Source organism: Roseibium sp. LAB1, from assembly GCF_054658235.1.
Window position 1 is genome coordinate 1 of the sequence record NZ_BAAGIB010000003.1, and the last position, 450,373, is coordinate 450,373.

At 60.3% G+C, this 450,373-nt stretch carries 442 protein-coding genes, 2 tRNA genes, 2 pseudogenes, 1 riboswitch and 1 other annotated feature (1 of these 448 cut by a window edge); of the genes and pseudogenes, 212 read left to right on the forward strand and 234 right to left on the reverse strand.

Annotated features, from left to right (window positions below; genetic code table 11):
* Nucleotides 1–337: 337 nt before the first annotated feature.
* The 6 genes from ACYQ54_RS17890 to ACYQ54_RS17915 form a co-directional block, all read right to left on the reverse strand.
* Entirely contained in the window at nt 338–1,537 is a 1,200-nt protein-coding gene (locus ACYQ54_RS17890; protein WP_460084895.1) for a thiolase family protein, read from the reverse strand.
* Nucleotides 1,534–2,976 (reverse strand): AMP-binding protein, encoded by a 1,443-nt coding sequence (locus ACYQ54_RS17895; RefSeq protein WP_460084898.1) that lies wholly within the window; start codon nt 2,974–2,976, stop codon nt 1,534–1,536. The genes ACYQ54_RS17890 and ACYQ54_RS17895 overlap by 4 nt, the downstream gene beginning before the upstream one ends.
* Before the next feature lie 26 nt (nt 2,977–3,002).
* Nucleotides 3,003–3,557: a biotin transporter BioY gene (locus ACYQ54_RS17900; RefSeq protein WP_460084900.1), complete on the reverse strand. Its 555-nt coding sequence runs from the start codon at nt 3,555–3,557 to the stop codon at nt 3,003–3,005.
* Between the two features lie 144 nt (nt 3,558–3,701).
* Nucleotides 3,702–4,307, reverse strand: a complete 606-nt coding sequence (locus tag ACYQ54_RS17905) for an energy-coupling factor transporter transmembrane component T family protein (RefSeq protein ID WP_460084903.1) — start codon at nt 4,305–4,307, stop codon at nt 3,702–3,704.
* The gene (locus tag ACYQ54_RS17910; protein ID WP_460084906.1) at nt 4,307–5,086 is read right to left on the reverse strand and encodes an energy-coupling factor ABC transporter ATP-binding protein; all 780 of its coding nucleotides are present in this window, start codon (nt 5,084–5,086) and stop codon (nt 4,307–4,309) included. The genes ACYQ54_RS17905 and ACYQ54_RS17910 overlap by 1 nt, the downstream gene beginning before the upstream one ends.
* 127 nt (nt 5,087–5,213) lie before the next feature.
* Nucleotides 5,214–6,623 carry an aminotransferase-like domain-containing protein gene (locus ACYQ54_RS17915; RefSeq protein WP_460084908.1) on the reverse strand — a complete coding sequence of 470 codons (1,410 nt, stop codon included), beginning with the start codon at nt 6,621–6,623 and terminating at the stop codon, nt 5,214–5,216.
* Between the two features lie 106 nt (nt 6,624–6,729).
* On the opposite strand from ACYQ54_RS17915, the gene ACYQ54_RS17920 reads away from it, so the two are divergent.
* Nucleotides 6,730–7,326, forward strand: coding sequence for a LysE family translocator (locus ACYQ54_RS17920; RefSeq protein WP_460084911.1), 597 nt, complete (start codon nt 6,730–6,732; stop codon nt 7,324–7,326).
* 31 nt (nt 7,327–7,357) lie between these two features.
* Here the strand turns inward: ACYQ54_RS17920 and ACYQ54_RS17925 are convergent, their stop codons facing one another.
* Nucleotides 7,358–8,071, reverse strand: a complete 714-nt coding sequence (locus ACYQ54_RS17925) for a methyltransferase family protein (RefSeq protein ID WP_460084913.1) — start codon at nt 8,069–8,071, stop codon at nt 7,358–7,360.
* Between the two features lie 112 nt (nt 8,072–8,183).
* Here ACYQ54_RS17925 and ACYQ54_RS17930 point away from each other — a divergent pair, with 112 nt between their 5' ends.
* Nucleotides 8,184–8,753 (forward strand): TetR/AcrR family transcriptional regulator, encoded by a 570-nt coding sequence (locus ACYQ54_RS17930; RefSeq protein WP_460084916.1) that lies wholly within the window; start codon nt 8,184–8,186, stop codon nt 8,751–8,753.
* 444 nt (nt 8,754–9,197) lie between these two features.
* Nucleotides 9,198–10,124, forward strand: a complete 927-nt coding sequence (locus ACYQ54_RS17935) for a LysR family transcriptional regulator (RefSeq protein WP_460084919.1) — start codon at nt 9,198–9,200, stop codon at nt 10,122–10,124.
* Nucleotides 10,125–10,223: 99 nt separating this feature from the next.
* Here the strand turns inward: ACYQ54_RS17935 and purU are convergent, their stop codons facing one another.
* From purU to ACYQ54_RS17950, 3 genes are all read right to left on the reverse strand, one after another.
* Nucleotides 10,224–11,081, reverse strand: coding sequence for a formyltetrahydrofolate deformylase (purU, locus tag ACYQ54_RS17940; RefSeq protein ID WP_460084921.1), 858 nt, complete (start codon nt 11,079–11,081; stop codon nt 10,224–10,226).
* 71 nt (nt 11,082–11,152) lie between these two features.
* Nucleotides 11,153–11,962, reverse strand: a complete 810-nt coding sequence (locus ACYQ54_RS17945; protein WP_460084924.1) for a beta-keto acid cleavage family enzyme — start codon at nt 11,960–11,962, stop codon at nt 11,153–11,155.
* Between the two features lie 2 nt (nt 11,963–11,964).
* On the reverse strand, nt 11,965–13,281 hold the full coding sequence (locus ACYQ54_RS17950) for an aspartate aminotransferase family protein (protein WP_460084927.1): 1,317 nt from the start codon (nt 13,279–13,281) through the stop codon (nt 11,965–11,967).
* A gap of 187 nt (nt 13,282–13,468) precedes the next feature.
* Between ACYQ54_RS17950 and ACYQ54_RS17955 the strand changes: the two genes are divergently transcribed.
* Nucleotides 13,469–13,885, forward strand: coding sequence for a YcbK family protein (locus ACYQ54_RS17955; RefSeq protein ID WP_460084930.1), 417 nt, complete (start codon nt 13,469–13,471; stop codon nt 13,883–13,885).
* A 33-nt stretch (nt 13,886–13,918) separates the two neighbouring features.
* Here ACYQ54_RS17955 and ACYQ54_RS17960 read toward each other — a convergent pair whose 3' ends face one another.
* Entirely contained in the window at nt 13,919–14,278 is a 360-nt protein-coding gene (locus tag ACYQ54_RS17960; protein ID WP_460084932.1) for an ArsC family reductase, read from the reverse strand.
* Nucleotides 14,279–14,551: 273 nt separating this feature from the next.
* Between ACYQ54_RS17960 and ACYQ54_RS17965 the strand changes: the two genes are divergently transcribed.
* The 11 genes from ACYQ54_RS17965 to ACYQ54_RS18015 all read left to right on the forward strand — a co-directional run bounded on the left by ACYQ54_RS17965 (nt 14,552) and on the right by ACYQ54_RS18015 (nt 30,452).
* Nucleotides 14,552–16,330 carry an adenylate/guanylate cyclase domain-containing protein gene (locus tag ACYQ54_RS17965; RefSeq protein WP_460084935.1) on the forward strand — a complete coding sequence of 593 codons (1,779 nt, stop codon included), beginning with the start codon at nt 14,552–14,554 and terminating at the stop codon, nt 16,328–16,330.
* A 36-nt stretch (nt 16,331–16,366) separates the two neighbouring features.
* Nucleotides 16,367–17,536, forward strand: coding sequence for an acetylornithine deacetylase (argE, locus tag ACYQ54_RS17970; RefSeq protein ID WP_460084938.1), 1,170 nt, complete (start codon nt 16,367–16,369; stop codon nt 17,534–17,536).
* A gap of 118 nt (nt 17,537–17,654) precedes the next feature.
* Complete coding sequence (locus ACYQ54_RS17975) at nt 17,655–19,238, forward strand: ABC transporter substrate-binding protein (protein WP_460084939.1); 1,584 nt, start codon at nt 17,655–17,657, stop codon at nt 19,236–19,238.
* A 79-nt stretch (nt 19,239–19,317) separates the two neighbouring features.
* Nucleotides 19,318–20,292: an ABC transporter permease gene (locus ACYQ54_RS17980; protein WP_460084942.1), complete on the forward strand. Its 975-nt coding sequence runs from the start codon at nt 19,318–19,320 to the stop codon at nt 20,290–20,292.
* Between the two features lie 14 nt (nt 20,293–20,306).
* Entirely contained in the window at nt 20,307–21,281 is a 975-nt protein-coding gene (locus ACYQ54_RS17985) for an ABC transporter permease (protein WP_460084945.1), read from the forward strand.
* 7 nt (nt 21,282–21,288) lie between these two features.
* A complete protein-coding gene (locus tag ACYQ54_RS17990) occupies nt 21,289–23,010 on the forward strand; it encodes an ABC transporter ATP-binding protein (RefSeq protein WP_460084948.1) in 1,722 nt (573 codons plus the stop codon).
* 775 nt (nt 23,011–23,785) lie between these two features.
* Complete coding sequence (locus ACYQ54_RS17995) at nt 23,786–25,189, forward strand: HAD family hydrolase (protein ID WP_460084950.1); 1,404 nt, start codon at nt 23,786–23,788, stop codon at nt 25,187–25,189.
* Nucleotides 25,190–25,302: 113 nt separating this feature from the next.
* Nucleotides 25,303–27,102: an IlvD/Edd family dehydratase gene (locus ACYQ54_RS18000; RefSeq protein WP_460084953.1), complete on the forward strand. Its 1,800-nt coding sequence runs from the start codon at nt 25,303–25,305 to the stop codon at nt 27,100–27,102.
* A 41-nt stretch (nt 27,103–27,143) separates the two neighbouring features.
* Nucleotides 27,144–27,359, forward strand: a complete 216-nt coding sequence (locus ACYQ54_RS18005; RefSeq protein WP_460084956.1) for a hypothetical protein — start codon at nt 27,144–27,146, stop codon at nt 27,357–27,359.
* Nucleotides 27,360–27,400: 41 nt separating this feature from the next.
* Nucleotides 27,401–27,682, forward strand: coding sequence for an SCP2 sterol-binding domain-containing protein (locus ACYQ54_RS18010; RefSeq protein ID WP_460084958.1), 282 nt, complete (start codon nt 27,401–27,403; stop codon nt 27,680–27,682).
* 217 nt (nt 27,683–27,899) lie between these two features.
* On the forward strand, nt 27,900–30,452 hold the full coding sequence (locus ACYQ54_RS18015) for a sensor domain-containing protein (protein WP_460084961.1): 2,553 nt from the start codon (nt 27,900–27,902) through the stop codon (nt 30,450–30,452).
* 159 nt (nt 30,453–30,611) lie between these two features.
* Here ACYQ54_RS18015 and ACYQ54_RS18020 read toward each other — a convergent pair whose 3' ends face one another.
* The 9 genes from ACYQ54_RS18020 to modB form a co-directional block, all read right to left on the reverse strand.
* The gene (locus ACYQ54_RS18020; RefSeq protein ID WP_460084964.1) at nt 30,612–32,216 is read right to left on the reverse strand and encodes a TRAP transporter large permease; all 1,605 of its coding nucleotides are present in this window, start codon (nt 32,214–32,216) and stop codon (nt 30,612–30,614) included.
* Between the two features lie 10 nt (nt 32,217–32,226).
* A complete protein-coding gene (locus ACYQ54_RS18025; RefSeq protein WP_460084966.1) occupies nt 32,227–32,847 on the reverse strand; it encodes a TRAP transporter small permease in 621 nt (206 codons plus the stop codon).
* Between the two features lie 125 nt (nt 32,848–32,972).
* Nucleotides 32,973–33,980, reverse strand: coding sequence for a DctP family TRAP transporter solute-binding subunit (locus ACYQ54_RS18030; RefSeq protein ID WP_460084969.1), 1,008 nt, complete (start codon nt 33,978–33,980; stop codon nt 32,973–32,975).
* Between the two features lie 271 nt (nt 33,981–34,251).
* On the reverse strand, nt 34,252–35,166 hold the full coding sequence (gene sigJ / locus ACYQ54_RS18035; RefSeq protein WP_460084971.1) for an RNA polymerase sigma factor SigJ: 915 nt from the start codon (nt 35,164–35,166) through the stop codon (nt 34,252–34,254).
* Between the two features lies 1 nt (nt 35,167).
* Nucleotides 35,168–35,599 carry a carboxymuconolactone decarboxylase family protein gene (locus ACYQ54_RS18040; RefSeq protein WP_460084973.1) on the reverse strand — a complete coding sequence of 144 codons (432 nt, stop codon included), beginning with the start codon at nt 35,597–35,599 and terminating at the stop codon, nt 35,168–35,170.
* 144 nt (nt 35,600–35,743) lie between these two features.
* On the reverse strand, nt 35,744–37,078 hold the full coding sequence (locus tag ACYQ54_RS18045) for a sigma-54-dependent transcriptional regulator (RefSeq protein WP_460084976.1): 1,335 nt from the start codon (nt 37,076–37,078) through the stop codon (nt 35,744–35,746).
* 16 nt (nt 37,079–37,094) lie between these two features.
* Nucleotides 37,095–38,891 (reverse strand): sensor histidine kinase, encoded by a 1,797-nt coding sequence (locus ACYQ54_RS18050; protein ID WP_460084979.1) that lies wholly within the window; start codon nt 38,889–38,891, stop codon nt 37,095–37,097.
* A 43-nt stretch (nt 38,892–38,934) separates the two neighbouring features.
* A complete protein-coding gene (gene modC / locus ACYQ54_RS18055) occupies nt 38,935–40,062 on the reverse strand; it encodes a molybdenum ABC transporter ATP-binding protein (protein WP_460084982.1) in 1,128 nt (375 codons plus the stop codon).
* A complete protein-coding gene (modB, locus tag ACYQ54_RS18060; RefSeq protein WP_460084985.1) occupies nt 40,049–40,756 on the reverse strand; it encodes a molybdate ABC transporter permease subunit in 708 nt (235 codons plus the stop codon). Before modB ends, modC begins: the two co-directional genes overlap by 14 nt.
* Before the next feature lie 381 nt (nt 40,757–41,137).
* Here modB and ACYQ54_RS18065 point away from each other — a divergent pair, with 381 nt between their 5' ends.
* Nucleotides 41,138–41,560 (forward strand): GNAT family N-acetyltransferase, encoded by a 423-nt coding sequence (locus ACYQ54_RS18065; RefSeq protein WP_460084987.1) that lies wholly within the window; start codon nt 41,138–41,140, stop codon nt 41,558–41,560.
* Nucleotides 41,561–41,660: 100 nt separating this feature from the next.
* Complete coding sequence (locus ACYQ54_RS18070; protein ID WP_460084990.1) at nt 41,661–42,128, forward strand: DUF1203 domain-containing protein; 468 nt, start codon at nt 41,661–41,663, stop codon at nt 42,126–42,128.
* Here the strand turns inward: ACYQ54_RS18070 and ACYQ54_RS18075 are convergent, their stop codons facing one another.
* Nucleotides 42,129–42,776: an MSMEG_1061 family FMN-dependent PPOX-type flavoprotein gene (locus tag ACYQ54_RS18075; protein ID WP_460084992.1), complete on the reverse strand. Its 648-nt coding sequence runs from the start codon at nt 42,774–42,776 to the stop codon at nt 42,129–42,131. It lies immediately after the preceding gene.
* 227 nt (nt 42,777–43,003) lie between these two features.
* On the opposite strand from ACYQ54_RS18075, the gene ACYQ54_RS18080 reads away from it, so the two are divergent.
* Nucleotides 43,004–43,849, forward strand: coding sequence for an isocitrate lyase/PEP mutase family protein (locus ACYQ54_RS18080; protein WP_460084995.1), 846 nt, complete (start codon nt 43,004–43,006; stop codon nt 43,847–43,849).
* A 6-nt stretch (nt 43,850–43,855) separates the two neighbouring features.
* Complete coding sequence (locus ACYQ54_RS18085; RefSeq protein ID WP_460084997.1) at nt 43,856–44,320, forward strand: GNAT family N-acetyltransferase; 465 nt, start codon at nt 43,856–43,858, stop codon at nt 44,318–44,320.
* Nucleotides 44,321–44,423: 103 nt separating this feature from the next.
* Here the strand turns inward: ACYQ54_RS18085 and rsgA are convergent, their stop codons facing one another.
* On the reverse strand, nt 44,424–45,518 hold the full coding sequence (gene rsgA / locus ACYQ54_RS18090; RefSeq protein WP_460084999.1) for a ribosome small subunit-dependent GTPase A: 1,095 nt from the start codon (nt 45,516–45,518) through the stop codon (nt 44,424–44,426).
* A 221-nt stretch (nt 45,519–45,739) separates the two neighbouring features.
* A complete protein-coding gene (locus ACYQ54_RS18095) occupies nt 45,740–46,909 on the reverse strand; it encodes a citrate synthase (protein WP_460085002.1) in 1,170 nt (389 codons plus the stop codon).
* A gap of 75 nt (nt 46,910–46,984) precedes the next feature.
* Between ACYQ54_RS18095 and ACYQ54_RS18100 the strand changes: the two genes are divergently transcribed.
* Nucleotides 46,985–48,088 (forward strand): citrate synthase/methylcitrate synthase, encoded by a 1,104-nt coding sequence (locus ACYQ54_RS18100; RefSeq protein WP_460085004.1) that lies wholly within the window; start codon nt 46,985–46,987, stop codon nt 48,086–48,088.
* 21 nt (nt 48,089–48,109) lie between these two features.
* Here ACYQ54_RS18100 and ACYQ54_RS18105 read toward each other — a convergent pair whose 3' ends face one another.
* A complete protein-coding gene (locus ACYQ54_RS18105; protein WP_460085007.1) occupies nt 48,110–49,048 on the reverse strand; it encodes a LysR family transcriptional regulator in 939 nt (312 codons plus the stop codon).
* A gap of 148 nt (nt 49,049–49,196) precedes the next feature.
* Here ACYQ54_RS18105 and ACYQ54_RS18110 point away from each other — a divergent pair, with 148 nt between their 5' ends.
* From ACYQ54_RS18110 to ACYQ54_RS18120, 3 genes are read left to right on the forward strand one after another with little or no spacing between them, the layout of a single operon-like run.
* Nucleotides 49,197–50,372 carry a cytochrome P450 gene (locus ACYQ54_RS18110; protein WP_460085010.1) on the forward strand — a complete coding sequence of 392 codons (1,176 nt, stop codon included), beginning with the start codon at nt 49,197–49,199 and terminating at the stop codon, nt 50,370–50,372.
* A 51-nt stretch (nt 50,373–50,423) separates the two neighbouring features.
* Entirely contained in the window at nt 50,424–50,747 is a 324-nt protein-coding gene (locus tag ACYQ54_RS18115) for a 2Fe-2S iron-sulfur cluster-binding protein (protein ID WP_460085013.1), read from the forward strand.
* A 29-nt stretch (nt 50,748–50,776) separates the two neighbouring features.
* On the forward strand, nt 50,777–51,844 hold the full coding sequence (locus ACYQ54_RS18120) for a TRAP transporter substrate-binding protein (protein ID WP_460085016.1): 1,068 nt from the start codon (nt 50,777–50,779) through the stop codon (nt 51,842–51,844).
* 161 nt (nt 51,845–52,005) lie between these two features.
* Here the strand turns inward: ACYQ54_RS18120 and ACYQ54_RS18125 are convergent, their stop codons facing one another.
* Nucleotides 52,006–52,749 (reverse strand): tellurite resistance TerB family protein, encoded by a 744-nt coding sequence (locus ACYQ54_RS18125; protein WP_460085018.1) that lies wholly within the window; start codon nt 52,747–52,749, stop codon nt 52,006–52,008.
* A 151-nt stretch (nt 52,750–52,900) separates the two neighbouring features.
* On the opposite strand from ACYQ54_RS18125, the gene ACYQ54_RS18130 reads away from it, so the two are divergent.
* On the forward strand, nt 52,901–53,440 hold the full coding sequence (locus tag ACYQ54_RS18130) for a hypothetical protein (protein ID WP_460085021.1): 540 nt from the start codon (nt 52,901–52,903) through the stop codon (nt 53,438–53,440).
* Nucleotides 53,441–53,444: 4 nt separating this feature from the next.
* On the opposite strand, the gene ACYQ54_RS18135 is transcribed toward ACYQ54_RS18130, so the two are convergent.
* Nucleotides 53,445–53,912, reverse strand: coding sequence for an Lrp/AsnC family transcriptional regulator (locus ACYQ54_RS18135; RefSeq protein ID WP_460085023.1), 468 nt, complete (start codon nt 53,910–53,912; stop codon nt 53,445–53,447).
* A gap of 127 nt (nt 53,913–54,039) precedes the next feature.
* Here ACYQ54_RS18135 and hppD point away from each other — a divergent pair, with 127 nt between their 5' ends.
* Nucleotides 54,040–55,152 (forward strand): 4-hydroxyphenylpyruvate dioxygenase, encoded by a 1,113-nt coding sequence (gene hppD / locus ACYQ54_RS18140; RefSeq protein ID WP_460085026.1) that lies wholly within the window; start codon nt 54,040–54,042, stop codon nt 55,150–55,152.
* 468 nt (nt 55,153–55,620) lie between these two features.
* Here the strand turns inward: hppD and ACYQ54_RS18145 are convergent, their stop codons facing one another.
* From ACYQ54_RS18145 to rsmI, 4 genes are all read right to left on the reverse strand, one after another.
* The gene (locus ACYQ54_RS18145; RefSeq protein WP_460085027.1) at nt 55,621–55,950 is read right to left on the reverse strand and encodes an antibiotic biosynthesis monooxygenase; all 330 of its coding nucleotides are present in this window, start codon (nt 55,948–55,950) and stop codon (nt 55,621–55,623) included.
* A gap of 98 nt (nt 55,951–56,048) precedes the next feature.
* The gene (gene gshB, locus ACYQ54_RS18150) at nt 56,049–56,993 is read right to left on the reverse strand and encodes a glutathione synthase (RefSeq protein ID WP_460085030.1); all 945 of its coding nucleotides are present in this window, start codon (nt 56,991–56,993) and stop codon (nt 56,049–56,051) included.
* Between the two features lie 401 nt (nt 56,994–57,394).
* Nucleotides 57,395–57,799 carry a YraN family protein gene (locus ACYQ54_RS18155; RefSeq protein ID WP_460085033.1) on the reverse strand — a complete coding sequence of 135 codons (405 nt, stop codon included), beginning with the start codon at nt 57,797–57,799 and terminating at the stop codon, nt 57,395–57,397.
* The gene (rsmI, locus tag ACYQ54_RS18160; RefSeq protein ID WP_460085035.1) at nt 57,799–58,713 is read right to left on the reverse strand and encodes a 16S rRNA (cytidine(1402)-2'-O)-methyltransferase; all 915 of its coding nucleotides are present in this window, start codon (nt 58,711–58,713) and stop codon (nt 57,799–57,801) included. Before rsmI ends, ACYQ54_RS18155 begins: the two co-directional genes overlap by 1 nt.
* A 189-nt stretch (nt 58,714–58,902) precedes the next feature.
* Here rsmI and ACYQ54_RS18165 point away from each other — a divergent pair, with 189 nt between their 5' ends.
* The gene (locus tag ACYQ54_RS18165; RefSeq protein ID WP_460085037.1) at nt 58,903–60,126 is read left to right on the forward strand and encodes a penicillin-binding protein activator; all 1,224 of its coding nucleotides are present in this window, start codon (nt 58,903–58,905) and stop codon (nt 60,124–60,126) included.
* A 308-nt stretch (nt 60,127–60,434) separates the two neighbouring features.
* Entirely contained in the window at nt 60,435–61,661 is a 1,227-nt protein-coding gene (gene coaBC / locus ACYQ54_RS18170; protein WP_460085040.1) for a bifunctional phosphopantothenoylcysteine decarboxylase/phosphopantothenate--cysteine ligase CoaBC, read from the forward strand.
* 62 nt (nt 61,662–61,723) lie between these two features.
* Here the strand turns inward: coaBC and ACYQ54_RS18175 are convergent, their stop codons facing one another.
* The 3 genes from ACYQ54_RS18175 to ACYQ54_RS18185 form a co-directional block, all read right to left on the reverse strand.
* Nucleotides 61,724–62,512 (reverse strand): DODA-type extradiol aromatic ring-opening family dioxygenase, encoded by a 789-nt coding sequence (locus ACYQ54_RS18175; RefSeq protein WP_460085042.1) that lies wholly within the window; start codon nt 62,510–62,512, stop codon nt 61,724–61,726.
* 202 nt (nt 62,513–62,714) lie between these two features.
* Entirely contained in the window at nt 62,715–63,296 is a 582-nt protein-coding gene (locus tag ACYQ54_RS18180) for an OmpA family protein (RefSeq protein ID WP_460085044.1), read from the reverse strand.
* Nucleotides 63,297–63,318: 22 nt separating this feature from the next.
* On the reverse strand, nt 63,319–63,738 hold the full coding sequence (locus ACYQ54_RS18185; RefSeq protein ID WP_460085046.1) for a hypothetical protein: 420 nt from the start codon (nt 63,736–63,738) through the stop codon (nt 63,319–63,321).
* A 175-nt stretch (nt 63,739–63,913) separates the two neighbouring features.
* On the opposite strand from ACYQ54_RS18185, the gene dut reads away from it, so the two are divergent.
* The 5 genes from dut (at nt 63,914) to ACYQ54_RS18210 (ending at nt 67,934) form a co-directional block, all read left to right on the forward strand.
* Nucleotides 63,914–64,363: a dUTP diphosphatase gene (dut, locus tag ACYQ54_RS18190; RefSeq protein WP_460085049.1), complete on the forward strand. Its 450-nt coding sequence runs from the start codon at nt 63,914–63,916 to the stop codon at nt 64,361–64,363.
* Nucleotides 64,363–65,019 carry an HAD family hydrolase gene (locus tag ACYQ54_RS18195; RefSeq protein ID WP_460085052.1) on the forward strand — a complete coding sequence of 219 codons (657 nt, stop codon included), beginning with the start codon at nt 64,363–64,365 and terminating at the stop codon, nt 65,017–65,019. The genes dut and ACYQ54_RS18195 overlap by 1 nt, the downstream gene beginning before the upstream one ends.
* 144 nt (nt 65,020–65,163) lie before the next feature.
* On the forward strand, nt 65,164–66,123 hold the full coding sequence (gene cysK / locus ACYQ54_RS18200) for a cysteine synthase A (protein ID WP_460085054.1): 960 nt from the start codon (nt 65,164–65,166) through the stop codon (nt 66,121–66,123).
* A 225-nt stretch (nt 66,124–66,348) separates the two neighbouring features.
* Nucleotides 66,349–66,627: a hypothetical protein gene (locus ACYQ54_RS18205; RefSeq protein WP_460085056.1), complete on the forward strand. Its 279-nt coding sequence runs from the start codon at nt 66,349–66,351 to the stop codon at nt 66,625–66,627.
* Nucleotides 66,627–67,934, forward strand: a complete 1,308-nt coding sequence (locus ACYQ54_RS18210) for a hypothetical protein (protein ID WP_460085059.1) — start codon at nt 66,627–66,629, stop codon at nt 67,932–67,934. Before ACYQ54_RS18205 ends, ACYQ54_RS18210 begins: the two co-directional genes overlap by 1 nt.
* A gap of 6 nt (nt 67,935–67,940) precedes the next feature.
* Here the strand turns inward: ACYQ54_RS18210 and speB are convergent, their stop codons facing one another.
* From speB to hisC (ACYQ54_RS18230), 4 genes are all read right to left on the reverse strand, one after another.
* Nucleotides 67,941–68,930, reverse strand: coding sequence for an agmatinase (speB, locus tag ACYQ54_RS18215; protein WP_460085062.1), 990 nt, complete (start codon nt 68,928–68,930; stop codon nt 67,941–67,943).
* Between the two features lie 196 nt (nt 68,931–69,126).
* The gene (locus ACYQ54_RS18220) at nt 69,127–69,717 is read right to left on the reverse strand and encodes a GNAT family N-acetyltransferase (RefSeq protein WP_460085065.1); all 591 of its coding nucleotides are present in this window, start codon (nt 69,715–69,717) and stop codon (nt 69,127–69,129) included.
* Between the two features lie 7 nt (nt 69,718–69,724).
* The gene (locus ACYQ54_RS18225; protein ID WP_460085068.1) at nt 69,725–70,042 is read right to left on the reverse strand and encodes a heavy metal-binding domain-containing protein; all 318 of its coding nucleotides are present in this window, start codon (nt 70,040–70,042) and stop codon (nt 69,725–69,727) included.
* 95 nt (nt 70,043–70,137) lie between these two features.
* Complete coding sequence (hisC, locus tag ACYQ54_RS18230; RefSeq protein WP_460085070.1) at nt 70,138–71,199, reverse strand: histidinol-phosphate transaminase; 1,062 nt, start codon at nt 71,197–71,199, stop codon at nt 70,138–70,140.
* 164 nt (nt 71,200–71,363) lie between these two features.
* Here hisC (ACYQ54_RS18230) and ACYQ54_RS18235 point away from each other — a divergent pair, with 164 nt between their 5' ends.
* A complete protein-coding gene (locus ACYQ54_RS18235; protein ID WP_460085073.1) occupies nt 71,364–72,404 on the forward strand; it encodes a zinc-dependent alcohol dehydrogenase family protein in 1,041 nt (346 codons plus the stop codon).
* A 183-nt stretch (nt 72,405–72,587) separates the two neighbouring features.
* On the opposite strand, the gene ACYQ54_RS18240 is transcribed toward ACYQ54_RS18235, so the two are convergent.
* The 10 genes from ACYQ54_RS18240 to ACYQ54_RS18285 form a co-directional block, all read right to left on the reverse strand.
* Nucleotides 72,588–74,387 carry an NAD(P)/FAD-dependent oxidoreductase gene (locus ACYQ54_RS18240; protein ID WP_460085075.1) on the reverse strand — a complete coding sequence of 600 codons (1,800 nt, stop codon included), beginning with the start codon at nt 74,385–74,387 and terminating at the stop codon, nt 72,588–72,590.
* Nucleotides 74,388–74,523: 136 nt separating this feature from the next.
* Nucleotides 74,524–76,278: a sigma-54-dependent Fis family transcriptional regulator gene (locus ACYQ54_RS18245; protein ID WP_460085078.1), complete on the reverse strand. Its 1,755-nt coding sequence runs from the start codon at nt 76,276–76,278 to the stop codon at nt 74,524–74,526.
* A gap of 114 nt (nt 76,279–76,392) precedes the next feature.
* Entirely contained in the window at nt 76,393–78,477 is a 2,085-nt protein-coding gene (locus ACYQ54_RS18250; RefSeq protein ID WP_460085081.1) for a peroxidase family protein, read from the reverse strand.
* On the reverse strand, nt 78,474–80,933 hold the full coding sequence (locus ACYQ54_RS18255) for a c-type cytochrome (RefSeq protein WP_460085084.1): 2,460 nt from the start codon (nt 80,931–80,933) through the stop codon (nt 78,474–78,476). The genes ACYQ54_RS18250 and ACYQ54_RS18255 overlap by 4 nt, the downstream gene beginning before the upstream one ends.
* Before the next feature lie 288 nt (nt 80,934–81,221).
* The gene (locus ACYQ54_RS18260; RefSeq protein WP_460085087.1) at nt 81,222–82,133 is read right to left on the reverse strand and encodes an ABC transporter substrate-binding protein; all 912 of its coding nucleotides are present in this window, start codon (nt 82,131–82,133) and stop codon (nt 81,222–81,224) included.
* A 98-nt stretch (nt 82,134–82,231) separates the two neighbouring features.
* On the reverse strand, nt 82,232–83,356 hold the full coding sequence (locus tag ACYQ54_RS18265; protein ID WP_460085090.1) for an NAD(P)/FAD-dependent oxidoreductase: 1,125 nt from the start codon (nt 83,354–83,356) through the stop codon (nt 82,232–82,234).
* A gap of 39 nt (nt 83,357–83,395) precedes the next feature.
* Nucleotides 83,396–84,922 carry a YifB family Mg chelatase-like AAA ATPase gene (locus ACYQ54_RS18270; protein ID WP_460085091.1) on the reverse strand — a complete coding sequence of 509 codons (1,527 nt, stop codon included), beginning with the start codon at nt 84,920–84,922 and terminating at the stop codon, nt 83,396–83,398.
* A gap of 88 nt (nt 84,923–85,010) precedes the next feature.
* Nucleotides 85,011–85,241: a hypothetical protein gene (locus tag ACYQ54_RS18275; protein WP_460085093.1), complete on the reverse strand. Its 231-nt coding sequence runs from the start codon at nt 85,239–85,241 to the stop codon at nt 85,011–85,013.
* 111 nt (nt 85,242–85,352) lie between these two features.
* A complete protein-coding gene (locus tag ACYQ54_RS18280) occupies nt 85,353–86,501 on the reverse strand; it encodes an MFS transporter (RefSeq protein WP_460085096.1) in 1,149 nt (382 codons plus the stop codon).
* A gap of 7 nt (nt 86,502–86,508) precedes the next feature.
* Nucleotides 86,509–87,549 (reverse strand): hypothetical protein, encoded by a 1,041-nt coding sequence (locus ACYQ54_RS18285; RefSeq protein ID WP_460085099.1) that lies wholly within the window; start codon nt 87,547–87,549, stop codon nt 86,509–86,511.
* Between the two features lie 163 nt (nt 87,550–87,712).
* Between ACYQ54_RS18285 and ACYQ54_RS18290 the strand changes: the two genes are divergently transcribed.
* Nucleotides 87,713–88,621, forward strand: coding sequence for a LysR family transcriptional regulator (locus ACYQ54_RS18290; RefSeq protein WP_460085100.1), 909 nt, complete (start codon nt 87,713–87,715; stop codon nt 88,619–88,621).
* Between the two features lie 50 nt (nt 88,622–88,671).
* On the opposite strand, the gene ACYQ54_RS18295 is transcribed toward ACYQ54_RS18290, so the two are convergent.
* The gene (locus ACYQ54_RS18295) at nt 88,672–89,547 is read right to left on the reverse strand and encodes a LysR family transcriptional regulator (protein ID WP_460085103.1); all 876 of its coding nucleotides are present in this window, start codon (nt 89,545–89,547) and stop codon (nt 88,672–88,674) included.
* 39 nt (nt 89,548–89,586) lie between these two features.
* Between ACYQ54_RS18295 and ACYQ54_RS18300 the strand changes: the two genes are divergently transcribed.
* The gene (locus ACYQ54_RS18300; protein ID WP_460085105.1) at nt 89,587–90,558 is read left to right on the forward strand and encodes an NAD(P)H-dependent flavin oxidoreductase; all 972 of its coding nucleotides are present in this window, start codon (nt 89,587–89,589) and stop codon (nt 90,556–90,558) included.
* Between the two features lie 339 nt (nt 90,559–90,897).
* A complete protein-coding gene (locus ACYQ54_RS18305; RefSeq protein ID WP_460085108.1) occupies nt 90,898–92,037 on the forward strand; it encodes a PepSY-associated TM helix domain-containing protein in 1,140 nt (379 codons plus the stop codon).
* Between the two features lie 144 nt (nt 92,038–92,181).
* Here the strand turns inward: ACYQ54_RS18305 and polA are convergent, their stop codons facing one another.
* The 3 genes from polA to ACYQ54_RS18320 form a co-directional block, all read right to left on the reverse strand.
* Nucleotides 92,182–95,172 carry a DNA polymerase I gene (polA, locus tag ACYQ54_RS18310; protein ID WP_460085110.1) on the reverse strand — a complete coding sequence of 997 codons (2,991 nt, stop codon included), beginning with the start codon at nt 95,170–95,172 and terminating at the stop codon, nt 92,182–92,184.
* A gap of 55 nt (nt 95,173–95,227) precedes the next feature.
* The gene (locus tag ACYQ54_RS18315) at nt 95,228–96,259 is read right to left on the reverse strand and encodes an acyltransferase family protein (RefSeq protein WP_460085113.1); all 1,032 of its coding nucleotides are present in this window, start codon (nt 96,257–96,259) and stop codon (nt 95,228–95,230) included.
* Between the two features lie 120 nt (nt 96,260–96,379).
* The gene (locus tag ACYQ54_RS18320) at nt 96,380–96,892 is read right to left on the reverse strand and encodes an FxsA family protein (protein ID WP_460085114.1); all 513 of its coding nucleotides are present in this window, start codon (nt 96,890–96,892) and stop codon (nt 96,380–96,382) included.
* Between the two features lie 238 nt (nt 96,893–97,130).
* On the opposite strand from ACYQ54_RS18320, the gene ACYQ54_RS18325 reads away from it, so the two are divergent.
* From ACYQ54_RS18325 to trpS, 7 genes are all read left to right on the forward strand, one after another.
* Entirely contained in the window at nt 97,131–97,859 is a 729-nt protein-coding gene (locus ACYQ54_RS18325; RefSeq protein WP_460085117.1) for a Tim44/TimA family putative adaptor protein, read from the forward strand.
* A 2-nt stretch (nt 97,860–97,861) separates the two neighbouring features.
* A complete protein-coding gene (mltA, locus tag ACYQ54_RS18330) occupies nt 97,862–99,091 on the forward strand; it encodes a murein transglycosylase A (RefSeq protein WP_460085119.1) in 1,230 nt (409 codons plus the stop codon).
* A 3-nt stretch (nt 99,092–99,094) separates the two neighbouring features.
* The gene (locus tag ACYQ54_RS18335; protein WP_460085122.1) at nt 99,095–99,664 is read left to right on the forward strand and encodes a Smr/MutS family protein; all 570 of its coding nucleotides are present in this window, start codon (nt 99,095–99,097) and stop codon (nt 99,662–99,664) included.
* 4 nt (nt 99,665–99,668) lie between these two features.
* Nucleotides 99,669–100,040, forward strand: a complete 372-nt coding sequence (locus ACYQ54_RS18340; RefSeq protein WP_460085125.1) for a helix-turn-helix domain-containing protein — start codon at nt 99,669–99,671, stop codon at nt 100,038–100,040.
* Nucleotides 100,041–100,212: 172 nt separating this feature from the next.
* Nucleotides 100,213–103,047: a [protein-PII] uridylyltransferase gene (locus ACYQ54_RS18345; RefSeq protein ID WP_460085127.1), complete on the forward strand. Its 2,835-nt coding sequence runs from the start codon at nt 100,213–100,215 to the stop codon at nt 103,045–103,047.
* Nucleotides 103,048–103,079: 32 nt separating this feature from the next.
* Nucleotides 103,080–104,642: a murein biosynthesis integral membrane protein MurJ gene (gene murJ, locus ACYQ54_RS18350; RefSeq protein ID WP_460085129.1), complete on the forward strand. Its 1,563-nt coding sequence runs from the start codon at nt 103,080–103,082 to the stop codon at nt 104,640–104,642.
* A gap of 120 nt (nt 104,643–104,762) precedes the next feature.
* Nucleotides 104,763–105,842, forward strand: a complete 1,080-nt coding sequence (trpS, locus tag ACYQ54_RS18355) for a tryptophan--tRNA ligase (protein WP_460085132.1) — start codon at nt 104,763–104,765, stop codon at nt 105,840–105,842.
* Nucleotides 105,843–106,219: 377 nt separating this feature from the next.
* On the opposite strand, the gene ACYQ54_RS18360 is transcribed toward trpS, so the two are convergent.
* Complete coding sequence (locus ACYQ54_RS18360) at nt 106,220–106,477, reverse strand: cupin domain-containing protein (RefSeq protein ID WP_460085135.1); 258 nt, start codon at nt 106,475–106,477, stop codon at nt 106,220–106,222.
* A gap of 129 nt (nt 106,478–106,606) precedes the next feature.
* Here ACYQ54_RS18360 and ACYQ54_RS18365 point away from each other — a divergent pair, with 129 nt between their 5' ends.
* The 4 genes from ACYQ54_RS18365 (at nt 106,607) to ACYQ54_RS18380 (ending at nt 113,297) form a co-directional block, all read left to right on the forward strand.
* Nucleotides 106,607–107,023, forward strand: coding sequence for an Lrp/AsnC family transcriptional regulator (locus ACYQ54_RS18365; protein WP_460085138.1), 417 nt, complete (start codon nt 106,607–106,609; stop codon nt 107,021–107,023).
* Between the two features lie 107 nt (nt 107,024–107,130).
* The gene (locus ACYQ54_RS18370; RefSeq protein ID WP_460085141.1) at nt 107,131–109,557 is read left to right on the forward strand and encodes an ATP-binding protein; all 2,427 of its coding nucleotides are present in this window, start codon (nt 107,131–107,133) and stop codon (nt 109,555–109,557) included.
* Between the two features lie 290 nt (nt 109,558–109,847).
* Nucleotides 109,848–110,789: a l-ornithine N(alpha)-acyltransferase gene (olsB, locus tag ACYQ54_RS18375; protein WP_460086097.1), complete on the forward strand. Its 942-nt coding sequence runs from the start codon at nt 109,848–109,850 to the stop codon at nt 110,787–110,789.
* Between the two features lie 267 nt (nt 110,790–111,056).
* Nucleotides 111,057–113,297, forward strand: a complete 2,241-nt coding sequence (locus ACYQ54_RS18380; protein ID WP_460085144.1) for a transglycosylase domain-containing protein — start codon at nt 111,057–111,059, stop codon at nt 113,295–113,297.
* A 260-nt stretch (nt 113,298–113,557) separates the two neighbouring features.
* On the opposite strand, the gene ACYQ54_RS18385 is transcribed toward ACYQ54_RS18380, so the two are convergent.
* Nucleotides 113,558–113,995 carry a hypothetical protein gene (locus tag ACYQ54_RS18385; protein ID WP_460085147.1) on the reverse strand — a complete coding sequence of 146 codons (438 nt, stop codon included), beginning with the start codon at nt 113,993–113,995 and terminating at the stop codon, nt 113,558–113,560.
* Nucleotides 113,996–114,072: 77 nt separating this feature from the next.
* The gene (locus tag ACYQ54_RS18390) at nt 114,073–114,906 is read right to left on the reverse strand and encodes a LysR family transcriptional regulator (RefSeq protein WP_460085149.1); all 834 of its coding nucleotides are present in this window, start codon (nt 114,904–114,906) and stop codon (nt 114,073–114,075) included.
* A gap of 87 nt (nt 114,907–114,993) precedes the next feature.
* On the opposite strand from ACYQ54_RS18390, the gene ACYQ54_RS18395 reads away from it, so the two are divergent.
* Both ACYQ54_RS18395 and ACYQ54_RS18400 read left to right on the forward strand, forming a co-directional pair.
* A complete protein-coding gene (locus tag ACYQ54_RS18395; protein ID WP_460085152.1) occupies nt 114,994–115,287 on the forward strand; it encodes a hypothetical protein in 294 nt (97 codons plus the stop codon).
* Nucleotides 115,284–116,180, forward strand: coding sequence for an EamA family transporter (locus tag ACYQ54_RS18400; RefSeq protein WP_460085154.1), 897 nt, complete (start codon nt 115,284–115,286; stop codon nt 116,178–116,180). The genes ACYQ54_RS18395 and ACYQ54_RS18400 overlap by 4 nt, the downstream gene beginning before the upstream one ends.
* Before the next feature lie 12 nt (nt 116,181–116,192).
* Here ACYQ54_RS18400 and ACYQ54_RS18405 read toward each other — a convergent pair whose 3' ends face one another.
* The 10 genes and pseudogenes from ACYQ54_RS18405 to rph form a co-directional block, all read right to left on the reverse strand.
* Nucleotides 116,193–116,930 (reverse strand): M48 family metallopeptidase, encoded by a 738-nt coding sequence (locus ACYQ54_RS18405; RefSeq protein ID WP_460086099.1) that lies wholly within the window; start codon nt 116,928–116,930, stop codon nt 116,193–116,195.
* A gap of 209 nt (nt 116,931–117,139) precedes the next feature.
* The gene (locus tag ACYQ54_RS18410) at nt 117,140–117,562 is read right to left on the reverse strand and encodes a DUF2852 domain-containing protein (protein ID WP_460085157.1); all 423 of its coding nucleotides are present in this window, start codon (nt 117,560–117,562) and stop codon (nt 117,140–117,142) included.
* 164 nt (nt 117,563–117,726) lie between these two features.
* Entirely contained in the window at nt 117,727–118,419 is a 693-nt protein-coding gene (locus ACYQ54_RS18415) for a glycosyltransferase (protein ID WP_460085159.1), read from the reverse strand.
* 148 nt (nt 118,420–118,567) lie between these two features.
* Nucleotides 118,568–120,226: a polyhydroxyalkanoate depolymerase gene (gene phaZ, locus ACYQ54_RS18420; protein WP_460085162.1), complete on the reverse strand. Its 1,659-nt coding sequence runs from the start codon at nt 120,224–120,226 to the stop codon at nt 118,568–118,570.
* A gap of 281 nt (nt 120,227–120,507) precedes the next feature.
* Nucleotides 120,508–121,671, reverse strand: coding sequence for a radical SAM family heme chaperone HemW (gene hemW / locus ACYQ54_RS18425; RefSeq protein WP_460085165.1), 1,164 nt, complete (start codon nt 121,669–121,671; stop codon nt 120,508–120,510).
* A gap of 3 nt (nt 121,672–121,674) precedes the next feature.
* A complete protein-coding gene (locus ACYQ54_RS18430) occupies nt 121,675–122,190 on the reverse strand; it encodes a non-canonical purine NTP pyrophosphatase (RefSeq protein ID WP_460085167.1) in 516 nt (171 codons plus the stop codon).
* Nucleotides 122,174–122,545 (reverse strand): annotated as a pseudogene (locus ACYQ54_RS18435) (polyhydroxyalkanoate depolymerase); the annotation flags it as partial. The gene ACYQ54_RS18430 and the pseudogene ACYQ54_RS18435, both read right to left, overlap by 17 nt.
* A gap of 320 nt (nt 122,546–122,865) precedes the next feature.
* Nucleotides 122,866–124,029, reverse strand: a complete 1,164-nt coding sequence (gene hemW / locus ACYQ54_RS18440; protein WP_460085165.1) for a radical SAM family heme chaperone HemW — start codon at nt 124,027–124,029, stop codon at nt 122,866–122,868.
* 3 nt (nt 124,030–124,032) lie between these two features.
* Nucleotides 124,033–124,671, reverse strand: coding sequence for an RdgB/HAM1 family non-canonical purine NTP pyrophosphatase (gene rdgB, locus ACYQ54_RS18445; protein ID WP_460085170.1), 639 nt, complete (start codon nt 124,669–124,671; stop codon nt 124,033–124,035).
* A 12-nt stretch (nt 124,672–124,683) separates the two neighbouring features.
* On the reverse strand, nt 124,684–125,397 hold the full coding sequence (gene rph / locus ACYQ54_RS18450) for a ribonuclease PH (RefSeq protein ID WP_460085173.1): 714 nt from the start codon (nt 125,395–125,397) through the stop codon (nt 124,684–124,686).
* Between the two features lie 193 nt (nt 125,398–125,590).
* Here rph and hrcA point away from each other — a divergent pair, with 193 nt between their 5' ends.
* Nucleotides 125,591–126,640 (forward strand): heat-inducible transcriptional repressor HrcA, encoded by a 1,050-nt coding sequence (hrcA, locus tag ACYQ54_RS18455; RefSeq protein WP_460085176.1) that lies wholly within the window; start codon nt 125,591–125,593, stop codon nt 126,638–126,640.
* 96 nt (nt 126,641–126,736) lie between these two features.
* On the forward strand, nt 126,737–127,540 hold the full coding sequence (locus tag ACYQ54_RS18460) for a HesA/MoeB/ThiF family protein (protein ID WP_460085179.1): 804 nt from the start codon (nt 126,737–126,739) through the stop codon (nt 127,538–127,540).
* Between the two features lie 232 nt (nt 127,541–127,772).
* On the opposite strand, the gene secB is transcribed toward ACYQ54_RS18460, so the two are convergent.
* Nucleotides 127,773–128,273, reverse strand: coding sequence for a protein-export chaperone SecB (secB, locus tag ACYQ54_RS18465; protein WP_460085181.1), 501 nt, complete (start codon nt 128,271–128,273; stop codon nt 127,773–127,775).
* A gap of 198 nt (nt 128,274–128,471) precedes the next feature.
* Between secB and ACYQ54_RS18470 the strand changes: the two genes are divergently transcribed.
* The 4 genes from ACYQ54_RS18470 (at nt 128,472) to ACYQ54_RS18485 (ending at nt 134,275) form a co-directional block, all read left to right on the forward strand.
* On the forward strand, nt 128,472–129,878 hold the full coding sequence (locus tag ACYQ54_RS18470) for an ActS/PrrB/RegB family redox-sensitive histidine kinase (RefSeq protein ID WP_460085184.1): 1,407 nt from the start codon (nt 128,472–128,474) through the stop codon (nt 129,876–129,878).
* 15 nt (nt 129,879–129,893) lie between these two features.
* On the forward strand, nt 129,894–130,451 hold the full coding sequence (locus tag ACYQ54_RS18475; protein WP_460085187.1) for an ActR/PrrA/RegA family redox response regulator transcription factor: 558 nt from the start codon (nt 129,894–129,896) through the stop codon (nt 130,449–130,451).
* Between the two features lie 100 nt (nt 130,452–130,551).
* A complete protein-coding gene (locus ACYQ54_RS18480; RefSeq protein WP_460085190.1) occupies nt 130,552–132,411 on the forward strand; it encodes a VHL beta domain-containing protein in 1,860 nt (619 codons plus the stop codon).
* Nucleotides 132,412–132,586: 175 nt separating this feature from the next.
* The gene (locus ACYQ54_RS18485; protein WP_460085192.1) at nt 132,587–134,275 is read left to right on the forward strand and encodes a methyl-accepting chemotaxis protein; all 1,689 of its coding nucleotides are present in this window, start codon (nt 132,587–132,589) and stop codon (nt 134,273–134,275) included.
* A gap of 79 nt (nt 134,276–134,354) precedes the next feature.
* Here ACYQ54_RS18485 and ACYQ54_RS18490 read toward each other — a convergent pair whose 3' ends face one another.
* Nucleotides 134,355–134,933: a TetR/AcrR family transcriptional regulator gene (locus ACYQ54_RS18490; protein WP_460085195.1), complete on the reverse strand. Its 579-nt coding sequence runs from the start codon at nt 134,931–134,933 to the stop codon at nt 134,355–134,357.
* A gap of 168 nt (nt 134,934–135,101) precedes the next feature.
* On the opposite strand from ACYQ54_RS18490, the gene ACYQ54_RS18495 reads away from it, so the two are divergent.
* Both ACYQ54_RS18495 and ACYQ54_RS18500 read left to right on the forward strand, forming a co-directional pair.
* Nucleotides 135,102–135,500, forward strand: a complete 399-nt coding sequence (locus tag ACYQ54_RS18495) for a RidA family protein (RefSeq protein ID WP_460085198.1) — start codon at nt 135,102–135,104, stop codon at nt 135,498–135,500.
* A 179-nt stretch (nt 135,501–135,679) separates the two neighbouring features.
* Nucleotides 135,680–136,504: an alpha/beta fold hydrolase gene (locus ACYQ54_RS18500; protein WP_460085201.1), complete on the forward strand. Its 825-nt coding sequence runs from the start codon at nt 135,680–135,682 to the stop codon at nt 136,502–136,504.
* Nucleotides 136,505–136,525: 21 nt separating this feature from the next.
* Here ACYQ54_RS18500 and coaA read toward each other — a convergent pair whose 3' ends face one another.
* The 8 genes from coaA to hisB all read right to left on the reverse strand — a co-directional run bounded on the left by coaA (nt 136,526) and on the right by hisB (nt 141,500).
* Entirely contained in the window at nt 136,526–137,491 is a 966-nt protein-coding gene (coaA, locus tag ACYQ54_RS18505) for a type I pantothenate kinase (RefSeq protein WP_460085204.1), read from the reverse strand.
* A 63-nt stretch (nt 137,492–137,554) separates the two neighbouring features.
* A complete protein-coding gene (locus ACYQ54_RS18510) occupies nt 137,555–137,878 on the reverse strand; it encodes a phosphoribosyl-ATP diphosphatase (protein WP_460085207.1) in 324 nt (107 codons plus the stop codon).
* Nucleotides 137,879–137,902: 24 nt separating this feature from the next.
* The gene (hisF, locus tag ACYQ54_RS18515) at nt 137,903–138,682 is read right to left on the reverse strand and encodes an imidazole glycerol phosphate synthase subunit HisF (protein WP_152505045.1); all 780 of its coding nucleotides are present in this window, start codon (nt 138,680–138,682) and stop codon (nt 137,903–137,905) included.
* Nucleotides 138,679–139,422 (reverse strand): 1-(5-phosphoribosyl)-5-[(5-phosphoribosylamino)methylideneamino]imidazole-4-carboxamide isomerase, encoded by a 744-nt coding sequence (gene hisA / locus ACYQ54_RS18520; protein ID WP_460085209.1) that lies wholly within the window; start codon nt 139,420–139,422, stop codon nt 138,679–138,681. The genes hisF and hisA overlap by 4 nt, the downstream gene beginning before the upstream one ends.
* A 6-nt stretch (nt 139,423–139,428) precedes the next feature.
* The gene (locus tag ACYQ54_RS18525; protein WP_023002421.1) at nt 139,429–139,716 is read right to left on the reverse strand and encodes a DUF1330 domain-containing protein; all 288 of its coding nucleotides are present in this window, start codon (nt 139,714–139,716) and stop codon (nt 139,429–139,431) included.
* A gap of 24 nt (nt 139,717–139,740) precedes the next feature.
* Nucleotides 139,741–140,394, reverse strand: coding sequence for an imidazole glycerol phosphate synthase subunit HisH (gene hisH / locus ACYQ54_RS18530; RefSeq protein ID WP_460085212.1), 654 nt, complete (start codon nt 140,392–140,394; stop codon nt 139,741–139,743).
* Nucleotides 140,391–140,891: a DUF2628 domain-containing protein gene (locus ACYQ54_RS18535; protein WP_460085215.1), complete on the reverse strand. Its 501-nt coding sequence runs from the start codon at nt 140,889–140,891 to the stop codon at nt 140,391–140,393. The genes hisH and ACYQ54_RS18535 overlap by 4 nt, the downstream gene beginning before the upstream one ends.
* Before the next feature lie 15 nt (nt 140,892–140,906).
* On the reverse strand, nt 140,907–141,500 hold the full coding sequence (gene hisB / locus ACYQ54_RS18540) for an imidazoleglycerol-phosphate dehydratase HisB (protein WP_460085217.1): 594 nt from the start codon (nt 141,498–141,500) through the stop codon (nt 140,907–140,909).
* Between the two features lie 179 nt (nt 141,501–141,679).
* Here hisB and ACYQ54_RS18545 point away from each other — a divergent pair, with 179 nt between their 5' ends.
* Both ACYQ54_RS18545 and pyrF read left to right on the forward strand, forming a co-directional pair.
* Nucleotides 141,680–142,528 carry an SDR family NAD(P)-dependent oxidoreductase gene (locus ACYQ54_RS18545; RefSeq protein ID WP_460085219.1) on the forward strand — a complete coding sequence of 283 codons (849 nt, stop codon included), beginning with the start codon at nt 141,680–141,682 and terminating at the stop codon, nt 142,526–142,528.
* Between the two features lie 64 nt (nt 142,529–142,592).
* A complete protein-coding gene (gene pyrF / locus ACYQ54_RS18550) occupies nt 142,593–143,384 on the forward strand; it encodes an orotidine-5'-phosphate decarboxylase (RefSeq protein WP_460085221.1) in 792 nt (263 codons plus the stop codon).
* On the opposite strand, the gene ACYQ54_RS18555 is transcribed toward pyrF, so the two are convergent.
* From ACYQ54_RS18555 to rocF, 3 genes are all read right to left on the reverse strand, one after another.
* Nucleotides 143,328–143,879, reverse strand: coding sequence for a hypothetical protein (locus tag ACYQ54_RS18555; RefSeq protein ID WP_460085224.1), 552 nt, complete (start codon nt 143,877–143,879; stop codon nt 143,328–143,330). The genes pyrF and ACYQ54_RS18555 overlap by 57 nt on opposite strands.
* Before the next feature lie 279 nt (nt 143,880–144,158).
* Nucleotides 144,159–145,244 (reverse strand): ornithine cyclodeaminase, encoded by a 1,086-nt coding sequence (locus ACYQ54_RS18560; protein WP_460085226.1) that lies wholly within the window; start codon nt 145,242–145,244, stop codon nt 144,159–144,161.
* Nucleotides 145,245–145,255: 11 nt separating this feature from the next.
* Entirely contained in the window at nt 145,256–146,197 is a 942-nt protein-coding gene (gene rocF / locus ACYQ54_RS18565) for an arginase (RefSeq protein WP_460085229.1), read from the reverse strand.
* A 130-nt stretch (nt 146,198–146,327) separates the two neighbouring features.
* On the opposite strand from rocF, the gene ACYQ54_RS18570 reads away from it, so the two are divergent.
* Both ACYQ54_RS18570 and ACYQ54_RS18575 read left to right on the forward strand, forming a co-directional pair.
* Nucleotides 146,328–146,789 carry an Lrp/AsnC family transcriptional regulator gene (locus ACYQ54_RS18570; protein WP_023002430.1) on the forward strand — a complete coding sequence of 154 codons (462 nt, stop codon included), beginning with the start codon at nt 146,328–146,330 and terminating at the stop codon, nt 146,787–146,789.
* Nucleotides 146,790–146,901: 112 nt separating this feature from the next.
* The gene (locus ACYQ54_RS18575) at nt 146,902–147,819 is read left to right on the forward strand and encodes a methylated-DNA--[protein]-cysteine S-methyltransferase (RefSeq protein ID WP_460085232.1); all 918 of its coding nucleotides are present in this window, start codon (nt 146,902–146,904) and stop codon (nt 147,817–147,819) included.
* 256 nt (nt 147,820–148,075) lie between these two features.
* On the opposite strand, the gene ACYQ54_RS18580 is transcribed toward ACYQ54_RS18575, so the two are convergent.
* The 6 genes from ACYQ54_RS18580 to ACYQ54_RS18605 form a co-directional block, all read right to left on the reverse strand.
* On the reverse strand, nt 148,076–148,438 hold the full coding sequence (locus ACYQ54_RS18580) for an endonuclease domain-containing protein (RefSeq protein WP_460085234.1): 363 nt from the start codon (nt 148,436–148,438) through the stop codon (nt 148,076–148,078).
* 12 nt (nt 148,439–148,450) lie between these two features.
* The gene (locus ACYQ54_RS18585) at nt 148,451–149,713 is read right to left on the reverse strand and encodes a hypothetical protein (protein WP_460085236.1); all 1,263 of its coding nucleotides are present in this window, start codon (nt 149,711–149,713) and stop codon (nt 148,451–148,453) included.
* Nucleotides 149,714–149,746: 33 nt separating this feature from the next.
* Entirely contained in the window at nt 149,747–151,063 is a 1,317-nt protein-coding gene (locus tag ACYQ54_RS18590) for a bifunctional folylpolyglutamate synthase/dihydrofolate synthase (protein WP_460085239.1), read from the reverse strand.
* 137 nt (nt 151,064–151,200) lie between these two features.
* Complete coding sequence (accD, locus tag ACYQ54_RS18595) at nt 151,201–152,157, reverse strand: acetyl-CoA carboxylase, carboxyltransferase subunit beta (protein WP_460085242.1); 957 nt, start codon at nt 152,155–152,157, stop codon at nt 151,201–151,203.
* A 93-nt stretch (nt 152,158–152,250) separates the two neighbouring features.
* The gene (gene trpA / locus ACYQ54_RS18600) at nt 152,251–153,084 is read right to left on the reverse strand and encodes a tryptophan synthase subunit alpha (protein ID WP_460085245.1); all 834 of its coding nucleotides are present in this window, start codon (nt 153,082–153,084) and stop codon (nt 152,251–152,253) included.
* 136 nt (nt 153,085–153,220) lie between these two features.
* On the reverse strand, nt 153,221–153,403 hold the full coding sequence (locus tag ACYQ54_RS18605) for a hypothetical protein (RefSeq protein WP_460085247.1): 183 nt from the start codon (nt 153,401–153,403) through the stop codon (nt 153,221–153,223).
* 218 nt (nt 153,404–153,621) lie between these two features.
* Here ACYQ54_RS18605 and ACYQ54_RS18610 point away from each other — a divergent pair, with 218 nt between their 5' ends.
* On the forward strand, nt 153,622–153,873 hold the full coding sequence (locus tag ACYQ54_RS18610; RefSeq protein WP_460085248.1) for a hypothetical protein: 252 nt from the start codon (nt 153,622–153,624) through the stop codon (nt 153,871–153,873).
* Between the two features lie 12 nt (nt 153,874–153,885).
* Here ACYQ54_RS18610 and ACYQ54_RS18615 read toward each other — a convergent pair whose 3' ends face one another.
* From ACYQ54_RS18615 to ACYQ54_RS18635, 5 genes are all read right to left on the reverse strand, one after another.
* Complete coding sequence (locus ACYQ54_RS18615; protein ID WP_460085251.1) at nt 153,886–154,056, reverse strand: hypothetical protein; 171 nt, start codon at nt 154,054–154,056, stop codon at nt 153,886–153,888.
* Nucleotides 154,057–154,430: 374 nt separating this feature from the next.
* Nucleotides 154,431–155,645, reverse strand: coding sequence for a tryptophan synthase subunit beta (gene trpB, locus ACYQ54_RS18620; protein ID WP_460085253.1), 1,215 nt, complete (start codon nt 155,643–155,645; stop codon nt 154,431–154,433).
* Between the two features lie 23 nt (nt 155,646–155,668).
* Nucleotides 155,669–156,325: a phosphoribosylanthranilate isomerase gene (locus ACYQ54_RS18625; RefSeq protein ID WP_460085254.1), complete on the reverse strand. Its 657-nt coding sequence runs from the start codon at nt 156,323–156,325 to the stop codon at nt 155,669–155,671.
* A gap of 226 nt (nt 156,326–156,551) precedes the next feature.
* On the reverse strand, nt 156,552–156,839 hold the full coding sequence (locus ACYQ54_RS18630; RefSeq protein WP_460085256.1) for a GIY-YIG nuclease family protein: 288 nt from the start codon (nt 156,837–156,839) through the stop codon (nt 156,552–156,554).
* A 176-nt stretch (nt 156,840–157,015) separates the two neighbouring features.
* Nucleotides 157,016–159,298, reverse strand: a complete 2,283-nt coding sequence (locus ACYQ54_RS18635) for an NADP-dependent malic enzyme (RefSeq protein WP_460085259.1) — start codon at nt 159,296–159,298, stop codon at nt 157,016–157,018.
* Nucleotides 159,299–159,432: 134 nt separating this feature from the next.
* Between ACYQ54_RS18635 and mutS the strand changes: the two genes are divergently transcribed.
* A complete protein-coding gene (gene mutS / locus ACYQ54_RS18640; protein WP_460085262.1) occupies nt 159,433–162,159 on the forward strand; it encodes a DNA mismatch repair protein MutS in 2,727 nt (908 codons plus the stop codon).
* A 231-nt stretch (nt 162,160–162,390) separates the two neighbouring features.
* On the forward strand, nt 162,391–163,578 hold the full coding sequence (locus tag ACYQ54_RS18645; RefSeq protein WP_460085264.1) for an MFS transporter: 1,188 nt from the start codon (nt 162,391–162,393) through the stop codon (nt 163,576–163,578).
* Here ACYQ54_RS18645 and ACYQ54_RS18650 read toward each other — a convergent pair.
* Nucleotides 163,575–164,096, reverse strand: coding sequence for a DUF2244 domain-containing protein (locus ACYQ54_RS18650; RefSeq protein ID WP_460085267.1), 522 nt, complete (start codon nt 164,094–164,096; stop codon nt 163,575–163,577). The genes ACYQ54_RS18645 and ACYQ54_RS18650 overlap by 4 nt on opposite strands.
* A gap of 22 nt (nt 164,097–164,118) precedes the next feature.
* Here ACYQ54_RS18650 and nth point away from each other — a divergent pair, with 22 nt between their 5' ends.
* Both nth and ACYQ54_RS18660 read left to right on the forward strand, forming a co-directional pair.
* Nucleotides 164,119–164,934, forward strand: a complete 816-nt coding sequence (nth, locus tag ACYQ54_RS18655; RefSeq protein ID WP_460085270.1) for an endonuclease III — start codon at nt 164,119–164,121, stop codon at nt 164,932–164,934.
* Nucleotides 164,931–165,479: a GNAT family N-acetyltransferase gene (locus ACYQ54_RS18660; protein WP_460085273.1), complete on the forward strand. Its 549-nt coding sequence runs from the start codon at nt 164,931–164,933 to the stop codon at nt 165,477–165,479. The genes nth and ACYQ54_RS18660 overlap by 4 nt, the downstream gene beginning before the upstream one ends.
* 22 nt (nt 165,480–165,501) lie before the next feature.
* Here ACYQ54_RS18660 and irrA read toward each other — a convergent pair whose 3' ends face one another.
* Nucleotides 165,502–165,936: an iron response transcriptional regulator IrrA gene (gene irrA / locus ACYQ54_RS18665; RefSeq protein WP_023002449.1), complete on the reverse strand. Its 435-nt coding sequence runs from the start codon at nt 165,934–165,936 to the stop codon at nt 165,502–165,504.
* 443 nt (nt 165,937–166,379) lie between these two features.
* On the opposite strand from irrA, the gene fabA reads away from it, so the two are divergent.
* The 3 genes from fabA (at nt 166,380) to fabI (ending at nt 169,071) form a co-directional block, all read left to right on the forward strand.
* Nucleotides 166,380–166,886, forward strand: coding sequence for a 3-hydroxyacyl-[acyl-carrier-protein] dehydratase FabA (gene fabA / locus ACYQ54_RS18670; protein ID WP_006940144.1), 507 nt, complete (start codon nt 166,380–166,382; stop codon nt 166,884–166,886).
* A 138-nt stretch (nt 166,887–167,024) separates the two neighbouring features.
* Entirely contained in the window at nt 167,025–168,248 is a 1,224-nt protein-coding gene (gene fabB / locus ACYQ54_RS18675) for a beta-ketoacyl-ACP synthase I (protein ID WP_460085276.1), read from the forward strand.
* Nucleotides 168,249–168,258: 10 nt separating this feature from the next.
* Complete coding sequence (fabI, locus tag ACYQ54_RS18680) at nt 168,259–169,071, forward strand: enoyl-ACP reductase FabI (RefSeq protein WP_460085279.1); 813 nt, start codon at nt 168,259–168,261, stop codon at nt 169,069–169,071.
* Between the two features lie 124 nt (nt 169,072–169,195).
* Here fabI and ACYQ54_RS18685 read toward each other — a convergent pair whose 3' ends face one another.
* Nucleotides 169,196–169,693, reverse strand: a complete 498-nt coding sequence (locus ACYQ54_RS18685; protein ID WP_460086100.1) for an SH3 domain-containing protein — start codon at nt 169,691–169,693, stop codon at nt 169,196–169,198.
* Nucleotides 169,694–169,981: 288 nt separating this feature from the next.
* Between ACYQ54_RS18685 and ACYQ54_RS18690 the strand changes: the two genes are divergently transcribed.
* Nucleotides 169,982–170,968 carry a 2-hydroxyacid dehydrogenase gene (locus ACYQ54_RS18690; protein WP_460085282.1) on the forward strand — a complete coding sequence of 329 codons (987 nt, stop codon included), beginning with the start codon at nt 169,982–169,984 and terminating at the stop codon, nt 170,966–170,968.
* Nucleotides 170,969–170,989: 21 nt separating this feature from the next.
* Nucleotides 170,990–171,871 carry an aminoglycoside phosphotransferase family protein gene (locus ACYQ54_RS18695; RefSeq protein WP_460085283.1) on the forward strand — a complete coding sequence of 294 codons (882 nt, stop codon included), beginning with the start codon at nt 170,990–170,992 and terminating at the stop codon, nt 171,869–171,871.
* Nucleotides 171,872–171,927: 56 nt separating this feature from the next.
* Here ACYQ54_RS18695 and dnaQ read toward each other — a convergent pair whose 3' ends face one another.
* The 5 genes from dnaQ to ACYQ54_RS18720 form a co-directional block, all read right to left on the reverse strand.
* A complete protein-coding gene (dnaQ, locus tag ACYQ54_RS18700) occupies nt 171,928–172,641 on the reverse strand; it encodes a DNA polymerase III subunit epsilon (RefSeq protein ID WP_460085286.1) in 714 nt (237 codons plus the stop codon).
* Nucleotides 172,642–172,932: 291 nt separating this feature from the next.
* Entirely contained in the window at nt 172,933–173,520 is a 588-nt protein-coding gene (coaE, locus tag ACYQ54_RS18705; protein ID WP_460085288.1) for a dephospho-CoA kinase, read from the reverse strand.
* Entirely contained in the window at nt 173,517–174,365 is an 849-nt protein-coding gene (locus ACYQ54_RS18710; RefSeq protein WP_460085290.1) for a shikimate dehydrogenase, read from the reverse strand. The genes coaE and ACYQ54_RS18710 overlap by 4 nt, the downstream gene beginning before the upstream one ends.
* Nucleotides 174,362–174,961: a Maf-like protein gene (locus tag ACYQ54_RS18715; RefSeq protein ID WP_460085292.1), complete on the reverse strand. Its 600-nt coding sequence runs from the start codon at nt 174,959–174,961 to the stop codon at nt 174,362–174,364. Before ACYQ54_RS18715 ends, ACYQ54_RS18710 begins: the two co-directional genes overlap by 4 nt.
* Before the next feature lie 9 nt (nt 174,962–174,970).
* Entirely contained in the window at nt 174,971–175,831 is an 861-nt protein-coding gene (locus ACYQ54_RS18720) for a pyruvate, water dikinase regulatory protein (RefSeq protein ID WP_460085295.1), read from the reverse strand.
* 424 nt (nt 175,832–176,255) lie between these two features.
* Between ACYQ54_RS18720 and hemE the strand changes: the two genes are divergently transcribed.
* The 10 genes from hemE (at nt 176,256) to ACYQ54_RS18770 (ending at nt 187,431) form a co-directional block, all read left to right on the forward strand.
* A complete protein-coding gene (gene hemE, locus ACYQ54_RS18725; RefSeq protein ID WP_460085296.1) occupies nt 176,256–177,284 on the forward strand; it encodes a uroporphyrinogen decarboxylase in 1,029 nt (342 codons plus the stop codon).
* A 4-nt stretch (nt 177,285–177,288) separates the two neighbouring features.
* Nucleotides 177,289–177,717 carry a protoporphyrinogen oxidase HemJ gene (gene hemJ, locus ACYQ54_RS18730; RefSeq protein ID WP_460085299.1) on the forward strand — a complete coding sequence of 143 codons (429 nt, stop codon included), beginning with the start codon at nt 177,289–177,291 and terminating at the stop codon, nt 177,715–177,717.
* Nucleotides 177,718–178,015: 298 nt separating this feature from the next.
* Nucleotides 178,016–179,281, forward strand: coding sequence for a transcription termination factor Rho (rho, locus tag ACYQ54_RS18735; protein WP_460085302.1), 1,266 nt, complete (start codon nt 178,016–178,018; stop codon nt 179,279–179,281).
* A gap of 132 nt (nt 179,282–179,413) precedes the next feature.
* A complete protein-coding gene (locus tag ACYQ54_RS18740; RefSeq protein WP_460085304.1) occupies nt 179,414–179,989 on the forward strand; it encodes a GNAT family N-acetyltransferase in 576 nt (191 codons plus the stop codon).
* 69 nt (nt 179,990–180,058) lie between these two features.
* A complete protein-coding gene (locus ACYQ54_RS18745) occupies nt 180,059–180,628 on the forward strand; it encodes a GNAT family N-acetyltransferase (RefSeq protein WP_460085306.1) in 570 nt (189 codons plus the stop codon).
* A gap of 755 nt (nt 180,629–181,383) precedes the next feature.
* Nucleotides 181,384–182,733: a tRNA uridine-5-carboxymethylaminomethyl(34) synthesis GTPase MnmE gene (mnmE, locus tag ACYQ54_RS18750; RefSeq protein WP_460085308.1), complete on the forward strand. Its 1,350-nt coding sequence runs from the start codon at nt 181,384–181,386 to the stop codon at nt 182,731–182,733.
* 298 nt (nt 182,734–183,031) lie between these two features.
* Nucleotides 183,032–184,918 (forward strand): tRNA uridine-5-carboxymethylaminomethyl(34) synthesis enzyme MnmG, encoded by a 1,887-nt coding sequence (gene mnmG, locus ACYQ54_RS18755; RefSeq protein ID WP_460085311.1) that lies wholly within the window; start codon nt 183,032–183,034, stop codon nt 184,916–184,918.
* A 14-nt stretch (nt 184,919–184,932) separates the two neighbouring features.
* The gene (gene rsmG, locus ACYQ54_RS18760) at nt 184,933–185,574 is read left to right on the forward strand and encodes a 16S rRNA (guanine(527)-N(7))-methyltransferase RsmG (RefSeq protein WP_460086102.1); all 642 of its coding nucleotides are present in this window, start codon (nt 184,933–184,935) and stop codon (nt 185,572–185,574) included.
* A gap of 19 nt (nt 185,575–185,593) precedes the next feature.
* Nucleotides 185,594–186,418, forward strand: a complete 825-nt coding sequence (locus ACYQ54_RS18765) for a ParA family protein (protein WP_023002468.1) — start codon at nt 185,594–185,596, stop codon at nt 186,416–186,418.
* Between the two features lie 107 nt (nt 186,419–186,525).
* Nucleotides 186,526–187,431: a ParB/RepB/Spo0J family partition protein gene (locus ACYQ54_RS18770; RefSeq protein WP_460085313.1), complete on the forward strand. Its 906-nt coding sequence runs from the start codon at nt 186,526–186,528 to the stop codon at nt 187,429–187,431.
* Between the two features lie 249 nt (nt 187,432–187,680).
* On the opposite strand, the gene holA is transcribed toward ACYQ54_RS18770, so the two are convergent.
* From holA to ACYQ54_RS18790, 4 genes are all read right to left on the reverse strand, one after another.
* Nucleotides 187,681–188,721 carry a DNA polymerase III subunit delta gene (gene holA, locus ACYQ54_RS18775; protein ID WP_460085315.1) on the reverse strand — a complete coding sequence of 347 codons (1,041 nt, stop codon included), beginning with the start codon at nt 188,719–188,721 and terminating at the stop codon, nt 187,681–187,683.
* Nucleotides 188,722–188,746: 25 nt separating this feature from the next.
* Complete coding sequence (locus tag ACYQ54_RS18780) at nt 188,747–189,322, reverse strand: LPS assembly lipoprotein LptE (protein ID WP_460085318.1); 576 nt, start codon at nt 189,320–189,322, stop codon at nt 188,747–188,749.
* A complete protein-coding gene (gene leuS, locus ACYQ54_RS18785; RefSeq protein WP_460085320.1) occupies nt 189,309–191,930 on the reverse strand; it encodes a leucine--tRNA ligase in 2,622 nt (873 codons plus the stop codon). The genes ACYQ54_RS18780 and leuS overlap by 14 nt, the downstream gene beginning before the upstream one ends.
* Nucleotides 191,931–192,082: 152 nt before the next feature.
* Complete coding sequence (locus ACYQ54_RS18790; RefSeq protein WP_460085322.1) at nt 192,083–192,823, reverse strand: substrate-binding periplasmic protein; 741 nt, start codon at nt 192,821–192,823, stop codon at nt 192,083–192,085.
* Nucleotides 192,824–193,045: 222 nt separating this feature from the next.
* Here ACYQ54_RS18790 and ACYQ54_RS18795 point away from each other — a divergent pair, with 222 nt between their 5' ends.
* Together ACYQ54_RS18795 and ACYQ54_RS18800 are read left to right on the forward strand one after the other, a co-directional pair.
* Nucleotides 193,046–193,717 (forward strand): YggS family pyridoxal phosphate-dependent enzyme, encoded by a 672-nt coding sequence (locus ACYQ54_RS18795; RefSeq protein ID WP_460085325.1) that lies wholly within the window; start codon nt 193,046–193,048, stop codon nt 193,715–193,717.
* Nucleotides 193,718–194,132: 415 nt separating this feature from the next.
* Entirely contained in the window at nt 194,133–194,363 is a 231-nt protein-coding gene (locus tag ACYQ54_RS18800; protein ID WP_460085328.1) for an EF-hand domain-containing protein, read from the forward strand.
* 113 nt (nt 194,364–194,476) lie between these two features.
* Here the strand turns inward: ACYQ54_RS18800 and ACYQ54_RS18805 are convergent, their stop codons facing one another.
* A complete protein-coding gene (locus ACYQ54_RS18805; RefSeq protein WP_460085330.1) occupies nt 194,477–195,916 on the reverse strand; it encodes a TrkH family potassium uptake protein in 1,440 nt (479 codons plus the stop codon).
* Nucleotides 195,917–196,169: 253 nt separating this feature from the next.
* Here ACYQ54_RS18805 and ACYQ54_RS18810 point away from each other — a divergent pair, with 253 nt between their 5' ends.
* From ACYQ54_RS18810 to rimM, 9 genes are all read left to right on the forward strand, one after another.
* The gene (locus ACYQ54_RS18810) at nt 196,170–197,162 is read left to right on the forward strand and encodes a TRAP transporter substrate-binding protein (protein ID WP_460085333.1); all 993 of its coding nucleotides are present in this window, start codon (nt 196,170–196,172) and stop codon (nt 197,160–197,162) included.
* Between the two features lie 164 nt (nt 197,163–197,326).
* The gene (locus ACYQ54_RS18815; protein WP_460085336.1) at nt 197,327–197,821 is read left to right on the forward strand and encodes a TRAP transporter small permease; all 495 of its coding nucleotides are present in this window, start codon (nt 197,327–197,329) and stop codon (nt 197,819–197,821) included.
* Complete coding sequence (locus ACYQ54_RS18820; RefSeq protein WP_460085339.1) at nt 197,818–199,092, forward strand: TRAP transporter large permease; 1,275 nt, start codon at nt 197,818–197,820, stop codon at nt 199,090–199,092. Before ACYQ54_RS18815 ends, ACYQ54_RS18820 begins: the two co-directional genes overlap by 4 nt.
* Nucleotides 199,093–199,101: 9 nt before the next feature.
* Complete coding sequence (locus tag ACYQ54_RS18825) at nt 199,102–199,974, forward strand: isocitrate lyase/PEP mutase family protein (protein WP_460085342.1); 873 nt, start codon at nt 199,102–199,104, stop codon at nt 199,972–199,974.
* Between the two features lie 134 nt (nt 199,975–200,108).
* Entirely contained in the window at nt 200,109–200,723 is a 615-nt protein-coding gene (locus tag ACYQ54_RS18830; RefSeq protein ID WP_460085344.1) for an exopolysaccharide biosynthesis protein, read from the forward strand.
* A gap of 463 nt (nt 200,724–201,186) precedes the next feature.
* Nucleotides 201,187–202,728 carry a signal recognition particle protein gene (gene ffh, locus ACYQ54_RS18835; protein WP_460085347.1) on the forward strand — a complete coding sequence of 514 codons (1,542 nt, stop codon included), beginning with the start codon at nt 201,187–201,189 and terminating at the stop codon, nt 202,726–202,728.
* A complete protein-coding gene (locus ACYQ54_RS18840; RefSeq protein ID WP_460085350.1) occupies nt 202,725–203,048 on the forward strand; it encodes a chorismate mutase in 324 nt (107 codons plus the stop codon). Before ffh ends, ACYQ54_RS18840 begins: the two co-directional genes overlap by 4 nt.
* A 19-nt stretch (nt 203,049–203,067) precedes the next feature.
* Nucleotides 203,068–203,466 carry a 30S ribosomal protein S16 gene (rpsP, locus tag ACYQ54_RS18845; protein ID WP_460085352.1) on the forward strand — a complete coding sequence of 133 codons (399 nt, stop codon included), beginning with the start codon at nt 203,068–203,070 and terminating at the stop codon, nt 203,464–203,466.
* Nucleotides 203,467–203,516: 50 nt separating this feature from the next.
* Nucleotides 203,517–204,071, forward strand: coding sequence for a ribosome maturation factor RimM (rimM, locus tag ACYQ54_RS18850; RefSeq protein WP_460085354.1), 555 nt, complete (start codon nt 203,517–203,519; stop codon nt 204,069–204,071).
* Here the strand turns inward: rimM and ACYQ54_RS18855 are convergent.
* The gene (locus ACYQ54_RS18855; protein WP_460085357.1) at nt 204,020–204,553 is read right to left on the reverse strand and encodes a VanZ family protein; all 534 of its coding nucleotides are present in this window, start codon (nt 204,551–204,553) and stop codon (nt 204,020–204,022) included. The two genes, rimM and ACYQ54_RS18855, sit on opposite strands and share 52 nt — an antisense overlap.
* A 181-nt stretch (nt 204,554–204,734) precedes the next feature.
* Here ACYQ54_RS18855 and trmD point away from each other — a divergent pair, with 181 nt between their 5' ends.
* From trmD to ACYQ54_RS18880, 5 genes are all read left to right on the forward strand, one after another.
* A complete protein-coding gene (gene trmD, locus ACYQ54_RS18860) occupies nt 204,735–205,445 on the forward strand; it encodes a tRNA (guanosine(37)-N1)-methyltransferase TrmD (protein WP_460085360.1) in 711 nt (236 codons plus the stop codon).
* 222 nt (nt 205,446–205,667) lie between these two features.
* Nucleotides 205,668–206,147, forward strand: coding sequence for a 50S ribosomal protein L19 (rplS, locus tag ACYQ54_RS18865; protein ID WP_460085362.1), 480 nt, complete (start codon nt 205,668–205,670; stop codon nt 206,145–206,147).
* Nucleotides 206,148–206,523: 376 nt separating this feature from the next.
* The gene (gene leuC / locus ACYQ54_RS18870; protein WP_460085365.1) at nt 206,524–207,936 is read left to right on the forward strand and encodes a 3-isopropylmalate dehydratase large subunit; all 1,413 of its coding nucleotides are present in this window, start codon (nt 206,524–206,526) and stop codon (nt 207,934–207,936) included.
* A 384-nt stretch (nt 207,937–208,320) separates the two neighbouring features.
* The gene (locus ACYQ54_RS18875; RefSeq protein ID WP_460085368.1) at nt 208,321–208,878 is read left to right on the forward strand and encodes an HNH endonuclease; all 558 of its coding nucleotides are present in this window, start codon (nt 208,321–208,323) and stop codon (nt 208,876–208,878) included.
* 635 nt (nt 208,879–209,513) lie between these two features.
* Entirely contained in the window at nt 209,514–210,938 is a 1,425-nt protein-coding gene (locus ACYQ54_RS18880; RefSeq protein WP_460085370.1) for a pilus assembly protein TadG-related protein, read from the forward strand.
* A gap of 94 nt (nt 210,939–211,032) precedes the next feature.
* On the opposite strand, the gene acs is transcribed toward ACYQ54_RS18880, so the two are convergent.
* Together acs and ACYQ54_RS18890 are read right to left on the reverse strand one after the other, a co-directional pair.
* The gene (gene acs / locus ACYQ54_RS18885; RefSeq protein WP_460085373.1) at nt 211,033–212,970 is read right to left on the reverse strand and encodes an acetate--CoA ligase; all 1,938 of its coding nucleotides are present in this window, start codon (nt 212,968–212,970) and stop codon (nt 211,033–211,035) included.
* 204 nt (nt 212,971–213,174) lie between these two features.
* Nucleotides 213,175–213,573 carry a DUF1761 domain-containing protein gene (locus ACYQ54_RS18890; protein ID WP_460085376.1) on the reverse strand — a complete coding sequence of 133 codons (399 nt, stop codon included), beginning with the start codon at nt 213,571–213,573 and terminating at the stop codon, nt 213,175–213,177.
* Between the two features lie 227 nt (nt 213,574–213,800).
* On the opposite strand from ACYQ54_RS18890, the gene ACYQ54_RS18895 reads away from it, so the two are divergent.
* Nucleotides 213,801–215,735 carry a VWA domain-containing protein gene (locus ACYQ54_RS18895; protein WP_460085378.1) on the forward strand — a complete coding sequence of 645 codons (1,935 nt, stop codon included), beginning with the start codon at nt 213,801–213,803 and terminating at the stop codon, nt 215,733–215,735.
* Between the two features lie 67 nt (nt 215,736–215,802).
* On the opposite strand, the gene ACYQ54_RS18900 is transcribed toward ACYQ54_RS18895, so the two are convergent.
* The 11 genes from ACYQ54_RS18900 to ACYQ54_RS18950 are packed head-to-tail and all read right to left on the reverse strand — an operon-like array spanning nt 215,803 to nt 223,121.
* Nucleotides 215,803–216,507 carry a hypothetical protein gene (locus tag ACYQ54_RS18900; protein WP_460085381.1) on the reverse strand — a complete coding sequence of 235 codons (705 nt, stop codon included), beginning with the start codon at nt 216,505–216,507 and terminating at the stop codon, nt 215,803–215,805.
* A gap of 21 nt (nt 216,508–216,528) precedes the next feature.
* Nucleotides 216,529–217,146 carry an urease accessory protein UreG gene (ureG, locus tag ACYQ54_RS18905; protein ID WP_460085383.1) on the reverse strand — a complete coding sequence of 206 codons (618 nt, stop codon included), beginning with the start codon at nt 217,144–217,146 and terminating at the stop codon, nt 216,529–216,531.
* Nucleotides 217,143–217,865: an urease accessory protein UreF gene (locus tag ACYQ54_RS18910; RefSeq protein WP_460085386.1), complete on the reverse strand. Its 723-nt coding sequence runs from the start codon at nt 217,863–217,865 to the stop codon at nt 217,143–217,145. The genes ureG and ACYQ54_RS18910 overlap by 4 nt, the downstream gene beginning before the upstream one ends.
* Entirely contained in the window at nt 217,858–218,382 is a 525-nt protein-coding gene (locus ACYQ54_RS18915; RefSeq protein ID WP_460085388.1) for an urease accessory protein UreE, read from the reverse strand. The genes ACYQ54_RS18910 and ACYQ54_RS18915 overlap by 8 nt, the downstream gene beginning before the upstream one ends.
* Nucleotides 218,379–218,984 carry a glutathione S-transferase family protein gene (locus tag ACYQ54_RS18920; RefSeq protein ID WP_460085391.1) on the reverse strand — a complete coding sequence of 202 codons (606 nt, stop codon included), beginning with the start codon at nt 218,982–218,984 and terminating at the stop codon, nt 218,379–218,381. Before ACYQ54_RS18920 ends, ACYQ54_RS18915 begins: the two co-directional genes overlap by 4 nt.
* Nucleotides 218,985–219,017: 33 nt before the next feature.
* On the reverse strand, nt 219,018–220,730 hold the full coding sequence (gene ureC, locus ACYQ54_RS18925; protein WP_460085393.1) for an urease subunit alpha: 1,713 nt from the start codon (nt 220,728–220,730) through the stop codon (nt 219,018–219,020).
* A gap of 36 nt (nt 220,731–220,766) precedes the next feature.
* Nucleotides 220,767–221,198, reverse strand: a complete 432-nt coding sequence (locus ACYQ54_RS18930) for a lysozyme inhibitor LprI family protein (RefSeq protein WP_460085396.1) — start codon at nt 221,196–221,198, stop codon at nt 220,767–220,769.
* Nucleotides 221,198–221,620: a lysozyme inhibitor LprI family protein gene (locus ACYQ54_RS18935; protein ID WP_460085399.1), complete on the reverse strand. Its 423-nt coding sequence runs from the start codon at nt 221,618–221,620 to the stop codon at nt 221,198–221,200. The genes ACYQ54_RS18930 and ACYQ54_RS18935 overlap by 1 nt, the downstream gene beginning before the upstream one ends.
* Nucleotides 221,617–221,922 (reverse strand): urease subunit beta, encoded by a 306-nt coding sequence (locus tag ACYQ54_RS18940; RefSeq protein ID WP_460085401.1) that lies wholly within the window; start codon nt 221,920–221,922, stop codon nt 221,617–221,619. Before ACYQ54_RS18940 ends, ACYQ54_RS18935 begins: the two co-directional genes overlap by 4 nt.
* A gap of 23 nt (nt 221,923–221,945) precedes the next feature.
* Nucleotides 221,946–222,248 carry an urease subunit gamma gene (locus tag ACYQ54_RS18945; protein ID WP_006936842.1) on the reverse strand — a complete coding sequence of 101 codons (303 nt, stop codon included), beginning with the start codon at nt 222,246–222,248 and terminating at the stop codon, nt 221,946–221,948.
* Nucleotides 222,249–222,266: 18 nt separating this feature from the next.
* The gene (locus ACYQ54_RS18950) at nt 222,267–223,121 is read right to left on the reverse strand and encodes an urease accessory protein UreD (protein ID WP_460085404.1); all 855 of its coding nucleotides are present in this window, start codon (nt 223,119–223,121) and stop codon (nt 222,267–222,269) included.
* Nucleotides 223,122–223,568: 447 nt separating this feature from the next.
* On the opposite strand from ACYQ54_RS18950, the gene ACYQ54_RS18955 reads away from it, so the two are divergent.
* The 3 genes from ACYQ54_RS18955 (at nt 223,569) to ACYQ54_RS18965 (ending at nt 226,836) form a co-directional block, all read left to right on the forward strand.
* On the forward strand, nt 223,569–224,930 hold the full coding sequence (locus tag ACYQ54_RS18955) for a D-alanyl-D-alanine carboxypeptidase family protein (RefSeq protein WP_460085407.1): 1,362 nt from the start codon (nt 223,569–223,571) through the stop codon (nt 224,928–224,930).
* Nucleotides 224,931–225,115: 185 nt separating this feature from the next.
* The gene (locus ACYQ54_RS18960; protein ID WP_460085410.1) at nt 225,116–225,475 is read left to right on the forward strand and encodes a hypothetical protein; all 360 of its coding nucleotides are present in this window, start codon (nt 225,116–225,118) and stop codon (nt 225,473–225,475) included.
* A 143-nt stretch (nt 225,476–225,618) separates the two neighbouring features.
* Nucleotides 225,619–226,836, forward strand: a complete 1,218-nt coding sequence (locus ACYQ54_RS18965; RefSeq protein ID WP_460085412.1) for a CobW family GTP-binding protein — start codon at nt 225,619–225,621, stop codon at nt 226,834–226,836.
* Nucleotides 226,837–227,023: 187 nt separating this feature from the next.
* Here the strand turns inward: ACYQ54_RS18965 and tesB are convergent, their stop codons facing one another.
* Entirely contained in the window at nt 227,024–227,890 is an 867-nt protein-coding gene (gene tesB / locus ACYQ54_RS18970) for an acyl-CoA thioesterase II (protein WP_460085415.1), read from the reverse strand.
* A 134-nt stretch (nt 227,891–228,024) separates the two neighbouring features.
* On the opposite strand from tesB, the gene ACYQ54_RS18975 reads away from it, so the two are divergent.
* Genes ACYQ54_RS18975 through ACYQ54_RS18995 form a run of 5 tightly spaced genes read left to right on the forward strand, consistent with a single transcriptional unit; the run spans nt 228,025 to nt 231,772 of the window.
* A complete protein-coding gene (locus ACYQ54_RS18975; protein ID WP_460085417.1) occupies nt 228,025–229,263 on the forward strand; it encodes a ubiquinone biosynthesis hydroxylase in 1,239 nt (412 codons plus the stop codon).
* 46 nt (nt 229,264–229,309) lie between these two features.
* Nucleotides 229,310–230,182: an SDR family oxidoreductase gene (locus ACYQ54_RS18980; RefSeq protein ID WP_460085420.1), complete on the forward strand. Its 873-nt coding sequence runs from the start codon at nt 229,310–229,312 to the stop codon at nt 230,180–230,182.
* Between the two features lie 52 nt (nt 230,183–230,234).
* A complete protein-coding gene (locus ACYQ54_RS18985) occupies nt 230,235–230,432 on the forward strand; it encodes a twin transmembrane helix small protein (RefSeq protein WP_460085423.1) in 198 nt (65 codons plus the stop codon).
* A gap of 39 nt (nt 230,433–230,471) precedes the next feature.
* On the forward strand, nt 230,472–231,047 hold the full coding sequence (locus ACYQ54_RS18990) for a cob(I)yrinic acid a,c-diamide adenosyltransferase (RefSeq protein WP_460085426.1): 576 nt from the start codon (nt 230,472–230,474) through the stop codon (nt 231,045–231,047).
* 32 nt (nt 231,048–231,079) lie between these two features.
* Nucleotides 231,080–231,772 carry a rhomboid family intramembrane serine protease gene (locus ACYQ54_RS18995; RefSeq protein WP_460085429.1) on the forward strand — a complete coding sequence of 231 codons (693 nt, stop codon included), beginning with the start codon at nt 231,080–231,082 and terminating at the stop codon, nt 231,770–231,772.
* Nucleotides 231,773–231,786: 14 nt separating this feature from the next.
* Here the strand turns inward: ACYQ54_RS18995 and ACYQ54_RS19000 are convergent, their stop codons facing one another.
* Nucleotides 231,787–232,359, reverse strand: a complete 573-nt coding sequence (locus ACYQ54_RS19000; protein WP_460085431.1) for a TetR/AcrR family transcriptional regulator — start codon at nt 232,357–232,359, stop codon at nt 231,787–231,789.
* 307 nt (nt 232,360–232,666) lie between these two features.
* Between ACYQ54_RS19000 and ACYQ54_RS19005 the strand changes: the two genes are divergently transcribed.
* Both ACYQ54_RS19005 and ACYQ54_RS19010 read left to right on the forward strand, forming a co-directional pair.
* Nucleotides 232,667–233,245 (forward strand): carboxymuconolactone decarboxylase family protein, encoded by a 579-nt coding sequence (locus tag ACYQ54_RS19005; RefSeq protein WP_460085434.1) that lies wholly within the window; start codon nt 232,667–232,669, stop codon nt 233,243–233,245.
* Nucleotides 233,246–233,319: 74 nt separating this feature from the next.
* On the forward strand, nt 233,320–234,150 hold the full coding sequence (locus ACYQ54_RS19010; RefSeq protein WP_460085436.1) for an SDR family NAD(P)-dependent oxidoreductase: 831 nt from the start codon (nt 233,320–233,322) through the stop codon (nt 234,148–234,150).
* A 22-nt stretch (nt 234,151–234,172) separates the two neighbouring features.
* Here the strand turns inward: ACYQ54_RS19010 and ACYQ54_RS19015 are convergent, their stop codons facing one another.
* Nucleotides 234,173–234,499: an RT0821/Lpp0805 family surface protein gene (locus ACYQ54_RS19015; protein WP_460085439.1), complete on the reverse strand. Its 327-nt coding sequence runs from the start codon at nt 234,497–234,499 to the stop codon at nt 234,173–234,175.
* Between the two features lie 102 nt (nt 234,500–234,601).
* The gene (locus ACYQ54_RS19020) at nt 234,602–235,246 is read right to left on the reverse strand and encodes a hypothetical protein (RefSeq protein WP_460085441.1); all 645 of its coding nucleotides are present in this window, start codon (nt 235,244–235,246) and stop codon (nt 234,602–234,604) included.
* A 206-nt stretch (nt 235,247–235,452) separates the two neighbouring features.
* Between ACYQ54_RS19020 and ACYQ54_RS19025 the strand changes: the two genes are divergently transcribed.
* From ACYQ54_RS19025 to ACYQ54_RS19065, 9 genes are all read left to right on the forward strand, one after another.
* Nucleotides 235,453–235,965 (forward strand): RNA polymerase sigma factor, encoded by a 513-nt coding sequence (locus ACYQ54_RS19025; protein ID WP_460085444.1) that lies wholly within the window; start codon nt 235,453–235,455, stop codon nt 235,963–235,965.
* Nucleotides 235,965–236,663, forward strand: a complete 699-nt coding sequence (locus ACYQ54_RS19030; protein ID WP_460085447.1) for a hypothetical protein — start codon at nt 235,965–235,967, stop codon at nt 236,661–236,663. The genes ACYQ54_RS19025 and ACYQ54_RS19030 overlap by 1 nt, the downstream gene beginning before the upstream one ends.
* 324 nt (nt 236,664–236,987) lie before the next feature.
* Complete coding sequence (locus ACYQ54_RS19035; protein WP_460085450.1) at nt 236,988–237,737, forward strand: electron transfer flavoprotein subunit beta/FixA family protein; 750 nt, start codon at nt 236,988–236,990, stop codon at nt 237,735–237,737.
* 23 nt (nt 237,738–237,760) lie between these two features.
* On the forward strand, nt 237,761–238,693 hold the full coding sequence (locus ACYQ54_RS19040) for an electron transfer flavoprotein subunit alpha/FixB family protein (protein ID WP_460085453.1): 933 nt from the start codon (nt 237,761–237,763) through the stop codon (nt 238,691–238,693).
* A gap of 138 nt (nt 238,694–238,831) precedes the next feature.
* A complete protein-coding gene (locus ACYQ54_RS19045; protein ID WP_023002521.1) occupies nt 238,832–239,713 on the forward strand; it encodes a 3-hydroxybutyryl-CoA dehydrogenase in 882 nt (293 codons plus the stop codon).
* Nucleotides 239,714–239,740: 27 nt separating this feature from the next.
* Nucleotides 239,741–241,231 carry a class I adenylate-forming enzyme family protein gene (locus ACYQ54_RS19050; protein ID WP_460085456.1) on the forward strand — a complete coding sequence of 497 codons (1,491 nt, stop codon included), beginning with the start codon at nt 239,741–239,743 and terminating at the stop codon, nt 241,229–241,231.
* 62 nt (nt 241,232–241,293) lie between these two features.
* On the forward strand, nt 241,294–241,497 hold the full coding sequence (locus tag ACYQ54_RS19055) for a hypothetical protein (protein ID WP_031270014.1): 204 nt from the start codon (nt 241,294–241,296) through the stop codon (nt 241,495–241,497).
* Between the two features lie 301 nt (nt 241,498–241,798).
* A complete protein-coding gene (locus ACYQ54_RS19060) occupies nt 241,799–242,059 on the forward strand; it encodes a hypothetical protein (RefSeq protein WP_023002524.1) in 261 nt (86 codons plus the stop codon).
* Nucleotides 242,060–242,195: 136 nt separating this feature from the next.
* On the forward strand, nt 242,196–242,408 hold the full coding sequence (locus ACYQ54_RS19065) for a hypothetical protein (RefSeq protein ID WP_460085459.1): 213 nt from the start codon (nt 242,196–242,198) through the stop codon (nt 242,406–242,408).
* A gap of 73 nt (nt 242,409–242,481) precedes the next feature.
* Here the strand turns inward: ACYQ54_RS19065 and tlpA are convergent, their stop codons facing one another.
* Complete coding sequence (gene tlpA / locus ACYQ54_RS19070) at nt 242,482–243,144, reverse strand: thiol:disulfide interchange protein TlpA (protein ID WP_460085462.1); 663 nt, start codon at nt 243,142–243,144, stop codon at nt 242,482–242,484.
* Nucleotides 243,145–243,186: 42 nt separating this feature from the next.
* Here tlpA and argH point away from each other — a divergent pair, with 42 nt between their 5' ends.
* From argH to ACYQ54_RS19090, 4 genes are all read left to right on the forward strand, one after another.
* Nucleotides 243,187–244,572, forward strand: coding sequence for an argininosuccinate lyase (gene argH, locus ACYQ54_RS19075; RefSeq protein WP_460085465.1), 1,386 nt, complete (start codon nt 243,187–243,189; stop codon nt 244,570–244,572).
* A gap of 163 nt (nt 244,573–244,735) precedes the next feature.
* Complete coding sequence (locus tag ACYQ54_RS19080) at nt 244,736–244,936, forward strand: lipoprotein (RefSeq protein ID WP_460085468.1); 201 nt, start codon at nt 244,736–244,738, stop codon at nt 244,934–244,936.
* Nucleotides 244,937–245,092: 156 nt separating this feature from the next.
* Entirely contained in the window at nt 245,093–246,367 is a 1,275-nt protein-coding gene (gene lysA, locus ACYQ54_RS19085; RefSeq protein WP_460086103.1) for a diaminopimelate decarboxylase, read from the forward strand.
* Nucleotides 246,368–246,499: 132 nt separating this feature from the next.
* On the forward strand, nt 246,500–249,091 hold the full coding sequence (locus ACYQ54_RS19090; protein ID WP_460085471.1) for a TIGR02302 family protein: 2,592 nt from the start codon (nt 246,500–246,502) through the stop codon (nt 249,089–249,091).
* 359 nt (nt 249,092–249,450) lie between these two features.
* Here ACYQ54_RS19090 and ACYQ54_RS19095 read toward each other — a convergent pair whose 3' ends face one another.
* Genes ACYQ54_RS19095 through ACYQ54_RS19105 form a run of 3 tightly spaced genes read right to left on the reverse strand, consistent with a single transcriptional unit; the run spans nt 249,451 to nt 251,362 of the window.
* Nucleotides 249,451–249,846, reverse strand: a complete 396-nt coding sequence (locus ACYQ54_RS19095; protein ID WP_460085473.1) for a response regulator — start codon at nt 249,844–249,846, stop codon at nt 249,451–249,453.
* A gap of 2 nt (nt 249,847–249,848) precedes the next feature.
* On the reverse strand, nt 249,849–250,412 hold the full coding sequence (gene hpt / locus ACYQ54_RS19100) for a hypoxanthine phosphoribosyltransferase (protein ID WP_460085475.1): 564 nt from the start codon (nt 250,410–250,412) through the stop codon (nt 249,849–249,851).
* A 2-nt stretch (nt 250,413–250,414) separates the two neighbouring features.
* On the reverse strand, nt 250,415–251,362 hold the full coding sequence (locus ACYQ54_RS19105; RefSeq protein ID WP_460085477.1) for a zinc-ribbon domain-containing protein: 948 nt from the start codon (nt 251,360–251,362) through the stop codon (nt 250,415–250,417).
* A 194-nt stretch (nt 251,363–251,556) separates the two neighbouring features.
* Between ACYQ54_RS19105 and ftsE the strand changes: the two genes are divergently transcribed.
* Genes ftsE through ACYQ54_RS19125 form a run of 4 tightly spaced genes read left to right on the forward strand, consistent with a single transcriptional unit; the run spans nt 251,557 to nt 254,888 of the window.
* Nucleotides 251,557–252,216, forward strand: coding sequence for a cell division ATP-binding protein FtsE (gene ftsE, locus ACYQ54_RS19110; protein WP_330561210.1), 660 nt, complete (start codon nt 251,557–251,559; stop codon nt 252,214–252,216).
* An 8-nt stretch (nt 252,217–252,224) separates the two neighbouring features.
* Nucleotides 252,225–253,277, forward strand: a complete 1,053-nt coding sequence (locus tag ACYQ54_RS19115; protein WP_460085479.1) for a cell division protein FtsX — start codon at nt 252,225–252,227, stop codon at nt 253,275–253,277.
* 52 nt (nt 253,278–253,329) lie between these two features.
* Entirely contained in the window at nt 253,330–254,055 is a 726-nt protein-coding gene (locus ACYQ54_RS19120) for a YdcF family protein (RefSeq protein ID WP_460085481.1), read from the forward strand.
* A 56-nt stretch (nt 254,056–254,111) separates the two neighbouring features.
* On the forward strand, nt 254,112–254,888 hold the full coding sequence (locus ACYQ54_RS19125; protein WP_460085483.1) for a lysophospholipid acyltransferase family protein: 777 nt from the start codon (nt 254,112–254,114) through the stop codon (nt 254,886–254,888).
* A gap of 79 nt (nt 254,889–254,967) precedes the next feature.
* On the opposite strand, the gene ACYQ54_RS19130 is transcribed toward ACYQ54_RS19125, so the two are convergent.
* Nucleotides 254,968–256,425, reverse strand: a complete 1,458-nt coding sequence (locus ACYQ54_RS19130; protein ID WP_460085484.1) for an NCS1 family nucleobase:cation symporter-1 — start codon at nt 256,423–256,425, stop codon at nt 254,968–254,970.
* Nucleotides 256,426–256,626: 201 nt separating this feature from the next.
* Between ACYQ54_RS19130 and ACYQ54_RS19135 the strand changes: the two genes are divergently transcribed.
* A complete protein-coding gene (locus ACYQ54_RS19135) occupies nt 256,627–257,334 on the forward strand; it encodes a GntR family transcriptional regulator (protein ID WP_460085486.1) in 708 nt (235 codons plus the stop codon).
* Between the two features lie 45 nt (nt 257,335–257,379).
* Here the strand turns inward: ACYQ54_RS19135 and ACYQ54_RS19140 are convergent, their stop codons facing one another.
* Complete coding sequence (locus ACYQ54_RS19140) at nt 257,380–257,898, reverse strand: gamma-glutamylcyclotransferase (protein WP_460085488.1); 519 nt, start codon at nt 257,896–257,898, stop codon at nt 257,380–257,382.
* A gap of 151 nt (nt 257,899–258,049) precedes the next feature.
* Between ACYQ54_RS19140 and ACYQ54_RS19145 the strand changes: the two genes are divergently transcribed.
* A complete protein-coding gene (locus ACYQ54_RS19145) occupies nt 258,050–259,099 on the forward strand; it encodes a DUF2125 domain-containing protein (RefSeq protein ID WP_460085490.1) in 1,050 nt (349 codons plus the stop codon).
* A 72-nt stretch (nt 259,100–259,171) separates the two neighbouring features.
* Here ACYQ54_RS19145 and ACYQ54_RS19150 read toward each other — a convergent pair whose 3' ends face one another.
* A complete protein-coding gene (locus ACYQ54_RS19150; RefSeq protein ID WP_460085492.1) occupies nt 259,172–259,633 on the reverse strand; it encodes an N-acetyltransferase family protein in 462 nt (153 codons plus the stop codon).
* 204 nt (nt 259,634–259,837) lie between these two features.
* Between ACYQ54_RS19150 and yddG the strand changes: the two genes are divergently transcribed.
* The 3 genes from yddG (at nt 259,838) to ACYQ54_RS19165 (ending at nt 261,997) form a co-directional block, all read left to right on the forward strand.
* Nucleotides 259,838–260,755, forward strand: coding sequence for an aromatic amino acid exporter YddG (gene yddG / locus ACYQ54_RS19155; RefSeq protein ID WP_460085493.1), 918 nt, complete (start codon nt 259,838–259,840; stop codon nt 260,753–260,755).
* Nucleotides 260,756–260,888: 133 nt separating this feature from the next.
* A complete protein-coding gene (locus ACYQ54_RS19160) occupies nt 260,889–261,773 on the forward strand; it encodes an HpcH/HpaI aldolase/citrate lyase family protein (RefSeq protein ID WP_460085495.1) in 885 nt (294 codons plus the stop codon).
* A gap of 17 nt (nt 261,774–261,790) precedes the next feature.
* Nucleotides 261,791–261,997, forward strand: a complete 207-nt coding sequence (locus ACYQ54_RS19165; protein ID WP_460085496.1) for a DUF1737 domain-containing protein — start codon at nt 261,791–261,793, stop codon at nt 261,995–261,997.
* Nucleotides 261,998–262,049: 52 nt separating this feature from the next.
* Here the strand turns inward: ACYQ54_RS19165 and ACYQ54_RS19170 are convergent, their stop codons facing one another.
* From ACYQ54_RS19170 to ACYQ54_RS19180, 3 genes are read right to left on the reverse strand one after another with little or no spacing between them, the layout of a single operon-like run.
* Entirely contained in the window at nt 262,050–262,583 is a 534-nt protein-coding gene (locus ACYQ54_RS19170) for a helix-turn-helix transcriptional regulator (RefSeq protein WP_460085498.1), read from the reverse strand.
* A complete protein-coding gene (locus ACYQ54_RS19175) occupies nt 262,580–263,230 on the reverse strand; it encodes a cytochrome b/b6 domain-containing protein (RefSeq protein ID WP_460085499.1) in 651 nt (216 codons plus the stop codon). The genes ACYQ54_RS19170 and ACYQ54_RS19175 overlap by 4 nt, the downstream gene beginning before the upstream one ends.
* 2 nt (nt 263,231–263,232) lie before the next feature.
* The gene (locus ACYQ54_RS19180) at nt 263,233–263,493 is read right to left on the reverse strand and encodes a PepSY domain-containing protein (protein ID WP_460085501.1); all 261 of its coding nucleotides are present in this window, start codon (nt 263,491–263,493) and stop codon (nt 263,233–263,235) included.
* Nucleotides 263,494–263,774: 281 nt separating this feature from the next.
* Here ACYQ54_RS19180 and ACYQ54_RS19185 point away from each other — a divergent pair, with 281 nt between their 5' ends.
* Nucleotides 263,775–264,386: an NAD(P)H-dependent oxidoreductase gene (locus ACYQ54_RS19185; protein ID WP_460085502.1), complete on the forward strand. Its 612-nt coding sequence runs from the start codon at nt 263,775–263,777 to the stop codon at nt 264,384–264,386.
* Here ACYQ54_RS19185 and ACYQ54_RS19190 read toward each other — a convergent pair whose 3' ends face one another.
* From ACYQ54_RS19190 to ACYQ54_RS19235, 10 genes are all read right to left on the reverse strand, one after another.
* Nucleotides 264,387–265,382 carry an LLM class flavin-dependent oxidoreductase gene (locus ACYQ54_RS19190; protein ID WP_460085503.1) on the reverse strand — a complete coding sequence of 332 codons (996 nt, stop codon included), beginning with the start codon at nt 265,380–265,382 and terminating at the stop codon, nt 264,387–264,389. It abuts the gene before it with no gap.
* Nucleotides 265,383–265,542: 160 nt separating this feature from the next.
* Nucleotides 265,543–265,995, reverse strand: a complete 453-nt coding sequence (locus ACYQ54_RS19195; RefSeq protein WP_460085505.1) for a DoxX family protein — start codon at nt 265,993–265,995, stop codon at nt 265,543–265,545.
* A 216-nt stretch (nt 265,996–266,211) separates the two neighbouring features.
* A complete protein-coding gene (locus ACYQ54_RS19200; protein ID WP_460085506.1) occupies nt 266,212–266,979 on the reverse strand; it encodes a (2Fe-2S) ferredoxin domain-containing protein in 768 nt (255 codons plus the stop codon).
* Nucleotides 266,979–267,749: an ABC transporter ATP-binding protein gene (locus ACYQ54_RS19205; protein ID WP_460085508.1), complete on the reverse strand. Its 771-nt coding sequence runs from the start codon at nt 267,747–267,749 to the stop codon at nt 266,979–266,981. The genes ACYQ54_RS19200 and ACYQ54_RS19205 overlap by 1 nt, the downstream gene beginning before the upstream one ends.
* Nucleotides 267,746–268,858, reverse strand: a complete 1,113-nt coding sequence (locus ACYQ54_RS19210; protein ID WP_460085509.1) for a FecCD family ABC transporter permease — start codon at nt 268,856–268,858, stop codon at nt 267,746–267,748. Before ACYQ54_RS19210 ends, ACYQ54_RS19205 begins: the two co-directional genes overlap by 4 nt.
* Nucleotides 268,858–269,973: an ABC transporter substrate-binding protein gene (locus tag ACYQ54_RS19215; protein ID WP_460085510.1), complete on the reverse strand. Its 1,116-nt coding sequence runs from the start codon at nt 269,971–269,973 to the stop codon at nt 268,858–268,860. Before ACYQ54_RS19215 ends, ACYQ54_RS19210 begins: the two co-directional genes overlap by 1 nt.
* A 128-nt stretch (nt 269,974–270,101) precedes the next feature.
* A riboswitch (cobalamin riboswitch) is annotated at nt 270,102–270,310 on the reverse strand.
* A 98-nt stretch (nt 270,311–270,408) separates the two neighbouring features.
* Nucleotides 270,409–271,377: an ATP-dependent carboxylate-amine ligase gene (locus ACYQ54_RS19220; RefSeq protein ID WP_460085512.1), complete on the reverse strand. Its 969-nt coding sequence runs from the start codon at nt 271,375–271,377 to the stop codon at nt 270,409–270,411.
* A gap of 19 nt (nt 271,378–271,396) precedes the next feature.
* Nucleotides 271,397–272,044 carry an outer membrane lipoprotein carrier protein LolA gene (locus ACYQ54_RS19225; RefSeq protein ID WP_460085513.1) on the reverse strand — a complete coding sequence of 216 codons (648 nt, stop codon included), beginning with the start codon at nt 272,042–272,044 and terminating at the stop codon, nt 271,397–271,399.
* An 84-nt stretch (nt 272,045–272,128) separates the two neighbouring features.
* The gene (locus ACYQ54_RS19230; protein ID WP_460085515.1) at nt 272,129–274,873 is read right to left on the reverse strand and encodes a DNA translocase FtsK; all 2,745 of its coding nucleotides are present in this window, start codon (nt 274,871–274,873) and stop codon (nt 272,129–272,131) included.
* Nucleotides 274,870–276,105 carry an aminotransferase class I/II-fold pyridoxal phosphate-dependent enzyme gene (locus tag ACYQ54_RS19235; protein ID WP_460085516.1) on the reverse strand — a complete coding sequence of 412 codons (1,236 nt, stop codon included), beginning with the start codon at nt 276,103–276,105 and terminating at the stop codon, nt 274,870–274,872. The genes ACYQ54_RS19230 and ACYQ54_RS19235 overlap by 4 nt, the downstream gene beginning before the upstream one ends.
* Before the next feature lie 366 nt (nt 276,106–276,471).
* On the opposite strand from ACYQ54_RS19235, the gene ACYQ54_RS19240 reads away from it, so the two are divergent.
* Complete coding sequence (locus tag ACYQ54_RS19240; protein WP_460085517.1) at nt 276,472–277,128, forward strand: SGNH/GDSL hydrolase family protein; 657 nt, start codon at nt 276,472–276,474, stop codon at nt 277,126–277,128.
* 149 nt (nt 277,129–277,277) lie between these two features.
* Here the strand turns inward: ACYQ54_RS19240 and ACYQ54_RS19245 are convergent, their stop codons facing one another.
* Nucleotides 277,278–277,541: a DUF1674 domain-containing protein gene (locus ACYQ54_RS19245; RefSeq protein ID WP_460085519.1), complete on the reverse strand. Its 264-nt coding sequence runs from the start codon at nt 277,539–277,541 to the stop codon at nt 277,278–277,280.
* Nucleotides 277,542–277,697: 156 nt separating this feature from the next.
* Here ACYQ54_RS19245 and htpX point away from each other — a divergent pair, with 156 nt between their 5' ends.
* The 5 genes from htpX to ACYQ54_RS19270 all read left to right on the forward strand — a co-directional run bounded on the left by htpX (nt 277,698) and on the right by ACYQ54_RS19270 (nt 286,134).
* Nucleotides 277,698–278,675, forward strand: coding sequence for a zinc metalloprotease HtpX (htpX, locus tag ACYQ54_RS19250; RefSeq protein ID WP_460085520.1), 978 nt, complete (start codon nt 277,698–277,700; stop codon nt 278,673–278,675).
* Nucleotides 278,676–278,838: 163 nt separating this feature from the next.
* The gene (gene rsmB / locus ACYQ54_RS19255; protein ID WP_460085522.1) at nt 278,839–280,215 is read left to right on the forward strand and encodes a 16S rRNA (cytosine(967)-C(5))-methyltransferase RsmB; all 1,377 of its coding nucleotides are present in this window, start codon (nt 278,839–278,841) and stop codon (nt 280,213–280,215) included.
* 209 nt (nt 280,216–280,424) lie between these two features.
* Nucleotides 280,425–282,101 (forward strand): heparinase II/III family protein, encoded by a 1,677-nt coding sequence (locus ACYQ54_RS19260; protein WP_460086105.1) that lies wholly within the window; start codon nt 280,425–280,427, stop codon nt 282,099–282,101.
* Between the two features lie 75 nt (nt 282,102–282,176).
* On the forward strand, nt 282,177–283,793 hold the full coding sequence (purH, locus tag ACYQ54_RS19265; protein ID WP_460085523.1) for a bifunctional phosphoribosylaminoimidazolecarboxamide formyltransferase/IMP cyclohydrolase: 1,617 nt from the start codon (nt 282,177–282,179) through the stop codon (nt 283,791–283,793).
* Between the two features lie 229 nt (nt 283,794–284,022).
* Nucleotides 284,023–286,134, forward strand: a complete 2,112-nt coding sequence (locus ACYQ54_RS19270) for a methyl-accepting chemotaxis protein (protein ID WP_460085524.1) — start codon at nt 284,023–284,025, stop codon at nt 286,132–286,134.
* A gap of 115 nt (nt 286,135–286,249) precedes the next feature.
* Here ACYQ54_RS19270 and ACYQ54_RS19275 read toward each other — a convergent pair whose 3' ends face one another.
* Entirely contained in the window at nt 286,250–287,620 is a 1,371-nt protein-coding gene (locus ACYQ54_RS19275; protein ID WP_460085525.1) for an MFS transporter, read from the reverse strand.
* 351 nt (nt 287,621–287,971) lie between these two features.
* On the reverse strand, nt 287,972–292,783 hold the full coding sequence (locus ACYQ54_RS19280; protein ID WP_460085527.1) for an NAD-glutamate dehydrogenase: 4,812 nt from the start codon (nt 292,781–292,783) through the stop codon (nt 287,972–287,974).
* 107 nt (nt 292,784–292,890) lie between these two features.
* Between ACYQ54_RS19280 and ACYQ54_RS19285 the strand changes: the two genes are divergently transcribed.
* The 3 genes from ACYQ54_RS19285 to leuD all read left to right on the forward strand — a co-directional run bounded on the left by ACYQ54_RS19285 (nt 292,891) and on the right by leuD (nt 295,192).
* Nucleotides 292,891–293,457, forward strand: a complete 567-nt coding sequence (locus ACYQ54_RS19285) for a peroxidase-related enzyme (protein ID WP_460085528.1) — start codon at nt 292,891–292,893, stop codon at nt 293,455–293,457.
* A 139-nt stretch (nt 293,458–293,596) separates the two neighbouring features.
* On the forward strand, nt 293,597–294,547 hold the full coding sequence (gene argC, locus ACYQ54_RS19290; protein WP_460085529.1) for an N-acetyl-gamma-glutamyl-phosphate reductase: 951 nt from the start codon (nt 293,597–293,599) through the stop codon (nt 294,545–294,547).
* 39 nt (nt 294,548–294,586) lie between these two features.
* The gene (gene leuD, locus ACYQ54_RS19295; protein ID WP_460085531.1) at nt 294,587–295,192 is read left to right on the forward strand and encodes a 3-isopropylmalate dehydratase small subunit; all 606 of its coding nucleotides are present in this window, start codon (nt 294,587–294,589) and stop codon (nt 295,190–295,192) included.
* A 175-nt stretch (nt 295,193–295,367) separates the two neighbouring features.
* On the opposite strand, the gene ACYQ54_RS19300 is transcribed toward leuD, so the two are convergent.
* Complete coding sequence (locus ACYQ54_RS19300; protein WP_460085532.1) at nt 295,368–295,580, reverse strand: hypothetical protein; 213 nt, start codon at nt 295,578–295,580, stop codon at nt 295,368–295,370.
* On the opposite strand from ACYQ54_RS19300, the gene ACYQ54_RS19305 reads away from it, so the two are divergent.
* Nucleotides 295,579–296,445: a protein-methionine-sulfoxide reductase heme-binding subunit MsrQ gene (locus tag ACYQ54_RS19305; RefSeq protein WP_460085534.1), complete on the forward strand. Its 867-nt coding sequence runs from the start codon at nt 295,579–295,581 to the stop codon at nt 296,443–296,445. The genes ACYQ54_RS19300 and ACYQ54_RS19305 overlap by 2 nt on opposite strands.
* A gap of 265 nt (nt 296,446–296,710) precedes the next feature.
* Here the strand turns inward: ACYQ54_RS19305 and ACYQ54_RS19310 are convergent, their stop codons facing one another.
* Both ACYQ54_RS19310 and ACYQ54_RS19315 read right to left on the reverse strand, forming a co-directional pair.
* Entirely contained in the window at nt 296,711–297,217 is a 507-nt protein-coding gene (locus tag ACYQ54_RS19310) for a Crp/Fnr family transcriptional regulator (protein ID WP_460085535.1), read from the reverse strand.
* A 25-nt stretch (nt 297,218–297,242) separates the two neighbouring features.
* On the reverse strand, nt 297,243–297,926 hold the full coding sequence (locus ACYQ54_RS19315) for a response regulator transcription factor (RefSeq protein WP_460085537.1): 684 nt from the start codon (nt 297,924–297,926) through the stop codon (nt 297,243–297,245).
* 193 nt (nt 297,927–298,119) lie between these two features.
* On the opposite strand from ACYQ54_RS19315, the gene ACYQ54_RS19320 reads away from it, so the two are divergent.
* Nucleotides 298,120–298,659: a L,D-transpeptidase family protein gene (locus ACYQ54_RS19320; protein ID WP_460085538.1), complete on the forward strand. Its 540-nt coding sequence runs from the start codon at nt 298,120–298,122 to the stop codon at nt 298,657–298,659.
* A 19-nt stretch (nt 298,660–298,678) separates the two neighbouring features.
* Here the strand turns inward: ACYQ54_RS19320 and ACYQ54_RS19325 are convergent, their stop codons facing one another.
* Entirely contained in the window at nt 298,679–299,164 is a 486-nt protein-coding gene (locus ACYQ54_RS19325) for a hypothetical protein (protein WP_460085539.1), read from the reverse strand.
* A gap of 220 nt (nt 299,165–299,384) precedes the next feature.
* On the opposite strand from ACYQ54_RS19325, the gene ypfJ reads away from it, so the two are divergent.
* From ypfJ to ACYQ54_RS19350, 5 genes are all read left to right on the forward strand, one after another.
* Nucleotides 299,385–300,278 (forward strand): KPN_02809 family neutral zinc metallopeptidase, encoded by an 894-nt coding sequence (gene ypfJ / locus ACYQ54_RS19330; RefSeq protein WP_460085540.1) that lies wholly within the window; start codon nt 299,385–299,387, stop codon nt 300,276–300,278.
* Between the two features lie 228 nt (nt 300,279–300,506).
* A complete protein-coding gene (gene dapF, locus ACYQ54_RS19335; protein WP_460085541.1) occupies nt 300,507–301,418 on the forward strand; it encodes a diaminopimelate epimerase in 912 nt (303 codons plus the stop codon).
* Nucleotides 301,415–302,683: a tRNA (N(6)-L-threonylcarbamoyladenosine(37)-C(2))-methylthiotransferase MtaB gene (gene mtaB / locus ACYQ54_RS19340; RefSeq protein ID WP_460085542.1), complete on the forward strand. Its 1,269-nt coding sequence runs from the start codon at nt 301,415–301,417 to the stop codon at nt 302,681–302,683. Before dapF ends, mtaB begins: the two co-directional genes overlap by 4 nt.
* Nucleotides 302,684–302,814: 131 nt before the next feature.
* On the forward strand, nt 302,815–304,194 hold the full coding sequence (gene ftsY / locus ACYQ54_RS19345; protein ID WP_460085543.1) for a signal recognition particle-docking protein FtsY: 1,380 nt from the start codon (nt 302,815–302,817) through the stop codon (nt 304,192–304,194).
* 164 nt (nt 304,195–304,358) lie between these two features.
* Nucleotides 304,359–305,753 carry a mechanosensitive ion channel domain-containing protein gene (locus tag ACYQ54_RS19350; RefSeq protein ID WP_460085545.1) on the forward strand — a complete coding sequence of 465 codons (1,395 nt, stop codon included), beginning with the start codon at nt 304,359–304,361 and terminating at the stop codon, nt 305,751–305,753.
* A 31-nt stretch (nt 305,754–305,784) separates the two neighbouring features.
* On the opposite strand, the gene ACYQ54_RS19355 is transcribed toward ACYQ54_RS19350, so the two are convergent.
* The 5 genes from ACYQ54_RS19355 to gloB form a co-directional block, all read right to left on the reverse strand.
* Complete coding sequence (locus ACYQ54_RS19355) at nt 305,785–306,573, reverse strand: DUF1206 domain-containing protein (RefSeq protein WP_460085546.1); 789 nt, start codon at nt 306,571–306,573, stop codon at nt 305,785–305,787.
* A 170-nt stretch (nt 306,574–306,743) separates the two neighbouring features.
* Nucleotides 306,744–306,896: a hypothetical protein gene (locus tag ACYQ54_RS19360; protein WP_460085548.1), complete on the reverse strand. Its 153-nt coding sequence runs from the start codon at nt 306,894–306,896 to the stop codon at nt 306,744–306,746.
* Between the two features lie 211 nt (nt 306,897–307,107).
* Nucleotides 307,108–307,551 carry a cupin domain-containing protein gene (locus ACYQ54_RS19365; RefSeq protein ID WP_460085549.1) on the reverse strand — a complete coding sequence of 148 codons (444 nt, stop codon included), beginning with the start codon at nt 307,549–307,551 and terminating at the stop codon, nt 307,108–307,110.
* Nucleotides 307,552–307,596: 45 nt separating this feature from the next.
* Nucleotides 307,597–307,812, reverse strand: coding sequence for a hypothetical protein (locus ACYQ54_RS19370; protein WP_023002583.1), 216 nt, complete (start codon nt 307,810–307,812; stop codon nt 307,597–307,599).
* Nucleotides 307,813–307,937: 125 nt separating this feature from the next.
* On the reverse strand, nt 307,938–308,720 hold the full coding sequence (gene gloB, locus ACYQ54_RS19375; protein WP_460085551.1) for a hydroxyacylglutathione hydrolase: 783 nt from the start codon (nt 308,718–308,720) through the stop codon (nt 307,938–307,940).
* 138 nt (nt 308,721–308,858) lie between these two features.
* Here gloB and ACYQ54_RS19380 point away from each other — a divergent pair, with 138 nt between their 5' ends.
* Nucleotides 308,859–309,635: a class I SAM-dependent methyltransferase gene (locus ACYQ54_RS19380; protein ID WP_460085552.1), complete on the forward strand. Its 777-nt coding sequence runs from the start codon at nt 308,859–308,861 to the stop codon at nt 309,633–309,635.
* A 262-nt stretch (nt 309,636–309,897) separates the two neighbouring features.
* Here ACYQ54_RS19380 and ACYQ54_RS19385 read toward each other — a convergent pair whose 3' ends face one another.
* The 3 genes from ACYQ54_RS19385 to metX form a co-directional block, all read right to left on the reverse strand.
* Nucleotides 309,898–310,677, reverse strand: coding sequence for a DUF3800 domain-containing protein (locus ACYQ54_RS19385; protein WP_460085553.1), 780 nt, complete (start codon nt 310,675–310,677; stop codon nt 309,898–309,900).
* Between the two features lie 1,087 nt (nt 310,678–311,764).
* Nucleotides 311,765–312,397, reverse strand: coding sequence for a methionine biosynthesis protein MetW (metW, locus tag ACYQ54_RS19390; RefSeq protein ID WP_460085554.1), 633 nt, complete (start codon nt 312,395–312,397; stop codon nt 311,765–311,767).
* 4 nt (nt 312,398–312,401) lie between these two features.
* Entirely contained in the window at nt 312,402–313,604 is a 1,203-nt protein-coding gene (metX, locus tag ACYQ54_RS19395; RefSeq protein WP_460085556.1) for a homoserine O-acetyltransferase MetX, read from the reverse strand.
* Nucleotides 313,605–313,821: 217 nt separating this feature from the next.
* Here metX and ACYQ54_RS19400 point away from each other — a divergent pair, with 217 nt between their 5' ends.
* The 3 genes from ACYQ54_RS19400 to ACYQ54_RS19410 are packed head-to-tail and all read left to right on the forward strand — an operon-like array spanning nt 313,822 to nt 316,778.
* Nucleotides 313,822–314,694 (forward strand): chorismate mutase, encoded by an 873-nt coding sequence (locus ACYQ54_RS19400; protein ID WP_460085557.1) that lies wholly within the window; start codon nt 313,822–313,824, stop codon nt 314,692–314,694.
* Nucleotides 314,691–315,827: a histidinol-phosphate transaminase gene (gene hisC / locus ACYQ54_RS19405; protein WP_460085558.1), complete on the forward strand. Its 1,137-nt coding sequence runs from the start codon at nt 314,691–314,693 to the stop codon at nt 315,825–315,827. The genes ACYQ54_RS19400 and hisC (ACYQ54_RS19405) overlap by 4 nt, the downstream gene beginning before the upstream one ends.
* A 6-nt stretch (nt 315,828–315,833) precedes the next feature.
* Complete coding sequence (locus tag ACYQ54_RS19410) at nt 315,834–316,778, forward strand: prephenate/arogenate dehydrogenase family protein (protein ID WP_460085560.1); 945 nt, start codon at nt 315,834–315,836, stop codon at nt 316,776–316,778.
* A gap of 108 nt (nt 316,779–316,886) precedes the next feature.
* Here the strand turns inward: ACYQ54_RS19410 and ACYQ54_RS19415 are convergent, their stop codons facing one another.
* A complete protein-coding gene (locus tag ACYQ54_RS19415) occupies nt 316,887–317,792 on the reverse strand; it encodes a polyprenyl synthetase family protein (protein WP_460085561.1) in 906 nt (301 codons plus the stop codon).
* A 144-nt stretch (nt 317,793–317,936) separates the two neighbouring features.
* Here ACYQ54_RS19415 and ACYQ54_RS19420 point away from each other — a divergent pair, with 144 nt between their 5' ends.
* From ACYQ54_RS19420 to ACYQ54_RS19435, 4 genes are all read left to right on the forward strand, one after another.
* Nucleotides 317,937–319,157, forward strand: coding sequence for a class I SAM-dependent methyltransferase (locus tag ACYQ54_RS19420; RefSeq protein WP_460085563.1), 1,221 nt, complete (start codon nt 317,937–317,939; stop codon nt 319,155–319,157).
* A gap of 55 nt (nt 319,158–319,212) precedes the next feature.
* A complete protein-coding gene (gene mtgA / locus ACYQ54_RS19425; RefSeq protein ID WP_460085564.1) occupies nt 319,213–319,887 on the forward strand; it encodes a monofunctional biosynthetic peptidoglycan transglycosylase in 675 nt (224 codons plus the stop codon).
* A gap of 181 nt (nt 319,888–320,068) precedes the next feature.
* The gene (gene rpmF, locus ACYQ54_RS19430) at nt 320,069–320,254 is read left to right on the forward strand and encodes a 50S ribosomal protein L32 (protein ID WP_006936667.1); all 186 of its coding nucleotides are present in this window, start codon (nt 320,069–320,071) and stop codon (nt 320,252–320,254) included.
* Between the two features lie 188 nt (nt 320,255–320,442).
* Nucleotides 320,443–320,865: a hypothetical protein gene (locus ACYQ54_RS19435; protein WP_460085566.1), complete on the forward strand. Its 423-nt coding sequence runs from the start codon at nt 320,443–320,445 to the stop codon at nt 320,863–320,865.
* Between the two features lie 68 nt (nt 320,866–320,933).
* Here ACYQ54_RS19435 and ACYQ54_RS19440 read toward each other — a convergent pair whose 3' ends face one another.
* The gene (locus ACYQ54_RS19440; protein ID WP_460085567.1) at nt 320,934–321,575 is read right to left on the reverse strand and encodes a septation protein A; all 642 of its coding nucleotides are present in this window, start codon (nt 321,573–321,575) and stop codon (nt 320,934–320,936) included.
* Between the two features lie 139 nt (nt 321,576–321,714).
* Between ACYQ54_RS19440 and ACYQ54_RS19445 the strand changes: the two genes are divergently transcribed.
* Nucleotides 321,715–322,458, forward strand: a complete 744-nt coding sequence (locus ACYQ54_RS19445) for a DUF3299 domain-containing protein (protein ID WP_460085568.1) — start codon at nt 321,715–321,717, stop codon at nt 322,456–322,458.
* 48 nt (nt 322,459–322,506) lie between these two features.
* Here ACYQ54_RS19445 and phbB read toward each other — a convergent pair whose 3' ends face one another.
* Together phbB and ACYQ54_RS19455 are read right to left on the reverse strand one after the other, a co-directional pair.
* Nucleotides 322,507–323,235 carry an acetoacetyl-CoA reductase gene (gene phbB, locus ACYQ54_RS19450; protein WP_460085569.1) on the reverse strand — a complete coding sequence of 243 codons (729 nt, stop codon included), beginning with the start codon at nt 323,233–323,235 and terminating at the stop codon, nt 322,507–322,509.
* Nucleotides 323,236–323,355: 120 nt separating this feature from the next.
* Nucleotides 323,356–324,537, reverse strand: a complete 1,182-nt coding sequence (locus tag ACYQ54_RS19455; RefSeq protein WP_040440547.1) for an acetyl-CoA C-acetyltransferase — start codon at nt 324,535–324,537, stop codon at nt 323,356–323,358.
* A 295-nt stretch (nt 324,538–324,832) separates the two neighbouring features.
* Between ACYQ54_RS19455 and phaR the strand changes: the two genes are divergently transcribed.
* The gene (gene phaR, locus ACYQ54_RS19460; protein WP_460085571.1) at nt 324,833–325,423 is read left to right on the forward strand and encodes a polyhydroxyalkanoate synthesis repressor PhaR; all 591 of its coding nucleotides are present in this window, start codon (nt 324,833–324,835) and stop codon (nt 325,421–325,423) included.
* A 19-nt stretch (nt 325,424–325,442) separates the two neighbouring features.
* Nucleotides 325,443–325,943 (forward strand): GNAT family N-acetyltransferase, encoded by a 501-nt coding sequence (locus tag ACYQ54_RS19465; protein WP_460085572.1) that lies wholly within the window; start codon nt 325,443–325,445, stop codon nt 325,941–325,943.
* A gap of 193 nt (nt 325,944–326,136) precedes the next feature.
* Here the strand turns inward: ACYQ54_RS19465 and ACYQ54_RS19470 are convergent, their stop codons facing one another.
* Complete coding sequence (locus ACYQ54_RS19470) at nt 326,137–326,568, reverse strand: GlcG/HbpS family heme-binding protein (RefSeq protein WP_460085574.1); 432 nt, start codon at nt 326,566–326,568, stop codon at nt 326,137–326,139.
* A 134-nt stretch (nt 326,569–326,702) separates the two neighbouring features.
* Between ACYQ54_RS19470 and ggt the strand changes: the two genes are divergently transcribed.
* On the forward strand, nt 326,703–328,298 hold the full coding sequence (ggt, locus tag ACYQ54_RS19475; RefSeq protein WP_460085575.1) for a gamma-glutamyltransferase: 1,596 nt from the start codon (nt 326,703–326,705) through the stop codon (nt 328,296–328,298).
* 106 nt (nt 328,299–328,404) lie between these two features.
* Entirely contained in the window at nt 328,405–329,790 is a 1,386-nt protein-coding gene (locus tag ACYQ54_RS19480) for a multicopper oxidase family protein (RefSeq protein WP_460085577.1), read from the forward strand.
* Between the two features lie 15 nt (nt 329,791–329,805).
* On the opposite strand, the gene ACYQ54_RS19485 is transcribed toward ACYQ54_RS19480, so the two are convergent.
* The 8 genes from ACYQ54_RS19485 to ACYQ54_RS19520 all read right to left on the reverse strand — a co-directional run bounded on the left by ACYQ54_RS19485 (nt 329,806) and on the right by ACYQ54_RS19520 (nt 335,704).
* Nucleotides 329,806–330,126, reverse strand: coding sequence for a hypothetical protein (locus tag ACYQ54_RS19485; protein WP_460085578.1), 321 nt, complete (start codon nt 330,124–330,126; stop codon nt 329,806–329,808).
* A gap of 510 nt (nt 330,127–330,636) precedes the next feature.
* Nucleotides 330,637–330,909, reverse strand: a complete 273-nt coding sequence (locus ACYQ54_RS19490; RefSeq protein ID WP_460085580.1) for a hypothetical protein — start codon at nt 330,907–330,909, stop codon at nt 330,637–330,639.
* A 324-nt stretch (nt 330,910–331,233) separates the two neighbouring features.
* The gene (locus ACYQ54_RS19495; RefSeq protein WP_460085581.1) at nt 331,234–331,890 is read right to left on the reverse strand and encodes a 3'-5' exonuclease; all 657 of its coding nucleotides are present in this window, start codon (nt 331,888–331,890) and stop codon (nt 331,234–331,236) included.
* A 19-nt stretch (nt 331,891–331,909) separates the two neighbouring features.
* A complete protein-coding gene (locus ACYQ54_RS19500; RefSeq protein WP_460085582.1) occupies nt 331,910–332,437 on the reverse strand; it encodes an MAPEG family protein in 528 nt (175 codons plus the stop codon).
* A gap of 143 nt (nt 332,438–332,580) precedes the next feature.
* Nucleotides 332,581–334,011 (reverse strand): alanine/glycine:cation symporter family protein, encoded by a 1,431-nt coding sequence (locus ACYQ54_RS19505; RefSeq protein WP_460085583.1) that lies wholly within the window; start codon nt 334,009–334,011, stop codon nt 332,581–332,583.
* Nucleotides 334,012–334,222: 211 nt separating this feature from the next.
* On the reverse strand, nt 334,223–334,582 hold the full coding sequence (gene rplT / locus ACYQ54_RS19510; protein WP_023002609.1) for a 50S ribosomal protein L20: 360 nt from the start codon (nt 334,580–334,582) through the stop codon (nt 334,223–334,225).
* Between the two features lie 26 nt (nt 334,583–334,608).
* The gene (gene rpmI, locus ACYQ54_RS19515) at nt 334,609–334,806 is read right to left on the reverse strand and encodes a 50S ribosomal protein L35 (protein WP_023002610.1); all 198 of its coding nucleotides are present in this window, start codon (nt 334,804–334,806) and stop codon (nt 334,609–334,611) included.
* A gap of 283 nt (nt 334,807–335,089) precedes the next feature.
* A complete protein-coding gene (locus ACYQ54_RS19520) occupies nt 335,090–335,704 on the reverse strand; it encodes an FMN-dependent NADH-azoreductase (protein WP_460085584.1) in 615 nt (204 codons plus the stop codon).
* A 99-nt stretch (nt 335,705–335,803) separates the two neighbouring features.
* Here ACYQ54_RS19520 and ACYQ54_RS19525 point away from each other — a divergent pair, with 99 nt between their 5' ends.
* A complete protein-coding gene (locus ACYQ54_RS19525) occupies nt 335,804–336,709 on the forward strand; it encodes a LysR family transcriptional regulator (RefSeq protein ID WP_460085586.1) in 906 nt (301 codons plus the stop codon).
* A 145-nt stretch (nt 336,710–336,854) separates the two neighbouring features.
* On the opposite strand, the gene acuI is transcribed toward ACYQ54_RS19525, so the two are convergent.
* The 3 genes from acuI to ACYQ54_RS19540 are packed head-to-tail and all read right to left on the reverse strand — an operon-like array spanning nt 336,855 to nt 339,325.
* A complete protein-coding gene (gene acuI, locus ACYQ54_RS19530; protein WP_460085587.1) occupies nt 336,855–337,847 on the reverse strand; it encodes an acryloyl-CoA reductase in 993 nt (330 codons plus the stop codon).
* A gap of 25 nt (nt 337,848–337,872) precedes the next feature.
* Complete coding sequence (locus tag ACYQ54_RS19535) at nt 337,873–338,499, reverse strand: DUF1326 domain-containing protein (RefSeq protein WP_460085588.1); 627 nt, start codon at nt 338,497–338,499, stop codon at nt 337,873–337,875.
* A 10-nt stretch (nt 338,500–338,509) separates the two neighbouring features.
* Nucleotides 338,510–339,325: a DUF2182 domain-containing protein gene (locus ACYQ54_RS19540; protein WP_460085590.1), complete on the reverse strand. Its 816-nt coding sequence runs from the start codon at nt 339,323–339,325 to the stop codon at nt 338,510–338,512.
* 152 nt (nt 339,326–339,477) lie between these two features.
* Between ACYQ54_RS19540 and ACYQ54_RS19545 the strand changes: the two genes are divergently transcribed.
* Together ACYQ54_RS19545 and ACYQ54_RS19550 are read left to right on the forward strand one after the other, a co-directional pair.
* On the forward strand, nt 339,478–340,209 hold the full coding sequence (locus ACYQ54_RS19545; protein WP_460085591.1) for a FadR/GntR family transcriptional regulator: 732 nt from the start codon (nt 339,478–339,480) through the stop codon (nt 340,207–340,209).
* Nucleotides 340,210–340,541: 332 nt separating this feature from the next.
* A complete protein-coding gene (locus tag ACYQ54_RS19550; RefSeq protein ID WP_460085592.1) occupies nt 340,542–340,688 on the forward strand; it encodes a hypothetical protein in 147 nt (48 codons plus the stop codon).
* A gap of 228 nt (nt 340,689–340,916) precedes the next feature.
* Here ACYQ54_RS19550 and ACYQ54_RS19555 read toward each other — a convergent pair.
* Nucleotides 340,917–340,993: transfer RNA gene (locus ACYQ54_RS19555), tRNA-Arg, on the reverse strand.
* 315 nt (nt 340,994–341,308) lie between these two features.
* On the opposite strand from ACYQ54_RS19555, the gene ACYQ54_RS19560 reads away from it, so the two are divergent.
* The gene (locus tag ACYQ54_RS19560) at nt 341,309–342,253 is read left to right on the forward strand and encodes a hypothetical protein (protein ID WP_460085593.1); all 945 of its coding nucleotides are present in this window, start codon (nt 341,309–341,311) and stop codon (nt 342,251–342,253) included.
* On the forward strand, nt 342,213–343,739 hold the full coding sequence (locus ACYQ54_RS19565; protein WP_460085594.1) for a M48 family metalloprotease: 1,527 nt from the start codon (nt 342,213–342,215) through the stop codon (nt 343,737–343,739). Before ACYQ54_RS19560 ends, ACYQ54_RS19565 begins: the two co-directional genes overlap by 41 nt.
* Nucleotides 343,740–343,852: 113 nt before the next feature.
* On the opposite strand, the gene ACYQ54_RS19570 is transcribed toward ACYQ54_RS19565, so the two are convergent.
* From ACYQ54_RS19570 to ACYQ54_RS19590, 5 genes are all read right to left on the reverse strand, one after another.
* Nucleotides 343,853–344,716, reverse strand: coding sequence for an RNA polymerase factor sigma-32 (locus ACYQ54_RS19570; RefSeq protein WP_460085596.1), 864 nt, complete (start codon nt 344,714–344,716; stop codon nt 343,853–343,855).
* 191 nt (nt 344,717–344,907) lie between these two features.
* Nucleotides 344,908–345,492, reverse strand: a complete 585-nt coding sequence (locus tag ACYQ54_RS19575; RefSeq protein ID WP_460085597.1) for a CarD family transcriptional regulator — start codon at nt 345,490–345,492, stop codon at nt 344,908–344,910.
* Between the two features lie 456 nt (nt 345,493–345,948).
* On the reverse strand, nt 345,949–346,281 hold the full coding sequence (fdxA, locus tag ACYQ54_RS19580; protein ID WP_031270075.1) for a ferredoxin FdxA: 333 nt from the start codon (nt 346,279–346,281) through the stop codon (nt 345,949–345,951).
* Nucleotides 346,282–346,496: 215 nt separating this feature from the next.
* Nucleotides 346,497–346,862, reverse strand: coding sequence for an RNA-binding S4 domain-containing protein (locus ACYQ54_RS19585; protein ID WP_460086106.1), 366 nt, complete (start codon nt 346,860–346,862; stop codon nt 346,497–346,499).
* A gap of 35 nt (nt 346,863–346,897) precedes the next feature.
* The gene (locus ACYQ54_RS19590; protein WP_460085599.1) at nt 346,898–350,077 is read right to left on the reverse strand and encodes a helicase-related protein; all 3,180 of its coding nucleotides are present in this window, start codon (nt 350,075–350,077) and stop codon (nt 346,898–346,900) included.
* A gap of 799 nt (nt 350,078–350,876) precedes the next feature.
* Here ACYQ54_RS19590 and pyc point away from each other — a divergent pair.
* On the forward strand, nt 350,877–354,317 hold the full coding sequence (gene pyc, locus ACYQ54_RS19595) for a pyruvate carboxylase (protein WP_460085600.1): 3,441 nt from the start codon (nt 350,877–350,879) through the stop codon (nt 354,315–354,317).
* 160 nt (nt 354,318–354,477) lie between these two features.
* Here pyc and ACYQ54_RS19600 read toward each other — a convergent pair whose 3' ends face one another.
* The 4 genes from ACYQ54_RS19600 to ACYQ54_RS19615 all read right to left on the reverse strand — a co-directional run bounded on the left by ACYQ54_RS19600 (nt 354,478) and on the right by ACYQ54_RS19615 (nt 356,918).
* A complete protein-coding gene (locus tag ACYQ54_RS19600; protein WP_460085601.1) occupies nt 354,478–354,972 on the reverse strand; it encodes a GNAT family N-acetyltransferase in 495 nt (164 codons plus the stop codon).
* 8 nt (nt 354,973–354,980) lie between these two features.
* Complete coding sequence (locus tag ACYQ54_RS19605; RefSeq protein ID WP_460085603.1) at nt 354,981–355,496, reverse strand: DUF1697 domain-containing protein; 516 nt, start codon at nt 355,494–355,496, stop codon at nt 354,981–354,983.
* A 95-nt stretch (nt 355,497–355,591) separates the two neighbouring features.
* A complete protein-coding gene (locus tag ACYQ54_RS19610) occupies nt 355,592–356,347 on the reverse strand; it encodes a glutamine amidotransferase (RefSeq protein ID WP_460086108.1) in 756 nt (251 codons plus the stop codon).
* 94 nt (nt 356,348–356,441) lie between these two features.
* The gene (locus ACYQ54_RS19615; RefSeq protein WP_460085604.1) at nt 356,442–356,918 is read right to left on the reverse strand and encodes a tellurite resistance TerB family protein; all 477 of its coding nucleotides are present in this window, start codon (nt 356,916–356,918) and stop codon (nt 356,442–356,444) included.
* A 308-nt stretch (nt 356,919–357,226) separates the two neighbouring features.
* Between ACYQ54_RS19615 and ACYQ54_RS19620 the strand changes: the two genes are divergently transcribed.
* The 5 genes from ACYQ54_RS19620 (at nt 357,227) to ACYQ54_RS19640 (ending at nt 365,493) form a co-directional block, all read left to right on the forward strand.
* Nucleotides 357,227–358,489 (forward strand): imelysin family protein, encoded by a 1,263-nt coding sequence (locus tag ACYQ54_RS19620; RefSeq protein ID WP_460085606.1) that lies wholly within the window; start codon nt 357,227–357,229, stop codon nt 358,487–358,489.
* Between the two features lie 82 nt (nt 358,490–358,571).
* Nucleotides 358,572–360,101: a di-heme oxidoreductase family protein gene (locus ACYQ54_RS19625; protein WP_460085607.1), complete on the forward strand. Its 1,530-nt coding sequence runs from the start codon at nt 358,572–358,574 to the stop codon at nt 360,099–360,101.
* On the forward strand, nt 360,101–361,174 hold the full coding sequence (locus ACYQ54_RS19630; protein WP_460085608.1) for an imelysin family protein: 1,074 nt from the start codon (nt 360,101–360,103) through the stop codon (nt 361,172–361,174). Before ACYQ54_RS19625 ends, ACYQ54_RS19630 begins: the two co-directional genes overlap by 1 nt.
* Entirely contained in the window at nt 361,164–362,306 is a 1,143-nt protein-coding gene (locus ACYQ54_RS19635) for a DUF1513 domain-containing protein (protein ID WP_460085609.1), read from the forward strand. The genes ACYQ54_RS19630 and ACYQ54_RS19635 overlap by 11 nt, the downstream gene beginning before the upstream one ends.
* Nucleotides 362,307–362,589: 283 nt before the next feature.
* On the forward strand, nt 362,590–365,493 hold the full coding sequence (locus tag ACYQ54_RS19640; RefSeq protein WP_460085611.1) for an AsmA family protein: 2,904 nt from the start codon (nt 362,590–362,592) through the stop codon (nt 365,491–365,493).
* Nucleotides 365,494–365,604: 111 nt separating this feature from the next.
* Here ACYQ54_RS19640 and ACYQ54_RS19645 read toward each other — a convergent pair whose 3' ends face one another.
* The 3 genes from ACYQ54_RS19645 to ACYQ54_RS19655 all read right to left on the reverse strand — a co-directional run bounded on the left by ACYQ54_RS19645 (nt 365,605) and on the right by ACYQ54_RS19655 (nt 367,700).
* Nucleotides 365,605–366,657 carry an adenylate/guanylate cyclase domain-containing protein gene (locus tag ACYQ54_RS19645; protein WP_460085612.1) on the reverse strand — a complete coding sequence of 351 codons (1,053 nt, stop codon included), beginning with the start codon at nt 366,655–366,657 and terminating at the stop codon, nt 365,605–365,607.
* Nucleotides 366,654–367,022, reverse strand: coding sequence for a group I truncated hemoglobin (locus ACYQ54_RS19650; protein ID WP_460085613.1), 369 nt, complete (start codon nt 367,020–367,022; stop codon nt 366,654–366,656). The genes ACYQ54_RS19645 and ACYQ54_RS19650 overlap by 4 nt, the downstream gene beginning before the upstream one ends.
* A 306-nt stretch (nt 367,023–367,328) precedes the next feature.
* The gene (locus tag ACYQ54_RS19655) at nt 367,329–367,700 is read right to left on the reverse strand and encodes a VOC family protein (RefSeq protein ID WP_460085615.1); all 372 of its coding nucleotides are present in this window, start codon (nt 367,698–367,700) and stop codon (nt 367,329–367,331) included.
* Nucleotides 367,701–367,746: 46 nt separating this feature from the next.
* On the opposite strand from ACYQ54_RS19655, the gene ACYQ54_RS19660 reads away from it, so the two are divergent.
* Nucleotides 367,747–368,280 (forward strand): winged helix-turn-helix transcriptional regulator, encoded by a 534-nt coding sequence (locus tag ACYQ54_RS19660; protein WP_460085616.1) that lies wholly within the window; start codon nt 367,747–367,749, stop codon nt 368,278–368,280.
* Between the two features lie 221 nt (nt 368,281–368,501).
* Nucleotides 368,502–368,852, forward strand: coding sequence for a hypothetical protein (locus tag ACYQ54_RS19665; protein ID WP_460085618.1), 351 nt, complete (start codon nt 368,502–368,504; stop codon nt 368,850–368,852).
* Between the two features lie 12 nt (nt 368,853–368,864).
* On the opposite strand, the gene phnN is transcribed toward ACYQ54_RS19665, so the two are convergent.
* The 9 genes from phnN to phnG all read right to left on the reverse strand — a co-directional run bounded on the left by phnN (nt 368,865) and on the right by phnG (nt 376,140).
* Nucleotides 368,865–369,422, reverse strand: a complete 558-nt coding sequence (phnN, locus tag ACYQ54_RS19670) for a phosphonate metabolism protein/1,5-bisphosphokinase (PRPP-forming) PhnN (RefSeq protein WP_460085619.1) — start codon at nt 369,420–369,422, stop codon at nt 368,865–368,867.
* A 13-nt stretch (nt 369,423–369,435) separates the two neighbouring features.
* Nucleotides 369,436–370,581 carry an alpha-D-ribose 1-methylphosphonate 5-triphosphate diphosphatase gene (locus tag ACYQ54_RS19675; RefSeq protein ID WP_460085621.1) on the reverse strand — a complete coding sequence of 382 codons (1,146 nt, stop codon included), beginning with the start codon at nt 370,579–370,581 and terminating at the stop codon, nt 369,436–369,438.
* Nucleotides 370,578–371,327 carry a DUF1045 domain-containing protein gene (locus tag ACYQ54_RS19680; protein ID WP_460085622.1) on the reverse strand — a complete coding sequence of 250 codons (750 nt, stop codon included), beginning with the start codon at nt 371,325–371,327 and terminating at the stop codon, nt 370,578–370,580. The genes ACYQ54_RS19675 and ACYQ54_RS19680 overlap by 4 nt, the downstream gene beginning before the upstream one ends.
* 146 nt (nt 371,328–371,473) lie before the next feature.
* The gene (gene phnL / locus ACYQ54_RS19685) at nt 371,474–372,178 is read right to left on the reverse strand and encodes a phosphonate C-P lyase system protein PhnL (RefSeq protein ID WP_460085623.1); all 705 of its coding nucleotides are present in this window, start codon (nt 372,176–372,178) and stop codon (nt 371,474–371,476) included.
* Between the two features lie 8 nt (nt 372,179–372,186).
* Nucleotides 372,187–372,975, reverse strand: a complete 789-nt coding sequence (gene phnK / locus ACYQ54_RS19690) for a phosphonate C-P lyase system protein PhnK (RefSeq protein WP_229005202.1) — start codon at nt 372,973–372,975, stop codon at nt 372,187–372,189.
* The gene (locus tag ACYQ54_RS19695; protein WP_460085624.1) at nt 372,972–373,901 is read right to left on the reverse strand and encodes an alpha-D-ribose 1-methylphosphonate 5-phosphate C-P-lyase PhnJ; all 930 of its coding nucleotides are present in this window, start codon (nt 373,899–373,901) and stop codon (nt 372,972–372,974) included. The genes phnK and ACYQ54_RS19695 overlap by 4 nt, the downstream gene beginning before the upstream one ends.
* On the reverse strand, nt 373,898–375,022 hold the full coding sequence (locus ACYQ54_RS19700) for a carbon-phosphorus lyase complex subunit (RefSeq protein ID WP_460085625.1): 1,125 nt from the start codon (nt 375,020–375,022) through the stop codon (nt 373,898–373,900). Before ACYQ54_RS19700 ends, ACYQ54_RS19695 begins: the two co-directional genes overlap by 4 nt.
* A gap of 3 nt (nt 375,023–375,025) precedes the next feature.
* Entirely contained in the window at nt 375,026–375,652 is a 627-nt protein-coding gene (phnH, locus tag ACYQ54_RS19705) for a phosphonate C-P lyase system protein PhnH (RefSeq protein WP_460085627.1), read from the reverse strand.
* A complete protein-coding gene (gene phnG, locus ACYQ54_RS19710) occupies nt 375,652–376,140 on the reverse strand; it encodes a phosphonate C-P lyase system protein PhnG (RefSeq protein ID WP_460085628.1) in 489 nt (162 codons plus the stop codon). The genes phnH and phnG overlap by 1 nt, the downstream gene beginning before the upstream one ends.
* Nucleotides 376,141–376,272: 132 nt before the next feature.
* Here phnG and phnF point away from each other — a divergent pair, with 132 nt between their 5' ends.
* Entirely contained in the window at nt 376,273–377,013 is a 741-nt protein-coding gene (gene phnF, locus ACYQ54_RS19715) for a phosphonate metabolism transcriptional regulator PhnF (RefSeq protein WP_460085630.1), read from the forward strand.
* A gap of 107 nt (nt 377,014–377,120) precedes the next feature.
* Here the strand turns inward: phnF and ACYQ54_RS19720 are convergent, their stop codons facing one another.
* Entirely contained in the window at nt 377,121–378,176 is a 1,056-nt protein-coding gene (locus ACYQ54_RS19720) for an AraC family transcriptional regulator (protein ID WP_460085631.1), read from the reverse strand.
* 56 nt (nt 378,177–378,232) lie between these two features.
* On the opposite strand from ACYQ54_RS19720, the gene ACYQ54_RS19725 reads away from it, so the two are divergent.
* The gene (locus ACYQ54_RS19725) at nt 378,233–378,541 is read left to right on the forward strand and encodes a DUF1330 domain-containing protein (RefSeq protein ID WP_460085633.1); all 309 of its coding nucleotides are present in this window, start codon (nt 378,233–378,235) and stop codon (nt 378,539–378,541) included.
* Between the two features lie 168 nt (nt 378,542–378,709).
* Here ACYQ54_RS19725 and ACYQ54_RS19730 read toward each other — a convergent pair whose 3' ends face one another.
* Together ACYQ54_RS19730 and ACYQ54_RS19735 are read right to left on the reverse strand one after the other, a co-directional pair.
* Nucleotides 378,710–379,243: a hypothetical protein gene (locus ACYQ54_RS19730; protein WP_460085634.1), complete on the reverse strand. Its 534-nt coding sequence runs from the start codon at nt 379,241–379,243 to the stop codon at nt 378,710–378,712.
* Between the two features lie 352 nt (nt 379,244–379,595).
* Nucleotides 379,596–380,489, reverse strand: coding sequence for a LysR family transcriptional regulator (locus ACYQ54_RS19735; RefSeq protein WP_460085636.1), 894 nt, complete (start codon nt 380,487–380,489; stop codon nt 379,596–379,598).
* A 107-nt stretch (nt 380,490–380,596) separates the two neighbouring features.
* Between ACYQ54_RS19735 and ACYQ54_RS19740 the strand changes: the two genes are divergently transcribed.
* Both ACYQ54_RS19740 and ACYQ54_RS19745 read left to right on the forward strand, forming a co-directional pair.
* On the forward strand, nt 380,597–381,460 hold the full coding sequence (locus tag ACYQ54_RS19740; RefSeq protein WP_460085637.1) for an SDR family oxidoreductase: 864 nt from the start codon (nt 380,597–380,599) through the stop codon (nt 381,458–381,460).
* Nucleotides 381,461–381,493: 33 nt separating this feature from the next.
* Nucleotides 381,494–381,967 carry an AtaL-like protein gene (locus tag ACYQ54_RS19745; RefSeq protein WP_460085639.1) on the forward strand — a complete coding sequence of 158 codons (474 nt, stop codon included), beginning with the start codon at nt 381,494–381,496 and terminating at the stop codon, nt 381,965–381,967.
* A 122-nt stretch (nt 381,968–382,089) separates the two neighbouring features.
* Here ACYQ54_RS19745 and hisN read toward each other — a convergent pair whose 3' ends face one another.
* Complete coding sequence (gene hisN / locus ACYQ54_RS19750; RefSeq protein WP_460085640.1) at nt 382,090–382,878, reverse strand: histidinol-phosphatase; 789 nt, start codon at nt 382,876–382,878, stop codon at nt 382,090–382,092.
* A 200-nt stretch (nt 382,879–383,078) separates the two neighbouring features.
* Here hisN and ACYQ54_RS19755 point away from each other — a divergent pair, with 200 nt between their 5' ends.
* The 4 genes from ACYQ54_RS19755 (at nt 383,079) to ACYQ54_RS19770 (ending at nt 387,648) form a co-directional block, all read left to right on the forward strand.
* Nucleotides 383,079–384,086, forward strand: coding sequence for an ABC transporter substrate-binding protein (locus tag ACYQ54_RS19755; RefSeq protein WP_460085642.1), 1,008 nt, complete (start codon nt 383,079–383,081; stop codon nt 384,084–384,086).
* Between the two features lie 90 nt (nt 384,087–384,176).
* Complete coding sequence (locus ACYQ54_RS19760; protein WP_460085643.1) at nt 384,177–385,217, forward strand: ABC transporter ATP-binding protein; 1,041 nt, start codon at nt 384,177–384,179, stop codon at nt 385,215–385,217.
* The gene (locus ACYQ54_RS19765; protein WP_460085644.1) at nt 385,214–386,896 is read left to right on the forward strand and encodes an ABC transporter permease subunit; all 1,683 of its coding nucleotides are present in this window, start codon (nt 385,214–385,216) and stop codon (nt 386,894–386,896) included. The genes ACYQ54_RS19760 and ACYQ54_RS19765 overlap by 4 nt, the downstream gene beginning before the upstream one ends.
* Nucleotides 386,896–387,648, forward strand: a complete 753-nt coding sequence (locus ACYQ54_RS19770) for a DeoR/GlpR family DNA-binding transcription regulator (RefSeq protein ID WP_460085645.1) — start codon at nt 386,896–386,898, stop codon at nt 387,646–387,648. Before ACYQ54_RS19765 ends, ACYQ54_RS19770 begins: the two co-directional genes overlap by 1 nt.
* 95 nt (nt 387,649–387,743) lie before the next feature.
* On the opposite strand, the pseudogene ACYQ54_RS19775 reads toward ACYQ54_RS19770, so the two are convergent.
* From ACYQ54_RS19775 to ACYQ54_RS19785, 3 genes and pseudogenes are all read right to left on the reverse strand, one after another.
* Nucleotides 387,744–388,067, reverse strand: a pseudogene (locus ACYQ54_RS19775) (linear amide C-N hydrolase); the annotation flags it as partial.
* Between the two features lie 210 nt (nt 388,068–388,277).
* Nucleotides 388,278–388,658: a hypothetical protein gene (locus tag ACYQ54_RS19780; protein ID WP_460085646.1), complete on the reverse strand. Its 381-nt coding sequence runs from the start codon at nt 388,656–388,658 to the stop codon at nt 388,278–388,280.
* A gap of 142 nt (nt 388,659–388,800) precedes the next feature.
* A complete protein-coding gene (locus ACYQ54_RS19785; RefSeq protein WP_460085647.1) occupies nt 388,801–389,964 on the reverse strand; it encodes a pyridoxal phosphate-dependent aminotransferase in 1,164 nt (387 codons plus the stop codon).
* A gap of 87 nt (nt 389,965–390,051) precedes the next feature.
* Between ACYQ54_RS19785 and ACYQ54_RS19790 the strand changes: the two genes are divergently transcribed.
* The 4 genes from ACYQ54_RS19790 to ACYQ54_RS19805 all read left to right on the forward strand — a co-directional run bounded on the left by ACYQ54_RS19790 (nt 390,052) and on the right by ACYQ54_RS19805 (nt 393,785).
* Nucleotides 390,052–390,738: a GntR family transcriptional regulator gene (locus ACYQ54_RS19790; RefSeq protein WP_460085649.1), complete on the forward strand. Its 687-nt coding sequence runs from the start codon at nt 390,052–390,054 to the stop codon at nt 390,736–390,738.
* Between the two features lie 55 nt (nt 390,739–390,793).
* Complete coding sequence (locus tag ACYQ54_RS19795; RefSeq protein ID WP_460085650.1) at nt 390,794–391,237, forward strand: GNAT family N-acetyltransferase; 444 nt, start codon at nt 390,794–390,796, stop codon at nt 391,235–391,237.
* A gap of 68 nt (nt 391,238–391,305) precedes the next feature.
* Nucleotides 391,306–391,363 (forward strand) — a sequence feature (sul1 is cis-regulatory element that is thought to sense ions involved in sulfur or methionine metabolism; They are found in Alphaproteobacteria).
* Between the two features lie 66 nt (nt 391,364–391,429).
* Complete coding sequence (locus ACYQ54_RS19800; protein WP_460085651.1) at nt 391,430–392,920, forward strand: SulP family inorganic anion transporter; 1,491 nt, start codon at nt 391,430–391,432, stop codon at nt 392,918–392,920.
* A 10-nt stretch (nt 392,921–392,930) separates the two neighbouring features.
* Nucleotides 392,931–393,785 (forward strand): universal stress protein, encoded by an 855-nt coding sequence (locus tag ACYQ54_RS19805; protein WP_460085653.1) that lies wholly within the window; start codon nt 392,931–392,933, stop codon nt 393,783–393,785.
* A gap of 67 nt (nt 393,786–393,852) precedes the next feature.
* Here the strand turns inward: ACYQ54_RS19805 and ACYQ54_RS19810 are convergent, their stop codons facing one another.
* The gene (locus ACYQ54_RS19810; protein WP_460085654.1) at nt 393,853–394,755 is read right to left on the reverse strand and encodes a LysR family transcriptional regulator; all 903 of its coding nucleotides are present in this window, start codon (nt 394,753–394,755) and stop codon (nt 393,853–393,855) included.
* Between the two features lie 114 nt (nt 394,756–394,869).
* Between ACYQ54_RS19810 and ACYQ54_RS19815 the strand changes: the two genes are divergently transcribed.
* Nucleotides 394,870–396,189, forward strand: a complete 1,320-nt coding sequence (locus ACYQ54_RS19815; protein WP_460085655.1) for an aspartate aminotransferase family protein — start codon at nt 394,870–394,872, stop codon at nt 396,187–396,189.
* A gap of 117 nt (nt 396,190–396,306) precedes the next feature.
* On the opposite strand, the gene ACYQ54_RS19820 is transcribed toward ACYQ54_RS19815, so the two are convergent.
* Nucleotides 396,307–396,954, reverse strand: a complete 648-nt coding sequence (locus ACYQ54_RS19820) for a pyridoxamine 5'-phosphate oxidase family protein (RefSeq protein WP_460085657.1) — start codon at nt 396,952–396,954, stop codon at nt 396,307–396,309.
* Nucleotides 396,955–397,250: 296 nt separating this feature from the next.
* Between ACYQ54_RS19820 and ACYQ54_RS19825 the strand changes: the two genes are divergently transcribed.
* Both ACYQ54_RS19825 and ACYQ54_RS19830 read left to right on the forward strand, forming a co-directional pair.
* The gene (locus tag ACYQ54_RS19825) at nt 397,251–397,901 is read left to right on the forward strand and encodes a phytanoyl-CoA dioxygenase family protein (RefSeq protein ID WP_460085658.1); all 651 of its coding nucleotides are present in this window, start codon (nt 397,251–397,253) and stop codon (nt 397,899–397,901) included.
* Nucleotides 397,902–397,922: 21 nt separating this feature from the next.
* Nucleotides 397,923–398,738, forward strand: a complete 816-nt coding sequence (locus tag ACYQ54_RS19830) for a class I SAM-dependent methyltransferase (RefSeq protein ID WP_460085659.1) — start codon at nt 397,923–397,925, stop codon at nt 398,736–398,738.
* On the opposite strand, the gene ACYQ54_RS19835 is transcribed toward ACYQ54_RS19830, so the two are convergent.
* The 3 genes from ACYQ54_RS19835 to ACYQ54_RS19845 form a co-directional block, all read right to left on the reverse strand.
* Entirely contained in the window at nt 398,719–399,783 is a 1,065-nt protein-coding gene (locus ACYQ54_RS19835; protein ID WP_460085661.1) for a hypothetical protein, read from the reverse strand. The two genes, ACYQ54_RS19830 and ACYQ54_RS19835, sit on opposite strands and share 20 nt — an antisense overlap.
* 30 nt (nt 399,784–399,813) lie before the next feature.
* Nucleotides 399,814–401,142, reverse strand: a complete 1,329-nt coding sequence (locus tag ACYQ54_RS19840) for a B12-binding domain-containing radical SAM protein (RefSeq protein ID WP_460085662.1) — start codon at nt 401,140–401,142, stop codon at nt 399,814–399,816.
* 125 nt (nt 401,143–401,267) lie between these two features.
* Nucleotides 401,268–402,113, reverse strand: coding sequence for an SMP-30/gluconolactonase/LRE family protein (locus ACYQ54_RS19845; protein ID WP_460085664.1), 846 nt, complete (start codon nt 402,111–402,113; stop codon nt 401,268–401,270).
* 120 nt (nt 402,114–402,233) lie between these two features.
* On the opposite strand from ACYQ54_RS19845, the gene ACYQ54_RS19850 reads away from it, so the two are divergent.
* On the forward strand, nt 402,234–402,974 hold the full coding sequence (locus ACYQ54_RS19850; protein ID WP_460085665.1) for a helix-turn-helix domain-containing protein: 741 nt from the start codon (nt 402,234–402,236) through the stop codon (nt 402,972–402,974).
* 6 nt (nt 402,975–402,980) lie between these two features.
* Here ACYQ54_RS19850 and ACYQ54_RS19855 read toward each other — a convergent pair whose 3' ends face one another.
* Nucleotides 402,981–404,546, reverse strand: coding sequence for a CYTH and CHAD domain-containing protein (locus ACYQ54_RS19855; protein ID WP_460085667.1), 1,566 nt, complete (start codon nt 404,544–404,546; stop codon nt 402,981–402,983).
* A gap of 145 nt (nt 404,547–404,691) precedes the next feature.
* Nucleotides 404,692–405,186 carry a cupin domain-containing protein gene (locus tag ACYQ54_RS19860; protein WP_460085668.1) on the reverse strand — a complete coding sequence of 165 codons (495 nt, stop codon included), beginning with the start codon at nt 405,184–405,186 and terminating at the stop codon, nt 404,692–404,694.
* 269 nt (nt 405,187–405,455) lie between these two features.
* Between ACYQ54_RS19860 and ACYQ54_RS19865 the strand changes: the two genes are divergently transcribed.
* Nucleotides 405,456–405,540, forward strand: a tRNA-Leu gene (locus tag ACYQ54_RS19865).
* Nucleotides 405,541–405,616: 76 nt separating this feature from the next.
* On the opposite strand, the gene ACYQ54_RS19870 is transcribed toward ACYQ54_RS19865, so the two are convergent.
* Complete coding sequence (locus ACYQ54_RS19870) at nt 405,617–406,294, reverse strand: hypothetical protein (protein WP_460085670.1); 678 nt, start codon at nt 406,292–406,294, stop codon at nt 405,617–405,619.
* Nucleotides 406,295–406,522: 228 nt separating this feature from the next.
* On the opposite strand from ACYQ54_RS19870, the gene ACYQ54_RS19875 reads away from it, so the two are divergent.
* From ACYQ54_RS19875 to ACYQ54_RS19890, 4 genes are read left to right on the forward strand one after another with little or no spacing between them, the layout of a single operon-like run.
* The gene (locus tag ACYQ54_RS19875) at nt 406,523–407,101 is read left to right on the forward strand and encodes a YqaA family protein (protein WP_460085672.1); all 579 of its coding nucleotides are present in this window, start codon (nt 406,523–406,525) and stop codon (nt 407,099–407,101) included.
* A gap of 15 nt (nt 407,102–407,116) precedes the next feature.
* On the forward strand, nt 407,117–407,641 hold the full coding sequence (locus ACYQ54_RS19880) for a disulfide bond formation protein B (protein ID WP_460085674.1): 525 nt from the start codon (nt 407,117–407,119) through the stop codon (nt 407,639–407,641).
* A complete protein-coding gene (locus ACYQ54_RS19885; protein ID WP_460085676.1) occupies nt 407,638–407,904 on the forward strand; it encodes a hypothetical protein in 267 nt (88 codons plus the stop codon). Before ACYQ54_RS19880 ends, ACYQ54_RS19885 begins: the two co-directional genes overlap by 4 nt.
* Before the next feature lie 27 nt (nt 407,905–407,931).
* A complete protein-coding gene (locus ACYQ54_RS19890; RefSeq protein WP_460085677.1) occupies nt 407,932–408,366 on the forward strand; it encodes a metallopeptidase family protein in 435 nt (144 codons plus the stop codon).
* A gap of 80 nt (nt 408,367–408,446) precedes the next feature.
* Here ACYQ54_RS19890 and ppa read toward each other — a convergent pair whose 3' ends face one another.
* Nucleotides 408,447–408,986, reverse strand: coding sequence for an inorganic diphosphatase (gene ppa / locus ACYQ54_RS19895; RefSeq protein ID WP_460085679.1), 540 nt, complete (start codon nt 408,984–408,986; stop codon nt 408,447–408,449).
* 134 nt (nt 408,987–409,120) lie between these two features.
* On the opposite strand from ppa, the gene ACYQ54_RS19900 reads away from it, so the two are divergent.
* Nucleotides 409,121–409,702, forward strand: a complete 582-nt coding sequence (locus ACYQ54_RS19900) for a hypothetical protein (protein ID WP_460085681.1) — start codon at nt 409,121–409,123, stop codon at nt 409,700–409,702.
* Nucleotides 409,703–409,718: 16 nt separating this feature from the next.
* Here the strand turns inward: ACYQ54_RS19900 and ACYQ54_RS19905 are convergent, their stop codons facing one another.
* The 5 genes from ACYQ54_RS19905 to dctP form a co-directional block, all read right to left on the reverse strand.
* On the reverse strand, nt 409,719–410,237 hold the full coding sequence (locus tag ACYQ54_RS19905; protein WP_460085682.1) for an N-acetyltransferase family protein: 519 nt from the start codon (nt 410,235–410,237) through the stop codon (nt 409,719–409,721).
* Between the two features lie 157 nt (nt 410,238–410,394).
* Nucleotides 410,395–411,687, reverse strand: coding sequence for a hydroxymethylglutaryl-CoA reductase, degradative (locus tag ACYQ54_RS19910; protein WP_460085684.1), 1,293 nt, complete (start codon nt 411,685–411,687; stop codon nt 410,395–410,397).
* 16 nt (nt 411,688–411,703) lie between these two features.
* A complete protein-coding gene (locus ACYQ54_RS19915; RefSeq protein ID WP_460085685.1) occupies nt 411,704–413,017 on the reverse strand; it encodes a TRAP transporter large permease in 1,314 nt (437 codons plus the stop codon).
* Nucleotides 413,014–413,520: a TRAP transporter small permease subunit gene (locus tag ACYQ54_RS19920; RefSeq protein ID WP_460085686.1), complete on the reverse strand. Its 507-nt coding sequence runs from the start codon at nt 413,518–413,520 to the stop codon at nt 413,014–413,016. Before ACYQ54_RS19920 ends, ACYQ54_RS19915 begins: the two co-directional genes overlap by 4 nt.
* Nucleotides 413,521–413,602: 82 nt before the next feature.
* Nucleotides 413,603–414,634 carry a TRAP transporter substrate-binding protein DctP gene (dctP, locus tag ACYQ54_RS19925; protein ID WP_460085687.1) on the reverse strand — a complete coding sequence of 344 codons (1,032 nt, stop codon included), beginning with the start codon at nt 414,632–414,634 and terminating at the stop codon, nt 413,603–413,605.
* A gap of 127 nt (nt 414,635–414,761) precedes the next feature.
* Between dctP and ACYQ54_RS19930 the strand changes: the two genes are divergently transcribed.
* Together ACYQ54_RS19930 and ACYQ54_RS19935 are read left to right on the forward strand one after the other, a co-directional pair.
* Nucleotides 414,762–416,159 carry an aminotransferase-like domain-containing protein gene (locus ACYQ54_RS19930; RefSeq protein ID WP_460085689.1) on the forward strand — a complete coding sequence of 466 codons (1,398 nt, stop codon included), beginning with the start codon at nt 414,762–414,764 and terminating at the stop codon, nt 416,157–416,159.
* A gap of 465 nt (nt 416,160–416,624) precedes the next feature.
* On the forward strand, nt 416,625–417,014 hold the full coding sequence (locus tag ACYQ54_RS19935) for a DUF2794 domain-containing protein (protein WP_460085690.1): 390 nt from the start codon (nt 416,625–416,627) through the stop codon (nt 417,012–417,014).
* 349 nt (nt 417,015–417,363) lie between these two features.
* Here ACYQ54_RS19935 and ACYQ54_RS19940 read toward each other — a convergent pair whose 3' ends face one another.
* The 4 genes from ACYQ54_RS19940 to ACYQ54_RS19955 form a co-directional block, all read right to left on the reverse strand.
* Nucleotides 417,364–418,146, reverse strand: coding sequence for a Bax inhibitor-1/YccA family protein (locus tag ACYQ54_RS19940; protein WP_460085692.1), 783 nt, complete (start codon nt 418,144–418,146; stop codon nt 417,364–417,366).
* A 182-nt stretch (nt 418,147–418,328) separates the two neighbouring features.
* On the reverse strand, nt 418,329–419,102 hold the full coding sequence (locus ACYQ54_RS19945) for a hypothetical protein (RefSeq protein WP_460085694.1): 774 nt from the start codon (nt 419,100–419,102) through the stop codon (nt 418,329–418,331).
* Between the two features lie 333 nt (nt 419,103–419,435).
* On the reverse strand, nt 419,436–422,018 hold the full coding sequence (locus tag ACYQ54_RS19950) for an ABC transporter permease (protein ID WP_460085695.1): 2,583 nt from the start codon (nt 422,016–422,018) through the stop codon (nt 419,436–419,438).
* A complete protein-coding gene (locus ACYQ54_RS19955; RefSeq protein WP_460085697.1) occupies nt 422,015–422,725 on the reverse strand; it encodes an ABC transporter ATP-binding protein in 711 nt (236 codons plus the stop codon). Before ACYQ54_RS19955 ends, ACYQ54_RS19950 begins: the two co-directional genes overlap by 4 nt.
* Before the next feature lie 123 nt (nt 422,726–422,848).
* Between ACYQ54_RS19955 and ACYQ54_RS19960 the strand changes: the two genes are divergently transcribed.
* The 4 genes from ACYQ54_RS19960 to ACYQ54_RS19975 all read left to right on the forward strand — a co-directional run bounded on the left by ACYQ54_RS19960 (nt 422,849) and on the right by ACYQ54_RS19975 (nt 427,737).
* Entirely contained in the window at nt 422,849–423,475 is a 627-nt protein-coding gene (locus ACYQ54_RS19960) for an arylesterase (RefSeq protein WP_460085699.1), read from the forward strand.
* A gap of 78 nt (nt 423,476–423,553) precedes the next feature.
* Nucleotides 423,554–424,606, forward strand: coding sequence for an NADP(H)-dependent aldo-keto reductase (locus ACYQ54_RS19965; RefSeq protein ID WP_460085700.1), 1,053 nt, complete (start codon nt 423,554–423,556; stop codon nt 424,604–424,606).
* Between the two features lie 199 nt (nt 424,607–424,805).
* Nucleotides 424,806–425,342: an RNA 2',3'-cyclic phosphodiesterase gene (thpR, locus tag ACYQ54_RS19970; RefSeq protein WP_460085702.1), complete on the forward strand. Its 537-nt coding sequence runs from the start codon at nt 424,806–424,808 to the stop codon at nt 425,340–425,342.
* Between the two features lie 430 nt (nt 425,343–425,772).
* Nucleotides 425,773–427,737 carry a methyl-accepting chemotaxis protein gene (locus ACYQ54_RS19975; protein WP_460085703.1) on the forward strand — a complete coding sequence of 655 codons (1,965 nt, stop codon included), beginning with the start codon at nt 425,773–425,775 and terminating at the stop codon, nt 427,735–427,737.
* Between the two features lie 2 nt (nt 427,738–427,739).
* Here ACYQ54_RS19975 and ACYQ54_RS19980 read toward each other — a convergent pair whose 3' ends face one another.
* Nucleotides 427,740–428,915 carry a glycosyltransferase family 4 protein gene (locus tag ACYQ54_RS19980; RefSeq protein ID WP_460085706.1) on the reverse strand — a complete coding sequence of 392 codons (1,176 nt, stop codon included), beginning with the start codon at nt 428,913–428,915 and terminating at the stop codon, nt 427,740–427,742.
* Nucleotides 428,916–428,959: 44 nt separating this feature from the next.
* Here ACYQ54_RS19980 and ACYQ54_RS19985 point away from each other — a divergent pair, with 44 nt between their 5' ends.
* Nucleotides 428,960–429,787: an alpha/beta hydrolase gene (locus ACYQ54_RS19985; RefSeq protein WP_460085708.1), complete on the forward strand. Its 828-nt coding sequence runs from the start codon at nt 428,960–428,962 to the stop codon at nt 429,785–429,787.
* Nucleotides 429,788–429,814: 27 nt separating this feature from the next.
* Here ACYQ54_RS19985 and ACYQ54_RS19990 read toward each other — a convergent pair whose 3' ends face one another.
* The gene (locus ACYQ54_RS19990; protein ID WP_460086109.1) at nt 429,815–430,456 is read right to left on the reverse strand and encodes a DNA-3-methyladenine glycosylase family protein; all 642 of its coding nucleotides are present in this window, start codon (nt 430,454–430,456) and stop codon (nt 429,815–429,817) included.
* A 125-nt stretch (nt 430,457–430,581) separates the two neighbouring features.
* On the opposite strand from ACYQ54_RS19990, the gene gluQRS reads away from it, so the two are divergent.
* On the forward strand, nt 430,582–431,466 hold the full coding sequence (gene gluQRS / locus ACYQ54_RS19995) for a tRNA glutamyl-Q(34) synthetase GluQRS (RefSeq protein ID WP_460086111.1): 885 nt from the start codon (nt 430,582–430,584) through the stop codon (nt 431,464–431,466).
* 12 nt (nt 431,467–431,478) lie between these two features.
* Here gluQRS and ACYQ54_RS20000 read toward each other — a convergent pair whose 3' ends face one another.
* Nucleotides 431,479–432,453, reverse strand: coding sequence for an AEC family transporter (locus ACYQ54_RS20000; RefSeq protein WP_460085710.1), 975 nt, complete (start codon nt 432,451–432,453; stop codon nt 431,479–431,481).
* A gap of 176 nt (nt 432,454–432,629) precedes the next feature.
* Between ACYQ54_RS20000 and ACYQ54_RS20005 the strand changes: the two genes are divergently transcribed.
* Complete coding sequence (locus tag ACYQ54_RS20005; RefSeq protein WP_460085711.1) at nt 432,630–433,793, forward strand: hybrid sensor histidine kinase/response regulator; 1,164 nt, start codon at nt 432,630–432,632, stop codon at nt 433,791–433,793.
* Nucleotides 433,794–433,946: 153 nt separating this feature from the next.
* The gene (locus tag ACYQ54_RS20010) at nt 433,947–434,354 is read left to right on the forward strand and encodes a hypothetical protein (RefSeq protein ID WP_460085713.1); all 408 of its coding nucleotides are present in this window, start codon (nt 433,947–433,949) and stop codon (nt 434,352–434,354) included.
* 315 nt (nt 434,355–434,669) lie between these two features.
* On the opposite strand, the gene map is transcribed toward ACYQ54_RS20010, so the two are convergent.
* The 3 genes from map to ACYQ54_RS20025 all read right to left on the reverse strand — a co-directional run bounded on the left by map (nt 434,670) and on the right by ACYQ54_RS20025 (nt 436,368).
* Nucleotides 434,670–435,440 carry a type I methionyl aminopeptidase gene (map, locus tag ACYQ54_RS20015; RefSeq protein ID WP_460086112.1) on the reverse strand — a complete coding sequence of 257 codons (771 nt, stop codon included), beginning with the start codon at nt 435,438–435,440 and terminating at the stop codon, nt 434,670–434,672.
* A gap of 1 nt (nt 435,441) precedes the next feature.
* Nucleotides 435,442–435,648, reverse strand: coding sequence for a ParD-like family protein (locus tag ACYQ54_RS20020; RefSeq protein ID WP_460085715.1), 207 nt, complete (start codon nt 435,646–435,648; stop codon nt 435,442–435,444).
* Nucleotides 435,649–435,765: 117 nt separating this feature from the next.
* Nucleotides 435,766–436,368, reverse strand: coding sequence for a DsbA family protein (locus ACYQ54_RS20025; RefSeq protein ID WP_460085716.1), 603 nt, complete (start codon nt 436,366–436,368; stop codon nt 435,766–435,768).
* Between the two features lie 156 nt (nt 436,369–436,524).
* Here ACYQ54_RS20025 and ACYQ54_RS20030 point away from each other — a divergent pair, with 156 nt between their 5' ends.
* Nucleotides 436,525–437,385, forward strand: coding sequence for a phosphatase PAP2 family protein (locus ACYQ54_RS20030; protein ID WP_460085718.1), 861 nt, complete (start codon nt 436,525–436,527; stop codon nt 437,383–437,385).
* A gap of 8 nt (nt 437,386–437,393) precedes the next feature.
* Here ACYQ54_RS20030 and ACYQ54_RS20035 read toward each other — a convergent pair whose 3' ends face one another.
* Nucleotides 437,394–437,654: a hypothetical protein gene (locus ACYQ54_RS20035; RefSeq protein WP_460085719.1), complete on the reverse strand. Its 261-nt coding sequence runs from the start codon at nt 437,652–437,654 to the stop codon at nt 437,394–437,396.
* A gap of 120 nt (nt 437,655–437,774) precedes the next feature.
* Complete coding sequence (locus ACYQ54_RS20040) at nt 437,775–438,233, reverse strand: low molecular weight protein-tyrosine-phosphatase (RefSeq protein WP_460085721.1); 459 nt, start codon at nt 438,231–438,233, stop codon at nt 437,775–437,777.
* 134 nt (nt 438,234–438,367) lie between these two features.
* On the opposite strand from ACYQ54_RS20040, the gene ACYQ54_RS20045 reads away from it, so the two are divergent.
* Nucleotides 438,368–438,667, forward strand: coding sequence for a 4a-hydroxytetrahydrobiopterin dehydratase (locus ACYQ54_RS20045; protein ID WP_460085722.1), 300 nt, complete (start codon nt 438,368–438,370; stop codon nt 438,665–438,667).
* A 17-nt stretch (nt 438,668–438,684) separates the two neighbouring features.
* On the opposite strand, the gene ACYQ54_RS20050 is transcribed toward ACYQ54_RS20045, so the two are convergent.
* Complete coding sequence (locus ACYQ54_RS20050; RefSeq protein WP_460085724.1) at nt 438,685–438,933, reverse strand: sulfurtransferase TusA family protein; 249 nt, start codon at nt 438,931–438,933, stop codon at nt 438,685–438,687.
* Between the two features lie 292 nt (nt 438,934–439,225).
* Between ACYQ54_RS20050 and ACYQ54_RS20055 the strand changes: the two genes are divergently transcribed.
* Both ACYQ54_RS20055 and ACYQ54_RS20060 read left to right on the forward strand, forming a co-directional pair.
* The gene (locus ACYQ54_RS20055) at nt 439,226–440,023 is read left to right on the forward strand and encodes a substrate-binding periplasmic protein (RefSeq protein WP_460085726.1); all 798 of its coding nucleotides are present in this window, start codon (nt 439,226–439,228) and stop codon (nt 440,021–440,023) included.
* Between the two features lie 56 nt (nt 440,024–440,079).
* The gene (locus ACYQ54_RS20060; RefSeq protein WP_460085727.1) at nt 440,080–440,631 is read left to right on the forward strand and encodes a DUF924 family protein; all 552 of its coding nucleotides are present in this window, start codon (nt 440,080–440,082) and stop codon (nt 440,629–440,631) included.
* 237 nt (nt 440,632–440,868) lie between these two features.
* Here ACYQ54_RS20060 and ACYQ54_RS20065 read toward each other — a convergent pair whose 3' ends face one another.
* Nucleotides 440,869–441,786 (reverse strand): LysR family transcriptional regulator, encoded by a 918-nt coding sequence (locus ACYQ54_RS20065; RefSeq protein ID WP_460085728.1) that lies wholly within the window; start codon nt 441,784–441,786, stop codon nt 440,869–440,871.
* Nucleotides 441,787–441,897: 111 nt separating this feature from the next.
* Between ACYQ54_RS20065 and ACYQ54_RS20070 the strand changes: the two genes are divergently transcribed.
* Nucleotides 441,898–442,527 (forward strand): FMN-dependent NADH-azoreductase, encoded by a 630-nt coding sequence (locus ACYQ54_RS20070; protein ID WP_460085730.1) that lies wholly within the window; start codon nt 441,898–441,900, stop codon nt 442,525–442,527.
* Nucleotides 442,528–442,798: 271 nt separating this feature from the next.
* On the opposite strand, the gene ACYQ54_RS20075 is transcribed toward ACYQ54_RS20070, so the two are convergent.
* Together ACYQ54_RS20075 and ACYQ54_RS20080 are read right to left on the reverse strand one after the other, a co-directional pair.
* Nucleotides 442,799–444,418 carry a GMC family oxidoreductase gene (locus tag ACYQ54_RS20075; protein WP_460085732.1) on the reverse strand — a complete coding sequence of 540 codons (1,620 nt, stop codon included), beginning with the start codon at nt 444,416–444,418 and terminating at the stop codon, nt 442,799–442,801.
* Between the two features lie 30 nt (nt 444,419–444,448).
* On the reverse strand, nt 444,449–445,237 hold the full coding sequence (locus ACYQ54_RS20080; protein WP_460085733.1) for an alpha/beta fold hydrolase: 789 nt from the start codon (nt 445,235–445,237) through the stop codon (nt 444,449–444,451).
* 141 nt (nt 445,238–445,378) lie between these two features.
* Between ACYQ54_RS20080 and ACYQ54_RS20085 the strand changes: the two genes are divergently transcribed.
* Nucleotides 445,379–445,849 carry a MarR family winged helix-turn-helix transcriptional regulator gene (locus tag ACYQ54_RS20085; protein WP_460085734.1) on the forward strand — a complete coding sequence of 157 codons (471 nt, stop codon included), beginning with the start codon at nt 445,379–445,381 and terminating at the stop codon, nt 445,847–445,849.
* Nucleotides 445,850–445,867: 18 nt separating this feature from the next.
* On the opposite strand, the gene ACYQ54_RS20090 is transcribed toward ACYQ54_RS20085, so the two are convergent.
* Both ACYQ54_RS20090 and ACYQ54_RS20095 read right to left on the reverse strand, forming a co-directional pair.
* Nucleotides 445,868–446,650, reverse strand: a complete 783-nt coding sequence (locus tag ACYQ54_RS20090; protein WP_460085736.1) for an SDR family oxidoreductase — start codon at nt 446,648–446,650, stop codon at nt 445,868–445,870.
* Nucleotides 446,647–446,976 carry a nuclear transport factor 2 family protein gene (locus ACYQ54_RS20095; RefSeq protein ID WP_460085738.1) on the reverse strand — a complete coding sequence of 110 codons (330 nt, stop codon included), beginning with the start codon at nt 446,974–446,976 and terminating at the stop codon, nt 446,647–446,649. The genes ACYQ54_RS20090 and ACYQ54_RS20095 overlap by 4 nt, the downstream gene beginning before the upstream one ends.
* 134 nt (nt 446,977–447,110) lie before the next feature.
* Here ACYQ54_RS20095 and ACYQ54_RS20100 point away from each other — a divergent pair, with 134 nt between their 5' ends.
* Nucleotides 447,111–448,040: a LysR family transcriptional regulator gene (locus ACYQ54_RS20100; RefSeq protein ID WP_460085740.1), complete on the forward strand. Its 930-nt coding sequence runs from the start codon at nt 447,111–447,113 to the stop codon at nt 448,038–448,040.
* Nucleotides 448,041–448,151: 111 nt separating this feature from the next.
* Here the strand turns inward: ACYQ54_RS20100 and ACYQ54_RS20105 are convergent, their stop codons facing one another.
* The 3 genes from ACYQ54_RS20105 to ACYQ54_RS20115 all read right to left on the reverse strand — a co-directional run.
* Nucleotides 448,152–449,024: an ornithine carbamoyltransferase gene (locus ACYQ54_RS20105; protein WP_460085741.1), complete on the reverse strand. Its 873-nt coding sequence runs from the start codon at nt 449,022–449,024 to the stop codon at nt 448,152–448,154.
* A gap of 182 nt (nt 449,025–449,206) precedes the next feature.
* On the reverse strand, nt 449,207–449,836 hold the full coding sequence (locus ACYQ54_RS20110) for an MSMEG_1061 family FMN-dependent PPOX-type flavoprotein (protein WP_460085743.1): 630 nt from the start codon (nt 449,834–449,836) through the stop codon (nt 449,207–449,209).
* Nucleotides 449,837–450,015: 179 nt separating this feature from the next.
* Nucleotides 450,016–450,373, reverse strand: the end of a protein-coding gene (locus ACYQ54_RS20115; RefSeq protein WP_460085745.1) for an iron-containing alcohol dehydrogenase. It continues 779 nt past the right edge of the window; only the last 358 of its 1,137 coding nucleotides appear in the window; its start codon lies off the right edge, out of view; it ends in the stop codon at nt 450,016–450,018.

Genomic DNA, 450,373 nt, shown 5'->3' on the forward strand with positions numbered 1-450,373 from the left:
CCCCCGAAAGAGCCTGAGATCGCAAGGCCAACGCCGCCTACGCTTCCCTTCCTTCAATAATCAAATTGTCAAAGAACAGAGGACCTAAACCCTCTCAAGCCGTAACCAGAACTCAACAAAAACCGTCCAACATCCGAACCGTAAAGCCCGACCTCAAGGACCAATTTTCTGGAATTAAGGTCACAAAACCCTGTCGCCAGCGACGTTGCCGCCGTCGATGAACCGGGTTATACGCAGACCAACTCACCCCGTCAACAACCGTTTTCGAAAAAAATCAAAAAAACCGAAAAAACTTTCATCCGTTCCGTTAAAGTCAATAAATACAATAACTTAATAGTTATCCACCTTCCTGCACAAACGGCGACACAAGCAGGCCGGAGCCTAGTCCGCCGGCTGCTGCAATGAGCGCCATGCCCAGGTTTCGGGCACCTTCCGCAGGGGCTTCCTCGCGTGCAAGAAGGTCAAACAGGTGAACCGCCAGAATTGCGCCCGAAGCACCGATCGGATGGCCTCTGGCAAGAGCGCCGCCCATTTGGTTGAGACTGTCAGATGCCAGGTTCAGCCCTTGTGCGGTCACCATTGCCTGAACCGCGTAGGCCTCCATGAGTTCCACTGCGGCCAGGTCAGTCGCATCGATGCAAAGGTCAGCGAACATGGCTTTCGCCACCTTACCCGGAACCAGCGACGGCTGCGCCGGGTTCCCGCCGGCACTTTTACCTGACAGGATTTTCAGCCCGGCCTTCGTGTCGGTCCTCATCCCTTCACCATTGCGTCGGTGAAAGACATCTTCGGACATAAGCAGCACCGCGGCGGCTCCATCGGCTTCGCAGGCGATGGTGGCAGCGTTGAGGCCGGTTTCGGCCACACCGGCCAGTAGCGGCGCCCTGAGGGCCGTCCTGAGAGACAGGTCTCTTGTGAAACTGTCCTCAAGAGGCAACGTGCCTCCGGCACCGATCAGACGCTCGCGAAGACGAGCCAGCGCCGTCCGCGCCTTTTCATGAGAGTTGACCGCGAAGGTTGCCTGGGCTTCTCGCGTCGTGCCTGTTTCCGCGGCAAGCGCGGCGGCTGCTTCTGCCAGATCCGGATCGGCAAAGGGAACGGGCGCGAACGCAGGACGGTCATAGGCAAGCGGTGCGTCTTCCGGGCCTACGGGTCTTGTCATGCGGATCGGCGAGCGGCTGAAGCTCTCTGCGCCGCCGGCCAGAACAATGTCGGCTGCACCGGCCTCGATCATCCGCGCGCCCATGAGGATCGCGTCCAGACCCGAGCAGCACTGCGTATCGATGGTCAGGGCGGGCACGGTTTGCGGCAAGCCGGCGCGCAGCGCTGCGAGCCGCGCCGGATTACCGCCGCCGTAAAGAGCGTTGCCCAGAAAGACGCAATCGACATCTCCCGGCTCGATACCGGCGTCAACAATCAGCTGAGCGAGAACGGGAGCAGCAAGCTCGTCCGCCTGCAGCATGGCAAGTGCGCCGCCGCGCGGGCAAACCGCCGTTCGCCGTGCCGCTGCAATCACTGCCCTGCGTGTCTGCGTCACCCGCTGCCTCCACCTTTCGCCAATTCGGCCACGATTTTCTGAATATCCGGCTTTCCGCCCGGCGTCAGCGGCAGCTTTGTCCGGAAGTTTATGTGCCTTGGCACCTTGCCGGGTGCGAGATGCGCTCGGCAATGGCGCAGCAGTATCTGCTCCGCGTCTGCCAGGGCCGCGCTCAGTTCAACGACCGCTTCCAGCCGGTGCCCGCGCACCCGGTCCGGCAATCCTGCGACGACGGCAAGAGCAACGGAAGGATGTTCCACCAGCACGGCCTCAACTTCTTCCGGGTAGACATTAAGACCGGCGGTTATGACCATACGGTTTTCCCGGCCGGTCAGAAACAGGAAGCCCCGCTCGTCGAGAAAGCCGTGGTCGCCGACGGTGAGCCAGCCGTCCCGCCAGAGCGTGTCCGGTGCGGTGCCGCAGATATAGTGCGAAAACAGCAGACCGCTCCGTACCCAGATCGGACCGGCGGAACCCGGTCCAGTCGGTGCCGCCGGGTCGCCGATCACGATGTCCACCCCTTGTGCGGCACGCCCGACCGAGCCAGAGGGAACATTGTCTTCAGGAGAGGCCAGGGTGATGAAACTGGTCTCCGAGGCACCGTAGAACTCGAACAGTCTTGCCTCGGGGAAAACAGACTTCAATGCCTGCCGGTCAGCCTCGCGCCACTTGGCGCCACTGGCGAGAACCTGCTTGACGGCCGTGACAGGCCCACTTCGTCTGGCGGTTTCGGCCAGAAAGTGAAGCTGGGTCGGCGTTGCATAAAGAACCGAGCCGGCGGAAGCGCCGCCAAGGTCTCTCAGGACGGCGCGCGGATCGAAGCGCGGCATCAGAACCACGTGCTGCCCGCAGGCAAGCCCGCAAACAGCGCCATAAAGATGAAGAGAATGCGTGAGCTGGCCCGGCAGGACGATGCGGCTGCTGTCTGAAATACCGAATGCGTGTGCGGACAGCCTGAAACTTTCGAGCCACGACCCATGGGAACGCACATAGCCCTTCGGAACACCGCTGGAACCGGACGTGAAGCCCGCATAGAAGAGATCGTCTTCCTCCGGTGGCGCCTCCGGTACTCGTTCCTCTTCGGCTGAAAAGACGCCACCCGACTGCAATGCCGGAAAGGCAGCGTCATCGATGACCATGTCCGGCGCGATTGCGTCAAGTACGGCGGAGGTGTGCAACGCGGGCCAGTCCGGGTCCATCACGGTGGCGACGCGACCGGTGCGGGCGCAGGCAAGGAAACAGACGATAAGGGCCGCCGGATCCCTGAGACGCAGGACGACACGCCCCCCGCGGCTTGTCCGTGTGACAAGCGCTTTTTCAATCCGGCCGATCCGGGCTGTCAATTCCCGCCAGGACAAGCAGTCCGGGCCGCATGTCAGTGCGGCGCCGGTGGCTTTCTCTCTGGCAAACCGGTCGAGACTGTCGCCGACGAAGGCCATGATGCGGCCTCGCTTGGTGTTCGGGATTACGAACGGGACAGAACGGCACCCGGCAGACCGCGCGCGACGGTCTGAGCGATGATTGCCGCAAGCGCAACCTTGACCATATCGCCGGGGAGATAGATTGCGCTGCCGAGCGCGGCTTTCGGCAGGGAAAGGCCGGCCATGATGGCAACTCCCGGAACGCCGAAGGCGTAGACCACCAGAATGCCGCCAACAGCGGCAGAGATGGCGGCAGAGACCAGAATGTTCAGCTCACGGGTCGATTGCATGATCCAGCCCGCCACGAACGCTCCGATCGGCCAGCCGATCAGGAAACCGACGGACGGGCCCATGAAGACACCGAGGCCGCCGCGACCACCGGACAGGAACGGCAATCCGAGCGCGACGAGGAACAGGAAAAGAAGGACGGCGAGGGCACCGCGTATCGGGCCGAGCATGACACCGGCCAGCATGACACCAAGGGTTTGCGCCGTGATCGGTACGCCGCCGAGAAAGGCGATTGCCACTGGCGGGACCAACCCCAGGGCAGCAATCAGTGCAGCGTAGAAAGCAACATGCACAAGGGACCTGTCAGCCATGATGAATTCGACCTTCTTCTCGTTAACAAGGATGCTGCCACTCAACCCCGAGCCGAACACACCGCATGAGGTTCGTGCAACGTAATCGAGGGCGGGATAGCCCAGTTTTCTACCAAACGCCAGCGATATCCAGCTTCTTTTCGGTCATCTTGACAAGCCGTCCGACCCGCCCCGCGCCTTGAGCGCTTCGGCGACATGATCGGACATGCTCAAGGACTGAATGGCAAAGGGCGCCAGCAGACGCCATGAATTTCGCGAGCCGGTCCGGGCCTGCCAGGCTTCACGCAGCTGACCGAAAACCACAAGCATGTAAGGAGCGAACCGAAGCACCAGTGCAACACCAAGCGCCGGTTTGCGTGGAGACAGGCCGATGAACTCGAACGGTTTGAACAGAGGCTGGACAGCGTCCAGCATGTCGTCCATGCGCGTGGTCACCGAAACGAAGTTTGCCGCAAGGATCATGATCGCGAGCCGCAGGACGATTGCGACACCTTCCAGGAAGGTTCCGGACACCCAATGCAGCGCCAGCAGCACAGCAAGCAGAAACGACATCGCTCGCAGAAGCTTCAATTGCGCCAGACCGGCACGCCCGAGGGAGGCGTAGCAAAGAAGAACACCGGCAAGAGCTGGCAGCAGGACCCAGAACGATGTGTACCGCAGCAACAGCAGGCTGGCGATGGCAACAGCCAGCAGCTTCAGCCCCGCGGGCAGACGATGGGCCCAGCTGTTGCCCTGGAGATAGACCGACATCATAGCTCGGCGATCTCCACGTCCATGCCCTGCCGGGACAGGACGTCCTCCTGAAAGGACGCCCGCACGGCATCCGGCTCGCCATCCATGCGCAAGCGCCCGTCCTCCAGCCAGAGAAGCCTGTCGAAGCCGTCAAACTGGCTGAGGTCGTGGCTGACCAGGACAATCTTCTGCGGCAGCGACATGATCTTTTGGCGGATGCGGCACGTCGTCAACGCGTCCAGACTGGCCATGGGTTCATCCAGCACCAGAAGGCGGGGCTCCATGACCAGAACCGCCAGAATACAGATGAGCTGCTTCTGGCCACCGGAAAGCTCGGTGATCGGCTTGTCGGCGAGGGCCGCGCAGCCATGCAGGGCAAGGAATGCGCGGGCTCGGCTGCGGCTTTCCGCCTTGCCAACGCCCAGCTGGGTGAGGCCGAAGGCTATCTCTTCTTCCACGGTGGGGAAAATGGCCTGATGATCCGGATTCTGAAAGACGAAGCCGACATGGCGCGGCAATTCCAGCTCCGCCTCGGCGGAGGGGGCTCCAAACAGCGTGAGACTGCCGCTCGTGGGGCTGCGCAAGCCGTTCAACAGGCGCACAAAGGAACTCTTGCCCGATCCGTTGAGCCCGATAATGCCGATCCGGTCCTCGGCAAGCTGCAGGGTGATCCCTTCCAGGATACGCTCTTTGCCGACACTCAGGCCAACCCGGTCGAAGACTGCATAGGGACTGGCGTCGGGATTACAGACGCAGGGCCTGTCCTTTGCTTTCCTGTTTTTGGGCCAGAATGCCATGTCACCTCGTCGCGGACGGCACTCCTTGCATCGGCCGGTCCATCTTTGCGCGCAGCTTATCGGTCGGATCTGCAGCCTTGTCAAAGCATGACAGGCGTCCGGCGAAATCACACGTCATCGCAAGACGTCACCCTACAGGGCGGGTCAGGTCGGGCAATTCGGCCAATTGGCCGATGGTCGATCTGATGCGCTGGAGAGCCCAGCGGAACCGGTCGTCGGATTGTTCGGATCCGAAGGTAAGGCGCAGATAGGGCGCGGGCTGATGGTCTTTCACCTGAAAATAGCGGGACGACAGCACCGAAATGCCCTGATGTCCGAGAGCATTCTGAAGCGCGTCCGGGTCAACGGTTTCCGGCAGCCGCAACCAGCCGAACACCTTGTTGACGTCGCTTTGCAGGAAATGCGGTGCAAGCAATTCGCGCGCGGCCAGAAACCTTGTGCGGTTGGCCTTGCGCTTCAGACGCAGGGTCTTGAAAAGATGCCCCTCCCGCACCCAGCCGGCAATGAGCTCTGCCGTGATGGGCGACGCCATCCAGGTGCTTTCGCCGATCTTGTTGCGAATACTGTCGCCGAATGGCCCGGGAACATGGACGAAGCCAATCCGGCTGCCGGGGGAGCAGACCTTGGAGATACTGGCAATGGAGGCGGTGCGTTCCGGCGCAAGCGCGCCGAAGGCGGGCAGGGCATCAGGCAAAAAAGGCGTATAGGGATCATCCTCGACGATCTTCAAATCGAATTGCCGTGCCACCGCTACCAGATCCTGCCGTTCCTCGACGGACATGGTGTGGGTGGTCGGGTTCTGCATGTTCGGCATCAGGAAGACGCCCTTGACGCCGTGCGTCTTCGCGGCCTGGGCGAGGGCCGCCGGGTCCATTGCGCCAAACCCGCCGTCGGCGCGGATCAATGCGGGCAGAGGCACGGGCTTCAGGCCGATGCTGGCAAATGAACTGAAGATCGACGGGTAGGTGAAACGGTCGACGGCAACGGCGTCACCCGGGCGGAACAGGGCCTGACAGGTGACCTGGATACCGTGCTGGGCCCCACAGGTGACCGCGACCCTGTCCGGGTCGGCTTCCAGACCGTAATCCTTGAAGACGAGAGCACCAGTCTCGCGATGCGCCTTCAGTCCTTCGGAAGGCACGAACCCGTTCAGCCGGTCGATCCCCACCGTGCGCGCCATCCGCGTCAGGCCCTCGGAAAGACTGGGATTGAGGTGCGGATAGGCGAAGTTTCGCGCCAGGTCGCAGGTTGCCGGCTCGTCTTCCTTCGGAACAAGGGGCGAGACCTTCTGGGTCTCGGAGGCAATATAGGTACCGCGTCCGGTCTCTCCCTTCACCAGCCTGCGCCGCTCTGCTTCGCCATAGGCCCGTGTGATGGTTCCGAGCGTCACGCCAAGCTGATAGGCGAGCTCGCGCTGTGGGGGCAGCCTGTCCCCCTGGGCAAGCGCGCCCGTCTTGATATCGGCTTCCAGTGCGTCGGCGATCGCCAGATAGATCGGCCCACCGGCGGCTTCGATGTTCGGGATCCACATTGTCATGAGAACAATGTTATCATTGACTGATACAATACCTCAAGACAATTAGTATCTCCGCCATTTTGTATCGATTGTATCGAAAAACTCGATGCTTTTCCTGGAGATACCCATGGACTACGCCACGTTTCTTGCCTTCGCGGTGTTCGTTATCGTCATGACGGGCACGCCCGGCCCGGGCAATCTGACCTTTCTGGCCATCGGCGCATCTGCGGGGTATCGCACCGCCTTTCCCGTGATTGTCGCCTCCCAGATCGGCTCCTTGCCGCTCAAGCTTAGCGTTGCCTACGGCCTGGGTCACGTCATGGCCGGTGGCGGCCCCGTGGTGACCATCTTCAAGGTGCTGAGCATGGCCTACATGACCTACCTTGCCTGGCGGATTGTTTCGCTCAGCGTCAAACCGAAAGGTGAAGTCGCCCTGCCCAGTTTCTGGGAAGGACTGCTGATTCACCCGCTCAGCCCGAAGACCTGGGCGATGAACCTTGTGGCCTTCTCCACCTTTCTGGCCGGCAACGGGCTCGGCATCCATGAGAACGCGATGATCCTGGTGGCGGGTTTCACCCTTGGAGGGATGGTGTTCCATTCCCTCTGGGCCCTGGTGGGCGTGTCCATTCTTGCCCTGATCGGAGACGGTCCCCTGATGCGGGCAATCACGGTTTCCATGGCAATTGCCATGCTGGCGGCAACGGTGTGGGCGCTTCTTATCTGAGCGTGGTGATGGCGCCGGTATCGTCGTCGGATCAATAGATGAATGGGATGAACTTGCGCGTTCGGACCGCATAGGCATCGAATTGCGCGCCATAGCGCTGCGACAGATAGGCATCGAGCGCCGGGATGTGAAAGACAACAAAGGAAACGGCCATGAACGCCGGCACCGCAAGTGCCGCAAGGCTGTGGGTCAGCAGAGCCCAACCTGTGAACAGCACCGTGTCGCCAAAATAGTTGATGTGCATGGACGAGGCGAACAGGCCGCCGGTGTAGCAACGGCCACGATTGGCAGGATCGCGTTTCCACCACTTGCGCTGCAGCTCCGACCAGCTGTTGAGAAACGAACCTCCGGCCACCATCGCCAGTGCAGCGCCGTCGAGAAGAGAGAAAGGCACGGCGGCCTGCCGAAAGGCACCGCTGCCAAGAGCAAGAAAGCCGACTTCGAAAAAGGCGATGAATGCTCCCAGTCCAAAGACCTCTGAAAATGCCACCTTTCGGGCTAGCAGATAGAACAATGTCAGCAGGTGACGGGCAAAATAGAGCAGGGTGCAGGCAAGCAGCAGCAAACCGCGCAGAGGGTCGGTCAGCGTGAGTTCCTGCCCGAACCATCTGCCGACCTGCTCCCATCCACCACCCAGAAGAAGCCAGACGCTTACGAGCACACACATGAAGTGAAGGGCCGCAAAGACACTCTTTTGCTGCAGGGACCTATCATGCTGGCGACTGACGCCTCCGGACTGTGCCATGACAACTCCTTCGATCCGAAAACCCGATAACCGGGACTTTGCAGATCGCAAATTTGTTTTCGACCAAATGGACGAAAAAGAGTTCTAGACGACACTTCTCCAGGTGGTCAATATGTTTATCGACCACCTGGACGAAATAATGCCGAAACAGATCGATCACGAAGCCTACCGGCTTGAACTTGCCCGAAAGGCAGCTCCGCTTTTTTCCGAACTTGGCTATTCCGGCCTTGGCATGCGACGGGTTGCCGAAGCCCTGGGCCTGTCGAAAAGCGCGCTCTATCACTACTTTCCGACCAAGAAGAGCCTGTTCCTGGCCTGTACGGAAACGGTGATGATGGAGATGACGGCAGGTGGCGGCACGGAGGCGACGTCACAAGACCCAATGTCTCAAGACCCGGGCACTGCCCTGATCGATTTCGCCAGGAGCCTGGAACCGGGATTTGCCAGCGAAATGTCGCTGCTGTTCGACTATCTGCGTGGAAAGACGGCAGCGGAGATCGCCGATGATCCGGCAATGCAACTGGCCAATGACCATCTTCGCCGTCATGTGCAGAGCCTTGCGGGGAGCGAGGCGGGCGACAGCGTCCTGTGTCTTTTGCTGGGCACCTTGCTGATGCGCCATTTCACCGGCGGCACGCTGGACTATGAAACAATTCTGCCGGCCCTTAAAAAGCTGACCTGATTCAACGCGCTGCGGGAGGCGAGACAGATCCGGCGGAAGGCACCTGCCGGATCTGTCAGATCGGCCAAAGGGAAAACCGCAGCCGGATACAGGTCAGGCAACTCGCCACGCTCTAGCGCTGCAGGTCCTTCAGTTCCTTCTGCCAGCGCGCCTCGAACGACGTTTCATGCGGATTGGGGTCCAACCCGATGTCCCGGCGCAGATCCTCCGGCAGATGAGCCACGTTGAGGCGCTTGCGGGTGCGGGTTGCCGTTCTGGCAAACAGAGAAGCGATAAGGGATCTTAATGAAAAGCCCAAGTTTTGTTGATGAGTCGCGCAGCCTGATTTCGTCTGGGAGAGCCTGAACACGTCTGTAACTCCTGTTTCCTGTGAGTTACATATCGGTGGGTTCCGGTTGTCTTACCAACGAAATTTCGATAGATATGCATAAGGGAGATTTATGCATGTCTGCGCATTTGCCACCACTGTCCGCGATCCGCGCCTTCGAAGCTGCAAGCCGGCACCTGAGTTTTACCAAGGCCGGAGACGAGCTGGGCATGACCCAGGCGGCCGTCAGCTATCAGATCAAGGTTCTGGAAGATCGTCTCGGTTTTCAACTGTTCACGCGAAAGGCCCGCAAGATCGAACTGACCGACAACGGCGGTCAACTGGCCGCGCGGGTGGTCGATGCGTTCTCGTCGCTTCGCAGCGCCTTCGAAGATATTTCCGAAAAGAACGCGGGCCAGCTTGTTGTATCCAGCAACACCACGTTTGCGGTCAACTGGCTGGCCAACCGCCTGTTCGAATTCCAGATGCAGAACCCGGATGTGGGCGTGCGCATCATACCCTACGGCCCGCATGCGGAGCCTGAGTTCAACGAATCCGACATCGTGATTTCCGCCTGCAAGGCCCCGCCGAAAAGCTGGCTGGCGCATGAAATCGTGCGTGCGGACTTTTCGCCGATGCTGAGTCCGAAACTGGCGGAAACGATTGGTGGTATCAGCAAGCCGGAGGACCTGTTGAAACTGCCGCTGGTCGATCCGCAGGATCCGTGGTGGCAGATGTGGTTCGAGGCAGCGGGATTGCCTGATGTCGATCTGAGCGGCCACCCGAGCTCGCGCATGGGGTCACAGGCGCTTGAGGCCAACCGGGCTATTGCGGGCCAGGGGGTCGCGATCCTGACCCCTTATTTCTGCAAGACGGCACTTGAAAACGGCCAGTTGATCCAGCCGTTCAAGCTGACGTGCCAGGCAAATGACGAAAGCTGGTACATGAGTTACCCACCGGCCCTGCGCACCAGCCGCAAGGTCCGGCTGTTCCGCGACTGGGTTCACGCCGAACTCAAACGCGACGGCATGCCCGTCACCGCGCCTATGGCGGTCGTCGCCTGACAACACCCCGGCACCCAAACGGCCTCACAGATCAAGAAAAAGCCCCGGCCATCCATCGGACAGCCGGGGCCAATCGCTTTTCGGGCAACAGGGCTTGCCTTACGGCGTGAACACGATGGTCTTGTTGCCGACGATCATGACCCGATTTTCCAGGTGGTATTTGACGGCACGGGCCAGGACGCGGGATTCGATATCACGGCCCCGGGCGACGAAATCGTCAGCAGAGAGCGCATGGCTCACACGTTCGGCGTCCTGCTCGATGATCGGGCCTTCGTCGAGATCCGGCGTCACGTAGTGAGCGGTGGCGCCGATCATCTTGACCCCACGGGCATGCGCCTGGTGATAGGGCTTGGCTCCCTTGAAGCTCGGCAGGAAGGAGTGGTGGATGTTGATGATCTTGCCGAAAAGCCGTTTGGAAAGGCTGTCGGACAGTACCTGCATGTAGCGAGCCAGAACCACCAGATCCGCTCCGGTTTCCTTGACCAGTTTCAGCAGCTTGTCTTCCTGCTCGGCCTTGTTTTCCTTGTTCACCGGCCAGTGATAATAGGGAATGCCCTCGTGCTCAGCCGTGCGCTGGCTGTCGGTGTGGTTTGAAACGATCGCCACCACTTCGGCATCCATCCAGCCGACGCGAATCTGGTAGAGAAGGTGCAGCATGGCATGGTCGAACTTGGAGACCATGACGATGACCTTCGGCCGTTTGGCCGTGTCGACCAGTTTCGCCTTCATGTCGAAACGGCTGATGACCGGGTCGAGCGCCTTCTGCACACTTTCCAGAGTCACGCCTTCAGGAGCCAGAATGGCAATGCGCAGGAAGAACTGGTTGGTCACCCGGTCCCAGAACTGGTCACTTTCGGCAATATTGGCACCGAAATCCGCCAGTTCCGTCGTGACCGCCGCCACAATGCCAGGCTTGTCCGCGCAGGACAGCGTCAGAACGTAAAGGCTATCCGCCATGATTTTCCAGTCTCCAACCTTGAGGGCCTCAGCCCGCTGATTTTGTTCGTGCCGGATGCCGGCCCGAGCGATCAGGCAGGCATCAGACTGTATTCCTTCAGGGCCGATACCAGGTCACTGACCCGGTCGGCATTGTCTTTCGCGCGTTCTCCGGTCCTGTTCCACAGGCCGTTTTCGAAGCCGATCCTGGTCTTGCCACCCCGCCGGACCGCCTCTACCAGACACTCCGTCTCCCGGTGTCCGAAGGCGCAGACAGCCCAGTCCAGCGACATTCCGCTGCCGCGCTCCGTCAGCTTGTCCAGAAACGGCACCAGATCCTCCGGTGCACTTTCCTGGCCGGCCGTGTAACGCCCCAGCACGAACAGCAGCTGATGGCTTTCCCCTACCAAGGTGCCGGCTGCTGCCAGGTCGAAAAACCGGTCCAGATCGTCTGCGCTGTAGACGATATGCTGAACCGCACAATCATGGTCTAACGCCCATTTGTAAAAGGCTTTCGCCTGATCTTCCCCGCCGTTCGGAACCATCTCTCGAACCGCCACGGACACCGCAGAAGGCTCGACCTTGTAGACCAGTTCACGTTGCTCTTCCGGAGTGTATTTTCCAACAGCTTCCGTGGTGATTTGAACCTGCATTTGCGGCACCGCAACACGCATTTCCGACAAGAGCTCCCGATAAAGCCCGGCATCGAGCACATGGGCGCCGGAGTGATCACGAACATGGGCATGGAGCGCGCCCGCACCGGCCTTGAAACAAGCGCCCGCGGCCGCCACCGTTTCGGTAATGGTCATCGGCAGGCAGGGGTGGTCCGCCTTGGTCCGGCGTGCGCCGTTGGGAGCCACCATGATCAGCGGCAGGGGCGAAGGAACAAAGAGCGCGCCCATGTTCAGAAGACGGCCTTGAAGGCTTGGTCGAGCTTGTCGGTGATTTCGCCGATGTGGCTGTCTTCCAGGATGAAGGGCGGTGCCAGCAGGATATGGTCGCCCTGAACACCATCGATGGTCCCGCCCATCGGGTAGCAGATGAGGCCAGCTTCGAATGCCGCCTTCTTGAAGGCCTTGTTGACACCTCTCTTGGGATCGAACGGAGCCTTGGTTGCCCGATCCTCCACCAGCTCGATACCGCGAAACAGGCCACGTCCCCGAATATCGCCGACATGCGGATGCTGGCCGAAGGCCTCGGTGAGAGCCGCCGTGAGTTTTTCTCCCATCGGCATTACCCGGTCGGCGACGCCGCCGGTCAGCTTTCTGAACACGGCCAGCGCTGCTGCACAGGCGGTCGGATGGCCGATGTAGGTATGGCCGTGCTGGAAGAAGCCGGATCCGGTTTCGATGGCTTCATAGATGGCAGACGTGCACAACATGGCGCCGACCGGCTGATAACCGGCCCCTAGCCCTTTTGCGATACACAGAATATCCGGCGCAATGCCGTCCTGTTCACACGCAAACAGCGTTCCCGTGCGGCCCATACCGCACATGACCTCATCGAGAATCAGGAGCACGCCGTAGCGGTCGCAGATTTCGCGAATCCGTTTGAAATAGCCCTCGACCGGGGGCAAGGCGCCCGCAGTTGCGCCGACAACCGGTTCGGCAACGAATGCCATGACGTTTTCCAGCCCGAGCCGAAGAATTTCGGCTTCCAGTTCGTTGGCAATCCGCTGACCATAGTCGAAGGCGGTTTCCCCCTCGCCACGGTCCCGGTACTCGTAACAGGGAGCGATATGGGTGGTGTCGATCATCAGTGGCGCAAATGGCGCCCGCCGCCACTGGTTGCCGCCAGTTGCCAGCGCGCCCAATGTGTTGCCGTGATAGCTCTGCCGGCGGGCAATCACACGATGGCGGGACACCTCACCCTTTTCCAGGAAATACTGCCGCGCCAGCTTCAGCGCTGCCTCCATGGCTTCAGATCCACCGGAGACGAAATAGACGCGGTCCAGATTGCCCGGCGCCTGTTCGATCAGGAGATCCGCCAGCTCCTCCGCCGGTTCGCTGGTAAAGAACCCGGTGTGGGCAAAGGCGATCCTGTCGACCTGGGTCTTGATTGCGGCGATCACATCCGGATCGCTGTGTCCCAGGCAGGAGACCGCGGCACCGCCGGACCCGTCGAAATATTTCTTGCCGGACCGATCGAGGATGTAACAGCCGTCACCCGTGACGGCGACAGGAAGATCGGCTTTGGTGTGGCGGGGGAAAACATGAGACATGGCAAACTATCCGACAACTGGCGGGACCGCCCGAACCGGGCTGGTGCATTTGTATCAGAAAACATCCAATTCTGAAACATTTGTTTCCTAGTCGCGTTAACCACGTTTTTCATTAGATTTTTAATAAAATTCGATCAGCTTGCGGGCGGGGGACGAGATTGTAATCAGTAACCGAAGGCTGCCCGTCATGCGTCAGCACCTCATCGCCTGGATCGTATTCCTTGGATTGACTGCAACACTTGCCGGCTGCGGATCCGTCGCCGGTGTCACCGGCATGGGCTGGATGACGGCATCTCACAATTCCATCGACTACAACGACAGTTCGTGGTGCGTTCCGCGCAAGCTGAAAAAGGTCCTGAACCGGGTCGCATCCCGGTATGGCAAGGTCACCGTCAGTTCCACCAAGCGCTGGTGGCTTGAAAACTGGTGGAAGGGCGGCGCAAAGGATTCCTATCACCTCAACTGCCGTGCGGTCGATTTCTCGGTTCGTGGCGACCCGTCGTCGGTTATCGCCTACCTGAAGGCGCAGCCGGAAGTCGGGGGTTACAAGCACTATTCTTCCGGCCACTATCACATCGATACCGGCCCGCGCCGCACCTGGTAAGCGCCACACCTTGCGGCCTGGCGATGGCGAGCTCTATTTAAGCTCGCCCAGCTCCAGCGCCATTTCCCAGGCAACCGGGTCGAAGCCGACAAAATTCTTGGTCTCGCCTTCCACGATCGGCCGTTTGATCACCGAAGGGTTTTCGATCATCACGTCGAGGGCGCTCTTGGCATCGACGACGCCGTCCTGGGTCGCCTCATCCAGGCGCCGCCACGTCGTGCCGCGCTTGTTCAAGATTGTTTCCCAGCCGAATTCGCCGACAAAGCGGGCCAGCCGGTCGGCATCGACACCGTCCTTCTTGTAGTCATGAAATTCATAGGGCACGCCTGCCTCTTCCAGAAACTTTCGCGCCTTCTTGACCGTGTCGCAATTCCTGATGCCGTAGACCTTCATCGCCTCTTCCCGGTTGTTGTGTGTCTGGCCCGGAATGTGCCGACTGACGCCCTGGATGCAAGGCCACAGTCGGGCAAAATCCGGAAAATTGAGAAATTTGGCCGGGTATCGCCGTCTTTACCCTGAATTTTCCCCGTTACGCCCGTCTTCACGGGCAGTTCACCGCAATTCCCTTTTGCCTGCTTGACCTCGGCTGCCCCCCGCGCTTGAAGTGACAGCTCATATGGCGGAACGGCAGCAAGCCGATGCGGCCAGACCGGAGATTGAGAATTCATGCAGGAAGAGGCAACCGGCAACCGCCGGCCAAACCGGCCCGAGACGGCCGCCAAATCTTCTGAAACGTCCGGTTCGGCAGCAAAACCGGGCAAGAAGTCCGACAGTGTCATGGTTGGCGGAGGCAACTGGCGTCAGCGGCTCCGGCTGTGGAGCGGCTTGATCCTGTTCACATTCTGCCTCAGCCACTTTTCGAATCACGCCCTCGGCATCATTTCCTTCCAGGCGATGGACCAGGCCTCGATCTGGCACTATTGGATCTGGCGGAGCCCGGCCGGGGAAACCGTTCTGATCCTCGCCGCGCTGACCCATGTGCTGCTGGCCTTGTGGCGAACGAGCAAGCGCCGGACGCTGAAGATGTCCCGTTGGGAGTTTCTGCAGCTCGCCCTCGGTCTCTACATACCCTGGCTCCTGATCCCCCATGTCACCACGACCATTGGCGTTGCCAAGGAGTTCGGCTTTTTGCCACTCTATGAGCAGATGCTTACGCTGCTGTGGCCGAACGCGGCAGTCAACCAGTCGGTTCTGCTGCTGGTGGTGTGGACCCATGCCATGATCGGCCTGCACTTCTTCCTGCGCCTTTATCCGGCTTACCAGCGGCTGAAACCGCTGGCGGCGGGCTTTGCCTTTGCCATGCCCGTCCTGGCGATCTGGGGCTGGATCGAAGGCGCACGCAGGCTCGCCCTCAGCCGCGACGTCACCCTCCGGATCACCCCGGATCAGCAACTGTGGGCAAGTGAAGTCGTCGTTCAGTTCCGCGCAGTGGTGTTCGGCCTGATTGCCGTCAGCCTGCTGGCCATCGTGATCCGGTACCTGCTCAGCCTGAAGGCACGCAGCCTGACGGTCGTCTATCCGGGCGGGCTTGCGGTGAAGGCGCAACCGGGCGCGACCCTTCTGGAAATCAGCCGCATGAACGACATACCGATCGCATCGGTGTGTGGAGGGCGCGCCAGATGCTCCACCTGCCGGGTGAAAATGCTGGAAGGTGGTGAAACACTGCCGCAGCCGGGCGTTGCCGAAGCGGCAGTGCTGACGCGGATCGGTGCAGGAAGCGACATCCGCCTTGCCTGTCAGGTTCGCCCCGAGACCAATGTGGAAGTGCAGCCGCTGGTGCCGGTGAAGGCCAGCGCCAGCATCGGTGAACATCTGAAGGACGCCTACTACTGGGGTGTCGAACAGGATGTGGTGGTCATGTTCGTGGATCTGCGCAATTTCACCGGCATCACCGAATCCCAACTCGCCTATGACGTGGTTTATCTGCTCAACAGCTATCTGGACCAGGCTTCGGCCGCGATCCGGGAAGAGGGCGGCTATGTCGACAAGTTCATCGGCGATGGCATCATGGCCATTTTCGGCATGGACAGCAGCGCCGCAACCGGCGCCCGGCAGGCCCTTGCCGCCTGCCGCCGCATCGAAAAGGTGATGAAGGCACTCGACAAGGAGAAGGGGCCGCAGTTTCGCGATCCGATCCGGCTCGGCATCGGCCTGCATCTCGGGTCGGCCATTCTCGGCCGGATTGGCGCTGCAGGAACGGAAGGCAAGCGCGGTGGTCTGACCGCACTTGGCGACGTGGTCAACACCGCCAGCCGGCTGGAGACAGAAAACAAGAACCACGGCAGTTTCCTGGTGGTTTCCAAGGCGGTCATCGACGCGGCAGGAGCCCGGATCGACGGCTCTGAAGAAGCCGAGATCAAGGTGCGCGGCAAGGAAATTCCCCTGCAAATCCTCGCAGTGAAAAGCCTGGATGGCCTCCACCTCTCGGATGCTGTCCCCGCCTGAGATACTTTACCCTTTCACAGATACCCTGGAGACCACGTGAGCCGGACCTATACGCCGCGGGAAATGCTGGAGAAACTGATCTCCTTCAATACCGTTTCCGATCGAAGCAACCTCGACCTGATCGCCTTTGTCGAAGATTATCTCAGCCAATGGGGCGTCGCTTCAGGACGAGCGCCGGACGAAACCGGCCAGAAGGCTGCCCTTTATGCCCTGATCGGTCCGGATATCGATGGTGGGACGGTCTTGTCCGCCCACACAGATGTCGTTCCGGTGGCGGGCCAGAACTGGTCGCGCGATCCGTTCTCCGCCTGGGAGGAAAACGGCCGCCTGTTTGGACGCGGTTCGGCGGACATGAAGGGCTTTGCCGCCACGGTTCTTGCCAAGGTGCCGGACTTTCTGAACGCACCGCTCAGACGGCCAATCCACATTGCGCTGTCCTACGACGAGGAAACCGGCTGCGACGGGGCCAGGGTGCTTATCCCCGAAATGCTCGCCAATGGCCCACGGCCTTCGGTCGTGATCGTGGGCGAACCGACCAGCATGAAGGTCGTCACGGGACACAAGGGCATTACGGTGCTCAAAACGCGCATCCAGGGACATCCGGTCCATTCCAGCCAGCTACACCGAGGTGTATCGGCGATTTCGGCCGCCGCCAGACTGATTGGCTGGCTGGATGCCAGGACAGCGGAAAATCGAGCCAAGGCCGATCCGGACTGCCCGTTCGAACCGCCTTACACCACACTGCATTGCGGCACCATTTCCGGCGGCCAGGCGCACAACATCACCGCCCAGCATTGCGAGTTCGTCACCGATATCCGGCTTCTGCCGGGCGAACGTGCACAGGACTGGGTTGCAGCCTACCGGGCCTTCATAGCAGACGAGGTTCTGCCCGGCATGAAAGCGATCTCGCAGGACTGCCGCATCGACGTGAGCGAACTTGCCTATGTGCCCGGGCTCGGAGAAGAGCCGGAGGGACTGGCGGAGACGACCGCACGGCGCCTGACGGGCGACAACAGTCGCAATGTCGTCGTCTATGCCACCGAAGGCGGGATCTTCCAGGAGCACGGCCTGTCCACCGTGGTCTGTGGCCCCGGATCCATCGACCAGGCCCACCAGCCGGACGAATTTATCGAGCTCTCCGAACTCGACCGCTGCGCTGCCTTCCTCGACAGGCTGATTGACAGAATGTCGCAATTTGACAGCTAAACGGATTTGAACACAGGGATTTACGGTGTCATAGTCGTTTTTGACAAGATGGACGCATAGTCCTGGCAGGGGGTGTGCGGCCGTGAGGCAATGCCATAATCCGGAAAACGAGGGGACTATGAACAAGAGAACATTTGTCATCGCTGCAGCGCTGTTTGCGGCGGGATCGGGGTCTGCTGTTCAGGCTGAGACGCTGAAATATGCCTTTCAAGGCGCGCTGAACGCGCTTGATCCTTACAGTCTCAACGAGACATTCACCCTTTCGTCGCTTGGCAATACCTATGAGGGCCTGACCCGGCGCGGCGCGGATCTGGCAATCGAGCCGGCGCTGGCCGAAAGCTGGGAGATCGTCGAGCCGAATCGCTGGCGTTTCCACCTGCGCAAGGGCGTGAAGTTTCACAACGGAAGCGACTTCACCGCCGAAGACGTTGCCTTTTCCGTCGACCGCGTGCGCTCGGAAGGCTCCGACCTGACCACCCGCGTCCCGGCTGATGCCAAGGTCGAGATCGTTGACGACTATACGGTCGATTTCGTTCTGACCGGTCCGAACCCGATCCTGCATTACGAGTGGGATACGTTCTACATCATGGACAAGGAGTGGACGACAGAGAACGACGCGGTGAAAGTCACCTCGGCGTCCGACACCTCGGCGAACCATGCAGCGCTCAATGCCAATGGCACCGGACCGTTCAAGATCGTCAGCCACGAAGCCGGTGTGAAGACCGTCTACGAAAAATTCGACGGCTGGTGGGACGAAGCCAAGCACAATATCGACAGGGTGGAATTCACGCCGATCGGGTCCGATGCAACGCGTGTTGCCGCGCTTTTGTCCGGCGAGATGGACATGGTCTATCCGATCCCGGTGCAGGATATCAAACGCATCAACGACAATGCGGGCACCGTTGCCCTGACCGGTCCGGAACTGCGCACGATCTTCCTGGGCATGGACCAGATGCGCGACGAACTGCTCTATTCCGACGTCAAGGGCAAGAACCCGCTCAAGGATGTCCGGGTGCGCAAGGCCTTCTACCAGGCGATCGACATCGAGGGGATCAAGAAGAAGGTCATGCGGGACCTCTCGAACCCGTCTGCCCTCATGGTCTCGCCGCTGCTGTTCTCCAAGTCGGCAGATTTCGAGCGTTATCCCTATGACCCGGAAGCCGCCAAGGCACTGCTGGCCGAGGCCGGCTATGCGGACGGTTTTTCCATCGGCATGGACTGCCCGAATGACCGTTACGTCAACGACGAGGCAATCTGCCAGGCTGTTGCCGCCATGCTTGCCCGTATCGGTGTGAAGGTGAACCTCAACGCCCAGCCGAAGGCAAAATACTTCGCCAAGATCCTTGCTTCGGGTGGTTACGACACGTCGTTCTATCTGCTCGGCTGGACCCCTGGCTCCTTCGACAGCTGGAACGTTCTGGACAACCTGATGAACTGCCGCGACGAATCCGGCAAGGGATCACCGTTCAACAACGGCGGCTTCTGCGACGAGAAGATCGACCAGCTGACCGACGAAATCCTGGTCGAGATCGATCCGGAAAAGCGTGACAACCTGATCGCCGAGGCGTTCCGCATCAGCCACGAAAACGTCTATTACCTCCCGCTGCACCAGCAAAGCCTGGCATGGGGCGTTTCCGACAAGCTGGACCTTGTCCAGCGCGCCGACAATCAGTTCAAGTTCCGTTTCGTGACCAAGAACTGATCCGCAGGCACCGCATTTGACGCTCCCGGCATCTCCGCCGGGGGCGTATTTTCATGACTAAAGCATTCAAAGAGCCGAAATGATTGGATTTGCAACGCGCCGCATCGTGCAGGCGATGATTGTCATGCTGGTGGTCGCCCTTCTCGCGTTCACCATGTTCCGCTTTGTCGGCGATCCCATCAACCAGATGGTCGGCATCGAAACCTCGATCGAGGAACGGGAAGCCCTGCGCGAGCGCCTTGGCCTGAACGACCCGGTTCCGGTCCAGTTCTTCCGCTTCGTCACCAAAGCAGCTCAGTTCGACTTCGGCACATCCTACCAGTTCCGCCAGCCGGTTTCGGAACTTTTCGCCAAGCGGATTCCCGCCACTCTGGAACTCAGCTTCACCTCGGCACTGTTTGCGCTGATTGTCGGCATTCCCATGGGCATCTACGCCGGCCTCAATCGGGAATCGCCCATATCCAAGCTGTTTCTGTCGGTTTCCCTGATAGGCATTTCCCTGCCGACCTTCTTTATCGGCATCCTGCTGATCTTCCTGTTTTCCGTCACGCTGCAATGGCTGCCGAGTTTCGGCCGCGGCGAGACCGTCCAGATCGGGTCCTGGTGGACGACCGGCTTTCTGACCGTTTCCGGCCTGAAGGCCCTGATCCTGCCTTCGATCACGCTCGGTCTTTACCAGATGACCCTGATCATGCGCCTGATCCGCGCGGAGATGCTGGAGGTCATCCGGACCGACTACATCAAGTTCGCCCGGGCCCGCGGCCTGCCGGACCGGCTGGTCAACTTCCGGCATGCCCTGAAGAACACGCTGGTTCCGGTTATCACCATTACCGGCCTGCAGCTTGGCGCGATCATCGCTTTCGCGACCATCACCGAGACCGTTTTCCAGTGGCCGGGCATGGGGCTGATGTTCCTGCAGGCCGTGCAGAACGTGGATATCCCGATCATGTCCGCCTACCTGCTGCTGACGGCCTTCCTGTTCGTGGCGATCAATTTCATCGTCGACATCCTTTACTTCTTCATCGATCCGCGCCTGCGGGTCGGCCGGCCATAAGGGAGATCGACGTCATGCCTCTCGTCACCAACGAAGAAGCAAAAACCAATCAGGACCGGGCAGAGCCGGCAAAGGAACCGGGGCGGATGGCCAAGGCCCTCGACAGTGACCTCTTTCATTCGTTCCTGAAATCGAAAGTCACCGTTGTCGCGTCCGCAGGCACGGCAATCCTGTTCCTCCTGGCCTTCCTGGCTCCCTGGATCGCACCACATGATCCGTTCGACCTGGCGTCGATCTCCATCATGGACGCCCGTGTTCCACCTGTCTGGATGGAATATGCAGACCCCAGATTCCTGCTGGGCACGGATGATCAGGGCCGTGATATGCTCTCGGGCATCTTCTACGGCATGCGGATCTCGCTGATCGTCGGCTTTTGCTCCGTTGTCGCCGCCGCCTTCATCGGCATCTCTCTGGGGCTGGTCGCAGGATATATGGGCGGCCGGGTGGATGCGATCATCATGCGCATCGCCGACGTTCAGCTGACGTTTCCGGCCATCCTGATCGCCCTTCTGATCGACGGTGTTGCCCATGGCATTTTCGGCGCGATCGACCGGGAGGTCTTCGCCTTCTACATCCTGATCGTTTCGCTGGCGCTGTCCTTCTGGGTGCAATATGCGCGCACTGTGCGCGGGTCCACCATGGTGGAGAAGAACAAGGAATATGTGCAGGCCGCCCGCGTGATCGGCATTCCTTCGGTCATCATCATGGTGCGCCATATCCTGCCGAACGTCACAGGGCCGGTGCTGGTGATCGCGACCATCAACCTGGCGCTCGCCATCGTCACCGAAGCGACGCTCTCGTTCCTGGGTGTCGGCATGCCGCCCACCCAGCCGTCCCTCGGCACGCTGATCGCCATCGGCAACGATTTCCTCTACTCGGGGGAATGGTGGATTGCGATCTTCCCCGGCCTGGCGCTGGCGCTGCTTGTATTGAACGTCAACCTTCTGGGCGATTGGCTGCGCGACGCCCTCAACCCGAAACTCAGGTGAGGCTGGTATGAGCGTTCTCGATATCAAGGGCCTGAGGGTCGAGTTTCCGGGCCGAAAATCGGTCTTTGTCGCGGTTGATGACGTCACATTGAGCGTCGATGCCGGCAAGGTGCTTGGCGTCGTCGGCGAATCGGGCGCGGGCAAGTCGACTGTCGGCAATGCGGTGATCGGCCTGTTGCAGGAGCCCGGCCACATTGCAGGTGGTGAAATTTATCTTCACGGCAAGCGCATCGACCAACTGCCCTACAAGGAAAAGCGTCGTTTGCGCGGCCGCAAGATCGGCATGATCTTCCAGGATCCACTGACGTCGCTTGATCCGCTGCAGACGGTGGAAAGCCAGCTTGTGGAGACCATCCGCACCCATTTGCCGCTTTCCGGATCGCAGGCCCGCCAGCGCGCGATCGAACTGATCGAAGCCGTAGGCATTCCAGATGCGCCCGAACGCATCAGGCAGTATCCGCATCAGTTCTCCGGCGGCATGCGCCAAAGGGTGGTCATCGCGCTTGCGCTATGTGCGGAACCTGAGTTGGTGATCGCGGACGAGCCGACAACCGCGCTCGACGTTTCAATCCAGGCGCAGATCCTTGAACTGATGAGGAAGCTGTGCCGGGAGCGAAACGTCGCCATGCTGGTGATCACCCACGACATGGGCGTGATTGCCGACATCACGGACCATGTGGCGGTGATGTATCATGGCGAACTCGTGGAATACGGCGAGACGACCCAGGTGCTGGGCGCGCCGGAACATCCCTATACCCAAAGCCTGATTTCCGCCGTACCGCGACCGGACATCAAGGTCGAACGTTTTCCGGTGGTAAACTACATCGAGAAGGCCGGAACACCGCAAAAGCAGATCGACATCGCCACGCACTGGCTTGGCAAGGCGCGGGACTATGAGAAGGTTTCCGGACCGCTGGTCCAGGTAAAGGACCTCGACATGCGGTTCGAAACCCGCGGTTCGATCTTCCCGTCCAGGCGCAAATACTTCCAGGCGGTCAAGAAGGTCAGCTTCGATATCAGCGAAGGCGAGACTTTTGGCCTTGTCGGCGAAAGCGGCTCCGGCAAATCGACCATCGCGCGGCTGATTACCGGTCTCTATCAGCCGTCCGGCGGATCAATCCTGTTCGGCAAGACCGAACTGACGTCGCTTCGAAATCGGAAGGATGTACTGGCGATGCGCCGCCAGATGCAGATGATCTTTCAGGATCCCTATTCCTCACTGAACGCGCGCATGCGCGTCAGTGACATCATTGGCGAACCGATCAAGTTCCACCGCCTTGCCTCAAGCAACGCCGAAGTGCGCCAGATCGTCGACGATCTGCTGGACCATGTCGGTCTGGGTGCGGCTGCCGGCAGGAAATTTCCGCACGAGTTCTCCGGCGGTCAGCGCCAGCGCATTTCCATCGCCCGGGCGCTCGCCACGCGGCCCAGGTTCCTGATCTGTGACGAACCGACGTCGGCACTCGACGTGTCGATCCAGGCGCAGATCCTGAACCTTCTGAAAGATCTTCAGCAGGAACTTGGCCTGACCATGCTGTTCATCAGCCACGACCTGGCCGTGATCCGGCAGATGTGCAACCGCATTGGCGTCATGCGTCATGGCGAATTGTGCGAGGTTTCTGACTGCGACCAGCTCTTCGAAGCCCCGCAGCATGCCTATACGCGCGAGCTGCTGGACCTGATGCCTTCGCTGGAATTGCTGTCGCGGGCCAATCTCGCAATGGCCTGACAGGTCTGGCGGCGTTGCCGCCGGATTCTCCAAGCCTTTGAAGATGAGTCTTTTTTCAGATTCGCCTGAGTCTCTGCCTTGACTCGCGGCCCTTCCCCGATTCTCCGGTGACGGCCAATCGATAACCACAGTCGAGTCCGGACTGGGCAGTTTTTGCCGCCCCGGTCCGCACGGCTTACGGCGTTCAAATAAATTCAGTCGCCTTACCGTCCCGAACTCGAACGTTAACAGTTGTTAACCATGTTTTCCTGTGTCAGATGAAACGTAAAAGGGAGGGCCTTTCGACCCTCCCGTCAATATACCACACCCCGAAATAATCTTCGTCCGGAGGACTATTAAATACAGGCCCTCAATACTTGCGGGCCGTTTAAAAAATTACCCTCATATACTACCCGCAATTCAGTTTCGCTCAAGTTCCACCCTGCACAAATGGTCAGCACCCACCCCGATGCACTGCGCCCGGGACAGGCATCAGGCTTGCTGCGCCAGCTCCACGGCATTGCCTGTCACCTGTCGCTCCAGCATTTTCTAACTGTCCCCAGGGCGTGCCGTTTGTATCTCCAGTTGGCCCGCAACCCGGTTCCAGCACAAGAATTCCAGATACGAGAGCCGACCGGCAATGCCGAAAACATCATTGATTTCAATTCTTTGGTCATTCTTCCTGGCAAGTGCCGTGGTGTGCCTTGCACTGGCAGGGGTAACTTCCGGCAGCGAACCCACTGACGCCGCAACGTCAGTTCTTATCTTCGGCTCCTACAGCGCCTTAATTTTCAGCATGTTTGCTGCGATTTTTTCCCTTCTTGGCCTCTCCTTTTCGCTCAACACCTCTGTTGGACGGCCCCTGTCACTGTTCACGGTGCTGGTTGGCGCCGGATTGCTTGCCGTTACATCCGGCCTGCTCCTGACCGGACCGGCGTCCCCTCAGGCCAATGCCCCCGCACTTGCCGCCGCCTTCCTGATGGTGCTGCGGGCGACCGGCGTGGTGCTGCTGCCGCCAAGGGGCGATCAGAGCGGCGTGCCGCAAGCGGGCTGGTCCGTGCTTCTGGCGCTTCTGGCTGCGGGCGCCTGGTGGTGGGTCTTCGACAGGGCGCAGGCTCCCGTGGCACTGGCCGCCGCGCTGCTGCTGTCCTGGCCGCAACTGATCGACGGCATCAATGCCTTTGCGGACAAGGTCTTTCACAAGGCCGCGCTTGCAGCAGGCGCCCGTGAACTCGCCCCGGGAACCTTCACAAAGGTTGCCCAAGCCCGCGATATCCTTATCGACAAGGCAGCCGTCATGTCCGGACCGGACCTGATGGTCACCAATGTCATGGCGTTCAACAACGAGCCGAAGACGCTTCTGGCCGTCGCTGCCTCCGCAGAAGCCGGATCATCCCATCCGGTGGCCCAGGCCCTTCGTGAGCTGGCCGGCCAGTGGCAGGTCGCCCTCAAGATTCCGGACCGGTTCGAACCGACACCAGGGCTGGGCATTGTTGCGTTGCTTGGTGGGCAAACGGTGGTGATCGGCACGACGGATCTTCTGAAGCGTCTCAAGATCGACAGCTTCACTGCGGATGCCATTGCCCGGTCTCTGGAAGCCGATGGCAAGACGGTGCTGCGCGTTGCGGTCGGCGGACGCGTCGTTGGCGTGCTTGGCCTGGAAGGGACACTGCGCCAGGACGCAGGCGTCGCCGGAATGGCACTGCGCAGTGAAGGCCTTGTGCCGTGGCTCTTCAGCGGGGACAATCCCAACACGCGCAGTGCACTGGCGGGCATGCTCGGACTGGAGCTGACCGACGATCCAAAGCCGGGAGAAACGGCCCAGGAAGCGGCCACCCGGTGTTTTCCGGAAACGGCGCCACTGGTGCTGACCCTGTCACAGGACCGCATGTCACTGGAGCTGCGCGAGGGCGTGAAACCCGGCAAGGATGGATCTGTTGCCGAACACGCGCCACTTGCTGTCAGCGACACTGACGACATCGGGGCCTTTCCGGCACTTAAGGCATTGGCCATGCGCCGCAACAGTCTGGCCGTGCATGCCCGCCGGCTGCTGTCGGGCCTCTGGCTGTGCGCCGGCCTGTGCGGCGCGTCGACCCTCCTTCCCCTGTCGGCGGCACCGGTCCTGTTCGGGATCTGCCTGATGGTGCTTTGGACTTTCGCCCGATTTTCCGTCGCAGATACGTTGCACAGGAAGGAGTGACCCCGGCATTCTCGAATTGTGGAACCGAAATCGGGTTTCTGCGCCTTTACAGCCTCCTGGAGCTGGTGTTTATCGGCTTGACACTTTGTGAGTGCATTGAGGGATGAGGCCACATGAGCGACACCAAAACACCGAAACTGCGGTCCGCCGCCTGGTTCAACAATCCCGACAATCCGGGCATGACGGCACTCTACATCGAGCGTTACCTGAACTTCGGCATCACGCGGGAGGAGTTGCAGTCCGGCAAGCCGATCATCGGCATCGCCCAGACCGGCTCGGACCTGTCTCCCTGCAACCGTCACCATCTGGAGCTGGCCAAGCGTGTCCGCGAAGGTATCCGCGACGCCGGCGGCATCGCCTTTGAATTTCCGGTTCATCCAATTCAGGAAACCGGCAAACGACCGACCGCGACACTGGACAGAAACCTGGCCTATCTCGGTCTCGTTGAACTTCTCTACGGCTATCCCATCGACGGCGTCGTGCTGACCATCGGGTGCGACAAGACCACGCCTGCCTGCCTGATGGCCGCAGCGACGGTGAACATTCCGGCGATCGCGCTGTCCGTCGGGCCGATGCTGAACGGCTGGCACAAGGGTGAGCGCACGGGCTCGGGCACAATTGTCTGGAAGGCCCGCCAGATGCTTGCCGCCGGCGAGATCGACTACACGGGCTTCATGGATCTTGTCGCGTCCTCCGCTCCCTCGGTCGGCTATTGCAACACCATGGGCACGGCAACGACCATGAATTCGCTGGCCGAAGCCCTGGGCATGCAGCTTCCGGGCGCAGCCGCCATCCCGGCGCCCTATCGTGAGCGCGGCGCGATTTCCTATCAGACCGGCAAACGTATCGTCGACATGGTGCGTGAGGACCTGAAACCCTCCGACATCATGACCCGAGAAGCTTTCGAGAATGCGATTGTCGTCAACTCGGCCATTGGCGGTTCGACCAACGCGCCGATCCATCTGAACGGCATAGCCCGTCATCTGGGTGTCGAGCTGGACAACGACGACTGGCAGGAGATCGGCCATGACGTGCCGCTACTTGTCAACCTGCAGCCGGCCGGTGAATATCTCGGCGAGGATTATTTTCACGCAGGCGGTGTTCCTGCCGTCGTGGCGGAGCTGATGCGCAACGGCAAGCTGCCGCATCCTGGTGCATTGACCGTCAACGGCAAGGGTATCGGCGACAATTGCGACGGTGTCGTCACCGACCTGCCGGACGTCATCAAGCCATTCAACACGCCGATGAAGGAAAAGGCCGGCTTCATCAACCTGAAGGGCAATCTGTTCGACAGCGCCATCATGAAGACCAGCGTGATCTCGGAAGAGTTCCGCGACCGGTACCTGTCCAACCCGGACGACCCGGAGGCTTTCGAAGGCCGCGCCGTGGTTTTCGAAGGGCCGGAGGATTATCACGACAATATCGACAATCCGGACCTTCAGATCGACGAACACTGCATGCTGTTCATTCGCGGTACCGGCCCGATCGGCTATCCCGGCGGTGCGGAAGTGGTCAACATGCAGCCCCCGACAGCGCTCATCAAACGGGGCATCACCTCGTTGCCCTGCATCGGCGACGGCCGTCAATCGGGCACGTCCGGTTCGCCTTCCATCCTGAACGCATCTCCCGAAGCAGCCGCGATGGGCGGCCTGGCCTTGCTTCAGACCGGTGACCGGGTGCGCATCGACCTGAAACTGGGCACGGCCAATATCCTGATTGCCGACGAAGAACTGGCGCAACGCCGGGAAGCGCTTGAGGCGGCCGGCGGATTCAAGGTTGCCGAGAGCCAGACGCCCTGGCAGGAGATCCAACGCACGATGATCGGCCAGTTCGACAAGGGCATGGTTCTGGAACCGGCGGTCAAGTACCAGGACGTGGCGCACACAAGGGGCCTGCCCCGGGACAATCATTGATCTGACACTCTTGTCACTTGCGTTGCGCACGGCAGCGCGAAATGTTGAAATTCGTCGTCATTGCCGGACTTGATCCGGCAATCCGTGCCGTGACCTCGCCGCAGCGGCTGCGGCTGCGGCTGCGTTACCAGCGAACCTGCATGGGCTACATGGTCAAGCCTTGTGATGTGGGCGCGTTTGGCGAAATGCTCCAGGCACAACTCTTTCGACGCCATTTCCCACTTGACGATTACGTAAACGGCATGCTTCAAAAGTGACAACAAACGGGCCTTGGCCCAGATCAGATGGGAGAAAAGAAATGTCCTTGGAACAACTGACCGAAGGTGTGCGGGCCAAAGTGGCCGATGGCGGTATCGAGGAAGCAGTGAAATTCGACCTCGGCGAGACCGGTGTGATTTTCCTGCAAGGATCCGATGTTTCCAACGAGGACACCGACGCCGACTGCACGATCAAGATGTCCGCCGAAGACCTCAGCGACCTGCTGGCCGGCGAATTAAACCCCACGGCAGCCTTCATGGGCGGCAAGATGCAGGTGGAAGGCGACATGAGCGTCGCCATGAAGCTGGGCAGCATCGTCTGATTGCCGTTCTTGCCTGAATGCGGAGAAGCTGTCCGGCAGCTTTTCCGCCAAGAGATTTATTTAGTAGCCCGAAGTAGTTTTTGAACTTTTTTTAATAGTTTCGAATTATCAATAATAACAGGAAGAGTATTAGGTACTTTTCCTGATACAAATACAAATTCCCCGGCTGCAAAATAAACAGACCGGAGGGAATGAGATATGTTCGGTTCCTAGATTGTTGAAAACGGGGCAAGGATACGCGCTGAAAGCGATAACCGACGACATCGACGTTTTTCGGTCGGTCTTCGCTTGCTCTCCAGGCAACATTGCGGTCTTCGACACCAGTGGCCGGATCCTGCTGGCAAACGCGGCGTTCAAGGCCAGTCTCGGTTTGAATTCCGAGGACACTTTCGGAAAATTTCCGGACGAGTACACCACACCCTTAAACTTGTCCCGCCTCTCGGAGGCAATCCGGCAGACAGCAGAGCAGGCTGAGCCGAAAGTTCTGGAAATTCCCCGTGAAAATGCGGACGGCACGGCCGGTATCGAGCTCATCAATCTGGTTCCGGCCCTGAACGAGGCCGGACTCGTCAAGTTTGTCCTTGGGTACGGCCGGAACATTGCCAATACCGCCACGAAGAACACTGCCGTGGCTGAAGCCGAAGATCAGTTGCACGCTGCGGTCAAGGTCCTGCCGGACATTTTCTGGATAAAGGATACTGAAGGCAGATATGTGCTGTGCAATGAGCAATTCGATCTGTTTAACGGGATCAAGAGGGGAAGCATGCTGGGAAAGAGCGCTTCGGACCTCGGAAGCGGCCCCATTTACGACATACACAGCGCGACTGACCAACAGGCGCTTGCTTCGAAGGAACCCGTCAGATTCGAGCTGGAACTCCCTGCCGGTGAAGGAGAGGGAACCCGCCATTACGAGGTGCAGAAGACAGCCATTCTTGATAGCCAGGGCAAGATTACAGGGCTGCTTGGAATGGCCCGCAACGTCACCGAGAGGTACAATCTCGAGAATGAGCTGCGAACCCGGGAAAAAGAGTACCGCCACCTGGCGGAGCATTTGCCGGATTGTCTGACCCGCTACGATGCCAACGCAACTCCGGCATATATGAACACTGCCCTCCTGACCACTCTGCAGGATCGACTTGGCATTGACGGTGCGGAGATCATGACGGGCAAAAGAGATTTTCCGCCAAACACGGAAGCCTTCGAAAGCGCGCATCAGGCGGTACTCAGGGCGCTGGAAAGCGGGCAGCCACAGCAAATCGAAGAAACATTCCAGTGCCTCGACGGCAGCACAATTGTCCATGAAATTCGGCTGTTTCCGGAATTTGACGACAATGGCGGCACCACGTCCGTCGTCGGCATCGGCCGCGATATTACCGCGGAAAAAGTCGCGGAGCGGGAGCTGAAGGCGAAGGAACGGGAACTGCGGAGGCTTGCCTTTACCGACACCCTGACGGGACTGTCCAACCGGGCCACGTTCACCGCTACCCTGACGGAGCAGTTGGAGCACGCCACCTCAACCGGAAAAAAAATTGCGCTGCTCACCCTGGATATCGACGGCCTCAAGTCGATCAACGACACGCTTGGACATGCCACGGGCGACGCGCTTCTTCAAAAGATGGCCAAGCGCCTGCAGAACGCAGCTAAGAAGGCAAGCTGGATCGGCAGGCTTGGAGGCGATGAATTCGCGCTGATCCTATCCGGTCTGGACGACTCCGAGTGCGCTGAAAAACTCGCAGAACAGATCGTCGATCTGGCCAGCGAGCCGATGACGCTGGAAGGCAACAGGCTCAATGTCTCCATGAGCGTCGGTATTACCGTCGGCCCCGATGACAGCCCCTGCGCCCTCACGCTGTTCCGCTATTCGGACATCGCGCTCTATGCCGCCAAGGCGCAGGGACGGGGGCACTATCGTCGATACAGCGAGGAGCTCAGCCGGGCGATCAACAAACGCTTCGAATTTGAAGCAATGATCAACGACGGTCTGCGCACTGAGCAGTTTGTCGCATATTTCCAGCCCAAAACCAATTTGGCGACCTTGCAGGTGCAGGGCGCAGAAGCGCTTTGTCGGTGGCGTCACCCCGAAAAGGGTTTCATTTCTCCGGCTGAATTCATTCCCCTGGCCGAAGAGACAGGACAGATCCTGGAAATCGGCCACCGCGTTCTGAAACAGGCCTGTCAGGTTGCCGTCGAATGCAACAAGGACAGGAGCGACCCGTTCGTGATTGCGGTGAACGTGTCTTCCCGGCAATTGCTGTATGGAGGTTTCCTCAACACCTTGGCCGTCTGCCTGGAGGAGACGGGGTGCAAGGCTTCATGGCTTGAGCTGGAGATCACTGAAAGTATCCTTCTCACGGATGATCAGGCCATCATCAAAACACTGGAAACAATTTCCGATTTTGGAACAATGATTTCGTTGGACGACTTCGGAACCGGCTATTCAGCATTGAGCTACCTTTTGAAGTTTCCCATTTCCGGCCTCAAGATCGATCAGTCCTTCATTCGCGAAGTTGACAAGGGCGGAAAGCAGGAAGTGCTTGTGCGAACCATCCTCACGATGGCACAGAGCCTTGGCCTGAAAACCGTAGCGGAAGGCATTGAAACCAAGGAAATCGCCGCGCAGCTTACCGAACTTGGATGCGACGAAGGACAGGGTTATTTCTGGAATCGGCCGATGACCGCAGACAATTTGCTCGCGCTGGCAAGGCAGGCCGACGGAGCAACCGCGCGGGTTGCGGAAGATCCCGAAACGCCCCAGGCAGTGGTCAGATAGGTTCTTGTTTGTCTGGGCTGGCATTACACCCGGCCCCCACAATTGAAGTTGAAATGGTTTGAGGCGAATTGGTCTTCATCAAGGAGCGAAAGCGCGGGAAAAACCTTCAAAAAACGGCGGGCCTGGCCCGCCGTTCGAGTTTCTGGATGGTCCGGGTCGTTACCGGTTTGTGATGATTTCCGGCCCCATCAGGCTGTAGGGCAGCCAGGTGGAAAGGGCCGGGACATAGGTGACCAGGATGAGAAACAGGAGCAGGATGAGCACGAACGGCGCTGCCGCCTTGACCACCTGCACCAGACTCATTCCCGTTATCCCCGATGTGACGAACAGGTTGAGCCCGATTGGCGGTGTGATCATGCCGATTTCCATGTTCACGACCATGATGATGCCGAGGTGAACCGGGTCGACACCAAGTTCCATGCCGATCGGGAACACCACCGGTGCCACGATCAGGAGCAGGCCGGACGGTTCCATGAACTGGCCGCCAAGCAGCAGCAACAGGTTGACCGCGATCAGGAAGGTGAACCAGTTGAAGCCGGCTCCGACCATCCAGTCGGTGATCGCCTGCGGGATCCGCTCCGATGTCAGCACATGAGCAAACAGCAGGGCGTTGACGATGATGAACATCAGCATGATGGTCGTCTTCGCCGCATCCACCATCACCTTCTTGGTGTCCTTGTGGAACATGGCCGGGAGGAATTTCCAGGCGATCAGCCCGATATTCCGGCCCCAGATCTTCGCACCGACGCCATAGATCGACGGCAGTTCGGCAGGGCTGACACGACCGCGCAGAAGCGGATAGCCGATCAGCGCCGCCAGCAGAACAATGGCGCTGTCGATGCCGTAGAAGCCCTGTCTGTCGGTGACCATGACAGCAATGCCCGACCATGCGAACATGGCAGCAAACGCGTAGGTGATGGTCTTGAAGCCGGCCAGCCCCAGCGGGCCGTCCTGGTCCTGCACCCAGCGGATACCGGTGAGCGGACCCATGTCGCGATAGACGAACAGGGCCACGAGGCAGGCATAAACCGCCGCCACGGCCGCAGCTTCCGTCGGGGTGAAGATACCGCCGTAGATGCCGCCGAGGATAATCACCATCAGGAACAGGCCAACGGCCGCTTCCATCATGGCGTGCCAGATTTCCTTGAATCCCGGCCACGGCTGTGCGGGAAGGTTCTTGACGCGCGCCATGACGTAGATCGCGATCATCAGCATCAGGCCGGCAATCAGACCTGGCACGACACCGGCCAGGAACATGCGGCCGACGGAAACGTTGGTCGCGGCCGCATAGACCACCATGACGATGGAGGGCGGGATCAGGATGCCGAGCGTGCCGGCATTGGCGATGACACCCGCGGCAAACTCCTTGGTGTAGCCCGCCTGCCGCATGCCGGCGATGGCAATGGTGCCGATCGCGACCACGGTTGCGGGCGAGGAGCCCGACAGCGCGGCGAAAAGCATGCAGGCGAAGACGCCGGCAATCGCCAGACCGCCCCGGATCGCACCGACGGATGCAATGGAGAAGCGGATGATGCGCTTGGCAACGCCCCCCGTCGACATGAAGGCCGAGGCCAGGATGAAGAAAGGAATCGCCAGGAGGGTGTAATTCTGCGACGCCGTGAACAGCTGCAGGGCCACCGACGAGATGGAATCGTTGGAGAAGATGGCAATCGCCAAAACGCTGGACAGGCCAAGCGAAATGGAGATCGGAACGCCCAGGAACAAGAAGCCCAGGACGAGAATGAAGAGAATTGCTGCTTCCATTGCCCCGGCCTCAGTCCTTCAAGACGTCTTTGTTTTCAGCGACGAGGTCTTCCGCCTCATGCGCGGCGATCATCATCTCGCGCTCGCCGGTAATGATCTGCCAGGCCGCCTGGATGCAGCGGAACATGAACAGAAACAGGCCGATGGGCAGGATCAGATAGGCGATCCAGCGCTGAACGCGCTCTTTCGTGCCGAAGGTTTCAATGATGTAGTCTGGATAGCGCAGGTCATCGAGGCCGATGCCGATCTTGTACATCTTCGACCAGTAGTCGATGGCTCCGCCTCTGGTATCAAGCCCGAAGACATGCAGCCATTCCGACCAGAGCAGGGTCAGCGCATAGACGACGCCGCAGAGCGCGCCGAACACGGCGACAGCCCGGAACACCGGCTTGGGAAACAGGCGGATGACCGCATCGACGCCCAGATGCGAACCGATTTTGACGCCATAGCTCATGCCGAACAGGATCAGCCAGGCGAACAGGATACGTGTGAATTCCAGGGCACCGGTCCAGCCGGAATTAAAGCCGTATCGCGCCACCACCTGGGTGAAGGATACTATGGTCATGGCGGCCAGGAGAAAGGCGAGTACACCTTCCTCGAAGCGCGTGACCCAATTGTCGACGCGTTGCATGCGTTTCCCCCGAATTGGCCTCTTGGTTATCAGCTTAGCCGCCGGCATGGCTGCGTGGGCGGCCGCAGGACCTTGGCAGAAGGGCCGGACAATCCGGCCCTTCCAGGTGTCAGGTCAGGTCAGCCTTAGCTGGCGTTGTTGGAAGCGACGGCGGCGTCGATGAGGTCCTTGCCGATATCACCTTCAAACTGTTCCCAAACCGGCTTCATGGCATCGACCCAGGCCTTGCGCTGTTCCGGGGTCAGTTCACGAATGGTGGAACCGGCATCCAGAATGTTCTGGCGGTTCTTGGCTTCCGCAGCTGCAACATTGCCGTTTGCGGTTGCGGTGACTTCTTCCACGATGGTCAGGAACTGGTCACGGACTTCCGGATCAAGGCTGTTCAGCCACTCGTCGGAGGTGACGAGCAGGTAGGCCAGAAGCTGGTGGTTGGTTTCGGTGATACCGTCCTGCACTTCGAAGAACTTCTGGGTGTAGATGTTGGACCAGGAGTTTTCCTGACCGTCCACAACACCGGTCTGCAGTGCGCCGTATACTTCCTTGAAAGCCAGCTTCTGGGCGTTTGCGCCCATGGCTTCGATCATGGCAACAGCCACGTCAGAGGTCTGCACACGGAACTTCAGGCCCTTCGCATCGTCCGGAACCAGTAGCGGCTTGTTGGCGGAGAACTGCTTCAGGCCGGAGCTCCAGTAGCCGAGGCCCTGGAAACCGTAGTCGGTCATGGAGTTCAGAAGCTCCTTGCCGTGTTCACCGGTGCCGAAACGCTCGACCGCATCCAGGTCCTGGAACAGGAACGGCAGGTCGAACAGGCGGAATTTCAGCGTGTAGGCTTCGAACTTGGAAAGCGACGGGGCAGCAAGCTGAACGTCTCCGAGCAGCAGGGCTTCCATGACCTTGTCGTCGTCGAAGAGTTGAGAGTTCGCGAATACCTGCATGCAGGCCTTGCCGTTCATCTCGTCGTTGACGCGTTCCGCCAGCAGCGTGGCAGCGTCGCCTTTCGGGTGGCCGGTCGCGGCAACCACGTGGCTGAACTTGATGACGATTTCACCGTCATCACAAGCATCGGCCGCATAGGCGTTTGCGGACAGGGCCAGGGACGCCGCGGTTGCTGCGGCGAGAGCGAATTTTTTCATCGGATGTCCTCCCAGACATTTCAATATGACGGCCATTCGGGCCGGACAGCACAGTGGCTGGTCGACTCCCTGTTGGCAATCTCCGTGCCAATTGCCGCCAACGCCTCAAGAAGCGCCGATTTCTGCGGATTTACAAGTTTTCGAAAATAAACCTGACCTGTGAATGCTTCGAGCATGGGTCGAGTCAGACACACGGCGCCAAAGTGGATGTGTCGAAACCGACACATTTTCAGTGTGCTACATCATATTTTAAGACTTTAAGCGCTGAAAATCAGTGCCAGATTGCCCCCGAGGACCGGTCGTGGCGCAGCTTCACCTTCAGGCGCGACAGCTTGTCCGGGTTGCGCATGTTGTAGATGTGCTCCAGCCGTCCATCGGCGTCATAGCCGAACATGACGGCCGTCACAATCTCATCGCCATGGAACAGGACGAGGCCACGCGTGCCGTTCAGATCCAGTATCTCGATCTGGCAGGGCTGCCACAGCCGGCCGAGGATGCGCACGACATAACGGCTGACTTCGTCAGGGCCGTCCAGCACCCGGCTCATGGCCGTTGCCTTGCCGCCGCCATCGGACTGGAGCTGTACGGATTCGGCGAGAAGGCCTGTCAGGTGATCCGTAGAGCCCGTTTCAATCGCCGTCAGAAAGGCGGACAGGATCCGGTCCTGATGATCGGCCGAGGGAACGAAACGGGAGACAGGTCCCTGGACATGCCGGCTTGCCCGGGAGACGAGCTGGCGGCAGGCCTGTTCGGTAACGCCCAGTGTTTGGGCAACTTCGTCATATGACTTTGCGAAGATCTCGCGCAGCAGGTAGGCCGCGCGCTCCTTCGGGCTCAGGCGTTCGAGCAGCAGGAGGAAGGCCGTCGTCAGGGATTGCGCCCGGTCAAGATCGGTCTCCGGGTCCGAACCACTGTCGAACTGCAGCGGCTCGGGGATCCACGGGCCGACATAGTCGACCCGTTTGCGGTGAGCGGCCTTGAGTGTGTCCAGGCAACAATTGGTGCAGACAGTGGTGAGGAATGCTTCCGGATTCAGGATGTCGGCGCCGTCCGTGGCTTGCCACTTCAGGTATGTGTCCTGAACTGCATCCTCGGCATCCGCCATGGACCCGAGCATTCGGTAGGCCAGGCCCAGCAGCTTCGGGCGTACCGTCTCGAAAACATCGATGCCTGGCGCTTTCCTCATGTCAGTGGTTCGATACCTGTACCCGGTTCCACAGATTGATCATCGCGATCGCAGCAGTGATCGCACTTATCTCGGTGTCGTCGAAATGGCGGCGCAATTCGGCTCGCAGAGCCTCATAGTTCGTATCGACCTTGAGACTGGTCAAGGCTTCCGTCCAGGCAAATGCCGCCTTTTCCGCCGGCGTATAATCGTCGACATGCCGCCAGACCGTGAGCCGCTGCAGACGCTCCTGGGTTTCGCCTCCATCAAGCGCTTCCTTGGTATGCATCTTGACGCAATAGGCGCACTGGTTGATCTGCGAGGCGCGCAGGTCGATCAGATGCCGCAGTTTCGGCTCCAGCGCCGCCTTGCCGATTTCGCCACTGGCGGCAACGAAGCGTTTCACGATATCGGGGACATTTTCGTAGTGATTGATGGCAGTCGAGGTCGTCATGAGTGTCTTCCATTCAAGTTTCAGGCAGTGACACCGGGTTGACGATCAGGCGCAGCGGTTTGTGACACCGGCGCGAAACTTTTTTCGATCTCTCTTTATTGTCATCCCTGTCCTCGCAAGGATGACAGGGACCACAGGATCCTGTCAGACGGAAAGCGCCTCGTCCTTGCCGAGCCCGTATTTGCGCATCTTTTCGTAGAGCGCCTTTCGGGAAAGACCCAGGTTCTCGTAGGTCGGTTTGATGGCGCCGTCGTTACGCTTGAGTTCGGCGACGATCAGCGCACGCTCATAGGCCGCCACCTGATCGAACAAGGTGGATCCTGCGCCGTTGCTGGGCGCTTTGACCAGTTCGACACCAAGCACGAACCGGTCGGCGACATTGCGCAGTTCGCGGACATTGCCCGGCCATTCCCGTGCCATCAGCTCGGCGAGATACTCCTCATTGATGTCGGGGATCTCGCGCCGGTAACGCGCCCGGGCCTCCACCGCCAGATGCCGGAACAGCAGGGGAATGTCCTCCAGCCTGTCCCGCAGCGGCGGAATGGCGACGTTGACGACGTTGAGCCGGTAAAACAGGTCCAGCCGGAAGCGGCCTTCCTTGCCGGCGGCTTCCAGGTCTTCCTTGGTGGCCGCAATGAAGCGCACGTCCAGTTCGATCGCCTTGTTGGAACCGAGCCGCTCGATGGTCCGGGTCTCGATCACACGCAGAAGCTTGACCTGCAGCTCCAGCGGCATGGATTCGATCTCGTCGAGGAACACCGTGCCGCCATGGGCGTGTTCCAGCTTGCCGATGCGCTGCCCACTGGCGCCGGTGAAGGCACCCTTCTCGTGGCCAAACAATTCGGATTCGATGATTTCCGCAGGAAGTGCCCCGCAGTTGAGCGCAACGAAAGGCTTTTCCTTGCGGGGGCCTTCGTCATGAAGAGCCCGGGCAACCACTTCCTTGCCTGAGCCGGTTTCCCCGAGGATCAGCACATCAGCATCGGTAGCGGCCAGTGCGGTGACATTGCGGCGAAGCAGCTCCATGGCGGAAGTGCGCCCCACAAGACGGCTTTCAAGACCTGTCCTGTCGGCCAGTTCCTCGCGCAGTTTTCGGTTTTCCAGCACCAGACGGCGCTTGTCGAGCGCGCGTTCCACTACAGAGGCAAGGCGCGAAACGGAGAAAGGCTTTTCCATGAAATCGTAAGCACCGGCACGCATGGCCTCGACCGCCAGCGGCACATCGCCATGGCCGGTGATCAGCACCACGGGCAGAGCGGGATCGATCTCGAACGCCCGTTTCATGACCTGGAACCCATCCGTACCGGGCATGCGGATGTCTGTGACGAGCACACCGTAAAACCCGCGGTTGATCCGTTCCAGCGCCTCTTCCGGTTCGCCGGTCGCAAACACTGCCTGGCCGGACAGTTCCAGCCCCTGGCTCAGGGAGCCGCGCAGGTCCGCTTCATCGTCAATCAGTAGGACGGTCGCCTGATCCATAAACGCCTATCTCTTCTCATTCTGCTGCAAGAACGTGCTCGTCGGCCACCGGCAGGCGCATGGTGAACACCGCGCCACCGCCGTCACGATTAGCCGCCTTCAGCGATCCGGAAAAGTCATGAACGATCTTGTAGGCAATCGACAAGCCCAGTCCCAGCCCGGCGCCGACATCCTTGGTGGTGAAAAAGGGATCGAAGATCTGCGGCAGGACATCGGCATCGATGCCGGGGCCATTGTCGCTGACCGTCAGCACCGCCTCTCCGCCCTCCTGCCGCAGCTCCAGCCGCACCTCGGGTTCGGCGAGCGAGGTCGCGTTGCCGCTGACGGCGTCCAGAGCGTTGGACAGGAGATTGATGACCACCTGTTCCAGTCGGATGCGCCCGCCCTTCACAATGATATCCTCGGCAGGCAGCGCCAGGTCGAGGCGCACCTTGCTCTGCTTGATGTGCGGCTGAAGCAGCAGCGTTGCCTCATCGATCACCTGGCGCAGAGAGACCGGCTTGATGTCAGTGCCGGATTTGCGCGTGAAGCCCTTCAGCGTCTTGGCGATTTCGGCCATGCGGCTGACCATGCCTTCGATCCGGGACAGATTGCCGAGAGCCTCGTCCGCCCGTCCCCGCTCGATCAGCATGCCAGCCACTTCAGCATCGGAACGGATTGCCGCCAGAGGTTGATTGTATTCGTGACTGAGCGCCGCCGACATCCGTCCGAGCGTTGCCAGCTTGGCAGTCTGCACGAGTTCGGCCTGGGCAAGGCGCAAGTCGGCTTCGGCCTGTTCACGTTCGCGCACTTCCTGTTCCAGCAGGACGTTGGTGCGGCGCAGGTCTGATGTCCTCGATTGCACGCGGCGCTCCAGACGCAGCGCGCTTGCCCGGTTGCGCCGTTCCTGGCGCACGAATTCTTCCCGGCGGACAATCAGGATGGCGACCCCACCGGCCGCGATCACACAGACCAGGAGCGCTACCAGCATAGCCCAGCCGGATAGCAGGCGCGCCTCCTCGACCGTCACCAGGGTTCTGACCTGCCAACCCAGAACGGCGAGGTTCTCGGTCAGTTGCAAATAATAGTCAGGGGTGTGGGTTGCCGGAAGCAGCACCTCGATGCGCTCTACCACAGACATGTCGGCAATATCCCGGCCGAACGAGAGTTCGTCCATTTGCTTGCCGCGCCAAGCGGGAACATTGGTGACGACGATCCGGCCGCTACCGTCCAGCGCGACCAGCGGTTCCTTGCTGAGGGCCCAGGCCTGCTCGACATCTTCCAGAGAGACCCGAACCGCGAGAACGCCGACAATAGAGCCGTTCCTGCGCATGGGCGAAGCGAACACATAGTTCGAGACTGCCTCGGGCGTGCCGGGGATAAGCTGCCGGCCAAGCTGGCCTTGCAAGGCCTGCTCGAAAGCCTGCTCGATCCGCTCAGCGCCGCCGAACGACCCAGCCGGAACACCATCCTGGCTGGAAACCACGACGTTGCCCTGCCTATCCATCAGCCAAATCTCTTCGGCTCCCGACATGCCGGCGGCAATGGCGGCGATGCCGGGATCTTCCGGCGTGCCGGTTTTTATCAGCAATTGCCGGATGTCCGGGCCTCGCGCCAACAGCGGCGACAGCAGACGGAACTTGTCGAGAAGTCTTTCCAGAACGGCCGTCTGAACCGCAAGATTGGCCCGTGCACCGGTTTCCACTTCCGCAAGCGAAATCCGCAAGCTGGCAAGCCCTGTCAGCCACATCAAGGCAACCGTCGACAGGATCGCCGCCGCTCCGATACCGATCTTCAGCCTGCGCCAGGTCCGGCGCTTGGTCTTGCGCAACATCGCGTCAGTATAAACAAGCCGCGCGCCGCGTGAAGCGGGGGCATTATCCAGTGGATTGCCCCCCGGTCGCGGCGTCCGGCAGGGCAGGCGCGCGCTGGCGCCGGTCGATAGCGACGCTCTTGATCAGAACCGTGACATCCCTGCCCTTGTGAAGATCCAGATCGGCGACAGACGCCCGGGTAATGCGGGCGCGCAGAACCTGTCCGTTGACGGAACACAGAATTTCCGCATAGGGCCCGCTTTCGCTGGAGATACTGCGGATAGTCGCCGCGAAGGCATTGCGGATGGACAGGCCGTGCGGCGGCGTGACGGCGAGGGCGACATCTCTTGCCCGAATACGCAGGCGCACCGCATCGCCCGGCACAGCCGCCATGTCCGGAATCTGAAGGATCGCGCCACCGATATCGACATCGGTCAGGCCCCAGTCCGGATCGCATTTCGTAACGGTGCCTTCGAGAAGTGCACTCGCCTCGTGACGGCCGGTTGCCCTGCCGAGATCGGTCCGGGCAAGCATGTCGGCCACCGGTCCGTAGGCGGGCGTGCGGCCGTCGGACAGGATCACGAGCGTATTCGACAGGCGCGCCACTTCCTCGATGGAATGGCTGACATAGAGGATCGGGATCCCTGCCTCCACGCACAGACGGTCCAGATAGGGCAGGATATCGTTTCGGCGCGCCTGATCGAGATTGGCCAGCGGCTCGTCCATGATCAGCAACCGCGGGTCGGACAGAAGGGCCCGGCCGATGGCAACCCGCTGCCTCTCGCCTCCTGAAAGCGTTCCGGGCTTGCGCTCCAGAAGACCGCCCAGTCCGAGCAGATCGACCACTTCGGCCAGGTCCCGGGTTCCGTGCCTGCGGCCAGCCCAGCGCGCGTAGGTCAGGTTCGAGACGACGCTCAGATGCGGAAACAGCCTCGCGTCCTGAAAAACATGACCGACCCTGCGGGCCTGCACCGACAGGTCTATGCCCTTGTTAGCGTCGAACAGCACCGTTCCATTGACGGCGATGTGCCCGCTGCGCGGCCTGATCAGTCCGGCGATCATGTTGGTCAGGGTTGTCTTGCCGGCGCCCGACTGACCGAAAAGCGATGTCACCCCGCCGGTGCTTTCAAACCGGGCTTCAAGGTCCAACTGGCCGACGCGGCCGGTAATGTCGACATCAAGCATGACCACCCCCCATGCGCGCGCGCAACCGGCGCGCCAGCGCCTCGGAGGCGATCAGTGCAGCAAAGGCAACGAAGGCGGCAACCAGCGTCAGACGAAAGGCGGCAAGCTCACCACCCGGTGTCTGGGTGGCGGTGTAAAGGGCGAGCGACAGGGTTCTGGTTTCGCCTGGTATGTTGGACACGAACGTGATGGTCGCGCCAAATTCGCCCATGGCCTTGGCGAAACCCAGGATAGCGCCGCCCAGAATACCCGGCAGGGCAAGAGGCAGGGTTACGGTCAGAAAGGCTGTCAGACGATGGGCACCGAGAGACTTGGCCGCCTCTTCCAGCTTCGGGTCAACCGCCTCGAAGGAAAGACGGATCGGGCGGACCATCAGGGGAAAGGCCATGACACCGGCTGCGAGGGCTGCACCGGTCCAGTTGAAGGCAAAGGTAACGCCGAAAAAATTGTCCAGAAACGACCCGACGGGCCCCTTGCGACCAAAGGTCAGCAGCAGCACGTACCCCGTGACGACCGGCGGCAGGACCAGAGGCAAGTGCACCAGCGCATTGACGGCGCCATGACCGGTAAACCGGTAGCGCGCAAGCACAAAGGCCATCAAAACGGCAAGCGGCAGCGCAACGGCGAGGGCGGCAGAAGCGACCTTGAGGGTCAGAAGAAGGGCCTGCCATTCCCCGGGCTGGAGATTGAAAAAATCCACGGCTGCTCAGTCTGTTCGTTCCGAAACGCGGCCGAATTTCCTCAGCCTTCTGCCGTTATCGGTTAGAACACCGCAGGAAGGCAAGATATCCTTTGCCCGCGGACTTGGATGCAAGGCCGCAGACTTGGGGTCAATAGTCGGTATCCGCTGCCCGTTTCGCGTCGGAGATGGCGCCAAGCCTTGCCTTCTACGGACAGGGACAGGTGTTGATGGTGCGAAACCGAGCCGTTCCGTTCAGGCGTCACAAAAACATGTTCCCGCCCAAAAACCGAAGGCCGTCAAACCTGAAAAATGGACTTTCGTTTCCGGTACAAACACCCATATGGTCGGTAATGTTGATTTCCGGATAACTACGATCCCTGCCGATTCTCAGGATATTTCATGACAATCACGCTGAAAACCCAGGTTCCCGATGTCGATACCTATCTGCGTCTGCGGGTCGAGTCCGGACTGAGCGGGTATGGCCGGGAAGCGGCAGAAATCGGACTGAAAAACAGTCTCTACTGCGTGATGCTGCTTGACGATGACCAAGCGATCGGCATGGGCCGTTTGATCGGCGACGGCGGCTGTTTCGTCCAGGTCACCGATATCGCGGTTTTGCCCGACTATCAGGGCCGAGGCCTCGGCAAACGCATCATGGCGGCGCTGACCACCTATATCGAAAGTACGTTTCCGCCGTCGACCTATGTCAGCCTGATCGCCGATGTCCCGGCAAATGCGCTCTACGCGCAATTCGGGTTTGAAGAAACAGCTCCCGGATCTCTCGGCATGGCCCGCAGGGCTGGCCGCGGCAGTCTGGCCTGACCAGGGGCTGGTGGATATTTTAACGGCACTCGCATATCGGGTCGTTTCCGATATTGCGGTCTCCTAGGGTTTCTTCACAACAGTTGAGGAGAGAAGCCCTATGTTTCAGATCGAACCCCTTCCCGCTTCCGAATTTACCTATTTGAGCGGCCTGAGCGACGCGGAACTCGCAGAGAAGGGAATCCAGGTGCACATTTCGGACGGCGCTTTTCCCTGCCGCGTATCGCTTGTCGATGCGGCCAAGGGCGCCCGTGTTTACCTGCTCAATTTCGAGCATCAGCCGGGCGAAACGCCCTACCGCTCCAGGCATGCGATCTTCGTTGCCGACGGTGCGGCAGAAAACCATCCGGCCCCGGACACGATCCCGGATGTGGTGGCAAAACGCCTGCTGTCCGTGCGAGCCTTCAACCGGGCCCATGAGATGATCGATGCAGAGGTCGTTGAAGGCCGCGAACTTGCCGGTGTCATCGGAGCGTTCTTCGACAACCCGCAAGTCGATTACATCCACCTGCATTTCGCCCGTCGTGGCTGTTACGCGGCAAAGGTCACGCGCACCGCATGGACCTGATCAGTAGAGCCTGAGCAAGCCTTCGGAGGTGGCTTCTTCCAGAAGCGCCTCCGGAGTTTGTTTCAGCTTGCCGTGGCGGATCATCGCATCGCCGATATCGCCAAGATCGTCGGCGTTCCGCCAGCTTTCCGGTTGCCAGATCTTTGAGCGGATCATCGCCTTGGGGCAATGCATGAATGCGCGGGTGACCTGGACAGCCAGCGCCATCGAGGGTCGTTTTTCGTCCACCTGCATCCGTTCCAGGAGCCAGGCATCCCTGACGATGCGTGCCTCGCCGGAAATCCTCAAGGTTTCGCCCTTCCCCGGGATCATGAAAATCAACCCCACGCGCGGGTCCTTCAGGAGATTATGGTAGCCGTCGAGGCGACGGTTGCCCGGACGATCGGGGATCGCCAGCATTGTGTCGCTCAGGACGGTAACAAACCCGGCCGGATCTCCCTTCGGACTGACATCGATCACGCCCTCCGGATTGGCAGTGGCGATCAGGCAGAACGGCGAGCGGCTGATGAATTGCCTGCAGAGGCCGTCCAACTCCGTTATCTCCTTCACCCTCACCTTCTCCGGTGCGGTTCCGGCGTGGGCTTCAAGCTGGTCAACCGTGGTTATCAGGTCAGTGAAATCTGCAAATGACTTTGGGTCTTCCGGCATGGCAACCTCCCTGGATCTGCCCCGCTGGCGTCCTGTCCATCAAAAGGCGCTGCGTCCGTGATGACAAGGCATTTTGCAAGCCCTGCCCTTTTTCCAAACTGGCGCCCCGTTTCTGGTTAAACTGGATCTTACCTGCGCATCACCGAACCCATCATAAAGGGATCGCATTGCCGACCTAAACTTTAACGGCACACCTCGCAAAGGTACAACTCATAGGAGATCCGGCCATGCCGACCGCAGCCAAACGCCGCGCCGCCTTCAAAGCCCTTCACGAGAAAGGACGGGCTTTTCTCATGCCGAATCCCTTCGATATCGGCACAGCCCGGATTCTGGACGGATTGCGGTTTGACGCCATGGCGACTTCCAGTGCGGGCTACGCCTGGACGCAGGGTGTGAAGGATGCCGAAGGGCTGATCACGCGGGACGATGCTCTCGGACACGCAGCCGACATCATCGCTGCAACCAGCGTGCCGGTGAACGGAGACCTGGAAAACGGCTTCGGCGACAGTCCGGACGACGTGGTGGCAACAGTGAAAGGCGCGATCGAGGTTGGCCTCGCAGGCTGCTCCATCGAGGATTACACCACTGATCCGAAACATCCCTACTACGATCTGGAACTGGCGGTCGAGCGGATCAAGGCGGCGGTGGATGCCAAGAACCGGCTCGCGCCGGATTTTGTCCTGACCGCCCGTAGCGAAGGGCCCGTGCATACGCAGCACGAGCTTGACGAAACCATCAAGCGGCTGAACGCATTTGCCGAAGCCGGTGCAGATTGCGTCTATGCACCGGAGCTGAAGGACAAGGAGCAAATCGCCGCGGTTCTGGCCGCCGTCGATGCGCCGATGAACATTCTGGCAGGACGGAAGAACTTTCACCTGACCCGCAAGGAACTGGGCGACATGGGCGTTGCCCGGGTTTCCATCGGGGCGGGCCTGGCACGACTTGCCTATCGCGCCTTTGTTGCGGCCGCTGAAGACATGAAGGACGGCGGCACGTTCGGCTGTTTCGACAGAACGGAAACCATGCCGGAGGGCATTCCTGATTTTGAATCCTTCATGAAGGCAAGGCCCTGACCCGATATGGACGCCTCGTCCGGCCCGAGCGGCCTCGTTCGGGCAAAGTCCGGGGATGCCGGAGCCTTGCGCGAACTCGCCCGCCGCGCCTACCAACACTATATCCCGGTCATCGGCGCCGTGCCGGTGCCGATGACCGCGGATTATGCCGCACATGTGCGGAATGACGAGGTGTGGGTTCTGCGCTCCGGCAATGCTCTTGTCGCGAGCCTCGTGCTGATCAGGCAGCCGGATCATCTCCTCATCGAGAGCATCGCCGTCGATCCCGCCAAGCAGGGCAAGGGTCATGGGAGGCAGGTACTGGACTTTGCACAGCGACGGGCTGCGGACCTGGAACTGGTCGATATCCGGCTCTATACCAACGTCCTGATGCATGAGAACCGGGCCTGGTACCAGCGGGCAGGGTTCACAGAAACCCATGAAGAACAGCGCGGCGACAAGCGGATCGTCCACATGCGGCTGACACTGTGACCGAGCCGAATTCCAGCTCCGGGCGTACTGGATAATATTGATCCGGGGCAGAGTCCTGCCCCGGATTTCAGCAGCTTTCGTGTGCTTTGGGCTTCCTGGCCCGCTACTCCGGGCCCCAGGTTTTCTGCTTTTTCTGCTTCATGACATTGCGAACCATCTTGCCGAATGCCCGATCCCTGGACCTGCGCTCGGCCAGGCTGGCGGAGTTGAAGGCTTCTTCCGCCTTCAGTTTTCGCCATCTGTTCAGTCGGGCGGCTTCCAGGGTTCCGTCCTCAAGTGCCTCCTGAACGGCGCAGCCTGGCTCCGTATCATGCCGGCAGTCGGTGAAACGGCAGCGAGACGCAAGATCGTTGAGATCCGAGAACAGATCATCGATCCCGGACGCGACATCGGTCAATTGCAACTCTCGCATGCCCGGCGTATCCAGGACGAGACAGCCGCCCGGCACCGCGTGAAGCTGACGATGGGTCGTCGTATGGCGGCCCTTGGCGTCGTCCTCGCGAATGGCCTGTGTGGCGATGTCTGCTGTGCCTGACAGGGCATTGGTAAGCGTCGACTTGCCGACACCGGACGACCCAAGGAATGCGACTGTCTTGCCGGGCCAGCACCAGTCAGCCAGTTTCAACGCAGGTTCACTGCCTCGTGCGTCGAGTGCCACCACCGGCACCTCCGCCGAGATCTTGACAGCCTGATCGACAAAGCTGTCCTGATCGGCTGCCAGATCGGACTTGGTCAGCACAATGACCGGGCTGATGCCCGCTTCGAAGGCAAGTGCGATGTATCGCTCCAGGCGGGCGATGTTGAAGTCCTGATTGCAGGATGACACCACGAAGGCTGTGTCGATATTGGCGGCGATCAGCTGGATCTGGCGGTCCGTTCCCGGCGCGCGGCGCCTGAGCAGGCTCTGCCGCTCCAGGATCCGGCTTGAGGCGGTGTGTGCGCGATCCAGCAGTAGCCAGTCGCCGACGGTGGCATCCTTCACCGGCAGAATTGCTTCGTCGATGTCCTGCCCGACCACGTGAAAGGCGTTGCGATGAACTTCAACCACCCGCACAGGCGGTGTTGCCGTCAACTCGTCGGAACTGATCTGTTGTGCAAAAAAGGGTTTCCAGCCAAGTGCCTGAAGCGCTGAAGGTGTGGTGTTTGGCCCGCTGGTTTTTGGGTGCGCGGGAAAGAAGTCGGAATAGTTCCGTACCATGAGATTGTCTCGTGAATTAAACACACGTCATCGGGCGCCCGTGAAGGCACCGGTTCATGTATTCAAGGCTCTCTGATCTTCAGAGAGCCTGCTCACGCAATCTCTGACATCCAATCTCCATGGGTCGCACCTCTTGAGGCGCTCGCCTTACCTAGTCGCAAGCTGGCGTCGTTTCAAGATGACCAGCCCGCCGGAAACGCCTTTTCGCTCAACGACCGGGCTTATTCCGGGCGCTCGCCGACGTAGGCGGCCCGAGGGCGGATCTGTTCCGGCGCGGCGTATTGTTCCAGCGCATGGGCAATCCAGCCGGTCATGCGGGCAGCGCAGAAGATGATCTTGCCGGCGTCCTTCGGCAGGCCATAGGTCTTCTGGGTGGCGGCCAGCGCAAGATCGATGTTCGGCGCTTCGCCGAACAGATCCCGCGCCACCGTTATCAGGCCCGGCAGGCGCTGGACAAATGGATGTGCCGGCTCGCTGCGATAGAGGACATCGAGCAGACATTCGGCGCGCGGGTCCGGCCCGCGATAGATCGAGTGGCCGAAGCCGGGCAGGGGTTCCCCCCTGCTCAGCCGGTCTGCCAGCATCGTCTCGATGTCGGTCTCCGGTCCGATATCGGACAGCCAGGCCGTTGCCCGGTCGGATGCCGCGCCGTGACGCGGGCCGGCAAAGGCTCCCAGTCCGGAAATCAGTGCCGCGTGAAGCGGCGCACGGGTGGATGCGGCGCAGCGGGTGGCGAAAGCACTGGTGTTAAGCTCATGGTCGGCGCACAGGATCAGCGCCGCCCTGATGACGTTTTTTGCCGAGGAGGATACGCCGTAGGCATTGGCAATCTGCGTATGGATCGGCACGTCGACCGGATCGGCGTTGAGCAGGGCGGCAACCGAATAGCGCAGCAAGGCAGCGCCTTTCACCTGAAGAAGCTTGGGCGCCTGGGTGTAGGCTGCCTTGTCCTGCAATGGCCAGGCGGCAAGCGCGACCATCAGCCGGTCCAATGGCGCCAGCCCATCCGGCAGGTCCGGTGGCGGCAGCGGCGCGCTTTCGGCAAATGGATCCTCCTGCGACGCCCAGAGCAGGGTCGCAACAGTTTCCAGCGTGGAAGTTTGTGCCAGATCGACCGCCGGCCGGCCGCGATAAACCGGCCCGGCCTCCGAAATCAGCGTCAATTCGGTTTCCAGCACCGGGTCGCCGGTCAGGGGCCTCGCACCGGAATAATCATCCGCGGCCTTGCGGCCCTTCAGGCGGCGCACATCGACCGCGTCATAGCGGCGCTGTTTGCCCGGGCCGGCAACGGAGGCGATCAGCCCGCGGCTGACATAGGCGTAGAGCGTGGCCGGCTGCACGCCGAGTTCCGCGGCGGCTTCTCGGGCAGACAGATAGATCGTCTTGGTCATATATTGATTTTAATTATCAACATTGATCAATGCAATCAGTTCTTTCTATCTGGCGGCATAGAAAAGGAGATAGCCATGACCGAAGCGCCGAACCCCGCCCGGATGACACCGGACCCGATTGCCGGTTTGGAGGGCGTCGTTGCCGCCACCACAATGCTCAGCCATGTCGACGGCCAGAAGGGCGTCCTGATCCTTTACGGACGTCATATCGAGGACCTGGCCGGACACCTGAGTTTCGAGGAAGCGGTCCGCCACCTGTGGCAGGACTTCGACCTGCCTGAAGCCACTTGCCTGCGCGAGGCATTCGGCGAGGCGCGGCGGGCAGCCTTTGCGGTCATGCCGGTTCTTGAAGCCGCCCCGTCCAGCCTCACCGTCTATGAACGCATGCAGCTTGGCCTGGCTGCCTTGCCACTGTCGACCGGCCGTCCCGAGGCGATCGCCATAGCCGGTGCATTGCCCGTGTTCCTGGCGGCGTCTCACCGCATTGCAAATGGCCAGGCCCCGGTTGCCCCGGACAGCACACTGGAAACCGCAACCGACCTCTTGCGCATGCTGAGCGGAGAATTGCCGCCTGCGGGCCATGCCGCCGCGCTGAACCGCTACCTGGTGACCATCCTGGACCACGGCTTGAACGCATCCACCTTCACGGCCCGTGTCATCGGTTCGACCCAGGCAAACCTGAAGCAGGCCGTGCTTGGCGCAATGGGTGCGCTCAGCGGACCGCTGCATGGCGGTGCTCCGGGCCCCGTTCTGGACATGATCGATGCCATCGGCAGCCCTGAGAATGCCGCTGCCTGGATCGGCGATGCGCTGGCACGCAAGGAGCGGCTGATGGGGTTCGGCCACCGGATCTACAGGACACGGGATCCGCGTGCGGATGTGCTGAAGGCGGGGCTGCGGCTGCTCGGATCCGATAATCCGAAGGTCCGTCTGGCCGAAGAGATCGAACAGGCGGCGCTTGCAGCCCTGAAAGCCGCCAAGCCTGACCGTCCGCTGGAGACGAACGTGGAGTTCTACACCGCTGTCTTGCTGGATGCGATCGGGATCGACCGGACCTTGTTCACGCCGCTCTTTGCCGTTGGCCGGACACCGGGTTGGTGCGCCCATGTTCTGGAACAGCAGGAAACCGGCAAGCTGATCCGGCCGTCGTCGCATTATGTCGGGCCGATGCCCGCCTGATCGAGACCGGTAGAGTATCTTTCACTGAAAAGCGCCATGCCCGGAAGGCGGATCGTCCGTCTTCCGGGATTTTGTATTCAGTCGGTAGACCATCTCTCGCACCCACATGTGCAGCGGTGCGCGATGATTGAGCGTGGTCCAGACCAGGCTGATCGTCACCGACGTCTGAACCGGGCAGGGCACCACCCGAAGTCCCTCCGCAACGGACCTGGACAGCCGTTCGGGCACTGTGGCGACGAGGTTCGATCCAGACACCAGCCGCTCCAGTCCTGCCGGGCTCGGCACGCGAAGGGCGACTTTCAGGTCCCTGTTCATACGCTCAAGCTCGATGATGTAGCGCGACCGCCACTGACCACCATAGGTGACGAGCACATGATCGAGCTCCAGAAAATCCTCCAGGGTCAACACTGATCCGGCCTTCGGGTGCTCGGGGTCGAGCAGGCAGACGTAGCGGTCCTGGTAAAGATCACGCCTGTAGAAATGAGGGTCCGACCGTTCGAACGGGCCAATCAGAAGATCCGCCTCGTTACGCAAAAGGCGCTCGTGACCTATGCCCGATGCATCAATGATCTCCAGATCCAGGTTCGGAGCTTCGCGTTTGAGAAAATGGACGATCTCCGGGATGATCAGCACGCGCTCATAGAAATTGCAGGCGATGGTGAACGTTTGCGAGGCCGTTTGCGGATCAAAATCGGGCGGGGCCGCCAGTTGCCGGAATTCCGCGGTCAGCCGTTTGGCCTGGTGGACGATATCCTCGCAGCGCTGCGTCGGGTGCAATCGCCGGGCCTGACGAACGAACAAGGGATCCTGAAACACGTCCCGCAGCTTGTTGATGGTGTAGCTGACAGCCGACTGGTTGACTCCAAGCTCTTCCGCTGCACGCGTGAAAGAGCGGAGCTGGTGGACCCAGACCAGAACCTGCAATGCCCGAAAATCGACTTCCAACGGATCGCCCGGCACCTACAGCTCCTCCCGAATCCGGCAATGACGCGTGTTGCGCTTGGTAAAATCAAAAAATTCGATGGCAACTATAAAGTCAATCGTATTGCTTGATTTAAAGTCGACCGATTAACTTGGCGCAGTTGCCGGATTTGGGAGGAGATGGCAGATGGCGGTCGCACCTGTCGACGAAACGCTGACGCTTGCGGACCTGACGCGCGACCCCTATCCGATCTACAAGCGGATGCGGGCCGAAACGCCGATCGTTCAGGTTCCGGCGGCAAACCGGATCTTTCTGACCAAGGCGAAACACACCAAGATGGTGAAGGACGACCCCGAACTCTACAGTTCGGACGACCCTGTCACGCCGATGCGGCGCGCCTTTCTTGCCCACACCCTGATGCGCAAGGACGGCGAGGAACACCGGCGCGAGCGCATGGCCATGCAGCCGGCCTTCTCGCCCAAGGTCATCAAGACCGATTGGGCCGACCTGTATCGCAAGATTGCCGCTGACTATCTCGACCGGTTGCCAAAAGGCGAAACAGTCGACCTGTTCACCGACCTGTGCGGACCGGTGGCGGCGCGGATCCTGGCGCACATTCTGGGCCTCGACGAAGTCAGCGACGCCGATATGCAGCGCTGGTCGCAGGTGCTGATCGACGGCGCCGGCAACTTCGGCTTCGCGGACGAACCGTTCGCCCGGTCGGATGCGGCCAATGCCGAAATGGACGCCATGTTCGACAGTCTGATTGCCCGGCATACGGCAGAACCCAACAATTCCGCCTTCTCCGTCATGCTGAACGCCAAGGACCCGATCCCCAAAAGCCAGATTTACGCCAACATCAAGATTGCCATCGGCGGCGGGATCAATGAACCGCGCGATGCGCTGGCAACCATCATCTATGGACTGCTGACCAATCCGGACCAGCTTGAGGAAGTGAAGCGGCAGGATGCCTGGGCGGATGCGTTCGAAGAAGGTGTTCGCTGGGTCGCGCCGATCCAGGCGTCCTCCCGCCGGGCAACGCGGGATCTCGAGATCGACGGCATCGACATTCCCGAGGGTGTGACCTTGATGACCATCCAGGCCTCGGCCAACCGCGACGAGGATCTTTACGAGGATGGCGAGGCCTTCAACGTCTTTCGAAAGAAAGCCCCGCACCAGGCCTTCGGCAGCGGACCACATCATTGTGCCGGGGCCCATATCTCGCGGCGGACCGTCGGGGAGATCATGCTGCCGATGCTGTTCGAGCGGTTTCCCGGCATGACGCTGGACAAACCCGAAGACGTGATCTGGAGCGGCTTCGGCTTCCGCGGCCCCTTGAACCTGCCCGTCAAACTGACCTGACAGAAAGAAACCAACCGGGCCCGGCCAGAGCCGGCCGAAAGGGAGAACCGCATGGTGCAGATCACCTTCGTCCAGCCGAACGGCAGCCGGACAACCATAGATGCCAACGAAGGGGCAAGCGTCATGGAAACGGCCGTCAGCCACGGGGTCGACGGCATTTTTGCCGAATGCGGCGGCGCCATGATGTGCGCCACCTGCCATTGCTACGTGGACGAGGACTGGAGCGACAAGACGGGCGAACGCACCGAAGACGAGGACGTCATGCTGGAATGTGCAGCGGCCGACTTGCGCGAAACATCCCGTTTGTCCTGCCAGATCAGGCTGACCAGTGCCCTTGACGGCCTGGTGGTGCACCTGCCGGACGAGCAGGCCTGAGGGAACGATTTCGATTAAGGGAGGAAATCATGTCGAATTACAGGACCATAAGGTCAATGGCCGCAGGAGCGGTCACCATGGGGGCACTCGCTGCAGCGACGCTCTCGCTGACATTCACTGCAGGACCGGCCGCGGCGGCAGAGGTCACGCTGCGGCTGCACCAGATGCTGCCGGCACAGGCCAGCGTGCCGAAGAATATCCTTGAACCATGGATGGCGCGGATCGAGGAAGAATCGGGAGGCCGGATCGAGTTCCAGCATTTCCCGGCAATGCAGCTTGGCGGCAAGCCACCGGAACTGGTCGATCAGGCCATCGACGGCGTGGCGGACATCGTCTGGACGTTGCCCGGCTACACACCCGGACGGTTTCCGAGGACCGAAGTCTTCGAACTGCCCTTCATCATGACAAATGCCGAAGCCGTTTCGCGTGCCTTCTGGCAGCTTGCCGAAGAGACAATGCTGGACCAGGACTTCAAGGACATGAAAGTTCTGGGTCTCTGGGTGCATGGGCCAGGACTGATCCATTCCAAGGAACCGATCGATTCGCTCGATGACCTGAACGGCGTGAAACTGCGGGCACCGACACGGGTGACCAACGAGATGTTCAGCTCGCTGGGGGCGACCCCTGTCGGCATGCCCGTGCCGGCGGTTCCCGAGGCGCTGTCCAAAGGCGTTATCGACGCCACCGTGGTGCCGTGGGAAGTCACCGGCTCGCTCAAGATCAACGAGCTCGTCAGCAATCACACCGACTTCGGTGATGACGCGCTTTACACGGCAGCCTTCGTGCTGGGCATGAACCAGGCTGTCTACGACGGACTTCCCGACGATCTGAAAGCGATCATCGACAAGAACTCCGGTCTTGAACTTTCCGGATTTGCCGGCGGGCAGATGCAACGGGATGACGCCAAGCCCCGCGACGAGGCAATCGAGAAGGGCGCGACAATCATCGAACTTTCCCCGGAAGAAGTCGCCCGCTGGAAGGAAGCCTCGGCCCCGACCATTGAAAAATGGATTGCCGAAATGGACGAGAAGGGCTTGGACGGCACAGGCCTGTACAATCGTGCCGTCGAACTGATCGAGGAGAACACCGGAAAATAGCCGGCCCGGGGTGGTGCGCGGCTCCCCCACAGGGCTGTGTGTCTCAAGACTCCCGTCGCGGCTTGCCTTATAGACGGCCGCGCGGCATGTGCCGGTTATTCAGGGCGTCCTGTGAACTGTTGTCACAGGACGCCCGATTTTTGTTCACCCCCTGTTGCCGGTTATCCCGCCAACTGGGCTTCGCGAACGGCGTATTCGATTTCCTGAACGAGGCCGTCTTCCAGACCAAGCCGGGCCGCAAGCATCTGCAGATAAGCCTTTTCCGCCGGATGATCGGGATCGATGGCAAGGCGCGATGCGGCATAGATCTCAGCCGCGGTTTCCTGACAAGTCGCGCTTGCCACCACCTTGTCCAGGTCGAGTGGCGAGCGCAGTTCGTCCATCAGGAACGCCTTCGCCTCGCTGTCCAGCCCCGCCTCGTCGATCTTGTCGAAAATCCGGTCCTGTTCGTCGCGGTCGATATGACCGTCGGCCTTTGCAGCCGAGATCATCGCCGTCAGCAGCGCCACGGCCGCCTGATGTTCGCCACCCGGATGCTCACACGGATCGAAGGCCGTGCCGCGCGGGGCTTCCACAGGGATCGGATCGTCGGCCGGATAATGCGGGCGCGGGGCGTTCTGCTGATTGGCCCTGTGGCCTTGGTAGGCCTTGTAGGCAAGACCGGCGACCAGGGCGAGGCCACCATAGGTGACGGCTTTTTTGCCCAGTTTGCGGCCGCTCTTGCTGCCGAGCATGAGACCTGCAAGGCTGCCGAGCGCCAGCCCGCCACCCTGGGATGACAGAAAATCCTTGCCCTGGGACAGCAGGTCACCTGACCCGCCTTTCCTGGCGGCGCCCCGCTGGCCGGATTGACCACCGCCCTGGGTGCCCAGGAACTGATCCAGCAAGGATTTTGCGTCAAACATGTTCGGCTCCTTAAAATTGCCGCCTGGAGCGGCTTAAATCTTATCCGCACTATCAAATGGGATTTTCTGCAAGGGACGCAAGTTTGCGTTACACTCCGTCACACTTCTCCAATCCGAAATGCTTGCCTTCCCCGCAACAACGAGGACAATCTTGAACTTCCTCACATCAATCCGCAGACTTTCCCTTCGATGCTGCCTCATCGCCGGGACACTGGGGAGCGGGACTGCGCACGCCCTGTCGCTGAACGACGAGGCCGACACCTACCGCAAGATCTGGCAGGACGACCTGCTGAAAGCCTATTCGCGCACGCTTGCCGATGCCGGCGAAAGCACGACCGGCAACCTTTATGCCTTCAACATCAAGGGGTGTTCGCGCGAAGACGCGCCCGGAAGCCTGCTCTACATCCATGCCATCCAGGACAGGGGCCAACCACGCGGCAACGAGTTTCCGACCTATGTCTTCACCACCGGAACACGGAAGGACAAACCGGAACTCGCGTTCAAGACCTTTGCGGGAAAGCGCATCTATCTGTCCGACACGATCACCTGTGAACCGGCCCGCTGTCTGTTATCCGCCAAGACCGGATTTTCCGATGTCTGCCTTGCGGACCCCTATGGCAACGCGGCACCGGACCTCAAGGGCCTGCGCAAGGATTTCTGGACCGACCTCCTGGGCTGGCTGGGGCTTTGAGCCGTTATTTCAGCGGCAACAGATTGTCATCCTTCAGTGTTTCCATGGCGATTGACGAGCGCACATGGTGGACCGCCTCCTGAGGCAGTAACTCGTCGTTGATGATGTGGCTGAGGGCCTTCAGGTCCGGCACCACGATTTTCAGCATGTAATCGACATCCCCTGTCAGCGTGTGAGCTTCCTGCACTTCCGGCATGGCTTTCACCATGTTGCGAAACTTGCGGGCGTTTTCCTTCGAATGTGCGCCAAGCGTCACACCGACATAGGCCGTGACCATCAATCCGAGGGCTTCCGGGTCCAGCGCTGCCCGGTAGCGGCGGATGATGCCCGCCTCCTCCAGCTTCTGCCGCCGTCTGGACACCTGACTTGCGGACAGGCCGATCACCTCTCCCAGCTCCGCGTTGGTCAGCGCGGCGTTGTCCTGCAGGGCGGCAAGCAGCTTCACATCAAAGCTATCCAGCGCAATCGTCATGCGGCTCTCCCACATATCTTACATGTTTCGTGCATCATCTTACGCGAAAACACGTGGATTGCACACACACTGCGCGTGCGTCGCGGCATTCTGTCTGCAATGACCCATCACACCGAGGAGGACAACCATGGGACCGTTCCCGCACGACGCGCCACCCGCACAGATCACGTCTGAAAATCCAGCCGGTACCGACGGCTTCGAATTTGTCGAATTCGCCCATCCGGAACCGGAAAAGCTGGACGAACTGTTTCGCAAGATGGGTTACCTCCCGGTCGCCAAGCACAAGACCAAGAACATCACGCTCTACCGCCAGGGCGACGTCACTTATGTGTTGAACGCAGAACCGGGCAGCTTCGGCATGACGTTTGTCGACACGCACGGCCCGTGCGCGCCGGCCATGGCCTGGCGCGTCGTCGATGCGCAAAAGGCGTTCGACCATGCGGTTGCCAAAGGCGCCACCCCCTATGAAGGCGCCGACAAGACCCTGGATGTTCCTGCGATTGTCGGCATCGGCGGCTCGCTGCTCTATTTCATCGACACCTATGGAACGAAGGGCTCCGCCTATTCGAAGGAGTTCAACTGGCTGGGCGAGTTCGATCCGAAGCCACAGGGTGTCGGTTTCTACTATCTCGACCACCTGACCCATAACGTCTATCGCGGCAACATGGACAAGTGGTGGGATTTCTACCGCGACCTGTTCAACTTCAAGCAGATCCATTTCTTCGACATCGACGGCCGGATCACCGGCCTCGTCAGCCGTGCGATCACCAGCCCCTGCGGCAAGATCCGCATCCCGCTGAACGAGTCCAAGGACGACACCAGCCAGATCGAGGAATATCTGAAGAAGTACAACGGCGAGGGCATCCAGCACATCGCGGTCGGCACCGACAACATCTACGAGAGCACGGATCTTCTGGCGGACAACGGCCTGAAATTCATGCCCGGTCCACCGGAAACCTACTACGAAATGTCCCACGACCGGGTGAACGGCCATGATGAGCCGATCGAGCGGATGAAACGTCACGGCATCCTGATCGACGGCGAAGGTGTCATCGAAGGCGGCATGACCAAGATCCTGCTGCAGATTTTCTCCAAGACCGTGATCGGTCCGATCTTCTTCGAGTTCATCCAGCGCAAGGGTGACGAGGGATTCGGCGAGGGTAATTTCCGCGCCCTGTTCGAATCCATCGAGGAAGACCAGATCCGCCGCGGTGTCATCAAGACTGAAGCTGCCGAATAATCCCACTTGCAGGTTGCTTCGGAAAGGCCGCCTTCCCACGGGAAAGCGGCCTTTATCATGCGCGCTCAGCCCCTGCCTGCTTCATTGAGGCAGCAAAGCCGGACCCGGTTCAGGTCTCACCGCTTTTTGTGTTGTTCGGAGCGATAACTGCTGTTTGGGTGGCATGTCCCTGAAGGATTCAAAAAAAAATTTGTGCGTTCCGGGCCGGATTAAATATGTCATTTCAACATGATAATGACAGCCTGAGGTAGTGGCGCCAAAAATATTCAAGCAAAATCCGCCTTTCCAAGGAACGATTCCATCCGGAAGGGGTTTTACATACAGAGGCTGCCGAGTAGGCCCTCTGTTGCATTGTCTAAGCACAAACTCTTTATACCTCCGCACCCCCATGCGGAGGTTTTTTTTGCCTGAACGCAGTCAATGGGCGGCGTTCCGCCCGCAGGTCATCTTTTTGGTGCCCCTGGCCCGTCAAACCGCCGTCATGTTGCTCATCACGGCCTTTGCGCCGATTTGCTGCAGGAAGGCCTGCGGGTCGAACGCCACCTTGCGGTATTCTTCGGCAATCCGGGCCTTTGCCTCCAGAAAAACCTCTTCGTTCTGCCATTCGACAAAGGTGACGAATGTTGCCGTCCCCTTGCCGGAGGGCTGTTCAAGCACGAGGTTCTGGCGACAGCCCTCAATGTTCTGCAGGAGGCCGCGAATGACATTGAGCCGTTCCAGAAGAACGTCCCGCGCCTCGAGTGGCACTTCAAAGCGGTCAACGCGGTAGATAGGCCGCGATTCCGTGTCCGATTTCATGCTTTTTCTCCTTGGGATCTGAAAGGAGAAAAAGCTCTACAACCTCAACTTAAATTGAGGTCAAGCGGATAATCAGACAGGCTGGCGGGAAGGGCTGCTCAACCCTTCACCTTCGCTTCCAGCACGTCCCAGACCATGCCAGCCACGTCCGGTCCGCCGAGATTGCGGATGGCGCGGATGCCGGTGGGGGCGGTGACGTTGATTTCCGTCAGGTTGCCGTCGATGACGTCAATCCCGACCAGGATCAGTCCCTTTTCTTTCAGCGACGGCCCGAGACGGGCGCAGATTTCGCGTTCGCGCTCGGTCAGTTCACTGTCGGTCGGCGCACCACCGCGCACCATGTTGGAGCGCAGGTCGCCGGCGGCCGGAACACGGTTGACTGCGCCGGCGAACTGGCCATCGACAAGAAGAATGCGCTTGTCGCCGTGTTTCACGTTGGGCAGGAACTGCTGGATGACCCAGGGCTCGCGGAATGTTGCGGCAAAGAAGTCATACAGCGAGCCGTAGTTGAGATCGTCCTGCGTGATGCGGAAGACCGCCGCGCCGCCATGGCCGAACAGCGGCTTCATGACGATATCGCCATACTCCTTGCGAAACAGATCGATTTCCGACTTGTCCTTGGTGATCAGGGTCGGCGGCATCAGGTCTGCGAATTCGGTCACGAACAGCTTTTCCGGCGCGTTGCGCACGGCTGCCGGATCGTTGACCACCAGCGTGTCGGGATGGATCTTTTCCAGGATGTGGGTCGCGGCAATGTAGGAGAGATCGAACGGCGGGTCCTGGCGCATCAACACCACGTCCATCTCGCGCATGTTGAAACGGCGCTTTTCGCCAAGCGTGAAGTGATCCCCCTTCACATCACGCACCTTGATCGGCTCCAGCGAGCAGAACACCTCGTCGCCGCGCATCGCCAGGCGGTCAGGCGTGTAGTGATAGAGTTCATGTCCGCGAGACTGCGCTTCCAGCATCATCGCGAAGGCGCTGTCGCCGGCAATGTTGATGGACGAAACATGGTCCATCTGGACCGCAACTTTCAAAGCCATGAGGCAACTCCCGGCGGGCGGCGCCGCTTCAGCGCCTTTGGGATTTTCAGAACGATTGGTCCAGATATGCGGTGCGAGGTCGGCTTTGTCCAGAGGGGGAGCACAGAAGGATCTGAGTTCGTTTCGCCGTCATTCCCCGGGCAGTCGCATATGGTGAAGTCTCTCAGCCAAACTCGGTGTCACCCCGGGCGACCGAAGGGAGACCCGGGGCCTACTCATTTCCAGAGGGCTCGCAAGGTGCAGCAAATGATCGGAACAGTGACACCGCCGAGAGTAAGCGGGGCAGCGAGTAGGCCCCGGATCTGCGCTGCGCTTGTCCGGGGTGACGCCAATGCGGATGTTGCTCGGATGCGATAGCCGCGCCATCTTCCCGGTCGCAGGCGACAGACCAACGCACCGGACTACTCCCAGGCCTGAAACGCATTCACGATGCGCTCTGGCAAGGCGCGGGGCCGGACGACGATGACGTCGAAGCGCAGGGTGAAGAACCCCGCCTTGGGGTGCTCCGCGACGAAGATCTTCGCTGCACGGGAGATACGTTTCTGGCTGGCGGGCGTGACGGCTTCCAGCGCGGCCTGCCGTGACTTCCGGGCCTTGACCTCGATGAAGGCAACCGTCTTGCGCCGCTTGGCGATGAGGTCGATCTCTCCGGCCCTGGTCTTGTAGCGGCGTTTGAGAATGCGCCAGCCGGTGAGGCGCAGGTACCAGGCGGCAAGGGTTTCGGCAGAAAGGCCCAATGCGTGGGCCCGGCGGCGGCGATCGGTCTCCGCAGGCTGCCGTTTGCTGCCGTCTGGGCGGCGTGCCATCAGGTGCCGTCCGCCTTCAGTTCCAGCGCGCGTTTATAGACCTCGTTGCGGTCGAGCCCCGTTGCCTTGGAGATCTTCTTGGCTGCGGCGCTGACCGGCATCTCGGCAAGCGCTTCGCTCAGCAGGGTGTCCAGATCGTCCGCCTCGGCCTCGGGCTTGTCCTCCGGTGGGCCAACCAGAATGACGATTTCACCCTTGACCTGATGGCCCTCGAAGCGAGCGCTCAGATCTTCCAGCGTGCCCCGCTCGAAGGTCTCAAAACGCTTGGTCAGCTCACGTGCGACCACGGCTTCGCGCCCGGGGCCCAAATGGTCTGCCATGAGTGCCAGCGTGGCGGCGGTTCGGTGGGGCGATTCAAAGAAAATCAACGTCGACGGCACCTTGGCCAACTCTTCCAGCCGCCGGATCTTCGGCCCGCCTTTTTGCGGCAGGAAACCGGCGAAAAGCACGGTGTCGCTTGGCAGACCCGCCGCGACCAGCCCGGCCAGCGGCGCAGACGCGCCGGGGATCGGAATGACTTTATGGCCTTCTGCGACCACATCACGCACCAGCCGGTAACCCGGATCGGACACCAGGGGCGTTCCCGCGTCGGATACCAGCGCCACGGCGCGGCCATCAGCCAGGGCTTCCAGGATCTTTGGCCGCTGCTTGTCGGCATTGTGCTCATGGTAGGGAAGAAGCGGCGTCTTCAGTGAAAACCGCTGGGTCAGCGTTGACGTGACCCGCGTATCCTCGCAAGCGATAACGCTTGCCGCCGCAAGCGTTTCCAGGGCCCTGACGGTTATATCACCAAGATTGCCGATTGGCGTGGAGACGATATAGAGCGCGGGTTCCAGGTTGGGGGCGGTGAAGACATGTTCGGAGAGGCTGTAGCGGTTCCTGTCCGCAGCCGGCCCGGCTGTTTCCTTGACCATATCGCCTTCCCTCTTGTCCGCTGCCAGGTGCAGCTTCGGTCCCGTTTGCGCCCTTGCGCTAGCCTTTCAGTACAACCGATGCAAGGCAAATCCACCGTTGATCCGGCCGATATGCCATTGAAAGGCCACTAAATCTTTACAGGCCTGTAGCGAATACGTAAGTCTTTCCCAAAGGGTGAACCAACAAATATGGCAAGTGCAAGACGGGGCGACATCGTGCAACAGCACAGACGTGTTTTCTTGAAAACGGCGCTGGCTGGGGCCAGCACGATGCTGCTGGGCGGCTGCATGGGGTCCACACTCGGCTCGCTTCCGGGTGACCAGATCCAGCCCAGCGCCCAACCGCAACCGACCGGCGAAATCATTGGCACAGGCGGGGTCCGCATCGGACTGCTGTTGCCGCTGGCAAGCTCCGGCGGCAATGCCTCCATCGGCACGGTTTTCAAGAATTCCGCTTCTCTGGCCCTGCAGAACTTCCCGAGCGCGGATGTGCAGTTGCTGGTGAAGGATACCGGCGGGACGTCCGAAGGTGGACGCGCGGCAGCACAGGCGGCCATTTCGGAAGGGGCGGAACTGATCCTCGGCCCGGTGTTCTCGCCGGCGGTTTCCGGTGCCGCACAGGCCGCGCGGGCAACCGGCGTTCCGGTGATCGCGTTTTCGACCGACACGTCCGTCGCCACCCGGGGTGTTTATCTGCTGAGCTTCCTGCCGGAAAGTGACGTGAAACGCGTTGTCGGCTATGCCAACAGCCAGAAGAAACATTCCTATACGGCGCTGATCCCCGAAGGCTCCTACGGCGCCATCGTCGAGGCGGCCTTCCGCCAGGAAGTCGGCCGCGGTGCTGGACGCATCGCGTCGATCCAGCGCTATTCGATGAATGGTTCGGATACATCCGACCTCGTTGCCAAGGCAGCCGCGCTGAAATCGGTGCTGAACAATGCCGACGCCCTGTTCGTTCCCGCCGGAGGCGGGGTGCCGGCGACCGTCGTGCAGACCCTCGTCAGCCAGGGTGCCAATCTGGGCAATGTGAAGCTGCTGGGAACCGGACAGTGGGACTCTCCCCAGATCAAGAACAACCCGGTGCTCTCCGGCGCCTGGTTTGCCGGGCCGGAGGACAAGGGCTTCCTGGCTTTCGCCCAGCGCTACCAGAGCACATACGGCTCCGTGCCGCCGCGCAACGCCAGCTTGGTCTATGACGGCGTCACGCTGGCCGCGGGCCTGATCCGGTCTGCCGGACAGCAGCGGTTCCAGCAGAGCATCATTACCAACCGTGACGGCTTTATCGGCATTGACGGATTGTTCCGCTTCCAATCCAATGGCCTCAACCAGCGGGGCCTTGCCGTCTACCAGATCACCGGGCAGGGCACACAGGTGATTTCTCCGGCGCCGCGGGATTTCCGCACCGGATTCTGATCTCAACCGCCGACATCGACAGACCTAGGGTGTGGCCCCATAAATGAAGACGAAATGGCATGAGAAATTGCGAAACTGCGTTAGGAAGTGTGCGCGGAGCGGGCTTTCTGCCCGGTCAAGCACGCTGACGACACGCGGTGAAGCCATTTTCATGTCCTTCGGATTTGATCGGATTGGTCCTCCTCAGCGTTGCGAAAGCTCGAAAATGAGCCACATTTCCTGCGCTTCCGCGCCTTGATGATGACCAATCTGCCTCAAACCATTTCATCCTCATTTATGGGGCCACACCCTAGGAGTGCTGAGTTAAGATGCTGAGCGGCAAACAGATCGTCCTGATCATCAGCGGCGGCATCGCCGCCTACAAGTCCCTTGACCTGATCCGCAGGCTGAAGGATCGCGGTGCCCGGGTTATCCCGGTGATGACGAAGGGGGCGCAGGAGTTCATCACCCCGCTGGCCGCCGGTGCGCTGGCCGCGGAGACCGTCTTCACCGACCTGTTCGACCGGCAGGCCGAGCACGATGTCGGCCATATCCGCCTGGCCCGTGATCATGACCTGATCCTGATTGCACCCGGCACCGCCGATCTGATGGCCAAGATGGCCCACGGCATCGCTGACGATCTGGCAACCGCCGTGCTGCTGGCAACCGACAAGCCCGTGCTGATTGCCCCTGCCATGAACCCGAAGATGTGGCAACACGAGGCCACGAAACGCAACCGGACAATCCTCAAGGCGCGCGGCATTGCCTTTTGCGGCCCGGCTGCCGGCGAGATGGCGGAAAAAGGCGAAGCCGGCATCGGCCGGATGAGCGAACCGCTGGAGATCGTTGCCGCCGCAGAAGCCGTGCTGCGGGACGAGGCGATCAAGGCGGGCAGTCTGCCGCTTGCCGGTAAACATGTTCTGATCACCTCAGGCCCCACCCACGAACCGATCGACCCTGTCCGCTACATCGCCAACCGGTCTTCCGGTAAACAGGGCCATGCGCTGGCCCGGGCCGCCTATGAGGCCGGAGCGCGCGTGACACTTGTGGCCGGCCCGGTGACCCTGCCGGACCCGGCCAACGTCAATGTGGTCCACGTGGAATCCGCTTCCGCGATGCTGAAGGCGGTGGAGGACAACCTGCCGGCGGACATCGCCATCATGGCGGCCGCAGTGGCCGACTGGCGCGTTGCCAGCGAGGGCACCCAGAAGATCAAGAAGGACGGCAGCGGCAAGCCGCCTGCGCTGGAACTGACGGAAAACCCGGACATTCTGGCAACTGTCGGCCATCATGCCGACCTCCGGCCGACGTTGCTGATCGGCTTTGCCGCCGAGACGCAAAACCTGATCGACAATGCCCGCGGCAAGCTGGAGCGCAAGAAGGCCGACTGGATCATCGCCAACGACGTCAGCCCGCAGACCGGCATCATGGGCGGCGACGCCAACACCATTCGTGTCGTCAGCCGGACCGGCGTCGAGGACTGGCCGGAAATGGACAAGGGTGAAGTCGCCCGCCGCATCATTGCGCGCGCAGCCGAAGCACTCAACCAAGGCTGAAGCTGATTGAGCCGGTCGCGATGATTGCCCCTGCCTGTACAGGGGCAGCCAGTGGATGTCTGTCAGGCGGCGAAGCGAAAGTAGCTCATGCTGATGGAGCCGTATTCGTAGCTTCTATGGAGAAGCTGGGCTTTTGCGTCCGGTCCGCCGGCGCCAAAGGCGAAGAACAACGGCAGCAAGTGCTCGTCCGTTGGATGGTTCCGGCGAAAATTCGGCGCGCTCTGGATATCGTCAAAATATCCGATCGAGCCGGATTTCAGTCCGGCATCGAGCCAACCGTCGAAACCCGCAGCCCAGGCGGGTGTCTTGGAGCCCTGCGGCCCGAACTCACGCAGGTTGTGCGTGGTGCTGCCGGAGCCTGCCAGAAGCACGCCCTTGTCCTTGAGTGGGGCAAGCACCTGACCAAGGGCATAGACCGAGGCGGGGGTGCTGTCATGCGGCAGCGACATGGCGACCACCGGAATATCCGCGTCCGGGTAGGCGAGCGACAGCGGCACCCAGGCACCATGGTCGAGACCCCAGTGACTGTCGAGTTCCACGTCGTAGCCGGCAGCCTCCAGAAGGCGGGCTGCTTCGTCGACGTGATCCACATCGGCCTTTGCCGGATAGGAGATCTCGTAGAGCGGAAGCGGAAAGCCGCGGAAGTCGTGATAGGTCCGCAGCGGTCCGGGCGCCGACAATTTTAAACCATCGGTTTCCCAATGCGCCGACAGGATCAGGATCGCCTTCGGGCGCGGCTCGTTTGCGGCAAAACTCTTCAGGAACCGGCTGGCGGCTGTGTCTTCCAGAGCCAGGGTCGGTGCGCCGTGGGCGAAAAAGACGGGTGAAATGCTGTTTGGCGTAGTCGTCATGGGACCACTCCTCGGGAGAATTGTTTCCACCAGAGAAAATAAGCCATTCAGCCAGAAGGATTAGACCAGAAACGGAAGAAGGCTCGTTCGACACAGTTGAACAATTCCCGCTTCCGGTTTCAACTGTTCAGGCATGCCGCTTCCGCCTACGGGAGCGACATGCACGTGTTCGGGCAGCTATCCAAGCCTCAGTGAGGGCCGGTTACCTGTAACCCAGGTTGATGAGCTGAACCCGCCGATTGATGGCAGCATCCGGTTTGGAGGGATCGCGCAACTGTTCCTCGCCCAGGCCGACAGCAAAGAGATAGTCACCCGGAACACGGAAGGTGGTCACCAAAGCTTCGCGCACGGCCTGCGCCCGCTTCAGCGACAGTTCCAGATTGTATTCACGGGCGCCCTTGGCATCCGTGTGACCGACGATGAAGAAGGTCTGTCCCTGCAGATAAGGCGTGTGCAGCGCGTCCGCGATCAGGCCAACGGTTTCGTAGGATTCCGGGCGAATGCGAGCACTGTCGAAATCGAAGGTGATTTCGACGTTGAACTGGCGCAGCGATGCCAGTTTATCAGCAAGCGGCAACGTGTTGGGCGCGTTTGCGCCCGGATATTTCTGGATATTTTCCAGTGCTGCCTTCTGCAGTTCATCGGCCGTAAGGTCGACCTTCTGCTGGGCCCCTTGCAGGGAATTGATGATTTCGTTGCGGCTCAGCTTGGTCTGAGCGGCCAGGCCCGAGGCGGACACGGCAAGAAAGGCGGCCGACAAACCGGCCAGAAGCATCTTGTTCATGAAATAATCTCCCGGTGCCGGTTTAGCGGTAGCCGGCCAGGTCAATGGCCGTGTTGCATTTTTCGCTGACGGAAGGCTGTGCCTTCAGCAGGCAGCGCAGAAGGTGGCCGGCGCCGGCCTTGACACCCTTGCAGTATTGCGCGGCATCACGCTGGCACAGTTTGGGTGCTTCCGCCTGGGCTGCCAGCCGCGCCTGGATGAGCGAAATGACGGTCAGACGATCCGCGTTGCATTTTTCGGAAACCTTGGCCTGGTTTTTATCAAGGCACTGGGTGATGCCATTGTTGGCCAGTGTGGCAGATTTGCAGTAGGTGTCGATGTCCTTGCCGCAGCTTGCGGCCAGGATCTTGATGGCGTCGGCATAGCCGACCGTCTGTGCGAATGCTGCCGGTGCAGCGACCAGCATAAGCCCGGTGGTAAATGCAAAAATCAATCGTCTCATGTTGCCAATCTCCCAATCGCTGGCAAGTTACGATGCGTTAGAGTGTTTCAGGTGCCGATTGTGACTGCAAGTAGATATCTGATTTTTATGCGAAGTTTCGCGTCCGCCCGCCAGCCTTGACAGGGACCGGCGAATATCGTCACTCGCCAGCAACACTCACTGCCGGACATTTTCGATGCCTGTTACCCTGGAACTGAAGCGACTGGAGCATGGTCGCGATCTGCCACTGCCCGCCTATCAGTCGGACCTGGCCGCCGGACTTGATCTTGTGGCCGCCGTTGACAGCAAGATAACCCTTGCCCCCGGATCCCGTGCTCTTGTGCCGACAGGTCTCGCCATGGCTCTGCCTGCAGGCTTTGAGGCCCAGGTTCGCCCACGCTCCGGTCTTGCCGCCAAACACGGCGTGACCGTTTTGAACACACCGGGCACCATCGATGCCGACTACCGCGGTGAGGTGAAGGTGATCCTGATCAATCTCGGTGAGGAACCCTTCGAGATTTCACGCGGAGACCGGATTGCCCAGATGGTGATTGCACCGGTTCTGCAGGCCGATATCGTCGAAGTTGAAGACCTTTCGGAGACCGCGCGCGGTGCCGGCGGCTTCGGTTCCACTGGCCGTTCGTGATGTCGGATCTCGTCATTTTCGACTGCGACGGCGTGCTTGTCGACACCGAGCGCATGGCCAACGCCAACATGGCCGCAATCATAAGTGAACTGGGCGTTGCGATGACCGGGCCGGACTGCCAGCGCCGGTTCATGGGCCGGACACTGGAAGATGTCCAGTCCATGATCGAGGACCTGACCGGCAAGGTGCTGCCCGCCGACTGGCCGGACCAGGTGCGGCTGCGCGACCTGGAGAGCTTCAAGGCCGGTGTTCCGGCGATCGAAGGCGTTGCCGGTGTGCTGGATGACCTCGACCGCTGCGGCGTTCCCTATTGCGTCGGCTCTTCCGGCAAATACGAAAAGATGCGCACGACACTGGGCAGCTCCGGTCTGCTGCCCCGGCTGGAAGGACGCCTCTTTTCCGCGCAGGACTGCGAACGTGGCAAACCTGCGCCGGACGTGTTTCTGCTGGCGGCGCGCACCATGGGCCACGCACCGGAAACCTGTACGGTGATCGAAGACAGCCTGCCCGGCGTTCTGGCGGCCCGGGCGGCCGGCATGCGCGTTTATGCCTTTGTCGAAGATCCGGCCTGCGACCGCAAGGCGATGCAGGACGCGGGGGCTATCCTGTTCGAGGCAATGGCGGATCTGCCGGACATGCTCTTTTCCAAGAGCTGAAGCTTTTCTGGAAAAAGGTTTTACCGGCAGGTTCGGAAAGGCGCGTTCGGCCCCTTATAACTTGCCGGAACCCGTACTATCTTATCGCTCCGATAGTTGAACGATGCCGGCGGAAGAAGATCCGGCCAACCTGGGAGACCTGCCATGACGATCAAGACCAGTGGTCGCGGAAAAATCTATTCCTCCATCACCGAGACCATCGGCGATACACCGATCGTCCGGCTGGACCGGCTGGCGAAGGCGCACGGGGTCAAGGGCAATCTCCTGGCGAAGCTTGAATTCTTCAACCCGATTTCCAGCGTCAAGGACCGGATCGGCGTTGCCATGATCGAGGCGATGGAGCAGGCCGGGCAGATCGTGCCGGGCAAGACCACGCTTGTTGAGCCGACCTCCGGCAACACCGGCATTGCGCTGGCGTTCGTCGCCGCCGCCAAGGGCTACCGGCTTATTCTGGTGATGCCGGAAACCATGTCCGTGGAGCGCCGCAAGATGTTCAAGATCCTGGGTGCGGAACTGGAACTGACCGAAGGGCCGAAGGGCATGAAGGGCGCCATCGCCCGTGCCGAGGAACTGATCGGCGAAATCGACGGTGCGGTGATGCCGCAGCAGTTCGAAAACGCCGCCAACCCGGAAATCCACCGCAACACCACCGCGGAAGAAATCTGGAACGACACCGAAGGCGGCGTGGACGTGTTCGTCTCCGGCATCGGCACCGGCGGCACCATCACCGGTGTTTCCCAGGTGCTGAAAGAGCGCAAGCCGGGTCTTCATGTGGTTGCCGTGGAACCGGCCGACAGCCCGATCCTGTCTGGCGGAGAGCCTGGGCCGCACAAGATCCAGGGCATTGGCGCGGGTTTCGTGCCGGGCGTGCTCGACACCTCCGTCTACGATGAAGTCCAGACGGTCGCCAATGAAGACGCCTTCGCCATGGCGCGCGAAGTGGCCAAGACGGAAGGCGTGCCGGTGGGCATTTCCTCCGGTGCCGCGCTGACGGCCGCCATCCGCGTCGGTCAGCGCGAAGGTATGGAAGGCAAGAACATCGTGGTGATCATCCCGTCCTTTGCCGAACGCTACCTCTCCACGGCGCTGTTCGAAGGCCTCTGAGGCCGTTTCTAACGGCCATATCAGCCTGCAGGTATTATTGGATTGTTAGCCTAATTAAGTTGACACTCTTAAATGAGTTGTAATTTGATTAGATTTTACAACTTATAATAGCCTTGCATCGAGACTGCTATCCGCATTTACCTCGATTCGAGGGCGGACTCAGTTTAGTCTGTATGTCAAGTGAAAAGTGCCATATAATACAGAACGAATCATCGGGAGACTCACATGGCTTATGTTCAGCTGGCGGGGGCTTTGGGGCTAGCAGCTGTAGCAGTGACCCTGCTTCGCCTTGCATATGCGCTCGCTAAGTACGACCGCCTCGAATACGAAAAATCTAGAGCGCGTTATCCGTCTTTTTTGGCAGCGCTGAAAGGACAAGCTCGGGTAAAACGTGGTGAGCTACCAGACGGCCGTGTCCGAGCAGGGATTGTTTACAACCGCAAAGCCCATAGAATTGAACTTAATGGTAAATTACGGGATGATGTGGTCGACAACGTCTTGTGATGCATCAGGAAAAATTCTACCGCGGATGGGTGCCAACAGTAAATGGACGTTTATCGTTCAAAATTATTGGCGAATGCACTCATCCGCAACATGCAAAATACTCTAACGTCGAAACTGAAAAACATCAGTACGTTCTTGCACGACAATTTCGTCAGGCGAGCGACGTGCTATTCTATAGAGTAGCATCCAAGCTACTTCGACTTTCTGGAAATTTTGACTTTTTTTTATGTGCAAGAGCAAGACGTAGTGATTATTCTTCTGACGCCTCTTTAGTCGGTAGAATTTATTTCGTGCGCGCAAAAAGCGCAGGGCGCAAAGCTATTGATGAAGTTTTTCCATCGTGGATGACCACAATTCGTAATGCAGAATATTCAACTCAAGACCTTAGAAGCCCCTACGCAGAAATACACAACCATCTCGAAGTAAATTCAGACCTATTTGCTAACGTTATTTTGTCTCGTGATGGTTTTATTTGTATCTGGCGGTTGAAATGGAAAGATCCGACGCTTTATGAGAATTCGCACTCTGCAGCTTTTTTGGACGGAGACCGGATTGATCATGGAATGGCTGACCAATTCTACTACTTCGTCCGAGATATTTCACATCATCATCAACATCACGGACCTGACGCAGATACAATTATAACAACGCACGCAACGTCTGGAGATTCTTTGCTATGGTGCAATAGAATTATTTATTCATTATACTACTATATAATTGTATCCAAGCGAAAACTTAGCCCTGCTGACCAAGTTAGTATTCTTGGTGTACTTGCATATCTAAAATCATTTAAAACTATTTGCTCCGAAAGAGCAGCGCGTTCAAAGCGGAAAATTGATCTTCCACCATTCAACGACGAATCTGCTCGAGAATCAATCATCGCTAAAAAAGAGTATCTAGATACAAAATTTGCCGAAAGACGACAAATTACAGATCGATATCGTTTCTTCCTTCTCACCCTAGCCGCAATAATCTTGAGTCTAATAAGCTTTGTAACTGGCTTTGCCGACAAAGATATCGCCCCACTCTGGTGGGTTACAGAAATGGCTAACTTCACGAAGAAACATGCTTATGTTTGCTTAATTCCCTTATTATTGATTTTTGTTTGGTACATGAGCGACGTATTACTTGGGAGACCGCTCCTCGGTCAATCTAAGGGTTGGTTAGCGAATATTTGGCGAGACACCGTAAGACTTGCATTATTTAACAAAGGCGCCGCCCAAATTATTCTTTTTATTACTGGAATGATTTTGCTGTACTATTCTGTCTTTTGGACAATTAATATTATATTAGATATTTTCTCGTGATATATTTTATTTTTTGAAACTACTTATCTTATACTTTGAATTTTTACGATGATGCAGAACCCTGCCGATGGTATTCATCAGGACCTGAGCGGCGAGGATGCTCGTCGAGCCCGTCGGATCGTAGTCCGGTGCAACCTCCACCAGATCGATGCCGACGATGTCCCCCTGTTTTGCCAGGCCGTCGAGCAACTCCAGCACTTCGTAATAGAGAAATCCGCCATGGCTTGGCGTGCCTGTACCCGGCGCGATGGACGGGTCGAACGCGTCGATATCAAGTGTCAGGTAATAACGCTTACCGACCGGTATTCGCTCAAGCAGCGCCTCTGTTCCAAGCTTGCGGGCGTGGCGCACAGAAAGAATGTCCGAGCCCATCCTGCGAGCGTCTTCATAGCCATCGCGCGAGGTTGAGGACACGTTGCGGATGCCGATCTGGGTCAGACCGGTGACATAAGGCTTTTCCGCCGCACGGCGCATTGGATTGCCGTGGCCGTAGCGGACGCCGTGACGTTCATCGACGAAATCCAGATGTGCATCGATCTGCACGACATGGATCGGGTCTTCGCCGTCAAAGGCGTTGATGCAGGGAATGTTGACCGAATGATCGCCGCCCAGCACTACAGGCAACGCGCCCGCCGCCAATATCTTGCGCACGCCGAACTCGATGCGCCTGTGGCTTTCCATTGTGTCCGTATGCACGATATCGGCATCACCCAGATCCACGATGCGGGTTGTTTCCGCGGGCAGATAGGTGATGTCGTCCTCGAAATCGTAAGCGCCCGCATGGCCGAAGGAAAACAGCGTCGAGGCTTCCCGGATCGCGCGCGGCCCCATGCGCGCACCGGAACGCCACTGGGTGCCGAAGTCGAACGGGGCCCCCAGGACGGCAACATCCGCCTCGATGGCATCCCAATCCGGCTGATAAGGAGACTTGCCGAAGGTGCAGATGCCGACAAAAGGCAGGTTCAACCGCCCGCTTTCATAACCGTGTGAGGACATTCAGAAGCTCCTGTTGGGTTTTACCGACTAGAGCATCAATGCGGGAGAGGGAAAAGAGCCGGGTGTCGCGTGATGTTTGGACATCAGCCCATATTTGCAGGGAACCCGTGCATGCCTCCTTCAAGGTAACCCCGGACGAACGCAGAGAGATCCGGGGTGACACCTTGGGGGACTGCGGTTGATCGGTTCAGACGAGCTAAACCTGCTTTTCCATGCGGGTTGCAGAGGAAAAACCGAACAGAAGCTCGAGAAAACCCGTCTTTTCTTCTCCAACTGCCTTGAACCCCGAGCGCTCGTAAAGAGCCTTTGCCCGCGGGTTGGTGTCGATGACGTCCAGTCGCACGCGGGAGAGTGACCGCTGGCGCGCTTCCTCGCCGATGGCTTTCAGCAACGTGCCGCCGATGCCCTGGCCGCGCGCCGTTTCCGCAACGAAGATGCCGTCCATCAGCAAGCAATCCGGTTCGATCTTGCGTTCCAGAACGTCCAGCAGGAAACCGCGCCAAAGGCCGCCGAACATGCCGTAGACCGCTGTCATGTCGGCGAGGCTGCCGCCTGCAAGGGCACCGTCGGAGGTCTTGTAACCGGCAAGACCCAGAAGCCGTCCGTCTTCATCGACGGCGCTGATGGCAAACTCCGGATTGAGGATGCGTTCGACCAGCCTCAGTGCCTTGTCCTCCGGTGCCAGCACCTTGCCGAGCTTGCCGGAAAAGGCCTGCCAGAACAGGCGCGCTGCGACCGGCCGCTGGTCTTCGGGAAATCCGGCAAGGATTGAAATCTTCGCTGACATGGCAGGATCAGCGGATGAAGACTGCTGTGCCGGTGGCGCTGACCATCAGCATGGAACCGTTCTGGCCGACGGTTTCATAGTCGAGATCGACACCGATCACCGCATTGGCACCCATTCCCTGAGCCTGGTGGCACATTTCATCGATGGCAATCTTGCGCGCCTTGCCGAGTTCCTCCTCGTAGGCGCCGGAACGGCCACCGACAATGTCGCGGATACCGGCAAAGAAGTCCTTGAAAATGTTCGCGCCGAGGATCGCCTCGCCCGTCACCAGACCCTTGTAGTCCAGATCCTTGCCCTGAATGGTATTGGTGGTGGTGACCAGCATGCGGTGTCTCCCTTTTGAACCGATGATCGAGACATGGGTTCGCCCGCCTGAATTTGCAACAAACGGCGGAACCGGAAGAGCTTAGGGTGTGGACCCTAGCCGGCAACGAGCCGTGACATCGCCTTCAACAAAGCCTCGCCTTCTTCTTCCGTGCCGACTGAAATGCGCAGCCAGTTGTCGATGCGGTCCTTGTTGAAGTGGCGGACCAGAATGCCTTCGTCCCGAAGACCGGTCAGAAGCTCCCGTGCGGCGCTTGTTTCGTGCGACACGAACAGGAAGTTGGCCGCCGACGGCAGCACCTTGAAGCCGAGAGAACGCAGCCCGTCCGCCATCCGCTGCCGTTCGGCGATCACCAGGCGCCGGGTTTCCTCGAACCAGGCCGTGTCCTGCCAGGACGCTTCGGCACCGGCAAGCGCCAGCCGGTCGAGCGGGTAGGAATTGAAGCTGTCCTTGATCCGCTGCAGGCCTTCGATCAGGTGCGGCTGGCCAAGAGCGAAACCGACGCGCAGACCCGCCAGTCCCCGCGATTTGGAAAAGGTCTGAACCACAAGAAGATTGTCGAACTCGGGAACCAGATCGGTAGCGCTCTCGGCGCCGAAATCGACATAAGCCTCGTCGACCAGCACGACCACGTCCGGGTTTTGTTCAAGAACGGTCCGCACCGCTGCAAGATCGAGGGCAATCCCGGTCGGGGCATTCGGATTGGCAAGTACGATTCCGCCGCAAGGTCCACAAAGGCTGGCCGGATCGATCCTGTAATCCTTGTCGAGAGGCACAGTGCGGTGGGAAATTCCGTAGAGTTCGCAATATGTCTTGTAAAAACTGTAGGTGATATCGGGAAACAGCAGCTTGTCCTTGCCGCTGTAAAAGCCGTGAAAGGCGTGGGCCAGGATTTCGTCCGAGCCATTTCCGGCAAAGACATGATCCGCGCCCAGACCGAAGCTCGCGCCAATCGTTGCCCGCATCGCACCGGCCGTTGGGTCAGGATAAAGCCTCAGGCTGTCTTCCGTGGCTGCGCGAATTGCCCCGAGTGCGATGGGCGACGGACCGTAGGGATGCTCGTTGGTGTTCAGCTTGATGAAGCTGCGGTCCTTCGGTTGCTCACCCGGCGTATATGGCACCAGCTTGCTGACGATTGGGCTCCAGAACCTGCTCATGGACCGTATCCTGACGGAAATTGCTGTGGTTTTCTGGCACAATAGGCGTCAAACCCGTGCGGTAAAAGCGATTTTGACATTGTTCTTTTCCGGTGTTGCCGTAGCTTCTGCGCACGCAGAGACCGGCCGGATTCACAGGCCGGACCGTTTGAAGGAGCCTGATCATGAAGGCCGTGCTTTACGAACTGTTCGAGCAGGCGCCGAAGCTGACGACCGTGCCCGACCCGGTGCCCGAACCCCATGGTGCCGTGCTGAAGGTGGAAGCGACCGGCGTCTGCCGAAGCGACTGGCACGGCTGGATGGGTCATGACCCGGATATCGTCCTGCCGCATGTGCCCGGGCACGAGTTGGCCGGAACCGTTGTTGTTATCGGCAAGAACGTGACCCGTTGGAAGGAAGGCGACCGGGTGACCGTGCCCTTCGTCGGTGGCTGCGGCGCCTGCCCGGAGTGCCACGCAGGCCATCAGCAGGTCTGTCACCAGCAGTTTCAGCCCGGCTTCACCCACTGGGGCTCGTTTGCCGAATTTGTCGGCATCCATCAGGCGGACCTCAATCTGGTTGCCCTGCCCGAGACAATGAGTTTTGCCACCGCCGCAAGCCTCGGCTGCCGGTTTGCCACGTCCTTCAGGGCCATAGTCGACCAGGGCAGAACGTCTGCAGGTGAATGGGTGGCCGTGCATGGCTGCGGTGGTGTCGGCCTTTCCGCCATCATGATTGCCAATGCTATCGGTGCCAACGTGGTTGCAGTTGATATTTCCGACGAGAAACTGGCGCTGGCACGCGACCTCGGGGCGGTTGCCACGGTCAACGCGGGCAGCACGGCGAATGTCGCGGACGCGGTGATCGAGATCACCCGTGGCGGTGCGCATGTGTCCGTCGATGCGCTCGGCCATCCGGTAACCTGTTTCAATTCCATCCAGAACTTGCGCCGACGCGGCCGCCATGTGCAGATCGGCCTGATGCTGGCGGACCAGAGCACACCTCAGGTGCCGATGGCCAAGGTGATAGGCCAGGAGCTGGAAATCCTTGGTAGCCACGGCATGCAGGCTCACCGTTATGGCGCCATGCTGGACATGGTCGGCACCGGCAAACTCAGCCCGGAACGCCTGGTGGGCAGGGAAATCAGCCTGGAGCAGGCTATCGAGGCACTGATTTCCATGGACAAGTTCCAGGCCGTCGGCGCGACGGTTGTCACGCGGTTCTAGGGCTTCGTCGGCTTGAAGTAGCGGGCGTTCGCTCCCAGAGATACTCCTCTCTCCTGGTCATCCCGGACCCGGCAAAGCGCGAGCCGGGATGACAATGGTGACGTTGTGCTTAAGGATTACAGGCTAAGCCGGGGGAACATCCCCCGGCTTTTCCGTTTGTTCGGTCCGTTCTTGCGTACACGCTCAGGACAGGTGATGCACCTGCTGAAGGCCGTAGACCGGTGTCGGCAGGCCTTCCATCCGTGCCTTCAGTTGAAGTGCCAGATATTGCGAATAGTGGCGGGACTGATGCAGGTTGCCGCCGTGGAACCACAGCGCTTCCTGCTGGGTCGGCTTCCACATGTTCCGCTGCTCGCCTTCCCAGGGCCCTGGATCCTTGGTGGTGTCCGAGCCAAGTCCCCAGACCTTGCCGACCTTGTCGGCCATGTCCTGACCCATCAAGTCTGCGACCCAGCCGTTCATCGATCCGTAGCCGGTGGCGTAAACGATCAGGTCGGCTTCCAGCTTCGTGCCGTCGTCCAGAAGCACACCATCTTCCACCACTTCGCTCACCTGGCCGCGCTTGAGCTTGATCTCACGGTCGATAATCAACTGGCTGGCGCCGATGTCGATGTAGTAACCGGAGCCCCTGCGCAGATACTTCATAAAGAGGCCGCTTTCATCGTCGCCCCAGTCCAGCCAGAATCCTGCTTTCTCCAGCCCTTCGTAGAAGTCGGCGTCACGCTTTTTCATCTCCGCATAGGCGGGGATCTGGAACTCGTGCAGGATCCGGTAGGGCAGTGATGCGAAGATGAGATCCGCTTTTTCCGTGGTCACGCCAGACCGGACCGCTTGCTCGGAGTAGAGCGCACCGAGCCCCACATCCATCAAGGTGTCGGAGCGCACGATATGGGTCGACGAGCGCTGGACCATCGTGACATCAACGTCGTGCTCCCAAAGCGCCGCGCAGATGTCATGCGCCGAGTTGTTGGAACCAACCACGACCGCCTTCTTGCCGCGATACTGGTCCGGCCCAGGGTGTTTGGACGAATGGTGCTGGTCGCCCTTGAAGGTGTCCATGCCCGGAAAATTCGGCACATTCGCCTTGCCCGACATGCCGGTTGCCATGACCAGCTGTTTCGGCTTCAGAACCACTTCCTCGCCGTCGCGGTCCACGACGACGGTCCATTCCTTCCTGGCTTCGTCATAGGTGGCGGATTTCGCCACGGTTCGGGTCCAGTAGTTGAGTTCCATGACCCTGGTGTACATTTCCAGCCAGTCGCCGATCTTGTCCTTGGGGCTGAACACCGGCCAGTTTTCCGGAAACTTGATGTAGGGCAGGTGGTCGTACCAGACGGGGTCGTGCAGGCAGAGGGACTTGTAGCGGTTGCGCCAGCTGTCGCCGGGTCGGTCGTTCTTTTCCACGATGATGGTTGGCACACCAAGTTGGCGCAGGCGCGCGCCGAGCGCGATGCCGCCCTGGCCGCCACCGATGATCAGGCAATAGGGCTGTGTCTTGTAACCGAGCTCGGCAAGTTCACGCTCGCGCTCCTCCTTCCAGCTCGTGCGGTGCTTGCTGGCGCCGTGCTTGGCCCCCAGAGGCCGGTTGAAGCCCTTCGGCTCCTCATGGCCCTTCAATTCCGACATGGTCGTCAGCAGGGTCCAGATCTTGCCGTCCTTCAGTCGGATCAGGCCGAAACAGCGGGCACGCTCCGTGTCGAACTGGATCCAGGTGGTGACGACATCGCCCTCCTTCGTCGGGATCTCTCCTTCCGCAATCCGCCAGTTGCTCGGTCCGGTGGACGCCAGTTGTTTCTCCAGCATGTCCCGGACCTGATCCTTGCCCTCCACGGTCTTGATGTTCCAGGTGAAGGCAATCAGGTCGCGCCAGTAGCAGTCGTCCAGAAACATGTCTGTCGCCGCATCGATCCTGCCATCTTCCAGCGCCTTGCCGAAGGTATTGAGAAAAGTCTCGGTCTCGTGAACCAGTGGTTTGTCGAGCATTTCAGTTCCTCCCTGTCTATGGAGGAAACAATGCAGAGCGCCCCTGCGTTTTTCCATGCAGCGCACATCAATTGATCACGCGACACGTCAGAAACTCATTTTGCTGTTGCGCGCGCAACAGGACGCAACACGCGGGTCAGCCGTGCGGCCTTGGCTCCAGCCCGAGATTGCGCATTCGCCGGAGCACTGTCGAACGGTTGACGTCGAGCCTCCGGGCAACCTGCGACATGTTCCAGCCACAAGCCTCCAGCAGCGCTTCAAGCTCGTGTTTCGGATCGGTTTCGGCCCTTCTGGACATCGTCGCCGGCGGCAGGTCCGGAATGTCGATCACGTCACCTTCCACAAGTGCTGTCGCGATATCGAGCACCGTGGCGAGTTCGCGGATATTCCCCGGCCAGTGCCGGCCACTCAGGTCAGCCCGTGCTGCGGGTGACAGGCGAAGGTCCCTTGGTGAGCGCCGCAGCAATCGATCGACCAGCCAGTCCAAATCCTGACGATGCCGGAGTGGCGGGATCTGCATGAGAGAACCGGCAAGCCTGAAATAGAGTTCGGGCCGCAATGCGCGGATGCTTTTGGAACTGGCAAGGTCCTGGCGCGTCGTCGCGACCACGCGAAGGTCGCTGCGTTGCTCCAGCAGGGCGAGCAGGGCGGCTTGAGCGGCTGCATCGAGGTCTTCGATCCCGCGCAGAAACAGTGTTCCGGCTGCCGCATCCGTCAACGCGCCGACCTTTTCCGGTTTCAGAGCGGAGCAGCAGAGCGAATGGAACGACCGGTCGGCAGGGCCCAGGACGTGGATGGCTCTTGCCAGATACTCCTTGCCTGTTCCGGTTTCGCCGGAAAGCAGGATCGGAACCTGCGTAGGTGCAAGCCGGGCAATCTTTGACACCACCTGCGACAGCGCCGCATCCTGTCCGCATATGCCACGAAGTGGCGACGGCAGGGTGCCGGAGGCGGGCGTTCGCGCCATGCGGGCCGCCTGCGGCGCAATGGCATGGCCGTACAGCCCGCCGCCGTCGCGCCGGCGCAGAACCCGGTCTTCCGCCGGGCGGCCGCGCATCAGCGACGGCAGATCGTCGACATCAAGATCCAGATACATGTCAATCCGGCTTCCGATCAGGTCGGCCGAGCCGGAAGGCGCAAGACACGCAAGCGCGCCGTGCGTCATGCCCGTTATTCGTCCGCTCTCATCCAGGGCAATGGCGGCTTCCGGATCGACTTCAAGAAACTCCGGCGACGTTGAAAACCGCAAAACCCATTCCTTGCGCGTTGTCGCCATGAGGTTGGCCATCTCGACCCGGCGAGTGGAGGCCTTCACCAGGTTCATGGCAAGGTTCTGGCTCGATTTCGGGCTTGGCGACCGCAGCAGGGAAATATCCAGAACCGCCGCCAGCTTGCCGCAGGTGTCGTAGATGGGCGCCGCCGTGCAGGAGAGCGGAGTGTGCGACAGGCCGAAGTGGTCGCTCTGGTGGATGGTTACGGCTTCCCCCGTCACGATGCACGATCCGACGCCGCAGGTTCCTGCCAGATCCTCGGACCAGTCGGACCCGAGATAGAGGCCCGCCTGCCGAAGGTCGTCCTCGAAACGCGGATCGCCGAAGAAGTCGACGCACACGCCCTTGGCATCGGCCAGAAGAAGCACATAGTTGTGCCCGGCCACCTGCTTGAACAGGGTACGCAGGCCGGAGCGCGCCGTTGCAATCAGACGTTCGGATTGCTCCTGGTGCTCGCGCAGCTGCTGTTCGGTGACGATGTGCGCAGGCTCCGGACGTGTCGGGTCCATGCCGTAGGTCTGGACACACCGGCGCCAGCTTGCCGACACCAGCCCATCCCTGCCGGTCTCGAACCCCTTCAGTACGCGGTCTATTTCACTCACATGTTCAAGGTCGCGCATGCCATCCTCCCTTGACACAGCGCCTCACGATAGCCCTTCGGGCAGGCTTTGCAAATTTTGCCGGCTCATGCGTGAGCCCGGATGCCGTTGAGCTGCTGTCCCGTGGCAGGATTTTCAGCCCGGCCAGACCATCAGCGTGTCCTTGTCGATGGTGAAATTAGCGTGGGGCCGCTTGGCGTTGGCTGCGACATTGACGTCGACAATGTCCTGGAACCTGGAGGTTGCCGCGATTTCCGCCATGCCGTAGTCGGTGAAGACCTCCGGCCCGAAGACATTCTTGGCCAGAAGCGGATTGGTGAGCGCCTGGGAGAAGGCATCGGATCCGACCATGGCCAGAAGCAGAGGTGGCAGCGGACGTTTGCGCATCCGGTCCTCGGCCAGCAGCCCAATGGGAAGGTCGACCCGGTCGATGCCGCGCACGCCGTTCCAGTCGGGATAGAGCTGTTCCAGCTGCGCGGCGAGATCCTTGTCTCCGCCCGTCAGCTCGGCAAAGCTGTCGTAAGGCCGAAGCTTCCAGGACGCGCGATAGCTGTTGAAGGGGGCAAGGCGGAACCTTCTGGCAAAAGCGAGCGTGCGCTCTTCCGCACCCTGCAGGAAGAAAGGCGTGTTCTGAAGCGTCAGCTTGCCGGCCCGCTGGCGCGCCGCCGCATCGATAACCGCTTCGACGCCCTGCTTTTCGATGATCGTGTTGTTGAAGCGGAAGTCCTCATTGGCCAGCACCTGGCCCTGAAACAGGAACCTGTCGGGCACCATGGCATGCCAGCGGTAAAGCAGGTCGAACTCGAGCGCTATGCGGTTGGTGCGGTACCACAGCCGCCTGTCCGCATCACCCTGCTCGACAAAAATCGGGAACGGTGCATTCGCCAGGTGGTTGATGTAATCCTCGATGATGACCTTGAGCAGCTTGACGATATTGATATTGCGGGCGGTTTCGAAGACACGGTCCGGACCGAAATGCGGGTTTCGTTTTCCGATCTCGCGGGCAAGACGATTGTGCTCACGCAGAAAAATCGTGCTGAGCGCGCTGTAGATTATGGTGGAATTGGCCCGCTCCAGACCGGCTGCATAGTGGCATTTCCAGCGCTCGGGCGTGACGGCCCAATCGCCGATGCCCGCCAGGAGTTCCCGGAGCTTTCTCGCGGATCCCCATTCGGGATCTGTTCCAAGAAATGTTGTCGCCCACATGGGCATGAAGTGGATTCCGGCAAATTCGCCCTTCACCTCAAGGTCCTCTCCGGCAAGCAGCGGCGGCAACTCGCCAACCGGTGTCTGCCGGGATTTCAGAAAGGCCCCCTCTCGCAGAAACAGGGTGGTTTCCTCGCCCAGTCCGTAGATCTGGCAGAGATCGATTTCGTGGTTCGAGGTGTTCATCCGCTTGTTCAGTGGATGGGTGCGCAGGAAGCTGTCGGTAAACCACTGGGCGAAGAAGCAGAACAATGCGCTGGTATCGCTCTCGACAAACTCGGTGCGCTTGTAGAGTTCCGCCACCCTTGGAACTTCCGGCAGGGCGTCGACAAAGTCCTGATCGACCGGCGGCAGGTGCCGGCCGGTATAGCGTCGATCGACCAGACCCGGCCAGCTGGCGAAGGTGCTGGTGGTTTTTTCCGGATCCTTTGGGCCCGCAACCATTTCCAGATGCGTTTCAGGGTCGTGGGGTGTCCAGAGCGAAAGCGGCAGCGGACGACCGGGTGGGGCGCTTGATATGCCGTTGATGACGAGCCGGTTGACGACGCGGCTGAGCGGACCGCAGCGTTTGACCAGTTCGACAAGCGCTGGAAAGGCCACGGCGAGTTTCAGCGCCTGCGCCCCGATGAACCCAAGGATCCGCTTGTGGACCGGCGGGTCCCTCAGGACATCGCGCTCGGAGCGGGCGCCGAGCTGGTCCAGGAAGGGCACGAACACCAGCGCGTAGAGGATGTGTGGCCAGACATGATGGTGCCAGACATCCTGCAGCACGAAGATGAAAATGAAGGCAACGACAATGTTGCCGCCAATGAAGATCCAGTACCCGATGCGAAGACGCCGAAACATCAGCCAGTTCGCATAGGCGCCGGCACCAAGCGCCAGGCCGAGGATCATGTGTATGGGATCAAAGTCGTAGCGGAAGAATTCCTCGAAGCCGCGATAGGCCATGATCGTGCCCACCAGCAGGCAGATAATGTCGAGAAAGGTTCCCTTGAAGGATGCGCTGAGCCTCATGACCGCCCCGGATATTGCTTGGATTTGAGATATTCGATCAGCGCGGATTTTTCGCCTTCCGGCAGACCGGTTCCATGAAGATGCCCACCATTGCCGTTGCCGGTCAGTTCCGTGTCGAACAGGAAACCGCTGTCGCAGGCAAAGCCGACGTCCACCGGATCGAAGTCCGTGCAGCCACGATAGAAGGTTGCCGGGCGGTCTTCCGGTGGTGACAACAGCGCCCGAAGCGTCGGCACGGACCCGTTGTGCAGGTAGGGCCCACGCGCCCAGATGCCGTCCAGCGCAGTGTTGGCATAGCCGTCTGTTGCCCTGTAATGAGAGAACCGCCAGGTGTACCCCTTGCCGACATCGCCGAACCGGCTGACGAAGGCTTCGTCGAAGAGATCGGCCCGTGCCGGATCGGTCTGCAGGTCGGACAAGGGTGTCACCTGACCAAAGGCTTCTCCTCCGGGGTCATGACACGTGCCGCAGCCCTCCCGCTGATAGATCTGCGCGCCGTCTGCGGCCTTGTCCGCGTCCACCGGCAGCGGATAGGCGGGCGGTGGCAGGTGGCGCAGCCAGTCTGCCTGGGCATCGATCAGATCGCGCTGCAGCAGCCATTCCTTGGCGCCGCCGGCAAGGGCCGCGGAATAGTTTCGCTCGATCAGTGAATTGTTGTTGCCGTCCCAGTGAAACCAGCCACCTTCGCGGATGCCCTGGTTCCAGACCGAAGGAAAATCGACCGTTCCGACCGCGTCGTCCTTTTCCGGGCCATAACCCCAGCGCGCGCGCCAGTTGTTGCCGGCATCCGTGCGCCCGGGTCCGTGTTGCGGCTTGACCTTCATCCAGCTGAAGGCAGTTGCCAGGCCATCGGCCTGATCCTTGATGCCGGGCACCAGAATGGTGCGCACCAGCAACCGGTCGATCGGCCCCAGGGGCCGGCCGGCCTGTGCGGCGCTTTTAATCACCGCATCCGCCGTCAGCTTCTCGCTGGCGGCAACATAGCCCAGGAAGAGAATGTAGGACTGGATGTCAAGCTGTTCGGCAGGCGCACCCAGCAAGAGCATGGTGTTGCCACCAGCAGTGACTTCCGCACTGTGGCAGGTGGCGCAATTGAAGCCGACCCTCGGCACACCGACGCGCCGGATGCTGAAGCCGACCGGCAGGGTCTGTCCCGGCTCCTCGATGAAGCCGAAGCTACGCCAACCTTCGGGCAGCTCGTCCCTGAAGATTGCCGGCAGTTCGCGCCAGACCATATAGGGGAACCCGTCCCATTCGGCGCCGATGGAGCCGTATTTGAATTCGGCGACCGGGTTGTCAAAGGTATGTGGTGGGCCCGGCTTGATGGTGAGGCGCTTGCCTTCCAGGATCAGGCAGGCCGCCAGCAGCAATCCGGCGACAATCGCCAGCCAGAGCGGCATACCGTCGTTTCTGGGCGATACGGATGGTTGTTGCATCTTGTAGCTTTCCGGAATGCAGGCAGAGACAGGTGGAACAACGCCGTTGACCTCGTGCCGTTTGCGTGCGGCGCTCTCGTAGGTTTGACGCCGGGCGAGGTTGATGGCTCCGACAGGCTCGTGCGCCGGCAGGCAGTTCCAGGGTGAAAAGGCGATGTTTTCGGCCAGCGGAGCATGCGGGTCGAAGTCCTGCTGCAGGATCTCCAGCGTTGCCAACCGCTCATGACGTGCGCTCGGTGCCCGCGACCAGGCAACCGATGGATCATCGACAGGTTGCAAGACGGGGTCGGTCTGGACATCGGCGCCGAATTCGAACGTCACCGGGCAGCGGGCCAGGGTTTCCTTCAGCGTGGCCGCCAATTGGTCTGGCCCGGGCTTGCCACCTGGCGGTTCCACGGCTGCGGGCCTGGGCTTCGCTGTATATTTCACCAGGCGATCACCGAGCCGATAGGGCGTGGTGCTGAAATATCGGCTAGCAAGCGGGGATGACGGCCGATGGGAGACAAAGGCCCGGATCCTGCCGAACAGATAAAAGCCCGTGAACAGAAGCCGCGACAGGGGTCTCAGGCGGGCAAGGCCGCGTTTAAGCAGCAGGGTGTTGATGTCGTCATAGTCGCCAAGGTCGCCGGTGAAAAAGGTTTCCTGGTCGACGAGAATGAAGTCCTGCACCTGGCCGTCCGGGTTTTCAGCCGACAGCCATTCCCTGTCGATGCCAAGCACCTTGATGGCCATGCCGTGGGCGTCCCGCTTCCGGTCATCCAGTTTGCGGCCGTTGGAAAACCGGACAAGGGCGTCATATGTGCCCGGCAAGGCGAAGAGACCGTGACGCAAGTCTTCGGGCACCTCTCCGACGATGAAGCGGGCGCGGACACAGCCGTGATGTTTCGGGTGCTGTGGGCGGCGAGCCAGACCGGGAACCGTGGAAATGGCCTCGGCATTGGTACGGGCGATGCTGTCGATCAGCCCCGCGTCTCCACCGGTTTCCGATTTGCCTGGCCGTGCCGGTTCTCTCGAGGCCATTCAGCCCGCCCTCTCGCGTTGGTGGGTCAAACGCATGGTCCGGCTTTTCAACTGCCGATGCGCTTAATTACCTAACGTAAGGTTAGCTCTTATTTTCAGGGAAGGGAAGGTTTCCCGCCGTTGCCCGTGACGGTGGTGTGACGGCATCCTTTTGAAATGCAACCTCATTTTGCAATATGGTTGTATTCCTTCGATCCGGCAATCATTTCTGTTTCGTGACGGATGACCAGGACGGGAAGGTGACCCGGGTCAGAGCTATTGATCCGGGCCTTGGTCCCTCCAAAGGGGTCAGTTGGAACTGAAGTCGACGTCCGTCCCATAAATCCTTGCAATGTCCTGAAGCATTGCACGGGCTGCGAGAATTCCCTGCGAGGTTGCCCAGACACCATCGTCGACCTTATGGGCCCTGCCTGCCTTGACGACTTCCAGATTGGCCCAGAGCGGGTCCTTTAGCGTTTCGCCCTCCAGGGCCGTGCCTTCACCATTGCCGGTGTCATACGTGAGGTAGAACATACGATCAGCTTCCATGTGCGGGATGCTTTCCTTGCCGACGGCAAGTGCCAGACCGTCCTGAGACTGAACCGCCGGCCGTTTGAAGCCGATGTCTTTGAGCACGACGCCGGAAAAGCTGTCATGACGATAAACGTAAAGCTGACCAGGCACGAAACGGACAACGGAAACCATATCGCCGGCCTTCTCTCCAAGGGCGGCGCGCAACCTCGCAACGTCGGCTTCATAGTCACTGACGAGCGCTTCGCCTTCCGCTTCCATGCCGACCGACCGTGCATAGAGCTTCATGTTTTCCTTGAAGTCCGTGGCATTCACCACGAACACCGTGGGCGCAATGGCGGAGAGCTGAGGATAGATTTCCTCATGCCGCTTCTTGCTACCGAGGATCAGATCCGGCTCGAGCATGGCGAGCCGTTCCAGGTTGACCGCAAGCTCCGTACCCACAACTTCAACTCCGGCCATCCGGTCACCAAGATGCGGGTACCAGGGATCGCCATACCAGGAAGAGGCGGCACCTGCGGGCGTCTTGCCCAGCATGAGCACCGCTTCGGTGCCTTCGTTGGTGAGAACGACGATCTTCTGCGGATTGTCCGGCACCTCGGTGGTGCCCATGGCATGGGTAATTTCGGCAGCGGACAGCGTGCCCGGCAGCAAGGCTGCGCAGACACAAAGAATGGATAGGAAGCGCAAGGGGACTCTCCGGCATAACAAGTTATCTGGCTTGCCGAACCCCGACTGGCTTGAGGGATTTTTTCTTGGAAATTGCAATCTTTGTCAAATGAAGAAGATCAGTCCTGCAAGAACCGTCCAGGTGCCAGCTGCTCCTGTGTGATACCGCAGGAGGACAGATCACCCGGCAGGTTCCGGCCGTCAACGAGGGCAGCCAGTGCCCTGCCCATGGCAGGCGACGTCAGAACCCCGCAACCACCCTGGCCTGCACTTACGAAATACCCCGGATAGTCTGCAAAGCCACCGCAGACCGGGTTTCGGTCAGGCGCAAAGGTTCGCAGTCCTGCCCAGCTTGCGGATGGACGCGGCACGGCCAGCTCGGTGTCGATGTCGATATGATGGATCGCCTCGGCAAGGCGAAAGTCATCCGCATAAACCTCTCCCGGCCGAACGGGGTCAGCCTCTGCCGGTGACGCCGTGAAGCCGTGCGGCTGCGGATGGACGTACCAGGTGTAATCGGCAGTGGTGACATGCGGCCAGGCACCGGCTTCCGGCCGATGGAGCGGGAACGTGAAGGCGGACCGGCGAAAGGCCCTGAAACCGAGCACCGGGACGCCGGCAAGACCCGCTATCCGGTCTGCCCAGGCCCCGGCGGCATTGACCAGAACGGGCGCCGACACCGTCAGATCACCGGCCGTCACATGCCATTTTCCGGCTGCCCGCCGGATGGAAGAAACCTCCGCCGTGCAGACGAAGCGGGCACCGTTTGCAGACGCCGTCTTTCGGTAGGATTGCAACAGCAGATCGACATCGATGTCCATCGCGTCTGCTTCGAAAACTCCCGCATGAACCCGTTCCGGCCGGAGGGCCGGAAACAGGGCCAAAGCCTCTTGTCTGTCGACAAACCGGCAGTCCGACCCGACCTCCTGCAGCCTTGCCATCAACCTGTCCAGAACAGGCCGATGCTCCTCACGCCCGACTGTCAGACAGCCGCGGGGCGCGACCAGCCTATGCTCACAAAACCCGGGTGGAGGCGCGTGGAAAAACGGCCGGCTCGCCGCTGCCAGCGCACGCATCATGTCGGCGGAAATGCCGACCGTGAATTGCCCTGCCGTGCGGGCTGAAGACTGCGTTGCCAGCGCCGGCTCGCGCTCCAGAAGCGTCACTTGCGCAAACTCGGACAGAAAGCAGGCCGCGCTCAGGCCGGCAATGCCGCCGCCGATGATAATGACGTCGGGTGTCATTGGCTCAGACAAATCCTCGGAAACAGGTCGTCAACGCCGTCACGCCGCCTTTCGGGACATGTCTTCACCGCGGTAGCTCAGGGCTTCGGCCAGATGAATACGGCCGACTGTGTCCTGGCCGTCGAGGTCGGCGAGGGTCCGCGCCAATTTCAGGACGCGGTGGTATCCGCGCGCGCTCAGGGCAAGACGTTCAGCGACATCGCGCAGAAAGGCAAGACCCTTGTCGTCTGGCCGCGTCATGGTCTCGACGATCGAGGCGGGGGCCTGGGCGTTGGTGCGGCAGGTGAGGCCGAGTTCCAGGAAACGTTCTGCCTGGATCCTGCGCGCTTCGGCAACACGTGCCGCCACAACGGCGGACGGTTCGCTGGCGGCAGGGCCGATCAGGTCAGCAGCGGTAACGGCCGGAACTTCGATCCTGACATCGATCCGGTCGAGCAGCGGTCCGGACACCCGGGCCTGATAATCGGTAACGCAGCGCTCGCCCCGGCGGCACTGGTGGCCCGGCTCGCCCGCGTGGCCGCAGCGGCAGGGGTTCATGGCCGCCACCAGCTGGATGCGGGCCGGATAGGTGACACGGTGATTGGCGCGGGCGATCACCGCCTCGCCCGATTCCAGCGGCTGGCGCAGGCTGTCGAGAACCTGCGGATTGAACTCGGGCAGTTCGTCGAGGAATAACACTCCGTTATGGGCGAGCGAGACCTCTCCCGGCCGGGCGCGCATCCCGCCGCCGACAAGAGCGGCCATGGAAGCGGAGTGATGCGGAGCGCGGAAGGGCCGTCGGTCGGTCAATTTGCCTTCGGCAAGTTCGCCCGCAAGCGAGGCGATCATCGAGACTTCCAGAAGCTCGCGCGGGGTGAGGGCCGGCAGGATCGACGGCAGGCGCTGCGCCAGCATGGACTTGCCGGAACCGGGAGGTCCGGTCATCAGCAGGTTGTGCCCGCCGGCTGCCGCGATTTCCAGCGCTCGCCGCGCACTTTCCTGGCCCTTGACCTCTGCAAGGTCGGGCAGCACACCGGCATTGCCGCGCAGCCGGGCCACCGGGCGCGAGAGAACCTGCGTTCCCTTGAAGTGATTGGCGAGCTGGATCAGCGAGCGAGGAGCGAGAATATCCATGTCGGCATCGGCCCAGGCTGCCTCTCCGCCGCTGGCCTCCGGGCAGATCAGCCCCTTGCCGATGCCGTTGGCACCCATGGCGGCCGGCAGGACACCGGCAACGGGTGCTAGCGTGCCGTCGAGTCCAAGCTCGCCCAGAACAACGTATTTTTCCAGAAATTCAGCAGGAATGGCGCCGATTGCAGCCATCACGCCCAGCGCGATCGGCAGATCGTAATGCGAGCCTTCCTTGGGGAGGTCAGCAGGGGCGAGATTGACTGTGACGCGCTTGGCCGGCAGGGCCAGACCCGAGGCGGCAAGCGCCGCGCGAACACGCTCCCGGCTTTCGGCAACGGCCTTGTCGGGCAGGCCGACAATGGTGAAGGCAACCATGCCCGGCCCGACATGCACCTGCACGTCCACCGGAACTGCCTCGATGCCCCGAAACGCGACCGTCGTGATCCGGCTGACCATATTCACCTCTACTTACAGATGCAGGTCAGCGAAGCATATGTCGTGAAAAGACGCAAGAACAAATATGGAACAGACTTGGTCTGTCCGGTCAGGACACCAGCACGCGCAGCTTGCTGCCGCTGGCAACGGAGACGTTGGCACGGGTCAGAGCAGCATGCAGATAAGCCGGTACCTGAAAGTCTTCACTTGGCTGCAGGCCGTTGGTTTCCAGCCAGTTGGACACAAGCTCCAGAAGCCGGTCAGGGTCTTTTTCATAAAGCGCGCGGCACAGCTCCATATCGAGCTTGGCCCCGGCGGTGTTTGCGGCGGTGAGTATCATCGATCCTATCGCATTTTGTTATCAATCACAGCGTGCCGCAACAATGCTTGCAATTTCCGGGAAAGGCCAGCACATAGCGGTTATGTGGGCATTGCCGACCATAACCCGCTGTTATGGTCTGGCGACTTCAGGTTGCCTTTCATTCGCAAAGGCGGCCAGGGCGCAGCATAAAAGCCCCGCTGCGAAGAACAGTGCCGAATGGCCGACAACCGGAATGAGGAAACCGCTCACCACCGGCCCGACCCCCTGCCCCAGGGAAATCAGGAAGAAGGTGAAGCCGAACCCGATGGAGGGCGCCTGACGGAAGAGCCTCATGCTCCACATGCCGAAGAGGGCCGTCATCACGATGAAACCGACACCGAAACAGGCGGCGGACAGGTAGATCCCGAGCCTTGTTTCCACCAGCAGCGGCAGTGTGCCGATCGAAGCCCCGACCAGAAGTGCCAGCATACGATAGGCGGTGCGCAGGCCCCAGCGATCGACAAGACCACCGGCGAAACACCCGGTTACGCCGGAAATCCCGAGGACGATCCAGAACAGGATCGCGTCCCGCGGATTGCCCGTCAGCATGGTCAGGAGTTCGACCGCATAGGTCCAGTAGACGGCGGTGACGATGCCGAAAAGAAACGCCGCCACAAAAAGCCTGCGCGCGGTCCGGTCCAGCAGGATCCACGGCGAAACCCTGGTCCGGGCGTGTTCCAGATGCACGCTCCGCCTTGGCAAGGTCGCCGCGTTCCAGACCGTCACACTGAGGGCGATGACCGCAAAAACCAGCCAGGCCAGGCGCCAGTCGCCACCTGCGAACAGGGCGAGCGGCCCGGCAAAGGCGACGCCGAACCCAGTGCCCGAGTTGATCCAGGCATAGACGCCATTCTGCCGGCTGAGTTCCGTATGGCGCACGATGACGTCGGAGAATGGCGGGTAGGAAAGACCGGGGCTCGCTCCGGCAACGAAGACGCCAAGCGCCAGCACGAAGGGCGTCTGTGCCAGGGCGATCATGGCCATGCCTGTTGTGGCGGCGAGGCCGCCGAGCAGGATCGGCAGGCGCGGTTCGAACACCGTCGACAGCCAGGATCCGACGAAAGTCGCCGCCAGATATCCCAGATAGGACAGGCCGGCGATCAATCCGACCGTTTCAGGCGACAGCGCGAATTCCTGGCGGATTTCCGGCAGGAACAGGCCGAAACAATAGCGTGCCAGTCCGTAGGTGACAGCGACGATGGCGAGACCCGCGGCAGTAAGACCGCGAGTCTGTGCCAAGGTCATCTCAAACCCGGCGGGAGAGCTGGAAGTGAAGTGTTTGGTCATCCGTGTAGCTCTCGCCGAAAATTTCGAAATAGCCGCCTTCCTGCCTGTACGAGCGATACTGATCGCGCGTGAGTTTCAGGCAGAAGTTGGAAACATGCAAGTTTCTTCCGCTGATTGAGTGTGCGAATTCTTCGGCCAGAATGGCCACTTGCGCGCTTTGGCCATCGTCAAACACGACCGGCAGCAGAAAGAAGCGGTTGAGGGTGGGCAGACTGCGGTCGACCGCCCGTTCAAACGCGATGCGAGAAAACCGTTGCATGGACGGATGGGCGTAGAAACCGGAAATCTTGTCCGTCTGTTCGGTCGTGTAGAGCTGACTTTCCGACAGCAGCAGGTCACCAGGCCGGGTGATGTCCCGCAGCCAGCCATTGACCACCATCGGATCGTCATTGCCTTCCTGAAATCCGAGCATCGTCACAAGCGCGGGCGGGGCACCGTCTTCGACCATGTCTTCCAGGCGGCAGTCCTCGAACGGTGCCGTGACAAATTCAAGCGAGGTATCCGGCAGGACCGCCGCAAGGGCCGCCCGCATTGGCGCGGCAGACATCGGGTTGATGTCGACGGCGATATAGCGATCTATGATGACACCCATGCCCTGCAGCGTCTTGAGAATGAACCCGGTCTTGACCGGCTCCGGCCCCAGTTCCACGTATATCAACCGCTCGCCCGCAAGCTCCTCGGCAATCCGTCTGCAGCTCTCCTCCAGCGCTGTGCGGAAGGACATCCCGTCCTCATGAATCCGGCCGAGCGTATCCGACGCGATACCTGCTTCATTGAGCTGACGCATCAGCTGAAACACTTCGTCGAGCGGCCCGGTGGCGGTGTCCGAGCTACCTTCGTTGGTGTATTTCACCCGGTTGTCCTGGGTCAGGATCGTATCGAGACTGAATTCCGTGTGGCAGGCAATTGCCCTGTGAACTCTTTGTTGCAGCGAAAGGGGGCCGGTCGTCTGGTGATCTGGCCCATGCTCCGGCTGGCCGTAGGAAAGCGCTAAAGTCATGGCGGATACCTGTTTTGACAAAAAGAGACTCTCGGATTACGGGATTTTTTACCGACCCTTAAATTTATAATTGAAGCGGCCCATAATGGAACGTTATGCTTGCTTGGCGCTGGACCGGCGGAAAACCGCGTAGGTCGTCTTGCGTTAAAACGGAGGCAGGGACATGACCATTGGCCGTTTTAATATAGAATTGCTGGAAGCCTTTGTTGCCGTTGCGGAAGCCGGCAACGTCACCCATGCAGGGTCGCGGCTAAATCGTACACAACCCTGCGTAAGCACCCAGCTGCGGCGCCTGGAGGAACGGGTCGGCAAGCCGCTGATCGAGCGCAGTGCGCGTACCATGAACCTCACGCCAGCAGGCCGGATCCTCTATCAACATGCCACCGAAATCCTGAGATCGCACGAGGAAGCCAGGCTGCGCCTGTCGGCACCGGAGCTGACCGGTACGGTGCATGTCGGCCTGCCGGAATGGTATGCAACCGGCCAGCTGCAATCGATCTTCTGCAACTTTGTGCGCATCCATCCCAACGTCAAACTTGAAATGACGGTCGCCGACAGCGCAACCCTGCACGAAATGCTGTCCAACAACGAGATCAACCTGGCCATTGCGCTCGTGTCGCAGACCAAGCAGAAACCGGTCGAGATTTTCGAGGAACCGCTGCACTGGGCCGTGGGTGACAACTGCCCGCTGACAGACCCGCTGCCCCTGATCATGTTTCCGGAGCCCTGCCCCTTCCGGGAAATCTCCTTCGGTTCGCTCGCCCGTGCCGGCCGGCAATGGTACGAGCGCATTACCACCACCAGCGTAGCCGCCGCCCAGGTGGCCGTGCTGTCGGGCGCGGGCCTGTGCTGCCTGCCGTCAGGCGCCATTCTGGAAGGCTTCAAGATCCTGAAAGAGCAGGATGGCTTTCCGAAGCTGCCAGCAACACAGCTTGCGATCTACACCCAGACCACGACACAGTCTCCCATTGTCGATTACCTGGAAGAACACCTTAACGACCTCCTGCAGAACGCCATCGCTCCGCGCTCGGCTCTGGCCGGCAAGATGCAGCCGGATTTACGGGTGGTCTGACGTGATGGAAAAGACACGGAAATTGCCGCAACGCCCGATGGCCTGAAACTTCAGGCCGGTTCTGCCAGGATTTCCAGCAGTTTTCTGTGCGCTTCGACCGGTTTGTGATCGATGCGCCAGACGAGATAGGTGACGACATCGCCGAAAGGCGCCGGTAGCGGGCTCAGTTTTAGCTGATCGGCATTGCGGAAGCCGAGAACTGCGCTTTCCGGAGCAACAGTGAACCCGAGACCGGCGTCGACGCAGCCCAGAATTCCCTCGAGCGTGCCCATTTCCGTTACTTCCCTGTCGCTCTGGCCAATGCTGCCAAGCCAGGCCTGCGCTACGGCGCGATAGCTGCAACCGTGCCGAAAGGCCAACAGAGGTCCGTTGTCCGGACTGCTTGCCCCCTTGGCGCAGACAAGCCGCTCGCTGAAGGCGCGCGTGGCCTGAAAACGGGTGCCGTCGACAGGGCCGGCGACAAAGGCGGCGTCGATCTTCTGGTCCCACACCTTAGACAGCAATTCGGCGGTTGGGCCGGTCGTCAGGGACAGTGGCGCGGCGCTGTTGTCTTTCAGGCGTTTGAGAATGGCAGGCAGGCGAACGGCAGCCGTCGTTTCCATGGACCCGAGCCTGAGCGGTGCGCCTGCTCCGGCGGCTTCCAGAAGATCGCGCTCCGCCGCCGCAAATTGCCGCAAAAGCGCGACGGCACGCGCATGAACCTGTTCGCCGAACTCCGTCAGCCGGGCTCCCGCCTTGCTGCGCTGGAAGACTTTCTGCCCGAATTGCTCTTCAAGGCGCCGGATTCGGGACGTCACGTTCGACTGAACACAATTCAGCGCCTGGGCAGCGCCCGAAAAGGAGCCTGTCTCGGCAACCGCCACCAGTGTTTTCAGCAGAACGATATCCATATTATCTAAATTAGAGATATCAAATTCCTTCTTCAATCATTTTTCCTGAACCAGGTCCCATGGCATTCTGCCGGGATGAAACAGCTTCTCGATACACCCTTCACCCGCCGCTTCGCCGTTTCCCATCCGGTCGTCCTTGCGCCGATGGACCGGATTTCGGATGGACGACTGGCGGCGGAAGTCAGCCGTGCCGGCGGCTTCGGCATTATCGGCGCCGGATACGGCGACCCGGACTGGATCGAGGCTGCCTTCGATGCGGCCGGCGACCAGCGGGTCGGCCTCGGTGTCATCACCTGGAGCCTTCTCAAAAAGCCGGACCTCGTCGACCGGATCCTCGACCGCAACCCGGCAGCGCTCTTCGTCTCCTTCGGTGACGCGGAGCCGATCGTCAAAGCCGCGAGGGAACGCGGAATACCGTCAATCTGGCAGGTACAGCGGCTGGATCAGGCAGAACAGGCCTTGAAGGCGGGAACGGATGTTCTCGTCGCGCAGGGTCAGGAAGGTGGCGGCCACGGCATGGACCGGGGCCTGTCAGCACTTCTTCCGGCGGTCCGGGACGCTGCCGGCAGGGATACGATCGTCCTGGCGGCTGGGGGCCTTGCGGATGGGCGCGGCCTTGCCGCCGCACTCATGCTCGGTGCCGACGGCGTCATGATGGGCACCCGTTTCTGGGCGAGCGTGGAAGCGAACGGTTCAGAGAAGGCCAAGGTTGCCCTGACCGAAGCGCGCGGCGACGACACGGCTCGCTCCAGCGTCTTTGACGTTGCCCGTGGGCTCGACTGGCCATCGCAATTCACCGGGCGTGTGGTCCAGAATGCGTTTTCCCGCCCCTGGCTGGAAGATCCGGCAGGATTGTCCGGTGCGGCTCACAAGATTCAGAAAACCTATAAGGCTGCCGACCCGGATGACTATTCCGTTCGTGCCCTGATCGCGGGTGAATCTCTCGATCTGGTGAAAACCGTTCAACCGGCGGCAAGGATCGTCGAAAGTACCGTTCGAGAGGCCGCAGCGCTTCTTGCGCGCGCGCCGGACTTCGTCATCGGCTGAAGTCAGCCCGGTCCGGACAGTTCAACCACCCGCCTCCTCTGTTTTGGCGGCACTTTCTGTGCACCCGCCGGTGCGGCAAATTGTATGCGGGTTGAGACAGTCCCGCCTGATCTCCCAACGGCATCTCCCACTGAACCCAAGCAATTCTGCGCTTTTTGAGACGCTGATTGCATGTGCTTCAGGCGAGTTTCCCGGAAGAGGTGACATCTGGTTACAATTTCCCGGCCCTACAGCCCGTTGTTGCCTTTGACGCGGCGAAATCTTCGGCCTAGGCCTGTTGATGCCGGTGGAGGAGGACCCGGCAACCGTCACATCCGGTCTGAAACGGGCAGCAGTACCATGTCTTTCAAACGTATCGTTTTCTGGGCGCATCTCGTTGTCGGGGTCGCCTTTGGTCTGGTTATCCTTCTGATGTCGGCAACCGGCGTGGTGCTGACTTACGAGCGTCAAATTATCTCCTTCGTGGAAAGTCGCGCGGTTGAAAAACCCGCCGATGCACCGTTGCTGACTGCCGACGAACTGGCAAGCGCGGCACTGTCCAACGGCGGCCAACCCGGCAATTCGCTGGTCTTGCCCAGGCAGGAAGGCGCGCCGGTGACGCTTTCGGTCAGCCGCCGGGAAAACTACATCCTCAATCCCTATACGGGAGAGCGGATCGACAATGCCGCCGAAGGCACCAGAGCCTTTTTCGGCACGGTGACCGCGCTGCATCGCTGGTTTGCCCTTACTGGTGAAAACCGCACCCTTGGGCGGGCCGTGACCGGTGCTGCCAATCTCGGCTTCCTGTTTATTCTGGTGTCCGGAATTTATCTCTGGTGGCCGAAGAAATGGACCTGGCGGATCGTCAAACTGAACCTTCTTTTCCGCAGAAACCTGCCGACCGCGAAAGCACGGGACTACAACTGGCACCATGTTTTCGGCATCTGGGCACTGATCCCGCTGTTTGCGGTCGTGGTCTCGGGTGTCGTCATTTCCTATCCCTGGGCCAGCGACATGGTGGCCGCCGTCTTCGGACCGGTTTCGCCCGCGCGAACGGGACAGGCCGCAAGCGAAGGCCCACAGGGGCAGAACCGGGCGCAGGGTGAAGCCATCAGCCTGCAGGCCATTACCGACAAGCTGAAACAGGCAGAGCCGGACTGGCAGACCCTTTCGGTCAAATTGCCGAACGGGCGGGCTGCGCGGGTGGTGGTGACGGTCGATACCGGTAACGGTACGCAGCTTTCCCGCCAGACGGCCTACACGGTGTCCAGGGTTTCGGGAGAGGTACTGGGCGTCAGCGGCGCTGAAGACCAGCCCGCGGGCCGGCGGGCACGGGTCTTCCTGAGATTTCTGCACACCGGCGAGGTTTACGGCCCTGTGGGCCAGACACTCGCGGGTCTTGCCTCACTGGCCTCGGTGTTTCTTTTCTACACAGGCTTTGCGCTCGCCTACCGCCGGCTGATCCAGCCGCTGTTTCGGCGCCGTGCCCAGCAGGCCTGAGGCCTGCTGAACTGCTAACCGCTGGTCTGGGGACGAGGCGCCTGGAGCAAATCGCGTTTTTTCGGAATCGCTTTTCGCTGTCTGAAATCACAGTTTTCAGCGCAAAAAGCGATGCAGGATATTTCCGGTTAGCCGCGACACGCTCTAGTGCGCTTCGTCCCAGTTAACGGCGGCGCGGGCGTCGACCTGAAGCGGCACGGAGAGTTTCAGCACCGGATCGCAGGCGTTTTCCATCACGTCCCTGATCACCGGAATGGTGGTTTCGACCTGGTCATCCGGCACTTCGAAGATCAGTTCGTCGTGCACCTGCAGCAGCATCTGCGCATCGAGCTTTGAGCCTTCCAGCCGGTTTTCCATCCGCACCATCGCCCGGCGCAGAATATCCGCGGCAGAGCCCTGGATCGGCGCGTTGATGGCAGCGCGTTCATAGAAGGCGCGCATGTTGGGGTTCTTGGTATTCACTTCCGGATAATGAGCCTTGCGGCCGAAGATCGTGGTCACGTATCCGTCCGCATGAACCTGCTTCTTGATCGCTTCCATGTAGTCCTTGATACCCGGAAACCGCTCGAAATAGGTCTTGATATAGTCACTCGCCTCACCGCGGGAGATGCCCAGCTGATTGGCAAGGCCGAATGCGGAAATGCCGTAGATGATGCCGAAGTTGATCGCCTTGGCCCGGCGGCGCACCATCGGGTCCATGCCCTCGATCGGCGTGCCGAACATTTCGCTCGCCGTCATGGCGTGAATGTCCAGCCCGTCGTCGAACGCCTTCTTCAGTTGCGGAATGTCGGCCATATGCGCCAGCACGCGCAGCTCGATCTGACTGTAGTCGGCCGAGATCAGCTTGTGACCCTGACCGGCGATAAAGGCCTTGCGGATCTTGCGGCCTTCCTCGGTCCGGACCGGGATGTTCTGAAGGTTGGGCTCGGAAGACGACAGGCGCCCCGTGGTGGTGGCTGCCAGCGCGTAGGACGTGTGCACGCGGCCTGTTTCCGGATTGATGTATCCGGGCAGGGCGTCGGTGTAGGTTGATTTCAGCTTGGACAACTGGCGCCAGGAGACGATCCGCGACGGCAGTTCGTGCCCTTCCGCGGCCAGATCTTCAAGCACCTGGGCAGAGGTCGACCAGGCGCCGGTCTTTGTCTTCTTGCCGCCGGGCAGACCCATCTTGCCGAACAGGATATCGCCAAGCTGTTTGGGTGAGCCGATGTTGAAGTTTTCGCCGGCAAGTTCGTAAATCTCGGATTCCTTGCCTGCCATCCCTTGCGCGAATTCACCCGACAGGCGCGACAGCATCTGCCGGTCGACGGAAATGCCGCGCTTTTCCATACGTGCCAGCACCGGCACCATTGGCCGTTCCAGCGTCTCGTAGACGGTTGCCATGCGCTCCGAAGCCAGGCGCGGCTTCAGGATCAGCCAGAGGCGCAGCGTGACATCGGCATCTTCCGCCGCATAGGCGGTTGCCTTGTCGATGGCCACCTTGTCGAAGGTGATCATGGACTTGCCGGAGCCGCAGATTTCCTTGAACGGGATCGGCTTGTGATCGAGCCAGCGCTCGGACAATTCGTCCATGCCGTTGCCGCCCTTGCCGGCATCGACCGTGTAGGACAGCAGCATCGTGTCGTCGAAAGGCGTGATGTCGATGCCGTAACGGGTCATCACCAGCCAGTCGTACTTGAGGTTCTGCGCGATCTTGAGGACCGACCGGTCCTCCAGCATCGGCTTCAGAACGTCCAATGCGTCCTTGAGCGGGATCTGGCCCTCGACAAGGCCTCCGCCTCCCAGAAGATCGCCTTCGCCGTCCACATGGCCAAGCGGCACGTAACACGCCTTGCCGGGCTCGGTGGACAGCGACACGCCGACAAGTTCTGCCTGCATGGCATCCAGCGACGTGGTTTCGGTGTCGAAGGCGACATAGCCCTTTTCAAAGGCCGCGTCGCACCATTCCTTCAGCCGGTCGACGCTGGTGACGGTTTCATAGGAGCTGCTGTCGACCGGGATCGCCCGGATCGACTGGGCGCGCGCATCCGCGACTGTCTGCGGCATCAGCAGGCCGGAAGTGTCCGGATCCGCGTCGTTCAGGCTTTTTGCAGCTTCCGGGCCGGCGCCGTCACTGCCGCCTGGACGCTCCATCATGCGGCCCTTGTGGTCCGGAACATCCCAGCCCGGAACCTTGAGGTCGGCCGCGTCGACCGTCTCCAGATCGGCACCGGTCACGTCGGCAACACGCTTGGTGAGGGTGGTGAACCCCATGGCCTTCAGGAAACCGACCGCCTTGGGTCCGTCGATTTCTGTAACGGACAATTCGCCGACAGGCATTTCAACCGGAACATCCTGCTTGAGGGTGACCAGTTGCCTGGAAATACGGGCCTGATCGGCAAACTCGATCAGATTCTCCCGGCGCTTGTTCTGTTTGATCGTGTCGGCCTTGGCCAGCAGCGATTCCAGATCACCAAACTCGTTGATCAACAGAGCCGCGGTCTTCAGGCCGATGCCCGGAACGCCGGGCACGTTGTCGACGCTGTCTCCTGCCAGCGACTGCACCTCGATCACCTTGTCCGGGCCGACGCCGAATTTCTCGAACACCTCGGCTTCGCCGAAGGTCTTGTTCTTCATGGTATCGATCATGCCGACCTTCGGACCGATCAGCTGCATCAGGTCCTTGTCGCCCGAAACGATGGTGACGCGCGCGCCCTGTTCGGCGGCTTCCCGCGCATAGGTCGCGATCAGGTCGTCGGCCTCGAAGCCTTCCTGCTCGATGCAGTGCACCGAAAAGGCCCGGGTCGCTTCCCGGATCAGGCCGAACTGAGGTACCAGGTCTTCCGGCGGCTCGGGCCGTTGGGCCTTGTACTCCGGGTAGATCTCGTTCCGGAACGTCTTCGCGGAATGGTCGAAGATCACCGCGAAATGGGTGGGCTCGTCGCCTTCTTCCGGTGTCAGCCCTTCCTGCAGCAGCTTCCACAGCATATTGCAGAAGCCCGAAACCGCCCCGACCGGCAGCCCGTCCGGCTTGCGCGTCAGCGGTGGTAGCGCGTGATAGGCGCGAAAAATAAACGTGGACCCGTCGACCAGGATGAGGTGGTCATCGGCGGTGAGGGCGGGGGAGGTGCTTTGCGTCGACATGGCGCGGATCATGCCCGCAGGCCGTTCTGGAGAAAAGTCCTAAAGTTAAAATTTCCAAGCTCGCCGATCACTCAGCTGCCTGTGCCTGACGTTTTCCGCCGAAAGTGCCGTTCAGATAGGCCCAGGCAGGCCTGCGGAACAGGAACCAGCCGATGTTCGTGCGGCGGATCAGCCAGAACAGGATCATCGGGCTGACCGAGGCCACCAGTGTCACGATCAACGACGTGGTGCCGATGTCGAAAATGCCCAGCTTCAGCAGAATCACCCGCATCACGGCCATGGGGAAGAAGAAGGCGAGATAGATGACGATCGAGTTCTCGCCAAAATGCTGCAAAAATCCGAGGCGGCCCCATTTCACGATCAGCGCGCTGGTGAGGATAATGGCGCCCGCGCCCGCCGCGCCCAGGACAAGGGCAATGCCGGGCAGATGCGACCAGCCGAAATAGACCAGACTTCCGTTCACAAGGCCCCAGACCAGCAGATAACCGAGACTGACGCCAATTCGCTCCCTTGCCCAGCCTGCCAGGGCGAAGATCTGCGGCGCAAAGACAAAGCCGGCGTAGAAAAAGACGAAGCGGGACGCGAATTCATCCACCAGCAGCCAACCAGTGTGGATGGGCGCGATCTGCAGAAGCGCACCAATGGCCAGAACCAGTTGCCAGGGCACGCCCTTGTCATGGGCAGCTTTCGACACGACGAAGAAGATCGGCAGCATGTAGATGAACCACAAGGTGCCGAAAGGCTCGATAAAACTCAGGAAGTAGAGTTCCACCGTCGAGCGGACGCTGGTTTCCTCGATGAAGACGGGTGCCTTGATCAGAAACTGGATCGTCATCCACAGCACGTAGAAATAGGCGAAGTGGACAACCTTTCGGTCGAGATAGAGCTTCCAGTCCCGGGTAATGACATTCGACAGGAACAGACCGGAAATCAGGAAGAAATCCGGCATGCGGAAAGGCGCGGCAAAGGCGACGACCACATGCATCCAGCCTGTCTGTCCGGCGGCGGCTTCGACGCCGAGCACGGAATGCATCATCACGACGAAGATGATGCAGATGCCCTTGGCGGTATCCACCCAGTCTACGCGCCTGGCGCTCATTCGTCCGCTGCCTGCTCCGCTTCAGTCCGGTTTCGGGTTCATCTGGACGCAGACTTAACCGTGACTGGTAAATATTACGCATACACCAATTGTCACGTTTTGGTGAGCGCGCGTTGGCAATCAGGGCTTCGCGCTGTCCGAACCGTCCTGCCAGGGGCTGAGTTTCGGCTGGCCTGACGCGCCCCCGGAGCCACTGTTTTTCTCGCTCCAGTCAGCTTCATCGAGATCGACGACGCCATCATTCGGCCTGCGCATGCCGTTGCCGGTGTCGACGATGACCACGTTGGAGCGGGCAATAATGAACCGTGCCAGCGCTTCGCGCACGGGCGGTATGAACAGGAGCAGACCGATGGCGTCCGTCACAAAGCCCGGGATAAGCAGGAGAATGCTGGCAAGAACAATCATTGCGCCCTGCATCACCTCGTTGCCGGGTGTACGGCCGGCATCCAGTTCCGTTTGCATGCGCATCAGCAGAGACAGGCCCTGCTGGCGCAGCATAAGGGTCCCGGCCAGTGCGGTGATCACCGTCAACAGGATTGTCGGGAAAACACCGATCAATCCTCCCACCCAGATGAACATCGCAATCTCGATCAGCGGCAGCAGAAGGATTGCAGCAATGATATAAAGTCCCACGGGAGCTCCATCGTCTGATAAGCTATTCGGACCTAAGGTAGACATTCACTCGCGAAAATGCGAGCAGGCAGTCACGAAATGGCTATGAATGCAAAGATTCAGTCTTGCTCTTGGGTCTGGATGCTGGTTCAAGGACCCCCTACATAGGATGCAGACAGACCTTGCGTACGAGGCTGCGCTCACCTGGCAGTTAGAGCGGGCGGCTCTAGAGCCTCAAGAAGGGTAACCGGAAGTTACGATGAACGAGATTTTTGACCCGTTGAACCTCCTCCTGATGGGACTTGCGGTTTTCATTCTGTTCAGACTGCGATCGGTGCTGGGCAAACGCACCGGCAATGAGCGCCCGCCATTTGACCCCTATTCCAAACCTGACCAGCCGCGCGATCGCAAGAACGGCAACGATCAGGACAACGTCATCCCGCTGCCGAACCAGACAGCGCAGGAGGCCGAGACAATCGAAGAGGCCGGACCTGGCGGCGATGTCGTGATCGACAAGGTTGCCCCGGCCGGTTCCGCGCTGAACAGCGCGCTGAAGCAGATTCTGTCCGTTGACCGCAGCTTTGAGCCGGAACCTTTCCTGGAAGGTGCACGCGCCGCCTATGAGATGATCGTGATGGCCTTTGCTGACGGCGACAAGAAGGCCCTGAAAAACCTTCTGTCCCGCGAGGTCTATGAAGGTTTCGTTGCTGCCATCGAAGACCGCGAAAAACGCGGTGAGACCATCGAATCGACCTTTGTCGGCATCGACAAGGCCGAGATCGTTGAAGCCGCGCTGAAAAACTCGACCGCGCAGGTGACCGTGAAGATCCACAGCCAGTTGATTTCCGCCACGCGGGACAAGGCCGGCGAAGTGGTGGACGGCGACCCGACCAAGGTGAGCGAAGTGATCGACATCTGGACCTTCGCCCGGGACACCATGTCCCGCGATCCGAACTGGAAGCTGGTCGCGACCGAATCCGCCGAGTAATCATGATGCAGGGCAAGCGGAACACGCGGCCCCGGCCGGGCTTCCGGCTTGTCTCACTGGTAAAGGGCGCGGTTCTGGCCGCGCCGCTTTTCTTTTCAGGAGCCGCCTCCGCCATGGTACCAGGCCAACAGATCCCGGACCGGTTCGAGGAAATCTCCTTTTCCAGTCTGCCGGGCTGGCAGACCGACGATCAAGCCGCCGCCCTTGCCGGCTTTCTCCGCCTGTGTCGCAAACCGGACATCCTGATCCAGGACAGCGTCTTTCCATCCGTTTCGGCGACGGACCTTCAAAAGCTCTGCGACGATGCCGAAGCGGCCGCCAGAACCGGCCGTGAATCGGCACGGGCCTTTTTCGAAAGCCAATTCACGCCATTCCGGATTAACCAGAGCGGGTTTGTCACCGGCTACTTCGAGCCGGAGCTGGCCGCCTCGCGCGTCAGAACCGACAAATTCCGCTTTCCCTTGCTGAAAAAACCCGACGGCCTGGAGGCAATCACGCCTGAAAACCGACCGGAGGACTGGCCCGATGCGCTCAGCCACGGGCGGCGGGTCAACGGGCACCTGACCGAAATGCCGGACCGAGGCGCCATCATGGATGGCGAGCTCGACGCGGAAAACCTCGAACTCGTCTGGCTTTCCGATCCGATCGACGCCTATTTCGTGCATGTCCAGGGATCGGCCCGGCTGCGCCTTGCCGACGGTACGGCAATGCGGGTCGGCTATGCGGGAAAGACCGGCCATCCCTACACCGGTATCGGGCGGCTGCTGGTGACACGCGGTGAAGGCACACCAGAGGATTTCACAGCTTCAGGACTGCGAGCCTGGCTGGAAGCGCATCCGGACGAGCGCGACGAGCTGTTCCGGCAAAACCGGTCTTTCATCTTCTTCCGGGAGGTGGACGAAATCGGCCTTGGAGACGGTCCGGTCGGCGCGGCAGGCCTTCCGCTTGTGGCAGGCCGCAGCCTTGCGGTCGATCCGCGTTTCATTCCCTACGGATCCATGGTGTTCGTTTCCTCCATGCTTGAGGATCATGACAGCGGCAAGGGCCCGTTCCGGCGGCTGATGGTGGCAGACGACACCGGATCGGCCATCAAGGGTGCCGCGCGAGGCGATATTTTCGTCGGCTCGGGGCAGACTGCCGGCGCCATTGCCGGCGAAATCCGTCACAAGGCAGATTTCACGATCCTGGTGCCGAATATCCGCCTCAACCCTGCTGGTGCGGTGGCGAACTGACCGATGGCGAGACGGGGCAAAAAAGGGACACTGTCACCGGAAGACCGGGAGCTGTGGGGCAAGGTTGCCAAGACGCTGACACCGCTGCATCCCGACAAGGCAATGGAGCTGAAGGCAGAGCTTGAAAAAAGAGCGGCAACCGAAGCGGCGGAACCTTCCAAGACCGTGAAGACGGCCACCGCAATTCAGGCTCCCTCCGCAGCCAAAGCGCCGCCGGCACCGCTGCCACTGCATCAGCTTGAACACCGGTATCGCCGAAAACTGGTGCGCGGCGTCAAGACCATCGATGCGCGCATCGATCTGCATGGCCTGACCCAGCATCAGGCACATGACCGGTTGCGCAGCTTCCTCTATCAGGCACAGTCGAGAAGCCACAAGGTGGTGCTGGTGATCACGGGCAAGGGCGGCGGTGATGCGCGCGCCTATATGGACGAGCGCGGCGTTTTGCGCAGAATGGTGCCCCAGTGGTTGTCGATGCCCGACATGCGAACCGTGGTGCTTGGCTACGAGGAAGCCCACGCTAACCATGGCGGCTCCGGCGCCCTTTACGTTCGCATTCGAAAAAGAAGGTAGGGCCGTGACCCCACTTGGCGCAAAGATCCGGGAACTGAGGATAAAGCGGGACGTGTCGCTGAAGGAGATGGCGGCGGCCCTGTCGGTTTCAAGTGCCTATCTGTCCGCGCTTGAGCACGGCAAGCGCGGCAAGCCGACCTGGTTTCTGGTGCAACGGATCATCACCTATTTCAACGTTATCTGGGACGAAGCGGAAGAAATCCAGCGTCTGGCTGAACTGTCCGACCCGCGCGTGACCATCGATACCGCCGGCATGGACCCGAAGGCGACGGAACTCGCCAACCAGCTGGCGCTGAAAATCGGCGGCCTGTCCGAAGACTCTCTTGCGGCCCTCTTGCACCAGCTTCGCGTGGCTGCAGCCAAGGACGGGGTGTAACCACGCACGCGCTTGCCAGGGTCAAGCCGTGGCATGACGGGGAAAATGCTGTTTCTTGACCGGAGGGAACGCGGTCTCTGACCGGTCAATTCAGGATTTACGTGTCCTTCAACCCCATCCCCTATATAACCTCAACCTGACCCGAGCCTGCTGAACGGAACACTGGACCAGTATGAAACTTTCCCAGGAAGATCTTGCCGGACTGATCGATGCCGATGACCTGAGGGTTCGTCTGACGGCGATGACTGCCGGCAGCGACGGCGACGGCTCGGACATGAAAACCCGCTCGGCCGTGCTGTCAGAACTGAAGCAGGTGGTCAAGGACGCCCGTGGCAAGGCCCAGGCGATGCTGGACGAGGACGGCGGCGGCCTGCTGTGCGCCGGACGGCTGTCCTATATCCAGGACGAGTTGATCCGCGTGATCTACGATTTCGCCCTGCACCACGTCTACCGGATCAAGAACCCGTCCGCCGCCGAGCGCATGTCAGTTGCCGCCGTGGGTGGATATGGCCGCGGCACGCTGGCACCGGGGTCCGATATCGATCTTCTGTTCGTGTTGCCCTACAAGCAGACCCCATGGGGCGAGCAGGTGGTGGAATATATCCTCTACATGCTCTGGGATCTTGGCTTCAAGGTTGGGCACGCGACCCGCAACATCGACGAGTGCATCCGGCTGTCCAAGGCGGACATGACCATTCGCACCGCCATTCTCGAAGCCCGCTTCATCTGGGGCGACGACGCCCTGTTCGAGGACCTTGTCCAGCGTTTCGACAAGGAAGTGGTCGAAGGTACCAGCTCGGAATTCATCGCCGCCAAGCTTCAGGAACGCGACGACCGCCACAAGCGCCAGGGCACCTCGCGCTACCTGGTTGAACCGAACATCAAGGAAGGCAAGGGCGGCCTGCGCGATCTCAACACGCTGTTCTGGATCGCCAAGTACCACTACCACGTCAACAGGCAGTCGGAACTGGTCAAGAAGGGCGTTCTGACCCGCTCGGAATATGCACGGTTCAAGAAGTCGGACGACTTCCTTTGGGCGGTCCGCTGCCACCTGCATTTCCTGACGGGGCGGCCGGAAGAACGCCTGTCCTTCGACGTCCAGCGCGAGATCGCGATCCGGCTCGGCTACACGCAGCATCCGGGCATGAAGGATGTCGAGCGTTTCATGAAACACTACTTCCTGGTGGCCAAGGATGTCGGCGATCTGACCCGCATCATCTGTGCCGCGCTGGAGGAGGAACACGTCAAGGAACCGCGCGGCAAGGGCCTGACCGGCATGATGCGCCGCCTGCGCGCAGGTCGCGTATCCGCGACGGCCAAGCCCGTGGAAGGGGCCGCCGGTTTCGTGGTGGAAAACAACCGCCTGAATGCAGTGTCCGACACCGTGTTCGAAACCGACCCGACCAACCTCTTGCGGGTATTCCAGATAGCGGACAAGCATGACTACAACATGCATCCGCAACTCACCCGCCTCATGCGGCATTCCCTCAAGCTGGTTGACGCGGGCCTGCGCGCCGACCCGGAAGCCAACCGGCTGTTTCTGTCGATCCTGACCTCCCGGCACGCGCCGGAAAAGACCCTGCGCAAGATGAACGAAACCGGTGTGCTCGGCCGCTTCGTCCCTGAGTTCGGCAAAGTCGTCGCGATGATGCAGTTCAACATGTATCACCACTACACGGTCGACGAGCACCTGATCCGCTCCATTGGGGTTCTGGCCGATATCGAGCGCGGCAATTCCGGTGACGACCATCCGCTGGCGACCGACCTGATCCTGACCCTGCAGAACCGCAAGGTGCTGTTTGTCGCCATGTTCCTGCACGACATCGCCAAGGGCAGGCCGGAGGATCATTCGATCGGCGGGGCGCGGATTGCCCGCAAGCTGTGCCCGCGTTTCGGACTGAACGATGCGGAAACCGAGACCGTGGCCTGGCTGATCGAGCATCATCTGGACATGAGCACCATTGCCCAGTCACGCGACCTGTCCGACCGCAAGACGATCACGGATTTCGCGCACACCGTACAGTCCCTCGAACGGTTGAAACTGCTGCTGATCCTGACGGTTGCCGATATCCGCGCTGTCGGCCCCGGTGTCTTCAACGGCTGGAAGGGCCAGCTGCTGCGCACGCTCTACTATGCCACCGAACCGCATCTGTCCGGCGGTCACACCAAGATGTCGCATCGCCAGACCATCGACAAGGCCAAGGAAGAACTCGGCAGCCAGTTGGGCCATTGGTCCGCCAAGGACCGGAACGCCTATCTGAACCGGCATTATCCGGCCTATTGGCTGCGCACGGAGCCGGACCGGCTGGTGTCCCACGCCGAACTTCTGCACAAGGCCGACAAGGAAAAGAAGCAACTCGCCTTTCAGGTCATTCCGCGCGCGTTTGAAGGCGTGACAGAACTGACGATCAAGGCGCCTGACCATCCGCGCCTGCTGTCGATCATTGCCGGGGCCTGCTACACCACCGGTGCCAATATCGTCGATGCACAGATCGACACCACCACGGACGGCTATGCGCTGGATACCATCTTCATCGGCCGGGAGCTGCCCGACGACGAGGACGAAAAGCGCCGCGGCGAGCGGATTGCCAGGCTGATCGAGACCACGCTGCGCGGCGAAGAGCGGCTTCCCGAGCCTGTCTCCAAGAAGACCGGCGTCAAGGGCCGCATGAAAGCCTTCAAGGTGGCCAGCGAGGTTCTCGTCAACAATGCGCTGTCGGACGATTACACGGTGCTGGAGATTTCCGGTCTTGACCGGCCGGGTCTGCTCTATGACCTGACGCGGTCGATCGCGACGCTCAACCTGAACATCGGCTCAGCCCATATCTCGACCTTCGGCGAGAAAGTGGTCGACGTTTTCTACGTGACGGATCTCACCGGACAGAAAATTGCCAACATCGGCCGTCAGGAGATCATCCGTGAGCGGCTTGCCAATGCGGTCGATGGCCATGTGGAACTCGACCCGGCGGCTCCGGCAACCCGCAAGGTCCAGCGGCAGGCTTCATAAGTGCATTCCTCTGTCTTCGGAGCCCTTCCGGCATGAGTCTCGTTCGCAATTTTGCAACCGTCGGCAGCGCGACGCTGTTGAGCCGCCTGCTCGGCTTTGTCCGCGACGTGCTTCTGGCCGCCGTCGTCGGGGCCGGTCCGGTTGCCGATGCCTTTGTGGTGGCCTTCCGTCTGCCCAACCTGTTCCGGCGGCTGTTTGCGGAAGGGGCATTCAATTCCGCCTTCATCCCGCTGTTCGGTCGGACGGTCGAAGAGGAGGGTGATGCGGGTGCCAAACGTTTTGCCGGAGAAATCGGTGCCGCGCTTCTGTTCTGCCTGCTGGTGCTGACCGCCTTCGCGCAGATCTTCATGCCGCTGGTGGTCTGGGCGCTGGCGCCGGGCTTTGTGGAAGACCCGACCAAATACGATCTGACGGTGCTGATGTCGCGGATCGCCTTTCCCTATCTGATCTTCATGTCGATGCTGGCCTTCATCGGCGGCATCCTCAACACCTACCAGCGCTTTGCCGCCGCCGCTTTCGCGCCGGTGATGCTGAACGTGGTGATGAGCGCCGTTCTGGGCGGGGTCCTTTATCTCGGGATCAAGGACGACACCGCACTCGGGATCATTCTGGCCATCGGCGTCACTGTGGGCGGCGTCGTGCAGCTGATCGTCGTCCTCATCGACCTGAAGCGCCTCGGCTTCAAGATCCCGGTCTTCCGGCCGCGCTACACCAAGTCCGCCAAACGCCTGCTGATGCTTGGTATTCCAGGCGTGGTTGCGGGAGGTGTCACCCAGATCAACATTGCCGTCGGCCAGATCATCGCCTCCATGCAGGAAGGCGCCAACGCACTGCTGTATTTTGCCGACCGACTCTACCAGTTGCCGCTCGGGGTGATCGGCATAGCCATCGGCGTGGTTCTGCTGCCGAGCCTCACCCGGCAACTGCGTGCCGGGCAAATGGGCGCTTACCAGCACAGTCTCAACCGCGCGCTGGAGTTCTCGCTGGTGCTGACGTTGCCGGCAGCGGTGGCACTGGCCGTCATTCCGCAGGAAATCGTCTCGGTGCTGTTCCAGAGGGTGCGCTTCGATGCCGCCGCCGTGGAAGGCACCGCCGCGGCCCTGACGGCTTTTGCCTTCGGTCTGCCTGCCTTCGTGCTGAACAAGGTGTTTTCACCCGGCTATTTCGCCCGGGAAGACACCAAGACGCCGATGATCTTCGCCGTTGTCGGCATGATCGTGAATGTCGGCCTGTCGATCGCGCTTTTTCCAGTGCTCCAGCATGTCGGCATCGCGCTGGCGACCACGCTGGCGGGCTGGGTAAACACCGGCCTCCTGATCATCGTCCTGTGGCGGCGAGGCCATTTTCTGCCGGACTTCAAGCTGCTCCGGCGCTTGTCGCTGGTGGTGCTCGCCAGCCTGCTGATGGGGGTCGCGGTGTATTTTGCCGCCATCTACATGGCGCCCTGGTTATCGGCACCGTGGCTGGCGGTGCGGGCGGCCAGTCTCGTTCTTCTCGTGCTCATCGGCATGGTCACCTTTGCCATGTTCACCCAACTCAGCGGCGGTTCCGACCTCGTCGGCATGCTGAAAGCGTTGAGACGGCGCAACACCTGAGCGCGAAACGCCGTAGCGCACCGTTTCCGGCTTGCATGGATCACGGACCGGGCTTAAACCCGGCCCGCCCAAACATTCATAGCGCCCTTCCAACCGGCCGCACCATTAAAGGGATTTGAAATGGCGGAGTTCCAGCCCCGTGTCTTTTCCGGCGTCCAGCCGACAGGCAACCTGCATCTTGGCAACTATCTGGGCGCCGTTTCGCGCTGGGTTCCGTTGCAGGATCAGATGCCGACGATCTTCTGCGTCGTCGACAGCCATGCCATCACCGCAGGGTTTCCGGATCCGCACGAGCTTGCCCAGGCAACCCGTGAAGTGACCGCGGCCTATATGGCCGCCGGCATCGATCCGAAGAAATCGATCATCTTCAACCAGAGTCAGGTTCGCGAACACACCGAACTTGCCTGGATCTTCAATTGCGTGGCGCGCATGGGCTGGCTCAACCGCATGACCCAGTTCAAGGAAAAGGCCGGGAAGAACAAGGAAAACGCGTCCGTTGGCCTGTTCGCCTATCCGAGCCTGATGGCTGCCGACATTCTGGCCTACCGCGCGACGCACGTTCCTGTCGGCGACGACCAGAAGCAGCACCTGGAACTGACCCGCGACATCGCCGCCAAATTCAACAACGACTTTGCGGAGCGCATCAAGGAGCTGGATATCGGCATTGCGAACCCGACGCCTTCGCCGGAACTGCCGGAATATCTCTATTTCCCGATGACGGAGCCCATGATCGCCGGTCCGGCCACCCGAATCATGTCGCTGCGCGACGGCACCAAGAAGATGTCGAAGTCCGATCCGTCGGACCTGTCGCGCATCAACCTGACGGACGACGCGGACTCGATCTCCAAGAAGATCAAGAAAGCCAAGACCGATCCGGACGCGCTGCCAAGCGAAACCGGCGGTCTTGAAGGCCGTCCGGAAGCAGACAACCTGGTCGGCATCTATGCCGCCCTGAGCGGCACGACCAAGGCCGACGTCCTGAAGGAATACGGCGGTCAGCAGTTCTCGGCGTTCAAGCCAGCCTTGTCCGACTTGGCGGTGACGAAACTCTCGCCGATGACCGACGAAATGCGCCGCCTGATGGACGACAAGGCACAGATCGACGCCGTCCTGAAGGAAGGCGCTGAAAAGGCCTCCACGATCGCGGAACCGGTGCTGAAGGATGTTCGCAAGATCATCGGTTTTCTCGACGTCCGGTAAGCGGGCGCGACAACAACCTGAACCTGAAAACCCGGCAGACTTCTGCCGGGTTTTTTTGTTGAAGTAACCGTAATCCGTAACGTTTCACGTTGCGCCTTGCCCGGAAAAAGCGGAGATCGGCCTCATACCCTTCCAGCCCGCCAGCCCATGGCTCGACCATGGGATCCATGCCGATACGCCCCAATTGGCAAAGTTTTGCCGTGGGAGAAGGTCAGGGGATGGATTGAGAGGTTGGGACTTTCATCCGGCCGACTGGACTAACCAGCCACTTTGTACATTGCCGCTGCGTCTGTCCAGCGGGCTGCCCAGTGGGCTGCCCTTTCAGACGCTCTCCTTGCGCTCCACGACAAGAACCCTTGCCTCGCCCACGGGATGGGCTACATGAGCATCGCCGTCATCGGCGAAAAAATCTGGCCTGCGTTGAGGCGCTGAACCTTTTCGGTTCCGGCCTCGCGGTAGTGCATGTCGACCGTGCCCGACAGCACCACGAAGACTTCCGGGCCGTCGTTGACGTGCCATTTGTACGGCGTGTCCGTCCAGTGCAGGCGGACCGTGACGCCGTCCAGTTCACCAATCAGACGTGAACCCCAGGCTCTTTCTGCCGTAAAGCTGCTTGTATCGAGATGAAATTCCATGAAACTCTCCCGCTGCGAAACCACACATATGTGCTATCGCGGACAGGCCGCCGTTTCCTTCGGCATTTTGACCGGTTCCGCCGGTCATTTGCCGGCAGTTTCCGGCCAGGGACAATGATAGAAGACCCCATGGATGCAATCGACCGGACCTTGCTGAAGCTGTTGGAAGCCGACAGCCGGACACCCGTAAAGACGCTGGCAGCCCACGTCGGGCTGGCGCGCTCCAGCGTTCAGGCCCGGGTCCGGAAGCTGGAAGAAGGCGGTGTCATCCGCGCCTATACGATCCGGGTCAGCGATCCCGATCCGGCCGCGATCGAAGCCTATCTCTGGATAAGGACGGGGTCGGCCACCTGCGCGGCCATCGCACCGGTTGTTTCGACATTCGAGGAGGTACTCCAGTGCCGCTCGATTTCCGGCGACCGGGACATGGTCCTGCTTGTGCGTGCCCGGACGCTGAAGGATCTCGCCGAGCTTCGCAACCGTATTGCTGCCCTTGATGGAATTGCCAATGTCGAGACCCATCCGGTGCTGAAAGACTGGATATGAACGCGGCAGGTAACCCCTGATTTACTTTTTTTGTCAGGCAATGAAACGGTTTCTCAAAGTTTACATCGCACTCTCAAGACAACAGGATCTTGTAGAGAGTAGTTATCTTGGTCAGTCAAAACAGCGAACGCGCCGCCAACGCCGCGCCTGAAGCCGATGACACGCAGGACAAATTCTTTGGCGAAGAGCAAAAGCTTTCTTCTGCGGATGCCGTAACTACAGAAGAATATTCAAGCCGCGCCGAAACCCGTGGCGACGAGGACGCCAGCTCTGATGACGGTCCTGACGTCGGGCCCGGCCGCCGGGCGACCGACCTTCCCGTTTCCGCTCCCGCCAAATCACTGCAGCATCTTGCCCTGGCCGGCATGATCATCGGCCTTGCCGCGGGCTTTATCATGATTTCCAGCGAAGGCCTGAACCGGTTTCTCGGCCTGGGTCTCACCTTTTTTGCCGGTGGACTGGCTGTCTGGCGGCTGTTTGCCGACGACATGCAGCGATCGGTGCAGGCGCTTCACGTGAAGGACGACAAGATCCGCCGTCTGATGGCACGCTGCGAGGAACTGGAAGACCGCGCCTGGGAGCTCGGCGAATCCGACGAACGTCATGCCAGCATTCTGGCAACACTCGGTGACGTCGTGGTCCGGCGCGATCAGGACGGCACAATCACCTATGTCAATTCGGCCGCCGACGATGTGTTCGGGGTTGGGCATGCCTTGCAGCCTGGCAGTACGCTGCACCTGCCGTTGCTTGAGGAGGTCGGCTTCGAGAGCGCGGTCACGCAGGCTCTGGACAAGACAACCCCGGGAATGGGCTTTCAGGATCTGCATATCGACACCGCGCAGGGCCCGCGCTGGTTCTCACGCATCGACATTCCGGTGCGCGACACCACCACGGACCGGCAGCTTGTGCAGACCGTTTTGCGCGACGTGACCGAACGGCGCCTGATAGAAGAAGAATTGCTGGCCGCCCGCCATTCGGCGGAGAGTTCCAACGAGGCAAAGTCCCGTTTCCTGGCAACCGTCAGCCACGAGATACGCACTCCGCTGAACGGCGTTCTCGGCATGGCCGCGCTCCTGCGCGACACCCGCCTGACAAAGGAACAGAGCGCCTATATCGAAGCGCTGGAAACTTCCGGTGAAACATTGCTGCTTCTGATCGACGAAGTGCTGGACTTTTCCAAGGTGGAAGCCGGCAAGCTCGACATTCAGGCAGCTCCGGTGCGGGTTGGCGCACTGGTGGAAAGCGTCGTCGAACTGCTTGCACCCAAGGCCCACGCCAAGTCGCTTGAAATCGGCGCGATGCTCGATCCGAACCTGCCGGAGGAGGTGACGCTGGACGCCACCCGTGTCCGCCAGATCCTTTACAATCTCATCGGTAACGGCATCAAGTTCACGGATGAAGGCGGCGTCGCAGTGGAACTGACCGGACGTCCCAATCCGGACGGAGGCGGTTTTCTCGATATCGATGTGCGCGACAGCGGCATCGGCTTTGACGAGCAGGAAGCCGAGCGGCTGTTCCAGGAATTCGAGCAGGTCGACCACGGCCCGGCGCGCAAGTTCGGCGGTACCGGCCTCGGTCTTGCCATTGCCCAGCGGCTGGCCGGCCTGATGGGCGGCGAAATCGCCGCGCAACCCGCCGGCGACGGTGGCGCGCTGTTCCGTGTATCCCTGCCGATCCCCGAATCCCTTGTTGCCGACACCGACCCGCGGCTGGCCAAGCTTGAAGGCCGCAGGATCGTGTTCGTCAGCACCAGCCAGATCGAATGCCCGCTGCTGGCCAGACGGCTGCGATATCACGCGGCCGACGTGAGCGTGCACGCTCCGGGCAGCGCGGACCTCGATTCCGCGCTGGCCGAAGCCGATCTGCTGGTGGTTGACAATGGCGCCCTGTCCGACAGTGGTGGCTGGCTGGCTTCGGCCCGCCTGACCGGGTGCAAGGCTCCTGCCGTGGTCATGATCGCGCCGCCCGAGCGCGAGCGCCTGGAACACCTGCGCGAAGCCGGTTATGCCGCCTATCTGATCCGCCCCGTGCGCATAGAGACCCTTGTTCAGATCTTTTCCGGCCTTCTGGACGACGACGGCATGGAACATGCCTGGGACGCGAGCGCGGAACCCGTCAGCAACGGTTTCCTGCCGAACCGCTACAAGGTTCCGGCCCGGCCACTGCGCCTGCTCGTGGCCGAGGACAACGACATCAACCGCCTTTTGAGCGAAGCCATGCTGCGCAAGCTCGGCCACGTGCCGGTGATGGTGATTGACGGCGAAAAGGCCGTGGAAGAAGCCGCCAGCGGCGCTTATGACGCGATCCTGATGGACCTGCACATGCCCGGTCTCGACGGGTTCCAGGCCATCCGCCAGATCCGCGCGGACGAACAGGCCGCCGGACGGGCCAATGTGCCGGTGCTGATCGTGACCGCGGATGTGATGAAGGATGCGCGGGACAAGGCCACTGAAGTCGGGGCCGCAGGCTATCTGACGAAGCCGCTTTCGGTGGAAGCGATTTCCGATGCGCTGGCTGAAATCAGCCGCACCTGACGAACCAGTCCATCCGGGTCGCAACAGCTTGAAGTGGCAACGCTTCCGCCGACGCTCGCAAAAATTCACAAAGCCGCAAGAGTGGGCTAAGCTCGTTCGTGGAAAACACGGCGCAAAAAACCAAGTGTCATCCAGCTGTCGGAATAGTATGTTCTACGGCAAGCTTGAAGCACACTGGCCAGGTTCGGACTTCCTGTTCCGGCGAAGGTAATTCGGCAGGTGAAACAGACGGCAAGCTGTGAATCCTGTAAAGTGCGCCATAAGGAATACACGAGGGTGGAATGTCCATAATGCGGCAAGGGCTTTTTTCTCCCAGGAAACTGGTCAGGAAATTCACACCGGCAGCGATGCGCCCGGACGCCAGCCTTCCAAACGCACAGCGCATCGGACCTGCTCTGCAGACACCGGTCAAGACCGGCGAAACGCTTGGCCGGATTGGCTCTCTGGAAGTGCGGATGGCCCGCAACTTCAAGGAAGTGAAGAAGGCGCAGCGCCTGCGCTATGACGTTTTCTACGAGGAAATGTCGGCGATTGCGGATGCCCATACGCTGGCCACGCGCCGCGATGCCGACCCCTTCGATGCCTATTGCGACCACCTGCTGGTGGTTGACCACGACTTGCTGAAGCGCAACAAGCTGGGCCGCCTGAAACCCGAAATCGTAGGTACCTACCGGATCCTGCGCCAGGAAATCGCCGATCAACATACCGGTTTCTATACCGCTGCCGAATACGACATCCAGTCGCTGATCGATGCCAATCCCGGCAAGCGCTTCATGGAGCTCGGCCGGTCCTGCGTTCTGAAGCCCTACCGCAACAAGAAGACCGTCGAGCTGCTGTGGCACGGCATCTGGTCTTATGTCCTGCGCCACAACATCGATGTCATGCTCGGCTGTGCCTCGATCGAAGGCACCAATCCGGATGCCGTCGCCGGCCAGCTCGCCTTCCTTCATCACCATGCCCGTGCCCCGGAAGAATGGCGCGTGCGCGCGGTGGAAGACAGATACGTCGAAATGAACCGCATGTCGGCCGAGGAACTCAATTCCAAGGAAGCCCTGCGGGCCCTGCCGCCGCTGGTGAAGGGCTATTTGCGCCTTGGCGCGTTCATCGGCGACGGGGCCGTGATCGATCACCAGTTCGGCACGACGGACGTGCTGATCATCATGCCGGTGTCCGAACTCAACACGCGCTACGTCAATTATTACGGCGCCGACGCAAGCCGCTATTCCAGCTAAGCGCCTGGTGTTTCTGGCATTCCCTGCACCACTGCGGCCGGAACCATGGACCCGGACTGCCCGCCTTCTTGCGTCCGGGTGACAGCGGTTTCAGACGCTTTGCCTGCCCGGCTCGGCACCTCCCTCATTTCCCCCCGCAAATCACGCAATTCCCCGTAGCCTTAACGCCCCCTTAAATCGCCGCAATTTAAGCTCATCTCCGGGGAAACCGGCACTTTGCCGGATAACGCCAACCTGGTTGGTACGGAGTTAGGGGACGAAGGATCAATGGCGCCTCGGGCGAAACGCCAGCCGCGTGTTGAACCGACATTCGGAAATTCAGGCAGCAGCCTGCTCGACCTGCGTTTAAGCCCGCAGGATCGTCCAGCCGCGCCTTCTTCCAAATCGTCCGGCAAGGGCAAGACCCGCAAGGCTCCGGCCAAGAAAAAGCCCGCTTCCTCCACGCGCAAGACAGCCAAGAAAGGCAATGGCGGCGGCAGCGGACGGGGTGGTGGCCGGTCCGGCGCCAAGCGACGCAAGACCAAGCGCAAGAACAGGTTTCAGGCGCCGACGGCATTCGGCCGCTTCCTCAAGCGTGGCTTTTACTGGAGCATGGTGCTCGGCATCTGGGGCACCATCGCGGTTGTCTGCCTGGTCGGCTATTACGCCGCCTTTCTGCCGCCGACCTCCGAATGGCAGGTTCCGGCGCGCCCGCCCAACGTCAAGATCGTCGCCGCCAATGGCGAATTGCTGGCAAACCGGGGTGATACCGGCGGTGAGGCCGTGCGCCTGGAGCAGTTGCCTCCCTATCTGCCCAACGCCGTCATCGCCATCGAGGACCGGCGCTTTCGCTCCCATTTCGGTGTCGATCCCGTCGGCCTTGCGCGTGCCGTCTATACCAACTTCACCTCCGGCCGCCTGCAGCAGGGCGGCTCGACGCTGACGCAGCAGCTTGCCAAGAACCTGTTCCTGGAACAGGACAGGACGATCAAGCGCAAGATTCAGGAACTGGTGCTCGCCTTCTGGCTGGAAGCCGAATATTCCAAGGACGAGATCCTGGAAATGTACTTGAACCGGGTCTATCTCGGCTCCGGCGCCTATGGTGTGGATGCCGCGGCCCGGCGCTACTTCGGCAAGTCGGCACGGCTTTTGACCATTCCGGAAGCCGCCACCATTGCCGGTCTGCTCAAGGCGCCGTCGCGCTATTCTCCCGCCCGCAACCCCGACCTTGCCGAGGACCGGGCCCAGCTCGTTCTCGCCGCCATGCACGAGGAAGGCTACATCACCGGCGACGAGGCCAAGAACGCCCTTGCCGCGCCCGCCAAGGTTGTGCGCCGCTACACCACCGCCAGCGAGAACTACGCCGCCGACTGGGTGATGGACGTGCTGCCGCATTTCATCGGTTCGATCGAAGCCGATATCGTTGTCGACACCACCATCGACCCGAAGATGCAGCGGGCTGCCGAAAACGCACTGCGCAGCGCCCTGAAGGAGAACCGTCAGAAATACGGCGTCTCCCAGGGAGCGGTCGTGACGCTGGATACCGCTGGCGCCGTAAAGGCGCTGGTCGGCGGAGCCGATTATTCCAAGAGCCAGTTTAACCGCGCGGCCTATGCCAAGCGTCAACCGGGCTCGTCCTTCAAGCCGTTCGTCTATCTGGCCGCGCTCGAAAACGGCCTGTCGCCCCAGACCATCCGCCAGGACCAGCCGGTCCGGTTCGGCAACTGGTCGCCGAAAAACTATTCCAAGGACTATTACGGCCCGGTGACGCTGACACGGGCGCTCAGCCTGTCGCTCAACACCGTGGCCGCGCAGCTGACCTATGAGGTCGGCGCGGGAACCGTTGCCGACACCGCCAAGCGGCTCGGCGTGACCTCGGAAATGAAGAACAACCTGTCGATTGCGCTCGGAACCTCCGAAGTCACGCCGCTGGAAATCGCCGGTGCCTATGTGCCCTTTTCCAACGGAGGCTACGGCGTGCTGCCGCACGTGATCCGGCGGATCAAGACCGTGGACGGCAAGACGCTGTACTCACGCTCCGGCGACGGCCGTGGCCGCGTGATCGATCGCCGGCTGGTCGGTGAAATGAACATGATGATGTCGGAAACCCTGTTGACCGGCACAGGCCGAAAGGCACGGCTGGAAAGCGGACGTCCCGCCGGCGGCAAGACCGGTACCAGCCAGGATTTCCGCGACGCCTGGTTCATCGGCTATACCGGCAACCTGACCACCGCCGTCTGGTTCGGCAATGACGACAACTCGCCCACACGCAAGGCAACCGGCGGCGGGCTGCCCGCCACCGTGTGGAAAGAGGTGATGGACGCGGCACATGAGGGCCTGCCCATGGCGGACCTGCCCGGCGTCCCGGATGTGCCGGCAACCGTCTCCGCCCCGCGCAAACCCGGTCCGGTGGAAACCGTCGGCTCCGGCAGCGACCCGATCCCGCCAGCCCCCATTGGCGGCGGCGAAGGCAACGGCGAACGCCGCGGCCCGCTGAACCTGCTGCGCAATCTGTTTGGTGGCGGCTGATACCGAAGAAAATCGTTTACGGCTCAAATGGCCGTTTTCGAAGTCGTTTCAGGTGGTTTTGGGGGTCCCGATCGAGTTGGCAGCCCATCCTTCGAGACGGGCAGTTACAGCCATCCTCAGGATGAGGGTGATGCGTGCCGAGAGCCTTGGAACATCAACATATTGAACCTCATCCTGAGGAAGGCCAAAGGCCTGTCTCGAAGGATGGGCCCTTGCTCCACACAACGTTTTTCCGCAGACCCAGCGCTTTAATGTCCGTCTCAGCACTGATGGCTGTAGGTGAATACCAGCGTGTCGGTGGTGAAGCGGCCGGTCGGGCGGCAGCGGTTGAAGACTTCGCGGGTTCCGGTGACCGTGACCTGAAGCTGGTCGCCGCGCACCGGGCCTTCGACGAAATATTCCAGCGGTGATCCCGGGCAGTATTTGGAAAACACCCGGGCGGTGCCGGAATACCAGTTGCCGTTCTTGGCGCCGTTGAAGAGCAGCGTGCCGCGCTGGACACCGGCATTGCGCAACACGGGTTTAGGCACTTCGTAAGACAGCCAGCGTTGATTGCCCTGCGCCTGCAGGCGCATGAGCGAGCCGTTGTGGTTCCAGCAGCTGTCAGCCATGGCCTGACCGATGAAGGTCAGACCCGGCAAGACCAGCCCCAGCAAGGCCAGCGCGGCGGCTCTGATCGGATATTTCCAGACTGTCATGTTGCCTCTCCCAGCGTCCCCAGGGGAATCGAAGCACATTCTCCCGTGTTTGCAACTGGTTTTGCCGGGCGTGCCGTTTATCCTCTTGCCGCGATATGCGTCAGCAGGCCCTGGCGAACATGCGGCAGGTATGTTTCACCAAGCGGCGTTCCGGCGACGATGCGAAGGTCCAGATACGCCAGAGCGGGCAGCGAGGTAACCTTAGGCAGGTCGGCGGCGTGGAACCCGGCAAGGGCCGGAGACACGGCGACGCCGGCGCGGACGGCTGCCTCGATGACAATGAGGCCGGAGACTGTCGCCTTGGTGGTCCATTTCACGCCTTTTCCATCAAGTGCGGCAATGGCGGCATCGCGCATGGCGCATCTGTCGGCATAGACCGCAAGCGGTACGGCCCGCGGAGAGGCGGCCAGCGCCGCGCTGCCGAGCCAGACAAGCGGCACCCTGGCGACAAGCTCGCCGGTCCGGGAGCGTTCGGGCGACACCACGATTGCCAGATCGAACCGGGAGCCAAGCCCTGCCAGAAGCATTTGCGAGGGGCGGGTTTCCAGGTCGAGAAAGCAGGGCTCCGTACCGTCTTCCAGCGCCCGTAGTTTAGGCACCAGGCCGTAGGCCGCGATGTCGTCCGTAGCGCCGATGCGCAGATGCGGCCGTGCTGACGCCCCGCGCGCGGCGGACACCGCTTCGCGGTGCAAGGACAACAGATTGCAGGCGTGGCTGTAGAAGGTTTGTCCGGCGGGGGTCATCTCAACCGAACGGGTCGAGCGTTCGAACAGCTGAACGCCGAGTTCGGCTTCCAGGCCCTTGATTTGCTGGCTGACGGCGGACTGGGTGCGCCCGACATCTTCACCAGCGGCGCGAAAGCTCTGCCGGTCGCAGACGGCAACGAAGGTGCGCAGGACGTGTTCATCCATTGAGTAATTTTTCTTCTCAATAAGCCTCAAACTATTAATTTCACAATAGTACCGAATGCTGGCTATGTCCATTTGAGGAGACAAGCCATGACACATGCACAGACGAATGACACAGACCTGCAGGAATGCCAGCCGCACAGCGAAAAGCGGGTCTGTTTCGATTTCGAAATCGACTTCTCGAACGGTGGCGGCATCCAGGGACAGGGCTTCCGGCTCGATATCATGGGAAACGATATCCCGGACACGGAGCTTGCGGACTACATTGTGCGCGACATGCGGCTGTTGATGGTCGGTGAGGTTCGCATCCTCAACAAGACGATCATAACGGAAGCGCACAAGCGCAAACCGGCGACCGAAGGCCAGCCGGAGACCCGCCGGTGAGGGGACGGGACATAGCGCTCGCGCTCCTTGTCGTGTCTGTCTGGGGGGTGAATTTCGTGGTCATCAAGATCGGCCTGCAAGAACTGCCACCGATCCTGTTCGCAGCCTTGCGCTTTGCCCTGGCAGCCTTGCCGGCGGTGTTTTTCCTGAAGCGACCCCGCACGGCGATAAAGCTGGTCGTCCTGTTCGGCCTGTTCATGTTCGCGCTGCAGTTCGGTCTTCTGTTTGCCGGCATGTATGTGGGGATGCCGGCCGGGCTGGCTTCGCTGATCCTGCAGGCTCACGTGTTCATCACCATTGCACTTGCCGTGGCCTTTCTGGGTGAAACGGCCGGGCGGGCGCAGATTTTCGGGGCTCTTCTTGCCGCTGCGGGCCTCGGTCTTGTGGCCTTTAACCTGAGCGGCAGCACAACGCTGACCGGGCTTTTTCTGGTCGTTCTGGCCGCCTGTTCCTGGGCGATCGCCAATCTCGTTACCAAGCGGATCGGATCTGTCGACCTGCTGTCGCTGGTTGCCTGGGGCAGCCTTGTGGCCCCGGTGCCGCTGTTGCTTCTGTCAGCCGTTATCGAAGGGCCCGGGGTCTACCGGCAGGTCTATGAAACCGTGACCTGGCGCGGAATTCTGGCCTTGTTTTACATCGTCTACCCGACGACCTTGCTGGGCTTTTCGGTGTGGAGCGGGCTCCTGGCCAGATATCCGGCCGCGACCGTTGCGCCCTTCACCTTGCTGGTGCCGATTGTCGGCATGGTGTCCGCCGCCCTTGTTCTGGGCGAACCCTTGCAGCGGTGGAAACTGGGCGCGGCAGCGCTGGTGGTGTCGGGACTTTGCATCAATCTGTTCGGATGGCCATCCGCCGCGCGATTGCGGCGGATAACCGGGTGGCGCGGGGTGTGAAAACCTTCGGCGTCAACCGTATCCGTGCAGGCGGACGCCGTTCTGCTTCAGCCAGACGCGGGCCCTCGGCGTCTGTGGGGCAAGCTCCTCGCACAGGCGCCAGAAGCGCGCCGAATGGTTCATTTCCTTCAGATGCGCCACCTCGTGGGCCGCGACATAGTCGAGGATTTCGGGCGGGGCGAGAATGAGCCGCCAGGAAAAGGACAGCCGCCCGTTGGATGCGCAGGAGCCCCAGCGGCTGGTGGTGTCGCGGATGCTGATCGCGGCGACCTTCTTGCCGATGGTCGCAGCATGAAGGGCGGTGCGCGTCGTGAGGTCGGTGCGGGCCTGCTCCTTCAGCCATGTGGTGACCTTGCGCGGAATGTGATCTTCGGCACCCGGAACGAAAAGCGCCGGAAGCTCCGTCTCGGTGCGGCCCAGCGTGATCAGTCCGCGCAGCTTGCCCGTCGGCACGATGAGATGATCTTCACCACGCAGCGGCACGGTTTCCCCGGGCAGGAAGGTGACATGGTCCGGCCTGTCCTGCAGCCGTTCGATCAGCCAGTCGATATGCTGGCGCGCGAACCGCTCGGCACGGGCAAGATCTCCACCCTTGGGAACGGTGAGCACCGGGCCGGAGCGGTCTGCCGGCAAACGCAGGAGATAGCGCTGCGCCCGTGGATTGGCCTTGAGGCGAATGCGCACGGCTCTGGCGCCGGTGTCGATCTCGATATGGTCGGGCAGCGATTTCTTGCCGGCGCGGAGAAACATCAAGGGCGAAGGTCCAACGAATCAGTTGTGTCGATTTTAGCGAACTTGCGAGCGATTTCGCGGCAATTCTGAAGGCGAAGACATATTGGAATTATGGCGCCCGGACAAAGGGTGGCAGAGATGCTTGCCCTGGAACGGACAAGAGCGGCGCCTTTGCAGGCGCCGCTCTTGGTCTGGCCATCGGGGAACGGGTCCGGGAGGAGGAGACTTTACAACGGTGCGGCTTCGCCGCCGTTGCTGCGGCCCCGGTTGGCCATGAAGCGGTCGAATTCTTCCTGGTCGCGCGCACGGCGCAGCTCACGGAGGAAATCGTCGAACTCGGCGCGCATGGTGTCGAGCTTTGCCCGCTCTTCTTCCAGGCGCTTCAGTTCACGCTCACGATAGTCGTCAAATGCGACGTTGCCCGTGCGGGCATGGGAAGTCGTGTTCATCTGCTCGAAGGCTCCCTTCAGCGGGCTGCCCCGCCACTGATCTTTCGCATCGCGGAGCATGCCTTCAAAGCGGTCGCCCCACAGAATGTAGGCAAGCATGGCAAGCCCAAGCGGCCAGAATGCCACAAACCCCAGCACCATCAGGCCGATAGTTACCGGCGTCCAGGCAGGTTTGATCATGCAACTTTTAGCTGTTGTCATCGTCCTATCCATTTCAGACATCCACGACTTTCCAAGTGGGGATTATCGCAGGCGCCTTCAAGGATTCGTGACGGGGATCACAGAAATCCAGGACCCAAAAACCCGGCCGGCAAAGTTGCGGACCGGGCCTACTTCATTGATTTATAAATAAAAGACGAGACGGATCAGTCGAAAGGTCCGTCGATCACATGTTGTGCCGAATAATTCGCCAGGAGCTTTTCGCGGTGCCACTCGGCCGCCATCGGCGCGTTGGCATACTCGTGGAAGCAGGGTGTGCCGAGCGTGAAATGCAGAAGTTTCGCGTCGGGGTTGGGGCCGAATTCATCCGGCAGCCAGTTCCATTCCTTCGGCAGTTCGCCAACGAGATCGTCGTCCAGCCAGGTGAAGCGGTGCAGCTGGGCGCCGGTCGCATTCATCACGAAGTCGGGCGTCACCACCTTGTTGGCCGGATGACCGCAGTTCCATAGCACCACGCTGGACCAGTTCTTGCGCGGGTAGTTCTCGTTCTTCGAGCCGAGATACTTGGTGGTCTGCCGGGTCTGGTAGTCATGATGGACGCACATGACCGCCTTGCTCTCGTCACGCATGGCGAACAGCTTGGCAATGTCGTCCCGCACGATCATGTCACCGTCCATGAACAACGCCCAACCGTTGTAGTTCATCAGGCTCGGGATCAGAAAGCGGGTGTAGATGAAGTGATTGGACCCATCGGTGTGGGTCTCGTTGTAGGTCTTCAGGTTGTGCAACGACAGCGGCGTGATCGCCAGCACGTCGCTTGAAAGCCGGGTCAGGCTGTTGGCGCAAACATGATAGGCAATTGCTTCACGCGGATCGAAACCAATAAAAATATTGAGCACTACAGAAACCTCCGGCCTCGCTGTCTGACCGGCACTTGTATTTGGCCGAAAGCCCAGAATCAATAGCGGCGGACGGGCCGCCGCCAATAACCGGACTATTTGAGACAAGTTAAAGGCACCCGGGCGGGTGCCTTTACCGATGCGGCGTTCAGCTCACCGTTTCGGAAAGCTGCCTGGCCTGCTCGATCCAGTTGTCCCGGGCAATCCGTCCGCGGAAATCGAGCTTGGTGTCCAAAGCCTCGATCTGCTCGTCTGTCAGGCCCGCGATCTGCCAGAAGTGGAAGATACCGGCTTCATTGAGCGCGGATTCCAGTTTCGGGCCGACACCACTGATCGACTTCAGGTCGTCCGCGGCACCGTCCGGCTTGGTCAGGAGAATGCTCTCCAGAGAATTGCCGGTGCTTTTTGCGGCCGGTTTGGCCTTGGCAGGTGCCGGAGCTGTTTTGACGGTCTGTGCGGCTGCCGGAGACTTGGCGGGAGCTTTTGCCGGTGTCTTATCCGGTGTCTTTTCCGGCGCGGCAGCAGGTGCAGCGGCCTTGACGGCCGGAGCCTTAGCTGCGGTAGCCGGCCGGCGCAGGTCCGTGCGGTTGGAGCGGATGAAGTCCATGACCCGCGGTGCAATTTCGGCCCGCCAGCGCGATCCGTTGAAGACGCCATAATGGCCGACGTTCGGCTGCTCGTAGTGTGCCTTCATGTCGTCGTCCAGACCGGTGCAAAGCGCATGTGCCGCCTTGGTCTGGCCGCGGCCGGTAATGTCGTCCTTCTCGCCTTCCACCGTCAGCATGGCAGTGCGGGTGATCTTGCTGCAGTCGACCAGACGGCCGTTGTGCATCATCGTGCCGTTTGGCAGGGCATGATCGATAAAGACCGTTTCGACGGTCTGCAGATAGAACTCGGCGGTCAGATCCATGACAGCCAGATATTCGTCATAGAAGTCGCGATGCTTTTCCGCGTTGTCACCATCGCCTTCCACCAGATGCTGGAAGAAGTCCCGGTGCGCGGTCACATGCCGGTCGAGGTTCATGCTCATGAACCCGGACAGCTGCAGGAACCCTGGATAAACGTCCCGCATGAAGCCCGGATGCGGGAAGGGAACCTTCATGATCACGTTGTTCTTGAACCAGTCGATGCCCTTGGAAACGGCCAGGTCGTTGACTGCCGTCGGAGCAACGCGGGTGTCGATCGGGCCGCCCATCAGCGTCATGGTAGAAGGCACATAGGGGTCTTCACGGTCTTCCATGACCGCGACCGCTGCCAGTACCGGCACGGACGGCTGACACACGCCGAGAATGTGCGTGTCCGGTCCCAGGAAGTGCAGCATCGAGATGATATAATCGATATAATCATCAAGGTCGAACTTGCCGTCCTGTATCGGAACCATGCGGGCGTCGATCCAGTCGGTGATATAGACATCCGCATTCGGCATCAGCGCTTCCACCGTGCCGCGCAGCAGCGTGGCGTAGTGACCGGACATCGGTGCGACAATCAGGATCTTGGGATCGTTGCGGTGCGAAGTGACCCCGCGCTCGAAATGGATCAGGTCGCAGAACGGACGGCTCCAGACGCTGACTTCACGCACAGGAACGCGCATACCGCTGACGGTGGTTTCCTTCAGCCCGAATTCCGGTTTGCCATAGCGGCGCGTGGTGCGTTCAAGCACTTCGCAACCGGCGGCAATGGACCGGCCGTAACTGGTATGAGTCAGCGGATTGAGGGGGTTCTGGAAGTAAAGCCGAGTCATGTCGGCCAAAGCTCTGAAGGGCGCCATCGCGGCGTGGTTCAGTTCGTAAAGGTGGTAAAACGGCAAAGACGTCTCTCCTTTGCTGAACCAAGTGGTGCCGGCCCCATTGGCATTGTTTGTAAACATTTATTTCGGCCCGTCTCTTCTTGCACCATCTATTGCATTGCAACAGGATAGCTATACCTGTTGCAGCCCGCAATACTTCTAATTGGTATGTGAAGACCCGCCTAAGTGCTCAGGATCACGGCGAAAGACATTTTCGCATCAAATCACTGTGCAATGCAAAAGACCCAATAGAACATTTAAATCAATTTGGTAGCTTTATATTTACAACGTTCCAGAACGGCTCAGGCGGCCAGATCTGCGACCACCGCATCGAGCACGAAAAAACCTTCCCGGGTGGCGCGAATGCGGTTTTCCCCGATTTCTTCCACCATTCCATGCTCCATCAAGGCCGCCAGACGGTTCGGATCGATGGACCGGCTTGCATATCGCTCGTAACGATTCAGGTCGATCCCCTCGGTCAGGCGCAGGCCCATGAGCAGAAACTCGTCGCCCTGTTCCTCTTCGGAAAGGCCCGCGTTTTCGACCAATGCGTGACCGTGGCTTTCGACATTTTCCAGCCAGGTTTCGGGATGGCGCTCGGTTGCGGTTGCCAGCCGGCTGGCACCAACGGTGATGCGGCCATGAGCACCGGGGCCGACGCCGACATAATCGCCATAGCGCCAATAGACCAGATTGTGCCGGCATTCCGCGCCCGGACGGGCGTGGTTGGAAACCTCATAGGCCGGCAGGCCGGCAGCGGCGGTCACATCCTGCGTCAGTTCGTAGAACTGCGCGCCGAGATCGGGGTCCGGCACTTTCAGCTTGCCCGCGTGGAACAGCGTGTGAAAGGGCGTGCCTTCCTCAATCGTGAGCTGGTAGAGCGACAGGTGATCGGCAGCGAGTGCGATGGCCTCATTCAATTCCTGCTCCCAGCCGGCCAGCGTCTGGCCCGGGCGGGCATAGATGAGGTCGAAGGAAAGGCGCGGAAAGGTGGCGCGTGCAGTTTCGATGGCGGTGCGGGCGGTGCGCGCATCGTGCAGGCGGCCGAGCAGCCGCAGATCCGTGTCGATCAGCGACTGCACACCAAGCGAGACCCGATTGACGCCTGCAGCCCGATAGCCGCGAAAGCGTTCGGCCTCGACCGACGAGGGATTGGCTTCCAGAGAAATCTCGACATTTTCATCCATCGACCAGCGATCGGAAACCGCTGTCAGGATGCGCTCGACTGTCGCCGGTTCCATGAGCGAGGGTGTGCCGCCGCCCAGAAACACGGACTGAACCGTCTTGCCTTTCGTCAGATTGGCAAAATGAGACAGTTCGCGCTCGAAAGCGGCCGCGAAGCGGGCCTGGTCGACCGGCTGATGGCGAACATGGGAATTGAAGTCGCAATAAGGGCATTTGGCCGCGCAGAACGGCCAGTGAATATAAATGCCGAATCCCCCTTCGGCCGCCCCCGCAGTGCTCACGTTTTATCCTTCCAGGCAGCCGGCTGAAAAGAGCTGGAATGCCCGTGCCCTGTGGGAAAGGGCCGATCCGTCCTTGGACCAGCCGTGTTTTTCGTCCGAGGTCATTTCACCGAAAGTGCGCTCGTGACCGTCCGGCAGGAAGACCGGATCGTAACCGAAGCCCTGCGTGCCGCGGGGTGGCCAGACGATCTGTCCTTCGACCTCGCCGCGGAAGTATTCCTCGCTGCCATCCGGCCAGGCTAGGCACAGCACGGCCACGAAGGATCCCCGGCGCTGCTCGTCTTTGGTTGCGCCAAGTGCCTGCAGCTTTTCTTCCACGGTGCGCATGGCCATCGCAAAGTCCTTGTCCGGCCCTGCCCAGCGCGCGGAATAGATGCCCGGATCACCGTTCAGCGCCGCAACACAGAACCCGCTGTCGTCGGCAAGCGCGGGCAGGCCCGAAGCCTTGGCCGCGGCGTGGGCCTTGATGCCTGCGTTTTCCTCGAACGTGACACCTGTCTCGTTCGGTGATATAGACATCCGCATTCGGCATCAGCGCTTCCACCGTGCCGCGCAGCAGCGTGGCGTAGTGACCGGACATCGGTGCGACAATCAGGATCTTGGGATCGTTGCGGTGCGAAGTGACCCCGCGCTCGAAATGGATCAGGTCGCAGAACGGACGGCTCCAGACGCTGACTTCACGCACAGGAACGCGCATACCGCTGACGGTGGTTTCCTTCAGCCCGAATTCCGGTTTGCCATAGCGGCGCGTGGTGCGTTCAAGCACTTCGCAACCGGCGGCAATGGACCGGCCGTAACTGGTATGAGTCAGCGGATTGAGGGGGTTCTGGAAGTAAAGCCGAGTCATGTCGGCCAAAGCTCTGAAGGGCGCCATCGCGGCGTGGTTCAGTTCGTAAAGGTGGTAAAACGGCAAAGACGTCTCTCCTTTGCTGAACCAAGTGGTGCCGGCCCCATTGGCATTGTTTGTAAACATTTATTTCGGCCCGTCTCTTCTTGCACCATCTATTGCATTGCAACAGGATAGCTATACCTGTTGCAGCCCGCAATACTTCTAATTGGTATGTGAAGACCCGCCTAAGTGCTCAGGATCACGGCGAAAGACATTTTCGCATCAAATCACTGTGCAATGCAAAAGACCCAATAGAACATTTAAATCAATTTGGTAGCTTTATATTTACAACGTTCCAGAACGGCTCAGGCGGCCAGATCTGCGACCACCGCATCGAGCACGAAAAAACCTTCCCGGGTGGCGCGAATGCGGTTTTCCCCGATTTCTTCCACCATTCCATGCTCCATCAAGGCCGCCAGACGGTTCGGATCGATGGACCGGCTTGCATATCGCTCGTAACGATTCAGGTCGATCCCCTCGGTCAGGCGCAGGCCCATGAGCAGAAACTCGTCGCCCTGTTCCTCTTCGGAAAGGCCCGCGTTTTCGACCAATGCGTGACCGTGGCTTTCGACATTTTCCAGCCAGGTTTCGGGATGGCGCTCGGTTGCGGTTGCCAGCCGGCTGGCACCAACGGTGATGCGGCCATGAGCACCGGGGCCGACGCCGACATAATCGCCATAGCGCCAATAGACCAGATTGTGCCGGCATTCCGCGCCCGGACGGGCGTGGTTGGAAACCTCATAGGCCGGCAGGCCGGCAGCGGCGGTCACATCCTGCGTCAGTTCGTAGAACTGCGCGCCGAGATCGGGGTCCGGCACTTTCAGCTTGCCCGCGTGGAACAGCGTGTGAAAGGGCGTGCCTTCCTCAATCGTGAGCTGGTAGAGCGACAGGTGATCGGCAGCGAGTGCGATGGCCTCATTCAATTCCTGCTCCCAGCCGGCCAGCGTCTGGCCCGGGCGGGCATAGATGAGGTCGAAGGAAAGGCGCGGAAAGGTGGCGCGTGCAGTTTCGATGGCGGTGCGGGCGGTGCGCGCATCGTGCAGGCGGCCGAGCAGCCGCAGATCCGTGTCGATCAGCGACTGCACACCAAGCGAGACCCGATTGACGCCTGCAGCCCGATAGCCGCGAAAGCGTTCGGCCTCGACCGACGAGGGATTGGCTTCCAGAGAAATCTCGACATTTTCATCCATCGACCAGCGATCGGAAACCGCTGTCAGGATGCGCTCGACTGTCGCCGGTTCCATGAGCGAGGGTGTGCCGCCGCCCAGAAACACGGACTGAACCGTCTTGCCTTTCGTCAGATTGGCAAAATGAGACAGTTCGCGCTCGAAAGCGGCCGCGAAGCGGGCCTGGTCGACCGGCTGATGGCGAACATGGGAATTGAAGTCGCAATAAGGGCATTTGGCCGCGCAGAACGGCCAGTGAATATAAATGCCGAATCCCCCTTCGGCCGCCCCCGCAGTGCTCACGTTTTATCCTTCCAGGCAGCCGGCTGAAAAGAGCTGGAATGCCCGTGCCCTGTGGGAAAGGGCCGATCCGTCCTTGGACCAGCCGTGTTTTTCGTCCGAGGTCATTTCACCGAAAGTGCGCTCGTGACCGTCCGGCAGGAAGACCGGATCGTAACCGAAGCCCTGCGTGCCGCGGGGTGGCCAGACGATCTGTCCTTCGACCTCGCCGCGGAAGTATTCCTCGCTGCCATCCGGCCAGGCTAGGCACAGCACGGCCACGAAGGATCCCCGGCGCTGCTCGTCTTTGGTTGCGCCAAGTGCCTGCAGCTTTTCTTCCACGGTGCGCATGGCCATCGCAAAGTCCTTGTCCGGCCCTGCCCAGCGCGCGGAATAGATGCCCGGATCACCGTTCAGCGCCGCAACACAGAACCCGCTGTCGTCGGCAAGCGCGGGCAGGCCCGAAGCCTTGGCCGCGGCGTGGGCCTTGATGCCTGCGTTTTCCTCGAACGTGACACCTGTCTCGTCCGGTTCCGGCAGGTCCAGATCTCCCGCGGAGATCACTTCGAAGCCGTAAGGCTGAAGCAGTTCGTTGATCTCGCGGATCTTGCCCTTGTTGTGGCTTGCGACAACCAGTTTGCCCGGTTCCAGCTTGCGGTGGCTCATGGTTTGGCGCCCTTAGAGAATGGCCATTTTCTGAAGATCGACGAGCTTGCCGATGCCCAGCTTGGCAAGGCCCAGAAGCTTGCCGAATTCCTCTTCGGAGAACGGTGCGCCTTCCGCCGTGCCCTGGATCTCGACGATGCCGCCGGAGCCGGTCAGGACGAAGTTGGCATCCGTTTCGGCGGTGCTGTCCTCGGCGTAGTCGAGATCGAGAACCGGTGCGCCTTCGTAGATGCCGCAGGAAATGGCGGCGATATGATCCTTCAGGACCTCGCCAGACACCATGTCACGGGCTTTCATCCACTCGATGCAGTCGCGCAGGGCGACCCAGGCACCGGTGATGGCTGCCGTACGGGTGCCGCCATCGGCCTGGATGACGTCGCAATCGACCGTGATCTGGTTCTCGCCGAGCGCTTCCAGGCTGACAACGGCACGCAGGGAGCGGCCGATCAGGCGCTGGATTTCCTGCGTCCGGCCAGACTGCTTGCCGGCGCTGGCTTCGCGGCGCATGCGATCGCCCGTGGCGCGTGGCAGCATGCCATATTCAGCCGTCACCCAGCCGCGGTTCTGTCCGCGCAACCAGGGCGGAACCCGCTCTTCCAGGCTGGCGGTGCACAATACGTGGGTGTCGCCGAACTTGACGAGGCAAGACCCCTCGGCATGTTTGGAGACCCCGCGCTCCAGCGTGACCGCACGGAGTTCATCGGCTGCGCGTTTGGACGGACGCATGCATATCCCTTTCGACTTTCTTTCCGGAAAAACCGCCGTTTCTCCAGTATATTCGTTGAGGCCTTGTAGACCCCAACTTCCTCCGTCGTAAAGGCCTTGCGTTGTGATACTTCACGCAAGACCCCTTTTGCGCCTATATCTCTTCATGAAATCCCGGTCGACCCGGTGAGCGGTCACATTCGGAGAACAAGCCTTGAGCCTCAGCGACCTCGACAAGAGATCCCGTGAAATCTTCCGTTCGATCGTGGAAACATATCTGGAGACCGGCGAACCTGTCGGATCCCGGAATGTTTCGCGCAAACTCGGCATTTCCCTGTCGCCTGCCTCGGTCCGCAACGTGATGTCGGATCTGGAACATCTGGGTCTCCTGCATTCGCCCCATACCAGCGCCGGCAGGCTACCGACCGAAATCGGGCTGCGCTTCTTCGTCGATGCGCTGCTGGAAGTGGGTGACCTGACCCAGGACGAACGCCGGGCGATCGATGCCCAGGTGCGGGCATCGCAGAAAGCCAATTCCGCCGAACAGGTACTGACGGAAGCCAGCCAGATGCTGTCCGGTCTTTCCATGGGTGCCGGCGTGGTTCTGACCCACAAGTCGGACATGCGCCTGAAACACATCGAATTCGTGCGCATCGAACCGCTGAAGGCCTTGGCGATCCTTGTGAGCGAAGACGGGTCCGTTGAAAACCGCGTGGTCGATCTGCCGGGCGACCTGCCGTCCTCGGCGCTGGTGGAAGCCGGCAATTACCTGAATGCCCAGATCAAGGGGCGGACCTTGTCTGAAATCCGTTCCGAACTGGAAAAGGTGCGCGACGCGGATCAGGCTGAACTCGATCTCCTGAGCCAGAAGGTCATTGATGCGGGTCTTGCGGTCTGGGGTGGTGAAAGCGCCACCGATCCGGGCACGCTGATCGTACGGGGCCGGTCCAACCTCCTGACCGACCTCGACGCGGTCGAGGATCTGGAGCGCATCCGCCTGCTGTTCGACGACCTTGAAAGCAAGAAGGACCTGATCCAATTGCTGGGTCTCGCCGAAAAGGGCGACGGCGTGCGCATCTTCATCGGGTCGGAGAACAACCTGTTCTCGCTATCCGGATCTTCCCTGGTGGTGTCGCCCTACAGGGACAGCAACCAGCGCATTGTCGGCGTTCTCGGCGTCATCGGCCCGACCCGGCTGAACTACGCCCGGGTGATCCCGATGGTCGATTACACGGCCCGGCTGGTCAGCCGGATCCTCGGATAAGCGCGCAGGCGTCCGGTTTCTCCAGGCCGGCGAGGGCTTGACCTGCCGCCCGCTCCACCCCCATCTGTACCCGACACCCGCCAGACAGGATCCGACATGCTTTCGCCAGCCGAACTGGAACGCTACGCCCGCCACATCGTGCTGCAGGAAATCGGCGGCGCGGGCCAGCAGAAGCTTAAGAATGCCCGCGTGCTGGTGATCGGCGCCGGCGGCCTCGGTGCGCCGGTGCTGCAATATCTGGCGGCTGCCGGTGTCGGCACGCTCGGTGTTGCCGACGACGACACGGTCTCGCTCTCCAACCTGCAACGGCAGGTAATCCATGATACCGACCAGCTTGGCGAGCCGAAGGTGGCCAGCGCGGCGGAGGCAATCGCGCGGCTGAACCCCAATGTGAAGGTTGAGCCGTACCCGACCCGCCTTGCCGGCCACAATGCCATGCAGCTCATTTCCCGCTACGATCTGGTGGTGGACGGATCGGACAATTTCGACACCCGCTACCTTGCTTCCGATGCCTGCTTCTTTGCGCAAAAGCCGCTGGTGACGGCAGCGGTCGGCCAGTTCGACGGGTCGCTGACCACCTTGAAGCCCTATGAAACCGGTGCGGACGGCGCGCCCAACCCGACCTATCGCTGCCTGTTCCCGAAAAAGCCGCGTGACGGCCTGCTGCCGACCTGTGCCCAGGCAGGTATCCTGGGTGCGCTGACGGGCATCATCGGTGCCATGCAGGCAATGGAAGTGCTGAAGGAACTGACAGGGACCGGCGAGGGGCTTGTCGGCCGGATGATCCTGTTCGACGCCAGAACCGTGCGCATGGAAACCATCCGCTACAAGCGCTCCGCGAAAAACCCGCTCAACGGTGACACTCCGAAAAGCTGGGCGGAGCTGCTGGAGGAGGCGTGAGGATTTCCTCCATGGCTGCCCCCGCCAAGCGGGAGCCTGGAACATTTCAATATCCGCCAGAGGTTAAACGCCCCCTTCCAGGGCGGGCCCAATAGTCCCGGCTCCCTGCTGCACTGGGGACGGGATGACAATGGTGTGCATTGTTGGCACGGGTCCAGGTGTCAAAAGGTCAAACAAAAACCCGCGCCGGTTGCCCGGCGCGGGTTTTGTGAAACACTAGAAACGTGCGACCTTAGTTCGGCTTCTGCTCGCCGGCCTGCTGAGTGGCAGCCTGCTGGGCCATGTTCTGGCGGTAGAGCTGGGCGAAGTCGATCGGGTCGAGCATCAGCGGCGGGAAGCCGCCGTTGCGGGTGGCTTCGGAAAGGATGTTGCGTGCGAACGGGAAGATCATGCGCGGGCATTCGATCATCACGAACGGGTGCATGTGCTCTTTCGGCACGCCGGTGATCTTGAAGAGACCTGCGTAGACCAGCTCGACGTTGAACATCACCATGTCCGGGCGCTCGGCCTTGGCGGTCAGGGTCAGGACAACTTCGAACTGGTCGTCGCTGATCTGCTGGGCACCGACGTTGACGTTGATGTCGAGCTTCGGCTGGTCGCCCTGCGCCAGGGCGCGCGGCGCATTCGGGTTTTCAAAAGACAGGTCCTTGATGTACTGGCCAAGGATGTGCATGCCCGGCGCAGCTGCGCTTTCCGCCTGCGGCTGAGCGCCGCCGTCATTGGTGTCGGTCATCATCTCATTCCGTTGCGCGGTGCTGATCTGAAATGAAGAGCTATAAAATCCCTCCGGCTGGCCGCCGGCCCGCGTGATCCGGACAACCGTGTTAGCGGGTGGCTACCACTTACGCCTTGTCGGCACAAGAGCCCCGGCCTTGCCAGCCGCCTGAATCCGCTTCAAAAGGGGGAAGTAGCCGTTCCCCAAGAAGTTCAGATGCACGAACAACCGACATCCAATATCACCCTGCCGCACCGGCGCCTGAAACTCGACACGCTGGTCCGCCTGCGCTGGCTTGCCGTGGGTGGCCAGTCGGCGGCCTTGCTGGTGGTTCATGTGGGTCTCGGCTACCCCATGCCGGCGGGGCCCGCCTTTGCCATGGTGGCGCTGTCCGCCTGGCTGAACATCTTTCTGAAGATCCGCTGGCCCTCGGCCATGCGCCTGTCGGAACGCGCCGCAACCCTGCAGCTTGCCTACGACATTCTGCAGATGAGCGGGCTCTTGTTCCTGACCGGCGGCCTCGGCAATCCGTTTGCGTTCCTGCTGATGGCTCCGGTCATGGTGTCCGCAACCGGCTTGTCGGCACGCTACACCATCATCCTCGGCATTCTGGCCACGGCCTGCGCCAGCCTTGTTGCCGTCCTGCACCTGCCCCTGCCATGGCCTGTCGGCGACGACTTCTCGCTGCCCATCGTCTATTCGGTCGGCATCTGGATCGCCCTCGTATCGACACTCGGCTTTATGGCGATCTACGCATTCCGGGTTGCCGAGGAAGCCCGCCAGATGGCCGACGCGCTTGCGGCGACCGAGCTCGTGCTTGCCCGCGAACAGCATCTCAACGCCCTGGACGGGCTGGCAACCGCTGCCGCGCATGAACTCGGCACGCCGCTCGCCACCATCTATCTGGTTGCCAAGGAACTTTCGGACGAATTCGAGACAAGCGATCCGAGAGCCGAAGACGTGGCGCTGATCCGCTCCCAGGCCGAACGCTGCCGCTCGATCCTGCGACAGCTCACCAGCCTGTCGAGCGAGGAGGACCGGACCTACCAGCGCATGCCGGTGTCCCAATTGCTGGAAGACGTGGTCGATCCACACCGGGGCACGGGCGTTGCGATCCATTCCACCGGAACCGGTACCGGCGCAGAGCCTGTGGGCACCCGAAACGCGGCGATCCGCTACGGTCTGGCCAACCTGCTGGAAAATGCCGTCGACTTCGCCAAAACCCGCGTCGATGTGTCCGCCACCTGGGATGAAACGACGCTTTCCATATCGATCAAGGACGACGGTCCGGGATTTTCCGTCGAAATTCTAGGCAAGATCGGCGACCCTTACGTTTCCGTGCGCGGCGGAAAGCCGCCGCAGCGCGGCACCGGCGGGGGACTCGGCCTGGGCATCTTTATCGCCAAAACCCTGCTGGAACGCACGGGTGCCAAGCTGCATCTGGAGAATTCCGCCCCGCCCCAGACAGGGGCTCATATCCGGGTGAGCTGGCCGCGCCAGGTGTTTGAACAGGACGGCAGAGTGGACGAAACGGCTTTTTCACCCCATAACGGCAATAAAGCGCAATCAATGCATGCTGTGCCCGTGACTTCATCCAGGGCGCAGGAGAAGACGCAAGAATAAAACCGGTAGAGCCAAATGACGGACCAGACACCTGCCCTGAACAGTTCGGAGGACATGACCCTCCTGATCGTTGATGACGACAAGCCGTTCCAGCAGCGCCTTGCGCGCGCCATGGAAAAGCGAGGCTTTGCGACGGAGACAGCCGACAGTGTTCAGGATGCAGCGGGCAAGATTGCCCAGAACGCACCGGCCTTCGCGATTGTGGACATGCGGCTTGAGGACGGTAATGGTCTGGATGTCATCGAGCAGCTTCGCCAGCGTCGTCCGGATGCACGCGCCATCGTGCTGACCGGATACGGCAACATCGCAACGGCCGTCACGGCGGTCAAACTGGGCGCCATCGACTACCTTGCCAAGCCTGCCGATCCCGACGATATCGTCGCCGCCCTGGCGCGCAAGCCGGAAGACAAGGCACAGCCGCCGGAGAACCCGATGTCAGCCGACCGGGTTCGCTGGGAGCATATCCAGCGGGTTTACGAGCTTTGCGATCGCAATGTTTCGGAGACAGCCCGCCGGCTGAACATGCACCGCCGTACCCTGCAACGGATCCTCGCAAAGCGCGCCCCGCGCTGAGAAAGCGAGGCCTTTGTGCCAATGCGGGCTTGCCCTTAGACCGCCACTTTGCCTAAGTATGCCCAAACGGTGATAACCTGCGCTCCCATGGAGATCGCTTATGCGGCTTGATGCTGCCAATGCTCTTGTTACCCCTGTGCTGAAATCCGGCCTTCTTGCCGCTTGCAGCGTGGTTCTGCTGGTCTCCGCATTGCCTGCGCAGGCTCAATCCGTTCCGGAAACCGTGCGCATCAACGTGGAGCCTCCGCAGCCCGGCATCCGGTCGATCACCGTGAACAAGAAGTACCGGCCGATCATCAGCCGCGACGACAAGGGTGTGGTCATCGATACGATGGGCAGCGACAACAAGCTGCCTCCCTGTGACGTCAAGCTTGAGGTTACCCTGGAAAACAGCCGCGTTCTGCACCGCGACGCCAGCTTCTGCTCCGGCGGCACGCTCGTGGTCGATGTTTCGAACGACGGCAAGCCGGGCGCTGCGGCTCGCGTTGTCGGCACAAATTCCGGCACGGCGGCCGGCCCGGTTTCCAATGCGCCGACGACGGCTCAGTCCTCGCAGGACCGGCCCGTGGAAGGACAGCAGACGGCGTCCAATTCCAACGGAACGTCGACCCCTTCCGTTGAGGAAATCAACCCACCAGCCGGAGAAGGCGGACTGCAGCCGCTTGACCAGGTCGACACGCCGATTTCCGCGCCCGGCACGGAAACGGCCTCTCTGCCTGACGATATCGACACGGTAACCGGCGACGGTTATCCCGGTGCCGCCAATTCCGAACCGGTTCTGGTGAACCCGAACGAGGCACGCGAGTGGCTGTCCGAACCCGGTACACAGCCGGGCACGCCGTCGATGCTAGAGCACGCCGTTCCGCAGACCGACGACCGGGACTTCCGGGCCGATTGCACCACGCAGTCCGGTTTTGCCAAGATCACGTTCCAGCAGGCTCCTGCCGGCCTCCTGGAAGGAATGCCGCAGGCCGTGCGCATTTCCGCGGGTGAATTCGACAGTGTCTACAACGCTTTCGGCTCGTCCAGCGCCAATGAAGCCGGCATATCGCTGCCCGAAGTCAACATCGAAATGACCGACCCACTGTGGGAGGCCATGATCAAGCAGTCTGCCCTGTCGATCTCGGTTGAAGGCCTGCCTGCACACGAAGTTTCCCTCAAAGGCAGTGCAAACCCGGTGCGCCTGTTCGTCGCCACTTGCTCCCAGCCACAGCAGATCGTTTCCGACGATGCCTACGGCAGCGGAGCCGAGGAAGCGAACTCGGATCTTTCCTGCGCCGAGGCTGGCCGCGTGCGGTCCGTCGAAGCCGTCCGGCCTGGTCAGATCGTGTTCCGCAATGCCAGCCGTCAGCCCATCGAGGTCAACTGGGTGGATTATCGCGGTGGCGAGCGGCCCTACGCGCGCCTGGAACCCGGACAGATCCTGGAACAGCAGACCTATGTCTCCCATGCCTGGACCGTGCGCGGTGCAAGTGGCGAATGCCGGGGCATTTACGTCACCAAGACGCCGTACCGGGAAGTCGTGATCAACGGGCCGGCCAATTTCGGCGCCCCGGGCAATAACGGGTTCGGCAACAACGGCATTGACAACGGCAACACCTGGGGCGCGCCGAACGGAGGCGGCTTCGACGGGCAGCCCGGCAATGATTTCCCGTCCGGGCCGGTACCGCCGGGATCCATCGAAGGCTCCAATCAACCGACGTTCCAGCAGCAGCAAACAGCCCGCGCCAATGTGGCCGACTATCTGTGCACTTCCGGGATCGACCTGAATGTCGTTTTCTCACCCGACATGCAGTCGGCGACCGTTGCCGAAATGGGCTATGGCGCGGTGACCCTGCAGCGTCAGGGCAGTGCCAACACGTTCTATTACGAATCCCAGGGGCATGTGCTTAAGGGACAGCTTCAGAATGCAACCTGGTCTCGTCCAGGACTGAGGGACGTTTTCTGCGCCCGCAGATAGTATGAAGCAGACCTGATAAACATTACAGGCTTTGTACTTGGTAGAAATCCGGACCTTTGGACATCTTTTTGCTTGCTGAATCGTTTTAACGGCACGCCACGTCAACATTTTAAGCTTTTGGTCAATTATTAGGCGGAAACCTTGTCGGACAGAGTTCGATAGGAATCACATAATCATGTCCTTCGCCCGTTGGCCCATCACCTGGAAGATCAGTCTGCCGATCGCGACCATCCTGCTGTTCACAGCTGCGATCTGTGTGGTCAGTCTCAACAGCCTCTATTCGGCAATGTTCGCCGAACGACTCAAGAAGATTGAGGAAATCACGGACAGCGCGGTTTCGATCGCCGCCTATTATCAGGGTCTGGAAAAAGCCGGGCAAATGAGCCGGGACGAGGCGCAGACAGCCGCCAGGGCGGCAATCGGCGCTATGCGGTTCGAAGGCGACAATTATGTCTTCGCCTACGACTACACAGGCATAAACCTCGTTCACCCCAACGCCAAGCTGGTCGGCACCAACATGATGGGGTTTGCCGACAAGACCGGCGTGAAGATCGTGGCCGAGCTGATCAAGGAAGCCAAGGCCGGCGGCGGTTCGCTTCTTTACTACTGGCCGCGCGCCAACAACGAGGTTCCGATCGCGAAATATGGTTGGGGCTCCGGCTTTGAACCCTGGGGCTGGATGGTCGGTACAGGCGTGTACGTCGATGATCTGGATGCCTCCTACTGGAGCGCTGCGACCGCGATCATCGCACTTGCGCTGATCGGCGCCCTCGTTGCGATCGGCATTGCTGTTGTCGCCGTTCGCAACACGGTACGCCCGCTTCGCGCGCTGACGGACAACATGAGCCTGCTGGCTGAGGGCAACACGAACATTTCCATCGAAGGCACCGATCGCGGCGACGAGATCGGCCAGATGGCCAGCGCCATGGAAATTTTCGTCAAGAACGAATCCGCGCGCCGTGACCTGGAAGAGCAGCAGAATTCCAGCCAGGAAGATGCAGCTCGCAAGGGAGCCGAGATCCAGCAGCTCAGTGGTGACTTCGATCGCCAGATCATGGAAATGCTGAACATCATCGACAGTTCCGTCCAGAACCTGCAGGCAGCCTCCGCCGACATGACGGGCGTCGCCGCCCAGACCACGGAGCAGAGCGGCCGCGTTTCAAACGCGTCCTCGCAGGCAGCCCACAACGTGGAAACCGTTGCCGCGGCAGCGGAAGAGCTATCCGCATCGGTCAATGAAATCCGCCGCCAGGTGCAGTCTTCCAGCGAGATCGCTGCTCGCGCCGCCGGAGAGGCCCAGGCCACCAACCAGCGCATGCACGGACTTTCCGAAAGCGCCAGCCGCATTGGCGAGGTCGTGAACCTGATCCAGGCAATCGCCGAGCAGACCAACCTCCTGGCGCTTAATGCGACCATCGAGGCGGCACGCGCGGGCGAAGCCGGCAGGGGCTTTGCGGTCGTTGCGGCGGAAGTCAAGGAACTGGCCACCCAGACCTCGAAGGCGACCGAGGAAATTTCCAGCCAGATCACGGCGATCCAGGATGAAACCGGCCATGCGGCCAGCGCCATCTCCTCGGTTACCGAGATCATCAACAACATGAACGAAATCGCGTCCTCCATCGCATCCTCCGTTGAGGAGCAGGGTGTCGCGACGCAGGAAATCGCCAGCAACGCGACCGAAGCCTCGCGTAGCACGGTTGAGGTGACCACAAACATCGAGACCGTTGCAGCGGCTGCCGAAAACACCCGCGATACTGCGGAGAAGGTCGACAGCTCGGCCCAGCAACTGAAGGAAAACGCTTCGATGCTGCGCAATCAGGTCGGCACCTTCCTTCAGGAAGTCCGCAAGCGCTCCGTGGCATAAGGCCGGTACATCAGACGCGAAAAGCCCGCAGTCCTTCCAAGGCTGCGGGCTTTTTTCTGTCGGTTTTCAAGTGACCTGGTCAGGTTGGGGGTGTCGTCAAAAGGCCTTCTCCCAAAACCTTGAAAGCGTCGATCGCCTTCTTCAGATCCGCTTGCGGGTCATTGCTCGCCGCGATCCAGAGAGCGGCATTGAAGGCAGCTCCGTTCAAGAGCCGCGCAGCAGCTTCCGCATCAACGGGCTTCACGAGACCTTCGGCGATCAAACGTTCAAGCGCACGTGTCGTTGTCTGCAGGCAGACGTTCTGGCTTGGCCACTGGGACGGATCGCCAAGCACGGATGGTCCGTCGAGCAGCACGATGCGCTGCACTTCAGGATTCAGGGCCATCTCGATATAGGCGATGCCTTCTGCCATGAGCGACTCCCATTCGCTCCCGCCAAGCCGGCTGGCGGCTTCTTTGGCCTCGGCTGCGATTTCGCCATCGAGCTGATTGACGACCGCCTGTAGCAGGCCTTTCTTGTCTCCGAAATTGTGATAAAGCGCGCCGCGCGTCAGGCCGACCGAGGCGGTCAGCTCATCCATGGACGCAGCTGCATAGCCTTGTTCGGCAAAGGCTTTTCGCCCTGCCGCAATCAGCTTTGCCCGCGTTTCTTCCATCATTTCGGCTCGTTTTCCAGGCGCCATCCTTACCTCGCAGATTCGCATACGCTGCGTATACCAATTGACATACGCCATGTATGTGAGCTATTCACATACGCAACGTATCTCAATAATCGCTCCCCGTTAAGCCCGGTTTCCCAGAGAAGCCAAACCCTCAAAGGACAGCACATGACCAAAAGCCAACCCGTTTTCCCGGAAGGCCGTCACGCCCTTTATGACACGCATAAATACTCGGCCGCCCTTCGCTCCGGCGACCTTCTTTTTGTATCCGGTCAGGTCGGCAGCCGTGCGGACGGCACGCCGGAACCGAACTACGAAGATCAGGTGCGCCTTGCCTTTGAAAACCTGCAAGCCGTGCTGAAAGCGGCAGGCTGCGGACTGGACGATATCGTCGACGTCACGACCTTCCACACAGACCCGGAAAACCAGTTCGAGAGCCTGATGAAGGTGAAGGACGAGGTTTTCGACAAAGCCCCCTATCCGAACTGGACGGCTGTCGGTGTCAACTGGCTGGCCGGTTTCGATTTTGAAATCAAGGTCATTGCGCGTATCCCCGACACCGCCTGACGCCTGTCGGCTGTCCTGCCGCCAGGTTTTTTCGAACCTCAAGGCAGGCCAGGCCGCACCAATAGCCTTCTGCGGTTGCAAGCTGCGACGTGGCACACCACGTGCGGGAGGCGCAAGGAGACGGTCGCCAACTGTTTCCAGCGCATGTCTGCCAATGCATGTACCATGGAGACCAGATCATGAGTGACGCCGCGAACTGGCACCTTTCCGAAGAAATCCGAACATCTGCCGGTGTCGTGAAGGCAGGCCGGGCTGGAGAAGGGCCATCTCTGGTGCTCGCCCACGGCTGGCCCTGGTCGTCCTGGTCTTGGCATCAGCTCATTCCGGAACTCTCAAAAAAGTTCCGCGTTCACTGGTACGACATGCCGGGATACGGCCAGTCAGAAAAATCAGCTGACCAGAAGACCTCCCTCGACGTCCAGGGCAAGGTCTTTGCCGAAATGCTCGATCACTGGCAACTCGAACGGCCCTCGGTGGTGGCCCACGACTTTGGCGGGGCAACGACGTTGCGGGCGCATCTGTTGCACGGCTGTGATTTCGAGAAATACGTCCTGATGAACGTCGTTGCGCTCAGCCCCTGGGGGTCGGAGTTCTTCGATCACGTCGGCCGCCATGTGGAGGCCTTTGTCGGGCTGCCGCCGCATATCCACCGCGCGGTTGTCGATGCCTATATCGGTGGTGCCCTGGTGAACGAAATCGGGACCGAAGCCCGCGCGGCACTGGCAGGCCCCTGGTTGACGGAAGAAGGCCGCGGCAGCTTCTATCGCCAGTTTGCGCAGGCGGACGAAACCTATACGAACGAGATCGAACCGCTTTACGGAGACATCCGTTGCCCGGTCAAGATCCTGTGGGGAGAGGACGACCCGTGGATCCCGATAGACCGCGGCCGGGCTCTGCATGCCGCCATTACGCAGTCGACCTTCGAATCGCTGCCGAACGCCGGCCACCTGCCGCAGCTCGAGGTGCCGGATCTCGTTCTGGCCAAGCTGGGTGCCTTCCTCTGAAGGATAGGCGTCGGCTGCAACTCAGATCTTGCGCAGGGCGACCTTGGCAATCTTGTGGCTGGAGTCCTTGGTGAGGATCAGATCGGCACGAGGCCGTGTCGGCAGGATGTTTTCGCGCAGGTTGACCAGGTTGATGTCATTCCAGATCCGGTTGGCAGTCGTGATCGCTTCCTGGTCCGTGATCCGCGAGTATTTATGGAAATAGGATCCCGGATCTCGGAAGGCCGTCTCGCGAAGGCGCATGAAACGGTCGACATACCAGTTCAGCAGCAGGGTCTCGTCGGCGTCGATATAGACCGAGAAATCGAAGAAATCCGACACGAACGGCACCGCGCGCCCGTCCTTGGGCAGTTCGCGCGTCTGAAGCACGTTGAGGCCCTCGACAATCAGAATATCGGGCCGGTCGACCGTTACCGTGTGCCCGGGCATGACGTCGTAATAGAAATGCGAATAGACCGGCGCACGCACGAAACGCTTTCCGGCCTTGATATCGGACAGGAATTTCAGCAGCCGCGGTCTGTCGAAACTTTCCGGAAAACCCTTCTTGGACATCAGCCCTTCGGCTTCCAGCACCGCATTGGGATACAGGAACCCGTCGGTGGTGATCAGATCGACCTTCGGGCTGGCCGGCCAGCGGGTCAGAAGCTCACGCAGCACGCGCGAAGTCGTTGACTTGCCGACGGACACCGACCCGGCCACGCCGATGATGAACGGCGTCTTGCCGTCACGGGTGCCGAGGAAGTTCTGCGTTGCCTGAAAGATGCTGATGGTTGCTTCGGCATAGAAGGCAAGCAGGCGGGAAAGCGGCAGATAAATTGTCTCGACCTGCTCGATCGACACCGGCGCATTGAGGCCCTGCAGCTGTGCCACTTCATGCGCATCGAGCGTCATGGGCGTGTCCGCACGCAGTCTTGCCCACTCGCGCTCGGTGAACACCTGGTAAGGGGACAGATCCATGTCCAGGGCCGTGGCGACTTTCTGATCCATAACTTCGCAGTTCCTGCTGCGCGGCTGAACGCCGGATCCGGTACAGGGCCAACAGGCCCTGGTTCATTCTTGAGGCCGGGACGCCTTCTCTTCCAGTCCGGTCTGTCCCGTACGGCTCGCAAGCTCCTTCATAACATCCTCGAGGGGGACATTGGAGACATTGAGAACCACCAACAAGTGATAAAGCACATCGGCGGCCTCGGCCGTCAATTCCTGCCGGTCCTTCTGAACGGCGGCAATCGCCGCTTCAACCGCTTCTTCCCCCAGCTTCTGGGCGCATTTGGCAACACCCTTGTTGACGAGCTTGCGCGTGTAGGACTTGTCGTCCGCGCTTTTCGCACGTGCAGCAATAATGGCGTCCAGATCTTCCAAAGTGAAGTCGGTCATTTGGCTAGTTCCCTTGAGGCCATCTCAGGCGTCGAGGCGCATCGGTACGCCGGCGTCGTTCATGTAGTGCTTGGCTTCCTGGATGGTGTATTCGCCAAAGTGGAAGATCGAGGCGGCCAGTACGGCGGTGGCATGGCCGTCGCGGATGCCTTCCACCATGTGATCCAGGTTGCCGACACCGCCCGAAGCGATGACCGGTACCGGCACAGCATCGGCAATCGCCCGGGTGAGCGCGATGTTGTAGCCGGACTTGGTACCGTCCCGGTCCATGGAGGTAACCAGCAGCTCACCAGCGCCAAGATCAACCACCTTCCTGGCAAATTCGACCGCATCGATGCCGGTGGCATTGCGGCCGCCATGGGTGAAGATCTCGAATTTTTCCGGTTCGCCCGGCGCGTTGACCTGCTTGGCGTCGATGGAAACGACGATACACTGCGCACCGAACTTTTCCGCCGCTTCGCGCACGAAATCCGGATTGGTGACGGCCGCCGTGTTGATCGACACCTTGTCGGCCCCGGCGATCAGCAGCTTTCGGATGTCTTCCACGGTACGCACGCCGCCGCCGACGGTTACCGGCATGAAACAGGCCTCGGCCGTGCGCCGGACGACGTCGTAGATCGTGTCCCGGCCCTCGTGGCTGGCCGTGATGTCCAGAAAGCAGAGTTCGTCCGCCCCGGCCGCGTCATAGGCCTTGGCGGCTTCTACTGGGTCGCCGGCATCGACCAGGTCGACGAAGTTGACACCCTTGACGACACGACCGTCCTTGACGTCGAGACAGGGAATGACACGGGCTTTCAAGGTCATGATACTGCGCTCCGCGCGGCCAGGATCAGCTCCATGGCTTCTTTCGGATCGAGACGGCCATCGTAAAGCGCCCGGCCGGAGATCGCGCCTTCCAGGATGGCGCAGTCGGGCTCCAGCAGGCGGTGTATGTCGTCGATCGACGCAAGGCCGCCGGAAGCGATGACCGGAATGGAGACGGCGCGGGCGAGTTCAAGCGTGGATGGAATGTTGAGGCCCTTCAGAACACCGTCGCGGTCGATATCTGTGTAGATGATCGCCGCGACGCCCGCGTCCTCGAACTGCCTGGCAAGATCGACCGCGGTGAGTTCGGACGTTTCCGCCCAACCCTCGACGGCGACATAGCCGCCCTTCGCGTCGATGCCGACGGCAACCTTGCCCGGGAACTTGCGGCAGGCTTCCTTCACCAGCTCCGGATCGCGCACGGCAACCGTGCCCAGGATTACGCGGCTGATGCCCTTATCCAGCCAGGCCTCGATATGATCCAGCGTCCTGATCCCGCCACCCAGCTGCACCGGGTTCTTCGTTGCCTCCAGAATGGCATCGACAGCCGCGCCGTTCACGCTCTCGCCGGCAAAGGCGCCGTTGAGATCGACCACATGGAGCCATTCGAAGCCCTGATCCTCGAACGCCCGGGCTTGCGCACCCGGGTTGTCGTTGAACACGGTGGCCTGGTCCATGTCGCCCAGTTTCAGGCGAACGCACTGGCCATCCTTCAGATCGATGGCGGGAAAGAGGATCATGTCGCTTTAAATTCCTTCAACGATGACGATTTCGCCATCGGCTACTTTCTGGCGGATTTTCACCGCTTCCTGATACTCCGGCGAATTATAGCAATCCACCGCATGCTGGAAGCTCGGAAATTCGATTATGACGTTTCGCGCCCGGCCAGGTCCTTCAATGGCATCGGTCTTGCCGCCGCGGGCCAGGAAGTTGGCGCCGAACCGCTCAAACGCGGGCTTTGCCGTTTCCACATATGCCGGATATCCATCGGCGTCGTGCACGTCGACACGGGCGATCCAGTAACCTTTGCTCATTTTGGCCTCCCAGGCGCTTCTCGTTTAAGGGGTCCAGTCCAGGAAATTGGCAATCAGCTCAAGACCGAGCCGCTGGCTTTTTTCCGGGTGGAACTGGGTGCCGATCATGTTATCCTTCGCCACCATGGCGGTGAAGGTACCGGCATAGTCGAACGTCGCCAGACGGTCTTCCGCCCGCGCGCAGGCAAAGTGGAACGAGTGCACGAAATAGGCGTGCAGCCCATCCGGACCCGTTTCCAGTCCCTTGAAAACTGCGTGGCTTTCCGGGCGAACATTGATTGTGTTCCAGCCCATGTGCGGGATCTTCAGCGTCTTGTCGGCCGGTTCCATGGCGGTGACGTCGCCCTCGACCCAGCCAAGGCCTTCAACAGTCTCGAATTCCAGCCCGCGGCTCGCCATCAGCTGCATGCCGACGCAGATGCCGAAGAATGGCTTGCCGTCCTTGCGCACGACCTGCTCCAGAGCTTCCGGCATGCCCTCAACGGCCCACAGGCCGCGCTTGCAGTCGGCAAAGGCGCCAACACCCGGCAGCACGACACGGTCGGCCTTCAGAACCCTTTCGGGGTCTGAGGTCACGATGACATCCGGCGTGTGGGCGTGGGCGCGGGCCGCGCGCTCGAACGCCTTTTCGGCCGAGCGCAGATTGCCCGAGCCGTAATCGATAATCGCGATGGTCATTGACGGGTCTCCGGACCGAGTGTCAGGCCCACCACCTGCTCGCTGCCGATCCTCGGGATGATCGGTTGGGAGGCGGGGCGCTGCCGGTCTTCATGAAGTCTGGGTGGCGAAAGTCGGTCCGCCGCCTTATGGAGAAAACGAAATTCGGCCTCGGTCTTGTTGAGCGCATCGACGATGCCGACAACGCGCCAGCCCTTGCGCTCCAGCGACCAGCGACGGAGCGCCTGGGCTTCCAGGCCGAACAGGATGGATGTGAAGAGGGCGACCACCGCCATGGCTTCCTGACTGACGGACAGTGCCAGCAACTCGATCGCCAGCGTCGCCGCGAGATAGCCGAGCAGCACCAGCCACATGCGGTTGACCAGCAGCCAGATAACGGCAAACAGGAACGCAAGCGTCGAGAAGCCGTCCGGAACAAAGGCAAGCCGGTCTGTCTGGCGGGGATCACCAGCCACGTCTTCGAATTCTGGCGGAGCCATCACAACATATGTGCTCATGCGCCGTTTCCTGCCCTAGCCGCCGAGCTGGCCCTTGGTGGTCGGAATGCGGTCTGCCTGCCGCGGGTCGATCTCCACCGCCTTGCGCAACGAGCGCGCAACCGCCTTGAAGCAGGTTTCGGCGATGTGATGGCAATTGGAGCCATAAAGGTTGGCAATATGAAGAGTGATCCCGGCATTCATCGCGAATGCCCGGAAAAACTCCTCGAACAGCTCCGTGTCGAACTCACCGACCTTATCCCGGTCGAAGGTGACATCCCAGACAAGGAACGGACGGCCGGACACGTCCAGTGCGCAGCGGGTCAGTGCCTCGTCCATGGCAAGATGGGTGTCGGCATAGCGGGTGATACCCGCCATGTCGCCCAGCGCTTCGGAAATAGCCTGGCCCAGCGCAATGCCGGTATCCTCGACCGTGTGGTGAAAATCGATGTGGGTGTCGCCATCGGCGCGCGCCTTGATGTCGATCAGCGAATGTCGCGACAACTGCTCCAGCATATGGTCGAAAAACCCGACGCCGGTCTTGACGTCGTAAGCGCCCGTGCCGTCCAGGTTGATCTCGACCGAGATGCGGGTTTCCTTGGTGTCGCGCGATACACTCGCTGTGCGCATGTGCTGATGCCCCGTGGGTCATGGGAAAGAAGAACCGCGGTGTTGTAGCAGCCTGAACCGTCTAAGAAAATAGCGGTTTCATAGTGAAAGGGTTCTGCGGCCGGTCTATCTTGCAGGAAAGCAAATCGGCAGCCGTCTGCGGGCACCTTCCTGAAATCCATTTTGCGGAGACATCCATCATGTACGAAAAAGCCATTTCCGAAGGCGGGCTTGCCGTCGTGACCGGTGCTGCCAGCGGTGTCGGTCTGGCCGCAGCCACCCGGTTTGCCAAGGCCGGGTTGGGCGTCATCCTGGCCGATCTGCCCGGTGCCGCGCTTCAGGAGGCAACCGAAAAAGTCCGCGCCGCCGGTACCGTCGGCGTCGATATTCTTGCGGTTCCGACCGATGTCAGCGACATGGAGCAGGTAGAAGCCCTTGCCGAGAAGGCGTTTGAAACGGGACCGGTCGCCGTCTTGATGAACAATGCGGGCATCAGCCTGCCGACATCCGCCTGGGAGGACTTCGACAACTGGGTCCGGCTGATGGACGTCAACTTCTTTGGCGTTTTGCGCGGTGTCCAGGCCTTCACACCGCGCCTGATCGAGGCCAATCGTCCGGCCGTTATCGTCAATACAGGGTCGAAACAGGGCATCACCACACCGCCGGGCAATCCCGGCTACAACACCACCAAGGCCGCGGTGAAGGTGCTCAGCGAGCAGCTCGCCCATGAGCTGCGACAGGCCGGTGCGCCCATTTCCGTGCACCTGTTCGTACCGGGTTTCACCTACACCGGCATGACTGCCAGCCACTTTCCGGAAAAGCCGGCCTCGGCCTGGACCAGCGAGCAGACCGTCGACCATTTCATCGAGCGGATGACGGCAGGTGATTTCTATGTCCTGTGCCCGGACAATGATGTCGACAGCACGAGGGACAGACGCCGAGCCGAATGGGCTATCGGCGATATCATCGAAAACCGGCCGCCGCTGTCCCGCTGGCACGCCGACTACAAGGACGCCTTCGCGGAATTCGAGCGAACCGGGAAGGTGTAGTTCTGGCGCTGGGCGATCCTTGGTGCTATGCACTGACACCTGCCCCAAAATCGAGGATCTGCCCATGCCGACCAGCCCGTTCGCCCCGAAAACCGCTCTGGATCGTCTGATGCTGCCCGTCGACGTGCCGACGGTCGCTGAAGCCGAGAAACTGGTGAAGCAGACCGAAGGCAAGGTCGGTGTCTACAAGATCGGCATGGAGCTGCAATTCGCCGGCGGACTGGAATTCGCCCGGGACCTGGCGCGTGACGGCAAGAAGATCTTTCTCGACGTCAAACTTCACGACATCGACAACACAATCGAGAAAGCCGTGCGCAACGTCGCCAAGATGGGCATGACCTTCATGACCCTGCACGGGTATCCGAAAACCATGCGCGCCGCCGTGAAGGGCCTGCGGGAAGAGGGCAATCCCGACCTGTGCCTGCTCGGCGTGACCGTGCTGACCTCCATGGACGAGCAGGATCTGGTCGATGCAGGATATCGCGGCCCGATTGCCGATGTGGTGGAAACCCGCGCACGCGATGCCCGTGACGCGGGCATGGGCGGCATTGTCTGTGCCGCCACCGAAGCCTTGAAGTTGCGCACGATCCTCGGAGACGAGCTTGTGATCGTCACCCCCGGCATCCGCCCTTCCGGCAGCGACGCCGGTGACCAGCGCCGGGTCATGACCCCGGCCGATGCCATTCACGCCGGCAGCGACTATCTGGTGGTCGGCCGGCCGATCAGCCGGGCCGAAGACCCGGGTGCGGCGGCCGATGCAGTGGTTGCCGAAATAGAAGCGGCGCTGAGCACCCCACCGTTAATCGACAACACCAGTCACCGGAAAACCGCATCCTTCGGCAACTTTTCGATATGATGCGGTAAACCCGCTCAGGGACGCGGTGTAGACAGGGCCACCCAGCCCGACGATATCGATCTGGCCGTTCCGCTGCATGGCCTGAAGCACACGCTGATTGTCTTCGAACGGGAAATCGGTCTGCGCGAAGGCGAAACCGTCTTCGTCGAAGTCCGCGTAGACCGTTGCCTGCGCGCTGTCGCCGTCATCAAAGACGAAATTGACCTTCTGCTCGTTCTGAAGAACCGTGGCATGCCCCCGGATGGCGCGCTCGGTCAGCTGAACCCCGGGAAACATATCCGGTGGCAATGCATCGCCGTTGGAAATGGAAAAACCGACGGTGGGCAGGCCGTCGCCACCGGTCCACATGGAGCAGGTGATCCGCAGATCCTCGCCGGTATCGACCGCCTCGATCTGGACGTTCCAGTCTTTATAGGAAAAATATTGCTGTTCGGCCTGAGCGGTAGAAGCGGCAAGCAGGCCGAGGCCAAGGCCGGTCAAAATTCTGAATGTCATCAAGAAGTCCCCGTTGGGTAGGAAGGGGCTACTCAATACTGAAAACCTTAAGATAAGCCACTGAAGTTCGAAGGTTTTTATGCATGTTTCGTCGGCGGGTTCCAACGTAGCCGCCTGGTGTTACACCCTGTTCAGTCGTATCTGCCAAATGGATCCCCGGTGTGACCAGAGCCTTTTCTTTCGTTTTGGGACGTTGAGAATGGGGGCAATCGCATCGCAAGGCGAAAAAAACCACCGCCGAAGCGGTGGTCCAGTTTGCTACAATCACGTGATCTGAGGTCACGCTGCCTGATTGTCTCCATTGGCGGCGGACCGCAGTACCATGCCGTAGAGATCGCGCGGATCATCCGGATCCGCCAGCAGGTCGAGCTTTTCGAAATGGCCCGTTCTGGGCAGAAGATCGCGGACGTAGCGCAGGGCGGCGAAGTCCTCGATCGCAAAGCCGACGCTGTCGAACAGCGTTATCTGGTCCTGTGACGTGCGGCCCTCGGTCTTGCCGGCGTAGACCTGCCAGAGTTCGGTGACCGGATGATCCCGGTCAAGCTGCTGGAACTCGCCTTCGATATGGGTCTGGTCCGGGAATTCGACAAAGATATCGGAGCGCAGCAGGATATCGCGATGCAGTTCCGTCTTGCCCGGGCAGTCGCCGCCGACCGCGTTGATGTGCACGCCGGTGCCGACCATGTTGTCGGTCAGGATCGTCGCCGACTTCTTGTCCGCGGTGACGGTGGTGATGATCTGCGCGCCTTCGATCGCGTCTTCCGGCGTCTTGCAGATGGTCACGTTGAGACCGGAATTGGCAAGGTTGCGGGCAAGCCGCAGGCTGGCCGCGCTATCAATGTCGTAGGCGCGGATCTCGGTGATGCCGAGCATGTCCTTGAAGGCCAGGCACTGGAAGTCGGACTGGGCGCCATTGCCGATGATCGCCATCGTGGTGGACCCTTTCGGCGCCAGGTATTTGGCGGCAAGCGCCGAGTTGGCTGCCGTGCGCAGGGCGGTCAGGATCGTCATCTCGGTGAACAGCACCGGGTAGCCGGTCATCAGGTTCGACAGAACACCGAAACCGGTAACGGTCTGCAGACCATCCCGGGTGTTGCCCGGGTGACCGTTGACATATTTGAAGCCGAAAGTCTTGCCGTCGCTGGTCGGCATCAGCTCTATGACACCCTGAGGCGCATGCGCCGGGATGCGCGGTTTCTTGTCGAAGCTTTCCCAGCGCAGGAAATCCTGCTCGATATATTCGGCGATGCCACGCATGAAGGTTTCGACGCCAATCGCGCGAACATTGCGCATCATGTTGTCGACGCTGACGAATGGCACATAGGCGAGATCCGACGGCAGGAGATTGATGGGGCTGTTTGACATTGTTCGGTCCTCTAGAAGCTTCTTGTCGGCCGGTCGAAGACCCGGCGGCCAAACAGGCTGCCGGTCAGCTCGACCATCAGACGCGCGGTTTTTCCGCGTTCGTCCAGGAAGGGATTGAGCTCGACCAGATCGAGCGAGGTGACGAGGCCGCTGTCATGCAGCATCTCCATCACCAGATGGGCTTCACGAAAGGTCGCGCCGCCCGGGACGGTGGTGCCGACGGCCGGAGCAATCGACGGGTCGAGAAAATCGACGTCGAGGCTGACATGCAGCAGGCCGTTTTCCGCCCGGACGCGCTCCAGAAACGGCTTCAACAGGACCCCGATACCTTCCTCGTCGATCCGGCGCATGTCGCTGACGCCCACTCCGTGGCTGACGAGCAGGTTGCGCTCGGCATCATCGATGGACCTAACGCCGAGAATCTCGACATTCTGCGGTTTCAACGTGTGCTCAAGCGGCGCGCCGAGCAGATCGTCAAACCCGGGAAGACCGCACAGAAACGCGAGCGGCGTGCCGTGAAGATTGCCGCTGGCGGTGCTGTCCAGCGTGTGAAAATCCGAATGGGCATCGAGCCACAGTACGAAGAGCGGCCGGCCGAGGGCGGCAGCCGCCCTTGCCTGGCCCGAGACCGTGCCGGCCGCCATGGCATGGTCGCCGCCGAGATAAATCGGCACGACCGGGCCTTCGCCAAGATCTGCCGCCTTTTGGTGCAAGGCACGGGTCCAGGCGACATAGGCAGGATAGTTACGCAAAACAGGGTTGGGCGGTGAGAGGTAGCCGACATTTGCCGGCGTCAGATTTCCGTGGTCTGAAACCGAATGGCCGAGCTCCTGCAGTGTTTCCTGCAAGCCTGCGGTGCGGTAGGCATCCGGCCCCATGAGACAGCCGCGCTGACCGGCGCCTTCGTCCACGGGCGCTCCGACCAGTACAATCTGTTTTTCAACGACGTTCACGGCCTGCTCCGACCCAAATTCCGACTGTCAGAAGTGTGCTGAAACGCCGCGGCGGAGTAAATCCGGACACTTGATCAAAAGAGCAGCCAAATTTATCATTTTGGTAGCTTCAATTGATCGGAATGGAACAATGGACGATCTGGATCTTCGGTTGATCTCGCTTCTGCGTCATGATGGGCGAAGATCGGTGTCCGAATTGGCAGGTGATCTGAAAGTTTCGCGTGCCACAGTACGATCGCGGATGGAAAAGCTGGTCGACACCGGAGAAATACTCGGCTTTACCGCCGTTCTTCGCGACGACTGGCGCGACCTGCCGATCCGCGCGGTAACGCTCGTGGTGGTGGACGGCCACAACACCGAACCGGTGATCCGCTCGCTCAGCGCGATGACGGAAGTTCGCGCGATCCATTCCACAAACGGCAAGTGGGATCTGGTACTGGACGTGGCCACCCGTGATCTTGCCGCCTTTGACGATGCGCTCAACCGCATTCGGTTGATCGAGGGCATTACCGGCACAGAAACCAGCCTGCTTCTGACCACCCGCAAGGGACCCGCGGTTTCCGCCAGCGAGTTCAAGGATGTTCTGGGCTAGAAGTGCCGGTCTTGGCATCTCCATCGTCATCCGGCTCGCAAATCGGGTCGCCCCGCTGTCGTTCGCGGATTAAGATCAGAGCGGACTGCAAGATCAGCATGAAGACACCACCATGACCAAAGCGCTCGACCTTACCAGCCTGACGTCCGAACCGACGCCGATCTCCATCGGCGAAGAGGCTGCGCAGAACTATGACGTTGTTCGCCGTACCTTGAAGAGGATCACCGAAGACTGGCGCGAGCAACCCTCGCTGGACCAGCTTGCCAAGGAGGCCGGCCTCCAGCCCATTCAGCTGCAACGGGTGTTTTCGCGCTGGGCCGGGCTGACGCCGAAGCAGTTCCTGCAGGCAATCACGCTGGATCATGCCAAGGCCTTGTTGCGCGAGTCCGCCAGTGTTCTGGACGCCACCTACGAGGTGGGCCTGTCCGGTTCGGGCCGACTGCACGACCTCTTCGTCACCCACGAAGCCATGACGCCCGGCGATTACCGCAATCGCGGCGCCGGCCTTTCGATTGCCTACGGGTTTCATCCCTCTCCGTTCGGCCAGGTCTTGGTGATGGCCACCGACAAGGGGCTGGCCGGTCTCGGATTTGCCGATCCGGGCGACGAAACCTCCGCCCTGGAAGACATGTGCGAGCGCTGGCCTGCGGCCGCGTTCGTTCAGGATCAGGAAGCAACAGCCCAATTTGCCCGGCGCGTCTTCGATCCCAAAAAGTGGCAGGAGGACCAGCCGCTCAACATCGTTATGATAGGGACCGATTTTGAAATAAGGGTCTGGCAAACCCTGTTGAAGATCCCGATGGGCAAGGCGACCACCTATTCCGACATTGCCGCCTGCCTCGGCAATCCGAAGGCGTCCCGCGCCGTGGGCTCTGCCGTCGGCCGCAATCCGCTCTCCTTCGTCGTGCCTTGCCACCGAGTGCTTGCCAAGGGTGGCAAACTTGGCGGGTACCACTGGGGCCTCACCCGCAAACGCGCCATCCTCGGCTGGGAAAGCGGCTTGTCGGGGCCGGTGTTGGAGTGTGTTTGAGGGGGAAGTGTAATCGTGCCTTTGGAAAACCCGCAGTCAGATCCTTAACCGGTAAATACCGGGCAGGTCCCCCACCCCTAACCCCTCCCCACAAGGGGGAGGGGGATACCGCCGGAAGCGATGCCAGCATCGAAACATCGAACAAACGCAGTTGGAAAATATTCGGAAGTCCCACGAAGCAGAGCCTCGTTCCCTTCCCCCTTGTGGGGAAGGGTTAGGGATGGGGGTAAACGGCGCAGCCGTGAAACGCACTCAATCAGTCCAGATTCAGCCTTCTCCGAATATCGAGCACTACACCTTCCAGGTTCTCATGAACCTCCAAGGACGAATAGCGCAGGATCTGAAATCCTTCCGCGCCCAGCCAAGCGGCGCGTCGTTGATCATGTTGCAGTTGGTCTGGCTGATCGTGAATATCGCCATCAATCTCGATCACGACCTTGCTTGAGAAAATGACAAGGTCTGCCACATACGGCCCGATCGGCGCCTGGCGCCGGACATGGATGTCGTCGGCCTTCAGCTCTCGCAACGCACGCCATAAGGATTTTTCGCCCTGGGTTTGGTTTAGACGAAGCTTCCTGGCAAGCTCTCTCGTGCTTGCGTCGATGTGTGTCGGTGCCAAGTTTGCCTGGTCCTAAAACACCGGCCCCTTCGGCATCGGATAATTGCCGGTGATTTCCCAGCCGAAAGCGGCCATGCGTTCGGCGGCCATGGGCGTGACGTCGCCGGTGATCAGGAAATCGACACCCGTCGGCGGGAAGGGCAAGGTGCCGAGGCCTTCGTGAAGGGCGGAGAATGTCTGTGCCACGGTCTGTGTCCAGGCCACATGATCGAAAGGCATGACGATGGCTGCAATGCCGTCACGGCGCAGGGCGACCGGAATACCGGAAACCAGCTTGATATCGCCCAGCGGTGAAACCGTTCTGTTGTAGGTTTCCATGAGAACCACGCGGCGAAGCTGGAAATAGGCAAGATCGCGGCTGTCCGCATCGGCGGCCTTTTCGGCAAGCAGGTACAGGTCCTTCACGCCGGGCATGGCCTGCATCTGGTAGGCGATCGCGGCTTTCTCGGCTGCCGTGTAGAACGGATTGCCAATGAGTTTTGCATTGGTCACTTCCGGGACACCAACCTCGCGCAGAACGCTGGCAGTGCGCTCCTGCAGCTCGGTTGAGGTGCTGTCGACAATGAGATTGCGGAAATTGTCCGCCTGGCGCGCTGCGTTGACGATGATGCCACCCGGCAGGAGGCTGGTTATCGCACTCACCGTCCAGCTGCCCGCCGTGGTGACGCTGGCAGTTTCGTCGAGCTTTTCCGACAGCGGTCGGTAGAATGTATAGGGATCGACACCGACGCTGACCGCAAGTTCCCTGCGGGCCTTGGCCTGGCCGGTGATCGACTTGGCCAGCTCCGCCGGGGAGCCGCCCTTGCCACTGACGGCGGCCTCGACACCCTTGGTGAGACGGCCGAACATACGGCCGACGCCGGAGACGGTGTTCTTGGCTGTTCCGACGGGATCGGTCACCGTGCTCTCAACGAATTCGACCGGCTTCATGGCCGCCTGCTTGAGGCCGTCGACGAAGCTGGCGTCATTCTTCAGGCTGTCGAGCGCAATCAGCACCTGGATTTCGTGGAGACGCAGCTTGAGCAAGCCGTCGCCTTCGATCTGCTCCACGCCGAGATCTGTCTGGACCTGATAGATCCGCAGGAACCCGTCGCCGCGCACCGGCGAAAGCACTGCATAACCGGGCCCAAGCTCCTTGCCGTCCAGAACGGTGGCCGGATCCTGCTCCGGCGGCGTTTCGTATTGTTCGGTGAGCGCACTGGCAGGCACGGTCAGCAGCAGGGCGCCCAGGAAAACTCCTGCAAGCGCTGAACGAAAGGTTTCAAAACCGAACATGCAAGGCCTCCTCGGGCAGAGGCCGGTGACGCCTCAGACCGGTGCCAGACCGCTGCGCGCCAGGACTTCACCGGCCAGATACAGCGACCCGCAGATCAGAATCCGGGGGGGTTCGCCGTCTATTGCCGCACAAGCTGCCACATCTGCCAGCGCTGCGTCCAGTGATTGAAACGGCGTAGCTTCAAGTCCCGCACACCGGGCGAGATCGGCCAGGTCTTCCGGCGTCCTGGCGGTGGTCGTAGTGGTGATCGGAACCGTGCCGACATGGCGCACCAGACCGTGGAACGGACGGAAGAAGCCAACCGGATCCTTGGTCGTCAGCATGCCGGACACGAGGTAGAGCGGGCGGGGAGCGCGCTCTTCCTGTTCGCCCATGAACTGGGCGATGGAAATGCCTGCACCCGGATTGTGACCACCATCGACCCAGACTTCCGAGCCCTCCGGGCACAGCTCGTGCAGCGCGCCGCTGGTGATCGGCTGCAACCGGCCGGGCCAGTTGACCGTCTTCAAACCATGGGCAATCGTGTCGCCGTCCGGCAGCATGCCCGCCGCTTTCAGCGTCGCGATGGCGACAGCCGCATTGGAAAACTGATGACGGCCGCCAAGCACGGGGACGGGCAGGTCGATCAGCTCATCCTCGTCCTGAAACGCCATCCGGCCCTGATCTTCCTGGGCGGCAAAGTCCTGTCCGAATATGTCGAGCGGCGCCTTGTTGCGGGCTGCCTGGCGCGAGATGGTTGCCATGGCCCCGTCTTCCTGCGCGGCGCAGATGACCGGCACGCCTGGCTTGATGATGCCTGCCTTTTCCGCAGCGATCACCGAAAGGTCGTCACCCAGGAATTTCTCATGATCCATGGAAACCTGGGTGATCACCGTGGCAAGCGGCCGGTCGATGACGTTGGTGGCATCAAGACGCCCGCCAAGACCGACTTCAAGCAGCAGCACATCGGCGGGATGCTCCGCGAACAGCAGGAAGGCCGCTGCGGTGGTGATCTCGAAAAAGGTGATTTCCTCACCGCCATTGGCTTCCTCGCAGCGGTGCAATGCCTCGTAGAGGACCGGATCGGAGACGAACTTGCCATCCGAGCCGAGGCGTATGCGCTCGTTGAAGGAGACCAGATGCGGCGAGGTGTAGACGTGGCAGCGTTTTCCGGAAGCTTCCAGGATCGCCCGCATGGTGGCGGTGACCGAGCCCTTGCCGTTGGTGCCGGCAACATGAATCACCGGTGGCAGGCGGCGTTCGGGATGACCGAGCGCTTCCAGCAGGCGGTACATGCGTCCGAGCGAGAGATCTATCTCCTTCGGATGCAACGCCAGCAAACGGTCCAGAATTTTCGTGATTTGATCCAAGGCGCCCTCCGCAGGGTCCCTTTTTCCCGGTTGCGTTTGACTTACGCCTTTACGGGAAGGCCGCCCGCGAGACAAGCGGACAGCCCGTAAATGTCGTCTCAGGCCGCTTTCGCGACGTATTCGTGTAACGAAGCTGCCTAGCTGGCAGCTTCCGCTTCCTTGGCGGGCTCTGCTGCCGTTTCGGCAGGCTTGGCTTCTGCTTCCGGCGCCTGCTCCTTCGGCGCCTCGAGCTTCGGCAGCTCGACTTCGCGCTTCATCAGGATGCCGCAGATGCGGGTCAGTGTTTCCTTCATCTTCTGGCGCGGCACCACCATGTCGATCATGCCGTGGTCGAGAAGATATTCGGCGGTCTGGAAATCGTCCGGCAGCTTTTCACGCACGGTCTGTTCGATGACGCGCCGTCCGGCAAACCCGATCTGGGCGCCCGGTTCGGCAATATGCACATCGCCAAGCATGGCGTAGGAGGCCGAAACGCCGCCCGTGGTGGGATTGGTCAGGACAACGATGTAGGGCAGTCCCGCCTCGCGCAGCATCTGCACACCGACCGTGGTGCGCGGCATCTGCATCAGCGACAGAATACCTTCCTGCATGCGCGCACCGCCGGAAGCGGCAAACATGACGAAGGGTGTCTTGTCTTCGACGGCTTTCAGCATGCCGGCAAGGATTGCCTCGCCCGCGGCCATACCAAGCGACCCGGCGATGAAATCGAAATTCTGGACGGCGATGGTCAGCGGCATGCCGTTGACCTGACCCTGGGCCACGATCACCGCTTCGTTCTCGCCGGACTTGGTGCGGGCTTCCTTCAGCCGGTCGGAATAGCGCTTGCTGTCGCGGAACTTGTGCGGGTCGGCATGCACTTCCGGGGTATCGACCTCGGTGTATTTGCCGCCGTCGAAGAGTGCCTCGACGCGCTTGCGCGCCGGAATGCGCATGTGGTGACCGGAATTCGGGATTACCCAGAGATTGGCTTCCAGATCCCGATGAAACACCATTTCACCGGTTTCCGGACACTTGATCCAAAGGTTTTCCGGAACTTCGCGCTTCTTCCAAAGATCACGGATCTTGGGGCGTACGATAGAATTGATCCAGTTCACGTCAAACGCGTCCCGCTACTCGAGTTACCATTGGACGGAGATATGGGGTCCGTCCCAAATCCTTCAATTGTGACCAGCCTTCAGGCCGGCCAGTCAGGCTGTTCTTGACCGGGCGCAGCCGGAAGCCAGGTCGGACACCAGATCCACGACGGCCTGCACGGTTTTGTCGGTCGCCTTGCCGGCCTCGTCGAGGCTGTCGCGAATGGCGCTGACCAGAACCGACCCGACCACGACACCATCGGCATCCTTGCCGATCTCCGCCGCCTGGTCTGCAGTCTTCACGCCGAAACCGACGGCAACGGGCAGGTTCGTGTGCCCCTTGATCCGCTTCACCGCGGTCGACACCCGGCCGGTGTCGGCGATATTCGCACCGGTGATGCCAGTCACGGAGACGTAATAAACGAAACCGGAAGTGTTGGCCAGAACGGCGGGCAGACGCTTGTCGTCAGTGGTCGGTGTTGCAAGGCGGATAAAGTTGAGACCGGCTTCCAGAGCCGGAATGCACAATTCATCGTCAGCCTCTGCCGGAATATCGACGATGATGAAACCGTCCACACCGGCATCCTTGGCAACCTGAACGAAAACCTTCGGGTCCCGCACGTAGATCGGATTGTAATAGCCCATCAGGATGATCGGCGTGTCCTGATCCTGCTTGCGGAACTCCCGCACCATGTCCAGGGTCTTGTCCATGGTGTGACCCGCCGCCAGGGCGCGCTGGTTACCGAGCTGAATCGGGATGCCTTCGGCCATCGGGTCGGAAAAAGGCATGCCAAGTTCGATGACGTCGGCACCGGCTGCCGGGAGGGCGTTCAGAAGAGCTTGAGAGGTCTGCAGATCCGGATCGCCTGCGGTGATAAAGGTGACCAAGGCCGGCCTACCGGCATCCGCACAAGCTTTAAAACGGCGGTCGATACGCGTATCCGTCATTCACTGCTACCCTTTTTCGCGCCAACCGGGACCCTCCGGGGCGTTTCCGTTTCAGCGATGTACGGGGGCAGCGCGTGCAATGTCAATCTGTCTCATGCAGATTCGGGGCATCCGGACGCGGTCCGAACCCGGGACGTTACCGGCTCGGATAGTCGATCAGGCCAATCGCGCGCAGGGCGGCATCTGCCCGATAGACATGCTCGCTGCCCATGGGCTTCGCCCGGCCGGCACGCGTGAACGGGTTTCCGGCACCGCGAAACACGGTGGCGAGGGGCGCTGCCGACGGCGCGCTGATGTGGAGGGCCTGCAAGGTGCTCATCTCAAAAACCAAAAAAGACGGATGCCGCGATCCTGAATCGCAATCGGGCCGCAGCTTATGGTTTTTTTGCAGTGCAGCAAGCTGTGCGAATGCAAGTCAGCCCCGCGTTGAACGCATGGCTGCTCCACCAAATACGCACAAATTGCGCCTAGAAAAATGCACTCCGTGCACTTATTCTAAAAGGACAAGTGAGCCACCAAACAAATAAGGAGCTGAAAATGGCCCATTCCCTGTTTGAACCTGCTCCCGAGCCTTTCACCGAAAAGCTTTGGCGCCGCATGAAGGATCTTCATCTGGGTTTTGCCCAGCGCACGGATCTTGCCGACATGTCTTCCGGGCAAACCGATCCGGCACTGGCACATCAGGCGACCGGTCTGGACGCCCGGGGCCGTCAGCAATTGCTGGAAGCCATGTTGACGGCAAAACCCATTGCGATGCGGCCACGTGCAGCGTTCAAGCGCAGCGCCTGAGCAGAAGCAGCCTCAACGCCGGTTGAAATGACGGGCGAAGGCGCGGCTGGTGATTTCGCTGCGCTCTAGTCCGAGATCGGCAAGCTGGGCGTCGTTGAGGTGGTTCATGCGGTTGATTTCGCCGGCAACCCTGCGGGACGCACGAAGGTCGCGGACAAAGCCGGTCAGAAGATCGAAGGCCATTTCGGAGTTTCCTCAAGCGGGCGGCAATCGCGCCGCATCTGTTTCATTCGCGGCTGATTTAGTCTTTCCCGGCGGATTCACAACGCACAAGAATGCATTGCAGCATTTCCAAAGTGAGTGGGCTGGTTAATCGGGTCTTCACCTACGGAGGACACCCTGGGCAAATGCCGTGAAACCTTTGGCCCACTCATTTCCAGTACGGGTATGAATTTACGCAAAGTCAGTTCAAAATTTACCGGATTGACAAGCTGCAACGCGCGCAGGCCAAGGATCTGCGCTGACGCTCGTCCGTCGTGACACTCTGGAGAAAAACCAAACAAAAACCGCGCACCTTGCGGTACGCGGTTTCTCGAAAGTCCGTTTGAAGCGGGCTGTTACAGATCGAAGCCCAGCATCTGACCAACGGCGAAGACGTCCTTGTCACCGCGGCCGCACAGGTTCATGACGATGATCTGATCCTTGTCCATCTGCGGTGCCAGCTTCACCACATGGGCCAGCGCGTGTGATGGTTCCAGTGCCGGAATGATGCCTTCGACGCGGGTCAGCATCTGGAAAGCGTCCAGCGCCTCGTCGTCCATGATAGGCACATATTCCACGCGGCCGATTTCCTTGAGCCAGGAATGCTCGGGCCCGATGCCCGGATAGTCGAGCCCGGCGGAAATGGAATGTCCTTCCAGGATCTGGCCGTCCTCGTCCTGCAGCAGATAGGTGCGGTTGCCATGCAGCACGCCCGGTTTGCCGGCGGTCAGCGAAGCGCAGTGCTCTTCACCCTGAAGACCGCGGCCGCCCGCTTCGACGCCGTAGATCTTGACGTCGTTGTCGTCGAGGAACGGATGGAACAGACCGATGGCATTGGACCCGCCTCCGACAGCGGCGACCAGAGCGTCCGGCAGACGACCTTCGGCTTCCATCATCTGCTCGCGCAGTTCCTTGCCGATCACGGACTGGAAATCCCGCACCATTTCCGGATAGGGGTGCGGACCTGCGGCAGTGCCGATCAGGTAATAGGTGTCCTCGACATTGGTTACCCAGTCGCGCAACGCCTCGTTCATGGCGTCTTTCAGAGTGCCGGCGCCTGCGGTTACCGGAACGATTTCAGCACCTAGCAGCTTCATGCGGAAGACATTTGGCTTCTGCCGCTCCACGTCGGTCTTGCCCATGTAGACAACGCAGGGCAGGCCGAACCGGGCGCACACGGTCGCGGTCGCGACACCATGCTGGCCGGCGCCCGTCTCGGCGATGATCCGGGTCTTGCCCATGCGCTTGGCAAGCAGGATCTGGCCGATGCAGTTGTTGATCTTGTGGGAGCCGGTGTGGTTCAGCTCGTCGCGCTTGAAGTAGATCTTCGCGCCGCCGAGTTCCTTGGTCAGGCGCTCAGCGAAATAGAGCGGCGACGGCCGGCCGGTATAATGCTTGTTCAGCGACTCGATCTCGGCCTTGAAAGCCGGATCGTTCTTGGCATCCTTGTAATGCTGCTCCAGGTCCAGGATCAGCGGCATCAGCGTTTCGGCGACATAGCGGCCACCGAAAATACCGAAATGCCCGCGATCGTCCGGACCGGTCCGGATGCTGTTTGCCAGTTCGTTCACGCGTTTACTCCTTCACCCGGGCTTCAGCCCGGCACCTTGACGCCCTTGGCAGCCGCCAAGAATGCGCGAATGAGATCACTGTCCTTGACGCCCTTTGCCCGCTCGACGCCGGAGGAAACATCCACCTCGCTGACGCCGCTCAAACGGATCGCTTCAGTGACGTTGTCCGGATCAAGTCCTCCGGAAAGCATGAAGGGCTTCTTCAGGTCAAGGTCTTTCAAGATCGTCCAGTCATAGGACACGCCGTTGCCGCCCGGCAGGTCCGAGCCCGCCGGCGGCTTGGCATCGAACAGCAGGCGATCGGCAACCACTGCGTAGTAATGCGCCTGTTCCAGGTCCGAGCGATCGGAGATCGGGATCGCCTTCATGACCTTGGTGCCCTGCATCACCTTGGCCGCTGCCAGGGCTTCAGGGGCTTCCTCGCCATGGAACTGGAACGTATCGGGCTTGACCAGCTCATTGATGCGCGACAGGCCGTCGAGCTCCATGTTGACGGTCACCGCCACGATTTCCGCCCGGCCGCGGGCCATATCGGCCAGCCGGCAGGCCTGGCTCAGCGACACATGGCGCGGACTTTTCGGGTAGAACATCAACCCGACCATATCCGCCCCGGCATCTAGCGCCGCCGCCATTGTGTCCTCGGTCGAAAGACCGCAGATTTTGACTTTTATATCCGACATGGTTTCGAGGTATCGCCGTTGGGGCAGAGTTTGTCAAAAGAGATTGCGTCATCCGATGGGAAAAGGCGCAATCACGCTCCATCCCTGCCGAGCGAATTGCAACTTGGGCGCGAAGAGCCACCGGACTTTGGTTTCCCATGTGTGTTGCGGCGGCGCTTTGGGCTCCCCGATCCCGGATCTTCGCTGCGCTACGTCCGGGATGACGACTGAGAGATCAAGGTAGTTGTTACTGATTTAGAACCAGATAGAGATCCTGCCAGTCCGGGTTCATCTTCTCGATCAGATCGAATTTCCATTGTCGGCGCCAACGCTTGATCTGTTTTTCACGGGCAATCGCAGCCCCGGTCTCTTCGTGCTGTTCGTACCAGACCAGAGATTTCGTTCCGTATCGGTTGGAAAAGCCCTCAATCAGACCTTCACGGTGCTCGTAAATCCGGCGGGCCAAGTCCGTCGTCACGCCCGTGTAAAGAGTTTCGAACGGTCGCGAGGCGAGGATATAGACCCAGGCTGTCAAACGATGGTCACTCCGGGTTTCGAGAGGTTGGTTGGCTCCCCGATCCCGGATCTTCGCTGCGCTGCGTCCGGGATGACGACGACAGGTCTGGTAGAAACCTTTCAGCCGTCATCCCGGGCAAGCAAAGCGCGACCCGGGATCGGGGAGCCCCTAATCCAACCAAGTAACAAACCACCTCACGTCACATTGAACGCCGCGATGGCGGCCATGTTGACGATGTCGCTGTCCTTGGCGCCCAGGGGCACGATCTGGATCGACTTGTCGAAACCGACCAGCAGCGGGCCGATGACCGTAGCGCCGCCCAGTTCCTGCAGCATCTTTGTGGAGATGGATGCGGAGTGGAACGCCGGCATGACCAGAACATTTGCCGGACCGGACAGGCGGCAGAACGGATAAGCGGCCATTCGGTCCATGTTGAGCGCGATGTCGGCGGCCATTTCTCCGTCGAATTCGAAATCGACCCGGCGCCGTTCGAGGATCTTGACCGCCTCGATGACTTTCTCGGACCGTTCGCCCTTTGGATGGCCGAAGGTGGAATAGGCCAGCATTGCGACGCGTGGCTCGTAGCCGAACTTGCGCGCAACATGAGCGGCTTCCTCGGCGATGTCGGCCAGTTCCTCCGATGTCGGCATGTCGATAACCGCAGTATCGGCAATGAGCACGGTGCGGCCGCGGGCGAGCGCCAGCGAGACGCCGATGACGCGGTGCCCCGGCTTGGGATCGATGGTTGCCTTGACCGTATCGAGAGCAACGGAATAGTTCCGCGTCACACCGGTGACCATGGCATCCGCATCGCCCCGTGCGACCATGATGGCACCCCAGTAGTTGCGGTCGTTGTTGACCATGCGCTGGCAGTCGCGCAGCAGGTACCCCCGGCGCTGCAAACGGCCATAGAGATATTGCGCGTAATCGCTGTTGCGATTGGACAGCCGCGCGTTCTGGATGGAAAGGCCCGGTCGGTCGATGTCGATGCCGGCCCGCTCGGCCATCGCCTTGATCTCGTCCTCGCGACCGATCAGGATGGCTTCTCCGAGGCCCTGCGACACGAAGCTCGTCGCGGCGCGGATGACCGGTTCTTCCTCACCTTCGGCGAAGACAACACGCTTGGGCTGCTGGCGCACCTTGGAGAAGATCCGCTGCAAGGTGCCGGCGACAGGATCGCGGCGGGCGGAGAGCTGATGCTTGTAGGTCTCCATGTCGACGATCGGCTTGCGGGCGACGCCGGAATCCATTGCAGCCTGGGCGACCGCGGGCGGGATGGTGTGGATCAGGCGCGGATCGAAGGGCACCGGAATGATGTATTCCGGGCCAAATTTCGGCCGGTTGCCGCGATAGGCAGCGGCGACTTCGTCCGGCACTTCCTCGCGCGCCAGTTCCGCAAGGGCATGCGCACAGGCAACCTTCATGGCATCGTTGATGGTGGTGGCCTGAACGTCGAGCGCGCCGCGGAAAATATAGGGAAAGCCGAGCACGTTGTTGACCTGGTTCGGATAGTCAGAACGTCCGGTCGCGACAATCGCATCGTCGCGCACTTCGGCGGCCTCTTCCGGCGTGATTTCGGGATCCGGGTTGGCCATGGCGAAGATGATCGGGTTCGGCGCCATCACCCGCAGCATGTCGGGTGTCAATGCGCCCTTTGCCGACACGCCGAAGAAGACATCGGCACCCTTCATCGCATCGTAAAGCGAGCGTGCCTTGGTTTCGACCGCGTGGGCGGACTTCCACTGGTTCATGCCTTCTTCGCGACCCTTGTAGATGACACCCTTGGTGTCGCACAGGGTAACGTTCTCGTGCGGAATGCCCATGGCCTTGACGAGTTCGATACAGGCAATGCCTGCCGCGCCCGCGCCGTTGCAGACCACTTTCGTGTCCTTCATGTCGCGCCCGGTCAGGTGCAGGGCATTGATAAGGCCCGCCGCCGCGATGATTGCCGTGCCGTGCTGGTCGTCATGAAAGACAGGAATGTTCATCAGTTCGCGCAGGCGCTGCTCGATGATGAAACAGTCCGGCGCCTTGATGTCCTCCAGGTTGATCCCGCCGAACGAAGGGCCGAGGTAGCGGACGGCATTGATGAATTCATCGACTTCTTCGGTATCGATTTCCAGATCGATGGAATCGACATCGGCGAAGCGCTTGAACAGAACCGCCTTGCCTTCCATCACCGGCTTGGACGCAAGCGCCCCCAGATTACCCAGGCCCAGAATGGCCGTGCCGTTGGAAATCACCGCGACCATGTTGCCCTTGGTGGTGTAGTCGTAGGCCCGGCTGGGGTCTTCCGCGATCGACCGGACCGGCACAGCCACACCGGGCGAATAGGCCAGCGACAGATCGCGCTGGGTCGCCATCGGTTTGGTCGGCGCAATTTCCAGCTTCCCTGGGCGGCCTTCCTGATGGAATTGCAGCGCTTCCTGGTCGGTGAAGCTGACATTGGTCTTGGTCGGTTTCTTGTCGGCGGACATGGTTTGGACGTTTCCTCTTGCGCGCTCTCTTTACGGTGCGGGAGCACGACCTTATCCCCTGGAAAATGAAGCCTCAAGCCAAGATGGAATAGGCCCTTGGTGGAATGGCCCGCTCAGTTTGCTAGGTATCAGGCATGAGTGGACAGAGCGCGCAAGAAATCACCCCGGCGGACAGCAAGGTCACGCCAATGATGGCCCAGTTCCTGGAGATCAAGGCTGCCAATCCCGACAGCCTGCTGTTCTACCGGATGGGCGATTTCTACGAACTGTTTTTCGAGGACGCGGAAGTCGCCTCCGCTGCACTCGGCATCACGCTGACCAAGCGCGGCAAGCACCAGGGCGCTGACATCCCCATGTGCGGCGTACCGGTGCATGCGGCCGACGACTATCTCAACAAGCTGATCGCCAAGGGGCACCGGGTGTCCGTTTGCGAACAGACGGAAGATCCGGCCGAGGCCAAGAAACGCGGCTCCAAATCCGTCGTCCGGCGCGATGTCGTGCGTCTCGTAACCCCGGGAACGCTGACGGAAGAACGCCTGCTGGACGCGGGGACCAACAACTACCTGATGGCATTGACCCGGTTGAAGGGCGGATCGCTGGACGGCAGTGCGGTCTATGGTCTTGCCTGGATCGACATGTCGACCGGATCCTTCCAGGTGTCGGAGACCGATCACCAGCGCCTTGCCGCGGACCTTGCCCAGGTTTCCCCGCGCGAACTGATCCTGTCCGACAATCTGTTGCAGGAAAGCGAATTGCGCCTGACAGCCGAGCAGGCGGGCGGTGCACTGTCACCGGTGCCGCGTGCCTTTTTTGACAGTTCCACCGCAACGGACCGGCTCGCGCATTACTTCGGCGTGAAGACCCTCGACGGCTTCGGCACCTTCAGCAGGGCCGAGCTTTCGGCCGCCGCCGGCATTCTTGCCTATGTGGAAAAGACCCAGCTCGGCGAACGCCCGCCACTGGATCCGCCCGTGCGCGAGGCCGGGGCCGGGCGCATGCTGATCGATCCGGCGACCCGGGCCAACCTCGAGCTTTCCCGAACACTTTCAGGTGAAAAGCAGGGCTCGCTGCTGGCAACGATAGACCGCACGGTGACAGGCGGCGGCTCGCGCCTGCTGGCCAGCCGTCTGGCCGGGCCGCTGATCAATGTCGATGCCATCCAGCACCGGCACGACGGTGTCGCGTTCTTCCTTGAAAACGAGATCATGCGCGAAGGCCTGCGCCAGACGCTGAAGGGCGCTCCCGACATGGCCCGGGCCCTGTCGCGGATCGCGCTCAACCGGGGCGGGCCGCGCGATATCCTGTCGGTTGCCCAGGGCCTTGAGGCCGCACGGGCGGTGCTCGACCAGACCAGCGCGACCGCCGGAACAATCCCGGTGGAAATCGCGGCCGCGCGCGCCAGCCTGGAACAGGCGCCGCACGATCTTGGCAGTGAACTGACGACCGCCCTGAAAGACGAGCCGCCTCTGCTGAAACGCGATGGCGGCTTCATCGCCACCGGCTACAACGCCGACCTCGACGAGTTGCGGTCCCTGCGCGACGAAAGCCGAAAGGTGATCGCGAAACTTCAAGCCGAGTACTCGGAAGAACTCGGCCTGCGCTCACTGAAGATCAAGCACAACAATGTGCTCGGCTGGTTCATCGAAGCACCGTCCGCGCAGACGGAAAAGCTGACTGCCGATCCCGGGCGGTTCATCCATCGCCAGACCATGGCCGGCGCCATGCGCTTTACCACGACGGAGCTGGCGGATCTGGAATCGAAGATCGCCAGTGCCGGCGAACGCTCGCTTGCCATCGAGCTGGAAATCTTCGACCGGCTGGCGAAGGCGATCATCGACGCGGGTGAAGCGATCAAGGCGGCCGCCCACGGCCTCAGCATTCTGGATGTTTCGGCCGCGCTGGCCAAACTCGCCCAGGAAGAGAACTACGTCCGGCCGGTGGTCGACGACAGCCGTGCCTTCGACATCAAGGGTGGCCGCCACCCGGTGGTCGAAAAGGCACTGAAGAAATCCGGCGGTGACAGCTTTGTTGCCAACGATGCCAATCTCGGTCCGGAAGCGGACGAGGATATCGGCCACATCTGGCTGATCACCGGTCCGAACATGGCCGGTAAGTCGACTTTCCTGCGCCAGAATGCGCTGATTGCCGTTCTGGCCCAGATGGGTGGTTATGTTCCGGCCGCTGCGGCCCATATCGGCGTGGTCGACAGATTGTTCTCGCGCGTCGGCGCTGCCGACGATCTTGCGCGCGGGCGTTCCACCTTCATGGTGGAAATGGTCGAAACCGCCGCAATTCTCAATCAGGCGGGCGACCGCTCTCTTGTGATCCTCGACGAGATCGGCCGCGGCACAGCGACGTTCGACGGCCTGTCGATCGCCTGGGCCACCATCGAACACCTACACGAGGTCAACAGGTCCCGCGCCCTGTTTGCGACCCACTATCACGAGCTGACCGCCCTTTCGGCAAAGCTGGCCCGCCTTTCCAATGCCACCGTCTCGGTGAAGGAATGGAAAGGCGACGTCATCTTCCTGCATGAGATCGTTCCCGGTGCGGCCGACCGGTCCTACGGCATTCAGGTGGCCAAGCTGGCGGGCCTGCCAGGATCGGTTGTCGAGCGCTCCAAACAGGTGCTCAGCCAGCTGGAAGAGCAGGACCGGCGCTCTCCAACCGAAAGCCTGATCGATGAGCTGCCTCTTTTCGCCAGCCTGACAGCACCGGCGCCCAGCGCACCGGGCGGCTTCTCGGAACCCGATCCTGTCGCCGTGGCCCTGGAGGCGATCAATCCGGACGACATGACCCCGCGCGAAGCGTTGGAGGCACTTTACCGGCTGAAGACCCTGCGAGTGCTCCCGGACGACTAGGTTGCCTCGAGGCGCTGTTTGCACAATGCCTCGGCATGAAGATGTGAGAGAAGCTTTTCCTGAAACAGGTCGCGCAACCGGTTCACCCGTATCTTGAGCAAGTGGTAGTGCTGTCTCGGCGGGATGGGCGGATTGTTTCGACACGCGCATCCCTTCAAAAAAACCGGTGACGGACCGATACAACCCAGTTAGGTTGCATTTCTTGCTTAATTCACTTTTCCGGCGATAGTCATGTTGTCCCTCCTGCAACTGCCCCGACAGGCATTGCTGATCCTGCTGCTTCAATTCACCAACAGCCTCGGCGTTTCGGCGCTGGTGCCGCTGATGAGTTTTTTCATTGTGGAAGGGCTTGGCGCCGACCCCTGGCAGGTGGGGCTCTATTCCGGCCTGGTGATGCCGCTGACGCTGACCGTCAACCGATGGGCGGGCGAGCGACTGGACAACCGCTTTCCGGTCAAGAGCCTGCTGGTCGTTTCCGTCATTGCCTATATCACGCTGGCCGCGCTGCTGACCCAGATCAGCAGCCTCGTAATGCTACTCGTCCTGATCGCACCCCTGATGAGCCTTTCCAACATGGGCGCAGGCATTGTCTTCACCTTCGGCCGCCTTTACGCAGAACAGCAAGGCATGGATGTCGCCAGGGTCAATTCCTGGCTCCGGATGATGGTTTCGATGGCCTGGATGGTTGGGCCGGCGGTCTCTTTTTCACTCGTAGCAGCTTTCGGCTTTGCCGCTGCCTTCCTGTGTGCGCTGGCAATCGGTTTGGTTTACCTGACGCTTTGGTATGTCGTCATTCCCGCAGATTTCAGGTCGACACGGGAGCGCTCCAAGACCAACGGCAAGGCGCCGATCAACTGGGGGCTCCAGATCGCCGGGCTGACCTGTCTTGGCTTCGTCATCACCAATTCGCTGTTCGTCTCGGCAATGCCGCTGTTCTTCGTGCAGGAAACTCATCTGCCCGGCGCGACGCCCGGCCTGGCGCTTTCCGTGAAATGCCTGCTGGAGGTTTTCGTCATCTTCGGCTCGGTGCGCCTTGCCGAGCGCATCGGCATTCGGCAGGTGCTGATGCTGGCTGCCTGCCTTGCCGCGATCAGCATGGTGCTGTTTGCCCAGGTGACGGCTCTCTGGCAGGTGCTGACAATCGCGGTTCTGGAGGGGACCTACTATGGCCTGTTTGCCGGTGTCGCGATCAGCTTCGTTCAGAGCTTTGCCCCGGACCGACCGGGCCGGGCAACGGCGGTCTACATGAACAGCCTGTTTCTGGGCGGCATGATCGGCAGCATTTCGATGGGTTTCATTGCCAGCGCGGCAAGCTTTCAGACCGTGCTCTACACCGCAGCGCTGTCGGCAACCGCGGCCCTGGTCGTTTTGCTTGCAACGTTCAAGGTTCAGCCCAAAGCGATAGAAGAAGGAGCCTAGACACCGCCTGCCTTGGCGACGGACAGCGCATTTGCTATTGCACCGGCGAAACTCGTTCTGTCATCGGGATTTAGGAAATTGCCGAGATCGACCTTCTCGCCGCGGCTGAGAAGGGTCACCTTGACGACCCCTTCGTCCTCGATCCGGTCCACCGTCAGGCGGACCCAGAAGGGATTGAACCGGTATTCCTGATACTTCTTGCCCGGACCGACCTTGCGGATCGCGATCTCGTGCCGGGAGACGACCACTTCCTCGTATGTTCGCGCGGAATGGTAGTTCAACCGGAAGGCAAACCAGAGCAGGGCGACGTCAAGGCCGAAGAAACCGAAAACCGGCCAGGCGCCGATACGCAGAAACAGAATGCCGGCGACGAAACTGACCGCGCCGAAGAAGCACATGAGAACCAGAAACCCGTTTGGCCCCAAAGACCGGTGGGGGGTCAGAACGGCAGAGAAAAACGGCCGGTCCTGTTCCGGCAATTCGCCTTCCCGTTCGGGTTTCGGATTGTTCTCGCTCATGAGGCATGATTATAGAGAGAAGATGAAGCAAGCAAAGAGCCCTTCCAAGACAGCGGCAGCACGGCGGCCCGCAAAACCCAAGCAGACCCGGAAAAAAGCGCCTTCCGTGGACAATCCCGGCAAGGTTCTAAAACGGTCCCGCTATTCGAAGGCGGAGACCTTTGCGATCTTCCAGCGCTTCCACGCCGACAACCCTGAACCGAAGGGCGAGCTGGACTATGTCAATGCCTTCACACTGCTGGTTGCGGTGGTGCTGTCGGCCCAGGCGACTGATGTTGGCGTGAACCGGGCGACGAAGCACCTGTTCCAGATTGCCGATACGCCGGAAAAGATGCTTGCCCTGGGCGAAGACCTCGTGCGGGAGGAGATCAAGACAATCGGCCTTTACAAGAACAAGGCCAAGAACGTCATTCTGCTCTCCGAACAGCTGATCCGCGATCATGGCGGCGAGGTTCCCGAAGACCGCGACGCGCTGGAAGCGCTGCCCGGTGTCGGCCGGAAGACGGCGAATGTGGTTCTGAACATCTTCTTCGGTCATCCGACCATTGCCGTCGACACGCATCTGTTCCGCCTTGGCAACCGTATAGGCATTGCGCCCGGCAAGACGCCTCTCGACGTGGAAAAGGCCATGGAGAAGGTCGTGCCGGTGGAATTTGCGCTCCATGCACACCACTGGCTCATCCTGCATGGCCGGTACATCTGCAAGGCACGCAAACCGGAGTGCCGGCGCTGTGTGATCTACGATCTGTGCCGGAGCCCGGAGAAGGAACAGTTTGATGCGGTGCCGGATATTGCCCTGCGCACCAAGGCCCTGATTGAAAAGGAAATTATTGCGTGAGTTTTCTGCTTGGACCATTTCCGGTAAGCGAGAGGCTTCGCTTCCGCCTGCCATCCAGCAATGATGCCGCTTTTTACCACCAGCTCATGAACGACCCGGACTATATCCGTTTCATCGCCGACCACGGCATCCGGACCGAGGATGACGCGGCCAACTACATCAAGAACAAGACGCTGGCACGCTTTGCCGCGCATGGCGTCGGTTTGTGGATTGTGGAGCTGAAGCCGGAGCTCACCCCCGTGGGTGTGTGCGGACTGGTGGTGCGCAAGGAATTGAAATACCCGGACCTTGGGTTTGCCTTTCTGGAAGACCACCGTGGCAAGGGCTTCGGCCGTGAGGCCGGGCAGAGCGTTCTGGATTTTGTCACAAAGGAACTGAAGCTGCGCACGTTGTGTGCGATCACTCATCCGGAAAATGTCCGCTCCGCCAATCTTCTGAAAAAACTGGGGTTCGAGCCGGACGGACAGCGGCATCTGGCGGAGATCGGTACGACCTCCAACTATTACGAATGGAAATTGCGGTATGTGGAGAGCGGCCTGGCCTGAGGGCCGCCGCCGTCAATCGCGATCAGCGCTTTTCGCGCACCCGTACGACCACGTCGACACGGACGATTTCCATGCCTTCCGGAGCTTTCGGCAGGGCTCCGATGCCCACACCTTCACCGGGAATGTCGATCACCCGGTTTTCGCCTTCGATGAAGAAGTGATGGTGGTCGGACACATTGGTGTCGAAATAGGTCTTGTTGCCGTCGATCGCGACTTCACGCAGAAGACCGGCCTCGGTGAACTGGTGCAGCGTGTTGTAGACCGTTGCGAGAGATACGGGCACATCCGCATCGACAGCCTCTTCATGAAGCAGCTCGGCAGAGATGTGGCGATCGCCCCGGGAATACAGAATTTCCGCGAGCGAGACGCGCTGGCGCGTCGGCCGCAGCCCCGCAGACCGCAGCATATCGGTCACGTTCTTCTTGTCGCCGGTTTCATGCACCACAAGTGTTGTCATTCCGATCCGATCCAGGTCCAGGGTCGCTTCTTCAAACGGCGCTCTCACCAACCGCGCAAACCTCACGCAGGGCCGTTTTTACTAACATTGGCCTATATCTGCCATTTCTTGCACCCAAGATGCAAGTTTTAAACGTCAAGGGTACTCAAGGGAGCAATCAAGGCAGCATCGGGGCAGGTGATCAGGAGGCGACCGGGGCGCGTCACAGGGATTGCCGGAAACGCTCCGCGGACCGCAGTGCGTAGACGCCCCCGCGCCGGTTGCAAGGAATGGGGCGAATACCCACAATACTTGGCCAAACACCGGAAAAAACCGAGCAACTTCGCGCAAGTGACATCTTTCGGTCATGGTTCCCCTGTGTTAGGAAGGCGCCTCAAACGAACCGAAAACAAACCAAACCTGCCTCGGGATTTCCCGGGCAGGAGACAAAACACGGATCCTGAATGACCGATCGCCGCTCCAGCTACGATTATGAAGCACTTCTCGCCTGCGGCCGCGGCGAGCTGTTTGGCCCGGGCAACGCCCAGCTGCCTCTTCCCCCGATGCTGATGTTCGACCGGATCACGGAGCTTTCCGAAACCGGCGGCGAATTCGACAAGGGTTTCGCCCGTGCCGAGTTCGACATCAAGCCGGACCTGTGGTTCTTCCCGTGTCACTTCCAGGGAAATCCGGTGATGCCGGGCTGCCTTGGCCTCGACGCCCTGTGGCAGCTGACCGGCTTTTTCCTCGGCTGGCTGGGTCTGGAAGGCAAGGGCATGGCCCTGTCGACCGGCGAAGTGAAATTCAAGGGCATGGTGACACCGGACGTAAAGCTGGTGGAATACGGTGTCGACTTCAAGCGGATCATGAAGGGCCGTCTGGTCCTCGGCATTGCCGACGGCTGGTTGAAGGCGGACGGTGAACAGATCTACAAGGCGACCGATCTGCGCGTCGGCCTGGCAAAGACCTGACGCCTGTTCGCAGGATCAATTGATGGCACCGGCGCTTCTTTTTCATTGGGAGCGCCGGTTTGCATATTATGTATGTGCCAGCAGGCTCTCGACACACCCCCGAGAGCTGCGGAGCAGTCAAGACAATAGGAGACCGCAATGAGACGCGTTGTCGTCACCGGCATGGGTATCGTGTCGTCCATCGGAGCAAACACAGAAGAAGTGCTGTCCAGCCTTCGAGAAGGCAAGTCCGGCATCAGCTTTGCTCCGGATTACGCGGAACACGGCTTCAGAAGCCAGGTACACGGCATGCCGAATGTCGATATCGCTTCGCTCGTCGACAAGCGCCAGTTGCGCTTCATGGGCGACGGTGCTGCCTATAACTACATTGCCATGCAGCAGGCCATTGCCGACAGTGGTCTGGAGGAAACAGACGTTTCCAATCCGCGCACCGGCCTGATCATGGGCTCCGGCGGTCCTTCCACCAAGAACCTGTTCCAGGCGCACCAGATCGTTCTGGAAAAAGGCTCGCCCAAGCGCATGGGCCCGTTCATGGTGACCCGCGGCATGAGCTCCACCAACTCTGCCTGCCTGGCGACGCCGTTCAAGATCAAGGGCATCAACTATTCCATCACGTCCGCCTGCTCCACCTCCGCGCATTGCATCGGGGCGGCCACCGAGCAGATCCAGTTCGGCAAGCAGGACGTGATGTTTGCCGGTGGCGGTGAGGAACTCGACTGGACCCTGTCCTGCCTGTTCGACGCCATGGGCGCCATGTCCTCCAAGTACAACGACACGCCTGAGACCGCTTCGCGGGCCTATGACGCGACCCGCGACGGGTTCGTGATCGCAGGCGGCGGCGGTGTCGTGGTTCTGGAAGAACTGGAACACGCCAAGGCACGCGGCGCGAAGATTTATGCCGAAGTCACCGGTTATGCGGCCAATTCCGACGGCTACGACATGGTGGCTCCGAGCGGCGAAGGTGGCGAGCGCTGCATGCGCCTTGCGATCTCGACCCTGGGCGACCGCAAGGTCAACTACATCAATACCCACGGCACCTCGACGCCGGTTGGCGACATTGGCGAAATCGAGGCAATCCGCCGTGTATTTGGTGAAGATCAGCCACCGGCTTCTTCAACCAAATCGCTTACCGGCCACAGCCTGGGTGCGACCGGCGTTCAGGAAGCCATCTACTGCCTGCTGATGCTGCAGAACGACTTCATGACCGCATCCGCCAACATCACTGAGCTGGATCCGGCCCTGAAGCCGAGCGAGATCGTGACCGAGCGCGTCGACAATGCCGGACTCGACACAGTGCTGTCCAACAGCTTCGGCTTCGGCGGCACCAACGCGACGCTGGCGCTGTCGCGCTACCACGGCTGAGGAGCTTTGAATGTCTGATCTGATGAAGGGCAAACGCGGCCTGATCATGGGCGTTGCCAACGACCACTCCATTGCCTGGGGCATTGCCAAGACGCTGGCCGATCATGGTGCCGAGCTTGCCTTCACCTATCAGGGCGAGGCTTTCGGACGCCGGACCAAGCCGCTGGCCGATTCAGTCGGGTCCAAGATCCTGGTGCCGTGCGATGTGGAAGACATCGCATCGGTCGACAGCGTGTTCGACACATTGAAGGAAGAGTGGGGCAGCATCGACTTCCTGGTGCATGCCATCGCCTTTTCCGACAAGAGCGAACTGCGCGGCAAATATGCCGACACCACACGGGAGAATTTCTCCCGCACCATGCTGATCTCCTGCTTCTCCTTCACCGAGATCGCCAAGCGGGCCGCCGCTCTGATGACCGACGGCGGCTCCATGGTGACGCTGACCTATGGCGGCTCCACCAAGGTGATGCCGAACTACAATGTGATGGGCGTTGCCAAGGCCGCGCTGGAATCCTCCGTCCGTTACCTGGCGGTGGACTACGGCGAGCAGAACATCCGTGTGAACGCGATTTCCGCCGGCCCGGTCCGCACGCTTGCAGGATCCGGCGTTTCCGACGCCCGCCTGATGTTCAATTTCCAGAAGCGCAATTCCCCGCTTTGCCGGACCGTCTCTCTGGATGAAATCGGCGGCACCGGTCTTTATCTCCTGTCGGACCTTTCCGGCGGTGTGACCGGCGAAGTGCACTTTGTCGACAGCGGCTACAACATCATGTCGATGCCCCGACTGGAAGAGCTCAAGGTTCAGGAAGTCCAGGCCGACTGAGGCTGGTGTCTTGAGCCACACATGAAGAAGGCGGCCGTTGGCCGCCTTTTTTGTTTCGGAAATTCTGCGCCGTATTCCTCAGGATGAGGGATCAGGAAACCCAGGCAATCGAGGGAGGAGGACGTCAGTCCCCAATCAGCTCGTCCGGATAAACGCCGAAGAGGCGCGTCTGATCGAGCCAGCCGTCATAATTTTCGCCGTTGACCCGACACCAGCCGCCGGCACATTCGGAAATTGTTGTCAGCACGAAGGGATCCAGCTCGGCAACGATGTCGGCATCGGAGCGGGAGCGGGCGCGCAGCGGAGTGCGATCGCTTTTTTCCCAAGGGGTGACGAGAGCGGTGCGGCGGCTGGACAGCAGCGACCGAAACACCCAGCCCTGTTTGCCTTCCCAGTCGCGGATGCGACGCCAGTTCTCGAATTCGCCGACGATCTCCACTGGCAGGCCGGATTGCACGAAGGTCCACGCGATATCGTGTTCGCGCGAAGGCCCGATGCGTACATTGACCCGGTCCGATTTCAGACTGACAAATCTTGGGACGGGCAAGCCACTTGCCCCTGTTGTCGTGCCCTGGGCCTGCAACGTGACTGAAGATGCGAGCAAACCGCACAGCAATGTCATCAAACTGAGGAAGATCCGGGTAGCCTGGAACGAGCGAGCCATATTGTCCGGTTGTCCAATTGTTATTGATCTTTGATTTGAGGCAAATCTCTACCGAAAAATTTGCGCGAAAACCAGCTTGGTCGTTTTGGCCGGTTGGCGATCCGCGGCGATTGAAACCGATCCCTTGTTTCTGCCGGACCATCTGGTAAGGAAAAGGGGTGGTCTCATCCGCTCGCGCAACGCGCAGCGTCAAAGTGGTACCGTTGAGGTTAACAAGTCCTCAACGAAGCGCGAAAGGCAATTGGTATGGCGAAAAAGAAGCCTGTCGTTGTGGTGACCCGGAAGCTTCCGGACGTGGTCGAAACACGGATGCGCGAGCTTTTCGAAACGCGTCTCAATGATAATGACAGGCCTTTCAGCCAGGCGGAACTGGTGGAAGCGGTGCGAACCGCCGATGTTCTGGTGCCGACCGTTACCGACCGGATCGACTCCTCGGTGCTTTCCCAGGCAGGCGAGAACCTGAAGCTGATCGCCAACTTCGGTAACGGTGTCGACAACATCGATGTCGTCAGCGCCAACAACCGGGGAATCAATGTCACCAACACGCCGGGCGTCCTGACCGAAGACACCGCCGACATGACCATGGCGCTGATTCTGGCCGTGCCGCGTCGACTTGCCACAGGCATAAAGGCGCTGGAATCCGGCGACTGGGCCGGCTGGTCGCCGACCTGGATGCTGGGCCACCGGATCTGGGGCAAACGCCTGGGCGTGATCGGCATGGGCCGCATCGGCCAGGCCGTCGCCCGCCGCGCCAAGGCCTTCGGCATGTCGATCCACTACCACAATCGTCGCCGCCTTGCGGAAAGCGTCGAGGAAGAGCTTGAGGCGACCTATTGGGACAGCCTCGACCAGATGCTCGCACGCATGGATGTGGTCTCCATTCACTGCCCGCACACGCCGGGCACGTTCCATCTTCTGTCCGCCCGCCGCCTGAAGCTTCTGAAAAAGGATGCTTACGTGGTCAACACCGCCCGCGGCGAGGTAATCGACGAAAACGCACTGATTCGCATGCTGGAAAGCGGCGATCTTGCCGGTGCCGGCCTGGATGTGTTCGAACATGAGCCTGCGGTCAATCCGAAGCTGGCCAAGCTCGAAAACGTTCTGTTGCTGCCGCACATGGGCTCTGCGACGATCGAAGGCCGCATCGAGATGGGCGAGAAGGTCATCATCAACATCAAGACCTTCATGGATGGTCACCGGCCGCCGGATCGTGTGCTGCCGTCGATGCTTTGACCCGTTTCCGGGCATAATGTCTTGGCTCTTCAATCCATCGGCGCTGCAACTCCGGTACCCGCCAGTCTCGACTGGCTGAAAGGTAGCGAAGCTGGACGAACCTGGCTTCACAAGCTGCCGGAGCTGCTTGAGACCGCATGCGAACAGTTCGGCCTGGATGAAATCGGAAAGCCGTTTTCGGGTGGCAATGTGTCTCTTGTGCTTCCGGCAAAGCGCGGCGATGAGGACGTTGTCCTCAAACTTCAATTTCCCGATCACGAATGCCGCCATGAGGCCGAAGCGCTAAGGCGCTGGAACGGAAAGGGCGCTGTCAGGCTTTTAGACCATGCACCGGGCCTCGGTGCGTTGTTGCTTGAACGGTGCAGGCCGGGACGGTTTCTGGCAGACGACGCGGAAACGGACAGGCTGGGCATCCTGACAGGGCTCTTGCGTGTCCTGATGATCCCTGCGGACGAGCCGTTCACCCGCCTGACCGACGAAGCCGCACGCTGGCGCAGTTCGCTCGACCAGGACTGGGTTGCTGCGGGAAAGCCTTGTGAAAGATACCTTGTCGATGCTGCGATCACGGCCTTGCAGGACCTGTGCCTGACAGAAACGGCAACGGTCCTGCTGCATCAGGACCTTCACGGTCACAACATTCTGTCCGCAGAAAGAGATCCCTGGCTTGCCATCGATCCGAAGCCACTCGCCGGCGATCCCGCCTTTGCACTTGGCCCCATCGTCAGAAGCTTCGAATTCGGCCACTCGCAAGCCGCCGCTCTCCATCGCCTGGACCGCTTGTCGGAAGAGCTGGAGCTTGACCGGGAGCGTGCCAGGCTATGGACAATCGGCCAGACCATGGCCTGGGCTTTCAACAGCAGTTATGCCGACCGGCATTTCGATACGGTGCGCTGGCTGCTTTAGAAACGGTGAGCCCGACAGGGTTCCGATCAGTCCGGTTGTTTTCGGGCTTAAGAGCCTCAGCCGTTGTATTTCGACCAGATCGCGCTGTCGCCCATGCCTTCGATGAAGGCCTTGTGAGCTTCCAGTTCACTTTCCTGCAGCAACCGCTGCAACGGTGACGGGCGCTGGCGGGCATTGAAAGTGCCCAGTTCACCGGGTTCGAAGGTGGCGCTTCCCGACGAGGTTTCTTCCTCATCCGTTATCAGGCCAAGGGCCGTCTGGCGGCCACCGATCAGCTCCAGATAGACTTCAGCGAGGATTTCCGCATCGAGAAGCGCACCGTGCTTGATACGCTTGGAATTGTCGATGCCATAGCGCGAGCAGAGTGCGTCCAGCGAGTTCGGTCCCGAGGGGTGCTTGCGCCGGGCAAGATCCAGCGTGTCGAGCACTTGGCTGTTCGAAATCGTGCGTCGCCCGGCCCGTTCCAGCTCCATGTTGATGAAGCCCATGTCAAAGGCCGCGTTGTGGATCACCAGCGTGGCATCGCCAACGAACTCCAGAAACTCGTCGGCAACGTGCTCGAACAGGGGTTTATCGGACAAGAACTCCGCCGACAGGCCGTGAACCCGGAAGGCTTCTTCGGGCATGTCCCGCTGCGGGTTGATATAGACGTGATAGGAATTGCCCGTTGCGATGTGGTTGATCAGCTCCACACCGCCGATTTCCACCAGCCGGTCGCCCCCGCGCGGGTTCAGGCCTGTTGTTTCCGTATCGAACGAGATCTCGCGCATTTTTCCGCCTTTTGCCTATGGATTCATAGTGCAGCTTGCCGGGTGAGTGGCAAGGGTTGCGCGCGGTTTTCCCCGGTGTTCTGGGGTTTTGTTGGTCTGGGCGTTTGCTCCCAATATCCAATCGCCTGTTCCGTCCAACACCTCATCCCGAGGAGCCGCGCTTGCGGTGTCTCGAAGGATGGGCCACTCGCTCGAGAGTATGCCACCCATCCTTCGAGACGGCACTTTGTGCTTCCTCAAGATGAGGGGAAATTGGCAAGACCTTTGGTAGAAAAGAGGATCAGAGAGAAGTCACCCTGCCGCGGCCAATGCCTTCAGGATCGCGCGGACCTGGCGTCTTGCCGGTTCCATGCCCTTGCCCGTGTCGATCAGGAAATGCGCGTGGCGACGTTTTTCCGCATCCGGCATCTGCTTGGCGAGGATTGCCTCGAACCGGTCTTCACTCATGCCGGGCCGGGCCAGGACGCGGTCCCGCTGGATGTCAGAATCCGCCGTGACAACGACAACGGCATCAACACGGGTTTCGCCGCCGGTTTCGAACAACAGCGGGATATCCAGCATGACGATACGCCGATGGCCGGAGCGGGCGCGCTGCAGGAAGAGCTGTTCTTCCTCACGCACCAGAGGGTGCACGATGGCTTCGAGTTTCTTCATGGCCTCGGGCTTGCCGAGCACGTGCGCGGAAAGACGTGTGCGGTCGACCTTGCCGTCCGTCACCGTGCCGGGAAAGGCGGCCTCGATCAGCGGGGCCGCCCGTCCCGAATAGAGTGCGTGAACCGTGGCATCGGCGTCATGGACTGGAATGCCCTCGGCCGCGAACATTTTCGCCGTCGTCGATTTGCCCATGCCTATGGAGCCGGTGAGGCCGATGCGGATCACGCGGTTACCCCGAGGTCTTCAAGAATGAGATTGCGGAGAGTATCATCCACTTCCGGGCGCACACCGAACCAGCGTTCGAAGGCCGGTACGGCCTGGTGCAGCAGCATACCCAGACCATCAACAGTCTGGTTACCCCGCTCCTTCGCCCTGCGCAGCAGGTCGGTTTCCAGTGGTGCGTAGACCGCGTCGGTGACAAGCGCGGTTGTCGGCAGTGGTGACAGGTCGATTTCGAGCGGAGCCTTGCCGGTCATACCAAGAGAAGTGGTGTTGACCAGAAGTTCAGCTTCTTCAAGCACTGTCCTCAGCTTATCCCATCCATGAGCAATTGTTCCGGAACCAAACATATCGGCAATAACTTTTGCCTTTTTGAAGGTCCGGTTGACGATATGCACTCTTGTGAATTTTCGGGAGAGCAATGCCCACACCACCGCGCGCGCGGCACCGCCGGCGCCGAGAACCACGGCCGATTCACGTGAAACGTCCCATCCGGGCGCAAGCTGATCGAGATTGCCGAGAAAACCGAGCCCATCCGTGTTGGCGCCGCACAGGTGGCCACTGTCATCCAGCCAGATCGTGTTGGCTGCCCCCATGGACCTTGCTGCATCGTCCAGCCAGTCACAGGCGGCGGCGGCCACTTCCTTGTTGGGAACGGTGACATTGGCACCGGCAAGACCGGAAGCGGCAAAGTTCCGGTAGAATTCTTCAGCGGTTTCCGGTGGAACATCTACACGGCCGTAATCGCCGGCAATGCCGTGTTTCTTCAACCAGTAGCCATGAACCAGCGGCGAACGGGAATGCGTGACGGGGTGACCGGTAATGGCGGCTTTTTTCAAAGTTCCGCTCATGTTTCGATCACCTTCAGGCTGCGTAACTCACCAAGAAGAGGCAAAAGCGGCAGACCCAGAATGGTGAAATAGTCACCGTCAATCTTTTCAAACAGCTGCACCCCAAGATTTTCCAGCTGATAGGCGCCAACGCTGGAGAGCACTTCCTGACCGGCCGCGGCCAGGTAATGGCCGATGAAGGCGGGGCTCAGATCGCGCATTGTCAGGCGTGCCGTGGAGACATGGCGCCAGATCGCCTCGCCGTTCCTCGACAATACCACTGCCGAATGCAATTCGTGGGTCTTGCCGGAAAAGGCGAGCAACTGCCGGCGGGCAGCCTCCATATCCTCCGGTTTTGTTCGTCTTTCCCCTTCGAATGCCAGGATCTGATCGGCTCCGATGACAAGGTCACCTGCGCGGCGACCACTGACGTCGTTCGCCTTGGCTTCCGCAAGCACACTTGCCAGATCTTCCGGGGGAAACCCTGCCTCCAGGAGTGGCGCTTCGACAGCGCGTTCGTCGACATCGGCCGGATCGATCTCGATATCCAGACCTGCATTTTTCAAAAGGTCTGCGCGGATCCTGCTTCCGCTTGCCAAGACAAGTGCCATTTCCATCCCTTTTTGTTATCCGGCGCGCCCGGTTTCCGGTCCACCTTCCTGCCCTGATTTAAATTCCTTGAAAAGGGTCAGGATCTCCGCAGCCGTCTCCTCGACTGAGCGGCGGGTGACATCGATCAACGGCCAGCCATGTTCGGTGCAGAGCCGTCGGGTCATGTTGATCTCCTGGGAGATTTCCTTCCGGTCTACGTAAGTGTCGTTATAGCCATCCGAATTCAGCGACAATACGCGGTTGCGCCGGATCTGCTGAATGCGTTCTGCAGAGGCGATCAATCCGACAATCATCGGCTTTTTCAGTTTTTTCACATGCTCAGGCAGGGGAATGCCCGGAACCAGCGGCACGTTGGCCGCCTTGATGCCGCGGTTGGCCAGATAGATGCAGGTCGGCGTCTTGGATGTGCGCGATATCCCGATCAACACGATATCGGCGGATTCCAGATCGTCCCAGATCTGGCCGTCGTCATGCAGCATTGTGTAGTTGAGCGCTTCCATGCGGCGAAAATACTCGGCATCCAGTTCGTGCTGGCCGCCCACACGATGGGTTTGCGTCACGTTGAGATAGGATTGAAAGACGGCAAAAACCGGATCCAGGATATTGACGAAGGGAACACCGAGTTCGCGGCACTTCAGTTCCAGCCGGCCGGCGATTTCCACATCGACCAGCGTATAGAGGACAATTCCCGGGGCTTTCTCGATTTCGGTGATCACCCGATCGAGTTGCTTCTGTGAGCGCACCAACGGGTAAACATGCTCTATTTCCTGCACATTTTCGTACTGGACTGTCGCCGCACGGGCCACTGTCATAAGCGTTTCGCCGGTGGAGTCGGACACGAGATGGAGATGGAAGTAGTGTCTCGACTTGTTCACGTTGTCATCCCCAGGCCTGTTGATGAATTGGGTAAGATGTCTGCCACCCCGTGCCTAGCACGAAGTTTATGCCCGCTCAGCCGAATTTATTAACAATGCTTAAACGAGCGGAAACTGATGCCGAAACGGTTGTGCATGGATGTGGATTCACAAAGGTGCTGTGACATATCGACAGATTATCCACCACCGCCCAATTCCTTAACGAAACGTAAACAAGCAGACAAGTGATTGTAATTTAATTCCTAATCCTGTTATCGACTCCTGGGGAGGAATTCCACTTAACAAGTTGCGAATTTTTTCCCGCCGAGAAAATCGGGCTGATGGATTGTGGATAGAAAATGATCCCGGTAATCCACGCTTAAATAGAAAAAACAGATTCAAAATAAGAATCTTTATTGATTTGAAATGTGGGAAAGGCGACCTCATGAAATCCCAAGACAGGTCCGTGATGCGGGTACTCTCCGGAGAGAAGCTCTGGCCGCCTCCCATCTGGATGATGCGACAGGCAGGACGCTATCTTCCGGAATATCGCGAAGTTCGTGCGAAAGCCGCAAACTTCCTGGAGTTCTGCTATTCACCTGACCTGGCAACAGAGGTCACTCTCCAGCCGATTCGCCGGTATGGTTTTGATGCAAGCATCCTGTTTTCCGACATCTTCGTCGTACCGGACGCCATCGGGTACCCGGTTCGTTTTGAAGAAGGACGTGGTCCTGTTCTGGAACCGCTGTCTTCCGATCTCCTTGATCGTCTGGAGCAGGATCGGGCCGAGGATCATCTCAAACCGGTCATAGAGACGGTTTCACGTCTACGAGCGGAGCTGCCACAGGAGACGACGCTGTTGGGCTTCTGCGGTGCTCCCTGGACCGTTGCCTGCTATTCTGTTGCCGGTCATACCACTCAGGATCAGGTGGCTGCCCGCGTGGGAGCCTATCGTGATCCCGATCTGATGCAGCGTTTCATCGATCAGCTCGTCACCGCTTCGATCCGCTATCTCATCCGCCAGCTCGATGCAGGCGCGGATGCCGTCCAGATTTTTGATACATGGGCCGGTGTGCTCGATGAAGCCGGGTTCAAACGCTGGTCGATCGAACCGACCCGCCGGATCGTCGATGGTGTCCGGGCTGTGCGTCCCGATGCGAAGATCATCGGTTTTCCGAAAGCCTCGTCAGCACGGATGATGGCGTTTGTCGAAGGAACGGGTGTGGATGCGGTCGGTTTCGACTGGACGGCACCGGACCAGGTCGCACTGGATATCCAGAAGAAGGTTCCGATCCAGGGCAATCTCGACCCGATGCGGCTGGTTGCCGGTGGCAAGGCGCTTGAAGAGGGCGTTGCGCATATCCTGAAAACCTTCGACAAGGGTCCGCTGGTCTTCAACCTTGGACACGGCGTGACACCGGACGCGAATCCGGACAATGTCGCCCGCATGGTTGAATTGGTCAGGAAGGGCTAGCCGCATGGATCTTTTCCTCTGGATCAAGGCTCTTCACATCATTTCGATCATCGCCTGGATGGCGGGCATGCTCTATCTGCCGCGGCTGTTCGTCTATCACGCTGCCACGGAAGTCGGGTCGGAACAGTCCGAAACCTTCAAGATCATGGAACGGCGGTTGCTCAAGGCAATCATGAACCCGGCCATGATCGCCTCATGGGTGTTCGGTCTGTGGCTCGCCTGGGAACTTCAGGCCTGGCAGGATGGCTGGTTCCACGCCAAGTTCACATTTGTCCTGCTGATGTCTGGCGTCCACGGTCATCTCAGCAGCTGTGTGAAGAAATTCGCCAGGGACGAGAACAAAAAGTCGCAGCGGTACTACCGGATCCTGAACGAGGTTCCGACAGTGTTGATGATCGGCATCGTCATCTTCGTGATCGTCAAGCCGTTTTAGGCTCACAAAACAGGCATTACGGACAGCCGTAATTCGGCGGCTGTCATTTTCAGCTTCGAAATTCTAAGTGTGGCCTAAAAAACTGGCAGATTTCCGGGCTTGCGCTTTATTGCAAATCAACGTATCTTTCGCGCATCTTCATACGGCACAGTGTTCGTTTTCAATCGCTCCGCGGTCGCCGTACAATCTGGACACGTCTAAAAGTCTCTCAGATATCTTCTGGCCGACCCATCCATCCGGCGCAGAACGACCCTTCCAAACCTAAATCCATAACAACTTAAAAAAAGACCCCAACTCGATGCGGGAAATGAAACTCAAAGACCTAAAACTAAAAACACCGACAGAGCTGCTCCAAACTGCCGAGGAGCTTGAAGTCGAAAACGCCAGCACCATGCGCAAGCAGGAGCTGATGTTCGCCATCCTGAAGAACCTAGCTGCTCAGGATGTGGAGATTATCGGCGAAGGTGTCGTTGAAGTCCTTCAGGACGGCTTCGGCTTTCTCCGTTCTCCGGATGCGAACTATCTGCCAGGCCCGGACGATATTTACGTCTCGCCCTCGCAGATCCGCCGCTTTTCGCTGCGGACAGGGGACACCGTTGAAGGCCAGATCCGCAGCCCGAAAGAGGGTGAACGGTATTTTGCCCTTCTCAAGGTCAACACAATCAATTTCGAAGATCCGGACAAGGCACGGCACAAGGTTCACTTTGACAACCTGACACCGCTTTATCCGGATGAACGTTTCCGGATGGAGATCGAAGATCCCACAAACAGGGATCTTTCCTCCCGGGTCATCGACCTGGTTGCGCCCCTCGGCAAAGGCCAGCGTGCTCTGATCACCGCGCCGCCGCGCACCGGTAAAACGGTATTCCTGCAGAACATCGCAAAATCCATCACCACCAATCATCCGGAATGTTACCTGATCGTTCTTCTGATCGATGAACGTCCGGAAGAAGTGACCGACATGCAGCGCACGGTCGACGGGGAAGTGGTTTCATCCACTTTCGACGAACCGGCCGCCCGTCACGTGCAGGTCGCTGAAATGGTGATCGAGAAGGCCAAGCGCCTGACCGAACACGGCCGCGATGTCGTCATCCTGCTGGACTCCATCACGCGCCTCGGACGTGCCTACAACACCGTCGTTCCATCTTCGGGCAAGGTCCTGACCGGTGGTGTCGACGCCAACGCCCTGCAGCGGCCGAAGCGTTTCTTCGGTGCCGCCCGTAACATCGAAGAGGGCGGATCGCTGACCATCATCGCAACCGCGCTGATCGATACAGGCAGCCGCATGGACGAAGTCATCTTCGAAGAGTTCAAGGGTACGGGTAACTCCGAAATCATCCTGGACCGCAAGATCTCCGACAAGCGCGTTTACCCGGCCATCGATATCCAGAGGTCCGGTACGCGTAAGGAAGAGCTTCTGGTTCCAGCCGAACGTCTCAAGAAGACCTTCGTGCTGCGCCGGATCCTCAACCCGATGGGGACGGTGGACGCGATCGAGTTTCTGCTCGACAAGCTCAAGCAGACAAAGTCGAACGACGAATTCTTCGACAGCATGAACACTTGATCCCACCCGGAACGGGTTCTATTCAAAGGCGCGGCCCGCAAGGGTTCGCGCCTTTACTTTTTGTTAAGATTTGAACGCCCTGCCGCCGTGTTTCACGTGAATCCTGCTTTCTTTTGAATCGGACCCGATCTGATGCCTGATGCTTCTTTTTTGCTGGAGACAGACCGCCTCGTGCTGCGCCCTTGGCGGGACGAAGACCTGGAGCCATTTGCAGAGCTGTGTGCGGACCCTGAGGTCATGCGTTTTTTTCCTGAGGTGCTGACGCGGGAAAAGTCTGACCTGCTTGTTTCCCGTTGTAGGGAAAAGACGCTGAAAGACGGGTTCAGCATTGCGCCGATAGAGGTGAAGGCGACGGGAGAATTTCTCGGCTTCGTCGGATTGAACGTTCCGTCCTATGCGGCGCCCTTGCCTTTCGACCCATGCGTTGAGATCGGCTGGCGCCTGAAACGGTCTGCTTGGGGGAAGGGCTATGCAGTGGAGGCTGCGCGGGAGTGGCTTCGATTCGGTTTTGAAACCATCGGTCTTGAAGAGATCGTGGCTTTCACCATCCCGGACAATCTGCCGTCGCAAAGGGTCATGGAAAAGATCGGCATGACACGTGACAAGGATGGGGACTTTCTTCACCCCAATCTTCCGGCAGATCATCCGATCGCAAAGCATGTGCTCTATCGCCTGACGAAGTCCGACTGGATGACCAGGATGACCTGAGCGGGTGTTTATCCTGATGGGATAATCAGATTCACGTGAAACAGACCTGCATCGCCTAAAGTTCAGACTATGAGAAACAGCTTCAAGATTGAAACCGAACGGTTGGTGCTGCGCTGTTGGGCGGAAGCGCATATTGACCCCTGTGTGCAACTTTGTGCGGACCCGGTGGTGATGCGGTACTTTCCCGATGTGCTGACCCGTGATCGGACCTTGAAGCTGATCGGGATGTTTAGAGACTGTTTTGAAAAGCACGGTGTTTTTTACGCACCGATTGAACTGAAAGCGTCAGGTGAGTTCATCGGCTTCGCCGGGCTTGATGTACACGACGAACAGGCATTGCCCATTGGTACCTGTGTCGATATCGGTTGGAGGCTCAAGCGGTCAGCATGGGGTTTGGGGTTCGCCAGCGAAGCTGCTCGCGCCTGGCTTCGATTCGGTTTTGAAACCATCGGCTATGATGAGATCGTCGCCTTCACTGTGCCTGACAACATTCCTTCGCAGAAGGTCATGACACGAATTGGCATGACGCACGATGAGAGGGGTGACTTCGAGCACCCGAAGCTTCCAAAGGGACACGCGTTCAAGCGGCATGTGCTCTACAGGCTGACGAAGGACGATTGGCAGATGCGGACTGGGTAAGGGTTTATCCGAGCCGGAGATAAACCCGAACAAAGATTCACGTGAAACAGAAACAGGGTCATGCCGGGGTCGGAATTTGTTTCACGTGAATCCATCACGTTGAATCGGGTCCGTTCCGACAGGACGAATAGTCTTCAGCGGGGACAGGCGGAGCCTTTGTCCACCTAGCAATCTTTCCCTCCCACCGATCGGCAAGTTCACCATGACCGGGATATTCTGAGCGCATTAATTAAACCCAATTCGAAATCCTTGTTGGTTCCGGCCATTTGGCTTTCCTCAGAAAGATGTGGATCGCTCAATGGAGGGTGGGAGAGATAACAGCAGATCACCCCATCCAGCGGGACTGTCCTTGGTAGACCGGACCTGATGGTGAGTGTTGGGCATAAAAATGTTTCACGTGAATCCGCATTTTTGAATCGGACCCGAACCCAAACCTCTGTTTTGCAAGCCGTAGCCTTGAACCTTCCTTCATCCAGAGAAATCAGTTTGGACCGTTTCGAACGATGGGGGGACACGCCGACACCGAAAGGCCAGGTCTCGCGACACCATGCCTGCGGCTTGTGGAAATGAGGCGTTCGCCAGAAACCCCTGTCTCAAGACACTCTGCGGATCGCCATTGATTCACGTGAAACAGACGTTCCGACTATCCACCGCGTTTCGATTCGCCCGCGGAACAGAGAGACTTCGCCTTTTCCGCGGTGACGAGACTTGATAAAGAGGCGGTCCACGACCCGAGGATGGACCGGACAAGACACATGGCTGATACGATCTTTGCGCTCTCCAGCGGAGTAGTGCCTTCGGGCGTTGCGGTGATCCGGGTGTCCGGACCGCAAACCAGGGAGATCGTCGAGGCACTGGCAGGCAGGGTTCCGGAACCGCGCAAGACGATGCTGGCCAAGCTCCGTCATCCGGAGACGGGTGACGTTCTCGACGAGGCACTGGTGCTTTATTTTGAAGCGCCTGCAAGCTTTACCGGAGAGCATGTCGCCGAGTTCCAGTGTCATGGTGGACGGGCTGTTGTCTCCGGTCTCCTGTCCGTGCTCTCGACATTTCCGCAATGCCGTCCGGCAGAAGCAGGAGAGTTCACCCGGCGGGCATTCGATCGTGGCCGCATGGATCTGACGGAAGTTGAAGGTCTGGCGGATCTCATTGCTGCAGAGACGGAGAGCCAGCGCAAGCAGGCTATCCGGCAAATGGGCGGAGCTCTCGGTAAAGTCTATGACGACTGGCGCAAGCGGCTGATCCATATGCGGGCAATGATCGAGGCTGACTTCGATTTCGCCGATGAAGAAGACATTCCAGGGAGCGTCGCAGATGAGGTCTGGTCGGAGGCCTGGCAGCTGCATAGCGAGATTTCAGATCATCTGGAGAAGTCGAGGAGCGGTGAGCGTCTTCGATCCGGACTTCAGGTGGTGTTGATGGGAGCACCCAACGCCGGCAAGTCCAGCCTTCTGAACGCCATTGCCGGGCGGGACGTTGCCATCGTCACCGAGGAAGCCGGAACAACCCGGGACGTGATTGAAGTCCATCTTGATCTCTCAGGGTATCCGGTAACACTGGTCGACACCGCCGGACTGAGGCAGACAGAAGGTGTGGTAGAAAAGGAAGGCATTCGCCGGGCGGAAGAACGGGGGCGGGGTGCTGACCTGATCCTGTGGGCCGTGGAGCCTGGCGGGGTGGAGCAGGACGATGCTGCTGCCGGTCTTCCGGAAGATCTTCGCTGCAAGGTTCCAGTCTGGACAGTCCGAACCAAAGCCGATCTTGAGACTCTTCCGGAACAAGACTCTTCCGGAACGACCCTTGAAATTGCTTGTTCCAGCAAAAGCGCGGAGGGAATGAATCCGCTTTTTTCCCGGCTCACACGTTTTGCCAAGGAAACGATTTCGTTGGGAGAGGCGCCTCTGGCGACCCGGGAACGGCACCGGCACTATCTCAAGGACTGCCTGTCCGGTCTGAAGGCTGCCGTGGAAATGGAACATCTTCCGGCCGAACTTCGGGCAGAAGACCTTCGTCGTGCTGCCGACGCCCTCGGCCGGATCACGGGCCGGATCGATGTGGAGGATTTGCTCGATGTGATCTTCAGGGATTTCTGCATCGGCAAATGACCTGTTTCACGTGAATCATTTCAGGTGGACCCTGGATCGATTCTCTACCGGAACATGTTTCACGTGAATCATTTTTACGCTTGTGATGCCGAAATGATCCTGCCGGGCGGAAGGCTAAACACGAGGCAGGAATTCCGCTTTGACCTACGCTTGCGTCACACGTATAAGTCTTGGCGAACAAGTGCCGGTTTATGCGGCCTGTGATAGTCTGGCCATGGCCGGAGAGTGATCCCGAAAACCGAACCGGAAGAACCCGGACCCGAAGCGCAGCTATCGGGTTGCGCGAGCGGTAGAGACTATGAACGAACTGGATCTGACATTTGATGTGGTGGTGATTGGCGGTGGGCATGCAGGCTGTGAAGCCGCGGCAGCATCGGCGCGTGCCGGTGCACAGACCGCGCTGGTCACACATCGCTTCGATACCATCGGTGTGATGTCCTGTAACCCGGCAATCGGTGGCCTGGGGAAGGGACATCTCGTTCGCGAGATCGATGCTCTCGACGGGTTGATGGGACGGGTCGCTGACAAGGGTGGTATCCAGTTCCGTATGCTCAATCGCCGGAAGGGCCCGGCGGTCCGCGGCCCACGGGCACAGGCTGACCGCAAGCTCTACCGGGAAGCGATGCAGCAGGAGATTGCTGCGGTGGAGGGATTGACCGTTGTTGAAGGTGAAGCCCACAAGGTCCGGTTTGAACGAGACGGCGAGACACTTTCTGTTTCCGGGATCGAGCTGGCCGATGGCCGGTTGATCAACTGCCGCGCCATCGTGCTGACGAGCGGAACGTTTCTCCGCGGCCTTATTCATATCGGCGACAGGAAGATCCCGGCTGGCCGGTCCGGTGAGGCTCCGGCGCTTGGGTTGTCTGAGTCGCTTGAGGAAATCGGTTTCGATCTTGGCCGTCTCAAGACGGGTACACCTGCACGGCTGGACGGGCGGACGATCCACTGGGACAGGCTTGAAGAGCAGCCTGGGGATGAGGATCCGATCCCGTTTTCCACGTTGACGGACAGGATCGAGACACCGCAGATCCCGTGCCACATCACACGCACAACGCCAGAGACCCATCGCATCATTCGCGAGAACCTGTCTCGCTCGGCCATGTACTCCGGGGAGATCAAGGGCCGGGGCCCGCGCTATTGCCCTTCCATTGAAGACAAGATCGTTCGTTTTGGCGATCGGGATGGCCACCAGATTTTCCTGGAACCGGAAGGGCTGGACGATCACACCGTCTATCCAAACGGTATCTCTACATCTCTGCCGGAAGACGCACAGGTCGCGTTTCTGAAAACCATTCCGGGTCTGGAAGACGTGGTGGTTTTGCAGCCGGGCTATGCGATTGAATATGACCATGTCGATCCGCGCGAGCTGCGCCCGACACTGGAAGCCAAGCGCTGTTCCGGTCTTTACCTGGCTGGCCAGATCAACGGTACGACCGGATATGAGGAAGCAGGGGCGCAGGGTCTCGTGGCCGGCCTCAATGCCGCGCTGAAGGCTGCCGGCAAGGCGCCGTTCGTGGTTGACCGGTCTGAGGGATATATCGGTGTCATGATCGATGATCTGATCACCAGAGGTATCACCGAGCCGTATCGCATGTTCACGTCACGCGCCGAGTACCGGTTGTCGCTGCGGGCGGACAATGCCGATCAGCGCCTTACCTCTTTGGGGATCGCGATTGGATGCGTGTCGGACACCCGGCGTGATGCCTTCGAAGCGAAGATGGCAAAGATTGCTGTTGCACGGGACCTTCTGAAACAACTGACGGTGACACCGTCGGAAGCACAGAAGAAGGGCCTGCCGGTGAACCAGGATGGTATTCGCCGGTCTGCCTTTGATCTGCTGTCTTATCCGAATGTTACCTTCAATGGCCTGACGCAGATCTGGCCGGAGTTGTCGGAGATAGACCCGGCCATTGCCGAACAGGTGGCAACGGATGCCCTCTACGCCGTGTACCTTGATCGCCAGACGGCCGATATCGAAGCCTTGAAGCGCGACGAAGCCTTGTCGATCCCCGATGGTTTCGTTTACGAAGCGATCACGGGTCTTTCCAATGAAGTGCGGCAGAAGCTGATCGATGTTCGTCCGGCCACCCTTGGCCAGGCGTCTCGCATGGACGGTATGACACCCGCTGCTCTTACGCTGATCCTGTCTCATCTGAAGCGCCAGAGTCAGAAGGGAGCTGCCTGATGGGCCGCCCCGTGATGTTGAATACTTCTGGACAGGTTGTGCATAAGTTTGGGGATGTTTCACGTGAAACGTTGGATAGACTCCAAATCTATGTGGATCTTGTCCTGAAGTGGCAACCCGCACAAAACCTGATCGCACCGTCGACAATTCCGGACATCTGGACGCGCCACGTGGCGGATAGCCTGCAAACCCAATGGAGTTATCCAGAGGCGAGGACCTGGGTCGATATCGGCAGCGGCGGCGGTTTCCCCGGCGTTGTCACCGCGATCCTTCTTGCAGACCAGCCCGACGCTCATGTGCATATGATCGAGAGCAACCAGCGCAAGGTTGCTTTCCTCAGAACAGCTCTGCGAGAGACCGGGTCCAGGGGGACTGTGCATCCGGGCCGGATCGAATCGGTTGCGAAAGACTGGAAGCATGGTTCAGTGGATGCTGTGTCGGCCCGCGCCCTGGCGTCGCTGGATCTGCTTTTTCAGCTCTCCGAACCGTTTACGGCGACTGGAGCGAAGGCTGTTTTCCACAAAGGTCAGGATTTTCAGCGAGAAGTTAACGAAGCCACTGCCCGTTGGCAGTTCGACATGATAGAAAAAGACAGTCTTGTTGATCCAATGAGCCGGATGCTTCTTTTCTCAAATATTTCAGCCCGGCCGGAGTAGCCAGGAAGGTGTTGTAGCAATGAGCATGCTTCCCGAAATGCCGCGCGTTCTCGCGCTTGCAAACCAGAAGGGCGGAGTGGGGAAAACCACCACCGCCATCAATCTCGGCACGGCGCTTGCGGCGATTGGCGAAAAGGTACTGGTAATCGATCTCGACCCGCAGGGTAATGCCTCCACGGGGTTGGGTATCGAACATCGTGACCGGGGCCTGTCGACCTATGAAGTCCTGAGCGGTGACTGTTCGCTGGCCGAGGCCGTGCGTGAAACTGCCGTGCAACGCCTGTGGGTGGCACCGTCCACCATGGACCTGCTGGGCCTTGAGCTGGAAATCGCCTCGACCGGTGACCGGGCTTTTCGCCTGCGAAGCGCGATAGAGAACCTGACGCATTCGCGCTTGTTCCAGGAAATCGGGTTTACCTATGTTCTGGTCGACTGTCCGCCGTCACTGAACCTGCTGACCATCAACGCCTTGTCCGCATCCCATTCCATATTGGTGCCGTTGCAATGCGAGTTCTTCGCGCTTGAAGGTCTCAGCCAGCTGCTCAGCACGGTTGAACAGGTCAAGAATGCGCTGAACCCTGAACTCAGCATTCATGGCATCGTCCTGACCATGTACGACAGCCGCAACAATCTATCCAGCCAGGTGGTTGCCGACGTGCGCGAAACCATGGGTGATGCGGTCTACGAAACGATCATTCCACGCAACGTCCGAATTTCGGAAGCACCGTCCTATGGCAAACCGGCGCTGCTTTACGATCTGAAATGCGCGGGCAGCCAGGCCTATCTGCGGCTAGCGTCCGAGATCATTCAGCGTGAGCGCGAATTGCGACGCGTCGCGGCTTAAGGCTGGATCGATTCGGCTCCGATCTGGCAAGTTTTGAGGCATGGTGGCGGAAGAGGCACAGTCACCATGCACTATCCTATTGAAATATAAAAAGAAAAAGGTGCGGTATGGCGGAAAGAGACGTCAAGAACAAGCGTTTGGGCCGTGGTTTGGCGGCGCTGATCGGAGATTCAGCTCCCGAGTCGGCCGCACCGCCGGAAAAGATTATTCGCGACTCCCGCAGGGTTCCAATCGAACATCTTGAGCCGAACCCGCGCAACCCGCGCAAGACCTTCACCGAGAAGGATCTGGCGGATCTTTCCGAATCCCTGAAGGCAAAAGGCATCGTTCAGCCGATCCTGGTGCGTCCGGCCGCAGGGAAGGCCAACCGCTTCGAGATTATCGCCGGTGAGCGCCGCTGGCGGGCCGCACAACGGGCCGGTCTTCACGAAGCACCAATCATCATTCGCGACGTGACCGATCAGGAAGCGCTTGAGCTTGCCATCATCGAAAACGTCCAGCGTGCCGATCTCAATCCGATCGAAGAAGCGATGGGCTATGAACAGCTCACGGCAGAATTCAGCTACAGCCAGGGTGAACTGGCCAAGGTAATCGGCAAGAGCCGCAGCCATGTGGCCAATACGATGCGCCTCCTGAAGCTGCCGAATTCCGTGAAAGACTATCTTGCCGAGGGCCTGCTAACTGCAGGTCACGCCCGCGCCCTGATCACCGTCGAGGATCCAGCCGCTTTGGCGGAACTGATCGTGGAAAAAGGCCTGACGGTTCGTGACGCTGAAAAGCTCTCTCAGGATCCGGATGCCCTTGCGAAGGTATCCGGCAAAAAGGCTCAGGGTGAAAAGCCGCAGAAGGACGCCGATACCAAGGCTCTGGAAAAGCGGTTGACCGACACACTTGGTTTGAAGGTGATCGTCGGGCACAAACCCGGCAAGGAGACCGGCGATCTCAAGATCAAATATACTTCGCTTGAACAGCTTGATGAGCTGTGCAAGAAGTTGGGCGTAGAGACGAGATAAGATATTGATATAATTTAAAATTTAAGAGCCGGAGCGTTTTTCGTTCCGGCTTTTTTGCGTTTGGAGTTGAGGTATTTTTCCTTGTGAAGAGGCCTTGTCGTGCGGAAGCGCATTAGAGCTGTCACGAAGGATAGCCGGCATGCTCTGGAGTTCGATGCCTATCCTTCGAGACGAGCTTTCGGCCATCTTCAGGATGAGGAAAAGCCCTGGAATGAATGCAAGGCGCTTACGCGTAGGGCCTCAAAGGTTCTAGCGTCGCTGCTGCCGGGCTCTGGCGGCCCTGCCGAGCTTCAGGAGGGCTTCGGAAAGCACCGGTACGCCGAGCGCATCGTTGAGGCGGGAAATGCGCGTGGCCTCGCTTAGAATGTCCATGGCGCGTTCCAGGTCCGTCAGCGACCAGATCCGAAGCTGTTGAATGAATTTCGGCTTGCGGGAGAAGAAGATAGGCGGTCGCTGACCGTCGACGACAGCCTGAATCTGTTTGCCCTGCTCGATATCGATTCGCATCCGATGCAAATTCTGAAAGTGTTTCAGGGTCTGGTTGGCGATGACGGAGGCTTTCGAGCCGGCTTCCGCAAGCCGTTCAAGACCGTGATCCAGCATGGCAAGATCACCGGAAGCTGCCGCGTCGATCAGTTCGGACATTTCGAAAGCCGACGCATCGCCGATGATGGCTTCAACGTCGTCACTGTCGATACGGCCCTTGTTGAGCGCATAGAGGCAGAGTTTCTTGAGTTCGCCCCGGCTGGCCATCCGGTCGCCGCCCAGCAGGCTGTGCAACGCTGCCCGTGCTTCCCGCGTGATATTCAGGCCTGCGTCCCGGGTTTCCTCGTCGATGAGCTGATCGATGCCGCGATCATTGTCCGCATAGCAGGGAAGGGCCACGGCCCGCCTGTGCGTTTCAATCAGCTTTCTGAGACCCGCACCTTTCTTGATGTCACCGGCTTCCAGAACAACGAGCGTTTGCCAATCGTCCAGCTTCAGAACCGGGTCCACCGCCGGATTGAGATTGCGGGATGAAGCATCCTTCACCCATACGATGCGCCGGCCGCCGAAAAGCGGAACGGTCAGGACCTCGTCGATGAGCCGATTCGGATCCGAACCGAGATCCGAGGCGTCAAGCTTGATCAGATTGAACGGATCGCTTTCGCCTTCGGATGCCTTGTTGACGAGCCGGGTGGCACGTTCCGACACAAGTCCGGTATCCGGACCGAAGATCAGAACGACGCCGCCGGCCTCCGGAGGATTGGCGATGAATCGGTCGATCTCCGCAGCTTTGAGAACGCTCACGGCCGCGCGCCTCCAGGGTCAGAGTTTACGACTGGCTGGCAAAATAGCCGGCAATTCGGGCGGCGATATCGTCGGCAACAGCCTTGGCCACACGTTCCTGCGCGTCCCGGTAGGCACGCGTGTTGGCAAATCGCTGGTTGGAAAAGTCGTAGGAAGCGGATTTGAACGCCCGGCCGGTCATGAGAGTCTCGTCGGTCGCCAGATCACTGAGCACGAAAGTGGAATTCATCGTCGTGGTGTAGGCCGACGGCACGTCGGAGAACTGTTCCACACCAACTTCCGAACTGCCGACATCCATCAGCACTTTCAGGCGATATTTCTTCGGCGGCGATCCGGCACCGCGTTCGAACCTGTAAGTCAGTTCGTTGTAGAGCACGCGAGAAGCGTCGTCGTTGGCATACTGGGTGGAGATGGATTCCAGGTCGATCGCAGCAAGTTCGGCTGCCACGGGCGAGGGCGATGAGCCGAAATCGCCCGTGCTGCTGCCATAAAGCGGGCGAACCTGACACCCACCCAGGGCCATGGCGGCAACTATACCGGCGCAAAGGGCAGCGCGCCGCAACGCGCCGCTGTTCAGGAAGAGGTTGTTAAACAACGACATTCACGATCCTTTGCGGTACCACGATGATCTTCTTCGGGGCTTTTCCCTCAAGTGCCTTCTTGACGGCATCGAGGGCCAAGGTAGCCGCTTCGACCTCGTCTTTGGAAGCCTCTTTTGCAATCGTCAGCTCAGCACGCTTCTTTCCGTTGATCTGGATCGGATAGGTGACGGTGTCGTCGGACAGCAGTGCCTCGTCGGCCTGCGGCCAGCTGGCGTCAGAAATCAGATTGTCATGGCCGAGAGCGGACCAGCATTCCTCTGCCAGATGCGGCATCATCGGAGCCATCATCTGAACCAGATAGTCCGCTGCTTCACGCACCGCATATTCGGTGCCCGCATCGGCTGCGCCGTCATTGAAGACCTTGCTGATGGTGTTGACCAGTTCGTAGAGACGGGCGACAGCACGGTTGAAGCCGAGGCCTTCCAGATCGGCGGAGACTGCGGCCAGTGTCTTGTGGCTGGCGCGGCGCAGGTCGAGCGCCTTGCCGTCGACGTCCGGTGCCTTGCCGCTACGGGGTTCGGTCTTCTCGGCAATGTCGCCGATTAAGCGCCACACGCGCTGAACGAAGCGCCAGGCGCCTTGGACACCGTCCTCGGTCCAGATCACGTCCCGCTCGGGCGGGCTGTCGGACAGCATGAACCAGCGGGCAGTATCAGCGCCGTAGGTGTCGATGATGTCGGTCGGGTCGACGGTATTCTTTTTTGACTTCGACATCTTTTCGATGGAGCCGATGGCAACGTCCTCACCGGTTTCGACGAGCACCGCGCGGCGCTTGCCGTCAACATCGTCGATGCGGACCTCGGACGGGGCAATCCAGCGTCCGTTGGCGCCTTCGCCGATGCGGTAGGTCTCGTGGGTCACCATGCCCTGGGTAAACAGACCCTTGAACGGTTCCTTCAGATCCAGCGCGCCGACCTTTTGCATGGCCCGGGTGAAGAAGCGGGAATAGAGCAGGTGCAGGATCGCATGCTCGATGCCGCCGATATACTGGTCGACAGGCAGCCAGCCATTGGCGGCCTTCGGATCGGTCGGCTGGTCGCAATCCGGTGCCGTGAAGCGCGCGAAATACCAGGAGCTGTCCACGAAGGTGTCCATGGTGTCGGTTTCACGGCGGGCAGGCTTGCCGCAATTCGGACAGGTCGTGTTGCGCCAGGTCGGGTGACGGTCCAGCGGGTTGCCGGGCTTGTCGAAATTGATGTCGTCCGGCAGCTGAACCGGCAGGTTCTCGTCTTTTTCCGGAACGACGCCGCAATCGTCACAATGAATGACCGGGATCGGGCAACCCCAGTAGCGTTGACGGGAAATGCCCCAGTCGCGCAGACGGTAGTTCACCTGGCGTTCGGCCTGAGGTGCACTGTCGATGGTAATCTCTTCCAGCTTCTTCGCCACCGCTTCCTTGGCATCCGGAATGGACAGGCCGTTCAGGAAATCGGAATTGAAGATGATGCCGTCATCGGTAAAGGCTTCGCCGGCAACGTCGAAGGTTGCCGGATCGGCATCCTTCGGCAGCACGACGGGCGTGACCGGCAGGCCATACTTGCGGGCGAAGTCCAGGTCGCGCTGGTCATGCGCCGGGCAGGCAAAGATCGCGCCGGTGCCGTAGTCCATCAGGATGAAGTTGGCGACATAGACGGGCAGCTCGATGGAGGTATCCAGCGGGTGCTTGACGCGCAGTCCAGTATCGATGCCTTTTTTCTCTGCCTTTTCAATTGCTTCTTCGGATGTGCCGACCCGGCGGCATTCCTCGATGAACGCCTTCAGCTCCGGATTGCTTTCCGCCAGCCTGGTCGAGATCGGATGATCCGGCGACAGGCCCATGAAGGAGGCACCGAACAGCGTGTCCGGCCTTGTGGTGAAGATTTCCAGCGTCTTGTCGCCGGTGGGGGCAGCTTCCGTAAACTCGAAGCGCACACGCAGACCTTCGGACCGGCCGATCCAGTTCTTCTGCATCAGGCGCACCTTGTCCGGCCAGCGGTCGAGCGTGTCGATCGCCTCCAGAAGATCTTCCGAGTAGTCGGAAATCTTGAAGAACCACTGAGTCAGTTCGCGCTGTTCCACCAGTGCACCGGAGCGCCAGCCACGGCCGTCGATCACCTGCTCGTTGGCCAGAACCGTCATGTCGACCGGGTCCCAATTGACCTTGGCGTTCTTGCGGTAGACCAGACCGGCTTCCAGGAACTTCAGGAACAGGCGCTGCTGCTGGGTGTAATAGGCGACGTCGCAGGTCGCGAATTCTCGGCTCCAATCCAGCGACAGGCCCATGATCTTGAGCTGGTCGCGCATGGTGGCAATGTTCTCGTAGGTCCAGTCCTTGGGATGGACCTTGTTCTGCATGGCTGCGTTTTCCGCCGGCATGCCGAAGGCGTCCCAGCCCATCGGATGCAGGACGTTGAAGCCCTTGGCGCGCTTGTAGCGGGCAACCACGTCGCCCATGGCATAGTTTCGCACATGGCCCATGTGGATGCGGCCGGACGGATAAGGAAACATTTCAAGGACATAGTATTTGTCGCGGGGGTCGTCGTTGTGGGTGACGAAGACGTCCTTGTCGTTCCAGACCTTTTGCCAGCGCGCTTCGACTTCGCGCGCATTGTACCGTTCCGTTGCCATCAAATGTGCCGTTTGTTCTTGCCGCCGGACCCGGCGGATTTCCTGAAAGATTGACTGCCGGACTGTCACCAGAAATCGCGTCCGGGGTCAACATGTGAGAAGAGATTGATCTTGCAGATGCCTGTTTATTTCGCAATGCCGCATTCGTAAAGCTACCGCATGGCAGCTTCCGGCAGTGTTTCGGGGGCAGGCGGGCTAGAGGCCTCCCATATTTTCAAGAGCCGGCGTCCGTCCGGGTGTTTCCTTGAGAACATGAGATACATCGGCACCTCAAGGAAGGTGGGGGAATGCGCGAGCAGGTCTGCCTCGTCGCCCAGGAACATGGCCTTGCGGATCATGCCGACTTCGGTGCTTTCCATATAGACATCGGCCCGGTCGTGAAGAAGCATCGACCAGGCAAGCTGCTCCGTTGACACATATTCAACAGTGACGCCTGCTGCCTCCAGCATGTCCTCGTACCAGTAGTTCCTGACCGCAACCACGGAGAGGCCTTCTTTACGAAGGTCATCGAAGCTCAGTGGCCCGATACCGTCCGGAAACCGGTCTTTCTTGAAGAAATGTACGTAGGTGGTCTGTCCGACAGGACGTTCAGGAAAATAGAAATCCTGGTTCCGCTCATCCGTGTAGGACCAGGAAAATGTCGCGGCATAAGTCCCGTTTCTGGTCATCTGGTAGGATCGTTGCCAGGGCAGGAAAACGAACCTGGTGTCGTGCCCCGCTTTTTCAAAAGCGTCCCTGACGATCTGGGCATGGCTCCCGAACCCCGGTGATTTCGAACCGATGAACGGCGGCCATTCGCCAACCGCGAAGGTGAAGGTCTCGCTTCTCGAGGCTGAAACGTGCAGACACAGGAACAGCACCAGAAAGCAGGCAAATGAACCGAGACGGCTCATACCGGGAACCCCATTTTCTATGACGCAACCGGCGAGACCATAGCTGCAAACTTCTAGGAAAAGGTGAACCGGATTGAATACCCGGCGGGGAAATTCAGCGGCAACGCGCTCGGGCGGGTCATTTTGTCTTGAAGAAAGACTTCTTGAGATTGAAGTGCGACCGGGCCTATGAGAAGGGACGGCCGAACCGGCAAAACACCCGGCAATTTGAAGGACCTACTGATGACCTCCGCAGCAGACCGACTGGCAAACGTTCAGGCAGATATCCGAATTGCCGAAGCCGAGTTCGGCAGGTCGGAGGGGTCGGTGACGCTGATCGCGGTGTCCAAGACTTTCGAGGCAGACGAGATCCGCCCGGTGCTTGACGCAGGTCAGCGGGTATTCGGCGAGAACAGGGTGCAGGAAGCCATGCACAAGTGGCCCGGCCTTCGCGAGGACTTCCAAGGCATCGAACTGCATCTGATCGGTCCGCTGCAATCGAACAAGGCCAAGGAGGCGGTCGCGACTTTCGATGTCCTGCACACCGTGGACCGGCCTAAAATCGCCAGGGCACTGAAAGCGGAAATGGAGAAGCAGGGCAGGGATCTGCCGTGCTTCATCCAGGTGAATACGGGCGAAGAGCCTCAGAAGGCCGGCATCGCACCGAAGGATGTCGATGCCTTCGTCAGGGAGTGCCGGGAGGACGTCGGGCTCAACATTGTCGGCCTGATGTGCATTCCGCCGGTTGAGGAAGCCCCCGGCGAGCACTTTGCCCTTCTGGAAAAGATCGCAGCCCGCAACGGTCTTGAGCAGCTTTCCATGGGTATGTCGTCCGATTATGCGGTTGCTGTCGGTTTCGGCGCGACCCATGTGCGTGTCGGTTCTGCCATCTTCGGCTCGCGCGATTACACCTGAGCGCATCTGGCGGTCGTTGCATCCAGCCATTCGAACGGGTGTTCACGAAACGCCGGTTCGAACGTGTGTGGTGAATCGACTCTGGTTAGCCGTTTCGCCAGGAATATTTCGAAATTACAAATAAAATCAAATAGATAATCTAAATACTAATTCTATTTCAGCCCCAGAACTGCCTGAAATTGTTAAAAATGACGGGAGTTTGACCGACCTGTGGCTGATCGTAATAGCCAGACACAACATTGCCGCGAAGGTTTCAAAGAGCCGCCCTTTGCCGGTCGCGATCGGCCTGCAGTGTTTGTCTCGTTCCGGTTCGACAGGTCGCAGGGGCTTGGCGAACAGACGGAACGACAGGTTGTCCCGATAGCCAATTGGCACAGGGACATCTGACAAGACCCAAACGAGTGGAGGTCATATCATGTCCAAACGTCTTACAGCTGCTCTTCTGATCGGTGCATTTACCGCGTCTTCCGCAGCACTTGCCCAGGGCATGTCCTTCGAGGCGGTGGACCTCGATCAGGACGGTTACGTCAGCTTCGAGGAAATCGCTGCAGCCGTCCCGACCCTTTCCGAAGACGCATTCAACGCGGCTGACAGCAACCAGGACAGCCTCCTGGATCCGGACGAGTTCGCGACCGTCCAGCCGTAACCCGGCTTCGGACGATCAAACCCCCCGTCGGCTGCGCGAGCAGCCAGATCGTCCGAACAAGACCACCGCCGGTAAGGTCACGCCGGCGGTGGTTTTTTTTGCGTTCAGGGGGATCAATCCAGCCAGAAATCAGGTGTCAGCAACAAGATGCCTGCCAGAATTTCCAGCCGGCCGAGGATCATCTGAACCGCCAGGAACCATTTGGCGAGATCCGGCAGGGACTGAAACGTGCCGGAGGGACCGATGGTTTCACCTACGCCGGGTCCGACATTTGCCAGCGCCGTAATGGACGCGCTGAGCGATGTCTCGAGATCGAGACCGAGCATCATGTAGACCAGTGAAAACGCGGCAAAGGCCCCGGCATAAAGAACAGCGAACACCAGCACACCTTCCAGAACCGGATTTGAGACGGCCCGCCCCTGGTATCGCGGCTCGACCACGCGGTGCGGGCGGATCATCCGGCGGAACAGGCCCTGGATGTAGCTGCCCAGGATTGCTATCCGGAACATCTTGAAGCCGCCGGAAGTTGACCCGCTGCAGCCGCCGAAAAAAGTCAGCACGAAGAAAATCGCGACCACCGGCGGGCCGAACTGCAGATAGTCGTTGGCCGCGTATCCCGTCGTGGTGATTACCGAAACCACGTTGAAAACGGCATAGGTCAACATCTGGAACGGTGTGTCATGGCCGATGAAGCGCTCGAACAGGAACACGCTGATCGAAGCTGCGGCGACAATGGCAAGCAGCAGCATGATCTGAACGTCCTTCACCCAATGGCGTCGCTCGATGCTCCGGATCAGATAGAGGAACGGCACGGCGGAACCCAGCATGAACACCGAGGCAACCCAGTAGACGGCAAGGCCGTCGAACTGGCCGAAGGATTGGTCGGATGTTGAAAACCCTCCGGTCGAAACTGTGGTCATGGAATGGATCACCGCTTCGAAAAAGGTCATTCCGCACAGCAGGTAGAGCGTGGCGCAGGCCAGAGACAGGCCCGCGTAAAGTGCCAGGAGCCTGTAGACGAACGGGCCGACATGGCCATAAGGCTTGCTCGTGTTTTCAGACGACTCCAGGGCAAAGAGCTGGCTGCCGCCAACACGCAGGCCCGGCAGAAGCCAGATTCCGATGGCAACCACGCCGATGCCACCGACCCATTGCAGAAGCGCCCGCCACAACAAGATGCCCGGCGGCAAGGTGTCGAGACCTGTGAGGATGGTGGACCCGGTTGTGGTCAGACCGGAAGCGGTTTCGAAAAAGGCATCGGTGAAGCTGATGCCAAGACCGCTGAAGTAAAACGGTATGGCTCCGGCGAAGGAAAAGGCGAACCAGGCGGCATTGACGAACAGGATCGCTTCGCGAAAGTGGCTCGGAGGCCGTTCGCCCTGGAAGGCCATGGTCATGAGCAGGCCGGCCGTCCCCAGAACCAGGGCAGACACCAGAAAAACCTGCCAGTCCGAGTTTCTGGCGAACACGTCCGCGATGCCCGGAACGATCATCAGAAGTGAAATCAGGATGAGCAATCGTCCGATTGGCAACGCAATGGCGCGATAATTCATAGACGGGACGTCCGCAACGGTCGGCTGTCAGGACAGCAGGCGTGTGTGTCAAAAGACTTTCGTTATCTGCCTGTGCACCGCAAAATGCAAGGCCGGCTGCTGTAGTGCCGGTTTGGCGGCAGAGTAAGCCGACTGGATGGCGAAGTCATGCGATAGCGTCAATTGTGTTTTTAAAACACACCTATACGCCAGTTCATGTTGACCGGACCGGGAGCCTTTGCCAGAGTGTTTTCATAATTTTTGGGAGGAAATCATGAAACCACTTTCTTGGGCACTTGGTGCAGCGATGGCGCTTGGTCTGGCGGCCGGTTCGGCACAGGCCGCAGACACAACCTTGCGCATTTCGCTGCAGTTGCCTTTGACGAGCCACCTCGGCCAGAATCTCCAGCTTTTCAAGGAAGAAGTAGAGAAAAACTCCAACGGCGACATCGCAGTGGAGATCTACGATTCCGCACAGCTTTACAAGGACAACGAAGTTCCGGCGGCGGTCGGCAGCGGATCCATTGAAATGGGTGTCGCCTCCCTGACGCGATATGTTGGCGATATTCCTGCCGTCGATGTCTTCTATCAGCCGTTCCTGTTCGACACGGAAGAAAAGGTCCGTGCGGCCGTTGCCAAGGGATCTCCCGTTCGCGGACCGTTGGACGAGGCGATCGCGGAAACCGGCTCGACCGTGTTGTGGTGGCAGGCCTATGGTGGTTCCATCATGCTGTCCAACGGTGGTCCGCTGAAAACGCCGGACGATCTGAAGGGCAAGAAAGTTCGTGTCTTCGGCAAGACGCTTGGTGATTTCGTCACCGCTGCCGGCGGGGCTCCGACGCTGATTTCCGGGTCCGAACAGTATCTGGCCTACCAGCGCGGTACCGTGGACATCGGCATGACCGGTGTCTCCGGCGTCAAGTCGCGCAAACTCTGGGAAGTGATGGACACCATCACGATCACCAACAACGCCGACATCGAGTTCATCGTGGTCGTGAACACGGATTTCTGGAACGGCCTGCCGGATGAGCACAAGAAGATCATCGAAGCGGCTGCTCTGAAGGCCGAAGCGGACGTGCGGGATCGCATGTCCCAGATCGAAGCCGCAGCCTATGAGGCCTCCAAGCAGAACGGCATGACAGTCTACACGCCAACCGCGGAAGAAATGGCCGCCTGGAAGAGCGTCAGTCAGCCGGTCTACGACAACTTCGTCGAAAAGGCAGGTCCGCTCGGAAAGCAGGTTCTCGAAGCCGCGCAGAAATTCTGACGGCTGACGACCTGTTCAGTACAGAAGCGGCCGGACCCGTACCGGCCGTTTCTTTTCAGGGATGCCGGTTTCAAGGAACTTGGGTGTTCGGTGTCCTGCACCGGCCGGGATGACCGGCCGTCTTTTTCCCGGCCTTGCCGATTGCTCGATCGACAGATGGTTTCATGAAAGCCTTCTATATTCTTCTTCAGGCCTTTGCCTGGATCGCCGCGCTGCTGTTCGTCGCGGTGGGCTGCATGCTCACCTACGAAGTTCTGGCCCGGTATCTCTTCATCGCTCCGACTATCTGGGCGTCGGAACTGTCCCAGTTGTGCCTGATCTGGGGCACCATGCTTGCCATGCCCTGGCTTTTGAGAACCGGACGGCACATTGCGGTCGACGCGTTGACGGAACAGCTGAGTCCGGCCTGGCGCCGCGTCTGCCACGTGATTGCCATGGGCTTTGTCGCGGTGTTCAGCATCCTGGTCGCCTGGAAAGGCGGGGGGATATTCTACGATTCCTTCGAGCGGGGACGCACCACGGGGTCCATGCTGGATCTTCCCATGTGGATCTCCGAACTGTCCGTTCCCGTCGGGTTCGCGCTCCTGTTCGTGCAGGCTCTTATCGAACTGGGTCAAAAGCCCAGGTCAGGCGACCATGAAGCGGTGGTGATGGAATGACGACAATTTTAATTCTCGCCGCGCTGTTCACCTTGTTGCTGATCCGCGTGCCTGTGGCTTTTGCGCTGGGCGGTCTCGGCCTGGCGATGCTCATTCTTGGCGGTTTCTCACCGCTTATGGCGCCACAGGCGATCCTTTCGACGCTGGACGGCTTCATTCTTCTGGCCGTGCCGCTGTTCCTGCTGATGTCGAACATCCTGCTCAAGGGCGGGGTTGGACGGGACCTTTTCGCCGCCGTTCACGCCTGGGTCGGTCACTGGCCGGGAGGACTGGCGGTCGCGACCATCCTGTCCTGCGCTATTTTCGCCGCTATTTCCGGTTCGTCGGTCGCAACGGCTGCCACCATCGGCACTGTTGCGATCCCGGAAATGATCCAACGCGGTTATGAACGGAAATTCGTCTACGGCCTGCTGGCGGCCGGCGGCACGCTCGGCATTCTGATCCCACCGTCGATCCCGATGATCGTCTATGGCTTCGTCACCGAACAATCGGTGATCGCGCTGTTCCTTGCGGGCGTCGGCCCGGGCTTGCTGCTGGTGGTGTTCTTCATCGTCTTTTCCATGATCTATGCCCGCTGGTTTGGCGGCTACCGCCCGGAACCGGCGTCAAGCTGGGACGAGCGCCTGCGCGCGACAGTGCGGGCATTTCCCTCCATCCTGCTTGCACTGGTGGTCATCGGTGCCATCTACAGCGGCGCAGCGACGCCGACGGAGGCAGCCGCCATCGGCTTTGCCGTGGCGCTGCTGATCACGGGCCCAATTCTGCGCACGCTCACCTGGCAAGGCTTCAAGGAAGCAGCATTTGACGCCATGGTGACGACGGTCGCCATCGTGCTGATCATTGCCGGGGCCAAGGTGTTCGGAAAAGCGATCACGCTTTACCGCATCCCGCAGGACATCTCTGTCTTCATCGGCCAGACCATCGATACACCGTTGGCCTTCATCATTGTGGTCTCGATCGTGCTTCTGATCATGGGGCTGGTGTTCGAGGCACTGTCCATGGTGCTGATCATGACGCCGGTGCTGCTGCCGGCGGCCATGGCGCTGGGCTTCGATCCGATCTGGTTCGGCGTCTACATGGTCGTGATGGTGGAATGTGCCCTGATCACACCGCCGGTCGGACTCAATCTATATGTCATCCAGTCGGTGGCACGAGCGAAGCTGTCCGACGTTTCGCGCGGTGTGTTGCCATTCCTGGTGCTGATGCTGATTTCTGTCGGGATCCTTTATGTCTGGACCGATCTCGCACTTTATCTGCCGTTCAAGTTCTGAGGTTTTGTCATGCCGTCACCGGCAGAATTGCTCCGCGGGCTGCTGTCGCAGCCGAAACTCAATGTCATGCCCTGCTGCTATGATGCCTTGTCGGCCAAGCTGATCGAGCAGGCCGGGTTCGATCTGACCTTCATGTCCGGCTTTGCCGCGTCCGCATCGCGGATCGGGCAGCCAGACCTCGGACTGATGTCCTACGGCGAAGTGCTTGATCAGGCGCGCAACATCACCGATGCGGTCCGCATTCCGCTTCTGGCGGATGGCGACACCGGCTACGGCAATGCAATGAACGTGCGCCGCACGGTTGCCGGCATGGCCAAGGCTGGCGCCGCGGCTGTGATGATCGAGGACCAGGTGGCGCCGAAACGCTGCGGCCACACACCGGGCAAGGCTGTCGTCTCCCGCGAGGAAGCGTTCGACCGGATCCGCGCGGCGCAAGACGCCAAGGAAGCTGGTGCTGATATCCTGATCCTTGCCCGAACCGATGCCCGCCACGAGCACGGACTTGCAGAGGCAATCGCCCGGGCTGCAAGGTTCAAGGAACTCGGCGCCGATATCCTGTTTGTCGAGGCGCCCAAGACGGTTGCCGAAATGCAGGAGATCTGCCGGGAACTGCCGGGGCCGAAGATGGCCAACATCGTGGAAGGCGGCGAGACGCCGGACCTTTCGCACAAGGAGCTGCAGGACATCGGATATGCCATCGCCGCTTACCCGCTGACCCTGATGGCCAGCGCCATGAAGGCAATGATGACAACGCTGCAACACTTGAAGACCGACCAGGACCGCACCCCGGATCTCATGGACTTCAAGGAACTGCGCGAGCGTATCGGTTTCAACGACTATTACGAGGTTTCTGCAAGGTACGAGACGTCGAAGCGGGACTGACAGCGCCGGACTGTCCGGACCTCGACTGTTCCGGTGACCTGCGAAATACGTCGCACCGTGCCACTCGGCGTTGGATTTATTGCAAACGGAATGATAGACCCTGCGCGACTTGGAAGCTGTAACGGAAAACTTGAATGCAGGGCGAAAGACGCCGAAGACCTTCGCTGTCGCTGCCGATCCTGCGGACATCGCGCGACCAGCACCGGGACGGCACACTGACGCTCGGCAACTTGTTGACGGCGCTGGGCGAGACTTCGTTCGGCTGGGCGATCGTGCTGTTTTCCCTGCTGACGCTTCTGCCGTTGCCGCCAGGCTCCTCACTCATCACCGGTCTGCCCGTACTCGTCACCACGTTCCAGATGGTGCTCGGTTTTCCCCACGTGAAACTGCCTGGACCGCTGGCGCGACTTTCGCTCGATCACAACAAGCTCAGGCGAACGATGGTGCGTCTGCGGCCTGTCACGATCCGGCTGGAGCGCGTGCTGGTCCAACGATACGAAGGTCTGTTCGCGGCGAAACATGAGCGCATGCTGGGGCTCGCGTTGTTCGTGATCGCCTTCACGTTGTTCCTGCCCGTTCCGCTCAGCGGCTGGTTTCCGGCAGTAGCGCTGTTCATTGCGGGTGTCGGCATCGTGGAACGCGACGGTCTGGTGGTCATCTTCGGCCTTCTGCTGGGTCTGGCCGCGGTGCTGCTCACCATCGCCATCCTGACGTCGATCGCGATCAGCACGCAGGCATTCATGGCCTGAGTATCGACTGATTTGAAAACGGACATGGCTGTGAAAAGCCCTAATGAACCGTATCTGCTTCATTGTCTGTAACGAGGTTTCAACAAGGCTCGAAACCTTGAAGCGGGATTGGAGGGATCCGAGAAACCTCAATCGTCATTGCAGGGCTTGACCCTGCAATCCATGCCATGACGGGGGTAGAAAAGGAAAACCGGATTAAGGAAAACGCGAATTTCTGCCGCTTCCTTGACTCTTGTCCCCGTTTCGGGCATAGACCCGCGAACTCCATATGAGTGATTGAAAATTCGATCCGCCGACCGGGACCCGTAAAGGTGTAAAGAGTTCCCGGAGGTTAACACCCGACAGCGCGTTGCGCCCTCGGGTGTCAAACTGCTTTGCGCGGGTTGATCCGGTTGGAAATGACCGGCGGTTGCCCATATGGTTCGGGAGACTTCCCGAAACCGAGATTATTCAAGGACTACTGATGTTTGAAAGCCTGTCCGATCGACTAAGCGGTATTTTCGACAAGCTCACCGGCCGCGGTGCGCTGTCGGAAAACGACGTCAACGAGGCGCTGCGCGAAATTCGCCGCGCGCTGATCGAGGCTGACGTCGCGCTGCCGATCGTACGTTCCTTCACCGACAAGGTGCGCAACCGCGCCGTCGGCGCCGAGGTGGTCAAGTCCGTGACCCCGGGCCAGATGGTCGTGAAGATCGTTCATGACCAGTTGGTCGAGATGCTGGGTGAAGAAGCCCATCCGATCGATCTGAACGCACCGGCACCGGTGGCGATCATGATGGTCGGTCTACAGGGCTCCGGTAAAACCACGACCACGGCCAAGATTGCCCGCCGCATGACCCAGCGCGACAAGCGCAAGGTGCTGATGGCGTCGCTCGACACCCGTCGTCCGGCGGCCCAGGAGCAGCTGAAGGTTCTGGGCGAGCAGAACGATATCGACACGCTGCCGATCGTCGCCGGCCAAGGCCCGGTCGAGATTGCAAAGCGCGCCATGTCGGCCGCCAAGCTCGGCGGTTACGACGTGGTCATGCTCGATACTGCCGGCCGTATTCACATCGACGAGCCGCTGATGGTGGAAATGGCAGAGGTCAAGGCCGCTGCCCAACCGCATGAAATTCTGCTCGTGGCCGACTCCCTGACAGGTCAGGACGCCGTCAACCTGGCACAGAGCTTTGACGAGCGCGTCGGCATCACCGGTATCGCCCTGACCCGTATGGACGGTGATGGTCGCGGGGGTGCGGCGCTCTCCATGCAGGCCGTCACCGGAAAACCGGTCAAACTGATCGGTACCGGCGAAAAATCAGACGCGCTGGAAGACTTCCATCCGCGCCGGATTGCTGACCGTATCCTTGGCATGGGCGACATTGTTTCGCTGGTCGAAAAGGCGGCAGAAGCCATCGACGCGGAACAGGCCGCGAAAATGGCGAAGAAGATGCAGAAGGGTCATTTCGACCTGGAAGATCTCGCCGAGCAACTGCGCCAGATGGAAAAACTGGGCGGTATGTCCGGCATGATGGGCATGTTGCCGGGCATCGGCAAGATGAAGAAGCAGATCGAGGCTTCGAACATCGACGACAAGATGTTCAAGCGCCAGGTCGCCATCATCGAATCCATGACACCTGCCGAACGTCAAAAGCCCGAACTGCTCAAGGCCAGCCGCAAGAAACGCATTGCCGCCGGCTCGGGCATGGATGTGGCCGACGTCAACAAGCTTCTCAAAATGCACCGCCAGATGGCGGACATGATGAAGAAGATGGGCAAGGGCAAAGGCATGCTGGGCAAGCTCATGGGAGGCCTTGGCGGCGGCGGAATGCCGGACGTCGATCCCAAGCAGCTTGAAGAAATGGCCAAGTCCGGCCAGTTGCCGGGCGGAATGGAAATGCCGAAAGGCCTGCCGGGCGGTTTGGGCGGCGGTCTGCCACCTGGCATGGGCATGCCGGGCCTTCCGGGCCTCGGCGGTCCGAAACTTCCCGGATTTCCGGGCATGGGCAAGGGCAAGAAACGATGAGCGAAGCGGAGAACAAGCTGGGTGAAAGCCCTGCTCTTACCGAGCTGAAGGCTCTTCGGGCGTCCATCGACAACATAGACGCGGCTCTTGTTCACATGCTCGCCGAACGGTTCAAATGCACCCAGAAAGTGGGTGTGCTGAAAGCCACCAACGACCTGCCGCCGGCCGACCCGGCGCGGGAGAAAATTCAGATCGAGCGGCTGCGCCAGCTTGCCGGCGACGCCAATCTCGATCCTGACTTTGCCGAGAAATTCCTGAACTTCATCGTCAGGGAAGTGATCCGGCACCACGAAGCCATTGCCGCTGAAGCCGGCAACTGAACAAACTGGAGACATAAAAATGGCTACGAAAATTCGCCTGGCACGTGGCGGTTCCAAGAAGCGCCCGTATTACCGCATCGTTGTTGCTGACATCCGCTCCCCGCGCGATGGCCGTTTCATCGAAAAGGTCGGTTCCTACGACCCGATGCTGCCAAAGGATTCCGAGAACCGCGTTACGCTGAACGTCGAACGCATTCAGCATTGGCTCGACAACGGCGCGAAGCCGACCGACCGCGTGCACCGTTTCCTGGATGCTGCCGGTCTGCTGAAGCGTGAGCCGCGCAACAACCCGCAGAAAGCCGAGTTGGGCACCAAGGCGAAAGAACGCCTGGAAGCCAAGCGTCAGGCTGAAGAAGATGCAGCAGCCGCTGCCGCTGAAGCTGCTGCCGCACCGGCAGAAGAAGCAGCTGCCGAATAAGCAGATGCGCCAGGCCGCACCGGAATACATTGGCCAGGGAGCCTTTTGAGATGACGTCCGAGGACGATCAGAAGGTACTGATGGCGAAGATCGGTGCGGCGCACGGCATTCGCGGGGAAGTGCGGGTCAAGCCTTATGGCGATGACCCGCTTTCCTTTGTCGACTACGGCGTTCTGACCACCCGGGACGGCAAGCGGTCCTTCGAAGTGGAACGCGCGCGCGAGCAAAAGACGGTCGTGATCACCAAGTTCAAGGGGATTACGGATCGCAACCAGGCGGAAGAGCTGAACGGTATCGATCTGTTTATCGACCGCGACCAGCTTCCCGAACCTGAAGAAGACGAATTCTACTATTCAGACCTGACCGGCCTCGATGTGATCGACCATAATGGTGAGATACTCGGGAAGATCATAGCGGTTCAGGATTTCGGCGCCGGCGACCTGCTGGAAGTCCGGCCAAAACGCGGCCGCAGTTTCTATGTCCCGTTCACCAAGGAATTCGTGCCGGAGATCGATCTGGAAAACGGCCGGGTGAACGTCGACTTGCCGGAGGATTACTTCTCCGAAGGAACGCCTGAACCCTCGGAAGGTGCGCCGGACAGGTAGCGGGTGGGCACGGGCTGCAAGCCCATCTTGTGAAGATTGAGATCTTCGCGCTCGTCCACGTGGACGTCCGACCGTACGGCCTGACGAATTTCGGAGCGCTTCAGTGCAATCAGCGCGACGATCAGAGCAACCCCGATCCCATTGGCAAACGCGTCCTGCAGCGACATTTCGTGGTGGGGAATGAACCCCTGCACGACTTCGCCCGCCAGACCCATGCCGAAGGCAACCACTGCGGAAATGCGCAGCCGGCAGCAGAACAGGGCATGGATCGACAGGGTCAGAAGCGCGAAGAAGCCGATATGGATGACCTTGTCGTAGGGGTGGCCGACGCCGGTGTTGAACACAAGACCAGCCAGCACGCCGAAGGTCATCAGCGCGATCAGAGGCAGCACGCGGCTCAGGGAAATGTCGAGATAGTGGCGGTCGACATGAACCTGGATGAAACGGGGAAGCTTGAAACGCAGGACTGGAAATTTTGCCACGGCAGTAAACCCGATTGAAACGCTCTTGCCACTTTATACAGTGAGCCTTAATCAGAGCTTTCTTTCCGGCGACCATCCTGATGACTTCAGCAGGTTTTTTCGGAAAGCGGTAAACGGTCCTTAATCAACGAGCAGGTTCGAGGCCGGGCTCAATGGCCAATCAGCGGAACTGACAGGCGCGATGACGTTCAAAGCAACCATTCTGACGCTCTACCCGGACATGTTTCCGGGGCCGTTGGGCCACAGCCTGTCGGGGCGTGCGCTGGACAAGGGGTTATGGCAGCTTGAAACCAGTCAGATCCGCGATTTCGCTACAGACAAACATCGCTCCGTTGACGATACGCCCGCTGGCGGCGGCGCTGGTATGGTGCTCAGGGCCGACATCCTGGCCAGGGCCATAGATGCGGCGGCCCCTGCCGACGATCCGCGCCCTCGGCTTCTGATGAGCCCGCGCGGTGCCCCCTTTACCCAGGACCGCGCACACGAACTTGCCGAAGGCCCTGGCGCCGTCATCGTCTGCGGACGGTTCGAGGGGGTCGACCAGCGCGTGATCGACGCGCGCGGCCTGGAGGAAGTCTCCGTCGGTGACTACATCCTGTCCGGTGGGGAAATCGGCGCGCTGACAATGCTGGATGCCATTATCCGACTGATCCCGGGTGTCATGGGCAACATGGACAGCGCGGAAACCGAAAGCTTTGAAGGCGGCCTGCTGGAGCACCCGCAATACACAAGGCCAGCCGAGTTCGAGGGCCTCACCATTCCCGAGGTTCTGACCTCCGGCAATCACCGGAAGATCCACGAGTGGCGCATGGCCGAAGCCGAGCGCCTCACACGCGAGCGGCGGCCGGATCTCTGGGACGCCTATATGGCGGACGAAGACGACGTGGATTGAAGAATCCGCATGACAGTCAGGCAAATTTCCTGTATACGCCCGCCGAAGCTGGGTGAAGTTGTGTCTTTTCCTTGGAAAGACCTGCGTCCTGAACCAGGCCGAAAGGGCTGACAGTCAGGGGTATCCGGCCGACAAGCAACATGGCCCAAAGTCGGTGAACCCGTTTCCGGCCAAAACCGGAAAACGCTCTGACCGCTTTGTAATTCAAAAGGGAAATATGCCATGAACATCATCGAACAGCTCAATGCTGAGGAAATGGCGAAAATCGAAGAGCAGCGCAAGCTGCCGGAATTTTCTCCGGGTGACACCGTTCGCGTCAACGTGAAGGTCACCGAAGGTACGCGTACCCGTACCCAGGCTTACGAAGGCGTCTGCATCGCCCGTTCCGGCGGCGGCATCAACGAGAGCTTCACGGTTCGCAAGATTTCTTACGGTGAAGGCGTCGAGCGTGTCTTCCCGATCTACTCCCCGATGCTGGAAGGCGTTGAAGTGGTTCGCCGCGGTAAGGTCCGTCGCGCGAAGCTCTACTACCTGCGCGATCGTCGCGGCAAGTCTGCCCGTATCGTGGAAAACACTAATGCTCGTTCCAAGCGCCTCAACGAAGAAGTGCGTGCGGAACTCTCGGCTGCCAAGGCTGCTGCCGCGGAAGCCAAGCAGGCTGCAAAGGATGCAGCAGCAGCTGCGGAATCCGCAGCAGAATAAGCCGGATCCGGCAAACGGTTTACGAAAGGCGGCCCTTTGGGTCGCCTTTTTTGTTCTGGTGTCATCCCATCTCTTGTTCCTCCGGATGCAGCATGGCGGAAATCCGGGATCACGAGGTGTGTGGTTTTGTGGCGGCAGACCGGGCCGGACAACCTGCAACAGCAGGTGCCGGGCCTTGTTCCTCCCGCACCAGTCAATCTGAGTTGAATTCAGCTCAACTCGGAACGCTTGACCTTCAAGCGGCGCTGCGTCATTCACTAGCTACGATAAACGAGGATAGACCCTTGCGGCAGGACGCGCCGCGACGGGCATCACCGGGCACTTCGCAAACATTCAAACGTTTGACCGTTTGCTCGGATGGATCGAGGAGAGACCCATGGCCAAGGCACGGACGCTTTACGACAAGATCTGGGACGACCACGTGGTCGACATGCAGCCGGACGGAACCGGCCTGCTCTACATCGACCGTCATCTGGTGCATGAAGTCACCAGCCCGCAGGCTTTCGAAGGCCTGCGCATGGCCGGGCGCAAGGTGCGCCAGCCGCAGAAGACGCTCGCCGTCGTAGACCATAACGTTCCGACCACCGACCGCCGCCACGGCATCGACGATCCGGAATCGGCCCTGCAAGTCAACACGCTGGCAAAGAATGCTGCGGAATTCGGCATCGAATATTACTCCGAACTCGATATGCGCCAAGGCGTCGTGCACATCGTTGGCCCGGAGCAAGGCTTCACCCTGCCCGGCATGACCATTGTCTGCGGCGACAGCCACACCTCCACCCACGGCGCTTTTGGCTCCCTGGCCCATGGCATCGGCACGTCCGAAGTGGAACACGTCCTGGCCACCCAGACGCTGATCCAGAAGAAAGCCAAGAACATGCTGGTGAAGGTCGACGGCAAGATCCCTGCCGGCGTCACAGCAAAGGACATCGTTCTGGCCATCATCGGCAAGATCGGCACCGCTGGCGGAACCGGTTACGTGATCGAATATGCCGGCGAAGCCATCCGCGCGCTGTCCATGGAAGGCCGTATGACGGTCTGCAACATGTCCATTGAGGCTGGCGCGCGCGCAGGCCTGATCGCACCGGACGAAACCACCTTCAAATATATCGAAGGCCGTCCGAAGGCGCCGAAAGGCGAAGCCTGGGACATGGCGTTGGGGTACTGGAAGACCCTGCATTCGGATGCAGACGCCTATTTCGACAAGGTTATCGAGCTGGACGCGGCCAACCTTCCGCCGATCGTTTCCTGGGGCTCTTCCCCGGAAGACGTCGTTTCCGTAGAAGGCGTCGTGCCGGATCCGGCGGAAATCGATGATGAAAATCGCCGCGAATCCAAGAAGCGCGCCCTGGAATACATGGGTCTCGAGCCGGGTACAAAGATCACCGACATCAAGATCGACCGTGCCTTCATCGGATCGTGCACCAACGGCCGGATCGAGGATCTGCGCGCAGCCGCCGCCGTCATCGGCGGTCACAAGGTCGCTGCCAGCGTCAGCGCGATGGTTGTTCCGGGCTCCGGCCTGGTAAAGGAGCAGGCCGAGGAAGAAGGTCTGGACGTGATCTTCAAGGAAGCCGGTTTCGAGTGGCGTGAGCCTGGGTGCTCCATGTGCCTTGCCATGAATGCGGACAAGCTGAAGCCGGGCGAGCGATGTGCGTCGACGTCCAACCGCAACTTTGAAGGCCGTCAGGGCCACAAGGGCCGGACCCATCTGGTTTCGCCGGCCATGGCAGCCGCCGCGGCCATCGCCGGACATTTCGTCGATATCCGTGAGTGGACGGTCAATTGATTCGACCGCAAAACCGGTCGTGAGAATGGGCGCCGCAAGGCGCCCTTTTTATTTGTCCGGGTAAAACTGTCACAATGACGCAGGTGATTTCTCTTTTGCGTAAATAATTCATGGAGTTAAGAAAAATCCTTTGCCAGGGCTCATCTGGCGACAACTGCACTCAGAAATGATTTTCCCGGGCTTCACAAGACTGTCACCTCGGCACTACAATACTCCCGTCACAAAAGGACATGTTCCGTTGTCCGATTGACCGGATCACGGACATTCCGACAGGTCAACGCGCTCTCAGTTGGCACCTGATTGCAGGAAGTTGATCCAACGTAAGTTGTTAGAGCGACGCACCCACGCATGGAGGTGACGTGCTCTGGGAATGAGGAGCGGAACGTGACGATAGCGGTTTCGTCGGGCGCCCATCCGGCGTTGGTGCTCAATGCGGATTACCGGCCCTTGAGCTACTACCCCCTGTCTCTGTGGAGTTGGCAGGATACCATCAAGGCTGTGTTCCTGGACCGGGTCAACATCGTTTCCGAATACGATGTTGCGGTCCGAAGTCCGAGCTTCGAGTTCCGATTACCCAGTGTGGTCTCTCTCAAGACCTTCGTGAAACCAAGCCGATACCCCGCCTTTACCCGATTTAACGTCTTTCTCCGCGATAAATTCCAGTGCCAATACTGCGGCTCCAAGGATGAGCTGACCTTCGATCACCTTGTCCCGCGCTCCAAGGGTGGTCTGACCACCTGGGACAATGTCATCACCGCCTGCTCTCCCTGCAATCTGCGCAAGTCCAACAAGTCCTGTCAGCAACTGAACATGTGGCCGATGCACATGCCGTTTCAGCCGACCATCCAGGACCTGCACAACAACGGCCGCGGTTTCCCGCCCAACTATCTGCACGAGAGCTGGCTGGATTTCCTCTACTGGGATACCGAGCTGGAACCGTAACGTCTCGCGCACGGGAAGCGGTTCTGCGGATTTTGGAAGCTGAGTACAAACTTGCCTGTGTCCAGGCTCCTGCCGTGCTGCCAGTCCCACGTTGGAGCCATTCGTCTCAAAGCATCTTGCGGATGTATTTAATCCGCTGAAAACGCAATTTTACCGGAACTTTAACTCCGCTTCCAAAGTTCTTTCACGGCTTTTCTTGAGCCGTGTCGTAGGTGCCTGTGAACCCTTGGCGGGAGACCAGCGAAAGCGGAAGCGACGGCAACACGTCTTCCACACGGTCACGGGATATCTGCCAGGCCATGAAGGCGGCCAAAATAAAGGTTTTTCGGGTGTATTCCGGACCGCAACACGTCCGTCCGCCGGATGAAGGAACACGCAATCCTGTGCGAGAACCGGAAACGACTGTCGGGCAGCCTCTTCAGATGAACTGATAGGGGTGTTCGCGAATTTCGCGCGGGAGATCCAGTCGATCTACTTGTCCAAATACGACCGCTAAAACTCCGAATAACCAGACTTCAGGTTGTATTTTCTTCCGATTGGTTCACAAAACGAAAACAACCCTCTACTTTTCACCTACCGTTTAAGGAATTAGGTACTTTTCTAGACTAACTGTCTCACAAAATGACGAGGCAGTAATGCAGTATTTGAAGCGTCTCATTTGCCGACCCCTGCTCGCAGAGTTTATCGGCGACCGCAAAGCGTCCATTTTGCCCATCTTCGGTCTCTTGGTGATCCTCATCGTGGTGATCGCCGGCATTACCATCGATGTGTCCCGAACGGTGAATGCGCGCGAGAAACTGTCCTTTGCCATCGATGCGGCGGCGCTTTCGGTGGCGGCCGACCTGTCGACCACCGTCATGAGCGACGATCAGATCAAGCAGGCGCTCGCGGATTCCTTCAGGGCCAATCTTGAAAATGCCGAGTTCCTCGACGAGGCCATCGACAATCTCGATTTCGTCGTCGACCCGGATAACGGCACCATCAAGGTGTCCTCGACGGCAACGCTCAAGAATTACTTCATCGACATGGGCGGCTACGGTCAGAAGGCCCTCGGGCCGGAAACCTTCAGCTTTGGAACAAGCTCGCAGGTTACCTATTCGCGCTTCGACGTGGAACTGGCTCTTGTTGTTGACGTCACCGGTTCCATGCGCAACGACATGGATACCCTTCGCGATGCCTCCGAGGGGCTGGTGAATATCCTGATCCCGGACGGTACGGACGAAGATGAGAGCAAGGTCCGTATCTCGCTCATTCCCTACAGCCAGGGGGTCAACCTGGGCAGCTACGCCGACAAGGTGAAGGGAGGTATCTATGGATACTCGGACGGCAGCAAGTGCGTGACCGAGCGTCAGGATTATGACGACGGCGAAGATCTCTACAAAGTTCGCTACACCGACAAGCCCTATTACTACTACGTCAAGACCAACCCGCCACCCAAGGACACGTTTTACGGCGGGGGCAGCAACAATTGTTCCAGCACGTCAAAGATGATGCCGCTGACGTCTGACCGGGACGCGTTGCTGGATGCGATTGCGGATCTGGATGACAATGGCGGTACGGCAGGCCAGACCGGCGTGGTCTGGGGCTGGAACAGTATCTCGCCGAATTACTCCGACGTCTGGCCGATCGAGAGCAAGCCGGAACCTTACGACAACGATGACGTGCTCAAGTTTGCGATCATCATGACCGACGGTGACAACAACCGTTATTACGAATACGTGGGTGAACGTGAAGAATGCGGCTGGGTCTATTCCAACCGGTTCGGCTGGCAATGGAAATGTGAGATGGTTGCTGTCAATCGATGGCAGGAACGCAGCGAAAGCGAGAATTACAGCAACAATTCCTCCACCGCACAGCGTGCCCTCTGCCAGGCCATGAAAGACGAAGGCATCTCTATTTTCGGCGTCTATTTCGGTACCAGCAACACCTCTGCCGGATCGAAAAACATGCAGTCCTGCGCCAGCACGGGCAATTTCTACAAGGCCACGAACTCAGCCGAACTGATCGGTGCGTTCGCCAACATCGCCAAGAAGATCCAGCAGATCTACGTGTCGAAATAACCGAATCTTTCGGGTTCGGCGCTCTCCGAATTGAAAAAGGCTCGCCGGATGGCGAGCCTTTTTGCGTTCCAGTGTGCTAGCTAAGCCAGGCGGCTCAGCCGCGGTTCTGGCGATTGTCGATCAAATCGTCGACGACGGTCGGATCGGCCAGTGTGGAGGTGTCGCCCAGGCTGTCGAAGCTGTCCTCGGCGATCTTGCGCAGGATGCGGCGCATGATCTTGCCCGAGCGGGTTTTCGGCAGGCCAGGAGCGAACTGGATAAGGTCCGGAGAGGCAATCGGTCCGATTTCCGAGCGGACGTGCTTGACCAGTTCCTTCTTCAGCTCGTCAGTCGGCTCTTCGCCTTCCATCAGCGTGACATAGGCATAGATGCCCTGCCCCTTGATGTCGTGCGGATAGCCGACCACAGCGGCTTCGGAAACCTTCGGGTGCGCCACCAGTGCGCTCTCGACTTCCGCTGTACCCATTCGGTGACCGGACACGTTGATGACGTCATCTACGCGTCCCGTGATCCAGTAGTAGCCATCCTCGTCGCGGCGGCAGCCGTCGCCTGTGAAGTAGAGGCCCTTGTAGGTGGCGAAATAGGTCTGAACAAAACGCTCATGGTCGCCATAGACCGTGCGCATCTGACCCGGCCAGCTGTCCTTGATGACCAGATTGCCTTCCGTGGCGCCTTCCAGGAACTTGCCTTCCGCATCGACGATCGCCGGCTGAATGCCGAAGAAGGGCCGCGTGGCCGATCCCGGCTTGAGGTCCGTCGCCCCCGGCAGCGGGGTGATCAGGATACCGCCGGTCTCGGTCTGCCACCAGGTGTCGACAATCGGGCAGCGCTTGTCGCCAACCACATTGTAGTACCAGGTCCAGGCTTCCGGGTTGATCGGTTCGCCGACAGATCCCAAAAGACGCAGCGATTTGCGGGAGGTCTTTGTGACATGCTCGTCTCCGGCCCCCATCAGGGCGCGGATTGCGGTCGGTGCCGTGTAGAAGATGTTGACGTTGTGCTTGTCGCACACTTCCCAGAAGCGGCCCGGTCCTGGATAGGTAGGAACGCCCTCGAACATCAGCGTGGTTGCGCCATTGGCGAGCGGGCCATAGACGATGTAGCTGTGACCGGTCACCCAGCCCACATCCGCCGTACACCAGTAGATGTCGCCTTCGTGGTAATCGAAGACATATTCGTGGGTCATGGAGGCATAGACCAGATAGCCGCCCGTGGTGTGCATCACACCCTTCGGCTTGCCAGTCGATCCGGAAGTGTACAGGATGAAGAGCGGATCTTCCGCGTTCATTTCCGCCGGTTCGCAATGGTCGGAAACGCGGTCCGCCTCTTCGTGATACCAGACGTCGCGGCCGGCCTGCATGGCAATATCGCCGCCAGTGCGCTTGACCACGACGACGCTCTTAACCGGTGCCTTTTCGGCAGCCTTGTCGACATTGGCTTTCAGCGGCACCTTCCGGCCGCCGCGCAGACCCTCATCCGCGGTGATCACGCATTCAGAGGCGCAATCCTCGATACGCTGAGCAAGGCTGTCAGGTGAAAATCCGCCAAAGACGATGGAATGTACCGCGCCGATACGGGCGCAGGCCAGCATCGCATAGGCTGCTTCCGGGATCATCGGCAGATAGATGGTGACGCGGTCGCCTTTCTTGACGCCCTGACCATGCAGCACGTTGGCGAACTTGTTCACCTCGCGGTGCAGTTCCTTGTAGGTAATGACCTTGTGCTCGTTCGGGTCGTCGCCTTCCCAGATAATCGCAGGCTGGTCGCCGCGCTTTTCGAGATGGCGGTCGACACAGTTGGCCGATACGTTGAGTGTTCCGTCCTCGAACCATTTGATTGAAACGTTGTGATAGTCGTAGGAGGTGTTCTTCACCTTGGTGAAGGGCTTGATCCAGTCGACCCGCTTGCCGTGCTCGCCCCAGAAGCCGTCGGGGTCTTCCACAGACCGCTGATACATTTCCTGATATTTGGCATTGTCGACATGCGCCCGCGCGGCAACCTCCGCGGGAACGGGAAATACGGACTCAGTCATGTGAAACCTCCCAGAAACCACAATTGAACCTGCGGTAAGAAAGTTCTCTCTTCCGCGGTCCTGTTTTCCGGGGCCATTATGCGTATGGCCCCCCAAAGCGTCCAGAACCTAGACTTGGTACTTTAGTCGGCGAGTCTTTGGTCTATGGCAAGGCCCAAGACCTTCAATTTCGTACGGATTTATGCGTATTTTCAGGCATTGGCGTCAGCTCAGCCAGCCAATCAGGATACCCTGGACGAGCAACACCCCGAGCCAGTGTCCACCATCGATCAACGTCAGGTTCCAGGACTGTCCCTGAAAGCGGTGGTTGACGATCTGCGTGGTCATGACGATGCCGACCCAGATCATCAGCGCGGAGATGATCCCGTTCCTGACATCGGCGCCGCCGCTGTGGTAGATGACCCCCGCAAGGACGAAAGCCATGATGATCTGACAGAACAAGGCCGTGGCAAAGACTACCGGATCCGGCCTGGTCTGGTCCTTGGTCAACCCGGCGGCCTTCATCCAGGCCTTGCCCAGGATGCCGTACCAGAGCGCGCCAAACAGGAAAGAGGCAATGGCGGCCGCAGCAACCGCAATCAGGTTGATACCGTCGAACATCATTGCAGGTCTCTCCAGCTCATTTTTTTCTTGGCAATTCTGTCTACTTGCGACTTTTATCACACTTCGAGATTGCAAGCGTCTCTAAATTCAGCCGGTCTCGCCTATCTCCTTTCCGGATAAGGCTTTTTCGAAAAATCATTATAGGAGCCCAAGGTTTGATGCTCATTTCAAAGCGACCTGTGTTTCGACTGATAGGAGCCGCCCTTATTAGCGGCACGATGTTCACGATGTCCGCCTCAGCACAGACTGACGCGCCTTCAGATCTTCTTTTCGTCCTGGATTCCTCAAATTCCATGTGGGGTCAGATTGACGGCACCGCCAAGGCCGAAATTGCCCGGTCCGCGTTTGAAGGCTTTGTTGCCGACCTGCCTGACGGCACAATGGCCGGTGTGATGGCTTATGGTCACCGCCGCAAGGCAGACTGCGGCGATGTCGAGACGCTGGTGCCGGTCAGCGAGCTGGATCGCGCCAAGCTGGTGCAAAGCGTCAAGGCGCTTACACCGCGAGGCAAGACTCCGATCACGGAGACCCTGCGGCAAGCTGCGGAGCTTCTGGCGCAGAACGACAGGCCGGGGCGATTGATCCTGATCTCGGACGGCATCGAAACCTGTGGCGGTGATCCTTGCGCCCTCGCCGAGGCGCTTGCCAAGTCCGGTGTCGACTTCAAGGCCCATGTCATCGGCTTTGATATCGCTTCCAAGGCGGATCAGGCCAAGATTGCCTGTATCGCGCATCTGACGGGCGGAACCTACTGGAACGCCAGGGACGCGGACGGTCTTGCCGAAGCGCTCAAGGAAAGTGTTGCCGCAGTTAAGGAAAAAGCACCCCTGCCGGTCACGGTGCTGACGGCGTCTGACAAGGAAAGCGGCCAGCCTGTCACGGGGCCGGTGCAATGGACGATCGCAAGTGCCGATGACGAGACCGTGGTGGCATCCGGCATGACCGGCGGCAAGGTCGAAGTCGAGCTCGATCCGGGATCCTATGTGGTCAGCGCTGAACTCGGCGAAAAGGCAGGCGGTGCGACACTGGAAGTGTCCGACAAGGGCGGTCAGCAGACCGTTCTTCTCGACGGCAATCTTCCCGAGGCAAGCGTTAGGCCGGCCTCCAATGAGGCGCCTGCAACCTCGCTGCTGGAAGTTGCCTTCGAAGGTCCGGGTCTGGAGGGCGATTTCCTGCGTGTCGTAACTCCGGACGGAAATCGGCTCGAACGGGATCTCTGGACCTATGTGCGGGACGGCAATCCTGCCAAACTGGCCCTGCCAACCCAGCCGGGCGATTATGAAGTTGTCTATGTCTGGACCGAAGGCGGTGAGCGGGTGCTGGCCAAGGCAGCGGTCAAGGTGACCGAAGTCGAGGCAACCCTTACCTACGCACCGGAAGTCGCCGCCGGGAAGCCGGTCGAGATTGCCTTTGAAGGCCCGAACGGTCCCGAAGACTGGATCGGCGTTATCCCGAAGGATGGTACGGTTGATGAGTATCAGGGCCGCTGGGCGGGAACCGTCGACGGTTCGCCGGTCACCATTCAGGCACCGAGCGAAGCCGGAAACTACGAGGTCATCTACGTCACCGGCATCGATCAGACGATCCTGACACGGAAGCCGCTTACTGTTGGTGAAAGCGCCGCAACGCTGCAGGCCGACAGCGCGGTTGAGGCGTCTGCCAGGCTAAAGGTAACCTGGAGCGGTCCGAAGGGTGCCGACGACTGGATCGGCATCGCGCCCGTCGGCTCAGACGTTTCGGCCTATGTCACCTATGAACGGCCAGATGGCGACAGCGTCTTGATGATCGCACCGTTGACCCGGGGCAATTACGAGCTGCGTTACATTCTTTCGACATCCGACGGTTCGAAAATCCTGGCAAGCAAGCCGTTGCAGATTACCGACCCCGAGGTGACGCTGGAAGGACCATCGGAAGTTCCGGCCGCGACCTACATCAGTGTGAAGGCGAGCGGCCCGGCCAACAGCAGCAATTTCATCGGTTTTGCCGAACCGTCCCAGGACGCCTGGGGTACGGCGCCGGGGGCCTGGGAGATTGCGGACAACATTTCCAACGGTGTCGTGCAGGTGCGTACACCTGAAGAACCAGGCACTTATGAACTGCGCTTCGTCCTGTCTGCTGGTGATGCGGAAATCGCGGCACGGCAGACGGTGACGGTTAAATAGTCTCGCCAGGTATCATCGAAGACCGGGGCCCGCCGCTGCAAGGAGGCGGGCCTCGACACTTCCGGACCTATTGTTTCAACCAGACAGAAAGTGGACCGCAGGTCTCAAAACCGAGTTGCTGGTAGACCGGCAACACACTTGCATCACTTTCGTAGGTGCAGAGCGGCCGATCCGAAAATGGTTCCAGAAGATCGCACAAGGCGCTGTAGAGCCAGGTCTTGCGGCTGAAGACGTTGGAAACGCCAAGCACTTCCTTGCCGTCCAGCCTGGGTCCGTCATTGAAGACCGCGCCTGCCTTGATCTTGTCGTCCTTCACGATGGCGACGAAATCGATGGCTTTGCGTTCCAGCAGCCTGAGCGGAAAAACAGCATGGAGGCTTTCATTTTCGTCCCAGCCGTCCAGCCATTTTTTCAGGCTTTCCGAAGTCGCCACCTTGTGCCAGTGGGAGCCGACCGGCGTGCGTTTGGAACTCACGGGTGGCCGGAACAGCCAGGTGTCGGTAAAAAGTTTCTGAAAACCATGGGGAGCCAGATCCAGACTGTCGTAACTGTCCTTCACTCCGGCTCCCTCCGGCAAGGTGGACAGTGCGGAATAAAAGTCTGACCCCGGCTTCGGCGACAGAGTGACGATGTTCGGATAGAGCGGCAGTGTCTTGTCCCGTGCCCACCAGAACCCTGTATGAAATTCGGTTTTCGCGCCTGCAGACTTCAGGACCGCATCGCACCAGAGCGCGTTGTTCTGCGCGCAAGAATTCTGTCTGCCGGCAATCATTTGATCATCAATATCAGAAGCTTAAGCGTTCAGCCCACCCTTTTGGACGATGAAGTCTACCACGAATTCAACACCGTCACCCGCCTTCGTATTGGCGAATACAAATGGCCGGTCCTTGCGCATTTTCTTCGCGTCCCGGTCCATGACCTCAAGGTTGACGCCGACATAGGGCGCAAGGTCGGTCTTGTTGATGATCAGCAGGTCCGAGCGGGTGATGCCCGGCCCGCCCTTGCGGGGAATTTCCTCACCTGCGGCAACGTCGATTACATAGAGTGTCAAATCGGCGAGTTCTGGCGAGAAGGTCGCGGCCAGATTGTCACCGCCGGATTCAATCAGGATCAGGTCGAGATCCGGAATGCTTTTTGTCAGGTCGGCTACCGCCGCCAGGTTGATGGACGCGTCTTCACGAATTGCCGTGTGCGGGCAACCGCCGGTTTCCACACCGCGGATGCGATCGCTGGTCAGCGCCTGCGAGCGCATCAAGGCTTCGGCATCCTCGCTCGTGTAGATATCGTTGGTGATGACGGCGAGCGAGTAGCTGTCGCGCATGGCCTTGCACAGCTTGTCGGTCAGCGTGGTCTTGCCGGAACCGACGGGACCGCCGATGCCGACGCGCAATGGACCGTTTTGGGAAGTCATGAACGGAACAACCTCGAGTACTGGGTTTCATGTGCCATGGAGGCGATATCTGCAAGGAAAGTGGAGGTGCCGAGATCATCAAGACCTGAGGCTTCGGCTTCTTCCGCAATCTCGAATATGACCGGCTCCAGACCGGCCAGCACTTTCTGACCGTCGCTCTGGCCAAGCGGCACCACCCGCACGGCAACGGATATCAGGTTGGCGGCGAAAGCATGGAGGAAACAATGTAGCGCGGCATCCACCGGCAATCCATGAGCGGCGGCGGCCAGGCCAAGCACGACGGGATAGGGCCAGGACGTGTTTTCGTCAGTTGCCAAGGCGCGGAACAGGCGTGCGACTTGCGAATCGGCCGTCGGCATCCAGCTTTTGCAGATTGCCCCGAAAAAGGCACTGCCTTGCGCATTCGATTCCAGGTGCCGCTCTTTCGAGGGCTGCAGGGCCAGTCCCAGGTCCCGCAGTTCGCCGACGGCATCGCTGTCGCCGGCAAGGGCTGCCCGGTGGGTTTCCTTCAGCAGGATCGCGTCGCTTCTGCCTGCGCCAAAGCGGAGGATTTCCTGCAGCCATATACTGAGTTCCTGCGCATTGGCCACCCCGCCCTGCTCTATGACCTGTTCCAGACCGTGGCTGTAGGTAAAGGCGCCGATGGGAAAGGCCGGTGAGAGAAAAGCCTGCAAGCGGTAAAGCGCCTGGGGTGACAGGGGCAACCGGGGTTCAGTCATGGGAATGTCCGGAGTCGTGCCCGTGATTGAGGCTGTGACCGTGATGATGGTCGTGGGAGTGCCCGTGATCATGTCCATGGGTGCGGCCATGGCCGTAAGCGCCGCCTTCCGGATCGAAAGGGGCAGACAGCCTGGTCAGCCGGCCGCCGAGCTTTTCCACCATATCTTCAATCACATGGTCTCGACGGATCCGCAGGGTGCCGCCCATAAGCTGCGTGGGCAGGTGCCGGTTGCCAAGGTGCCAGGCGATCTTCACCAGGTGGGCGGTGTCGTCGGCGTGGATTTCCACCACCTCCTCGGGTTCGGCGAGAACCTCGACGAAGCGACCGTCTTCCAGCTCCAACCCGTCACCGTGGCGCAAATGGATCGCCATGGGCTCGTCCAGAAGGAAGGTCAGTCCGCCCGCACCGGTCAGGACAGCCCTGCGCCGATATCGGTCTTCGCGATCGAGCGTAACCCGATCGACGGCATCGCCGGTCCATTCATCGGCCTTGTGGATTTTTGCGACGCGGATCATGAGTCTTCCACCACTTTTGCCATCATGGCCTGGAAAGCGGGACGCTCCCTAAGGCGCTTGAAGTAATCGTAAACCGGTCCGTCCTTGGGCAGGTCGAACTTGGCGGCCAGAGCCCAGCCGGAGCAGTGTCCGACGATAATGTCGGCAATGGTGAAGGTTTCGCCCATGGCATAGGGGCCGTCACCGAGCAGAGCTTCCAGCGTTTTCAGGCCTTGTTCGAATTCAAGCCGGCAGACGTCCTTGACGGCAGGAACACGGACGTCTGCCGGGTGGATGAAGGTGTTCTTCGCGGCAGTCCACAGAGCACCTTCCAGAACATCGACACCGAATTGGGTGAAACTGTCCTGGCGGGCGCGATCCAGAGTGCCGGCCGGAAAGGTGAACCGGCCATGCTTGTCGGCCAGGTAGGTACAGATCGCGACGGAATCGGTGATGACGGCACCGCCATCGATCAGCACCGGGACCTTGCCACTCGGATTGAGCGACTTGACTGTGTCCGACTGCGGCAGAGCCGGGTCGATCTCGTAAGCCTCGCCCAGTTCTTCCAGCAGCCACATCACCCGCATAGCGCGGGTGCGTGGAAATCCGACGATCTTGTACATGACTTTCCTCTCCCGGCCTCTTCCGTGTAGCGCCTAGAACAGGAAGTAGCGCTGGGCCATGGGCAGAACGTCTGCCGGCTCGCAGGTCAGCAATTCACCGTCGGCACGAACCTCGTAGGTTTCCGGGTGCACTTCGATCTTGGGCATCATGTTGTTGTGGATCATGGACTTTTTCGAAATTCCACCACGGGTGTTCTTGACCGGAAGCACCAGGCTGTCGAGGCCCGCCTTGTGCTTTACGCCAGTGTCATAGGCCGCCTGTGACACGAAGGTGACGCGGCTGTGCGTCAGCATCTTGCCATAGGAGGCGAACATCGGCCGGTAATGCACCGGTTGCGGTGTCGGAATGGAGCCGTTCGGATCGCCCATCGGAGCGGTCGCGATTGAGCCGAGCTTCAGCACAAGTGCCGGCTTGATGCCGAAGAATTTCGGATCCCAGAGCACGAGATCGGCCAGTTTGCCGATTTCGACCGAGCCGATGTATTCGTCCAGGCCGTGAGCAATCGCCGGGTTGATGGTGGTCTTGGCGATGTAGCGTTTGACCCGGAAATTATCGTTTTCACCGGTTTCATCAGCAAGGCGGCCGCGTTGTACCTTCATCTTGTGCGCGGTCTGCATGGTGCGGATGATGATCTCGCCGACGCGGCCCATGGCCTGACTGTCGGAGGAAATGATCGAGAACGCGCCCATGTCGTGAAGAATGTCCTCCGCCGCAATGGTTTCCTTGCGGATGCGGCTTTCGGCGAAGGCAACGTCCTCCGGAATGTCCTTGTGCAGATGGTGGCAGACCATGAGCATGTCGAGATGCTCTTCCAGCGTATTGACCGTGTAGGGCCTGGTCGGATTGGTGGAGGACGGAATGACGTTCGGTTCACCAACCACCTTGATGATGTCGGGTGCGTGGCCGCCACCGGCCCCTTCCGTGTGGAAGGCATGGATGGTGCGGTTCTTGAACGCGGCGGTGGTGTTCTCGACAAAACCGGATTCGTTCAAGGTGTCGGTGTGGATCATTACCTGGACGTCGTATTCATCGGCAACCGACAGGCAGTTGTCGATGGTCGCCGGTGTGGAGCCCCAGTCTTCGTGGATCTTCAGGGCTGCCGCCCCCGCCATCACCTGCTCTTCCAATGCGGCGGGCAGTGACGCGTTGCCCTTGCCGGCGAAGATAAGGTTCATCGGAAAACTGTCGGCGGCCTGAAGCATCCGCGTGATGTGCCAGGGGCCGGGTGTGCAGGTGGTCGCATTCGTACCGGTGGCCGGGCCGGTGCCGCCGCCGATCATGGTGGTCACGCCGGAGCACAGGGCTTCGTCGACCTGTTGCGGGCAGATGAAGTGGATATGGGCGTCGATCGAGCCCGCGGTGAGGATCTTGCCCTCCCCGGCAATTGCCTCCGTGCCGGGACCGACGATGATATCGACACCATTCTGGACATCCGGGTTGCCGGCCTTGCCAATACCGACGATCCGGCCGTCCCTCAGGCCGACATCGGCTTTGACGATGCCCCAGTGGTCAATGATCAGGACGTTTGTGATGACCGTGTCGACCGCTCCGGCGGAACGCGGTGCCTGGGACTGGCCCATGCCGTCGCGGATGACCTTGCCGCCACCGAATTTCACTTCATCGCCATAGGTGGTGAAATCCTTCTCCACCTCGACGATGAGATCGGTGTCCGCAAGGCGCAGCCTGTCGCCGGTTGTCGGTCCGAACATGTCCGCATAAGCGGCGCGGGGCATCTTGTAGGCCATATCTAGTCTCCAATCGGCGATCAGAAATCGGTGTGTTTAATTCGCGTAGTCCTCGACCGTCGCATCCAGATCCTCGGTGCGTTTCATGGTGAGGACGATCAGGCAGTTCCGGTACAATTCGTTGCCGCGTGTGCCTCCCTTGAAGGGAAAGCTGTAAGCGGTGCAATCCTTGTCGGCATAGGTCTTCCAGGCGGTCTGGGCGTCATCGAGGCTGGCCGGTGCACCTTTCAGGTGGTCCGGCAATTCGGCATCGATCTCGACCAGCACGGCGCGCAGGCGGTCGAAGGCTTCCTTCATGCGCGCGTCTGCGTCCTGAAGGGCCTTGTCGGCGCAAAAAGTGCGTTCGGCATTGGTCAGCGGATAGCCGCAGTCGATGTTGTCCCTGACCTTGTCTTCCTCGGCGTTTGCCGTGCCGGCGGCGGCCAGAAACAGAACGATCGCAGGAAGGGTCAGGCCGCGCACAAGCATCAATTTCCCAGGCCTTCGTCAAGCTGTCTCAACTCGTCAATGCGATTGCGGGTCAGGTCGGCGCGGCAGCCATAAACCAGCATCGGCTCCAGGGTTCCGCCACGGGCCAGAAAACCGTAGGCATCACAAGCCTTGTCGCGATAGGGAATCCAGGCACGCTGGGCTTCGCGCAACGTCTCAACCGCCCCTTTCAGCCCGTCGGGCAGATAGGCGTCGGTCTCCTTCATCTTTTCCATCGCGGATTTGTAGGCGGCGTTCAGTTCCGCATCCGCCTTCAGCCAGTCGAGGTTGGCACACTGGGTCATTTCCGACTGCGTCATGGCAGTTTCGCAGTTCAGGGTGTCCTGCGCACCGACCTGTCCGGCCAGCAGGACGCCGAGCCCGACCAGCCATGGCGCGAGAAATGATGCAGGACCGCTCACAGCTCGCCCATGACCTTCTGGTTGAAGCCGTAGACCGTGCGGCTGCCGCGATAGGGTACCAGCGTCACGGATCTGGACTGGCCGGGTTCGAAACGCACGGCGGTGCCGGCGGGAATATCCAGGCGCATGCCGCGTGTCTTGTCGCGGTCGAAGGACAGGCCTTCGTTGGTTTCGAAGAAGTGATAGTGGCTGCCCACCTGAATCGGCCGGTCGCCGGTATTGGCAACTTCCACCGACACTGTCTCAAGTCCTGCGTTCAGTTCGATCTCGCCGTCGGCGGGAAACAGTTCTCCGGGGATCATGATCGTCTCCTTGGAAATTGCGGTCAGCGGATCGGCTCGTGCACGGTCACGAGCTTGGTACCGTCGGGAAAGGTCGCCTCGACCTGAACATCGTGGATCATCTCGGATACGCCTTCCATCACCTGGTCGCGGGTCAGCACCTTGGCTCCCGCCGACATCAGGTCGGCAACGGTGCGCCCGTCCCGGGCACCTTCAACAACGAAATCGGTGATCAGGGCGACGGCTTCCGGGTGATTCAGCTTCACGCCTCGTTCCAGGCGGCGTCGGGCGACCATCGCAGCCATGGATATGAGCAACTTGTCCTTTTCGCGGGGCGTCAGGTTCATGAAAGAAAGTCCTCCAAATCAGCAGTACCAGACGCGCGGCAGCGCCGTCATTCGGTATCCGGTGAGAAACGACATCAGGGCCGTGCGCAAGCCGCGGCCATCATTGGACACAAACCGGGAGATCAGCAAGCCGTTCCAGGCACTGGCAGCGGCCTGGGCGGTCCCGTCCGGCAGGGTTTCGATCAGCTCACGTGCCCTGGCAAGCCGGTCTTCGGCATCGGCAGAGCAGTCGACAAAGGTTGCCGCGGCCAGGGCGCCCGAAGCCGTGGCCGGACCGGTCAGCGCCTTGACCGGATCGCCATCCAGCCGGATATCGTCGGCAAAAACCAGGCGCCCGTCCCTACGGATGCGCCAGCTGTCCCGGTAGAAAACGGATTTGACCTGCTCGCCCATTGCCTTGCGGCCGAGGACGAAGGATTCGACCATCATCAGCCTTGCATCGCGTTCCAGGTCCGCCTGCAGGGTGCGGCGGAGGCTCGACGCATCGAAAAGGATGGTTTCCTGGGGCAGCCACTCCAGCGTCGCACCGGCTCCAACGGTGAACTGCCCCGTCACACGGGCAGTGCCGCCAGGGCTGCGATAGGCGCGTTCGGCGGTCTGGCTGGTCACAATCACGTGTACACCAGCGTCGGCGCCAACTTCATAGTCGAGCTGATCGCCCCCGGTCAGGCCGCCGGCGGTGTTGATGAGAACGGCAGTGGCGGGGGTGTCATAGACTTTCGGCAGGCGGACCTTGGCCGACCCGCTCTGGTAAAGGTCGGACAGGCGGGTTTTGCCGTCCGCCGCAGAAAAACGCACTTTGCCGATGCCTTTCACGCGCTGCAGGACTACGGCTTTCCCGCCCGTTTCTGATGCCAGGTCAGCATCATACATCGCTTGACCGCCCCCCCTGCGGGCTTATTCTGTCCTTGTTATTTTTCACATCTGTTCAAATTGGTCCAGACCGACGCCGGGCCGCAATAGGCAATATGCCCTCGGCAATCTTAGCAAGAGCCGGGCCAAGGCCGGTAATCGGAAAGGCAGGACCAAGCCGGCGCAAAAAAGGCCCTGTTTCCCGAAGCTTATCAACGTCTGCTCGCAAAAGTTGCTCAAAAATAAGGCAATTGCAAGAAAGTTTGGCGTGGAGCGGATCTGAGGAAGGGCTTGCCCTTGTCGTCATGTTCCGGTTTTTTAAGAGAACAGCAGCTATTCATTCTGCTTCTGCCCAAGTGCGACGTGTCATCCGGTGGATGACGAGCGAGGGAAACCGTGTTTTTAAGCCCGATTGGCCGCCTGACATCCGTTTGTCTGATCGTAACCGTTCTCGCAATGAGTCTGGCCATGAGCCAGGCTCGGGCGGATATAGGAGCCTATGTCCTCATCGACGCGAGTTCCGGTGCCGTGATCGATCAGGAAAATGCAACTCGCAAGTGGTACCCGGCCTCGCTCACCAAGCTGATGACCGCCTATGTCACCTTCAAGGCCATCCGTGAAGGCCGTGCGTCGCTCGACAGCGCTGTCGTCCAATCCAAGAACTCGGCCGCCGAACCGCCCAGCAAGATGGGGTTCAAGGTCGGGACGCGGTTCACTGTCGACACGGCCCTCAAGATCATCCTCATCAAGTCCGCCAACGATGTCGCGGTCGCCCTGGGTGAATCCATAGGTGGATCTGAAGCGGGCTTCATTGCCATGATGAACGCGGAAGCCAGGCGCCTTGGCATGACCAACACCCGATTTTACAATCCGCACGGTCTGCCGGACAACCGGCAGGTGACCACGGCACGAGACCTTGCCATTCTGGCGCTTGCGCTGCGCCGGGACTTTCCGGAATCCCGGAACTACTATGACCATCCCGGCATCCGCTTCGGCAAGAAGACCCTGCGGTCGGCCAATCGGGAGTTCCTGCTGCGCGTGCCCGGCGCCAATGGCATGAAGACCGGGTATATCTGCAATTCCGGGTACAATGTTGCTGCCTCCGCTACGCGCGGCAACAAGACCTTGATCGCGATTATCCTTGGTGCGGGTTCCGGACTCGAGCGAACCGCATTTGCACGCCAGCTTTTTGACGAGGGGTTCCGCAAACGCGGTGGACGGAGCATCACGAGCCTTTCGGGAACCTCCGGCAATCCGCCGGCCGATGGGTATTGCCGGCGCAACAAGAGCCCGGGTCCCAAGGGCTACATGGCCCGGTTCGACATGGAAAAGGAAAAGCAGGGCGGGTTCCTGTTCTTCGCCAAGGCCAACAAGTCCGATGAGGACAAGCTCGACGACAGCGGTTTCAAGCTGTCCAACGGCAAACCGGACTGGGCAAAAATCCTTGACCGTACGCTCGGCCCTCGCCGGATTGCCTACCGCCCGCTGGATGTCGGCCTTGGCAACCCGAAAGGGTCGCCTTCCGTCAGCCCGGGCACCGTTCCCGCCGGCGCCGCCAGCGAAGCCGTCGCAGCCATCGCGGGCGAAGATATTGCCGCGGAAGACGTACCGATTCCGGTCGCCAATCCCGTGCGGCGCGCGGAAAATAAAATCCGTGCGAAAATGCAGCTGACGGCCGATGCCAAAGCGGCGGGCGCGATCCCGCAGGGCGGCGAAGCCGCGCCGCGTCCGGGTGCCGCGGTCGAACTGTCCAAGACCTCACCCGGATCTATCTTCCGCAAGGGCCTGGATTTCACCGTTCCGGTTCCCGCGCCAAGTCCCCGCAAGTAAATCGATATCAAGATCTTTGGCGGTGCCGATGATGTCGCTGTGCGGTTAACGGGATTAACTTTTTATTTACGCTACTCCTTAACACTGCAGTAAGCATTTTTCTGGCAAAGGCGTGCTCTTCGCCGGATATCAAAATGCCACTGCGGCACAGAATATGCCGGTCCAACAGGTCGAGAGATCGCATGATGATTGAACCGAGATCCACCGCCACAATCCGGGCTCTTGCCAGCCTTGCGGAGCTTTCCGCCAATCAACTGGAGGAAGGGGTTTCGGTCGACCATGTGATCGAAACCTTGCGCAAGGCAGCCGAAGCCGTGCGGCTTGTGGTCGATGTCGAGGCGGAAGACGACCTCGACGACTTCACATTCGAGGCTGAAGCCGAGAGCGAAGCCGACGCGGAAGTCGCTGAAACGGATATCGTCCAGGATCTGACTCCGATGAATCTGTCGGAGGATGAGGCTGACAAGAAAATTGTCGCGATGGACAAGAAGGACGCGGAAGCCGCTTCCGAAGACGAAGACGCGGTCGTTCTCAACACGGGCTGATTCGGCGCCAAGCGGACCTTTTCCAATCGAAGAAGCCAACGCGGCGGGAGCAGCATTTGCGCTGACCCGCCTTTCTGCCTATGTGTCTGCGGAAAGTCCGCCGGTTCCGACCCAAGGTCGGCGGACGCAGATGGAGACATACCATGGCCTCGCCGACACCGGTTTCCGAAGGACAAAAACCCAAGGGTCCGAAGCCCCCTATTCCCCTGTCCGTGCTGACCGGCTTTCTGGGGTCCGGCAAGACAACGCTGCTCAACCGGATCCTGAAGGATCCGTCGATGGCGGACACGGCGGTCATCATCAACGAATTCGGCGAGATCGGGCTGGACCACCTGTTTGTCGATCAGGCAGGCGATGGCATCGTGGAGCTTGCCTCCGGCTGTCTGTGCTGCACCATTCGCGGCGATCTTGTCACCACACTGGAAAACCTTCTGCGCAGGTTGGACAACGGCCGGATGGACCGGCTCAACCGGGTGATCATCGAGACCACGGGTCTGGCGGATCCGGCGCCGATCCTGCACACGGTCATGCTGCATCCCTATCTGGTGATGCGCTACCGGCTCGACAGCGTGATCACGCTGGTGGATGCGGTCAACGGCCTGTCGACGCTCGACAATCACGAAGAAGCACGCAAGCAGGCAGCCGTCGCCGACCGCCTGGTCTTCACCAAGACCGATCTGGTCCAGGACGATGACGCCGGTGCGTCTTTCGAGGCGCTCAAGCAGCGCTTGCAACAGCTCAACCCGGGCGCCCGCCGTCTGGACGTGCAAGCAAATGATGCGACAGTAGAAAACCTCTTCAACGCCGGCCTTTACGATCCGAAGAGCAAGATCCCGGACGTTGCCGCCTGGCTGAACGCCGAAGCCTATGAAGACCAGAAGCATGACCTTCACCATGGTCACGATCATTCGCATGGTCATTCGCACGGGCATCACCATGACCACAATCACGACCATGCCCATGATGTGAATCGGCACAGCGATTCCATCCGGGCCTTTACCCTGTCAACGGATCGTCCGGTGCCGGCCTCCGCACTTGAAATGTTTCTGGATCTGCTGCGCTCGGCACACGGCCCGAAGCTGCTTCGGGTCAAGGGCATCGTGCAACTGGCCGAGGATCCTGAGCGGCCGGTGGTAATCCACGGCGTCCAGCACGTTTTCCATCCGCCTGCGACGCTTGAAGCCTGGCCCGATCAGGACCGGCGAACCCGTATGGTGTTCATCACCAAGGATCTGCCGGAAGGTTTCGTGCGGCGCATGTTCGAGGCGTTTTCAGGTGCCTTGCTGCCCGACACGCCGGATCACCAGGCTTTGACGGACAATCCGTTGGCGGTGTCGGGTTTTACCAGTCCGGTGAGGTAGGCGGCAGACCGGTGACAAGGCGAGTCCTTGATCTCTCAAAAACCTCATCCTGAGGAAGCGCATAGCGCTGTCTCGAAGGATGGGCCACTTGTTCCTGAGGGTGCCGCCCATCCTTCGAGACGCGCCTGATGGCTCTCCTCAGGATGAGGTAGCAAGTGAGAGGCGAGTTGGTAAAACTTCAGGAAACTCAATCCTTCTTGCGCAGGCGGATCAGACCTTCCTGGGCGGTCGAGGCGATAAGGACACCGTCCCTTGTGAACAGCGATCCGCGGTTCATGCCGCGCGAGCCGGAGGACGATGTGCTGTCGGTGGCATAAAGCAGCCAGTCGTCAGCGCGGAAAGGACGGTGAAACCACATGGCATGGTCCAGGCTGGCGGCCTGGATCTTCGGGCTGAAGACGGACGTGCCATGGGGAAACAGTGACGTGTCCAGAAGGGTCATGTCGGAGGCGTAGGCGAGGACACACTGGTGCATGCGCTCGTCATCCGGCAGCGGGCCTGTTGCCCGCACCCACACATACTGCTGCGGCGGCAGCGGTTTTTTGCTGAAATAATGCGTCATGTCGACCGGACGCATTTCGATCGGCCGTTCACGCTCCCAGTAGTTGCGGATGTTCTCCGGGGCCATCGACAGGAATTTTTCCTTCAGTTCCTGTTCGCTGGGCAGATCTTCAGGTGTCGGAACGTCCGGCATGTCGATCTGGTGCTCCAGCCCCTCTTCCCTGACCTGGAAGGACGCGGACATGGAAAAGATCGCTTCGCCGTGCTGGATCGCAACGACACGCCGGGTGGTAAAGCTGCCACCGTCGCGGATACGGTCGACTTCGTAGATAATGGGCACCGACGGATCGCCGGGTCTCAGGAAGTAGCCGTGGAGGGAATGCACGTGGCGGTCTTCCACGACAGTTCGCGAGGCAGCAACCAGTGCCTGGCCGATGACCTGTCCGCCAAATACGCGTTGCCAGCCGACCTGAGGGCTGCGACCACGGAACAGGTTGCGTTCCAGCGGTTCCAGGTCGAGAATCTGGAGAAGACTATCAATGGCCGTGTTCATCGGCGCGATCCCTGTTAGATAGACGGCAGGTGATTTGGTTAGAGGCTTGAGGCCTCGGCACCGCACTCTTGGACGGCAGTTGACGTTAAAGTCAAGATGCCTTTAGGGAAACTGAAGGCAAGGAGAAGAAGACGATGGCGAGGAAAAAAAGCGTCCCGGACATGTTCGATGTCGTGATCGCAGGCGGCGGCTATGTCGGTCTGTCGCTGGCGGTGGCGCTGAAACAGGGGGATGCCAGCCTCACCTGTGCCGTGGTCGATCCCAAGCCGATGGACGATCTGCACAAGGACCCGCGCGCCTCAGCCATCGCTGCGGCCGCTTCGCGGATGCTGTCCCAACTCGGCATCTGGCAGAAGATTGCGGGCGAGGCTCAGCCGATCAACGAAATGATCGTTACCGACAGCAAGCTTCGCGATGCGGTTCGGCCGGTGTTTCTGACGTTCGGCGGCGAGGCGACAGAGGGCGAGCCCTTTGCCCACATGATGCCGAACGGCGTGATGATGCCGGCGCTCTACAAGGCTGCCAAGGCACTTGGCGTCACCTTTTTTGCGCCTGGAACCGCCGAAACCTTCCGCAGCCATCCCGATCATGTGGATCTGGTGCTGGAAGACGGCACGCTGTTGAAAAGCCGGTTGCTTGTTGCGGCCGACGGTGTGCGCTCTCGCCTGCGCGACCTTGCCGGTATTCGTACGGTCAACTGGGACTACGGCCAGTCCGGCATCGTTACCACGGTCAAGCATGAACGGCCGCACAACGGCCGGGCAGAGGAGCATTTCCTGCCTGCCGGGCCATTTGCCATCCTGCCGCTGCCGGGCAACCGGTCGTCACTGGTGTGGACGGAAAAGACGGCAGATGCCGACCGGCTGATTCGGTCAGACGATTTTACCTTCGAGCTGGAGCTGGAGCGACGCTTCGGCCATCACCTCGGCACACTGGAGCTGGACGGGCCGCGCCGTGCCTATCCGCTCGGACTGAAGCTGGCACGCGATTTCGTGAAGCCGCGCTTCGCCCTGATCGGAGACGCTGCCCACGGCATTCATCCCATAGCTGGTCAGGGGCTCAATCTGGGGTTCAAGGATGTCGCCGCTCTGGCCGAAGTGCTGGTGGACGCGCGCCGTCTCGGCCAGGATCTCGGCGGTTTCGATGTCCTGGAGCGCTACCAGCGCTGGCGCCGGTTCGACACGTTCCAGATGGGCGTTGTCACCGATGTGCTCAACCGACTGTTTTCCAATGACAATGACGTGTTGCGCGCCGTTCGCGATTTCGGGCTTGGTATTGTGGACAGGATGCCGGGCCTGAAAACACAGTTCATCAAGGAAGCTGCCGGTTTTGCAGGACCGGTGCCGAAATTGCTTTCCGGCGAACCAATCTGATAGGAGTTGGATCGGACCGTCTTCCACTCCGCAGGATTTCCATTTGATGATTGCCAATCCGGAGAGTTTCCCCGCCCACCGGTCGATACTGATTACGGGTTGTTCTTCCGGCATCGGAGCATCCGCGGCCCACATCATGCGCGGGCGCAACTGGCGGGTCTTTGCGACGGCCAGGCGCCAGGCGGATGTCGAACGCTTGAGAGACCTCGGCTTCGAAGCCTTTCGCCTGGATTATGAAGACCCCGGCAGCATTGAGGAGACCGCAGGCGAGGTTCTGCAGCGGTCGGACGGTGAGCTGAGCGCGGTGTTCAACAACGGCGCCTACGCGGTTCCCGGTGCGCTGGAAGATTTGCCGACAGAGGCACTGAGATCTCTTTTCGAGGCGAATTTCATCGGCTGGCACGATCTTACTCGCCGGTTGCTGCCGGCCATGCGCGCCAACAGGTCTGGACGGATCGTGCAGTGCTCGTCCGTGCTTGGCTTCGTGGCACTCAAATACCGCGGTGCCTACACGGCGTCCAAATTCGCTCTCGAAGCCTATTCGGACACACTTCGACAGGAGCTGAAGGGGTCTGGTGTCCATGTCAGCCTGATCGAGCCCGGCCCCATCGACACAAGGTTCACGGAAAACGCGCTGGCGAATTTTGATCGCTGGATCGGCGAGGATGGTCTGCAGGCGTCACGGCACCGTAAGACCTACGAGAAGCGCCGCATCCGGATGGAGGCGGGTGAACCTGGTCCGTTCAAGCTGCAGCCGGAGGCCGTGGTAAAACGGCTGGTACATGCGGTGGAAGCAAATCGGCCGAAAGCGCGCTATCATGTAACGGTTCCCACCACCGTCATGGCGGTGGCCAAACGGGTGCTGCCGACCAGCCTGCTGGACCGGTTCTGCATCTGGGCCGCCGACGGTGAGGAATAGCTGTCTGTCTACCGGCGACCGCGCCGGGCAGCGGTGAAACAAGGAAAACGAAATGGCAGATCTGATCAACTTTCTCATTCCCGTCGGCCTGGCCGCGGTTGCCATCGTGCTGCTGCTTGGCATCTGGAACATGTTCCGCCACGGACCGGCCAACCGGTCGCAGCTTCTGATGCGCTGGCGCGTCGGCCTGCAATTCCTGGTGATTGTGCTGGTGATGGGCGGTCTCTACTTTTTCGGCGCAGGCCACTAAGAAAAATAATCGGACCATTCTGGAGGGACTGGGGGCACCATGGTTGTTCTGAACAAGATCTACACAAAGACAGGCGACGACGGCACGACGGCGCTGGGATCTGGAGAGCGGCGCCGGAAGAGCGACCTCAGGATTGAGGCCTATGGCACGGTCGACGAGACCAACTCCGTGGTTGGCCTGATTCGCCTTCAGACAGGCCAGTCGGCTCCGGAGGTCGACCAGGTGCTCGGCAGGATCCAGAACGACCTGTTCGATCTTGGGGCCGATCTCGCAACGCCGGAAACCGGCGAGGACCTGGGGTATGAACCGCTTCGGATCACCGACGCGCAAGTCACGGCGATCGAACAGGCGATTGACGTTCTCAACGCCGAGCTCAAGCCCTTGCGCTCCTTCGTCCTGCCGGGCGGCAGCCCGGCTGCTGCTCATCTGCATCTCGCGCGCACCGTTTCGCGCCGGGCAGAACGGCTGATGGTGGAACTGGCGGCCCGCGAACAGATCAATCCGGCCGCGGTGCGCTACATGAACCGTCTGTCGGACTATTTCTTCGTTGCCTCGCGGTATCTCAACGACAAGGGCGAGCAGGACGTTTTGTGGGTGCCCGGGAAAAACCGCTAGGTCAGTTCCCCTTGCCGGAGGCCTGGCGCTGAATGTTCATTCCCCTTCACGATCACAATCGACTGGTGCATGTTCCCCGTCCTTACGTGAACCTCGCCCTGATCGCCGCCAACATCCTGATTTTCCTGTTGTATCAGAGAGCAGGTGCCCAGCAGGCGGTGGCCGCGTCATCCTATTCCTACGGACTGATCCCGGTTGTCCTGTTCGATATCCGGGATCTGTCACCGGAATTGCAGATGCTGCCGGACTGGATGTCGGTGGTCACCTATTCGTTCCTGCATGGCAGCTTCATGCACCTGATCGGCAACATGCTGTTCCTGTGGGTGTTCGGCGACAATGTCGAGGATGCCATGGGGCATCTGCGGTATCTGGTCTTCTATCTGCTGTGTGCCGCGGCCGGCGGGATTGCCTATGCATCCATCGACGTCAATTCCGACGTGCCGCTGATCGGGGCGTCCGGTGCCGTTTCAGGGGTGGTGGCCGCCTACCTGATGCTTCATCCGCGGGTGAAGGTCTGGGTGTTGGCGCTCGGCCGGATTCCCTTGCGCCTGTCTGCCATCTGGCTGTTGGGCGGCTGGATTCTCTACCAGATCGTCAACGCGGCGATTGCCTCCGATAGCGATATCGCCTGGATCGCCCATATCGGTGGCATGGCGGCAGGGGCCTTGCTGATCCTGTTTTTCCGGCGCAGAGGCGTGCCCCTGTTTGACCGGAATATCGCCTAGGCCACTGATCGAGGTTATGTGCCTGCCGCGTTGACAAATCGCGTCAGCTCTTGCGCCTGCTTCTCCATGACCGAGGGATCGTCGAACAGATGGGTCAGCAGCGATGCGCCCTGCAGAACGGTCAGAACGTGGAGCGCGTTTCGTTCCGCGTCCTGTTCGTCACAGCCGATTGCCTGAAATTCTTCCGCCAGCCAGACGAGGATATTCTTGAAGATCGCGGAGAGGTCGCCTGCCAGATCCCGGTCCTGCTTGCCAAGTTCCGTGCCGAGAGACCCTATGGCGCAACCGAACCGGCTCAACGCATCGCGATTGGCAAGGGTCATGCCGACAAAGGCGAGAACGCGGGCCCGGGGGTCTTCGATCCGGTCCCAGTCCGCGCGCATTTCGCAATACCGGTCGGACAGGGCGGAAATGACCCCTTTGGCGACATCCTCACGGGTCTTGAAGTAATAATAGACACTGCCGACAGGAATATTCGCCGCCTTGGCGACTTCAGCCAGCGTTGTCTGGCTGTAGCCCTGTTCATAGATGATGCCGGCGGCAGCTTCGGTGATTTCCGCCTTCCGGTTCGATGCTGGTCTTGGCATGGTACCCTCTTGTCCTGCGCCTATCTGATGGCGTCCTTCGACACAGACAAGTTTCTAGTCAACTAACTACCTATAAATTCCGCGCGCCGTGCCCTGTCAAGCGCAACGCGGTGTCAGCGCAGCGGGCAAGACCGCAAATTCGTCTTGACTCCTCACCGAATTCGAATCTAGTTAGATAACTAGCTATTAATCGAACAAGCCAAAAATCGGGTTTGCAAAAACTGTCAGGCGGCTTTGGCTAACTGTTCACTCAAAGACGCCCCGGCCAAAGGGCCTGGGTCGCACCGGTACCTGTGGAGGACTTGAAATGGCCGACCTGTTTCCCGCCCATGACGAAACAACCGCGCCGGAAGACGCGCGTGAAGCTGTCGCATCCATGAAGGCCAGGCTGGGCTTTGTCCCGACCATGCTGGCGAAATTTGCCGAGGCCCCCGCCCTGCTGAAAGGCTACCAGGCCTTGTCGACGGTCTTTGACACCGCATCGCTCACTGCCGAGGAACGGCTGGTGGTGCTGATGACCACAAGCCGTCTGCACGGATGCGACTTCTGCGTCAGCGCTCACAGTTGGGGTGCGCGTCGTCAGGGACAGGATGCAGATCTGGTCGCCGCCCTGCGCAATGGAGAGGTTCTGGCTGACCGGAAGCTGGAAGCGCTTCACAGGTTTACCGAGAAGGTGGTCCTGCAGCGCGGTTCGGTTGGCACCGCGGAAACGGAGGCCTTTCTCTCAGCGGGGTACACGCCGCAAAAGGCACTTGAGGTTATCCTCGGCGTCGCTCTGAAAGTGATGACCAATTACACGAACGCACTTGCCAGCACCCCGCCAAACCCGGAGTTCGGCGAAGACCTGTGGGCGCCGGAAGCGGGCACGCCCCACGTTGCTGCCTGACACAACTTGACCCCTTGAACCTGGACTTTGACCCGGCGCGCAGCGCCATAGCTGACTGAACAAGGAAATCGGACATGAAGAGTCGTCTGGAACGATTGAAGACATTCGGAGCCTGGGCGCTTGTGACAGGTGCTTCGTCGGGTATCGGGGCCGAATTTGCCCGGCAACTGGCGGAAAACGGGTTCAACGTGGTACTTGCGGCGCGGCGGCAGGACCGTCTCGAAGCCCTCGGCGACACCTTGGAGCGAACCTATGGTGTTCAGACGCGCTCGGTATGCGTCGATCTCTCCGATCCGCAAGGCGTGCCGCATCTAGGCGGCGAAGTTGCCGATCTTGACATCGGTACGGTGATCTCCAACGCGGGCACCGGCAACCCGGGGCGGTTTCTGGATATCGACCACGACAGGCTGTTGGAATTGTTCAGGCTCAACGCCTTGTCCCACCTGAACATCGCACATCAATTCGGCAGGAGGCTGGCGAAAAAGGGAGGTGGCGCGTTGTTGCTGGGCGGGGCGATGGGTGCCGAGAACGGCATTCCGTTCATGGCCAACGATGCCGGCAGCAAGGCCTACGTCCAGAGCCTTTCACGGTCTCTGCACGTGGAACTGAAGCCGGCCGGGCTCCACGTTACGGTGCTGGTGATACCGCCGACGGATACCGAAGTGATCGACCAGTTCGGGCTGGATCGGGACAAGATGCCCATGAAGCCGATCACCACCACTCAATGTGTTTCGGAGGGGCTTGCTGCGCTGGAACGCAACAAGGCACTGTGTTTGCCAGGCACGAAAAACCGGATGATGCGGTCTTTGATCCCGGCATCGGTTGCGCGGATCATGATGGGGAAAATGATCGAAAAGACCCTGCTTTCGGTCAAAGCGCCCTTCAAGACAATGCCGACAGTGTAGAAGCTACGGCAGATCGTTGGTTCTAGGCTGCTTTCCAGACGGCATCAGGCGAGCGGCACGCAACACCCCTGCGGCTGATGGTTTGGCCGTCTGCCAACTTGATCCGTTCGCGGTAGGAGCGACAGAAGTCCCCGGATCTGTTTTTCCAGGTCTTGAGCGGAGTGACGGTGCCACTCGCGCCGCTTGCCGGGTTCTGCCAACTTCGGTCTTTCCCGGAGACGGTCTTTTCCAGCGCGGCCTGAAGTGTATTCTCCGCGCGGGACTTGTCGGATGCCCGCAATTTTGAAGCCCGTTTGCCGGTCTCAGCCGCGGGTTCCTGCAGGCTGGCAAGCGTATCCTGCAAAGACACGAAAGAGCAGCCTGCCAAGGTATTTGCGATAAGAATCAGAAAAATCGCCCCCTTCGGGACGCAAAACCCACTCAAATTCAAATTCGATCCCGCCTCTTGGATCTATTGCCAGCCGTTGGAGATAGCCTCCCGTTCTTCCCGCGCGCTGAGGGACCCACCAGAAGGCTCGCTGTCACCATTAAACTGGCGCTCGCCAAAGATGCGATCTAAAAAACCGCCTGAACCGGACTTTTGTGTGGCAGAGCTAAAAGAAGTTCGTTCTGACGAACCGCCGGACGACGATCCACCCGACGAAGAGCGGGAGGATGAAGGAGAAGAGGAGCCTCCGCTTCGACCGGAACGGCCTTTGCTTTCCGAGCTTCTTCCGGCCGATTTGTTTCCTGCCGAACTGTTGCCTTTGGAGCTTTTTCCGCTCGAACTGTTACCAGTTGAGCTGCCGCCGCCTGAGTCGCCGCCGCCCGTACGGCTGCCACCTGCGTCGCCACCACCGGAACTGCTGCTACCGGAGCTGTCTCCGCCGGCACTCTTGCTTCCGCTGTCGCCGGATTTTCCATCGCCGCTGTCGCCGCCGCGATCTTTACTACGTTCACCATGCGAATCTGCGGCCGCGGCAATGCTGTCCTTCATGTCGAACAAGGGGCTGAAGTAGACAAGAGAGAACACCATTGCCGCAGCTGCAACACCCGGCAGCATGCGAAACATCGCAGAGAGGCGGTCTTGCAATGTAATCTGGCGGGCGCGTTTCATTGGATGCGGTTTCAACTCGAATTAGATGGCTTTTTGAGGTCGAAGAGAGCGGTTTCACGACCTTCGCACGCATAACACCTGGGCAATCTTTGTTCTTCCCGAAGATAGTCTAAAAAAAGTCGGGATCAAAAGGTCTCCTCAGGTGTTGTCACGCTGAGAGCGGTTTTGCGGAGAACTCCTTGCCTGAAGATACGTTAAAGACGGAGATGATCCGTCTGCTCCCCAAGCTGAGGAGTTTTGCTTTAAGGCTGTGCCGGAATCCGGATCAGGCAGACGATCTGGTGCAAATGACATGCGAACGTGCAATCAGGTCGCTCGACCAGTTCGATCCGGCAACCCGGCTGGACAGCTGGATGTTTCGGATCTTGCAGAACCTGTACTTCAATTCGGTTCGCGATACTGCGAACCGGGCCAGGTTGTTCGACCTTGCCATGCTGGATTTCGAGGAAAGCTACGATGGTGCCAAGGCGGCCGCCAGTAGCCTGGAGCTCCAGCAGGTTCAGGATTTCATTGGCGAACTGGATGACGACAACCGCGAGGTTCTTCTGAAGATCGCCGTCGAGGGCAGAAGCTACAAGGATGTGGCGGATGAACTCGGTGTTCCAATCGGAACGGTAACCAGCCGGCTAGCCCGTGCCAGGCTCAAACTGCGTGAGTGGCTGGATACCAACGACGCCCCGCAAGGGGTCAGGCTGCGCAGCATGCCAGGGGGTATGTGATGACATTTGACGAAAAGCGCGAACAGATCCTGCTTGCAAAGGACATAGGCAAGATTCTGGACGAGGAAGGTTCGGAAGAAGAGCGTGCGGCTTTGCTGCGCCGGATCGAAGCGACCGGCGACGGGCAGGATTTGCTCGAGCAGATGTCGAAAGACAACGTGCTCGTGCAAAAAGCTGTCTCCGCACCGGTGCCGGACGAGTCCATGGCACGGTTCGAAGCCCTCATCGACAGGGAATTCGCCAAACGCGAGGCTCCTGCTCCCCGTCATGCGCATGGTTCCTGGACAGGAATGCTGGTCCAGATCGCAGCCGCGCTGGTGATGGTTGCCGGTACCTTCGGTTTCACCACCTACTGGATGCAGACGCGGATGGACAATGCCGTGTCCTCTCTTGCCGCCCATATGGAGACCGAACGGATTCTCCTGGCACAGACTGTTCAGGAGGCGCTGGAAACGAAAGTCAGCGGTGAACCGGTTTTCGTCGGGCAGGAGGGCGACTGGAGCGAAATCCTGACGCCGATCAAGACCTACCGAAGCAAGAGCGGGCACTGGTGCCGCGAGTATCTCCGGCAGACCACGTTCAGCAAGCTGGATCTTTCCATTCGCGGAACGGCCTGCCGGGATGAGAACGGCACCTGGGTGACCGTGTTCGCCGAACCGGTCTCCGACAAGTTCTCACCGCAGACCCCCGGCATCTGACCGGGGATCCGTCAAAGAAAATCGACAGGTTGCCGCGCGTTGCCAGAACTGGTGCGCGCGGTTTCATTTTCCGGTTTCCGCCCCGGTTTTCCCCGCATTGTTGCGTTGCCGAACTATCATCATTGCGACGCATGTTTTTCCAAGCCCGGCAAATTGCCACCTTAGACCTTTTACCGCAATTGACAGCTGCCGTGTCGGTCAGTACCGTCCCCCGCCATGCGCCACGATTGGCTCAATTCTGCCGTTTGTAACCTAGCGTCATGAAGGCAGAGAGCCGGAGAATGCGGTGCGGTGAAAGCCGGCCCAGCAAGAGGTTGAGACCAAATGAAGATCCTCGTACCCGTAAAACGGGTCATCGACTACAACGTGAAGGTCCGTGTGAAGGCGGATGGTTCTGGCGTCGATCTTGCCAACGTCAAGATGTCCATGAACCCGTTTGACGAAATCTCCGTCGAAGAAGCCCTGCGTCTGAAGGAAGCGGGCAAGGCGAGCGAAGTGATCGTCGTGTCCGTCGGGCCGCAACAGGCCACCGAAACGCTGCGCACCGGCCTTGCCATGGGCGCCGACCGCGGCATTCTCGTGAAGACCGACGACACCACCGAACCGCTGGCAGTCGCGAAGATTCTGAAGGCCATTGTCGAAGCTGAAGAGCCGGGTCTCGTGATCCTCGGTAAACAGGCCATTGACGACGATTGCAACCAGACCGGCCAGATGCTGGCGGCTCTGCTTGGCTGGAGCCAGGGCACGTTTGCTTCCAAGGTCGACCTGGGCGACGGCACTGTGGATGTAACCCGTGAGGTCGACGGCGGCCTGCAGACCGTGAAGCTGAAGCTCCCGGCCATCGTGACCACGGACCTGCGCCTCAACGAACCGCGCTATGCGTCCCTGCCGAACATCATGAAGGCGAAGAAAAAGCCGATCGACGAAAAGTCCCCGGCAGATTTCGGCGTCGACACCACGCCGCGCCTTACCGTTGTCACCACCACCGAGCCGGCATCGCGCCAGGCCGGTATCAAGGTCGGTTCCGTTGCCGAGCTGGTCGACAAACTCAAGAACGAAGCCGGCGTCCTTTAAGGCCCGTCGCAGGAGGATAAGACATGACAACACTTCTTGTGGCCGAATACGCCGGCGGCGAACTGAGCGATGCAACGGCAAAGGCTCTGACCGCAGCCGTCGCACTTGGTGCCGACGTTCACGTCCTGGTCGCCGGCAAGGGCGTTCAGGGCGTTGCCGATGCCGCGTCCAAGCTCTCCGGCGTTGCCAAGGTCCTGCTCGCTGAAAGTGATGCGCTGGAGCACCAGCTCGCCGAACCGACCGCTGATCTGATCGTCGGTCTTGCAGGTGACTATGATGCCATCGTTGCTCCGGCAACCGCCAACGGCAAGAACACCCTGCCGCGCGTCGCGGCGCTTCTGGACGTGATGCAGATCTCTGATGTCACGGCCGTTGTCGACGCCGACACCTTCGAGCGTCCGATCTATGCCGGCAACGCGATCCAGACCGTGAAATCCGGCGATCCCAAGAAGGTGATCACCGTGCGGACATCGACGTTCGCGGCTGCGGAAGCAGGCGGTTCTGCTGCTGTCGAAACCGTTGCGGGCGCTGATGGCACGGGTCTGTCGGAATTCGTCGGCGAAGAGCTTTCCAAGTCCGATCGTCCGGAACTGACGTCTGCCAAGATCATCATCTCCGGCGGCCGTGCGCTTGGGTCTTCCGAGAAGTTCCAGGAAGTCATCATGCCGGTTGCCGACGCTCTTGGGGCAGCGGTTGGTGCATCGCGCGCCGCCGTCGATGCGGGCTATGCCCCGAACGACTGGCAGGTCGGCCAGACCGGCAAGGTCGTCGCACCGGATCTCTACATTGCCTGCGGCATCTCCGGTGCCATCCAGCACCTTGCGGGCATGAAGGATTCCAAGGTGATCGTCGCGATCAACAAGGACGAGGAAGCCCCGATCTTCCAGGTCGCGGACTACGGCCTTGTTGCAGATCTCTTCGATGTGCTGCCGGAATTGAAGGCTGCCGTCGAGTAACACCTGCGGCAAATTGATCACGGACCCCGGAGCGAATAACAGTTTTCGCTCCGGGGTTCTTGCTGTTCGGCGCAAGACTTGCCAAAAATAGCCGCAACCCGTCCAATCGGGATGTTTTCTAAAGATCGGATTTTCAGGATGGCAGTCGAAATCAAGAAAGTCGGCGTAATCGGCGCTGGTCAGATGGGCAGCGGCATTGCGCATGTATGTGCACTTGCAGGCTTCGACGTGGGATTGAGCGACCTCTCCATGGAACGGATCGAATCCGGTCTGGCTTCGATCAACGGCAATCTGGCGCGCCAGGTGTCCAAGTCCATGATCACCGAGGAAGAGCGGAATGCGGCGCTGGACCGCATCAAGGCCGCTGAGGACCTCGATCTTCTACGCGATGCAGATCTGGTGATCGAATCCGCCGTCGAGAACGAGCAGGTCAAACGCAAGATCTTCTCCCAGCTTTGCCCGATCCTGAAGCCGGAAGCGATCCTTGCGACCAACACGTCGTCGATCTCGATCACACGCCTTGCAGCGTCGACGGACCGTCCGGAGCGCTTTATCGGCATCCATTTCATGAACCCGGTTCCGGTCATGGAACTGGTCGAACTGGTGCGCGGCATCGCCACGGAAGACGAGACGTTCGAAGCGTCGAAAGGGTTCTGTGTCCGTCTCGGCAAACAGATTGCCGTGGCAGAAGATTTCCCGGCCTTCATGGTCAACCGAATTCTGCTGCCGATGATCAACGAAGCAATCTATACGCTTTATGAAGGTGTCGGTTCGGTCGATTCCATCGACAAGGCCATGCGGCTCGGGGCCAACCATCCGATGGGCCCGCTGCAGCTTGCCGATTTCATCGGTCTCGATACCTGCCTGTCGATCATGCAGGTGCTTTACGAAGGTCTGGCGGATACCAAGTACCGTCCATGCCCGCTGCTGGTAAAATATGTTGAAGCTGGCTGGCTTGGCCGCAAGACCCAGCGCGGGTTCTACGATTACCGCGGTGAACATCCGGTTCCGACGCGGTAAGCAGATCGCCGGAAGCTTTTTTAAGCAATGAACCTTGCCCGCTATTGCCTGACCAGCGCCGCCCCGGATCCGGACAAGACGGCGCTGGAACTGGTGGGCGCCGGTGGCGCACTTCTGGAAACCTGGAGCTACGGCACGCTGACGCGGGCTGTGCTTTCGGTTGCCGCGGGTCTGCGCTCCTCCAACCTCCAGCCTGGTGACCGCATTCTCCTCAGGATCGGCCATTCCAGCGACTTTCCCCTGGCCTTCTTCGGCGCGATCGCAGGCGGCTTTGTGCCGATCCCGACATCTTCCCAGCTCACCGCGTCCGAAGCTGAAGCGATCCTTGCCGACAGCGGCGCCCGGATGGTGCTTCATGACGGTCACACACAGCTTCCGCGAGCGGGCAGCGCCACTTTTCCGGGACCTGAGGCATTTGCCGAGCTGAAACAGACTGCGCCGGGAAATTTCGCAGACACCAAGGCCGATGATCCGGCGTTTCTTGTCTATACCTCCGGTACCAGCGGCACGCCGAAAGGGGTGCTGCATGCGCAGCGCGCGGCCAGCGCACGCAAGCCCATGTATGCGGGCTGGTATGGCATCGGTGCCGCAGACCGGCTGCTTCACGCAGGCGCCTTCAACTGGACCTACACGCTCGGCGCCGGACTGATGGACCCCTGGGCCAATGGCGCGACCAGCGTGGTCTATGACGGGCCGCGGGACCCGGATCTCTGGCCGGAACTGATGACACACACAAGCGCGACGCTTTTTGCAGCGGTTCCCAGCCTCTACCGGCGTATCCTGAAATACGGTGCAGTCACTCCGGCCTCCTTTCCGGACCTGCGTCATGGTCTGACCGCCGGTGAGGCGCTGCCGGCCGGGCTTTACCGCGAGTGGAAGGAACGCACTGGCCGCGAACTTTATGAAGCGCTCGGCATGAGCGAGATTTCGACCTATCTCTCCAGCAGTCCGGACGTGCAGGTGAAGCCAGGGTCGCCGGGCAAGCCGCAGACCGGCCGAAAGGTCGCCATCCTCAGCGAGGCTGAAGAGGCCGCGGTGCCGGTTGACGGGCCCGAGACAGGGCTATTGGCCATACACAGGGACGAACCGGGCCTGATGCTGGGGTACTGGAACCGCGCTGAGGAAACCGCGGCGGCATTCCGGGGCGACTGGTTCCTGACCGGAGATAGGGCGCGGCAGGATGAGGACGGCTATTTCTGGTATGAAGGCCGCGCCGACGATTTGATGAACGCCTTCGGTTACCGGGTGGCACCGGAAGAAGTGGAGCGGGTGCTTGCTGCCGATCCGCAAGTGCAGGAAGTGGCCGTGACGGCGGTGTCAGCGCGCGAGGGTGTCAGTCTGATTACCGCGTTCGTGGTACCGGCGGTGTCCGGTCAGCTGGATGCCGACCGCCTGGCCGCTCATGCCGCTGAGAACCTCGCGGAATACAAACGCCCCAAGGTTTACAAGGTGCTGGACCAGTTACCACGCACGCCATCCGGAAAGGTTCGGCGCAGCGTCTTGAGGGATGGCAACTGACGCATTGTTAACGCCTGATTAAGGGGAGGGGGTTAGGTTGGCCACAACCTCAGGAGTTATTGATGGACAGTGTTGGCATTGCCACCACATTCGTGGCCCAGACACAGGCACAGACAGCCCAGACTCTTCAGACAGAGATGATGAAGATGGCGGCGCAGCAGGACGCCAATCTGGTGGCGCTGTTGCAGCAAGGTGCCGACAATCTTCAGGCCCAGCAGGCGACGCCGCCTCCCGGCCTCGGCGGACGGGTCGACGTCAGCGCCTGATCCCGTTTCCTTTCCGATTTTGTTAACGGCTCGTGTGGATTTGCTCCACGCGGGCCGTTTTCGTTGTTGCTCCGGGCATCTTTTTTTGTGCCGGGCCGGAATCCGGCGTTTCGAAGCATCCTGCGAAAAGATCATGTCCTTCAGATAGTTATTATTCATTCCGTAAAGTTTTAACAAAAACTTTCTGATTAATTCAGTAATACAGTTAGCAACTACGAGAGTTGTTTTGGAAATTTACCTTTGAATTCAGGTATTTCATACAAGATGAAGTTTGAAATCGTATCCAAGGATTGGAACGACCATGCCTGAAGCAATAGGATATGGAGCATCCCAGGCGTATCAGCCGAACCAGGCCAACACGCGTGCGGGCCAGGTTGCAGAACAAGCCGAAGCGTTCAAGACCAAACGCTCCGAAGCCGCAGCCGTGATTGCGCAACGCCAGGCGAGTTTCAGCACGAACCGGGCAGAATTCCTGAGCCGGCAAGCTGAGCAACTGGAAAATCGCGCGGAAACGCGTCGGCTGGAAGATGGTGTCGGATTACAGGTCAACATCCTGGCCTGATGTGACGCATCTTCCGGATAAGCCGACTGGAAGCGTAAGACGAACGAACAAAAAGCCGAGTTGCCCGATTGCAAGGATGACGGGTGACCAACGGCTGCGGACAAGCCTCATCACCACGGCGAAGGAGTAACCCATCATGCCGAGTGCTATCGACAGTTCCTCTTCCTCGGCCGCCTATAGCGCCGCAAGTGTTCGCAGCGAGCTTGCTGCCAATGCGGTGAAAGACCAGAACCAGCAGGAACGTCAGGTTGCCGAACGGCTGCAGGAGGCCCAGGCAACCCAGGAAGAAGACCGGCGCGAATCCCGGCGAATTCCGGGTCTGGGCAACGCGGTCGATATCAGCGTCTGATCCGGCGGAGCATTGCCTCCACCGGTTTCGGAAGGTCCGTTGAGCTTAATATTATTGTGGCGGCAGCCGGACGTCAGGCGTCCGGGGGCGCCATTGCATTTTTGATAAGCGCCTTGGCCTCGCCGGATGCCCATTCCGCGGGACCGTACATCGTGCCGATCTCGCACCCTTTCGGGCTTACCAGAATGGTTGTCGGCAAACCGGTTGCCCTGGCGACCTTGCGCAGGTCCTTCAAAAGATCGTTCGAGCTGTCCTGATAAAAGGTCAGATTGCCGACGCCGACCTCGTCCAGAAAGGCTTTCGGTTTTTCCGGTCCGCCCCGGTCGAGATTGACCGCAACCACCTCGAAACTGTCGTCTCCCATTTCCGCCTGAAGCGCGTCCAGCGCCGGCATTTCCTTCCGGCAGGGGGCGCACCATGTTGCCCAGAGATTGAGGAGAACGGTCTTGCCGCCGAAATCCGACAGCGTGATCTGCTTGTCGTCCGGCCCCTTGAAAGTCAGGTGCTGAAGGTCCAGCGGCTGGCTTGCCGGCAGGAAGGCGGCGACCTCTCCGGTGGCAAATGGCTTGGCGGCGGCTGCAAAATCGAGCGCAGCCGAACAGCTTTGCGCACCGGCGATGTTGCCATTCGGTCCAGCGATCACGTATAGAGCCGCTACGGCGGCCACTGCGCCCGCAAGCCCGGCGGCAACAATGCCGCGTCTGTTGGTTTTCGCTGGTTCGGTTGGCTTTGTCATTCGTTCACACCCCGCAAGGGGGCGCCTTCTAAGGGACAGGACATGAGCAATCGCATGTGGGGAGGCCGGTTCGCTGAGGGACCGGACGCCATCATGGAGGAAATCAACGCCTCCATCGACTTCGACCGGAAGCTATATAAGCAGGACATCGACGGCTCGAAAGCCCATGTGCGCATGCTCGCGGAAAAAGACATTGTGACGCGGGACGATGCCGACAAGATCGTTCAAGGTCTAGACACAATCCTGTCAGAGATCGAAAGCGGCGAGTTCAAGTTTTCCCGCGCGCTTGAAGACATTCACATGAACATCGAGGCGCGCCTTGCCGAGCTGATCGGCCCGGCGGCCGGGCGCCTGCACACCGCGCGCTCGCGCAACGACCAGGTGGCGACCGATTTCCGCCTGTGGGTGCGCGACACGCTCGACACGCTGGACGTCCAGCTTGGAGAGCTGATGGAAGCGCTGGCGGAAAAGGCGGAAACACACGCTGCCGACGTCATGCCCGGCTTCACGCATCTGCAATCGGCCCAGCCGGTAACTTTCGGCCACCACATGCTGGCCTATGTCGAAATGTTCGGACGTGACCGCGGCCGTGTGCGCGATGCGCGCAAGCGCATGAACGAATGCCCGCTTGGGGCCGCCGCATTGGCCGGCACCTCCTTCCCGATCGACCGGCACATGACTGCCAAGGCACTGGGCTTCGATCGCCCGTCGGCCAACTCGCTTGATGCCGTGTCCGACCGAGATTTCGTCATCGAGGCGCTGGCGACGGCGTCTCTCACGGCCATGCATCTGTCGCGCCTTGCCGAAGAAATCGTGATCTGGTGCTCGGCACAGTTCGGCTTCGTCAAACTGTCGGACAAGTTCTCGACGGGCTCGTCGATCATGCCGCAGAAGAAGAACCCGGATGCAGCGGAGCTGGTGCGTGCCAAGTCGGGCCGCATCTACGGCTCGCTGCAAGCGCTTCTGGTGATGATGAAAGGCCTGCCGCTGGCCTATTCCAAGGACATGCAGGAAGACAAGGAACAGGCCTTCGACGGCCTGGCCAGCGTGTCCCTGGCGCTTGCAGCCATGACCGGCATGATCCGCGACCTGGAACCTGTCACCAAGGCCCTGAAGAAGGCCGCAGGGTCGGGTTATTCGACCGCGACCGATCTGGCCGACTGGCTGGTGCGCGTTCTTGGTCTGCCGTTCCGCGATGCCCATCACGTCACCGGCCGCATCGTGGCAATTGCCGTGGAGAAGGGCGTCGAGCTGCACAAGGTCTCTCTGGAGGAGATGCAGGCGGTGGAGCCGAAGATCACCAACGAGATCTTCCAGGTCCTGTCCGTCGACAAATCCGTGCGCAGCCGGACCAGCTATGGCGGCACATCGCCGGTGAACGTGCGCAAGCAGGCGCGCCGCTGGCTCAAGGAGCTTTCCAAGGCCTGACGGCCTGAGAAAGAACCGCTCTCCCGGCAGGGCCCGGCGCGAACTGGTCTTGCCGAACGCGCCGTGTCATGCGAGGAGAAGGACCGGTGTGTGACTTTGTAAAAACTCCCGTGTCCGCAAGGGCGCGGGGCAGTCGATCCAAAAAGGCATGATGGTGATGACAATGCGGTTCAAAACCCTGGCTCTGGTCGGTCTTTGCCTGAGCGTGACCCTGGCAGGGTGTGGCCGCAAGGGCGGGCTGGACGACCCGGGAGCGCCGGTCCAGCAGGCGGATACCGGGGTCGATCCCGCGGTGGCTGCGCCGGTTCAGCCGGAAGCGCCGGAAAGCGACAAGACCTTTTTCCTGGATTTCCTGATCCGATAAACCATGGGCGCAGCGGGAGCACCGGCTGCGCAACGGAGCAAGCCGGATGCACCGAAGCAACCGTGAAGTTCCATCGTTTCAATGCCGATCAGCTACCGCGCGGTTTGCCAATTCCGCCTGGCGCCCAGCCTGATCCAGCCGCATGAGGGCCGTCCCTTGCATCACTTCGATTACAAGAATGGCGAGCTGTTTGCCGAAGACGTCGCGATCGAGACCATCGCGCGTGAGGTCGGTACGCCGTTCTACTGCTATTCCACGGCGACGCTGACCCGTCACTACCAGGTGTTTGCTGCCGCGTTCAGCGATATCCCGTCGCTGGTTTGCTATGCGATGAAGGCCAATTCCAACCAGGCTGTGCTGAAGACGCTTGCGCAGCTTGGCGCGGGCATGGACGTGGTGTCGGAAGGCGAATTGCGCCGCGCGCGTGCAGCCGGTGTTCCCGCGTCGAAAATTGTCTTTTCCGGTGTCGGCAAGACCGAAGCCGAACAAGCCTATGCGCTGCAGGAAGACATCCTGTGCTTCAACGTGGAATCCGAACCCGAGTTGCGCCAGCTCTCCAGGGTGGCCAGCGCGATGGGCAAGACCGCGCGGGTGTCCATGCGCATCAACCCGGACGTTGATGCCAAGACCCACGCCAAGATTGCAACCGGCAAGGCCGAGAACAAGTTCGGCATTCCCTGGCAGCGTGCGCGTGACGTCTACGCCGAGGCAGCAGCCCTGCCCGGCATCAAGGTCACCGGTATCGACATGCACATCGGCTCGCAGATTACCGAGCTGGAGCCTTTCGACAATGCGTTTGCGCGTCTTGGTGAGCTGATCACGGATCTGCGGTCCCAGGGCCATTCGATCGATCATGTCGATCTCGGCGGCGGCCTGGGCATTCCCTACATCACCGACAACAATCCGCCTCCGCATCCCGATGCCTATGCCCAGGTGGTGAAGAAGCACGTACGCGAGCTGGACTGCATGGTCATGTTCGAGCCGGGCCGCATGATCGCCGGCAATGCCGGTATCCTGGTCACCAAGGTCATCTATGTGAAGGAAGGCGCCGACAAGAATTTCGTTATTGTCGATGCCGCCATGAACGACCTGATCCGACCGACGCTTTACGAAGCCTATCACGAGGTGCGCCCGGTGCGTGAACCGGCGGCAGACGTCGACCGAATCAAGGCCGATATCGTCGGTCCGGTGTGCGAAACCGGTGATTTTCTGGCCCAGAACCGGGATATGCCCAGCGTAGAGGCTGGGGAAATGCTGGCGGTCTATTCGGCTGGCGCTTATGGCGCGGTTCAGTCCTGCACCTACAACACGCGCCTGCTGGTGCCCGAAGTGCTCGTAAATGCAGACCAATTTGCCGTTATCCGGCCCCGGACCAGCTATGAAGACCTGCTCGGCCTGGACCGGATTCCGGATTGGCTCAAGGGTTCGTGAACAGATCGGCTGACAATTAGTTGAACCGACAGGTTGCCGGACAGACCGCTATGCCTCACCTTATTGTAAGGTGGGCAGGTCCAGCGGGCTGCGTTTCCGGAGAAACGGGCAGTTCGGGGGGCAAAACCGGAGGTGCCATTGAGCGCGAGCGACAGCGACCCCGATCAAGACCGTCAGATGTCTCCCGAAGCCAACGGCTGGCGGGCCGTGATCCGGTCCCGGCTGGACAAGCTGGTGGGCCAGAGCCGCCGCGCCTTGTTCATCGAACGCCTCTGGCGTGCCCTTCTCCCTGTGCTGGTGGTTCTCGGCCTGTTTGTCGGACTGTCCTGGCTCGGCTTGTGGCTGGTGTTGCCTGCCTGGGCAGGACCGCTCGGCATTTTGGTATTCGGGGCGGCTGTCTTCTGGGCGGCGCGGGATCTCTTCCATCTTGCCTGGCCGACGCGCGAGGATGCGCTTGCCCGCGTTGAAAAATCTTCCGGCCGCACGCACCGTCCGCTGACCACGCTGGAAGACGAATTGTCGGTGGGTGCGAGCGATCGTGAAAGCCAGGCCATCTGGGCCCTGCATCAGCGGCGCACCGCCGAAGCCGTCGCGGCCATTCGCTCCAAGGCGCCAGACCCGCAGGCCTTTCGCCGAGATCCCTGGGCGCTTCGCGTGCTGGCCGCCAGCGTGCTTGTGATCGGCTTTTCGACAGCCAGCGGCGATCATTTCGGCAGGCTGGTCTCGGCCTTCCAGAACCCGTTCAAGACCGTGGAGCCGCCCAGCCGTCTCGACGCCTGGGTCACGCCGCCGCTTTATACCAGCGAGCCGCCGATCTACCTGACGGGCGAAAGCGCCCAGTTGCGCGACCCGGGAGCGCCGATCTCGGTGCCGGAAGGGTCTGTTCTGGTGGTCAGGACCCAGGGCGCGCGCGATCTCAAGATGACCTACGCCCGTGCGGAAGACGTCGAGCCCAAGGTGATCGAACCCGAACTGGGAACAGAAACAGAAGATCCCGAGCTGAAGACACTCCTGCCGGTGGAACGCCGGCTTGAACTGGAAACGACCGGTATCGTCGAACTGCTCAATGGTGAAGAACCTCTCTTGAGTTACGTGTTTGCGGTGAAGCCGGACGATGCGCCGGAGATCCGGCTGACCGACGATCCGGAGGAACAGCTCAGCGGCGCGCTCAAGTTTTCCTATCTGGTGAATGACGACTATGGCGTCGTGGCCGCCGAAGCCCGCATCGCGCCATTGCCCAATCCGGATCACAACAACCGCGCTCCCCGGCCGCTCGTGGAGGCTCCCCAATTCCCGCTTTCACTTCCGCCGCGGGCCGGAACGGCCAAGACCGCGGAAACCATCCGGGACCTGACGTCGCATCCCTGGGCAGGGTCGGACGTCAATCTTTCGCTGCTGGCACGCGATCAGGCGGGTCAGGAAGGGCAATCACCTGCCTATCGCATCACCCTGCCTCAGCGCCGCTTCGGCAAGCCGCTGGCACGCGCTGTCGTTGAACAGCGCCGCAATCTCGCGCTTGATGCCGAAAGCCAGAGCCAGGTCATTATCGCATTCGACGCTCTGATGCTGGCGCCGGAGATGTTCGACTTCAAGCCGCGCAACTATCTGGGCATGCGCTTTGCCTATGGGGCTCTGGTGAATGCCCGGACAGACGAGGACCTGAAAGCCCTGCTGCCGCTTCTGTGGGATCTGGCCCTGTCGATCGAGGATGGGGATCTGTCAGCGGCCGAACGCAAGCTTCGCGACGCTCAGGAGGCCCTACGCAAGGCGCTGGAGGAAGGGGCGAGCGACGAGGAAATCGCCAAGCTGACCCAGCAGCTGCGCGAAGCGCTGAACGAATATATGCAGGCGCTTGCCGAGCAGATGCGCCAGAACCCGCAGGCCATGCAGCCGTTCGACGGCAACCAGCAGACCTTGAGCGAGCAGGATCTGACCGAAATGCTCGACCGGATCGAGGAACTGGCGCGCACCGGTTCGCGCGATGCCGCCCGCGAGCTGCTGGCACAGATGCAGCAGATGCTGGAAAACCTGCAGGCCGGACGGCCGCAGATGATGCCCAACAGCATGTCCAGCGAAATGATGGAAATGCTCAACCAGCTGGGTGAAATGATCCAGCGGCAGCAGCAGTTGATGGATGAAACCCACAAGTTCAACCAGGACCAGCAGCAACAGCGCCGCGGTCAGCAGCAGCAACAAGGGCAACAACAACAGCAGGGCCAGGGCCAGCAGCTGACGCAGGAGCAACTTGAACAGATGCTGCAGCAGCTGCAGCAGGGTCAGGGCGATCTGGCACAGCAGCTGCAGGAACTCATGGACCAGCTTAACCAGAACGGCATGGGCCAGAACCAGGCGCTCGGCGAAGCTGGCGAGTCCATGGGCGAGGCCCAGGAATCCCTCGGTGACGGCCAGGGCCAGCAGGCGCTCGGCGAACAGGGTGACGCCCTTGACGCTCTGCGGCGTGGCGCGCAGGGCCTGACCGAGCAGATGATGGGTCAGGGCGAAGGTCCGGGGTCGCCCAACGGCGCATCGCCAATGGATGAAGATCCGCTTGGCCGCCCACGGCGCACCGAAGGCCCCGATTTCAACAACCGTGTGCGTATTCCGGACGAGATCGATGTTCAGAGGGCCCGCCGGATCCTTGAAGAACTCCGCCGCCGCTTCTCCGACCCGTCCCGGCCGAAGCTGGAGCTCGATTACCTGGAACGGCTGCTGAAGCGATACTGAGCTCGGTACTGACAAAGGTTTATGACCCCGCTTCGGCGGGGTCAGTTGTTTTTGACCGTAGTGTTTGCATTTGTGGCCCATCCTTCGAAACGCGCAAACATGCGCTCCTCAGGATGAGGTTGTCTTTTGTGACGAGGGCTGTTGTTGACCAGACCGAGAGCCCGGCCACATTCAAATCTCGCATTACCCAAAGATCCCTCCTCATCCTGAGGACGCGCGGAGCGCTGTCTCGAAGGATGGGTCACTTGTCCGGTCCGAAAACGCCTTGGCAATAAATGTGGGGCCACCCGCGCGACACCGGGCAAACAAAAACCCCGCCGAAGCGGGGTCTTTGTTTTCGGGACTGTAGCCGGTCGGTCTTACGCGTAGCGGCGGGTCTCGGACGGGAAATCGCCGGAAATGGCGTTGCGCACCGCCTTGCGGATATCGGCCAGCGAAAACGGCTTGGTGACCACGTCATGCACGAGGGACTCCAGGCCATTGGCCCGTTCACGCTGATCGGCAAAGCCGGTCATGAGGAGAATCGGCAGCCGTGGATAGTCGCGCGCCGTGTGCAGGGCAAGGGCAATGCCGTCCATGACAGGCATCTTGATGTCGGACAGCAGCAGGTCGAAGCTGCCCTTCTCCCGGGTCAGCATCTCGACGGCTTCGCCGCCATCCTCGGCCGCTTCGACGGAATGACCGTCAAGCTCCAGAGCGCGCTTTACGAAGCTGCGGACAGCTTCATCGTCTTCAGTAAGAAGAATGCGAGCCATGCTCACTCTCCTGTGTTGCCGTCTGCCGCTCCGTCGTCCGAGGCGACAACGTATCCAATATAGGGCAACTGCCGCCAAGCGTGGCCCATATCCATACCATATCCGACGACAAACTTATCAGGACAGGCAAAACCGACATAATCGGCAGATATGGCAGCTTTACGGCGCTCGGGTTTATCCAGCAAAGCTGCGATCTTCACCGAGCGTGCGCCCCTGTTCAGCAGTCGCTCCCGCGCGAACGCGAGTGTGCGACCGGATTCCAGGATATCATCCACTAAAATTATATCGCGCTCGTTAACGTCACTTTCAACATCGCGCAAAATGCGGATGGTGTCCGAGCCTTCCGTGCTGGCGCCGTAGGAGGACAGATGCATGAACTCCATTTCGGGCTGCAGCCCTGCCCGGTGCATCGCCCGCACCAGATCGGCTGCGAAAATGAAACTGCCTTTCAGAACGGCGACAACCAGCAGGTTCTGCGGTCTGCCTTCTGCGATTTCCTCTGCGAGAGCGCCAACGCGCTGGGAGATGGCATCTTCATCGAACAGAGTATGGATATGTGATGTCATGGTCACTCTAGAACTACCTGGCGTTGGCCGCGTTCAACAAACCGGACCTGGATATCGGACGCGGCTTTCGGAGGGTCGGCTAATATCGTCCTGAACCGGGTTTCGTCCAGTGCGTTTAGCGTTTTTGTTCTTGGCTCGACCGTCCAGGCATAAACTTCCTGCATATCAGCGCCGCGGATCGACAGGCGCACGGCGGGAACCGAGTTGAGCTCATCGAGCAGGTTGCGGATCGATCCCTCGACCACGAGAACCTTCTTGCCGTCCTCGACTTCGGTGAAGGTGCGCAGGTTGCGGAATTCCAGTCCGCGCAGATTGACTTCAAACCCGATCATTCCGAAGAGGCTCGCAAGGTCAGGAGACTGCTTGACGAGCGTGTCGCGCATGAGAACGAACAGCACGCAGGTCGCCACGGCAACACCGAACAGGGCTACGCCGCCAATGCGCCGGTAATTTCGCCGGAGCAGCCAATTCAGAATGGCCCCGATCTGGTCCCTGCGAAACTTGTTCGGGTTGACGATGATTTTCGGCCGCTTGGCCATGGACTCGATGTCGGCCTTGTTTTCGGGCTCATCGGTTTGGGCATCCTGCTTCAGGTCCGCAGCGAAATTTGCCTCGTCCTTGGCGGCGCGGGCTGCGGCGGGTTCGGGAATGGCAGCCGCCGGCCCGTCGTCTTCATCGTCATCGTCTGGCGCATCCGCGTCGAAAGTGTCTTCCTCAGCGTCGGCAGCCCATTCGGCTTCATCCTGTGCGGGATCTTCCGTAACTGCGGGAGTGTCGATGTCGTCGGCGTCTTTCTTTGCGTCAAACGCAACCGTGCCTTCTTCGTCATCGTCGGGCGAAACGAACCAGCGGTTGCCGCACTTGGCGCATTTGACGCTGCGCCCTTCCGGGCCAAGCGCCTCTATCTTAATCTCGTAGGACGTACTGCAGTCCGGACATTTGATCTTCATGTGCGAAGACCTTTCGCCATGGCATGCTCGAGCGGTTCACTTTTGAACCGGGGGGTCGAAATCCGGCATGAAATATTGGACAAGGGCCAAGCAGATCCTATGACGGGCTTTCAGGTGCTTAATGGACCTTTATATGATTAATGCACCGTTAACGGCCAGGCTATAGCGTTCGGTCCATCAACAGGAGTAATTTTGTGATCCGCTTTGAAAATGTCGGATTGAGATACGGAATGGGACCGGAAATCCTGCGCGATCTGACCTTTCAGATCGAACCGCAATCGTTTCAGTTCCTGACCGGACCGTCCGGGGCCGGCAAGACCAGCCTGATCCGGCTCCTGTTCATGTCCCTGCGTCCAACCCGTGGCCTGATCAAGGTCTTCAACCGCGACCTGAGTGTTATCGACAAGCAGGAACTGCCCAAACTCCGGCGCAAGATCGGCGTCGTGTTTCAGGATTTCCGGCTCCTGGATCATCTGACAACCTATGAAAACGTGGCCCTGCCGCTGCGGGTGGTGGGCAAGGACGAATCCGAATATCGCTCCGATGTGATCGATCTGCTGAGATGGGTCGGGCTTGGCGATCGCATGCATGTTCTGCCGCCGGTGCTGTCAGGTGGTGAAAAGCAGCGCGCAGCCATTGCACGGGCGCTGATCACACGGCCGGAAGTGCTGCTTGCGGACGAACCGACCGGCAACGTGGACCCGCCGCTTGCACGCCGTCTGTTGCGCCTTTTCATCGAATTGAACAAACTCGGCACGTCTGTCGTCATCGCGACCCACGATATCGCGCTGCTGGAACAGGTGGACGCCCGACGCATGGTGCTTGCAGACGGGCGCCTCTCAATTTTCGATTAGGCGGCATAATGGCTCAGTCCGACGACACCGACAAGAAACAGGCAGGCTCTGCCAGTGTCCGCCCACCAAGGCGGACCGAGCGGCTGAAGCGTGGCCGAAAGCCGGCCCGCAAATCCGCGCCCAAGCCGAAAAACGAAGCACCGCAAGGCGACGATGCCAAATTGCGGCCATCCGCGGCGATCGTGCCGCCCCAGGCGGTCGCAGGACGCGCGCTCACGCTCGTGGTTGCCATCATGAGCTTTCTGGCCTGTCTGACGGTTGGTGCGGTATCTGTGGTCTGGGATGCTGCCGATGCCTGGCAGAACGATCTGGTGCGCGAAATCACCATTCAGATCCGCCCGACCGAAGGTGTCGACATGCTGCGAGAGATCGACAAGGCTGTTGCGCTCGCACAGGAATTTCCGGGCATCGATTCCGTTCGTGCCCTCTCCGATGCAGAAACCAAGGCATTGCTGGAACCCTGGCTCGGCGAAGGTCTGCAGCTTGACGGTCTGCCTGTGCCGAGGCTCATTCAGATCACCGTCGGCGATCCGGAGCTTCTGAACCTCACACAGTTGCGCTCCATGGTCTCTGAGAGCGTGACAGGTGCGAGCGTCGACGATCATTCGGTCTGGACATCGCGCCTGTCGGCCATGGCCGGTGCCGTGGTGCTTGGCGGCTTTGCCATCATGGTGCTGGTGCTCGGCTCGATGGTGTTGAGCGTCGTCTTCGCCACCCAGGCGGCGATGGCCGGCAACAAGGATGTGGTTTCCGTTCTGCATTTTGTGGGTGCGGAAGACGGTTTCATTGCCCGCGAGTTCCAGCGGCATTTTCTGATGCTGGGCCTGAAAGGCGGTGTATCCGGCGGTGTTGCGGCCATCCTGAGCTTTCTCACAGTCGACATGCTCACCCGGCAGAGCTCCGGTCAGGCGGGGTCCGATCAGGTATCGGCTCTCTTTGGCGGCATCTCCGTCAGCCTGCCCGGGTACCTTGGTGTGTTTGGTGTCGTATTCCTCGTGGCGATCCTGACAGCCCTCACTTCAGGCCTCGCGGTCAAGGCCCATCTGGCGAAAGTGGATTGATTTTATCGCACAATGCCGTGAAATTGGCCGAATCACTTATCATAGTCGCGCCATGACCCATGCTGACACAGTGTTAGATCCCGTTCTGGACGACGGTGCTTCCGTCGTTGCCGACCGGCGTGTGTCCGTATCTCAGGACAAGGGCACAGTACACAGGAACGGTACCAAGGCCGATCGACGCAAGAAGCGCTTCGGCCTCAGGATCCTGTTCGTCGCGGTTGTCACGGCGCTTGTCGTCGGCACCATCGGCCAGTTTGCAACGTTCGCCCAGAAGGTTGCCACCGCCAGGGTTCCTGCATCGGCCAATGCCGATGCCATCGTCGTGCTGACGGGTGGGCATGCCCGCGTCAACGAAGCAATCCGTCTTCTGGAAGAAGGCCGTGCCAACCGGCTGTTGATTTCCGGCGTTCATCCAGGCACCACGCGCGAGCAGCTTGCCGCCGTCACCGCGTCCACAATGCCGCTGGAAAAGAACAGCGTCGATCTCGACCGAGTCGCGCTCAACACTGCGGGCAACGCGGTGGAAACCGCCAACTGGGTCAAGAAAAACGGCTTCTCCTCACTGCTGGTCGTGACCAGCGCCTACCATCTGCCGCGTGCCAAGGTGGAACTTGCCGGCGCCCTGCCGAATGTCGCGCTGATTGCCTATCCGGTCTTCTCCAAGGACCTGAAGCTGGACAGCTGGTACAGGGAACCGGCAACGATGCGGCTTCTCATGCGCGAATATGTGAAGTATATCCTCGCCCGACTTCGGATTACCGTGCAGGGTGTGCGCTGACAGCTGTCGGACCACGGCCGAGCGGTGGCTTCACCTATGACCAGTTTTACGGTGCCATGGTTTTTCTGCGCTCTACCCTTTTCCAGATCCTGTTCTACACCGTCACGTTTGTGCTGATGGTCCTGTTTGCACCGGTGATGCTGTTGCCGCGCCGCTGGGGCTGGTGGGTCGTGCCGACCTGGTCGCGGGTGCTGCAGCTGCTGATGCGGGTCTTTGCGGGTATCAAGGTGGAAGTCCGGGGGCGCGAGAACCTGCCTGACGGTGGTTTCATCGCCGCCATGAAGCATCAGTCCGCGTGGGAAACGGTGGCGCTGATACCGCTTTTCAGAAGCCCCACCTTCATTCTGAAGCGCGAACTGCGCTGGATACCGATCTTTGGCTGGTACACGGCCAAGTTCAAGCAGATCCCGATCAACCGGGGCAAACGGTCCGAAGCCCTGGTTGCGATGATGCAGGCCGCCAAGGAGGCGATCGCCGAAAAGCGCCAGATCCTGATCTTTCCTGAAGGCACACGCCGTCCCGCCGGAGCGGAGCCGAAATACAAGTTCGGTATCGCCCATCTCTACAGGGACCTGAAATGTCCCGCGGTCCCGATTGCCCACAATGCGGGTCTCTACTGGCCGCGGGCGTCGTGGAAGGTCTATCCGGGTACGGTGATTGTCGAGATCCTGCCACCGATCGAACCCGGCCTGGCTCCGAATGCCTTTTACGAAAGAATGGTCACGGACATCGAAACGGCCAGTGACCGTTTGATCGAGGAAGCCCGCGCGGCCCGCAAGCCCTCTCCGGTGCTTGAAGACGTCGACACGCGCCGCAAGGCACAACCGGCCTGAAAAAAGACCGCCCGGGCGAACCGGGACGGTCTTTCTGTTTTGAAGCTCGTTCAAGCGCGATGATCGCCTGAAGCTTACCTCAGGCTGCCTTGCCGGCTTCTGCCGTTTGCAGGCGCATCAGGATCAGATGCAGCGCACCGCCCAGAACCGCGCCGATGACCCAGCCGTAGCCGGACAGTTCCGACAGGGCCGGAACCCACACAGTTGCCACCGAAAACAGAGCGGCGATTGCAAAGGCGAAGATGGCCTTCATGTTCCAGCCGTTGTTGTAGTGGTAGCGGGCATCCGGATCTGAGGAAAACAGCGCCTCGACATCGATGGTCTGCTTGCGCACCAGGTAGTAGTCGGCGACCAGAATACCGTAGAGCGGTGCCAGGAAGGCGCCGAGCGTGTCGACGAAGGCGGCAATGCCGATGTTCGAGATGACAGATACCCACAGCGCACCGATGAAGAAGGCGATGACGGCGGTGATGATGCCACCGGTCTTGGCTGAGATCTTCTCCGGATTGAGGTTGGCAATGTCATAGGCCGGCGGAATGAAGTTCGCCACCAGGTTGATGCCGACCGTCGCGGCAAAGAAGGTGACGGCGGCAATCAGTGTCAGCAGGACGTTGTCGACGCGGTCGACGATATCGGCCGGGTTTACCAGTTTTTCTCCGAACAGCACCACGGTGCCCGCGGTCACGAACAGCGCGATGAAGGAGAAGAAGGCCATGGAGACCGGCAGGCCCCAGAAGTTGCCACGCTTCATGGCGCGTTCATCCGACACGAAGCGGGAAAAGTCACCGAAGTTGATCACGACGGCGGCGAAATAGGCGATCATCGTGCCGACCACCGCGACAAAGGCGGCAACAGGTCCGCGCGGGTCGGTTGCTTCGCTGCCTTCGAAGATGGTGCCGAGGGCCGAGAAGATGCCGTTGCCGGCTTTCCACCAGATCACAAGGCACAGCGCGATCATGACGATGTAGACGAACGGGCCCGCCCAGTTCAGGAACTTGCCGACCCAGTCGATGCCCTTCATGAACAGGGCGACCTGGAAGACACAAACAATGATGTAGGAAATCCAGCCGACCGTGGTCATGCCAAGGAATTCCGCGCCACCTTCCGTGCCGAGCAACGTGTTGAGGAGCAAGGCAACCGCCGTTGAGGCGAAATAGGTCTGCACGCCGTACCAGAAGATGGCGACGATGCCGCGCACCAGCGCCGGAAAGCGCGCGCCGTAGACCCCCATCGAGGCACGGGCGATCACCGGATAGGGCACGCCGTGCTTCACCGACGGGCGGCCGGTCAGGTTGACCAGCACCATGACGAAGAAACCGGCCAGGACAATAGCCGCGAAGACCATCCATCCATTGAGGCCGTATGTGATGAACAGCGATGCGGCCAGCGTATAGCCGAACAGGCTCTGGATATCGTTGTTCCAGACGTTGAAGATCTCGAATGCGCCCCACTTGCGCTCCGAAGCCGGGATTGGCGCCAGATCCTCGTTATAGAGGGCTCCGTCTCGCGGTCCCGATTTGCCAGATAAATTCGCCATAGTCTCCTCCTTGTGGCCACATCCCCGGCGGCCTCGGTGTCTTTTTCCGGACGTTCGCACGTCTTCTTGCGTTCTCCCGGACGCAGGAAGCTCTTGGCTGTGCATTGCAAAAAGTTTGTGCTTGCATCTAACATTTTACAAAGCATGTTAGGTAACAGACTATACGGAATTTCAAGCAGGTCCTTTCGGTTTTGCTTGGAAATGCCCAAGACGACAACCTGCGATCATCCGGACCGGATCGACGGAGCTGCAATGAAGGACGCGAACAAGGGTGAGTTGCTGAACGACAAGGCTTTTCAGGCACTTGTCGAAGCCTTGCGCAGCGGCTCGCTGCGTAATGGCCAGTTCCTGTCGATGTCCCAGCTTGTCGACCAGCTGGACTATCCGATCGCTCCCGTGCGCGAAGCGGTGAAATATGCCAGTTCGCAAGGCTTTCTGACGACAGTGCCCAAGCGTGGACTGCAGGTGATGGAAGCCAGTCCGGACAACATCCGGGAATGTCTCGACGTGCGTCTGGTGCTGGATCAGGAAGGCGCACGCCGGCGGATTTCAGAGGGAAATCTGGATGGGCTGGAGGCTTTGCGCCGGCGGCACGAAATCATGCGGGACGAGGCAATCACCGGCCCTGCGGCGACCCTGCCGCCCAAGGCTATCGAGGTGGACCTGTCCCTGCACACCTATCTTGGTGAAGGTCTCGGAAACTCGCTTCTGTCTGCGGCCTATGCATCAAACCGCATCCGCATTGCCGTCATCCAGCATGCCCGGCCGTTTCTTGCGGACCGGATCGCCTCGGCGATGGGCGAACACCTGGCCGTTATCGAGGCTCTCGAAACCCGGAACGAGGCTGCAGCGGTGCAGGCCCTGAAATATCATTGCGAGCAGACGCTGCGCTGGTGGGGAGTTCCCTGACGGAGCACTTCCTGACCGGACGTGTCTTCCGGCTTTGCGCCGAGCTCAGTTCTTCAGCCGTTCCGCCAGCCAGGCCAGACCCGTATCGGGAATGCCCATTTCCTGGAGATGCGCGGCCGTGTTGATGACATAGTCCGGATTGGCTCCGGACTTGCCGACGGCACCCCTCACGATCTCCAGCTGCTCTTCCAGCGGCAAGGCTCCGGCATATTGGGCATGGCCGTGGTCGACCATGTAAACAAGCGCTTCAACCTTCTCGCCGCTGTCGAGCTCCACGTGATGGTGGTGTTCCTTGTAGACCATGGTGGTCTGTTCGCGGGCGCGCAGATATTCCAGCACCTGCGGCCAGATTTCCTCGGCCACCTGATAGGCAATGCCCCGGCAGGCGCCGCCATTGTCGAGGCCGAAGACCAGGCCGGGGCGCTGCTGCGTGCCTCGGTGGACCCAGGAATAGACGCAGAGCGAGCGATGCGCGCCGCGCAGCAGTGCCGGCTCGGCACGCTGGTGATCAAATCCCGGGTTCCACATCAAAGAACCATAGCCAAAGACCCAAAAATCGCTCATATCGACCTGTCTTGTGTTACCGCAGCTGCGGAGATAGCAAGCTGCACCGGCCGTTTCAATGGCACTCCGGCTGCCGCCTGCCCTGCGGGCGGATCTTGTCGGGAGCCGGAACGGTCCGGAAACCGACCGAACAAGAAGAGAGCCTCTGCCCGTGTCCGATACAAAGATCATGCCGCCGAAACCTTCCAGACGAGGTTACATCCTGCTGGCCGGAGCGATTGCCCTGGTGGTTGCGGGCTGGTCGGCGGCCTGGTTGTACGGCCAATCGGTCCTTCAGGAGCAACTGGACCGTCAAATCGCCCGCATGGCGGACCAGGGTCTGGACCTGAGCTGCGCAAACCTTGGTATTGCCGGCTATCCGTTCAGGTATGAAGTCACTTGCGCGGACCTGCGCTCGGCCGACCGCTGGGGGGCTGCCGCATCGGTTGGCGGTCTCAATGCGGTCGCGCTGGTCTATAATCCGTGGCACGTAATCTTCGAGGCGACGTCTCCCGCGGCCATGTCGGTGCCGGTCAATGGCCTGCAGGGTGACCTGACCTGGCAGACCGCCCGCGCCAGCGTGAAGTTCAGCGACAACGCGCTCGGATCGCTCGATGCGGTGGTCGACAAGCCGGAGGCGGCGTTTGATACCGCCCTCGCCCGGGGGCTGTTCGCGGCTGAAAAAACCGAAATTCATTTGCGCAAGCTGCCCGAAAGCGTGGCGACACTGGAAGCTTTCCTATCGGTCCAGGATCTCAGCCTCAAGTCCCTACCGGAGCTGCAGCAGACGATCTCCCTGCGCGGTCATGCCCGCATCGATGGCGGGACGGCCCTGCTGGCAGGTGCTGACCTCTTTTCCCTGGTGCAGGCACAAGGAGGAGAATTGCCGGTGGAGCTGGTGTTGGCCGAGGCAGCGCTCGGATCCGGCAAGGCCACGGCAAGCGGTAATCTGGTGCTTGCCGGTGACGGCACGCTCAGTGGTTCGCTGGAGCTGGCCCTCGGCAACCCGGAAGCGCTTCTGGACACCCTGAAGCCCCTGTTCCCGCCGGAAGACCAGACCTACACGCTGCTGCAAAATGTGGTGAAGAGCCTTGAGCCGGCCGCGAAGGACGTCGACGGCGTGCGGACTGTTTCCCTGCCTGTCTCGGTCGACCGCGGCCTTGTCCGCATCGGCTTCCTGCCGCTCGGCCAGATCCCGCCGTTGTTTTCGGCGGGATCCTGAAAGTTCTGCCGCCTCAGTCCGCATCCGCAACAGAGGATTGCGGACTGAAGCTTGTCTCATACTGCTGTCCGGTCAGTCGCCGGCGACGCGGTCGATCGGGATCAGGTAGCTCTTCCGATGGTCTGGTTCGGCGATCTTTTCGTAGAGCGCAACCGCCGGGGTGTTCTTGCCCGGCACGATCCAGCGCAGATGCAGCCATCCGCGGCTCTGGCCTTCGGTTACCAGCGTCTCGATCATCTTGCGACCGGTGCCCTTGTTGCGGTGGTCGGGATGGACGTAGATGTCGTCCAATTGGCCGATCCTGAGGCCGGTGATGAGTTCCGGCAGGTCGAAAAACACCGCGAAGCCGACCAGCTTGTCGCCTTCGAAAGCGCCGAGAACCTCGGCAGTTTTGTCGGCCAGAATGCGTTCGGCGTAATAGGCGTCCGGCCGGCGCGGTGCACCGCGCTTCAAGGCTTGGGCATTTTCCGCAATAAGCGGCGCAAGCTGAAGGGCATCATCCAGCCGAAGGGCCCTGATTTGCGTTGTCGTCATGATTTCCCCGGATAGCAAATCGATTGAGGGTGTGACTTTGGCACACCATGTCCCGAAACCGGTTCGCTGATCAAGGACTTCGATCAATTAATGGCCGCGGCATCGCTGTCGGTCGGCACATGGGGCCGTATCCGCGCTCAGACGTCTTTCGCGTGCGGCAATTTCGTGCCATGAGCGTTGCACGGCAAACGACGGGAACCGGAAATGGCGGACCAGCAAAAGTTGAAGGCGACATTGATCGGACTGACGGCTGTGCTGATGTGGGCGACCCTCGGCCTGTTCGGTGCCGGTTCCGGCAATGTGCCGCCCTTCTTGTTGAACACCCTGTGTTTCGGCTTCTCCGGGATCGTAGCGCTTATTTGGCTGATGGTGACAGGCAAGACCCGGCTGCTCCGGCAACCGCTCGGCGTGTGGGCCTTCGGCACCTTCGGCCTGTTCGGCTTTCATTTTTTCTATTTCACCGCCATCCGCAACGCGCCGCCCGTTGAAGCCAATTTGATCAACTACACGTGGCCCTTGCTGATCGTTCTGTTTTCCGCCCTGCTGCCTGGTGAGCGGCTGCGTCTGCACCATGTCATCGGCACGGTTCTGGGTCTGGCCGGGGCGGTGCTTCTGATCACCGGTGGTGAAGGTGTCGGGTTTTCCTCCGGCTCAATGCTCGGCTACGGCGCGGCGGTGGCGTCCTGCCTGTTCTGGTCCAGCTATTCGGTCCTGTCGCGCAGACTGGGGGCGGTGCCGACCGAAGCCGTTGCAGGATTTTGCCTGATGACGGCGCTCCTGTCGGGGATTTGCCATCTGGCGCTGGAGGAGACGATCCTGCCTGCAACGTCGCTGGAGTGGGCATCGGTGCTGGCACTGGCCGCCTTTCCGGTTGGGCTTGCCTTCTTCACCTGGGACATCGGCGTCAAGCGCGGTGATATCCAGGTGCTGGGCGCGGCGGCCTATTCAGCGCCGCTTCTGTCCACCTTGCTGCTGATTGCCTTCGGCTTCGGTGCCTTGACGCTGTCCGTCGGCATCGCCTGTCTGGCGATTACGCTGGGGGCGGTGATTGCCGCGAAGGACATGCTCTTCAAACGCCGACAAAAAGCACCGGTGAGCGTGCAGGCAGAGGAACTTCAGTGATCGGCGGCATTGCCTGCGTTTGGTGGTTGTCCGGTGCACGAACGCGGCCCTTCCCCCTTCGGCGAATTCCCCTCCTTGACGCGATCCACTAAGTTAACCGGAAACCCGTTCTCCCGACTTGCAGGATCGACCCATGACCACACAGCTCAGACCCCGCCGTTCCGCTCTCTATATGCCCGGCTCCAACGCCCGGGCGCTGGAAAAGGCGGCAACGCTGGATGTGGACTGCCTGCTGCTTGACCTTGAAGACGCGGTTGCGCCCGATGCAAAGGATATGGCGCGTACGCAGATCGTCGAGGCGGTGTCAGCGCGCGGTTACGGCGAGCGCGAAGTGGTGATCCGCATCAACGGGCTGGATACCCCCTGGGGAGAAGACGATCTGGCAGCGGCGGTAAAGGCCAATCCGGATGCCGTTCTGGTGCCCAAGGTCAATAGCCCCGCCGACCTGCAGATGGTCGCGCACAAATTGTCGCTATTGGGGGCTTCGACGGATCTGAAACTCTGGGCGATGATGGAAACGCCGCTGGCGATGCTGAATGCCGGGGCCATCGGCGCCTGCGGCCTGGATCCGGCCGTGCGGCTGTCCTGTTTCGTGATGGGCACCAACGATCTGGCCAAGGAGACCCGGGCCCGCCTGACGCCTGGCAGGGCGGCCATGACACCCTGGCTGATGACATGCGTTGCAGCTGCGCGTGCGGGCGGCATCGACATTCTGGACGGGGTCTACAATGCCTTTCAGGACGAGGAAGGCTTTGCGGCCGAATGTGCCCAGGGTGTCGACATGGGCATGGACGGCAAGACGCTGATCCATCCGAAACAGATCGCCCCCTGCCATGCCGCCTTCAGTCCGTCGGAGGAAGAGGTTGCCTGGGCACGCAAGATCAACACCTTGTTCGACGAGCCGGAAAATGCAGGCAAGGGCGCAATCCAGGTGGACGGCAAGATGGTGGAAAGGCTACATGCGGATATGGGCAAGCGGGTGATCGCAATTGCCGACGCCATCGCAGCCCGGACCTGAGACACAAGAGACCATTCATGAAACTCTACCGCTTCATCACGGGCATCGACGACAGTGAGTTCTGCCACCGGGTTACCCAGGCTCTCAACAAGGGGTGGCAGCTGTCCGGCTCGCCCTCCCTTACCTATGACGCGACGCGTGGCGCGACCATTTGCGGTCAGGCTGTGACAAAGGACGTCGAGGGTGTCGAATATTCCCGGGATATGAAGCTCGGCGACTATTGATCGTTTTCAGACCCGTCTGAAGCGCTGTCAGGTACGGTTCATACTCTCCGCGTCAAGCCGGAGCGGATACGGGCGTCTTTGCCGCAAGACCGTCCTGTAGCAGATCCTCGACGAACCAGGCCGCAAACTGGTGGCGGCCCGAAACGCCAGCCTTTGCGTAAATTCTGGTCAATTGGGCGCGCACGGTTCCCTGCGCCGCGCCCCGCAATTGTGCGATTTCGGAAAGATCCAGGCCTTTCAGGGCCAGGAGCCCAACATCGCTTTCGGCCGGGGTCAGTCCCCACTCGGCAAACTGGGCGTCGATAATCCGCGCAAGATCGCCACGGGCCGCGCCGAGGGCGCGCTCCTGATCACGCAGTCTTTCCAGCGTGAGGCGTAATTGCCAACCTGCCAGGAAAATTCCGACGACCAACACGAAGGCGACGAAGAATTCGAATACGGAATGCGGGCTGCCGACGTCGGTCACAAGGTCGGTAAAGGCATCGCCGACAAAGAAGATCGCGGCGACGGATTGCAACAGCATGAATGCGGCAAGGGCGGTTGTTTCCCGCCGTCCCTGCCGCAGGTTGATTCCTGAAATTGTCATTTGTCCTTGATCCGGCCAACCAGCATGGGCCGAACCAGATTACGCCTCATCGCACGACTTTCAACTGCGACACCTGCGACATGGATCAGCGCGAGCACCAGCATCAGGTTGGCGGCGACCTCGTGAACCTCCTCCGCGGCTTCACCCAGCACCGTGTCGTGCTCCTTTTCCTCGCCGTCCTCTTTGACAAGCACCGACCAGTCTCCGGACGCAACTGCGGCCTTTTCCTCCGCAATCGTGATGGGGCTCTTGGCGCCGGTCATGTAGAGACCCGTCGCGGTCACCACGACCAGGCAGACCCAAAGGGCGTAAACCATCATCGCTCCGGCGGGATTATGAGAGCGATAGTGACGCGGCTTGCCGCGAACAAGGTCGATCAGGTGTGACACCGCGGCTCGGGGATCTGGAGGAAAGGCGGAGAACCTGGCTTCGGCTGGTCCGAGAAAACCCCAGACGAAGCGGAGTATCAGCAAACCGAGAACGCCCCAGCCAATCCAGATGTGGATCGTGCCGCCCCCCTTGTTGATGAGGCCATTGGCGATGACCGCGATGGCGATCAGCCAATGGCTGATGCGCACCAGCGGATCCCACAGATCGGGGGGGCTTTGCGCCCCCTCGGTCAATTGCGCGTTGTTACGTGCATCCATGGTCAGTCTTCGTTCTTGACGTTGGTGACCTTGCCGGATTTCGGGTCGATATAGACTTCCCAAAGCTGGTTTTCCGCATCGGTGCATTTTGCTTCGATCTTGCCGTCCTCGGCTTCAAAATCCTTGACGGTGCAACCCGCCTTGGCCAGCGCTGCAGTTGCTTCTTCCGGATTGGTGCCGACCATGTCGCCGACGGCGGGCATGGCCTGAGCGGCGACCGGAGCGAGGCAGAGACACAGAACAGCGAGAGATTTCTTCAGCATGGGTTGGTCCTTCATCAGATGGTTGTGACCGTTGGCGGTCTTGGTCCTGAATGGCGGCGAACCCGGCTCCGGTCGATTGACGGATTGCTGATTTCGGGGGCTGTAAGCACCTGCTTATGCGCCGGATTCCTGTCTCCGGCGGGTTTCTCGGCGGCGGGGCAGGTGATTTGGGCTGCCCGGGCTTGAATTCGATGATCTGACTTGCGAAGTCATCCGAACGAAATTTCCCCGGCGACACTCCTGCGCTGATATCGGCCCCATTGCTTCAAGGAAACCGACCGTTGCGTATCTTTTCCCTTCTGGCGCATCCCAGAACCAACAGCTTCTGTCACGCTCTTTCACAACAGGCGCGAGCCGCCTTGGAAGCCGAAGGGCATCAGATCGAACATCATGATCTTTACGCCGAAGGATTTGACCCCTGCCTGACGGCCGAGGAAGCCTACTCGATCGGCGATACGCTGGAAGAAGTGCTTTCCCGTTCGGAGGATCCTGTCGTTTCCCGGCACAGGGCAGGTATTTCAGACGCAGACGGGCTGCTGGTCGTCCATCCGAACTGGTGGGGCAAACCGCCGGCGATCCTGGCGGGCTGGATGGACCGTGTGCTGGTACCGGGTGTGGCCTATCGGCTGCAGACCGCCGAAGGTCTGCCGGAAGGGTTGCTGTCGATCCGAAAGGCGGTCGTGTTCAACACGTCCGACACCGAGGCCGAGCGTGAACGCCTTGATCTCGGAGACCCGCTGGAGTTGATCTGGGGGCGCTGCGTCCTGCCGTATTGTGGCGCTCTCGACTACGAGCGCCACGTTTTCAGGCCTGTCGTCGGCAGCTCCTATCCCCAGCGGCAAGGCTGGCTTGAAGCGACTGCCCATATCTGCAGAACCGCTTTCGACGGCTGATCAGCGTTCTGTCAGGCCGCGCAGGACGTCGGCTGCAAGTTCGAAGGAGTTCACGCGGGCACGGTGATCGTGGATCATGCCGGTGATCATCAGCTCGTCCGGCTGATAGCGGTCGATGATTGCCGCGAGTTGCTCCCGGATGGTGTCCGGAGACCCCGTTGCCGAGCACGACAGGGCAAGTTCGACCTGTGCCAGTACAGGTGCCGGAAATTCGTCCCTGACGTCTTCCACCGGCAAGGGCAATTTGCCCGGGTTGCCCATGCGCAGCCTGGCAAATGCTAGGAGCTGGGACGAACGCAGGTAAGCGGCCTCTTCATCCGTGTCGGCGGCGAAGACACCAGCTGCCACCATCACGTGCGGTTTGGCAAGTTGCGGCGACGGCTGGAAGGTCGCGCGATAGATCTCCAGCGCTTCTTCCAGCATTGCAGGGGCAAAATGAGACGCAAAGGCATAGGGCAATCCGAAGGCGGCCGCGAGTTGTGCGCCGTAGAGGCTCGAGCCGAGGATCCAGACCGGAACCTGCGTGCCTTCCCCCGGGATTGCGCGAACCCGGGTCGATTCCGAGGCCGGTCTGAAATAGCCCATCAGTTCCTGGACATCCTGCGGAAAGCTGTCCTCACCGGCCATGTGGCGACGCAAGGCCCTGGCTGTCGCCATGTCCGTTCCCGGTGCGCGGCCCAGACCAAGGTCGATCCGTCCAGGATAGAGCGTTGCCAGGGTGCCGAACTGTTCCGCGATGATCAGCGGCGAGTGGTTGGGCAGCATGATGCCACCCGCACCAACACGCATTGTGGAAGTCGCCGCAGCCACCTGTCCGATGACAAGCGAGGTTGCGGCGCTGGCGATGCCCGGCATGTTGTGGTGCTCGGCCAGCCAGTATCGATGGTAGCCCGCCTGTTCTGCCAAACGTGACAGATCGACCGTGTTCGCAAGGGCTTCGGCCGCTGTCTGGCCTTCCGGCACAGGCGAAAGATCTAGAAGAGAAAAATTCTGCATGGATATCTCCGTTGGAGCTCCATGTAGGATCTGAAAACCCGCCCGCCAAGGTCAACTTTTATCGGCCGCCGCTTCTGCGCAGTCCTTCCAGGCCTTCAAACGCGCACGGCTCCCGGGATGAGCGGGAGCCGTGAAGCGATTTGCCGGGGATGCCGGTTTGTTAGATGCGGGAACGGTTGACCCGGGCATCCAGGCTGTAGCGGCCGGCACCAAAAGCGACCACCTGAAGAAGGCCACCTGCGATCGCGATGTTCTTGAAGAAATGGATGAACTGGTTCTGATCACCAAGCGCGTTGTGGAATGCCAATGCAGCGGCAACGGTGAACAGTGCCATCAAACCGGCGGTGATACGGGTCTGGAAGCCGGCAACCAGCGCCAGGCTGCCCAGGATTTCCACGGCGACGGCGCCGACATAGGCCAGGGTCGCAAAAGGCAGGCCTGCGGCATCGATCCAGCCGATCGTGGCTTCGGCAGAGCCGAGTTTGGTGATGCCGGAAAGCAGAAACAGCGGCACGATCAGAAGGCGGGCTGCCAGCGGTATGCCGCCGTCCAGAACCCGGGTGAGAACGGTATCGCCTGTGTGAGAGGCGGAGATTGTATCGAGATTTGCCATTTTCAGTACTCCTGTTTGACGGGGGCATTTTTTTGCCGCCCGATACTGAAAACAAGATACTGTCTATTCAGAAAAGTATAAGCTTCACATTTATGATCATATTATCCACCAATAGTGGACAATATGCCTTCGCTGCTGCCGACGGTAGGAGACCGTAAGTTACGAAACCGGTTGGCCCGGGTCGGACGTTCGTTGCTAGCGCTCTCGGAGGCAGGTTCACGTTCCGGCGGAGGCTCTTTGCCGAAGCCGCTGCTTATTCCCGTCTGCCGGATAGGCAAACTCGGCAGCAGGACCACCGCTCTCCAGGACATGGGTCTTGAGGATTGTATCCACACCTGCTTCGTCGACCCCGCAATAGGTCGTGCCGTCGGGCCAGACTTGCAGGACAGGCGCCAGATTGCAGGGACCGAGGCAGCTTGTTTTGCAGCTCATCATGCCATCGCCCGCGTCCCGCAGTTTCAGCCGGTCCTGTTCGGTCCTCAGGTGAGACCAGAGACTGACGGCTCCGGCATCGTTGCAGGCACCGCCCATGCAGACCAGAATGCGGTGTTTTTGTCCGGGAATAATGGACGCATCGGGCAGTTTCACCGTTTCCTCGAGAACATTGCCTGCAGCCGTGTTCGTGGCAAGCCCGGTGAGAAGTTGTGTCAGCTCCTCCGACCTGGTTGCAGGCGCATCGGCGATCCGGATTGCGGGTAGAAACCCCTGCCGGTTCTGTTTCCAGCGGTGTACGGACCGTTTGATCCAGGCGGGAAATCCCGGCTCCATCGGGATCATCACCGGAACGATGACAACCTCCGGGACGGATTGCCCGGCCAGGTCGTCAAGGCGCTGGCGCAAGGAGGGGCTGCCCTGTTCCGACAGGGCGTAGACCGTCTGGAAACCCGGCATGGCCGCCGATACGGATTGTGCGAGCGCTTCAAGCTCTGCAAGCGGCTTTGCCGCTATAGCTGCCTTCGCAAGAAGCAATATGGTTGGACGCATCAGGCAGCTCCAGCTTCAACAGGAACGATATAGGGATAGGTTTCCACCTCGCCGACCAGGGCGGCGACGCCGTAGGATTCGCGGATGCGGTCGGGTGAAAGCACTTCCCTCCAGGATCCCGTGGCGACGATCCGGCCGCCGGACAGAAGCGCCAGCCGCGTGCAGTAGCGCGCCGCAAGCGACAGGTCGTGAACCGCGATAATGATCGCCATACCGGTTTCCTCGGCCAGCGATCTGACCAGACGCATTGTCTCCATCTGGTGTTTCAGGTCGAGTGCGCTTGTGGGTTCATCAAGCAGCAGCGCCTGTGGCTGCTGGACCAGGGCCCGGGCAATCGCAACGCGCTGACGTTCGCCACCGGAAAGCCGGGCAACTTCGGAAAAGGCGTGATGGGCCATGTCGACCCGCACAAGAGCGTCGATTACGAGATCCCGGTCCGCGGCCCCCAGGCTTCCGGAAATATGTGGCGTGCGGCCAAGTTGCACGAGGTCGATGACGGACATGGCCACGTCATCCGGTATATGTTGCGGCACATAGGCAAGCTTGCGGGCATAAGCTTTGCGGTTGAAGGAAGCCTGTGGCCTGCCCTCCACTTCGATGCTGCCCTGTCCCGGCGTTGCAAGCCTTGCCAGGCATTTCAGCAGGGAACTCTTGCCTGCGCCGTTGGCTCCCAGCAGACCGAGGCATTCGCCCTTTTCTACGGCCAAGGAAATGTCTTGCAGGATGGTTCGGCTGCCATAGCTGAGCGACAGCCCCTTTATGCAAATCATTGCAGTGTCCTCCGACGTTGCCTCAGGATCAGGTGAACGAAGAGCGGTACACCGACATAGGCGACGACGATGCCTACGGGAATGACGGCCGGTGAGAACAGGGATCTGCCGATGGTATCGGCGACGAGAAGCAACAGAGCGCCAACGATCATGGAATACGGGATCAGCCAGCGGTGATCGTTGCCAATGGTCATGCGGGCGATATGGGGTGCTACCAGACCAACGAACCCGATCACGCCGGTAAAGGCGATGATGCCTGCCGTCAGAAGGACGGAGAAGACCGCTGCCGCCAACCGGGTGGTTCTGAGATTGTAGCCGAGAGAAGCGGCGGTTTCCTCGCCTGCTGAAAGTGCGTTGAGTGCCCAGGAAAGTTTCCAGAACACAGGCGTAGCCAGGGCCAAAATGACAGTGGAGACCAGGACCTCGTCCCAACCGGAAGCGTTCAGCGAGCCGAAGGTCCAGTGCACGATGGCGGACAGCTGCTCCTGGGTCGCGACGAATTGCAAAGTGGCCGTGAAGGCGCTGAAGAGATAGGTGAGGCCGATACCGGCCAGAATGATGGTGGTGGCGGACACGCCGCTGAGGCCTGCAATGCCGAGCACGATGGCCGCGCACAGGAGCGAGGAGGCAAATGCCCCGCCGACGATCAGATAGTTGCCGATATCCGGCATGGTGAGCGCACCCGCAAGGATGGCAAGCGCGGCGCCGAAGGCGGCGGCGGGAGACAGGCCGACGGTAAAGGGGCTGACCAGCGGGTTCCGCGTGATGCCCTGCATGACCACGCCGGCAACGGAAAGGCCGGCACCGGCAACAATCGCCATGACGATGCGTGGCAGACGCAGCTGCAGGACCACTTTTTCCTGCAAGGTGGAAACTTCTGCGATGAGTCCATCCGATAACACGAAGCCGAATGTGATCTGCAGTGCCTGACTGAAGGACAGGTCGTTGGCGCCGAGCGACAGGGCCCAGAGCGCGATCATGATGAGAACCAGAGTGCCCGCCCCGCATAGAAATGCGGCTTTGGCGGTCCGGCGGGCATAAGCCCGCCGGATGTCGCCAGGTGCAACGGTGGCGCGTCCGGCCAGGCCGGACGAAATGAAACCGTTCATCATCGGCCTTCGGCTTCGGTGATACGGGTCCAGTACCGGCCGGGATAGGACACGCCCTGGAAGTCTTCCAGCCAGGTCTTCATGACCGCGTCCGGGTCGACATCCTCAAACCGGTCCGGATAGAGCCACTTGGCGATGGCAAGCGCTCCGATCATCTTGGAACAGCCGCCGGCAAGGTAATAGTTCATGTGATAGACGCTGCCGGTGCCCATGGCAGGAACTTCGTCAATGCCCGGTCGAGCGGCGAATTCCTGAAAGAAGGTATCGGAAAACTCGGCCGGATGAAGAGGGTAAGAGCCCGGTTGAAGCTTGACCACCAGGTCCGGCTTGGCAACGAGAATTGCCTCGGGGTCGATTTCGAAATTGTGAACCGTGCCGCGTTCCCTGGGCTGGGTGCCGATATCTATGGCTTCGAAAATGTTGCGGCCGCCGCCCGCCTCGATCATGTCGTGCCAACCGGATCCCTGGAGAACCGACCGGAACGGTGTCTTTTCCTCCAGATAGACCTTTCTGGTGTCGACACCGCTCAGGCGTTCCTTCAACAGGGAAATGTGCTCGGTGTAAAAGGCATTCAGTTTTTCAGCGCGTTCTGGTTTGCCGAACATCTTGCCAAAGGCGTCGATGTTGGACACGTGTTTCAGCACGTCCCAGCCGGTCAGAACCACAACGGGAATGTCGAAGGGTTTCAGCGTGTCGATCGCTTCTTCCCATGCGCCGTTGCGCGGGAAGATGACCACATCCGGTTCCAGCGCGATGATCGCCTCGTAATTCGGCTCGCGCTGACCGGTGCCGACCAGCATGTTGTCCTGCAGATCCGGCCAGTAGGTCGGGTCGCGGGTCACCCAACTGTCGACACCAACGATGATCTTCATTCCGCCGACGGCGCGCACAAATTCGGCATTGTAGCGGTTGAAGACGACAACGCGTTCAAGCGGTTTTTCGAAGCTGAGTGTACGGCCGGTATCGTCTGTAATTTCAACCGGTTCGGCGAATGCGGACGCGGAGATCAACAGCAGACAGACGATGAGAAGTGCTGCGTTGATTGATTTCCAGACGCGTACCGGGATTCGCCCGGCAGCGGCGCGATGTCTGGATATGGAATTGTATGTGAGCAAAGGTCCCGTGCTCCAGTTGCGGCGGAGCAAACGGAGACGGGCATGACGGAAACCCGATCAGAAATCGGTCACCGCGCGACAGGCGTGCGGAAATCATTGGACCCTCCTCCAGGACACCCCGCCCGGGTTTGATTGAACAAGTGCCGGCAGGTCTCCTGGCTCACGGGTCATCGCGCTCCCCGGCCTTCCCAGATCCTGGCGGATCCAGTGGCCAGCTTGAGGGCGCTCGTCGCTTACAGTTGCGGGGACAGCTCCGGAGTTGTGACGTGCTCAAGCTTCCGCCACGCACCGGATTCCCTTTTCATTCCTTGCGGAAACCGACTGTCTTTTGTCGTCATTTTTTGCGATGACGTCAACAGTGCAGGCTTGGCCTCCCTGGCGATATGCAGCCGCCATTGTCAGATGGGCACGCTGGCAGGGTGCTTTCGCGAATTCTCATGCGTCAAACATCGCCTCGAAGACACGTTCGTAGATCTGATTGACGGCGGCCGTTTCTTCCGAACCCTGCCGGGCAAGATTACCGAGACCGGGCGCGGCGTTGACTTCCAGTATGACGGCGTCTCCATTTGCGCTGGCGGCGTCCGTCAGGATCAGGTCGACGGCGGCATAACGCAGGGCAAGGGCCTGCGCGGCCTTGCGGGCAAGGGCTGCAAGGTCCGGGGCCAGGGAGCCGGTGACAATTCTGGCGGTTCCGCCCGCGGAGAGGTTGACCACGGGCAGAAGCGTGACCGTCTGGCCGGGTGCGGGGACCGTTTCCATCATCAGCCCCTGCTGGGAGAGTTCGAAGGCGAGACGGGGATCGGCCGCGTCGATGCGTGGATCAGCGTCGATGATCTCGGCAATGCTGCGATGGCCGTCTCCGGAGATCCGCGGCGAGCGCCGTTCGATCGCGCATAGGACATCGCCGTCCAGCACGATAATCCTCAGTTCCAGTCCGCGGATTTCCGGCTGCACCAGCAGCTGGTCGTTGCTCCTGGCAAGGATGTAGAGGGCATTCTGGAGCGTGTGACAGGTGTCAACCCGCACCACGTCTCGCCCTTCCCGGCCGCAATTGGGTTTGACGTAAAGCGGAAAGCCGTGCTTCCCGGCAAAATCCAGAACATCTTTCGGTGCGCGGTGGCCGTCGCTGATGTCCCGCGCGAAAACCAGATGTCCCTCCGGAACTGCCAGGCCCGCCGCCTTCAGAAAGGCGGCGGCATAGGCTTTGTCCGTGGCAATTTCCGCTGCGCCGAGCGTGTTGAGATCGAACCGGGTTCCCTTGAAGAACCAGCGCTTGCCCGACGGGCTCTCGATCAGGCCGGCATGGCCGTGGCTGTCGCCCGCCGTCAGGCGGTAGCCTTTGCGGGCGCAATAGGCTTCAAGCAGATCGAAGACGAGTGCGCGCCGGCCGGCCGGTTCGGTCATGCTGTGGCCAGCCGGGGGATCAGTTCTTGTTCTGGCGGGCGTTGGCCAGATAGTCGATCTTGAACAGGTCCGGATTGGTCGGGCCGTTGGAGACGACGTTATAGACCGCAACGGAGGTGTCGTAGCCCTGCTGGTCGGTGACCGTCCACTGCTTCAGGGCGTAGTCCTTGGCATCAAAAATCAGCGTCAGCGTGCCGGAGTTGAACTTGGTCTTGTCGAAGATCGTCACGGTGATCAGGTCTTCTTCCACCAGCACGTTGGTGACGTTGGTGTCCTTCTGCAGGTCGATATCGTCGGACAGCAGGAAGCGCAGAGGTGTCTGGCCGAGCGGCCAGATGTCCTGGGTGTTCAGCTTCCGGTCGCGGACCGACACCGACTTGCCGTCGGCCACGATGTCAAGCACGGAAGGCTTGTTGTAGTAGAAGCGCACCTTGCCCGGACGGGCCATGTAGAATTTTCCGTCGGACTGGTTGCCGTCAGGACCGAACTGGATGAAGTCGCCATGCATGGTCTTCACCGAGTTGAAGTAGGTGTTGAGATCCTTGAGGGCTTTTTGTTCCTGCTCGGTCAGCGCCGCAGCGGGCAGCAGTGCCGACAGGGACAGTGCCGCGGCCAGGCCGGCTGCCAGCAGAGGTTTGATCAGGCGGGAAGCGAAGCGTTTCAGCATGATGCAATGTCCTAAATCGTTCTCTCTGTGACACGTTTCCCCTTAGCTAGGGAGCGTGTGTGGCAAAGCTTTGGCAGTCTACCATCAAAAATCTTCGTCCACGCCGTTCTGCACGAGAATCTCGCGCTTTCCGGCGTGGTTTGCGGCGCTGATCAAACCTTCGTTTTCCATACGCTCGATCAGCGAGGCGGCGCGGTTGTAGCCGATGGAAAGCCGCCGCTGGACGTAGGAGGTCGATGCCTTCTTGTCGCGCAGAACGATGGCAACCGCCTTGTCGTAAAGATCGTTGCCCTCTTCGCCACCGGCAAGGCCGCCGCCATCGTAGGGGCTGTCGGACTCGTCCTCTTCCTCGGTCACGGCTTCCAGATATTGCGGCGTGCCCTGAACCTTCAGGTGCTTGACGATATCCTCGACCTCGTCATCGGCAACGAACGGCCCGTGCACGCGCTGAATGCGTCCGCCACCGGCCATGTAAAGCATGTCACCCATGCCCAGCAGCTGCTCGGCGCCCATTTCGCCCAGGATGGTGCGGCTGTCGATCTTCGACGTCACCTGGAAGGAGATACGGGTCGGGAAGTTGGCCTTGATGGTCCCGGTGATGACGTCCACCGACGGGCGCTGCGTTGCCATGATCAGGTGGATGCCGGCAGCACGGGCCATCTGTGCCAGACGCTGGATCGCTCCTTCGATGTCCTTGCCGGCAACCATCATCAGGTCGGCCATTTCATCGACGATGACGACGATATACGGCATGGCTTCCAGCGGCAGCTGCTCTTCTTCGTAGATCGGCTGGCCGGTGTCGCGGTCGAAACCGGTCTGGACGGTCCGGGTGAAGGATTCGTTCTTTTCCAGCGCCTGCTTGATGCGCGTGTTGTAGCCGTCGATGTTGCGGACACCCATCTTGGACATCTTCTTGTAGCGGTCTTCCATCTCTCGGACGGTCCACTTCAAGGCAACGACGGCTTTTTTCGGATCGGTCACGACCGGTGTCAGCAGATGCGGGATGCCGTCATAGATGGACAGTTCCAGCATTTTCGGGTCGATCATGATCATCTTGCACTGCTCCGGTGTCAGCCGGTAGAGCAACGACAGGATCATGGTGTTGATAGAGACCGACTTGCCCGAACCGGTGGTACCGGCCACCAGCAGGTGCGGCATGCGGGCCAGATCAGCAACGACGCTTTCGCCGTTGATGGTCTTGCCGAGGGCCAGCGCCAGCTTGGCCTTGGACTTTTCGAAGTCCTGGGCGGCCAGCAGTTCGCGCAGGTAAACCGTTTCGCGGCGGGCATTCGGCAACTCGATGCCGATGGCGTTCTTGCCCGGGATCACCGCCACGCGAGCGGAAATCGCGCTCATGGAGCGGGCAATATCGTCGGCAAGGCCGATGACGCGAGAAGACTTGATGCCCGGGGCAGGTTCCAGTTCGTACAGGGTGACGACCGGACCGGGGCGCACTTCGATGATTTCGCCGCGAACGCCGAAATCTTCCAGCACACCTTCCAGGATGCGGGCATTCTGTTCCAGCGCGTCCGCGGACAGGCCCGGCACCTTGCCGGTGGTCTTCGGCTCGGCCAGAAGCCGCAGCGGCGGCAGTTCGTATTCTTCCGGCGCACCGAGGAAAGACGGCTGTGCCTCTTCGATCGCCCGTTTGCTCTGCTTCGGACGCGGAGCCGGGGGAATGACGCGACCGTTCGATGCCGGCTGGGCCGAAGCCTGCGGCGCGGTGTCCGGCGCGGCGATGCCGACCGGAACGGCCTGGCGCCCCGTGACGGGACCCTTGTCGATCATCAGATCGTCAGGTTCGAAGGTATCGCCGTCCTCGTCGTAATAGTCTTCCGCATGCGGCTCGTCACCATCGTCCGCATGGCGGCCACGCTGGTAAAAGTCGTCCAGACCGTCGTCATCCTGCGGTATCAGCCTTCCGGCCAGTGCTCTGCGGAACGCCTTGAGGCGGCTGCCCTGCCGGGTGTCTTCCGGTTCGAAGTCGATGTCGTCTTCATCTTCGTCCCAGTGCTCTTCCTCGTCCTGGACCTGGGTGCGCTTCAGGCCTGTCAGGCGGCGCAACTGTGCGGCGGTCTGAAGGCCGAAATGCTCCATCTGGCCAACGAGAGCGCTCATGAAGATGCCGATACGGGACTCGCCGTCCTCGTCGTCGAAGTCGAGCTCGTGATCGTTGGATTTGCCATGGCCAACGGGTGCGGCGACAGGTTCGACGCGTTCGGACGGAGCGCCAACGCGGCCCAGCCATCCGGCGGCCGCGAGAAGGAACAGAACTGCCGGAACGCCAAGACCGAGTGCGCCGACAATCGTTGCGGCACCGCTGGTCATGTTGTCGGTGATGAGGGCAGGCAGGTGGTGAACGGTGTCGCCGAAAAAGCCGCCAAGACCGGTTGGCAGCGGCCAGCTCTCGGGAACCGGCAGCGAGGCCAGAGCGCCAGCGGCAAGGCTTGTGCCGATCAGCCAGAAGAGCAGGCGCTTGCGGCCGATACCAAGCGCATGTCCGGTCAGAAGCCGCCAGCCCCACAGCACCAGGGGCACCAGGAACACGGCCGTTGCAAGGCCGATTGTCTGCATCAGGATGTCCGCAAGGACAGCCCCCGGCGTGCCGAGCGCGTTGCGCACTTGCCCGCCGGTCGCATGGTTGAGGCTCGGGTCACTGACGGACCAGGTTGCCAGGCTCGCCGCGAGCATTGCCGCCAGGGCGATGATGCCAAGACCGGCGGCCCCGACGAGATTGCGCCTGAGAAACCGCTTCAGCGGGCTTTCGGTGTCCAGAAGGTCGACCGAAGCCCTGCGGCCGTTGCCCCGAATTGCGCTGGCCCGCCTCATGCCTTGTCTCCCAACCATTTCGCCAGACGTTCCAGAGCGATCTCGGTCTGCTCGAGAGGGGCCGTCAGGCTGATGCGAATGTAGTTGCGTCCGGGATTGCTCCCGTCCGACTGGTCCGAGGCAAGGTAACTGCCCGGCAGCACCTTCACTCCGATTTCGGTCCACAAGGCCCTGGTGACGGAAACGGCGTCCCCCCAGCGGCTGATATCAAGCCACAGGAAGAACCCGGCATCTGGTGTCACCGGCCCAAGGATCGGGCCGAGGTGCTTTTCGGCAACCGCAAATTTCTCGTTGTAGAGCCTGCGGTTCTCGATGACGTGGGTTTCGTCCTGATAGGCCCTGACGGCAACTGCCTGCGCCGGCAGCGGCACCTGCGGCGCGGCCAGGCCGCGGAACTTTGCCCATTTTTTCAGGAACTCGGGATCGCCTGCGGCAAAGCCGCAACGCAGGCCCGCCAGATTGGAGCGTTTGGACAGGGAATTGAGGACGATAATGTTCGCAAAGCCGCCACCCTGCTCTGAATCGAGGTCCTTTGCGGCCTCCAGAATGCCGATGGGCGGCGTATCGCGATAGATTTCCGAATAACACTCGTCTGCGAAGATATAGAACCGGTGCTTTCGGGCCATTCCGATCAGGCGCTGCCAGTAGGTGGTATCGGCGACAAAGCCCTCCGGGTTGGTGGGCGATGCCACGTAGAAGGCGACAGTCCGTTCCAAGAGCTCCGCATCGAGGCTGTCGAGATCGGGCAGAAAGTTGTTGCCGGCGACCGCGTCGAGCAGAACAGCTTCCGCGTCTGCCACATGGGCCGCGGCGGCATAGGTCTGGTAAAACGGATTGGGCAGAATCACCATCGGGTGATCGAGGCCCTTGTTCAACTGGTCGCGAGCGGCAATGGCGCCGAAGGACAGGCCTTCACGGGATCCGTTCAGCGGCAGAACGCCGTGATCGGGATCAATCAAGCCGCCCAGATTGTAGCGACGGTCCAGCCAGGATGCGATGGCGGCGCGGAACTCGGGCGAACCGTCGATCGGCGGATATCGGCGGAAACCAGCCATGTTTTCCGCCAGAACTTCCGCTGTGAAGTCGGGAATCGCGTGTTGCGGCTCGCCAATTGTCATGACAATCGGGTCGAGCCCCGGCGTCTCGCCGCTCAGAAGTTCGGCAAGACGTTGAAACGGGTTGGAGCTCGGCAGGGACACACCGCGCTGATAGGCTTTTTTGCTGGCAAGCATGAATGATCCGGCACTCGTTACGCATAACTTTGCTCAGACCCTATAGCCGGTGTGGTAAATCCCTTATTAACCAAGCAGGGCGGGGGACAGGAATTGCGTTCCTTGCCCACGGATATTTCCGGCGGCAGTTGCAAGGCTTCCACATGGTGCTCCGGGAGAATGCGGTCTGGCCGCTGCTGCCTGAAGTCTGTCACCCGGAAGTCCTTGATCGCCAATGAAGACCCTGTAGGTATTGAGATATCGGCGCTGCCGGTGAAGACTGGGACAGGCTTGACGATGAACGGCACAGATGTTCCCTGAACCGACGGCGAGAACGAACTTTGCCTGGCTTTTTTCAAGACTGGGCTCACCTGAACAGGTTCTACGATGTCGAAAACAACAAAAGACCCGACCAGCGTCGTTTGCTTTGGCGATTCACTCACGTGGGGATTCAATCCGATCGACAAATCCCGCTACGGTCACGACGTGCGCTGGACAAGGCTGCTCCAGAAAGAGCTGGGCGACGGGTTTTACGTGGCTGAAGAGGGCGTCAACGGCCGAACCACCGTGTTCGAGGATCCGGTCAAGGGTGACAAGAACGGTCTTGCCCACCTGGCGACCGTTCGCAAGACCCACATGCCGATCGATATCCTGATCATCATGCTCGGCACCAACGACCTTCAGGCGCGCTTCGGCATGAATGCGGAAACGATCGCGATTGCCATGGGTCGCCTGCTGGATTTCGCCCGAAGGCCGACCGACGATGTCGAAGGCAGGGCGCCGAAAGTGCTGCTGATGGCACCACCCCCGCTCGCGCCGCTGGCGGGTACGCCCTACGTGGCACAGTTCAGTGACGAGAGCGTCGCCGAATCCCATCGTCTGGCTGCCTGCTACAAGGAAAAAGCGGCGGAATATGGTGCAGCGTTTTTCGATACAGGAACGGTCATTTCGGCCAGTCCGATTGATGCGGTTCATTTCGAAGCGGAACCGCAGGCCGACCTCGCCAAGGCTGTCGCCGCGGAAGTGCTGAAACTGGCAAGCTGAATGCGCAAATCGGGTTCAGGGCGAAACATGTGCCGGGTGGCACAGGCCAGACAAAGGGGTCAGGCAAGATGTTCCGCCGCGAGAGCGTCAAGCCGGTTTGCTGTTGCCGGTGCCAACGATTCCTGCCGGTGGAACAGGCGGATTTCGCTTCAAAAATCCGACGTCAGTCCCTTGATCTCCCAATCGTCGTAGCGGGTCGGTTCAAGACCACCCCTGCCATTGACTTCCTTGGCGAGGTCCTGCTGCCTGGCGTCGATGTCCTTGCGCCGTTCTTCAGCTTCCTTCAAGGCGCGCTGGGCTGCCGGCGGCAGGTCCTCGAATTTCCGTTTCGGAGCTTCCTCGACAGTGGTTTTCAGGGAAGGAGCGTCGCTCTGGCTGTAGCCGTTCGTCGGGCTGTCCGGTGTTTCTGTCATGGCTCTTCAGGTCGTTCGGTTTGCAGTCTTGTCAGGCGTATATAGGGTAATCTTGCCAAGAATGGCAGCACTCCCCATCTGTTGGACGGATACAAAGGCCATTCTGGGCCTTGATGCAAGCAGTCGAAAACAGGACAGAAACGGAAACAAGCGGCGATGAACTATATTCGCACGGCAATGCTTCTGGCGGGCATGACCGCCTTGTTCATGGGGATCGGTTTCATGATCGGCGGTCAGTCGGGCATGCTGATCGCGCTGCTCATTGCCGCAGCCATGAACCTGTTCAGTTACTGGAACGCGGACAAGATGGTCCTGCGCATGCATCATGCCAGGGAAGTGGACGAGCGCGCTGCGCCCGAATTCTACCGCATGATCCGGCAGTTGTCGGAGAATGCCAACCTGCCCATGCCCAAGGTCTACATCATCGACAATCCGCAGCCGAACGCCTTTGCGACCGGGCGGAACCCGCAAAACGCGGCTGTGGCGGCGACAACCGGTCTGCTCGACATGCTGACGCCCGAGGAAATTGCGGGCGTGATGGCCCATGAGCTGGCCCATGTGAAGAACCACGACACGCTGATCATGACGATCACGGCAACAATTGCCGGTGCGATCTCCATGCTGGCCAACTTCGCCTTCTTTTTCGGCGGCAACCGCAATAATCCACTCGGTTTTGTCGGGGTTATCCTGATGATGGTCGTGGCGCCTCTGGCTGCGATGGTCGTGCAGATGGCGATTTCCAGAACACGTGAATATGCGGCCGACCGGATGGGTGCCCAAATCTGCGGTGAACCGATGTGGCTGGCGTCCGCACTGGCGAAGATTTCGCGCGGTGTCGAACATATCCACAATCCGGATGCGGAAGCGAACCCGGCAACCGCGCATATGTTCATCATGAACCCTCTGTCGGGCGAGCGCATGGACAACCTGTTTTCTACCCACCCGAACACCCAGAACCGGATCGACGAATTGCGCAAACTGTCCGATGCGGGTCTTGGCACCGGCGGGAGAGGCGGCAGAAGCGGTCCCATGTCGTTTACCCGCCAGGCACCGCAACAGGCCGGCCCATGGGGCGGAGCCGGTCCAACCGGGCCGTCGACCGCGCCGCGCCGCCCGAAAGGGCCTTGGGGATAAGCTCCAAAGCCCCTGAAGCTCAGCCACTTGACAAAAACAACTTTGCCGGATGACCACCCGGCTTTAGAATGACCGGATGCGCCGCGACCGGCAGACCGGTCTGCGGCGCTTGATTTTGATACCGGCCGCATCCGCAGGGCCGGCCGCGTGAATGGATTGACCCTTGACCAAACGGCCCAACAACAAACAGAAGCCTTCAGGCAAACCGGCGCCGGAACAGGCTGAAAAGCCCGGATTTGCCGCACGCAAGGTGGCTGCCGATATTCTTGGCAACGTCGTTCACAAGAAACGGCCGCTCGATGGTGAGCTGGATACCGCCTCGGGTCATTCCGGTTTTCGCGCCCTGGCCGCCAACGATCGGTCTCTCGTGCGTGCGATCATCGGCGCGGCCTTGCGTCACCGCGGTGAAATTGCCGACATCCTCGACCGGCTGCTTGACCGGCCGATCCCGGAAAAGACTGGCCGCGTCCTGGATATCCTGCATGTGGCCATCGCCCAGATGCTGTTTCTCGACATTCCGGACCGCGCAGCCGTTTCGCTTGCGGTGGACCATGCGGGTCTGGACCGCCGGGCCCGGCCCTACAAGGGTCTGGTCAACGGCGTGCTGCGGCGTCTTGGACGCGAACGGGACGAAGTAACCGCCGATCTCGATGCTGCTGTTCTGAACACGCCCGACTGGCTGATGGAAAGCTGGCAGTCTGCTTACGGCGCCGACACTGCCCGTGACATCGCCCGGGCTCACGAAAACGAAGCTGCGCTTGATCTGTCGGTGAAGGTGAACCCGGCAGAGTGGGCACAAAAGCTGGACGGCCAGATCGTCGGCGCGGGTAGCGTCCGGCTTGTTCGCAAGGGCGCTGTCGATGCTCTGGAAGGTTACGGCGACGGGCACTGGTGGGTGCAGGACGCCGCAGCAGCGCTTCCTGCCCGCCTTCTCGGCGACATCAAGGGCCTGCGTGTTGCCGATCTTTGCGCGGCGCCGGGCGGCAAGACCGCGCAGCTGGCGGCCGCTGGAGCTTCTGTCACTGCGGTTGATATTTCAAAGGCGCGCCTGAAACGTCTTGAAGAGAACATGACCAGGCTCGGCTTGAGTGTTGAAACGGTTACAGCGGATCTCAGAGCCTTCGAGCCGGAGGAGCTCTTTGACGCGATCCTGCTCGATGCGCCCTGCAGTGCAACGGGCACAATCCGCCGGCACCCCGATGTGCCCTGGATCAAGAAGCCGTATGACATTGAAAAGCTGACGGAAATCCAGAGCGAGCTGCTGGACAGGGTGCTCGGCTGGGTCAAGCCGGGCGGCCTGATTGTCTATTGCACCTGTTCGCTGGAGGCTGCGGAAGGCGAAACCCAGGTTTCCGGTTTTCTGGAGCGGCAGGCTGGAAAAATCGAACTGGTTCCGGTTGAAGCCGCGGACGTCGGTGGCCTTGCCGAATGTGTTACAAAAGAAGGATATCTTCGCTGTCTGCCCTGCCACAGTGCCGCCCTGGAACCTGTGAGCAAGGGCCTGGACGGCTTTTTTGCGGCAAGATTCCGCCGGTTTTAACGCGGCATAAACTGTTCACTTGCAATGATTCTTTAAATGAAATGCTAACCTTAATGCTTCGTTTCCCGAACTAGATACCGGAGATTCCCCATAAACGCGCAGAAACCATCAGTTTTGGAGATGGTTTGGTGAATAGTGCAAGCCTGAGTGAAAGAAGCCGTATCTGGCGGCTTGTGGCCCTGCATATTTGGCAACGCTCCTTGAAATGGATGCATGGCGGGCCTTTGTTCCGCATGCAGCCGTTTTCGGCTGTGCCTGCGCGCCTGCTTATCGCGCCGCAGGATCTGCGCACGGCTGACGCAACCAATGCCGCCGATATCTACGGCGGCCGGTTTCTTTTCTCCGGTCACCTGGTGGAAACGCAAGGCAGATCGCCCTTCGAGCTTCAGGCCGTGCATGAAGACTGGCAGCGCGAGTTGCACAGCTTCGGCTGGATGCGGGACCTCAGGGCCGCCGACAGCCAGATTTCCCGACAAAACGCCCGGGCACTGGTGGAAGACTGGATCAAGTTCTGCGGGCGCTGGCACGACATCGGCTGGGAAGCATCGGTCGTCGCCCGCCGCATCCTGTCCTGGCTGGCGCATTCGCCTTTCATTCTTCAGGACGGCGACCACGAGTTCTACCGCAACTTCGTCCGGTCACTGGCTCGTCAGGTGCGCTATCTGCGCCAGACCATCAATGAAACGGAAGACGGCGTTGAGCGCCTGCATGCGGCGCTGGCCATGGCCTCGGCCTGCATTTCCATGGCCGGGCAAGGCCGCTTCGCGCGCCAGAGCATTCGTCGCCTCGATCAGGAGCTGACGCGCCAGATTCTGCCCGACGGCGGGCATATTTCACGCAATCCAAGGGCACTGATAGACATTCTGGCCGACCTTCTGCCGGTTCGGCAGGCCTTCGTGGCGCAAGGACTGGAAGTGCCGCCGGCCATGGTTCAGTCGGTGGACCGGATGATGCCGCTACTGCGATTTTTCCGTCATGGCGACGGCGCCCTTGCGCATTTCAACGGCATGGGCTCGACCCCGAGCGATCTTGTCGCAACCATTCTGGCCTATGACGATGCGCGCGGTGCTCCGCCGCAGAACGCACCGCATTCCGGGTATCAGCGCCTGGTTGGCGGAACCTCCGTCGTGCTGATCGATACCGGTCCGGCGCCTGCCATCGGTGTGTCGGGCGATGCGCACGGGGGCTGTCTCTCCTTCGAGTTTTCGTCCGGCAACAACCGGATCGTGGTCAATTGCGGGGTTTCGCCGAAATCCAATCCGGCCTGGCGCCGGGTCAGCCGCTCGACGGCCGCCCATTCGACGGCGGTGATCGAGGACACCTCCTCCTGCCGGTTCCTGTCCGACCGGCCGTTCGGGCATATCCTGGGCGCGCCAATCCTGTCCGGACCGGTCAGGGTGCCTGTGGAGCGGGAAGACGATGCCGCGGGCAGCCGCATCACGGCATCTCATGATGGCTATGCGAGCGAATTCCATGTCCTGCACGAGCGCGACATCCGCCTTGCGGGCGACGGAACAGTGCTGGACGGCATCGATACGTTCTCGGCAATCGGTCCTGTGGACCAGGAAAATCGATATGCCATCCGTTTCCACCTGCATCCGGGCCTGCGCAGCTCGCTCATCCGGGGCGGCTCGGCCGTGCTGCTGGTCTGCCGGGATGGCGAAGCATGGGAATTCGAAGCACCGGGCACTGAAGTGATGCTGGAAGAAAGCATCTATCTGTCCGACGTTTACGGCCACCGCAAGACCGAGCAGATCGTGATCTCCGGCGCGGTGCTGGAGGCACCCTCGGTGGGATGGCAGTTCCGCAAGACGGCGACGGCCAAACTCAGCCGGCGCGGAACCAGCGATTTCGACGAGCTCGACGAACTGCCGCTGGAAGAATAGGGATCTTCCGCTTTGGCTGAAGACGTGATAGGGCGACGGCAACTCCCGGACCGTCCCCAATTGCGAGGCAAATTCATGGCCATTGTGTCCAAAGCCGTACCCGTTCCCGAGCTGGTTTCCGTCAAGCGCGCTCTCTTGTCCGTCTTCGACAAGACCGGTCTTGTCGAGTTTGCAAAAGCACTTTCCGAGCGCGGTGTAGAGCTGGTTTCCACCGGCGGTTCCTACAAGGCGCTGAAGGAAGCGGGACTCGCGGTTCTGGACATTTCCGAAGTCACCGGTTTTCCGGAAATCATGGACGGACGAGTGAAGACGCTGCATCCGAAGGTCCATGGCGGGCTGCTGTCGATCCGTGACGACGCCGACCACCAGCAGGCGATGAACGAGCATGACATCGTCGGCATCGACCTTTTCTGCGGCAATCTCTACCCGTTTGAAGATGTAGTCGCCTCCGGTGCCGACTATGCCACCGGTATCGAGAACGTCGACATCGGCGGACCGGCCATGACCCGTGCCGCTGCCAAGAACCATGCCTATGTCACCGTGGTCACCGACCCGGCAGACTACGACGCGGTTATTTCCGAACTCGACGCCAATGGCGGCAAGGCACCGCTCGCCCTGCGCAAGAAGCTGGCTCAAAAGGCGTTCGCCCGGACGGCCGCTTATGATGCTGCTGTTTCCAACTGGATGGCGGATCAACTGGACGAGGCAACGCCGGCCCACCGGGCCGTCGGCGGTGCGCTTGCGGAAGTCATGCGCTATGGCGAAAACCCGCATCAGACCGCGGGCTTCTACACCACGGGAGAAAAGCGCCCGGGTGTTGCCACGGCCAGGCAATTGCAGGGCAAGACCCTTTCCTACAACAACATCAACGACACTGATGCGGCGTTTGAACTGGTCAGCGAGTTCGATCCGGCCCGCACCAGTGCCGTTGCCATCATCAAGCACGCAAATCCGTGCGGTGTGGCAGAAAGCGCCAGCCTGAAGGACGCCTATGAGCTGGCCCTGCGCTGCGATCCGGTTTCCGCCTTTGGCGGTATCGTCGCTCTGAACCAGACGCTGGATGCTGCCGCGGCAGAAGAGATCGTCAAGATCTTCACCGAAGTGATCATCGCACCGGATGCCGACGACGCGGCGCGGGAAATCATCGCGGCCAAGAAGAACCTGCGTCTGCTTGTTACCGGCGGCCTTGCCGATGCTCGTGCCAAGGGGCTGTTCGTCAAGTCGGTTGCCGGGGGTCTTCTGGTCCAGTCGCGCGACAATGGTGTGGTCGACGATCTCGATCTGAAGGTCGTCACCAAGCGCGCACCGAGCGAGCAGGAGCTCGCCGATCTGAAGTTCGCCTTCCGGGTTGCCAAGCACGTCAAATCCAACGCTATCGTCTATGCCAAGGACGGGGCAACTGTCGGCGTCGGTGCCGGCCAGATGAGCCGGGTGGACTCCGCCCGCATCGCAGCCCGCAAGGCGCTGGACGCGACCGAGGCCGCAGGTCTTTCCGAACCGCTCACGAAAGGCTGCGTCGTTGCATCCGATGCGTTTTTCCCGTTTGCCGACGGCCTCCTGTCCGCAGCCGAGGCCGGTGCGACAGCCGTGATCCAGCCGGGTGGCTCCATGCGCGACGACGACGTGATTGCCGCGGCCGACGAAGCGGGCCTTGCCATGGTCATGACCGGCATGCGTCACTTCCGGCACTGAGGTCTGGTATTCGTCAACGACTTGAAGCGCCAGTTTCCGTGTGAGCCGGCACTTCTTTTGCGCTTGCAAAACATCAGCAAGCTAATGACCTAAAAATACTGTAAAAAATGACAGGGTCCGTTAAGAAAAGCGGCCCCGCTGAAGACCTTGTTAACGCCCAACAGGTAGTCTGCAGTAAGCTTCGGCAGGTATTCGCCTGCTGTTTTCTTGCGATTCGCGGAGATTACCGGTGTTTAGAAGAGCGAAGGTCACAACAAAGCTCATTGGTGCCAGTGCGGCGGCTCTGACGGTCGCGCTGGTGGTCGGCATCAGCTTTATTGGTTGGCAAGGATCCCGCATTACGGGAGACCTGGCCCGGTCTGAAGCCGAGACCGTGGCGCGCGAGCAGGCGCAATTCGTGCAACGGGGCCTGGAAAACGGCCTTAAATCGGCTCAGGCACTGGCAAGTTCCCTCGGCGGCATGAAAAAGGCCGGTGTGGCTGACCGCGAAGCCTGGAACGCCGTTGTCGAAAACCTGACACTGACCAACAAGGACCTTTCAGGCACCTGGGGCGTGATTACCGAAGATCGGCTCGACGGCAAGGACGCCGAGTTCAAGGGTGACGAGAAATGGGCTGAAGGCGGCGAATGGCAGCCTTATTACTTCCGCAAGGCGGATGGCTCCCTGGCTTACCGGCCCATTGAGAAGATCAACGTCGGAGATCTGGGTGCAACCGACGAACTCTGGTTTAACGGTGCCTATGTGTCCGGCAAGGACTACATGACCGAGCCCTATAGCTGGGAAGCCGACGGCAAGACGGTCACTGGCGTATCATTCTCGGTGCCGATCCGAAACGAAGGCAAGGTGATCGGTGTTGCCGGCGGCGACATTCTCCTGACCCCGCTGTCCGAAGTGCTCGGCAAGCAGCGGCCGCTCGATACCGGATCGGTTCATCTCCTGTCGCAGAATGGTGTCTGGATTGCGCATGCCGACCCGGCGGTTCTGGGCAAGCCCTGGATGGAAGGCCGGTCTGAAGCCGATCTCGCCGTACAGGACAAGCTGCTGGCCGCGGTCAAGAACGGCGAGCCTTTTGCCTACAACGGATATTCCAACACGCTCGGCACGGATGTTCACCGCATCGTCATGCCGGTGAGCGTGACCGGTACCGATGCCAAGCTGGCCGTGGTGGTCAACGTGCCGCTGTCGACCCTCAATGCGGCTTCGTCCTCGATCACCACCATGATCGTGGGCGTCGGTGTCGTGTTGCTCATCGTGGTGGCCCTGTCCATCTATCTCGTCGGCAACACCATTGTCCGCCGTCCGCTGGAACGCGCAGTGGGCAGCATTCAGGCGCTGATCGACCGCCGTTATGAAGAACCGATCCACGACACGGACCGTCACGATGAAATCGGCGAGATCAGCAAGGCTCTGGAAGTCTTCCGCGACAAGGCGCAGCACGCCGAGGCGCTGTCCGCCGAGCAGGAAGAAGCACAGCGTCAGCAGCTGGCGCGCGCAGAGCAGATCAGCGAGCTGTCGCAGGAATTCGACCGCCAGATTTCCGAACTGACGCAGACTGTGATGAACCAGGTGCAGGACCTTAACGCGGCGTCGATGACGCTGACGGCGGGTGCCGACGACACCAGCGAGAAGAGCACGGCAGTGGCCGCTGCGTCCGAAGAAGCGTCTTCGAACGTGGAAACGGTCGCTTCGGCAGCCGAGGAACTGATGGCATCCGTCGGTGAAATCTCCCGCCAGATGACCCAGTCCACCGAAATTGCGTCTCACGCAGTGGAGCAGGCCCAGTCGACGAACCGCAAGATCGAGGGGCTCGCGGAAGCTGCCAACCGGATCAGCGAAGTGGTCAAGCTGATCACCGACATTGCCGAACAGACCAACCTCCTGGCACTGAACGCAACCATCGAGGCAGCACGAGCGGGCGAAGCGGGCAAGGGCTTTGCCGTTGTGGCCGCCGAGGTGAAGGAACTGGCTAACCAGACCGCCAAGGCGACCGAGGAAATCTCTCTGCAGATCCAGTCGGTCCAGACGGAAACCGCCGGGTCGGTCGACGCGATCAAGGGCATCTCCGAAACCATCGAAAAGATGAACGAGATCTCCTCGTCCATCCAGTCCTCGGTCGAGCAGCAGGGTCTTGCCACCGACGAGATCGCCCGCAACATTCAGGAAGCCTCCAACGGCACCCAGGAAGTTGCGCAGAACATCGTCAAGGTGGCAGCCTCCGCCGACGACACCGGCAATGCCGCCCGTCAGGTCTCGGCCTCCGCCAACGTCCTGCAGACCGAAGCCGACCGGCTCAAGCAGGAAGTCGAAGGTTTCCTGTCCAGCGTTCGCCAGGTTGCCTGACGCAAGACCAGATCAAAACATCAGACGCGCCGGAAGTTTTCCGGCGCGTTTTTGTTTGGGAGGGGTGACAGCAGCGGCTGGGTAGCCTCTTTGAGGAAAAAAGAACACGATCGCGTCAGCGCTCGTTCACCCTCAGCAGCAGCATCAGGCCGACCCCGAAAAACACCAGGATGACGGACATGCCGGCCGGCTGGCTGGCGGTAAGGGCGGTCACGACGCCGACGGTGAGCGGGGCAAGGAAGCTGGTGACTTTTCCGGACAGTGCCAGCAGGCCGAAATACTGGGTCACGTGCTGCGGTGGAGCGATCCGGACCAGAAGACTGCGGCACGAGGCCTGCAAGGGGCCGGACACCGCACCGATGACACCGCCGAGTGCAATGAAGACCTGTTCCGGCAGGGAGGCGAAAAGGGCACCTTCGGGCGCGGCTGCGGTCTTGACGACAAAGAACACGGTGGTCTTGTCGATGGAGATCATGCCGAGGCCGCAGACCATCAGAACGACAAGCGAGAAAACGATTACCGGTTTTGCGCCGAAACGGTCGTCCATCGGCCCGCCGAGCAACAGGCCGAGCGTTCCGGTGATGGTCAGGATGATGCCGAAGGTGCCGATTTCGATGGATCCCCAGCCGAGCTGTCCCGCGGCATAAATGCCGCCGAACGCGAAGAGGGCGACGAGCCCGTCCTTGAAGATCATGTTGGCCAGAAGGAACAGGAAGATGTTCCGGTTGGCGCGTGCCTGCGCCAGGCTCGTACGCAGGTTTGCAAGGCCTGTGCGGATGGCGGGGCCGATCCTGGCCTGATGCGGCACATCCGGCACGAACAGGAACATTGGCAGCACGAAGACCAGGTACCAGAGCGCAGAGAATGGACCGACGGCGCGATCGCCCTCGCTGGTGACCGGATCAAGGCCGAGAACCGGCTGAAAACCGAGCAAAGTCTTGCCTGTTTCAGGGCTGGCAGCAAAAAAGCCGAGGGCGATCAACAGGGTAACAAGGCCGCTGGCGTAGCCGAGCGCCCAGCCGAAGCTGGACAGGCGACCGATCCGTTCCGGCGGCACCAGCGAAGGCATCATGGCATTGTTGAAGACGGTTGCGATCTCGATGGACAGCGTGCCGATGGCAAAGGCGACGAGTGCGATGGCGATGCCATTCGGGCTTCCCGGGGTGGCGTACCAGAAGGCCCAGCAGCAGATGACGAAGGGCAGCGAGAAGACAAGGATCCAGCGTTTTCGCCGTCCGGTCGCATCCGCGACGGACCCCAGAACCGGTGCTGCAATGGCAATGCAAAGCCCGGCGGCGGCAGTGGCATATCCCCATAGCGACTGGCCTTCCGCAGGGGTCGCGGCAAGAGTCGAGGCAAAATAAGGCGCAAAGACGAAGGTGGTAATCAGCGTGAAGAAAGGCTGCGCAGCCCAGTCGAACAGCGCCCAGGAAAGAACGGCGCGCTTGTCGGACGCCTGAAAAGGAATGTCTGAAACGGTTGTCATGGAAAGGGCAACTCGCTGCCTGGGGGATCAAGACCGGGACAGGCCCAACTCATTCATGTCTATCGCTTCCCGGACCTGAAGCCTACAGCCGTTTGCGAAAATCCGGTGTCTGTTGCAGGAGAGAGTTTCGGTTGGCGTATGCGGCCCATCCTTCGAGACGCCGCTTGCGCGGCTCCTCAGGATGAGGGTGTGGGAAGGTAGGCCTTTCACCAGCCTGGCAACACATATCACCTCATCCTGAGGAAGCGCGTAGCGCTGTCTCGAAGGATGGGCCACTTGCTCTGGGTGCTTAAAGGAAATCAAAAAAGGCCGGCAGGGGAAGTGCCGGCCCTGTTGTTGTGTTCCGCCCGGTTACGCGGTGCCGCAGATTTCCGCGAGCAGGCTTGCCGCCACGGAGAATTTCGACACGCTGAGGCCGCCGTCCAGGATTTCGGAGACCGAACGCTTGCGCCGGCCCACTTCCGTCTCGTGTTCCTCCAGCCAGCTGGTAAAGCCGCCTGCACGGACTGCGGAGATGGCCAGGGCACGCTGAGCGGAGACCAGCATTGCCCGCGCGCGGTCGAGGGCAAGTCCGTCGTAATAGTCCCGTACGTCGAGGTCGTTGGCGAGTTCGAGCATCGCACCAAGCTGGAAGTGATGGGCGACCTCGAAATAGGCTCTTGCCGCCGTATCCAAATCGGCCCCGGTTTCTTCCGAAACGATGACGATGTCCGGAATGGCCCGTTCCGCCGGAAGCCAGGCGATCCGCCGGGCGAGGCTTTCCGGAACGCCCTGGTCGACATAGGCGGCGGTGCGTTCCGCAAGGACTGATGCGGGCTCTTCCGGCAACACCGCTTCCAGGCGGTCGCGCAGTGCGGCAATGCCCGCGCGGAAACGTTCGACAACTGCGGACAGACCCTTGTCAAAGGAGACGTTGCGCTTGAACCAGACCACCCGTTCCAGAAGCAGCGACTGGATTTCCGAATAGAGCTCCAGTTGCAGGCCCCCGTCGATCCTGGTGTCGAGCTGGTCGATCTCCGTGTTGAGGTCGGTCAGGTCGTAGCTGTTGCGCACGGCGACGAAGCCCTGAGCGATTTCGGTCGCGGTCGCGTCGGTCTGGTCACGCAGACGGGTGATGAAGGTCGCCCCGCCCCGGTTGATCATCGAGTTGGCCAGCATCGTGGCGATGATTTCACGCCGCAGGCGGTGGCCGCTGATCTCGTCCTTGTAGGTGTCGGCCATCTGGTCCGGGAAATAGCGGAACAGTTCACGGGCCAGATAATCGTCGTCCGGAACGGAGCTTTCCAGCAGCGCGTCGTAAAGCGTGATCTTGGCATAGGCCAGCAGCACGCCCAGTTCGGCGCGGGTCAGCAGCAACCCGGCCTTGCGCATCTCGTCGAGTGTTGCCTCGTCCGGCAGCTGTTCGACCACCCGGTCCAGAAGGCCTGCCTGTTCCAGCTGGCGCATCATGCGCACCTGGTAGCCGAAGTCTTCCATGCCGCGCAGTTCGGTCATGGAGATGGCCAGGGTCTGCAGGTAGTTGTTCCGCAACACGAGTTCGGCGACCTCGTCGGTCATTTCGGCCAGAAGTTCGTTGCGCTGCTCGATGGTCAGCTTGCCGGATTTTACCGCGGCACCGAGGGCGATCTTGATGTTGACCTCCATGTCCGAGGAGTTCACCCCGGCGGAATTGTCGATCGCATCGGAGTTGCTGCGCCCACCCTTCTTGTTGAACTCGATACGGGCAAGCTGGGTGAGGCCGAGGTTGGCGCCTTCGCCGATCACCTTGGCGCCGACTTCCGACGCTGTGATGCGGATCGGGTCGTTGGCGCGGTCGCCCACGTCCGCGTCGGTCTCGGACCTGGCGCGGATATAAGTGCCGATACCGCCGAACCACAGCAGGTCGACTTCCATCTTCAAGATGGCGGTCATGACTTCCTGCGGGGTTGCGCTGCCCTTGTTCAGGTTGAGCAGGGACTGCATTTCCGGTGATAGCGGAATGGACTTCAGCTGGCGCGAGAAGATGCCGCCACCCTTGGAAATCAGGTCGGTGTTGTAGTCCTTCCAGGACGAGCGGCCGAGGTCGAACATCCGCTTGCGCTCTTCCCAGGTCTTTGCCGGGTCCGGATCCGGATCGATGAAGATGTCGCGGTGATCGAAGGCCGCGATCAGTCTGGTTGCCTTCGACAGCAACATGCCGTTGCCGAAGACGTCGCCGGACATGTCGCCGACACCGGCCGCCGTGAAGGGCTGGGTCTGGATGTCCCGGTTCATCTCGCGGAAGTGCCGCTTGACCGCCTCCCAGGCGCCGCGTGCGGTGATGCCCATCTTCTTGTGGTCGTAGCCGGCCGACCCGCCGGACGCGAAGGCATCGCCCAGCCAGAAGTGCCTTCCTTCCGAAATGCCGTTGGCCGTATCGGAGAAGGTCGCCGTGCCCTTGTCGGCTGCCACCACCAGATAGGGGTCGTCACCGTCGTAGCGCTGCACGCGCTCCGGCGGCAGAAGTTTGTCCTCGTCCAGGTTGTCGGTCACATCCAGAAGGGCGTTGATGAAGATCTTGTAGCTTTCGGTGCCTTCCTTGAACCAGGCATCGCGATCGCTCATCGGCGGCAGGTTCTTGGGTACGAAACCGCCCTTGGCACCGACCGGGACGATCACCGCGTTCTTCACCTGCTGTGCCTTCACCAGGCCGAGCACTTCGGTGCGGAAGTCCTGCGGGCGGTCGGACCAGCGCAGGCCGCCACGGGCAACCATGCCGAAACGCAGGTGCACACCTTCCACCCGGGGGCTGTAGACGAAGATTTCCCGGAACGGACGCGGTTGAGGCAGGTCGTCGATCTGGCGGCTGTCGATCTTGAAGGCGAAGGTCGGCTTGGGCTGACCCTTCTTGTCGAGCTGGTAGAAATTGGTGCGCAGGATGGATTCGATCGTGTTCTGGAACCGGCGCAGGATGCGGTCGTCATCAAGGCTGGCGACCTCTTCCAGATCGGCCGTCAATTCGCCTTCCAGCCGTTCGGTGCCGAGATCCCGGTCCTTTTCGGTGACATCCGGGTTGAAGCGCAGGTGAAACAGTTCCACCAGCTTGGCCGCGACCTTCGGATAGTTGTTGAGCGTGGACCACATGTAGTCTTCGGAAAAGCGGATGCCGGCTTGGCGCAGATACCGCGACAGGGCGCGGATCACCGCCACGTCGCGCCAGGCGAGATCCGCCGTCAGCACCAGGCGGTTATAACCGTCGTCTTCCGCAAGCGAGGTCCAGACCGCCATGAACATGCTTTCCAGCCGTGACTGCAGCTGGTTGGCGAAGACGATGTCCTCGCCGCTGCGCGATTCCAGCGTCATCTCATGGAGATAGGACAGGGGCGCATCTGCGGGCGTAATGCGGTAGGTCCGCTCGTTGATGACCCGGAAGCCCATGTTTTCCAGCAGCGGCACGCGTGCGGACAGCGGGATCGGCGAACCGCGGTGATAGACCTTAAGCGACAGGCGGTTGTCCCTTGTGCCTGCCTGCCGGTGGAAGGTTATCGTGGTGTCGCTCTTGCCGGTCAAGGTTTCCAGCTGGACGATGTCGAACAGCGCGGACTGGGCGTTGTAGACTTCCTTGTAGCCACCATGAAACGACAGGGCGTAGCGGTCGGCCAGCTTGCGGGCCTGGGCGGGCGCGAATTCATCCTTGAGCGCATCACGCACGCTGTCGGACCAGGTGCGCACCATGTCGGCAACGGCGGCTTCCAGCTCTTCCTGCTGTGGCTTCGGCGTTTCGCCGCGATCGCGTCCTATGATGTAGTGGACGCGCGCAAGCGGTCCTTCGGGATAGGTGACATACCAGGCCGAGACGCGGCCTTCATAGACCGACGCCAGATAGGTGCCCACATTCAGGCGCACTTCGGTCGAGTAACGGTCACGCGGGACGAAGACCAGGATGGAGACATAACGGTCGAATTTGTCCGGGCGTGACAGCACGCGGATGCGCGGACGCTCGTCCAGCTGAAGGATTGCGATGGAAAAGTCGAACAGGCGCTCGCGCTCGATCTGGAACAGCTCATCCCGCGGGAAGGCTTCCAGGACGTTCCGCAGGGCTCGGCCGGAGTGGCTCTCCGACCCGTAACCGGCCCGGGCCAGAACACTCGCAACCTTGCGGCGCAGGAACGGAATGGTGCTGGTCGGCTCGGTGTAGGCGGTCGAGGCGAAAAGGCCGACAATGCGCAGTTCACCGTTCATGTTGCCGTCGTCGTCATAGAGCTTGGCGCCGACGTAATCCATGTGCACCCGCCGGTGCACGGTGCTTTTCACGTTGGCCTTGGCAATGATCAGCGGTTCGGGCTTCTTGAGAAACTCGCGGATCTCCGGCGTGATCTGCACGAACTCCGTACCGCGGCGGAGCACACGTACGTCCGGATCGGACAAGAGACCGAGGCCTGTGCCTTCATGAGGCGACAACTCGCCTTCCTCGACACCGCCTTCGAACATGTATTCGCGCATGCCGAGGAAAATGAAGTTGTCGTTCTCCATCCACTCCAGGAAGTGGATAGCTTCCCACAGTTCGTCGCTGCTGCCGGGAATTTGCGTGGTCTTGTAGGTATCGATGGCTTCCGCAAGACGTTCCTGCATCGGCTTGAAGTCGGACACCACGGCACGAACATCGGTCAGAACCGTGTCGAGCCGCGCCTTGAGAGTGGCGCGTGCCTCGGGCGAATCGAGCCGGGTCACATGGATATGGATCAGGCTTTCCTGCCGGTCGGTCCGCTTCGGTGGCTTCTTGCGGGCGGTGGCCGATGTCAGCTTGCCGTTGTCGTCCCGTTCCACGATGAAGATCGGGTGCAGGACCAGATGCACCTCGATCTTGCTTTCCTGCAGCTCGTCCATGACGGAATCGACAAGGAACGGCATGTTGTCATTGACGATCTCGATAATCGAGACGCCCTTGACCTTGCTGCCCTGGGCCTTGAACGCCGGGTCGGCGATGCTGACGCGGTGTGTGCCGAGTTCATGGTTCTGGAAATCCTGCCAGGCATCACGGGCAAAGCCTATCAGCTCTTCCGCGGTGTAAGCTACGAGGTCTTCCGCTGCGCCCCGGTCATAAAAGGCGCGGGAAAACTCGGCGAGAGCCGGATCTTCCTGATTCAAGGTTGCTTGGACCGCGTCGATGAGTTTCAGTTTCTCGACGTCGTGTTTGTCCGGCATTTTCCATCCCCTTAGGCGATCTTATGGTTTGGCTCTGTCGCTGGCTCGTTCTAAGACTTAAGTTCATATTTCAGCGACATAAACGGTTTCATGACGGGAGGACCAAATTGTCAAGTAAAGTCACGGCCTTGCAAATCGATTCAAATGTAACATTGAGTGAAAAGACACAGGCTTATTTCGAACTATGCCATGAGAAGCTGGGGCTCGTACCCAACGTGCTCAAGGCATATGCCTTCGATGAAACGAAGCTGCGCGCCTTCACCGACATGTACAACGACCTCATGCTGGGCGAGTGTGCGCTCTCCAAGCTTGAGAGGGAGATGATTGCCGTTGCGGTATCCGCGGTCAACCGCTGTTTTTATTGCCTGACGGCCCATGGAGCCGCGGTGCGCGAGCTTTCAGGAGACCCGGTGCTGGGTGAACTGATGGTGATGAACTACCGGGTCGCGGATCTTTCGCCCCGGCAGCGGGCGATGCTGGACTTCGCCGTCAAGCTGACGGAAAAGCCGGCAGAAATCGTGGAAAGTGACCGGCAGGCCCTGCGGGATGTCGGTTTCACGGATCGCGACATCTGGGATATCGCCTCGGTGACGGGCTTTTTCAACATGTCCAACCGGGTGGCGGCGGCGTCCGACATGCGGCCGAATGATGAGTATCACTCAAGAGCCCGTTGAGATCACGGAGTGGCGCGCGGCGGTGACAAGCCGCGCGATTGGGTGTATGACGCTTGCGATTTTGCACCGATCGGCCTGACGGCGTTCGTGCCTTGCGGTTCGAAAGTCAGGGCGATCTTGAGAGGGAGAGGAGCGGGCGATGGTTGCGCGCGTGTTTATCGATGGTGAAGCCGGTACGACGGGTCTGCAGATCCGCGAGCGCCTTGCCATGCGCCGCGACCTTGAGCTGATCTCCATTCCGGATGAAAGCCGGAAGGATCCGGCGGCGCGGGCCGACTTCCTGAACAAGGCCGATATCGCCATCCTGTGTCTGCCGGATGCGGCGGCCAAGGAAAGCGTGGCCCTGATCGAGAACGACACCACCCGCGTGATCGATGCGTCCAGCGCTCACCGCGTTGCCGAGGACTGGGCCTATGGCTTTGCCGAAATGGACCTGGACCAGGCCGACATCATCGCCGCGGCCATGCGTGTCGCCAATCCGGGCTGCTGGCCGCAGGGCCTGATCGCCGCGGTCCGTCCGCTGATTGCCGCGGAGCTGCTGCCTTCGGACTTCAACCTGACTTATTTCGGCATTTCCGGGTATTCCGGTGGTGGCAAGGGCATGATTGCCGATTATGAAGCCGCTGGCGCCAGCGCCAATTCCTTTGCGCCCTATGCACTCGGCTTCAATCACAAGCACCTGCCGGAAATGACCGAATACGGCCTGCTTGACGCCGCGCCGCTGTTCACCCCGACGGTCGGCGACTTCTACAAGGGCATGCTGACTGTGGTGCCTCTCAACCTGGCGGGACTGGCAACCGTTCCGACCGGCGAGCAACTGCATGCGGCAATTGCCGATCATTTCGCGTCCGCGCCTGGCGGTTTCGTCGAGGTTGCGCCGCTGGAGGCGCTCGAAAAATCCGACAGCCTCAACCCCCAGGCGCTCAACGACACCAACAAGCTGCATCTGCATGTCTTTGCGAATGACGCCAGGGCGCAGGCCGCGATTGTTGCGGTCTACGACAACCTGGGCAAGGGCGCGTCCGGCGCGGCCGTCCAGAACCTTAATCTGATGCTCGGTGTCGACCAGACCACCAGCCTTGCTGCGTGAGCGGGCATCCGTTTTCAGGCCTTTCAGGAGAGAAGAAGAATGGAAAAATTTGAGACCCTGACCGGTGTCGCGGCACCGTTGCCGATCGTGAACATCGACACGGACATGATCATTCCGAAGCAGTTCCTGAAGACGATCAAGCGCACCGGTCTCGGCACCGCGCTGTTCCATGAAATGCGCACCAACGACGACGGTTCGGAGAACGAGAGCTTCGTTCTCAACAAGGCCGCCTATCGCAATGCCAAAATTCTGATCGCCGGCGACAATTTCGGCTGCGGCTCCTCTCGCGAGCACGCACCGTGGGCCCTTCTGGATTTCGGCATCCGCTGCGTGATCTCCACGTCGTTCGCCGACATCTTCTACAACAACTGCTTTAAGAACGGCATTCTGCCGATCCAGGTTTCCGAAGACGAGCTGGACACGCTGATGCATGCGGCAGAGCGCGGCGCCAATTTCACGCTGACCATCGATCTGGAAAACCAGGAGATCAAGGGTCTGGAAAGCGGCGACATCGCATTCAAGATCGACAGCTTCCGCAAGCATTGCCTGGTCAACGGCCTCGACGACATCGGCCTGACCATGGCCAAGGCGGCAGACATCGACACCTTCGAAGGCAAGATGGGCAACGATCGCCCCTGGGTCTGACCCGGACTGCAACGTCTTTTGAAAGGCCGGGTCTCGCGACCCGGCTTTTTTCGTTGTGAGGGCCCTGGCGGGATTGAATGGGGATAGGGTTGACACCCGACAGGGCGGATGACAGCTAAATCACTCTAGTGTCATCCCAGGGCCCGACCATGGGATCCATGCCGATCGCTCCCGCCTACTGATGAGCCATGCCGTAGGGGACGATCGCGGCATGGATTGCCGGATCAAGTCCGGCAATGACGGTGAGGTTGTTGGCATGAGCTTCCTGGTTTGCTCGGCGTTGCCGTTCGCCTCGCCTTCCCTGTTGGCTCTCCTTGTCTTCACGCAGGCTTGAAAAGCTTTTCAGTGTCCTTGAACGTTTCGTGCGATAGTTCGAACGCATGAACATGACGACATTGGCTTCCTACGCTCCCTGGACCGACCGGCGCGGCAACCTATCCGGTTTGCGACTGGCTGTTTTCATCGCCGTGCTGCTGCCGGCATTGCAGATCTTCTACAGCCTCGCCTTCGGGCCGGTGCTACCGGAACCTTTCGAGATGGAACTTCACGCCAGCGGTGACTGGACGGTGCGGTTCCTGCTTGTGACCCTCGCCGTCACGCCGCTCAGGCGGATCTTCTCCTGGAACAGAATTGTCGGCGTGCGGCGCATGCTTGGCGTGACGGTGCTTGCCTATGCGCTGCTTCATCTTGGACTTTATGCGGCCCAGGAAAGCTGGAACCTCGGCAAGGTCGTCTCCGAAATCGTTCTGCGCTTCTATCTCACTATCGGCTTCGTTGCGCTGTTCGGACTTGCGCTTCTGGGAGCAACCTCCTTCGATGCCGCCATCCGCAAGCTGGGACGGAACTGGCAGCGGCTGCACGCCTTGGTCTACCCGATCGGCGGTCTCATGCTGTTCCACTTTTTCCTGCAGTCCAAATCGGACGTGACGCAGGCCACCCTGATGGCCGGCCTTTTTGTGCTGCTGATGGTTTACCGGCTGGCGGTCAGGACGGGCTTCAGCCTGGCCAATCCGCTGGTGCTGGTGGTTTGTGCGGGTTTTGCGGCAGCGGGTACGGCGGGGATCGAATATGCCTGGTACGCTCTTGCCACCGGCATTCCGGCTGATCGGGTCTTTCAGGCAAACTTTGCCATTTCCGTCGCGATCCGACCGACAGTCTGGGTCGGGATCATCGGCCTTGGCGTTGGTGCCGCGGCAATTGTCCAATGGGTTGGCGGACTGCTCGGCCCGAAGCTGGGGCTGAAACGGGCGTAAGGGTTCAACGACCTTTTGATCAAGTGTAGCGAAGTGATCCTCTACCCTGGTCATCCCATGGCTCGGCCATGGGATCCATGCCGATCACCTTCATCTTCCGAATGAGCGTGGCAGTGTGGCGCGGTCGCGGTACGGATTGCCGGATCAGGTCCGGCAATGACGGTGACGGTTGGGGATTTTCTCCAGGGAATTCGAAGGTCCGCCGAGCACCAGGTGCAGTCGTAGCTGTTTGAATTGCTCGACAAACAGCATCGGGACTTTCGCCTTACGACTGTTTCTCGTCGTCGCGCACGCGGCGTTCAGCGTTGATCTGTTCCAGTTCAGCCATCTTCTCGCCAATGGGTTTCAGGGCCGAGACAGTTTCACGGAACTGCTGGGCGCGCTGGTCGAGCATGCGTTGGGCGAGTTCAGGGAATTCCTGGATCATGCGTTTGAACAATGCGCGGCGGATGCGAATGATGCGTACGCCGTCGACGGCCTCTGCCCGGCAGGGGCGCTTGTTTTCCGCAAGAAGAGCGGTCTCGCCAAGAAGCGTGCCCTGACCGACGCGCTCTATTTCCTCATAGCCGTCCTGGGCCCTGGTCTGCAGGCTGACAGTGCCACTGGTGATCACCAAACCGCCATCGGCGCGGTCGCCCTGGTCGAACAGGCGCTGGCCACGGCTGTAATCCATGCTTTCGGCGCTGAAGGCGAGCAGACGCAGCTGATCGTCCTGAAAGTCCGAAAGCATCGGGATTTGTTTGAGAATCGCAATGTCTTGGGCAAGGCTCATGCCCAAGAAATACGCCGATTACCGGTTAGGGCACAAGCTTATATCCACCGGCTTCTGTGACAAGAAGCTCGGCATTGGACGGGTCACGCTCGATTTTCTGCCTGAGGCGGTAGATGTGGGTTTCCAGCGTGTGGGTGGTCACGCCGGAATTATAGCCCCAGACCTCATGCAGCAGCACGTCTCGGGTCACCGGTTTTTCGCCCGCGCGGTAGAGGAACTTGAGGATGGAGGTTTCCTTCTCCGTCAGCCTTACCTTGGAGCCGTGGTCGTCCTGCATCACCTTGGCCGCAGGCCGGAAGGAATAGCGGCCGATGGCGAAGGTGGCGTCCTCGCTCTGCTCGTGCTGGCGCAGATGCGCCCGGACGCGAGCCAGCAGCACGGCGAACTTGAACGGCTTGGTGACATAATCGTTGGCACCGGCCTCAAGCCCGAGGATCGTGTCGCTGTCGCCGTCATGGCCGGTCAGCATGATGATCGGCGCCTTGAAGCCGCCCTTGCGCAGCAGCTTGACCGCCTCGCGGCCGTCAATGTCGGGCAGGCCGACGTCCATCAGCAGCAGGTCGACATGCTCTTCCTTGGCCATGGCGATGCCGGACGTTGCCGAATCGGCCTGGATCGTCTCGAACTCATCATAAAGCGACAGCTGCTCCACCAGTGCTTCGCGCAGTTCAGTATCGTCATCGACAATCAATATCGTGCGGGCGGTCATCGTCGCGTTCCTCGCCAAAAATCAAAAATCTCTTCACGCCGACTTGTGCGAAGGACACAAGCGCGTTCCTGCTCCTATGTGCGTGGGAAATTGTTCCCGCACAAGCGGTGTCCCGTCAATTCTTCTTCACGCGGGGTTTAGGGGTGGTTTATCAAGGAGACCGGCGCAGCGGTCAGGCGGAACGGGCAGGATCATGAAAACCTTGAAAAAATCGGCGGGAATGCTGGAGGTTCGTGCGTCGCCGCTGAACCGGACCAGGGGCGTTCTCAGTCTGGGGCGGATCACGGTCCCGTGTGCGCTCGGCCGGTCGGGCATTGTCATGCGCAAGCGCGAAGGCGATGGTGGCACGCCTGTCGGCCGCTTCGAATTGCTGCATGTCTATTATCGTCCCGACCGCGGGCTGCCGCCAGCAACTATGTTGCCAGCCGAACCGCTGACACCGGCGTCCGGCTGGTGTGACGACCCTGCCCACCGCCGGTACAACAGGCCGGTGCAACTGCCTTTTTCGGCCAGCCACGAGAAGATGTGGCGCGACGACAGGCTCTACGACATCGTCGTCGTGCTGGACTGCAACCTGGATCCCGCCGTGAAGGGACAAGGCAGCGCGATCTTCTTTCATATCGCACGAGAAGGCTATTCGCCGACGGAAGGCTGCGTTGCCGTTTCGCCGGAACACATGCGCCTGATCCTTCGGAACGTCGGTCTTGGCGCGGAGATGGTGATCCACGCCTGAGCCGGGTTCCGAACTAGCCTTACTGATCGGCACTGACCTGCGGCCGATAGATGATGAAGCTGCCACTGACAGTGGTTGAGGTTCTGACGCCGGCATCATCGGTGGTGGTTGCCGTGCGAATACCGAAACCGTTTCGCTTGACTGTCTGATCGTCCGTGACGTTGCTCTCCAGAAAGGTCGCCCTATTGCCGTTGACACTTTCCAGGATCGCGGTGTGCCGCGGTTCACCGCGGGACATCGTCTGTTCTTCCCAGCCACCATCGGGCTGCGTTACACGGACCGTGACTTCGAAGCGGGTGAACTGGAAGACGTCACCCGGCCGGGCGTCGGACAGGTTGCTGATCACCCGTCCCCAGACATAGGTGGAGGCGGGCTTGACGAAGCCGACGTGCCGGAAGCCGTTGTCGACCAGGGTCCAGCACTGGCCATCGCCTTCAACCCGGCCCAGTCTCTCGGTGGCGAAATTGATCAGGCGTTGTGCCTGTTGTGCGTTTACGTCGGGCATGATCGTTATCCTTCATAACTGCCCCATGGACGCAATCTTAGGTCGGCATGACCGTGAACTCTGTAACCGACATCACGATTATGTTGGTAAAAGGGGCAACCGAATGCACCTTGCCGCGTTTTTCAAAGTGTCTCACAGGCAGGGATAGCGGCCAACCGCATAGGTTTCCGTTGTCTTGTCTGCTATGACCGAAGCTGGGTTTCACGGAGACGATCAGGACATGCGCTGGAAAGGCCGCCGCGGCAGCAGCAACGTAGAAGACAGACGCTCGATGGGCGGGAGACCGCGCATGCGTGTCGGCGGCCGCCGGGTAAGAGCCGGTGGCGGCCTCGGCTTGACGGGGCTTCTGATTGTCGTCGGCATTGCCTGGCTGACCGGTATCAACCCGCTGACACTTCTCGGCCAACTGGATGACGGGGGCGGTTACGACACCCAGTCCTATCAGTCCCAGGCACCGCGCAGTGCCGCCGACCAGGAGACCGCGCAATTTGTCTCCGTCGTTCTGGCGGATACCGAAAACACCTGGAGCCAGGTCTTCGAAAACGGTGGTGCGACCTATCCGGAACCGACGCTGGTGCTGTTTTCCGGGTCCGTGTCTTCGGCTTGCGGATATGCCAGTGCGGCCACCGGACCGTTCTATTGCGGTGCCGACAGCAAGCTCTATATCGATCTGTCGTTCTATCAGGAGCTGGCAAGCCAGCTGAATGCGCCGGGCGATTTCGCCCAGGCCTATGTTCTGGCGCATGAGGTCGGTCACCACATCCAGAATGTGCTCGGCGTGCTGCCGGAGTTTCACAAGGTCCGGCGCACTCTCAGCAAGGCGGAAGGCAACGCCCTGTCCGTGCGTGTCGAATTGCAGGCCGATTGTTATGCCGGCATCTGGGCCCACTATGCGGCTCGGCAAGAAGGCTTTGTCGAGGAAGGCGATATCGACGAGGCGCTGAATGCAGCCAGCCGGATCGGCGATGACACCTTGCAGCGCCAGTCCCAGGGATACGTCGTCCCCGAAAGCTTCAACCACGGCACCTCCGCGCAACGCGCCCGCTGGTTCAGGAAGGGCTTCCAGGCCGGCGACCTCAACGCCTGCGATACGTTCAACGCGGCGAGCCTTTAGGGGCGCGCCAACACATCGCGTCATGTCGTGGCTCGACCATGGTATGGATTGCAGGGTCAAGCCCGGCAATGATGAAGACGTGGGTTACCGGAAGGCGCTGCCCGTTTACGCATACCTGCGATGACTGCCTGTCCCACTGGTAATTTGCGGTATTTTCCGCCATATAGGGGCAAATGTCCGCAAGATGGCGGACGCTTTTCCTTGAAGTTTTGAAGAAGTGCGACCGGTATGGCGTCTGAAACCAGACCCTTTTTGAAGATGAACGGCCTTGGCAACGATTTCGTCGTCTGGGATGCGCGGGAAAAACCGCTGCGTCTGACGCCCGAGGCCATTGCCGCACTGGGTGACAGGGAGGCAGGCATCGGCTTCGACCAGATGATCACCGTCGAGCGGTCGGCGCTGGGTGTTGATGCCTTCATGCGCATTCACAACCGCGACGGCAGTGAAGTGTCGGCCTGCGGCAACGCCACGCGCTGCATTGGCCGTCTGCTGATGGAAGAAGCCGGCAAGGATCTCGTCACCATCGAGACCGGCGCCGGGCTGCTGCACGCCTTCGATGCCGACGGTCCGCGCAGCGTGACTGTCGACATGGGCGTACCGCGGCTGGAATGGAACGAGATTCCCCTTGCGGAAGAGTTTGCCGACACCCGAGCGATCGAACTCCAGATCGGACCGATCGATGATCCGATCCTGCACACGCCGGCCGTCGTCAACATGGGCAATCCGCACGCGATCTTCTGGGTCGACGACGTGGAAGCCTATGAGCTTGAGCGGGTCGGCCCCCTTCTGGAACATCATCCGATCTTTCCGGAATACGCCAACATTTCTCTGGCTCATGTGTTCGATACCGACCAGATCCGGGTGAAGGTCTGGGAGCGCGGCGTCGGTCTGACGCTGGCCTGCGGCACCGCGGCCTGTGCGGTCGGCGTTGCCGCCGCGCGTGATGGCCGGACAAGCCGCAAGACCACCATTCATCTGCCGGGCGGTCCCATCGGGATCGAATGGCGCGAGAGCGACAACCACGTTCTGATGACCGGTCTGACGGAAGTGGAATTCGAAGGCGAGGTCGATCTCGATACCCTGGCCTGGCGCAAGACCGCCACGGGCGACGCCCCGCTGGCGGCTGGAGCCGCGTCATGAGCATCGATGTCGTGACCTTCGGCTGCCGGCTCAACGCATACGAGTCGGAAGTCATGAAGCGCGAGGCGGAGGCTGCCGGCCTTGAGGACGCCATCCTCATCAATACCTGCGCCGTCACCGGTGAGGCCGTTCGCCAGGCCCGCCAGGCCGTGCGCAAGGCCAAGCGCGACAACCCGAACGCAAGGGTGATCGTTACCGGCTGTGCCGCACAGACGGAAAGCGAAACCTTCTCCTCCATGGACGAAGTGGATCTGGTGCTTGGCAACACGGAAAAGCTGGAGCGCAAGTCCTACCAGGACGTCGCCGCCTTTGGCGTTTCCGAAACCGAGAAGGTGCGCGTCAACGACATCATGAGCGTCGAGGAGACCGCTGGTCACCTGATCGACGGACTGACGGGCCGTGCCCGCGCGTTCGTGCAGGTCCAGAACGGCTGCGATCACCGCTGCACCTTCTGCATCATCCCCTATGGCCGGGGCAATTCCCGGTCCGTGCCGATGGGCGTGGTCATCGACCAGATCAAGCGGCTTGTCGACAATGGCTACAACGAGATCGTGCTGACGGGGGTCGACATCACCTCCTATGGCGCCGATCTGCCGGGCACGCCGAAGCTGGGCACGCTGTCGGCCAAGGTCCTGAAGATGGTTCCGGAGCTGAAGCGCCTGCGGTTGTCTTCCATCGATTCCATCGAGGCCGATGACGACCTGATGCGGGTGATTGCAGAAGACGAACGGCTGATGCCGCATCTGCATCTGTCCCTGCAGGCGGGTGACGACATGATCCTGAAGCGGATGAAGCGCCGCCACTTGCGCGCCGATACGATCCGCTTCTGCGAGGAGGTACGCCGCCTGCGGCCGGACATGGTTTTCGGCGCGGATATCATTGCCGGTTTTCCGACGGAAACCGAGGAGATGTTCCAGAATTCGCTGAAGATCGTCGACGAATGCGGCCTGACGCATCTGCACGTCTTCCCGTTCTCGCCGCGCAAGGGCACACCGGCCGCGCGCATGCCGCAGCTGCCGCGCAACATTGTGAAAGAGCGCGGTGCCCGCCTCCGGGCCAAGGGCGAGGACGCGCTGGTCCGGCATCTTCAGGCCGAGGTTGGCAAGGTCCGCCCGGTGCTGATCGAGAAGGAAGGCCTTGGCCGCACGGAACAGTTCACGCAGGTCGAACTTGGCGGGGGCGCTGCCGGTGAGATCGTCGAAACGAGAATTGTGGGCCATACCGGCCGTCATCTTCTGGGCGAAGCCCTTTCCAAGGCTGCCTGAGGGGCGGTTCACGGTTCAAGCAGCGAGACATCGCAGAGCGCTTCCTCAGTTTGAGGTTGAGGGTTCGGCTTCGGTGGCGGATGCCGACAGTTTAAGAATGCAGTAACGGGCAGAATTTTTAAGGCAGGTTCATGAGCGAGAAAAAGCGCGGCTTTCTGGGGCGTCTCTTCGGTGGCAAAAACAAACCGGAAGACGAGGCCGTTCCGGCCGCTGAAGATGCGGCGAAGGACGTACCGTCCGCGGAGCCGCAGGATGAGGACCCGGCGCTCGACGTGGAGATGGAGGTTCGCCCCGTTGCCGCGATGAACGAGCCGTTCAAGCCGTTTGCCATGGATGCCGCACCGGGTATCGCTCCCGAGCTTTCGCCGATGACACCTGCGCTGCAGCCGGAAGACATTGTGTCCACCGATGTCGGTTCCGACGTCGAGCCCCTGGAGACGGAGACGCCTGAACCGCCTGCGGAGGAACCTGAAGCAGCGCGGCAGGAAGCGCCCGAAGCACCGGCACCCGAAGCACATACGCCGGAAACGGCAAGTGCACCGGAACCGGTCATCGAGCCCGCTCCCGTGGAAGAGCCTGCTGCCGAAGAACCGAAACTGTCCTGGTTCCAGCGACTGAAAAGCGGTCTTTCCCGGTCTTCCGCGTCGCTGACCGAAGGCATCACTTCGATCTTCACCAAGCGCAAGCTGGACGCCTCCATGCTGGAGGAGCTGGAGGATATCCTGATCCAGGCCGACCTCGGGGTCGACACGGCGATGGCAATCACCGAACGGTTGTCCGACGGGCGCTACGACAAGGAAATCTCGCCGGAGGAAGTCCGGGAGATCCTGGCTGAGGAAGTCGAGAAAGTTCTGGCTCCCGTTGCCACGCCGCTGAATCTCGATACCGGCAAGAAACCCCATGTGGTGCTGATGGTTGGCGTCAACGGGACCGGCAAGACCACCACCATCGGCAAGCTGTCGCAGAAGCTGCGCTCGGAAGGCAAGACTGTCATGCTTGCCGCCGGCGATACGTTCCGCGCCGCGGCTGTTGAACAGTTGAAGATCTGGGGTGAGCGCACGGGCGCTGAAGTGATTGCGCGCGATACCGGTGCGGACGCCGCCGGACTTGCCTATGACGCGATGAAGGAGGCACAGGCCAAGGGCGTCGACGTGCTTCTGGTCGATACGGCCGGACGCCTGCAGAACAAGGCAGAGCTGATGGATGAGCTGGAAAAGGTCATCCGCGTGATCAAGAAGCACGATCCGGAGGCGCCGCACACGGTTCTTCTGACGCTTGATGCGACGACCGGCCAGAACGCGCTCAACCAGGTCGAGATCTTCGGCAAGGTTGCCGGTGTGAACGGTCTGGTGATGACGAAGCTCGACGGTACCGCTCGCGGCGGTATCCTGGTCGCGATTGCCGCCAAATACGCCTTGCCGGTGCATTTCATCGGTGTTGGCGAAGGGGTGGCCGATCTCGAACCGTTCTCGGCCAAGGAATTCGCCAGCGCGATTGCCGGGATGGCCTAAAACGGACCTCCTGTCGGGCACACGGCCTGATCCGCCGGGTGACCAATGGAAATGAACGGGGAAGGGAACCGCAGGCGTTTGAGCGCGTTAACTTTCCGTCGAAGTCTGTCGCGCGCGGAAACAACGGTCTGATTGCAGCCGGGCGCAAGCCCGGAAAGGCCGTCATGTTCTCCCGAGTGGTGCAATCTTTTCTTCTGGCCCTGGTGCTGGTCTTCGCCGGCAACCTGCCCGCGTTTTCACAAACGGAAAAACCCGGCGGAGCGATTACCGCCATGCCGGGTGCCGGCGATGATCAGGCGATCGAGCAGCGTATCAGGGGTATCTTCAACGAGCTGGACGGTCTGGCCGGAATTTCCGTCTCGGTAAAATCAGGCGTGGTCGACCTGAACGGAACCGTGACCGAAGCAATTCTTGCCACGAAAGCCGAAGAGCTTGCCGGCCGCGTTGACGGTGTCGTTGCGGTTCAGAACAATCTCACCGAGGAAACCGCGCTGGAGGAACGCCTCATTCCGGTTTACGAGCGGTTGCAGTCGCGCCTGTCCCAGGGCGTGAACTATCTGCCGCTCGCCATGGTCGCCTTGCTTGTCTGGATGCTGGCCAGCGCAACCGGCCTGGTGATCGCGCGGCTCGAATGGCCCTGGAACAGGCTCACGCCCAATGCTTTCATTGCGGATCTTGTCCGGCAGCTGATCAGGATCCTGTTCTTCGCGATCGGGATCGTGCTTGCGCTCGACGTCCTTGGTGCCACCGCCGTTATCGGCACCTTGCTCGGAGCTGCGGGCATTGTCGGCCTTGCGGTCGGTTTTGCCGTCCGGGATACGGTGGAAAACTATATCGCCAGTATCATGCTCAGCATTCGGCAGCCATTCAATCCGAAGGATTTCGTCAGGATCGAAGGCTATGAGGGGTTTGTGATCAGCCTTACGTCGCGGGCCACGATCCTGATGGAAAAGGATGGAAACCACATCCGCATCCCCAATGCCATCGTCTTCAAGAGCACGCTCGTCAATTACTCCACCAATCCGCGGCGGCGCTTCGTATTCGAACTGGGTGTCGACGCGGAAAGCAATCTGGACAAGGCGCTGGACGTGGGGCTGAAGACGCTTCAGCGGCAGGGCTTTATTCTGCAGGAACCCTCGCCCGATGCCTGGATCGAGGCATTGGGGGATTCCAACGTGGTCCTGAGCTTCGTGGGCTGGATCGACCAGACGCGTACCGATTTCCAGAAAGCCCGGTCCGAGGCGATGCGCCTGGTCAAGCTTGCGCTTGAATCAAGCGGCTTCTCTCTGCCCGAGCCCATTTACCGGTTGCGCTTCGACGATGCGCCAGCACTGGAAAACCTCTTGGCGGACCGTAAGCAGGCGGATCGGGAGCACAGGAATATCGCCAGTAAAGAGGCCGTAATTCCTGAAACGGTGGAAGAGGTGCCGAACGATACGGAAGCCGACAGGGACCTTGAAAAGCAGGTCGATCAGGAGAGAAGAGCAGCCCAGTCGGAAGATCTTCTCGATGAGGATGCGCCGAAGGAATTCGGCGCGAAAGCTGTGGCGCGCTCCTGACGGCCGGCTGAAGGCAATTGCGGCAACCGGCTCAGGAAACGCTGACCTTGCGCCACCTGGCTTCAACGAAGGAATAGACGGCAAAAATCATGAGACCGGCTGCCAGCGCGAACAGCAGGATCTGCCCGTAAGGCAATTCCTGAATATATCGCAGTGCGTCCTGCGTGGCCGGAAGGTCTCCGCCGGAGGCCGTCGCGCCTTCGATACCCAGCCAGACCATTACGGACAGAAGAGCGAACACGACACCGCGTGCACCCAGACCGAGGACCGAGACAAGGTGAACAACCTTCATGGGAGCCTCGTTTTCATCGAAATGCCTGCAATACTTGCCTGAATAGACTTTCCACCAGTGTGCCGCCGCGATACCCAGGAAGGTGAGTGACAGGGCCGTCGCGAACAAACGTGCACCGAGTACTCCTGCGACCGCATTGAGCAGTCCGGGAACCAGTTTGCCGCCACCGGAGCCGGTGAGTCCAAGAAGACCCAGGGCATAGATCGCAAGAGCACCATAGGTGGCAGCACTCGCAAGAAGCGTGATCCGCACGGCCATCCCTTGCACATCGCGGCCGTGATTGTCGGCGTCGAGCACAGCCTGGACCAGCCGCCAGATGACAAAGCCGAACAGGCCCAGGACCAGCACCGCAACCAGAATGGAACCAAACGGTTGGGAGAGCAGCGAGACGAGCGCGCCCTTGGTGCCCTTGCTGCTGCCGGCGCCGATGGAGGCGAGAATGGCAAAGAACGACACGACGCCGTAGACGACGCCACGCGAAAAATAACCTGCGCGCGCCGCGGCCTGTAACCAGTTTGACTGTCTCATTGCCCTGGTCTTTCTTCTTTACCGGCGGTTCCGGAAACCGGGCAAATGCCGTCAGGTGCGAGGGCCGGTCCCGGGGATGCCGAAAAAGGCAGGATGTGCGGGCTTCAATCAACCAAAGGCGTCAGGAGTGGTGTCTGGAAACCTTGTGAAAGCTGGTCGTTGCGAGCGGTTCAGGCCAGGCCGAGAAACGACAGTATGGCAATGACCACGACGACCAGTCCGACGAGATAGATGATGTTGTGCATGTCGGTATCCTTGTCAAAACGGAAAAGGGCCGGACGCTGGTTGAACGGCAGGGGTCGACCGTTCGTGGGCGGGGGCATGCGTCCGGCCCAAACTGTTGAGTTAAGATCTGCCGGGGGCTGGGCAGAAGTGCTTGGAGGGATCAGACCAGTCCGATGAAGGACAGGATCGCGCCAACAACGACGACAAGACCGACCAGATAGATAATACCGTTCATGTCTCTCTCCTTTCGTTGGAGAGAGAACCCGTCAAGCGGGAAATGGTTCCGCTAAATCGTACAGGGGATGAAAATCAGTTCCCCGGCTCCCAGCCATCGGGTGCCATGACAAAGCCTTCGAACTGAAATCCGGGCGCGACCGTGCAACCGACAAGGGTCCATGCACCGAGCGAGCGAGCCTGTTGCCAGCCGTCACGTGGAACGATGCCCTGAGGGTGTTCGCCGGCCAGAAGATCGTTGCCAAGGGTAACGACCTGTTTGGCGCGTCCGTCCGCGCTGATGGAAAGTTCCAGCGGGCTGCCCGCATACCAGTGCCAGGTCTCGACCGCATCGACCTTGTGCCAGCGCGACAGCACACCTTCGGGAAGCAGGAAGTAAATCAGTGTGGACGCGGCCCGGCCGGTATCGTCGGTGACGCTGTCGCGGAAGGTTTCGGCATAATAGCCACCTTCGGGATGTGGCTGCATCTTCAGAAGATCGACGATCTTTTCAGCGGTCAGGCTGGAGGAAGAAGTCATGAAAAGTCCCGGCTCGGCTCATTGGATTTTCCGGGACGGGATCACTCAGGAGGATTTCGACCCGGTGCAGAAGGCCAGATCATCGATGGTTTCGCGCAGAGCCGCAACCACTTCCTCGTAAAGCAGCTGCATGTCCAGCCTGTGTCCGCCACCCAGATGACCCGGTATCGGCTCAGCCTGGCCGACAATGCGGCTGACCACATCGCGTGCGCGCTGCTCCGCGGAGCGTGTCAGATGGTCTTCGGAACTCGCAGGTGTCATGGTGTGTGCCCCTTCATGATCACGATAGCGTGCATATGGGGGCAACTTCGCGTTGTTTTAAGCCTCCCGGCCAAGAAAAACCGGAAGGCGGCACAAGATCTTTGCGGCAGATGCCACAGGTATGATCAAGCGTTGTCCTTGCGGGTACGAATTTCGGAAAAGACTTCGGCAGCGCTTTTGCCTTCCATGCCGAGAGCCGCCGCAACCGAAGCTTCGCCTGCACGCAGGAAAGGGTTCGTCGCCTTTTCCCGCGCCATGGTTGTCGGCAATGTCGCGACCCCTTCCTGGCGCAGCGTCTCGACTTCGCTGGCCCGCGCCTTCAGATCGGCGTTGTCCGGCTCGATGGTCAGGGCAAAGCGTGCATTGGCAAGGGTATATTCATGGCCGCAATAGATGGTGGTGTCGTCTGGAAGCTGTCGCATCAGCTTGGCAAGCGACGACCACATCATGTCCCTGTCGCCTTCGAACACCCGGCCGCACCCGAGCGAAAACAGGGTGTCGCCGGTATGAGCCACCTTGATCGACGCGATGTACCAGGAGATCTGGTCCAGCGTATGGCCCGGGGTCGAGATTGCCTTGATCTCGTAGGGACCACATCTGACATCGTCACCGTCTTCCACGGTGCGGTCGAACTCGGCTATCTTCAGACGGGAGCGCTCGGGGCCGATGACGGTGGCACCGGTCTTGCGCTTGAGCGTGCCCAGGCCCTGAACATGGTCCCAATGGTGATGGGTCACCAGAATATGGGTCAGCGACCATCCGGTCTGTTCGAGCGCCTTTTCATAGGCGTCGGCATCGGGCACATCGACGGCAACGGTGGTGCCGCTTTCCGTATCGTGGATCAGCACGCCGAAATTATCGTCGAGACAGGTGAACTGGTGAATTTCGGTGGTGTCGACCAAGGCCATGAAAAGGCTCCCTGCTGAGATCGGATGGTTGAGGTGCAGACTGACAAAGACAAGCGCCAAGGGCAAGGCAAGAGATCTTGCGCTTACACACCGTTCCATGTTCAATCGCCGCGACCCTTTGTGACCGAGCCAGGCTGAATGTATCTCGACGTCGTTCATTTGCGCGCCTTTTACGATTTACCGCTCGGCAGGCTGCTGCGCAGTCTGATCGGTGCACCAATTCGCAAGATGTGGCCAGACCTCACCGGCAAGGCGCTGCTCGGCATCGGCTATGCCGGCCCGTTCATGCGGCCGTATCTCGATACGGTCGACCGGGCGATCGCGGCGATGCCCGCGCCGCAGGGCGCCGTTCACTGGCCGCGCGAGCGTGACAGCGCCTGCACGCTGGTGGAAGATCAGGACCTGCCGTTTCCAGATGCCTATTTCGACCGGGTGATGCTGGTGCACGCGCTCGATCACTGTTCGGATCCGGCGGCGGTGCTCAGGGAAGCCTGGCGGGTGCTGGTTCCGGGCGGGCGACTGATCGCCGTCGTGCCGAACCGGCGCGGCCTGTGGGCACAATCGGAACTTTCCCCCTTCGGTTATGGCAGGCCCTATTCGGGCAGCCAGCTGAAGGATCTTCTGAAAAGCTGCCAGTTCAATGTGACCGAGGACAAGGAAGCCCTCTTCATGCCGCCCTCGCGCGCCCGCGCCATCCTGCGTGCGGCCCGCACCTGGGAAGGCATCGGCCGGCGCATCTGGCCCGCGTTCGGCGGTGTCCTGATCATGGAAGCGGAAAAGGTCGTCTTCCAGAGCCTGCCTGTAGATGGCAAGAAAAGCCGTTTCCGGGTGCTGCGGCCGGTGTTCATACCAGAAGGCGTCGCGACAGGGCTGAAGCCTGTCAGGTCCGTGCATCGGCAGATGAAGGCGGATTAGAGTTGGTAGTTTTATTTATGGGCTGATATTGCGCTGGTGACTGTGAAGGGTAAGCGCCTGAGCTATAGGCAATCTAGTCGAGGCAAAGAAGCGCGTTAGGCGCAAGCCGATCTAGTTGCTGTTCTCGTTTCGGATGCGAAAAAACGTTGATTCTATTGACTGAATCTGCAACGTGCACTATGTTTCACTTAATCCGATGCTAACGCGATCGGTAACGAGATGGTACACTAATCCATCGAATGGGGCGAAAGCCCCATTTTTGTTATGGGAGCCATTTGTAGCCATAGCCTCTTATTTGACCAGATGGCGAACGATCATACTTGTGACGAATTAGTAGGTCTCTAACGGCAGCGCAAAATGGGCCGGCAGATACGTTATGGTTCATGAAATCACGAATTGTAATGTGACTTGGATGTGCGACCAAATCGCATAACTGTAAACCAGCTATATTGTCAGGCTTATATCTAATCTTAAGTGTTGGGCTGGCGATGCACTGCTGCATTCTTGCGGCTGAGACATAATATGTACCCTTGGCCAGAACCTCATCAAAGGCGGTCTGGAGTGCCTTATCTTTCTTTCCCTTTCGCCCTTCAGGCATAATGTCGCCAACGTCGTGCATCCGCTCAAGGAATTGTGTGTATTTTTCGATCATGATTTCCATGAGGTAGTGGTAAGGGTGCTGATTTCTCCAGTGAGGCTGGTTGATCATCCCGCGCTTGTCGATAAGTACGCTAATAACTGTGTAAGGTGTGCCAAGTAGCGCGCGCTCTATGCTACGATCAAACAGGTCGCGTTTTTGATGGTTATTCAGAACACCAAAGGCGCGCTTCCGTTTGACGATATCGGATCTATGGAAAATCAGCGGTTCGTCGGGATCGTGGTCGAATACGTTGGCTTTGATCCAGTCGAATTTTGGAGCTAAGTCGTCGCGAGCGTCTACAATAGACATAGCAACGCCCGTAAGGCTCAAATATCGATGGTTGTCCTCATCGACATGACCAATATCATCGGTTCCAACTTCATCTAGGTAAAGCCTGTACATGGGCACCAAGATGCAAAATCATGACTAACAATAGCCAAATCGATAAACTCAAGGAAGCTGCCAAGGAACTCGGTTGCGACGAGGACGAGTCCTAGGAAGCCTTTGATGTGAACCTAAAACGTATCGCGAAAAGTCCGCTACCTAAAGGCGAAAAGGAGAAGAACAAGCCCGCCGATTGACGAGCTTGTAGTGTGTTTACTGTAGATTACATGGCGGGTCGTAAAAATTCCGAAGGTCGGTCTCTATCGTTTCCCTGATGATGAGAGCGCCGGGAACGTGCATCGTGCTGATGTGCGTGGCCCCTGCGGTCCGAATGCACTCCCACCTATGATGGGATTCCAATTCGGTTTTGAGCCGCCTGTCGAAATTCTCGGTTTCGCCGATATAGATGATGTCCCACTTCCCATTCATGGCGCGTTTAATGAACATGTATACGCCCGACCGGAAATGGTAGGCGGTTCCGATGGGATCGATTTGGAATTCATATGTCTGCCCGCTGTAGCCGCGCGCAATCGACGTAACTAAAGTCGCTGGGGCTGGTTTGGGCATGAGCCCGCCTAGCGTTTGTGTAGTCGGGCGGTGCGGTGCAAGCCCAGTCATTCCCGGGAAAGTGCTGAATAGTGCAGCCATCTTTGCTCTGTCCTGTCATCAGGTGGGGCAGAGCCGATGCCCGGTTTCAGAATTTCCTCTGTTTGGCCACGACGGCTCACTCCTGGTTCGTGGTCATTGCGGGGACGGCATGTGCATGTCGTCCCCATTTCCCACAAACATACATCGATTCCTGGTCTGGGTCGAATCTCTGGATCAACATCTAGTGGTTGGTTCCTGGAATGTTCATGGCAAAGCCTACTAGAACGCATCCTAAAGGCATGGTTTGTCAAAAATAAAATCTCCCCCACAAGGGGGGGCCAGGTCTTATGTGCGGTAAGGTTTCAATTTCGCGATTGATGCTGCAGTGAAAGTTTTGCCCACGGCAGCGCAGAATTCCCCTCCCCCTTGTGGGGAGGGGTTAGGGGTGGGGGTCCAATTCCCCTAAATCTCACCTGAAACTCCAGCTACCGGCCTGCCGCCAGTTGATCTCGCCCGCTCACCGCTTCAGCAGGAACACGGCCTGTTCGGCAACGATGTTCCAGACCCACCAGGGGGCGTTGACCGGGATCTTGTTGCCTCTGCCGCTGAGGGCGATGGCTTTTTCGACGTTTGCGTCCAGTTCCCGGCAAAGCTCGACGAAATCGCGCAGGGAGCAGAAGTGGATGTTCGGCGTGTCGTACCATTCGTAAGGCAGGTACTTGGTCACCGGCATGCGGCCGCGGAACAGGAGCTGGGCCCGGTTGCGCCAATGGGCGAAATTCGGGATCGAGATCACCACCTGGTTGCCTATGCGCAAGAGTTCGCTGACGACCTTTTTCGGTTCGCGGGTCGCCTGCAGGGTCTGGCTCAGGATGACGACGTCGAACGCCCGGTCCGGATAGTCGGACAGGTCCTGGTCGGCATCGCCCTGGATCACCGACAGGCCGCGGGCAACGCAGCGGTTGACGCCTTCCTGGGACAGTTCGATGCCACGCCCGTCCACCTGGCGTTCGCGGACCAGAAGGTCGAGCAATTCGCCGTCGGCGGAGCCGATGTCGAGCACGCGGGCATTGTGCGGCACCAGCGAGGCGACAACCTTGTGGTCGCCGCGCACGTCGCCGGATTTGGTCTGTCTTGGAGCCAGGTTCACGGGATCAGGCCTCCTCGCCCGGTGCGGGCAGGCCGCGGGCATGAGCTGCGCCGGTGATGAAGCCGGAAATGGTCTGGAACATCTCCGGGACGTCCAGCAGGAACGAATCGTGGCCGCGGTCGCTTTCGATCTCGACAAAGGAGACATTGGCCGCCGCCGCGTTGAGCGCCTTGACCACGCGCCGGCTTTCCGACGTCGGGAACAGCCAGTCCGAGGTAAACGACATGACGCAGAAGCGTGTTTTCGTTCCCTTGAAGGCATTTGCCAGAGAACCGCCGAACTGATGCGCCAGATCGAAATAGTCCATCGCCCGGGTGACATAGAGATAGGAATTGGCGTCGAACCGGTCGACGAAGGTCATGCCCTGGTGGCGCAGATAACTCTCGATCTGGAAATCCGCATCGAAACCGAAGGTGACGTTGTCCCGGTCCTGCAGGTTGCGGCCGAATTTCTGGTGCAGGGATTCGTCCGACATATAGGTGACATGCGCCGCCATGCGAGCGACCGCCAGGCCCTTGGTCGGGCGTTGCCCTTCCTGCAGATAGCTGCCGCCGCACCAGTTCGGGTCGGCCATGATGGCCTGCCGTCCGACTTCGTGGAAGGCGATGTTCTGGGATGTGTGCCGGGCTGCCGCGGCAATCGGCACGGCCGAGAACACGCGCTCGGGATAGCTGGCCGCCCACTGCAGCACCTGCATACCGCCCATGGAACCGCCAATGACCGCGAACAGCGTGTCGATGCCGAGATGATCGACAAGGCGCGCCTGCGCCCGGACCATGTCGCGGATGGTGATGACGGGCAGCGCCAGACCATAGGCCTGTCCGGTTTCCGTGTTGATGGAAGCAGGTCCCGTGGTGCCGAGGCAGCCGCCGAGAACGTTTGAGCAGATGACGAAATAATGATTGGTGTCGATCGGCTTGCCGGGGCCGACCATCTGGCTCCACCAGCCGGGCTTGCCGGTCACGGGATTGGTGGAGGCCACGTACTGGTCGCCTGTCAGGGCATGGCAGACGATGACGGCATTGGACTTGTCCGCGTTGAGCTCGCCATAGGTCTCATACGCTATCTGCCAGGGGCCAAGCATCACGCCGGCATCGAGTTCCAGCGGCTCGTCCACCGGAAAGCAGGCAAGCTTGCTTGACGGCGAAACCGCTTCGCTTGCCTTCAGGTCCTCCGGGGTGGCGGGGCGTGATGTGTCTGCGGACATGGCTCTAAAGAATTATCTGTTGTCCCGGGCGGGAGTTTTTGACACCGGTTGCGCGGGCCACGGTCCGCCGCCGGGAAACGGTAGGCGCCCGGCAGAACGGCCAGACTGGCGACCTAGCCGTGCCGGAACGCCTGAGTCAATGTTTTCTTTTGCCTTTGGGCAATCACATGCCTATGACTATGCGCCGCTGAACCCAAACGAAGGCCGGAGCCACCTCATGTCTCACTTGCCGGACAGCGGGCTGTCGCTGGACGACCTCAGGACACGGGTCGACGAGATCGATGCACGCATCCACACCGCCCTGATGGAACGCGCCCAGGCAGAAGCCGGCATCCAGGCCGCCGGTCGCGCCGCAGGGGCTGCAGCCGCCCTGTTTCAACCCGAGCGCGACGCCGACCTGATGCGCCAGATGGTGGAGCGCCACGAGGGCGATCTGCCGCTTGCGACCGTCGAACATATCTGGCGCGACCTCATCTGCGCCTGCACCAGCCTGCAGGCGGACACCGCCGTTCATCTCGACGGCAGCGCCGATCTGATCGAGATGCTCGATCTGGCGCGTTTCTACTTCGGTTTCTCCGTGGAACTGGTGCCGGGGAGCGATGCCGCCGATGTGGTCGGCGCCGTGACCGCGTCAGCCGGTGACCTGGGCCTTGTGGCGCTGATCGACCGGGCGGAGCTGCCCTGGTGGCGCGGCCTCAGCGAATCCGGCGCACTGGTGCGGGCGCGGCTGCCTTTCGTCATTCTGGACGAGCGTCCCGCCGACCTGCCGGCGCTGGTGCTGGCCAAGGCCGACAGCATGATCGACAACGCGGATGTGGCGGTTTATGACGCCCGTTGGTCAGACCTTCTGCCGGGCAACCTGATGGACGAAGGCATCGAAGTTCTCAGCTTCTTCCGGTCCGCCAGCGGTGTCGATGCGCTGCTTGCGATTTCCGGTGAGCTGACGGAAGAGGACGTGCGCGCTGCCTGTCTGGCGGCAGGCGCCGCACCGGATGTTTTGAGACGTGTCGGCGGCTATGCCGCGCCGATCGACGGCAATGGCGATCCGGACGACACATTTGCTGCCGAGGACGAGGAGCCTCAGGGATGAACGAGATGACGACAGTGACCGAAGCAGGCAAGGCAACCGCAACCCGTCCGCAGCCGCGGCCGGGCGTTCTGGATATTGCGCCTTATGTTCCCGGCAAGTCCAAGGGCAGCCACGGCAAGACCGTGCACAAGCTCTCATCCAACGAAACACCGCTCGGCACCAGTGACGCCGCCCGTGCAGCCATTGAAGCCGTTGCCCGGAACCTTGAGCTTTATCCGGACGGATCCTCTGCCGAATTGCGCGCCGCCATCGGCGAAGTCTACGGCCTCAACGCGGATCGCATCATCTGCGGTGCCGGGTCCGACGAGGTTCTCAGCCTGATCGCCTATGGCTATCTCGGCCCGGGCGACGAGGCGATCTATTCCGAACACGGCTTCCTGGTCTACGACATTGCCATCCGCGCGGCCGGAGCAACGCCGGTGGTCGCGCCTGAAAAGGACATGACGACGGACGTCGATGCGATCCTGGCCAGGGTCACGGACAAGACCCGGATGGTCTTCATCGCCAATCCGAACAACCCGACCGGCACCTACCTGCCGTTCGAGGAGGTCAAGCGGCTGCATGAGGGCCTGCCGGCCAATGTACTGCTGGTGCTGGATGCCGCCTATGCGGAATATGTCCGCCGCAACGACTATGAAAGCGGTCTTGAACTGGCGGCGACGTCCGACAATGTTATCATGACGCGGACCTTCTCCAAGATTTACGGCCTTGCCAATCTGCGGCTCGGCTGGGGCTTCGGCCCGGCCCATGTGATCGATGCGCTCAACCGTATTCGTGGTCCGTTCAACGTCAGCGGCATGGCGATTGCCGCCGGCATGGCTGCCGTCCGCGACCGTGATTTCGTCACGCGCTCGATCGAGCACAACGATACCTGGCTTCCCTGGGTGACGGCGGAGCTGGAAAAGCTTGGCCTGAAGGTGACGCCGAGTGTCGGCAACTTCGTGCTGGTTCACTTCCCTGATGAGGATGGCAAGCGCGCGGCGGATGCCGATGCCTATCTGCTGGAACGGGGCTGTGTGCTGCGCATGGTCGGCAACTACGGGCTGCCGAACTCGATCCGCATGACCATCGGCTCCGAAGACGCCAACCGGGCCATCATTGGCCACCTGAAGGACTTTCTGGAACAGAAATAAGAACACATGACTGTTGCCCCCATTTTCGAGCGCATGGCCCTGATCGGCATCGGCCTGATCGGGTCCTCGCTTGCGCAGGTTGCCCGCCAGCGTGGCCTGGTCAAGGAAATCGCCATTTCCACCCGGTCCGCGGATACTCTGCAAAGGGCAGAGGAACTGGGCCTGGGCGACAGTTATGCGCTCGACGCCGCCGTGGCGGTGGAAGGGGCCGATCTGGTGATCCTGTGCGCACCGGTGGGGGCCAATGAAGCCATTGCCAAGTGGATTGCACCGGCGCTGAAGAAAGGCGCGATCCTGACCGACGTCGGCTCCACCAAGGGCTCCGTCGTCGATCAGGTCAGCCCACATGTGCCCGAGGGCGTGCATTTCATTCCGGGTCACCCGATTGCCGGAACCGAGCAGTCCGGTCCGGATGCGGGGTTTCCGACCCTGTTCGACCAGCGCTGGTGTATCCTGACGCCTTCAGAGGAAACGGATCCCGAGGCCCTGGAAAAGCTCAGTGCCTTCTGGCGCGCCTGCGGCTCCGACGTCGATACGATGGATGCCAGACACCACGACCTGGTGCTGGCCATCGTTTCGCATCTGCCGCATCTCATCGCCTACAACATCGTCGGCACGGCGGACGATCTGGAAACGGTCACCAAGTCGGAAGTCATCAAATATTCCGCATCCGGTTTCCGTGACTTCACGCGTCTTGCAGCGTCCGACCCGACCATGTGGCGGGACGTCTGTCTGCACAACAAGGACGCGATCCTGGAAATGCTGGCGCGGTTTTCCGAAGATCTTTCCGCCCTTCAGCGGGCAATCCGCTGGGGCGATGGCCAGATGCTGTTCGACCTCTTCACCCGCACCCGGGGCATCCGCCGCTCGATCATCGAAGCCGGTCAGGAAACCGACGCTCCCGATTTTGGCCGTCACGCCAAGGACACGGCCGGCGCGCCTGCGGAGTAGGTGCGCTTACCCGGAACACGTCCCGAGAAGGATGCTGTCGGGCGATAGTCCCAGCAATTGATTTCAGGCCAGCAACATCGCGGGGCCGTCAGACGCTTGGCGTCCAGATCAATTCGTCCGGTTGACGATGAAACCGGCAAGGGCGCTCAGGATCGCCGCACGGCTGCCATAGGGCGCAAGCAGCGTTTCGGCTTCCTCGACCAGCCGGCCAAGCTCGGAGCGCGTCCTGCCGGTGCCCCAGAGCCCTACAAGCGTTGCCTTGCCGGCTTCCGCATCCTTGCCGGTGGCCTTGCCCATTGTTTCCGCGCTGGCTTCCACGTCCAAAAGGTCGTCTGCCAGCTGAAAGGCAAGGCCGATCACTTCACCGAAACGGGTCAGCCGGTCGATATCCGCTTCCGGTGCATCCGCCAGAATGGCACCCGCCCGGCAGGCGTAGCGCAGCAGCGCGCCGGTCTTCATGGATTGCAGCTGGCGGATCTCCGCCTCGGTACGCTCGCGATGCTCCGACTCCAGGTCGAGCATCTGCCCACCCGCCATGCCGCCGATGCCGGACGCACGGGCAAGTTCGCGCGACAGCCGAAGGCGCACCGCTGCGTCCGCATGAACCGCCTCACCGGCGATCACGTCGAAGGCGAGCGTCAGCAACGCATCGCCGGCAAGGATAGCGGTTGCCTCATCATAGGCCTTGTGCACGGTTGGCTGGCCCCGGCGAACATCGTCGTCGTCCATGGCTGGCAGGTCGTCATGGACCAGCGAATAGCAATGGATCAGTTCCAGCGCACAGGCAGCCTGCAGAACGCCGTCATCCGCCCGTCCGAACAGATTGGCCGCTTCCATCACCAGAACCGGCCGCAGACGCTTGCCGCCGTTGAGCGCGCCGTGGCGCATGGCAGCAAGCAGACGTGGGGGGCGCACGGTTTCACCCGGCAGTGCCTGGGCGGCCAGAAGCGTTTCCAGCGTGGCCTCCACGAACTTGGCCTGGAACGTCAGATGCTGGTTTGGGTCAAGGGTCACGATTGGCTCCGGGACGGATCGGCAACATTTTCAAAGTCCGGGTTTCCCTGAAACCAATTCTCTGTATCGTCAAGGCTCGAATTTGAAAAAATGCCGGAGCTACCTGCCCGATCTTTTTAAACTGACCCATTTGGAGATTTTTCCATGAAACTGCTGTCGAGCCTTCTGCGATCCTTCATCAAGCGCGGGCGCATGCGTGTGATCGACATCGCGGGTGCCGTGCACGAATTCGGATCGGGCGAGGATGGCCCGACAGTGACCATCCGGCTGCACGACAAAAAGCTTTACCGATCCCTCTTTCTCAATCCGGAGCTGGCTGCGGGCGAAGCCTATATGGACGGGACACTGACCATGGAGGAGGGATCGACCTGCTACGACTTCATGTTCCTGTTTTCCATCAACAGGGCCCCGCTCGGGGCCAACCCGGTGCAGGGTATGCTTCGCAAGGGCTGGAAGCTCTTGCGGCGTCGCCAGCAGCAGAACAGCGTCGAGCGGGCAAAGTCGCAGGCGCGGCATCACTATGACCTCTCGACGGACCTCTACCGGCTGTTCATGGACGAGGGCCTCAACTACAGCTGTGCCTATTACACCTCACCGGACGACACGCTGGAACAAGCCCAGGCGGCCAAGCTGACCCATCTGGTCGCCAAGCTCGATCTGAAACCTGGGATGGAGGTGCTGGAAATCGGTGGCGGCTGGGGATCGCTCGCCATCCGCATGGCTCAGGCCGGTGCAAGGGTTACCTCGCTCAACGTCTCGCCGGAGCAGGTGAAGATCGCCGAGGAACGAGTGCGCGCCGCCGGTCTTCAGGACCAGGTGACATTCGTTCTGAAGGATTACCGGGAATTCGAAGGGCAATTCGACCGGATCATCTCGGTCGGCATGATGGAACATGTCGGCATCGGTCATCTGGATGAGTATTTCGGCCAGATCCGCAATTGCCTGACCGAGAAAGGTTATGCGGTCGTGCATTCCATCGGGCGCATGACACCTCCGGGCACGACGGGGCCGTTTATTCGCAAGTATATTTTTCCCGGGGGCTACGTTCCGGCGCTGTCGGAAGTCTTTGCGTCCACCGAACGGCTCGGGTTATGGGTTTGCGATGCGGAAATCCTGCGACTGCACTACTACTACACCATTCGCGACTGGCGCGTTCGCTTCGAAAACAAGAGGACGATGGCCGCTGATCTTTACGACGAAACTTTCTGCCGTATGTGGGAGTTTTATCTCTGTGCGGTTGAACTGGGTTTCCTGCACGGATCCAATATGGTCTTCCAGCTCCTCCTGTCGAAGGAGAGGGATGCCGTTCCGATTGTCCGCGACTTCATTGTCGATAACGAACGGGAACTGAATGGTAAGGGTTAAACCTGCAACGGGAGGAACGACGGGCTCTGGTGGGCCATCCGGACGCCGCCGTGGCATGATCGGTGTTATCCGCAAACGCTTTTTGCAGCTGCTACTGGTTCTTGTCCTGCTTCCGCCGGTTCTTACCGTGCTCTATTCCGTTGTCCCTCCGGTCTCGACACTGATGATCGGCCGCTATGTCCAGTTCCTGTGGGTCGACAGGCAATGGGTGCCGCTCGATCAGATCTCGCCGAACCTCGTTCGCTCGGTGATCACGTCGGAAGACAGCGGCTTTTGCGAAAACGACGGCGTCGAGTGGGATGCGCTTCAGGATCAGGTCGAAGCACTGAGCGAAGGCGAGAAACCGCGCGGGGCGAGTACCATCACCATGCAGACGGCAAAGAACCTGTTCCTGTGGGGCGAGCGGTCCTACATCCGCAAGGGTCTGGAGCTGCCGCTGGCCCTGATGCTGGATGCCATTCTGACCAAGAAGCGGATCCTTGAAATCTACCTCAATATCGCCGAGTGGGGCGAAGGCATTTTCGGTGCTGAAGCGGCTGCCCAGGCCTGGTTCGGCAAGAGCGCCAAGGAGCTGTCGCGCACCGAGGCTGCCAGATTGGCGACAGCTTTGCCAAATCCACGCGGCCGGAACCCCGCAAAACCCGGGTCCGGACACCGGAAACTTGCCGGTACGAATCTGGCCCGTGTGAAAGGCGCAGGGCCGATTTTCGGCTGTGTTCTGGGGAAATAAGCAGGGGTGGATAGCGCTTTGTGTCGGCCTGTTCTATTCAGACCAAGAATTTTTTCTCAATGGGGTGGCAAAACGTTGGCGTTGCCTGTATAACGCCGCGCATTCCAACACGCTGCGTGACGCCACGCCCCGGGCTAACCCGGTCCGGGCCGCGCGGTTATGGACCACGGAGAAAAACAAAATGGCCGTTCCAAAGAGAAAAACCTCGCGCTCCAAGCGCGGTTTTCGCCGTTCCGCGGACGCCCTCAAGCAGCCGACTTACGTCGAGGACAAGGATTCGGGCGAACTGCGCCGTCCGCATCACGTTGACCTGAAGACCGGCATGTACCGGGGCCGTCAGATCCTTTCCGCGAAAGACGACGCATAACACTTGCATTCTTCCTGAATGCAGGTTGCGTCCGGACCGGATCGCCGCATGGCAAAACAAGATTGAGGCTGGCCTTGTTTCGACGGGCTGGCCTTTTTCTTTTCAGTGCCTTGAATTGGCTATCAAGATCGTGTCAGCTCGCTGCGATTTCCGCCCGCTTCGGGCGTCCTTGATTCCGGGAGCCGTCCATGCGCCTTTTTTCAGCCCTTCCCTTCACGCTCTTCTCACTGCTGATCTATAATGCTCTTGCTTTTACGGCAGGCGCGGGAGATCCCGGTTTCTGGTCGCAGCCGATGATCACCATCCAGATGGTGTCCGGCGCCACCTTCGAGCTTCTGACGAGCGATCTGCTCATCACCGTCGGGCTGTTGTTTCTGTTCATAGAAATTCTGAAGGCGACCCGCATCGGCACGACAGCCTTGCTTGACCACATGTTCTCGGTGCTGGTGTTCGTCGCCTATCTGGTGGAGTTTCTGGTGGTGCAGCCCGCGGCGACGTCGCTGTTCTTCATCCTGATGGCGATTTCCCTTATCGACGTGATCGCAGGCTTTTCCATCTCCATCACCGGTGCCCGACGGGACGTTTCCTTCGGCCATGGCGACATGCACTAATCAGGTGTCTCGCTGAAACACCGTCAATGGGGGCAAGTGGGACGCAGTCGAACGCAGATCCGGAAAGGTCAGGCGTCCTTGCTGTCTTCAACGATGGCGTGTTTCTGGATCAGTGGCAGCTGGGTCAGGGTGAAGACAAGGGTGAGCGGCATGATGCCGAAGACCTTGAAGCTGACCCAGAAATCGGTCGAGAAGCTGCGCCAGACGATCTCGTTGATCGCGGCGAGCACGAAGAAGAAAACGCCCCAGCGGAAGGTCAGCTTGCGCCAGCCTTCGTCCGTCAAATGGAAGGCGCTGTCGAAGACGTAGCCGAGCAGGGCCTTGCCGAACAGCAATCCGCCCAGCAGAACCGTGCCGAACAGGCAGTTGACGATGGTCGGCTTCAGCTTGATGAAAAGCTCGTCGTGCAGCCACAGTGTCAGGGCGCCAAAGACCAGAACCACCGCGCCGGACACCAGCGGCATGATCGGCAGGCGCTTCGTCAGCCACAGCGACACGACCAGCGAGACGGTGATCGCCACCATGAAGGCGGCGGTAGCCAGGAAAATCGGCTTGCCGACTTCCTGCAGCACGGGAAAGGCGGCGGCGATCTGTTCGCCGCGGGCGTTGAACAGGAAGAACACGCCGAGCGGTCCCAATTCCAGCGCCAGCTTCAGGAGCGGCGAAAGTTCCTTGCGGGTGGGGTCGTTCGGAGCGTGTTCGAGTTCCATGTTTTTCCGTTATCCTGTTCAGGAAGTCTGATTCCGGACATAGGTGATGGAGGGTGCCAGGGTCAAGGACCCCGGGCCGATTCGGAAAATAGAGCCGGAAATTTTAAAGGCCAGTAGAGAGGCAACGGGAAGCGCGAAGATGAAACGTTGGATGCTGTGCCTCGCCACCACCTTGCTGTTTACGGTCCCCGCATCCGCGGCGATGCCTGTTCGCTGGGACCAGCTCAAGGATCCGGAGGCCGCAGCTTATGAGGATCCCTTTGCCGCGCTGAGCGGCACAGAGCTGCGGTCACTCGGCACGGTGTTGCAGCTCCGCCAGCGGTTGGACAAGATGGCCGCGGACGATGCGGAACGTTCGGCGTTCGAACAGCGTCTTCGGCAGGAAGAAGCCCAGCTTGCAGCGGCCGGAGTGCCGACGGACAAATTGTTGTCGCAACGCTTCGAGGTTGCGAAAAAACGCGCCGCGGCGGCGCTTGCCGGCAATCCGGTTCTGGCCGGCAGGGACATTGAGATTACCGGCTACGTGATCCCGGTTCAGGAGCCCGGCGGCGATCAGGTGGTCGCCGGCTATCTGGTTCCCGAACAGGGGATGTGCAGCCACATGCCTGCGCCCGATCCCAACCAGATGATCCGTTACCGGCTGTCGACCGGCTGGCGGGCGGACTACGTCTATGAACCGGTCCGGCTGACCGGGCGGCTGTCCCTGAAGACTACGCGCCAGGAAATCAACCTTCTGGACGGTCAGGTCGACATGATCGCAGCGTTCGAGATGGAAGTCACCGGTGCCCAAAGCCTTGGCGATCAGGCAACGCCCGACCCGATGAACCGGATCTGGAAATTCTTCAAGGGACCGGTTCCGGAAAACTCCTGGAAGCACCCATGAAAAAGGCGCCGCAACGGGCGCCTTTTCCTGTGATCGCGCGCCGAAGCCTCAACCGTTGGCGATGTACTGGCCGCCGTTGATGGTCATCACCGCGCCGGTCATGAAGGCGGCTGCGTCAGACGCCAGGTAGACGACGGTCTGGGCGATTTCCTCCGGATGGCCAAGGCGGCCGACCGGAATGCCGGAGATGATCGACTGCAGCACCTTTTCCGGCATGGCGGCAACCATGTCGGTGTTGATGTAGCCCGGGCAGACGCAGTTGACGGTAATGCCCTTGAAAGCATTTTCCTGCGCCAGTGCCTTGGTGAAACCGATCACGCCGGCCTTGGCCGCGGAATAGTTTGCCTGGCCCATCTGGCCCTTCTGGCCGTTGATGGAGGAGATGTTGATGATGCGGCCCGAGGCGCGTTCACGCATGCCGTTGATCACCGGCTTGGTCATCGTGAACATGGAATCGAGGTTCGTCGACAGGACTTCGCGCCACTGTTCGAAGCTCATCTTGTGAAACATGCCGTCACGGGTGATGCCGGCGTTGTTGACCAGCACTTCCACCGGACCCAGTTCGCTTTCCACCTGGGCAATGCCTGCGGCGCAGGCGTCAGGATCGGATACGTCCCACTTGAAGACGTGGATGCCGGTTTCGGCCTTGAAGGCCTCCGCTTTTTCCGTGTTGCCGGCATATGTGGCCGCCACGGTGTAACCTGCGTCTTTCAAGCCCCGCGAAATTGCTTCGCCGATACCGCGCGTGCCACCCGTGACCAATGCGACCTTGCTCATTCCATTTCCTCCTGACTTCCTGTTCCGGGCCCTTTGGGCTCTCTGACATCAATTCAGTCTCGTTTGCTGTTCCCCATCATGGCCGGAGGTCCGGCCATGATGTTTCTTGCCGTTAGGGGCTTAGCGCTCCAGGCACATGGCGACACCCATGCCGCCGCCGATGCACAGGGTTGCAAGGCCCTTCTTGGCGTCGCGGCGGTTCATTTCGTGCAGCAGGGTCGTCAGGATACGGGCGCCGGAGGCGCCGATCGGGTGGCCGATGGCAATCGCACCGCCGTTGACGTTGACGATATCCGGGTTCCAGCCCATGTCCTTGTTGACCGCGCAAGCCTGGGCGGCAAAGGCTTCGTTGGCTTCCACCAGGTCGAGATCGGCTGCGGACCAGCCGGCTTTTTCAAGCGCCTTGCGCGATGCCGGGATCGGGCCGGAGCCCATGATTGCCGGATCGACGCCCGCAGTTGCCCAGGACGCGATGCGAGCCAGCGGCTTCAGGCCGCGCTTTTCGGCTTCAGCGGCACTCATCACCAGGATGGCAGCAGCGCCATCGTTGATGCCGGAGGCGTTGGCCGCGGTCACGGACCCATCCTTGGTGAAGGCCGGGCGCAGTTTCGCGACACTGTCCAGCGTTGCGCCGTGGCGGATGTATTCGTCATCCTCCACAACGCGCTCCGCACGGCGTTCGACGACGGTCACCGGGGTGATCTCGTCCTTGAACTTGCCGGCCTTCTGAGCGGCTTCAGCCTTGTTCTGGGAGGCAACGGCGAACTCGTCCTGCTGCTCGCGGTTGATCTGCCACTTCTCGGCGACGTTCTCGGCGGTCTGGCCCATGTGGTAGCCGTTGAAGGCATCCCAGAGGCCGTCCTTGATCATGGTGTCGATCATCTTGTAGTCGCCCATCTTGTAGCCGGAGCGCATGTGGGCGCAGTGCGGCGACAGCGACATGTTTTCCTGGCCGCCGGCCATCATGATGGTGGCATCACCCGAGATAATCTGCTGCGCTGCAATGGCGACGGTACGAAGGCCGGAGCCGCAGACCTGGTTGAGCGTCCAGGCGGTGGCGCTGTCGGCAATGCCGGCCTTGATAGCTGCCTGGCGCGCCGGGTTCTGGCCCTGACCGGCTGTGAGGACCTGGCCGAACACGACTTCGTCGATGTCGCCGCCGTCGACGCCGGCCTGTTCCATGGCTGCCTTCATGACAATTGCACCAAGGTCATGCGCCGGGGTGTTGGCAAAAGCGCCAAGGAACGACCCCACGGGCGTGCGGGTCGCACTGACAATGACGATATCGGTGAAAGCGCTCATCATACTCTCCAGACTTGAGGCCAATTGACCGTAGTGGACTGGTGCCGTTGGGGCACCTGTCGATGCTTATTATGCGTCGACTAGAAACTGCGCCGGGATTTGTGTCAACCGTATCACTCCGTATCGAAGGTGTGTTTTCGCATTTGCGGTATAATCCTTTCGTCAGCGCACATAAAAAGGCTGGCACGATCCGATGCGATTGGCTTAGTCTCTTATCCGGAGGAGATGACAGGTCTGCGAAAGCCTTGTCGTCAAATGGGAAACTAGCCAAAAGGCTGATAGGCGGAATTCACGTATGGCCAAGACCAACGAGCCGACAATCATCAAGAAATACGCCAACCGGCGACTCTACAACACGGGCACGAGCACCTATGTGACGCTCGAAGACCTGGCGGTGATGGTGAAGGGGGAGGAGGACTTTGTCGTCTATGACGCAAAGTCCGGTGAAGACATCACACGGTCGGTCCTGACCCAGATTATATTCGAACAGGAAGGCAAGGGGCAGAACCTTCTGCCCGTTACGTTTCTCCGTCAGCTGATCCGTTTTTACGGGGACAGCATGCAGGGTCTCGTGCCGAGCTTCCTGGAATACTCCATGACCTCGCTCACCAAGGAGCAGGAAAAGCTGCGCTCGCAGATGAGCGAAGCTTTCGGCGCAACGGCTTTCGAGGCCATTGAGGATCAGGTCAAGCGGAACACGGAAATGTTCGAACGGGCCATGAAGATGTTCATGCCCTTTCCGGCCGCTGGAGGCGATGCGTCTGCGTCTGCCAATCCGGCAAACCCGTCCAAGCCGGCGAAGTCCGAAGGGAATGATCTCGACGACATGAAGCGCCAGCTGGAAGACATGCAGAAGAAGATCAACCAGCTGAGCGAAAAGTCCTGAGGCTCTTCGGACGCTAGCCATGCGCCGCGCTCAAGACACCGGCGACGTCACCATCGTTGCCCTGGGCGCAGAGGCGATGGTTCTGCAAACGCTGGAAGCCTGGTTCGTCGAGGAATGGTTCGACTGGTATGGCCCCGAGGGGCCGGGTGATGCGCGGCTGGATCTGGAAAACTGTCTTGCACCCGAGAGCCGGCTGCCGCGCTGTCTTGTTGCTCTGAACGCAAACGGCACGCCGGTAGGCACTGTGTCCCTACGCGATACGTCGCCGGGGTCGGACCGTTATCCGGGCGCCTGGCTGACGGCGTTGCTGGTTGAAAAGGCATCCCGGCGCAAGGGCATCGGTGCGCAGCTCATCGCCGCAGCCGAGCAGGAAGCCCGCCGTCTGACGTTTCCGGAAATCCTGTGTACCACAGCAACGGCCCGTTTCCTGCTTCTGGCAAGGGGCTGGCAGCATATCGAGACACTGCAATCGGTTTCAGGGCCTCTGGGCATCTACAGCAAGGCTCTGGACGCTGATTGAGCGGATCACGCCATCTTGTATTTCTGATCCGCTGCCAAGCCTTGAAGACGTGCCGGGTTCAAACCCAGGCCGACCCCGAGCAGGGACGAGCGTGCGTCTCGAGCGATAGCGGCATGCTCTTGAGCCACCAGCTTATCTCTCAAGACGCAGGCACACTCACTCCTCGGGATGAGGTTGCGTGGAGGCGATACTGTTACCCGCAGTCCGCGACCAGGTTTGCGGCTGCGATGCCGGCAACGGCGCAGGCTTCGTCATTGTCCGAGGTATCGCCGGTGATGCCGACGGCGCCGAGTGTTTCCCCCTCGGCGTTCTTGACCAGAACTCCGCCGGGAACCGGAACGATGGCCCCTCCGGACACGCCGTTCAGCGCATTGACGAAATGCGGACGGGATTCAGCATTGGCATTCAGCCATCTTGTGCCGGTGCCGACAGCCAGCGCGCCAATGGCTTTGCCGGTGGCAATCTGCGGGCGCATGATCGAGGATCCATCCTGCCTCTTGAGCAGAACCGCATGGCCACCCGCATCAAGAACTGCAACGGTAAGCGGTTTCAGAGTCAGCTCGGCTGCTTTTTCGAAAGCGGCAGAAATGATGGTCTCTGCCGTTGATAATGTCAGTTTGCGCATTTTCCCACTTCTCCTTAAGGTGCTGCCCGCGATACCGATTTGCTAACAGAACACGGCATTGACGAATAGACGGCAATCCCGAGAAGCTATTGCTGCATTTCGGAAAGAAAGACAGTGCGGGCAGGAGACATTCAGTGAAGCGTGATTTTCAGGCTCCGGGCCGGTCCCCGGTTTTTGCGCAGGAAGCTGCGGCTGCCACGTCTCATCCGCTGGCGACAAGTGCAGCCCTGGAAGTGCTTCAGGCCGGTGGCAATGCCGTTGATGCGGCGATTGCGGCGGTCGCCGTTCAATGTGTTGTCGAACCGCATATGACCGGCATTGGCGGGGACTGTTTTGCCATCGTCATGGAACCGGATGGACGCCTGACCGGTTTCAACGGCTCCGGCGCAGCCCCGAGGGCTGCAACACCTCAGAAACTGGCCGAACTTGGCGTCAAGGACATCACCGATACGTCGCCGCACGCCGTCACTGTTCCCGGTGCGGTGCGCGCCTGGGAAACGCTGCTGAAGGCGCATGGCACCAAGAGCTTCAAATCGCTGTTCAAGCGGGCGGTTCAATATGCCCGTGACGGGTTTCCCGTGGCGCCTCGTGTCTCCCGGGACTGGGCCGAGGATGTCGACAAGCTGCGCGCCGACGAGATTACGGCGACGCGCTACCTGATCAACGGTGAAGCGCCGAAGTCCGGTACCGTTCTCAAATATCCGCGCCTTGCAGATACGCTGTCGGCAATTGCCGAGGGCGGGGCCGATGCCTTCTACTCCGGCCCGATCGCAGACGACATCGTGAGCGTGCTGCACGCGCGCGGCGGGCTGATGACCCATGACGACCTGGCCGCTTGTCACACGACGGCGGTGTCCCCGGTACTCAGAGATTACAAGGGCCATACGGTGGCGGAACTGCCGCCCAACGGGCAAGGCATCGTAGCGCTGATCATGCTCGGGATACTGGAGCGATTCGATCTGGAAAGCCTCGACCCGCTCGGCCCGGAACGCTTCCATCTGGAAATGGAGGCTGCACGCCTAGCCTATGGCGTCCGGGAACAGTTCATTACCGATCCGGGCTACATGGATGTCTGCCACACACGGCTGATCGGCTCGGACTATATCGACCAGCTCGCCCGGCAGGTCTCAATGACCAAACGGATGACCTCCGTTCCGGCAAGCGCACTCACCCCGCAAACTGATACGGTCTATCTGTCCGTGGTTGACAGGGACGGGCTCGCGGTTTCCTTCATCAACTCGCTTTTCAGCGGCTTCGGCAGCGGTATCGTCGCGCCGGACACCGGAGTGCTGCTGCATTGCCGTGGCAGTTCGTTCCGGGTTGAGCCGGGGCATGCCAATTCCATCGACGGCGGCAAGCGGCCGATGCATACGATCATTCCTGCAATGGTGTTGAAGGAGGGCGCGCCGTTCCTGTCCTTCGGCGTGATGGGAGGTCACTATCAGGCCTGCGGTCATGCCCATGTTCTGACCAACATCATCGACTACGGCATGGACGTTCAGGCTGCGATCGACTTCCCGCGCATGTTCTTCGACATTGCCAGCCACGAGCTGCAGGCCGAAAGGCTGGTGCCTCCGTCCACCCTGGACGGGTTGCGAACCCTCGGCCATTCCGTCGTACCGGCATCCGGCCCGATTGGCGGGTCCCAGGCCATCATGATCGACAAGGCCAGGCATCTGCTTACCGCCGGTTCGGATCCGCGCAAGGACGGGCACGCCGCGGGCTATTGATCTGGCCTCGGCTTGCTGGTCAGCCGCGTCAATTTGAACCTTGTGATCGCCACCCCGCGGGTGTTTGGTGCCGTTGGACGCGCCGTAAACATATGAGGTTTTCAAAATGCCCGTATTTTCGAGGCGGGAGATCCTGCTTGGCGGCGCCGGGGCGCTGACGGCGTTTGCAGCTGGCGGACTTGGCGCCAGGCAGGCGCTGGCTGCCGAGCACAGCCTGACCCTTTCCAGTCTGAATCACTCTGTCCTGCCGGACACGGTGACCGCGGACATGATGAGTTTCAGCCCCGGCGGAATGCCGCCGGTGCTGCGGTTTCGAAAGGGACAGACCACCACGATCGACGTGCACAACGCGCTCGACGAGGCGTCGGTGGTTCATTGGCACGGGCTCAGGATCGCCAACAACATGGATGGCGTGCCCTATCTGACGCAATATCCGATCGAGGCTGGAAACTCATTCCGCTACGAGTTCACGCCACCTGACGCGGGCACTTTCTGGTACCATCCGCATTGCAACACGCTGGAACAGATCGCCCGGGGCCTGACCGGGGTCATCGTGGTCGAGGACGAAGAAGATGCGGGCTTCGACAGCGATCTGCCGCTGAACATTCGAGACTTCCGGCTCGGAGGCGATGGCCAGTTCATCGCCTTCTACAAGCCCCGCAACGCTGCAAGGGGCGGCACGCTCGGAACCGTTTCGACGGTCAACTGGCAGCCTCAGCCTGTTTATGAACTTGCCGCGGGCAGCCTTGTGCGTCTTCGTCTGGCTGTCACCGATCTCACACGGGTCGGCCGATACACGATCTCCGGTGCGGAGGCGCTGGTGATCGCGCTCGACAGCAATCCGCTGCCGAAGCCGGTGGCGATGGACGAAATCGTGCTGGCACCTGGTCAGCGGGCTGATGTTGCCCTGCGGGTGCCGGACAGTGAAGATAAAGTCGCCACGCTTGTTCTGAAAAAGCCGAACGGCGACAAGGTGCTCGCAACGTTTCAGCCAAAGGGTGCGACGGCCGGCAGGGATCTGCGGGAGTTGAAGCCCCTGTCGCCGAACCCGGTTCCCCGGGCGGACCTTGCCAATGCCGAGGTTCTGGATTTCGTGTTTGGCTGGTCGCCGGGTGGGGATGCACCGCAGGCAAGCATCTGTGGTTCACTCGGGTATACCTTCTGGTCGATCAACCGGGTTGCCTGGGGCGGCGATGTGCCGGGGCCGTTCGATCCGCTGGCGACCTTGAAACACGGCAAATCCTATATCCTGCGCTTTCGCAACGAGTCGCCGAACGATCATCCGATCCACCTTCACGGCATGTCGTTCCAACTGCTGCGCTCGAACAAGCGCGAGTTGCCGCCGCTGGTGACGGACACGGCGCTGCTTCTGGAAGAGGAAACGATGGAAGTGGCCCTGGTCGCCGACAATCCGGGCGACTGGGCGTTCCACTGTCATGTGATCGAACACCAGAAAACCGGCCTGGCCGGTTTTCTGCGTGTCGAGGCCTGAGGGATATCTGACCGATCAGGCAGACAGGGAAATCGTGAAGGAATGTTCGTCGCTGTCTTCGGCGGCGGACGCATATTGTGCAACATGCTGCCGGCGCTCCAGCCAGGTTTCCCCATCAAGGCCGTCGCCCGCCAGAAGCTGTGTGGCATATTCGGCATGTGCGCCGTGATAGGCATCGCGCCCCAAAGCGCGTGCGGCGACATGTGCGGGGACGGCATCCTGTGCACCGAACAGCCCGCCTGAGGACGAACCGAAGCCGGTTTGCTCTGCGAGCGCGGTTACCGGCTTCTGCCGAATGCGCATGGGATGGATGGCCGAAACGGGTCTTACTTGCATGTCAGTCTCCGGGGTGGGCCAGTCCGTGGCCAGTCTTTCGGAGGTCCGGGGAGTCCGGATCTGTCTTTTAATATAGGGTGCCTGGCAACAGAAAAATGTGACGCGCGTCACACTTTGACGGGTGAAGAGTTTGCCGGCTGCTGTCTGGAGGTAACGGTTGTCTGCCGAATTTGTTCCCGGCCGTCCTCATTTGGCGCAGTGCTCCTGCCTTCAGTCTCGGTAGTCCGGCTGATATGCCTCCTCCCCCTCATCCTGAGGAGCGCGTTTGCGCGCGTCTCGAAGGATGGCGGCATATGCGGAACAAGCGACCCGTCCTTCGAGACAGCGTTTCGCGCTTTCTCAGCATAAGGGGGAGGGACGGCGTGCGGGCAGGAAGCTGGGCAAGGAAGTGGGCGGTAAAGGCAGGCTAGCCTCGCCTGAAGCGTGCGGGGGCAAACCCAAAAAAAGACCCGGAGCAATGCTCCGGGCTGAAGGTCTCCAGTGGTACTTCTGGAACTTGAACAGGCTGGCCTAGCGCTCCGTCTTGAGCAGCCGGCCCGCCGGGCGCTGGCGTGGCAGGGCGGCTGTTGCCCGGTAGGAGTTCACGCCGGTCAGGGGTTCTGTTTGCCTGCGAAACCTTGTGTGGGGCTCTCCATCGCGGGTCGCGATCAGATGAGCAAGGAATATCGAATTCGGATAGTAGCGTGCGCTGAAGGCAATCTGTTCGCGCTCGAGCTCCGGTTCCACGGGAACGGGAAGCTGCGCGGCAAAAGTCGTTTGACGCTCGGATTCCGTCTCTCCCACGGAGGGACGTTTGCGCCTCACATTGGCACGACCTGCAGAAGAAACCGGGTTAACTCGCACGATTTAACGCCTCTTTGTTTCAGAATGGCACGCGCTGGGCGGCCTCATCCGAAACGTCGCAATCACCGTGCCACGTTAACCTCTTGTTAACTTTTTGTCCGCAGAAAACCGCCGTTTCCCATTAACAATCGTTAACGTGGTGGCGCAAAACCGGACACTTTTCAGTGAGAAACGGGGATAGCGGTGGTAACCGCCACCAGGTTGTTGCGGCTGGCGGACATTCCTGAGCGCGAGGGGAATCGGATCCGTGGTGCGGTTGAAAAGTCAGCCTGAGCGGTGTTCCAGCAGCTCTGGCGGCCGGACTGTCAACGGCAGGGTGAAGTCGTCCGCGCTCAGTTTTTGCGTCCTCAGAAGATGCTGCAGGCTTACGGTAACCGACATGGCATCATCGAGAGCGTCGTGTTGCCGCCCATCCGGTGTCTCCAGGCCGAAATATTCCGCCAGCCGCCCGCTTGTCATCCTGCCCATATCCGCAACGGGAATGCCTGCATTCAAGACGAGACCGATGGCGTTGCCGAACCGATGCGCGGGGATCGGCGGGATGAGCCCTTCGATATAGGAGCTGATGGCCAGAAGGGTCAGTTCATCCTTGCCCCAGCACCAGAAAGTCGCGCCATCGGCAAAGGCCGCAAACCTTGCCAGCGCGTCAATGTGCGCAATGCCTTCGCGGTCGATGTCCGCCTGGGAAATGCCGGTCAATTCGGTAAAGAATGGGTCCACCTTCGGTCGGGTGCCGAACCTGTCCCTCGGCTTGATCAGCACCTTGAAGGTATCGAGAATGTCATATCCACCCTGAAGGGAGAGTTTTACCGCGCCGATCTGTGCAACGTTCGGATCAGGATCCAGCGGGCCGCACCATTGCCGGCTCATGGCACCGGGTGCGGTCAGATACTCGCAGTCGTAAATGATCACATGGTGCATGGAACAAGAATCCGTCCGGTCAAACGATGGAGAAAATAACGGCAGCAACAAACAGCAGAACGGTTGAATAGAAGGTCAGGGCGAAGCCGAAGGCCCTGGCGGCCGCTCCTTTTTCATAGCCGTGCCAGAACAGCGCGCGTCCGCACCAGAACAGGGCGGTGGCAGCGGGCAAGGCGCCGAGATACCCGACGGGGGCAATCGCTGCGAACGCGAGGTAGGTCAGGCCGGCCAGCGCAGTCTGCTCCAGCGTGTTCTGGAGCACGGCCTGCAGCACCCTGGCCTTGTCGGTGCCCGAGGTCAGTCCGCTGCCATCGATATCTTCAGGTGTGAAAAAGCGGTGCCGCGCCAGAAGGCCTATCGACAGGAGCAGCCAGAACGCGCTGGCAAGCAGGCATTGGGCGGCGAGGGTCAGGCGCGCCTGTAACGCGTCATCCGGCTGCCAGTCGAACGGAAACCGAAACGCGCCCAGGGCCAGTCCGACAAAGGAGATGATCACTGCAGCGATCATTCCCTTCAGAACACCATGCTGTTTTGTTGTAAGGGGCATGCTGTTGCTGCCTCGCGATACTGTACCGACAGAGGCAAGGGACCATACCCGGCACCAAAAGAAAAGTGCAGGAAGGGGCCGCTGCAAGACAGGCAGGCGCGGCCAAACGGGCCGCGCCTTCGAAAAATCACTTCCAGTACTCGTCAATCCGGTGCCTTGCCCGTCCAGGCACTGCGGTCGATGTCGAGATCCGTGAACTTGTCCGGGTCAAGAACTGGCCTGGCAACACCTTCCCGAAGCTGCCTCTTGAAGTCGTCCAGGATCCGCTTGGCGGTCGGGAACAACATCATCAGTGCCAGCAGGTTGACCACGGCGAGGACCCCCATCAACGGGTCGGAGAAGAAGAAGACCGCGGTGGCGCTCGGAGCCGTCGCGCCCAGGAAGACCACACCCATGACAGCGACCCTGAGAATGTGCAGAGCCATGGTGCTGGACGTCATCGAGCTGAGCGCATTCTCGCCGAGATAGTAGTTGTAGATGATGGAACTGAAGGCGAAGAGCAGAACAGCGCCGGTCAGGAAATAGCTCGTCCAGTCGCCTAGATGCGATGCAAGCGACTGCTGGGTCAGAACCACGCCATCGATGCCTTCCGCGCCCGGAACATAGACATCGCCAAGCAGGATGATCAGCGCCGTACAGGTGCAGATGATCATCGTGTCGATGAAGACCGAGAAGGACTGGGTGATGCCCTGGCTGATCGGATGGCGGACTTCCGCCGTCGCGGCAACGTTGGGCGCTGAACCGAGACCGGCTTCGTTGGAGAAGAGCCCGCGGCGCAGACCTTGCGCGAGCGCGGCACCCATGCCGCCGCCAACCACCTCTTCCAGCCCGAAGGCGTTGAGAACGATCGTGTAGATGACGCCCGGCACCTCCGTGATGTTGAGAAGGATGATCAGCAGAGCCATGCCGATATAACCGACAGCCATGATCGGAACGATGATGTCCGCCGCCTTGGCAATCCGGTGGATGCCGCCAAAGACGATCAGGCCGGTCAGTACCGTCAGACCGATGCCCGTCCACAGGCGGCCGATGCCGAGGCTTTCTTCCGCCGCGCCTGCCACCGTATTGCCCTGGAAGGCGTTGAAGCCGAAGGCGAAGGAGGCCATCAGGCAGAGCGCGTAAAGCACAGCAAGCCAGCGGTAGTCGGCGCCCAGGCCATGGATGATGGTGCGTGCCGGACCACCGCGATAGGTGCCGTCACCGGTGGACCGCTTGTAGAGCTGGGCCAGCGAACATTCGATCAGGCTGGTCGCCATACCGACCAGGGCAATGGCCCACATCCAGAAAACTGCGCCAGGCCCACCAAGGGTGATTGCCACGGCAACGCCTGCGATGTTGCCGCCGCCAACCCGACCGCCGACAGACAGGAGCAGAGCTTCGCGGGCGGAGATTGCGTTGGGGTCACCGGACTGGTTCTTTGAAGACAGCACCCGGAACATACGCAGAAAGAAGCGTAACTGGACGAAACCGGTAACGACGGTGAAGAAGATGCCAATGACGACGAGAAACGGGATGAGTGCCCACCCCCAGGTCAGGTCGCCGATAAGGGCGAAGAACGCCTCGACAAGCTGCATGGATCCAACCCTCCTTTATGTTCCGCAAGGCTGACGAAGGGGCAGCCTCGACGGAATTGGCAGGGTAGGCCTCAATTTCCGGTGTTTGCAATAAAAAAGAGAGGGGTTGGAAACCACAGCCTTGGATTGCCGGGCCGGTCTACAAGCTCCGGACAACAAAAAACGCGGCTCGAAGGAACCGCGTTTTTCAGATCGGATCGGGAAGCCTGCCTTAAGCGGCCAGAGCGCCCTGTGCCTGATCAACCAGGGCCTTGAAGGCATCCGGCTGGTTGATGGCGAGGTCAGACAGAACCTTGCGGTCGACTTCGATTCCGGCCTTGTTCAGACCGTCGATGAAGCGGCCGTAGGTCATGCCGTGCTGGCGCGTTGCCGCGTTGATGCGCTGGATCCAGAGCGAACGGAAGTTACGCTTCTTGGCCTTGCGGTCGCGATAGGCGTATTGTCCTGCCTTCTCGACGGCCTGCTTGGCAACGCGGATGGTGTTCTTGCGGCGGCCATAATAGCCTTTTGCTGCCTTGATTACTTTTTTGTGGCGAGCGTGGGCGGTAACGCCCCGTTTGACGCGTGACATTTAGGTGATCTCCTTCGGGGCTGGCTTTAAGCGTAGGGCAGGAACTGCTTCACGATCTTTGCATCCTGATCGCTCAGCGTGGTGGTGCCACGGGCGTTGCGGATGAACTTGTTCGTGCGCTTGATCATGCCATGACGCTTGCCGGCCTGCGCGGTCTTCACCTTGCCGGTCGCGGTCACTTTGAAGCGCTTCTTGGCGCCGGACTTCGTCTTCAGCTTGGGCATTTTGCATCCTTTCCTTGGTGCATCCGTTCAGAACGGATACTCTTTTGTTGGTGCATTCAGAGCCGACACGGCATGCCCTTGGTTGTCGAAAACGGTCTGTGCAAGAACACAGAAATCCAGTCCACGACGAGCCGGACGACTCTGGACCGGGCGCTTATATGGGAGCTTTCCCCGGAATGCAACCGGTTTCCGCGCCTTTTTCGCGGTTTCGGCCGTGCTTTGACGGGCTGCCCCGCGACCAAGTCTGAGGCCGCGGAGATGCGTGGCGGGAGGGCAGGCCGGGTCAGGCGGCCAGGTCACACTCCTGCCGGGCGGCCTGCAGACTGGCCGAGACCTTTTCAGGATCGGCGACGGTGCCCTGCACGGCAATGAAGCGGATATGTTCAATGCCGAGGAACGACAACAGGAACTTCAGGTAGGGCTGCACGAAATTGGCTGCGGCAAAAGGCTGGCCATCGAGATAGCCTTCGGCGCCATAGGCGGAGATCACTACCGCTCGCGGGGTTTTTGCAAGGCCCTGAAAGCTGCTGCCGTCAAAGGAAAACGTGTGTCCGACGCGCACGATCTGGTCGATCCAGGCCTTGAGGGCCGCCGGAACCGAGAAATTGTAGATCGGAGCGGCGATCAGCAAAGTATCTGCGTCCTGCAGTTCGCCAATCAGTCGGTCGGACAGCGCGGTTGCGTCCCGCAGCTCCTCGGTCATGGCGGCTGGCTCCGTATAGAAGCCTTCGATGGTTTTCTGACCGATGATCGGAATCGAGCCATCTGCGACGTTGCGCGTGATGACGCGGCAGTCGGGATGTTTGCTGCGGTAGCTGGCCTCGAAATGATCGGCAATGGCGGTGGAGTGCGAGCCGGTCTGGCGGGAGCTGGAATTGATGCGAAGAAGCAGTGTCATGGGGAAATCTCCTGGTTGGGACGATGCCCGCAGGCTATTTCTGCAGATGACGAGGAAAAACACTGTGGTCTGCAGGATATTCGTGCTTATTCTGCATGAATGGATCTGCAAGCCCTCAAAACAATTCTCCTCGTTCGTGACCTCGGCAGCCTGGCGGCCGCAGCGCGCGCGTTGGATGTCGATGCGTCGGGTGTCTCCCGGACGGTTTCCACCATCGAGCGTGAACTCGGACAACGGCTCTTCCAGCGCAGTACACGCAAACTGTCCCTGACGGAGGAGGGCGAAGCCTATTTGCAGCGGGTCGCGCCGCTGGTCGAGGAGATTGAGGCAGCAAACGAGGACATTGCCGCCAGAAGCCGGCAACCTCGGGGTACCTTGCGCATGACGGCGTCGGTCGCCTTTGTGCTGGAGGGGATCGTGCCGCTTCTGCCGACCTTTCAGGAGCGATACCCGGATATCTCGGTTGAACTTTTTCCATCCGACAGCAATCTCGATCTTCTGGCCGAAGGTCTGGACCTTGCTATCCGCCTGGCTGCGGCGCCAAAAGGCGATCTCATTTCAACCAAGCTGCTGCAAACCCAATACCGGGTAGTTGCCTCTCCGGACTATCTGGAAAGGGAAGGGCACCCTGAAGCGCCGGGTGATCTTTCGATGCGAAATTGCCTGTGCTTTGCCCTGCCGGACTTTCGTAACGCCTGGCGGTTCAGGCAGGAGGACGACGCGCCCTTCGATGTCGACGTTTCCGGCAGAACGACAATCGCAAGCGCACTTGCGCTGCGTGAAGCAGCCAGGATTGGGCTTGGTCCGGCATTGTTGGCCGACTGGCTGATTGCGAACGACCTGAAGGACGGCAGGCTGGTCGACCTTTTTCCTGACCACACGTGCGCTCCGGCGAACTTCGAAACCGCCGCGTGGATCCTCTATCCGAGCAGGGCCTATCTGCCGCTCAAGGTGCGGGTGATGATCGATTTCCTGAAAGAGGAACTTGGACGCTCCGGAGCCTAAGCGCTTGCGCTGGGGCAACGCCATTTCCCTACCGCGATTTCATGCTGGCGCAGGAAAAAGCATTGGCGGCCTAAGGGGCTCTGGACAGACGGCCTGAAGGCATTCGCCCGGGCAGACCAATTGTCCACCCAGGCAGGACACCGTGTCAGGCGTTTACGTCGACGACGACGCGGCCTTTTACCTGACCTTTCAGAATATCTGCGCCGAGCGCCGGCAGGTCTTCCAGGGTTGCCGGATGGATCATCGCTTCCAGCTTGTCCATCGGCAGGTCTTTTGCAAGCCGTTCCCAGGCTTTCAGGCGGCCGTCATAAGGCTTCATGACGCTGTCGATGCCCAGCAGGTTGACCCCGCGCAACAGGAACGGAATGACCGTGGCCGGCAGATTGGCCCCGCCCGCGAGGCCAACCGCCGCAACGGAGGCGCCGTATTTCATCTGACCGAGAACGCGTGCGAGCATCGGACCGCCAACGGCATCGACGCAACCCGCCCAGGTCTCGCTTTCCAGCGGACGCTTGACCGTTTCGGCCACATCATCACGCGGCACCACGCGGGCAGCGCCGAGGGACTTCAGATAATCCCAGGTGCTTTCCCGTCCGGTGACGGCGGCCACTTCATAACCAAGATTGGCCAGAATGGCGGTCGCCACAGACCCGACGCCACCGGCTGCGCCGGTGACCAGCACCGGCCCGTTTTCCGGCTTCAATCCGTGTTCCTCAAGCGCCATCACCGCAAGCATGGCCGTGAAACCGGCCGTGCCGATGGCCATGGCGTTGCGGGTGGTCAGGCCTTCCGGCAGCGGCACCAGCCATTCGCCCTTGACCCGCGCCTTCTGGCTATAGCCGCCCCACCAGGCCTCGCCGACGCGCCAACCGGTCAGCACCACCTTGTCGCCAGGCTTGTACCAGTCGTCGGAGCTTTCCTCGACCGTGCCGGCAAAGTCGATACCGGGCACATGCGGATAGTTTCTGACCAGACCGCCGCCCGGACCAAGGCACAGGCCGTCCTTGTAGTTGAGCGTGGAATATTCTACCGCAACTGTAACGTCGGCTTCCGGCAGCCGGCTCACGTCGATGTTCTCTATCGCGGCGTGGGTTTTGCCGTCTTCGTCCTTGTCGACAATCAGTGCCTTGAAGGTCATGAGCTATTCCCTTTGCTTTGCTGTTTCAGGCAGCGGCTTCCGCCGCCGGGCCGGACCAGTCGATCTGACAGATTTCAGCACTTCTGCCGTCAAAATCCCAGACCCTGCCGTAAGCGCGCACGCGACCTTGCGTGGCGGTGGCCACCGTGATGTCCGAGCCCATCCAGTATTCGGTGTTCTTGACGACAATATCCTCATCGGGATTGGCACCGCGCACCGGCTCCACTTCGCCCTTGATCGCCTTGCCGACGATCAGGCGGCGTTTCTTGCCTTCGTTTGTGTAGGAGACCGGAGCGCGTTCGGCGCCCAGAAACTCGCTGACCAGAACCCGGAACAGGCCGGTGGTGCCTTTGGCCTGGCCGGAGAAGATCTTGATCAAGCCGTCATAGGCCGCTTCGCTGGCTCGCTCGTCGATATAGGCGGCAGCCTTCCAGTTGCCACGGGCCATCAGGCCGGGAATCTCCAGAACGAGGCCGACATTGAGGCCGGACAGATCTTCACCCTCGTAGTGGCCTTCATCGATGCGCACACCGGCCCAGGCCTGGCAGTACCCCTCGGTGGGCGGGTGCTGGCCAAGCGATACCACGCAGGGGCAGAAGACGGTGCAATTGCAGTTGAGGATCAGCTCCCCGCGGATGGCCCAGCCGGACATGATTTTCTCCCTATATGGTTATCGGTAATAACGGCAGAACCAGAACCACCAGTCCGGCCAGAATGAGGAAAGCGCCGAGTGGCGCAGTTAGTTTCGCGCCGATGTCGGGAAGTTTTTCCAGCGTCATCAGCACCATGGCGAACCCCATGAAGGCGAGGTTCATGGTGCCGGCAACAAAGGCAAGCAGCATCAATGCCCAGCAGCAGCCGAGGCAGACGGCGCCGAGCCTGAGGCCGAGCCCCAGCCCGCCCCTGGCGCCCGGCTGCCAATGGCTGAAAAAGAAGGTCAGCGGGTTCCGGCAGGAGCTGAGGCAGGCCTGCTTGAGCCGGCTGAACTGATAGGCGCCCGCAAGCAGCAGCAAGGCCGCGTTCAACGAATTGGAAACGGATTTGCCGAACGGATCGAGCAGGGTTTGCCCCGCCAGCCTGACCTGAAGAAAGCCCGCCAGAACCGAAAAGCCGAGCCAGACGGCCAGATATCCGCCCACCAGCGCGGCCAGCGGCAGGCTGCCGGCGGCTGCTGTTTGCGTCAGCTGCGCATAGGTGCGAAAGGCGGGAAAGGCCGTGGGCGCCATCATCGCCAGGGCCATCAGCGCCCACATGGCGACAGCAGCGCCGAAACCGGCATTGGCGGCGGTTGCCGAACACAGCGACAGAAACGCATCCAGCGGCAGGCCCAGTGGTTGCCCGACAGACTGCCAGCCGGCTGTAGTCTGCAGGCTGCCGGCCTGCATGGCGAACAGCACGGCCCAGGCCGCCAGAATGGCAGCGTAAAAGGTCAGCCAGAGCGCTCTGTGGCCAGGCATGAGCCGCGCGACGGTGTCCACCCGATCCTCCCGATTTGATTGTTGCCTAGGCTGAGGGGGAGGCTCACAAAAGTCAAACATTTAATTGTCAGACATTTAAACAATTCGTTGACCGGGCCGGACAGCCTCTTTAGGTTTGCCGGGGTTCAGGCGAAAAAAACGCGGAGGTTCTGTTGGCGATTGAATTCAACACGATTCAAAAAGAGGGCCTTTCGGTCCAGATCGCCAATGCCATCCGCAACGCCATTCTGGAAGGCCGCCTTGCCGGTGAGGAGCGCCTGCCGAGCGAAGCCGATCTGGCGGATCGCTTCGGCGTGTCGCGATCGACCGTGCGTGAGGCGTTGAAACGGCTTGCCGCCCAGAACCTGATCCGCAGCGAGCGCGGTTCGTCCGGCGGCGCTTTCGTCAACCGGATGACCTGGGCCGAGGCGCAGGACAACCTGATGACCACCACACGCCTCTTGATCGGCATGAACGACATTCCGCTGGAAGACGCCATCGAGGCCCGCTTCGCGCTTGAGACCGCGGCGCTGCCGCTGGCGGCGGAAAAACGTACTGAAGAACAACTTACCGAGCTTGGCCGGGAAATTACCCGGCAGAGAGACCGGGACACGAGCGACGAGGACTTCTGCGCCTCGGATGTCGCGTTTCATTCTGCGATAGCAAGGGCAACGGACAACCCGATCCTGATTTTCCAGTTGTCCGCCGCTTTCGAGGCGATGCAGCCGCTGATGAACATGCTGGTCTACCGCCTGCGCGACCGTGAGCGCATTGCCGACCTGCACCAGGCCCTGGCCGATGCGCTGGCAGCGCGAGACAGCGCCGGGGCAGCGCAGCATCTGGACGCCCTTTCTGCCTACACGCGGGAACTTGCGGCGCAAAGGCGTAAGCCGCGCAGCGCATAACGCTCCTCTTTCAGTCTTGTCTGTCCTAATCCGTGCGAAACGTGAAGGCGATCCCTGTCAGGCTTTTTCCTGAAAATCCGGCTTTGTCAGAGGCTTGCGAAATAAGTAACTCTACGGCATTGCTCGATATCATCCTAAAGTCTAATATAGACGAAAGTCGAAGTTCGAATCGTGGCGAAATCGCATCCCGCGTCTGCCGAGACGGTCACCGGATGCGCCATCTTTTGAAAAAGGTCGGCTTTTGTACACTCGGGCAAATGCGGCTGGGTGTGCAGGTCCGAACAGAGCCCGCACTTGCCTCGGCAGGGGGCTCCACCTAACGGAGCAGTGCCATGAAATTCTGGAGCATCGCCGTCGTCGCCATGATCCTCGCAGGCGTCGCCGCCACCAAGGCCACCAACCCAAGCCAGGCCCTGACCGACAGCACCGTCACAACCGGCATCCCGGTCACGACGTTGCACACGCCGGTTACGCCGTAAGGCGACCGACACATTGCAAGCGCAGGCATCCTCGGCCTGCGCGCTCAGACTTGTTTTACGCAAGTTGCTTCGGCTGCCTCCCTGTGCGCAGCCCTTTATCCGGCCTTGAGCGATCTTTGCTCGGCCGTGCTTCGACTCACATGATGGCTTTTTTGATTGCCGCCACTTCTGCCCGATTGGGCATGGTGTGGTTGCGTCAAATTCCATGATTTTCAGAAAGTAGGAAACTGGTGACCCCGACAGGATTCGAACCTGTGACCCTCAGATTAGGAATCTGATGCTCTATCCTGCTGAGCTACGGGGCCTTAATGCGGTCGATTAGCATGATTTGACGCCCGTGGCGACCCCTGGCTGCAACAGACTGTGGGCGCCGGTGGTGATTGTTTTCAGGTGATGCCGAACCGGGCCGTGGGCGTTTCATTGGCGTCCTCATTTTTACCGGCGTTTTGACGCTGTGTCTTGGACTTGCCTTATTCGCTGCTTAGCAGTTTGGATCGTCGTGACCGCTTTCTCAGCTTTGCCCGATGCCATGCATGTTGCCGGGTGACGTGTGCCTTGCGCTGCCTGTTTGCAGGACGCGCTGTGGAAGAGGTTCGCGCGACAAGGTGAAGGGATCGGACGTGCCGCAAGGGCGACAGACAACGGATTGGACGAAGGTCGCGCGGGCGAATGGCCTGCGTTCGGCTGCCGTTCAGTTGGTTGCCGGCTGTGCGGCCCTGCTGGTGACGCAGGCCGTTGCTGCCGACGAGCTCCCGCCGCTCGAACGACAGGAGCCGCTCGCGGTGGCTGATGTTTGTGCTGGAGCGCCGGAAAAAGCCGTTCCCGTGACCTACGACAGCGATGTAGCCCTTTTCGTCTCCGCGTCCGGGGAACGCTTTTTTGTCAGCGATACTCAGCTGCCGATGAAGATCTCAGGGCAGGCGAGTGGACAGGGCGGTGGCCGGAACACGCTGCAGGCCTTTTTCGAAGCCCGGCCGGATCTGAAAGTAACTGCAACAGCGGCAGGGCCGGAAAACCGCTGGGGGCTGACGCCGGGATGGGTTTTCGTTTCGTCTGGTGGCCGTTCCGCGCTTCTGCAGGCGGAGCTCCTGAAGGCAGGTATTGCCATCTTCGCGCCGGACCGGGCGGGAGCTGCCTGCGCGGATGCCCTGAGGGCTGCGGAGACACAAGCCAGCCAGGCCAGGACCGGCCTGTGGGCCGAACGCGCGCCGCGTCTCGTCTATTCCACCGCCGCGCCGGAGTCTTTCAGCAGCGCGTCTGGGCACTATGTTATCGCAAGAGGGCGTATTGTTTCTCTTGGAAAAACACGCAGCACCCGTTATCTGAACTTCGGCAATTACTGGAAAACAGATTTCACGGTCACGCTGAAAGCCTCTGACGAGGACGACGTCAACATGGCCCTCGGGCGGTCCGGCTGGACGCTGGATGCCCTGGAAGGGCAGGTTGTCGAAATACGCGGCTCCGTCCAGGACCGGGACGGGCCGTCTATGGTGCTCCGGCATCCGGAGCAACTGGTGGTACTGAATGACAAAAGGGCAGGACGTGACGGCCAAAGCAGCAACTGATTTCCGTCAGCCGGCATGTTTGCCCGCACGGCGCGGCCTGCGCCGGACCTGGCTGCGCAACCTGGTTGCGGGTGGTTCAGCGCTTCTGGTGGCCTCCTGCCAGCTTCTGGGCGACGGCCCGACCGTCGGCACGGTGACACCCGGCACCTTGCGTCCAAACCTTGCAGCAGACATCGGCGAGCGCGAGCATCCGCGTGTGGTGGCTACTTATGGCGGCGTCTACAAGGATGCCGGAGCGGAGCGGGCTGTTGCCAGCGTCGTCGGCCGGCTGGTGGCAGCATCGGAAGACCCTTCGCAGAGCTACAAGATCACCATTCTGAACTCGCCCGCGATCAATGCCTTCGCGTTGCCGGGCGGCTATCTTTATGTCACCCGCGGCCTGCTGGCCCTTGCCAACGACACCTCGGAAGTTGCCGCGGTTCTTGCCCATGAAATGGCGCATGTGACGGCCAATCACGCGATCAAGCGTCAGCAGCGCGCAGAAGCCAAGCAGCTTGCCAACAAGATCCTGACTGACGTCGTGCAGGACAGCGAAGAAGCCCGAAAGGCGATTATCTCGTCGCAGCTTTCCTTTGCCCGCTTCAGCCAGGTGCAGGAGCTGGAGGCTGACGATATCGGGGTGAAGACACTCGCAAGAGCCGGGTTCGACCCTTACGCGGCCGCACGGTTCCTGCGCTCGATGGCAGCTTTCGCAAGTTACCAGTCCGCCGACAAGTCGGGCTCCACGGCGCCGGACTTCCTGTCGTCACACCCTTCGACACCGGAACGGCTGCAGATCGCCATCCGCGCGGCGCGGCAGATCGGTGCCCCGGGTATCGGCGAGCGTGACCGGGCGCGCTACCTCGGCCAGATCGATGGCATGCTCTTCGGTGACGATCCGCTTGAAGGTTTCGTCCGGGGCCGATCGTTCCTGCACAAGGCACTCGGCATCAGCTACACCGTGCCGTCTGGCTACATCCTGGAAAACACGCCCGAAGCGGTTCTGGCAAGCAATGGCGACGGCACGGCAATCCGTTTCGACGGCGCCGACGTCAGCGGCTACTCAGGTCTGCGCGACTACATGAATTCCGGCTGGATCAACGGACTGCTGCCGGAAAGCGTGCGCGAGACGACCATCAACGGCCTGCCGGCGGTCACCGGGGCGGCCATCACCCAGGGCTGGTCCTTCCGCATCGCCGTGGTCCGGATCGGCAAAACAGGGTATCGCTTCATCTTCGCCAGCCGGTCGCCCAACGATACGTTCGACCGGGATTTCCACCAGACCGTGGAAAGCTTCCAGCAGCTGTCGCCGACCGAACGCGCCCGCCTGCGCTCGCTCCGGATCAAGGTCGTCACCTCCAAGCCGGGCGATACGCCGCGCAAACTGGCGATCGGCATGAGCGGTGTCGAACCGTCGCGGCGGCTGGAATTCTTCTCCATCCTGAACGACCTGAACGCGGATAAGGCTATCCCGACAGGTACCGCCATCAAGCTGATCGTCGACTGACGCTTGCCGTTGCCGCAAGACACGCTTCAGCGCGTTCGGCGGCTGCGGGGTGCCGCTCAAAAAAAGGCGGGCTGGAAGGCCCGCCTGTCAGAGTTACTTGGAGGAGACATAAGTCAGGCGCTGTAGGCGGCCCGGTCGGGCTGTGCCGCCAGCAGGGCGGACTTCAGCTTTTCCATGGCCCGGCTTTCGATCTGCCGCACGCGTTCCTTGGAAATACCGAGCTTCACCCCGAGCGATTCCAGCGTGGCACCTTCTTCCGACAGACGTCTTTCGCGCACGATCTTCAATTCGCGCTCGCTGAGAACCTCCAGCGCGGAGGAGAGCCAGCGCCGGCGGCGTTCCGCATCGATGTTGACGGTCACGATCTCGTCCGGCAGCGGAGCGTCTGACACAAGGAAGTCCTGACGGTCGGCGCTCGAGCCTTCACTGTCGGTCATCGGAGCGTTCAGCGAAGTGTCCGGTCCGGACAGACGCGCATTCATCAGCGCGACGTCCGACTGCTTGACGCCAATGGCATCGGCAATCTTCTGATGAAGTTCGCTGTCCGTCAGTGGTGTCTGGTTGCCGGAGAGCTTGGCGCGCAGGCGCCGCAGGTTGAAGAACAGGGCTTTCTGGGAGGAGGAGGTGCCGCCCCGCACGATCGACCAGTTGCGCAGGATGTAGTCCTGGATCGAAGCGCGGATCCACCAGGTGGCGTAGGTGGAAAAGCGCACTTCCCGTTCCGGTTCGAACCTGGCGGCTGCTTCCAGCAGGCCGACATGGCCTTCCTGGATCAGGTCGCCGAGCGACAGACCGAAATTGCGGAAGCGGGAGGCAACGGCAATTACCAGGCGCATGTGAGACAGCGACAATTTCTCAAGCGCTTTCTCATCCCGGTCGTGTCGCCAGCGTATCGCCAGCTCCAGTTCCTCTTCGCGCGTGAGGTAGGGCGCCTTCATTGCGGCCCTGACCAGTTGACGTTTTTCGCTCTGGGACATGATCGACGCTCCGATATGTTATCGGGGGAAATACGTACCGACCCGTAGGTTAGATCACTTATCGCTGCCGTTGGGGCAGATTTTGTGCACTTTCGCGTGAACAGGGCGCGAGCTGGGTGGCGGAAAAACGAAAAAGGGCCCGGATTTCTCCAGGCCCTCGTCGATTTTCTTGGTCGGAAAGTCCGCCTGAGTTAGGCGGCTTCTTCCTTGTCCTCGTCGTCTTCCGCTGCTGCTTCTTCAGCGGCTTTGATGCGGCTCGGAGATTTTGCCAGGTTCTGTTCGATCTGCTTGACCGCTTCGGTTTCGGAACATCTGTTCACTGCCGCGATTTCGCGGGCCATACGATCGAGCGCAGCTTCGTAGAGCTGGCGTTCGGAGTAGGACTGTTCCGGCTGGTTTTCGGAGCGGAAAAGGTCGCGAACCACTTCAGAGATCGCGATCAGGTCGCCGGAATTGATCTTGGCTTCATATTCCTGAGCGCGGCGGCTCCACATCGTCCGCTTCACGCGCGGGCGGCCACGAACGGTCTCGAGTGCCTTCTTGACGGCCGCGGGGTCGCCAAGCTTGCGCATGCCGACGGAGGCAATCTTTGCCACCGGGACACGAAGGGTCATCTTGTCCTGTTCAAAAACGATCACGAGCAACTCCAAAGAGTGACCTGCAACGTTCTGCTCTTCAATGGCGGTAATCTGGCCGACGCCGTGCGCCGGATAAACAATGTACTCGCCCGTCTTGAAACCTTGGCGCTGCGCGGTCTTTTTGGTGTTCGTTGCCATACTCGTATTCTCTCCTGCGCAGTTGGCGGTCCGGGTTCGGACCGATGACGGACCGCGGTGCGGTCCCCTGTTCTTGTGCGACACGAACCCCGCAGAGCGATCCGTAATGGAACGCCTGTTGATATGCGGCGTGTCAGGGCTGGTCAGTCGACGTTTTCCACTCTAGAACCTTGATCAGTCATATGAGCTGCCGGGAGCTTGAGCTGTCCGGTGGTTGAAACCCGGGACAGTTTTCAAAGACTCCGTTTTGGGGGTTGTTCTCGTGGTTGGCGACTATCTTCCTTGTGTACCACACTTTTGTGGAAAATTAAAGTACTGAGCTTTGATGGTGCCAAAACACCACAATGGCCCCGCCCGATCGCCCCGGGCAGGTGCCTGAAAATGATGGAAGAATCGCTGTTTTAGACAGCTCTCGTTTGTCTTGCGGCAGTCTGCCGCATAAGCAGTTTGCGCGAATCAGGACGCAGGATTCGGCGAAAAATACTTTTCGAACTTGTTTTCCTTGCCGTCAAACTCTTCAGCGTCCGGCAACGGTTCTTTTTTCTCCGTGATGTTCGGCCACTTCTCAGAGTATTCGGCATTCACCTCGATCCATTTTTCGAGGCCGGGCTCCGTGTCAGGCAAAATCGCCTCCGCCGGACATTCCGGCTCGCAGACACCACAGTCGATACATTCGTCCGGATTGATGACGAGGAAATTCTCGCCCTCGTAGAAACAGTCCACCGGGCAGACTTCAACACAGTCGGTGTATTTGCATTTGATGCAATTGTCCGTGACGACGTAGGTCATCGCTATCCTCATTCGGCGCCGGGCGGCCTGCAGCCGATTTGCGCAAGGCCCTGGCGGTCAGTTTCGTGCCGCACTCGCAAAGAAGGCGCACGTATAACGTCTGGTGCAGATGTTGGGTATCGTTTTTGTCAAACGGGCGCAAGCGCTCTGGATGACGCAGTCAGGGCCTGAAAGAGAAAGTTTTTCCGTTTTCCGGTCTTTGACAGGAAACAGGGTCAGTCGCCGCCACGAAACGCGTCGATTTTACGCCGCTCGCGCTTGGTCGGGCGACCGGCGCCGGCTTCGCGCTGTGCAGGCGCGGGCGGTGGCGGAGCATCTTTTGGCGGGGGAGGCGGCGACAGGTCCTCGTACAGCTTGCGGGCCTCTTCATAGGGGCCGCGCCTGGAGCCGAGGGCAAGGATCTTCAAAACGAGGATCCGGCGTTCCAGCCCGATCGTCAGAACGTCGCCGGTTCGCACCGTCTTGCTGGCAGAGGTGATCTTGTCCTTGTTCACCCGGACATGGCCGGATGTCGCCAGCTTCTGGGCAAGGGATCGGGATTTGGTGACCCTGGCGTACCAGAGCCACTTGTCGATGCGCAGGCTGCCACCGGCAGCATGGTCGTCAGGCGCAGGAATTACTTTTTGTCCTTGCTGTCCATATTCGCCTTCAAGGCCATCAGGGCTGCGAAGGGCGAGTTCGGATCGATCGGCTTGTCCCTTGGAGCCTTGTCACGGCGATTGCCGCCGTCAAAGCCCTTCTGACCGCCATGGCCACCACGGCCGCGGCCTTCGCCTTTCGGTCCGCCCTTGCCGTGACGCTTGTCACCATGGCCGCCTTTCGGGCCCTGACCCTGACCTTGGCCTTGGCCTTGGCCCCGGCGGTTGTCGCCGCCGCGGCGCTGGTCCTGACGGCCGCGCGGACGGCGATCGTGCCGGCCCGGGCGCCAAACCTCGATGGTGACGGTTTCCAGTTCCGCGTCACGTTCGGCCGCATCGCCGTCTGCCGGTGCCGCTTCCACCGCTGCGGCCTCTGCAGGCGCTTCATCGGTGGTGCTTTCCGCGGTTGCGGCTTCGGTGGTCTCTGCGTCGCCGGCAGAAGCTGCTTCCGGTTCGGTTGCAGGCACGGCTTCGGCGGCAGCAGGTTCTGACGCTACAGGTTCGGATATCGCTGCCTCGGTGCTTTCAGCGACGGCGGTTTCGGCAGTTGCCTCGGCAGCCGGTGCTTCTTCAGCAGATGCCACGGCTGGTTCGGCAGGAGTGTCCACTTCAGCAGCTTCAGCCGCAGATGCCGCGGGAGGAGCCTCAGCGGCAGCTTCCGTTGCCGGCTTGGCCGCTGCGGGACGCTGTATTTCCCTGGTCTCGGACCGGTAGCCGAGCGATTTCAGTACGGCGGAGAAATCCTCACCGGCGCATCCGAGCAGCGAGGTCATGGCAACGGTGACGGTGAAACCGCCTCCGGTTGCGACCGCGCCTTCCGGCGGGCTGACTTCGGCGTCAAGCGGCTTCCATGCGATCAGCGGGCGGATCAGGTCGGCCAGGCGCTCGAGAATGTCGACACGAACGGCACGCGGTCCGCACACGCGGAAACCGACAACCTTGTAAAGCGCCTTGTCGATGGATTCGTCCACCGGGATGGACGTGCGGCCGGATGCGGACAGCTGCGGCAGCTCGGCCATGCCATTCATGTCCAGCGAACCGTGTTTCAGCGCCCAGAGCTGCGCAAGAAGCTGGCTCGGAGCCGGCTTCAGCAGCGCGGGCACGAATATGGTGTAAGCGCCGAAGCGGATGCCGTGCTTGCGCAGGCTTGCGCGCATGTCCTGGTCGAGCTGGCGGATTTCGTCGGCGGCTTCCTGGCGTTCCAGAATGCCGAGGCCTTCGACGATGCGGAACGCGATGCCGCGGGCAAGACCTTCCAGGCCTTCGCCGGCCTTCAGGTCCACAAGCGGTTTCAGAAGCGTGTCAATCTGTGCCTTGACCCACAGGTCCAGCCGCGTCTGCACATTGTCGCGCGCCGGTCCGGTCAGATGTTCATCCGCCAGCAGCAGCGCGACCGGTGTCAGAACCTCTTCTCCGGCAACAAGCTTTGCCACCGGTTCCCCGCGCCAGCGGATCACGGCTTCGGACGTCAGCACGAAATCGGAATTCTCGGACTTGCCGAGCTTGTCCGCGCGAGACTCGATTTCGGTGGTCAGGGCTTTTTGCGCGGCGGCACGCACGGTCTTGCCGTCCGGTCCTTCGGCTGCCGCGTCAGGGGCAAACCGGAAGCCAAGCAGATTCCCGATGTGCTGACCTTCCACGAGCACATCGCCGCTCGATGTAATTTCCGCTTCCAGCATTGCGTTCTCTCTCAAACGTCGCATCAATACACTTGTGCGCCGATCCACGAACCGCTGTGTCAGCCGTTCGTGAAGGGCGTCAGATAGTTTGTCTTCTATGTCGCGTGTCTCGCCCTGCCAGTGGGCTGGATCGGCCAGCCAGTCGGGACGGTTGGCGACATAGGTCCATGTCCGGATATGTGCAATCCGGTTTGCGAGAGTGTCGATATCACCATCTGTGCGGTCTGCGAAGGCCAATTGACGCGAGAACCAGTCATCGGCAATCGCATTGTCCTGCATCAGGTGGGTGTAAATGGTGTTCAGCAACTCTGCGTGGTTCGCCGGAGCGATCTTACGATAGTCGGGGACTTGACACACGTCCCATAGCAATTCGACCGCTTTTTCGCCCTTTGCCATGCCGGATATTGCGGGATCGCGCAACAAATGTTCAAGAGCGGTGATGTCGTCGCCGATGGGTGCCCTTGCGAGACCCTCTTCGCGCGGGACCATGTCGAGGCTTGAGCGCAAAGCGTTTGCCGACGAAAAATCCAGCGCACTGTTGCGCCATTGCAGCACTTTCAGGCTGTCGAAGTGGTGACTTTCGATCTGTTCGATCAGATCGTCGTCCAGCGGATCGACCCGTCCGGTCACGCCAAAGGTGCCGTCCTTGGTGTGCCGGCCCGCGCGTCCGGCGATCTGGCCCATCTCCGAAGCGGTCAGCTGGCGGTACTGGTAACCGTCATATTTGCGGTTGCCGGCGAAGGCGATGTGGTGGACATCAAGGTTCAGACCCATGCCGATGGCATCGGTCGCCACAAGGTGATCGACATCGCCGTTCTGGAACAGTTCCACCTGGGCATTGCGCGTGCGGGGGCTGAGCGACCCCAGCACAACGGCCGCGCCGCCGCGCTGGCGGCGGATGAGTTCGGCAATGGAATAGACTTCATCGGCCGAAAAGGCGACCACGGCCGAACGGGCCGGCAGGCGCGAGACCTTCTTGGAGCCGGCATATTCCAGCACCGACATGCGTGGCCGCGTGACCACGTTGATGCCCGGCAGAAGTTTTTCCAGCAGCGGACGTGCCGTCGCCGCGCCCAGCAGGAGCGTTTCGGACTGGCCGCGCACGTTCAGGATGCGGTCGGTAAAGACATGGCCCCGGTCAAGGTTCCCGGCAAGCTGCACTTCGTCGATGGCAACGAAGTCCGTCTTCAGGTCCAGTGGCATGGCTTCAACCGTCGACACCCAGAAGCGCGGGTTCTTCGGAACGATCTTCTCCTCGCCTGTCACCAGCGCCACGGCGTCGGAGCCGGCGCGGTCGGCAACACGGTTGTAGACTTCGCGCGCGAGCAGGCGCAGCGGCAGTCCGATCAGGCCGGAAGGCTGGGCCAGCATGCGCTCGATGGCGAGGTGGGTCTTGCCGGTGTTGGTCGGTCCGAGCACGGCCGTCACTGTGCGGGACCGGGCAGACGGCGGCAGCGGCAGGGTCTGGGGACGGGGCATGGGGAGGCTTGTGATCGGCTTTCTTCGGACTGGCGCAAAGGGACAGCGCCTATATCTGGTGCCGCGTGTCTAGCACAGCCGGGGTTGCCATGTCGTTATTCTTTTGGCCAGCCGGTCAGGTTTTTGCCGGTTGAAATTAGTTGTGGAGAACGACTCTGGAACAAACCGAAACCGAATCGGCGACTCCGGACGATTCAGGATTTGTTCCCTACGACATGTGGTTCGCAATGTGAGTGGAGCCACGAAATCCTGAATCTGGTCAAGAGGTTGAATCGTTTTGGTCGGTTGTAGCCGATTTGCGTCGAATCCCTGTCAACGGTTAATTTAAAGAAAACATCAGTCCGTGTTTTCGGGCCTGTGGCGTTTACCCGGGCACACAGGGTGAACGAATCCCGGACGAATCGCTGATTCAAACAGGTTGCGGATTTGTTCTCACAAGATCTAGTGGGTTGCGGGTTGATCGCTGTCTAGCCGGACAGGGTGTCCGGCGAACGATCCGGGGCGGTCGACAGGAATATGTCCCGAAATGGTTCGCGGCCGCCGCGAGTGATTTTGCCTGTTACAGGGCCTGTGTTGGTCCTCGAATTGCTGCGCTGCACCTTTTTCGAAAAGTCCGGGTGGTGCTGGGGTTCAAACGAATTAGCGTTCGTTTTCCAACGGTTACGGGTGCAGACGCAAAAATATTTTCCAAGTTAAAAAAAGGACATAGCTTCTGCCCCTTTTCAAGCGCGTCCGACCAAAGTAGAAATCTTGCGGAAACAGGCTTTTCGTTTTGCGTAAAATTAGGGGGAGAAGGCGTTTGGCGATAACAAAAATTCTCGTTGCTAACCGATCTGAAATCGCGATCCGGGTGTTCCGTGCCGCCAACGAGCTGGGCATGAAGACCGTCGCGATCTATGCCGAGCAGGACAAACTGGCATTGCACCGGTTCAAGTCCGATGAGGCGTATCAGGTCGGCAAGGGGCTCGGGCCGATCGAGGCATACCTCTCAATCGACGAGATTATCCGGGTTGCCAAACTCTCCGGCGCAGATGCCATCCACCCGGGCTACGGCCTTTTGTCGGAAAGCCCCGAATTCGTGGATGCCTGCGAAGAGGCGGGCATCACCTTCATCGGGCCGAAGTCCGAAACCATGCGCCGCCTCGGTAACAAGGTCGCCGCCCGCAATCTGGCCATCGAGGCCGGTGTGCCGGTGATGCCGGCAACGGATCCGCTGCCGGACGACATGGATGAAATCAAGCGCCTGGCGGCCGGGATCGGCTATCCGGTGATGCTGAAAGCCTCCTGGGGTGGCGGTGGCCGCGGCATGCGTGTCATTCCGGATGAGGCGACCCTGGCCAAGGAAGTTCTGGCGGCCAAGCGCGAAGCCATGGCGGCTTTCGGCAAGGACGAGATCTACCTTGAGAAGCTTGTCCAGCGTGCGCGCCACGTGGAAGTGCAGATCCTGGGAGACGGCGAGAGCGTCGTTCATCTGTTCGAGCGTGACTGTTCCATCCAGCGCCGCCACCAGAAAGTGGTCGAGCGGGCTCCTGCTCCCTATCTGTCGGCCGAAAAGCGGGCGGAGCTTTGCGAATACGGTCTGAAGATCGGCCGGGCGGTGAACTACCGCGGTGCCGGCACGGTCGAATTCCTGATGGATGCCGACACCGGCGCGATCTACTTCATTGAAGTGAATCCGCGCGTTCAGGTGGAGCACACGGTGACGGAAGAGGTCACCGGCATCGACATCGTTCAGGCGCAGATCAAGATCTGCGAAGGCGAGAAGATCGGCACACCGGAAAGCGGTGTTCCGTCGCAGGACAAGATCTTTCTCAATGGCCATGCCCTGCAGTGCCGTATCACGACCGAAGACCCGGAGCAGAACTTCATTCCGGATTACGGCCGCATCACCGCCTATCGCGGGGCGACCGGCTTCGGCATCCGCCTGGACGGCGGTACGGCGTATTCCGGTGCGGTGATCACCCGCTTCTACGATCCGCTGCTGGAAAAGGTCACGGCCTGGGCGCCGACGGCGGAAGACGCCCGCAAGCGTATGGACCGCGCCTTGCGTGAATTCCGTATCCGCGGCGTTGCCACCAACCTCGTGTTCCTGGAAAACATCATCAGCCACGCCGATTTCAGGGCAAACAACTATACGACCCGTTTCATCGACGAAACGCCGGCCCTGTTCGAGCAGACCAAGCGTCTGGACCGGGCGACCAAGCTCCTGACCTATATCGCCGACGTGTCGGTGAACGGCCATCCGGAAACCAAAAGCCGCGCGCGTCCGCCGAAGGACGTCGCCGCGCCCGTCATACCCAATTTCGGAGATGTCAAGCCGGCCGGCACGCGCCAGCTACTTGACGAGCTGGGCCCGAAGGGCTTTGCGGACTGGATGAAAGACCAGTCCCGGACACTGGTGACCGACACGACCATGCGCGACGCGCACCAGTCGCTGCTGGCAACCCGCATGCGCACCAACGATATCGTCAACATCGCGGACGCCTATGCCGCCGGCCTGCCGAGCCTGTTCTCGCTGGAATGCTGGGGTGGCGCGACATTCGACGTTGCCATGCGCTTTCTGACGGAAAGCCCTTGGGAGCGCCTGCACAAGATCCGCGAAAAGGCGCCGAACATCCTGTTGCAGATGCTGCTGCGCGGCTCCAACGGTGTCGGCTACACCAACTACCCGGACAATGTGGTCAAGTATTTCGTCGCGGAAGCGGCGGAAAACGGTATCGACCTCTTCCGCGTGTTCGACTGCCTCAACTGGGTGGAAAACATGCGCGTTTCCATGGACGCGGTCCAGGAAGCAGGCAAGCTGTGTGAAGGCGTGCTGTGTTACACCGGCGACATGCTGGACAGCGCCCGGCCGAAATACGACCTGAAGTATTACGTCGGCCTTGCCAAGGAACTGGAAGCGGCCGGGGCGCATATCCTGGGTCTGAAGGACATGGCCGGCCTCTTGAAACCGGAAGCTGCCAAGGTTCTTGTCAGGACGCTGAAACAGGAAGTCGGCCTGCCGATCCATTTCCATACCCACGACACCTCCGGCATCGCCGCCGCCACAGTTCTGGCCGCGGTGGAAGCGGGGGCGGATGCCGTGGATGCGGCCATGGACGCGCTCTCCGGCCTCACGTCCCAGCCGTGCCTCGGTTCCATCGTCGAAGCCCTGCGCAGTTCGGACCGCGACACTGGTCTCGATGCGAAGACCATCCGTCAGATCTCTTTCTACTGGGAGGCGGTGCGCACTCAGTACCGGGCTTTCGAAAGCGACCTGCGCTTCGGCGCATCGGAAGTCTACCTTCACGAAATGCCGGGCGGTCAGTTCACAAACCTCAAGGAACAGGCCCGTTCACTCGGTCTGGAAACCCGCTGGCACGAAGTGGCGCAGGCCTATGCCGACGTCAACATGATGTTCGGCGATATCGTCAAGGTGACCCCGTCCTCCAAGGTCGTCGGCGACATGGCGCTGATGATGGTCAGCCAGGGGCTGAGCGTGGAAGAGGTCGAGGATCCGGCAAAGGACGTGGCATTCCCGGACAGTGTCGTCAAGATGCTGCACGGCGATCTCGGCCAGTCCCCCGGTGGTTGGCCGGAAGCGCTTCAGAAAAAGGTGCTGAAGGGCGAAACCCCGATCACCGTGCGCCCGGGATCACTGCTGAAGGAGGCCGATCTCGACGCCGAACGCAAGGCCGTTTCCGAAAAGACCGGCCACGACATCAGCGACACCGAGCTTGCCTCCTATCTGATGTATCCGAAGGTGTTCACCGATTTCGACAAGGCCCAGCAGCAATACGGCCCAACCTCCGTTCTGCCGACGCCGGTCTATTTCTACGGACTGGAGCCGGGGGATGAGATCTCCGTCGATCTTGAAGCCGGCAAGACGCTGGTGATCCGCTGTCAGGCGATTGGTGAAACCGACGAGAAGGGCGAGAAGAAGGTCTTCTTCGAGCTCAACGGCCAGCCGCGCATCATCAAGGTGCCGGACCGTGCCCACGGTGCAACCGGTGCTGCCACGATGCGCAAGGCCGAGGACGGCAATGCAGCGCATGTCGGCGCACCGATGCCGGGTGTGATCTCCACGGTGGCGATCGCCGCCGGTCAGGATGTCACCGCCGGTGACGTGCTGGTCTCGATCGAAGCCATGAAGATGGAAACCGCGCTCCACGCCGAGCGTGACGGCAAGGTCAAGGAAGTTCTGGTCTCACCGGGCTCCCAGATCGATGCCAAGGATCTTCTGGTGGTTTTCGAAAGTTAGGACGCAGGCCTCAGCGACGACAACCAAAGGCCGCCCGGGACCGTTTCCGGGCGGCTTTTTTTGTTTCCTTATCGCCCGTCATTCCGGGCTGCCGCTTTCTCGGGGATGCCAACGGGGAAAGAAATCTCTGTTTGGATCCGATGTCCTCGTTTCCGGATTGTCAGGGCGAGAGCCGCTTTGATAGCCCTATCTTCTCCAGTTCGACGTTCAGGATCGGATCGAACGTGACCTGTCGCCACTCTTCCCGGTAACCCAGATGCCTGTAGAGGCTGAAGGCGCGCGTATTGAGTGCGGCGACCTGGATGTTGGCCGTCTTGTACTTGCGGCCGAGGATCTCCGTTTCAAGCGCCCGAACGAGCGCAGAGCCTATTCCTCGTCCCTCAAAAGCGGGGGAAACCCATATGTCGGAGATGGTGTCGTCTGCGTGTTCACAGGCGCCGATGCCGACAGGTGCGCCATCGATTGTTGCGACGATTACTGCGGGGCCAAGTGTTTTCAGGAAAGGAAGGAAGGGATTGTCACTGACGATCTTCTGGCGAACATCCTTCTGGACAATCGGGGCGATGCCGCGCAGCCAGGCCTCCAGGCCAATGCGAGCCAGAGGCTCCGTTTCTGCCGGCCGTGCAACGCGGATGAGAACGTCTGGACGTTCCATGTTTTGCCTCACACGCGGTCCCGCGCCATCTCCAGCAGTTTGCGGACGGTGTTGAGGTTGCGCGCGGTGCCGGGTTTCAGGGCCGGGAACTTCAGTTTGGAGGGACCAGATCCGTCAGGGTACCGGACGACGATTTCACGCCCCAGGACGACGGCCTCTTCGCCATCGGGTGCTACCATTGCCTCAAGGGCATCGGACGGGGCTTCTTCCGGCAGGAAGGTCACCAGCACGCGGTTTGGCGGAGCGTCCGGAAACGGCATTTGTGCGCAAAGAGTTTCGAGCTCCGGGATGGTCCGAAGTATGACGCCCGGCGTCTTGCCGAAATAAGCCGTGAGAGATTCGGTGAGCCGGTTCAGAACGTCCTTAGCTTCCTGGTCCGTCGTGAAGACAAGATTTCCGCTCTGAATATAGGTGGCAACAGCTTCGAGGCCGATGTCCTCGGCCATGGACCGAAGATCCGCCATCGGCAGCTTGCCGGTTCCGCCGACATTCACGGCCCGCAACAGGGCGACAAAGACAGTCATCGGTAGTTTCCATACGAATGCAGGTGAAATTCGAATATGAGAAGCAGAGGTCTGTTGTCGGCGGCGGGGGGCTTCTGCCGTGCAGGCGAGGCGAGCTATTCCGCAGCCTTCATCATGTCATGGCAAACCGGGGCCGCCGCCGTGCCGATCCACAGATCCAGAAAACGGTCGAGCCATTTCCTGACTGCAGGATCGTAGACGAACCGGCCGGCGAAATGGTCACGGCGTTGCTGAGCGCCGGGCAGCTCCATGCGGGGTGCGCCCTTTGTCGTCCAGCGAACCATCATCTGGTGGGTCAATTCCGGGTGAAACTGAATGCCGTACGCACATGAACCGACGCGGATCGCCTGGTTGGGGTAGGTCGGTCCGGACGCCAGCAGATCGGCACCACGGGGCAGGTCAAAGCCTTCCCGATGCCACTGATAGACCTTCTTCGGCCAGTCCATCAGAGATTTGCCGGCTTTGGTCGGCTGCAGTGGATAATAACCGATCTCAACCAGGCTCTCATGGTGGCCCGTGACCGTGCCGCCCAGATGCTTGACCATCATCTGCGCGCCAAGGCAAATGCCGAGAAAGGGTTTGCCTTCGGCAAGCGGCACGCCGATCCAGTCGATTTCCTTGTGAAGGAAGGCATCCGGGTCGTTGGCACTCATGGGGCCGCCGAAAATAACGGCGCCGGCATGATTGTCCATCGTGTCGGGAAGAAGGTCGCCGAACCGGGGCTTGCGGATGTCGAGCGCGAAACCGCGCTTCACAAGCTCAAGGCCCACCCGTCCGGGCGAGGAATGCTCCTGATGCAGGACGATCAGGACTTTCGGTCGGTTCTTAACGGGATCGGACTGAAAAAGCATGGACTTAATATGAGGGAGGTCGGCACGAAAATCGAGTCCCGTTGCCGCTTCATCCTGCATAAATACGCGTCCCGGCTGGTTATCCCGTGGGCGTTTAGTCCAATTCGTCGGTCTCGGGGGCTGTCTGGGCCACCTTGTGACGCAGGGTCATACGATCGCGGGTGGAGACACCCAGAAGTTCGGCAACCCGCCAGATGGTGTTGTCCTCGAACTCGTGAACGTGGCCGTCGGCGTAGACGATTTCCCACATCATCTCGACAATCGCGAGGCGTTCTTCCTCGTCGGTGGTGCGCTTGAGCACCGAGGTGAAGCCGTAAAGATCAACCGCTTCCTCGTCGCGCTGTTTGGCGGCAGCGATCAGCTCGGTCGTTTCCTTGTCCGAAAGATCATAATGCTTGCGCAGGATTTCGCGCAGTTTCGAGCTTTCACTTTCCTCGATCACGCCGTCGATATCGATCAGGTGAAAGAGCAGGGCTGCCGCGGCCAGGCGCTTGTCATCTTCGGCGAAGGTCTTTTCTCCGCTGTCACCAAAGGTCAGCTCCCGGACAAAACTTTTCAGCGCATTCAGCATGTCAGTCGTTCCTGTTGCCTGGCCCCCCAAACAGGCCGGCTTTTATTGCTATACCATTCCCTCTTTAGCATCAAAGAGTTGATGTCGGCTTTAAGACTTTGAGATGGGAACCAAATCCGGCATTTCTAAGTCAACTTTTTGGAACCGTTCTAAACTATTGATTTTTTTGGAATTATAACTTGACTTTTACCCTCATGAAATGGTTTCACCTCTCGTTGCAGGGCGTGTTACGCGCCACAAAATCATTCAGTTTTCGCCCAGGGCCGGTCCATGCGCACCGCGGGCGGCACAGTTTACGGGATGGATCGATGAATACTTTCAAGCTTGGCCTTCTGGCCGCTTCTGCCCTTTTCGTTACACCGGCCCTGGCTGCAGCGCCTTCCGATGTTCTGTCGACCTACGGCGACATCGCCCAGGCGAAGTATGCGGACTCGCTCACAACGGCCAAGACGCTCAAGACCGCCATCGACAAGCTGGTGGCTGAACCGACCGAAGCAAACCTGGAAGCTGCGCGCACCGCCTGGAAGGAAGCGCGTGACCCTTACCAGCAGACCGAGGCCTACCGCTTTGGCAACGCCATTGTCGACGACTGGGAAGGCAAGGTGAACGCCTGGCCGCTCGATGAGGGCCTGATCGACTATGTCGACGCGTCCTATGGCGATGAATCGGAAGAAAACGACCTCTACGTTGCCAACGTGATCGCAAATCCATCGCTCAAGGTTGGCGGTGAAACCATCGACGCCACCGAAATCACGCCGGATCTTCTTGCAGACAAGCTGCAGGAAGCGGGCGAAGTGGAAACGAACGTCGCAACCGGCTATCACGCCATCGAGTTTCTGCTGTGGGGTCAGGATCTCAACGGCACGGATGCCGGTGCCGGCAACCGTCCTGCAACCGACTTCGATCCGGCCAATTGCACCGGCGGCAATTGTGACCGCCGCATTCAGTATCTGCAGGCCGCAACCGATCTTCTGATTTCCGATCTTGAGGAAATGGCCGCCGCATGGGCTCCGGACGGCGCTGCGCGTGAGGAACTTGCCAGCAAGGGCGAGGCCGGTGGTCTCGCCACGATCCTGACCGGCATGGGCTCTCTTTCCTACGGTGAACTGGCCGGCGAACGCATCAAGCTTGGCCTGATGCTGCATGATCCGGAAGAAGAACATGACTGCTTCTCCGACAACACCCACATGTCGCACTACAACGACGTGGTCGGTATCCGGAACGTCTATTTCGGCTCCTACAAGAGCCCGGTCGGCAATGATGTGTCCGGGGCTTCCCTGGCCGACCTGGTGGCGGAAAAGGATCCGGCGCTGGCAGAGGAAATGAAGGCGAAACTCGACGCCACCCTTGCGGCTTTCGAAGCCATGAAGGCACGGGCCGAATCCGGTGAAGCCTACGACCAGATGATCGGTGAAGGCAACGATGAAGGCAACGCCATCGTGCAGGCTGCCGTCGATGCGCTGGTCGACCAGACGGCCTCCATCGAGCGCGTCGTCAAGGTGCTCGAACTCGACGATATCGCGTTCGAAGGCTCCGACAGCCTGGACAATCCGGGCTCCGTTTTCGAATAATCGAACAGACCGTCAGGCGGCATTGGCCGCCTGACGGCTTTTCCGCGAATTGGGGCTCGCGGTTCACAGTCAGGATGCGAATATGAGACTGGTCCCCAGACCGGGCACCGTGACAGGTGTCTTTTTGTGTTTCTGCCTTGGAGCGGGCACCGCTCTTGCAGGCGGTGCGCTGTCCCATCGGGATGATTTATCGGCGAAAGACCGGCTCAAGGCCGCAAGGGTTCTGCAGCCGCCGGCCGATTTCGAAGCCGCCGAAGCCTTCGAACTCATGCAGGGCGGGGCCGGGACCTCCCGAAAGCGGATCAACAGGGACGCCTATTCCCACTCCAACGCTAATCTGACCTTCGAGGAACAGGCCACTTTCAAGGTGGGTAACGGCCTTTTCAAGAAGCTCTGGGCGTCGTCTCCCTCATCGACACAGGCGTCCGACGGTCTCGGGCCGCTCTATAACGCGCGCTCCTGCCAGGGTTGCCACTTGAAGGATGGTCGGGGCCGGCCACCGCGTCCCGGCGAAGACGCCGTTTCCATGTTCCTGCGTCTGTCCATACCACCGCAGACCGATGCGCAGCGCCAGGCGCTTGCCGCCAGGGACATCATGCTGGTGCCGGAACCGACCTATGGCGGTCAGTTCCAGACCTTTGCCGTGCCGGGCCTGCCCGGAGAAGGTCGCTTCGATATCGTGTTCGAAGAGATCGAGGTGCCACTTGCCGGTGGTGACAAGGCTGTGTTGCAGAAGCCTGTCTACAAGATCCGGGAACTCGGCTACGGCGAGATGCATCCCGAAACCATGATGTCGGCCCGGGTGGCTCCCCCAATGACCGGCCTCGGTCTGATACAGGCCATTCATCCCGGCGACATTGAAGCCCTCGCGGACCCGGACGATACGGACGGCAACGGGATTTCCGGCAAGGTCAGCCGGGTTCGTGATCCCGAGACGGGGGCGCTTGCACTTGGCCGGTTCGGCTGGAAAGCGTCCCAACCTTCCGTTCGTGCCCAGAGCGCGGCAGCGTTTTCCGGCGATATCGGCATTTCGACGCCCGAGATGCCCGGCAATTACGGCGACTGCACGAAAGCGCAAAGCGCGTGCCTGGCTTTGCCGCATGGCGAACAGGCGAACCTTGGTGTTTCGGAAGCTCCGGATCCGGTCATGGATCTCGTCACCTTCTATTCGGAAAACCTGGCAGTGCCGATGCGCCGCGACGTGGATGATCCCGAGGTGCTGAAGGGCAAGAAGATATTCTATCAGGCAGGCTGTCCGGTCTGTCACCAGCCGAAGTTCGTGACCAGCCGCAAGGCGGAAAATCCGGCACACCGGTTCCAGTTGATCTGGCCTTATTCCGATTTCCTGTTACATGACATGGGAGAAGGCCTTGCCGACAATCGTCCCGTGGGTGACGCCGGCGGACGGGAGTGGCGCACGCCGCCGCTGTGGGGCATAGGCCTGACCGAGACCGTCAACAATCACACAAGGTTCCTGCATGACGGTCGCGCACGTAATTTGCTGGAGGCGGTTTTGTGGCACGATGGCGAAGCAAGACAAGCGCGCGACACCGTGGTTGCGCTGCCACCTGCCGACCGGCAGTCGTTGATACGTTTTCTGGAGTCTCTTTGATGCGCCGTCTGCTATTCGCCGCCCTCGCCGTTTTGACCGTTCAGCCGGCATTCGCGACGGACTACGAACCGAAGCTCGACAATCTGATCGAGGCCTACATCAAGCCCGCGACCGGCACGTTCGCCGAGACCGCTGCGAAACTTCCGGATGCCGTGCGCAGCGTCTGCGCGAATGCGGACGAGGCTTCCGTCAAAGGGTTCGAGACGGCCTTTTCTGAAACGGTGCGTGATTTTTCGCATGTGCATTTCTTGCGGTTCGGTCCGCTGCTCGACAACGACCGTCTCAGCCGGCTGGCCTTTTTGCCCGATCCGCGCGGTATCACGCAGCGCCAGATCCGCAAGCTTCTGGCCGCTGAAGACGAGGGCGCCCTGTCCGCGGCCACGCTCAAGGACAAAAGCGTAGCGGTCCAGGGCCTGACGGCGCTGGAACTGCTGGCCTTCGACAAGAACAGTACCGTCCGGCTGGGGCAGGCGGACGACGGCAAGGAATTCAGTTGCGGCTATGCCCTGGCGATTTCGGAAAACCTCGCCGCCATGGCGGGCGACATCGCGGCAGGCTGGCAGGATCCGGACGGATACAGCGCCGTGCTCCTGAGCGCTGAAGGTGGGAACGAACGGTTCCATACGTCGAAGGAAGCGCTGGAGAGCGTGTTCAATACGCTGGTCACCGGGCTGATCATCGCCCGGGATCAGGATGTCCTTCCGGCTCTGGGAACCGGCAAGGACAAGGCAAAGGCGACGCGCTTTCCCTTCTCTCGGTCCGGCAACAGCGTGGTCTATCTCAGCGGTGAGCTGCTTGGCGTTCACGACGCCATCACCTCTCTGGATCTGAAGGACCTGACGCCCGACGATTTTACCTGGATCTATGACACGCTCGATTTCGAATTCGGCAATGCGGTCAATCTCCTGGAAACGCTGGAGCCGCCTCTGCGGCAGTCCTTCGAAGAAGGCGATGCCTATGACAAGGTCGCGGTGCTTGCGATCACCTTGAAGTCGCTTCGAGACACGATCGCCCTTGAACTTGCCGGTGCCCTTGAACTTGCAGGAGGATTCAATGCGCTCGATGGGGACTAAGCCTCTTTCCCGGCGTGGATTTCTGGCGGCGCTTGGCAGCCTTGCTGCGTTGCCGGCCTTTTCCGGTTCGACGCTTGCGGAAAGCCTCCTGAGCCGTGAAGCGTTGGAAGGGGTGCCGCTGTTCGTGAGCGCCTACAAGCTGGAAAACGGTGATTATGGCGTTGGTGTCGTCGACGACCTCGGTCAGGTCCTGGCCGGGATCGCACTGCCGGGGCGGGGCCACGGTGTGGCGGTTTCCCCCGATGGAACCCGGTTTGTCGCCTTCGCCCGGCGACCTGGCACCTTCGCGGTCGTGGTGCGGCCGTTTCAGGATGCCGGGCCTGAGGTCGTGACGGCCGAACCAGGCCGCCATTATTACGGCCACGGTTGTTTTTCCGCAGATGGCAGGCTGCTTTATGCGGTCGAAAATGACTATGCGACTGCTCGCGGCGTGCTCGGTGTTTACGACATGAGCGGTCGTCAGGTGCAGCGGATCGGCGAGGTCGATACCCATGGCATCGGGCCCCACGATCTCCTGCTGGCGCCGGATGGACGGACATTGGTCGTTGCCAACGGCGGTATCATGACCCATCCGGACAAGGGACGTGAGAAGCTCAATCTCGATACCATGTCGCCGACAGTGGTGTTCCTGGACAGCGAGACTGGCGATCTTCACGCCAGCCATGGTCTGGACGTCTCCCTGCACCAGTTGTCGCTCCGGCACATGGCGCTGGACGGGCAGGGGCGAGCATGGGTCGGCGGCCAGTTCGAAGGCCCGGAAACGGACCTGCCGCCTCTGGTCGGCGTGTTCTCAAGAGACGAGGCACCCGTTCTGACGGAAATCCCGACCGGTATAGCCTCCGGTCTGCAGAACTACATCGGGTCGGTTACCGCCAACGCAAGCGGCGACGTGATAGCAACATCAGCTCCGCGGGGCGGGCAGACCTTGTTCTGGAAAGCCGATACGGGCGCGTTCCTCGGTGCCGAGGCCATTGCCGACGGATGCGGCGTTGCACCGATCGATCAGGGCAGCTTCCTGATATCCGACGGCAATGGAGCTTTGTCACTGGTGGACGATCCTGCTCAGCCGGCCGAAATCCTGGCCCGCCCACCGGGGATATCCTGGGACAATCACATGTTCGCCCTGTCCTGAGACCGGGCGGCCGCCGGCCTGGGGTTACCCGGGTTCCGGCAGGCCTGTGCCGAAAATCCGCTCGTTGAACCAAATTCGGCAGAATTCCTGCTTTTGTCAAAATCGGCAGGCACATTGCTCCGGTCCGCATGACCGCCGTAAGGCCGGGTTGCGGATCCGTAGACCGATTTGCCGGTATTTGAGCGTTCTGTTTCCTTTCCTGCGAAAGCCGTTGCTTCTGCTTGGGGACGTTCCGGCCCGATTGGTCTACATTGGGGACCGATTCGCGACGGGGAGACATTAAATGCGTCGGCTTTTGATCGGACTGGGCAGTTTGCTGTTCATGCTGGTAACCATCGTTCTGGTGGTGCCGCTGTTCCTGCCCAAGGACGAAATCAAGCGCCAGGTGGTGGAACAGGTGGACAAGCGCTTTGGCTGGCGCGTGCGCCTGGACGGACCTGTGTCCTTGTCGTTGTTTCCCGGATTTTCTCTGGTAGCGGAAGATATCGGCCTTGCCGGCGAGGCCGGTGCCGACGGGATCGAATTTGCCAAGGCCGAACGTGTTGAATTCGGTCTGGCCTGGGGCGGTCTTGTTTCCGGCAATATTCAGGTCACCGGAATTGCCCTGGACAAGCCGGACATCTATCTGGAAATCGGCCCGAGCGGCACCACAAGCTGGGAACCGCGCCGCGACATTGAAGACGTGATCGCAGAGGAAACCGGCGACGCCGAAACCGGGGGCGCGGCAGAAACCGCTCCGGCACCTGCACCACAGGCAAGCCCGGAAGAGACTGCGGCAGCTTCGGAAGGCTACCTGAAGAGCATCGGCGTCGACAGCTTGCAGATCACCGGCGGCACGGTGACCTACAAGGCACCGGGTGCTCCCGAGCCAGTTCGTATCTCCAATCTCGATCTCAGCCTGCAGGCTCCGAGCCTTTCGGGTGAGGTCGATCTGACATCCAGTTTCACTTTCCGCGAGTTGCCGGTCGCCGTCGAGGGATCCCTGACGAACCCGCTTGGCCTCATGGGTGGTGAACAGGTGCCGGTGGACCTGAAGATTTCCAGCGGTGAAAACAGCATTTCCGTCACTGGTCAATCCGGCCTGGATCCGATACGCGCCGAATTGGCCCTTTCAGCGGCTGGACCCTCCCTGAAAGCGCTTGCAGCGCTGGCCGGGCAAGACCTTGCCGCTGATCCGGGTGCTTTTGCTGTATCGGCCAAGGTTGCGGGAACCGAGGCCAATTTGTCGCTGGCCGATCTCGACATCACGCTTGGCCAGCTCTCCCTCGGCGGGGCGGCAGATGCGGATCTGTCCGGGCTTGTGCCGGAAGTTTCCGGCCGACTGGTGCTGAAGGATGGCTCGATTGCCGATCTCCTGCAGCTGGCGGGCCGGGATTTGCCCGCGAGCGGCAAACTCAGTCTCGACCTCGCCTTCGCAACCGTGGGGCTGACGGGTGAGGAACTGCTTGCCGGTCTTGATATCACGGGGGCCGTGCGCATCACCGAGGGCGAGATTGGCGGACTGGGGCTTGCTTCGGCGGTCGGCGGCGATCCGGAAGCGGACCGCCTGACGAACCTTGCCATGGAAATCGATCTGCAGGGGCTGGAAAACCCGATATCGCTCAGCGGCGCCTTGTCCTGGCGCGGGGAAGCCTTCAGCCTGACCGGCGAAGGCGACACCGCCCGCCTGCTGGCTGGGGAAGCTGCGCCGATCTCGGTGAACGTGAAAGGCAATCGCGTGAGCGCCGGCTTCAACGGCCGGGCTTCGCGCGACGGTGCGCTTGATGGTGCGGTCAGTGTCGATACTGCTGACTTGCGCGGGCTCATGGCGTGGCTTGGCAAGCCACTCGGTAGCGGCGGCGGTCTGAAGCGGTTCAAGGCTTCGGGCATCTTCGGCGTTGCAGGCGAGACGATTTCATTCGAGGAAACACGGTTCACCCTGGACGATACGTCGGGTGAAGCCAATGGACGGGTCGTCCTTGGCGGCAAGCCAAGCGTTACGGCGCGGCTGGATCTGCGGGAACTTGTGCTTGACCCCTATCTCGGCGGCGCATCGTCTTCGGGCGCAGGCGGCGGGGGTGGTGGCGGTTCTGGCCAAGCGTCCGGAAATTCCTCGAGTGGCGGCGGCAAGCGCGGTGGTGCAAGCGGCTGGAGCACGGAGCCGATAGATTTTTCCGGTCTCAACGCCATCGACGCCGACCTCAAGCTGACCACCAGGGAAATCCGCTGGGACAAGATCAAGATTGACCAGAGTGCTTTGTCGACCACCATCAAGAACGGTGTGCTGACCGCAAATCTGGAAAACCTGGCTCTTTATGGCGGCTCCGGCACCGGTACGGTGACGCTCAACGGGGCGTCAGCCACGCCGGAGGTTGCCGCGAAATTCGCTCTTGCCAACCTCAATGCCTATCCGTTGTTGAGGGATGCCGCCGATTTCAGCTGGATCGAAGGCATGGCCACGATCAACCTGAATGTCACCTCCAAGGGGGGCAGTGAACAGGCGCTGGTCCAGGCTTTGAACGGAACGGCGGACTATAAGTTCGCCGATGGTGCGATCAGGGGCATCAACGTGCCGAAAATGGTGCGCGGCCTTTCGGTGGAAACCCTGCTTGGCTGGCAGGCAAACCCGTCGGCCAAGACGGACTTCAGTTCGCTTGGATCAACATTCCAGATTCAGAACGGCATCGCCAAGACGGACGATCTGTCCCTGATCGGGCCTCTGGTGCGCATGTCGGGCAAGGGCACGACGGATATGCCCGCGCAGCGTCTTTCCTGGCGAGTGGAACCGAAGATCGTGCCGACGCTCGAAGGTCAGGCACCGCAGCCGCGCCGCAAGGGTGAAGACAAGAAGCTGGCCGGCCTGGGTGTGCCTATCGTGATCGAAGGTGCCTGGAACGATCCGCGCATCTACCCGGACATCAAGGGCATTCTGGAAAATCCGGAGGCTGCCTACAAGCAGCTGCAGAAAACCGGTGGTGAGCTGATCTCCATTCTCCAGGGCGAGAAGGAGCCGTCGCAGGAACTGGTCGACCAGGCCAATAAGGTCATCAACCAGGCGACCGGCGGCAAGACCCAGATCGACGTTCAGAAGGTTCTCGAAGGCGATGTCGACGACGAGGAAGTTCTGAAGGCGGTAGAAGAAGGTTTCGGCCTGCCTTCGGGCCTTTTGGGCAACGTGTTCGGAAACAAGAAGAAAAAGAAGAACTGACGGCGCGGCTGAGCGAAGGTGCTGCATTTCGGTGCGGCACCGCGCCATATTTCGTCGGTTTCAACAGGTGTCTTTCAGAGCCGATTGTGCCACGGCGCAAGACTTGTCCGTTCAGAACTGCCTCACCCGTTGCGCCAGTTCGACGCCAGGGTTGACCCGCATCAGCCGGATTTCTCCAAAGCTGCGGATCTCCCGTTTGCCGAGGTCTTCCAGGTGAAATTCGTCCACCAGGAATTCCTTCATGGCATCGGGAGCCACGACGCACATCGGATTGGCGAATTCCTGCAATCGTGCAGCCAGGTTTACCGCCGAACCGAAGACGTCATAGACATATTTCTGGATTCCGACGACCGAACCGACCGCTGATCCCGTGCCCAGTCCGACACGAGCCCTCCACTTGTGTTGATGGCTCTGGTTTCGGCGTTCCAGGTAACGAATGAAGCGGACAGCGCAATTGGCAACCGCGCGCATGTGATCCGGCGAAGGTTCGGGCATGCCCGCAACGGCAAGATAGGCATCGCCGATGGTCTTGATGCGCTCACAACCAAACTGCTCGGCAATTCGGTCGAAAGCGGTGAAGATGTCGTTCAACTCCCCGAGCGTCACCGTCGGGTCGTTTTCCGCCGAGAATTTCGTGAAGTCCACGAAGTCGAGCATGACCACGGAAACGCTTTCATAAAGCTGTGGTGTGACGACACCGAAGGTCTTGAACTCCTCATAGACCGAGCGCGGCATCAGGTTGAGCAGCAGGCGCTCGACACGTTCCTTTTCCCGCTCCAGTTCCCGCGTATTGCGCTCAACCATGGAAGAATAGCTGTCGATCATCGACTCCAGTTCGCGGATCCGCGTGATGTTCTGACACTCCACGACAAGGAAATCCTGCTCCTCGGCCGGCGAAACCGTCAAGGCGATGACCAGCGTCCGGCGCTTCAGCTTGACGGACACCTCGCCGGTAAAGCGGCCCTGGTCTTCGATTGCCGCCCGAACCTGTTCGACATCGATATCCGGCAGCAGATCGGCAAACGTCGTGACGGCTTCCGGCTTGCCGAACCAATCGGAAAACGGACCGTTGTAGAACAGGAACTGCAGGTCCTTGCTGCTGACGACCGCGATGCCGACGCCGATCGCGCGCAAGAGCTGCTGGTTGATGGCGGTGATGTTCATAATGCACCGGTCGAAAGGATGGCGGCCCGGCGGGCTTCAATTTCCCTCATTACGGACTTGATGTCGCCCGGATCGAATTTGTGCTCCACCAGCGTCTCACGCAGAAGACGCGCAACTTCGTCAAAGTCCTCGTTTGTCAGATCAAGGGATGCATGGGTACGTCTCAGTCGTTCTTCCGAATAGGAAACCGGCCCGCCCAACAGATAGGAGATGAATTTGGTCTGATGATCGATCAGACGCGTCATGTCGACTTCGTCGAAAAAGTCACCGATCTCGTCGGAATCGAGAACCTTATCGTAAAAGGTCATTACGATGCGGCTCACCGAGCCGAAGCCGCCGTACTTTTCAAACAATGTCGCAGACATGCCGCAGGACTCGATTTTCAGAATGAGATCAAGAACAAGAGAGTAATCGACTATTCTGCCAATGGAAAGATATTGTGTTTTCAATTCCTCTGCGTCATCTATTCGGACTTTCTCGGGAAGAGACTGGCGCATTTTTGTGGGCAATTCCTTGCCGAATGGCGCGTGCCTGCTTCACCCGCTGGCCCAGTGTTCTTGATGCGGATCAGAGTGTCGCCGTGTTCAGAACCAGGCGCGTGTAAGGGGCAGCGTTCGTGCGGCAACACGATGTCACAGCCCCTTCCGAGATTTCCCGACCCTTGAACCTGTTTATTTGGACAGATCCTGCGCAAGCATGAGAGCGTTGCCGTCCGGATCGTAGAAGGTTGCGGTGCTGACCATGCCTTCGATGGTTTCTGTTGCCCCGTCGAATTTGACCCCCGCTTTTTCCAGTGCGCTGCGGGCAACCGCGATATCGGCCACACCGAACACGGGAACCGTGTTTCCCGGCGCTGGTTCAGACTGTTCGCCCAGGCCCAGGGTCACGCCTTCGGTTCGGGTTGCCATCTCGCTCCAGCCAGCTTCGTCCATATGGAAGAGCAATTCGAAGCCGAGGTTTGCCGCATACCAGTCGGCACTTGCATGCCTGTCGCGAACAGAGAGGGCGAGGGTGATCGTGTTATCCAGTGAAACGACAGACATGAGACTTCCTTATGTAGCAAAAGTATAGTAGCTATAAAACATGGATATGCAGCTTCTTGTCAACCTCACGTCCAAGGCCTGGTCCCTGAAAATTCTGGCTCAGTTGCATGCAGGCCTTCCCGGGCGCCAAGCTCCGTTGATTGCGGCAACAGGGGCAAGCCGCAGTTCTTTTTCGGCAAGCCTTGACCATCTGTTCCTGCTTGGGCTTCTGGAGCGAAACCCCGGCCACGGCCATCCTCTGCGGCCGGAGTTTCGGCTGACGGAAACAGGCAAGGTGGCTGCTGGCATGGCGAGCCGGATCGAGGAGATCGTTCCCGATGAGGATGCTTTTGCTGTTTTGAGACGAAGCTGGACGGTGCCGATCCTTGCCGTGACCGGGAGCCCGAGCCGGTTTACGGCGATCAAGTCCGGCCTCGGACCGGTCACGGATCGGGCCTTGTCGAAGTCCCTTGGTGTTCTGGAAGATCAGGAGTGGTTGAGGCGGGATATCGACCTGTCACAGCGTACGCCTTTCCCGGTCTATCACGCTGTGAATGCGGGGCTGCAAATCAATCAGGCGATCTCCGCAGGCGTCCGCTGACCTGGATGTGAACCAAAGTTCTACCCTTCTGGTTGCATTTTCTGGTCTGGAGGTTGGGTTTTCCCCTCCGTCGTCCACTGCGCAAGTATCTGTTTGAAATCGTTAATTTCAAAATCAATGAATCTGGGCGTGTGATGAGGCCTCATGACTCTTCTGGTTCATTGCAGTTTCCAAGTGTAGCGCTACGCTTGAAGGGTCGCGACGAATCTTGCGAGGCAAGCATGTCCCGGTCAGACGAAGAGAAATGCGGTCGCCTGATGCGCACCGCCTGCACGAATGTCATCGGCTTCTGGCAGCTTTTGCAGGAACCGGACGTTCACAGGATCGATCATGTCAAACGCCTGCAGTATCGGGCCTATATGATCGGCTCCGCCCTCTATCTGGCAGATCTGGTGGTCAGGCACGAACAGGCCCTGATCCATCTTCGCCCGCCGAACGGAGAGCCCGAACTGAGCGAAGAAGCACGACAGTTCCGCGCCATGGTTCACGCCTTTGACGGTGATCATCAGGAGACGCTCGATGCCCGGGCCCTGGTCTTCAGTCAGGCTGTCCAGAGCGCTTTCGCCGACTAGATACGGACACGCTCAAAGACCGAGCGCGGTGACCATCCTGTCAACCGCATCCTCCACCGTGCCGGTGTTTTCAATGCGGATCAGGTTGGCGACGTTTTCCGGCTCCAGGTCGGCGCGGCGCAGCCGCTCCTCGATCTCCCGCCTGGTTTCGCGGCCGCGTGCGGCAAGGCGTTCGGCCAGAATTTCGACCGGTGCGGTGATCAGCAGGACACTTGCATTCCGGTATTTGTCTTCTGCCTGCTTCAACACCTTGCGCGAGCCATTGGCGATCACTGTCTGGCCCGCTTCGATTGCCCGGTCGTAGGTTGCCGGAATGACATAGCCGAGCCCATGGGCTTCCCAGCACAGCGCGACCTTTCCGGCGGCCCTCAGGCTTTCGAACTCCATGCGGGAGAGCGTATCGTGATCCTCGGCGTCGACATCGGCCTGACGTGTAATTGCGCGCCGCGCGAAGTTGACGTCGTTCCGTCCCGACAGGCGCGCTCTCAGCGCGGCCATCAGCGTGTCCTTGCCGGCCCCGCTCGGGCCGACCACAAGAACCATGTGGCCCGGCCCGAGTTTTTCTGTCATGTCGGAAGCAGCCTCAGGCAACCCGCTTGCCCTCGCGCCAGACACCACGCACGATCGGAATGTCGCCAACCATCTTCACCTGAATGAGATCGGCTCTCAGGCCGGGTTCCAGAATGCCGCGATCGTCCAGACCGATGGCCTTTGCAGGCGTTGCCGTGACCATGGCAACTGCCTGTGGCAAGGCAATCGCCTCGACCTCCGCAGCCAGCTGGAACGCGGCCTGCAGCAACGAAATCGGCACATAATCCGAGGAGAGCACATCCAGAACACCTGCTTCAGCGAGCTCCTTTGCCGAGATGTTGCCGGAATGGGATCCGCCGCGCACGACGTTCGGAGCTCCCATCAGAACGGCCATGCCGGCCTCGTGCGACGCCCTGGCAGCTTCCAGTGTGGTCGGAAACTCGGCAATTTTCGTCTCAAGTGAAATCGCCTCGTCCACGTGGGCGGTGGTGGCGTCGTCATGGCTGGCGATGGCGATACCGCGCGACCGGGCGATGGCCGACAGTTGCTTGCGGTTTTCCGGCGCCAGGCTGCTGGCGCGCGCCTGGCGCTTGCGGATGAAATCGTCCATCTGGGCGTCGGTGAAGCCCTTCTTGCCCTGATAGTAGATCTTGTAGGCATCCATCGACACGAACTGGCGCTGTCCGGGTGTGTGGTCCATCAACGAGATCAGCCGTATGCTGTCGTCGTCCTCGAACACCTTGAAGGCGCTGAGCACGTCCGGTGCGGAGACTTCGCAGCGCAAATGGATGAAGTGGTCGGCGCGCAGGCGGTTTTCCCGCTGGCCGGTTTCAATGGCATCCGCAAGCGCGCGCATGTCCGAATAGCCGAGGTCGGCGTCTTCATCCATGCCGACGCGCAGCGCATCGAACACCGTGGTGATGCCAGAGCAGGCGATTTGGGCGTCGTGGGCCTGCACGGCGGAGACCGGGCTCCAGCGCACCTTCGGACGTGGTGCGTAGTGGGTTTCCAGATGGTCGGTGTGCAGCTCGATCAGGCCCGGCAGCAGGAAGTCGCCTTCGCAATCATGGCCGTCGACATCGGTCGGCGATCCGATGCCGGAAATCAGGCCGGCATCATCGACCGTCAGGGACCCGTCGAACACTTCGCCTGCGAGAACCAGAGTGGCATTCTTGAAGACTTTGGGATGCTTGCTCATGCAGTTTCCTCTTGGGAGAGACGCTCGGCCTGGCTGAGGGCGTCGGCAGGGGTGGTGCTGCCGCTCAGTTCAAAAACGGTGTGGACCTTGAACGGCGCGCCCCGCTCAGCTTCGGTGTAAAGCGCAACGTGTTTGCAGAGGCGCTTCTTGCCGGTGACATCCGAAAAGTGCTCGTGGGCGGCATTTGCCAGCCGTTCCATGTCGGTATCGTCTTCCAGCTTGTTGGAGAGGGTCAGGTGGAAGCGGAACTCGTCGAAAATATAGGGATAGCCCCACCTGACGAGATAGGTGTCGTGTTTTTCCGACAGACCGCTCTTGCGGCGCCGTTCCAGGTCTGTCTCGGACAGCGGGGCGCGGAATGGCTCGAACCGGCGCACGCACAAGCTGGCAAACGCGCGCAATGCCGGCTCCTCGGCTTGCGGGGTCAACGCCAGAAAGCGGCCAAGCCGGTTTACGCCGAACCCTTGGACTTCATAAGGTGCGATTTCCCCCGCAAAGCTCCGGCAGGCGTCCAGAAGTCCCGCCTCGGTCTGGTTGGCAGCAAGCGAGAACGGTGCCTTCAAGGTGCCGTGAAATCCATAGCGGCGCGGATCGGTCGTCAGTTCCTGAAACCGGGCCGGTGTCACGCCGGGCAGCTGCGGCTGCGGCAGGGGCGTGCCGGTGAAGGGGTCACGTCCGAGCCAGGAATTTCCGAGCTGCATCAGGCGGTCGTCGGCATCGGCGGCGAAATAGAGAGCGTAGCGCATGAATGGAATCGCGATTTTGAAATGTGGTTCGGCCGGGATGTGGCAGGGCCACATCCTTCAATTTTCTGAGGGAGTGACCTAAAGGCGGGCGGTGACTTTTCTGTGACAGTTTGCGCCCGCCTGCAAGCCTTTCCTCGTTTCGCGTGTCAGGCGGCCGCCTCCGCGCTGAACCCGGTCACGTCGATGATGCGGTCGGCGATCTCCTCCCGAACGTCCTGATCATGCAGGATGCCGACCATGGCGACGCCCTGTGTCTTCTTCTCTTCCACCAGGCGGACAACCACGGCCCGGTTGGCCGCATCGAGAGAGGCGGTTGGCTCATCCAGCAGCAGGATCGGATAGTGGGCAATGAAGCCCCGGGCGATGTTGACGCGCTGCTGCTCGCCACCGGAGAAGGTGGCCGGCGGCAGGGTCCACAGGCGCTCCGGCACATTCAGTCGCGACAGCAGGGAGCGTGCCTTGTCGACACCTTCTTCCTCGCTGGTGCCCTGGGCGATCAACGGTTCGGCGACCACATCTTCTGCCGATACACGCGGAATGGTGCGCAGGAACTGGCTGACGTAGCCGATCGTGTCTTCGCGCAGGCGCAGAACCTTGCGTGGCTCGGCCCCGGCAATGTTCACGATTTCATCGCCGACGGTCACCAGGATCTGGCCCTCGTCACAGCGGTAGTTACCGTAGATCATCTTGAGGATCGAGCTTTTGCCGGCACCGGAAGGGCCGCCAAGCACGACACATTCCCCGGAATTGACCGAGAATTCGACCTTCTCGACCACGGGAATGACGGTTCCGCCCTGCAGGTGCATGGTGAAGGACTTGCCGACATTGTTGAGATAGAGGCGTACGGGCATTTCGGTCCTCATACCTGGAGAATGGAAGAAACGAGCAGCTGGGTGTAGGGCTCGCGCGGGTCGTCGAGCACCTGGTCCGTCAGGCCGCTTTCGATGACATTGCCATGGCGCATCACCATGATCCGGTGCGACAACAGCCGGGCAACCGCAAGATCGTGGGTGACGATCACCACAGACAGACCGAGGTCGGCCACCAGACGGCGCAGCAGGTCCAGAAGGCGGGCCTGCACGGAGACATCCAGGCCGCCGGTCGGCTCGTCCATGAAAACCAGCCGCGGTCTTGTGACGAGGTTGCGGGCGATCTGCAGGCGCTGACGCATGCCACCGGAGAAGGAACGCGGGTCGTCGTCGATGCGGTCACTGTCGATTTCCACCCGTCCCAGCCAGTCGTCGGCGGTGGAGCGGATGTTGCCGTAGTGGCGTTCGCCAACCGCCATCAGCCGTTCGCCAACGTTGGCACCGGCGGAGACGTTCATGCGCAGGCCATCGGCGGCGTTCTGGTGCACGAAGCCCCAGTCGGTGCGCATCAGGAGGCGGCGTTCGGCCTCGGTCAGCTGGTAGAGATTGCGCATCGTGCCGTCGCGCATGCGGTATTCGATGGCGCCGGCCGTCGGCGCGAGCCGTGTCGACAGGCAGTTGAGCAGTGTGGTCTTGCCGGAGCCGCTTTCGCCGACAATGGCCAGCACTTCGCCGGGCCACAGATCGAAGGAGACATCGGCGCAGCCGATGCGGTCTCCATAGTAGCGGGTGACGTTGTGAACCTGCAGCAGCGGGTCCGTGGATGGAAAGGCGTTCATCGGACGGTCTCCTCTGCCTGGGTGGCACCGAACTGGTGTGCCGCAGGATCGGCCGCCATCGGGCCCAGATGGCCGTCCGCGCGCCGTTCCTCGCAATAGTCGCTGTCGGAGCAGACGAACATGCGTCCGCCCTTGTCATCCAGGATGACCTCGTCAAGGTAGACATTCTCCGCGCCGCACAGGCCGCAGGGCTTGTCGAATTTCTGCACCTCGAACGGGTAATCCTCGAAGTCGAGGCTCTTCACCTTGGTGTAGGGTGGAATGGCGTAGATGCGTTTCTCACGCCCGGCGCCGTAAAGCTGCAGCGCGGCCATCTGGTCGATCTTCGGATTGTCGAATTTCGGCGTCGGCGAAGGATCCATCACGTAGCGGTCGTTGACCTTCACCGGGTAGGCGTAGGTGGTGGCGATGTGGCCGTTCTTGGCGATGTCCTCGTAAAGCTTCACGTGCATGAGGCCGTAATCCTCGAGCGCATGCATCTTCCGGGTTTCGGTCTCACGCGGCTCCAGGAAACGCAGGGGTTCGGGGATCGGCACCTGAAAGACCAGGATCTGATCCTCACGCAGGGTCTTTTCCGGAATCCGGTGGCGGGTCTGGATGACGCTGGCCTCAGAAGTCTCGTAGGTGGTGCGTACACCGGCGGTCTTCTCGAAGAAACCGCGCAGGGACACAGCGTTGGTGGTGTCGTCGGAGCCCTGGTCGATCATCTTCAGGCAATCGTCCTTGCCCAGAATTGCTGCCGTCACCTGCACCCCGCCGGTGCCCCAGCCATAGGGCATCGGCATCTCGCGGGAGGCGAAAGGCACCTGGTAACCCGGAATGGCGATGCCCTTCAGGATGGCCCGGCGGATCATGCGCTTGGTCTGCTCGTCCAGATAGGCGAAGTTGTATTCGCCCTGTTCAAAAATCTGAGCCGTGTCGTTCATTCTGCGGCCTCCTGGGCAGTACTGCCCTCTTCTTCTTCCTGGCGGCGTTTTTCGAACCATTCGCCGCGCATGCGGCGCACGAGGTCCAGTTCAGCCTGGAAATCGACGTAATGCGGCAACTTCAGGTGCTCGACGAAGCCGGTCGCCTGGATGTTGTCGGAATGGGACAGGACAAATTCGACGTCCTGGGCCGGGGCGGATGGTTCCTCACCCAGTTCCTGCCAGCGCATGGACCGGTCGACCATGGCCATGGACATGGCCTTTCTCTCCACCTGACCGAAGACGAGACCGTAGCCGCGGGTGAAGGTTGGGGCCGTCTTGGTGGAGCCCTTGAACTGGTTGACCATCTGGCACTCGGTCACCTTGATGGTGCCAAGCGTGACGGCAAAGCCGAGCTCCTCGGCAAAGAACTCCACCTCCACTTCGCCATAGCGGATCTCGCCGGCAAAGGGGTGCGTGCGGCCGTAGCCGCGTTGTGTGGAATAGGCCAGGGCCAGCAGGAAACCTTCGTCGCCGCGGGCAAGGTTCTGCAGGCGCAGGTCCCGGTCTGCGGGGAAGGACAGAGGTTCGCGGGTCAGGTCGCCGACGGGGGCGTCCTCGTCGGTCACCGGGTCCGGCTCCATCAGACCTTCGTCGCCAAGCAGATCGGTGACGCGCGGCATGCTGTCGTCTTCAACGCGGGCGGTTTCGACCGGCTTTTCGAGGCCGTCCTCCCCGGCGGCCAGCGCGAAGTCCAGAAGGCGGTGGCTGTAATCGAAGGTCGGGCCCAGCACCTGGCCACCGGGCAGATCCTTGTAGGTGGCCGAGACGCGCCGTTCCACCAGCATTTTCGCGGTGTCGACCGGCTGGCTGTAGCCGAAGCGCGGCAGGGTCGTGCGGTAGGCACGCATCAGGAAAGCGGCCTCGATCAGGTCACCGCGCGCCTGCTTGATGGCAAGCGCAGCCAGAGTCTCGTCGTAGAGCGAGCCTTCACCCATGACACGGGCAACCGAATGGGACAGCTGCTGGGCAATCTGCTCCAGTGTCAGCGAGGGAACGGAGGTGTCGCCCCGGCGGCGCTTGGCCATGAGCTTGTGGGCGTTGCGGATGGCCTTCTCGCCACCCTTTACGGCTACATACATGGGTCAGGCCTCCGCTTTGAGAATGCGGGTGGAACGGGGCAGGGCACACAGCGCGTCCTGGCCGGCAAAGACCAGATCGATGCCCCGGGGAAACTGGCTGTTGTTGGCGATCACCTGGTCCCAGAACACCGGCGGAACCGGGCCAGAGGCAAAGGAAACCGTGTCCTTGATGCCCGGGCCGCTGAATGTGACCGCCGGGTTTGCGCCAAAGTCCTGACCGGTCAGGATCACCGTGGTCGACCGGTCCGGATACTCGGCGGAGCCCTGGTTGAAGCTTGCCAGCGGGATCATGCTCACAGGTGCGCTGACCAGCGCGAAGGCCGCTTCCACCGGTTCGGCGACGATCGGGCAGCCGGTGTGGAAACGCAGGAAGGTTTTCACCGCTTCCGAGGCCATCAGCGGCTTGTCGAGCCAGATCGGCGTATCATAGTCGAACAGGGTCAGGGCGATGGCGGCAGCCACCTGCGTCAGCGGTGCGGGCGGCTTCAGGTTGCCGGCATTAATCGCCTGCCGTGTGCCCGGGCGGGCCATGGCGTTCATGATGGCGCGGAAGCAGCCCTGCGCATCGTGAACCGGATCCTGAAAACCCGCGGCCAGCGGGGCGGCGGCGGTTGCGTTTGCTGCGCTCATCAGTTGTCTCCCCGCACCATGGTGAAGAAGTTGACCTTGGTGGCCTCGGTTTCCTCGCGGACGGTTTCCTTTGCGCCTGCCTGGGCTTCGGCCAGCGGTGCGATGATGTCCGCCTCGATGCGGTCCTGCATCGCCGGGCGCTGCCACAAGGCGTCGATCACGGCAGATTGCAGCACCTTCTGCTTGTTGCGGCCAAGGCTATAGGCGTTGCCGGTTTCACCGGTTTCCAGCCGGACGACGCAGCGGGTAACGGTGACCTCGCCCAGGTTGAACGGGCTGCCGGTGCCGCCCATGCGGCCACGCACCATCACCAGACCGGTTTCGGGCTGGCGCACCAGTTCATAGCTCTGGGGAGGAAGGGCGTTGAATTTTTCCGCAACGGCTTCGGCAGAGGCCGCGGCAAGTGTCGCGATGACTTTCTGGCGGGCGCCAACAGCGGCGCCTGCTTCGGTGTCCAGGGAGGAAGCGGTGGAAGAGGTATCTGTCATGAAGCGCGCCTTTTGGGTTGGGCGGTTCTTCGGAAAGTGTTCGAAAACACCCTTGTCCTAGAATCGATTTGTCTATTTGTCTAGACAAATAATCCGGTTGACTCTTTGGTACCGAAATTTGATGACGGGCTCATGACGACGAACAGCACTCTCGACCGCAGCGCCGGAATTGCGGTGTGGCGCCAGATCATGGAAACGCTGAAGGCGGAAATCGTGAGCGGCGCCTTTGAAAAAGGCAGTCGCCTGCCGCCGGAATCCGAACTGGCGGCCCGGTTCGGCGTCAACCGGCACACGGTGCGCCGGGCGATCGCCGCCCTGACCTCGGATGGCATTCTGCGGGCCGACCAGGGCCGCGGCACCTTTGTCGCCTCTGCCCCACTCAGCTATCCCATCGGCCCGCGCACGCGCTTTTCTGAAATCGTTTCGGGACAGCTCAGGGCGCCGTCAGGCCGGTTGATCGGCTCGGCAGTCGAAGAGGCCGACGCCCTCCTGGCGCATCAGCTTGGCGTGCCGCTCGGCACGGTGCTTATTCGCGTGGAAACCCTGCGCGTTGCCGACGGTGTGCCGATGATCGCAGCGACGAGCTGGTTCGAACAGTCGCGCGTGCCCAATTTCGTTGCCGACTATGCGGATACCGGGTCGATCACATCGGCCCTGAAACGCGCCGGCATCTCGGATTATCGCCGCAAGGAAACCCGGATCACCGCGGAACTGGTGGAAACCCGCGATGCCCAGCAGCTTGGCCTGGCGCTGGGCCAGCCGGTGATAGTGATGGAAAGCGTCAACCTGGACATGACCGGCAAGCCCCTCCAATACACCCGCGCCCGCGTTGCTGCCGACCGCATGCAGCTTGTGGTCAACGGCGAGGTTTGAGCGCAGCCGTCGCCGGGCACATTCCAGAACCGTCCGGGCCAAACCCTGCAAATCGAGGGTGCTTGCCCATTTTGGCAGGTGCCTCCAACTAGGCCGCGCCTTCGGTGTCAGCTGCTGCGCCGCCATGCTCCGGGTGATGTTCCAGCCATCTTCTTGAAGGCGCGGGAAAACGCCGCCTCCGACCGGTAGCCCACGCTCCAGGCAACGTCCGCAATCGACGATCTGCTGTCACGCAGGCGGCGCGCGGCGAGCTGGAGACGCCAGGAGGTAACATACTGCATCGGCCCCTGGCCCATTTTGCCGGCAAATCGCTCGGCCAGAACCGTGCGCGAGGTGTTGACGTGGCGGGCAAGGCTCTTCAGCGTCCAGTCGGCCGCCGGGTCGGCATGAATGGCTGCAATTGCCGCGCCCGCAACGGGATCGGAGAGTGCGGCCAGCCAGCCTTCACAGGCCGGTGTCTGGGACAGCACGTGGCGGCGCAGGGTTTCGATGAAGATCAGCTCACACAAATGCAGGCGCACGCTGCGGCTGCCGGGTTGGTCTGACCGGATCTCCGTCCGGGCGATCTCGATCAGTTTGCGCAGGCTGTCGTCGGTGCCGCTGTCAGGCCGGATCAGAAGTCGGTGTTCAAGCTTTGCCAGGACCGGATTGAAGGGTTTGGCGTCGCAGGCCAGGAAGCCGCACAGGAACAGGGCTCTTGGCTCGCCGCCGCCACCTTCCGGGATGATGTTCGGCAGGCGTCCGGAGGCCAGGTTTCTGAAGAAATCCACCACTTCGCCCGGGCTGAACTCGGGCGGTGTGCCTGCGGCACTTTCCATGCGATAGGCATCGCCCTGCGGGAAGACGAGAATGTCGCCGCGATCGAAACGGACTGGGGCTTCGCCTGGAATGGAGGCGAGCCCGGAGCCTTCAAGAACGACATGATAGGACAGCACATGCTGCCCGGGATCCGTCAGGATCGCACGATAGGCATCCGTGTGGGGAATATCGACGCACCAGGGGTCGCTCGCGTCCACCAGAAACATCAGCGCCCCGGACAGGCGAATGAGGTTCAGGGCATCGGCGAGAGGGTCCTCTGCCGATCCGGACCTGGCGACCGACACTGTTTCTGCCCCGGTTGCGGGGGCAGAACTTGCGGACGGTGGAGCATGGAGCGCGGACATGTCCAAGCTTACCATTTCCAGGCAGAGGTTAGAAATCAACGGAAGGACATGCCGCCATGGCTGCATTCGTGTTTTTCGACGTGAAGGAAATTCTGGATCCGGAACTGCTCGGCGCCTACCGGAGCAAGGTTTTTGAGACCGTTGAACATTTCGGGGGGCGCTACCGTGTCCTTGGTGAAATGGACAGGGTCCTGGAAGGCGACTGGAAGCCAAACATTCCGGTGCTGATCGAGTTTCCCGACAGCCAGACCGCCCGCGCCTGGTACGAGTCCGATCTATATGCACCGCTGAAGAATGACAGGATCGCCGCCGCCCGCTGCGATGCGGTGATGCTCGGCGGGTACGAGCACAGTCCGGGTGCATGAGGAAGCAAGTCGTTGTGGTTCCGGCCTTGCCGGGGTCCGTGGGGTGAGATTTTCGTGGGAAAGCGGCCACCCGAACGGTAGTGCGACTGGTTAAGGCGGATGTGGCCGGTGAGTTCGGGACGAGAGGTCCTGCTCACTTGGAGGCCACATCCCCTTGCTGAAAGTCGATCAGGACTCCGGCAGCTTCGCCGGGTCGAAGTCGCACATCTCGGCAGCCTTGGCCAGGCTCTCGTTGAAACCGACAGGAGAGAAACGGCCGTAGAGCCATGTCTCGCCCAGGCTTTCCCGTTCGACAGAAATGTCGACCGAGGATTGCGCGTTCGCCACTGCGACGATCATTTCCTTCACGAAGCCGGACGTCATCGAGAGCTTGTACGGGGCCTGCACGCCGACAGGGAACATTTCCTCGCCCAGCCAGATGTCCTCTTCGTCGATCGTGATCTCAACCAGGTCTGTCTCGGCCCAGGGATCCTCTTCATTCTCGGTATAGGGCGCGTATTCGTAGGTGAACCCGGCGTTATAGCCTTTGACATCGAAGCTGAACTGCAACGAGCCCGACGTGTCGCGCGCGGCAATATTGTTGTAGACGAGGCAGGTCTCGCCGATCCTGGCTGCCTGCCAATCGCCACTGCTGAATGCCACAGCGCTCACGCTTGTTGCCGGCAGCAAAGCCAGCATCGAGACAAAAGCTCTAAATTTCATTCCAAGGTTCCTCAAATGCATTTTGATTTGCGGACGCCAGCCCCTCGCTGCCCCGCCAATACGGCACGTGCTCGAAACGTCACCGTCGCCCGGTGATGTGACACATGCTTATTGTTGACTAGATGCGAACTTTATCAAGTACAAGGCAAATATACGTTTTTCCGACCAACTGGTGGCGCTTCGGTTTCGAAGTCAGGGTGCCAGGCGGGTGGCCAGCTGGTGGGAAGCGGGCTCGTGATCTTGCCGGTGTCGCAAAGTTTTTACAGGTTTTGGGTGAGGGCGGGGACAGGGTTGGAAAGGGCTGCCTTACACTCCTGCGAACCAGCCCACCGGCGATGCCCTCGGGCGATGCTCAGTTTCCCAGATAGGCGGCGAGCTCATCGGGAGTTCCCTGCGGAAAGGCCTCCTTCAGGTGATCGAGGAACGCGGACACACGCGCGCTCAGCAGCCGCCGTGTCGGATAGAGCGTCCAGAGTGCGATTTCCGGTCCTTCCACATCGCCCCAGTGCACCAGTGAGCCGTTTGCGAGCTCGCGGCTCACGAGCGATACGGGAAGTCGTGCCGCACCCACACCCATGCGCACTGCATCCTTGACCATGATGAGTGACGAGAGGCTCAAGACGGGGTTGACGGTCATTTTCAGTCGTCCCGTCGAGGTCGTCAGGTTCCAGGCTTCGTCTTGGCGAACCGGCCCGCGAACCACGGCGGGAACAGTCAATCCGTCTGTCGGCGGGGTCAGGTCGGGGCTTGCCACGACCACCAGACGGTCGCGAAGGAACACCCGTCCAACAAGGCTCTCATCCGGATCCGGGTTGACACGGATCACAAGATCATACGCCTCCTCGATCATATCGACAGACCGGTCCTCGGTCGTGACCTCCAGTTGAACGTCCGGATATTTGAGCGCAAACCCGGCGGCAAGTTTCCCCATTGCTGTCTGAGAGAAGAGCAAAGGTGCGCTGATCCGCAGGCAGCCCCGCGGATGTTGACCGCCCGAGGCGATTGCCGCAGTCGTCTCGTCAAGCTCGGTGAGGAGCTGACTGGTCCGCTCGAACAGGGCTCGTCCTTCCTCGGTCAGCTTCATGGCGCGTGTGCCGCGCTCGAACAGCCGAAGGTCCAGGCTCGCCTCCAGCTCACTTACCCGTCGGGAGAGCGTTGCCTTTGGGCGCCCGGCTGCGCGCGAGGCTTTGCCGAAGCCGCCGTGGCGGGCGACCAGGTTGAAATCGGCGAGAGCGAGAAGGTCCATTATCGTTCCATGTATGAGACGGTCCGTCCAAATATATCGTCTACCGGCAAAAATGTGGATCACTAATTTAAGGTCAGCCAAACGGCTCAACCCAAGGAGAGACCCACATGACCATTCTTGTAACCGGTGCGACCGGCAATGTCGGAAGCAACGTCGTCGAACAGCTCGTCAACCGCGGCGCAAGCGTGCGAGCCCTGGTCCGCGACCCGTCGAAGGCGAACTTTCCGGATGGTGTCGATGTCGTGAAAGGCGATCTGCTTGACGTGGACTCGTTACGAGACGCTTTCTCCGGCGTTTCCACTCTGTTTCTGCTGAACGGCGTGGTGGCTGACGAATTCACCCAGGCATTGATCGCTCTGAACGTTGCCCGCGACGCAGGTGTCGAGCGGATTGTCTACCTGTCAGTGATCCACAGCGATATCTACTTGAATGTGCCCCACTTCGCAGGCAAGTTCGGCGTCGAGCGGATGATCGAGCAGATGGGGTTCAACGCCACCATCCTGCGCCCGGCCTATTACATGGACAATGAAATCACGATCAAGGACGTGGTCACCAGCTACGGCATCTATCCGATGCCGATTGGCGGCAAGGGCCTCGCGATGATCGACGCGCGCGATATCGGCGAGATTGCCGCTGTCGAGCTCATCCGCCGCGACCAGTCGGCCTCACCGCTGCCGCTCACTCGGATCAACCTGATTGGCCCGGATACGTTGACCGGTGCAAGCGCTGCTGCCGTCTGGAGCGATGTGCTGGACCGCACGATTTTCTATCCGGGTGACGATACCGCCGGGTTCGAGCAGAATCTGCGCCATTTCATGCCGGGGTGGATGGCCTACGACATGCGTCTGATGGCCGAGCGTTTCCTGACCGACGGCATGTTGCCTGAGGCTGGCGATGTGGACCGGCTGACCACGCTGCTAGGCCGACCGCTGCGCACTTACCGCGATTACGTTGCACAGATCGCCGGCTGACGCTGATCCGTCCTCACGACAAGGAATACCAGCATGATCTATTCATCCGCCACCGTTCCGGTGAACCCGGTAGGTGAGCCCGTGCTCACCCGTGACCAGGTCTGGAAGGGCCTCGAACTCAAGGCTCGCGACGCCCGTTTCTTCCTTCCGCCGGGGCTTTGCACCCGCTGCGATGTCAGTGAGCAAGGTGATGCGCATTTCGTGCGTGAGGCCACGATCGCCGGTGCAGATCTGCGCGAGATCATCACGCTCGAGCCGCAACGCAAGGTCACCTTCTTCCAGGCGACCGGCCCGCGTGAAGGCGCCATCGTGAACGAGCTGTTCGAGGACGAAGGCGGCGCGCTTCAGCTCAAGTTCTACTGCTACCTAGGACTGCGCGACAAGACACCGAACGGACCTGAGGAACAGGCCGAGCAGGCACAGTTTGATAGTGACGAGGGCTACAAACTCGCTCTGGTTTCGACACTGAGGCGAACCCGCGAGTTGCTTGCCGACGGCAAGCTCTGATCAGCGCTCCAGACTCGCGCAGCACCCTGCAATCATCGTATGGCATTGAGGTCACTGAAGTCACTGAAGTATCAGGCCCTGTCATTGCAACACGGCAGGGCCTTGAACACCTTCGCGGTGGATCAGGTCAAGGCAGCCAGCGCTTCTGCATGCAGGGCGGCGTTGGCCGCGGCGATGACCTGTCCGTCCGAGTGCAGGCCCAGAGCTTCACCCTTCCAGTCGGTGATCACGCCTCCCGCACCCTCGATCACCGGAACGAGCGCCATGTAATCGTAAGGATGCAGGTTCATTTCGAACACAAGATCGCAGTGCCCCGACGCCAGCAGACCGTAGCCGTAGCAATCTCCCCCGAAGCGGCGCATGGCGACTTTTCGTGAGAGCGCCTCGAATTTGGCACTTCCCGCAGCGTCGAACGTGTCAGGTGTCGTCGTGTAAAGGATCGCGTCGGCCAGCCGCGTCCGGTTGCTGGTGTGGCAGGGCGCACCATCGAACGTCGATGGCTTGCCGCGCTGACCCGTCCAGCGTTCGCCGGTCGGCGGTATCGAGATGATGCCGAGCTCCGGCGTCCCGTTGAAAAGGCAGGCAATCAGGGTGCCGAAGGTCGGCATCCCGGAAACGAAACTCTTTGTCCCGTCGATCGGGTCCAGCACCCAAACGTAATCTGCATCCAGGCGGGCGTCATCGTGCTCTTCGCCGAGGATGCCGTGAGCCGGGAAGCGCTGGACGATACGTTCACGCATGGCCGCCTCGATGGCGCGGTCGGCCTGCGTGACCGGGGAGAGGTCGGCTTTTTGCTCCACGTCCAGAGGCTTGCGGAAATAGGTCATCGCCATGGCGTCGGTCACGTCGGCGAGCCCGCCGGCAAAACGCGCCAGCATCTCCGTTTCGGGCGGCGTCGTGGAGCTCTGCATGAATTTTCCTTGTCTGCGGGGGCTGGCAACGATGTTTGGCCAGCAAATTAACTGTAGACAAAAGCCACAAAAATGCAAGACTACACAAATATCCCCAGAACCGCGACCAGAGGACGCGGCAATAAAAAAGGGTCTCGGGAGGATCCGATCCGGGGCAGCTACTGGCACACGAATACGTGGATCAACAAGGAGAGACGACAATGAAGACCTGGACGAAATTCACCTTGGCTTCGCTGTTTGCCGTCGGCATGACGGCAACAGCCTCTGCCGACGAAATCACCGTCTACACAGCGCTTGAGGAAGAAGAGATCGCGGCCTATGTCGAGGCCGCCCAGAAGGCGATGCCTGATACCGAGATCAATGTGCTGCGCCTGTCCACGGGCAAGCTGGGCGCGCGTCTTCTGGCGGAAGCGGGCAACCCGCAGGCCGACGTGATCTGGGGATGGGCCGTCAGCGCCATGATGGACCCCCAGATTCTCGAAATGCTGGAACCCTACGCAGCCAAAGGCGTCGATGTTCTGCCTGCCTCCTTCCGTGGTGAAGACGGCAAATGGTTTGCTCCGATCGGCTACATGGGGGCGTTTTGCGTGAACACGGCACGGCTTGAGGAAAAGGGCCTGCCGATGCCCAAGAGCTGGAAGGATCTGGAGAACCCGGACTTCAAGGGCGAAGTCCTGATGCCGGATCCGAATTCTTCAGGGACCGGATATCTGCACGTCAATGCAGTGCTGCAAGCCATGGGTGAAGAGGCCGGTTGGGCGCAGCTGGAAGCCGTCGACCCGAACATGGCACAATATACCTCGTCCGGATCCAAGCCTTGCAAGTCCGCGCGCGTCGGCGAATACACCGTCGGCATTTCGCTGGCATTCACCGCGATGCAGTCCATCGAGGAAGGCTATCCGCTGGCCATGGTCTTCCCAGAGGAAGGTGTTGGATATGAACTGGAAGCCTCCGGCCTGATGGCCAGCTCCGACAACAAGGACGCGGCAAAAGCTTTTCTTGACTGGACAATGTCGGACGAGGCAATCGACCTCTACCAGCAGTACAAGGCGTTGATCACGGTTCCGGGTGTCGATGCTTCCGAGGCGGCCGAAAAAGCGGGCCTGCCGGCTGACATTTCGACCGTTCTGGCGGATATCGACTTCGTCACTGCGGCCAAGAACCAGACGGACGTGAAGGCCACCTGGAAGGAAAAGCTGGGCCGTTGATAGTGCGCGCGGCGGCTCCGGCCGCCGCCAGCAGTGCGCGGGGCTTCGCTGGAGACCCGCGCCCCACTTTGACAGGAGACCTGACCCGCCGTGTATCTGACTGTCCGCAACGCCACCAAGACCTTCGGGTCCTTCAAAGCGCTCGACGACGTCTCGATCGAGATCGATCGACGGGAATTCGTTTGTCTGCTGGGTCCGTCCGGCTGTGGCAAGACGACGCTCCTGCGGCTGATCGCAGGGCTTTCTGAGCTGAACGGCGGCGAAATCCTCCTGGAGGGGACGGCGCTTTCCAACCTTCCCGCACGCAAGCGGGGCTTCGGGATCGTGTTCCAGTCCTACTCGCTCTTTCCCAACATGACAGTGGCCGAGAACATCGGCTACGGGCTGAAGATCCGCGGCACGCCGCGGTCGGAGATTTCACGGCGCGTCACGGAACTGCTGGAGCTGGTGAAGTTGCCGCAAGTCGCCGGCAAGTTCCCCGGTCAGCTGTCCGGCGGACAGCAGCAGCGGATCGCGTTGGCACGGGCAATCGCCGTCGATCCGCGCGTTTTGCTGCTGGACGAACCCCTTTCGGCGCTGGACGCGAAGGTTCGGGCAGAGCTTCGCAGCGAGATCCGCCACGTTCAGCGCTCGCTCGGCATTCCAACCCTGATGGTGACGCACGACCAGGAAGAGGCGCTGGCGCTGGCGGACAAGATCATCTGCATGAACCATGGCGTGGTGGTGCAGGCCGGCACGCCGGAAGATCTCTACCACCGTCCGGCGACGCGCTTTGTCGCGGACTTCATGGGGATCAGCAATCTCGTCTCTGCCGATCCGATCCGCCGTGAATTCCCCGATCTGATGGCACAGCGGCCTGAAGGAACGGACGCGCGACATGTTGCCTGCATTCGACCGGAACAGATTGGCCTGACCCCGGCGCAGGACGGCAACGCCACCGTGCGCAGTATCAGCTTTCTCGGCAATCTGCGGCGGCTTGAGGTCGACAGCTCAATCGGGCCGCTGGTTGTCGAGACGCACGGCCACAATACCTGTCACGAGGGCGAGCGCGTGAACCTGAGCATTCCACCGGAGGCCTGCACCTGGGTGGCCGACGACATGGCCCACCAGCCGGCCGAGACCGCCGTATGAGCGGAGTGGAACCGATGGTCACGTCTGCGCGCAGACAACCGGATGCGGACCGGCTGCTGACGCTTGTCTGCGTGGGGCTGCCGCTGCTTGGGCTTGTCCTGTTCTTTCTCTACCCGATGGTGATCGTGTTCCTGCGGTCCCTGACGGTTGACGATGGTTACGGTCTTGCCAACTACACGCGGGTTCTGGGGTCGACCGGATTCTGGCGTGCGACCGAACATTCCCTGATCATGGGGGCCGCCACGACGGTCCTCAGCGTCTTCCTGGGTTTCATCATCGCGCACGGGCTCTATCGCTGTGCTTTCCCGGGCAAGTGGCTGATCCGCGGCGTGATTGTCCTGCCGCTTCTCGCCCCCTCCCTTGTACAGGCGCTCGGGCTGATATTCCTTCTGGGGCGCAACGGCGTTATCAGCCGTGCCCTTGGTGTCGAGATCGAAATCTACGGCTTCTGGGGTCTGCTGATCGCCAACACCCTCTACGCTCTGCCACAGGCGGTGATGATCATCGGCGCGGCGCTGGTTCTTCTGGACGCGCGTGTTTACGAAGCGGCGGAAGTGATGGGCGCCTCGCCGTCACGCCAGTTTCGCGACCTGACGCTGCCAGCGGCCCGCTTCGGAATCCTGAACGCTGCCTTTGTCTGCTTTACAATCACGATCACCGATTTCGGCAACGCGGCGGTGATCGGCGGGGACTACTCGGTTCTGGCAACCGAAATCTACTCCCAGGTCGTAGGTCAGCGGAACTTCAATATGGGTGCCGTGGTCGGCATCATGCTGTTGTTGCCGACGGTGATTTCCTACGCCATCGAGCGTCAGGCGATGAAGCGGCAACAGGTCGGACAGGTGACTGGCCAAGTGCCGTATCGGCCGTCCTTTGCGCCAGTGCGCGACCCGGTCATGGCGTCCCTGTCGCTTTTGATCTGCGCGGGCATCGTCGCGGTTATCGGCATCGTCGTCTACGCAAGCTTTGTCACCCTGTGGCCCTACAACATGACGCTGTCGGTCAAGCACTACGACATCACGCTGGCCGGGGGGTATTCCTCGCTCTGGATGACCATCGTGATATCGCTCATGGCGGCATCGGGAGGCTCGCTTGCGGTCTTCCTCCTGTGCCTCGGGCTGCGCCGCCTTCCGCGCGGTGTGGCCCAGCCCATTCAGATGCTCGCCGCCATGCCGGCCGCAGTCCCAGGGATGGTACTGGGGCTCGCCTATATCCTGACTTTCAATTCAACGACGACACCGCTCTACCTTCTCTATGGTACGGCGGCCCTCATCGCGATCGTCAACTTCTACCACTACCACACGCAGGGCTTTCTGACGGTGATGACCGGTTTTCGCCAGTTGCCCCGGGCGCTCGAGGAAGCGGCGGACAGCCTTGGAGCCGGCATGGCACGGACAGCGGTCGATATCGTTGCGCCGTTCATAGCCCCCATGCTCGTCTCGGTGTTCTTCTTCCTTTTCATGCGGTCTATGGTGACCCTGTCGGCGGTCGTCTTCCTCACCACGCCTGACCTGAGCGTTGCGGCGGTCACCATCATGCGGCTGGACGATGCCGGTCTGACATCACAGGCGGCCGCCTTTTCCACCTGCGTGATGGCAGTCGTCAGCATCGCGCTTCTGAGTATGAAGGGAACGCTGACGTTGATGGGACGGCGTAACCGGATCACGAGGCCGGTCTGATGTGGGCAAAGGAACGTCACCGGCGCATCCTGTCCATGCTGAGCGCGAGCCAGCAGGTGAGTGCCAACGACCTTGCGCAGATGCTGAATGTCTCTCGCGAGACGGTGCGCCGAGACCTGCTGGATCTGGAGGAAGCTGGGCGGGTCAGCCGCGTGCATGGCGGGGCGGTATTGCCCGAGCCCCGTTCAGAGGAGCCTTTCCGCCAGCGGATGACGACACAGATCCGTGCCAAGTCCGAGATTGCCCGAAAGGCGGCCGGGCTGATCCAGCCTGGACAGACGATCCTGGTGGATGCAGGCACGACCACTGCCATATTCGCGCGGGAACTGGTGAAACTGTCGGGCCTGTCCGTGATTACCAATTCCCTCGACATAGCCACCACGCTGCAGGGAGCCGGCAAGGACGTGCTGCTGCTTGGTGGCCGAATGGCCGCCGACGTTCCGGCGACGGTGGGCGAACTCACCCTGTCCGAAATCCGCCGTTTCCGTGTCGACCTTTGCTTCTCTGCCCCGGTCGCGGTGCATCCGACCAAGGGCGCGTTCTTCTACGACCTGCAGGAAGCGGAGATCGCCATTGCCATGGCAGCCCAGGCCTCGCAGTCGGTGATCCTGGCCGACCAGAGCAAGCTTGGTAAAACCAGCCGGGTTCAATCCTGGGAAGCTGGGGAGATGAGCACACTCGTGACAAACAAGGCAGCGCCTGCGGAGCAGATAGCGGCTTTCCGTCAATCCGATGTCGATGTCCTGAACTGAGAACCCGAAGACGCTCCATAAGCGAGGCCGGCTTGCTCGTTGCTGTGCAAGATTTCGATCCTCGCAGCTGGTTCCTTCAACTGGTGCGGCCTCTGATAGTCGGATTCCACCAGCCACAGCACATTCGCCACAAGGCCAGCCTCGTTCATGCCGTCGGTCGTGGAAATATCGTAGCCCGAAGCAATGACGCTGCCATGTTTCGACGTCCACTCCAGGGAACTCGCCCCCTCCTCGCCGTTGCGTTTCATGCCGCGCGGGAACAGCCACAGGTTCGTGCCGACGTCGGTCTTCCAGTCCATCGAGCGGGCGGTGATCACCTGCTCGCTGGCGCCCAGATAGACCACCCGGGTGCAGACATCCGCAAGGCGTGGCGCAAAGAGGCCGAACGAGGTGATGGCCAGGGCGCAGGCTGCCGTCATTGTGGCCTCGCCGATTTTCATGCGCCGTCTCCTTTGCAGTCTGCCAATAGGCGGTGCAGAGCCGCATCGGCACAACTTTTGATATAGGGCCGACCAGGTGTGACGCTGTCAAGACAGGTCGGCGTTTGTGTTCTGGTTCGTGCGGTAAACGGAAATGGCCCGCAGTGGCGACACCACGGGCCACGGGCAAGGTGAGTGAAATCCGCCCGGTCAGAGCGTACGGAACAGGTTGACCGTGAAACAGGCAAGCCCGGCAGCGACTGCGATCGCGCCGACCGCGATGACGGGTTCCGCCGCCGAGTGGCCGAGTGAATAGGCGGCCAGCGCCGCCATCATCACCGGCAGGCCGAGCGCATGAAGCCAGACGTGCAGGCGGGCAAACCTGTTTTCCGCCATGGCCGGGATTGCGATGTAGATCATGCCCGTAAGGGCCAGGGTTACCCAGCCGAGCAGGTTGGTGTGCACATGCACAGGAGAGAGCGTGTGGTCGTGGCTTGCCGCCATGACAATGCCGAGCACCAGCCCAAGCAGCATCCAGAGAGTGGCAAGCCTGAACAGCCAGGCGGCCAGGGTGGGAATGCGGGTCGTCAAGTCTTTGGTCCTTTCAGGGAGCGGTCTGCGCCTGCCGGCACAGGGGTGTGATGCCGGTGGTGGTTGCCGGCGTTACAGGGAAATGTGATCCGGAGTGCCAAGGGAACGCTCCGGGTGAAACTGATGTCAGCGAAGCAAGTCGTCAGACCTTCCAGGCCATCCGCAGCCTTTCGCGTATGTCGCTCAGTCTGTCTTCCGGTTCGTTGGCGAACACGAACCGGAGGTATCTGTCGGCGATGTTCTTGCTGCCCCATCCGGTCATCGGCGTTGCGGCGATCCGCCCCTTTTCGAACAGCAACCGCGAAGCCTCCGCAGGAGACAAGCCAAGTTCGGCCGTGTCGATCAGCAATGACCAACCGCCGTCCGGCCGCACGACAGGCAGATCCGAGAGCTCCCGCAAGATGATGTCCCGGCGTCCTTTCCAGGTTGCGGTGGCAGTGGCGACGCCATCGTCTTTCGCGGTTATTGCGGCCGCGGCTCCCGGCATTGCAATACCGACCTGGCAGACCACGTTGGACAGGCTGACCAGGCCGATGTCTGGCATGATAGATGTCGGCCCAACGATCCAGCCGACCCGCCAGCCGATCATCCGGTACTCCTTGGAAACGCAGCCGACCGTTATCGTGCGCTCGGCCAGGCCGTCGAGGCTGGCCGGATGGATCACGGAGTCGCCGGTATAAAGGATCCGTTCCATGGCGGCATCGTGCAGCAGAAAGGCGCCCGTTCTCCTCACGACATCCGCGATGGCGTTCCATTCCTCTGCTGTATGAACGATGCCGGTCGGCATGGACGGGCTCATGGTCAGCACGGCCCTGGTCCTGGGACTGGCTGCGCGGTGAAGCTCCTCACAATCGAGCCGCCAGCCGCCGTCCACTACCATCAGCGGAACGAGTTTCGGAACGCCGCCGGCCAGCCGGATACGGTTGAGCAAACCGGCATAGGCAGGATCGGTGATGATCACTTCGTCTCCCGGTTCGAGGATCGCCAGGAGGGCATTGAGGATGCCGGACAGGCCGCCCGCCGAAATGACGCATTGGGTTTTCCAGTCGTAGGACTGACCGCTTGTGGCCGATATCCGGGCAGTTGCTGCCCTGCGGATGTCGTCGGTCCCCAGAAACGGCAGATAGCTGTTGGCATCATCCCGGCCGATGGCGGCCCGCGTTGCCTCCAGTGCCTCCTGAGGCGGGCGGAGGTCGGTGTCGAGGTTCTCCAGCCGAAGCATGTCGGATTTGCCGGCGTCATCGGCCGCCTGCCCCATCCTGTCCACGCCAATGCCTGGAATGTCCTTCAATCGTGTGACTGTCATCGAAGTCCTCATTTTGTATCCAAATCTAAATATTGGATACAAATTTGTGAGATTGCAGTCAAGTCTTCGATTGTCTAGGAAAGCAGGATGACCCAGTCGGACAGGCAAATGGCAGAGCGGACGAGCGCTAAACGAACCGGTGACCAGGCAATCCGCGTGGCGGACGCCTTGCGCGAGAAGATCGTTTCAGGCGACCTGAAACCAGGGGAAGCACTGCGCCAGGAAAAGCTGGCGGTGCTGTTCGAAACCAGTCGGATGCCGGTTCGCGATGCATTGCGGCTGCTGGAAGCCGAAGGGCTGGTGCAGATGCCGCCCAACAAGGGAGCAATCGTCGCGCCGCTCGATCCGGACGAATTCAGGGAAGTTTATGAAATGCGGTCGGCGTTGGAGACACTGGCGCTACGCCTTGCCATTCCGGAGCTGACCAACAGCCAGATCGATCGCGCTGCCGCCATTCAGGACAAGGCCGAGGCGTCGGACCTGGGAAATTTCGGAGCCCTGAACAAGGCCTTTCATTTTGCGTTGTACGAACCCTGTGCAAGGCCACGGCTACTGGCACAGATTGCCGCTCTCAACGAAACCGGGGACCGGTATCTTCGGCTTGCGGCAGCGCAGCTCGACTACACCCTAAGGTCTCACCAGGAGCACCGGGAATTACTGGAAGCCTGCCGCCACCGGGACAGCACGAAGGCTTGCGACATCCTGCAGCGTCACATCGAGGCCGCCGGACGCGCGCTGGTCGAGCGCCTGACAGCGAAATTGTCCTTGCCCTGAAGCCGAGCGAAGCATCGATTTATGGCTCGCTCCCGCTGCCGAAGAGAAATGTCTGGTGAAACAGTACCGAATTGAGCCCGCGACCGAAGTGGATGCGGACAGACTCGCCGACATTCGGGTAGACGCGATGCGGCCCAGCCTGGAAGCTGCCGGACGGTTTGATCCTGTCCGGGCGAGGGGTCGTTTCCTGGACAGTTTTTCCGCCGCGGATACGAAGATCGTTTTCGCCGATGAGGCGATAGCCGGTTTCTTCGTCGTTCGCAGATGCACTGACCATTTCTATCTCGATCATCTTTATGTCAGTCCGGTCTTTCAGGGCCGGGGGATCGGTCGCCACATCATTGCCAACCTGAAGGAAGAGGCAGGTGTGGCGGGCCTGCCAATCCGGCTGATTGCCCTGAACGGAAGTCCCGCCAACGCGTTCTACTTGTCCTGCGGGTTCCGGTTCGTCTCGCGGGACACGCTCGACACGGTCTACACGTGGGCTTGCGGAGATTGATTGCCGACACACGGGCGGCTGCCCGGGCCTTGGCTTTTGCAGTGCAACAGGCTATCAATTTGCAATCGTCAGGACCTGGGTGAGATTCCCGGGTGGCTCCTCCGGCCGCCGATCCGCCGGACAACCCGAAAATTCACGTCTGAAAATCCGTAGTGTCGCCGATGCTCCGGTTCGCTGACCTTTGGGCTGTATATGATTTCATACGCAAAATACAAAAATCAATGGACGGGCAATATCCGCGCCGACCTGCTGTCAGGCCTGGTCGTGGCCCTTGCCCTCATTCCCGAGGCCATCGCCTTTTCCATCATCGCAGGGGTCGACCCGAAAATCGGCCTCTATGCCTCCTTTTCCATCGCGGTCATCATTGCGATCACCGGCGGGCGGCCAGGCATGATTTCCGCCGCAACGGCGGCAACAGCGGTGCTGATGGTTACGCTGGTCAAGGACTACGGACTACAATATCTGCTTGCCGCGACGGTTCTGGCCGGTTTGCTGCAGATCGGTGCCGGGCTCCTCAAGCTCGGTTACGTGATGCGCTTCGTGTCTCGCTCCGTGATGACCGGGTTCGTCAATGCTCTCGCCATCCTCATCTTCATGGCGCAATTGCCGGAGCTGGATCCGTCACGTGTGCCGATGCTCACCTACGCGCTGGTCGCGGCGGGACTGGCGATCATCTATCTGTTCCCACGCCTGACAAAAGTCATTCCCTCGCCCCTGGTCACGATCATCGTGCTGACGGCACTGACGCTCTTCTTCGGATGGGACGTGCGCACGGTCGGCGACATGGGCGAACTGCCCAATACGCTGCCGGTGTTCCTCATACCGGACATTCCCCTGACCTTCGAAACCCTGCAGATCATCTTCCCCTATTCGGTTGCCGTTGCGGTGGTCGGCCTTCTGGAAAGCCTGATGACGCAGCAGATTGTCGACGATCTCACGGACACACAGTCGGACCGGAACCAGGAATGCATCGGCCAGGGTATTGCCAACACCGCGACCGGTTTCATCGGCGGCATGGCCGGTTGTGCCATGATCGGCCAGTCGATGATCAACGTGAAATCGGGTGGGCGCGGACGGCTGTCCGCATTCGCAGCCGGTACCTTCCTGTTATTCATGGTGGTGGTGCTGGGAGATCTCGTCGGACGGATTCCGATGGCGGCCCTGGTCTCGATCATGATCATGGTTTCCATCGGTACCTTCTCCTGGAGCTCGATCAAGAACCTCAGGGAGCATCCGCGCTCGTCATCGGTGGTCATGCTGGCGACGGTGTTTTTTGTCGTCTACACCCACAATCTGGCCATCGGCGTTCTTGTCGGTGTGCTGTTGTCAGGCATCTTCTTTGCCTGGAAGATTTCGCAGATTTTCCGCATCAGAACCACGATCAGCCCGGACGGGCGGCACAGGACCTATCTGGTCGAAGGACAATTGTTCTTCGCTTCAACGGAGGACTTCATGAAGGCGTTCGACTTCAAGGAGGCTCCGGAAAAAGTGACGATCGATGTCACCCGGGCCCATATCTGGGACATTTCCTCGGTTGCCGCGCTGGACATGGCAGTCCTGAAATTCCGTCGTGAAGGGGCGGAGGTCGATATTCTCGGCATGAATGAAGCATCGGAAACCATCGTCGACAGGCTTGCAGTTCACGACAAGCCGGGCGCCATGGAAAAACTTCTGGGACATTAGGGAGGCTCACATGTCGACAGGCACTTTGATTGCCTTGGTGGACGGCTCGAAATATTCCGAAAGCGTCTGCCATTACGCCGCCTGGATCGCAAAACGGACGGAAGCCAGGGTCAAGATCTACCACGTGCTGGGGCGCCGCGAAGGCACCGACCGGCAGGACCTGAGCGGAGCCATAGAGCTGGGGGCACGGTCGCACCTGCTGGAAGAGCTGAGCGAACTCGACGCGAAACGGGCAAAGCTGTCCCATGCCAAGGGACGGGCCATTCTGGAAGATGCCCAGGCGATCATCGAGGCAGACGGCGTCTCCGTCGAGACAAGGCTGCGCCAGGGCGATCTTGTGGAAACCGTTCTGGCCAAGGAAGACACCGGCGACCTCATCGTGATCGGCAAGCGCGGTGAGGCGGCGGATTTTGCAAAGCTGCATCTGGGCTCCAACCTGGAACGTGTCGTTCGCTCCTGCCGCAAACCCGTTTTCGTCGCCAACCGCGAGTTCAAGCCGCTATCAAAAGTGCTGATTGCCTTCGACGGTGGCCAGTCCTCGCTGAAGACGGTCGATTTCCTGTCCCGAAGCCCGCTTGTTGCAGGGTTGCCCGTGACACTCGCCTTTGCAGGCGTGGATACCCCGGAGATCCGGAAGGCTCTTGAAAATGCCCGGGACACCCTGGCTGCCGGTGGCTTCGATGCCGGTGTCGTCATTGAAAACGGCAAACCGGAAGCGACGCTTGGCAAGCTGGTGGAAGAGCAACATTACGATCTTGTCGTCATGGGAGCCTATGGCCACTCGCGCATTCGCAGCCTGATCATCGGCTCCACCACGACGGAAATGGTACGAACCTGCAAGGTGCCGATCCTGTTGATGCGCTGATGACTGGCACCTGGCCGGAACCGCGCAGGTCGCGCAGTGTTGGTTCCGGCCGGGCTCTTGTCGTTGGTCAGGAACCAGCGCGCGGGGCCACGGCACCAATGTCCGTCGGGACTTCGGCTGATGGGCTGCGCAGCTTTTCCGCCACGAATTCCCCGAATGCCTGCGTCGCAGTTGAGGGATTGGGGGACGCATAGGCAAGCGTGATGCCGATGCCTGGAAGCGGCGGCAGGCCGGTTTCCAGCACGTGGAGATCTGGTGGCACGGCGGAACGGGTTACGACGCTGATCGCCTGGCCGGAGCGGGCGATGGCCAACAGGCCCGCGAGACCGTTGCTGGCAAAGGCAATGCGATAGGCTTTGCCCGCCTGGTCCATGGCGGTGCGGGCGGCACGGTGGTCCAATGTGCCCGGCGCTGAGAGGGCCAGCGGGACCACGTCCTTTTGCAGGATTTCAGGCTCCGGGCGATTGGCCACCCAGACGAAGCTTTCGGGCCGCAGGATGCGGGAAGAGGGCTCTTCACCGGGAACGGAAATCAAGGCGACATCGATCCGCCTGCGCTGCAGCTGAAGGTGCAATTCCGTTGTCGGAGCACAGACCACCTCGATCTCGACATCGCCATGCCGCGCGCCAAACCCTTTCAGAAGATCGGGAAAGAGGGCTGTCAGATAGTCTTCCGGGCAGCCGAAGCTGATGAGGCCACGCAGGCCTGATCCGGGTAAGGTGGACAGGGCTTCGTCATGCGCGCCCAGGATGCGTTCCGCGTGGGGCAGAAACCGGTCGCCCGCTGCCGTCAGCTCCACGCCGCCACGGGTACGGCGGAGGATCGGCTGACCGACAATCGCCTCCAGCCGGGTCATCTGCATGCTGACGGCTGATTGTGTGCGCCCGACCTGCCGCGCTGCTGTGCTGATCGATCCGCTGCGGGAGACTTCGACGAAACTCCGCAGCAGGGCTATTTCCAGAACGGGCATAAGATATCAATCCAATTGAATTTCATAATCTAAATTATGAATTTTCTTGAAAGCAAGGGCTCTCTTACACTCCACGCAGTCATTTCATCAGCTGTCCGGATCAGGAGACGCACCATGGCAACGGAAGCCGCGAGCAACAGCACGGACCCCGGGTTCTGGTCCGATGTATCGGACCATGTGCTGCGTTATGGGCCAGTCTTCGAACAACGTGTCATCGAACGTGCCGAAGGCAGTTTTGTCTATGACAGTTCAGGCGCGCCGATCCTTGATTTCACCTCCGGGCAAATGAGCTCCATCCTTGGCCATTCCCATCCGGATATCGTGCGAACGGTGCGCGAGCAGATCGGACACCTCGACCACCTGTTTAGCGGCATGCTGTCCCGCCCGGTCGTCGACCTGTCGAAACGGCTCGGTTCACTGGTGCCCGGTCTGGAAAAGGTGCTGCTTTTGTCCACGGGGGCGGAAGCCAACGAAGCGGCTATCCGGCTCGCCAAGCTTGTCACGGGCAAGCATGAGATCGTTGCCTTTACCAAGAGCTGGCACGGCATGACAGGGGCGGCGGCTTCGGCCACCTACAGCCATAATCGGCGGGGATATGGTCCGGTCAATCCGGGGTCTTTCGCGATACCGGCTCCCAATGCCTATCGGCCGCGGTTTACCGATGCCAACGGAAATCTGGACTGGAAGTCAGAGCTGGACGACGCCTTCGCGCTGGTCGACAGCCAGTCCACCGGCAATCTTGCCGCTTTCATCGCAGAACCGATCCTGTCGTCGGGTGGCATCATCGAACTGCCCGAAGGCTATCTCGCGGCACTGCGCGAGAAATGCGACGAGCGCGGCATGCTGTTGATCCTGGACGAAGCCCAGACCGGCATCGGCCGGACTGGACACATGTTTGCGTTCCAGCGCGACGGGGTGACGCCCGACATCCTGACCCTGTCCAAGACCCTGGGTGCCGGATTGCCCCTGTCTGCTGTGCTGACAAGCCGTGCCATCGAGGAGGACGCCCACCGAAAGGGGTTCGTGTTCCTGACCACGCATGTGTCCGACCCGCTGCCAGCCGCCGTCGGACTGACGGTCCTGGATGTCGTTGAGCGGGACGGTCTGACAGGACGCGCCGTTTCCGCGGGTCAACGCTTGCGGGGCGGGCTTGAAAGGCTGAAGCAGCGTTTCGAAAGCGTCGGCGACGTGCGCGGCCGTGGGCTTCTGCTCGGCCTCGAGATCGTGACCGACCGGGCCAGCCGCGAGCCGGATCTTGACATGGCCGACAGGATCGGCGCGGAGGCGATGGTCCGCGGGCTCAGCATGAACATCGTCAAGCTGCCCGCAATGGGCGCGGTCTTCCGGATCGCGCCAGCGCTGACAATCTCGAATGAGGAGATCGATCAGGGGCTGGAAATCATGGCATCGGCAATCGAAGCGGCGCGGGCCTGAAACAGCCGCGCGGGACATGAGGCAGGGCGGGGAGCGCCTGGAGTTTCCCCGCTGCCTTATGTTGCTGCCTGGCGCGGCCGTTATTCCTCGACCCGGCAATGGCGGGGTAAGCTCCGGTTAGTAAAGCGTTTTCCGGTAAGTCTCTTCCAGCGCGGCGTCGAGCTTACGCATCTCGTCATCGTCCGGAGCCCCGGTCGTCTGGTCCAGAATGATCTTGGAAAGCGACGGCATCTCGCTGCGATCCTGCAAATGCTCGGGATTCCAGAGATGCGAGCGCCGGAACGCCTTGGCGCAATGCAGGAAGACCTCGCTCACCTTCACGACAATTGCGAGCTTGGGTGCCCGGTCCTTCACGCTCATGGTTTTCAGAAGGTCCGGGTCGGTTACCACGGTGGCCGTGCCGTTGACGCGCAAGGTCTCGTCATATCCCGGGACCAAGAACAACAGCCCGACATTCGGGTTGGCGACGATATTGGCCAGACTGTCCAGGCGGTTGTTGCCCGGTCTGTCCGGGATGGCAAGCGTTTGCGGGTCGAGAACCTTGACGAAGCCGACAGGATCGCCGCGCGGGCTGACATCTGCCTTTCCTTCCGCGCTCTGGGTGCCGAGGCACAGAAAAGGGGAGCGCCGGATGAAGTCCTGCGCATGCTTGTCCAGCGCGCTCAGGCACTTTTTTGCAGCCAGCGGCGATAGCTCGGAAAACTGGCTTCGGAGTGTCCGTTCATCCGAAATGACGAATTCCGGGTTGATCTTGTAGGTTTCCATAACGCTCCCCTTTTGAAGGTCATTCCTGTGTGACCCGTGTTGTTTCGCGGGCAGGCTTGAACTCTGTTTACCAGGCTTTCAGCCATCCTGGGTCGAAGGTAACATAAAATGAGGTGCGTACATCATTTTTCGAATAACGAAGCATTCGCGATGCTCCGCATGCCTTGCAGCGCGCTTTTCAGGCGACCGTTTGCGATAAGTCCGTTGGAATAAAGGACGCCCTCCGGGGTACCGTGGCCGACAGGTGCAAGATGTGCTATTTATTGAATTCATTGATGAATCCGGGTGAGTTTCCGATGCCCGATCTGATTTTGGATAACCGGTTGGCCGGCTCCCGTTTGTTGAGGCGGGTTCTTGATCGTGACCTTGTGTTGGCCGTGGCGTCGCAGGTCCGGCAGTCGGCGCACCTGCGCGGATGGCTCAGGGAAGACGGACGGGTCCCGGCCCGGATGCGTGGCAGGAGGCTGGCCGCCGACGATCCCGACCACGTGGCGTTTCTTGCCGACGTTCTGTCGTTGCCGGACGTCAATACCCTGCGATCCGACCGCGGCTTACGCGCTGCCGTCGCAAACGCCAGCGGGCAGCTTCTGGAGCCTCTCAGGGCCGACGTCTGCCGGATAACTTTTCCAGGCGAGCCGGACGGCACCCCGGCGCATCAGGACGCCTGGTATTGCAAGGTACCGCGGCTCTGGGTTGCCTGGATCCCGCTGGTTGCCTGCTCCAGACAGCTGGGGACACTGGAGATTGCGGACCGTGAAATGCCGCTTGCCGCGCATGACGACAGCGGATTGGTGGGCGACCTGCGGACAACTTGGTGCCCCGCGTCCTGTGGGCCGGGTGATGTTCTGCTTTTCTCCGGATTGACGCCACACAGAAGCCGACCCAATCGAAGCGCCGACCGGCCACGCCTGTCACTGGACTTTCGCTTCGGTGAGGCCACAACTTGAGGAAAACGGGATGACGGCAGCATGAGCCTTGCGCTCTGGAACCATCCGGTCACCGTGGATCGCTATCGTCACTTTACGGAGCACCATGACCGTTACCGCAAGGCGGCCAGGGCTCTCGTGGAGGCGGCGGGCATTGCGCCGGGGCACAGGGTTCTGGATTTTGCAGCCGGGATAGGCTGCACCGCGCTGGCAAGCCTTGAACAGCTGGGACAGTCCGACGTGGTGACTGCGGTGGAAGCAGCGGAAGCCATGCGCCTTGCAGGAGTGGTCCGCACAAGGGGCCTGCCGGTCACCTGGTACCCTGCAACACCTGACCGGCAGCACTATGACAGGGTCATCTGCGGGGCGGCTATCTGGGCACTGGGACCTGTGGCCGACGTTATTGCAGATCTCGCCGGGAGTGTGGCGCCGGGCGGTGTGCTGGCAGTGTCGTTGCCTGCGGCCTATCTGGGGGAGCCGGACGAGCCAGGTGGGGGCTCCGATCCATGGCTCGGCAGGCTGCCGGAAGTGCTGTCCGAGATGAGATTGGGCAAAGTTCCAACGGAGCAATCGCCGCCCCTGAATGAAACGGTCTTGACGCAGGCATTTGCCGATAGCGGGTTTTCGGTGACCCGGACAACGCTTCGTAATCGCCTGAGCCAGGCAGCCTATTGCGACTGGATGACCCTGCCGCCAGTCAACGACACCCTGCTTGGGCAGCTTCCGCCGGAGGATCGAATTGCCGTTGTCGGCCGTGTTGCGAGCGACCTCGATACAGCCTCCTGGCGGTGGGAAGCCTGGGCGCTTTACACCGGTGTGCGGCAGGAGCTTCGGTCCTTCAGAAGATCATCGGATTGAACTGAGGCGCTGATGCAAGATGACCCGGAACGGCAATGTTTGTGCCATTGATAACAGGTCCAACCGGTACGTAGGGAGGCGCGAAGGAAGGAACCGGACCGAAGCCCAGCACAAGCATGACCTGGGCCGAGGCCAGCCAGGTGGTGGCGCTGAGGGCCAGTCCTCCAGCAACCCGGTTTATGAAGTCCGTCTTGCTGCTCAGGGATGCCGGCAGTGCCTGTTTGATCGTGCTGGCAAGTTCCGAGGGAAGCACGAGTTTGGACGACTTGCTCGAGACACAGGTAATAAGCGGCGCGGGGACATTCGGCATGGGCGGTGCCGCAGGTCCAGGGTAGGCGGCAAAGGCGGGATACCAGGGCAATCCCGGCACAGTGACGGCATTCTGCCAAAGATAGAAACTGTCGGAGAAAGCCTCCGCAATACCGTTGGCCATCTCTCGTGCGGGACCGGACAGGGCCTGGATTTTCGCGTGGCTTCGGATATGTGGTTCAAGTGACATGCCATCGAGGCAGCCGGGTGTTCCAATCGCGCTGACTGACATGATCGTCAGACCTGTGAAATGTGCGGCCGACTTCCAAAGGTCGATAGCGTTCTTTATCGCGGGTTTGATAGCTTCGATCACGGCGGTTTCATCCGCTGCCGTAAACGCGGGCTGGCTGCTGCCACCGCCGCTACCGCCAGCGCCACCGCCACTTGCCAGGCTGCTCATGAGCTCGACCGCCATCCAGCTTTCGGCCTGGGCCGCATCGGCACTGCTCTTTTTGTTCGTCGTGTCCGCCTTGCCGATAGTCTTGGCGATGTCGTCGTTCCAGGCCGGTGCCAAAGGGGAGCCCGGGCTTCCGGCCTTTTTCGCCACCCCGCCTGCCATGGACGCAGCGCCCCCTGCTTTTTCAAATGCGTTGGAAGCCGCGCTTGCCACTTTCGTCGCCATGGATGTGGCGCCACTGCCTTTTTGTGCGGCTTGCTTGGCGATTGATTTCGAGGCAGCTTCGGCAAATTCAGCAGCATGTTTTGAAATTCTGGTTGGGCGCAGGTTTGGCTTCATGATCCAGATCTCCTCGTTTTACGTGTTTTGCTAGCCGCAATTGGCCTGACGGCTTGCCCAGGCTGCATTGTGCCGTGCCTTCCATCCGACGAGGTCGGCAATCAATGCGCGCAAACGTGGCTCATAGGCGAAAAAGTCCTTGTCCAGCGCCGGATCGCTTTCAAGATCATAGCCCCGGTTTTGCTGAGATGACTGCGGGATGCGCCCGGGATCGAGCCACCATCCGGTAAAGCCGTATTCCGCGTGATAGCGGTCGTAGATCTGTGTGCCGGGAAATGGCACCAGAACGCCGAAATTGTTGAAGAAATCAGTGATCGGTGCGAGCCGGTTCATCAAGGCTCGCGTATTGGCGAGTTCTGCTTCGCCTTCGCCGGGAAAGCCGAACATGAAATTCACGATCGTGATCATTCCCGCTGCCTTGGCCGCTTCAACGGAGGCGATAAGCCGGTCTGGCGTCTGGCCTTTCCTGATCGCGCGCAAAATGGTGGCGTCGCCGCTCTCGATGCCGAAATTGATCGCCACGCACCCAGCGTGCCGCATCCTGTCCAGATCGCGCGGCAGCACCATGTTGCCCGGCGTAATGCACGTCCAGGTCACGCCTGCAAGGTCCGGCTCGCTCGCAATGGCGTCACACAGAGCCTCGAGCCTGGAACGGCGTGCGGTGAACGCGTCATCCCAGAACGGCACATGAGAGAGTCCGAAGTAGCGCCGCAACGCCCGCATTTCGGCAACAACATTTTCCGGGCTGCGCCAGCGATAGGTTCGGCCGGTGACATAATTGGCGCAAAAGGTGCACCTGGCCGGACAGCCCCGACTGCTGACGATTCCTCCAGCCACAGTGCCGTCGCCCGTCGATCCGGCAGCCAGATGCGGATAAGGCAAAGCATCGAGGTCTTCGATGGCATGGTAGGGCGGGCCGTGACCTTTCGGGGTGTAAAGGCCTGGTATCGAGGAAAAGTCACCGCCTGACTGCAGGCATTCGGCAACAGCAACAATTGCATGCTCGCCTTCGCCGGCCAGTGACAGATCGAAGCCGTGGGCAAGTGGTTCCTCGGGCAGGACCGTTGGATGCGGTCCGCCGGCAATCAGCAGCGCACCGGTTCCGGACAGAACTTCAGCCAACCGGTAACCGGCCAGGGCGTTGTAGGTAAAAAGCGTCATGCCGACGAGATCCGGTTGAAACAGGCGCGCTTCTTCCGCCAGACATGTTCGCGCCTCGGCGTCGCTGCAGTTCGCAAGATCGAGGCATCGCACTATGTGACCCGCCGACAGCAAGGCGGCCGCAACATACTGCTGCCCGAGATAGGGCGAATTCATGGGTTGCGGCAACGGAGGCAGGGCCAGAAGGGCGCGAACCACGTCGGGGATCTCCAGATTTCAGGTTGGGCGTTGGATGCCCAACCTGTATTTGGCGACGCTGCCTTACGTTAAGTCAAGTGCTTTGCCCATCACGGTCGCGCCGGGAGATTTTGCGCTTGCCGTTGCTAGTCCAGCGTGACCGCTTCGATCCGGCCTTCCAGCATGTGCGGCAGGTAGAGAATTCCGTCCCGGGTGGAGATATCGGCAAGCCCGGCCGGTTCGCTCATGATCTCGGTTGTCGTGCCATCTGTCCCGATTTCGAAGACCTTGCCGTTGATCCAGTCGTTAAGGACGAGTTTGCCGTTCAGCCGCGCGATGCCGTCGATATTGCCGACATCCGGTGCCACGACGCTGATGGATTTTGTCACCGGATCGATCGAAAGCAGGTTGCCGGGGGCTTCGGTGGTGAAGTCGTTTTTGAGGCCCTTGCCCCAGGCTCCGACCAGCAGGCGGCCGTCATCCCAGTAAAGACCGTTTGGGTGGTTGAGTTCCGGGTTCTCCAGCCATTTTTCGAACCTGCCGTCCGCATAGCGCCAGATCGTGTTCGTCATCATGTCGGAGACGAAGATCTCGCTGCCGTTGGTGGTCACGTCATTCAGAAAGACCGAGCCTTCGGCAGGAAGGGACTGCAGCAATTCGCCGGTGCCGGCATCGACAATGCGCAGGCTGGTGAGATCGGCCGCAAAGACCTTGCCATCCATCAGTGCCAGTCCTTTGGGCGCGTCCATGCCGGTCGCCCAATTGGCATCGATGAGCTGCCCGCCGGTGGTTAGCAGCGCCAGATGGCCGTTGCCGTCAACCGCATTCGGAGCGCCTCCCATGACGCTGACGATGAGCCGATCAGTCGCAGGATCATAAGCAACCGACTCCGGCATATCGAAACCGTCTGTCGACCAGAGCGAACCGGCTGAAGATGGCAGCGAGGAAAGGCCGAGCAGAAGCGCTGCGGCGAGGGGTTTTATGGTCTGCATGGGATGTCCTTTCGTGCAGTTGAACTGGAACGTTCCTGCAGAAGGCGAACTTTTCTTGCAATTGACGATGTTCTGGTATCAAAAAACGATACCAGATGTGTTGATTTCGGGATCAGGATCATGCGCGGAGATACTTTCAAGATATTACAGGGCGTCCTGAAGGCGCGCGGCATGACCTATGCGGATCTCGCGAAGCGGATGGAAATATCGGAGCCGACGGTCAAAAGGATCTTCGCCGGGCATGACTGCAAGCTGAGCCGATTGCTGGAAATCTGCCAGATTCTGGATGTTCCGCTGGCTGACGTGCTGCATCGGGCCGAGCGCAATTCGGAAGAGGCAAGCGTGCTGCCGGTGGCGACGGAAGCCCGGCTCGCCGCGGATCCGTCACTGTTCTATCTCTTCATACTGCTGCGTGAACCGATCCCTCAGCAGGAAATCGAACGCCGTTTCGATCTTTCGGGGGAGGATATGTTCCGGCTGGGCCGGGCGCTGGAAGCGTTGGGGCTGGCTGAAGTGCATCCGGGCAACCGCATCAAGATCACACGCAAGGAGCCGTTCAGGTTCCGGCCAGACGGACCGCTGATCCCGCTTCTGAAGGAAATCAACATGCGTTTTCTGGGCCAGGTGATTGCCAATCCGGGCGGCAACCAGTCGCTGTTCTTCACGCTCTCCCGCCGCATGCTGCCAGACACGGGTGCTTTCATCCTGCGCGAGATCGAGACGCTGAAGGAGACCATCGCCGAGCTGGCCCGTCAGGATCAGCTGGTTTCGCGCGAGGAAGATCTGACCACCTTCAAGCTGACGGGTGCCTTCGCACCCGTTTCCTTTCCGGACATTCTGACGATCGATACGAGCCGGTAACCGGGGTCAGGACCAGAATTTCGAAGTTTCCCGGGTCGCTTCCCAATACCCCTTGGCGTGTTTCCACATGGCCTGGCACTGGGCCTCGTGCCAACCGATGACAAACCCAATGGCCTGGTTGGTCGCAATGGCGTTTTCGCCGCTGACCTTGCATTTCACCGGCAATTGCTCGGACATGGCGACATCGTTGAGATAGCCGAAAATGTCCTGCAGCTTCTTCATCCGTTTCAGGAAGGGCTTCACCGTGTCTTTCGGATAAAGGCAACCGAAGAATTCGATGCCGTAGCGCATCTTCTTCATGGCCTTGCGCATTTCGTGGCGCTCCGGAATGGTGAGCTCTTCCAGGCGCTTGCCGTATTTCAGCACCTTCTTCCACTGTTTGGAGAGTGCCTCGTTAGCGTGGGTCTCGACAGGCTGGGCAAGGAGCTGCGTCTGGCCGAAGTTTTCCGGATCCAGCCAACCGCGTCCTTCCGTGTAGGCGGTAAGATCCAGCAGGAAGCGGTTGACCTCTTCCGATTTCAGGTGATCCGTCAGCGTCGTGCGGGTGTTCTGGTCCCGGGACGCGCTGAGGTTTTCCAAAAGGGCGTCGAAGGACAAGGTTGCCGGGGCTTTGGCGACCAGCGGCGTCACGATCTCATCCACCAGAACATCGAGATCGCGTAGGGAGCCAGCTTCAGTGGCAATGATCTTCGCCATCTGGTCAAGCGGCGCCATGGTCACCGGGTTCAGGATCGGCCGGAACAGGCGGAACGCACTGCGCAGTCGGCGCAGGCCCACCCGGAGCTGGTGCGGGCCTTCGGGTTCCTCCGACGACAGAACGGCGAGCCGGTTCTCGGAAATCTGCGTCAGGCAGGAGCGCATCACATCGCGGAAGGCGTGCTCGGTGGTGATGCCGCTCGAAAAGGCGATGTCTTCCGCGAAATAAGGAGCCCGTTCCGCCGGCGCGGTGCCTTCGGCAAAACGATAGCCGCGTTCGGCCTTGCTATAGGGTGAAAAGCGGAAGGGAATGTCTTTCAAAAGAGCCTTGGCGGCCTCGAAAAGGGCAAGGCTCGGGCCGGACTTCAGCTCCATTTCCAGCTCGGTCAGCGGCTGGCTGCCGTTGCCGGCCAGAATATTGCCGCTGTCGAAGGCGAGTTCGATGAAGGTGCCGTCGCTGTCGCGTGTCAGGTTGCGTACAGTGCGTTTCATCACCGTTTCAAAGCATTCCGACAGGGGAGCGTTGCCGATGATTTCCAGCAGGCGGTCGTGAACGGACGGGTCCTCGATGACGGAAAAATCGAGCGCACGGCCCTTGACCGGATGTTCGGCTTCCACTGGCGAGGACAGCCCGCCCATGACGCCGGTGCCGAGTTTGACTGTCTGAACCCAGCTGTTGCCGGATTTACGCACACGCAGGGAAACCTTCGCCTTGCGCAGCGCCTGGTCCGGCGTGTCGAAATAGATTGACTGCAGCGTCTTGTTCACCGCTCGGCTGGCGGTAAATCCGTCGATGGATCCGGCCCGTTTCAAAGCGTCCTGGGCGCTCGTTTCCAGCTCGAGCTTGAGCTCGATTTCACGTCCTGATTTGCTCATGCAGAATTACTAGCCAAGCGGTTTCTGCTTGTCCAGAAAAAGCGCACAATTTGCGCTTTTGTTCGCTGGCTAACAAACTTAACGGAACGGCAGCCAGCAGGCAGCTGCCGTCGCAAGCCTGGCTCTGGCGCGCGGATCTTTCAGCTTACCCGAAAAGCTTTTGGCCGACGCCCTTCAGTCGTTCCAGGATGCGGGACTGATAATGCAGATACCAGGGAACCGGCTTCTGGTTGAAGGCGAGCTTTCGGATATAGGTTGGAACTTCCCAAACGGCGGAAGTGCCTGCCGGGAAGAACAGGGTGACCCCGGGTTTGCCTTCATAGACGTGACCGGTGTCGTCCGTGATCCGGACTTCGCCTTCCAGGAACATCACCGACTCGTCCCAGCCATAATGCCAGCGGAACTTGCCCGCCGTGCACGACCAGTGGCAGGCGTCACCCCAACCGAACTTGTGTCTGGCCAGAACGGCGCACATGGCTTTGGGGTCGCCTTCAAGCACCCATTCGGGCCGGATCGGTGCCGGCGTCAACTGCGACTTGTCGACGAAGGACTGCGTGAAAACCATGCCGTGTTGAGCGGCGGCGTCCACTGTCGAGGTATTTGCCCGTTTCGTCTCTTGAAGGGGGCCAGCCAGTGTCATCCGTATCTCCCAAACTTGTCTGGCCGACGTTTTGCCGGATCAGCGGTTGCAAACCGCTTAAATATGGGCCGGAACTCACTCTTTGAGAGTGTGTGGCAGGGTAATTTGCGACCCAGGGTTAAGTTAGGGTAAAGGAAGCTCTTCAAATTCGATGAAGTGCGCGGTTGGCTAAAGTCGGCGTGGGACAAGAAACACGGCAAAGCAACGCAGCGCTGGAACCGCTTGCATCGGACAAGGCCCCATGATAGGCACCCATTCCGATACCTGTAGCCCCCCTGGCGGAACTGGTAGACGCGCCGGATTCAAAATCCGGTTCCTTCGGGAGTGCCGGTTCGATTCCGGCGGGGGGCACCATTTCCAGCGGATTGAATTGCTGCAGGAATGCGCCGGAGTGGTTCGAGGTTCGCCTCCCACCCGCACAGGTAACCAGCTACTTGAACGTCACCGTGTCGAAGGCTAGCGAAGCGCTGGTCTGGTAGATGTCTTCCACTTTCTTGATTTGTCCCTGGCGCGGATGGCCGACCGCGATGCCGACGATGCCCCGTTGAGTCCCGGGTTTAGCCAGGGCGACAATCCGCACGAGCAGCTGATCCCCGTCCTTGTTGATGAAGTTACCGACGATTTCGGCGGCAGGCAGGTCGCCGATCGTGATCTTGCGGCGGACATTCAGCCGGGTGTCGTCTGTGGTGCCAAGTTGTTTCAAGAGCTCGATGGCAACATAATCGCCTACATCGAGGCGTTTCTGAGGATCGTCGGTCTTGATCGTGTAGGTGACGATCTGCAGGGACGAATAGATCTGTTTCTTTTCGTCGTCGGTCGCGAAGTAGATCTTGATCGGGCCGCCGCCGGCGGGTTTCGCCTGGGCAAGAATTTGTTGTGCCTTTCGGCGGGGCGCAGCGAGGCTGAACGGGACGGGAACCTCGACATCGTGTTTGGCGGCGAAGTCCGCATCCACCGTATAGGTCGTCGACAGCCTTACGCCTTCAGCTTCAAAGGGTGTCAGCTTGACCGTTCCTTCCAGCTCGACCTGCTGGGCAGATGCCCCGACAGGTGCTGCCACCGCAAAGGCCAGTGCCAATGCTGAAAACCATTTGGCGGTTCCTTTCATGTCTCCCTCCCGGCGTCGCACAAGAATTGGCAAGGCATCCATGCTACCAGATGCCGAAGAAAACGCCGCCTTCTGTCTCAAGGCATGTTTCGGGAGGCAGGATGGCACCGGCTGCAAGTGCGTGGGGCGGCACTGGTCCACGCCCTTCGACAGCGCGACATCATGCTGCTTGCCGGCTGTGCATTTCCCTAGGTGACTTTTCACACCGCAGCGGCTAAGGGAAGCGCCATGATCAGACGCCTTTACGACTGGACCCTGTCCCTCGCCGCCGGACCGCGTGCGCCTGCCGCGCTCGGTACCGTATCCTTTGTCGAAAGCTCGGTGTTTCCGATCCCGCCGGACCTCCTGTTGATCCCGATGGTGATCGCACGGCGCGAGAAAGCCTGGTGGTACGCGCTGCTGTGCACGCTGACATCGGTTGCCGGTGGTATCCTGGGGTATATGATCGGCCTGTTCCTGTTCGAGCAGGTGGCGGTGCCCATCCTGACTTTCTACGGCAAGATGGGGTTCGTCGACGAGTTCAAGAACATCTATCATCAGTATGGCTGGTGGTTCGTGTTCATCGCGGGGCTGACACCGTTCCCTTACAAGGTCATCACCATCGCCTCCGGGGCGCTGGGGCTCAGCCTGCCGGTGTTCATTGCCGCAAGCATCGTTTCGCGGGGGATCCGCTTCTTCGTCGTGTCCGGATTGCTGTATCTGTTCGGCCCGCCGATCCGCGATTTCATCGAAAAGCGGCTTGGTCTCATGTTCACCATATTTGTGGTGCTGCTGGTCGGCGGATTTGTTCTGCTTAGGTATATCTGACAATAAGAGGGTAAGATGACAGCCGACCGGATTTCGCGCAATCTGACGGTGCTTTTGCTGCTGGGCGGTCTGGCGGCAATCGCGACGGCCTGGGGCTTTCAGCTGATCGGGGGGTATGTGCCCTGCAAGCTGTGCCTCGAGCAGCGCATTCCCTATTATGTCGGCCTTCCACTGGCCCTGCTGGCGCTCTTCCTGATGCAGGCGAAGCGGACCGGATTGGCGCTGGCCCTTCTTCTCGTCGTTGCCGCCGTGTTCGCCTATGGCTCCGGCCTCGGCGTCTATCAGTCCGGCGCTGAATGGCAATTCTGGGACGGCCCGAGTGATTGTGGCGGCGGCACCTCGACGCCAACGTCTGCCGCCAACATGCTGCAGGCTCTCAAGTCGACACGTGTTGTCAGTTGTACCGAGGCAAGCTGGCGGATGTTCGGCCTGTCCTTCGCAGGCTGGAACGCGGTTGCTTCCGGCGGGCTCGCCCTTCTGGCACTTTTGGCCGCTTTCGGGTTGAAACGCAAAGGCAACGCGGCCAGTGTAAGTGCATGAACCAAACCGAGCATCCCAAAGAGAAACTCCGCAAGGAAGCGCTCCAAACACTCGACAGGGTGAATGCCGAGAGCGAGACCGTTGCCGGCTCGACCTTTGTGCGCATGGCCGACCGGGCAAAGGATCATCTGAGCGCCGCCGACAAGGATGAAGACGACCGCATAGAGGTATGGGGCAGTCGGATCGGCCGTGGTCTCGGGGTTGTGTTCGCCATTGGACTGGCGATCTACCTTCTTGTCACCTACGTACTGCCCAACACCTGAATGAACAGATCCGTCAAAGGAAGCGATATGGCATCCGTCCGGCCGGTCAGCCACAGCAGCTGGACCGAACGCAAAGCACCTGACCTGCAAGACTTCGAGGCGATGGCGAGCGAGATACTCTCCGGGCTTCCGGACGATCTTCTGCTGCGCTGCGGTCATCTGCAGATCAGCCTGGCCGACTATGCGCCCGACGACGTTCTGGATGAGCTTCGCATCGACGATCCGCACGATTTGCTGGGCCTGTTCGAAGGCCAGGGGCTGAGCGAGGGCGCGGAGAGCGTACTCACCGGGCAGATGCCCAACCGAATCTGGCTCTTTCGCCGGCCGATCCTGGATTACTGGGCGGCCATGGACGAGACCCTGGGTGATGTGGTCGCCCACGTGCTGATCCATGAGATCGGACACCATTTCGGCTTGTCCGATCATGACATGGAGCGCATAGAGGCTGCAGCCGACCGCTAGTTCGGACCCCATCATGAAAAAGGCCTCCCGCGTTTTCTAAACACGGGAGGCCTTTTTGATTTCGTCTGGTCGGAAAACGCTTATTCAGCGGCTTCCTTCTGGGCGCGGGCGATCGATTCCAGGATCAGCCGCTTGGCAGCTTCCACGCCTTCAACACCGGTGATCTTCACCCATTTGCCCGGTTCCAGATCCTTGTAGTGTTCAAAGAAATGCTTCACCTGGGCGACGGTGATGTCCGGAAGGTCGGTAACGTCGTTGACGTTGTCGTAGCGCTTGCTCAGCTTGTGGGACGGAACCGCGAGGATCTTTTCGTCCTGGCCGGATTCGTCTTCCATCAGCAGAACGCCGATCGGGCGGCAGCTCATGATGGCGCCGGGAACGATCGGGCGCTGGTTGACCACGATCACATCGATCGGATCGCCGTCGCCGCAGAGCGTGTGCGGGACGAAGCCGTAGTTGCCCGGATACCGCATCGGGGTGTACAGGAAGCGGTCGACGTACATCGCACCCGCGTCTTTATCCATCTCGTATTTGATCGGCTCGCCACCAACGGAGACCTCGATAATGACGTTGATGTCTTCCGGCGGGTTCTTGCCAATCGGCACAGCGTCGATACGCATTTAGGAAACTCCTGTTATTCGTTGCTGCGTCTATCGCAATCCCACCGAAGAAGTTCAAGCCCTTTATTTTTGCATTGCACCTAATTGATTAACATGCCTCAATTCCGGCGGCAGGCTCTGGAGGAGATAGATTTATGAAACAGTTCACACTTTCGCTTTTGATGCTTGCCCTTTTCGTGCCTGGAGGAGTGCTTGTGGCTCCGCAGACTGCCAGTGCGGCGTCGATCGACAGTGCCTATACCAAGATCCTTCTGGACAGCTGCCCGTTGATCGAAGCCGGCGACGAGGAAGAAGGTACCTTCGGCGGAGCCTGGCAGTGTGCAGGTTACAAGGACACAGGCGTTTATGTTGCCGAGGGCGACCTGCGCATGTTCGTTTCCTTCGGGCCTTTCGCCGCTGACGAGCCTGCCGCCACCCAGACCCTGCCAAATTTCAACTCGGTCAATGAAACGCTGGAATGGCGTCTCAAGGGCGGTGTTCCGTTCGCGACCATCCTGCGCTGGTTTCCGAGCCTCGATGAGGGGGCCAAGACCGGCAGCGTGCTGATCGTGACCCAGCTGCTGCCCGGTGGCGGTACCTGTCAGATTGCCCGGATCGATGCCCAGGCAAACAAGAACGCCAACGAGCTGGCGCGCCAGGCGGCCGATACGATGGCCGGTTCCTTCGACTGTTCGCAGCCGCCCCGGATCATCGGAAACCCGGGTATCCTCTACTGATCACGCGCCGGGTGGTTCATGTGATGATCTGCGGCCAGGCGTAGATGCTGAGTTCCAGTCTGCGGCCGCCGATACGGTACCAGGATTTCGCGGCAAGTTTGCCGCCGACGGCCTTGTAGAATGCGCGTGCGGGCTCGTTGGCGCTCAACACCTGCACCGCGACACCTGGCATGCTCTTCGCCGACAGCGTTTCCCGCACATTCTGGAACAGGGCCCGGCCGAAGCCGAGGCCCTGATATTCCGGTTTCAGATAGAGCTCGTAGATTTCGCCATCCATGCCGGTATTGCGCAGCCTGCAGGGCCCGTAGGTGGCGTAGCCGGCGGGAACGTCGGCGATGCTGAGGATCTTGATGTCGACGCCGCGGGCAAGGGCGCCGCGCCACCAGCCACTGCCCCGGCGCGAGATCATCTTCTGCAGGTCGACACCATGCAAAACGCCCCGGTAAGCGCCCAGCCAGGCCTCGCTGTGGATGCCGGCTAGCGCCTCACAATCCGCGGTCCGGGCCGCGCGCAAATCGATCAGGTCGGTTGTCATGCTTCTAGAAAGATACAACAAGCATTCCGACGGAAAAGAGGCAATCGAACGGTTGCGGTGCCAATTTTCCCGATTTCATCGCGCTCGACATCCGGGAGTTGACCCGCCAGGCGGGACAACACGGTAATAGTGCCAAGATCCGGCGGGCCGGACCTTGTCAAAAGGCCTCAGGCCGCGCCGCCTGCCGCAACCGGGCAAGAATTTCTTCTGCCAGATCCTGCCGGACCTTGCCGAGGGACTTCAGCTCGTTGGCCACCAGGTCGATTTCCTCACCGGTCGCGCCAACCATCAGGGCAACGTTCTGGGCATGCAGGGCCATGTGGCCCTTCTGGATGCCGGTGGTGGCGAGTGCGCGCAGAGCACCGAAATTCTGCGCCAGTCCGACGGCAACGATGATCCGGGCCAGTTCGTCTGCCGTGGTCACGCCGAGAATTTTCAGGTTGGCCTGTGCTGTGGGGTGGATCTTGGTTGCACCACCGACCAGTCCGACAGCCATCGGCAGCTCCAGGATGCCGACAAGATTGCCGTCGCCGTCCTTTTCCCAGCGGGACATCGAACGGTAGCGGCCATCCCTGGCGGCAAAGGCATGGGCGCCTGCCTCCACGGCTCTGGTGTCATTGCCGGTTGCCAGAACCACGGCGCTGATGCCGTTCATGATGCCCTTGTTGTGGGTGGCTGCCCGATAGGGGTCGGCATCGGCAAAGTGATAGGCCGACAACATGTCGTCCCGCACCTTCTCGCCGCCGATTTCCTCCAGCGGCCAGACGGCGCGCACGCGGGCCACGCGGCGGTCGGCGAGGTTGGTGAGGATGCGCAGAAGGCTGCGGGCGCCGGTCCATTCTTCCAGTTTCGGTGCAAGGGCTTCGGCCATGCTGTTGACCGCATTCGCCCCCATTGCATCGCGTGTATCGACGATGATGTGCACGATGGTCATCGGGCCTTCGGCCGTGTCGATGACCCTGATGTCGAGATCGCGGAAGCCGCCGCCGAGCTTGACCAGAAGTGGGTCGATTTCCTCGCAGATGGTGCGGATGTCATCGATGCGTTCCAGAACCTTGAGGCGAACGTTCTCCGGGTCGCTGGCGCCCAGAAGCTGGATCTGCGCTGCCATCAGCGGGCCGCTTGTGGAGGTTTTGAAGCCACCGGTCGACCGGCAGCGCTTGGCCGAGTTGCACACGGCGGCGATCACGGAGGATTCCTCACTCGCCATGGGAACCAGCACGTCGCGTCCATCCACGGTCATGTTGGTCGCGATGCCGACCGGAATGGAGATGCTGGAAATGGCATTTTCGACGAGGCGGTCGGCAAGGTCGATATGGCCGGAGGCCGCTTCTACAAGATCGGAGACGGACTTGTTGTCGAGATTTGCCTGGCGCTGGACGGCCTGGAGCCTGCCGGCCGGGTCCAGCTTGTGAAAACCTTCAATACGGGACGAAGTGACGTCACTCATCGGGGAAACCTGTCTGTCAATTGATCATGGATTGCGGCAGCCACAACACCAGCTCCGGAAACAGGGCGCAGATGAAGATACCGATGGCTTGCAGCAGGATGAAGGGAACGATGGCACGGTATACCGTGCCCATGCCGATAGCGGCAGGCAGGACGCCCTTCATGTAGAAGAGCGTGTAGCCGAAGGGCGGGGAGATGTAGGCCATCTGCGCCGAAACGAGGAACAGGATGCCGAACCACAGCCGGTCGAACTCGAGGAAGTCGATCACCGGCAGGAAGACGGGCACGCACAGCAGGATGATGCCCATCTCGTCCAGGAACATGCCGAGGAAGAACAGAATGCCCAGCATGACGGCAAGCACGATCCAGCGGTTGGCATCGAGATCCTGAATGAAGGACAGGAGGAAGTCGGCACCGCCGGTTCCGGTAAAGATTGCGACGAAAGCCCGGGCGCCGATGGTGATCCAGAGGATCATGGCCGTCACCTTGACCACGTCCAGCGCGACGCCGGAGACGAGCTCCCAGCCGAAACGGCGCTCGATCAGCGACGACAGGAATGCCAGGAAAACACCGACTGCGGCCGCCTCTGTGGGCGTTGCGATGCCCATGTAGATCGTGCCCAGGACGCCGACGATGATCAGCAGCGGCAGGATGAGGGATTTCAGCGAGGCAATGCGCTCTTCCCAGCTGGCCGGGGTGTCGTTGTCCGGGCGGGGGGCGATGGACGGGTTGAGCGCGGACCGCAGAACGATATAGCCGATATAGAGCGAGGCCAGCAGCAGGCCCGGCACCACGCCGGCGATGAACATCTGGCCGATAGAGGCCTGTGCGGTCACGGCATAGACGATGGTGATCACCGAGGGCGGGATCAGGATGCCGAGCGTTCCGCCGGCACAGATCGTTCCGATCGCGAGCTCCGGACTATATTTGCGCTTCAGCATGGACGGCAGGGCCAGCATGCCCATGGCGGCAACCGCTGCTCCGACGATGCCGGTCATGGCGGCGATGATCGTGCAGATGGCGATGGTGCCCACCGCCAGGCCGCCCGGCAACCGCCGGGACCAGAGCTCCATGGCCCGGTAAAGGCTCTCGATGACGCCGGAGCGCTGCAGAATGCTGGCCATCATGACATAAAGCGGGATCGCCAGAAGCGATTCCGATGTCATGGTGGAGTAGAGATTGAGCACGGTGACGGACAGAGCAGCAGGGCCCCAGAGCGTTATCGTGAAGACGAGGGCAAGTGCGCCGAGCGTGAAGGCGAGTGGAAGGCCTGTGAGCAGCAGACCCACGAGGCTCGCGAACATGATGGCAAGGACGAGTTCGGAGCTCATGCGCTGGCTCCCTTATGTTCCCGCACCGGACGCACCGCGTTGAAGGCTTCAACAAGGGCCTGCGCAAACAGCAGCGCGAAGGACAGCGGCACCACGAATTTCAGCCACCAGACCGGCGGGTTCCAGGCGGAAAAGCTGGTCTCGCCGAGGGAATAGGCGTTGACGGCGAGCGGCCAGCTCACCCAGGCGAAGACGCCCGCAAAGACCGCGATGACGGCATAGGAGAAAACGTCGAGAGCCACTTTCGGCAATCCCGTCAGCTTTTCGCTGAAGATATCGACGGCGACATGGCCCTTCAGATGCAGAAGATAGGGGCCGGCCAGCATGAAATGCGGGCCGAAGACCAGCGTGCTGGCTTCCATGGCCCACACCGTCGGCGCATCGAACAGGTATCTTGCGACCACTTCGAACAGCAGGATCGGCACCACCGCGAAGATGAGCGCTGCCGCAAGGAGGAAGAACAACCGGTTGACGCCGGTGACGATGGAACTGACGGATTTCATGAAGCTGAGCATTTGCCGATCGGAAAGACGACCGGACAGCAGACGACAGGGAGGTGCCGTTTGCTGTCCGGTGGAGGAAGGGTCAGATCAGCCCGAGGGCTGTCATGAACTCAATCTGGCTTGCGAGCACGCGATTCGCCAGATCGTCTTCCTTGGTAGCCTTTTTCCAGGACTCGACAGCCTTGGACCGGTTGGCCGCGACATCGGCCGGGTCGAGCTGGATGATCTCGACGCCCTGTTCGATGTATTTTTTCAGGACATCTACATTCTGAACCAGGATGTGCTGGCGCAGCGAGCCGGAGATTTCGCGGGCGGCAACGGCAAGTGCTGCCTTGTAGTCGTCCGGCAGGGCGTCATAGGCGGCCTGGTTGGCGACATAGCTGGTGGCGGTGGTTGGCTGGTGAACACCCGGCAGGATGATGAACTTGGCAACTTCGCCAAGGCCTGCCTCGTAATTCGCGGTCAGGTCGCCCCGGTCCGCAAAATCGATGAGGCCTTTTTCCAGTGCCGTATAGACTTCCGCCGTCGGCAGCGGAGTCACGGAGACACCCTGGTCTGCCATTACCGCGGACGCGAGGCCGACGAAACGGCCCTTCTTGCCGGCCATGTCGGCAATGCTTTCCATCTTCACGGTCGAGTGGATCGGCTCTTCGCCATAGACGGTGGGTGCGATGTAGAAGAGGCCGGCCTTTGCGTAGGCTTCGCGGGCGAGATCCAGGCCGCCCTTCTCGTAAAACCAGGCTTCATACTGGTCGGACTCGGGGAAACCGAAGGGGATGGTCGACGTGAAGGCGAAAGCCGGGATCTTGCCGGCTTCGTAGCCGTCAAAGGTCTTCATCAGCTGGAAGGCACCGGCGCGAACGGCATCGAATGCCTGGTTGGCGGGCACAAGCTGGCCGGCGGAAAACAGCGTGATCTTGAAATTGCCGTCGGTCAGTTCGCTGACGCGCTCGACGAATTTCTTCTCGAATTCGAAAGGAGTGGTGCCGGCGTCCCAAAGAGCCTGCATGCGCCACTCGACGGCATCCTGCGCCTTGGCTGAAATCGGTGCCGCGAGGGCGGTGCCGCCAACGGCTGCACCTGCAAGCAGGCTGCGTCTACTAACTTTGGTCATTTTTCCCTCCCAAGGAAATTGCCATTTGCTGGCGTAATGGGGCAAACTGTCATAAAAATGATTGGGACAATCAAGGGACAGTTGTTGGATTTATAGGCTGTACTGTCCCAGTCGAAATTGAGGGACAATGAGGGTGACAGGTAGCGGGCGGAAACTGTCTCGCGTCGACCAGATCGTGGAAAAGGTCGCGTTGATGCTGGAGGCGGGGGCATATAAGACCTTCGAACGCTTGCCTTCCATTCGTCAGGCTGCGCGTGAGAACGGCGTCTCGAAAAACACGATGGCGGAGGCTTACGACCGGCTGGTCGCCCGGGGGCTTCTGGAGGCCCGAGCCGGCTCCGGCTACTACATGTCACAGGTCGGGCCTGCTTCCAAGACCCCGCCGGCCCCTCATGTCACGGCGGCTGTTGACGGCATGTCGCTGCTGCGCGAGCAACTGGAACAGCACTACGAGGTCCGTCCGGGAGACGGGCGCCCGCCGCCCTCCTGGATGGAAGGTGCGGAACTGCGCCGCCATTTCGCCAATGCAAAGACGCCGTTTCCCGATGCAATCGAATTTGGCTACGGCAGTTCGTGGGGATATGGCCCGTTGCGGGACCGGCTGAGGATGCAGCTGCTTGAGCGGTCCATCCCGGCCGATCCACAGGGCCTCCTGCTGACACACGGCGTCAATCACGGACTGGATCTGATCGTCCGTCATCTGACCGAGCCCGGTGATACGGTTTTTGTCGATGAACCGGGTTACTATCCGCTCTTCTCCAAGCTGACCTTCGCCAAGGTGCAGATTGTCGGTATCCGCCGTGACCGGGACGGACCGGACCTGGAAGATCTGACCGCCAAACTTGCCCTTCACCGGCCGAAAATGTTTGTCACCCAGTCCCACGGCCATAATCCGACCGGAGGCTCGCTGTCTCCGTCGCGGTCGTTCGGGTTGATGCAGCTTGCCGAGCGCTGGGGGTTTCTCCTGGTTGAAAACGATGCGCTTGCCGACATTCTTCCGGCCACGCTTCCACGGTTGGCGGCCCTGGACCAGTTGGAGCGGGTTCTTTATCTCGGCACGTTTTCCAAGACCCTGTCCGCCAGTCTCCGGTGTGGCTATGTGGCGGGAAATCCGGACATCATCCGGCAGCTTGCCGATATCAAGATGCTCACGCTGGTCAATTCTTCAGATCATGTCGAACGGTTCGTGTTCAACCTGATCCAGGCCGGGCATTATCTGAGGCATCTGCGACGCCTGAAGAGCCGGGTGGAGGATGCCTACAAAGCGTCCTTCGGGACACTGGAGGCGATCGGGCTTTCCGTGCGCGAATGCTCCATTCCCGGTTTCTATCTCTGGGTGGAGTTTCCCGAGGAGGTCGACGAAAGGGAGCTGTGTGCTGCGGCCAGCAAGCAGAGCATCTTCATTGCGCCGGGCTCGGTCTTCTATCCGAACAGGGAGGCTCGGCAACGACCGGCGATGCGGGTCAATGTCGCCCACGGAACCGATGCAAGGTTCCTGTCGTTCCTGCGCGATTTCATGAAGTAGCTTGCAAGCAGAAAGACAGGCCACCTCACAAATGAAAAGGGCCGGCATAATGCCGGCCCTTCAGTTGCCCTGATGTTTGACTCACTAAATCTGGTTGGCCAGTAAAAACCCCGGGGGGCTGGGGGGCTAATGCATTCCGCGGCTTCTACGGGCCATACCCATCAGGGTATGATCTTAATATGGGTGGGTAAAATGGCTGGCCAAGGGCTGGAATGCGGCAAAATCAAGGAAATTTTTGCATTCTTTCTTGGCAAAGTGCCGTAACGTTCGATTTTGCACTTCTTTCCAGCAAACTTATTGGCAAAATTACCCTCGGTCCGGGCCTCAGTCCGTCATTCTGACGTTGCGGGCTTGCCAGAATGGTCCAAGACGACGCATCATGACTTTAAGGTGACAGCAATTGCCCTGGCGAATCTCTTGGCGATTGCCTGTCTGCTGCGAAACCGCGAGCGGAATGGAGGCGGAATGAGCGAAGCCGACGACAGCGCGTTTCAGCGAGGCGCGGGTGCAGGTCCGCCGCCGCAACATCACCCGGCTCCCACTCCCAAACCCATTGTTGCTTTCAACAGGCGTGAACTCGATGTCATCCTGCGGCTCTACGGGCGCATGGTTGCCGATGGCGAGTGGCGGGATTATGCCATCGACCTGCTGAAGGACCGGGCGATTTTCTCCGTGTTCCGCAGATCTTCCGAAATGCCTCTTTACCGGATCGAGAAGGATCCTAAGCTGGCTCGTCGCCAGGGCGCCTATGCGGTGGTTGCGGCCGGGGGCATGATCCTGAAGCGGGGTCACGACCTGGCGCAGGTGCTGAGGGTTCTGGAGAAGAAGAAACACCTGCGGGTGGTCGACGCCTGAAACGCAGCCCGAGAAGCCTCACGACGTGCTCTCTGAAGACCGGGCCGGCCTGCCCTGCGCTCTCCTGAGAGCGGGCCTCTCTGTGAAAATTCCTGGTGGCCGGGTGCTAGCACGCTGACGATCTTCAGGTGGTCGCCCCTTGCCCAGCTCAACCCTGTCCAGCACAGACAGAGCGGTGCCCGGAACAGGGAGCCAACTGTTTCCAATCCATTGCCTTGAGAAGACGCGCCCCGGCCTCCAGTTCGGGAGTGTTGGGTCCGCTGCCGTCCGGGCAGGCATCCGGCGCTGACGGATGGCAACAAAAAAGCCCGGCAGAGCCGGGCTTTTCCGTTTGTTCAAGAGACTGCGCTTAGTCGCGGTTGCCGAACAGCTGCAGCAGCATGATGAACAGGTTGATGAAGTCGAGGTACAGACGCAGAGCGCCCATCACGGACTTCTTCGTTGCGACTTCACCGCTGTCGCCTTCGTAGTACATTTCCTTGATCTGCTGGGTGTCGTAGGCGGTCAGGCCGGCGAACACCAGGACGCCGATCACGGAGATGGCGAACTGCAGGGCGGAAGATGCCATGAAGATGTTGACCAGCGACGCGATCACGATACCGATCAGGCCGATGAACAGGAACGAGCCCCAGCCGGACAGATCCTTCTTCGTGGTGTAGCCGAACAGGCTCAGCGCGCCGAAGGTGCCGGCGGTGATGAAGAAGACCTGAGCGATCGAACCCGGAGTGTAGACCAGGAAGATCGAGGACAGGGAAATACCCATTACGGATGCATAGACCAGGAAAAGGGTCCGCGCTGCGCCGGCACTCATGGACTGAATGCGGAAAGACAGCCAGAACACCATCCCGAGCGGTGCGAGCATGACTACCCATTTCAGCGGGCTGCCGTAGATGGCAACACCCAGCTGGGTGAGCATGCGGCCATTGCCGAGGCTGGCGACGGCAGAGTTCGGGTCGGTGGTCGTTGCAAGCATGACCGTTGCCAGCGCAAGAAAGCCGGTCAGCGCAAGGCCGATGGTCATGTAGTTGTAGACGCCCAGCATGTAGGCACGCAGGCCCTGATCGATGCCGGCCTCGGCGCGTGCGCCGGCGACGGTATACGCGCCTTGAGATTGACGGTCATAGGTCGACATGGTCGTATGAATCCCCTTCTAGATAGACGTGCGCATGCAATCGCGCATGCAACACAACTCCCTCAACATATGGGAAAACCCTATCCCGAGCACAAGTCGAATCCGATGAAAATTTCGTAATCTTTGCGCTCAGGACAGTTTATTTGAACCTATCCTTAAAAACGGACTGAGATTCCGCCGGATTATTTCATGGCTTTCAGACGGGATTTGATCTGCCGATCGCAGTCGCCGCCGGGGTTGCGAACGATTTCTTCCGATGCGAAGTCCAGAATTTCCTTTTCCGGATCCTGCATCTGCTCGACGGTCACAGGGGGCTTGAACCACTGCAGAACCGCATAGTCGCCGCCGGCGTCGGTGAGGAATGCGAGCGGCTTACCGTTTTCGGTGATGCCCATGCGGCCGACGCGAACTTCCGCGATCGCTACCTTGCGGGCTTCGCCATCGATGGTCAGCCGGTTTTTGGAGACATTCAGTTTTTTCAGTTTGGAGCCTTCAGTGCCGACCCAGTTGCCGAAGAAACGTTTGCCCTTTTTCTCAACGGAAAGGCAGGAATTCTCGAAATTCGGAATGGAAAGACGCACGGCGGACACTTCGACCGGATCCTTGCCCTTGGGTGCCAGCGTGTACTTCATTGCATTGTCGCCGGTGCGGTACACCCGGATGCCGACCGGCGTATAACCGGAATCATTCATGGAACGGGTGAAGAAGTCGAACTGGTTGGCGTCGTTGGTGCCGGCCCGGCGATAGAGCCAGCGCTTCGGCAGGCCGTTTTCAAACACGAGCCAGTCACTGACGACGAGGCCGCGCGGACCTTCCGGCGTGTTCAGCTGCCAGACGCCGGTGTGAAACGGGCTTTCTGCCGATGCGGCAGGGGCGAATGCCATGACGGCAACCGCGGACAGGGCTGCGGCCCCGGCAATGGTCTTCAAACGAATATTCGGGAGAAACTTGAACATGGAATGGCCCCTTTTTAACAAACTGCCTGGACCCGAACCGGATAGCCAAGATCAATTCGGTATGCAAGTTGTGTGGAGCTGAAGTTCGTCGCGATTTGGTTGTATATCGTGATTTTTTCCGGAACGAAGTGTGCCAAGTCCTGTGGACGCCCGATCACAATAGATCGGACGTCGGCAATTATTCGTTGGAACTAGTGTCCGGACGTCAGCGAAACCGGCGGAAATAGCCAGCCAGGCCAGGGCTGCAGCCGGAGCCGGTTGAACGTTCCTTGGTCCGGTCCGCGTTGAAGGGCTCGAGTCTCGTTTCCCGCGGTTCCATGACCGCAGCAAGCGCTACAGGTTCCGCAAGACAGGCGCAGGTTTTTCGCCCAGCACCCGCCAGGTGCCGACGAGACCGAAGCCGACGGTCAGCACCAGCGCGATCAGGGCAGCCCCTGCAGCCGTCACCGGCATCATCACGAACGATCCGTCCATGATCCGCGTTATCACGTACCAGGCGGCGACCCCGCCTGCCAGCAGGGCGAAAACCGCCGTTGCAAGGCCCAGGATGGCGTATTCAAGTGCATAGGCGAAGATCAGACGTGCCCGTGTCGCCCCAATCGTCTTCAGGATGACGGCATCGTAGATCCGGCTGCGATGTCCGGCTGCAAGCGCGCCTGCCAGAACAAGCACGCTGGCGATCAGCGTGATCGAACTTGCACCGCGGATGGCCCAGGCAAGCTGTGCCACCAGATCATTGACCTGCGAGATCGCGTCTTTCACCCGGATGGCAGTCACTGTCGGGAAGGCGTTCGAGACGGTTTTCAAAAGGGCAAGTTCAGTGTCCTCGGACACGTCCCTGTCCCAGCCGAGTGTCATCAGGTGGGCGTGCGGGGCACCTGCGAAGGTATTGGGCGAGAACACCATCACGAAATTGATCGCTAGGGTCTGCCATTCCACCGTGCGCGTATTGGCAATTTCCGCCGTGATTTCCCGGCCGAGCACATTGACGGTGATCTGGTCGCCGATCTTGAGGCCGAGATCGGTGGCAGCCTCTTCATCGAAGGACACAAGCGGAATGCCGGTATAATCCTCCGGCCACCAGGAGCCTTCTTCCAGTTTGGAGTTCTTCGGCAGCTTGGCGTCATAGGTTATGCCGCGGTCGCCGCGCAGCACCCAGCCGGATCCTTCCCTGGCGGGCACGAACTTGTCAGCGGCAATACCGTTCAGCGTGACAATGCGCCCGCGCAGCATGGGGACACTTTGAAGGGTGGCGTCGGGCGCCTCCGTCTTCAGCAGCGCCGCAAAGGCATCGCGCTCATGGCTCTGGATATCGATGAAGAAGAAGCTCGGCGCCTTGTCGGCGATCGTTGCGGTCAGTTCCCGCCGCAGGTTGCCGTCGATTAGCGCGAGCGCCACCAGCAGCGACAGGCCAAGTCCGAGCGAGAGCACAACAGACGGGGTCAGTGCGCCGGGGCGGTGAATGTTGGCAATCGCCAGTCTGAGCTCGGTCGAGCGGACACTGGGCAGGCGTCTGGCAAGGGCCATGATCCCGCGTGCAACCAGCACCAGAAGCACGAAGGCCCCGGTGGACGCTGCGATGTAGATACCCGCCATGCGCTGGTCATGAGCAAGCAGAATGGCTATGGCAGCAAGGGCGAGAACCGTTGCTGCGGTGGCAAACAGATAGCGTTTGCGCGGCAGCTTGGCGCCGCCCGTCACGATATCGCGGAAAAGGGCCGTCGGCGGCACGTCATGGGCCCGCCCGAGCGGCCAGATCGCGAAGGCGAGCGCGGTCAGCAGGCCGTAGACGAGGCCAAGGGCGAGTTCCGCCGGATAGATACTGGCTGCAAGCTTCACCGGAAGAACCGGGGCGAGGGCTGCTGCGGCGGCGAAGGGGATCAAGGCCCCCAGAACAAGGCCGACTGCGATGCCGAGCAGGGCAAGCACCAGCATCTGAACCAGATAGATCTTGAAGACGAAACCACCGGTCGATCCAAGACACTTGAAGCTGGCGATAACCTCGCGCTTGGTCTCCAGGTAGGCACGGATGGCATTGGCGACGCCGACACCGCCAACCACCAGAGCGGTGAGGCCGACCAGCGTGAGGAACTGGGCGAAGCGGTCGATGCTGCGCTGCAGGCCGGGTGAGGCGTTTGCACGTGATCGAATCCGCCAGCCTGCGTCCGGCTGGGCGGATTTCGCCTCCTCGACAATCGCTTCCATCGCTTCCAGATTGGGAGCCGGGTCCATTCGCACACGATAGTGCCAGCGGACGAGACTGCCGGGCTGGATCAATCCGGTATCGGGCAAGGCTGCATCGGAAATCAGCAGGCGCGGACCGAACTCCATGCCGCCGGCCAGCTTGTCCGGTTCGTTGGCAATCGTGCCTGCAATGCGGATGGTGGCGCGCCCGAGGGATATCGTATCGCCCACCTTCGCGTCGAGCCGTGCCAGAAGTGCAGGGTCGGCGACGGCGCCCCAGGTTCCGTCTTTCCGGGCCAGGGCCGTGTCCAACGCCTCTGCTGGGGCCAGTTCAAACGTACCGTAAAGCGGATAGGGGCTGTCGACGGCTTTCAGCTCGACGAGTGCCTGATCGCCGGTCTCCGGGCGACGGGCCATCGCCCGCATGGTCGCAACGCGCGACAGGTCACCAAGGCTGTTCAGATAGGCAAGTTGATCGGCATCGGCCTCGCGGTGGATCAGCGAGAAATCGAGGTCTCCGCCCAGGATGGCCTGACCCTCTCGGGAAATTCCTTCCGTGAGTGCACGGGAAACGGAGGTGACACCGGCTATCGCGGCCACGCCAAGCGCAATACAGGCGATGAAAATGTAAAAGCCCTTGAGACCGCCACGCAATTCACGGAACGCGAACCGGGCCGCCAGGCGAAATGTCTGGTGGCTTGCCGGTGTGGCCCCCGGAACGAACGCGCTCATGCAGACACCTCGCTGCGAGAGCGATCGGTCTTCTCTTCCTCGATTTCACCGGAGCGTACGCGGATCATGCGGTCGCAGCGGGCGGCAAGGCTCGGGTCGTGGGTGACGAGAACCAGTGTTGTGCCCCGGTTCTTCTGGGCGGTGAACATCAGATCGACAATTTGCGCACCCGTGCTTTCATCGAGATTGCCCGTTGGCTCATCCGCGATCAGGATGGCGGGTTCGACGACCAGGGCCCTTGCCACGGCGACGCGCTGTTGCTCGCCGCCGGACAGTTGCGCCGGGTAGTGGTGCATGCGGTGGCCGAGGCCAACGGCGTCCAGCTCCGCCTTCGCCTTGTCGAAGGCAGCGGCATCACCTGCAAGTTCCAGCGGAACAGCCACATTTTCAAGCGCCGTCATGTTGGGGACGAGGTGAAAGGACTGGAAGATGATGCCGACATTGCGGCCGCGGAACCGGGCGAGCTGGTCTTCCGACAGGGGACCGAGTTCCGACCCAGCCACATTGACCGAGCCTTCGTCTGCGCGTTCGAGGCCGGCCATGACCATCAGCAATGTCGATTTTCCGGACCCTGACGGGCCGACGAGGCCGACGGACGCCCCCTTCTCGATCTGAAGGTCGATGCCCTTCAGGATATGCACCCGCCCGGCGCCTTCGCCGAGGGTCAGGTGGACGTCTTTCAGGGCGATCGCGGGCGAATTTGTCATTCTCTGACCTTTACAACGGGCGTTTGATCGTCTTCCTGACAGATGCAAGCCCTCGACAATTGGACGCTTTGCGACCATATGGGCCTGTTGTAATGCGTCTTCCAGTCCCAAAAGAGTGTTCGCGTGAACCGTTTTCTTGCCTGCCTGACGATAATTATCCTGTCTTTCCTGCCCGGGGCCGCCCAGTCGGCCGATCTGAAGCTGGTGGTTTTGGGGGACAGTCTGTCCGCCGGATACCAGTTGTCGGCCGGTGAAGGGTTCACCGATCAGCTCCAGAAAGCGCTTGATGCCGAGGGCCAATCGGTCGAGGTCGTCAACGCAGGTGTTTCTGGCGATACCTCCAGCGGCGGGCTTTCGCGGCTGGACTGGTCGGTGGGGCCGGACACGAACGCCGTGATCGTGGAACTGGGCGCAAACGATGCGTTGCGGGGAATCTCGCCGGAGCTGACGCGCAAGAATATCGACGAAATCGTCCGGCGCTTGACGGAACGCGGCGTTGCGGTGCTTGTCGCGGGCATGCTGGCGCCGCGCAATCTGGGTCCGGAATACGCCGAGGCATTCGATCCGATCTACTCGGATGTTGCCAAGGCGCACGATGCATTGTTTTATCCCTTTTTCCTCGAGGGCGCCGCCCTCAATCCCGATCTCAACCTTTCCGATGGCATGCATCCCAACGCCAAAGGGGTGGAAGTCATCGTCGAAAACATTCTGCCGAAAGTGGAAGAGCTTTTGGCCAAAGCCCGATCCTAGGGGCTTTGCTCTGGACCTGGGGTGGAAGCCGATCCGGCTTCCTGGACGCCCCGTTTTCAAAATTTGAAGGACAGTCTTATGGAAAAGCGCCGGCTTGGCCGCACGGATATACAGGTTAGTGCCCTATGCCTCGGGACCATGACCTTTGGGGAACAGAACTCGGAGGCAGAAGGTCACGCCCAGATGGACCGCGCGGTCGAAAAGGGCATCAATTTCTTCGACGCGGCCGAGCTTTATCCGATCCCGCCGAAAAAGGAGACCCAGGGCAGGACCGAACGCATCATCGGTACCTGGTTCAAGAAAACCGGCATGCGCGACAAGATCGTCATGGCCACCAAGGTGGTCGGACGGACCGATATGGACTGGTTCCGTGAAAACGGCGCGAAAGCGAAACTGGTTCGCGAAGAGATCGAATTCGCGGTCGACCGCAGCCTGAAGAACCTGGAAACAGACTATATCGACCTTTACCAGATCCATTGGCCGGACCGGAACGTCGGCGGCTTCGGGTCAAACCCGACGCGCTGGGCGGATGTCGAACCTGCACCGGACGAAAACAGCATTCAGTCGACGCTGGACGTTCTGGGAGACCTGGTCAAAGCCGGCAAGATCCGTCACGTCGGCGTCTCCAACGAGAGTGCCTGGGGCACGATGCGCTACGTCGCAGCGTCCGAGATGTATGACGTGCCGCGGGTCGTCTCGATCCAGAATGCCTATTCGCTGGTCAACCGGACCTTCGAAACCGGCCTTGCGGAAGTTGCCCGCCGGGAAGATGTCGGTCTTCTGGGCTATTCCGCACTGGCGCAGGGGTACCTGACAGGCAAGTACCGCAATGGCGCCCTGCCGGCAGGCGCCCGCAAGACGCTGTTCAACCGGTTGCAACGCTACGAGCATCCGCGCACCATTGAGGCCGTCGATGCCTACCTCGATCTGGCGCAGCAGGCAGGGCTTGATCCCTCGCAGATGGCGCTCGCCTTTGCGATGTCCCGTTCATTCATGACATCGGTCATCCTGGGGGCGACGACGCTGGAACAACTGGAGACGGACATCGGGTCTGCCGACATCAAGCTGAGTGCGGACGTGCTCGAGAAAATCGACGATCTGCACCAGATTTTCGGCAATCCCGCGCCGTAGCTGCGGCAACCGATAGATCGAAAGCATCGATTAGAGAATCACCTGCGTGATTTGACCGGGCCGGCGATCAGCCGGTCCGGTTTCTGTTTGGGTGCCAGCCCGATTTTTTGAATGGGCTCAAAAACTTAGTTTTTTGTCTTGCGATTTTCATGAAGTTGATTCCTCATGGGATTCATCAGCGACAGCGGAGGGAATACCCATGCCGCGCCTATTTACAGGCCTTGAGATTCCGTCCCAGACGGCACTCATGCTTTCGATGCTCCGGGGAGGCCTTCGGGGAGCCCGCTGGATCGACCCGGAAAACTACCACATCACCTTGCGCTTCATTGGCGACATAGACGACCGCACGGCTGACGAAGTCGCGGCCGGGCTGGACCGCATCCGCAGGGATCCGGTTGAAATCCGCCTCAACGGTCTTGGCTCCTTCGGAAACGGCAAGCCGCATGCGGTCTGGGCCCGGGTGGAACCCACCGCTCAGCTTGCCGAATTGCAGGCCGAGCAGGAGCGCATCATCCAGCGCCTGCATCTGCCGGCCGAGCGACGAAAATACGTGCCGCATGTCACCCTTGCCCGTTGCAGGACCTCGACCAACGAGGATGTGGCCAAGTGGTTGAGCGAGCGTGGCAATTTCCAGGCTCAGCCCTTCATTGCCGGTCGGTTCGTGCTGTTCTCGGCGAAATCCAGTGTCGGTGGCGGCCCCTATCTGGTGGAAGAGGCCTATCCGCTGGCAGCGTGACGCCCGCGTTCTGGTGGCGTGCAGCGGGACCAGAGGATTTGCGTATCGGCAGAATGAACCCAGGCCTTTGCCGGTTTCGGGTCGCTTTTGGCTGAAACCCTGAAAAAGATTGCACCGACGCGACGCGAAAAAACGACGCACGCTGGCGTCCGCACTCCTTTTGTGATGGTCAAAAGTGACAGGAGGGGGCCGAGAAACTGTGCGGTTTTTGGGCAGGCCGGAATTCCAGAGCAGTGAAAAAGGCTGTTTTGCCTAAATAATAAGTTGACTGAATTCTCTGAATGATTGAGTGGGCAGAAGTATAAACCTGTGGTTTAGAAGATTAGTCGGCTCAGTATTCAAGTTGCGTAAAGGAAAATTAATGGCTTGAGCGTTTTCTGGGCACACTGTGCAAGGCTCGACAAGAGCTGCCCCAAAAAACGAGACCATTATGAAGTTCTTTGCAGATCTGCCCATCGCGGTGCGTGTCGGAGCGCTGTCCGCAATCGCCGTGGTTGCCATTGGCGTATTGCTGGGTACAGCGCTTTACAGCCAGCACATCGTATCGAATGAAATCGACAATCTGGCTGAATATTCACAGATGGACTTCAAGGTGTCGCAGGTTCAGGCCCATGCCCAGAACATGCAGCGCAGCCAGAAGGATTTCCTTCTCACCAAGGATCTGGCCTTCGTCGAGGAATACAATGCCGAGCTGGAAAAAGCCCAGACCAACCTGAACGATGTCGACGCGAAACCGCAGTCGGCCTCCATCAAGGACAATATCGCCAAGCTCCATACCGTGCTGGATCAGCACAAGGCCAAGTTTGATGCGCTGACGGCCGAGCTGAGGGAGATGGGACTTGACGAAAGCACCGGGTTGCAGGGCTCGTTGCGCACTGCCGTGCATGACGTGGAAGCCAAGCTGGAAATGGCGAACCAGGACGCGCTGTCCGTCAAGATGCTGATGATGCGCCGTCATGAAAAAGACTTCATGCTGCGCGGAGACGAGAAATACATCGGCAGGATCGACGAACGCCGAGCCGAAATTGCCGATCTGTTGCCGGAAAGCGGTTTGCCGGATGCGGAGCAGGCCGAAATTGCCAAGTTGCTGGACGCCTATCAGGCGTCTTTCAAGGATTACGCTGAACTGTCCGTGAAGATCGCCGCCGATCTGGCCGAAATCGACGCGATTTACGCCCAGGTCGCTCCGGAATGGGCGGTGATGTCGGAAGCGGCCTATGCCGGAAAGCAGGCTGCGGGCGAGGCGCTGGATACGGCCCAGGCATTTTCCCAAACCATATTCCTGACCGTTTCCGTCGTCGCGCTGGTGCTGTCCATCGCTCTGGGCTGGCTGATCGGACGCAGCATCACCAGACCGGTGAAGACGCTCACCGGAACCATGGGCACGCTTGCCGGCGGATCTATCGATATCGACGTCCAGTACACCGACCGCAAGAGCGAGATCGGCAGCATGGCCCGCGCTGTCGAGGTTTTCCGCGCAAACGCTGTCAGGACCCGGGAGCTTGAAGCGGAGCAGAAAGAACTGGAAGCAAGAACCGCCGCCGAACAGAAACGGATGATGATGGAGCTTGCAGACAGTTTCGAAAGTTCCGTCGGCGAAATCGTCCAGGCCGTTTCTTCCTCGTCGTCGCAGCTGGAATCCAGTGCAAGTTCCATGAGCGCCACTGCCGAGCAGACCCAGCATCAGTCCTCGAACGTTGCCGCGGCCGCCGAACAGGCCTCCGCCAACGTTCAGACCGTCGCGTCGGCCGCCGAAGAACTGTCGTCGACGGTTTCGGAAATTTCCCGGCAGGTTGCCCAGTCTTCCAGCGTAGCCGCCACGGCAACGGCGGAAGCCAAGAAGACCAACGAGCAGGTACAGGGGCTTGCCGAAGCCGCCACGCGGATCGGTGAAGTGGTGAAGCTCATTTCCGATATTGCGGAGCAGACCAACCTTCTGGCACTCAATGCCACCATCGAGGCGGCCAGAGCGGGGGAAGCAGGCAAGGGTTTTGCGGTTGTTGCTTCCGAGGTGAAGGAGCTGGCCAGCCAGACGACGAAGGCGACCGAGGAAATTTCGCTGCAGATTTCCGGCGTCCAGTCTGCAACCCGGGACGCGGTCTCGGCCATCGACGGCATCACCAAGACGATCTTCGAGATCAACGAAATCGCCGGTGGGATCGCGGCGGCCGTCGAAGAACAGGGCGCGGCGACCACCGAAATCGCCCGTAACGTTCACGAAGCCTCGACCGGCACCCGGGACGTGACGCAGAACATCAGCAGTGTCAGCGAAGCGGCCACCCAGACAGGCCATGCGGCCGTAGAGCTGCGGGCAGCTTCCGGTACACTGTCAGGCAACGCCAGGGCGCTTCAGACTGAAGTCGACGGGTTCCTGGCACGGGTGCGTGCAGGCTGAAATCAGGCGCCCAGCAGGCTGGCATAAACGCCGAGCGTGCGGGCGCACATCGTTTCCACAGAGAAATTCTGGCGGACATGGGCGAGAGCCCGGTCCGCCATTTTCTGTTTCTCTAGATCGTCCTGGGTCAACACACGGGCAACGGCATCCGCAAGAGCCTGAGCATCGCCGGGAGCCACGCGCCAGCCGGTGCGCTCGCTTTCGGGCGTGTCTGGTGGTGCGAGCACGGTTTCCGGCACCGCGCCAAGGTCCGAGACGATCACGGGCACCCTCGCGGCCTGTGCCTCCACTGCCGCCCGGCCGAAGGCCTCCGGCTCGACCGAGGCAACAATGGCGATATCGGCCAAGGCCATTGCGGCGGGAACGTCGGCGCAATGGCCGACGATCCGAACCTTGTCCTGCAGTCCATTGTCGGCGATCAGCTTTTTCAATTCCGCCACATAGCCGTCGCGGCCCTGGGCGTCGCCCGCCAGAATGGCTATCGGGTCGGCAGCTGTCCTGTCTTTCAGAAGCGCCATCGCCTCGATCACGACACGCTGCCCCTTCCAGGCGGTCAGCCGGGCCATGTTGAGGAGTATCGGCCTGCCCGTCGGAATGCCCCACTGGTCCTTCAGTGCCTGGAGCCGAAGAGCGCTGACGTTGTCCGGCAACAGGCCTTTCAGGTCGGACCCGCGCTGGATCACGGTGATCCGGCCTTTCGCGAACGGGTGCCGGTCTTCGATCAGCCCGGAAATGAAGTGCGAATTTGCGATAACGGCGTCGCCTCGCGCCATGACCGAATTGTACCAGGCCTTCAGTGCGTTCGACTGGTTATAGGTGCCGTGGTAGGTGGTCACGAACGGGGTTTTGGTACGCCGTGCGGCCCAAAGCGTCGACCAGGCCGGTGCCCTGCTGCGGGCGTGAAGCACGCTGACCTTGCGCTTTGTCACGATCTCCGCGAGCCTGGCTGCGTTTTTCCAGAGGGTCGCCGGGTTTTTCGACTTGACGGGCAGCGTGATGTGTTCCGCGCCAAGGGCTTCCAGTTCTGTCACCATCTGGCCGCCCTGGCTTGCAACCAGTGCGGTTCCCCCGGCCTCCACCACCGCTTTGGCCACATCCAGCGTGGTGCGCTCGGCGCCGCCGGAGTTGAGATCCGGGATCACTTGCAAAATCGTGGTCTCAGAAGGCAGATGAACCAAATCGGATCTCCGGTGAACTGGTCAAGGCGGGGCGTCTGTGCCAAATGGCATGGACAGAAAACATCTATCAGAACGAGAGCCTTAATATGGGTGATTCCGAACCGCAATTCATCCAGGTTGGAAAAAATGAGGCGAAACGCCGGATTGCCGTGCGGAGCGCGTCAGGTTCGGCGGCCGGCACGTCCCCGGCCATCCTGTGGTTGTCCGGGTTCAAGTCGGACATGTCCGGCACCAAGGCCGAGGCCCTGGCCGAAGAGGGGGCGCGAAACGGGCAGGGCGTGGTGCGGTTCGATTATTCCGGCCATGGACTGTCGGGCGGCGATTTCGAAGATGCCTGCGTTTCCGACTGGCTGGAGGAGGCGCTTGCGGTTTTCGACGCCTTTTGCCCTGGCGAAACCGTGTTGGTCGGTTCCTCCATGGGAGGCTGGCTCGCCTTGTTGCTGGCACTGGCCCGCAAGGGCAGCGGCCGGATCAAGGGACTGGTGCTGATTGCTCCGGCGGTGGATTTCACCGAGGAGCTGATGTGGAAACAGCGGTTCAGCGATGAGATACGCTCCACCATCCTTGCTGACGGTCGTTGGGAACAACCCTCGGCCTATAGCGACGCGCCCTATGTGATCACGCGCAAGCTGATCGAGGACGGGCGCAATCATCTTCTGTTTGGCGCTCCGCTTCATCTCGGCGCCCCTGTGACGATCCTGCAAGGCGCGCAGGACCCGGATGTGCCCGAAAGCCACGCGCGCCGCCTTGTCGAGGCCTTGCCGCTGGATGATGTCACCTTTTCGCTGGTGCCGGATGGCGATCACCGTCTGTCCCGGCCCGAGGACATTGATCTTCTGTTGCGGGCTGTTGCGGAGATGTCCGCGCGGTAGTGCGGCATTTGCCCAGGGAGCCACGTCCTAGGCCGGCATGGTATCCCGGCCCTGTTTCTTGACCCGGTACCATGCCCAGAAGAGGCGGGCGGCGACGGCGCGGTGTGGCGCCCATGCTTCAGCGATGATGTCGAGCGCCTTCGGTGCCGGACGCTCCGAAAGGCCGAGAGACTCCTGTACCGCAACCTGCAAGGCAAGGTCGCCGCTCGGGAAAACGTCCGGATGCCCGGCGCAGAACAGCAGAAAGATATCCGCGGTCCAGCGGCCGATCCCCTTGATCTCGCATAGCGCGCGATGGGCGTCGTCGGCAGGCGCTTCCGCCAGACGGGCCAGGTCGAGGCCTTTGCCGCAAGCCTCGGTCAGGGCGCGCAGGGTCCGTATTTTCGGTCGCGACAGGCCGACGCCGGCCAGGTCCTCGTCGGTGAAGGTTGCCAGGTTTTCTGCCGTCAGGGGTGAGATAAGTGCCTGAAGGCGCGCAAAGATGGCGGCCGCACTGGCAACCGACACCTGCTGGCCGGTAATGATCTGGGCGAGACCCTCGAAATCTGCCGCACGACGGCGCAAGGGGATCGGGCCCGCCGTTCCGGCAATTGCCTGCAGGCGAGGGTCGAGGCGGGTCAGCGCCTCAAGGCCGGTTTCAATGTCTTTTTCGGTGGCAATCGGCGTCATGTCGGTGGGGCGGTCCGGGAATGTCAGGTGCTGCCGGTCAATACTGTCTCTTGCGCGGCGGCGGGGGAATGGTAGGTAGGACTTCACCCATCATCCCGTCCCACGTCAACAGCCTTGCCGATCTCATGACCCAGCCCGTGTTCCGCTTTGCTCCTTCGCCCAACGGGCACCTGCATCTCGGGCACGCGTTGTCGGCGCTCCTGAATGCGCGGGCGGCTGTCGCGCTCAGTGGCCGGTTTCTGGTACGGGTGGAGGACATTGACCAGACCCGTTGCACGCCGGAGCTTGAGCGGGAAATGTTCGAGGACCTTGCCTGGCTGGGCGTGCCGCTCCATGAGCCTGTGCTGCGCCAGTCAGACAATTTTCCGCAGTATCGGGCAGCCCTGGAACAGTTGCAGGACATGGGACTGGTCTATCCCGCCTATCTGACCCGCGCCGAAATCAAGGCTTTCGTCTCCGCCAGCGAGGCGAATGGAGAGAGCTGGCCGCGCGATCCCGACGGGGCGCCGCTTTACCCGGGCGACGCTACGGTCCTGTCGCCGGAAGAACTCAAGAGCCGGGCTGCCAGCGACGCGCCGTTTTCACTGCGCCTCGACATGAAACGAGCGCTCGCGACAATCGGCGGTTCGCTGTCTTGGCAGGAAACGGGGGCGGAAGGCGATGCTTTGTTTGCCGAACCGGTTGCCGTACCGGTTGAGGCGGAGGCGTGGGGCGATGTGGTCCTCGCCCGCAAGGACACGCCGACAAGCTATCACTTGTCCGTCGTCGTCGATGATGCCAGGCAGGGCATAACCGACGTTCTGCGCGGACAGGATCTCTATCATGCAACCAGCGTGCACAGGCTCTTGCAGGAGCTGCTCGGTCTGCCGGCGCCGGTCTACCGGCATCACCGGCTTGTCCTCGGGCCGGACGGGCGGAAGCTCTCGAAATCCAGCAAGGATACCAGCCTCAGGTCGCTGCGGGAGGCCGGCATGACCCATGCCGAGCTGCGCAAGAGGATCGGGCTTTAGGCGGGGGGGCGCTCAGCGCAGGCTCATGCCGAACCAGTGATCCAGGAACCAGATCCACAAGCTGGCCGTGACGATGGCGCAGAGCGTGGTCATGGTGATCGCGTTTGCGGACATGGAATGGCCGGTGCCATAGCGGTTGGCGAAGATGTAGGCGTTGACACCCGTGGGGCAGCTGGCGGTCAAGGTCGCGACCGCCGTCCAAAGTGGCGGCAGGTGGAACACGAAGGCCCCGAAACCAAAAACGACGATCGGCATCAGCAGCATCTTGATGATGCTGAGAAGCAGGCCTGGCACAATATTGCCGCGCATGCCGTATTGCACGAGGCTCATGCCCAGTGACAACAGTGACAGAGGCAGCGCCGTGGCAGCGATGCGGCTGAGAACGTCGAGGCCGATCTCCGGCAGCTCCAGACCTGTCAGCCGCCAGACAAAGGCGGCGACGATGGTGACGACGAGGGGGTTCTTCATCAGGCTTTTTCCCGCCCCCATCAGCAGTTGGGAGATGGGTGGGGAAGCCGTGCCGTTGTCGATTGCAGCCGCCCGCTCCATCATCACCGCCATCAGCACCGTCATTGTGGCCAGGTGGATCGAGATGATCAGCAGCAGCGGGGCCAGACCTTCGTCGCCATACACCGAGGCCACCAGCGGCAGGCCGACCAGAATCGTGTTGGCGAAGGCGGCGGATATCCCGCCGATCGCGCTTGCCCGGGCATCGCGGCCGAATCCCTTGCGAATGATCAGCGATCCGAGCAGCCAGGCAAAGCCGACGCCGATGAAGTAGGTTGCCCAAAGCGCCAGCGGAACACCCGCGCTCAGATCGGCGCCGATCAGCGATCGGAAGATCAGCACCGGGATCGCCACGATATAGACGAACTGCCCGAGTGCTTCGCTGATGCTCTGGTTCAGAATGCGGGTTTTGGCCAGGCAGTAGCCAATGCCGATCAGCAGGAAAACCGGGGCGACGATCGTGAGTGTTTGAGCAAGCATCTGAGCGGCAGCCCGAAGGCTGTTTCCGGTTGGTTTTGGACGAGGCGCTGGCAGGTGCCGGCCCGGATGGACAGCGGCCACATGGCAAGGTAAGCAGAATTTCGACCAACTTGGCTTTTTGGCGCGTGTCTGGCAAGCCCGGTTGAGACCCATTCAGGCGAAGGATCTCCGGCCGCATGGCAAATCATGACGAGGACAGCGTCAAACTTGCGCTTCTGGCCCACGATCTCAGAACGCCGCTTGCCGCCATGCGCCTGACGGCGGAGCTGATCGGTACCGGTGAGCTGAACGGGACCCAGAAGGAACAATTGTCGATCCTGATCCGCTCCATCGACGCACTTGCGCAGATGACGGGTGAACTGGTCACCGCCGCAGAACCGGGCGCGCGGGCAGAAGCAAGACCCGTCCGGATCGTCGATATCGTGACCGAAATCGCCGATCTGTTTCAGGTGGCGGCCGAAGCCAAGAATCTGACCTTGTCCCTGGCGATCGATGATGCGGCCCGCACAGCAGTCACCCCGAGCGGCGGGACGCTGCGCCGGGTGATCACGACACTCCTGGACAATGCGGTCAAATACACGGCCGAAGGTGGAGTGACGGTCGAGGTCCGGGCAACCGGTGGTTTGTCAGACGAAGTGCCTGGCCAGCAGCATCCGCCGGCAATCCTGATTTCCGTTGCTGACAGCGGACCGGGCATCGAGCCGGAAGAAGGTGCGCGGCTGTTCCGGCCCTTCGTGCGGGGGCGTCACGGCCGCGAAACCGCGCCTGGAACAGGTCTGGGTCTCTGGGGAACGGCACAATTCGTCCGGGACATGAACGGCCGATTGACGCTGGAGCGTTCGGAGGCTGGTGGCAGCCGTTTCAACGTGGAAATTCCGCTCGGTTCCGACGAGGACGGCTTGTCGCAGGCCGACGCCCCGCACAGTGGGGCGTCGGGTTTGTCGGCCAATGCATCTGCTGCCGGGCCTCTGTCGGCGCATGTGCTGATTGTCGACGACAACGAGACCAATTGCCGTCTTCTGGCCGCGCTGCTGGAATCCTTTGGCATTTCCTCCGAGGTTGCCAGGTCCGGCGAACAGGCCGTCGGTCTTGTTCAGAAGGAGGCCTTCGATGCCGCGCTGCTCGATTTGCACATGCCCGGCATGAGTGGTGTCGAAACGGCCGAGGCTCTCGGTTCCATTCGTCCGGAATTGCCGTTGATCGCAGTTACCGCTGCATTGGAATCCGTTGGCGACAAGCGCCTGCGGGATGCAGGGTTTCGGGAAGTCCTGACAAAACCGTTGTCGCCTGCTGCTCTTTTCGAGGCGATGAAACAGGCCAGCGGACGCAGTGAAGGTTAGGAGCTTACACCCTAGGTGTGCTTTCCAGTGAGGTTGTCCATTCGCGTTGACAATCTGATGCCTTGCGAGTGTTCGCTTTGGAAAATTGCCAAAGATTTACTTGGAGGTGGATACTTGGTTTGCGTCGAGGCTTCTTCGAAAAGGAATTTCTGAATGACTGTTGAAGTCGACATGGATCGCAAGCGTGCGTTTCACGTGCAGAGTGGCCTGACGGTGGAATGGATCCGCGACGAGCCTTCTCAGGAACGAAAAAGTCATTTTCTAGTAATCTTCGAAGGAAAAGAGATGCCATTTGAGGCTACATTTGACTTTGGTGAGAAGAAATTTCTGGAAAAACGACCGGATGCAACTCCAGAAGCTTTGTCTCATTTTTTATCTGAAAATTTTCATAAGAACTATCACGCCCAAAACATTTCAGGCGATTTTGATCGAGACATTTTTGTAGAAGTCTGGCGTCTCGCGATATCTCCAAAGTCTGATGTTTATAGATATTCTGCTTTTTACGTTGAATGGACCAAGAATGACATGAGTGATGCTCGGCAGTGGAGTAGCGAAGGATGAGCGGGATGCACTTCTTGGTAAACTGGTTGCTAAGCTTCGGACCCACAAAATATCTACGCAAATCAGTTGAGGTTTAATTCAAGCTCCTGAACAGAAGCTTGACAATGTCTTGTGGTTTTTCTGGCGCGGCGATGAGCTGTTTTCGAAGTTACTGCCGATTTTTCCGACTGATACGCGCGGCAAGGCGCGTGTTGATGATCGGCAGGCTGAAGGACTTCCGCAGAATGACCAGGCGCTACGGCCGGAACGCAGAAAACTTTCTCTCAGTGCTCTGCGTCGCGGCTACCAATTTCTATTGGTTGTGAGTCTGAACACCTAGCCTGTCAGGGCTGTTTCGCCGGGGCGCAGGGTCAGGACCTCGACGCCATCGGCGGTGACCGCAACCGTGTGTTCGAACTGGGCGGACAGTTTGCCGTCTCTGGTCACCACCTTCCAGCCGTCCTCTTTGGTCGAAACCCTGCTGGTGCCCTGGTTGATCATCGGCTCGACGGTGAAGACCATGCCTTCGCGCAGTCTCATGCCGGTCCCGCGCCGTCCGAAATTCAGGACGTTGGGTTCCTCGTGCATTTCGCGGCCGATGCCGTGACCGCAAAAGTCGCGGACCACCGAGTAGCCGTTCTTCTTGGCGTGCTTTTCGATCGCGTAGCCGATATCGCCCAGATAGGCCCCGGGCTTCACCTGCTCAATGCCTTTCCACATCGCCTTCTGGGCAACCCGCACCAGCCGTCTTGCCGCCGCGCTGGCGTTTCCGACCACGTAGGTCTTGCTGGAGTCGGCAATGAACCCGTCCTTTTCCAGCGTGATGTCCAGATTGATGATGTCGCCGTCCCGAATGATCTCGTTCGGATCCGGAATGCCATGGCAGACGACCTGGTTGATCGAGCAGTTCAGGACATATTCAAAGCCGTATTGGCCCTTGCTGGCAGGCCGGGCGGCAAGATCCTCGGTGATGAAGCGTTCCACCGTGTCGTTGACGGCGAGGGTCGACAGGCCTGCAAGGCTCAGGCCGTCGAGCATCTCGAATACGGAGGCCAGCAACCTGCCGGACTTGCGCATGAGGTCCAGCTCTTCCGGGGTCTTGACCATCTCAGGCGACCGCGGCATCTGCTGCGGGAACCTGGGCAGCCTCAAGTTGCATCTTGACGATGTCGTTGAAGGACAGGGTCGGATTGGCTTCCGCCAGCATTCCGATCTTCATCCAGAATTCGGCCTGTGCATTGATGGAGCGACACATGACGGTGCTGGCCCGGCGGATTTCCTCGTGCAGACCCTCGTCGATCTTAACGATGCCCATGACTGCCTCCCGAGAGGAGTGAATATATGAAACGTATATGTTTCGTATATACCTATCAAGTCGGGATCCTGCAAGTGCGGTTTTCCGGAGCGCTGCAGAGTTGAAACAAGGCTGGACCTAAAGGTCTGTTGTCACCGGATTTACTGCCGCCTCGAGGGCCTGTTCCAGCCGGTCGTCTCCCCAGAAGAGGTCGCCACCCGGGACGACGAAACTCGGCGCCCCAAAGATGCCGAGTTTCTCGGCTTCGGTGACGTCGGCACGCAGGCTTATCTTGGATTCCCGGCTGTTGGCGGTTTCAAGAGCCTGCCTGGCCGGTGCGCCGATTTCAAGAAGCAGCTCGGCCATCAGGCTTTCGTCGGCAATGTTCAGCCCTTGTCCGAATTCGGCAACATAGACGGCCCGGGTAAAGGCTCCGATCCAGGGCTGGTTCTGGCCAGCATGCGCAATGCGGGCGGCCAGCAGGGAATCCTGGGGAAAGGGCGAAGGCATGGTGAGTGGCAGGCCGTAGCGTTCGCAGAGCCGTTCCATGTCGCGCCACATGTAGTGGCCCTTGGCGGGATAAAGGTTGAACGGGGAGGTTGGCCAGCCCAGTTTCTTGAAGATGGGTCCCAGCAGAAACGGGCGCCAGGCGATCGCGACACCGTAGTCGATTGCCAGCGTTTCGATCCGCATGGCTGAGAGATAGCTGTAGGTGGACGCAAACTCGTACCAGAATTCCACCACCGGTTTCCGGTCCTGCCGCAATGACACTATATTCGTGCCGGTAGGGGCCGCAGGCGGCTGACTGTTATTCACATTCCGCAACTCCGCAAAATCTGAACCGGCCGGTTTCAGGAAGGGATTGGATCGGGCAATCGGATGCGTTAAAGAGCAGCCATGACGCAAACCCACCCTCAGCAGCATAATCCCAAGACCGGACTGAGCAAACTATCCATCTGGTGCATTAACCATTCGATGGTATGCGTGGGGCTCTATATCTGCCTTGTGTCGCTGTTCTTTCTGGCCTTTCCCGGCGTCGATCTCTGGGCGAGCGGGATTTTTCATTTCGGTGATGAGGGTTTCAAGGCCGAGAACGTCGCGTTTTTGCGCGATGTCCGGCACCTGGGACCGTTTCTTGTCCGGGTGATCGCCATCGTATGCGTGGCGGTTTTGCTTATCAAACTGCTGGTACCGGGCCGCCCTCCACTGATGCCGCTGCGTCAGCCGGTGTTCCTGCTGTCGACGCTGATCCTTGGACCGGGGGTGCTGGTCAATCTGATCCTGAAAGACAACTGGGGCCGCCCGCGGCCGCGCAATGTCGAGATCTTTGGCGGAGACCTGCCTTACCAGCCGGTCTGGAAAATCTCGAACTATTGCGACAGCAACTGTTCTTTTGTGTCCGGCGAAGGGTCTGCCGCCATGTGGCTGGTGGCGGGGGTTGCCTTGCTGGTGCCCGCGACCTGGCGCAAGCTTACCCTTGCCTTTCTGATCCCGCTCGGCCTGATCCTGTCGGCCAACCGGGTTGCCTTCGGTGGCCACTTCCTGTCGGACACACTGCTGTCCTGGGGGGTAACGCTGCTGTTGATCCTGGCGATCCACTACCTGCTTTTTCGCAGGACGCCACCGCTGGTGAGCGATCGCCAGCTTGATGAATGGTTCACGGTGAAAGGGAGGCGCCTGCAACGCGTGATGCAAAGGCTGGCGGTGCGCAGCCGGCGGGTGTTGCGCGGGGTTGGCCGCGTTTTCTCCGAACGCTGAGACAGTGTCTATTTCTTGCGCGGCCTCGTGCGTTTCAGGATGCGGGCGAAGCGCAGAGGCGAGCGGTCCTCCACCCAGGTGATGGCGTCGTTGAGTGGCGGCGTCTTGCGTCTTCGGCTGCGCAGCATGCGCGCCGCACTCCGGTTCGTGCCGACAATGACGATCATGCCGAGCGCAAGCAGGGGAACGCCTGTCGGGATCGGCAGCCAGACGGTTGCCAGTCCTGCAAGGATCAGCGCAGCCGCAAGAGACCACCACAGAATTTTCATGTTTGTGCCAAGGAAGTCGTACAGGTCGGACACCAATACATCAGTGTCTGAGACGGATTTATGAACCCGTGCCTGGCAATCCCTGATCAGTCAGGCATTCCTGCGAGTTTCGGGGCAGTATCACGCGCCGGACGTCAGTTCCTTCAGGAGACCTACACCCCCCGTCCGCACCAGCCGGTACACCTGTTCGAAGCCGTCCGCGCCGCCGTAGTAGGGATCGGGAACGTCCTGAGGCGGTTTGTCCAGAAGAAGCCGCAGCCGGGCGCTTCCTGCCCCGCCTTTGCGTTTGAGAGCGGCGAGATTGTCGCTGTCCATGGCGACAATGGTGTCAAAGCGGCGGAAATCCTCCGCATGCACCTGCCGTGCCCGTTGGGCGGCGATGTCGATGTGGTGCCGCGCCGCAATCTCGATGGAGCGCGGGTCCGGCGGGTTGCCTATGTGCCAGGCACCGGTTCCCGCGGAATCGATCTCGAACCGCTCGCCCAGGCCTGCTTCTCGCACGATGTCCCGAAAGACACCTTCTGCAAGCGGCGACCGGCAGATGTTGCCAAGGCAAACGAAGAGGACGGCGTGGGTCAAGCAGGTTATCCTTCCAACAGGGGGCAGGTGGACGCAGGCAGCCCGCCATCGGGCTGACACAGAACTGGATTAGGTGCACCGCAAGTGCCTGGTCCACTCTCAGGGCCTGGTGCCACGGAAAAAAGGAGGATCAGATGGTTGAACGACTGAAGCCGGAAGACCGCGCTGCCGGATTGAACGATTTGCCGGACTGGCACATGTGCGAAGACCGGGAGGCGATATCGAAGTCCTTCAAGTTTCACAATTTCCGCGAAGCCTTTGCCTTCATGACACAGATTGCGCTGGTGGCGGAAAAGATGAACCACCATCCGGAATGGTTCAACGTCTACCGCAGCGTCGACATCACGCTGTCGACCCATGACGTCGGCGGGCTCAGCAAGCTGGACCTGCAGCTTGCGGCGGAAATCGAAAAAATTGCCGGCAAGATGCTCTGATCCTTCAGGCCGGTCATTCAATCTCGGTTGACCTGCCCGCCCTTGGTCAGCACGAAGCGGTGACCACCCTCCACGCGCTCGGCTTCCAGCAGCGTATGGCCTTGTTCGTTGCAGAAATGCGGAATGTCGATTTCCGCCATCGGGTCGGTGGTGAGCACCGTCAGTTGCTCGCCGCTGGCAAGCCGGGTGAGGGCCTTGCGGGTCTTGAGCACGGGCAGGGGGCATTTGAGGCCCTTCAGATCGAGTGTCGTTTCGGTCGTCAACAAAATCTCCCTGAAAGCGGCTGCCCGTGTCGGGCCGAAAGTGCTTCCCTTCTGTCGGCATTCATACAAGATTAGGAACTCAAAACTAGCCTGATTTGCGACGAACAACAGGGCACGCGAACAGAAACTGCACCAGGCGGGGCTGCAGCCGTAGCCGGTCCGGTTCTGAAACGGCGATTGCCGCAAAAGAGTACCCGGGATTTGCCGGCAAAGCGCGGTGGCGCGAGGCAGCTGCCTGGAATTTGCAGGACGAATGCATGGTGCAGGAATGAGAGCGGGACTTCGGAACGCCGTTATGCTTGCGGCCGCGAGCCTGCTGTTTCTTGCCGGTCCGGCCAAAGCCGACACTGCTGAAATCCATATCGTCACCCAGAGTTTCGCACCGCTGCAATGGGACAACGCCGGCAAGCCGGACGGGTATGTCTCCGCCTACATGCTTGAAGTTGCCAGACGCGTCGGTCAGTCGATCCCGCTGGAAATCGGTGCCTATGAATTCCTGCCCTGGAAGCGGGCAATGCTGCTTGCCGAAACCATGCCGAATGTCCTGTTCTTCTCGCTGTCTCGAACGCCTGAGCGGGAAGACAAATTTCTCTGGCTGGGTGAGGTCTCGCCCTATGGGCAGAATTTCTATCAGCTCTCGACAAGGCCCAGGATCGAAGCCGACACGGTTGAGGACCTGCGCGATCTGACCCTGCGGATCGGTGTACAGGACGGCTCCAATCTTCTGACCCATCTGAAACAGCTCGGTTTCGAGGACACCGGAAACCTGGTGCCGATCACCGATTTTCACCAGGGGATCGAAATGCTCTACCTGGGGCGGATCGATGTTCTGCCGCTCACCGGGTTCCTGGCGCAGGCCAGCGCCTGCAAGCAGGGCTATGACGGCCGTCTCCTGCAGCCGGTTGTCTTTGTCGAAGCGCTCGCCAACCCGCTCTGGGCCGTGTTCAGCAAGGGAACGGATCCTGCGCTGGTCGAAGCGTTCAAAGACGAAATGACCGCCCTGAAGGACAGCGGCTTTCTGGAAGCCCAGACACGGGAACATCAGGTCAACTGGCAGACACTGGCCTGTGGTGCGTTGACAGCGGGCAAGTGAAGCTGGCAGGAACGGATCGCACCCGTTCCACCCGCTCACGACCGGAAGTTGCCCGCATGACAGATCAGCCGATCACTTCACTTGATGTTCTCGATTTCTGGTGGCAGGCCGGCCCGGCGAAATGGTTCGCAAAGGACGACAAGTTCGACAAGTTGTGCCGGAACAGGTTCCTGGCGGCCATCGAGGATGCCGCCGAAGGCAAACTTGACGCCTGGGCCGACACAGCCGATGGCGCGCTTGCCCTTTTGATCCTGCTCGACCAGTTCCCGCGCAACGTCTTCCGCGGCAGCCCCAGGGCGTTCCGGGCCGACCCCAAGGCCGTTCAGATTGCCGAAAAGGCGCTTGAACGCGGCTTCGACAGGGCGTTTCCCAAGGAGGCGCGAGGCTTCTTCTATCTGCCGTTTGAACATTCCGAAGACATGGCACACCAGGAAAGATCAGTCGATCTCTGTCGGGTTCTGGGCGACAAGGAACTGTACCACTACGCGCTGATCCACCTCGACGTCATCCGTCGCTTCGGCCGTTTCCCGCACCGCAATGCCGTTCTCGGCCGGCAATCGACACCGGAAGAGATCGCCTATCTGGAAAACGGCGGGTTTTCAGCCTGAGGGAAATAGCCGAGGGCAGATACGCCGGTGTTTTGGCCAGGTCTCACGTTCTAGAGGAATGACCGGCAAGGAGCCTGGAGGGGATTGTCCGCAGCTGAGCGCTGCGGACTAAGTACTGACCTTGCGTCTGACTACCTCTGAAATCGGCCCGTGAACGCCAGCAGCAGCAGTTCGCGTTTTATGTGTTTTCGGTCGTTGGCAGCTTCCGTCCCGTGACGGACATTGTTCGTTATTCCTTTAATCTCGCGAACAAGTCCAGCCTGCCCAATTGAGTTTCCCGGAGACATTCTCAATGAGAGCATCGATGAGTACTCTGACTTTCCTGGGGGTGTTCGCGCCCGGGGGACGAAGTACGTAAAGTCCGAATTGTGGCGTCGGGTAGTCGAGCAGCAACGGAACAAGGTCACCGCGCTCAATACCTTCCTTGACAAGAAACAAAGGCGCGTGGGCTATGCCCAGTCCAGAAACCGCCCAGGCAACGATCATTTCCCCATTATCAGTGCGCAGACGTCCAGTTGGTCGAACGGAATGGTTCGTATTTCCGGATTGAAAAACCCAATCCTGAGATAGCGCTGCCGTGTAAAGCAAGCATTCATGTCGGGTGAGTTCTGCCGGCGACGTCGGTTTTCCGTTTCGTTCCAGATAGTCCGGGCTGGCAACGACAATTGAACTCATGGGTGCAATCTTGCGGGCAATCATGCTGGAATCACGCAGCACTCCAATCCGAATCACGGCGTCGAAGCGCTCTCCCATCAGATCAACAACCCGGTCGGAAAACGATACATCTACCTTCAACCTGGGATGACGACATGCCAAAGACCCAAGAACCGGTCCCAGATTTCTTGTCCCGAATGCGAGCGGCACAGACAGTCGCAACTCTCCGAGGATTTCGTTGGAATGTTCGGAGATAGCCTCCAGCGTATCCTCATATTCGGACAGGATCCGCTCGCTTCTTGACTTGAATTCCAGACCTGCCTCGGTAGGCGCGATGCCGCGAGTGGTGCGATCAAGTAAACGCGTACCGAGCAGATCTTCGATCCGGGTAACCTTCCGGCTGACGACGGATTTCGAAATATTAAGCCGCGTTGAAGCGGCGCTCAGGCTGCCGCACTCTACGACTTCGACAAAACATCTCATGTCATCCAGCTCAATCATGCGTTCCTCTCAGAGCAACAATCTGGTGCGGAAAATGACGGTTCCGGAAAGAGTGTCCGGGAACCAGGTTGACGACTGAATTTCTTTCATGAAAAGCAGGACGTACAATCAATGTCTAAAGTTCTCGTACTGACAAGCAGTGTTCTGGGCGATGCCTCCGTATCCAACCAGCTTACCACCCACATCGTAAATCAGTTGCGTCTCAAGGACGGCAAAAGCAAGGTCATTGCCCGTGATCTTGGAAGCAATCCCGTACCGCATCTGACGCAGGATTCAACGATCGCCTTGCGGGTTCCCGAAGCTGAAAACGAAGTGCAGGCGAATGCGCAGGCCCTTTCCGACGAACTCATTGCCGAGTTGAAAGCGACCGACCTGCTGCTCATTGGTGCGCCGATGTACAACTTCGGCATTCCATCCACGCTGAAAGCCTGGTTCGACTACGTGCTGCGCGCCGGAATAACCTTTTCCTATAGCGACACAGGTCCGGAAGGGCTCCTGAAGGGCAAACGCGCCATCGTGGTGCTGACGCGAGGGGGGCTATACAGTGAAGGACCTGCGCAGCTCATGGATGCCCAGGAACCTCATCTGCGCACCCTGCTTGGCTTCATCGGCATCACGGACGTCACCTTCATTCGGGCGGAGAAACTTGCCTTCGGTGCCTCTTTCCAGGAAGAGGCCATTGCCGCAGCCAAGAAGGTGGCCAATGAGGTGGTTGACGAATTGCAGCTGGCGGCCGCCTAACATCCGTGCAGCGGATTTCGTCGGTTGCGATGGCGAAACAGGCAAGTTTCAACAACGTCGTCCCCGCTCCCCTGCCTACGTCAGGGGGCGGGGTTCCTGTAAGGAGCGCACGCCTGAAGTCCAGGCTTGTTCTCTCCTGTTCGGATTTCTGCATCCGCGTTAGGAAAATCTGTCCCTTTATGACGTGCCAGAGATGAATATCGGCTCAGTCTGGCCGAGTGATCAATCAGGGTGGACGCGGCGGAGGGAGCCGCCGCGTCCAGACCACGTCTCAATCAGAGGATAAATGTCCCCTGGACGTGTAATGATCGGAGTTCGGTGCACCAGACAACCCGTGCTGGAGCCGGATCATATCCGCGGCCCGCTCTCCGATGACAACACATGGTGCCATCGTATTGCCGGTCGTGATGCGCGGCATGATCGAGGCGTCGGCGAGCCGAAGTCCCTCGATGCCATACACCTTGAGCTGATTATCAACCACCGACATGCTGTCCCGCCCCATCTTGGCCGTGCAGGATTGATGCCAGTAGGTGACAGCGGATTTCCGGATGAAGTCGATCATGCCTGACCTGTTTCGGGACTGCGGTGCCGTCTCGGTTTTGACCAGTGGCGTGAATGCTGCACTGTTTCCCGCCTCACGGCATAGCTCCACTGCCGCCAATGCTGCCATCAGATCTTCCGGCTCACTCAGGGAGTTGGGTTCGATGAGCATAGGGTCGCGGGCATCCGGCCCGGATAGACGCAGCCGTCCCCGGCTTTTCGGCTGTGCGAGCCCGGCAAACATCGTCCAGCCGTGCTCAGGCGTCTCCAGGTCCGTTTCAACAGGGCTGGGCACGGCAAACTCAAGCTGGCACTGAAGAAGGTCCGGTTGCTGAAGGCCGGAATTGCTCCTCCAGTAGAGGGTCGCTTCACAGCCACCACCGCCGACCTCCTCAGGTTTGCGGTAGGCCCAGGTGCACCCAAACGCGATGTGATCCTGGTGATTGCGGCCAACGCCGGGAAGATGCTGGACAATTGGGATCCCGTGAACCCGCAGTTCGTCCTCGGGCCCGATACCGGACTGCATCAGAACCTTGGGCGTGTGAACAGCGCCCAGTGACAACACCGTTTCATATTGCGCACGGAACTGTCGATGCTCGCCATCGACCAAAGCTTCGACGCCGATCACCTTCTTTCCCTCGAAAAGAAGCCGGGTGACCAATGCATTGGTGAGCACAGTCAGGTTTGGCTGGGTCAATATCTTGTGGGTGTAGGACCGGAAAACCGACTCCCGCTTGCCATTGCGGATTCTCAATTCTGCGATTGATGCGCCGCCGGCACTTTCCATCATCTCGCCGTTGGGCGTGTCGAAGACGGGAATACCTATCAGCTCTGCAGCGTCGAGGAGAGCCCGGGCAACCGGCTTGGGACTGTCAGGTTGCGCGACGTGGACAGGGCCACCGGATCCCCTTCGCAGAGGATCCGGTGTTCCGCGCCAGTCTTCAATCCGGCGGTAATATCCGAGCGCGGACTGGTAACCCCAGGCCTCGTCTCCGGATTCTGCGGCGAAATGGTTCCAGTCTTCCCTGTGGCCCCGGGCCCACACCATGACATTGATGCTTGAACCACCACCAAGCCCCTTGCCCATGCTCAGGGGAAGCCGACGACCGGCGAGTTCCGGTGTTGGCTCGCCAACGAAGCCCCAGTCACGGTCACTGCCAAGGTTCAACGGCCATTGAGCCGGCTCCATGACACTTTCGGCGAGATCATCGCCACCAGCTTCAAGGAGCAGAACCCTGGCAGTGCCGTCTTCGGCCAATCTGGCTGCGACAACCGACCCGCTGGAACCTGCACCGCATACGATGAAATCGAATTCGGTGTTTGTCTTTTCGAGCTGCATGGTCTTGTCCATGTGATCGACCTTTATCGATGCTTGTGTTGATTAGGGCTGGCTCGAGACCGTTTGCGCGGCCTCGTCGATCGTGTCGGCGACGACTTTCGGCTGGGTCATGAAGAGAGCGTGGCTGGCAGGAACCTTGGTGATCTTTGCGCCGATACGTTCCGCCATGTGGATCAGCATGGCCTGGTCGAATGCCTTGTCTTCGGTTGCAATCACCGCCCAACTCGGCTTGGAGCGCCACGCAGCATTCTTCAGCTTCGTGCCAAACGCTGCCAAATTGAGGGGAACTTGAGAATCCCGCATGAAGGCGGCGTCCGCATCGCTGACGTCATGGGCAAAGCTGGTTTTGAAATTTTCCCGGTCGACATAGGCGAAATCGTCTTCCGAAGTGTCGATGACGAACTCGGAAGCCGCTGGAAATCCTTCATATTGTTGAGCTGTCGTTTCGCCGGCATCCGGTGAAAGCGCCGAGACATAGACCAGCCCGGCCACTTTCTGATCGACCCCGGCTTCGGTAATGACAGTGCCGCCCCAGGAATGCCCGACAAGAATTGCCGGGCCGTCCTGCCGGTCCAATGCGCGTTTGGTGGCCGCAACGTCGTCTTCCAGAGATGTCAGCGGGTTCTGGACGATGGTGACCCGGTATCCACGCGTTGTCAGTTCGTCATAGACGCCGCGCCAGCCGGAGCCATCCGCAAAAGCGCCGTGAACAAGCACAACATTCCTGACGGTCTGATCCGCCGGAATGGTGTCTGACGCGTTCGCGGACTTCATTCCGATGACGGCAGCGGCGGCAGCCGCCAGAACAAACATTTTCGTCTTGGTCTTCATGGCTTTTCTCCAAACAAATAGCGATAACAGTTATCGCGATAATAGTGATTATAGTGGTCGAGGTTTCAGGTCAAGAGAAATGTTATCGCGATATTGTTTCTCGCGATGTGGTTTGATATACCGGGGGCAAAGGAGCAGCGCATGACGAATGACCGAAAGAACAGTCCACCGCCCTTGGACGACCAACTCTGCTACGCGATCTATTCTGCCGGGATTGCCATTCAGCGCGTCTACAAGCCCCTTCTCGACGAGCTCGGGGTGACCTATCCGCAGTATCTCGTGCTCAACGTTCTATGGCGTGATGACCGGAAGACTGTCGGGGCAATCGCCGAGACCCTGGCATTGGAATCGAGCACTCTCACACCGCTTCTGAAGCGACTTGAAACGGCGGGACTGCTGCAAAGAACCCGAAATCCAGACAACGAGCGACAGGTTGTCGTGGCTTTGACCGCCAAGGGCCGTGCGCTTCAGTCCAAGGCAGGATGCCTTGGCGAGGCTCTGCTGACGGCGTCGATGCAAAGCCCCGAAGACCTCGCAAATCTCAACAAGAACATCCGGAATCTTCGCGACACGATCTATTCTCAGATCGGCAGATGGGGCACACCCGCCTGATCCGCGCGTTCGACATGTCTAGGTTGTCGGTATGGTGCCCCCGTCAATGACGTATTCGGTGCCGGTGATCGTGGCCGCGCGGTCGGACGCCACGAACGCAATCAGGTTCGCGACTTCTTCCGGTTTTGTCGGGCGACCGATCGGGATTCCGCCAAGCGCATCCATAATCATCTTCTTGCCGCCCTCGTAATCGGTGCCGGCCTGTTTGGCGAGACGGTCGGCAAGGCGCACCGACGCTTCCGTCTCAATCCACCCGGGCGATACACGCAGCACACGCACACCCCTTGGCGAGACTTCTTTAGACAGGGCCTTGCTATAGGTGGACAGCGCTGCCTTCGCCGCCGCATAGGCGGTCGTGGATTCAGGCAGCGGCAGCTCCCTCTGGATCGATGAAACGTGGATGACGACACCACTTCCCCGTTCAACCATGTCCGGAACCAGTTTCCGGTCCAGGCGTACGGCAGGAAAGAGATTGAGATAGAGCTCGTTATGCCACTCGGCGTCCGTCAGGGCGACATACCCGCCACCTGGAGCAGAGGAACCGCCGAGCATATGAACAATGATGTCCACGCCTCCGAGCCGTTCCCGGACGGCGGCAACAAGGGCATCGCAGCCTTCGGTCGTGGTCAGGTCTGCCGCGACGAACTGAACGCCATCTTCAAGCGTGTCCGGCCTGGTGCGCGCGCTTGTCAGCACCTCGGCCCCGAGTTCCCGGAATAGCCTGACTGTCGCGGCTCCGGCGCCTCGTGTTCCGGACGTTACAAGCGCCCGTTTGCCTTCAAGACTGAGGAACTGGGTCATGGCAGGATCTCCAGTTCAGCAATCTTCTCTCCCTTCAGGCGGAAATAATACCGCAGGTCGACCGGGCTGCCGGGGAAGTTTCCGACAACGTGGCCCGTCACCACCGTGCGGTCTCCTTCCATTTCGATTGCGAAAGGCTCGACCGTGTAGGAGTACTTGCTTGACGCGTCCGCCTTCCACTGTCGGATCGCCGTGCGTCCCGAATTCACGTTTTGCTCGTCCATGACGACCGCGTCTTCGCTGAAACACTCAGCGACGGCGTCGGCATTCCTGTTTCCGTCAGCCTCGAAATAGGCAGCAATCGGTCCTGGTAACCGGATGTCCATCTCACATCTCCGTTTCTGGTGATGGTCCAGCCGGATCAGTGGGGTGTTCCGGCGTCGATGGTCGAAATATATGTCTGGACGTTAATCTCGATAATTGGGATAAAGCTGGATGTAACATTACGAAAAACGGGACAATGTCACGACAGATCCTGGGAGAACTTGAAGCGGTCCTGGCCATCGCCAATCGAGGGTCTTTCCGCGCAGCGGCGCTCGAACTCGGGCTGTCGACGACGGCGCTCAGCAACCTGATTGGCAAGATAGAACGGCAACTCGGCGTTCGCCTGTTCAATCGCACAACGCGAAGTGTCTCGTTGACGGATGCCGGTCGAACCTTCGTCGAACAGGTGTCGCCTGCACTGCGGGATATCCAGGACGCAATGGCAGCCGTGCGATCGCAACAGGACACACCATCCGGGACTTTGCGCATCAATGCTTTCGCAACAGCTGCCCGGGAAGTGTTTGCGCCGCTCGTTCTGGCGTTCCTGCAGCGCTATCCCCAGGTTCACATCGATCTCGTCACCGAAGGCCGGATCGTCGACATCGTCGCCGAAGGGTTCGATCTGGGCATCCGAACCGCCGACCTGGTGCCGAGCGACATGATCGCTGTCCCGCTGGGTGCGCCTCGCAGCTTTGCCGTGGTTGCCACTCCCGCCTATCTCGAAAAGCATGGGAGTCCGAGCGTGCCACCAGATCTTCTGACACACCAATGCATTCGTGTCCGGCTGCCGAACGGTGCGCTTTATCGCTGGCATTTCGAGAAGGATGGCAACGCCCTTCTGATCGACGCGGAGGGGCCGATTACACTTGATGAGGCTTCGCTTGCACGAATTGCCGTTCTCGACGGAATCGGGATTGGCTTCTTCATGGAGGCCGACGTATGCGACGACATCGCCGCCGGCAGGCTCACCCGTGTCCTGCAGGACTGGACCCCACCGACAACACCGCTCAGCCTCTATTACCCGGGGCGCAAAAATCCATCTGCTGCATTCCGGGCATTCGTCGATATGGCAAGAGATCACGGTCGGGCCGCGACGCGCCGTATATTGCCTAGCGACAACCGTTGATCCTGAAACGGATATGAATGGAAGTTGGAATGCCGCCGAATGCAATTGATCGCGACGGTTCTCAGCTAATGTCAGATGCTGCGCGATCCACGAACGTCCGGTTTCGACGGATTATGAATTACCGATTGCAGCTTCGATGTAAGCGTTTTGCGCATGAAGCAGAAACGCTTTTGCCGGTGTCGCGACGCAGGCTGGGTGCCGCATGGCATCGTCCGACAATTCCTGGCCACGCGTTACCGGAGGACATGGCACAAAAAGAACGTCCTCCCTGCAGCGATTCAAACTGGCGGCCTCGATGCGGCATTTCCGGAAGGCGTCCACTCCTGCCGTATTCAGGTCAGAGGGCCAGCAGTCGGTTATGATCAGATCCGCGTCTTCAATTGCGCGAATGTCGTCGGTCGTACCACATGAACCCCGTGCCTGTTCAGTCGCCTCGAACCCTTCAGGAGTGATCTGGAGCACTTCGATGCCCAGCACATGTGCCGCCTCGAACCATGACGAAGCAATGTTGCCGGCGGGCCCAACCATGGCGACGCGCAATCCCTTCCACGACCCGCGGACGGACAGGACATAGGAGAGGTCTCCGAGCACTTCGCAAGGATGGTTGTCGTTGGTCCGCAGGTTCATCGCCGGGGCCTTAAGCGCATCGGCAAAGGACTTCAGCTTGGATAGCCGCGGCGTGCGCACGGCCATCAGGTCAAACCAGTTGTCCATGTATCCGGCGATATCCTCGACCGCTTCTGCCCCTTCCAATCTCGCTGAGACGGAAACACAGGTGCCACCCATCGCCGCCACACCAATAGCAAGCGCCGTCGGATTCCGCCAGCCGGGCAACTCCTCGATCATTCCGACGCGCCGACCCAGCAAAGCCTGAGGCATCGTTCGAACTTCCCAATGTGCCTGAAGCTGACAAGCTCTGGTGGCCAGCTCTTCAAACAATTGGGCATCGATATCTGCGAGCGATAGAAGATCAGGTGTTTTCAAGTTCCATTGTCTCCGATACATCCACCAGCACGAGCGTTTGTCGATGCTTAAGTGCAACTAGCCAGTCGCGCAATTCCCTAAGCTCCGGTGGCAAAGCGGCAATTTTATTTCATGCGGTCGAGGTCCAACCGGAGCCCATAAAAGCTCCATGGCTCCGCTTGAATGAGGGGCGGCTCAAAAGGTCAGTAAAGCCGACTGGTTTCGTCCGCACTATGGTCGTCTTGAACCTCATCAAGCGTTTGTTCTCGGTGGACCGTCGCGACGATCCATTCCGCGAGCGTCGGGGCGGATTTGCGTGCTGGCCAACGGTCCGGGTGCCAGAGGCGCGACCTGATCATGGCTTTTGAGCAATGCATGAACGCCTCTTCCACGTCGATCACCAGCACCAACAGAGGTTCCTTACCATTAACTGCATGCCGCTTGCTGATGCTTGCATCCCTCACGATACGGGCCTTGCCTGCAACGCGCAGGGTGTCCCCATGTCCGGGGACAATGAACAACAGCGCTATATTGGGGTCTTCAAGCAGGTTGTGAAACCCGTCGACCCGGTGGTTGCCTAGCCGATCAGGTATTATCAGGGTCTTGTCGTCATAGACTTCGATAAAACCCGAAGGATCTCCCTTGGGCGAGACGTCAATCAACCCTTCTGAAGACTTGGTGGCGACGATAACGAAAGGGCAGTGCTCAATGAACTTGCGAGCGACATCATTGAGCCGATCACTCACCTTGAGGAAGGTGTTTACAAAGCCCTGCGTTGGGAGCAACTCCCGCAAGCGTTCAACTGATTGGATTTGTTCCTCGACTTCAAGCATGGCAATTCTTCTCCCTTCTTACGGGGAGCCTATATCACCCGGTATGGTCAGCAAAGTGGACGCTTGGCTGTGTCTTTCAACATCAGTTGTGCCCGCAGTTCTGACCTCGCAAACCTCCTGTCGCAGTGTCCGCGATTGAGAAGCGCGAATTGCAGCTGCGATGGCCGATTCATCGGCTGTCAGTAAGAGGCCTGCAGCATCCCGTGATAGTCGTCGGCGGTTGCGTCAATGGGGTTGGTCTTGTGGCTGTGGTCGGCCAATGCACCCGCAATGATGCGGTCGAAGAGATCTTGCGGAACACCCAGCTCCGACAGGCTGACTGGTAACCCGATGGCAGCAGTCATCTCCTTGATGGCCGCTCCGACATCCGTTCCGGAAGCCAGACCCATGGCGTTGGCCATCCGGGCATATTTGTCTTCGCTGACTGACGTCGGGGCTGCCTTGTTGAAATCCAGAACCGCAGGCATGAACACCGCGTTCAAGGTGCCGTGGTGCAGCTTCGGATTGAGGCCGCCGAGCGCATGACTGAGGCTGTGC

Coding starts and splice junctions, on each gene's coding strand:
- ACYQ54_RS18815 (WP_460085336.1), top strand. CDS start 197,327: ATGAAAGCCTTCTATATTCTTCTTCAGGCCTTTGCCTGGATCGCCGCG.
- ACYQ54_RS17925 (WP_460084913.1), bottom strand. CDS start 8,071: ATGGCACAGTCCGGAGGCGTCAGTCGCCAGCATGATAGGTCCCTGCAG.
- ACYQ54_RS18480 (WP_460085190.1), top strand. CDS start 130,552: ATGCGGCTTGATGCTGCCAATGCTCTTGTTACCCCTGTGCTGAAATCC.
- phnF (WP_460085630.1), top strand. CDS start 376,273: ATGACGACGAACAGCACTCTCGACCGCAGCGCCGGAATTGCGGTGTGG.
- ACYQ54_RS18625 (WP_460085254.1), bottom strand. CDS start 156,325: ATGTCGGATATAAAAGTCAAAATCTGCGGTCTTTCGACCGAGGACACA.
- ACYQ54_RS19845 (WP_460085664.1), bottom strand. CDS start 402,113: ATGCAGACCATAAAACCCCTCGCCGCAGCGCTTCTGCTCGGCCTTTCC.
- ACYQ54_RS17915 (WP_460084908.1), bottom strand. CDS start 6,623: ATGACAATGTGGATCCCGAACATCGAAGCCGCCGGTGGGCCGATCTAT.
- ACYQ54_RS19220 (WP_460085512.1), bottom strand. CDS start 271,377: ATGACCGAACCGGCCGGCCGGCGCGCACTCGTCTTCGATCTGCTTGAA.
- ACYQ54_RS18380 (WP_460085144.1), top strand. CDS start 111,057: ATGGCGCCTCGGGCGAAACGCCAGCCGCGTGTTGAACCGACATTCGGA.
- ACYQ54_RS19385 (WP_460085553.1), bottom strand. CDS start 310,677: ATGTACAGGCTTTACCTAGATGAAGTTGGAACCGATGATATTGGTCAT.
- ACYQ54_RS19860 (WP_460085668.1), bottom strand. CDS start 405,186: ATGACACTGGCTGGCCCCCTTCAAGAGACGAAACGGGCAAATACCTCG.
- dapF (WP_460085541.1), top strand. CDS start 300,507: ATGGCGTCTGAAACCAGACCCTTTTTGAAGATGAACGGCCTTGGCAAC.
- rho (WP_460085302.1), top strand. CDS start 178,016: ATGCGGGAAATGAAACTCAAAGACCTAAAACTAAAAACACCGACAGAG.
- tlpA (WP_460085462.1), bottom strand. CDS start 243,144: ATGACAAAGCCAACCGAACCAGCGAAAACCAACAGACGCGGCATTGTT.
- ACYQ54_RS19565 (WP_460085594.1), top strand. CDS start 342,213: ATGACAAAAGGGCAGGACGTGACGGCCAAAGCAGCAACTGATTTCCGT.
- ACYQ54_RS18430 (WP_460085167.1), bottom strand. CDS start 122,190: ATGTCTATATCACCGAACGAGACAGGTGTCACGTTCGAGGAAAACGCA.
- ACYQ54_RS18810 (WP_460085333.1), top strand. CDS start 196,170: ATGAAACCACTTTCTTGGGCACTTGGTGCAGCGATGGCGCTTGGTCTG.
- ACYQ54_RS18030 (WP_460084969.1), bottom strand. CDS start 33,980: ATGAAAAAATTCGCTCTCGCCGCAGCAACCGCGGCGTCCCTGGCCCTG.
- ACYQ54_RS19060 (WP_023002524.1), top strand. CDS start 241,799: ATGCCTGAAGCAATAGGATATGGAGCATCCCAGGCGTATCAGCCGAAC.
- secB (WP_460085181.1), bottom strand. CDS start 128,273: ATGACCGACACCAATGACGGCGGCGCTCAGCCGCAGGCGGAAAGCGCA.
- ACYQ54_RS18740 (WP_460085304.1), top strand. CDS start 179,414: ATGCCTGATGCTTCTTTTTTGCTGGAGACAGACCGCCTCGTGCTGCGC.
- ACYQ54_RS18605 (WP_460085247.1), bottom strand. CDS start 153,403: ATGAGCACCTTGCAGGCCCTCCACATCAGCGCGCCGTCGGCAGCGCCC.
- tesB (WP_460085415.1), bottom strand. CDS start 227,890: ATGAACACGGCCATTGATAGTCTTCTCCAGATTCTCGACCTGGAACCG.
- ACYQ54_RS19260 (WP_460086105.1), top strand. CDS start 280,425: ATGCATGGCGGGCCTTTGTTCCGCATGCAGCCGTTTTCGGCTGTGCCT.
- ACYQ54_RS18195 (WP_460085052.1), top strand. CDS start 64,363: ATGTCGGATCTCGTCATTTTCGACTGCGACGGCGTGCTTGTCGACACC.
- ACYQ54_RS19870 (WP_460085670.1), bottom strand. CDS start 406,294: ATGAAAGGAACCGCCAAATGGTTTTCAGCATTGGCACTGGCCTTTGCG.
- ACYQ54_RS19660 (WP_460085616.1), top strand. CDS start 367,747: ATGCAGCTTCTTGTCAACCTCACGTCCAAGGCCTGGTCCCTGAAAATT.
- ACYQ54_RS19945 (WP_460085694.1), bottom strand. CDS start 419,102: ATGTTCAAGTTTCTCCCGAATATTCGTTTGAAGACCATTGCCGGGGCC.
- ACYQ54_RS18115 (WP_460085013.1), top strand. CDS start 50,424: ATGGTGCAGATCACCTTCGTCCAGCCGAACGGCAGCCGGACAACCATA.
- mnmE (WP_460085308.1), top strand. CDS start 181,384: ATGGCTGATACGATCTTTGCGCTCTCCAGCGGAGTAGTGCCTTCGGGC.
- purH (WP_460085523.1), top strand. CDS start 282,177: ATGGCCATTGTGTCCAAAGCCGTACCCGTTCCCGAGCTGGTTTCCGTC.
- ACYQ54_RS18985 (WP_460085423.1), top strand. CDS start 230,235: ATGGCAGATCTGATCAACTTTCTCATTCCCGTCGGCCTGGCCGCGGTT.
- phnN (WP_460085619.1), bottom strand. CDS start 369,422: ATGACAGAAAAACTCGGGCCGGGCCACATGGTTCTTGTGGTCGGCCCG.
- leuS (WP_460085320.1), bottom strand. CDS start 191,930: ATGGCAACGGAACGGTACAATGCGCGCGAAGTCGAAGCGCGCTGGCAA.
- ACYQ54_RS19485 (WP_460085578.1), bottom strand. CDS start 330,126: ATGCAAGTAAGACCCGTTTCGGCCATCCATCCCATGCGCATTCGGCAG.
- ACYQ54_RS18305 (WP_460085108.1), top strand. CDS start 90,898: ATGTCTTTCAAACGTATCGTTTTCTGGGCGCATCTCGTTGTCGGGGTC.
- ACYQ54_RS18395 (WP_460085152.1), top strand. CDS start 114,994: ATGACACATGCACAGACGAATGACACAGACCTGCAGGAATGCCAGCCG.
- argC (WP_460085529.1), top strand. CDS start 293,597: ATGGTTGCGCGCGTGTTTATCGATGGTGAAGCCGGTACGACGGGTCTG.
- ACYQ54_RS19675 (WP_460085621.1), bottom strand. CDS start 370,581: ATGAGCAAGCATCCCAAAGTCTTCAAGAATGCCACTCTGGTTCTCGCA.
- yddG (WP_460085493.1), top strand. CDS start 259,838: ATGGCGGACCAGCAAAAGTTGAAGGCGACATTGATCGGACTGACGGCT.
- ACYQ54_RS19055 (WP_031270014.1), top strand. CDS start 241,294: ATGGACAGTGTTGGCATTGCCACCACATTCGTGGCCCAGACACAGGCA.
- ACYQ54_RS19835 (WP_460085661.1), bottom strand. CDS start 399,783: ATGAAGCCAAACCTGCGCCCAACCAGAATTTCAAAACATGCTGCTGAA.
- ACYQ54_RS19000 (WP_460085431.1), bottom strand. CDS start 232,359: ATGCCAAGACCAGCATCGAACCGGAAGGCGGAAATCACCGAAGCTGCC.
- trpS (WP_460085132.1), top strand. CDS start 104,763: ATGGCGGAGTTCCAGCCCCGTGTCTTTTCCGGCGTCCAGCCGACAGGC.
- ACYQ54_RS18240 (WP_460085075.1), bottom strand. CDS start 74,387: ATGCTCGACAAACCACTGGTTCACGAGACCGAGACTTTTCTCAATACC.
- ACYQ54_RS18895 (WP_460085378.1), top strand. CDS start 213,801: ATGTCCGCCTCAGCACAGACTGACGCGCCTTCAGATCTTCTTTTCGTC.
- ACYQ54_RS20085 (WP_460085734.1), top strand. CDS start 445,379: ATGACGAATGACCGAAAGAACAGTCCACCGCCCTTGGACGACCAACTC.
- ACYQ54_RS19915 (WP_460085685.1), bottom strand. CDS start 413,017: ATGAGCTCCGAACTCGTCCTTGCCATCATGTTCGCGAGCCTCGTGGGT.
- ureC (WP_460085393.1), bottom strand. CDS start 220,730: ATGGCCTACAAGATGCCCCGCGCCGCTTATGCGGACATGTTCGGACCG.
- ACYQ54_RS19650 (WP_460085613.1), bottom strand. CDS start 367,022: ATGTCTGCGACATTGTTTGAAAAGTACGGCGGCTTCGGCTCGGTGAGC.
- ACYQ54_RS19410 (WP_460085560.1), top strand. CDS start 315,834: ATGACTGTTGCCCCCATTTTCGAGCGCATGGCCCTGATCGGCATCGGC.
- ACYQ54_RS18635 (WP_460085259.1), bottom strand. CDS start 159,298: ATGTCCGCCGACAAGAAACCGACCAAGACCAATGTCAGCTTCACCGAC.
- ACYQ54_RS20075 (WP_460085732.1), bottom strand. CDS start 444,418: ATGGACAAGACCATGCAGCTCGAAAAGACAAACACCGAATTCGATTTC.
- ACYQ54_RS18910 (WP_460085386.1), bottom strand. CDS start 217,865: ATGACTGAACCCCGGTTGCCCCTGTCACCCCAGGCGCTTTACCGCTTG.
- ACYQ54_RS19180 (WP_460085501.1), bottom strand. CDS start 263,493: ATGCTGAAGAAATCTCTCGCTGTTCTGTGTCTCTGCCTCGCTCCGGTC.
- ACYQ54_RS19005 (WP_460085434.1), top strand. CDS start 232,667: ATGGCCGACCTGTTTCCCGCCCATGACGAAACAACCGCGCCGGAAGAC.
- ACYQ54_RS18275 (WP_460085093.1), bottom strand. CDS start 85,241: ATGATACTCACCGCCGCAAACACCGCCGGGGCCAAGCTCGATATGGAG.
- ACYQ54_RS19755 (WP_460085642.1), top strand. CDS start 383,079: ATGAAGACCTGGACGAAATTCACCTTGGCTTCGCTGTTTGCCGTCGGC.
- hisC (WP_460085070.1), bottom strand. CDS start 71,199: ATGAGCAGGTTCTGGAGCCCAATCGTCAGCAAGCTGGTGCCATATACG.
- ACYQ54_RS19815 (WP_460085655.1), top strand. CDS start 394,870: ATGGCAACGGAAGCCGCGAGCAACAGCACGGACCCCGGGTTCTGGTCC.
- ACYQ54_RS19175 (WP_460085499.1), bottom strand. CDS start 263,230: ATGGATGCACGTAACAACGCGCAATTGACCGAGGGGGCGCAAAGCCCC.
- ACYQ54_RS17955 (WP_460084930.1), top strand. CDS start 13,469: ATGCGTCAGCACCTCATCGCCTGGATCGTATTCCTTGGATTGACTGCA.
- phnK (WP_229005202.1), bottom strand. CDS start 372,975: ATGAACGCCTTTCCATCCACGGACCCGCTGCTGCAGGTTCACAACGTC.
- ACYQ54_RS20010 (WP_460085713.1), top strand. CDS start 433,947: ATGACTGTTGAAGTCGACATGGATCGCAAGCGTGCGTTTCACGTGCAG.
- ACYQ54_RS19850 (WP_460085665.1), top strand. CDS start 402,234: ATGCGCGGAGATACTTTCAAGATATTACAGGGCGTCCTGAAGGCGCGC.
- rph (WP_460085173.1), bottom strand. CDS start 125,397: ATGCGTCCGTCCAAACGCGCAGCCGATGAACTCCGTGCGGTCACGCTG.
- map (WP_460086112.1), bottom strand. CDS start 435,440: ATGGTCAAGACCCCGGAAGAGCTGGACCTCATGCGCAAGTCCGGCAGG.
- mutS (WP_460085262.1), top strand. CDS start 159,433: ATGAGTGGACAGAGCGCGCAAGAAATCACCCCGGCGGACAGCAAGGTC.
- ACYQ54_RS19350 (WP_460085545.1), top strand. CDS start 304,359: ATGTTCTCCCGAGTGGTGCAATCTTTTCTTCTGGCCCTGGTGCTGGTC.
- gluQRS (WP_460086111.1), top strand. CDS start 430,582: ATGACCCAGCCCGTGTTCCGCTTTGCTCCTTCGCCCAACGGGCACCTG.
- coaA (WP_460085204.1), bottom strand. CDS start 137,491: ATGGATCAGAAAGTCGCCACGGCCCTGGACATGGATCTGTCCCCTTAC.
- ACYQ54_RS19805 (WP_460085653.1), top strand. CDS start 392,931: ATGTCGACAGGCACTTTGATTGCCTTGGTGGACGGCTCGAAATATTCC.
- ACYQ54_RS18025 (WP_460084966.1), bottom strand. CDS start 32,847: ATGCAACGCGTCGACAATTGGGTCACGCGCTTCGAGGAAGGTGTACTC.
- ACYQ54_RS20080 (WP_460085733.1), bottom strand. CDS start 445,237: ATGAAGACCAAGACGAAAATGTTTGTTCTGGCGGCTGCCGCCGCTGCC.
- ACYQ54_RS18050 (WP_460084979.1), bottom strand. CDS start 38,891: ATGTTGCGCAAGACCAAGCGCCGGACCTGGCGCAGGCTGAAGATCGGT.
- purU (WP_460084921.1), bottom strand. CDS start 11,081: ATGGCGGATAGCCTTTACGTTCTGACGCTGTCCTGCGCGGACAAGCCT.
- argH (WP_460085465.1), top strand. CDS start 243,187: ATGAGCAATCGCATGTGGGGAGGCCGGTTCGCTGAGGGACCGGACGCC.
- acuI (WP_460085587.1), bottom strand. CDS start 337,847: ATGACCTTCAAGGCACTGATTGTCGACAAGGACGAAGACGGCAAAACC.
- dnaQ (WP_460085286.1), bottom strand. CDS start 172,641: ATGCGCGAGATCTCGTTCGATACGGAAACAACAGGCCTGAACCCGCGC.
- coaBC (WP_460085040.1), top strand. CDS start 60,435: ATGCTGAGCGGCAAACAGATCGTCCTGATCATCAGCGGCGGCATCGCC.
- ACYQ54_RS18325 (WP_460085117.1), top strand. CDS start 97,131: ATGAACGAGATTTTTGACCCGTTGAACCTCCTCCTGATGGGACTTGCG.
- ACYQ54_RS19785 (WP_460085647.1), bottom strand. CDS start 389,964: ATGACAGTCACACGATTGAAGGACATTCCAGGCATTGGCGTGGACAGG.
- ACYQ54_RS17990 (WP_460084948.1), top strand. CDS start 21,289: ATGAGCGTTCTCGATATCAAGGGCCTGAGGGTCGAGTTTCCGGGCCGA.
- metX (WP_460085556.1), bottom strand. CDS start 313,604: ATGTCCGCAGACACATCACGCCCCGCCACCCCGGAGGACCTGAAGGCA.
- ACYQ54_RS19940 (WP_460085692.1), bottom strand. CDS start 418,146: ATGTCGACCTATGACCGTCAATCTCAAGGCGCGTATACCGTCGCCGGC.
- ACYQ54_RS18390 (WP_460085149.1), bottom strand. CDS start 114,906: ATGGATGAACACGTCCTGCGCACCTTCGTTGCCGTCTGCGACCGGCAG.
- hpt (WP_460085475.1), bottom strand. CDS start 250,412: ATGACATCACATATCCATACTCTGTTCGATGAAGATGCCATCTCCCAG.
- ACYQ54_RS18805 (WP_460085330.1), bottom strand. CDS start 195,916: ATGAATTATCGCGCCATTGCGTTGCCAATCGGACGATTGCTCATCCTG.
- ACYQ54_RS19205 (WP_460085508.1), bottom strand. CDS start 267,749: ATGATTTGCATAAAGGGGCTGTCGCTCAGCTATGGCAGCCGAACCATC.
- ACYQ54_RS18100 (WP_460085004.1), top strand. CDS start 46,985: ATGACCGAAGCGCCGAACCCCGCCCGGATGACACCGGACCCGATTGCC.
- ACYQ54_RS20110 (WP_460085743.1), bottom strand. CDS start 449,836: ATGCTTGAAGTCGAGGAACAAATCCAATCAGTTGAACGCTTGCGGGAG.
- ppa (WP_460085679.1), bottom strand. CDS start 408,986: ATGCGTATCGACGCTGTGCCGATTGGCAAGAACCCGCCGGAAGACATC.
- ACYQ54_RS19600 (WP_460085601.1), bottom strand. CDS start 354,972: ATGGAACGTCCAGACGTTCTCATCCGCGTTGCACGGCCGGCAGAAACG.
- ACYQ54_RS18690 (WP_460085282.1), top strand. CDS start 169,982: ATGGCGAAAAAGAAGCCTGTCGTTGTGGTGACCCGGAAGCTTCCGGAC.
- ACYQ54_RS18145 (WP_460085027.1), bottom strand. CDS start 55,950: ATGAAATCGGACACGGAATCGCGGCCTATCTACCGCGTTGACCGCTTT.
- ACYQ54_RS18825 (WP_460085342.1), top strand. CDS start 199,102: ATGCCGTCACCGGCAGAATTGCTCCGCGGGCTGCTGTCGCAGCCGAAA.
- ACYQ54_RS17950 (WP_460084927.1), bottom strand. CDS start 13,281: ATGTCTCATGTTTTCCCCCGCCACACCAAAGCCGATCTTCCTGTCGCC.
- ACYQ54_RS18290 (WP_460085100.1), top strand. CDS start 87,713: ATGACCATTGGCCGTTTTAATATAGAATTGCTGGAAGCCTTTGTTGCC.
- ACYQ54_RS18820 (WP_460085339.1), top strand. CDS start 197,818: ATGACGACAATTTTAATTCTCGCCGCGCTGTTCACCTTGTTGCTGATC.
- ACYQ54_RS17905 (WP_460084903.1), bottom strand. CDS start 4,307: ATGTCGGTCTATCTCCAGGGCAACAGCTGGGCCCATCGTCTGCCCGCG.
- ACYQ54_RS20045 (WP_460085722.1), top strand. CDS start 438,368: ATGGTTGAACGACTGAAGCCGGAAGACCGCGCTGCCGGATTGAACGAT.
- rpmF (WP_006936667.1), top strand. CDS start 320,069: ATGGCCGTTCCAAAGAGAAAAACCTCGCGCTCCAAGCGCGGTTTTCGC.
- ACYQ54_RS17945 (WP_460084924.1), bottom strand. CDS start 11,962: ATGGGCGCGCTCTTTGTTCCTTCGCCCCTGCCGCTGATCATGGTGGCT.
- ACYQ54_RS18345 (WP_460085127.1), top strand. CDS start 100,213: ATGAAACTTTCCCAGGAAGATCTTGCCGGACTGATCGATGCCGATGAC.
- ACYQ54_RS19800 (WP_460085651.1), top strand. CDS start 391,430: ATGATTTCATACGCAAAATACAAAAATCAATGGACGGGCAATATCCGC.
- ACYQ54_RS18950 (WP_460085404.1), bottom strand. CDS start 223,121: ATGTATGATGCTGACCTGGCATCAGAAACGGGCGGGAAAGCCGTAGTC.
- rplS (WP_460085362.1), top strand. CDS start 205,668: ATGAACATCATCGAACAGCTCAATGCTGAGGAAATGGCGAAAATCGAA.
- ypfJ (WP_460085540.1), top strand. CDS start 299,385: ATGCGCTGGAAAGGCCGCCGCGGCAGCAGCAACGTAGAAGACAGACGC.
- ACYQ54_RS18615 (WP_460085251.1), bottom strand. CDS start 154,056: ATGGCCTTCGATCTTCTGACCGGCTTTGTCCGCGACCTTCGTGCGTCC.
- ACYQ54_RS19115 (WP_460085479.1), top strand. CDS start 252,225: ATGGCTCAGTCCGACGACACCGACAAGAAACAGGCAGGCTCTGCCAGT.
- dctP (WP_460085687.1), bottom strand. CDS start 414,634: ATGACCAAAGTTAGTAGACGCAGCCTGCTTGCAGGTGCAGCCGTTGGC.
- ACYQ54_RS20005 (WP_460085711.1), top strand. CDS start 432,630: ATGGCAAATCATGACGAGGACAGCGTCAAACTTGCGCTTCTGGCCCAC.
- ACYQ54_RS19045 (WP_023002521.1), top strand. CDS start 238,832: ATGGCAGTCGAAATCAAGAAAGTCGGCGTAATCGGCGCTGGTCAGATG.
- ACYQ54_RS17980 (WP_460084942.1), top strand. CDS start 19,318: ATGATTGGATTTGCAACGCGCCGCATCGTGCAGGCGATGATTGTCATG.
- trmD (WP_460085360.1), top strand. CDS start 204,735: ATGACGTTCAAAGCAACCATTCTGACGCTCTACCCGGACATGTTTCCG.
- cysK (WP_460085054.1), top strand. CDS start 65,164: ATGACGATCAAGACCAGTGGTCGCGGAAAAATCTATTCCTCCATCACC.
- ACYQ54_RS17900 (WP_460084900.1), bottom strand. CDS start 3,557: ATGGCTGACAGGTCCCTTGTGCATGTTGCTTTCTACGCTGCACTGATT.
- ACYQ54_RS18010 (WP_460084958.1), top strand. CDS start 27,401: ATGTCCTTGGAACAACTGACCGAAGGTGTGCGGGCCAAAGTGGCCGAT.
- ACYQ54_RS18125 (WP_460085018.1), bottom strand. CDS start 52,749: ATGTTTGACGCAAAATCCTTGCTGGATCAGTTCCTGGGCACCCAGGGC.
- ACYQ54_RS17995 (WP_460084950.1), top strand. CDS start 23,786: ATGTTTGCTGCGATTTTTTCCCTTCTTGGCCTCTCCTTTTCGCTCAAC.
- ACYQ54_RS19275 (WP_460085525.1), bottom strand. CDS start 287,620: ATGACAACCGTTTCAGACATTCCTTTTCAGGCGTCCGACAAGCGCGCC.
- ACYQ54_RS19500 (WP_460085582.1), bottom strand. CDS start 332,437: ATGCCCCTTACAACAAAACAGCATGGTGTTCTGAAGGGAATGATCGCT.
- fabB (WP_460085276.1), top strand. CDS start 167,025: ATGAGACGCGTTGTCGTCACCGGCATGGGTATCGTGTCGTCCATCGGA.
- ACYQ54_RS18770 (WP_460085313.1), top strand. CDS start 186,526: ATGGCGGAAAGAGACGTCAAGAACAAGCGTTTGGGCCGTGGTTTGGCG.
- ACYQ54_RS19355 (WP_460085546.1), bottom strand. CDS start 306,573: ATGAGACAGTCAAACTGGTTACAGGCCGCGGCGCGCGCAGGTTATTTT.
- ACYQ54_RS18585 (WP_460085236.1), bottom strand. CDS start 149,713: ATGTTCGGTTTTGAAACCTTTCGTTCAGCGCTTGCAGGAGTTTTCCTG.
- ACYQ54_RS19470 (WP_460085574.1), bottom strand. CDS start 326,568: ATGCGCAAACTGACATTATCAACGGCAGAGACCATCATTTCTGCCGCT.
- ACYQ54_RS18915 (WP_460085388.1), bottom strand. CDS start 218,382: ATGATCCGCGTCGCAAAAATCCACAAGGCCGATGAATGGACCGGCGAT.
- ACYQ54_RS19680 (WP_460085622.1), bottom strand. CDS start 371,327: ATGCGCTACGCTCTCTATTTCGCCGCCGATGCCGACGACCGCCTGATG.
- rimM (WP_460085354.1), top strand. CDS start 203,517: ATGACGTCCGAGGACGATCAGAAGGTACTGATGGCGAAGATCGGTGCG.
- ACYQ54_RS18890 (WP_460085376.1), bottom strand. CDS start 213,573: ATGATGTTCGACGGTATCAACCTGATTGCGGTTGCTGCGGCCGCCATT.
- ACYQ54_RS19610 (WP_460086108.1), bottom strand. CDS start 356,347: ATGCTTTTTCAGTCCGATCCCGTTAAGAACCGACCGAAAGTCCTGATC.
- phnH (WP_460085627.1), bottom strand. CDS start 375,652: ATGAGCGCAGCAAACGCAACCGCCGCCGCCCCGCTGGCCGCGGGTTTT.
- fabA (WP_006940144.1), top strand. CDS start 166,380: ATGACCGATCGCCGCTCCAGCTACGATTATGAAGCACTTCTCGCCTGC.
- ACYQ54_RS19010 (WP_460085436.1), top strand. CDS start 233,320: ATGAAGAGTCGTCTGGAACGATTGAAGACATTCGGAGCCTGGGCGCTT.
- ACYQ54_RS19235 (WP_460085516.1), bottom strand. CDS start 276,105: ATGCTTGCCAGCAAAAAAGCCTATCAGCGCGGTGTGTCCCTGCCGAGC.
- nth (WP_460085270.1), top strand. CDS start 164,119: ATGAAGCAAGCAAAGAGCCCTTCCAAGACAGCGGCAGCACGGCGGCCC.
- ACYQ54_RS19165 (WP_460085496.1), top strand. CDS start 261,791: ATGAAACTCTACCGCTTCATCACGGGCATCGACGACAGTGAGTTCTGC.
- ACYQ54_RS19645 (WP_460085612.1), bottom strand. CDS start 366,657: ATGAACATCACCGCCATCAACCAGCAGCTCTTGCGCGCGATCGGCGTC.
- mltA (WP_460085119.1), top strand. CDS start 97,862: ATGATGCAGGGCAAGCGGAACACGCGGCCCCGGCCGGGCTTCCGGCTT.
- phaR (WP_460085571.1), top strand. CDS start 324,833: ATGGCCAAGACCAACGAGCCGACAATCATCAAGAAATACGCCAACCGG.
- hisB (WP_460085217.1), bottom strand. CDS start 141,500: ATGCGCACAGCGAGTGTATCGCGCGACACCAAGGAAACCCGCATCTCG.
- gloB (WP_460085551.1), bottom strand. CDS start 308,720: ATGGCCTTGGTCGACACCACCGAAATTCACCAGTTCACCTGTCTCGAC.
- ACYQ54_RS18570 (WP_023002430.1), top strand. CDS start 146,328: ATGGACGATCTGGATCTTCGGTTGATCTCGCTTCTGCGTCATGATGGG.
- hppD (WP_460085026.1), top strand. CDS start 54,040: ATGGGACCGTTCCCGCACGACGCGCCACCCGCACAGATCACGTCTGAA.
- ACYQ54_RS19310 (WP_460085535.1), bottom strand. CDS start 297,217: ATGAGCCTTGCCCAAGACATTGCGATTCTCAAACAAATCCCGATGCTT.
- ACYQ54_RS19590 (WP_460085599.1), bottom strand. CDS start 350,077: ATGCCCCGTCCCCAGACCCTGCCGCTGCCGCCGTCTGCCCGGTCCCGC.
- ACYQ54_RS18300 (WP_460085105.1), top strand. CDS start 89,587: ATGAAACAGCTTCTCGATACACCCTTCACCCGCCGCTTCGCCGTTTCC.
- ACYQ54_RS20055 (WP_460085726.1), top strand. CDS start 439,226: ATGCTTGCGGCCGCGAGCCTGCTGTTTCTTGCCGGTCCGGCCAAAGCC.
- ACYQ54_RS19790 (WP_460085649.1), top strand. CDS start 390,052: ATGACCCAGTCGGACAGGCAAATGGCAGAGCGGACGAGCGCTAAACGA.
- ACYQ54_RS19820 (WP_460085657.1), bottom strand. CDS start 396,954: ATGGAAACCTACAAGATCAACCCGGAATTCGTCATTTCGGATGAACGG.
- ACYQ54_RS19620 (WP_460085606.1), top strand. CDS start 357,227: ATGAATACTTTCAAGCTTGGCCTTCTGGCCGCTTCTGCCCTTTTCGTT.
- ACYQ54_RS19830 (WP_460085659.1), top strand. CDS start 397,923: ATGAGCCTTGCGCTCTGGAACCATCCGGTCACCGTGGATCGCTATCGT.
- ACYQ54_RS19195 (WP_460085505.1), bottom strand. CDS start 265,995: ATGGCAAATCTCGATACAATCTCCGCCTCTCACACAGGCGATACCGTT.
- ACYQ54_RS18795 (WP_460085325.1), top strand. CDS start 193,046: ATGACCTCCGCAGCAGACCGACTGGCAAACGTTCAGGCAGATATCCGA.
- ftsY (WP_460085543.1), top strand. CDS start 302,815: ATGAGCGAGAAAAAGCGCGGCTTTCTGGGGCGTCTCTTCGGTGGCAAA.
- ACYQ54_RS19575 (WP_460085597.1), bottom strand. CDS start 345,492: ATGGCAACGAACACCAAAAAGACCGCGCAGCGCCAAGGTTTCAAGACG.
- ACYQ54_RS18930 (WP_460085396.1), bottom strand. CDS start 221,198: ATGCTTGTGCGCGGCCTGACCCTTCCTGCGATCGTTCTGTTTCTGGCC.
- ACYQ54_RS18475 (WP_460085187.1), top strand. CDS start 129,894: ATGACGGACCAGACACCTGCCCTGAACAGTTCGGAGGACATGACCCTC.
- ACYQ54_RS19615 (WP_460085604.1), bottom strand. CDS start 356,918: ATGCTGAATGCGCTGAAAAGTTTTGTCCGGGAGCTGACCTTTGGTGAC.
- ACYQ54_RS18790 (WP_460085322.1), bottom strand. CDS start 192,823: ATGAGCCGTCTCGGTTCATTTGCCTGCTTTCTGGTGCTGTTCCTGTGT.
- ACYQ54_RS18220 (WP_460085065.1), bottom strand. CDS start 69,717: ATGTCAGCGAAGATTTCAATCCTTGCCGGATTTCCCGAAGACCAGCGG.
- ACYQ54_RS19200 (WP_460085506.1), bottom strand. CDS start 266,979: ATGCGTCCAACCATATTGCTTCTTGCGAAGGCAGCTATAGCGGCAAAG.
- ACYQ54_RS19035 (WP_460085450.1), top strand. CDS start 236,988: ATGAAGATCCTCGTACCCGTAAAACGGGTCATCGACTACAACGTGAAG.
- ACYQ54_RS18490 (WP_460085195.1), bottom strand. CDS start 134,933: ATGATGGAAGAAACGCGGGCAAAGCTGATTGCGGCAGGGCGAAAAGCC.
- ACYQ54_RS18235 (WP_460085073.1), top strand. CDS start 71,364: ATGAAGGCCGTGCTTTACGAACTGTTCGAGCAGGCGCCGAAGCTGACG.
- ACYQ54_RS19890 (WP_460085677.1), top strand. CDS start 407,932: ATGGCATCCGTCCGGCCGGTCAGCCACAGCAGCTGGACCGAACGCAAA.
- ACYQ54_RS18405 (WP_460086099.1), bottom strand. CDS start 116,930: ATGTTTCTCCGCGCCGGCAAGAAATCGCTGCCCGACCATATCGAGATC.
- ACYQ54_RS19725 (WP_460085633.1), top strand. CDS start 378,233: ATGGCTGCATTCGTGTTTTTCGACGTGAAGGAAATTCTGGATCCGGAA.
- ACYQ54_RS19210 (WP_460085509.1), bottom strand. CDS start 268,858: ATGAACGGTTTCATTTCGTCCGGCCTGGCCGGACGCGCCACCGTTGCA.
- ACYQ54_RS19020 (WP_460085441.1), bottom strand. CDS start 235,246: ATGAAACGCGCCCGCCAGATTACATTGCAAGACCGCCTCTCTGCGATG.
- ACYQ54_RS18485 (WP_460085192.1), top strand. CDS start 132,587: ATGTCCTTCGCCCGTTGGCCCATCACCTGGAAGATCAGTCTGCCGATC.
- ACYQ54_RS18955 (WP_460085407.1), top strand. CDS start 223,569: ATGAGCCAGGCTCGGGCGGATATAGGAGCCTATGTCCTCATCGACGCG.
- ACYQ54_RS20070 (WP_460085730.1), top strand. CDS start 441,898: ATGTCTAAAGTTCTCGTACTGACAAGCAGTGTTCTGGGCGATGCCTCC.
- fdxA (WP_031270075.1), bottom strand. CDS start 346,281: ATGACCTACGTCGTCACGGACAATTGCATCAAATGCAAATACACCGAC.
- ACYQ54_RS18940 (WP_460085401.1), bottom strand. CDS start 221,922: ATGATCCCCGGAGAACTGTTTCCCGCCGACGGCGAGATCGAACTGAAC.
- ACYQ54_RS18975 (WP_460085417.1), top strand. CDS start 228,025: ATGGCGAGGAAAAAAAGCGTCCCGGACATGTTCGATGTCGTGATCGCA.
- ACYQ54_RS19635 (WP_460085609.1), top strand. CDS start 361,164: ATGGGGACTAAGCCTCTTTCCCGGCGTGGATTTCTGGCGGCGCTTGGC.
- ACYQ54_RS19740 (WP_460085637.1), top strand. CDS start 380,597: ATGACCATTCTTGTAACCGGTGCGACCGGCAATGTCGGAAGCAACGTC.
- ACYQ54_RS19320 (WP_460085538.1), top strand. CDS start 298,120: ATGAAAACCTTGAAAAAATCGGCGGGAATGCTGGAGGTTCGTGCGTCG.
- pyrF (WP_460085221.1), top strand. CDS start 142,593: ATGCCGACCAGCCCGTTCGCCCCGAAAACCGCTCTGGATCGTCTGATG.
- ACYQ54_RS18990 (WP_460085426.1), top strand. CDS start 230,472: ATGGTTGTTCTGAACAAGATCTACACAAAGACAGGCGACGACGGCACG.
- ACYQ54_RS18185 (WP_460085046.1), bottom strand. CDS start 63,738: ATGAGACGATTGATTTTTGCATTTACCACCGGGCTTATGCTGGTCGCT.
- ACYQ54_RS19300 (WP_460085532.1), bottom strand. CDS start 295,580: ATGTTCATGCGTTCGAACTATCGCACGAAACGTTCAAGGACACTGAAA.
- ACYQ54_RS18510 (WP_460085207.1), bottom strand. CDS start 137,878: ATGACCGACTTCACTTTGGAAGATCTGGACGCCATTATTGCTGCACGT.
- ACYQ54_RS19370 (WP_023002583.1), bottom strand. CDS start 307,812: ATGACACCTGCGAGTTCCGAAGACCATCTGACACGCTCCGCGGAGCAG.
- hisC (WP_460085558.1), top strand. CDS start 314,691: ATGAACGAGATGACGACAGTGACCGAAGCAGGCAAGGCAACCGCAACC.
- ACYQ54_RS19880 (WP_460085674.1), top strand. CDS start 407,117: ATGACAGCCGACCGGATTTCGCGCAATCTGACGGTGCTTTTGCTGCTG.
- ACYQ54_RS18945 (WP_006936842.1), bottom strand. CDS start 222,248: ATGAACCTGACGCCCCGCGAAAAGGACAAGTTGCTCATATCCATGGCT.
- mtaB (WP_460085542.1), top strand. CDS start 301,415: ATGAGCATCGATGTCGTGACCTTCGGCTGCCGGCTCAACGCATACGAG.
- ACYQ54_RS18995 (WP_460085429.1), top strand. CDS start 231,080: ATGTTCATTCCCCTTCACGATCACAATCGACTGGTGCATGTTCCCCGT.
- ACYQ54_RS20100 (WP_460085740.1), top strand. CDS start 447,111: ATGTCACGACAGATCCTGGGAGAACTTGAAGCGGTCCTGGCCATCGCC.
- ACYQ54_RS19080 (WP_460085468.1), top strand. CDS start 244,736: ATGCGGTTCAAAACCCTGGCTCTGGTCGGTCTTTGCCTGAGCGTGACC.
- ACYQ54_RS19170 (WP_460085498.1), bottom strand. CDS start 262,583: ATGACAATTTCAGGAATCAACCTGCGGCAGGGACGGCGGGAAACAACC.
- hemE (WP_460085296.1), top strand. CDS start 176,256: ATGAAATCCCAAGACAGGTCCGTGATGCGGGTACTCTCCGGAGAGAAG.
- ACYQ54_RS19480 (WP_460085577.1), top strand. CDS start 328,405: ATGCCCGTATTTTCGAGGCGGGAGATCCTGCTTGGCGGCGCCGGGGCG.
- ACYQ54_RS19630 (WP_460085608.1), top strand. CDS start 360,101: ATGCGCCGTCTGCTATTCGCCGCCCTCGCCGTTTTGACCGTTCAGCCG.
- rpsP (WP_460085352.1), top strand. CDS start 203,068: ATGGCTACGAAAATTCGCCTGGCACGTGGCGGTTCCAAGAAGCGCCCG.
- ACYQ54_RS18650 (WP_460085267.1), bottom strand. CDS start 164,096: ATGAGCGAGAACAATCCGAAACCCGAACGGGAAGGCGAATTGCCGGAA.
- ACYQ54_RS18285 (WP_460085099.1), bottom strand. CDS start 87,549: ATGACTTTAGCGCTTTCCTACGGCCAGCCGGAGCATGGGCCAGATCAC.
- ACYQ54_RS19365 (WP_460085549.1), bottom strand. CDS start 307,551: ATGACTTCTTCCTCCAGCCTGACCGCTGAAAAGATCGTCGATCTTCTG.
- rdgB (WP_460085170.1), bottom strand. CDS start 124,671: ATGAGCCACCGCAAGCTGGAACCGGGCAAACTGGTTGTCGCAAGCCAC.
- ACYQ54_RS18645 (WP_460085264.1), top strand. CDS start 162,391: ATGTTGTCCCTCCTGCAACTGCCCCGACAGGCATTGCTGATCCTGCTG.
- ACYQ54_RS19135 (WP_460085486.1), top strand. CDS start 256,627: ATGCCCAAGACGACAACCTGCGATCATCCGGACCGGATCGACGGAGCT.
- ACYQ54_RS17895 (WP_460084898.1), bottom strand. CDS start 2,976: ATGGCCTTCGTCGGCGACAGTCTCGACCGGTTTGCCAGAGAGAAAGCC.
- ACYQ54_RS19280 (WP_460085527.1), bottom strand. CDS start 292,783: ATGCCGGACAAACACGACGTCGAGAAACTGAAACTCATCGACGCGGTC.
- ACYQ54_RS19930 (WP_460085689.1), top strand. CDS start 414,762: ATGAGGGTGACAGGTAGCGGGCGGAAACTGTCTCGCGTCGACCAGATC.
- ACYQ54_RS20035 (WP_460085719.1), bottom strand. CDS start 437,654: ATGAAAATTCTGTGGTGGTCTCTTGCGGCTGCGCTGATCCTTGCAGGA.
- ACYQ54_RS17935 (WP_460084919.1), top strand. CDS start 9,198: ATGTCTGCGCATTTGCCACCACTGTCCGCGATCCGCGCCTTCGAAGCT.
- ACYQ54_RS18120 (WP_460085016.1), top strand. CDS start 50,777: ATGTCGAATTACAGGACCATAAGGTCAATGGCCGCAGGAGCGGTCACC.
- ACYQ54_RS19525 (WP_460085586.1), top strand. CDS start 335,804: ATGGATCTGCAAGCCCTCAAAACAATTCTCCTCGTTCGTGACCTCGGC.
- rplT (WP_023002609.1), bottom strand. CDS start 334,582: ATGTCACGCGTCAAACGGGGCGTTACCGCCCACGCTCGCCACAAAAAA.
- ACYQ54_RS19550 (WP_460085592.1), top strand. CDS start 340,542: ATGAAATTCTGGAGCATCGCCGTCGTCGCCATGATCCTCGCAGGCGTC.
- ACYQ54_RS18715 (WP_460085292.1), bottom strand. CDS start 174,961: ATGGAAATGGCACTTGTCTTGGCAAGCGGAAGCAGGATCCGCGCAGAC.
- ACYQ54_RS18155 (WP_460085033.1), bottom strand. CDS start 57,799: ATGGCACGCCGCCCAGACGGCAGCAAACGGCAGCCTGCGGAGACCGAT.
- ACYQ54_RS18065 (WP_460084987.1), top strand. CDS start 41,138: ATGACAATCACGCTGAAAACCCAGGTTCCCGATGTCGATACCTATCTG.
- sigJ (WP_460084971.1), bottom strand. CDS start 35,166: ATGAGGAAAGCGCCAGGCATCGATGTTTTCGAGACGGTACGCCCGAAG.
- ACYQ54_RS19065 (WP_460085459.1), top strand. CDS start 242,196: ATGCCGAGTGCTATCGACAGTTCCTCTTCCTCGGCCGCCTATAGCGCC.
- ACYQ54_RS18210 (WP_460085059.1), top strand. CDS start 66,627: ATGCATCAGGAAAAATTCTACCGCGGATGGGTGCCAACAGTAAATGGA.
- ACYQ54_RS18075 (WP_460084992.1), bottom strand. CDS start 42,776: ATGCCGGAAGACCCAAAGTCATTTGCAGATTTCACTGACCTGATAACC.
- ACYQ54_RS18545 (WP_460085219.1), top strand. CDS start 141,680: ATGTACGAAAAAGCCATTTCCGAAGGCGGGCTTGCCGTCGTGACCGGT.
- ACYQ54_RS19440 (WP_460085567.1), bottom strand. CDS start 321,575: ATGGAACTCGAACACGCTCCGAACGACCCCACCCGCAAGGAACTTTCG.
- ACYQ54_RS20000 (WP_460085710.1), bottom strand. CDS start 432,453: ATGCTTGCTCAAACACTCACGATCGTCGCCCCGGTTTTCCTGCTGATC.
- ACYQ54_RS20020 (WP_460085715.1), bottom strand. CDS start 435,648: ATGGGCATCGTTAAGATCGACGAGGGTCTGCACGAGGAAATCCGCCGG.
- ACYQ54_RS18920 (WP_460085391.1), bottom strand. CDS start 218,984: ATGTACAAGATCGTCGGATTTCCACGCACCCGCGCTATGCGGGTGATG.
- ACYQ54_RS19380 (WP_460085552.1), top strand. CDS start 308,859: ATGTATCTCGACGTCGTTCATTTGCGCGCCTTTTACGATTTACCGCTC.
- ACYQ54_RS19435 (WP_460085566.1), top strand. CDS start 320,443: ATGCGCCTTTTTTCAGCCCTTCCCTTCACGCTCTTCTCACTGCTGATC.
- ACYQ54_RS19465 (WP_460085572.1), top strand. CDS start 325,443: ATGCGCCGCGCTCAAGACACCGGCGACGTCACCATCGTTGCCCTGGGC.
- ACYQ54_RS19955 (WP_460085697.1), bottom strand. CDS start 422,725: ATGACAAATTCGCCCGCGATCGCCCTGAAAGACGTCCACCTGACCCTC.
- ACYQ54_RS19025 (WP_460085444.1), top strand. CDS start 235,453: ATGATCCGTCTGCTCCCCAAGCTGAGGAGTTTTGCTTTAAGGCTGTGC.
- ACYQ54_RS18960 (WP_460085410.1), top strand. CDS start 225,116: ATGATTGAACCGAGATCCACCGCCACAATCCGGGCTCTTGCCAGCCTT.
- rsmI (WP_460085035.1), bottom strand. CDS start 58,713: ATGGTCAAGGAAACAGCCGGGCCGGCTGCGGACAGGAACCGCTACAGC.
- ACYQ54_RS19445 (WP_460085568.1), top strand. CDS start 321,715: ATGAAACGTTGGATGCTGTGCCTCGCCACCACCTTGCTGTTTACGGTC.
- ACYQ54_RS19505 (WP_460085583.1), bottom strand. CDS start 334,011: ATGCAGCTTGTCGAGGCGTTCTTCGCCCTTATCGGCGACCTGACCTGG.
- phnG (WP_460085628.1), bottom strand. CDS start 376,140: ATGACAGATACCTCTTCCACCGCTTCCTCCCTGGACACCGAAGCAGGC.
- ACYQ54_RS18005 (WP_460084956.1), top strand. CDS start 27,144: ATGTTGAAATTCGTCGTCATTGCCGGACTTGATCCGGCAATCCGTGCC.
- ACYQ54_RS19730 (WP_460085634.1), bottom strand. CDS start 379,243: ATGAAATTTAGAGCTTTTGTCTCGATGCTGGCTTTGCTGCCGGCAACA.
- ACYQ54_RS18840 (WP_460085350.1), top strand. CDS start 202,725: ATGAGCGAAGCGGAGAACAAGCTGGGTGAAAGCCCTGCTCTTACCGAG.
- ACYQ54_RS18710 (WP_460085290.1), bottom strand. CDS start 174,365: ATGAGCGGAACTTTGAAAAAAGCCGCCATTACCGGTCACCCCGTCACG.
- ACYQ54_RS20060 (WP_460085727.1), top strand. CDS start 440,080: ATGACAGATCAGCCGATCACTTCACTTGATGTTCTCGATTTCTGGTGG.
- ACYQ54_RS19050 (WP_460085456.1), top strand. CDS start 239,741: ATGAACCTTGCCCGCTATTGCCTGACCAGCGCCGCCCCGGATCCGGAC.
- ACYQ54_RS18685 (WP_460086100.1), bottom strand. CDS start 169,693: ATGACATTGCTGTGCGGTTTGCTCGCATCTTCAGTCACGTTGCAGGCC.
- hisA (WP_460085209.1), bottom strand. CDS start 139,422: ATGATCCTCTTTCCCGCCATCGATCTGAAGGATGGCCAGTGCGTTCGC.
- ACYQ54_RS18500 (WP_460085201.1), top strand. CDS start 135,680: ATGAGTGACGCCGCGAACTGGCACCTTTCCGAAGAAATCCGAACATCT.
- ACYQ54_RS19160 (WP_460085495.1), top strand. CDS start 260,889: ATGACCACACAGCTCAGACCCCGCCGTTCCGCTCTCTATATGCCCGGC.
- ACYQ54_RS17985 (WP_460084945.1), top strand. CDS start 20,307: ATGCCTCTCGTCACCAACGAAGAAGCAAAAACCAATCAGGACCGGGCA.
- ACYQ54_RS19735 (WP_460085636.1), bottom strand. CDS start 380,489: ATGGACCTTCTCGCTCTCGCCGATTTCAACCTGGTCGCCCGCCACGGC.
- ACYQ54_RS20030 (WP_460085718.1), top strand. CDS start 436,525: ATGACGCAAACCCACCCTCAGCAGCATAATCCCAAGACCGGACTGAGC.
- ACYQ54_RS17930 (WP_460084916.1), top strand. CDS start 8,184: ATGTTTATCGACCACCTGGACGAAATAATGCCGAAACAGATCGATCAC.
- ACYQ54_RS18470 (WP_460085184.1), top strand. CDS start 128,472: ATGCACGAACAACCGACATCCAATATCACCCTGCCGCACCGGCGCCTG.
- ACYQ54_RS18250 (WP_460085081.1), bottom strand. CDS start 78,477: ATGAGGCTCAGCGCATCCTTCAAGGGAACCTTTCTCGACATTATCTGC.
- ACYQ54_RS19130 (WP_460085484.1), bottom strand. CDS start 256,425: ATGGCGAATTTATCTGGCAAATCGGGACCGCGAGACGGAGCCCTCTAT.
- ACYQ54_RS19570 (WP_460085596.1), bottom strand. CDS start 344,716: ATGTCCCAGAGCGAAAAACGTCAACTGGTCAGGGCCGCAATGAAGGCG.
- ACYQ54_RS18460 (WP_460085179.1), top strand. CDS start 126,737: ATGCTTTCGCCAGCCGAACTGGAACGCTACGCCCGCCACATCGTGCTG.
- hisH (WP_460085212.1), bottom strand. CDS start 140,394: ATGACCATCGCGATTATCGATTACGGCTCGGGCAATCTGCGCTCGGCC.
- ACYQ54_RS18575 (WP_460085232.1), top strand. CDS start 146,902: ATGACCAAAGCGCTCGACCTTACCAGCCTGACGTCCGAACCGACGCCG.
- ACYQ54_RS17920 (WP_460084911.1), top strand. CDS start 6,730: ATGGACTACGCCACGTTTCTTGCCTTCGCGGTGTTCGTTATCGTCATG.
- hemJ (WP_460085299.1), top strand. CDS start 177,289: ATGGATCTTTTCCTCTGGATCAAGGCTCTTCACATCATTTCGATCATC.
- ACYQ54_RS19605 (WP_460085603.1), bottom strand. CDS start 355,496: ATGACTGTCTTTGTCGCCCTGTTGCGGGCCGTGAATGTCGGCGGAACC.
- ACYQ54_RS18045 (WP_460084976.1), bottom strand. CDS start 37,078: ATGGATCAGGCGACCGTCCTACTGATTGACGATGAAGCGGACCTGCGC.
- ACYQ54_RS17965 (WP_460084935.1), top strand. CDS start 14,552: ATGCAGGAAGAGGCAACCGGCAACCGCCGGCCAAACCGGCCCGAGACG.
- ACYQ54_RS19325 (WP_460085539.1), bottom strand. CDS start 299,164: ATGCCCGACGTAAACGCACAACAGGCACAACGCCTGATCAATTTCGCC.
- ACYQ54_RS17960 (WP_460084932.1), bottom strand. CDS start 14,278: ATGAAGGTCTACGGCATCAGGAATTGCGACACGGTCAAGAAGGCGCGA.
- ACYQ54_RS20090 (WP_460085736.1), bottom strand. CDS start 446,650: ATGACCCAGTTCCTCAGTCTTGAAGGCAAACGGGCGCTTGTAACGTCC.
- ACYQ54_RS19245 (WP_460085519.1), bottom strand. CDS start 277,541: ATGACAGAAACACCGGACAGCCCGACGAACGGCTACAGCCAGAGCGAC.
- ACYQ54_RS19745 (WP_460085639.1), top strand. CDS start 381,494: ATGATCTATTCATCCGCCACCGTTCCGGTGAACCCGGTAGGTGAGCCC.
- fabI (WP_460085279.1), top strand. CDS start 168,259: ATGTCTGATCTGATGAAGGGCAAACGCGGCCTGATCATGGGCGTTGCC.
- ACYQ54_RS19985 (WP_460085708.1), top strand. CDS start 428,960: ATGGCATGGACAGAAAACATCTATCAGAACGAGAGCCTTAATATGGGT.
- ACYQ54_RS19495 (WP_460085581.1), bottom strand. CDS start 331,890: ATGCACCATGTGATCATTTACGACTGCGAGTATCTGACCGCACCCGGT.
- ACYQ54_RS19875 (WP_460085672.1), top strand. CDS start 406,523: ATGATCAGACGCCTTTACGACTGGACCCTGTCCCTCGCCGCCGGACCG.
- ACYQ54_RS19305 (WP_460085534.1), top strand. CDS start 295,579: ATGACGACATTGGCTTCCTACGCTCCCTGGACCGACCGGCGCGGCAAC.
- ACYQ54_RS19640 (WP_460085611.1), top strand. CDS start 362,590: ATGCGTCGGCTTTTGATCGGACTGGGCAGTTTGCTGTTCATGCTGGTA.
- gshB (WP_460085030.1), bottom strand. CDS start 56,993: ATGGCTTTGAAAGTTGCGGTCCAGATGGACCATGTTTCGTCCATCAAC.
- rsmG (WP_460086102.1), top strand. CDS start 184,933: ATGTTGAATACTTCTGGACAGGTTGTGCATAAGTTTGGGGATGTTTCA.
- ACYQ54_RS18780 (WP_460085318.1), bottom strand. CDS start 189,322: ATGTCGTTGTTTAACAACCTCTTCCTGAACAGCGGCGCGTTGCGGCGC.
- ACYQ54_RS19230 (WP_460085515.1), bottom strand. CDS start 274,873: ATGAGGCGGGCCAGCGCAATTCGGGGCAACGGCCGCAGGGCTTCGGTC.
- ACYQ54_RS19140 (WP_460085488.1), bottom strand. CDS start 257,898: ATGAGCGATTTTTGGGTCTTTGGCTATGGTTCTTTGATGTGGAACCCG.
- ACYQ54_RS17910 (WP_460084906.1), bottom strand. CDS start 5,086: ATGGCATTCTGGCCCAAAAACAGGAAAGCAAAGGACAGGCCCTGCGTC.
- ACYQ54_RS19910 (WP_460085684.1), bottom strand. CDS start 411,687: ATGAGTGACGTCACTTCGTCCCGTATTGAAGGTTTTCACAAGCTGGAC.
- ACYQ54_RS19975 (WP_460085703.1), top strand. CDS start 425,773: ATGAAGTTCTTTGCAGATCTGCCCATCGCGGTGCGTGTCGGAGCGCTG.
- ACYQ54_RS19990 (WP_460086109.1), bottom strand. CDS start 430,456: ATGACGCCGATTGCCACCGAAAAAGACATTGAAACCGGCCTTGAGGCG.
- ACYQ54_RS18365 (WP_460085138.1), top strand. CDS start 106,607: ATGGATGCAATCGACCGGACCTTGCTGAAGCTGTTGGAAGCCGACAGC.
- ACYQ54_RS19900 (WP_460085681.1), top strand. CDS start 409,121: ATGAAACAGTTCACACTTTCGCTTTTGATGCTTGCCCTTTTCGTGCCT.
- irrA (WP_023002449.1), bottom strand. CDS start 165,936: ATGACAACACTTGTGGTGCATGAAACCGGCGACAAGAAGAACGTGACC.
- ACYQ54_RS19125 (WP_460085483.1), top strand. CDS start 254,112: ATGGTTTTTCTGCGCTCTACCCTTTTCCAGATCCTGTTCTACACCGTC.
- ACYQ54_RS19695 (WP_460085624.1), bottom strand. CDS start 373,901: ATGAACGACACGGCTCAGATTTTTGAACAGGGCGAATACAACTTCGCC.
- ACYQ54_RS17975 (WP_460084939.1), top strand. CDS start 17,655: ATGAACAAGAGAACATTTGTCATCGCTGCAGCGCTGTTTGCGGCGGGA.
- mtgA (WP_460085564.1), top strand. CDS start 319,213: ATGATCGGTGTTATCCGCAAACGCTTTTTGCAGCTGCTACTGGTTCTT.
- ACYQ54_RS18980 (WP_460085420.1), top strand. CDS start 229,310: ATGATTGCCAATCCGGAGAGTTTCCCCGCCCACCGGTCGATACTGATT.
- ACYQ54_RS18080 (WP_460084995.1), top strand. CDS start 43,004: ATGCCGACCGCAGCCAAACGCCGCGCCGCCTTCAAAGCCCTTCACGAG.
- ACYQ54_RS19665 (WP_460085618.1), top strand. CDS start 368,502: ATGTCCCGGTCAGACGAAGAGAAATGCGGTCGCCTGATGCGCACCGCC.
- trpA (WP_460085245.1), bottom strand. CDS start 153,084: ATGACGGATACGCGTATCGACCGCCGTTTTAAAGCTTGTGCGGATGCC.
- ACYQ54_RS18610 (WP_460085248.1), top strand. CDS start 153,622: ATGGCCCATTCCCTGTTTGAACCTGCTCCCGAGCCTTTCACCGAAAAG.
- ACYQ54_RS19855 (WP_460085667.1), bottom strand. CDS start 404,546: ATGAGCAAATCAGGACGTGAAATCGAGCTCAAGCTCGAGCTGGAAACG.
- ACYQ54_RS18535 (WP_460085215.1), bottom strand. CDS start 140,891: ATGAGCACATATGTTGTGATGGCTCCGCCAGAATTCGAAGACGTGGCT.
- ACYQ54_RS19040 (WP_460085453.1), top strand. CDS start 237,761: ATGACAACACTTCTTGTGGCCGAATACGCCGGCGGCGAACTGAGCGAT.
- ACYQ54_RS19105 (WP_460085477.1), bottom strand. CDS start 251,362: ATGAAGATCAAATGTCCGGACTGCAGTACGTCCTACGAGATTAAGATA.
- ACYQ54_RS18000 (WP_460084953.1), top strand. CDS start 25,303: ATGAGCGACACCAAAACACCGAAACTGCGGTCCGCCGCCTGGTTCAAC.
- thpR (WP_460085702.1), top strand. CDS start 424,806: ATGCCGCGCCTATTTACAGGCCTTGAGATTCCGTCCCAGACGGCACTC.
- olsB (WP_460086097.1), top strand. CDS start 109,848: ATGCGGCAAGGGCTTTTTTCTCCCAGGAAACTGGTCAGGAAATTCACA.
- ureG (WP_460085383.1), bottom strand. CDS start 217,146: ATGACTTCCCAAAACGGTCCATTGCGCGTCGGCATCGGCGGTCCCGTC.
- ACYQ54_RS18495 (WP_460085198.1), top strand. CDS start 135,102: ATGACCAAAAGCCAACCCGTTTTCCCGGAAGGCCGTCACGCCCTTTAT.
- ACYQ54_RS19950 (WP_460085695.1), bottom strand. CDS start 422,018: ATGAGCGCGTTCGTTCCGGGGGCCACACCGGCAAGCCACCAGACATTT.
- ACYQ54_RS19810 (WP_460085654.1), bottom strand. CDS start 394,755: ATGCCCGTTCTGGAAATAGCCCTGCTGCGGAGTTTCGTCGAAGTCTCC.
- ACYQ54_RS19965 (WP_460085700.1), top strand. CDS start 423,554: ATGGAAAAGCGCCGGCTTGGCCGCACGGATATACAGGTTAGTGCCCTA.
- ACYQ54_RS18360 (WP_460085135.1), bottom strand. CDS start 106,477: ATGGAATTTCATCTCGATACAAGCAGCTTTACGGCAGAAAGAGCCTGG.
- ACYQ54_RS18560 (WP_460085226.1), bottom strand. CDS start 145,244: ATGTCAAACAGCCCCATCAATCTCCTGCCGTCGGATCTCGCCTATGTG.
- ACYQ54_RS18745 (WP_460085306.1), top strand. CDS start 180,059: ATGAGAAACAGCTTCAAGATTGAAACCGAACGGTTGGTGCTGCGCTGT.
- ACYQ54_RS19400 (WP_460085557.1), top strand. CDS start 313,822: ATGTCTCACTTGCCGGACAGCGGGCTGTCGCTGGACGACCTCAGGACA.
- ACYQ54_RS19420 (WP_460085563.1), top strand. CDS start 317,937: ATGAAACTGCTGTCGAGCCTTCTGCGATCCTTCATCAAGCGCGGGCGC.
- ACYQ54_RS19520 (WP_460085584.1), bottom strand. CDS start 335,704: ATGACACTGCTTCTTCGCATCAATTCCAGCTCCCGCCAGACCGGCTCG.
- ACYQ54_RS18385 (WP_460085147.1), bottom strand. CDS start 113,995: ATGACAGTCTGGAAATATCCGATCAGAGCCGCCGCGCTGGCCTTGCTG.
- ACYQ54_RS19920 (WP_460085686.1), bottom strand. CDS start 413,520: ATGAAATCCGTCAGTTCCATCGTCACCGGCGTCAACCGGTTGTTCTTC.
- ACYQ54_RS18175 (WP_460085042.1), bottom strand. CDS start 62,512: ATGACGACTACGCCAAACAGCATTTCACCCGTCTTTTTCGCCCACGGC.
- hisN (WP_460085640.1), bottom strand. CDS start 382,878: ATGCAGAGCTCCACGACGCCGCCCGAAACGGAGATGCTGGCGCGTTTT.
- leuD (WP_460085531.1), top strand. CDS start 294,587: ATGGAAAAATTTGAGACCCTGACCGGTGTCGCGGCACCGTTGCCGATC.
- dut (WP_460085049.1), top strand. CDS start 63,914: ATGCCTGTTACCCTGGAACTGAAGCGACTGGAGCATGGTCGCGATCTG.
- ACYQ54_RS18410 (WP_460085157.1), bottom strand. CDS start 117,562: ATGACAACAGCTAAAAGTTGCATGATCAAACCTGCCTGGACGCCGGTA.
- ACYQ54_RS18020 (WP_460084964.1), bottom strand. CDS start 32,216: ATGGAAGCAGCAATTCTCTTCATTCTCGTCCTGGGCTTCTTGTTCCTG.
- polA (WP_460085110.1), bottom strand. CDS start 95,172: ATGATCCGCGCCATGTCGACGCAAAGCACCTCCCCCGCCCTCACCGCC.
- mnmG (WP_460085311.1), top strand. CDS start 183,032: ATGAACGAACTGGATCTGACATTTGATGTGGTGGTGATTGGCGGTGGG.
- ACYQ54_RS18085 (WP_460084997.1), top strand. CDS start 43,856: ATGGACGCCTCGTCCGGCCCGAGCGGCCTCGTTCGGGCAAAGTCCGGG.
- ACYQ54_RS19825 (WP_460085658.1), top strand. CDS start 397,251: ATGCCCGATCTGATTTTGGATAACCGGTTGGCCGGCTCCCGTTTGTTG.
- ACYQ54_RS19315 (WP_460085537.1), bottom strand. CDS start 297,926: ATGACCGCCCGCACGATATTGATTGTCGATGACGATACTGAACTGCGC.
- ACYQ54_RS19095 (WP_460085473.1), bottom strand. CDS start 249,846: ATGGCTCGCATTCTTCTTACTGAAGACGATGAAGCTGTCCGCAGCTTC.
- phnL (WP_460085623.1), bottom strand. CDS start 372,178: ATGCCCGTACGCCTCTATCTCAACAATGTCGGCAAGTCCTTCACCATG.
- ACYQ54_RS19455 (WP_040440547.1), bottom strand. CDS start 324,537: ATGAGCGCTTTCACCGATATCGTCATTGTCAGTGCGACCCGCACGCCC.
- ACYQ54_RS20095 (WP_460085738.1), bottom strand. CDS start 446,976: ATGGACATCCGGTTACCAGGACCGATTGCTGCCTATTTCGAGGCTGAC.
- ACYQ54_RS18900 (WP_460085381.1), bottom strand. CDS start 216,507: ATGATTGCCGGCAGACAGAATTCTTGCGCGCAGAACAACGCGCTCTGG.
- ACYQ54_RS18135 (WP_460085023.1), bottom strand. CDS start 53,912: ATGACGATTGCGCTGGATAGCTTTGATGTGAAGCTGCTTGCCGCCCTG.
- ACYQ54_RS18270 (WP_460085091.1), bottom strand. CDS start 84,922: ATGGTCAGCCGGATCACGACGGTCGCGTTTCGGGGCATCGAGGCAGTT.
- ACYQ54_RS20065 (WP_460085728.1), bottom strand. CDS start 441,786: ATGATTGAGCTGGATGACATGAGATGTTTTGTCGAAGTCGTAGAGTGC.
- ACYQ54_RS19120 (WP_460085481.1), top strand. CDS start 253,330: ATGACCCATGCTGACACAGTGTTAGATCCCGTTCTGGACGACGGTGCT.
- ACYQ54_RS19655 (WP_460085615.1), bottom strand. CDS start 367,700: ATGTCTGTCGTTTCACTGGATAACACGATCACCCTCGCCCTCTCTGTT.
- rpmI (WP_023002610.1), bottom strand. CDS start 334,806: ATGCCCAAGCTGAAGACGAAGTCCGGCGCCAAGAAGCGCTTCAAAGTG.
- ACYQ54_RS18245 (WP_460085078.1), bottom strand. CDS start 76,278: ATGCGCGACCTTGAACATGTGAGTGAAATAGACCGCGTACTGAAGGGG.
- acs (WP_460085373.1), bottom strand. CDS start 212,970: ATGACTGAGTCCGTATTTCCCGTTCCCGCGGAGGTTGCCGCGCGGGCG.
- ACYQ54_RS18110 (WP_460085010.1), top strand. CDS start 49,197: ATGGCGGTCGCACCTGTCGACGAAACGCTGACGCTTGCGGACCTGACG.
- ACYQ54_RS19765 (WP_460085644.1), top strand. CDS start 385,214: ATGAGCGGAGTGGAACCGATGGTCACGTCTGCGCGCAGACAACCGGAT.
- ACYQ54_RS18315 (WP_460085113.1), bottom strand. CDS start 96,259: ATGAGCGCCAGGCGCGTAGACTGGGTGGATACCGCCAAGGGCATCTGC.
- ACYQ54_RS18180 (WP_460085044.1), bottom strand. CDS start 63,296: ATGAACAAGATGCTTCTGGCCGGTTTGTCGGCCGCCTTTCTTGCCGTG.
- ACYQ54_RS18965 (WP_460085412.1), top strand. CDS start 225,619: ATGGCCTCGCCGACACCGGTTTCCGAAGGACAAAAACCCAAGGGTCCG.
- ACYQ54_RS19150 (WP_460085492.1), bottom strand. CDS start 259,633: ATGACGACAACGCAAATCAGGGCCCTTCGGCTGGATGATGCCCTTCAG.
- ACYQ54_RS19625 (WP_460085607.1), top strand. CDS start 358,572: ATGAGACTGGTCCCCAGACCGGGCACCGTGACAGGTGTCTTTTTGTGT.
- hisF (WP_152505045.1), bottom strand. CDS start 138,682: ATGACCTTGAAAGCCCGTGTCATTCCCTGTCTCGACGTCAAGGACGGT.
- ACYQ54_RS18040 (WP_460084973.1), bottom strand. CDS start 35,599: ATGACGACCTCGACTGCCATCAATCACTACGAAAATGTCCCCGATATC.
- ffh (WP_460085347.1), top strand. CDS start 201,187: ATGTTTGAAAGCCTGTCCGATCGACTAAGCGGTATTTTCGACAAGCTC.
- ACYQ54_RS19240 (WP_460085517.1), top strand. CDS start 276,472: ATGTCGAAAACAACAAAAGACCCGACCAGCGTCGTTTGCTTTGGCGAT.
- ACYQ54_RS19190 (WP_460085503.1), bottom strand. CDS start 265,382: ATGCAGAATTTTTCTCTTCTAGATCTTTCGCCTGTGCCGGAAGGCCAG.
- phbB (WP_460085569.1), bottom strand. CDS start 323,235: ATGAGCAAGGTCGCATTGGTCACGGGTGGCACGCGCGGTATCGGCGAA.
- htpX (WP_460085520.1), top strand. CDS start 277,698: ATGAACTATATTCGCACGGCAATGCTTCTGGCGGGCATGACCGCCTTG.
- ACYQ54_RS18830 (WP_460085344.1), top strand. CDS start 200,109: ATGCAGGGCGAAAGACGCCGAAGACCTTCGCTGTCGCTGCCGATCCTG.
- ACYQ54_RS19720 (WP_460085631.1), bottom strand. CDS start 378,176: ATGTCCGCGCTCCATGCTCCACCGTCCGCAAGTTCTGCCCCCGCAACC.
- ACYQ54_RS18335 (WP_460085122.1), top strand. CDS start 99,095: ATGGCGAGACGGGGCAAAAAAGGGACACTGTCACCGGAAGACCGGGAG.
- leuC (WP_460085365.1), top strand. CDS start 206,524: ATGGCCAAGGCACGGACGCTTTACGACAAGATCTGGGACGACCACGTG.
- rsgA (WP_460084999.1), bottom strand. CDS start 45,518: ATGGTACGGAACTATTCCGACTTCTTTCCCGCGCACCCAAAAACCAGC.
- ACYQ54_RS19700 (WP_460085625.1), bottom strand. CDS start 375,022: ATGTATGTAGCCGTAAAGGGTGGCGAGAAGGCCATCCGCAACGCCCAC.
- ACYQ54_RS19885 (WP_460085676.1), top strand. CDS start 407,638: ATGAACCAAACCGAGCATCCCAAAGAGAAACTCCGCAAGGAAGCGCTC.
- ACYQ54_RS18225 (WP_460085068.1), bottom strand. CDS start 70,042: ATGCTGGTCACCACCACCAATACCATTCAGGGCAAGGATCTGGACTAC.
- ACYQ54_RS18880 (WP_460085370.1), top strand. CDS start 209,514: ATGCAGTATTTGAAGCGTCTCATTTGCCGACCCCTGCTCGCAGAGTTT.
- murJ (WP_460085129.1), top strand. CDS start 103,080: ATGAGTCTCGTTCGCAATTTTGCAACCGTCGGCAGCGCGACGCTGTTG.
- ACYQ54_RS19770 (WP_460085645.1), top strand. CDS start 386,896: ATGTGGGCAAAGGAACGTCACCGGCGCATCCTGTCCATGCTGAGCGCG.
- ACYQ54_RS19225 (WP_460085513.1), bottom strand. CDS start 272,044: ATGCTGAAACGCTTCGCTTCCCGCCTGATCAAACCTCTGCTGGCAGCC.
- ACYQ54_RS18095 (WP_460085002.1), bottom strand. CDS start 46,909: ATGACCAAGACGATCTATCTGTCTGCCCGAGAAGCCGCCGCGGAACTC.
- ACYQ54_RS18165 (WP_460085037.1), top strand. CDS start 58,903: ATGGCAAGTGCAAGACGGGGCGACATCGTGCAACAGCACAGACGTGTT.
- ACYQ54_RS18525 (WP_023002421.1), bottom strand. CDS start 139,716: ATGAGCAAAGGTTACTGGATCGCCCGTGTCGACGTGCACGACGCCGAT.
- ACYQ54_RS19535 (WP_460085588.1), bottom strand. CDS start 338,499: ATGTCCGGCTGGGCCATCCGCGGGGAGCTGATCCTCAACTGCAATTGC.
- ACYQ54_RS19905 (WP_460085682.1), bottom strand. CDS start 410,237: ATGACAACCGACCTGATCGATTTGCGCGCGGCCCGGACCGCGGATTGT.
- ACYQ54_RS18765 (WP_023002468.1), top strand. CDS start 185,594: ATGAGCATGCTTCCCGAAATGCCGCGCGTTCTCGCGCTTGCAAACCAG.
- ACYQ54_RS18265 (WP_460085090.1), bottom strand. CDS start 83,356: ATGACACCCGACGTCATTATCATCGGCGGCGGCATTGCCGGCCTGAGC.
- ACYQ54_RS19030 (WP_460085447.1), top strand. CDS start 235,965: ATGACATTTGACGAAAAGCGCGAACAGATCCTGCTTGCAAAGGACATA.
- ACYQ54_RS18555 (WP_460085224.1), bottom strand. CDS start 143,879: ATGACATTCAGAATTTTGACCGGCCTTGGCCTCGGCCTGCTTGCCGCT.
- ACYQ54_RS18070 (WP_460084990.1), top strand. CDS start 41,661: ATGTTTCAGATCGAACCCCTTCCCGCTTCCGAATTTACCTATTTGAGC.
- speB (WP_460085062.1), bottom strand. CDS start 68,930: ATGTCCTCACACGGTTATGAAAGCGGGCGGTTGAACCTGCCTTTTGTC.
- ACYQ54_RS19935 (WP_460085690.1), top strand. CDS start 416,625: ATGAGCGAAGCCGACGACAGCGCGTTTCAGCGAGGCGCGGGTGCAGGT.
- ACYQ54_RS18205 (WP_460085056.1), top strand. CDS start 66,349: ATGGCTTATGTTCAGCTGGCGGGGGCTTTGGGGCTAGCAGCTGTAGCA.
- ACYQ54_RS18255 (WP_460085084.1), bottom strand. CDS start 80,933: ATGGCCTCGAGAGAACCGGCACGGCCAGGCAAATCGGAAACCGGTGGA.
- ACYQ54_RS18800 (WP_460085328.1), top strand. CDS start 194,133: ATGTCCAAACGTCTTACAGCTGCTCTTCTGATCGGTGCATTTACCGCG.
- ACYQ54_RS19360 (WP_460085548.1), bottom strand. CDS start 306,896: ATGCCCCCGCCCACGAACGGTCGACCCCTGCCGTTCAACCAGCGTCCG.